Consider the following 461,373-nt stretch of genomic DNA (forward strand, 5'->3'; position numbering starts at 1 on the left):
GGAGAAAAGGTGACTGTAGTTATAAAAACAGATGAAGATGGTCATTACGTTGTTAAATATTCTGCACCTCCTCAAGCTGCAGCGAGTGAAATAATAAGACATTAGGAAAAATAATTAGAGAAGAAATGAAGGAGGGTAGAATATAATATGGGGGAAACAATACTAGGTTTTGTTATCATGCTTTTTATCTTGTTAGTGTTTGGAGTAAAAGCTCTTGAGTTAGCTTTAACGATTAGGCAAAAATTGATTAGAATGTTGCCAGTAAAACAAATCATGAATGAATCAGTGGAGCTTTTACCAGAGATTAAAGCAAATGGCGTTTATGAGGTTGTAACTCAATATTTTAAACATGCGAATCGAATCAAAAAATATAAGAGGTTTGTTACAGATGTTTTCATCAGAGAAGTTTATTATGCAACGACTCAAGAGGCGCTAAAAGAAATAAGTGTTTCAAAAATGGTATCAAGGCTTGCTAAAGAAAATAGATCAGGCTTTAAAAATTTCCAAATTGATGAAATAACCAAAATTAATGATGATCTGTTTTTAGTAGGAGTAACCAGAACATTTAGAAACAAAAACAAAAACAGAGTAAATTATATTGTTGAAAAAATAAATTCAGAGTGGAAAATTAATCATATCACTCGGCATCTAAAAGGTTTAGTTAAAGAAAAATTTATGATTAACGATAAGATTGGATATATGATTGGTAATGAAGCAATGGTTATGTTTTTTGTAGATAAGATAGATAGAGGGATAAATGAAGATGATTTTGTGTATGTGGAAGGATATTTAGAGACAAGTTATTTATATCATGGTAACTTTTTCTATCATGTAGTTCTCCTAAACCAAGTTCAATAAAAGAAATCGTAGGTCATTTTTTTCTTTGGATAAGTATTACCTAGATAATCTGTTTCCAAAAGTGGACATTTCTATACTTTATTGTCTATTTATATTTTTGTTAGTCTAGAATAAAATCAATACACAAAGGAGACTTACATTTGATATTTAATCTATTTATCCACATAGAGGTGAATATATGAAAAATTGTCCATTATGTTGGCCTATCCAACTAATTGACGATCAAAAAATAATCTTCGAAACAGAAAGAACTGTTTTTATTATGAAACCACAGGAGATTTTGATCGGTTCGGGGCTCGTTATTCCCAAAAAACATAAAGAAACTGTATTTGACTTATCTGAGGAAGAAGTTGCAGAGACGTTCTCGTTATTAAAAAAGGTTAAGTTGTATTTAGATAAAATGTATCATCCTGAAGGTTACAATGTAGGATGGAATTGTATGCCAGTAGGAGGTCAATCTATTAATCATGCCCATCTTCATGTAATTCCAAGATACAAGGATGAACCCTTAGCTTATAAAGGGATCAGAAATCACCTAAAACAAAGGGAGAATAAACGCCCCAGTCTATGAATATGAAAGGTAGTAACTCGTTTTTGAAAATTCATATTTAGGAAAGGAAGATGATGGTGATGGGATCTCAACTAAAAAGATACAGCAGTCCTTTAAAATTCATCGTTCTGATTCTAATATTTATTATTTTTGGTGGCACGATTTTTTTTATTACAAACGATGATGTTGGCGTATTAAATAATCAAACAAACGAAGATCGTATTGCACAAAATAAAAACAATGAAACGAAACAGGATGAAATAAAACAGAATGATTCAAACAATACAAACGATAGTGAATCAACCCATTCTCTATCAGGTGAAGAGCAAAATATAATAAATGATTCTAATCCGTTAGTATCATTTAATGAATTTGTACCGAATCCTGTGCCTGTCGGCAGTAAAGGGACATATAATCTTACATTTGAAATGAATGATGATGGAAGATTTTTTGTTGAAGCTGATATAGAGGTTGAAAATTTATCTGAGGATGATTGGTCAGAAATCGTGTTTTATTTTATACCAAATGTGTTTACAACAGGAAATGAGAAATATGAGGAATTATTGCAAATTTATCGTTACAGTATTGATGCCAGTGCTGACGCTAAAATAAATCATATTCATATAAATGAACAATCTACTGACTATGAATTAGAGTATGATACTTTAAGAGTATTATTAAGTGAACCTTTATTACCGAACGACAAAAGGTTAGTTAGTGTATCTTATGAGTTCAGCGTCCCTATGAATGGAATGCGATTTAAACAAGACCAAGGAAACTACCATTTGGCACAGTGGTATCCTATGTTGGCAAATTATAATTCAGGCTGGAATAAAAATGACTATTTTCCAATTCCAGAGTCATATCATACCAATTTCTCTGATTTTCATGTCTCTTTTGACATTCCAGAAGGCTTTACTATATTTAGCTCCTCGGAAAGTGACCCTTCTTCTGGTTCAACAGCAGGTGAATTCAGTGCGTTAAATGTAAAAGAAATGTTTGTTTCAGTATTGCAGAATGACATGGTTTTTCAATCAGATTATATAGAGGATATAGAAATTAGAATATCCGCCTTTTCGGAACAGTCTCAGGATGTAGATGAGGCTTTAGCAACAGCTAAGGATGCCATATCATATTTTCATAATGAAGTTGGCAACTATCCTCACAAACAATTTGACATTGTATTGGGAGAAAACTTACCGAGTATGGAATACCCCGGAATTGTAACGATTTCATCAGTAGATCCTCTTGTTCATGAAATTGCCCATCAATGGTTTTATGGCATCATTAGTAATGATCCCTTTGATGAAAGTTGGTTTGATGAAGGGTTTACGACTTTTGCAACTTCATATTATTTTTATGATTTTTGGAAATATTCTGAAGAAGAATCGTTTGATTTTCCTAATCGTCATTTAAACTCTATTTCCAAACAAGGAGTTATTGAACCTGCCAATTCTTCTGTGTTTGATAATGAGGAACAGAGATTAATTGGATTATATTATGGGTTAGCGCCGATAAAAATATGGGAGTTGCTGAAGCTAAATGGCATGCAGGATGATGCAACTACGTTTTTGAAAGCTTATTTTGATACTTATGCATATAAACAAGTGAATACTATAGAATTTGTGAGATTTGCACAATCCTATTTTCAAATGGAGGGCACTGTCTTTTTTGAGGAATGGTTAGATTTTTAAGTGTATATACCAAAGGAGGACAAATTATGTTTGATATGTTAGTTAAACTGTATGACCTTTCTGATGAAATAGTTAGCTTAGAAGAGCTGAAAAAAGAAGGGATAACTATAAAAAGAGCGTTAGCACCTGACAAATTTAACATTATTGAATACGTAAAGGATGAGTTTTATGACAATTGGGCAGGTGAGTGTGATGTAGCTTTTTCAAATAAACCTATTTCTTGTTTTATAGCAGTGAAAGATAAACAAGTGGTGGGTTTCGCCTGTTATGATGCCACAGCAAAAGGCTTTTTTGGACCAACAGGTGTGTCTGAAAATGTAAGAGGACTAGGAATTGGTAGGGCATTATTATATAAAAGTTTAATATCAATGAGAGAAGAAGGATACGGATATGCAATTATTGGAGCGGTAGATGAAGCAGCTGACTTTTATAAAAAAACAGTACATGCAGTAGAAATTGAGAATTCCTCCCCAGGGGTATATGAAAGGTTAATAAGTAACTAATAGGCTTTACTAATTAAAAATTGGTTTGACTAGTAAACATCAAGTAATTTAGGGGAGATGTTAGCGATGGACTATGTAAGTAAATTGAGAAAAGAAATAGGACATAAACCACTAATATTAACAGGTGCCTGCACGATTATTATGAATAAGGAAAATCAAATATTATTGCAGCAGCGTAAGGATGGGAGTTGGGGTTTGCCTGGAGGCCTAGCAGAACTTGGTGAATCCCTTGAGGAAACTGCCATACGGGAGGCGTTTGAAGAGACTGGTTTGACCATTACAAAGTTGAAATTTTTAAATGTATATTCAGGAAACAAGTATTACATTAAACTTGCAAATGGAGATGAGTTCTACTCTACAACTGCTGTTTATTATACTAGGAACTATAGTGGTTCCTTGATTATTGATGATGTTGAAACGATGGATTTACAGTTTTTTTCACTCGATAAATTACCTAATACTTTAAGAGCGAACTATCAACATTTTATTGAGTCTACTAAAAGAGAAATCACTACCTCATATAAAGCACCTGTATCTTGTAAGGGTGTCATTGTACATAAAGATAAAGTGTTGCTTGTGAAAAATGAAAGAAATGTCTGGGAATTGCCTGGTGGAAGAATGGAATCTGGTGAGGTGCCAGAGGAGACTGTTGTAAGAGAAATATACGAGGAACTAGGATTGAATTGTAGTGTTGAAAAAATCATTAATGCATACGATTTTGAAGTTGTTGCGTATAGACATGTTTTTATTGTTGCCTACCATTGTAAAGTACTGGGTAATTTGAGTATTCAACTTAGCGATGAACATATGGAGTGTGGTTGGTTTTCTAAAAAAGATCTAGATGTGTTGGATTTAGCTCAAGGATATAAAGACTCAATTTTAAAAGTAATTAATAAGAGTTTACATTAGTGGAGAAACAATAAGGTGGAGAGAAACATGACAAATAATAAAGTATTATTTCCTGATCCTTCAAAACATCCAGAGTGGATTCCTGCTCATAGTCCTGAATGGTATGCTCGTTTAAATCAAAATGAAGAAATCTATAAATATCCTTGGAAATCCCAGTTTGATGAACCCACAGCAGAAATGATATTTGCAAGCGTTATATCAGATTATTTGAATGAAACCTCTAAGATATTAGATGTAGGGTGTGGACATGGTGAATTCACTCATCAATTTATACCTAGAGTAAAAGAGGTAGTAGGTATAGACATACAACCGAAATTTATAAATACGGCTAACGAACTTTATAAAGATAAAGGAATTCAATTTCAGTTAGTGGATGCAAATGATAAGTTGCCTTTTCATGAAGGTGATTTTGACTTGATATATACGAAAAAGGGCCCTTGGTTGTATGAAGAAGCTAGTCGAATATTGAAACCAAATGGGATCGTGTTGGGCCTTTTTCATAGTGGTACTGATGGAGGTTTAAGAGATTTGTTCCCTGGGTTGTATGCTCCTTTGCAATTAAACCCATATGATATTGAAAAATTTGAACATAAATACAATTTGAAAAATAGCGATGGATTATCAGATTTTAAAATAGAAGTGATAGAAGAAGTTGAGTATCTATTTACCCCAGACGATGTATTGATTAAAAAATGCTTTGGACAGAACGATAGTGTGAAACGGTATGTATGGCAGCAATGTTTAAAAGGTGTAGAAAAAAAAATTGAAAACAACGCTTCAAAAAAAGGGTTGAAAGTCATTAATTACCATCATATTGTAAGTGCTAGAGTTAGATAAACTACCTAAAACAAAATGGAGTATGACTGGAGAGAAGTTTAAATGGAACAATGGGAAAAAGCTTTAGATTCTTTTTTGATAGAGTGGAGGCGTAATCCAGAAGTAACAGCAGTTATGGTGTGCGGCAGTTACGTTACTGGAAATCCGTCCCCCCGATCAGATATTGATATTCACATTATATTAGATAAAAACCTAAATTGGCGAGAAAGAGGAAACAAGATAGTTAATGGCTTTGTCATAGAATATTTTGCGAATCCACCAAAGCAAATTATTAAATATTTTGAAGAAGATTATAGAAACAAAAGAACGATGTCTATGGTTCAGTTTTTAACTGGAAAGGTTTTATTTGATCGTACTGGTATCATAGAACAATTAAAAATGGAAGCAGCTCAATGGAAAAATAAAAAATATGAAGAAATGAATGAAACATTTTTGGAAATAAAAAAGTACTCTATTTGGGATTCCTATGATAATTTACTAGATTGTTATGAACAAGATAGATCCGATTTTTTACTAGTTTACCATAATTCATTATGTCAATTATTTAGCGATTATTGCAGTTTCATAGGGTATCAACAAATACCATACTATAAAATACATTCATTTTTGACTGATCCGAAATATAAAGAAAAATATTTAACAGACCCATTTCCTGATGATCAATTTAGGAAGTTGTTTATTAAAGTGATTGAAGAGAATGTGAAAGAGCTGATGATGGAAAGATATAAGGAATTATACGGTTATGTTTTGGAAAAGATGGGTGGTTTTCATATCGATGGATGGAAAATAAAAACTAATGTGGAATGAAAAAATGCTTGAGGATATCAATCTATGAAAAATTTCTAATAAGGGAGATTGTACTATATGGAACGAAATGTTGGACATACAGTAAAAAACACAAATGAGATAAAGAACCCAAAACTCTATCTATTGTTTGTTACGGGTACCAGTGGTGCTGGGAAAACAACTTTAAAAGATTCATTACAGCATTTGAATAATGAGTTTATTAGTATACATGATTTTGATGAATGGGGGATACCAGAAGATGTGGATGAAAACTTTAGAATAAAGAGAACAGGAGAATGGATTGAATACGGAGTTAAAAATATGAAAGAGAATCATAAATCAACGGTCCTTTTTGGTCAAGTTGTGCCTCACGAAGTGATGGACTGGGTTAATCAGTATGATAACATCAATACAGCATTTGGATTTATAGACGTAGATTTAAAAGATATCGAAAACCGTTTGCATGAAAGAGGTTGGGAGCCACAGCTTATTGAGGCTAATTTAATCTGGTCTTCTCATTTGAAACGATTCACTGAAGCTCAACCTGATCATGTGATATATGAGAGTCAAGGTAAAACGAAAGAAGAAGTAGCCGCATTTTTTGAGAAATGGATTATGTATAAACTTTGCGTACGATCAAACTAAAAGATATACAAGGCAGTGTTAATTCATTTAACAGATTAACGCTTTATCTCATTACCTTAACACAAAGAATGTGGTATGATTGATTCGTTAGACTAAAATAGTTTACTGTTATTCGAAATAATAAAGAAATAAATGGGTTTGAATATATTCAGGAGTTGAAGTAGTTCATGAATAAGTTGAGCATAGGTATCTTATCATCTCATGGTGGCTCTAACATGCAAGCTGTCGTAGAAGCAATAAAAGATGGAAAATTATCAGCGGAAATTAGTGTATTAATCAGTAACAACTCTAAATCTAAAGTCATGGAACGAGCACATCAGGAGAATATTCCAAACTACCATTTAAGTCAGGCAAAGTATCCCAATCCAGAACAATTAGATAAAAACATATTAAAAACCTTACAAGATCACAATGCAGAGTACATATTACTGTTGGGTTATATGAAAAAGTTAGGCCCCTTAACATTATCCAGATATAAAAATAGAATGATCAACATCCATCCTTCATTACTTCCTAAATATGGTGGGAGGGGGATGTATGGACATCATGTACATGCTGCAGTTTTGGAAAATAAAGAAATTGAAACTGGAGTGACAATACATTTAGTAGATGAAGAATATGATACAGGAAATATCATTTCCCAGCAAAAAGTTCCTGTGTTTGAGAATGATACAGTGGAAGATTTAAGTGAACGAGTGTTAGTAACAGAGCATCAATTATTAGTAGATACTTTATGTAAAATTTGTGAGGAGGGGATTTCTTTATGGGAACATCCAGTAGGAGAAAGGTTACTTTAATAGGTATCTTATTCATTTTACTAGTTTTCTTCATCAGTATCGTAGTTTTTAATGTATTGGAAGAGGAGCCAGATTTCTTGGTAAACCCTGTATCTGCCGACAGTTATGCAATCTATAATATTGACTTTGAAATGAATGAAGAGGGCAGATTTTTTGTAGAAACTGAGATAGAGGTTGAGAATTTATCTGAGGATGACTGGTCTGATATCACATTTTATTTTATACCAAATGTGTTTACTGCAGGAAATGAGAAATATGAGGAATTAATGAATCTCTATAATTATCAATTAGAATACACTGCAGATGCTATGATTAATGATATTACTTTAAATGAGAAAATTGTTGATTATGAATTACAATACGACACTTTGAAGCTCCAACTTGAACAGCCATTAAAACCTAAAGATACAGCTACCGTTGGTATTGCTTACGAATTCAATGCTCCTGAAGGAGGATTCCGTTTAAGTGAAGATGGAGGCAACTATCATTTAGCACAATGGTACCCAATGTTGGCGAATTATGAATCTGGATGGAATAAAAATGATTATTTTCCACTCCCAGAATCCTATCATACAACCCATTCTGAATACAATGTCTCTTTTAATATTCCACAAGGATATACTATATTCAGCTCTTCAGAACAAGACATGCCTTCCAATACAACTTCAGGCGAATTTAGTGCAGAAAATATAAAAGAAATGTATATAACAATACTAAATACACATATGATCATTAAAACAGATGTAGTAGATGATATTGAAATTAGAGTGGCCGTACCACCTGAACGGTCTCATGAATTAGATGATATCATGGAAACAGCTAAGGCAGCTTTAGCATATTTCGATCAGGAAGTTCATGCTTATCCACATAAACAACTAGATATTATTTTAAACAGTCACTTTTTAAGTATGGAATACCCAGGAATTGTAACTATTTCATCCATACGATCCCTTGTACATGAAATTGCTCATCAATGGTTTTACGGTATAGTGAATAACGATCCTTTTGATGAGAGTTGGTTGGATGAAGGCTTTACGACATTTGCTACTTCGTATTTCTACTATGATTATATGGGTCAACATGAGAATGAAGCTTTTGCTTCCCCAAGAGATCGTTCGAATCAAATGAAGTTTTCATTAACTACTGAACCTGTAAATGTATCAGTGTTTGCAAATACAGAGAAAAGGTTAACAGGATTATATTATGGTGTAGCTCCTATGAAAATATGGGAATTATTGAAGGAAAATGGGATGCAAGATAATGCAACTGAATTTTTAAAAGCATATGTTGATACGTATGCATATTCACAAGTGACCACTGAAGAGTTTATTCGTTTTGCTCAGTATTATTTTAATATGGAAAGCACAGCGTTTTTTGATGATTGGTTGGAATATTCAAAGGATTAGAGATGGGTTCTGTTCAACTTACGCATATTTTTAGGAAAGGTTAGATATCAATAAAAACGCAGTTCCTGTTAGTTTAGACTACAAGAAAATAGTTGAGATTATTGACGTAGATGATGTGACAGCAACTTTTACAATTTTGGAAAGTATAAGTAGTCAATAGGGACAAAATTTCCTCTATTTTTTTTGATTTAAAAAAATCAATAAAATAAGGGAACTTTTTTCCCTTTTTTGTTAGGTACCTTATCTAATACAGACAAATATTAAATTCAACTGGATTCAACTGGATTCTACTTATTCTTGTTAATACCTATGAAAGGCGGTTATTTTCTTGATATTTCCTCAAATGGAGTTATAAACATCACCATCCCATCCGTTTCTTTAGTGACGCTATCTGGGCGATATGATGTTGACCGTGCCAAACATATCTTTGCGCAGCTACATCAAGACTCATGACCCCATGAGTCGGACTTGTCATTGCCCTTTGAAATTCGCTAGGTTCTAATGAACGAAGTAAGGCTGAAAATCGATTGTGAAGGTGTTCTAAAAGAAATAATGAACTTTCAATTGATGTGTCATAATCACTAAGTTCTGCCCACAAGTCTTCTCTGTATGAACTTGAAATAGGGTTCTCCTCAGTTAATGCTCGCTTAAATCGTATATAAGCATTCATATCGTTGTCAGCCATATGGTGAACTACTTGTTGAACAGTCCAGCCACCTGAACGATAAGGTGTTTTCAGTTGATCTAAAGTTAAGTTTTGGACAGTATGTCTAAGTGTTTTTGGTATTTCTATAATTTCTTCAATCCAAATATTGCGATGTTCGTGATTTGGATTGTGTATGGGTTCAAAAATCCCTATAGGATAACGTAAATGATCCATATATTCCTCCTGTTAAAATAATGACTACTGTTTATAGTATATCAAACATCACTTCTTCCACATTGAACACTCATTTTCCTTATTTTTTGGAAAATATGAACATTTGGTGATTAGTTTTTGAATAATTTGTTAAACTCTTATAATCCAATCCAATTAATTCCTTTAAATGTGTTTAATAGAATAAGTCACAACAACATACATTTAATACATTATCCCTCGAATTTCCTTCTTCTTTTAGTCTAACATCTAAAACTTTCTAACCCATTAGAAATAAGTTTGTGGTTTGTAGATACACCCTTTGTAGTAAGCGGTGTTGTTTCATGGAACTGGGGACAATTCAGCTTTAATGTGGATTAATAATATTCAATCATTTATAAAACATTTCTACGTGATTGCAGTAGATACTTTAGGTGCGGCAGGGAAAAGTGAACCGAATGATCAATTTTTTAAGAGCTTTGATGAAACAAAATGGATTCATGAAATCATAAATACACTTGACGTTAAAAAAGCCCATATGATCGGAGTTTCCTTTGGCGTAATATTAATGCTGAATTATGCTGTATTCATGCCTGAAATATTAAATCCTAATCCTAAAAATGCGTAGTGTGCCATTAGTACGTAATATTGCATCACAAGATATTCAAGCATTTTCACAATTTAAAGACAATGCACTATTTTTAATCGGGGACCACGATAAACTTGTATATAAACCAGATATAACTGAGTTCTATAAAGAAATTGGTTTGAATTTAAAAATTATCAAGGATGCTGGTCATAGTATTAATGGGGAGCAACCTGAACTAATCAATAAAGAAATTGTTGATTTTTTAGTAGAGAAGGAAGCACTGATTGTATAACTGTAAAATCGAGTGTTTTACTCTGGATTTTCTAGAAAATAGTATTAAAAATAAAGATGAATTAAAACTCATGAATTTGAAAGTGATTCATGAGTTTTTTTTAATCTCATATTACATAAATGGGTTGTTTTGTAGATAAGTCAATACCTTAAGGTACTGCAATTGTAAATTTCACATTATGTTATATTGAATAATTTGTTTTAAAAAACATAGCTAATAATATTGACCTCAATTGATAATAAAAAATTAATGGAATTTTGTAACGAATTTTATTTTCAATAGTCTTATAGATGTAGAAAGGGGTGAGCAAGCGGTTGAATGCTTTCGATAAAATTTACACCAATTATGTAAATGATGTCTTCAAATACTTAATGATTCTAACAAAGAATTCTGATTTGGCAGAGGAACTCACACAAGAAACTTTCTATAAAGCCTATAAAAACATTGATCATTTCCAAGGTAAAAGTAAGATGTCCGTTTGGCTTTGTCAAATAGCTAAAAATAACTACTACAGTTACCTCAAGAAAGAAAAGCGGATTAATCACTCAGATGCAATGAACAAATGATATCAGCTATTAATATTGAATCACAGTTTATCAACACTCAGAATTCTACGGCCCCGGTCATGTTTATATTAATAATGAGTGTTGTTGCTTGTATCATTGGTTTTATCATGAATAAAATCAGCAAGGTAAAGTATTCAAGAATAGGTTTTGCAGTTTGGTCTACTTTATGTGTTACTTATATTCTAATTGGTATTTTCACTGGATATTGGATTCCAGTATGGTTGCTCATCATTGCCTTCTTTTTATTTTCAGCTGTTTTTAATGAAGCATTTCGAAAATCTTCTAGCAAATAATTTTATGATTGGAGGAGTGTCTTATGAAAGCGATTGTATGTACAAAATACGGATCACCCGATGTTCTTCAGTTCAATGAGGTATCAAAACCTACTCCTAAGGACAATGAAATACTGATCAAAGTACATGCGACAACCGTAACAGCGGGGGATTGTGAAGCTAGATATTCCAAAGTCCCAATTTTTGTTTGGTTCCCCTTTCGAATCATGTTTGGTCTTTTAAAACCAAGAAAATTTCTAGGGCAAGAGTTAGCTGGAGAAATTGAAGCAGTTGGTAAAAAAGTAACAAAATTCAAAAAGGGAGACCAGGTATTTGCAGCCACCTTGATGCGTTTTGGTGCTTATGCTGAATACGTATGTTTGCCTCAATCTTATCCAGTGGTATTAAAGCTAGATAACACGACTTTATGAGGAAGCCACCACTATCCCGACAGGGGGAGCGAACGCATTGCATTTTCTTAGAAAAGCAAATCTTCAACCTAGAGAAAGGGTTCTCATTAATGGTGCGGGCGGAAGTATAGGAACTTATGCTGTTCAGATAGCTAAGTCATTTGGGGCTGAAGTGACGTGTGTTGATAGTGGGAGGAAATTAAAAACATTAATCTCTATTGGTGCAGATCATGTCATAGATTATACAAAAAAAGATTTCACTAGAAGTGGTGAGACTTATGATGTAATTATTGATGTTGTTGGAAAGAAGTGTAAAATCGCTGAAGAAAAATGGTCGTTATGTTTTAGGTAATCCAAGCCTCTCGGGAATGATTAGAGGGCTTTGGACTTCAATGACAACAGACAAGAAAGTTACTTTTGAGCTAGCTAGATATAGATCTGAAGAATTCACTTTTCTCAAAGAGCTTATAGAATCAGGTAAAATAAAATCGGTCATAGATAAATTCTATCTGTTAGAACAAACTGCTGAGGCTCATAAGTACGTTGAAACTGGACAGAAGAAGGGGAATGTTGTTATAACATTGAATCAAACTGTTATACCATCGAAGAAATAATCTAAGGAAGTTGTTTGGGGGCTGTTCTAAAAATCCCATTGAACTGCTATACCGAACATGGTAGAATAGTTCTAATTTACTTATAGAAGTAAATGGAAATCAGTTGAGATGAGTGAAGAAAAGAAAGGTGAGATGAGCGTGAGCAATACAAATGAAAAAGTAGTAAAAAATGAATTTAAAAAACAGGCTAAGCATTTTTCAAACACAGGATTAACATTAAACAACAAAGATTATCTTCATGGGTATTAGAAAGTTTAGAGTTAAACAAAGAGATGAAAGTATTAGATGTAGCGGCAGGAACGGGTATATTAAGTAGGGCTATTTCTCCATTTGTCAAAGAAGTGACTTCTATCGATGTGTCAGAAGATATGATACAGGAGGGGATAAAAGAAAACAAGAACTTAGGAATAGAGAATGTACATTTTCATATAGGGAATGTGGAGCACCTTCCTTTCACTCCAAGGGAATTTGACTTAGTATTCAGCAGATTCGCATTTCACCATTTTATAAAACCTGTTGTAATACTAGGAGAAATGGTTAGAGTTTGTAAAGAGGGTGGAAATGTCTGTGTTGTTGACATGATTTCTCCTGAAGAGGGAGTGCTGTATCAATCATATAACCACTATGAGAGATTAAGAGATCCTTCACATACTTATGCACTTAAAGCATCACATCTAATAGACATGTTTACTACTACAGAATTAAAAAATATAACTACTGAAATTATATCAGTAGATGTGAATGTTCAAAAGTGGTTAAAGTTAACTAAAACTGAACATAAAATAGGTGAAGAAATTATAGTAAAATTAAATGAAGAAATATTAAAAAATGAAAAAGTAACGGGGATGTTTCCGTTTGTAAAAGATAATGAGATGATGTTCAAGCAAAAGTGGTTAAAGATTGTTGGTTCACGTTGACAAAGGAGTGTTCTTCATTAATCTTAAGAAATTAACAGTCAAACGACAATATCTAATTGTAGTAATATCTGCATTAAGTGTAATCTTATTTTTACTTGCTTCCGAAATATATTTCAACAACAAAGAGATAAAATCTGCAAGTCATTTATGTTTTGAAAAGGGTGGTAGTCCAGTCGTTGAAACGACATTTTTAATACTTAGCGGATATTCTTTTAGTTGTAATATTTAAATGATATTAAAAAAATTTAAAAGCTTGGAATATTCATTCCAAGCTTTTTGTGTAAATCACTGGTAGATTCAACTACATCATCAAGAGATTCGATAGGAGTTTTTGTTCTATTAACGAATAACGATATAATAAATTAAGGAGATGAAGAAAATGGAATCCATTTTTAATCTAGAAGAATTACTGGAAAAATCAAAATCATCTAATCAACAATATAATGAATTTTTAAAAGTACCTTCAATGAGTGTTGGTATCTATGAGCTTAAAGCAGGTGATGTAGATACTCAAAAGCCACATACAGAGGACGAACTATATTATATTATTGAAGGTGAATCGCAAATGTTTGTAGGTGAGAAGCATTTTTCAGTTAAAGCAGGTTCATTTGTTTTTGTAGAGAAAAATGTAGAGCATCGATTTTACGATATCGAAAAAGATCTTACCATTATCGTTTTTTTCTCTCCGGCAGAATATACAAACGCATAAATAGAAAAGAGTGAGAGCATGACAGAAGTACTTCATATTTTTGATGAAGACATGAATTTGATAGGGCAGCAGCCTAGAGATGCTGTGCATAAAGAAGGATATTGGCATGAAACGTTTCATTGCTGGATCACCGTAAAAGAGGAAGGAAATACATATTTATTATTTCAAAAAAGAGCGTCATGCAAAGCTGATTACCCTAATTTACTAGATATCACTTCTGCTGGACATTTACTTGCAAATGAAACGATCAAAGATGGAATTAGGGAAGTTGAAGAGGAATTAGGATTGGCAGTAGAGTTTGAGGATCTAGTGTCCATAGGCACAATTAAAGAAGAAATAAAAACAGATGTCATTATTGATCGAGAGTTTTGTCATGTGTTTTTATATGAAACAGTAACCATGCCTGCATTTCAACTTCAGCTTGAGGAAGTGGCTAGTATTTTTAAAATAAAGCTGAATGATGTGATAGATCTTTTTGCAGGGCGTTTAAGTGAAATCAATGCAGTTGAAATAACCCCAAGTAACGAAAACATGGATCGTATCGTTCATAAAAACAGCTTCTTAAATTCTTATGGCTCCTATTATGAACATTTATTTCATTTTCTATTAAATAGAAGTTAGGTGATTGCGTTGAAATATATAAATAAAACTTCAATTTCAACCCCCTATTTTTCATCCTTAAATGAGTATATTGACAACATGAGAGAGGTAGTTTCAGCTTCAGCTGCTGCAAGTTATGTTATATGTAACGATCAAGTTGTAAATGAATGGTACAGTGGTCAACACGATTTTTCTCTTAATAGTCGGAAAGTGGATGAAAAGTCGCGGTTTAATATAGCTTCTGTTCGTAAAACATATTTAGGTTTAGTAGTAAGTGTTGCTGTTTATGAGGGGGAAATCAAAAGTATTGATGATCCTATATTAGATTATGGTTTACCACTAGCAAATCTAGACGATAACACAGATGAGGAAGTTACTATTCGTCATTTATTAACACATACTCATGGTTTAACAAATCAAGGTACAGGCGCATTTCCTGCTGGAACGGATTGGAATTACAAAAATGTTGGTGTAAACCTTCTCGTTCAAATGATACAAAATGTATACAATAAACCATTAGCACAGATTGTAAAAGAAAAAATATTTAACCCTTACGGATTTGTAGAAACGGGATGGGAACAACATCACAAAGAAGATTTAGTTTGGCTAAACGAACAATATTCTGGAGATAAGGGGAACGATCCGAATCTATTTGTTAGTACTAGAGAATTGGCTTTATGGGGTTATTTACATCTCTCAAAAGGCAATTTAAAAGGAAAGCAGAATCTACCTCCCATCATATTTGAGCAGTCTACCTCTATTGTAAGCCCGATTACTTTAAAACCTGAATCTCCACGAAATGGATTCTTCTGGTGGGTCAAGGACATTCATAGAGATAATTCAGAAATGGGGCATGAGCTGCCAGTTGGGTCGTATCAATCATTAGGAGTCACTGGATGTGCTTGTTTAGTTATTCCTCAATATAATACTGTAGCTGTAAAAATGCTGAATCAAACGGTTCCAAATCCAGCGCAATACGACTATGTGCAAGATATACAAACCTTTGGAAATATGGTTTTGGAAGGTATTAAACAAATATAGACTTATACAATACATAGTCAGAAAAGAGATTTTCAGCTTGATAAAATGGAGGATTTTGGACAATATATAGGTTGTGAAACGAGTGTTTGTTTTGAAGAAGAGTTACGAATGATTTAAACAATCTCTCTATATACATATATTAATGAAAATACAAATACAAATGAGGTTTTAAAAGAATGAATCTTCACAATGGAACACTTATTTTTGCTCATCGTGGTGCTAGCGGTACCCATCCAGAGAATACAATGACGTCCTTTGAAAAGGCTTATGAAGTTGGATCAGAAGGCATTGAATTGGATGTTCATTTAACAAAGGATGGAGAAGTTGTAGTTTTACATGATGAGAAAGTGGATCGAACCACGGACGGGACAGGGTTTGTTCAAGATAAAACAGAAAAGGAAATGAAACAACTGGATGCAGGAGTTTGGTTTTCGCAAAAATATAAAGGAGAGAAAATCCCTACTCTTCAAGAGGTTTTAGAATGGATAAGCAACAAGAGCATGAGATTAAACATTGAGCTTAAAAATGACCTTATTCCTTATAAAGGATTAGAAGAAAAGGTGATCCAAATGGTTCATAATTATGGTTTATCGGACTCAGTTATCTTATCTTCTTTTAATCATTATAGCTTAGTTAAGGTGAACCAAATTTCAGGTGAGATAAAGACTGCTGTATTAACTACAGATATTTTATATCAGCCTTGGCATTATGTGAAAAGTTTAGGTGCTTCAGCATTACACTGTTCTAGGTCATATGCTCTTTCAAATATGGTTGCAGAAGCTCAAAAGTACATACCTGTTCGAGCCTTTACGATTAATGATGAGACAGAAATGAAAGAACTGTTGGCAAAGCGTTTATCTGCGTTGATGACTGATTTTCCAGAAAGAGCAATAAAGGTAAGATCCTCTTTGTTTGAGTGAAAACCTGAAGATACAAAAAAAGTTGATGATTGTCAGCTATTTTTTGTATCTTATAACAATAAATTGTGGTCGTTTAAAAAAAATTCACTCAATTCGAAGACCAGTTATATTTGAATTTATGATATGGGTGGTAATTCATTAACAAGAAGTGAATTCGCATCATTAAGCGGAAGCATACCATCATTAAGATTAGGTAAGCCGTCAAGATTTAACACTCCTACACTATTATCAAAAACTAAACAAACATCTTTTAATGTTTTGCCACAGCAATCAGATTTATTTGCCATGTGTAATTCACCTCCATTATGAAGTTATATTATCTCTTGAATACTCACGAATACAACTAGGGAGATTAATATGGTTAGAAATATAAATGATTTTACGGAGGGGGAACATTATTACTAGAGGTAAAAGAGGGGATAGTTTTTAAGTTTATTAAAAGGTCTGACTCCAGTACATCATTGGAATCAGACCTAGGACCCTGTAAGTAAATGTTATCAGTTGTCATCCCCAAAGCTTAAAGAGAGTTTCTTTAGTGCTTTTAATGCTTTAACCTCTAAGTCCCTAATTAATTCAAGAAGTTCAACAGTTTCTTTTCTACGGAATGGGTCTTCAATCTTGTTCTTTGGTTGCATCCAAGGGAATAAATCATTTAATTGCTTGTATGCTGTTTTGATTGATTTATACACTTGAAGTGCTTTTTGGACTTCAGGGGTTTTAATTTGAGCTTGAATTTCTTCTAAGAACATAACCGCATGGTGTCGGCTTTCGTGCCATATATCTGTGTAATACCCCATATTGAAACCGAGTATTGTTCCTTTACGAACTGAATCAATCCAATGATCATATGCTCTAATTCCAGAATAATAAGTTTTCTGACCCCACATGTATTCTTCTTTTTTGTTGAGCTGCAGAACCAATTGTAGTGCCTCTTTAAATGCTCTTTCTGTTGCAACTCTTTTTGTTTTTGTTGCCCAATGAACAGATAATAACCCACCTTTTGAGAGTTCACCTAGATAAGTGCTTGGTCCTAATGACCGCTCATTACATTCAACACAAGGACAAAAATTTTGACCTAACATTTCCCATGGAATCTCACCATCTCCCTTATGAAATCCGTTTGCTTCATGCCATGAATGTGTATAATAGCCTTTATTCCCATAAGCGTATATAAGGGAGGTTTCATTCCCTAAATCTAACTCCTTAGCAAATACAGGATAATTTTTATCTATGGCATAACGAATTTTATCCCATGCTTTTTTTTGATGAGAGTTGAATTGATCATTAGATATGATCTTATGATAGCCTTCAATTTGTAAACCTAAGTTTTTTGCTAGTTTATAGAAGCTTTCTTCCGGTAATCCAACGTTTGGATTCATCATCTGTTCATCTACTACAGTAATAAATGCGTGGCCAGTCATACCAAATAACCAGGAGATGGAGCTATCTATATTGTAGTAATCTAAGCAAGATTTGATCGCTCCAATATGCGAAGCATGAATGCCTGAGAAGTGATAGTTTTGTAATGCTTTTACTTTGTTATGAGTATTAGTAGACCGTTTTTCATTTTCATTTGTTTTCATTAAAGGCTGCTCCAATGTAATCACCATTCCTTTTCATTATAATAAATGAATTAATTGCTTAATTTTATTTAAACACTCTTCCTCGTTTTCTTTTGCTGTTTCAAGATATTGAACGGCAAGTTTGATTTTATCAGGATGGCTGGGTACACCCCCTTTTGGAAGTGGAAAGAGCTCCGATATACGGGTTAATAATTTTGCAACTGTACTGTATGAGTTTGCAGTGTCCTTAAAAAGCTTAGAAACCCATATGTCATGTTTATATCGCTTAGCCTGATCGTACATAAAAAGAGCAGCATGTTTTCTAGCATTGGCATAATAAGCTGCACAAAAAGCATTTCCGAGAGGGTTTACTTTTTTATGTAGAAAAGCATTTTTCCAATGATCATATGCGGATAGTCCAGTTGCATATCCGATAAACGTCATTTCGCGATAAGCATGTTTTATGATCATTTGCAATGCACTTTTTAATGCAGTTTTAGAGTGTAGTAGAGTGTTAGCTTTGGAAAAGGATAAGATAAATAATCCCTCGGTAGTTCCTCTTCCAAGTCGTTCATATGGTATGGTTCGCGTTTTATTTCCATCTAGTGCGTATAGGACTTGATTGTGATCATCGTAACCATATATGATGCCAAAACCTACAGAGAACAAATCCCAAGCCATTAATGGATTCCCTTGTGACAGTGACTCCCGAATATGATGGATGCCTTGATTCAGCATATATGGAGAAGGGGAAACACCTCCATCACCAGTCATGGTACATGTTAAACCTAAATTATTTAAACCTTGCATAAAGACAGGTTCCCAAAAATACATGTAATGTCCATTTTTATCTATTTGTTCTGTTTCAATTGTCATTCGAAAGGCTTGACTAGTTAAACCCATTACATCAGTAAACGAATAATGATCCGTCTTAGAATGCTGCAAGATACAATAGAGTGAACAAACGAAAGTATTTTTATTTTGTTTCCAAATTAACTTTTGATTATTAGGTTGTGGTAGAATGACAACATTTTGATTTGTTTTTGTTTTCTTTCTTTCATGAATATATTCTTTCATATACAACCGGAAGCGTTCTTCTTTAACCTTAGCTCTAGATCTGGACAATATCTTGTATACATTATCTATTGTTATTCCATGTCTTTTTGCAATTTCTATTGGAAGGAAATCATTAAAATAGTGATCCATAAATATGGATTTTTCAGTTGCAGATAATTTTTCTAAGACTTCTAACATCATCAATTCAAAGTCGGTTGCTTCAACAATTTTAGAAGGGTCGTTTTCCGCATCACCCGAAATGGGTGTTTTTTTCATCATGTAGTGAATAAAACTGTCTAATTGGTCTTCGGTTCCATTATTCTCTAGTTTCATTACAGTAAAAGATTGTTCTCGTTTGTATGCAACTGTGCGTAATTTCATATATGTTTGATTTCTTACAATTGTGTACAGCCATGACTCAAATTGAGACGGATTAGAGATGGAACTTAATTGTAAAAAAGCATTGAACAAAGCTTCTTGTACAATATCTTCAGCAAGATGGATATCTTTTGTTATATTTTTAGCCCAAACAAAAGCTCGAGTGCGGTAGCGATGAACTAATTCATTAAAGGCAGATTCATCTCCATTTTTTGCAGCTTCTACTAATACTTCATTCTTTGTTTTTTTGAGCAAGTGATTAATCAAAACATCCTCTCCTACAATAGCATCTAATAATAAGATGCAGCTTCACTTCTTTTTCTGACACAAATAATATATTTTTTTAATAATTTCTTGATGAAACCTTTTATTTCCTTTACTTAATGATGAAAGTTAGGAAAATATTTATACAATAGGGAAAATTATGATAGGATATGCTAGAGTTGTATTTTGTTGAACGTAAACTTTTGGTGTTGATTTATTAGATTATCGTATTGTGGATGACGGTAATGTCATCACTGCACGTGGTGTAACTTCGGGTGTAGATCTAGATTTATGGATTACGGAACGGTTTGCTGGATCACAAATTGCAGCAGCTGTAGAAACAAGGATGTAATATGAGCGTAGAGGTATTGTGTGGCGAAACGAAAAATAAATTACAAATTTATATTCCATTAGTATAAAATAGGATGGGTATAAAAACAGTTTAAAAATTTATACAAGGAGGTGATCCATGTGGAAAAGATAGAATTTAAAAAATTTACGCCTTCGAGTGTATTTAAAACAATATTGTACATCCTGATTGTACCATCGAGTTTATTTATAATCGGCGGATTAATAGTATTGTTGGTTGGTATAGGAGTAGGAGAACCATCGATAGTAGCTGCGGCTGTTCCTATTATGCTTCTTTACCCACTTATGTTTATAGTAATCTACGGTTTGTTTGGAATGTTATATGCTGTAGTTTATAATGCATTAGCTAAAAGATTTGGTGGATTAGAAGCAATGATTGAATTAAAAGCTGTTTAAATGAAATTCACTAGAATAAGGGAACGAGTTTCCTCTATTATCCACGTTTTCTTATGTTTTCTTCATCCTCACTTTACCTTCTGCATCTTTTTGGTTATCCCATTCTACTTGGATTTCAAAAGTACCTTCTTCAAAAAAGAAGGGGAATCGTCTCTTTACTGATTTCTGTACAGGAAGTTGATCAACTTCATTCAGATTGACCCAAACAAGTCTACCTTCTGGAGGATCTTCTAACAGTTCACCTTTGAAGTCTTTTGTTAAATAGTTGAAAATCATATACCTATCTTTTGTTTCAGGATTTACATACTCATAAAGTCCCTTATATATAAGATTGCTTACTTCAAGTCCTGTTTCCTCTTTAACTTCTCTGATCGCTCCTTCTACTATACTTTCTGGAAATTCTACTTTTCCACCAGGGGGAATAAATCCTTTAAAGTTTCCGTGTTGCCTGTCAATTAATAAAACCTTATCCTCATCTTGAATCATACACATTGTCCACATTTTATAGTTTATACCCTTAATCATAAAGTTTCTCCTATTTTTATTTTCATTAATTATAATATCCTCAGTAATCAGACTTATTGAACATTTTTATCACGTTTTCATGCTGTAAGACTCCCTCTTCTTCAAGGGGGAGATAACAGCATAATTTCACCTAATAAGGTCATCTAACTTTCAGCGGGAGATATAAAAACTCCCACTGTTTTTCACTGGACTGTTAGATTACATATATCTCATAATACCATCTAAATAAAACAGAAGCTTCATATACTACGAGGAAATATGATAGGATACAATATATGACAGAAATAAGGGCGGTGGAAAAAAATGAAAATAACAAAAACAATCATTACTAATCCTTCAGAATGGGGGACATCAACATCGAATGTATTACTAGAAAGTAAAAACAATCGTTCTTTATTAGTTTTATTTCCTGGGAAAGGATATCACTGTGACAAGCCATTACTTTACTTTGCTCAAAGAGTAGGAGTAGAACAAAACTGTGATGTTCTCTCACTGGAATATGGTTTTCAGGCAGCAAGAACCGATTTTAATATTGAAGAAAGAGAGTTTCTAATAAGAGAAACATCATCAGTGATTGAACAAACGATAGCAAAAAAACAATATGAAAGAGTATATTTCATTAGTAAAAGTATTGGTACAGTAATTGCAGGAGCAATTGGAAAGCAAATGAAGGATGTAAGTCAATTCTATTTAACACCTTCCATCCATTCGATGACATTTATAAAAGATAAAGATATCGTAGTTGTAGGTTCCATTGATCCTATGTTTACACAGAAAGAAATTGATGAATTACAAAAAGTGAATTCTAATACACGAATCATAAATCAGGTGGCAAACAATTTAGAAGCAAAAGATATTAAAACTTCTTTGGACATTTTATTCAATATTACAGAAATGTATAGAGAATTTTTACATTAGACTAAGATTTAGCAAAAATGGGGCGACCAACATGAAAAGAAATGACTATTTAATGCGAATGAACAAAGTGATCGATTATATTCAACATCATCCAGATTCTGATTTATCCCTTCAAAAGCTAGCTCAGCTTGCCTCCTTCTCTCCTTTTCATTTTCATCGTATTTTTAAAGCCATTCTTAATGAGAACGTCAATGACTATGTAAAAAGATCAAGATTGGAAAGAGCTGCAAAAAAATTAATGATGAATCAGCATTTATCTGTAACAGAAGTTGCACTGGATATGGGATTCTCATCCTCTGCGGTTTTTTCTAGAGCCTTTAAAGAGTTCTTTGGAATGAGTGCAAGTGAATATAAAAAAGTATATAATCGCAAGATTTGCAAAAGAGAAAGCAGGAATTGCAAAGAAACTCCTCATGATGATCGGTATGATGATATTAGTGAAGCGGCCGCTAAACTAGTAAATGAAAATAAGAGGAGAAAAATAGAAATGAATATAGAGGTTAAAATACTGCCGAATTACTACATTGCCTATGTTCGTCATTTACAAGGTTATGAAAAAGGCATTTACAATCATGAAATCTCTGAAGCTTTTAATAAAGCAGCGAGCTGGGTAAATGCGCATCAGCTTTTTGATCAAAATACAATCTGTATGGGTGTTTTTTATGACTTTCAGGACATTACACCAAGTGAAAAACGAAGGTATGATGCTGCTTTTACTATTCCAGAACATGTTACGACTGCTTCTACAGGGATTGGTATTCAAGATATAAAAGGTGGACAATATGCTTGCAGTAGAATTGAGGTAAAGAATACGAATGAAGAAGCTTTTGAACGTGCAATAGAAGAAATGGATCGAGCTTTTGATTTTATATATGGTACATGGTTGCCTGACAGCATGTATGAGCTGGAAGATAAGCCAAATCTAGAATTTTATTTAACACCAAAGGATTCTGAAATGATTGCAATTGAAGCCTATGTTCCAGTTAAACCATTATAGAGGACCAGCTCAAATACTATCCATGATCACTTTAAGCACTAGCATATCTTTAATCTAAATTGAGTGTAGAATGGTAGCCTATCAAAATTTAAAGGAGAAAAAAATATGTTCAAAAAATTGGAATGTGCAGCGATTTATACTGGAGAAATTCAAAAATCAATAGACTTTTATAAATCATTAGGACTAAAGCAAAATTGGAAAATAGAGAGGGATTTAGATAACGGAAACATATGGACTATGGTAGGTTTGAAGTTCCCAGATGAAAAAAGCTCAGAATTAGTTTTGCAAAATAACCCTGAGATAAAAGAAACAGACATTGAGATATTAGTAGATGATGTTCGTCAAACATATCAAGATTTAAGTCCTAATAGAGATATAAACTGGATAAAAGAACCTTTTTCTACTGAATCTGGTCATGTAGCTGTTATGGAAGCACCAGATAAAAATGTATTTGTTCTAGTAGGTAAATAAAAAAAGAGTGTGGGGATATTATTTGGAAATTAGAATAGCGGATATAACTTATTCATCTAAAATAGCCCATTTTTTTGAAGAAAATTTATGCAGACAAAATGATGCTATATATAGTGAAGAATTTTTTTGTAAGGACGGAGTCTGGGCAGCAATAACCAGAAAGCAGGTATTAATAGCAATGGATGAGCATGAACTAGTGGGGGCGATGAGGTTCTATAGAAGAAAGACAAATGATTGCATATCTCTCTATCAATTTGCGATTAATAAACAACATCGTGGAGACAGGATATTAAATAAAATGCTTCGATTTAGCAATGATGTTCCAGTTAAAGTAAAATGCCCAATTCAATCTTCCTTTAATCGTTATTACAAAAAAACAGGTTGGAGTTTGATAGAAACGGATTCAAAATACAACCATTGGGTGTTTAATCATCCTGTACTAGTCTGAAAGCAAGATTCTCTTTAGATGAGTGATGATCAATCTCTTATTTATATCAAGTGTTGAATCATATTATGATTACGTCCCTAAATGAATTTTAGTAGCTAAAGTGTATTATATGTTACAAAAATTAATGTTAGTTATAAGTAACTATAATAAAATGCTAGAAAATATAAGAAAATGGTAGGAAAAAGAGAAAATAAGCCATAATTAACTAAATTATGGCTTATTTTCGACGAATTTCAAAATGTTAATATCCACTAACAAATGTTAAAATAAAGGAATCCCGGGATGAAGCAAATGAATTCAATTTAAAGTATGGCAACATTAGCAGATTGAATTTTCTGAAAATTTCAAAGATTAAAAATTAAATATAGGGGTTGATGAGTTGAAAAAGATTAGTATTCTTGTATTAAGCTTAATTTTAAGCAGTGTAATATTGATTAGTCCTAAAAACCTATCTATCGCTAGTTCTCAAAATGAAGGAGAATTTTCTTTATTAACTTATAATGTAGCTGGATTACCTGCGTTTATTTCTTCATCTAGTCCAGCGTTTAATACACGTCAAATCAGTCCCAAATTAAATGATTATGACATCGTACTTGTCCAAGAAGATTTTTATTATCATAGAGATTTAATAAGTCAGTCTCGACACTCATATAGATCCCCAGCAAAGTATGACTTACCTGAACTTGCACCTTTGACTATTATAGACTTTTCAAATCCTCCAGATGCATATGGAGATGGATTAAATCGTTTATCAAAATATCCATTTGAATATTTTACTCGGACTGCATGGAATGATTGTCATGGTGTTTTGAATAGTGGAAGTGATTGTTTAACACAGAAAGGGTTTACTTTTGCAGAACATGAAATAAGTCCAGGTGTAAAAATTGATATTTATAACCTACATGCTGATGCTAATAATGATAAAAATACAGGTTCTAATCCTGATAGAGATGCTAGGGAGAAACAGTTTGAACAAATTTTATCCATAATCGATGATTGGTCCGATGGAAGAGCAGTCATTGTAACAGGAGACTTTAACAGTAGATTCAGTGCTGATGGAGAAGTAAACCAATTTATAGATGCGGGTTTTTCTGATGCATGGGTCGAACTTAAGAATAATGGGAATGTACCTGAAGTTGGCGATAATCACGATCGAATTGATAAAATTCTTTATCGCAGTGGAACTAATATTCAATTAGACGTAAGTGATTATGAGGTTGTACAAGACTTTACTAACAGTTCTGGAGATCAATTGTCTGATCATCGACCGGTTTCAGCTATCATTCACTATAAGAAATCAAATATTCCTTTGATCGGAAATTTTAATACTTATCACACAAATACTGCAAGAACAACTGAATTAATACATGGCGAAAAAGTGTGGAAGATCGTAACTGAAGGTTCAAGAGATTATAGACAAAATGTAAACTTTAAAGTATTAGGTGATCCTGAAAATAAAGTTTATACGTTTAGTGTCTGGCTCAGGGCGGATGAAGAACATACCGTCACTTTGAGATTAAGAAATAAAGAAAAAACAGAAGGAGGACAACAAAGTTTTACTGTTTCAACAGAATGGAAAAAGTATGAAATTACAGCTCCTTTTGAAATGAGTAGTGAATCCCTCTCACTATATCTTTATCCAGCTGGTTATGATATTGGAAACAATGGGTCTGTATATGCTGCAGGAGTTGAATTATTAAAAAGTAATCAACTTCTGAAATCATCAAATGATTTTTCAGCATTTCATTGGTGGACGAATGCAACAGTAGAAGAAAGGAATGAACCAGCACCTATTGGTAATGATACTACTGTTAATGTTATTTCTCCGATTAATATAAACAATAGTATTTATCAAGAGATAGACATAAATCCAGCAGGAAAAACTTATACATTCGGCATTTGGCTGAAAGCAGATGAGTCTCATAAAGCTAGAATAAAAATACAAAATGAAAATTTTAGTGAATCTGAAGATAGAGTTGTTAATGTAACTACGGAATGGCAATATTTTGAGGTAACAAAGAAATTTACAAACCAAAGTGATAAGTTAACGGTTATACTGTGGCCTGGAGATTACAATGGCAACACGGATACAGTATATGCATGGGGAGCAAGCTTAATTAAAGAATGATAAAAATGTTTATCCCTTGATAAAGCGCTTAATCTAGATTAAAACACTCGATATCATAATTTATATTTAAAATTCTGAATATTATAAAAAATTGATTTGGGAGTTGATCATATGAAGAAGATTAGTATTCTTGTATTATGCTTTATATTAAGTAATGCAATTTTCATAGTATCAAATCTATCTATCGTTAAGGCACAAGATCCATTATTTGAAGGGGAGTTTTCATTTCTCACTTATAACGTAGCTGGTTTGCCAATAGGACTGTCATCCTCTAACCCTGAAATAAATAACAAACTAATTAGTCCTAGATTAAATGATTATGATATCGTACTAGTTCAAGAAGACTTTGGTTACCATAGTGATTTAATAAGTGAGGTCAATCATCCATATCTATCTTTTCCAGATCTGCCTCCAATATATTTAGAGATCCCTTTCGATTTTATTACTGAGGGAAAAGTGGATGTATTAGGGGATGGACTAAATCGAATGTCAAATCTTCCCTTTCATGATTATACCCGTGTAAAATGGAATGATTGCAATGGTCTTACTGGCGATGCTAACGATTGTGCAACAGCAAAAGGTTTCAGTTTTGCTCGACATGAATTATATTCTGGTGTTTATGTTGATATATATAACTTACATGCTGATGCTGGAAGAGATAAAGATTCTGGTTCTAACCCAGATAAAAGTGCTAGAAAGAAAAACTTTGAGCAAATGTTAGCCAAAATTGGTGAATGGTCTGATGGAAATGCAGTTATCGTTTCTGGAGACTTCAATAGTAGATATAGTGCTGATGGGGAAGTAAAGCAATTTATAGAAGCTGGTTTCTCTGATGCATGGGTAGAACTTAAAAATGGTGGGAACGTCCCACAAGTTGGTGATAGTCACGATCGAATTGATAAAATCTTATATCGCAGTGGATCTATGATTACCTTAGATGTAAGTGAATATCAAGTTGAGTCGGATTTTAAAGACAGCGATGGAAATAAGTTATCTGATCATCATCCTGTTTCTGTAAAGTTTAATTATATTAGAACCTTTTTATTAGAAATAGATTCACCAAGCAATGTTGAAGTTTCAAATGATGGCTCATCCTATGATCCATCTTTAGTAAAATATCATATATCTTGGGATCAAGTCCCTAGAGCAGATGGATATCATGTTTATAAAAATGGTGAGTTAATGACTACAACATCAGAATTGTTTACTGAGGATGAAGATAGCGTTGTAGATCAATATGTTGAGTATGCTGTAGTTGCATATAAAGATTATGATCCATTTGTAGCTGAATCAGAACCGTCATCCATTGTATCTAAGATTACAAAAACTGATGGAGTTTATATGGCACGTAAACCCACAGATGAACAAGGTGTCGTATTGTATAGATATGCTAATTATGGGGGAGAGTGGGTGTTGTTACAGGAAGGAGAGTATCCTTGGTTAGACAACTTACCAATTGGTCATTTCGTTAAAAATGAACATACGGGAACATATGCCTTCGGAGATGCTATAGATTCAGATAATCGACTCTCTTCATTAAAGATGAATGGATTTTATAAAGTGACATTATATGAAAATGAGCAATTTGGTGGAGATTCTATTTCATACTATGGAGATGTTGATTATTTCAAAGATGATAACATGAATGATAAAGTGTCTTCCATTAAAGTGGAAAAATTAATTGATGTTGTGAATGAATCTCAACCTACAGTAAATGTAATCACAGCTAATGAAGAACACATTCAATTTGGTATTGACTTTCCTGAAGAATTAGAAATTGATGGTGTGCAAATATATCGTGATGGCAAAAACATTGATTCCTTCTATGGTAGTAGTACAGATTTTAGTAATTTTGAATATACTGACGAGAACATTAGACAATTTGCTTTACATCATTACGAAGTGGAAGTTTCATATCAATTTGATCATGGCAATAATAATTTTACTTACGGTCCAGATCAAGGTACAGAATTTTTTGTGAATGTTGCAATACCTTCAGAAAGTAATCAACTTCTCCATTCACCAAATGATTTTACAGGATCTCGTTGGTGGACTACTACATTAGTAGAAGCAAGTAGTGAATCATCACCTATTGGGAATGATACTGTTAACTTAATTACACCTGAAAAAATAAACAATAGTATTTATCAACAGAAAAATATTAATCCTGAAGGAAAAACATATACGTTTGGGATATGGTTAAAAGCAGATCAGTCTCATAAAGCAAGAATAAAGATACAAAATGCGGGAAATAGTGAATCTGAGAATAAAGTTGTTGATGTAACTACGGACTGGCAATATTTTGAGGTCACTAAGGAATTTACAAACAGTAGTGACAAAGTAACGGTCTTACTATGGCCGGGAGATTACAATGGCACGACGGATTCAGTTTATGCATGGGGAGCAAGTTTAATAGAAGAATAAGTATTTTTTAGTCGAAAAAAACAGAGATAATAATATTATAATCATTAAATAAGCTTATATTATATTTAAGTGAAGAATAGTGAATCCCGCACTATTCTTTTTTTTTGTGATTAAAAGTAAGTTTAAAAATAATCTTTAATTTAATATCAAGTAATGTATAAAAATGACTGTTATTTCTATGAAACTGCTGTTATGATATACCATAATAATCTTACAATAATTAGGAGGGGATCATCGTTTTAATTTCAGCTATAGCACTTGACCTTGACGGAACATTTTTAAATTCTAAAAAAGAAGTAACGAAACGAAATATGGATGCAGTATTAAAATGTACAGAAGTTGGCATCAAAATAATTATTGCTACGGCTAGACCTCCTCGTTCGGTTAAAGAGTTTATACCTTCAGAATTAATGAAACACTGTTCATTTGTGTTTTATAATGGGGCGTATATCGTTGATTATGATCATAACTATGAAGAACATGTATTCATACCACAAATTCTATCAGCAGAAATCGTTGATTATTGTCTGTCAAATATACCTGAATGTCATTTAAGTATAGAAGTAAAAGATACATGGTATTCAAACAAAGGAATTTCTGAAGTCAATGCCGCATTTTTTAATATCGATACAAAACCAGTCGTAATAAGTATAGAAGAGTTAAAACAATTAGAGGCTACAAAAATACTACTGACAGGATATAAACAGATAGAAGAATTAAAACGGCACTTTGGTAAAAAAGTAAATATCATTGTTACGGATGAAGGTGCATTAGTTCAAATCATGTATAAAAAGGTTTCGAAAGCCTCAGGGATTGCTAACTTATGTTCTCGTTATAGCATTGATCTATCAGATGTTATGGTATTCGGTGATGATACGAATGATATAGATATGTTTAAAACTTGTGGACATAGAGTGGCAATGATGAATGCTATTGACGAACTAAAGGAAATATCTGATGAGGTGACTGCTTCTAATGATCAAGATGGAGTGGGGGTAGTGCTTGAAAGAGTGGTAGATTTGAAGAATAAAATATATTACTAATTCGTATAAATGGTTGTGGGAGATTTTTTAGATTTTGGACAGAATAGATGGGGATGAAGAGAATACTAGTACATAATAACTATGACAAAGCAACAGGAACTGAACAAAATTTATAAAGTTAACAGGAGGAAATGATATGAATCAAATTAAAATTACGCAAGCAACTATTCATGATCTTGAGGATGTTGCACAGCTTTTTGATCAATACAGAATTTTCTATGAACAGAAATCAGATTTGGAAGGTGCTAAACAGTTTTTATATGAAAGATTTGAACATCAAGAGTCTGTAATCTTTTTAGCAAGAGAGCAAGAGGAAGGGGCTCCAGCTGGTTTTACTCAGCTCTATCCTATTTTTTCATCCGTTTCAATGGAAAGAGTTTGGTTATTAAATGATTTATATGTAAATGAGAAATTTAGAGGTAGGGGAATAGCCCAGGGTTTGTTAGAGTCAGCAAAATCCTTTGCTCAGAAAACCAATGCCAAGGGAATTGAATTAGCTACAGCAAAGGATAACTATTCCGCTCAAAGAATTTATGAAGCTTTGGGTTATGAAAAAGATGACTTTTTCCATTACTTTTTGTCTATATCTTCATGAATACCTTAAACTATACAGACTGAAATCGGTGAATTAAGCTTGCTATCATTGATAGAACCACAATAAAATCAAAGTGACTTTATATCCAATAGGGTGAAAGGCACTTTGATTTTTTTAAAAATAAAATTATTAGTGCAAAACTATTTATTTTGATTGGCTTTCCAGATAGCAAATTCTTCACGGACTTGTTCCATTTTAGTTGCATCAACAAACAGATCATAAGCAGTCATCGCCATTGCTTTTGCCGCTTGATTCAAACCGATCATACCGCCTTCAGACTTGGATTCTTTTTCAAACTCAATGGTATGAGCTACTGCCTCACCTATTTTAATATAAGGTTGAATCGTAGGGACTAACTGACTAACATTACCTATATCAGACGATCCGAGACCACCCATTTTGGGAGGGGCGCTTACTTCAATGTCCATCAATTCTAAATTGTTTTTAAAAAAATTAGCTAAGTTAACGTTGTTATTCCGTTCGGCAAGAGTAAGTCCTTCTTCAATTTCGATAGTTGCTCCGACGGCAGAAGTCGCATTTTTGACTCCTTGATATACTTTCTTTTTTACATCTTCTAATGTTTTTAAGGTAGCAGCACGAATATAAAATTGGGCCTCGCAATAATCTGGAACAATATTAGGGACTTCCCCCCCTTTAGTGATAACACCATGAATCCTTACATCATCTGTAAAAAACTGTCGCAAACTATTGATTACATTAAAACTATTAATAACCGCATCTAATGCACTGATTCCTTTCTCAGGTGCTGCAGCCGCATGGGATGCTTTTCCATAATATTTAAATGTAACAGCCAATCTTGCAAGCGCTCCTCGCAACGCCAATGTATTATTTTTAGGGTGGCACATCATAACAGCATCTACATCGTCGAATACGCCTTGATCACACATATAGATCTTTCCCCCCCCTCCTTCTTCAGCTGGAGTACCAATCACTTTGATTGTTCCAGGAAGGTTGGGGCATGCGTGTTTCAATGCAAGTGCAGCACCTACAGCAGAAGTTCCAATAATATTATGTCCACAAGCATGTCCGAGCTTTGGCAATGCATCGTATTCAGCTATTATGCCAATTGTAGGACCTTCAGGATTGCTTTCATAAGTAGCTACAAAAGCTGTTTCTAAATTTTCCAAGCCTCTTTCTACGATAAATCCTTCTTTTTCCAGTGGTGCAGTAAGCCATTGAACAGCTTTGTGCTCGTTGAAACCTAACTCCGGGTTTGCATGAATCGTTAGTGAAATGTCCCGTAATTGTGAGTCCAATTTGTCAACAATATTTTGTATTTCTTGTTTTTCTTCCTTTGATTTTGCAACTTCTTGGCTGTTCGTTAACATACAATCACCTACTTTTCGAAAATTCTGAATTATCTAAAAAAATTGTACTACTTTGTATAATGATATGCAATGTTCTTTTGGTAAAATGATAGAATGTATTTCATGTTCAATTCTTTAAAAGTTGGCTTAGTTTCAATTGAGAATTGATCGAATCTTTACATTTGTTCTATCATATAAAGGACACCTCTTCTGTATAGTAGTAAATTTATGTTGACAAGTAATAAGTCTGAATTTAGCTCTATACATGTGGAGTTAATAGTGAATAAAAATATCAATTTCATATTAAAGGAGAATCTTAGAGAAGATGGCGGAGAATACAACCCAATTTATTTATGTGCTAAAGTTAATACCAAGATTACTTGATGAAACCAAATGGACTGATATTGAAAATGATATTGTAGGAAGACATTTTAAAGCTTTACAACAGTTGCAAAAAGAAGGGCAGCTCATTTTAGCAGGCCGAACACAAAATATGGATGAAACCACTTTTGGGATCGTTATTTTCAAAGCAGAAAATAAGAAGGAAGCTAATCATATTATGGAAAATGATCCAGCTGTAAAAGAGGGGATTATGACTGCTAATTTATATCCGTATCAAGTGGCTTTAATTTCTGAAGCAAATATTTGAATTGAGTACTTTTGTAAATAAATAATTTAATTTATTCAGGGGGTGATTAAATATTACATCTAATATAAAATTAGTCGCATTTGACTTGGATGGAACTTTGCTACGAGGGAATTCGGTATGTGAGGTTATAGCCGAACAAATGGGACATTTAGATCGTATGAGTGAATTTGAAACCTATCGCGATGTTGAAGAGATTGTTAGAGCGCGTGAAGAACTAGTGAAGTATTACCAAGATGAAACACAAGAAAATATAGTAAATATGTTAGAAAAGGTTTGTTTGGCACCTGGATTAAAAGAGGGAGTTAAATTACTTCAAGAAAATAATATCAATATTGCGATTATTTCCATTACTTTTGAGATTGCTGTAAAATGGTTTGCTGAGAAACTAGGCATACAATATTACGTAGGTACATCGTATAATACAAAGGGTGAAATAAAGCACTTTTGGCCAGAGGATAAAGCGGACTGGTTGCAAGAATTGGCACATCAGTTGGAGATATCAGCAGATAAAATAGCAGCGGTCGGTGATTCATGGGGAGATGTTCCTATGTTAAATGAAGCCAAATACTCATATTTCGTTGGAGAAAATGTACCAAAATCATTAGATCAAGTCATTCATTTTCCTAAAGGCAGTATATTGGAAATTTCTCAACATATTATAAAAACTTGATTTCTAACTTTTCATAAAACTTCGTTCATATAATACTGTTATTTTAACCTCCCATTGCATATAAGTTAAGTAGTTGAAAATGCCATGAGTGAAAGGGGTTAGGTATAATGAGTGTAGTTTGGGGAGTTGACTCAAGTGCAAAAGTGACTAAGGATTTATATGATTGTGTGTTAAAAAACTTTGGAAAACCAGACTATTGGGGAAGATATTTAACCACCATCCCAAACGTGTCTGATGGACTATCTAAGCAGGAAGTACAATTATTACATAATAGCGAAACCAAGGTATTACCTATCTATAATAATTTTAGAGAAGCAGTTGGATATGATAAAGGCAGAGTTGTGGCTCAAAACTCGATTTATAACGCTAACTTATTAGGTATTCCTAAAGGGACAATTGTTTTTGCAAATGTTGAAAAATTCTTTAAGGTTGATGAAGCTTGGATAAGGGGATTTGTAGATCGAATGTACACAAGTGATTACAAACCAGGTATTTATCATGATCCTGTGAATGGAGATTTTGGAGCTGCCTATTGCACAGCTGTCTCGAATGATATTCGGGTTGCTGATCAGTTAGTACTATGGAGTGCAGAACCAGAACCAGGAACTACTAGAAGACGAAATGCCCCATCATACAAACCTACAAAACCTCCTTGTAAGGCTAATGTCTGGGGTTGGCAATACGGACGTGATTCAGCAACATGTCCTATTGATACTAATCTTATTGATAGTAGATTGTATGATATGCTTTGGTAATCCTTAAGAAAAGTGGTTGCCTTCATCTACCAATTGGTGTACAATATTCTGAAATTTATATAAATAAACCTGACCTGTTTTTATATAAGGTTGGGTTTATTCCTTCTTTGAAAGACATCATGTTCACAATGGTATAAGGATGGTGCAAAAATGATCAAACCAAAAAGATTAAAATATGGTTCAAAAATAGCAGTAATATCACCTTCAAATGGCTTGCCATTCTTGTTCCCAGGCAATTATGAATTAGGCTTGCAAATGCTTCGAGAAGTGTTGGGCTTTGAGGTTATCGAAATGCCAACGGCAAGAATGGCTCCGGCTGATCTATACAAGAATCCGCAAATGAGAGCAGATGATATTAATCAGTGTTTCTTAGATGATAGTATAGATGGGATTATCACCTCTATTGGCGGCTATGAATCAGTGAGGATTTTACCTTATCTAAATGTGGAAAATATACTTAAAAATCCAAAAATGATTATGGGGACTTCAGATCCAACAACGTTTTTATCTTACCTTAACTATTTAGGACTTGTAACTTTTTATGGTCCAACTGTAATGGCTGGATTTGCACAAACTAAACATCTCCCAGAAGAATATGTACGACATTTAAAATATGTTTTCTTTGAACACCAATTTCCTTATCGATATGAACCATTTCCAAGGTGGACAAATGGATATAAAGATTGGAGTATTAAAGAAACATTAGGAGAATGCACAGAGTTTTATGAAAATGAAAATGGGTGGACTTTCTTACAAGGAGATTCCATTTCTGAAGGACAACTGTGGGGCGGTTGCATTGAAGTTCTAGAATTTATAAAATCAACAAAGTATTGGCCTGATGAGTATTTTTGGAAGGATAAAGTCTTATTTTTTGAAACATCTGAAGAAAAACCTTCACCTAGTCAGGTTGGATATATGCTTAGGAATTATGGAACACAAGGGATTTTTGATCAAATAAATGGGGTTGTTTTTGGAAGAGCGAAAGATTATACCCCACATGAAAAAGAAGAGCTCAATGAAACTGTCCTTCGAATTATAAAAGACGAATTTGGAGTAAAACATATTCCCATTGTAGTTGATATGGATTTTGGTCATACCGATCCAAAGCTTATTTTACCGTTGGGATGTAGGATTCAATTGAATCCTAAAACTAAAGAAATTGTTTTAATGGAGAATCCTTTTGAGAGTAGTGAATAGTTTTTTTGATCTCATATAAAAATGATAGTAGTCCTATATTAAATCGAGCCTAATAAATCTTAAAGGGAATAACAAGCAGAATTTGTTACGCCGTTCCTCTTACAACTAAACCAGGTTCGATTTGAATAGGGCTTAATTTTTTATTATTCATAATATCCATTAACATCTGTGCAGCTAGCTTCCCTATTTTCTCATGATCTTGTAAAACTGTAGTAAGAGGGGGGGATAGGTATTTTCCAGCATCAATATCATCACAGCCAATAATAGCAATATCTTCAGGTATGTTGACATGTTGTTCTTTTAGTGCGTTCATAGCACCAATGGCAAAAATATCATGCCATGCAAAAATGGCTCTAGGTAGCTGATTGCTTTGAAGCATTTGTTTCATCACTTCATATCCACTCTCAGATTCAAAGTTTTCCCCATGAACAAACCATTGTTTATGAATTTTTAAACCGTAATTAGATAATGCTTTCTTAAACCCCTCTTCTCTTAATTTAGCAACCTGCCACTTTTTATTTATCCCAATATATCCGATATCTTTATACCCATGTAGATAGAAATGTTCTACTGCTTTTTTTGCGATTTGGTCGTTATCGGTCATAATGTAGCTCGATTTATCTCCACTTAATTCAACATCAATCCCTACGCATGGAACATCGCTAGTATCTAGATCAATAATAGAATTCCCCATTCCTTTTTCTGCAAGAATTAAACAGCCATCTACTTGATATTCTCGACAGGATAATAAATAGTTTTTTGTTTTTTCATTGGATTGAAGTTGATTTGAAAAAAATACAAAATCGAATCCTTCTTTATATATTACATCTTTAAATACATCGATGACCTTTGAAAAATAAGGATGGTTAAACGGAATATCTTTTCCTAAAATAATACCTATACATTTTGTGCTGGAATTGTTTTGATTTCGGTAATGCACCTTATAACCAAGCTCAGCCATGATTGTATTAACTTTTTGTCTGGTATCCTGTGATACACCTGAATAATGATGAATCACTTTTGAAACGGTTGAGATGGAAACACCAGCTTTTTCAGCGATCTCTTTTATCTTAATTTTAATAATATTCACCCTATTTTTTCTTTTTATTTTACCATAAAAAAATTTTCGGTATGTATTAATGCAGATGATTTTTATTTAGAGGAGGGCACTTATACGATTAGGTTATATGCAACTTCTTTAACATAGTATGGTTTCAAATTCATAGATTTTCGTCTTGCTAATATTTGTATAGCGTGATAGTATTCATCTAATGATTGTGAAAAATTAAATATATTTCCTTCGGGGGCGGGTGAAATTCCCAACCGGCGGTGATACTTTTTTGGAACTATCAAAAAAGTTTAGTCCGTGACCCGTGTTATTTCTTTAACAAATAACCGGTGGATCTGGTGAAACTCCAGAGCCGACAGTATAGTCTGGATGGGAGAAGGAAAGTGACAAGGAATGAATTTATGAAATTTGTGAGTAGACACGTCTATATATAAAACGTGCTATCATTTTTTAACAAAGTTTATAAGTTTATTTGTGTCCACTTTTATATTTTACTGGAGGCTGGGACATAAGTTGAAATCTAGCTGGTTTTTGTACAATAAGCATAATTAAAACCGCATGAAATCAAGGTTTATAAATTTGATTTCATGCGGTTTATTCATTTTTGCTGGGTTTTGTCCCAGCCTCTTTATTTTGTATATTTTATAGAAGGAGAGATGACAAGTGCAAAATATATATGATAATGAAACTTTTTTTGAATCCTATTTAAGTCTTAGGGAAAATAATGAAGGACTGAATGATGTTTTAGAAATTCCTGCTTTTAGATCATTATTACCTGATTTACAAGATAAAGTGATACTAGATATCGGATGTGGATTTGGTGAATCCAGCAAATGGTATGCTGAGAATGGTGCCAAAAAAGTAGTAGGTATAGATATTTCCCAGAAAATGATCCATAAGGCAAAGGAAATCAATGCTGATAAAAAAATAGAATACTATAACTTGCCTATGGAAGAAATAGAGTTTGGTGAAAATGAATTTGATCTTGTTGTCAGCTCCTTATCCTTTCATTACGTTGAGGACTTCTGTTCATTAATTAAAAAAATCAGTAATGTATTAAAACCTAATGGTTTATGTATATTTTCACAAGAGCATCCTGTTGTCACGGCTAAGAAAATAAACAATGGTTGGGCAAAAAGTGAAACAGGTGCAAAAACACACTGGATTTTGGACAATTATCAAGAAGAGACCATGAGAAAACAAACTTGGTTTGTTGATGGTGTCATTAAATACCACCGTACAATAGCTACCATTGTAAACACATTGATAGAAAATCATTTAAACATTCAAAAGATTTTAGAACCTATATCAACTAGTGATGCAGAAATCATAAATCCAGAATTAAAGGAAGAAAGAAGAAGGCCTCCTTTTATCATTCTGAAAGCAATGAGCGTAAAATAAATGAGTCATTTACTAGATTATTGGTTTTTATTAGTACTAGTAGCTGCTTTCTCACACGCTGTATGGAATTTGTTACTGAAAAATAGTGAACAAAAAGAAATTTTTTATGGTCATTAAGGGTATGGTCTTTTATCATTTTTTTACCTATTAGTATTTATTTTTGGCCAGAGCAACCTGTATCTATCATAAATTGGTTATTGTGGGGTATAGGGAGTGCGATTCTCCATAGTATTTATGCTCTTATTCTAACTAAAGCATATGAAAAAAATGATTTTACTTTAGTTTATCCTATAGCACGTGGGACAGGACCTTTAATAGTTGTTATAGTAGGGATATTTATTTTAAAAGAAGAAGTGGGTTCCATTACTTTACTAGGTGTTAGCATTATTATGATAGGTATCTATGTATTATATTCTGGGTTCAATTTAAGATTAGGTTTGCAAACTTTTAAAATGGTTCTTCATAGTCCATGGCCTATACTTGTTGGATTTACAATTGCTAGCTATACTATTTTTGACAAGATGGCTGTTGCTTTCGTACCTCCCATTATATTGAATTTAATAGATAACTTAGGACAAATCATTATACTTGGTAATAAGGTGAAGAAGAAAGGACAAATGGCAGTATTTAAGCAGTGGAAAAAAAATTGGTTTAAAATGGCGGTAGGAGGAGCCTTATCTGGTTTAGCTTACATACTAGTATTAATTGTTTTAACAGAAGTACCCGTTAGTAATGTATCACCTTTAAGAGAAACAAGTATCGTAATGGGTTCAATATTAGGATTTTTGTTTTTAAAAGAAAACTTTGGTCTGAGTAAAATCATGGGTTCGATCATCATTTTTGCTGGAGTTGTTCTCATTGTGTGGTAAAATAATGGAGTGTTTTTCAACATGCAACGAAGGGGGAACTGAAAAAAGTATGGATATGACTTTGTTATTATCATTTATAGGTGTAGCCGTTTTACTTACATTAATGCCAGGTCCTGATATTTTATTTGTGATTGCGCAAAGTATATCGCAAGATCGAAAGGCTGGAATTATCATTACTGTGGGATTGTGTACAGGGTTAATGATTCATGTGTCAGCTGCTGCAATCGGTATTTCTACACTAATATATCAATCAGCGGTTGCTTTTACGATTGTGAAGTATGCGGGAGCGGCTTATTTGATATATTTAGCTTGGCAAGCATTTAAAGAAAAAGATGCAGGTTTTATGATCGATAATCAACAAACACAGCAATATAAGTCCCTATATAAAAAAGGGGTTATTATGAATATATTAAACCCTAAAGTCTCCTTGTTTTTTATTGCCCTTTTACCTCAATTTGTTGATAGTAGAGTTGGGAATGTAACTGTACAGATGTTTATTTTAGGTATTATTTTTATTATTCAAGCATTTGTGATTATGGCATTGGTTAGTTTTCTTTCTAACAAGGTTCGAATCTTTTTGATGAACAACCCCTTTTTAGGCAAGAGAATAAATCAAGTAAAAGGGACATTACTAGGATTAATAGGGTTACAGATTGCCATCAGTGACAAGTAAAAACAATTAAAATTAGTTCTTTCACAAACAGGCGCTTTCTCAAAAAGAGAAGCGCTTTTCTATATGATATGGGACATAATGTTGAAGAGTCGGAAGGTTTTAAAACAAGTAAGCGCAACAGCTTCATTCTATGGATATGGAAGCAAACTAACTTTTAATTTTGTCATTTACTTTTGAACTCAAGGGTTAACCTTACTAATTTATTTTCTTCTATATCAATATAAGCATTACCTATATAAAGATGCGTCATCAGAATCCACCCGATATTTGATTTCTCTCCTAAATCAACTCCATTGTAAAGGTATACTTGATTAAAGGTAAAACGATATAACTTTATTTCTTGACCCATTTCTAGTTTATTTAATAAAATAGCTTTACTTCCACTGTATTTTGGGATTTCATGTTTTAAATTCTCACTTAATCTAATGTCTAATGGATTGATAACAATATATTGAGTGCTAAGGACATTCAAGTTTGAATTAGGAAAATATGGGTTTAGATGTTCTTCTAACATACGATTTGGTTTGATTTCTAAAAAATAGATTAAGGAAGTTATAAATAAAGAAAGTAAAAGTATTACAGATATAATATGATTAATAAAAGTTTTTTTCATAATTAACCTTCTTTGTATAATGGTTGATAAATACATACTACAAGCAATACACTATTAAATCTATCATATACTAAATGTTGTTTTAAACTTGAAATAGTAGATATTGTGATTTTAAAAGAAAGATTGATCAAAACTCATGAATTAGAACGAGATTCATTTGTTTTTTAACTCTTATATTTTACAATAGGGCCAGATTGTTTAATATCTAGTTAAAGGTATTATGTTAAAATTAGGATATGGATTGATGAAATGAACTTAAACTAAGATAAGCTGTATGGGAGTACTTGTGTTTGTAAAGCGGGAATAAAAGGGAATAACTATGGAATACAAAATAAATTTTGTTTCATAAAGTGAAATGATTAATATCAAAGCGGAGCTAGAACAGGACAAGAGTCTGTTTATTGCTGAGATAAACAGTAACGATGGTATCAAATCTTTACAAGATTATTTAACTACAATGACGGAGGTGTTTAGCTTCCCTATACCATCTAAAGGCCTAGATGGTTATAATGATTGGATGACAGATTTGGATTGGCTTGAAAAAGATGCCTTAACTCTATACATTCTTTTTTCTTTTATCTTCAAAAATAAATATAATTAATAATATTATATGAATGATCACTATAATTAAAAGAGCATAACCATAAATGACATTAATAATTTCCAAATTTAATGCGTCGTAACCTGATTGTATTCCACCATCTTTTTTTGCAAATTCCTTAGCTTTTAAATATTTATAGAATAAAATGAAACCAACACTAAGTAATCCAAAAAAACTGATAATCAAAAATAAGTACTTTTTAGCTAATTTCATTAGTAACTCCCTTCCCTTTCATGTTCAATATAATAAAGTATAATTAATTTTAATTGTATTATCTACCAATTTATTATACTATTACTTTCTTCTGTTTATTAAAATACAAAAAAAACTTGTTATTCCACAATCTGGCGCATTTAAATGCCTAATGGATAAGTAAAAGTATCAAACGGGTGGGTGACTAATAAATGAATGAATTAGAAAGTTTAATACTTTGTGGAAAATTTCAAAAAGCAGAAAAACTATTCTACGAACAAGAAATAGAAGAAGCAGTTGGTAAATTACAAGAAATTGCTTTTGATACTCAAAACATTCTTGTCTATACATTCGTAATTCATTTAATTTTACAAAGAGAAACATCGAAGTTGCATTTAATTGCCTCAGAGTTAATGGCACTACCATTTTGTTTTATAGAAGGAGGTTATTCAACAGCATTTTATCATGCAAAGAAAGCAGTTGAATTATCTCCTCAAGATAGTGGCTTAAAAGAATTTTTACTATTTTTTCATGAGATTCCAGACACGCTTCTTAGTAAGGAAGAGTCTATCGATATTGCAATTGAAGTTGTAAAGGAGATTCCTAATAGCAAACCAGCGTCTAAGGTACTTAAACGGTATAACATAAAGTAATCAATCACCTCAAAGAGATCCTTAGGAGATAAAATATTCCTAAGGAACATAATTTTACGGAGGTTTTATATGGGGGTAAATACATGCGAACTATTTTTAACGTTAAGAGTTATGGTTTTAAGGAAGTTGATATTGGAAATAAATCAATCATTAAAAAATCCAAGGATATTGATCAACTATGTCTAGGAGAAGAGATAGAAATAATTAAAACTCAGTATATTGTTGACTTCGATTCTATGAACCACAATGAAAATTTCGAAGTAATTATTAATTCAGCAGATTACGGTTTAACTCCTGTCATACTACCTTTATCATGTAAAAACTTAGTGTATGTTGGATATAATTCATGTGTTGCCCTCATTGATGTTACAGAAAGAAAAGTTGAAAAAGTAATCACATTAGGATCCACTTTCTATACTATAGTTCATCTAGTTGAAAATAACATATTGTTAATAATTTTTGAACTGGGTTTAGCTGCTATATCAGAAAATGGAGATATGATTTGGGAATTCAACACCGATGTTATTGAAACTTATCAACTTGAGGAATCTAAATTTATAAGACTAAGCTGTATGGATGATTCTAATATAAGAATCTCATTATTAGAAGGAAAGGTGAAATAAATTAATTTAATCCGCAGGTGAACTAACCTCGCTTGTGGTTCTCATTTTTGTAATAAATGGAAGCCCATGAGATTACACAATTATCTGTCCCCAAAGTTACAGTAAGTTCTTAAATAATCTGGCGCTTTTCTTTAATAAGGGAAGTGCCTTCTTTATGAATTGGGCTATATAATTTCTAGTATAATTTAGGGGTATTGAAATTAAAGGACATCATATTTTACATAATAGTAAGTTATAAAGGGGGGAATCAATTGAAGAGATTTTTGTTTGTGATAGTAGGACTGTTTATACTGATGGCTGGTTTTTTAGGACTAAGGTTTGGAAGTGCTTTAACTCAAGAAGGAAACCCAATTCCAATACTAATATCAATTGCCAAACTTGAAACTTCTGGTCATGATTTCGAAATGTTTTCAAGTAATGATAACTCATATAGATATGTTTCAGAGAATAAAAGTAGTGATGTTGTAAAAAAATTTATGAGTGAGAAAGGATGGGAATTTAAAGAACAAATGGGATCAGGACTTGTGTTTGAAAAGGACCAAAAAGTAACAATAGTGGGAACAAGATTGTTTTCGAAACACTACTTCTTGTGGGATGTTCCAATTGAGATTTTCTAATAAAAGAGTACCTTCTTTTATTCCTTTATGCTAATCTTTATCAGCAAAATGGGCTATTCTCTAATAGAGAATAAAAATCATATTGAGGATGACTACTGGATGTGTGGAAGTTTTCGAGTTTCATTGTTCAGCAATCTGGTGATTTTCTCAAATAAGAGAAGCGCCTTTCTTTATGAATGGGGCCATATTGTTGAATAACGAAGTTGATAAAATATGTTAGAATTAGGAAGAGTTTGTGAATGAATATATACTTAAATGAATTAAAGGGTAGATAAATTTGATAAGGCAGTAGATTATATGAAACAAAGGAAACTATTTAAAAGACCATAGAAGGATGCCATTAAAATATTCTATCGTCTTTAGAAGCTATTACCAATGTAAATTATGATTATAATAGAAAAAATATTTCTTACAATACAATTGCACTTTTGTGTGTAATAGAGAGAGTTTATAGAGAAAATGTTTTTAAAAAGTCTATCTGAGTAGAGGTGAAGGTTAGTTGAAAGTAGCAAACTTAGACTTAGAATATAAAATTTGGGGTGCCGGGAAGAAAGTGCTACTCATAGAAGTTGGCATAGGCAGTTCTTTTTATAATTGGATTCCCTTTGTAGAGAAGGTAATGCAAGATTTTACTGTTATTATGTATCATAGGGCTGGTTATGGTAGTAGTGAGGTTTCAAAGAATCCCAGAACAACTGAATATATTGCATACGAACTAAATAACTTACTTAAGTCATTAGGTATACAAGATAAAATAATGATAATGGGTCATTCTTTTGGTGGATTATGTGCATTACACTTTGTGAAGTTATTCCCAGACAAAGTTAATGGATTAGTTTTATTGGATTCAACCTCACCAAATTTCAATAGATTATATGACTTAGATATCCCGATAATGAACTCCCTCATATCGATAGACCAATTGATACAAAGTAATTTGGATCATTCAAACAAAACAAAAGAAGAACTTAAGGAGCATTACTGTGTAATGATTGAGGAATCTTACAACAGGATTTCCGAATATGAAGCGAATAAGTTTGAAGCATTTATATCAAGCCCTAAACTATTTCAAACTGTCTCTGAAGAATTACGTCACTGGGAGTTGAGTAGTGAGAAGATTAAAAGGCTTAGCAAGTTTCCTAATATTCCACTAACAGTAATAGCAAGAGACATAGAGACATCAGTTAATGCCTTTATTAAATATAATATTCCGGAAGAAGAGGCAAGAGAATATGAAAGAGTCTGGCGTGAACTACAAATAGAATTAGCTAAATTATCTAATCAGGGTGGAATTATTATTGCAGACCGTAGTGATCATGAAATTCATATTGATAGACCTGAGATTGTCATTCAGAGCTTAACTAGTTTTTTATAGTTTCCTTGGGCAATAATAGAAGAAGACGTATAAAGCTGTTTTCGTTAAGTTTGTTACTCAGAGAAAAGGATTTAAAAGGATTTAAAAAAAATTATATCACTATATAGAAAGAATATAACAATGGGCGGATTTTGTTGATAAAGGGGGAATAAAGTTGGCTTTTAATGATACGTTTAGATTTGGGGCTCACGCTATAATATTTAATTCGGAAGGTAATGTTCTCCTATTAAAAAGAACATACGGAAATAAAGGATGGAGCTTACCAGGCTTCTGAATACCCAAGCTGCAATTTTTCACTGTTCTATTCCAAAGGGTGCTGAAATTATCCTTAGCTCCGAACACTCTGATTATAAATGGATGAATTTATCAGAAATAAGTGAAGTCCAACGAATAAGGGCTTTAGATGCTTTGAAATTTCAAGGAGAAGTAGTTAGTCGTGCTATCTAGTAATTCAAAATAATTTAAACTACAATCACAAAAACTAATATGTAATCCTAAGAATGTAAACCAATGTACTTATCTCTATTGTGTTGGTGAATTTATGTTAAACTATCAGATATATTTGTTTTCTGCAGTATTAATTTCTTCGTTGATCAATACTTCAGCACTTAATTCTGTTTAAAACACTTTAAGATTATATAGTCAGGAGTTCATAAAATGAAACGATTTTTAGTTTTATCGTTTGTTTTTCTATTTTTATTGATTTTGGTTTATGGAGGCATGAAACTATTTCGTGGCTGCAGGGTATGGAGAAACTTATGGGATTTTATGGTCGCAATAAAAATTCCTATCGATTCTAGTATTAATTATATTTCTGTAGGAAATCATCTTGAAGAAGTTGCAGATAAATTATTCGGTTCACAGCCAAGATACGTACAATAAATTAAATTCTTTCACGCGCGCTGTTTGCGCTTTGTTTCGAGTTCTTGCTGAAAGCAAGAAGCCTCATTTGTATAATAGTCTCTTTCAACATTTTGTAGAAGTAGAAGGATAATGAAATTACACTTATAAAAGTAATTTCAACTATCTCACAGAATATATTTTACATAAATAATACATTTGTATGACAAATAAAAAGGTGAAACAAGTTTATTTTTTTTCTTCCTAAATCACAACTTCTTAGTACTATTTTACTAGAGGAGAAATGAGAGCGTTTGCAGAAATGATAGATTGTTAGAAATGTTTTGGAAAACGTCCTTATACATGTTTTTGATACGAGGCTATGGGAGAGCATATTCTAACTATTCTAAATAATTAGGGAGATGATTTAAGGAATGAAAAAACGAGTAACGAAAGTATTTATGAGTTTTATTGCAATGGTGTTATTGTTATCTACTTTTGGTATGGGAGTAACTGCTCAAACAGACAATACCTCACAAATCACGGTTAAGGAATTGCCTGTAGCTGAATTGTTTGGAGATATCGAACTATCTTCAAGCGGGCCTACGACAGTCATTGTAGAACTGGAAGCTGAGTCGATTGTAGAGGCAAAGCAAAAAGGAAAAAATCAATCGAAAGACTATTTAAAGGCTGAAAGACAAAAAGTGATAAATGCACTTGAACAAGCAGTGGAGCAGGCGGATGTAAACCGCGAATATGACTATGTCTTCTCTGGTTTTTCAGTAGAATTAGCTGGAACCGATATTATGAAACTTGCAACCATTCCTGGTGTTAAAGCAGTTTATCCAAATGTGAACTATACAGCGGGAGTGATTTCAGTGGAAGAGCTTTCTGCTGAATTGTTTAGTCCAGAAATGGTCAAAAGTGCACCTTTCATAGGAGCTAATGATGCTTGGGAAGCTGGATTTACCGGTGAAGGAGTAACGGTCGCTGTCATAGATACAGGGGTTGATTACACTCATCCTGATTTAGTACATGCGTTTGGAGACTACAAAGGATGGGACTTTGTAGATGATGACAATGACCCTCAAGAAGGTCCTACTCAATCTCACGGGACACATGTATCCGGTACGGTAGCTGCTAACGGAGTGATTAAAGGAGTGGCTCCGGATGCATCACTTCTAGGCTATCGTGTATTAGGACCAGATGGGGGAACAACAGAGGATGTGGTTGCTGGGATTGAGAGAGCGGTTCAAGATGGGGCAGACGTGATGAACTTATCTCTAGGTAACCCGTTGAATAGCCCGGACTGGGCTACATCGATTGCTTTAGATTGGGCAATGGCGGAAGGAGTCGTAGCCGTTACATCTAATGGGAACTCAGGACCAGACAACTGGACTGTTGGATCTCCAGGAACTTCTCGTGAAGCCATCTCCGTTGGAGCGACGCAATTGCCGTTTGATAATTATGATGTTGATGTTACAACAACTGGTGGCGTAGAGTATGAAAGTGATAAGGTAATGGGTTATGAAAAAGTTGAAGATATAGAGGTATTAGACGGTAATGAATATGAGTTCGTGTATGCTGGTTTAGGAAGCGCTGAAGAGTTTGCGGAAGTTGATGTAGAAGGAAAAATCGCTTTAATTAGCCGCGGGGCCTATGCCTTTGTAGACAAAGCCGCTAACGCTAAAGCTGCAGGTGCGATTGGAGCCATTATTTTCAACCATTCGCCAGGTGAAATTCCTTTTGTTATTCCAGGCATGGATGTACCAACAGTGAAAATCACTGATGTAGAAGGTCAAATAATGCTTGCAGAATTAGAGGCAGGGAACAACACGGTTACATTGGATTTTGAATATGTATCGACATCACCTGAAGTGATTGCGGATTTCTCATCTCGTGGTCCAGTAGCACTTTCATGGATGATCAAGCCGGATGTTTCGGCTCCTGGTGTTGATATTGTAAGTACGTACCCTGGAAATGGTTACGCTTCCTCACAGGGAACTAGTATGTCTTCACCACATGTAGCGGGTGCTGCAGCGTTATTATTACAGAAAAACCCTCATTGGGATACAGAAGATGTTAAAGCGGCGTTAATGAATACGGCTGAAAATCTTGTGGATCCAGCAAGTGGTGAAGATTTTGCTCACAATACCCAAGGCGCTGGTAGTATTCGTGTGGTCGATGCATTAAATGCCATGACACTGGTTTCTCCTGGTAGTCATTCCTTTGGGAAATTTATAAAAGATAATGGGAAACAAGTAGAAAAACAATTCTTTGAAATTCAAAATCTTTCAGATGAAAGAAAAACATACAGCTTTGATGTAGAATTCGATGAAAATCCTGAGGGCATTAAAGTAATGCTTAGTAATAACCTGAAAGTACAACCAGGTTCAACACAAGCAGTGAATTTTGAAGTACAGGTAGATACCTCAAAATTAGCACTAGGGTACTATGAGGGAACCATTGAAATTAGTGATGGGGAACAAGTCTTTGACCTTCCAACCATATTGTTTGTTGGAGAGCCAGATTACCCTCGTGTATCAGGTGTATCATTGGAAAAGGTATCAGATGATCTGTACACCTTGGCCTCTTACTTGCCGGGTGGCGCTGAGGTGCTGCAGTATGACTTGTATGCATTCGATGCAAGTACTGGTACTATTGGTGGATTCATCGATACGTTAGGAGCTTTTGAAAATGTACCAGCTCCACTTCATGAATTGTCATGGGACGGTACGGTACAAGGTGGCATCCCACTTCCTAACGGAGATTGGGTATTAGCGGTTTATGTAGAATCAAATGGTGTTACAGAATATAGTGCGTTCTTGGTAACAAAAGAATAATCTAAGTTATTTTCACACACTAGTGGGAGACCGGACAGAGATTTTGTCCCATCTCCCTTTTTTATTTGTTTTGTAAATGGGAAATCATTGAAATCGATTATTTAACTTAAATATTCAGAAAATAAACCAATGAAATAGGACGATCCTTTAAATTTTTATCAATTATAACAAAATGGCGCATTTCTTTAACAAGAAAAGCGTCTTTTTTTGCAAGAAAATCAAATGATTTAAAATTAAATAATTAAACTAATATGCACTATAGACTTAATTTTTTTTTGAATATTTTAGAATTGTATTAATTTATGAAACTTTCTATTATAATTTATTTTATAAATATAAGGGGATGATTTGGTGGATATCATTGATAAACAGATTATTAAGTTATTAAAAGAAAATTGCAGGATGACTAATTCGGAAATTAGCAAACAAACACATTTATCTATACCAGCAATCTCGGAACGGATCAAGAAACTAGAGGGAAAGGGAATTATAGAGCGTTTTACGGTGAAATTAAATCGAGACAAAATGGGCCAATCTCTTGTAGCTTTTATTTCAGTGACATTAGAGCGAACGGAATACATACCAGCTTTTAGAAAAATCATTGTGCAATCTGAGCATGTATTAGAGTGCCATCACTTAGCCGGTGAATACGATTACTTGTTAAAGGTAGCGGTACAGGGAACGAGAGGATTAGAAGATTTTATATCAAACGTTTTAAAAGGAACTGAGGGCGTTCAAAAAACTAGTACAACGATCGCATTGTCTACGTTAAAAGAAGAAATGTAATATAGTCAGTTTTTCAGCAAGGGGGAAATGATATTAAGCTATTTATTAATAAGAATTTTACAGTTGTTTTGGCGGCAGATTTTTTATCTGTTTCAGGTTTGTGGTTTGGCATATTTGCAAATTTTCAGCTTATGATACTGTTGGGATTGACTGATTTTTACAAAGCGTTAATTCTAGTTGTTGGACCTGTTTTTTTAATTTTGACTAGCCCATATGCAGGGAAAGTCATAGATCGATATCCTGTCAAAAATATAATTACAATCGCTGGATTAGTTCAATTTTCATGTGCTATATTGCAACTATATGCCTTTTACTCAAATTCAGTTTTAATATTAATATTTTCATTGGTCATGCTGAATATTGCAAATGCATTTTATACACCATCTCTTAAAAGCGCTATAGCATTCATTGTACCAAATCAAAAACTATTAGAAGCAAATGCACTGTATATGAACGTGACCACAATCTCTAGAATCTCGATTACTGCTATTTCTGGACTAGCATTATCTTTTTTGCCACTCTTACATATGTATATAGCGGTAATCATCTGTTATTTTATTATGAACTTTTTACGTCTTTATATTCACATTAATGAGTCTATAGATAAAAGAAGTTTTCAAAAGAGCCTGCCATTTAAAGATGTTTTTTTATTGCTTGGAAAGAAGCCTATATTAATTGGATTGATGATGAATGTATCTATGATTTATTTATTTCTAGGCGGTTCTAATTTAGTGATTTTAAAACTCAGTGAGCTTCATGAGAATCATGTGATTCAAGGGTTTCTTTATGGTATTGAAGGTATATTTTTGATGATTGCTGGATTTGTTGTAAAAAAAATTTATGGAAAAAGAAATTTATTGTTAATAAATACGGTTCTTGTTACAGGTACGGGTATTGCTGTATATATCATGCAATTTGGTGTTTACTCTGTTTGGTCAGCTTTTTTAGGATACAGTTTGTTTGGTTTCTTTATGGGTTGCTGGCTGCCATCGTATTCTACGATAAGTCAGTTGATTATTCCCGAGGAAATAAGAGGGAGGTTTTTTGCTTTTCAAGAGATGTGGAATCGTATCACACAACAGCTAGCGTTGTTATATACAGGGTTTATGCTTGAATTTTTTAATCTGTTTTCACATTTACATATGACATCCATAGCGATTATTTCAATCTCTTTAGTCGTTTTAGTGTGGAATTTTAAGCGCGACTTTACCATATCTCTTCATGAGTCTACCTTTAATAAGTGAGGGAATGCATATGGAAATGAATACGTTGTTTTTTGTGAAAGGGATCATTTTAGGGTTTTCCATTGCTGCACCTGTTGGTCCAATTGGACTTCTTTGTATTCAGAGAACTTTAATGAATGGAAGAAAATCAGGTTTTTTCACGGGTTTAGGTGTTGCTACCGCAGATATGATTTACGGATTTGTTGCAGGTTTTGGACTTGCTTTTATTTCTAATTTTTTATTAAATCAAAAATACATTTTACAAACTGTTGGTGGAGTCTTTTTAGTCTATTTGGGGATTAGAATATTTTTAACAAAACCTCACAAAGGGGTTTCATCATCAAATTTTCGAGAACATTCAAGTGTGTTTTCAGACTATATAAGCGCGTTTTTTTTAACACTTTCTAATCCTGTAACTATTTTATCCTTTCTTGCAATCTTTTCTGGTTTAGGGATTGGAAGTATGGAAAACCCAAATTATTTTGTCTCTGTTAGTTTAGTTGTTGGTGTTTTTTTAGGATCAGCTGGTTGGTGGTTTATCTTAACAACTTTAGCCAGTTTGCTTATAAATCGAATGAACAATGCTCATTTGCAATGGGTCAATAGAATGTCCGGTATTTTTATCTTTTCATTTGGTGTGTTCATTATTTATTCTTTAATTACTTCATTAATACAAATTGTTCTTTTGGAATAAACTATTATAGTTTGGTCGTACTTATCATTTTGACAAGCAGATAAAAAAATGATACTTTTTAATAGTCTAAAATTTAATTGTACGCAATTTATTATAATGTAAAAGAAAGGTGAATCACAAAATGAAAAATGAAGAAATTCAATTAGCCTCGAGACCAGAGGGACTGCCAGATGAACATACTTTTAGATTTGTATCAACAGAAATGCCTGCTCCCAAAGAGAATGAAATTTTAGTTAAATCATTATATCTTTCAGTGGATCCCTATATGCGTGGCCGCATGAGAGAAGGCAAATCTTATGCAGCGCCATATTCAATTGACCAAGTTATCACAGGCGGTGTTGTAGGGGAGGTAGTAGAATCAAAATCTTCTAATTTCCAAAAAGGTGATATTGTAACTGGGATGTTGAATTGGGCTCGTTATCAAACGGTTCAAGAAGGAATTGTTCAAAAAGTAAATCCGTCTTTAGCACCGATCTCTACAAATTTAGGTGTCTTAGGGATGCCTGGGGCAACGGCTTACTTTGGTTTAATGGATATAGGTCAGCCAAAAGAAGGTGAGACGGTCGTTGTGTCAGGTGCAGCTGGTGCAGTTGGCATGTTAGTTGGTCAAATTGCTAAAATTCAAGGTGCACGTGTTGTGGGAATCGCAGGCTCTCAGGAGAAAATTGATTATTTGGTTAATGAGTTGAATTTTGATGTTGCGATTAATTATAAAGACGCTGATTTCAAATCAAAGTTAGCGGATGCTTGTTCTAATGGAGTAGATGTGTATTTTGAAAATGTAGGTGGAGAAATATCAGACGAAGTATTCAAACATTTAAATACCCATGCACGTATTCCGGTTTGTGGTGCTATCTCATCTTATAATAATAAAGAACTAGACTTAGGCCCTCGTGTTCAGACTATTTTAATTAAAAATCGAGCATTGATGAAAGGTTTTCTAGTTTCTGATTATGCGAATCGTTTCCCAGAAGGAATTAAACAATTAGCTGCTTGGATTATGGCAGGAAAACTTAAATATGAAGAAACGATTATTGATGGGTTTGAAAATACACCTGAAGCATTTTTAGGATTGTTTAAAGGAACAAATTTAGGGAAATTATTAGTAAAAGTAGCTGATCCAAGTCAGTCTTCTTAAAATAAGTTAAGGTAAAAGGAACAATGGTCTTTACACCATTGTTCCTCTTTTTATAACATAAGAATTTGATCCAGACAGAAAGTCAATTTGTCAGCTAATGAATGACGATCTTTTCGGACGTGTTGATTTTATTAGACCGATGATATTCCAATAAATACTATAAAATAGATGATTCATAATTCGAACTGCAATTCATTATATATGTTCAAAAGAATCTTTTCTTTAAATAGTTGTATTATTTAATACAAGCTGCAAAGTAATCTTCACATCATTCTCCGTATCTAATACCACTGTATGTGGGTTTTCCATACCAAAATCATTAAAAGTTACAATCGTTTCTGCCTTTAATTTCAACTCATCGTTTTCGGGTAAAACTTCTGCTTCAAAAGTTACTTGATTCGTAATCCCTTTTATAGTAAGATCGCCTTTTAGTAGGATGGAATTTGTTTCTCCTGACAACCAGAGGTCAGGAAACTGTTCGATAGATTGAAGTTCAAAAGTGGCTTCAGAGAATTGCTCAGCATCTAAAAATCTAAGTCCTTGCACATGAGAGTCCCTTTGGGAGTTTCCAGAATCTATTGATGTTATCCCTACAGTTGCTTCTGCCTCAACAAGGTTTGGTTCATTTTGGTTGATATTCCATTGCCCACTAACATCACTAAATTGGATATTCACTTCCTCTTTGGAAGTTTTAATGCTTAAGTAAACATTGGAATCCTCCGTTATTTCCCATTCTCCATTTAAATCCAACTCTTCTGATGTGAAGTCTGTATTAGATTGAGCTGCGGGCTGTTCGTCTTGAACCATTGTTTCATTTTCCTCAGTTTCTTCAAAAACATCATTAATCTCAATATGATTTCCGGCATAATAATCGAATGCAAAATATCCTCCTATAATAATTACTAACGCAATTACTGACGATATCAACAACTTATTTTTTTTCATGCATGTAATTCTCCCTTCTATAATAAGTGAGCTATTTTACAAGAAAAATCTTGGACAAACATACATGAAGTATACTAAAGTTTTGTGTCAGTCAGATGTCCAAAGTAAATTTAAAATCTTTGAATCTTGAAATTGAGTTTGTTAAAATGGTGTTAAATATTGTAAAGTTCTATGTTTCTTTTATATTAAGTATACTATCTATTATAATACTGGTAAACATAGGGGAAAAGTAGTAAAAGAAGAGTTTAATTCTAAGAAATTGAAAATATAAATTAAAAACGAAACTTCATACAATCAATCACGTTTAATTATGCATAAGGAGATGAAAGAGATATGAGTGGAACAACAAAAAAGATAGGAAAAGAATTAGTCAGTTGGATAGTTACATTCTTAGTCGCATTTGGTATCGCTTTTTTTATTCAAAGTGAAGTATTAGCTGTAACTGAAGTAAAGCAATCATCGATGGAAAATACTTTATTTGAGGATGAAAGATTAATCGTTGATAAACTTTCAAATCAATTTGATGATCTTGATCGCGGGGACATTGTCATCTTTACTGAAGAAGAAAAGACAGGTGGTTTTTGGAGCAGCAGTATTGGAATTCAATTACAAGATTATATGAATAAGGTGACAGGTAATGATCCGAGAAAAAGGTTGGTTAAGCGAGTCATAGCCACTCCAGGAGACACGATTGATATTAAGGATGGACAAGTGTACATTAATGATGAATTAATAGACGAACCTTACATCGAAAGTGACAAGACGTTTGCGAGAGACTTTGAATTGCCCATTGAAGTACCAGAAGGTTATGTATTTGTAATGGGAGATAATAGAGAGAAAAGCAGAGACAGTCGTGATTTTGGACTTGTAGATATTACAAATGTAGAAGGTAAAGCGATTTTGAAAATGTGGCCTTTGAACGAATTTGGACTTATTGATTAGTCTTTAAAAAGGAGTTATGTTATGGCAAGCTTTGATGATTTTTTTAAGTTGGACATAAGAGTTGGTGAAGTGATACGAGCAGAACTCTTTGAAGAGGCCAGGAAGCCAGCATATAAATTGTGGGTGGATTTTGGAGAAGAGATTGGAATAAAAAAGTCGAGTGCTCAAATTACGGAATGTTATGATATGAATGGATTAGTAGGGAAACAAGTCATGGGTGTGGTTAACTTCCCTCCCAAACAAATTGCTTCTTTTATGTCAGAAGCACTGGTTTTAGGAACATATTCAGATCAAGGGGTTGTACTTATTCAACCAGAGCAAAAAGTGAAAAATGGCGACAAATTAGGTTAAGTCTAAAGTTTTATCAAGCTGCTTTTTCTAAGAAAAAGCAGCTTTTCTAGTCACTTATTTTAATTAAGAGGTATTTTTCCGTGAGGATAGTTTTAAAGAAACATTTTTTTCAACATCTTAAAAATATTTTATTATAGGGAAGTGCAAGGTAGATTATGAGAGAATTGATATTATTTATTTTCATTGGTCTCTTAATTGGATATTGTTTAATTTTTATCCCAGTAATTGGAGTTATAGTTGGATTTGCGATTATTTTTGGTATGTTATTAAAAATCATAGTTCAATTATCTAGAGTTCCTAAATACTCGGACCCAGTAACAAAGAATGAACGAAGAATCTCAAAACTAACCGAATCAGAATATAATAAATTTTACAAGGGTGATAAATAATGGATTGAGGGGCTATTTATTTTGAATTTTACCTTTGGTGAGCTTTAATAATTTATAATCAACGATTTCATCATCTGAATCCACTAAATAAACACCCAAATAAGTATTATTTTTTTTGTAATTTTCAATTAAAATATCATTCCCAGGTGAATAAGGGTGTATAACGTTATCTCCATCTGGGATCTGATTTGAAGCTTCTTTTTTATAATATAAAACTTCTACTACAAGATAGTATCGAGACTCATCAATGTTTACATTGACCTCTGTAGTCCCCTTTTGATCTCCCTTTTTAGCAGTTGGATGAAATGATGGATTTGTGGAAGTATGAGAGTCTTCCTCATTGTCTTGTTCTCTGACAATAATTGTTTTTGTGACTTCTTCAGCTGCGTTCCCGGCATTATCGTTGACATTATAGTGTATTGTATATGTGCCAGTAATATCAGTATCAATAAAGTTTATTGTATGATGATCTTCATTTGTGATTTTCTTATTGATATTGTTGGTTATATCACCATCTACATTATCCAAGGCAGTTGCTCCTTGATCAATATATGAATCCCCTTTTTCAACTATAATCCTTTCATCTCCAATTAATTTGATCTTTGGTGGTGTATTTATAATATACATATAGATATCATAATTAGCATTTCGATCATCAACATACATGATTTTATCTTGATAAAGATGAGGGTTGGTTTGAGTAGATTCATTTGATGTCATTCTGGATTTTTTGCCATTGTTCAAGTCATACATATAGATAGTCCAGTTCCCATTACGTTTATCTTGCCATATAATATGTTCTTTAGAAATAACAGGATTTTTTTGCGAAGAATCCTCATTCGTCAATTGCTTTTTGGTGTTAGTGTTCAAATCATACAAATAAATATCATAATTTCCATTACGTTTGTCTTCCCATACAATATTGTTTTCATAAATTGCAGGATTAGATTGTTTGAATTGATTATTAGTGATTCTTCTTTCTTTGTTTGATAATAAATCGTATAAGTAAATATCATGATTTCCGTTTCGATCATCCCGCCATACTATATTATTTCCATAAATCGCAGGTTGTGTTTGATTATATTGATTATCCGTAATCTGAATTTCTTTTCTTGAATTTATATCATACATATAGATGTCATAGTTTCCGTTACGATAGTCTTGCCAAACCACTTTTTCTTCAAATATAACTGGATGATTCTGTGTTGAATGATGAACTGTAATTTGTTTTTCTTGTTTTGTACTCAAATCGTACAGGTAGATGTCCCAATTTCCATTCCGGAAATCCATCCAAACGATGTTGTTGCCATAAATGTCAGGATTGGATTGATGAGAAGAGTTCTTTGTAATTCTTGTTTCTTTGTCATCTTTCAAATGGTACAAATAAATATCTTGATTTCCATTTCGTTGATCCATCCATACTATAATATCCTCATAAATTGCTGGTGAGGACTGGGATGATTGTTCATCAGTAATCATCACATGTTTTCCTTCTTTACCTATTAAGGGCTCATCATGTTCTGAATAAACTGTAGAAAAAAGTCCCGACCCAATCCCAATATTTATAACAATACATAAAAATAAAATTCTCAGCTTTTTCATATTTCTCCTCCATTTAAAAGTATTACTTTCTATCCATATTCATTTAAAATTAGAAAGATGAAATTTACTTTATTTTGGAGGAGAAAGTGAAGAGAAGTATTTTTTCCAAGTGTGCTTTACCTAACCAATTTAGTGGCTTGAGTCCGTTTTAGCATACTAAAAACGAAATCCAAAAAAATAAAACTTTTTCTCTATCTCTTTAACAATGTCTGCTCCTGAATAACCTCCAGGAACATTAATACGATTTAAAAGAAAAAAATCATCATTAGCATTATTTATTCCATTTCGAACGGTTAATGTTAGTTGATAACCTACTTCCTTAGCGATTTCTTCAGTGGCTTCATTAAAGGAACCAAATGGATAAGCAAATGAAATCACTTCATTCCCTAAGTTCTTTTCAATTTCTTCTTTTGCAAGTAATAAATCCTGCCTTATGCGCTGAATGTACTGTGCTTCGGTTTCATGCTCATGAATAGGATATGTAAGTAATGGTTTATTCTCAATGGTTTCTTTGGAATGAGAATTATAGGAGTGGCTTTGAATATCAATCAGTCCAGACTCGTACATCTCTTTTGCTTGTTCCCATGAAAAATGTTCAATTACACCTGGGGTTTCACCCATTTGATCAACTACTACATAGAAAGTAGCCTTCATATTTAATTCTTTTAAAATAGGATATGCATATTCATAATTGCTGCTATATCCATCATCCATCGTAATCAATACAGGTTTATCAGGAAGAGGGAGGTTATTGTTAGTATAATTAATCAGTTCACTTACTAATATTGTTGTATACCCTTGGTCCTTCAAATATTTCATTTGCTGTTCAAAATCATCAGGTTTTACACTAGTGCTGGATGATTGGTCTGAGAAATGATGATACATTAAAACGGGTAATTTTTCATTTGTATTTACATAATATATTTTTTCATTTGTTACTCCCCACATCAAAACAATACTTATAAATATCAATAATAAAATGAAAATTTGTTTTAACTGAATATATTTATGTATATTTTTTTTAATTGTTGTGTTTTGGTTTACTAGTTGTTTAGGTTCTAGAATTTAAATGCACCTCACTTGATTGAAGATAAAATAGACTTCCCAAGAACATGTAACCAATATAATAAACGCAGTACGGGCGGAAAAGTTTCTATAAATGTTACAAAATGTATTTATTATGACGATTTATTGAAAGATGACTATTTACACAAAATGACTAAATCGGTATAATAGTATAGAAAGGTAAACATCATATGTTTTACATGTATAAATTTTAAACAAAGAATTACCCAATTAGGAGGGGAGAATATTGAATCTTATTGTATGTCTGAAACAAACCTTTGACACGGAAGAAAAAGTAAACATCGAAAATGGGAAGGTAAGTGAAGATGGAGCAAAATTCATCATTAATCCCTATGATGAATATGCCCTGGAAGAGGCAATACGTTTAAAGGAACGATTCGGCGGAGAGGTGACAGCGGTTACAATAGGGACTGATCAAGCCGAAAGTGCTTTACGAACAGCTTTAGCTATGGGTGCTGATAAAGCTGTTTTAGTGAATGACGAGCGACTATTCGGAGATGAATTCACAACTTCCAAAGTATTAGCAGCCGTCGTGAAGGATAAAGACTATGACTTGATTTTGAGTGGTTATATGTCTGTGGATAATGGTGGAGGGCAGAGTGGCTTACGCTTGGCTGAAGAGCTGGATATCCCTCATGTTAATGCAATTACTAAACTAGAGGTACAGGACAATCAGGTTGTTGTAGAGCGTGATGTGGAAGGTGATATTGAAGTGATTGAATCCAATCTTCCAATTTTAATTACAGCTCAGCAAGGATTGAATGAACCTAGGTACCCTTCTTTACCAGGGATCATGAAAGCCAAAAGGAAACCGATTGAAGAATTAAAAGCAGAGGATTTAGCTGTTGATCTTGATCAAATTGGGTCAAAAACAAAAATCATAGATCAGGTACTTCCGCCAAAAAGGCAAGAGGGTAGAATTTTACAGGGAGAAATAAACGAACAAGTAAACGAGCTCGTACAATTGTTACAAGGTGAGGTGAACTTCAATGGGTAGAGATGTGATTGTTTTTGCAGAAGTGAAAAATGAAAGCTTGAGAAATGTTTCCTTTGAGGTGTTAAGTGCAGCCAAACGAATTCATGACGGTGGTAAAATCACAGCAGTATTATTTGGTGATCAACCCGACTCTTTTGCAGATCAACTTACTTCATATGGTGCAGACGAGGTTTTGTCTGTGAATCATGAACAGCTAGAGAGCTATACGACAGATGCCTACACCCAAGCTTTTATTTCTATTATAGAAGATAAGAATCCAGAAGTGATCTTAATGCCGCATACAGCATCTTGTAAAGACTTTGCTCCTCGTTTAGCAGCTCACTTAAGCTGTGGTCTTATTACAGATTGTACAGACGTAAATATTGAAAGCGGAAACATCGTATTTACTCGTCCAATCTATGCAGGTAAAGCATTTCAAAAAAGGGAGGTTATAGAAGGTAAGATTTTTGCAACTATACGTCCAAACAATATCCCAAGTAGAGACATTGACAACAGCCGTACAACGAAAATAGAAGAAATGAAAGTTGATATCAAAGATATTCGAACGGTTGTGAAAGAGGTTGTTCAAAAAGCGTCAGATGGTGTTGATTTGTCTGAGGCGAAAATTATTGTTTCTGGAGGCAGAGGAGTTAAAACTGCTGAAGGGTTTGAGCCGTTAAAAGAATTAGCTGATGTTTTAGGAGCAGCAGTTGGTGCTTCAAGAGGTGCATGTGATGCTGAGTATTGCGATTACTCCTTGCAAATTGGTCAGACAGGAAAAGTTGTAACACCAGATTTGTATATCGCATGTGGAATTTCCGGCGCCATTCAACATTTAGCAGGAATGTCTAATTCAAAGATTATTGTTGCAATTAATAAAGATCCTGAAGCGCCAATCTTCGATATTGCTGATTTTGGTATTGTTGGGGATCTATTTGAAGTCGTACCGATGTTAACAGAGCAGTTTAAGCAGATTATAAATAAACAAGCTTCATAACAATTTTTTGAGGTGGTTTTAATGTCTAATGCTCCATGGATAAATAATTATCCGGAAGGAATCGAACCACAGCTTGAGTATCCATCACAATTAATATCAGATTTTTTAAAAAATTCACATGAACAATTTCCTACTCATAATGCCATTTACTTCTTTGGAGAAAAGATTACCTATGACGAACTCATTAAACAAGCGTATAAATTTGCTAACCTGCTTAAAGATATGGGTGTTAAAAAAGGCGATCGAGTAGCGATTATGCTTCCAAATATTCCTCAATATGTGTACTGCTATTATGGGATTTTATTCATGGGAGGCATAGTAGTTCAAACGAATCCGTTGTATGTCGAAAGAGAATTGGAACATCATTTAAAAGACTCGGGAGCTAAAACGATTGTTGCACTTGATTTAGTATACTCTCGAGTGAAAGCTGTTAAAGAAAAAGTCCAGCTAGAAAATATATTTGTTACTCGTATACAAGATCACTTACCCTTTATAAAAAAATTACTTTATCCTCTAGTGCAAAAAGTGAAAAAGGGGCCTTATGTAAATTTAAATCCTGAAAAAGAGCAAGTTTTATCATTAAAAAAAGAATTGGAAAAAGCGTCAGATGCACCTGTGGAAAGCCCGAGCAAATCTGATGAGGTTGCTGTTTTACAATACACTGGAGGAACTACAGGTGTTTCTAAGGGTGTCATGCTGACACACATGAACCTTGTGGCTAATACTATTCAGTGTCAAGCATGGATTAAAGTGAGAAAAGGTACAGGAAGTGTATTGGCAGTTGTTCCTCTTTTTCACGTCTATGGAATGACCACTTGTATGAACTTTAGTGTCGCATCAGGGGCAGTTGTTAATTTAATCCCTAAGTTTGATGTGGATTCATTATTAAAATTAATAGAATCACAAAAGCCTACTATTTTTCCTGGTGCTCCAACATTGTATCAAGGGATTATCAACCATCCTAAAGTCAATCAAACAGACCTTTCTTCAATAGAGTGCTGCATCAGTGGTTCTGCTCCTTTGCCGGTATCCACTCAACAAAAATTTGAAGAATTGACTAAAGGGAATTTGGTAGAAGGGTATGGGCTTTCAGAGGCTTCACCAGTAGTTATCGCCAATCCAGTTTGGGGATATCGTATTGACGGCAGTGTCGGCATTCCATGGCCTAATACAGACAGTAAGATAGTTAACGAGCTTGGGGAAGAGGTTCCTCCTCATGAAATTGGAGAAATTATTGTGAAAGGTCCACAAGTGATGAAGGGGTATTGGAATCAGCCTGAGGAAACCGCGGCTGTCCTAAAGGATGGTTGGTTATACACAGGTGATATGGGTTATATGGATACCAAAGGATACTTTTATATTGTGGATCGTAAGAAAGATATGATTATCGCAAGCGGTTACAATGTATACCCGAGAGAGGTTGAAGAGGTTTTATATAAACATCCGGGAGTGAAAGAAGCTATCGTTCTGGGTGTGCCAGATCAATATCGCGGTGAAAATGTGAAGGCTTACATTGTTCGTAAAAAAGATTCAAATGTAACAGAAGAAGCGTTGAACCAATTTTGCCGTTCTAATTTAGCTTCATATAAAGTGCCAAGAATATATGAGTTTCGTAATGAACTCCCTAAATCGATGGTTGGAAAAATATTAAGAAGAGTTTTGGCAGAGGAACACGCTGCCACACTCGAAGAATAGAGGTAGGAGGTAAAGTATGGAAAAACAAATTCGTAAAGCAGCAGTGTTGGGATCAGGAGTTATGGGTGCATCCATTGCTGCTCATTTAGCAAACGTAGGCATTGAAACTTTGCTTTTGGATCGAGTGATTGAAGGTGAAAAGGATCCAAATGGATTAGCTAAAGCTGCAAAAAAGAATCTTCTAAAAGCGAAACCAAGTCCGATCTATACGAAACGATCCTTAGAGAAAATTCAAGTTGGTAATTTTGATGATGATCTTCACCGTCTTTCTGAAGTGGATTGGGTTATCGAAGTTGTTATAGAGAATTTAGATATTAAGAAACAATTACTAAAAAAAGTGGAGCAGCATTGGACGCCTGGCACGGTCGTCAGTTCCAATACTTCCGGAATATCTATACAGCAAATCTCTGAGGAACTATCGGAGCCTTTGCAAGCGCATTTTTTAGGCACTCATTTCTTTAATCCACCTAGATATATGAAATTGCTAGAGTTGATTCCAACAGAAGCAACAGATCCAAAAATAGTGCAAAAGATGGCAAAATTTTGTGATCGGAAATTAGGGAAAGGGATTGTTGTAGCGAAGGATACACCGAATTTTATTGCAAACCGAATCGGAACTTATGGATTACTGGTAACGTTGCATGAGATGGAGAAGTTTGGTTTGTCAGTAGCGGACGTGGATCAATTAACGGGGCCACTAACTGGTAGACCTAAGAGTGCAACATTTAGAACTTTAGATTTAGTTGGACTTGATACGTTTGTTTTTGTAGCTGGTAATGTATATCAAAATGTACCTGATGGTCCAGAAAAAGAAATATTTAAAGTGCCTGAATTGCTTACAGAAATGGTTGAAAATGGACAGCTTGGGGAAAAGACTAAAAAAGGTTTTTACCAGATGAAACGTACTGAAACTGGAAAAGAAATATTACAATTTGATATTGGGAGCAAAAGTTATGTTCCTAAGGCAAAAACAAAATTTGCCTCAGTGGAAGCCGCTAAAAATGCTAAAGGATTAAAAGCGAAGCTTAAAACGATGATTGCATCCGATGATGCGGCAGGTAAGTTTGTATGGGAAATCATGAAAAAAAGCTGGTTGTATTCAGCGAGCAAAATACCAGAAATTGCAGATGACATTTCAGCGATTGATAATGCAATGAGATGGGGCTTTAATTGGGACCTTGGGCCTTTTGAAGCTTGGGATGCAGTAGGGTTGGAATCTACAGTTTCTCGAATGAAAGAAGAGGGAGAACAGATTCCAGCATGGATTGAAAAAATGCTTGCTGAAGGTAAAACATCTTTTTACCAGAAGGAAGAAGATAAAACATTCTTTGTTCAAATTGATGGTGCTTTAAGTGAAAAAGAAACACCAAAGGAAATCATTGACTTAGAATATTTGAAGGAGAAGAATGGTGTCATAAAAAAGAATGCTGGTGCTAGCTTGATTGATATCGGGGATGATATTGCATTATTGCAATTCCACTCGCCAAACAGCACTGTAGGTCCAGACGTATTACAAATGTTCCATTTATCCTTTGAGGAAGTCAGAAAAAATTATCGCGGTCTTGTGATTGGACACCAAGAAAAGCACTTTTGTGTAGGTGCCAATTTAATGATGATGCTTATGGAAGCACAGGATGAAAACTGGTTTGAAATTGAGCAGATGATCTCTTCCTATCATCAAGTAGCGATGAATATGAAATACTTTGAAAAACCAATTGTATCTGCTCCATTCAACATGTGTTTAGGTGGAGGGGTAGAACTTGTAATTCCTGCTCCACATGTTCAAGCATCTGCTGAAACCTATATGGGATTAGTAGAAGTAGGGGTTGGTTTGATCCCTGCAGGTGGCGGCACGAAAGAAATGTTATATAGAAATACGGTGCCAATGGATATTAATAAAACAATCGATCTGCAGCCATTTGTCAATCGAGTATTTGAGAATATTGGTCAGGCGAAAGTATCTACTAGTGCAGTAGAAGCTAGAGAACTCGGATATTTAAGAGATTCGGATCGTATTACAGTAAATTCAGATTATTTAATCCATGATGCAAAACAAGCTGTACTAGGCATGTCAATTGCAGGATATGAAGCACCTGAAGCTAAAAAAATCCGAGTTGTTGGAGAACCAGGTTTAGCTACATTAAAAATGGGATTATATCACATGAAGTCTTCAGGTTATATCAGTGATCATGATGAATTGATCGGTACTAGACTAGCTAACATTTTAACGGGTGGAAATATTGCAGCCAATACACTTGTTGACGAACAATACATTTTAGATTTAGAAAAAGAAGCCTTCTTAAGTCTTTTAGGTGAGCTAAAAAGCCAAGCAAGAATGCAACATATGTTGTTAAAAAGAAAACCGTTAAGAAATTAAGTTGGAAAAATGTCTTACTTTGAGAGGAGTAATAATATGAAAGAAGCTGTCATTGTTTCAGCAGTAAGAACTCCAATGGGTAAAGCTCATAGAGGTTCTCTTGCAAATACACGTGCAGAAGATTTAGGAGGTCTTGTCGTTGAGGAGGTTGTTAAACGAACCCCCGGATTGTCTGCCGAAGAAATAGAAGATGTCATTATTGGATGTGCGATGCCTGAAGGGGAGCAAGGTTTAAATATGGGACGTATTGTCGCATTGAGAGCAGGTTTGCCGGATGAGGTTCCAGGGTTAACAATCAATCGTTTTTGTTCATCAGGTTTACAATCCATTGCTTTTGCCGCGGAACGAATTATGAGTGGATTCTCAGATGTGATTGTTGCAGGTGGTGTTGAAAGTATGAGTCATGTACCAATGTCAGGGTTCAAGCCACAGCCGAATCCTTATTTGGTAGATCATCGTCCAGAAGTTTATATCTCTATGGGGAATACTGCAGAGAATGTTGCAAAGGAATACGAAATCTCTCGTGAAAAACAAGATGCCTTTGCTGCAAGCAGCCATCAGAAAGCGGCGACTGCAATAGAGTCTGGAAAATTCAAAGAAGAAATTGTTCCAGTTCCTGTAAAGCAGATGATTATAAATGATTCAGGTAAAAGAGAAGAAGTATCCTTCATGTTTGATACAGATGAGGGTGTTCGTCCGAGCACAAGTCCAGAAGTGCTTTCTAAATTAAGACCAGCATTTTTGCAGGGAGGATCTGTTACAGCAGGAAATGCATCTCAAATGAATGATGGTGCATCTGCCGTAGTCGTAATGTCTCGTGAAAAGGCAGATCAATTAGGATTAAAACCTTTAGCTATATTCCGAAGCTTTGCTGTTGGAGGAGTAGTGCCAGAGGTTATGGGTATAGGACCAGTAGTTGCAATTCCAAAAGCACTAGAGCTTGCGGGTGTAACTTTAGATCAAATTGATTTGTTTGAAATTAATGAAGCTTTTGCAGCTCAATGTGTTGCTGTCATGGAGAAGTTGCAAATTGATCCTGAAAAAGTAAATGTGAATGGCGGTGCGATTGCACTTGGTCATCCATTAGGATGTACTGGAGCAAAATTAACGACTACTTTGCTGCATGAGGCGAAACGTAGAAACAGCAAATTTGGTGTCGTTAGTATGTGTATTGGCGGTGGCATGGGAGCCGCTGGAGTATTTGAATTTGTTTAAAATTTAGTACTATGAAGTCGAAATGATTAATATACAATTACCAACACGTCTGTAGATTCGTTTTGAAGAAGTTCTTCCCCGCAAAAGTAAAAGTGCAAGTTAAAAAAATGCTTTTGCGGGAATTTAGATTGATGCAGGATTGCTGTTTTTTTTAGAGAATACAATTGAGGAGGAATTATGAATGATAAAAGAAGTTGCTAAAGGTGGAAGTTATTTATTAGGTGATGTTGAAGCGAATTCAGTGTTTACGCCCGAGGATTTTTCTGATGAGCATAAAATGATATCTGCAATGACTGAAGATTTTGTAGCAAATGAAATCGCGCCAGTAGATGAGAGAATTGAAGCCCAAGATTTTGAACTTTTAGTTACTCAGCTGCAAAAAGCTGGAGAATTAGGTTTATTGGGAGCAGCTATCCCTGAAGCTTACGGTGGAACAAATTTGGATAAAATCAGCTCTACTTTAATTAGTGAGCAATTAGTACGTGGAAGCTCCTTTGCATTAAGTGTGGGAGCTCATGTTGGGATTGGTACTCAGCCCATTGCGCTTTTCGGGAATGAAGATCAGAAATCTAGATATTTACCTGATCTAGTATCGGGTAAAAAACTGGCAGCATATTGTTTAACTGAACCCTCTTCTGGGTCAGATGCATTAGGTGCAAAAACAACGGCTGTTTTAAATGAAGAAGGAACACATTATATTTTAAATGGAGCTAAGCAATTTATTACAAACGCAGCTTTTGCAGATGTGTTTGTTGTATATGCGAAAGTAGATGGTGAGAAATTCACTGCATTTATCGTAGAGAATTCATTTGAAGGGGTTTCTACTGGTCCTGAAGAAAAGAAAATGGGAATTAAAGGTTCCTCCACTCGTCCTTTAATACTAGAGGATGTAAAAGTTCCAGTAGAAAACTTATTAGGTGAAATTGGAAAAGGCCATGTTATTGCATTTAATATTTTGAACTTAGGTCGCTATACCTTGGGAGCAGGATGTTTAGGAACAGCTAAATGGGCGATTGACCTTTCTGTAGAATACGCAAAACAAAGAAAACAATTTGGCAAAGCTTTGACAGAATTCCCGCTTATTCAAAAGAAAATAGCAGATATGGCAGTATACACTTATGCAACGGAAAGTGTTGTCTACAGAACTGGCGGTTTAATGGATGATGCTATGAAAACGTTGGATGAGAACGATGAAAACTATCAAAAGGATGTAGTGAAAAAAGTTGCTGATTACGCATTAGAATGTTCTGTAAATAAAGTTTTTGCATCTGAGTGTTTAGATTTTGTAGCAGATGAGGGTGTGCAAATTCACGGTGGTTATGGCTTCACACAAGAATATAAAGTAGAGAGAATTTATAGAGACTCAAGAATTAATCGTATTTTTGAAGGAACAAATGAAATTAACCGTTTGCTAATACCAGACATGTTGTTTCGTAAAGCGATGAAGGGTGAACTTCCAGTGATGGAAGTGGCTGCAAATTTGGAACAGGAATTAGTGGCTTATATGCCTCCTATGGTAGATGAAGATACACCATTAGAAAAGGAAAAGGCAATGCTGGCTTCTGCTAAAAAAATCTTCCTAATGGTTGGTGGAACAGCGGTTAAGAAATACAAGCAAGCATTACAAGAGGAACAGGAAATTTTAGAGATTATTTCAAATCTAGCGATCCAAATCTATGCTCTAGAGTCAACGATTTTAAGAACTGAAAAAGCGATAGCTAAAGATGGAGTTGATAAAGCAAAACAAAAGTTAAACCTTACAACTACATTTGCGCATGAAAGTTTTGCAAAAATAGAATCATTGGCAAAAGAAGGCATTGTATCTATGGATGATGGTGATTCTGCATTAATGGTACTATCTATATTAAAAAAATTAGTTCGCTTCAAGCCAAAAAATCTATTACACATTAAGAGAGAAATTGCTGATAAGATCATTCAATCTGATCAGTATACGGTTTAGGTGTTATTATGAATGGGAGCATGAATGAAAAAGAGTGGAAAGCCTTTCAAAGTATGCTGGAAGAGAAAGTGAAAGGTACATTTATGGAACTCTTCAACAGTCAAATTACAGAAATAAATAAAGATCAAATCATAGGAACTTTTACAGTAGAACCCATTCATCTTAATCCGAATGGCATCATACACGGGGGCGTTCATGCCTCCGTGTTGGACAGTATCATGGGGCTGGCGGTTGTAGTTGCCCGTCCAAATGAAAAACTAGTAACTACAATGCTGAATATTCATTATCTAACTGCGTTAAAAGAAGGAACATTGGGAGTAAGTGCGAAGGTTTTGCATCAAACCAATCAAACGCTTACAACTGAAGGGGAAATTAGAAGTGAAGAAGGAGAGCTTGTTGCAATCGCAACAGGCTCATATCGAGTGATTAATAAATAGAGGTGGGTGATTCCATGGTATTTTCTATAATTCAGCTTTGTGCATTTTTATTGCTCACTGGATACGTATTTTATTTGTTTTATCACATCATGTACAGTCGATATTCATTTATTAAATTAGGAAAAGAAGAAGCATTACCACCGCAATATAAAGAAAGATTCAAACAGATTGCTGTGAATATGTTTGGCCATAAAACGTTATTAAAAGATAAAAAAAGCGGTATCATGCATTTAGTGATGTTTTATGGTTTTATTTTAATCCAATTTGGTGCAATTGATTTGGTTGGTAAAGGTTTGGTACCAGGCTGGCATTTGCCACTGGGTTCCTTTTATCCGACCTTTGTATTCATACAGGAAATTACAGTTTTACTTGTTTTATTAGCTACAGGGTACGCTTTTTACCGTCGATATGTTGAAAAGTTGGCTCGTTTAAAACGAGGCTGGAAATCAGGGATCGTCATCTTATTGCTTTCTAGTTTAATGCTTTCCATCATATTGTCTGGCGGGATGGAAATGATATGGAATGGGCATGAAGTGAGTGCTCTTCAACCGGTTAGTTCATTGTTTGTATTGGCATTTTCTTGGATGGGCAGCGCAGCTGCTGAAGCATTGTTTTATGTTTTCTGGTGGATTCATTTATTGATCCTTTACACGTTTTTAATTTATGTACCTCAGTCAAAACACGCTCATTTGTTTTTTGCACCTATAAATGTATTTATTAGAAAATTAGGTGTACCAGGCAAATTGAAAAAAATTGATCTTGAAGATGAAAATGCAGAATCCTTTGGAACAGGAAAAATAGAAGATTTCACACAAAATCAATTAGTAGATTTGTATGCATGTGTAGAATGTGGACGTTGCACAAGTGTGTGTCCAGCGGCATCAACAGGAAAGATGTTATCTCCTATGCATTTAATTACAAATATGAGAGATCATTTAACAAATAAAGGAGCTGCAATCACTTCACGTACACCGTGGATGCCTGCCTTTGCATTTGGAGGAACAACAGCAAATGAGCTAGCTGCTTCAACTGATACTGAGTTAGAAACACAGCTTGTAGGTGAAGTGGTTACAGAACAAGAACTTTGGGCTTGTACTTCTTGCCGAAATTGTGAGGAAGTATGTCCTGTAGCTAATGAGCATGTTGATAAAATTATGGATATGCGTCGTTATTTGGTGTTAACTGAAGGAAGCTTGCCTGCAGAAGCGGCACGAGCATTAAATAACATTGAAAGACAAGGAAACCCTTGGGGCTTGAACCGATTAGATCGTAAAAACTGGATGGATCAGCTGGACGATGATAATAAAGTATTAGAAGCACAAAAAACAGAGTCTTTTGAGTACCTATTTTATATAGGTTCCATGGGCTCCTACGATAAACGTGGTCAAAAAATTTCTAAAGCATTTGTTGAAATCATGAATAGGGCAGGGATTACTTTTGCAGTATTAGGAAATGATGAAAAGAATTCTGGTGATACTGCAAGGCGTCTTGGGAATGAATACTTGTATCAAATGCTCGCTGAGGAAAATGTTGAGATCTTTAAAAGCTATAATGTGAAAAAAATTGTGACAATAGATCCTCATGCATTCCATACGTTTAAAAATGAGTATCAAGATTTTGGATTGCAAGAGGATGTTAAAGTTTATCATCATTCACAGCTAATTTCAAAATGGATTGAAGAAGGAAGAATAAAGCCTAGTAAATCCATGATGGATAAGATCACTTATCATGACCCATGTTACTTAGGGCGTCATAATAATGAATATGAAGCCCCACGTCAAGCTTTATCCTCTATTCCAGGTGTAGAGCTTGTAGAGATGGAACGTTCTGGCAGCAACAGCATGTGCTGTGGTGCTGGTGGTGGAATGATGTGGATGGAAGAAACAGAAGGAACAAGAGTGAATGTTGAAAGAACAGAGCAAGCTTTACAAACAAAACCTGACCTGATCGCAACCGGTTGTCCATATTGTCTCACTATGGTTGATGATGGATTAAAAGCGAAAGAAGAAGAGAAGGTTCAGGCTAGAGACATCGCTGAGATTATCGCTGAGAGTTTGTAGGATAAGTAGATTGAGATAGATTAATTCTGGTTTTATAAACCTGTGGATGGCGGATTGCCTCCATGGGTTTTTTATGGTGAACATCGACATCAAGTCGTCAGCCGTTTTTCAAATCATCATGTCAATAAAGAGCACAAAATGACAGGTTTGAACTCCAATTTACTGTTAAAATAATTTTAAAGCAGAGGTGAAAATATATGAATATGCTTCAAAGCATGAATGAATGTATTGATTATATCGAAGATCATATCAATCAAAACATAGATCTAACCATATTAGCACGAAAATCACTCAGTTCAAAGTTTCATTTTCAACGTATGTTTCATATGTTAACTGGTTATACAGTCGCTGAATATATACGAAATAGGAGGCTGACTTTAGCTGCACAAGAGCTTGCAAATACGAATTCAAAGGTGATTGATATCGCTATAAAATATGGATACGAAACACCAGAATCTTTTTCGAAAGCTTTTCGTAAAATGCATGGCATTCCACCATCCCAAGTAAAAGAATCAAACGTTTCACTAGTTGCTTTTCCAAGAATTACATTTCACATTTCTTTAAAAGGAGAGAAACAAATGAACTATCAAATGAAAAAGAAAGATCGTTTTATAATGATAGGAAGAGGGATAAAAGTTCCTTTGTTGAAGGAGGAGTCAAGGAAACGAACATTAAATTTTCGTGAGGAAATGGAACAATCGGGAGCTGCCAAACGCCTTCTTTCTATTACAGGAGAAAAAGCTTTACTTGGAGTTATTATGGACATTGATCATGAAAGTGAGGATTTTACGTACTTTGTAGGCTCAAAAATGAATGACAATAACATCCAAATCAATGATGAGCAGAAGGTCATTCCTGCTGCTTCTTGGGCTGTTTTTGATTGCATTGGAACGTCTCCTGAGGAAATTTCAGAAACATGGGACCGCATATATACAGAATGGTTTCCTTCTACTGGATATGAGCAGCTTGCAGGAGTACCCGAAATCGAGCTAATTCCTATGAGTGATACGATAGACACTAATGATCAATGTGAAATTTGGATTCCTATTAAAAAGAAATAAGAGTAATTAGAAATATTAAAAATCTATTAACTATTGGTGGAGGGAAAAGAAGATGAAAATATCAACAGGAATTGAAATGTTGGAGATAGAAAGAAAAAACTTTATGGGGCAGGATATGATCATCCATCCTACTCTTATTTGGGATCATGAAATAGCTGTTTTGGTAGACACTGGTTTTATTGATCAAAAGAGTGTTTTTTTAGATCAATTTGAGAAAACAAATGTACCTTTTGAGCTTCTCAGAAAAATTATCTTAACTCATCATCATTTTGACCATATTGGCAGTATATCTGATTTGTTAGCAGAATCTTCGCATGATATTGAAGTTTTAGCAAGCGAATTAGAGAGACCATTTATTCAGGGAGAGAAAAGCTTGCTGACAGATGAATTAGTATCTCAGATAGATACTTGGCCAGAACAAATGCGAAATCAATTTCTATCAGAGTTATCAGGTACAACTAAAGTGAATGTCAACAAAATAGTAATGGATGGGGAAGAGCTGCCTTATTGCGGTGGAATCATTGTCATTCATACCCCAGGTCATAGTAGAGGACATATTAGCTTATATCATAAACAAAGTAATACGCTTATTGCTGCAGACGCAATGGTCGTTCAAGATGGTCAGTTAGAATTAAATCCACAATGTTCGGATATAGAATTGGCTCAAAAATCATTAAGTAAGTTCACACAATATGATATTGAAGCCGTTATTTGTTACCATGGTGGTTTATTTAAAGAAAAAATAAATGAAAGAATAGTTAAGTTATTAAAGAATGTTTAATAAACTAAACTTGATTTTGCCCTCTTTAGTTCCTTCAATAATTTTATAACTCCCTCTTTGATTTGTTCTTTATTTGTTCTAGTAATGCTAATATGAAGTATTTTTTCTCTATTTAATAATGAAATATAATTTTCATCCACAGGAACTAGTATTACTTTTTGTTTTTCTAAATTCTGAATCACTTTTTTTATATTGATAGATTGATGTACTTTAATGTGTGTATAAACGCCAGAAGTAAGCTCTGGATACGTTATTAAATCCTTATCTCCATACTGTTTCAACATTTCATTTAAATATAACAATCGATTCGTATAGGTTGATTTCATTTTTTCTTTATGTCTTTCAAACATCCCATTTTTAATATAAATTTCTAAAGCAGCTTGTGAAATCATGGAAGTATCGATATCCGTTAATTTTTTAAATAAGTAAAAATTTTCTTTTAAAGTCTCAGGAATAACTGCTGCTCCTACACGAAGACCAGGAAAGATCATTTTCGCATAACTTTTTAAATAAACTACGTGTGAAACAGGACTATATGCAAAAATAGGGTCTGATTTTTGATTTGACTCTATATCTGCTAAGTAATCATCTTCAACAATATATACATCATATTTTTTAGCTAAATCCGCAATGGTTTTTTTCTGTTGTTCTGTATAGGAAGTACCTAGCGGATTATGATAACGAGGGATGGTGTAAAAGAACTTAATCGATTGTGTTTTAAATATTTGTTCTAATTCATTTAAATCAATTCCCTCGGCATCACGTTTTATTCCCATTATAGGTATACCTTGTAATTTTAACAATTTAATAAAGTTATGATAGGATGGCTCTTCAATCAGTATTGTAGTTTTTTGATTCGGAAACGGCATGGTTGCTAATATTGCCAACGCCTGCTGAACACCTGAGGTTATAAAGATGTTCTCCTGTTTTGTAAACACTTGATAATTAGCAAGGTGGTTTTCAAGTACGCGAATGAGCGGAGAGAGCCCTCTAGTTAATGTGTATGTAAATAGATCTTCTTTATAGATATCTATGGCTTTATTGATACAATGCTGAAAATCTAAATATGGAAAAACAACAGGATCTGGAGCAGCTGATGAAAAATCTATATTCTCTTTATGTAAATATGTTGATTTGTTTACTTTACGTTCCACGACGAAATAACCGCTTTGTGGAATAGAATAAATGACATGTTTTTTTTCTAGTTCTTGATACGCATGCACGACAGTGCTTTTACTGCATCCAAATTGTATTGCAAGTTCACGAATGGAAGGCAGTTTTTCCCCTGAAGATAGTTCTCCGGTCGTAATCCTACTTTCGATTTCATTCATCATGTTTTCAAACTTTTTCATCCCATCCCAACCCCTTTGTACTGGTACAGTTTTACTTTTATTCGATTGTTCCTCCATGTATTTCATACTAAAATCAAATTACTTACGAAAAGTAAGACAGCTTGGAGAGACTTAAATAGAAGTTATTGATCTTATCTTACCATACGAAAAATAGGAAGGAATTGAAGATACTTAGACATTATTGATTTTAAGAAAATGGAGGAGGACTTATAAATGAAAAACAAAAATACTTTGCCAGTATTGGCGGGATTATTAGGCGCAATAATTATAGGATTAAGCTTTTTGTTTTTAAAAAATATTGTGAATGAGGCTTCAATATTATCTATACTTTCATTTCGTTTTACAATTGCCTTTTTCACGATGTCAATTTTCGTTTTTTTTAAAGTTGTAAGAGTAGATTTTCGAAATAAACCTATTCTACTTTTGCTTTTATTTTCATTTATTCAGCCTGTGTTAGCTTTTTCTTTTCAGACTTATGGCATGAAGTATGCGACCTCAAGTGAAGCTGGTGTGATTACGGCTCTACTGCCAATCTTTGTTATGTTGCTTGCTTCAATATTTTTAAAAGAACGAACTTCTTTGATTCAGAAAGGATCTATTTTATTATCTGCTGGTGGTGTTTTATTTATCGGATTCATGAGTGGTGTGGAAGGGGATGCAAATATGCTTGGATTCATCCTTATCATTTTGTCTGTATTGTCCATGGCTGTCTACTCTGTTCTTGCTCGCAAATTTTCAAAACAATTTACTGCATTAGAACTGACTTATGCAATGATGGCTATTGGTATGATTATGTTTAACTTTATATTATTGATCTCACCTGAAAAAATGGATTACTCTCTTATTCTTCAACCAGACTTTATGCTTTCCATCATCTACTTGGGCTTTTTTTCCTCTGTAGTCTCATCCTTTTTGACCAACTATATGATTGCAAATATGGGTGCTTCTAGATCTGGTGTATTTATGAATCTTTCAACTATAGTAAGCATTATTGCGGGGGTATTTATATTAAACGAAGCCTTTTATACGTATCATTTAGTCGGAACTATATGCATTATAGTCGGTGTTATCGGAGCTAATATGAAAGGAATCCATACAGGGGTGTCAAATAAACCGATTCAAGGTTCACCAGTTCACCATTTGAAGTGAAATCGTTAACGCAAAACATTAAGGAATAAACAATTAATTAATTGGGGGAATTATCATGAATATTAAACAATCTGTATTTGTATATTTTTGTGCTATTTTATATGTGTTTATCACTGGATTATCGTACTTGTTTACAAAAGTTGCTCTTGAGATTACAGATCCTGTGGATACATTAGCACATCGATTTACATTTTCATTTATTGCAATTTTGATTCCAATTTTTTCAAATAAAATTAAAATTCAGATTAATATGCAAAGAATGAAGAAGTTATTGCCACTAGTTATTGTGTATCCTGTCACATTTCTTGTATTTCTAACTTTTGGTCTGGAGTTTGCAACATCTTCTGAAGGAGCTATTTTACAAGCTTCTGCACCTATTTTTACTATGATTCTAGCTTCTGTTTTCTTAAAAGAAAGAACGAATTTCCTGCAAAAAAGCTCTATTATTTTATCTGTGATCGGTGTGGCTTTTATTTTCATTATGAAAGGTACGGGTGTACAATTTAATAGTTTAACTGGCATTATTTTATTGTTATTAGCCGCTGTAATTTTTGCAGGTTACAGCATACTTTCGAGATTCCTATCCAAGGATTTCAAACCATCCGAGATCACCTTTTTTATGTTAGCTGGCGGATTTATTTCTTTTAATTTTGTAGCTATAGTAAAACATTTAATGGATGGCAGTATTCGTTCTTTGTTCGCACCGGTGATGGATATTGAGTATTTTTCATTGATGATCTATTTAGGTATCTTATCTACATTAGTAGCTGCATTGTTGGTGAATTATGTACTATCTAAATTAGATGCGGCGAAGGTTATGGTATTTGCGAACCTTTCTCCAGTCATTTCAATTATTGCGGGAGCCATTTTTTTAGGGGAAAGCATATTCTATTATCATATTATTGGTACAATCATGATTATTGCAGGAGTGCTTGGTACAAATGTTTTCAGTAAGAAGAAAATAACGTTCCGAACAAAAAAAAGAGTACTCAATAAATCTGTTGGATCTTCTAGTTAGTCTCCTGCTCCAAAGATTATTTCTCTCAGTCAAAAGTTGTATGTTTCCCTAATCCTTATGGTCGTGGCTATTGATTCAGATCCTAGTTATCATTATTAACAAACAAACTTATGATGATGTAAAGAGTTTAGTAGGGCGATATAGCAGATGAGGGATTAACATGAAGAATACAAATGTATATTCAAATTTACTTAGAAGGAATAAACAATATAAAAAACTTTTTTTAGCACAAGCAACGAGTACAATAGGTGATTGGTTTAGCACTATTGCTTTATTAACTTTTGTTTATGGGGTTACAGAGTCACCCTTAATGGTTAGTTTAACACTCATCAGTAAGGGGCTGCCCCAATTATTGTTTAGTCCTTTTGCAGGTGTATTCATTGATAGAACAAACAGAAAAAAGATTTTAATCATTACGGATATGATAAGAGCTGTTATTGTATTGGGACTCCTATTTGCAGAAGCTTTTGTATATATTGTGTTTATAGTAAATGCTTTGATGGCGATATGTTCAACCTTATTTAATCCCGCAAGGCAAAGTGTAATCCCTAAGTTAGTAAAGAAAGAACATTTACCTGTAGCCAATTCATTATCAAGCTCTATGCAGGCAATCTCTGCAATCCTTGGTTCTAGTATTGGTGGAATTGCACTAGGCTTTCTAAGTCCTAACATCGCTTTTGTGTTAAATAGCATGACCTTTATCATTTCAGCTTTATTCATAAAGTATACCGTAATTCCCCAAGCAGAGAAAAAACAAGAAGCCACTAAAATTGGTTACTTTAAAGATATGGTGGATGGTTATAAATTTATCATTCAGACTCCTATCATATTAGGTTTGATTTTAGTCGGAATGTCATGGGGGATTGTTGGTGGGGTTTATCAAATCCTACTTACCATTTATGGTTCTGATGTGTATCAACTAGGTAATAATGGCATCGGCATCTTATATGCAATACAAGGATTAGGAGTTTTGATTGGGAGTGTTTTTGTAGCAAAGTATATGTCATTGGATACTGAGAGAATGAAAAAATATTTTGGCTGGTCATATTTGTTACAGGGCATCTTTTTTATTTTGTTTGCTCTTTCTGTAAATCTTTTTGTTGGAATTCTTTTTCTTTTATTGATGCGCATTGCAGGAGGGATTATTATCCCATTAGACTCTACATTAATTCAAACGTATTCACCTGATGACCAAATAGGGAAAGTGTTTACGTTACATTACGCGGTTTATGGATCATTGTTTCAGCTCTCAATGTTTTTAACAGGTGTTTTACTAGATTATTACTCTCCTCAAGTTATCGGTGTAGTGTTCGGGATCATTTGTGTGTTTACTAGTAGTATCTGGCTTGTGCTTTTATATCAAAATAAGTTAGTGGCTTATAGATGAGTGATAGCCAATATGATAAACAAGAGATCCATAGAAATAATGGTGCTCCTGTTCATCATATTTAACTAAAGTAACCGTTAGTGTAGAAGCAGATTTCATTAAAGTTGTGCTTAATGATGGAACAATCGTGTAGATGTGAAAGCCATGATCATTTTATATTCATTTGCTGCTTGAATGATTTGATCATCATTTGCTGAAAATCCTGATTGTGCGATGTACTTAACACCACTTCTTGCAGCACGGTCAATATTATCCCTAAATGGCAAGTAAGCATCCGATGCATAAGATACATCTTCAAGTCGCCCAATCCATTCTTGTTTCTGTGTTTCAGTAAGTCGATTTGGGATAACTTTGAAGTTATTCTCCCAGTTCTCATTTTCAATATGTGTCATTTGATTATTTATCCAGCCGTCAATTGCATTATTCATTTCTGTCCGTGTTATTCCAGTGTGGTAGTCAAACTCTTTTATTATTGGATGTTGTCGTAGCCACCAATTGTCAGCTTTATCAGCTGCTAGTCTAGTGCAATGGATTCTTGATTGTTGTCCTGCACCAATACCAATGGTCTGCCCATCAAGTGCAAAACAAACTGAATTAGATTGAGTGTATTTTAGCGTTATTAACGCAATAAGCAGATCCCTTCTTGCATTCTTTGGGATTTCTGTTAACTCCGTGACGCAATTTTCTAAAGAATCCTGACCCATTTTCAGATCATTTCGATCTTGTTCCAGAGTAATTCCATTTACCGTTCTTGTTTCTTTGAAAGTAGGCACATAATCAGCATCGATCTCTATGATTAGGTATTTCCCCTTTTTTTTCTGTTTCAGGATCTCAAGAGCATCATCATCATATCCAGGGGCAATGATTGAATCTGATACTTCCCTCTTTAATAACTTTGCGACCGTAACATCAACCTTTTCACTGAAAGCAGCACAGTCACCAAATGAAGACATTCGATCGGCTCCTCTTGCCCGAGCATATGCAATCGCTAAGGGAGATAACTCAGTATCTTCTACAAAGTAAGATCTACATTGTGATTCGCTTAATGGACTATAAACAGCTGCTCCTGTTGGGCTGACATGTTTAAATGAAGCTGCAGATGGTAGCCCAGTAGCTTCATTTAGTTCAGACACCAACTGAATGGCATTAAGAGCATCCAAAAAGTTAATATAACTTGCTTCACCATTTAATATTTTGATAGGTAACTTTTCTTCACAGTAGAGTTTTGCGTTTTTCTGATGTGGATTCATACCGTACTTTAAATAAATAGAACTCATTAGTATCCCTCCATAAAAATAAAAGTACCTGATTAAATATCAGATACTTTGCCCAGGCGTACGGCGATATAATTATGTGCTTCCTCGTGGTTTTCTCCACGTTCACGCCAGTTGCACATAACAAACATTTACTTTAATTATAGGTTCATATTTATTTTATTTCAAGTTTCCATTGACATCTTTATTTATAATTAGGACCACATCATTGAATCACATAATTTTGGAAATATGCTAAAATAGGGTGATTGTGAAAAAATAATCTTCAGATAACTATAGGATAGAAAATCAATTTTTTTATTAATTCAATTAAAATGGAGAGTTTTAAATGAGTAAAGTAGGAATTTATAAGGTAGATATTACTCCCCCTTTGGGTATTGAATTTATTGGATACCATAGACCAACAGGGGTTAGAAATATTGATGAACGTATTTATTCAACTGCATTTGTATTTGAAAGTAATAATCTTAAAACTCTGTTTGTTAGTATAGATAATATTGGTATGCTAGTAGAAGATACTATGGAGATTCGTGAAAAAATTGCAAGTGAATTATGTATAGGCATTGAGAATATCACTATTGTTTTTACTCATACACACTCTGGTCCCTCAACAGTCAGTAATAGTGAAGTAGTTAAGGCTTATAAAGCGATTCTTATTAAAAATACTGTTAATGCAGCTGTTAAAGCGGATGAATGTTTGCAATCTTCTGAAGTTGGATGGAACGTTACTTTAGGAGAGATAGGGGTGAATCGTAGAGAAAAAACACAAGAAGGACGAGTTGAAATGGGTACCAATGAAAGAGGAGTTGTCGATAAACGAATTGGGATTTTGGCAATTAGAAATCAAAATGATCAACAGCTCTTAGGGGCGATTGTATTCTGTACTGCACATCCAAATGTCTTAAAGTCAGACAGTGACATTCTGTCAGGAGATTACCCTGGAATGACAAGAAGAATACTCGAACAAATACTAAACTGCCCTATCATCATCGTACAAGGTTCGTCTGGGAACGTTAATGCAAAATATCGTGGGTCAATGAAGGAAATAAAGCAGATGGCCTACACCTTAAGTGGAAGTGTTCTAACTATGCTTCCTTCAATTACGTACAATAAAATATATAGGTTACACACGACTTCAGCTATTTTACCAATGAAATTAATAGAGATACCAGAACCAGAAGGGATAAAAAACATGGCGTCATTAGCCCAAGAACAATGGGGAGTAAATACAAACAATTGGCTTAAAAGTGTATTAGAAATGTATGAACAAAACAGCAGGCAATTAGTTATTGATCTAGAGATTCAATTATTCCAAATTAACGAAGGGTCATTTTCAGGCATCCCAATGGAACCTTTCTCAGAGTTAGCTCTTGAGATCCAAGAAAAAATGAATACTAATCTCACATTTTTTGGTGGTTATACCAATGGTTATCTTGGTTACTTACCTACAAGAGCAGCATATCCTTATGGTGGTTACGAAGTGGAACTTAATCCAGTAGTATATGGGCCTATTACAAACCTCTGGATGCCTCCAGTAGAGAATACAGCCCAAATGGTTGTTAATAAGGTACTCGAATTACACAATAATTAAAGTGTTTCTTATATGATATGAACTAAATAATTAAGGAACAAATGTTTATGTTTGATTTTCCACAATAATACGATATGGCGCATTACTCTAATAAGAGAAGCGTCTTTCTTCATTGAAAGAGTCATTTTACGGAGGGTATTCCATGAAAACAAAATTAATCATGCTTGAAGGTATCCCGGGATCGGGGAAAACAACAACATCTCAGTATATCAGTGAGTTATTAAGTGAAAAAGAATTATACAATGATTTGTACATAGAAGGTAATATAAATCACCCAGCGGATTTCGAAGGAATAGCTTGTTTGACTGAAAATCAATATAGAGAAATTTTAAGTAAATATACTGAGTTTGCTGATATTATAGAATCAATTTCTGATAAAGGAGTAAATAATAATATATATGAAATAACTTATATGAAATATAAGGATGTTATTCCTAATTCTCTATTAAGAGCATTAGAACAATATGATGTATATCATCTTCCGAATGAACTATATTGTCAGTTATTGCTTGAGCGTTGGGAAAGTTTTTCAGATAATGCCAAAAAAGAAAGTAAGATTACTATTTTTGATTGTGCATTTTTACAAAATCCTATTAATACATTGCTTGCACGTGATGATCTTCCGGTATCAGATATTAAGAGATTTATTTTTAAACTTGCCGACATAATCAAGGATCTTAACCCAGTTATAATTTATTATTACCAAGATAATATCGGAGAAAGTGTTAAAAAAATAAAGTCAAAAAGATCTACTGAATGGTTTGAACGATCTATATGGTATTATACAAAACAAAAATTTGGGGAAGTAAGAAATCTGAACGGGTTAGAAGGAGTAATACACTATTTAGAGATAAGGAAACAGGTTGAATTAGAAATAGTAAACAGTTTAACTATAGATAAATTATTATTAAATAATTCTTCCTTTGACTGGGAATCAATGTATAAAGAAATTAGAACGTTTATGGAAACAAAACTTTAAAGGGATGAAAGAGGTTATATAATGAAAAAAATAGGGTTTATTACTTGGGGACTGAGTATTATAATATAATTTAAAACAATTTGATGGATAATTAATCCAAAGCAAAAATTTTATTTATTTTCTACATACACTCATGTTTTTGACCCTATTGATGAGCATGGAGTAACTTATCTTGGGATCATGGGTCATTTTTCAAGGTATCCGATGGACAATTTGATTATCCATGGTGGTTAGAACCGTTTCATTGATAGATGCAAGTAAATAGTTCATGATTCTTTAGGGGAGTGTTAATGCTGAAATATATTGAGTTTGGAATAGGTAATACATGGTTTGTTAGAACTGAAACAGAATTAAGTGATGGCACAGAATTTGAGGAAAAAGGAATCGTTGGTCCTGTTAATTTCCAGTCCGCATATATAAGAATATGGATTTATAAATCTGTTTTTATTTTTGATTTGAAAAAAGGTTTCCGCTTAGGAAAGAAAGTAACAACTTTAAACTAATTTTTGGTATCACAAGTAGGTGATATAGCTAGATTAGCTTACCTATGATATAGAATTTTCACTAGTTAGGAAGTGATTGTTATGAAAGAAAAAGTTTTAATTACTGGGGCTGGCAGGGGACTTGGGTATGAACTAACTAAGCATTTTTTTAATCATGAGTATGAAATCTTCCCAGTTGTACGAGATCCTGATCATGCTGATAAGTTGCAAAAAGAGTTTCCTTCTTGCAAACCAATAATAGTTGATATTACAGAAGATTCATCCATGGAAAAGATTCAATCGACTGTAACAAAATATACCAATGTGATAGATATTGTGATTAACAATGCAGGAATACCAGGCAGAGAGTATAAGTTTGAAAAAGTCAGTATATCAGAAATGAATGAAGCGATTCAAATACATTGTTTTGGTGTAATTAGAGTTGTTCAAGCTGCATTACCAATATTGAAAAATGCTAAGAATCCAAGAGTGATTAATGTTTCTTCTCGATTAGGTTCTTTAACGAAAATGGCATCAGGTGAGTTTAAAAAAAGAAAATTTGCTTATTCCTATCGAGTGGCAAAAGCAGCTCAAAATATGCTTTCTATTTGTATGAGTAATGAACTCGAAGAGTATGGCATCAGTGTAAACTCCATTCATCCAGGAAAAATTAAAACAAGAACGGCTGCATCAGATGCGGATCTTGAACCACATGAAGCGGCAGAAAATATATTTAAATGGGTTGAAAAACTTGAAAAAGGTGAATCTAGGATATATGCAGAACCTGGAGTTGGGAAACTGCCGTGGTAATGTAAATATTTAACTTAAAATCTCAATTTTTGAATTGTTTTTAGGAGGGGAAGCAGATGATTGTAAAACGATTAAATTCATCAAATGCAATAGAATATAGAGAGTTAAGACTTGAAGGTTTGTTAAACTATCCTTCTGCATTTGGTTCTAGTTATGAAGAAGAAAAAGAGAGTAGTAATGAAGTATATGAAAATAGATTGGCATCAGAGTTTATTACTTTAGGTGCGTTTGAAAATGGACAGCTAACCGGCATTGTAACACTAGTAAAAGAAACAAAAATGAAATTAAAACATAGAGCAAATATTTATGCAATGTATGTCCGGTCTGTTGCGCATGGAAAGGGAATTGGAAAGAGTTTGATGATAGAAGCTATAAATAGAGCTAAGGAATTAGATGGTATCGAGCAAGTATATTTGAGTGTAAACAAAGATAATGTGGCTGCTAGGAGGCTGTATCTTTCTATGGGATTTGAGACATTTGGTATAGATAAAAGGTCTCTAAAGATTGAAGATACATATTACGATGAAGAACACATGGTGTTGTTCCTATAACATAGTTGTAAGTTAAATGAAATAATAGAGAAGAGGAACTTGTGATGTCAAATCAATTATTTGAAGGGGAACAATTAAAATTAAGAGCACTGAATGATTCAGATATTCCTACTATTTTGAAATGGTATGAAAATGCTGATTTTTTAAATTTCTTCTCTGCCGAAGCCGCAATTCCAAAACAAGCTCATGAATTCAAAAAATGGACTGAAGCATCCAATTCAAATGAATTTCGTTTTGCAGTTAGATTAAAGGAAACAGATGAGTTGATCGGTATGATAGAAATTGATGGTGTATTGTGGAATCATCGAACAGCATGGATATCAATGGCGATTGGAGATAAAGAAAACTGGTCAAAGGGTTACGGAACTGAGATGTTAACACTAGCTCTTCGGTATGCATTTAGTGAACTGAATCTATATCGTTTGCAGTTAACCGTTTTTGAGTTCAATGAACGAGCAGTTGCATTATATGAAAAACTTGGTTTTAAACAAGAGGGAACTTACCGAGAGTTTCTTGAGCGCGAAGGTAAGCGTTATGATATGTTTCTATATGGATTGTTAAGACATGAATATCATGCTAGGTAGAAAACACACCCTGTACAAGATACGGGGTGTGTTTTGTTATAATATTTTATTTAATTACGGCGTCTAATGCTACTTCAATCATTTCGTTAAAAGTGGTTTGTCTTTCTTGAGAAGTCGTTTCTTCACCTGTTAAAATATGATCACTTACGGTTAAAACGGATAATGCATTAACATCAAATTTTGATGCTAAAGTGTATAATGCTGTTGTTTCCATTTCTACAGCAAGTACACCATAACGAGCTAATTTTTCGAGTTGGGCATTGTCATTGTAAAATTGATCAGCCGTAAATACATTCCCGACTTTAATTTCGAGACCTTTCTCAACACCAGTATCATATGCTTTCTTCAAAAGATCAAAACTTGCAGTTGGAGCATAATCAATAGGGCCAAACTCAACACGATTCATTTGTGAATCTGTTGAAGAGGTCATGGCTAGAATGACGTCTCGAACTTTAACGTCTTTTTGAATTGCACCGCATGATCCAACCCGAATTAGATTTTTTACACCATAACTCTGGATCAACTCATTAACATAAATAGAGATAGAAGGGACTCCCATCCCTGTTCCTTGTACAGAAATGCGTTCATTTTTATATGTACCTGTAAATCCTAACATACCACGAACATTGTTATAACAAGAAATGTCTTCTAAAAATGTTTCAGCAATATATTTTGCTCTTAACGGATCACCTGGTAGCAGAATCGTTTCAGCGATTTCATTTTCTTTTGCTTCAATATGTACACTCATTTTCTTCAATTCCTTTACTTTTGTTTTTCAGAGTTACCTTCTTTTAGGTTGAAGTATATAACCTTGCTTAACCAATGTATCATAATCAATATTTTGATTCAAATAAGGTCATTTTGTGAATGAAATTTCCCCCTATTTTTATAGCTAAATTTCGTTTATAGTTTATAGTAGTGTAGTGAAATAGCTGAAACACTATGAGTGGAGTATTGATAGTAATTTGAGGTGATTTATATTGTTAATATATAATGCAAATGTTGTATGCTTAAATGATTTGATTGAACAAGGTGCAGTTTATATCCAGAATGGAAGAGTAAATAGGATCTTAAGTCATCAAGAACTGGATTCTTTTCTATTGAAAAAACCTGATCTATACAGCGTGAATGCTGGAGGTGCCTGGTTAATTCCTGGATTTGTAGATGTTCATGTACATGGTGGGAACGGATATGATTTTATGGATGCCACGGAAGAGTCTCTTCTGGGAATTAGTAAATTCCATGCTCAACATGGAACAACTTCAATGTTGGCGACAACGGTTACATCTTCAAAGGATAACATTGAAAAAGTGCTGAAATCTGTAGCAAGTTTTCAGGAGGAAATCCAACCTTTTGCTCAAGTCATAGGAGTTCATTTAGAAGGTCCATTTATCAGCCCCAATATGCCAGGTGCACAAAACCCAAATTATATCGTTCCTCCAAATGTGAATTGGATGAAGGAATGGACAGAGATTTATCCTAATATTGTAAAAATTTTAACTTTGGCACCTGAAGCAGACCATGCGATAGAAGTGATTGAATATAGCTTATCACAAGGGATTGTTATAGCATGTGGCCATTCAGATGGGACATATGAGGAAATTTTAAGAGCAACGGAGGCTGGTTTAACCCACTCTGTTCATATGTATAATGCAATGAGAGGTTTTCATCATAGAGAACCTGGTGTAGCAGGAAATATATTAGTCAATGAAGGATTGAGCACTGAAATTATAGCAGACGGAGAACATGTTCATCCTGTTTCCATTCAATTATTAACTAAATTGAAAAACAAAGATAATTTACTTCTAATTACTGATGCAATGTCTGCAGCTGGTTTAGGGGACGGGACTTATAATTTAGGTGGACTAGAAGTTGTTATGAAGGATAATGTTGCAAGGTTAAAAGAAGGTGGGAATCTTGCAGGAAGCAGTTTAACGATGATTGAAGGGTTTAAATATATGGTGAACACAGTAGGATTGTCTGTTTCAGAAGCTAGTAAATTAGCTAGTTATAATCCAGCAAAACTGTTGGGTCTTGAATATGAAGTTGGAAGTATAAGAGAAGGGTATCAAGCAGACCTGTTATTGTTAACAAAAGATTTAGAGATAGAAAAGGTATGGAAAAGAGGGGAACTAATAGAGTTTTAAACTATAATGATATTTGTAAAACTTTCTCATGGAAAAATAAAGTAATGAAAAGTATAATGAATTGAACGGAATCAATTTAAATAGAAGGTTGGTTGAATTAATGGGTGGACCAATAAGTTTGCTAATCGGACTTCTGATATGGGTTATTTCTATTTTGATAATCAGTAAAATTTCTAAACAAAAAGAATCGGAAATTCATATGTTATGGAAGATCATTGTATCTTTCTTTGGACCGTTCGGTGTTTTAGCTTATTACTTAAAAGTTAGATAGTCATTAAAGTTGTATCATGTTCATTGGAACATGATTTTTTTTGTGCTTTTTTTTTATAGTATATGGAATGGAAATGTATACATAATAAAGACAATGATAAAGAAGTGACAGTTCTTTTCAAATTATTTTTTATAGGGGTATGGTCATGGAAGTCATCATTGCAGTTTATTATGTTTTATGGTTTTTTTCCATTGTAGGGCTCATTTGGCTTTGGGCTGATGCTACTGAAAAAAGAGGAACGAATATTGGATGTTTATGGGCCTTGGTCGTTTTGATCCTCGGACCGATTGCTTTTATAGCCTATTTGTTTGTTAGAAAGGCAGATTAATTAACTATTAAATGAATGTTAGTATATGGGGGCAATAGCTCATACAAAACATCTTTCTCTTGTATAAAATAGTTAATCAAATTATAAAAGAGGAGAGGTTTTAAATGAGTATGAAGGAACATCCTTTTATCACCTCAGATCAAGATTCACCAAACCAAGGAATGGAAGAATCACTAACTCCATTAATAACAGTAGACATTCTTACAGTTGAAGTGTATATATGTCAACCTGGAAGCAAGTGAAATTGGATTCTTCAGTGGATTATTGAGAGATTGCAGTTTCTGGTAACATTTTTTCAACTGTAGCTTCTGGACTTCTTCGTAATAATATACCGTTAGCTAGACAAAGTGATCAGATTGTATCAACAAATTCAACACAGGATATTGGAACTATTCCTGAGTTAACATGGGTGGATCAAAATCCACCACTTGGATTAAATATTTATACAATTGTTATGACTCGTTTATTGGATAATGTAAATGACGTTCTTATCGGGACGAAAGCTTTAAACGCGACTGTTTTATTCCCGGAAACAAAGTTTCTTAAGAAGCCTTTTATTGAATCACAACAATTCGATTTTGATGAAAATGATTTACAATTGATTACGGATATGCCAGTATGTGTTGCTGAAGTGAAAGTATGTGTAACAAATCCGTCATAAAGACAGAATATTGATTCACTCCTAGAAGTGGGCATTCATCTACCCAAGTTAATCCTGGGGTGACATCAAATTCTTCTCCATTTGGTATAACATAAGAATTTATGTGTGTTTGTTCAGCTAATAACAACCCGTTTCTAAATAATTGATAATTAACAATAGAATCGGTAGGTGTATCTGATATTAAAGCTTCTATGCGCATATTTACAGTAGAATCTAACTTTATTTGAGTGCTCTTGATGAGTCGTGTAGCCGGTGATGTTAATATTTCAGATGTACTTATTGGTACAAAATCTTTAAATGCTACCGTGATCTCTACCAGGAAATTATGATTTCTTGGTCAAATATATTAATAGTTAAACATGTTGATAATAGATTATGTTAAAATTTTAGGTAATCTATTTTTAATTCATACAGAAAAGGTTATGAGGTTTTTAGTTTTATGTAATTGCAAAATTCAACTGTTAGACTTAGGGGGATTAATGATGAATCTAAAAGCAGTTTTATTTGATTTTGACGGAACAATAGCAGATACACTGCCAGAAGTTTTTAATTCTTTTAATGATGTTTTTATGTATTATGAAGGTAAACATTTAACAGGTAAAGAGATTATACAGTTATTTGGACCTACTGAAGATGAAATTATATTAGATTTTTTACAGAACAAACAACTAGCCGATGAGGCGATTGAAAGATATTATACTACATATCAAAAAGCACATTCTAGCATAATGAAAAGTTCGAATGAAATTATATCAATGTTAAAGTTGTTAATAGACAAGAAACTACGATTAGGAATCATTACTGGCAAGAGCAGAAGAGGGTTAGATATTTCCTTAAATGAACTAGGTATAGCTTCTATGTTTGAAGCAACTGTAGCGGGAAATGAAGTGCAACATCCGAAACCAGATCCGGAAGGTATATTAAAAACAATGGAGATGATGAACTTGAAAAAGAATGAAGTTATTTTCGTAGGTGATAGTAACGCAGATATTAAGGCAGGGAAAGCTGCAAATATATTAACCGTAGGAGTACATTGGTTATCAACAGTTCAAAGCTCTAGTTTTGAGATTGAACCAGACTATTATATTACAAAAACAGTGGATTTTATGAAGTTTGTTGAAGAGCACATATAAAATTTAAGCAAGATTCAATTTGGAAATTAAATAGGATCGTTTAATTAAATGTTCCGATCACTAGCAGATTAAAAGGAGGGGCTGTTTTGGAAAGTTTTACAGAAAAAGCGATTAAAATCATAAAACAAATCCCTGCAGGAAAAGTAATGACTTACGGTCAAATTGCCAAAATAGCGGGGAGCCCAAGAGGAGCTAGACAGGTAGTGAGAATTCTTCATTCCATGAGTCAAAAACATAAACTCCCTTGGCATAGAGTGATCAATGCCAAAGGTGAAATAGGGTTAAAGGATGATTTATTTTTTATTCAAAAGATGTCACTTGAAAGTGAAGGTGTAGTGTTTATTTCCGAACGCTCAATAAGTCTCGAAAAATTTCAATACCATACGGAACATTAAAGCTCCATCCAGAATCTTCTAACTATATTTCCACTTTCCTCAACATAATCTGAATCAGGAATCCCGCCATTATTTAATATTGTTTTTTTTGATGAGGAACAAATCCATCTGGAATATTTAAACCTTTTTCAGATTCATATAAAAAATTTAACAAACCATGGAAATCGGATGGATCCTGGCTAATTACAAAAGGGACATACTTCTCTCCACTGTCAACCCAATCCTGATAAAAAGATAGATACTCTTGTTTTAATTCTTCTGTAGGTTTACTTAAATAAACTACATTCATAACTGCTCCCCCTTTAATGATTTTCCAACTATTCTACCATAATTTAGATGCAACAATATACAAAAAAATAACGTTTATTGTATATCGCCTTTTGCTTGTTGAAAGCATCATATACTCATAAAACATGGAGGAGTTACTTTGAAACGAATAACAAAGATTCTTCAGTGCATCTTGATATTTCTCTTTTCTATATTTATTTATATACCTTCTACTTCACATGCTTGTTATTGTATAGGTCCAGATTTTGATGAAGCACTTGCACAATCTGAGATTATTTTCACTGGGAAAATTGTTGAAGTTCAACATCCAAGAGAGGATGCAAAAGAGTTTGGAACACCCGTTTTGTTTGAGGTGACACAAGCATTTAAAGGAATAGAAACATCCCAAATCATTATGAATATATTTACAACAAGTGATTGTGCTTATCATCCTCCAATAATAGGAAGTGAGCATTTGATTTATACAAGTTTAAATGAAGAAGGGAATTATTTCGTGTATGAATGTACACGTGCATTTAGGTTGGATTCTGCAGAGTTTGTTCTAGCTCAAGAGGATTTAAAGAAGTTGGGTGAAGGTTATCAACCAACTGAAATCATTGATTTAACGCAAACTAAGGATAAAGATAGTGAAGAAAAAGACTTTAACTATAGTTATATTTTAGCATCTAGTGTGATTATCGTTATATTATTTTTATTATTTAAAAGGCTAGGAAAAAAACAAAGTTAAACCTATGAGATGAATGAACCCCAATAATAAGGCTCCTATGTTGGTTAAGCTGACTTGCATAGGAGTTTGTTCGTGCCAAATGAAAGAAGAAGCTTCTCCTAATTATGGTTTGATCGAAAAGAAAGAAGTAAATAATAAGAACAAGAAAAAAATCTGACAAGATTTGATTAAACCAATTTAGGAGCGTATAAGGTGGATAAAAGAAGGATTTTAATTACATTACTCATTTTCACTCTAATTATTGGTATTTTAGATTTTAGATTGTTTTGGATCCAAGTGATTGAAACAAAAAGTTTTTCAAATAAGGATATCAACCTAATTGAACGTTCTGTAAGTCAAAGAGAATCTGGTGTTGTATTGTCTTTAGGAAGAGGACAATTTTATGATCGAAATGGTGAGCCATTGACTGGAAGAAAAGTCAACGTACTAGCTGTTTTTCCAAACGACAGTCATTTCCAGGGAAATGATAAAAAAATAAATACACTTTCTGATATTTTAGGTGTTACAGTTCAAGAATGGACTGATTATTTCAACAGTATGAAAGAACCTGAAATTTGGAGTAAATCAACAGCTTCAACTCCATATATATTGTCAAATAAACAGGTGGAAAATATTAATGAACTGAATTTACCAGGCATTCAAGCAGTAGAATATGAATTAAGATATCCGGAACCTTATCTCGCAAGTCATTTGATTGGTTTTATTGGTGAAAATCCAAGTCGAATACAGCAACTCTATCCATCAGAAATAGAAAATGGTGAAATGACATTAAAGACACAGATAGGTGCTAGTGGATTGGAAAAAACATTGGATTTTCACATCCAAAGTGTAGAAGATATTTCACTTTCATTTTTTACGGATGGCAAAAGCAAGGCGATTTCTGGTTTGGATTTGAGACTTGTTCAATCTAACAATCCATTTTATCCTTTGAAAGTCAATACAACTATACATAAGGACATCCAACAAAATGTGGAGCGCATTTTAGATGCTCATACTACAGAAAAAAGTGCAGTCGTTGTTTTAGACTCTATTAATGCAGATGTGTTAGCCATGGTGAGTCGACCAAATTATGATCCTTATGATGTATCTATGTCAATAGGTGATTGGAGCAATCTAACTCTGAAGGCGCATACACCTGGTTCCATATTTAAAACCATTGTTGCAGCCGCCGCACTTGAAAATAATATCGTACACCCCAAAGAAGAGTTTGAATGCAATGGACATTTAGGGAAATACGGATTTACATGCTGGAGAAAGGAGGGACATGGAACAATTACTTTTGAAGAAGCTTTTGCCCAATCCTGCAATATTACTTTTGCAAAAGTAATGGAACGAATGAGTGCGGATGTGTTAGAAGAGACATTCAAGAAACTTGGTGGATTACAGAAAAATGGCTGGTATCAATCACTAGACGATCATGTGTTTACTCAGTTTGATCATGAAGAGGTTGGACTTATTTTTTCTAATCATACACTTAAAAATGATGATGGTGTGAAAGCTCAAACGTCAATAGGTCAAAGAGATGTACGGATGACCCCGCTGCAAGCTGCTAACTTAATTGTTACTATCTTAAATCAAGGTGTAATTAAACAACCTAGGGTTGTTAAAGAAATCCGTTATCAGAATGATTCCTTTAAACAAGCGTTTGAAGCACAGAATTTAAATTCAGATGAATATAAAATATCGATGGATACTTCTTATAAATTAATGCAATGGATGGAAAAAGTCGTACTAGATGGAACTGGAAAGAGTTTAATCAATAACACGTGGAAATTAGCTGGGAAATCTGGGACAGCTGAAGTTGTTGTAGACGGTTTAGACGGGGAGAACCAATGGTTTATAGGTTATGGTCCAGTAGAGAATCCTAAATATGCGATAGCTGTGTTTGTTCAGAATCCTTATGAGGGAGGACAGCATAAAGCTACAAAAATTTTCGGAGAGATAATGGAATGGTTGGCAAAGTGAAGTTGGTTGGAAATCCAGCTATTCTTTTTTAAAGGAATGAATGAAAGAGTTTATAAATTCAATGTTCAAAAATAACAGCTGGAGCTATGGTTAATTAAATAGTATCTTCTACAATGGAAATATACTCTTTAATGTCTTTAAAAATCAAATGGATTGATTGCTGCCAAAATTCTGGGTTCTCAATATCAATATGAAAGTGTTCTTGTAATAACTCTTTGACAGGTTTTTTTCCAGTTTCACTTAAAAATATTTTGAATTTAGGTTTAAAATCGTTTCCATTCTCCTTAGCAATAACAGATAAACCCAAACTTAGCAAATACCCAAAGGTATAGGGATAATTGTAAAAAGGGATGTTTGGTTCATAAAAATGTCCGTATTTTATCCATATTGAAGGCTGGTATTGATCTAAGCTATCTCCAAACGCTTTCTTTTGAGACTGGATTGATAATAACTCTATATCAGCAGCTTTTAATGCTCCATTCTTACTTTTTTCATAGAAAAGTTGTTCAAACATAAACGCTCCACGTACAGCCATCAAGTAATTGATGCTATTTTGCAATTTATAGTTTAGCAAAGATTTTTTTGCGCTTTGATCACTTGATTCAATTAAATGATCTAGAAATATGATTTCAAAAAAAATGGATGAGCACTCAGCGATACTCATTGGAAGATGATCGTCAAGAAAAGTGAGGGCGGATTTATCTTTCATTTGTTTAAAATGCCATGCATGTCCCAACTCATGTGCTAATATTCTTGCACTCTTTACTGTACCATTGAAATTTAATGAGATTCGAGACTCCCCATCTTGAATGAAGGGTACACAAAATCCTCCTTGAGGCTTATCCCTTCTAGGTTCTGCATCAACCCAATCATCTTTGATGGCTTTAAGTACAAATTGTGCCATTTCTACATCTACTTTTTCTAATGAATAGTATATCTTTTCTACTGCTTTTGAAAATGAAATTTCGGTTTGATCTTTTTGATTTTCGTTCATGAATTGATCCCAAGAATGTATGTTTTCCTCTTTCTTTTTAAAATCTAAAAGAAGAGTTAGATTTGCAAGATTCTTTTCAATGACTCCCCACATAGTCTGAAGCGTTTTATGTGAGATGCCATTTAGTTCTAGAGACTCTGATAAAATGCTTGATTTATTCGTATTTTGATTTTGTACTAACCTTAATCTTGCAACATGATTTAGAACTGTGGCAAATAGATCTTTTTCCTCTTCAGTTAATTTCTGATCCCCATCATTCATATTCATTTTTAATTTTTTTTTCAGCTGAATATACATTTGGTTCCAATGGGATAATTCGTTTTTGGTAAAGTTAATTATTTTTTCTTCAATTTCATTATTAGTTGCAGTGTCTAAATCAGTAATAAAGGGTTTTACTAAAGAACGGAAATCACTTTTGATTGAAGAGATTTCGTTATGTAATAAAGTTAGTTTAGTTTGGTCTGTTGCTTCGGATTGTAGACAATAACAATAATAATATGCTTTTTCTAGTCTGCTTCTCATATCGGATAACGATTGCAAGGTTTGTTCATCTATAAATTGTTCTGAGTTTAATTTGAACGTTTTTTTATTTTTTAGTTGACTTAACATTTTTTTTAGTTCACTGAGCTCCATTGATAACGCCTGAACTGATTCGTTTGGATATAACCTTTTTAAATTCCATCTAGTTGGCTTTTGAAAAGATAGTTTCATTATAGAATGCCTCCATTTTTATATTTGTTCAATTTATTTTGAACAAAATTATAGTTTTATAATATTTGAATTATTAGGAGTTGTAAATGGTTTTATGAAAATTTGTTGTTCTTCATATTTTTAATTTGATATGATGTGTTTAATATAAGGTAGTGTTCAGGTAGGAGGATATGAATGTCATATGTTGTGAGTTTAGAAAATTCAACTGTTTATGAATTGCTTTTAAGTCTTCTTTTATATAAAAGAAGAAAAAATTTAAAATATTTGTATAAAGGATCGGACTGGGTTGAAAAAGTAAATGAAAAAATGTCTGACTCTTTTAAAAATAAACTTGATGGATGGGAGGATTTATCTTTTGGAGAAGTGGTGTGTTTATTTATCGAAAAATGTCCCCACAAACAAGATGTAGATTCTTTTTTAGAATGGTTTGAAAATTTACCTTTGGCTGCATCGTATGAATTGCTCACACCACATTTAAGAAAAGAAGATTCGCATCTATTGCTTGATTTAGAAAATCAAAAGAAGTTATACAGTTATTTACTTACAGAGTGGAATCGTCAATATTTTAAATTTGAGGATGTAGGGCGGACGATGACCAATGAACGTAACAGATATGAGAAGAAAATGGGGAAGGTTTCTTCTGAGCAGCTGGTAGAGGATTTTGCTACAGGTCTGAAAGTAGAAATCCCATCTATTAATCATGTTGTACTCGTTCCATCAATACATTTTCAGCCACTTCATACTTTTAGTGTTTTTAAAGAAAAAATGTTTGTATGGTACCCTGTACAAAATGAAGAGTCTAGAGATAAAGTATATTCCATTTCTAAAGCTTTATCTGATGAGAAACGTTTGGATATACTGCAATTACTTTCCCAAGACAAGCATAAATTTACCGATATTTTAAAAGAAGTTGGAGGGACAAAAGGAAATCTTCATCATCATATTATGATATTAAGGTCTGCAAACCTTATTCGTGTTCATCTAACAAATCAAAATCAGTTTTATTTAAGTACAAGGAGAGGGTTTGTTTCTGAGCTGAACACAAAACTGAAGGGGTTGATTAACATTATTTAAATCTAAAGGAAAATGAAGGTCTTATTTTCCTTTAGATCGGCTTTGAATAAAAATAGAGGAAAATAGAGCTTTGTTTCAATACTTAGATAAGTATTTACCAAAATTCACATGAACAAGGCTAAAAAATTCCCTCTATTTTTGAAAGTGATGATGATCATGCTGAAATAAAGTTATCCTCAAGTTTAATTACATTTTCCAATATAAAGGTGCCTCTTTTCTTAATGATCCCTCAACTTCACCATTTTCCTTACGCCAATATTCAAGACCACCTATTAATTCTTTCACTCTAAATCCAAGTTCTGCAAATTTAGCCGCAGCTTTAGTAGCTCCGTTACAAGCAGGTCCCCAGCAATATGTGATCAATGTTTTTTGCTTGTCTAAAAATGGTGTTGTTTCCGTATTTATACGATTTGTCGGTAACGAGTGAGCTCCGGGTATATGGCACTCCTCATAAGATTTAGGATCACGAACGTCAATAATAGTAAATTGCTCACAGCCTTTTTTTAAATCAATTAATAGATCTGCTACATCTGTTTCAAATTCAAGTTTGCCCATGAAGTGTTGATAAGCCTTTTTAGGATCAGCTGCCTCTGTTTGTAATACTAAAGAAAATTTAGGTTTTGTTTTCATTTTTTTCTCCTCCAAATGAAAGTAATTTAAGATGTTTTCATTGTATTTTATTTCCTGTACTATAGATATAGATAGTTATCGATATAAAATATCAGAGATAGTGATACGGTGGTGAGTTACAAGTGGAATTGTTATATTTAAAAACATTTTGTGAGGTTATAAAATGGAGGAGTTATTCTAGAACTGCAATGGAGTTGGATTATGCTCAATCTAGTGTAACCAATCATATTCAAAAGCTAGAGGAATCATATGGAAACGTCAAATTGCTAGAAAGAAAAGGGAATCAAATGGTACCTACAATTACTGGAGAAGTGCTATATGATTATGCGAGGAAGATTATTTCCTTACATCAAGAAGCGAAGGAGAAAATCATCAAACAAGATTCTGGGATCATAACGATTGGAATTATAGAGACATTAGCCATATATTACTTGCCAAACTTATTAGAACGATTTAAGCAGTCGTATCCCGATATTAATATTCGTATATTACCAGGCAATGAAGCTAAAATTATTCAGAAGGTAAAGGATAAAGAAATTGATTTTGGTTTTATACTTGATGTCCCTTATGAGTCAAAAGAGATAGAAACTGTTTCATTACAGAAGCAAAATATGGTCATTTTGGTGGCCGAAGATCATCCTCTATCTACTAAATCAGAGCTTACAGTACGGGAAATTGCAGACGAGAAGTTAATTTTGACTGAGGAAGGGTGTACATATCGTGCATTTCTATTACATGAGATGAATAAATTAGGTATTACTTCTAATATTTCACTTGAATTAGGAAGTGTTGAAACAATTAAAAAGGCAGTAGGGTATCGATGGGGAATTGCCTTTTTACCTCAATTTGCTGTTGAGGAAAATATAGAAGACAAAGGATACAAAAGCATTCCTTTTTTGAACGATAATTTTAATTTTTATAGCCAGTTACTTTATAAGAAGGATAAATGGATTTCTAAGGCATCTCAAAAGTTTATAGATATTCAGAAGGTTTAATGGAATGCATTAACGAATTATTAATTTTATATCTAAAATTAGGAACATTTTGGACGAAAAACTTGGAGTGATGTAAGAGTCTACTTTTGATGACTCAGTAGAGTGAATAGAGGATACTAAGATAGGTATGATGAAATGAACAAATTATTCTAACATAGCAGATTGCTATGACAAAAATAAGTATAGACATGGTATCCCATTAGATGAAGATTAAGAAGTTCAATAGAAAGCAACTCAGATCTAGCAAATATGAAAATTTTAGATTTAGCATGTTGATTTTCAAAAGGGATTAGCTGAAAAAATGCCATACGATATCAAATTGACTTTTGGATACTAGTTTTGTTTATTGAGAAAGGTGGAGCAGAAGTGAAACTATTTTTCTCCTATAGGAGGTTTTGTTCTAAAAAACAAATCATTTCAATAGTATTGATCATCATATTTTTCATTCAGTTTTCTTCCTTCTCATATGCTAATGGAATGTCGTATTATCGAGACTCTGGTCAAGCCACAGGTAATTTAGTTCCTCTAAAGGAAGAAAGAGTGAATATATTAAAGGAAGAATTACATATAGAGATGGAGCCAAAAGGTAAACGTTTTTTTGAAAATGAATATATGAATGTGAATGTGAAGGTTATATACTATCTGGAAAATCAAGCAGAAGAATCGATTGAAGTTCCAGTAGCATTTCCTCAGCAGGGAGAAACAAAAGAATGGGAAGTTTTCTTGGATCAAACCAATATTTCTCTTGAGGGTGGAATTGACTTAAAGAATCAAATAAATGAAATTATTTTTGATGGTTATAAGAATGCGAACTGGATGAATCCATGGACCAATGAAGAATATTATTATTCTATTGGTGCTGAAAGTTACTTCGAAACCTTGGAAGCCAAAAAGTTTACACTTGAACTATCACCGGGAATACATCAATTGGATGTCCATTATACTGTACGATCTGGGATAGATGAGGAACTATCTCTAAATCCGATATATAGATTTGATTACTTATTGTTACCAGCAGCTTATTGGAATGAATTTCAGGATCTTTCAATTAAGCTGAACTTTCCATTCTCACATCTTTTAAGAAGTAATTTTGCATTTGATCAAGTAGATCAGCATACATGGACAGCCTCATTTGACAAACTTCCAGAAGAAAATTTGCGTTTATATTTTACATCAACAGAAGGCACATTTGGAGGGTTAATTACATCACGTTCACAAGCACTTGCTTCAATCCCTATAGTGCTTTTTGCTTTTTTTATAATGATCTATTTAGGGCATAGGTTCTTGAGAACAAAACTAGCTATGGTGTTAAATATAGGAGGCAGCTTAAGTTTAGGTATATTCTTTTATTTCATCTTGCAGCGAAAACTCATTCCATATCCATTTAATGTATTGCAAATAGGGTTGTTTTTTATATTAAATATTTTCTTATTGTTTATGGTTGTCATGAGTGTGTTGGTATACTTAAATATCATTAACATAGATAGTATAAAGCGAAAGGTGCTTTTTTCTTTTCCTTTTTTATATAAAATACGAATTTCGCAATTAAGATTAACTAGGTATGTCAAAAATAATCTGGATTCAAATCTATATACAATTCAAAGAATGGAGGAAACGCTCCCTTTTACTTTAAAAAAACATCAGTCTCTACTAAGAAGAAAACTCGGTTCTTCAGATCCAGTATTACAGGAAAACAAAATCGTAAACTTGAACATTTGTATAAATAGGATGGATGGGGTAGTGATTAATCCAGGAGAGACTTATTCTTTTTGGAAATTGATTGGAAGACCTACTGCTAAAAAAGGATTTGTAGAGGGGATGTTACTTTCTCAAGGGAATGTTAGCACTGGGATCGGTGGAGGCGTATGTCAATTGGCTAATTTGTTGTATTGGTTAATTTTACATACCCCTTTAGAAGTAGTAGAGAGACATCACCACAGCTTTGATCCATTTCCTGATGACCACAGAGTTCTTCCGTTTGGCAGTGGAGCAAGTGTTTTTTACAATTATATTGATCTTAAGTTCTATAATCCTACACAGCAAAAGTTTCAAATTAAGTTGTGGTTAACAGATAAACAGCTTAAAGGTGCAGTTCATAGTGATAAGGAATGGAAATACGCCTATCATATTGAGGAAAAAAATCATAGGTTCATTCAAAAAGATGGGAAAAACTATCGCGAGAATGAAATTTGGCGAAGGATAGTAGACAAGAGAACTGGAAATACGTTAAACAAAGAGTTAATTGTTCATAACTTTTCTGAGGTGAAGTATGAATTAATCATGGACGATAGACCAATAGAAGAAAACAACATGTAAAGATAAGGGGAGTTAAATGACATTCATAGAAGAAATCCAAGATGGTATAAGATATGAAGTAAAACAATTTATCATAGACAATTGGGGATCTAACACGATGGTTTCAAGAGGAAGAGTTCATAATATAGATGCACTTCCAGGGTATGTCACTTATGATGAGGATACGGGATATGATGATATTCCGATAGAACATGAAATTGAGTTTGAATATTTCATAGAATAAGGAGTTAAATATGAAAACAAAATACATATTAACAGATTTAGACGGTACTTTGATTCGTTCGAATCAAACGATTTCTGATTATTCAGTAAAGGTAGTTACAGATGCATTAAATAATGGACATGTGGTAAGTTATGCCACTGCAAGAAGTTATATAAGCTCAATGGACATCCTTTCGGATATCCCATGGAAGTTCCCACTTGTGTTATATAACGGTGCACTCTTATATGATCCAGTTCAACAAAGGTTAATAGATGGGCATTTTCTAGATACCAACATTTCAAATGAAATTATTGCATTAGGAGAACAGCACAACATATCACCATTTTTGTTCTTTCTTGATGCCCAAGATGAAGAAAAGGTATTCCACAAGAAATTATCAAGAGACTGTGATTTGAAATTTTTTAACAGCAGACCAAATGATCCAAGGTTTAATCAAGTTAATCATTTGGTTTTCCCAGAAGATTCTAAAACAATTATAGTTACCTTTATCGGTACATACGAGGAATTAAAGCCGATTTATGATAAAGTAGAGCGCACATATAAAGATCATATCCATATCCATTTCATGGAGGATAGTTATATTACAAACAACTACTTCCTAGAATTTTGCCATCCTTTAGCCAACAAAAAGAAAGGGCTTGAGTTATGGTGTGATCATTTGGGGTGTGATAAAGAGGATGTGGTTGTATTTGGAGACAACCTAAATGATCTTGGGATGTTTGAGGGAGCAGGTAGAGGAGTAGCAGTTGGGAATGCACATGACCAGTTGAAAAAACTAGCAAATGAAGTAATAGAACACCACGATAAAGATGCCGTGGCTAAATATATTAACAAAATTGTTTGAAGAAGATGATAGTCCATAAAGGGGAGGATTACATGATCTATGAAATGACAGTTCAAGTGAGAGTTACTGATTTTGAAGAAGGGAAAAGATGGTATGAAACACTACTTAACAGAGTACCTGACTTTGTCCCACATGAGGGTTTTGCTGAATGGGAGTTGGTCCCTGGATGTTGGCTGCAACTAGCAGAAGGTGAACCTTCAAAAGGAAGTGGACCTATTCGTTTAGGAGTAAACTATATCGAGGCTGAGCAAGAAAGAATGATGAAAGAATTAAATGTTGAAGCTTTTGAGATTCGTTCAAGAGCTGAAGTTCCTGTTAGGTGGGCTAGTTTTCAAGACCCATGGGGAAATCAAATTGGATTTTTTGAGTATAAAGATGAAGAAGAAAAACAAGGGAAAATCAAAGAGGTTTTAGGAAAAAGGGATTAGTTGATGTTGATATAATATTTCTTAAATGGGGGAATGAAAGATGAAAATGTTCAGGTTTGACCAAGAGGTTGGTAAGGAAATTCATGCTTTTGACAGTAAAAATTTAATCATGTCTAGAATTATTAAGGAGTCAGTTTCATTACATATCGGTTGTATGTTCATTGGTCCTGATGGTATTGTTGGTAATCATCAAGCACCAGGTCCCCAATTATTTTTAGTTGTTGATGGACAAGGTTTTGTTCGGGGAAAAGAAGATATTATTAAGTCAATTAAAAAAGGACAGGCTGCTTTTTGGGAGCCTGGAGAGTGGCACGAAACTACATCTGAAAAAGGAATGACTGCCATCGTAATTGAGGGTGAATATATAGATACTTCGGCTTTAACTCCGTTGTTATAGGAAAAAAATGAAATTTTTTATAGAAATAAAGGTGATTAGTTAAAAGTTAGCCAAGGGCGCGTTCCTTTGGCTTTTTTTGAGTTGAAATGGTATTCTATTATCGAAAGGGAGGCATTAATATGTATAAAATTCTAAAAACATTTTCAAAAATTGAAGGAGGAGTGTTTTATTTTACTTAGTCATACTTCATTATCACGTATTTCAAAACTAAGTTTAATAAATTCAATGTTTCAACAAAAATAGGAAGTTATTTTGTTCATAACTAGAAAAACGCTCCTGCTTCTAAATCTATGAAAATATAAAATCAACATCAACAATCATAGAAAGTAGGAGAATGATGAAAACAAATACGATAGCATCACATAATATAAACGTTTTATTTTGGGTACAATTTTTTGGAGCAGTTAGTTTCATTCAACCTGTATTAAGTTTATTTTACTTCGAACGAGGATTGAATGAATCTCTTATTTTGTTAACTATGTTTTTTTGGAGTTTTTCTGTTTTAATATGTGAGATTCCGACAGGTGTTTTTGCAGATCGCTTCGGGGCTAAGGTTTCTTTTTTAACTGGATCAGTCATTAAATTCTTTAGTATATCTATTTTATTATTTGCTGACGAACCTTGGATGTTTTTTTTATCCGCTGCTTTAAATGGTTTTTCAGTTACTTTTTTTTCTGGTGCAGATGAGGCGTTGATATACGAGTCATTAAAAGAAAGCAATGAGCATCATTTAATGGATCAAGCGATGGGTAAAATTATTTCTGCTGGATTTATATCGACGATTATAGCGGTAATTTTAGGCTCCATCATTGCAAAAGATCTTGAAAATGAACAATTTATTTTGCTTATCGCATTAGGACTTTTTTTCCAATTAGTAGAGATCATATTTATATGTTTCGTTAAAAATCCAAAACATCAAGGATCTTACAGGAACAATCCATTAAAACAAGTAGGGGCAGGGATAAAGGCGATTCGTAAAACTCCATTGCTGTTACTTATGTTTTTGAATGTAACCCTAGTTTTTATTCCATCTGGGGCTGTTTATGAAAAATTTGATCAGCTCATTTTTCACAATGCAGGTCTTCCAGTTATATTTATAGGAATGTTCTATTCTTTTGCTGCGATCATTGGTTTTTTTGCTTCTAGATCCATAGGTTTAATGACAAAACGAATTTCTAGAATATTTTTAATGAATTTAACTGGTGTACTGACGGTAGTGGGGCTTTTGCTATCAGCTCTATTTGGTGAAACACTGTGGATTGTATTGGGTGCATTCTTTATTTTAAGATTTGTGCGTGCTATAAGGTATCCTATCTATTCTCAGCTCAGTAATGACTTAATCCCATCTGATGTTCGAGCAACTACAATCTCACTATTATCCATTATTGATTCGGGATTAGACCTGATTATTTTTGGGTTTTTAGCTGGTGTAGCATTGAACGGTTTAAACCATATATTGATGATTTGCGCTGCCATTGCATTTATTGGAACTATTTTGCCTTTGAAAGGAAGAACTAAACGATCATAAAATTAAAATAATTTTAGCAAAGCCAAGCAGCTAGATATAAAACCTTGTAAAAAGTGATCATAAGCTTTTTATGAGGTTTTTAACATGTTCCATCATTTTAAATTATTTAATAGAGTAAAGATACCTCTTCTCCTTACTATTACGTAATAATGAAACTTTATCAAGTTACTGACGTATAATCATTGATAATATGCTGAAAAAATAGTAGAGATAGTAGTTTAATAGATAGCTGAGTTTATATATATGTAAGTTTTTTTGTAAAGTATTAACCAATCTCTGTTTTTATTCATATTATATTTTGTACACGTGTTGGTTTACAATAAGGATAACAATCTTAAAGGAGAACAGATTATGAGCATGTTGAATAAACTGAAGAAAGGCTTTTCTGAAGCAGGAACTAAAGCAAAAGAGATGATTGAAATCAATCAATTAAAATATAAAATTTCTGTTACGCAAAAAGAAATTGACAATAAATTTATTTACATTGGTGAGAAAATCTATAATCAGTATCAAAATAAAGACTTAATCGAGTTGGATCAAGATATGGAAATCATGTGCAAAGACATTGAGCAGTTAAAGTATGAAATCAAACAGATTGATTTACAATTAAAGGAGATTTCTAAACAAAAAGAGTGCAGCTGCGGCCATTTAGTAGATGTTAATGATAATTATTGCCCAGTATGTGGTGAGAAATTTGAAATGAAAATAGTGGAAGAGGAATATGAGACAGTATCTGAGATTTTAGAATATGAAGATGCGGCTTTGAAACCTCAAAAAGATGGGATAACATGTTCTTTCTGCGATGAAGAATTAGAATCTCTAACAGAATTTTGTCCGAAGTGCGGTCATGCTACGATGAATTTATAAGTGGAAACAAAAGGTTTGAAAATAGAGGAAAATAAGTACCTTATTCACACGTTTTAACAGTATTGAACGTGAAAATGATGATATAAGGACAAATTTTTCCTCTATTTATAATAAATTCACAAAATTAGTGAAATAAGACCCTGGATATCCCTTATTTTGATTATCTCCCAAATAAGACAAGGTACATCAAAGTATCTTGCTTAAAAATGATTTTGTACGTTCGTGAGATGGGAAATCAAATAATTTTTCAGGTACATTTTCTTCAACAATATAACCTTCATCCATGAAAATCACTCGATCTCCAACCTCACGTGCAAATCCCATCTCATGTGTGACAACAACCATTGTCATGCCTTCTTTAGCTAACTGCTTCATTACATCCAACACCTCACCAACCATTTCTGGATCAAGTGCGGAAGTTGGCTCGTCAAACAGCATAATCTTAGGTTCCATGGCTAATGCTCTTGCGATGGCAACACGTTGTTTTTGTCCACCTGATAAAGAATTTGGATACTCATTCGCTTTTTCCAATAAGTTCACTTTTTCAAGTAAATCTAAAGCTTTTTCTTCTGCTTGTTGTCTAGACCATTTTCTAACTTTTATGGGTGCAAGCGTAATGTTTTCAAGCACTGATTTATGTGGGAATAAATTAAATTGTTGAAAAACCATACCTACTTCTGTACGAATCTCATTAATATTGGCATTCTTATCTGTTATATTAACACCCTCGATTAGAATCTCACCTTCTGTGACTGACTCTAATAAATTCATACAACGTAAACATGTAGATTTACCTGATCCTGAAGGTCCAATGATAACTACAACCTCTTGAGGATTAACTTGTAGATTGATGTCTTTAAGAACTTCGTTATCACCAAAAGATTTTTTTAGATTATTAACGGTTATCATCGATATTCCACCTTCTTTCGATGTAATTTAGTAAATAAGTTAAAGATAATGTTATAAATAGATATATTAAAGATATCAATATAAATGGTTCCCAAGTTATGAAGAACCTAGTATTTACGGCTCGAGCCCAATAAAGTATTTCTGGAGCTGCAATTGCAGAAGCTAATGATGAATCTTTAACTAAAGTAATAAATTCGTTACCAAATGGTGGTATCATTCTTTTAATGGATTGTGGCAAAACGATATACCACATAGTCTGAACTTTATTCATACCTAATGATCTTCCAGCCTCAATTTGCCCTTTATCAATGGACTGAATACCAGCTCTGTATATTTCCGCCAGATATGCTGCTGAATTCAGGGAGAGAGCAATAATGGCTGAAATGACAGCTTTTGTAGTGCCAGCACCAGAAATGAAGAGAGGGGCTACTCCAAGGTAAATGATGAAAATTTGTACTAGTAAAGGAGTTCCTCTAAAAAATGTAATGTACCAGACAAATGGGAGTCTAATAATTGAATAAGGCGATAATCTACCAAAAGCAATAAATAATCCGAGTATACATCCAATAACTATAGCCGAAATAGATATTCCTAATGTATACAAGGTTCCTTTCATAAATAATGGAAAATAATCAATAATTACATCTATTCTAATTTCTAAATCATTTAATATCCAATCATAAATAGCTGCCCAAATATTACTGAAAAAATCTTTTATGCCCTGCATAAACTCACTCCATTTTCTTCATAAAAACATAATAACACTTTCAAAAAAGAAAGCGTACCGCTTGTATGCGCTACGCTTGAATATAGTGTCTCAATTCAAACTATTATTGATTTAATAATGACTCAACATCTGGTGATGTCCCGAACCATTTTTGAAAAATCTCAGCATATTTTCCGTTTTCAATGACCGTTGATAAGGCTGTATCTAAAGTTTCTTTTAATTCACTTCCATCGGCTAACATTAAACCATAATATTCAGCTTCAAAATTTTCAGCATCTGATACAAGTTGAACATTATCATTTGGGTTGTTTTTAACAAATTCTGAAGCTACGGCAATGTCTGTAACTACAGCTTCAATATTTCCTTGTTTTAAAGCTGCTAATGCAAGTGCTGTTGTTTCAAATAACTGTAGGTTTGGATTTGACTCTCCAACAATAGATTCAGCAGCAAACTGCCCTGTAGTTCCTGTTTGTACTCCAATTATTTTACCTTCTAAATCATTCGCAGATTGAATATCTGTTCCTTCATAGAAAGCAATCATATGAGTTGATTCAAAATAAGGTCTTGTAAAGTCAAACTCCTGCTTACGTTCCTCTGTAATAGTTATTCCAGAAATGGCAACATCGATACTACCATTTTTCAGTGAAGGGAAAATGGGATCCCATCCAACATTATTTAATTCATATTCAAGACCTGCTTCTTCCATCACTGCTGCTAATAAATCTACATCAAAACCTACAATATCCTCACCATCTAGTGATTCAAAAGGTGCAAAAGCTGCATCTGTACCTACGATGATTTTGTCGCCACCGCCACAAGCCGCCAGCAAAGCGACCATACTAACTAATAATAAAACTAATAAACTTTTTCTCATTTTTATTCCCCTTTTTGTATAAATTATATATTTTAATTATTAGTATAACGTATTAAGAGAATTTCTCAACCGTTGATTTAATATTAGTGTTTTTTTAACAATATTCGTGTTTATTTGACAATAGTAATATGTTTGGGCAACACATCAATTTTATATTTATTCACTTTTATTGTTTCCCCGTCTGCCTGCGTAGTTAAGTAATGGCTTGGCACATATTCTATCTTTTTACCTGATAAGAAACTTACTGCTTTATGTTTGGCATGTTTTCCAAAATACACTAAAGGGAATAAGGTTAGAAGTTCGAGGCTATTAATGTTGCTCACGATACAAATCTCCGCTTTTTCATCATCTGGAATGGCTTGAGGATTGATGAGCATACCACCTCCATAGAATGGAAGGTTGGAAACGGCTATGAACCATACTTTTTTAAGTTGTTTTACTTCTCCATCAATATTTAATGTAATGTCACTAGTTTTAAAAGAAAACAATACTCGAAATAATGAAATTACATATGCTAATCCTCCAAGACGAAGTCCATTCAGCCATTTTTTGTATTTTGCTTCATTTGTGATTTGAGCGACTTTCCCATCTAAACCAGTACCAATAGAACACACTGCAACTTCATTGTCTATTTTTAATAAATCCAATCTTTTACGCTTTTCAGAATGCAAGATCACATCCAGGGCTTTCATGGGGTTTTTCGGTAAATTTACACCTCTAGCATAATCGTTTCCAGAACCAGAAGGAATATACCCAAAATGAATATGATTTTTTACATCTGCTTGATAAACCCCATTGATTACCTCATGTACAGTTCCGTCACCTCCAACCGCCACAATGATTTTAGGTTTATATTTATGTATTAGATCCAGTGTGCACTTTGTACCAGAACCCACTTTATTAGTAAAACTTTCAACATAGTTTATGTTTTTTTCTTGTAATATATGCTTTATTTCATACCATACTTTCATCCCCCTGCCATTGCCTGAAACGGGGTTTATAACAAATCCGATCATAGTTTTCCTACTTTCTTCTAAGGTTGCATTATATACCAAATCTACTAATACATATTAACTTACTAGATTCATTTCGACAACAAATAAATAACTAGGATTGGGGAGTGCTAAATGTTGAATTAACATAGTATTTACAAAGGGGAATTACAACTTTTATACTATTGATTTCCGTTGGGAAATTTTATTAAAATGAATGAAGATCATAACTCTTGTATAAATATTTTTCATTTTAATATAGAAAAAAACACAAATTTGTGATAATATTTCAATAAATATGCATATCTTTCTAGTTGTGCAAATGTTACTGTTACAGTTTCAATTAAACTTCATGAGCTGTATTACTCACACCTTTATATTAATTATTTATACATGAAAATCCTACCCAATAACCTTTTACTAATTTGCTTTGTTTTATATGACAACTACATCATTAAACGTCTAAAAAGATATCAATATCATCTACGAATGTAATCGATTACTTGATTTTCAATAAGAAAATAAAGCGCTTTCAAGGTGAGATAGATTGTTCTAATGCATAAAAACAATTCATATGTTTTTATGACTTTGAATCATTTTCTCACACATGGCAGCAAATGCAATTAAAAATGTTTATTTCTTGGGGGTAATGATATGAGTGAATCTTCTGTATTGCAGGTAAATGGACTGAAAACCTCTTTTTTTATGGATAAAACGGAAGTGCCTGCTGTTGATCATGTAGATTTTGATTTAAAACAAGGTGAAATCATTGCAATAGTTGGAGAATCCGGATGTGGAAAGAGTGTCACATCTCTTTCTATTATGGGATTAGTACCTCATCCACCAGGGAAAGTCGTAGGAGGAGAAGTCTTTTTTAATGATGAAGATCTTTTAAAAGTTTCTGAATCAAAAATGAGAGATATTCGTGGCAATGAGATTGCTATGATTTTTCAGGAACCTATGACTTCATTGAATCCACTTTTTACCATTGGTAATCAAATTACAGAAGCAATCTTAATCCATCGAAAATGGAGTAAAAAACAAGCGAAGGCAAAAGCGATAGAATATTTGAAACTAGTTGGGCTTCCTCGTGCTGAAGCATTGATGAATGAGTATCCACATCAGTTATCTGGGGGGATGAGACAAAGGGTTATGATCGCGATGGCGATGGTTTGTGAACCCAAGGTATTGATAGCTGATGAACCGACAACAGCCTTGGATGTTACGATTCAGTCTCAAATTTTGGCACTTATGAAGAGATTGAATCAAAAGTTGAATACTTCAATTATATTAATTACTCATGATCTTGGAGTCGTATCTGAAATATGTGAAAGAGTCATTGTAATGTATGCTGGCAAAATTGTAGAAGAAGCGGATGTTAAAACGATATTCGAGCATCCAGAACATCCTTATACTAAAGGTTTAATCCAATCGGTGCCTGATATTCGCAATAAAAAGGAGCGATTATATTCTATCCCTGGAAATGTACCTATCCCAGGTTCGATTAAAAAAGGTTGCAGATTTGCTGATCGTTGTGAGTTTGTCATGGATAGATGCAGGGAAAAAACGCCAGAATTAATTTCTATTGAAGGGGATCATAAGGTTCGATGCTTTTTACATCAGGAAAGTGAGGAGCAAAACTAATGCCAAAAATGTTATTAGAAGTTGAAAAGATGAAGAAGTATTTCCCGATTAATGGAGGAATTCTTGGTAGAAAGATTGGGGAAGTAAAGGCTGTAGATGATGTATCTTTTTCTGTATATGAAGGGGAAACTTTTGGGTTAGTAGGAGAAAGTGGATGTGGAAAATCTACAACAGGCAGATCGCTTCTTCGTTTGCACGAACCGACTGAAGGAAAAGTTACATTTAATGAAAAAGAAATAACAAGTCTAAGTCCAAATGAGCTGCGTACGATAAGAAGAGATGTACAGATGATTTTTCAGGATCCATTTGCTTCTCTCAATCCTAGGCAAACTGTTGAAAAAATACTTGAAGAGCCATTAATTGTACATAACATAGGAACGCCTAAAGAACGTAAACAAATGGTTAGTGATATGTTGGATACGGTTGGCTTAAACAGTTATCATGCTAAACGTTATCCCCATCAATTTAGTGGAGGACAGAGACAGAGAATTGGAATTGCCCGTGCATTAATGACGAAACCTAAGTTAATCATTGCAGATGAACCTGTCTCAGCACTTGATGTTTCTATTCAATCACAGATACTGAATTTACTAGATGATCTTCAAAAAGGATTTTCGCTAACTTATATATTTATTGCTCATGATTTAGGCGTAGTTAGACATATTTGTGATCGAGTAGGCGTAATGTACTTAGGTAAAATAGTAGAATTATCTAGCAGCGAAAAGCTATATGAAAAAGCGCTGCATCCATATACAGAAGCATTGCTAAGTTCGGTACCGATTCCAGACCCTACATATGAGAGAGAACATATAGAACTTATCGGAGATATGCCGAGTCCATCAAATCCACCAACAGGATGTTCTTTTCATACGAGATGTCCTCAATGTATGGAGATTTGCAAGACAGTTCAGCCCAAGTTTGAAGAAATTGAGGAGGATCATTACGTTGCTTGTCATTTGTTTAGCAAAAACGAGCAGCTTTAATGATAGATAAAAAAATAGGAGGGTTAAAAAGAAATGAATAAAAAGACGATTCTTCTTTCGCTGGTATTTGTATTTATTTTAGGTTTTGCTCTAGTAGGCTGCAGCACTACTACTGAAGAAGCGCCGCCGCCAGAAGAAAAAGCTGGTGAAACAAATGAACCTGAGGAGACAAAAGATACTGAAGAGGAGCAAAATAAGGAATCAGATGCTGATCCGGTAGACAATACGTTGGTATTTGGTCGTGGTGCTGATTCCGTTGGACTAGATCCTGCAACGATTACAGATGGAGAGTCCATTAAAGTTACTTTGAATATTTATGATACATTAGTAAAATATGCAGATTTGGATACTTCGATTGAACCAAGCTTGGCAACTTCTTGGGAATCAAGTGATGATGGTTTAACTTATACTTTTAAACTGCGTGAGGGAGTAAAGTTCCATGATGGAACAGATTTCAATGCAGAAGCCGTTGTATATAACTTTGAGCGTTGGGCAAATGGTGATAAATCTTCATTCTATTACTATTCATCTATGTTTGGCGGATTTAAAGGGGATGAAGGTCATGTCATTCAAGAAGTAAAAGCCATTGATGAGCTAACGGTAGAATTTACTTTAAGCCGTCCACAAGCACCGTTTTTACAAAATGTAGCTATGCCTGTGTTCGGGATTGCTAGTCCAACAGCGTTAGAAAAGTATGGGGAAAGCTTTACTGAAAATCCTGTAGGAACTGGACCGTTTGTTTTCCAAGAATGGAAAAGAAATGACAAAATAGTTCTGGTAAAAAATGATAATTATTTTATGGATGGTTATCCAAAATTGGATTCAGTTATTTTTGTTTCCATTCCTGACAATGCAACAAGATTAAATGAATTGATTGCAGGAGAAATTGATGTTGCTGATGGAGTTAGCCCAAATGATGGTTCAAGAATTGAAGGAGAGAGTGATTTACAGTTGTTCACAAGACCTTCAATGAACGTTGGTTATTTAGGTTTAACGAATACAAGACCGCCATTTGATAATAAATTAGTTCGTCAAGCATTAAACCATGCGGTTGATAAAGAAGGTATTATTGCAGCATTCTATGCTGGGCAAGCGGAACCAGCTAAAAATCCATTGCCGCCTGTTATAGCTGGATATAACGATGATATTGAACCTTATCCATATGACTTAGAAAAAGCGAAAGAATTGCTTGCGGAAGCTGGATATCCAGATGGTTTTGAAATGGAATTATGGGCTATGCCAGTACCACGTCCTTATATGCCGGATGGTCAAAAAGTAGCTGAGGTTTTACAAAATAGCTTTGCGCAAATTGGTGTAGAAGCAAAAATTGTATCTTTTGAGTGGGCTACTTATCTTGAAAAAGCTAGAAATGGAGAAGCAGATGCTTTCTTATTAGGTTGGACTGGTGATAATGGAGATGCTGACAACTTTATTTATGTGTTATTAGATAAAGATAATATCGGAAGTAATAACTATTCTTACTATAGTAATGATGAGTTACATGATATCTTAATTGCTGCACAGTCAAACCCTGATCAAGAAGCTCGTGTTGAGCTTTATAAACAAGCGCAGGAAATCATTCATGATGATGCACCATGGATTCCTTTAGTTCATTCAACTCCTATTCTTGGCGGAAAAAATAATGTTGCTGACTTCTTTGCTCATCCAACAGGTTCACAAGCTTTAACAAAGGTTTACTTTGAATAACGGATAAAATTTAAATGAGGGGAGAAATTTTCTCCCCTTCTTAATACATAAGGATTTATAAGATATCAAATTCAATGTTTAATCAAAACAACATTGCGATACTCCGAGAGATTTGGGTAAAGGTTTTGTTCAATACATCTGTGTTCATGCTTCACTTTTTGGGGTAAATATGGGTATGAAGAGGTGATCATAATGTTCAGTTATACTATTAGACGACTTTTAATGTTGATACCCGTTTTGTTTGGAATGACATTTATCGTATTTTTTATGATTCGAGCAATTCCAGGTGATCCTGCTCAAGTGATTTTAGGTCAGCTTGCTACAGAGGAAGCCATTAATAATTTAAGGGCTGAGTTGGGGCTTGACCAACCATGGTTTACTCAGTATTTTGAATATTTGAAACAATTGCTTACGTTGGATTTAGGTGAATCGCTTAGAACGAGGACAGCGGTTAGTGAAGAGATATGGCCATATATGGCTGCTACCTTTGAACTTTCCTTCGTAGCATTGCTTATAGCTGTAGTTGTTGGTGTGAATGCGGGTATCATTAGCGCATGGTTTCAAAAATCTTGGTTTGATTATACAGCTATGGTAGTTGCTCTTGTAGGGGTATCTATGCCAATATTTTGGCTAGGCTTAATGGAACAGTGGATTTTTTCTGTTCAGCTAGATTGGTTGCCTCCTTCAAAGCGAGAAAATGTTAAAAATCCTGTTGAAACCATTACACATTTTTATTTAATTGATTCCTTGATACAAGGGAGAATGGATCAATTTGTAGATGTAGTAAAACACTTGATTATGCCAGGTATAGCACTTGCTACAATACCAATGGCTATTATCGCAAGAATCACTCGCTCTAGTATGTTGGAGGTTTTACGTTCCGATTACATAAGAACAGCTAGGGCAAAAGGACAAAAAATGTTCTGGGTTGTTTACAAACATTCTTTAAAGAATGCAGTTATTCCAGTTCTAACTGTAATTGGTTTACAAACTGGACTATTGTTAGGAGGAGCGATTTTAACAGAAACCATTTTTTCCTGGCCTGGGATTGGTCGATATATTTATAATGCAATTGAATATAGGGACTATCCAGTGATTCAGTCAGGGATCTTAATTGTTGCAACGATTTTTGTCTTAATTAACCTTATTGTTGATTTATTATATGCTTTTATCGACCCAAGAATTAAATACAATTAAAATGGATGCACTCCTAACAAAAGGGGAGGAATATTTATGGCAGAATTAGCACCAAATAAAGCACCAGAGACAGCTATAAGAGGAGCTCGCTTTCTTTTATGGTTAGAAGCCTGGAAAAGTTTTAAGAAAAATAAATTAGCCGTTGTAGGTTTAATTATCGTTCTCATTTTTGTTTTTTTGGCTGTATTTGCTCCTGTGATAACACCTGAGGGAATCAATGAGCAGAAATTAGCTGAAAGATTGCAGCCACCTTCCAGTGAGCATTGGCTGGGAACTGATGATTTTGGAAGAGATATTTTATCCAGAATCATTCATGGTGCTCGAATATCACTGTGGGTAGGGTTTGTTTCAGTTATTGGCTCGATTGTTGTTGGTTGTTTTCTTGGAATCTTAGCAGGTTATTACGGGAGATGGGTAGATACGCTCATATCTAGATTTTTTGATATTATGCTGGCATTTCCAAGTATGCTGTTAGCTATTGCAATTGTGGCAGTATTAGGTCCTTCGTTAAGAAATGCGTTGATAGCTATTGCAATTATTAATGTCCCTAATTTTGGCCGTTTGATTAGATCGAAGGTCTTAAGTATTAAACAAGAAGAATATATTACTGCTGCAAAAGCAATTGGAATGAGAGATCGTAGAATTTTATTTCATCATATTTTGCCAAATAGTATGGCTCCAATTATTGTTCAAGGTACATTGGCTATAGCAACAGCGATTATTGAAGCAGCTGCCTTAGGTTTTTTGGGTTTAGGAGCAGAACCACCAACACCTGAGTGGGGGAAAATGTTAGCTGACTCAAAAGATTATCTAGTACAGGCTCCATGGACTATGTTCTTTCCAGGCATTGCAATCATGTTAACTGTACTTGGCTTCAACTTGATGGGAGATGGTTTAAGAGACGCTCTAGACCCTCGCATGAAAAATTAAAGCACGATACATTTTCAAATTGTTAGTTAAACATAACATATGTTAAAGTGTTAGATAAGGATGTTGAATAAATAGGGTTGGAGGTATGTAATGGCGCAAATTTCAAGACAAGGTAGTGTTAGTGGAAAAACACAATTTTTACGTAACAGGTTTATTATTTTAATTCTTATCTCCGTAATTTCTTTTGCTGCCTTTTCCATATTGCTTTACACATTAGATGTAACTGAACCTTCTAATATCGATAAAAAAGTATTAAATTGGATGAGTCTGCATGCACCAACATTTTTATTAGGATATTTAACAGCATTAACAGAGACGGTTTCTTACAGGTCAATTCCAATTGTTATTTTGTTAGTCATGATCTGGTTTGGTTGGCGAAAGAAGGATTTTATCGCTGTGATCATTTTTCCCATTGCTGTTGTAGGAAGTGAAATTTTAAAAATTTTAATTAAAAATTCTTTGCAAAGACCAAGACCAGAGATAAACGCTGCTGTTGATGGTACAGGATTTAGCTTTCCAAGTGGACATGCGTTTGTTGGATTGGTGTGTTATGGTTTATTAGCCTTTTTTATATTAAAATATACTAATCGTTTTATTACTAGGATTTTAATCGCACTATTTTTTATCCTATTTATTGCTTCGATTGGTTTTAGTCGAATTTACTTCTCCGTACACTATGTTACAGATATAATGGCAAGTTATTTTTTAGGAATAACCTTCGTATGTGCTTCAATATTCATATATGAAAGTTTAACTTTGAAATTAAATAAAAAGTAAATTCATAACTTAAAAATAATGATTACCGCCTTTGGCGGTTTTTATTTTATGAGTCCGAGGTATTCATTAATATTTTTTTAAGTTCACCCTCATTATTTAATAAATCTTCTAAAGTATATTGATCCAATACGTTTAAAAAAGCATCAAGTGCCTCATTTAAAACCATTTTCAACTTACAGACTGGACTGATAACACATGTATTGTTTTCCTTGTCGAAACACTCTACAATATTAGTTCTATTCTCAGTTTGTCTAACTACCCAGCCGATGTTGATTTCTTTTGGAGCAGCAGCGAGTTTTATTCCACCACCTCTTCCCCTAATAGTATGAATCAATTTTAATAAACCCAATTCATACACGACTTTCATTAAATGGTTTTTTGAGATATTGTACGCTTCAGATATTTCCTTTATATTGCTCAATTGATCTTCTGGTTTAGCTGCAAGATAGAGGAGAACTCTTAAGGTATAATCTGTATAATTTGTTAACCGCATGATTTCATCACTCCAATGAACTTTATCCTTCTATTTATATATTATACCTTTAAATATCATTAGAGTTCTAGAGGGAGGTGAGCATCATATTGATGCTCGCCTTTTTGTTCTGTTAATAAAAGTAATAAGTGATTAACGACGACGAACAAACAAGTCTATAACACCTAAAAATACATGGGCTAATCCAAATCCGAAAATGGTATTGGAAATCATAGGACTTCCTTTTTTGGTTTGTTTTAATGTAAGACCTGTTGCAGTTACTGCTGTACCTAAAATGGTGGGAATTAACCCTTCACGAATATTCAATTAATGACCTCCTTTCATTATTCAATTTCGGTATTTTACTTCCAATACCCCGTATTATTTTTAACTCTTTTAAACCATAATATGAAAGGGTTGTTGAAATTGAAAAATTTACAATTAAAAGTTGATTTATCAAAAAAAATAACTCGCGATTACGAACATCAAGAAATGTTCATAATTTCGTAAATAAAAGATGTATTTTATATATATCTTTTATTTTATACTTAAAGAAGTAAATCAAATACATCTTTTATACACACAGGAGGAACTTCGAATATGAATCAGGAAACAATCAAAATTATTAAATCAACTGTACCGGTTTTACAAGAGCGTGGGGAAGAAATTACAAGTGTTTTTTATAAACTTATGTTTGGTAATCACCCAGAACTTTTAAATATTTTTAATCATGCAAATCAAAAACAAGGCAGACAACAAAAAGCACTGGCTGGAAGTGTATATGCTGCAGCTGCCAATATAGATAATTTAGAAACGATTCTCCCTGTTGTAAAAGCGATTGCTCATAAACATCGCAGTTTAGGCATTAAACCAGAACAGTATCCAATTGTTGGTAAACATTTGTTGTTAGCGATCAAAGAAGTATTAGGAGATGCAGCTACGGATGAAATCATGAAAGCATGGGAAGAGGCTTATGGTATCATTGCCGATGTCTTTATCTCTGTTGAACAAGAAATGTATCAAGAGGCTGAGACAGCTAATGGGGGTTGGAAAGACTTTAGAAATTTTGTGATTGATAAAAAGGTCGAAGAAAGTAAAGTTATAACCTCTTTTTATTTACGCCCAGAAGATGGAAAACAAATTTCCAGCTTTCAACCTGGTCAATATATCAGTATTAAAATGGATGATATAGAAGGTCAGAAAAATTCACACATAAGACAATACAGTTTATCAGATTCACCAGACAAAAGTGTTTATCGGATCAGTGTTAAAAAGGAAGCAGGTTTTGAAGATAGACCAGATGGGGTAGTATCAAGTTATTTGCACGATCATGTGAACGAAGGTGATGTTGTCAAAATCAGTGCCCCAGCTGGAGACTTTGTATTAAATACAAATCATGATCTGCCAATTGTTCTTATTAGTGGTGGTGTTGGTCTTACTCCAATGATCAGTATGTTAAATCATTTAGTAGAAAAAGAGCCAACAAGACCTGTGTATTTTGTTCATGCTGCAATCAACAGTGAGTATCATGCTTTTAGAAACCATGTTCAACAGTTAGCTGCTAAACATGATCAGGTAAAATCTTTAGTGTGTTATCAAAGTCCTACAGAACAAGATAAACAATCCAGTGAATTTGAAAAAGAAGGTTTCATTGAAATGGAATGGTTGAAGAGTATTTTGCCTTCCCATGAAGCAGATTTCTATTTCTGTGGACCTGTACCATTTATGAAAGTTATTTATAAAGGGTTAAAAGATTGGGGAGTAAATGCAGAAGATATTCATTATGAATTTTTTGGTCCAAAGGATGAAATAGAGGAGTAGAATTTCAAGAAAGAACTATATATTAAAAGCCTTAGGTTAGAGGAAGTTTCAAACCTAGGGCTTTTTTTTGAAGTATAGAAAATATAACTTTCCATCCTCATATTGGCTTAGGGCCCCGCAAAAGTAATAGGATTAATATTCAGAGCATTGCTTCACTTTTGTGGGTTATTTTAAAGTTGGCTTTGTCTTGCAAATGTTATTTTAAGAATTCTGTTAGTTCTTCTTCAGTTGTGTCTGAAGCTAACCAGCGATCTATTATCGTTTTTACTTTATTGTATTCTGAATCACTAACGTAATTATACCAAATGCGCTGTGGATTATCATTGGAAGAAACACCATCCAACGTATAAGTATGAATCTGGGGGTTGTCGGATTTAAGATATAAAGTAGATAAATCCTTGATTAAGTCGGGTTTCATATCTGTTTTTAAATTTTCACCTACGATTTCAATAACATCAAATACTTTTGTAATATTTGTTATTTTTTTTGCTTCTTCTAGTATGGCTATGATGACTTCTTGATGTCGTCCTGCCCTTCCAAAATCACCTTGTGCATCAGAACGGAATCTTGCAAATTTTAAAGCTTCTTCCCCCGAGTAACTTTCTTTGCCTCCAACTACGATAACAACAGAGCCAGAACTTGTATATTTGATAAGATCTTTATCAACGGGTAAACTAACTCCTCCTAAAGCATCCACTAGCTGTGTAAAACCATAAAAATTAATTTTTGCATAATTTTGAATGGGAATATCAAAGTAATTTTCAACTGTATCTTTAGCTAACTTCACTCCACCAAAAGCAAATGCATGATTGATTTTATCTTTTCCACTACGCCCAGGTATTTCTACATAAGTATCTCTTGGAATGGATAAAAGAAGTACTTTTAGATCAGAAGGTCTCACAATGGATAAAATCATGCTGTCTGACCTACCTTGTTCCTCACCCCTAGCATCTTCTCCTAGCAGCAATATGGCAAAGGGATCATTCATCTCCGATGTTGTTTCATTCTTTTCAACACTTTCTTCCTTAGATCTAATTGGTCTTGGAAAAAGTTGAAAGCTGATGAATCCGGGGTTATTTAGTTGATGTAATTGATTTGTTTCATTTTCTTCATTTTTATCATTTGTTTCTAAAATGCTCTTTTCTTCTGTTAAGGGCTCATAAGATTGTTCCAACATTTCTTCGAGATGTTGTGAAAAAAACCAATTGAAGGCCATTAGTTTGATCGTATTTTTAAGAAAATAACTTGAGGTAGTAATAATGACAATTGCACTTAGTATGTAAATGTATTTTTTTTTCATTAGAAAAACTCCTAAAATGAATTTCGTATCCTTATGTTTTCCCTTTGCAAGAAAAATATAAAGAGAATCTAACTTTCAGATATCTTGCTGAAAGTTAGATGACCTTATCGAGTGAAATTATGCTGTTATCTCCCTTTGAAAGAGAGGGAGTCTTGCAGCATGAGAAAGTGATAAAGTAAGTTTACACGAACCATTTTTAGAAGTATGTCAAAGCTTGCTTTAGATTAATAAATATTTTTTGTCGATTTTACCTTCTACGTGTCTAAATTGAGATGGTTGAAACATTTAACTGTAAATGTGGTAAAAGTGGATGGGGGTCTAATATTGCCGGGTATGCCCGAGGATGTTTAAATATCATTCATAGATTTCTTGAAATTATAACTAAGAAGGTGTAGATAGAAATTACACCTTCTTTCAAAATAACTTTAACAAAAAACTAAGAAGCTGAGAAATCAGAAATAAGCTCAATAAATCTTTCACCATATTTTTGATACTTGGCTTGTCCTACACCTTTAATGGCTAAAAATGAAATTTCATTTGTCGGACGTTTTGTACACATTTCTACTAATGAAGCATCATGGAAAATGGTGAATGGAGGGAGATTTTCTTCATCTGCTATCTCCTTGCGCAATTTGCGAAGCTCAGTGAACAGTGCTTCGTCATATGGAACAGTCTTTTCTTCTTTAGCAATGACTTGGACTTTCTGAAATACTTTTTCCTCACCTTTTAAAACCTGAATGGATTTGTTGTTTAACCTGACGGTTGGATATTTGCTTTCTGTCAATTCAAGAAAACCATCAGCGATAAGCAGTTGAATAAGTTGAATGACTTCTTTTTCTTTCTTTTCTTTCATTAATCCGTAGGTAGATAATTTGTTGAAGCCGAACTGCAATACCTTACTGTCAGATGAACCTTTTAATACCTTTGCAGTTAAAGTGACTCCGAATCGTTCCTTCATTCTTTTAACATTAGAAATGACCTTTAAGGCTTCGTTTGTGATGTCTGTTAGCTCTCGATCATCTATACAGTTACTGCATTTATGACAGATATCGTATGTCTGATCTCCAAAATAACGTACGATATATTGTTGTAAACAGCTGCTGGTATGGCAATAATCAATCATTTGCTGCAGCTGACTATATGCTTTTGCTTTATAGGTATCATCCTTTTCAGATTGTTCAATTAAATACTTTTGAGTAATAATATCTTGAGGTGAAAAGATCAGTATACATTCACCAGGTTCTCCGTCTCTACCCGCTCGACCAGCTTCCTGATAATAAGATTCAATATTCTTAGGTAGATTAAGGTGGATTACAAATCTGACGTTGGATTTATCAATTCCCATTCCAAAGGCGTTTGTTGCTACAATGATTTTAACGTCATCAAACAAAAACCGATCTTGATTCGATTTTCGTTCTTTTTCTGATAAACCAGCATGGTATTTGTCAACACTAAAACCCATTTTTTTCAAAGTCTCATAACATTGATCTACCTCTTTCCGAGTTGATGCATAAATCACACCAGATTCCTCAGTTCGATTCTGTAGATAGGTTTGTAAAAAATCTTGCTTGTTAGCCCCTTTAAGTATTGAAAATGAAAGATTGTTTCTTGCGTAACCTGTTTTGGTGATGTGTGGATTTTTCAGGTTTAAATTACGAACAATATCTGCTTCAACCTTATCTGTTGCAGTAGCAGTGAATGCAGCAACAACTGGTCTTTGTGGTAATTTGCGGATGAAACTGTAAATGTTCATATAACTAGGTCTGAAATCGTGTCCCCACTGTGAAATACAATGAGCCTCATCAATTGCAATTAAAGGGATTTGAATGTTATGAAGTCGTTCTATAAATGGTTCTGAATCCAACCTTTCAGGAGCGATGTAAACCAGTTTGTATTTATTCATAGAAATATTCATCATTCGATTGTTCATTTCTTTTACTGATACAGAGCTATTTATATACGTGCTCGACACGCCCATACTATTTAAAGTATCTACCTGATCCTTCATTAGTGAAATTAATGGAGAAATAACGAAGGTTGTTCCTTCCATTAATAGAGCTGGCAGTTGGTAACATAATGATTTTCCCCCACCTGTTGGCATGATGCCTAGAGAATCTTTCTTTTGTAATATACTTTTCACAATATCTTGCTGCCCTTGTTTAAAGGAAGTATAACCATATACATCTTTTAACTTCTCATACATAAATTGCTCCATCATAAACTTCCTTTCATTGAACCCATAAATCATTCATATAAATGATTCATAATATCTTAAGTTTGACCTTTTTAATTATTCTAAAATATGGAATAATGAAATTAATACTGTATTATAGCAATTTTAACACTTACTTTATTCTAAGACATCCTCTAAAGGTCTTTAATAAGTAATCTATTGTGATATATTTAGTTTACTAAAATTGAGAAAGGAGGTTTATTGATGAAAAATGAAGCTTTGTTAATCGTAGACATGAGCAATGATTTTGTACATGAAAAAGGCTCTTTAACTGCGGGTGAGCCTGCTCAAAAAATAGTTCCTTACATTGTGGAAACAGCGCAGACTTTTTTAGAGAATGAAGGATTAGTTGTTGTAACAATGGATGCTCATCAAGAAAATGATGCGCACTTTGAATTATGGCCTCCGCATAATGTTGTAGGTAGCTGGGGACAGAAGTTGTATGGGGAGCTGGAAACATGGTATGAACAAAACAAAAGCAACAAAAGATTGTTTTATGTACCGAAGGAAAATTACAATGCATTTCATGGTACGGATTTAAAAATGATATTAAATGGTTGGAACGTGGACAAAGTTCATGTAGTGGGTGTTTGTACAGACATATGTGACTTTTTAACATTAGCAGGTGCGGATGCGAATGGATTTAAAACCGCTGTACATGATAGAGGTTCTGCAACATTTACAAAACATCATGAGTTGTTTTTAGAACAGGCAAAACTATGTTTTCATACAGAGATTATTAGGTGAGAAAAAAGGTGATGGGATGAATACAAATTTAACAACATTTGCAGATTTATATCAATTTACAATGATGTACGGTTATTACAAAACTGGAAAAATGGACGAAGAGGTTGCATTCGATTTGTTTTTCAGAAAAAATCCTTTTCACAACGGGTATACCATTGCAGCGGGTTTAGAAACAGTAATACAGTACATTCAAAACCTGAGTTTTACTGATTCAGATATTGATTATTTAAAATCAACAGGATTATTTCAGGATGAGAATTTCTTTGATTACTTGCAAAATTTAAGTTTTACTGGCGATCTTTACGCTATGCCAGAAGGAACTGTTGTATTTCCGAATGAACCGTTAATTAAAGTTAGAACTAGATTATTTGAAGCACAATTTATCGAAACTGCGTTACTAACACAGATTGGGCACCAAAGCTTGATCGCTACGAAAGCTAATCGAATGACTCGTGTAGCTAATGGCAAACCCATATTAGAATTCGGTGCACGAAGAGCCCAGGGAGTTGAAAGTGCTGTGCTTGGCTCAAGAGCCTCTATCATTGGAGGGTGTAATTCAACCTCCAATGTGAAGGCCGGCAAAGAATATGACTTAATGATTTCAGGGACTCACGCTCATAGCTGGATTATGAGTTTTGATAGTGAGCTTGAAGCTTTTCAAAGTTATGCAGAAGCTTTCCCTGATCATCTAATTTTGCTAATAGATACTTTTGATACATTGAAATCAGGAATGCCAAATGCAATCAAAGTGTTTAGAGAAGTTAAGAAACAACATGGAGAACTTAAAACATATGGAGTGCGTTTAGATAGCGGAGATTTAGCTTACTTAAGCAAAAAGGCTAGAGAAATGTTGGATGAAGCAGGTTTCCAAGAGGCTATCATTGTTGCTTCGAATGATTTGGATGAATATACGATTCGAGAGCTAGAATCACAAGAAGCAAAAATTGATGCTTATGGTGTAGGCACAAAGCTCATTACTGCCTATGACCAACCTGCACTAGGCTGTGTCTATAAATTAGCCGCTGAAAAACTAAACGATAAGTGGATTCCAAAAATTAAGCGATCTGAAAACCCTGAGAAGATTACGAATCCTGGTTTAAAAAAAGTATTGCGGTATATTGATGAGAAAAATGGTGAAGCTTTAGTTGATTTAATCATGTTAGAAGATGAACAAATTCCAAACCAACCTTTTGAAGTGTTTGATCCCATTCATACTTGGAAAAGAAAAAAGGTGAAGCATTGTAAGTGGATTGAACTGCTGCAGCCTATTTTTATACAAGGCAAATTGGTATATGAGTCCCCCTCTATCAATGAAATTGTGGAGAATGTGCAGAGGAATTTGAGTAGTTTTTCAAAGGAACATAAACGATTCTCAAAACCACATATTTACCATGTTGATTTATCTCAAAATCTTTGGGATATGAAAATGAAATTGTTGGCTGAATTAGATTGATATGCATATCGCTGGATCTATATATGATTTGATTATTGAAGCCTTGGTCATCATGTATTATCTCTTTCTATATTAGGAAGAGATTTTTTATTGGAACTAATACAGAATTTATACGTATAGGATAATATATCGCAATAAAAGGAACTCTATTTTATGTGTTGACTTCCCTTTTTATAAAATTTGAATCTTTAAGAAAGTGCATACAAACGATTTTTTTGATAAAATGAAGTCTACAGGATACAAGTTAACCATGAAAGTGGTTTTAACACAACTATATCAGGAGGTGAAGCCTTACCCGATTAGGTGTAAGGTAATTTTTTGGATTATTTAAATTTATTGATTGTAGCACTACTTATATTTTTTACCGCTTTTTTTGTCGCAGTAGAATTTGCAATTGTCAAAGTAAGAAGTACAAGAATTGATGCTTTAGTAACAGAAGGGAATAACAATGCAAAAGCAGTAAGAAAGGTAATCGACAATCTTGATGGTTATTTATCTGGGGCGCAGCTCGGAATTACAATAACATCCTTAGGTTTAGGTTGGATTGGAGAACCTACAGTAGAGCATTTGTTGCATCCTATATTTCAATATTTCCAGTTATCAGAAACCGTAACTTCTACTTTATCCTTTGTGATTGCATTTAGCATTATTACTTTTTTACATGTAGTACTTGGGGAGTTAGCTCCAAAAACTATTGCGATTCAAAAAGCAGAAAGAGTTAGTTTGATGTTGGCAAGACCTTTGATATTATTTAATGCTATAATGTATCCTTTTATTTGGCTTTTAAATGGATCTGCGAGAATTTTAATAAAAATGTTTGGTATAAAACCTGCATCAGAGCATGAAATGGCTCATACAGAAGAGGAGCTTCGTCTAATTATATCTGAGAGCTATAAAAGTGGGGAAATAAATCAATCGGAACTGCAATATGTAAACAATATCTTCGAATTTGATGATCGACTAGCAAAAGAAATTATGATTCCAAGAACTGAAATCAGTGTGATCTATAAAAATAATGATGTAAAAGAAAACTTGGAAATCATCAATCGAGAAAAATATACGAGATATCCTGTTGCAAGTGAAGATAAAGATCAAATTATTGGGATGGTCAACGTAAAGGAGATATTTGGTGATTATATAAATGGGAAACAAGAGCCGCTTGAACACTATATTCGCCCAATCATACAAGTAATTGAGACCACGCCTATCAAAGATTTATTGACTGATTTACAAAAGAACCGCATGCATATGGCTATTCTTGTTGATGAATATGGTGGTACTGCTGGATTAGTTACTGTAGAAGATATTTTAGAAGAAATCGTTGGTGAAATTCGCGATGAATTTGATGAGAATGAGCAGCCAGAAATTAATAAAGTCAGTGAAACAAGTACCATCTTGGATGGGAAAGTCTTAATCGAAGATGTGAATGAACTATATAATTTAAATATAGAAAATAGGGAAATAGATACGATCGGTGGTTGGATTTTATCTGAAGCGGATGAAATAGAAGATGGAATCGTAGTTACAAAAGGCAGCTATGAGTTTGAAATTGTTGAACATGATGGGCATCAAGTTAAGAAAGTTGAAGTAAGAAAAAGTTCTTTTAAGAATGAAGATGAGTAGAGGAATTATATTAGATGATATAAGTAAAAGTCAGCTTCCCTTGTAATTGGGTAAGCTGACTTTTTATATATAAACATTGTTTGATTGAAATTCAGTTGTTTTATTATAATGCTTTCGCATATGTTTTTATCTTATGAAAATATACGTTTTAAAAGTCCTTTTTTATCCAGATTCGCTGCTAATTGCTGTGCATCCTTGATTGCAGCTTCTTTGCTTTCTGCGGCTTTTTCAGGTCCCATCGCTATTCCTTCAGCAATAATGCTAGTAACATCAGTAACTCCTACAAAACCTAATACGGTTTTTAAGTGACTATCTCCAAAATTTGCTCCTGCAGCAGGACCTTCAGAGTAAATACCTCCAGTTGCTTGGATATGAACAGCTTTTTTCCCTTCTAATAAACCAACAGGTCCTGTTTCCGTATATTTAAAAGTTTTCCCTGCTATTGCAAATGTATCAATATAAGCCTTTAATACAGGTGGAAAACCAAAGTTCCACATCGGAGTAACAAATACAAAACGATCCGCATCCATAAATTGATCTGTTAACTCGTTGATACGCCCTAATTTAGATTGTTGTTCGTTAGTTAATGAATCAAAGCTTTCTCCAGCACCTAACTTACCCCAAGCGCTAAGTACATCTGCATCAAGCAAAGGAATATTTTCTTCAAAAAGATCTAATTTTATCACTTCTACATCTCGATTTTTTTTAGTATAAGTTTCTAGAAATGTTTTACCTACTTGCTGACTTACTGAATTTTCTTCAGACAATGGATGAGCTGTAATATACAATAATTTTGACACTATTTATCTCTCCTTAAAATGTTATTGGTTACTTTATGTAAGTAATAATAAAATAAATATTAACTTTTGTCAAGAATCTATATTTAGTTTATAAATCAAATAACCAATGGTTTATTGATGGCGATATTCATTGTGAAAATAGTGGCAAACCTTTATCATGGTAGATAAGGAATGAAAAAAATGGATTCAAGGCGGGAGAAATTATAATGGAATCTGTTATATCCAACAATTATATTTTGAAAAATGGAGTCTCAATAAAAAATAGGATTCTTAAGAGTGCTATGAGTGAGGCATTAGGAAATCATCAATATCTTCCTACTGAAGGTTTATACCGATTGTATGAGCAATGGGCAGATGGCGGTACAGGGCTCTTAATTACAGGAAATGTCATGATAGATCGAAAAGCACTGGGAGAGCCTAGAAACGTAGTTGTAGAAGATGATAAGGTATTGCCTTTCCTTGAAAAATGGGCTGAAAAAGGAACAAAAAACAATACACAGCTTTGGATGCAATTAAATCATCCAGGAAAACAAGCGTTTAAAGGTGCTGTCAAAGAGTCTGTGGCTCCTTCTGCTATTCCTTTTGAAGGAAAAATCAGTCGTTTCTTTCATAAACCTAGAGAAATGAAAAAAGAAGAAATCGTTGATTCAATCAAACGTTTTGGATACAGCGCACTGCTTGCAAAAAAGTCTGGATTTACAGGAGTACAAATACATGGGGCACACGGATATTTAATTAGCCAATTTTTATCTCCGAGACATAATCAAAGAAAGGATGAATGGGGGGGAGATATTAATGGGAGAATGAAGTTTCTTATTGAAATTTATAGAGAAATAAGAAAACAAACAGGTGAATCTTTTCCAATTAGTGTTAAGTTGAACTCAGCTGATTTTATGAAAGCTGGATTTACCGAAGATGAGTCCATTTATACAGCACTGATGCTGGAAAAAGAAGGGGTTGATTTGTTAGAGATATCTGGTGGAACATATGAAAGCTCTCCAATGGCAAAAATGAACCAAAAGAGCAGCACAAAAATAAGAGAAGCTTATTTTATGGACTACGCGGAAAAACTTCGTCAAACTGTGAAAATACCACTTTGTGTTACAGGGGGATTTCGTTCTGTAACCGGAATGGAAAATGCCTTGAATTCAAATGCAATGGATTTTGTAGGATTAGCGCGCCCATTAGCTATATATCCTGACTTGCCCAACCTTTTTGCAAATCAATCCATCAATGAGATTCGTATTGATCAAAGGAAAACGGGTATACGATTTATAGATGAGTTGGGGATGCTTGAAATAACTTGGTATGCACAACAGTTGAGAAGGTTAGCTAAAGGGAGGAAAACAAGGCCTCAATACCCTGTTATTTTTTCATTTTTGCAAGCATTAGCTAAAAATGGGAAGGAAATATTCATTAAGCAACGTTCTGGTATATAAATACAGCTTCAAAAGAAGTTTGCTTTTAAATTCATTAAGTGGTATAGTTAATTTAAATCATTTACAAATATAATACAGATTTAATTAAGCTGTAACTTTTAAGGAGATAGCAGAGTTGAATCTTCTTAAAAGTTGCAGCTTTTTAGATGGTTTATATAGCTAGATGATTAATTATGAATATGTACTTAAGGTATATTTAGGAGGATTTTTTAAATGCAAAACGGTACTGTAAAATGGTTTAATGCTGACAAAGGTTTCGGTTTTATCGAAGTTGAAGGTGGAGACGATGTATTCGTACATTTCTCAGCTATTACTGGTGAAGGTTTCAAAACTTTAGAAGAAGGTCAAGCAGTTTCTTTCGACGTAGAAGAAGGAAGCCGTGGACCACAAGCTGTTAACGTAGTAAAAAAATAAAGATAAATAGCGATAATCGCTTTTAAGCATATTTATTTCATATCTAACGTTACAACAAAGCAAATGAAAGTTCCCACTAGTTATTCTAGTGGGGACTTTTTTTACATTTTCCACACAGAGAGTGAACCTCTCTCTATATTGTCTTCATTTTCTCAGGATATTTTTACGTCCACCTTACAAATTATTCATACATCCCATAACCATTTTTGGTACATTTATATAGAAAGAATAGAATCAGAGTTAGTTATACATAATTAACTCTGATTAAAATTACTCATATGGGAGAGTGTTCTATGTTTTTTCAATTAAAGGAGAAAAAGAAATGGTACTCATTTTTCATTATTTTTGTGTTATTATTTTCCCTCTTACTTGTGAATCTACAAAGCTTAGCAGAAGGACCAGACGATTTAGCTCCAGAAATTGTAGCTAGAGGACAAATTAATGGTAAGTCCGTTTTATTTGACAACACCCACGGTCAAACAGCTGGAGCTGCTGATTGGGTAATTGATGGGGCGTTTTCTGATTTTGCAAATGCTATTGCTGATCATGGCTATTATGTAAAAGAATTGAGAACTTCATCACCCATTACATACGATGATTTAAGTGCTTATGATGTGTTTGTTATTCCTGAGGCTAATATTCCTTACAAAATTTCTGAACAAAATGCAATGGTTCAGTATGTTCAAGATGGAGGAAGTATATTCTTCATTTCTGATCATTACAACGCAGACCGCAATAAAAATAGATGGGATGCTTCTGAAATTTTTAACGGGTATCGACGAGGTGCTTGGGGTGAACCCACAAAGGGAATGACTTTTGAAGAGGCAAATTCTCAAGCTATGGAAAATGTAAATAGTTCAGATTGGTTAGCTAATCATTTTGGTGTCCGATTTCGTTACAATGCAATTGGAGATGTCACTGCAAATCTTATTGTAGCTCCCGAACAATCATTTGGAATTACAGAAGGAGTGCAGGGTGTGGCAATGCATGCTGGATCTACATTAGCGATCATTGATGAAACGAAAGCAAAGGGCATTGTGTATCTTCCTCAAACGAACGCTGCTTGGAATTATGCAGTAGATCAAGGGGTTTATAATGAAGGTGGAGTGGCAGAAGGACCCTATGCTGCAATATCTAAGCTAGGTTTAGGAAAGGCTGCATTTATTGGAGATTCATCCCCTGTAGAGGATATTACACCTAAGTATGTCAGAGAGGAAAATGGTCAATCCAAACGAACATACGATGGTTTTTTAGAGCAAGATGATGCAACATTGCTTGTGAATATCATCGATTGGTTATCTGTAAAAGAAAATTATTCTAAATTGAATGAAGTACCTGGTTTACAGTTGGATGAACCGACTGTTCTATTAGACATGGAAAATCCTCAAAACTCAACTGAACCAGAAGTTGAACCGTGGGCGGCACCTGATGCTGGATATCACTGGTGGGATGCTTCGACATTTGCCCCTGGATCTTATGGATACGCTAATGTTTCAACTGATCCAACCCTAGATGGTGTCTTTTTCTCAGAATATATTGAAGGCAACAGTTATAATAAAGCACTCGAGATTTATAATGGCTCAGGTCAAGATATCAATTTATCTGATTATTCGATTGAACTTTCAAATCTATCTACAGATATTTCATTAAGTGGTACATTGAAAAACGGAGACATATTTGTCATTTCACATTCAAATGCAGATCAAGCTCTATTGAACGTTTCAGATATGACAACATCAAATCTCTCCTTTAATGGAGATGATTCCATAACATTAAAACAAAGCAATGAAATCATGGATGTGATTGGAGCTGCAGGTACACAATATGCAAAGGATATCACATTAGTTAGAAATGAAGACATAACCTTTGGAACATCAATTTACAACAGTAATGAGTGGACAGCCTATCCAAGCAATACATTTGATGATTTAGGTACACATTCCGCTTTAAATAGTGGAGGGTCTCATCAGACGGGTACCTTATTCTTTTCTGAATATATTGAGGGTAGCAGCTATAATAAAGCCATTGAAATTTATAATGGTACTGGTCAAGATATTAATCTTTCTAATGTTTTAATTGAATTGTCCAATATGTCCATATCCATTGCATTAAGTGGGATATTACAGAATGGGGATGTATTTGTTGTGTCACATTCAAATGCAGATCAAAGTTTATTGAACGCAGCTGATATGATAACATCGAATCTCTCCTTTAATGGAGATGACGCCATTACATTAATACAAAATGGTGAAATCATAGATGTGATTGGAGTTGCAGGTACACAATATGCAAAAGATACAACATTAATTAGGAATGAAAACATTGTTTCAGGTACATTAAGTTATGACATCAATGAATGGATTGCACATCCAATCAATACGTTAAATTATATAGGATTTCATGATTGAGAATGAATTAAGGTTCGGAGGAACTAGTTCTTTCTACAAAAGTATACATAATTTACTCTATAGTAGAATGAAGGAGTATACTATTTTTCGACGATTTTACCTCTTGCGAGTGATGTTTTGAAGGCGATGAACTCCTAAAATATAAGTATAAAGTAATTGAATTCAAATTTTAGGAGATGAAAAAAATGAAAAAACCAATGTTATTAGTCATTGCACTACTTGCTCTATCTTCCGTTATGGCAGCATTTGCCTTTACTAGCGCCACAATTGATAATGATGCTACTTTATCAGTAGTAAGCTCTGATGAATCATTAATTGCACTTATGCCTTATACTGAAGAAGATGAAGTTGCTGGAGTTAAAGACGGATTTGCATATATTGATGGTGGAAAATTGAAAATTGATCTTTCAAAAGGTCTTGGTGGTGAAGGGTTTGGTGTTCAGCCAAATAGTACGTTTGAATGGGGAAATTTATTTAAAGTTAGAAATAACTCAGAAGAAACGATCGAATTTAACATAACTAAAGAAGGCTGGGGATTTGATACAAAAGTGAACATATATTTACAAGGGCAAAATATTACGGCTGATAATGCTGATGTTCAAGAATTTTATTGGAGAAGTAATACTAGAAATGGAAAAGTGACTTTAGCTCCAGGAGAAGAAGCTAACATTTCTCTAAGCCTTGAAACTGAAGGTGGAGCACAATTAATTGAAAGAGAAGCTGAATTAACAGTAAACGCTACTGTAAAATAATATAGAACTTTTGAGACAGGGTAATCCTAAAGTGAGCTGTCACTTTAGGATTACCCTAATTTTCATGAATAAGGTGACACCAGGATAAAATAATAGTATAATAAATATGATAAACAATAAGGAGCTATATTTATGAGTGGAGTCGTTCTTAACTAATCGAAGTAAATAATGGATCAAAAACATGTTCTTATTTTTTGAAAAAATAAGAAGTTTATTTGAGTGTATTTTTTTGATCCTGTACTTTAAGTTGAGAACATTGGTATAGTTCGTTATTTATATACGTACGACACAACTCTGTGCCAATAGCACAGTTTTTTTGTGCTTTTTTGAGTGATGGTTTATTGAATCATCATGAAAAATCGAGAGTTTCGTACTTTTAAAAGACGGCAATGAATCTTTGTTCATTGTCGTCTTTTTTTATTTTTATTTTAAAAAATGGAGGGAAAAACATTGAATCAACATATGTTTGAGAGTTTAGAATTTGAGAAAATACAACAAGAAGTGATGAAATATGCTTTATCGGAGGAGGGTAAACAAAAGTTAGAAAAGCTTCAGCCATCCTTTAGTCTAAATGTGATCAAAAATGCTTTAGCAGAAATATCAGAAGCGAAAAAAATCTTAGTGAGAGGTTCAAGTGTACCCGTTCACAGCTTAAATGGAATGCAGCAGCTTATGGGAAGGTTAAACAAAGGTATGATCTTACGTCCAGAGCATTTCACTCAATTTGTAGCATTTTTAGACAGCTTGCGAAAAATGCTGATCTTTATGAAAGACAAAGAGAGCTTAGCGCCTAGTGTAAGCTCATATGTATATTCCATTTCAGATTTTTCACATTTATATGAGGAAATGAACAGAAGTATACGAAACGGAAAAGTAGATGATAAAGCAAGTAAGGCTTTAAGTAAAATAAGAAAAAATATATTGGTTTTGGAAGCTGAAATGAAAGAACGAATAGAAAAGGTATTAAAATCTAAAAAATATGCTAAATTTATTCAAGAAAAGATCGTAAGTATTCGTGATGGACACTACGTCATTCCTGTGAGAAAAGAATATCGAAAGAATATCATTGGAGTAGTTTATGATACATCAGCTTCAGGTTCAACAGTATTTATTGAACCTGAAGAAGTAAGCAAATGTCATCAAGAATTACAATTGTTAAAGATTGATGAGCAATTAGAAGAGGAAAAAATATGCTCTATATTAACCAATTTAGTGGAACAATCAGAGCATGAATTAAATATAGCTATTGAGATGATGATACATTATGACGTTTTATTTGCAAAAGCAAAATATAGTCAAGAAATTGATGGTATAGAGGTCTCCTTGAATGATGAAAAATTGATTAGTTTGAAAAATGCTAGACATCCGTTGTTAGGAAAGAGTGCTGTTCCTTTAAATGTAAGGATGGGTGAAACGTATGATGCATTAGTTATTACAGGTCCAAATACCGGAGGGAAAACGGTAACGATAAAAACCGTCGGATTGCTGACCCTTATGACACAATGTGGTTTGCATATCCCTGTAGAAAAAGGAAGTCAGCTAAGTATTTTTAATCAAATTTTAGTGGATATTGGAGATGGCCAAAATATAGAGCAGTCACTTAGTACTTTTTCATCTCGTATAAAAAATATTATTGAAATCTTAACCAACACAAATGATACGACGCTTGTATTGATTGATGAATTAGGTTCAGGTACAGACCCTGGGGAAGGAATGGGACTAGCGGTTGCCATTTTAGAAGAATTATATAAAAAGGGAGCGATTGTCTTTGCAACAACTCACTACAGTGAGATCAAAGATTTTGCTTCCAATCATGAAGGATTTGAAAATGGGTCTATGGATTTTGATTCTGATACTTTAAAGCCTAAATATCGATTAATCATTGGTAAAGGTGGCGACTCTCAGGCATTTCATATCGCTTTAAGTTTAGGTATGCATCCAAAATTAATTGAGAAAGCACATCTGATCACATATAAAGAAAAGAAATATTATGAATCAAATGCATCAGGAACTAGAGAGTGGAGAAATCAGGAAAGACAACTAGCATCAACAAAACGTTTTAAAAATAAAACAAATAAAAAACAAAAAAGGAAGGTGGTTGAATCCCCTCAATTTAAAATTGGCGACAATGTCTTTATCCCTCATCTGAAGCAATACGGGATTGTTTATAAACCAGCAGATGAAGTGGGGAATGTTGTGTTGATGGTCAAGGGAGAAAAGAAGGTAATGAATCATAAACGAATCAAAATGCACATTGAAGCTGCAGAACTTTACCCTGAAAATTATGATTTTGACATCATATTTGAAACAAAAGAAAATCGCAAAAAAAGAAATGAACTCAGTCGGAAACATGTTGAGGGTTTAACGATTGAATATGAGGAATGAAATTTGTGTTCACGAATAAAATTTATTTCCTTCGTACTTGCACAAATAACTAATCGCTCTCATAAAATATAACATTCTCTTCTTATGTGGGGGTGTAGCAAAATGCCAGGTTTCTTTGCGGCGTTAGCGTTGTTTGCTAAAGAGTTAGTGTTTTTTGTATCGTACGTAAAAAACAATGCTTTTCCCCAGCCCTTAGCCGAAAAAGATGAAGCCAAACATTTACGTTTAATGGCAGAAGGTCATCAAGAATCAAGAAACATTCTCATCGAGCACAATTTGCGATTAGTTGCTCACATTGTTAAGAAGTTTGATAATACTGGTGAAGATATTGAGGATTTAATTTCGATTGGAACGATTGGTTTAATCAAAGCAATTGAAAGTTATAAACCGAATAAGGGAACGAAATTAGCTACTTTCTCGGCTCGTTGTATAGAAAATGAGATATTGATGCACCTTCGTTCCTTAAAGAAAACAAGAAAGGATGTATCTCTCCAAGATCCCATCGGTACGGATAAAGAGGGAAACGAAATTACACTGATAGATATCCTAGGAACAGAATCGGACGAAGTAGTGGATAAAGTACAACTAAAAATAGAAAAAAGCAAAATATACAGCAATCTACATATCCTAGACGATCGAGAGCGAGAAGTAATTAAAGGCAGATTCGGATTGATTAAAGGTGGAGAAGAACTTACACAAAGAGAGATTGCTAAAGATTTAGGTATATCCAGATCGTATGTATCAAGAATTGAAAAGAGAGCATTAATGAAGTTATTTCATGAATTCTATAGAGTGAAAAAGTTATAAATGATCCCCACTAGTTAAGCTGGTGGGGATTTTTTTGTGCTTTAAGAACACAGTCTTCGTCTATATGGCTCGACAATCGACCAGTTTTCTTTATAAGAATAAGAATTTATAAGTTTTTAACAAATTCAAAGTTTCAACAAAAAATACCTTTAATGAAGGATTCGACAACATCTCCGAGAGACTCGGCTAGGAGTTTTTGTTCAAGGTACATCCAGTATTTGGACAAGCAGTAGGTAGAGAAAGTTTAAATCAAAATTCATGTAATAATTTCACATCTTTGAAAAAGGTAAAAATTTTTTCAAAGTGGTCATTATTGGTGCTGATATTGTAAAGGCGGCCTTTATTATAATTTGTGTAAGCAGTCAATATGAAACTGGAAAACATCATGAGGAGGTTGAATCAAAGCGTAAGCGTCATTCATATGAAATGAAATAGGTTTTTTATCATAGTAAGGAGGTTGAAGCGAATGAGTAGAAACAGTTTTAGAGAGACAGTAGTGGGGTACTTGTTTATTGGACCGTTAATGATAGGAATGATTTTATTTACTCTCATTCCTATCGCCGTCTCTTTGATATTAAGTTTTACAGATTGGAGTCTTGTTCAAGGGATCAAAGATATTACATTTGTTGGTTTCAAAAACTTCACGTATTTGTTCCAGGATCCAGTATTTATTAAATCTGTGAAAAATAATTTGATTTTTATGCTCGTTGTTCCTATTACAATGGCAATTTCTGTTGTACTTGCTGTTTTACTGAATAGTAACGTATATATGAAAGGTTTATTTAAGGTGATTTTCTTTATTCCTTATATATCAAGTGTGGTAGCAATTGCAATGGTTAGTCAGGTCATCTTTCATCCGTCTTATGGTCCCATTAACGAACTATTAAGAACGTTTGGTATTGAAAATCCTCCTTTGTGGTTGGCTGATCATGATTATGCTTTAATCACGTTAATGCTGATTACGATATGGATGGGAATTGGGTATAAATTGATTATTTATATGGCGGGTCTTCAAAACATTCCACAAGAGCTTTATGAAGCGGCAGATATAGATGGTGCCTCCGGAATTACTAAATTTTTCAAGATCACCCTTCCATTATTGTCACCTACTAGCTTTTTCTTATTAATTACAGGGATCATAGCCTCGTTTAAAGTATTTGACATTATCGTAGTGCTGACTGAAGGTGGTCCATCGGATTCTACGTCCGTTATGGTATTTTATTTGTACAAGCAAGCTTTTGTTAATATGAAAACTGGATTGGCTTCAGCATCTTCAATTGTTCTTGTTCTCATAGTGCTGGGTATCACATTGGTTCAGTTTCTAGCACAGAAGAAATGGGTCAATTATTAGGAGGGAGGTAGTGTTATGCGTATTTTTAATTTACAAAAATTAATCATTACTATATTCATGTTAGGTGTAGGTTTTTTGTTTTTATTTCCATTTTTTTGGATGGTTTCAGCTTCTCTCAAACCGGAAATAGAGGTATTTAATTTTCCGATACAGTGGTTACCTAGTACATGGGAATTTGTATCTTACAACTATTCTCAGGTATGGATTGAAAATCCGTTCCTATTATATTATCGGAATTCTATCATCGTTACAGTGGCTACAACGATCACTTCTGTCACAGTGTCATGTTTAGCTGCATATGGATTTTCGAAAATAAAATTCAAGGGCAGAGATTTTATTTTTCTTATACTACTGGCTATTTATATGGTTCCACACCAGGCAACCTTAGTACCTCAATTTATTATGTTTAGATATATGAATTTATATGATACGTTGACTGGTTTGGTTATATTGAACTCCTTTAGTGTACTTGGAACATTTTTGCTAAGGCAAGCATTTTTAGGAGTGAATAATGAATATTTAGAATCGGCAAGAATGGATGGAGCAGGTCATTTTCGTATCTTTCTTTCTATTATGCTCCCTCTTGTAAGACCAGTGGTGGCTACTTATGCAATATTGAGATTTATTTGGACTTGGAATGACTATCAGAATCCTTTTATTTTCCTAAGATCAGAACATTTATTTACTATACAGCTGGGTGTTCAATCTTTTGGAGATGAATTTGGAAAGTATTATGCCATCGCGATGGCTGGAGCGGTTTCTGCTATTCTACCCCTTTTAATTGTGTTTATTATCGGTCAGAAACATGTTATAGCAGGGATTTCATCAGGTGGAGTAAAAGGTTAAAAAATAGTATAAATATTTTCGAATAAGACAAAAAAGAACATTATGTTAAAATTGATAGTCTATGTATAATAAATTTGTAAACTCACAAAAATTATAGGGGATGTGGTACAATGAAAAAAATTAGTTTGATGATATTTGTCCTTATCGTTTTTGCTACAATGTTATCAGCATGTGGTGGTGATAGTGTGAGCAATAATAGTGAATCTACTAGTTCCAATAATTCAGATTCAGGACAAAGCAATGCATCCAATGAAACGGAAACGGTTACATTGGAGTTGTATACTTGGTTAAAGGAACATGAAGAGCATTGGACAGTATTGTTGGAAGAATTCAACAAAGAGTACCCACACATAAAAATAAATCTAAATAATGATTGGGGTACATCAGAACTAGTGAAGGTAGATCTGGCAGCGGCCTCCCAACAACCAATGGATATTATCACATTACCGAATTCCGAAAGTTATTCACAGCGTCTCGACATGTTTTTACCCTTGGATGAATTTATAAATGAAGAGGGTATGAATTACGATGAAGAATATAAAGTTTCAACTAAGATTAACGATCAGTATTATGCTCTTCCTGGACGATTGCAAATCTGGTTTGTTCTTATGAATAAAGAGAAGCTTGATCAAGCTGGACTTGAAGTTCCGAAAGAATGGACATGGGATGAATTTATGGAATATGCCAAAGTATTGACTAGTGGAGAAGGCGCTGACAAAGAGTATGGAACCTTCTTTCATAAGTGGGTAAATTATTTTACAATGGCAAACCTTAATAATCCAATAAACAATATATTAGTTAATGATGGTAAAGCTGCGATTGACACCGATCGTGTTAGAAAATCTTTAGAAATTACTTACCAATTGCAAAATGAAGATAAAACTGCACCTCCTTATGCAGAGATTATCTCTCAAAAAATGAGTTATAGAAATTATTATTTCCAAGGGAAATCTTCAATTATGCCAATTGGATCGTTTATGATACAAGAAGCGGGCGGAACAGAAAAAACAGCCGCAACCTTCAAAAGTGCCTTTGCACCGTATCCTAAATTTTCAGAGGATGATGAGAATGGTTTAACGTATGGTGGTATTGATTATGTAGGAGTTGCAGCTAATTCTAAACATCCTAAAGAAGCTTATGAATTTATACGCTGGTATACGACAAAGGGCATGAGTATTGCAGGGAACTTGTCTTCTTGGAAAAAAGCAGATCTTGATCAGGAAATTGAAGGGATATTGGCAAATGCGACCCATCCTGAAATGGTTGATTTAGAATCACTTAAGTATGTGATGGACATTTCTATACCAGCTAAAATTTCTCCAACACCTGAATATTACACGGAAGTAAATGAACGTTATATCTCAGAGGTGGAAAAATTCTTATTAAATAAACAGGATCTTGATACAACGATAAAAAATGCAGAGAAGGCAGTTACAGACATCATTAATGCGAATCAATAAATAGCAATGATTTAATCATGCTTTTGATGCAGGAATAGCGCTAAATATATATAACAATTGTATACTTTATGATGAAAAACCGTGAAGAGTTTTATTCTCTTCACGGTCAATCTGTTTTAGCGGGAAGTGATAGAATTGTGGGCAAGGGTGCAGAAATTAACTCAAATATCTTTGCGTAAAAAAATTATCATTGCTATTATTACTTGCTTGATTGTTCCTTCTATTATCGCTATTGCAGTATCAAATTACTTAACAAGAGATGCTATGCTTGATTTAGCAACGGAGACTGCACAAGATTCATTAGATAGAGCGGATATTTATGTGAATAATTATATTTCTTCCATGGTTTATGTGATGAATAACATTCAATTTGATCCAAGTATAAGTAGCATTATGAAGACACTTGGACAGCAATCAAAAGACCCAGCGTTATTAGTTTTGGAAGGTCAAAAAATCACACAGAAGCTGCAGGCGCTAACCGCCGCTTATCAGAATATGTATATTACAGTTTTACTGCCAAATGATGCTTATTTCACCAGCTATCGTGAATTTGATTTCAATCCGATTGAGTTACGATCTGAACCATGGTTCTCCGATCTAGATCAATTAAGTATATACGATGTGCATTGGGTAGGTTTTCAAAAAAATTATATTGAGTCCACGAGACAAGAAAGTCCTTATTTGATCACACTTGCAAAGGTGTTGAAATCAGGCGGTAAGCCGTATGCTTATATAATATTAAGCGTGGAGGAACAATCTATTAGTGATATATTTAATGGATATTCTCAAATTGAAAAAATGATACTTATGGATTCGCAAGGGATTATTATTTCAAGCATAGACGATACAGAGATTGGAAGTCAGTTTGAGTTTTTTAATGAATCGTCGAAGCTTTTAGAAATAGACAATAAGGAGTATTTATTACTAAATAAGCAGATATCGTTTGCAGATTGGAGTTTGAGCAGTCTTGTTTCCTATCAGAACACGATTGAAAGAATTCAAGCGATACAAAGATTTAATTATTTAGTACAGATTATTTTTGTTTTGATTTTTATTGTGCTTTTATTTTTAATTATGAATAGAATTATGAAACCTCTTTTAGGGTTAGAGAGAGTTGCTTCTAGGTTTGATCTTGATAATCTACATGAAAGGGTACAAATTCGTGGAAAAGATGAGATCGGACGGTTAGGGCAAGTATTTAATCAATTGTTAGATCATATACAGAATATGATTAAACAAATTACTGAAGAGCAATCACGTAAGCGGGAAGTTGAGATAGAATTACTGCAAGCACAAATTAATCCTCATTTTTTGTTTAATCTTTTAAATTCGATTCGAATGAGAATTCTTATGAATGGAGATAAGGAAAGTGCGGACATCATTTCCTCTCTATCCAAGTTACTTCGTATGACAATCACTAGAAATAATGAATTTCAATCTGTTCCTGTAGAAGTAGAAGTGGCTAGACATTATGTAAAGTTAATGAACGTGCGACATAATCATAAAATTCAATATCATGAGTTTGTAGATCCTAATGTGTTAATGGAAACATTACCTAGATTTACAATTCAACCTTTCATTGAAAATGCTTTTATTCATGGATTAAAGCAGAAACATGGAGATATAACTTTATCGATTTGGAAGGATCAATCTTTCATGTATTTATCAGTCAAAGATAATGGAATGGGTATGAAGGAAGAGAGATTAGAAGATTTGCACAAATCATTCCAGAGAGGGCAGGATAAATCAGAGAGTCAGGTGAATGGGATAGGGTTAAAAAATGTATATGATCGCTTGCGAATCATATATGACTCTTCTTTTAGTTTAGACATATATAGCGATCCTGAGAGTGGTACTGAGATCAAGGTTCAAATCCCACTTGCAAAAAAAGGAGAGGTTTAACATGTACAAAGTATTATTAGCAGATGATGACTTTCCTGTCATTCAATATTTGATGCAAGAAATTCCATGGGGAGAATTGAATTTACATGTCATAGGGCATGCTGATGACGGATTAGAAGCTTACCATAAAGCAGAAGAAGAATTACCAGATATTCTAATTACGGATATTGGAATGCCTGGAATGGATGGTCTAACACTCATTCGTAAATTAAAGCAGCTTAACCCAGATATGCACATAATTATCATGTCCTGTCATGATGATTTCAAATACACTCGAGAGGCTTTAAAATTAAACGTACATGATTATGTACATAAAGAATCGATGGAATCTAAAGAAATTGAAGAAATTCTAAAAGTTATTATTAGTATGAAGAAAAGTCGACAAGATCAGCAATCACCTCAAGAACAGCAGATGAATAAGACGATTATGAAAGAAAAGCTTATTGGTCAATTTTTATTATCTCCCATCTTTAATGAAGACAGATGGCAAACTGAATTTGCAAAGTTTGGTGTAGATATCTCGAGCAAGCTATATTTTCCAGTTGTCTGTTACATTAATCATTATGACAAACAATTAGGACGTTTTGATTCCGAAGAATTACTAATATACCCTATTATCAATGTCATTGAGGAAATCATTTTTAAAGAACAGAATGCACATTGCTTTCGTTTGGGAACAAAGGAACTGCTACTATTATTCACTGGTAAAGGAGTCAGCTATAGAACTCTAAAGGATATTCAATCCGCAATGTATCAGTATTTAAAAGTCAGTGTTTCATTTGTTACAATCAGTTATCCATGCAGTAGTTTTACAATGCTTAGACAGAACATTAACTATGTACTGGAAAAAACGCTGCAGCGTTTTTATTTATCTGATTCTGTTATCACAAGTATAGAGCAATTAAATAAACCGTTTGTGGATGAGGATGTCTTTAATTATTACGCGGATTTTACAGATGAAATGGAAAAGGTACTTCATTTAGAATCAGAAGATTTACTGAAAGAGACGGTTTCTATGTGGTTCCGGCTTTTTCGAGAAAAGCGTTATCATCCTGAAAAGTTGAAAAGCTTCATCTTACAGTTTGTTATGGATCAATGTATTAAGAAAAGAGTCCCTAAACAACATGTTGGTTTGGACATATCAAAGGAGCTTCACCAAATCATTCTATCCATGGATTCAATATATGAAATGGAGAGGTGGTTGGTTGATTATTGGGAATCACTTCTGAAGTCAATGCTAACGACGTCTATTTTTTCTAAGCGGTCTGAAATATTAAAAGCTCAAAAATATGTTATGGCTAATCTTGAAACAAAAATATCTCTAGATGAGGTATCAAATTTGCTGCATTTGAATCCTGCTTATTTCAGCCGTTTATACAAGAAAGAAACGCAAGAAAGTTTTATTAAATATGTGATTCGAATGAAGATGGAAAAGGCGAAAGAGTGGTTGGAGACAACGGATAAAACTGTAGAGGAAGTTGCTTACAAGTTAGGTTACGATAATAAAAGCTATTTTAATAAGTGTTTTAAGTCCATTTTTAACATGCCCCCCTCACAATTGCAGCAACTAAAAAGAAATGGTTGATATTCTGAAAAATTTTCCTTGACCTTTGTTAGAGCTAGGTGTTAATATGGTTAAGAATGTTAATAAAAGGAGGTTACGTAATAATGAGATTATTGCTGGAACTTAATCAAAAAAAATACAACACCATATTACGTGACCTTGTCGGATAAGTAGTCTAGATTCATCATAACTATATTGTATTATCTTATGCAGGTCACGGGAGTTACTGTGAGCTGCTTTTATTTTATATTGCAATGAAAACAATGAAGGCGTGCCATAGTGATGGTGCGTCTATTTTTTTATGGTCAATTTATTACGTTCTACAAGTTGAAAGGCCCCTTTTTTTACAAGAGGGATATAACAGCCTTATTTTACTGGATAAGGTCATTAAACTTTCAGCATCATTTATCTGATTACTATTTTAGCGTTCCAACTTAGAATTAAATGAGGTGTTTTTACATGAAGTGGAGAGATTGGGATCGGAATTTAAAAGTAAGGTTATATGGGGAAGCTGTCATTGGTATTTTGTTTTGGATGTTCTTTCCTTTTATGGCTATATATTTTACTGACATATTTGGTGAGTTTATAGCTGGTTTATTATTAGTGGTTTCACAGTGTATAAGTGTTATCGCGAATTTATTTGGAGGTTATTGTGCGGATAAATTCGGTAGAAAAAAAATGATGGTGTATTCATATGTTGGTACATCTGCTTCATTTTTGATGTTTCTATTTGCTAACTCACCATGGTATGAATCACCTGTACTGACTTTTATATCATTTTCATTGTTAGGGGTTTTTGGGGCTTTTTATTGGCCTGCAAGTCATGCTATGGTTGCAGATGTTGTGCCTGAAAAAGACCGTACACAAGTATTTGCTGTGTTTTACATTATGATTAATTTGTCGGTAGTTATAGGACCATTACTGGGTGGAATTTTCTTTTTTGATTATCGATTTGAATTACTGGTTGCTGCATTTATAATAAGTGTCATATTTACAATTGTACTGCAACGATTTATTAGAGAAACAGCACCGAATGTTATTACGGGTAGTAATAAAGAGAGCAAAGAGGATAAGTGGTATTCCTTCTTAATAGAGCAAGTTAAAAATTACAGTGTTATTATTACGGATAAAGCATTTTTTGTGTTTATACTTGCAGGAATTTTACTAGCACAAACCTTTATGCAAATGGATTTGCTCTTAGCTGTATATATATCTGAATCAGTACCGAGTCAAACTATATTTAATTTCAATAATTGGTCATTTGTTGCTTCGGGGGAAAAAGTGTTTAGTTGGATTATTGTTGAAAATGGATTGCTGGTTGTATTATTTACTCTTTATGCGACAAAAATATCTGAACGCTTCGAGGCACATAAAGTTTTTATTGTTAGTGCATTGACCTATGGAATCTCCATGATTTTCTTTGGACACACCTTGCAAATTTGGGGATTATTTTTAGCCATGTTTATATTTACAGTAGCAGAGCTTATGGCTGTTGGTATTCAAGAATCATTTGTAGCTAAATTAGCTCCAAAAGAAATGCTAGGTCAATATTATGCGGCTGCTAGTTTACGATTTACTATTGGAAGAACAATTGCTCCAATGGCGATTCCGTTAACGGTTTGGTTTGGGTTTCGATGGACATTTATTATTATTGCCTTATTAGCTTTTGTAGGAGCAGGTTTATATTATGCAATGGCTGTTTTGATAAGAAGGAAAGAGAGTGTAAGTGAAGATTTAGGTAGAGACTCAGCTTTTTAACCAGAGCTGAAAAAAAGGTTTACTTTATGATCAACTTGATTTGTTGAGTGATAAAAATAGAGGGAAATAATAGCCTTATTTCTTGATCTGGTAGGAATTTATTTAAAATAGAGAATCAAAGGGTCTTATATCACTAAATTTACTGATTTGATCTTAAAAGAAAGTGAATAAGACCCTCAAAGCTCTCTATTTTTGTTCAAAATCATCATTTAGTCTAAATAAGACCACTATTTTCTCTTCAACAAACCATGAAACACAACATCATACTCATAATTTCTACTATTGTTTACTCTATAATCTACAAAGTAAGCCGTAGTTGTTTTATAACCACTCCACTGAGTGTCTAATCGATGTAAAGTATGATTTATGGTATGATTCATTTCTTCTCTGTCACTGAACTCATCTATTGACGAACTACCTTCATAAGTTCCTCTAATAGTATAGGTATCAAATAAATCAGATTTGTGAGTTTGTGATTTCGCATTTGTTAGATTCATCTCGAATTTAATCTCATCTAAAATCAAATCTAGCGATCTCTCAGTATGCTTATCTGTATAAACATTACTAACTAGAACAACCCGACCTTCTGTAGAGATTAAATCATTTAAATGATTCTCATAAGATTTAACTAAGTTATCTTCTGATGTTAGTTTCATCATATATTGATCAAACCCGTCTTCGTCCGCATTGAATAAATAATTGTTTACTTCTTTAAAAATGTCAGGTCGCTTTTTGATCATATAATCATACCAAACGTAACCATATATATAAAAATTAGGAGATAAGCTATAATCAGCAAATAATATATCACTTAAATTCAATTGAACTTTAGGGTCCGAATGAATGCGACTTGTCATGATCGACCTAGGATCAATGCCTGTTCTTGTTGAACCGGTAAATAACTCTGCGCCTCCTTCTTCAACCCATACTAAACGTTCACCATCATATATACTGGCAGACTCCCATAATCCAGGAATGAGATAACGACTCTGCAAGTAATGAAAATATTCATGTCGAAACAATTCTTCTAAATGATATAAACTTTCTACTCCCATCGTCCGATTCCATGTATACATGATTCCATCTTCTTCAATGTATGTTCCTCCGTTGTTTGTATCAATACCATTTAATTGACTAGCCATTTGATACTGCATGTTGCTATTATAAATAATAGCTGTGAGAACATTGTCTACATTTCCTATTTGCACAGGAATATCATTTCCATAATAACGATGGAACTGTGCTTTCACTTCTTTGGCTGCCCAATAAAGCCATTCTATAGTTACTGGACTTATTTTATTTCCTGCTTTGATTACAAAAGTTCCATCATCAAAAGAATAATGATTACCATAATAATACTGTTCATATTCAGCCTTGACTTGTTTGTAATCTACGATTGCACTATGATCACTATATATTTCTGCTTGTTTTAAGTATCCGCTGCTATATTTTGGATAAGTATCTAGGGAGCGTGAGAAAGTATTTTGGGTAAAGTTCGGATCAGTATGGAGATAACCATTTTCCTGAATAAAGGTGATCACTTGATCTAGGATGGAGGCATAATCTGGATTTTCGTATATTTTTTTCGATAGAAATTGAGCAATTTCATTCAGTGCTTTATCAACATTTTCATACCAGACTACAACTTCTTCAGATGAAATATTTTCATCGTAAATTAAGTTATCGTTATTCATTATAGACGCTTTTACACCATTGATCGTTGCTTGCACTGCTTTTTCAAAACTTTTTATTTTTATATAAATACTAGGGGTTTGCTCGTTAAACAGTTGTATAATACGGTATGCTGCTTCCAAATAATTTAACTCAACAGAAGAAATCTCAGCTATATAGCCTGTATGTTCCACAATTTCATTTTGTATTTCTGTACCTAATGTAAAATTTTCGTTCGATATGATATCAGAAAGAGCAGCGCTTGCTTTGTTTTTAAAAATATAATCTGACACATATGTTATTTCCGGATCAGATTTAATATCATCTGATTTAACGCCTCTAATTACAACCTTCATAATTGTATCTATTCCTAAACTGTCTTTGGCTGTATATTGTGAACCTAAACATTGCATCTCATTAAGTAAATAATCTATTCTTTTTTGGTCAGCATAAAAAATAGCTGTATCTTGGTTATCATCATGGAAGTCGGTTATGTTTTTTATATCCACACTTGTTAGAACCTTTGATAACTCTGAATAATCTAAGTTGTTTAAATCATTAAAAGTGTATACGTCATGATTAAGTGAAGTATTTTGCTCTTCTAAAGTGCTTCGCTCTATACAAGTGAATTCTTCCTGGCTATTATTAATTTGAAATAAAACTATGAAAAGCGACAGGATGACAATAGACATAGTTAAAAAGATACCTATACGTTTAAAAGAATTTAGAATCTTCATTATTATTATTTCAACACACTCCAATAGAATAATATTTTTTCATATTTATTAGGTCTTGGATAGTAGTGTCTTGGTTCAATGGGTAATACTTAATAGTGATTATAATTATCAAAACCACTCTTTAAACATTTTAAAATATTTAACAATGTTAATAACACATATGGTAACGGCAATCAAATTTAAAATAAAGAACCCGTACGTCATGATTACAACTTCTATAAAAGCCAAGTCTGATCTAAAACCAATACCCCAAAGTGAAAAATATAACCAAAGTAAATGAAGGAGGAATAAAATTACAGAAGAAATGAATTTATATGTAAATTCCTTTTGTATATTAAAAAACAAATAAAAAAGAATTAAATATATGAAGCTGTGAATGCTAAATTTTATAAGTTCTTCACTAGGATTGAATTCCACATATGTTAGTATAACTGTGTGAGAAGCATATTCTGATGCTGTTGCCATGATTATGAGTATAAACATAGAATAGATAAGTAAATTAATTAAAAAAATAGTTTTTAAACAAACCAGCATCACTTTTTGAGCATTTGTTTTAGAAATATTTTTAATGTCTGCATCCAAAAATCTTCACCTCAACTAGTGTTAACCTTAGTGTTCAAAAGAAATTTATCTGACTATTAATTCGTCATCAATTTTTCTATTCCTCTTATTCGTTCTACATGTTGTCATTATTCTTTTTTTCTAGGAGAGGTAGCAGTCTCCTTTCACCTGATAAGTTCATCTTATTTCATTTCAGTAGGAGATGTTGAAACTCCACACGGAAAAATCCCTTTTCTAGCCTATAGATAAAAGTCCAAGCAAAAAAAGTTAGATTCTGTTTATTTCCAAGTAAAAATCACCCACAATCTTTGACCTATACGATCTGAACATATACAATGATGAAAGATCATTTAGTGTTTGAAAAACAAGTGGAGGACTATAATGAAACGTCAAATAGAAGATATAGAGTTACTAGCACCTGCGGGTGATTGGGATTGCATGAAAGCAGCAGTAGCTAATGGAGCAGATGCTGTTTATTTTGGAGTGGACAAGTTTAATGCTCGTGTGAGAGCCAAAAATTTTACAATAGAAGATTTGCCTGAGGTTATGTCATTTTTGCATACGTATGGAGTAAAAGGGTTTGTTACGTTTAACATTCTTGTGTTTGAGGATGAATTAGAAGCAGCTAAACAATTAGTGGAAGGCTGTATGGATGCAGGAGTAGATGCTTTAATTGTACAGGATTTAGGATTAGTGAAAATGATTCGTGAAATCTCTCCTGACTTCCCTATTCATGGCTCGACTCAGATGACCATTACTTCACCTGAAGCAGCTGAGTTTACAAAACCTTATGACATGGAACGTATTGTTTTAGGAAGAGAGAATAATTTAAAACACATTCAAAAAATTGGAGAAGAAGCGAAACTACCAATGGAAGTTTTTGTTCATGGAGCACTTTGTGTTTCCTACTCTGGTCAATGTTTAACTTCAGAAATGTGGGGAGGACGTTCGGCAAACCGGGGTGAGTGTGCGCAAGCATGTCGATTGCCTTATGACATGATGGTTGACGGAGAACATCAGCCGATGGGTGATGTGACATATTTATTATCTCCAAAAGACTTAGCAGCGATTGAAATTGTACCTGAATTAATTGAAGCAGGCGTCACATCCTTTAAAATAGAGGGTCGCCTAAAAAGTGCTGAATATGTCGCCAATGTGGTTAGTAAATACAGAAAAGCAATAGATCGTTATTTTAAAGGTAAAAATGCAAAACCAAATAAGTATGAAATGCGTGAATTACAGCAAAGTTTTTCCCGAGGTTTTACGTACGGATTCCTAAAAGGAACGAATAACAAACAGTTAGTAGATGGAACCTTTCCTAAAAGCAGAGGTGTTTTTTTAGGTGATGTGAAACAAGTAACGAAGCGAGGCGTGATATGTAAACTTGAGGCTCCTTTAAAACGAGGGGACGGTATCGTTTATGATGCCGGTGATCCAACCAAAGATGAAGAAGGCGGACGTATTTACGATCTAAGAGTTGATGGTGTTAAATTTGAAGGTGAAGCAAAAGAAGGTCAATTAATCGAGGTTGTCTTAGGTCGTAATGATATCAATTTACAAAGAGTCCATGTAGGGGACCGCATTTGGAAAACAAATGATCCTAAGTTGGATAAAACCCTCCGTGAAACCTTTGAAACTGAAAAACCTTATCACATATTCCCATTAGAGATTCAGGTTACTGGTAAAGAAGGGGAACCATTAACTGCGACATTTACGGATATAAAAACAAAACATCAAGTTACAGTGCAAACAGAGAAGAACTTAGAGAAAGCAATAAAAAGACCACTAGAAGATGAAATTTTACAGGATCAATTGGGACGTATGGGCGGAACCATTTTCTATCTCGAGAATATAATGAATCAACTAGAAGGACAAGTCATTGTTCCAATTAAACAATTAAATAAGATCCGTCGCGATGCAGTTGAACAATTAGTGGAAAGTCGCCAGAAACCAATCACATATACAAAACGAGAAGCGGATGTATTCGCTGATTCTGTTACTAATCAAGAACCGGCAAATGATCCTAATTTAGTTGTGCTTTGCAGAAGCCTTGATCAAGTACAAGCGGTTTCCGAAACTCATGTGGAGTGGATTTATGCTGACTTTGAATTTATTAAACAATATCCTGCTGCGGTAGATTGTGCTCGGAAAGCAGGTAAGAAAATTGCCTTAACAACACCACGTATTCATATGCCGGGTGAAACAGGTTATTTTAATCATATATTAAAGCTGAAGCCTGATGCAGTTCTTCTTAGAAATACTGGTGCTGTCCATGAGTTTATCAAAAGAAAAGAGGGAAATCCGACTGAAGAATTTCCACTGATGTTCGGTGATTTTTCCTTAAACATGGCAAATCATAAAACGATAGAGCTTTTCCAAAACTCAGGTTTGGATCGCTGTACACCTTCATATGACCTAAATATTCAACAAATGATGGATTTATTAGATAATACAGATACGTCCAAGTTGGAAGTTGTTATACATCAACACATGCCTATGTATCATACAGAACATTGTGTTTATTGTACTTTTTTAAGTGAAGGAACCGATTATACAAATTGCGGCAGACCTTGTGAGGAGCATCGTGTTTCTTTAAGAGATCGTATTGGTATGTCACATCCAGTTCGTGTGGATGAAGGCTGTCGAAACACAGTTTACAATGCAATTGAACAGTCTGGAGCGGAGTATTTAAAACATTTTATGAAATCAGGAGTTTCTAATTTCCGTATTGAATTTTTAGAAGAGTCTCCTGAAAAAGTAAAGGAAGTTATTAGCTTATACAACAAAGCGATTAAAGGTGAAATTAGTGGGACTCAAGTGTGGAGAACATTAAAGGCAACGAATCAGTTGGGTGTTACAAGAGGACAGCTTACAAAATAAATGACAGAACATATTTCTCGGGAAATAGACTACTTTGGTTCACAATGAACTAAGGTGGTCTTTTTTTAATCCTATTTGTATATTTATAAAAAATGTTATGATAACGATAACAGTATAGATAGTGCAAAAAAGTGGAATATAGTATGGGGGAAAGCAAATGCGATTTTTAATCCTGATTATTATTTGTGTAATTGGACTAATTGGATGTTCTAATCAAACTCCGGACAGCACATCTGACATTAGTGACGGTTTGCCACTTCCTTGGCTAAATTATAGCGATGAAAAATATGTATATGATGAGCACATTGACAGTCGTGAATTTAATATTAATGTAGTTTCTACATCAAATTTCACAGACACAAATGATTACAGACCTGGATTAGAAATTTATATAGAATTATCAACTGGTGATCTTTTTGTAGAAGAGAAATCAGATAAGGTAATGGAATGGATTCGCTTTAAAAAAGTGGAAACCAATAGCACGAGGAAAGATATAGATGAATTAGTCGCCGTTAATCAACATCTGAAAAATCCAATTACATTTAATGATAACAATTTAAACAAGTCAGATCTGTGGTTAAATGCAGCACCCATGATTTATAAAGGATTTGATCATACTCAAGTAATAGATGGAAAAATCTATGCTGTAGGTGGTGGAAGTAATAATCAAGGTCTAGAAATATATGATCCCAAACTAGATACATGGGTTAAAGCAGCCAATATTGAAAGTATGAATGAAGACAGATATATATTAAACACGATAATAATGGAAGGGAAAATTTATGCAATCGGGGCATTTGAAAATCGATTGTATTATGATCAATATGCAGGGGATAATCATGAAGCAAAAGAAGTTTATGTATATAATCCTGTTACCGACCATTGGATTCAGCTTGCAAGCATGAATCATGAACGATTGGGTTTTAAGTCGGTAGTATTGAATGGAAAGCTTTATGTTTTCGGTGGTTACCAAGGAACACAGTCAATCAGTAGTGTAGAAGTATATGATCCAAAAGCAAATACTTGGACAGAATTAGCAAATATGCATGAGAGTAGAGCTCCTGGTCAAATAGAAGTTATTAATGGAAAAATATACGTGGTTGGAGGAGGTTATTGTGACTCTCCTACCACTGGTGATGATCATGTCTGTTGGGGAATCAGTAGAAATAACATAGAAGTATATGATCCAAAAGCAAATACTTGGACAGTTGAAACTAATATTCCTGAATCAAGGGATATAAACTTAACAACAGTTATTAATGAAAAAATTTATATATTTGGTGGGTATGATGATTCAGCGTATACTTATTTAAAAAGAGTAGATCTATATGATCCTTTAAAAAAAGTTTGGAAACAAGCCTCTAATATGAATTATGGGAGGAGATTTGGCTCAATGGAGTCATATGGAGAAAAAATTTATATCATTGGCGAAGCTAAGAGTAAAGTTTATGATGAGGGTCAATTATTCAATGTAGAAATCTATGACCCTCAATTAAACCAATGGACAGAGTTAACAAAGATGAATACTGAAATGAATCATTTTAAAACTGAAATCATAGATGGAGAGCTCTATGTTATAGGGATAAATCAAATTGAAAAGATTGATTTGAATGCGATAAATAATTAAATTGCGTGAAAAGATGATTTCATTGCAATAAGGGACCGAATTTCCATTATTGTACGTCTAGCCAATCAAGGTACAACTCGTCGGTATATTTCATTAGATATTTTTTCATAGAATACCTATTTTTTTGATTTTTCAGTAAATTACTATTTGTGAATATCCTCGTATACCACTTTAGTCTAATATAGGTTTCTACATTTGAGGGAGGTTTTTTTTACTTTATTTTCCTATACTATATTATAGGTTATTGATAGATTAACGCTACAAGATGTGAATGAACTGGGCACAGAGGACTATCTTGTAGTGAAATAACCTAATGATAGGAGCGATAAAATGAAAAAACTTTTATTATTGATCATTTTTATATTGGCTATATCAAGTACGGTGATTGCAATGGCATTTAATGGGAGCTTGAATGATGAACCATTAGCTATTCACGCCAGCGAATATCATGCAGCAGTAGATGAAGTTTTTGATGACTCAGATCAAAACAGATATGTTATTGATGTGAATTTAAATAGAGTAAGCCATAATGTTGAAGTCAGGGAGTTTGGAATACAACCAAACAGTTTGTATACTTGGAATGAATTATTTAAATTAAAGAATAACTCTGATATTGAGATGGATAATATTAAAATTGGGTTTGAACCTAAAGTTGGAAATGATCTCTCTTTTTTAAATGAGCTTGGTTTAAAGGTGAGAAATGGTACAGAAAATGAATGGTTTACTATAGATGAAATAAACCACCAATTTTTACTAGGAAATTTGATATCTGGACAGGAAGAGTGGATAGATATTCAAGTGGATCAATTCGAAAGTCATGCTTCAAAAGGATTTAAAAATTTCAATATCGTTGTTTATTATCCAAATAACAATCCAGATGAAGATGATCCAGATCAACCTAAAACTAAAACAACAGTTAGCACGTCATCTTCAAAGTATTTAGAGATATATTTGTATCTGGATAAGGCAAATGCAGTTGTGAATGGGAATGAAGTCTATATCGATCCCAATAATATGAATGTTCGACCATTTATATTAGATGATAGAACATTTCTCCCAATGAGATTTTTAAGCGAAGCATTAGGTGCTGAAGTAGAATGGGATGGCCCTACAGATACTGTTACCATCACAGAAGAAGACAGGGAACTCATCCTTGTTATTGGTGAAAAAACAATCTGGATTAATGGAGAAGCAGTGGAAATTGATGTAGCACCAGTATTAACAGAGGATGAAAGAACTTTTCTTCCTGTCAGAGCTGTTGCGGAAGCTTTAGGTAGATATGTTAATTGGTACGATGGTTTGGTGTTCGTAACAGATCGGAACATTGAATTGAGTGAAAGTAAGAAAAAGAATATCATAAACGAGTATTTTATTGATGGAATCATAAGCAGAATAAGAAGTTTGTTTTAACATAAGATATAAGTAATTGTTATTTAAAGAAGAGCTTGGGAAATGCCCCAAGCTCTTTAACTTTTATTAATATAAGACCTTACATGAACTCCGATAGGCGTTTTATTCTAAGATTTAATATTACGAATATAGCTTAGAAGTCGGATTTACCCTTTGCGCAAAATACGAGCATCAAATAAAAACGGGCCAAATGGAACAATCGAAGAGATTGCTGCAAGTAATGCTTTACTAAAAGGCCATTTGTGCTCAGTTGCAACATATAAAATAGTGATAATAAAAAGAATAAACAATCCACCATGGATGGATCCAACGATAGATACTGCTGTAGGAATATCAAAAATATACTTTAAAGGCATCGCTATGAACAAGAGGATGAGGAAAGATAAACCTTCTGCAAATCCAATATAGCGAAAAAACTGAATTGATTTACTCAACTGAAATCTGCTCCTTTTTTCTATAATAAAATGATTATATCAAATTTTAATAGATTTAACAGAAATAGAATTCAGATATTTCATGACAAATGATGGGCAAATGAGACGTTAGTATTAATTTACCGTATGATAATAATAACTTTTTGATTTGGGGTGGCCATATATGAAACAATTATTAAAAACAAAAGTGGATGAAATGTTAGAGCTATATTTAACAACCCAAAAGGACTTTAGGTGGGAAAACCATTTATCTGTTCATTTTGCTGCACTCACTTATAGTCAAAAGAATAAAAGTTACAATAAAAATGATATGAAAGATACAATGAGTTATATAAAAGAAAATACAAGGTTGTTTTCTCCTTTTAGAAATTCAACGTTTATGATTTCGATGTTATTGAGCAGTGAGTTTAGTGAACCCAAACAGCAATTTATCAAATTGTTGGATTATGAAAAAATGTTAAAGGAAGCTGGATTTAAAAATAGCACGTACATTCCGATTACATGTTATGCTTTGTCATTAACATGTAATGAAAATGAAAATACATTGCAAGAAAGAATACAAAAATCATTTGAAATATATTCTGAAATGAAAAAAAATCATCCATGGCTCACTAGTGGGGATGATTATCCACTAAGTGTTATGTTAGCAAACTCAGATTTTTCTGTCGAAAGCAGCATTCAAAAAATTGAGGAATTGTATAAGTCTTTAAATGAGATAGGTTTTCACAGAGGAAATGGATTACAGTTGCTTTCTCATATTTTATCTTTTAGTGAAGAGAGTGTGTTTGAGAAAACGAAAAGATGTGAAGAAATATTTGAAATCCTGAAGAGAAACAAACTAAAGATCCACTCACAGTATTATGCAGCACTTGGACTAATCACATTATTGGATAATAAAAATCATGAAGTTGTTCAGGAATTAATAGATGTGGTTATATATTTAAACGGACTTAAAAAGTATAAATGGCTTGGAAAAGGTATGAATGTACTTTTGGCATCTGTCATAGTAAGTAGACATTTTATAGAAGAAAAAACAACTCAAAATGAACTGATTGATACCACGTTAAGTATTTCGATTGAAGCACTAATTGCAGCACAGACAGCAGCAACCGTATCAGCAATTGTTGCAACATCAGCAGCTGCATCAACTACAAATTCTGAGTAAAGTATTTCTGGTTTGGGCAGTGGTGTGGAAGAGAAGTGTGACACCTATTGCTGAACAACGTGAAAAAGTTTGAATTTGCATATTAAAGAACCGTCTGATGGTTATTCAGACGGTTCTTCTAATATTATTACTTATGGTTTAGAATACGCGGGAATAAAATATTGTTCTCTAAATGTACATGCTGAAAAATATCTGATTCTAATGCTTCTAATCGTTGATATACAAGTCTATAAGTACCACATGCATCTGCAGGAGGGGTGAAATCATTAGTGATTTCTCTCAATTCCTTAATGAAATTACCTGCGCCATCATGCTCATCTTCTAGTTCAATTATGGCTTTTTGCAATGTTTTCAATTTTTCTTCTGAAGGATCTTTTTCAAAACCTAAGATTAAAGGAAAGACCTCGTTTTCCTCTTTGATTGTGTGTTGCTCTAATTCTGTTTTTAATTGGTGAAATAGTGAATGTACTTTTACAAGATGTTTTTGATCTGCTCCATGAACTCTTAAAACCTTTGTTACGTAAGGGCTTAATTGAGGCAACTCCTCATTTAAATAACGATGGTGTGTATTGATGATATGGTTGATCAAATCTGTGTAGGAGAATGAAGTCCAATCTTGAACGGTTTCTTTAGCAATGATCATTTCCTCATAAGATTTATTTAAAGTGTTTAATAGGTCGTCTAGCTCAACATTTTTATTCTCTACCGCTTTGATTAGCTTCTGATCTCCTCCACAACAAAAATCAATTTTATATTTTTTAAACAAGTCAGCAGATTTGGGAAACTTAGTTACAATTTCTCCTACAGCAGTTTGTCCATGAAATGTAGTTTCCATCATTCTTACCTCCAAAATAGATTAATTAATTTACTTTCACATTAAAGATATCGTATATAAAGGATTGATGTTGTGATTCGAATCACACCTTTTACGAATGGTTGATAAAGAAATGGTTTATACTAAGTGAATCTTTTATCAAATTAAATGAAAAATAACCTTTAAAGGGTTGAGACTAACATGAGCAAATGGATTTATACAACCATAACTTCAATTGTTTTTATTGTGCTGATTTTAATTTCAGGTTTGGATCAAAATCCTTCTGAATTAAAAAATATAAAATTAGGCGTAAAAACTCACGATATCATGACCTCTTCAAAACCAGTAGTCATGATTCTTGTTGACTCTTTAATGGATGAGTCATTGCAAAAGGTCATTCAAAATGGAGAAGCTCCGGTTTTAAAATTTTTGATAGATAAAGGAAAGTATTTCTCAAAAGTAGTTAGTAGTTATCCCACGATGTCAGTGACGATAGACAGTACATTGTTAACGGGAGGATATGCTCATCAGCATCACGTTCCAGGGTTAGTTTGGTTTCATCACGAGGAAAATCGAGTAGTATCTTATGGCAGTGGATTTAAAGAAATTTGGAAACAAGGCATTCAACATATCATATTGGATAGTTTAAAGGATTTAAATGCTAAACATTTAAACCCTGATACAAAAACAATTTTTGAGGATCTTTCAAATAAAGGAATCGATAGTGCATCTATTAATGGATTAATTTTTAGGGGAGATACAAAACAAATTATTCATCTTCCTGATACCTTTGCTAGATACAGTGATTTACCTGAAAAAATAAATGTAAATGCTCCATCCGTTTTTTCTTTAGGAAGTTTGTCACAAATGAATCCAAGCAATCAAACCCACCATGTATGGCAAAAGTTTGGTGTGAATGACCCATTTTCTGTGAATGAATTATTGTTTTTATTGGAGAATCATCAGCTTCCGCCTTTTTCATTAGTATACTTTCCAAATAATGATCAAGTTGTACATAAAAAAGGACCCGAGGAAACAGAGGGGATAATAGAGGTAGACAAACAACTGCAAAGGATTGTTAATGCTTTTCCTACTTGGGAGGATGCAATAAATGAAGTGAGTTGGGTGATTTTGGGGGATAGTGGACAATCGACTATTATTAACGATAAAGAGAAAAGTTTAATAAAGTTGAAAACTTTGCTGAATGATTATCATATTTATGAACTTGGGACCAAAGTGATGGAACAGGATCAAATCGTATTATGTGTGAATGAGCGAATGACTTATGTTTATGTATTAGATGATAATGTGTCATTACAAGAAATGGCAGAGAAAATGAAACAAGAACATCGTATTGATTTTATTGCTTGGAAAGAGGATGAATCTGTCAAGGTCATTTCACCGGATCATACAGAAATTTTAACTTTTCAACCAAATTCAAAGCACAAGGATATTTATGATCAATCTTGGCTTGTAGATGGGAATTTAGAAGTCTTAGATCTCAAGTACGAGAATAATCAAATACAATATAAAACTTACCCTGATGCGCTCGCAAGGTTATATGGAGCATTAAATTCACATCAAGGTAGGTTTTTAGTCACAGATGCCAAAATAGGATATGAATTTACAGATGATTACTCACCTACTCATTTAGGAGGAGGTGGGCACGGCTCATTACATGAAAAAGATTCATATGTACCGATGATTGTAACAGGTACTCATTCATATCCAAAGCATGCCCGGATGATAGATATTAAGGATTGGTTATTGCAATTAATTACAGGGCGTGGAAATTCTCCTAGTTTAGAAAACCCGTAGCTTAATTTTAATTTTGTGGGACAGTTGTGAATACACGTTGGAGCCTCTTAATTCCAACCTCCATCTGTTCTTTTGCAGTATAGGTGAAATTTAATCTCATTGTGTTTTTTAATGTTTCACCTGTATAGAATACAGAGCCTGGTACAAAGGCTACACCTTCTTTTACTGCTTTTTTTAATAACTCTGTCGCATCAATACTTGAATCATTTAGAGTCAACCAAAGGAACATTCCGCCTTGAGGATCAACCCACTTTGCAGGGATTTCATATTGAAGCAATAGCTGAGTCATTAAGTTTTTTCTTTGTTCGTATTCATGACTAACGTTTAAAATGTGTTGATCAAGATCAAAGTCCCTTAATAAAAAGTAAAGTGCTTGTTGGTCCACCATACTGGAATGTAAATCTGCTGCTTGTTTTGCTTTTGTAATTTGTTGAATGATAGATGATTCCCCTACTACCCAACCAATACGGAGAGCAGGTATAACTGTTTTTGAAAATGTGCTTGTATAAATAACAGGGTTGAATTCATCAGATTCATTGTTTAGAGAATAAATAGATGGAATTCCTGATGTTTCATTAAATTGAATCTCACCGTAAGGATCATCTTCAATGATAATCGTTTCATGTTGTTTGCATATATTTAGTATGCCTTGTTTTCTTTCATTGCTCCAAAATCGACCTGTTGGATTTGCGAAAGTAGGTGTTACGTAGATAAATTTGGGACGGTGTCGAGTTATTTTTTCCTTCAAATCGTTAAGATGTATACCATCATCATCGCTTTTTACACCAACTACCTTTGCTCCATACCCTTCAAATACTTGTAATGCGGCTAAATATGTAGGGTTTTCAACTAAGATGGTGTCTCCTGGATTAATAAAAATTCTTGTAATTAGATCGATAGCTTGCTGCGAACCAGTAGTAATCTGGATTTGATCTTCATTTACTACCATTCCTTTTTTCTTCATTCTTTGACATATTTGCTTTCTTAATGGAATGTGACCTTCTGTAATTCCATATTGCAATGATTTTTTTCCTTGATCAAACACTTTGTTAAATGCTTCTTTCATGGCGTGATCGGGAAAAAAATCTTCAGCTGGCAAACCTCCAGCAAAAGAGATTATATCATTCCCCTGAGTTAACTTTAAGATTTCACGAGTTGCTGACGTTTTTAATTGTTGAATTGTATTTGAAAACTGGAGTTTCATTCACATCTCCCCTTTATCCCTTTATCATGCTAATGTTTAATAATGATTTTTACACAGAGTGGTAGAAATAAGCAAGAACATTTTTATGAAAAAAACAAATTGTTTTGTTGAAATCGATTTTCTTTACGGATTGATATACGATATAATGAGGAAAATTATAAATGAAATAAGTAACAACTAGAAGGAGATGGATACCTAAATGCAAAAAAAAGATAAAAAAACTAGGGTTGTTGTTATAGGTATAGGTGCAGTTGGTTCAACAACAGCTTATACATTGTTGCTTCGTGAAAGAATGACCGAACTTGTATTAATTGATTATAATAAACAAAAGGCTGTTGGTGATGCTTTAGATATGAATCACGGATTGCCATTTACTGGTAAAACAAAAGTGTGGGCTGGAGATTATGAGGATTGTGCTGAAGCAGATATCGTAATTATCGCTGCGGGTGCCGCTCAAAAACAGGGAGAAACAAGACTGGATCTTTTAAAGAAAAATGTCATGATATTTGATAGCATAATTGAAAATGTAACAAAGTACAATAAACATGGGATTTTATTAATTGCCTCTAATCCAGTAGACATTATGTCTTACTTCTCCTGGAAAAAATCTGGGTTTCCTAAAAATAGAGTGATAGGATCTGGAACTTTGTTGGATAGTTCAAGATTTAAATATCTAATAGGTGAAAAAATGAATGTCGATCCGCGCAGTATACATGCTAAAATTATTGGAGAACATGGTGACTCTGAAGTACCGGTTTGGAGTTTGGCTAATTTTGCAGGGATGCCACTTTCACTCACTGAGGATGACAAAAAAGAAATTTTTGAAAATACTAGGGATGCTGCTTATCAGATCATTCAAGCTAAAGGCTCCACATATTATGCGATTGCATTGGCATTAGATCGGATTTGTACTGCTATTCTAAGGGATGAAAGTGCAGTTCTTAATGTCTCTACATACATTGATGATTATCAAGGCGTTTCAGATGTTTATATAGGTATTCCTTGTATAGTGGATCAATCTGGAGTAAGAGAAGTAGTTCCTATTTCATTAACTGAGGAAGAGCAGGGGAATTTCCAACAATCGGCACAAAAAATGAAGGAACAAATTGAAAAAATTAATGAAGAATTGGATAAATAATCAATCAAGGTATTTAACCAAACGAAATCGACGAATTTTTAACGCTGGGATAATGGTTTTTTGTTATCCTAGCGTTATTTTTTTACACTTTAATCATTTATATACTAATCTGCGAGTTTACTTTATCTTATTGTAGAAGCATATAGTATATTAAAGATAAAAAAAGGGAGATGTGTACATTGAAGAAGATAATGATGCTGAGTTTAATCCTTTTTCTTACTGCATGTAGTGGGACAGATGCACTTGAAAAATTAAAAAAGGAATATCCTGAGTCTGTAAAAGTGGTAATAGAAGAACTACCTAAAGAAATACAAGAAAAAATTGCTGTGCCGACTAAATTTCCATTTGAAGTTACTCATGTCACAGCTTACAATAGCGGAAATCCCTTGGAAGACCCTATGGAAGTTATCAATACTGAATTTGTTTTTAGTGACGGAGAAAGTGTGAATATGCATTTATATATTTACCATACTGATTTCACTTTTCATCCAGATGATGATGAATTAGATACAGTAACACTAATGGATGATTCTATTGCTTATTATAATGTGAGTGATGGAAATTTTAAATCGATTCGTTGGAAAAAAGAAGAAAAGGATTTTTCAATTATGCTTGTTAGTGTTAAAGATGAAGTGTTTTCTCTAGAGGATTTAGTAGAAGTTGTAAATTCAATAGAATATTAAAACCAACAGAATTCCGAATAACCTTATATAGAGCGATATAATGGTCTTATTTTAAGCCCCGAAATCCCCTTGTTTTTGTATGATTAATTGAATGAAGTGAGATAAGACCTTAGAATTCCCCTTTTTACCCACTCCCTCCACCGTAGTCTGTACCTTTAAAATATGAGGAATTCTGGAATTTTTCTTCTGAAGACTCTCCCTCTTTATTTGTAATGATCTGCTGTTGTTTTTGGTCAGTTTTTTTTCTGTCTTCTTTTATAGATATTACAATTGCGGTAAAAAATAATGAAGCAAGAACTACGAAGATCAAAATCCAAACGAACATCATAAAAATCACTCCCTTTTCACAATTTTCAAAAAAATGTGATATATATCTATTTTACATGGATCAAAAAATAATCACAAATTAAAAATATGAATTTAGGAGTGATCAATGTACTATAGAACCTTAGAACCCTTTATATTGGGGTTCTTCATTTTCCAATTGTTGAACTCTTGTTCCTAATTGATCGACAAGTTGTTGTGTAGTTTGAGCACAGTTCTCGAACATGGTTTTTGCAGATTGATTTTGGGTACTTAGGGCAAACTGTTCTAAACTGGCTTGAGCACTTTTTAAAGACGCTAAGCAGGATTTTACATCAGAAGCTACTGTCAATTTAAACACCTCTTATATATTTTTAAAGTTCTTTTCTTCACTAACTCCCCTTGAATTATGATCTATATCGTATCGTATCTTCCCCAATATTTAATCAATTCATGAATGGAAAAAAAATAAAATTCATAACCTATGCCAACATTGCAGATAATGAATAGTAAAACAAGACAAACAAGGAGTGAATATATTGCTGCCTGATTGGATTCATATTGTTTGGAAGTCATTAACTGCGATAATCCTTATGTTTTTGTTAACTCGGTTTTTACTTGGAAATAGACAAATTTCAGAATTGAACTATTTTCAGTATATCGTTGGAATCACGATAGGAAGTTTGGCTGGATTCAGTTCAATAAATATTATGAATTGGAGCTCTGGGTTAATTGCCCTAATCGTTTGGGCTTTTGTTGCATATTTAATTGAAATGCTGCTACTGAAAAGCAAAAAAATACGTGATGTGATGGAAGGAAAAGGAACGATATTAATCAAAGAAGGAAAAATATTGGAAGACAATATGAAGAGTGTCAAATATAACACAGATGACTTACTGTCACAATTAAGAAAGAAAAATGCATTCAAAGTGGCCGATGTTGAGTTTGCTGTATTGGAAACGTCTGGTGACTTATCTGTTTTATTAAAAAGAGAAAATCTACCGATTACAGCTCAACATCTAGGGATGAAACTGCCTAACGAACAAGAACCACAAACTGTAATCATGGATGGGAATGTAATCAATGAGCCATTAGCCACAATAGGTTTAAACCGTGAATGGTTACATACAGAATTAGAAAAAATAGGAGTAACAATTGAAAATGTATTTTTAGCTCAAGTAGATAATTACGGGGAGTTGTATGTTGATTTATACGATGATCAGCTTAAAATTCCAGAACCACAGCAAAGGGCCATACTATTATCCACCTTAAAAAAATGTGCAGCTGATCTAGAGCTGTTTTGCTTGTCTACTGAAAATGAAGCAGCCAAACAAATGTATGAGCAAAGCTTAATGAAAATGAACAAAATGATTTCTAGATTGAAACCACTTTTACAATAAGGAGTTTTCTTATGGCAAATAAAAAGAAAAAGACTTTAACAGCAACACAGCAGCAGTATCAATCCTTTGCGAAAGAACGGGAACCGCAGCGTCCTGTGATTAAGAATTCTATCCGTGCTTTTTTTGCAGGGGGTACCATTTGCTTCATTGGACAGGGTATTCAAGATGCCATGGTTCATTGGTTTCATTTTGATGAAGAAAAAGCGGGTGATCCAACAGTTGCTATTCTAATCCTTATTTCAGTGATATTAACAAGTTTGGGTATTTACGATAAATTTGCTCAATGGGCAGGAGCGGGCTCTGCTGTTCCAGTTACAGGGTTTGCTAATTCTATGTGTTCTGCTGCATTAGAACATCGAAGTGAAGGTTATGTATTAGGTGTAGGTGGTAATATGTTTAAGTTAGCAGGATCCGTTATTGTATTTGGTGTTGTTGCTGCGTTTATTATAGGGATTATTCATATTTTCTTAGGGACTGGAGGCGCTTAATGATGTTGCAGGGCCATCAAAGCTGGAAATTTGAAAATAAGCCTGTTATTATTTCTTCCGCTGCAATCGTGGGTCCTGAAGAAGGAAAAGGACCTCTTGTGAATGATTTTGATATCATTCATGAGGATAATTGGTTAGGTCAAGACAGCTGGGAAAAAGCAGAGCAAAAATTCATGGAAGAAGCAGCAAAACTGGCTGTAAAAAAAGCAAGTTTAAGAACAGAAGATATCGACTTTTATTTAGGTGGAGATCTAATGAATCAAATCATCAGCAGCAGCTTTACTGCTAGAACATTAGCAGTGCCTTATGTGGGCGTATTTGGCGCATGTTCAACTTCGATGGTTAGTTTATCGATATCTTCATTATTCGTAAATTCAGGGGCAGCAAATCACGTAGTTTGCGGGGCGTGTAGCCATAATAGTTCAGTAGAAAAACAATTTAGGTATCCAACTGAATATGGTTCGCAAAAACCGCCAACAGCGCAATATACAGTTACTGGAGCAGGGGCATCGGTGATTGCTAAAGAAGGTAGTGGACCTAAGGTTGTAGGTGCAACTGTTGGAAAAGTAGTGGACATGGGTATCACAGATCCATTTAATATGGGAGTAGCGATGGCACCAGCTGCAGTAGATACGATCGAGGCTCATTTAAGGGATTTTCAAATTACACCTGATTATTACGATTTAATTGTGACTGGAGATTTAGCAAAGGTTGGTCATCAAATTGCTTCAGATTTATTTCACAAACATAAAATTCCAATCGATCAAACCGAATTCAATGATTGTGGATTAATGATTTATGAATTGGATGAATATTTAATTATAGCTGGTGGAAGCGGATGTGGATGTTCAGCTGTAGTTACTTATGGACATTTAATGAAAAAATTACGAACTGGGGAATTAAATCGAATACTGGTTGTAGCTACAGGTGCATTGCATTCACCCATTTCTTATCAGCAAGGTGAAAGTATTCCTTGTATTGCACACGCAGTAAGTATAGAAAGTGAAAAATGAAAGAGGTGAACAGTTCATGCAATATTTTTGGGCATTTATTGTTGGAGGTGGAGTATGTGTCATTGGGCAATTCTTACTGGATGTAGGAAGAATGACACCAGCTCATACTATGAGTACACTTGTTGTGGCAGGTGCAGTTCTTGATGGCATTGGTTGGTATGAACCATTTATTGATTTTGCGGGAGCAGGTGCCACAGTGCCAATAACAAGCTTTGGTAACGCACTAGTTCATGGAGCTTTAGCTGAGTTGGAGAGAGATGGATATATAGGAGTAATGACAGGAATTTTTGAGGTGACAAGTGCGGGTGTTTCAGCGGCGATTATTTTCTCATTTCTCGCTTCCCTGGTATTTAAACCTAAAGGGTGATTTCAAAAAAAAGATGGATCTGCTTCTTCAATAAACAAAATCATCTTATTGCAGAAGCAGGTTAAATATTGAACAGTCATGTTTGTAATTTTTTTAATGCTTCCTGGCTCATTTTATCTGGACTCCAAGGAGGATCCCAGACGAGATCAACTTCCACTCTGTTAACTCCATCCAGACTTACAACTGCAGCTTCCACTCCACTTGTAATACTGTCATGGAGAGGACATCCAGGGGTGGTTAATGTCATTTGGATATACACATCGTTTAGTTTCGTGATTTCAATTTCATAAATCAACCCTAAATCCACAACATTAATATTTAACTCAGGATCAATGACGGTTCTCAATTTATCATAAATTTGATCAGTTAAATTCTTCATTTTATAACCTCCATTTTGATCGGCGTGGTCTTTATTACACAGTTGATTGCTATTTGTATTGTCTTAAAACATTTATAATCGCAGCACCATACACAATAGAAAGAATAGTTAAAATTCCTTGAAATAAATTGAATCCAGCTTGAGATGAATACAAAATAGCAAGAGCTACACCCCATACGGATATAGAAAAGGAGTAAAATAATAAAACTCCTAGTTTATCATTCACCATATCTTTCAATACAGGTACATCAGCTTTACCCACTTTCTCACTGTATCGATACGTCCACCATAAAAAGGGTACAATTTTATATAAATAACCCATAATACTAAAAATAATCCAGTTAAAAATATAGAGATAGGTGAATATACCTATAAAGGACATCGATAAATCAAAAAACAAAACATTCAACATCACCATAAGGTGCAGAATCCAACCAAAAATAATGGCAACCAAAGAGAACATAAAAGCTCGATCAAGTTTTTTCTTTAGTCGCTTTTTCAAAATTTCTCTTATGTGAATGACAAAAAAACTAAATCCTAAAAAGAGTAAACTAAAACTTAATTTCAAAAAAATCTCATTATCAATCCAAAAAGAGATGATTCCAAACAACAAACCTGCAACATAAGTTCCGTATACATAGATGCTTCTTTTCATGGTATACCCATGTGATAAAGAAAACATAGGCACCATTTTATATGAAAATCCAAAAATTAAAAGAGTGAACCACCCAGCTAAACCTAATAAAATATGAGTTTTTAATAAAGCAAAATGATTCATGATTTCATTGTTTAAGACCAGGTTTGCTACTAATAAAATGCCTAGGCTGATTGTTAATAACAGACAAAGTAAAGCAGTGCCTACAAAGACTGTTAGAATGTTTTTACTAGCTTGTTTTTTTATCGTTTTCCACATTTGAAATAAAAACATAACAATTCCCAACACGGTAAGTCCTGCAGTAAACATAGCGATTTCAATGTAATAGGCTAGTGATAATGAGAAGCCAACAATACCAATAGCAGATATGGAAAATTGAATGAAACCAAATTTTTCACTCCATATTGGAGTTAGGAAAACAACAGGTACTAACTGATACATCGCTCCCATGGCAACCATCATTACCCAACCCAGCAACAATAAGTGAGCTGCCATCCAAACTTCGGGAATACGAAAAATGCCTTGAACAATCATATCTCCATTTTTAAGCAAAATAAACTGAGAAGTAATGAATGCTGCTAAACTAAATAAAATAAAGGATAGGGGAAGTGCAATATTTGTTTTTGTTTCTGTATTTAATGAAGGGTTCAATTGTATATTCACCCTTTCTTCTGAATGATAATTTTATAGCTACCATCATCCTGCGATATTGTTTCATAATCAAAACCACGTTCATTTAACTCAGCATATAGAAACATAGGTTGGCGATCATTTATTGCAATAAGCTCCTCTCCATCTTTTAGTTCCTCAAGAGCCTGCAGTATTCTCACCATTGGTTGAGGGGGTTCTAATCCACGGTTATTTATTTTCATATTCATTCACCAGATTTCGAAAATGTAATTTTCCAGTGCTTTTCATCCATTTGTTCAGCTTGATGTTGAAAACCTTTAGATTTCATCACTTTGAACAAAGGTACAGGTTTAAATGTGGCATGGAGAATAAATAAGTCGTTTGGACCTACGCTTTTAACGGCTTCCATTATTTTTTTGAAGGGGTCTAATTTATTTTTTAAGTCTACTCTTACATCTAATTCCACAATTTTTTTACCTTCTTGCTTCAGTTGTTCTTTCATGTCAAAGCCTCCTAAGACAAAGTATTGGTTATGATTTAATGATAATCATTTTCATTGTAAAAATATGTGATATGAATCACACCCAACCCAATCTGTTAGAATTTTAAATAGAAAAATAGTTCACCTGCAGGTGAACTTAAGAATATTTCATTTTCTAAATCGAGAACCTACGTCTTCTTCATATTAAAACAATTCTTCTTTAAGTTTTTCAACATGGATTAAAAACCCTAATTCATTTTCAATTAATAAATTTTTCTTTTTGAATTGGTTCAAGGTTCTATTGATGGTTTCTCTAGTGGAACCAATCATGTTGGCTAGTTCTCTATTCGTAAATTGCGTGGTGAGTTGTACAAAACCATTTTCTGCAGATTCACCGTGTTTTCTTCCCAATCGAATAAGCAGCATAATAATTTGCTCATACGTATTATGTAAAATTTTTTCTTCCAAACGGTTTTGCAAGTCAATGATTTTCTCACCCATGACCTTAAATAATTTGATACTGACCCCAGGGTATTGCAATAGCATCTTTTCAAAGTCTTTAATAGAGATTACGAATAAAGTTGATTCTTCTACAATTTCAGCGTGTGCTGGATAATTGCCTTGTCTAAAAAATCCAACATGAGGGAACATTTCACCTTTTCTTAGAATAGATACGATTTGCTCTTTTCCGCTAAGATCCGTTTTATATATTTTTAACTTTCCGCTATGAATAAAGAAAACTCGATCTAACGGATCTCCTTGCATAAAAACAAGCATGCGTTGTTTAAATTTTCTTAGCTGGGTAATATTTACTATAGCATCAAGTTCTTCATTAGATAATTCTTTGAATAATGGAATCTGATGCAAGAAGGATTTGATAGTCTCTACGTTCATTATATAACTTCTCCTTGTTCCCTTTCATATAACACTCTTCTCCTTAATATAAAGGAATGAATTTTTGATGTAAATATCATTTTGTGTGATTCCAATCACATAATGGTTAATTTTTAATGTATAAAATATGTTTAATTACCATATATGTATCCTTTACTTCAACATTAAGATGTATTACATAAACAAAAACTTACAGAGTTGGAGAGTTGACAGGATATAAATACAAATTTAGAACATAGGGAGTGGAGAGAAAATGGAGAATTTTTCATTTGAAGATATGTCAAAGATAAAGAGAGATTCATTAGGACATAATGTTCCGTTGGAATTGTTTCGTTCTATTCGATTAATAGGTATGTATCAAGGACTTCCCTTAAATGGAAAAGGGACAACTTCGGTAGTTGGGAAAAAAATTGGTGAGAACCTGTCTGTAAATTCAATGGATGAACTATTTGATGTATTTGAAAGGTTGAAAATTGGAATTCCTTCTGTTGTTAAACAAGATGAAAGTGGTTTTACTGTTGCGATAGAGGATTGCTTCTGTGAGGGGTTGCCCCAATTAGAGGGCAAGTATGTATGTGATTTAGAAGGAGCCATCATGCAGGGGGCTTTATCAAAATTATATAATAAAACAGTACGTGTAAGAGAAGTGAAATGTAATATTAATGGTGATGAAAGATGCGAATATGAAATCAAAATGTAACTTTTTTGAAACAGCCAAGTATGTTAAGTTGGCTGTTTTTTTTATACCATGAATTCAACGACTTCTCCAAGACCTCTTTAGAATTTTTGTTCCAATTTTTAAAAAATAAATATTTTAATGGAGTAAAGCGTAAGTTCAACTTCCTCTCTGTCTTCGCATAAATGCTTTCCAATAGATGAGTTTCCTTTATATATAAAAAAGTGTAACTCCCAATCTTGATATATGAGATATATACAAATTAATCTGTAAAATACACGGTACAAAAAAACGGAATATTCATGTAAAATAAAAGAATATATACAAGAGGAGGGGGAAATTGGAATGAAAGCGTTTACGAATGAAGAATTTACAGTTGCACAAGCTTTGAAGGAAAATTTAGAAACTTGTATCTTAGGAAAGTCTGAGGAAATAGATCTGTTGCTCACTGTATTGTTGGCTGAAGGACATGTGTTGTTGGAGGATGTCCCTGGAACAGGAAAAACAGTTTTAATTAAATCTTTAGCAAAATCTATTGACGGACAGTTTCATAGAATTCAATGCAATCCCGACTTACTGCCAACAGATATTACTGGTGTTTCCATATACCATCCGAAAGACGATTCTTTCATTTTTCGTCCTGGTCCTGTAATCACAAATATTCTACTTATTGATGAAATTAATAGAGCAACAACAAAAACACAAGCAGCATTACTGGAAGCAATGGAAGAAAAGAGTGTTACTGTAGATGGAATCAGTCATGAATTGCCAAAGCCGTTTATGATGTTGGCAACTCAAAATCCAATCGATTTTGCAGGTACATATTTACTACCAGAAGCTCAGTTAGATCGTTTTATGATGAAATTCAGTCTGGGATACCCGGATGAATCTACTGAATTAACAATGGTCAACGCATACAGTCAGAATAACCCAATGGTTAATTTGAAATCAGTTACCAATATGGATATGATTCTAACTATTCAAGAAAAGGTTAAACAGGTGCATATTGATCAAGCTGTAACTCAATATGCAATTACGATCGTTAGAGAGACGCGTCAACATAAATCCATTCTGTTAGGAGCAAGTCCAAGAGCTACTTTAGCTTTGATACACGCAGCTAAAGCGTTTGCTTTTATTAAACAAAGAGATTATGTAATTCCTGATGATATTAAACAATTAGCTCCATATGTATTAAATCATAGACTGATCTTACAATCAGATGTACGGATGGAAGGGAATACTGCAGATTCTGTTCTTCAATCTATTATGGAACAAGTAACCGTACCCGTTAGACTGCGAGTGGAGTAAGTATGATGTCAAATTTCTTGTCCAAACAAGCTGTAGCATCTCCTAATCAAAAGTTAAGATATTGGACTGTGTATTCCATTTTGTTCAGCAGTTTATTGTTTGTATTATTTCAGGGCGGTAAATTAGCCTATATGATTTTTATTATTGTTGTCATTTTATCGGTTTACATTCTTTCAGGAAAATGGAGTGGCATTGAATATGTGAAGGGGACAAGAGTTTTAACGAATCAAAAAGGTGTTAATGTACCTGGAGAGAGTCCAGTCCATGTTCAATTAAATTTTGATTTCCCTGGTTTTTGGCCATTGCCTTATGTCATTATTAGAGACCAATTAATTAGAAAAAATGGGGAAAGCTCTGTTTATGAATCTACCATCATACCTGATTGGAAGAGAAAAGGGGAAATACAGTATGTGATTCCGTCCTTAAAAAGAGGGTTTTATCACTTTTCAAATACAACTTGTTCAACAGAGGATATTTTTGGGATATTGGAACATCAAGGTAAAATCAAAATGAAATACTCCTTTAAGGTTTTGCCTAGAATCATCGATTTGCCTCGTTGGCAATTAATTGATGATGTAATGAAAGGGACTCAAAATTCTTCAATGATCACATTATCCTCAAGGGGAACCTCTCAGATTAATGGTGTTAGAGATTATGTATATGGAGATAGAATCTCTAGAATCCACTGGAATGCTACTGCAAAAACGGGTTCTTTAAAATCAAAAGATTTTGAACGTGAGTCTCTTCCAAGAATGATGATCATTTTAGACTGTGATCAAGGAGTTTATGAAAGCTCTAAACATTTTGAAACAGCGGTATCTGCTGCAGCTTCCTTCCTGAAATATGGAATTAAGAATCATCAAATTGCGCAAGGGTATATCTCATTTGGAAACAAACCAACCTATTTTGAACCAGCACAAGGAGAAACACAATACGATAATGTATTAAATCATTTAGTGGAGGTTGAACGAGAAGGTCATTATAGTTTAGTTGAAGCAATGAAGAAGCATAAAAGTTTTTTTTCAGAAGGCACTTTTTGTTTAGTCATTAGTCCGCGTAAAAATAATGACTTAATACAGACTTTAAATTGGATAAAACATTCGGATATGACCGGTTGTCATATTTGTGTTACTGATCCTTTTTCTTCTGAGTCAAGTATTCCTTGGTTTAAAACAATCCAATCTAAAGGGTATCATTGTATCGAAATCAAGCACTTAGACGATCTTCCTAATAAGCTAGGAGGTGAGTCTTAAGTATGTTTATTTTCTCGGCATTAAAGAACTTTTCCTTTAAGTTTATAAAACATCCTCAGCTTTTTAAAAAATTGAATTTATTATTATGGGGAATATTTTTGGTTCAATATGTAGAGTGGGTTTCAGTTTATTGGTGGGAATCCACAGGCAAAATTGTAGACTATGCTTTATTTATATTGATTGCAGCAGAAATATTCATCAACAAGTTGTTATATAAACGTTTATTTCAAGTGATTGGGATTTTATCAGCCCATTACTATGTGATTGGCTTTCAAACGATTGAGTACACAGAAGGTTTTTTTATTCCTGCAGTTCAATGGCTTTTTGCAAATGTGATTCACCTTCATCCTTATATTTGGTTTAGTGTAGTCATAGGGTTAATCTATTTTATTTTACTATCATGGGTGACCAGTTTTAAGAAAATCGGTATCCTTATTTTATTAACTATTATTGTGTTTTGCTCGGTAGATTCATTTACTGTGCATATTTTATGGGACCAAGTTGCTTTTATCATATTGAGTGGCCTATTGCTTTTAATTATAAATCATTATCATCATTTTAAAGCAAAACATCCGAAGAGTTGGTCTGAAATCATGGATTATCCGGAATCGTTTGTTACGCCAATCATTGTATTTGTTTCAGTTACGATTACATTGGGAAGTATGGCACCAGGTTTTGGTCCATTGCTAACAGACCCTTATACTGCATGGAAAAATGCAAAGGAAGCTGCTGCTATGGGTCAAGGTGAAGGGTTGCTCATAGATGAAAATACGACTTCTACTTCAGGTTATTCTAGAAACAATGAAGTGTTAGGTTTCGGGTTTGAATTTGACTATTCTTCAATAATGAGGGTTGAGAGTCCCCAAAGAAGTTATTGGAGAGGTGAAACCAGGTCTGTATATAATGGGAGCGGCTGGGAACTTAACGAATATGAAGCTGAAATGAATAGTGCGGTTTTCAGTTCAGAGAATTCATTGTCAATATCGAGTAAGTTTAATACTTCAAAATTAACAACAAAAGAAGTAGAGCAAAAAATAAGCATGATAAATGATGAAAATTATCCCGTTTTATTTGGTGCAGCGTCAATAAAATCAATCCTGACAATAAATGAGGATATTATTGAAAATAACGCACATGCTGTTTCATGGGATCCAAATCAACAATCTCTTTTTTGGACGTCAAATGAATATCCAGAATCTTATACGATTATATCTGAAGTTCCAGCGATTGAACCAGAGAAATTAAGAGAAGCCTCTACTGTGATTGGAACAGAGGAAGTGATGAACGCGTATCTCCAACTGCCTGAAAATGTACCAGAGAGAGTAAAGGGGCTTGCTGCACAAATTACTGAGAATGAAACGAATGATTACGATAAAGTAAAACAAATTGAAACGTATCTTTATGAAACTTATCCATATACCAATAAACCAGATTTGTCAAAAGGAAAAAGTTTAGACTTCGTGGATCGTTTTCTATTTGAAATAGAGGAAGGGTATTGTGATTACTATTCTACAGCAATGGTTGTCATGACTCGCTCCCTAGGGATCCCTGCTAGATGGGTGAAGGGGTATACATCAGGTGAAGAGGATTTCGAAGACGAATATGATTCTTTTATTATGGAGAAGCTTATGCAAAATGACAATTTTGATGACTTTGCTCTTGGGTATACGGTGCGTAATTCTAATGCACATTCTTGGGTAGAAGTATATTTCGATGGATATGGCTGGATTCCATTTGAACCAACAGCAGGATTTTATATACCAGAAGTTTATCTGCCGAATTTGAGTTCCTCAACTGATACTAATGCTTTTGATCTGTCAGATGAAGAAAACCTTGCATCTAATGAAGAACAATTTAATGTAGGTGACCTTGGTTTCAATACTATAGTAAGTATTCTATTCTTGATTTTATTAGCATTTATTATTGTTATTAAATTCGGAGCTATTAGGGTTTATTTACGAAGGATAGTAAAAATAACATTTAGAAAGACTACGAATGAAAAGGTTGTATTTGAATTTGAGAAGTTTTTAAAATTTGCAAATAAAAAAGGGTATGGGAAGAAGGAACATGAAACAATTAGGGAATTGATCAGCAGCTGGAAATCAACTTATTATTGGATGGAAAATGATTTTGATGAACTAATCATGATATTTGAACGAGCAAAATACAGTACTAAAAAAATTGAAACTGTGGAAGCTCAAAAAGCCCTACACATTCTTACTAGATTAAAAAAAGGTTTCTTTAAATAAATAGAATCAAGGTTCTTTTAAGGTAGAAAGAGAAAGGGATTTCTTTGATAGATATGCTGAAAGGTATTTATTTACATGCCTTTCAGTTTTTTTTGCAACAAAAAGGACATATATGGTATAGTTTGCGTATGAAATTAATTGAGGTGACAAGATTTGATCAGAAAGTTTTTACCTTATTTACATGTGAATTCAATTTATGAAATTGATATAGATGCTTTAAAAAAAGCAGGTGTTAAAGGAATTATCACTGACTTGGACAATACATTGGTAGGTGCAAAAGAAGCATTGGCAACACCTGAATTAATTGAATGGTTAAAACAGTTGGAGCAAGCAGGTTTTAAAGTCGTCATTGTTTCCAATAATAATCATGCAAGGGTGTCTACATTTGCTAAACCTTTAAACTTACCTTATTTGCCGAATGCTCGAAAACCAGCAAATCTAGCTTTCAAAAAAGCACTTCAAATGACGAAATTAAAACCATCTGAAATAGTAGTCATTGGTGATCAACTTTTAACTGATGTTTTTGGAGGGAATCGACTTGGTTTAAATACGATTTTAGTAAAACCAGTTTCAATTCATGAGGATTCTTTTTTTACAAGAATAAACCGAAGAGTAGAAAAAATCATTCTTTCCAAGTTAAAAAAGAAAGGTCTTATGCCTTGGGAGGATTAATAAATGGAAAATACAAATGTAAACAAAGAGTTACTTGATTATTGCTCGGGCTGTGGAATTAAGTTGCAAACAACGGATTCAAACAAACTTGGATATATACCGAAGGAGAACGCTTCAATTTGTCAACGTTGTTATAAAATTAAACATTATAATGAAATTTCATCCATTACACTTGAGGAAGATGATTTTTTAAAAATACTAAGCCATGTCGGACAGACGAAAAGCTTAGTATTAAACATTGTTGATATCTTTGATTTTGAAGGTAGCCTAATTACAGGATTGAGGCGTTTTGTTGGTTCTAATCCAACGATTATGGTCGTGAACAAAGTGGACTTGCTCCCAAAAAATTTAAATCTGAATCGAATTTTAAATTGGGTAAAAAAACAAGCAAAAGAATACGGTGTAAATGTTGTTGATGTTGTCATGTGCAGTGCTAAAAAAAACATTGGCTTTTCACGTGTCATTGAAGCTTTGGACAAGCACAGGAAAGGTCGCGATATCTATGTAGTTGGAGCCACAAATGTTGGAAAATCCACACTTATTAATAGACTCATCAATGATTTTAGTGATTTAGATGAAGAATTAACTACTTCAAGGTATCCAGGGACAACATTAGATTTAGTGAAAATTCCTTTGGAAGATGGAAAGTATATTGTGGATACGCCGGGAATTGTTTACACTTCACGTATGACTGAAATTATATCAAAACGTGATTTGCAAAAAATAACACCGGAACAATCTTTAAAACCAAGAGTATATCAGTTAAACGAAAGACAAACCTTATTTTTTGGAGCACTGGCTAGATTTGATTTTGTACAGGGAGAACGTCAATCATTCACTTGCTTTATTTCTAACTCAGTATATGTACATCGAACAAAGTTGGAAAAAGCGGATGAGTTATATGAAAACCAAAAAGGAGAGATGTTGTCACCGCCTGGAGTAGAAGAAATTCAGTCACTACCTCCTTTAACTAAGCATGCTTTTCGTATTCCAAAAAGCAAAAAGCTTGATATTCTAATATCCGGATTAGGGTGGATTAAATGCAGCAATGAAATTGGTGCAGAAGTAGTTATCCATGTACCTAAGGGTGTAAAGGTTGTTTTGAGAGAATCCATGATTTAGGAATTGGAGCGATAATATTAGAAAATCATATCAAGTTATAGGTTTTATTTGGTTTCCAAGCATACGCTATATTATAGAAGGAAGAACTATAACAGGCCCTGGTCGGCACCTTACTCAAACTTCTTGCATTACCAGCCCTGTTTAATCTGGTTTTAATGGGGGAGGTATTTATCAATGTTATCTTCAAAAGTAAATACTAGTACAAAAATGTATGGCGTTATAGGAGATCCAATCAAACATTCCAAGTCACCATTGATGTTGAATCGTGCTTTTCAAGAAATGAAGATCAATGCAATTTATGGAGCATTTCATGTTGAAACTCATCAGTTAAAGGAAGCCATGGAAGGATTAAGGGCTTTTAAGCTAGGAGGTTTAAACGTAACCATTCCTCACAAGGTAGAGGTCATGTCTTACATTGATGAAATTGATGAAGGAGCTAAGGTCATCGGAGCGGTGAATACAATTGTGAATGATAATGGCAAATTAGTAGGTTATAATACGGATGGAATTGGTTATGTTCGTTCTTTGAAAGAAGAAACAGAGCTTGATCTAACGGGGAAAAGAATCTTAATCTTAGGTGCAGGAGGTGCAGCTAGAGGTGTTGCTTATGCTTTGTCCGGGGAAAGTCCAGAACATATTTGGATAGCCAACCGTACTACAGAAAGAGCAACTGAATTAGCTGAATCCATGCAACCGTACGTGCAAGCAACTGGGATGGGAATTTCGGACATCACAAAAATTAATAATGATGTAGATCTTGTGATCAATACGACTTCAGTAGGAATGCATCCGCAAGTTGATTATAGTCCAATCCCTTCTTTATTTATAAAAGAAAATATGGTGTTTAGTGATTTGATTTATAACCCAAGAAAAACGAAACTTCTAAGTTTAGCAGAAGAAAAGGGTTGTCAAATTCATAGTGGTTTAGGTATGTTTATATATCAAGGAGCGTATGCATTTGAATACTGGACAGGTAAACCAGCTCCTATTGAAGCAATGAAACAAGTGATGGAATACTAGTATATTCCCAAAAAAGTGAAGCAAAGCTATGAAGCCCAGTCTTATTACTTTTTCGGGGCCCATGAGCCAAGTTTAAAATATAAACCAAAAGTGAACTCAAATATTATCAACTGAATAGAGGTTAGTTAAAAGATGTTAACAGGAAAACAAAAAAGATACCTTCGATCATTAGCCCACAATTTAAATCCTATCTTCCAAGTTGGAAAAGGTGGGGTAAACGATCATTTGATACGTCATATCAATGAAGCGATCGAGGGTAGAGAATTAATGAAGATTAGTGTATTAAGCAACAATTTAGATGATCGCAAAGAAATTGGCAAAGAGATTGCATCTGCTTCGAATTCAGAACTAGTGCAAGTAATCGGTAATGTAATCGTACTGTATAAAGAGTCCGAAGATAACAAAACTATAGAATTGCCGTAAGTACAATGGAGGATGTTTATGAAAGTTGGGATTATGGGTGGCACTTTTGATCCTATACATTTAGGTCATATGATCATTGCAGAGAAAGCTAGGATTGAAATGGATTTGCAGGAGGTTTGGTTTATGCCTTCTTCAATTCCTCCTCATAAAAGAAACACCCCTGTAGCTACTCCAATACAAAGATGGCAAATGGTATGTGAAGCGGTTGAATCCAATGATTATTTTTTTGGGAAAGATTTGGAGTTAAAAAGAGAAGGCATCTCTTATACGATTGATACCGTAAAAGCATTAAAACAATCTTGCCCTCATCATGAATTTTTTTTCATTATAGGCGGAGATATGATACAGTATTTACCACACTGGCATCAAGTGGATGAGTTAATTGGGCTCATTTCTTTTATTGGTTTGAAAAGACCTGGAACAGAAATACAGTGGGATGAATTAAGTGCACAGATAAAGCAAAAAATTACATTGATCCCAATGCCTTTAATAGATATATCTTCTACCGAAATAAGAAGTTTAGCGGCTAGGAACAAATCGATACGTTATCTTGTGCAAGATAAAGTATACGATTATATTAAGGAGCATAAATTATATGAAACGAGATCATCTTATTGAAGCAGTGAAGCAGCAAATGCCAGAAAAGAGATGGATTCATACCTTAGGGGTCATGGAAACTTCAGTAGCACTTGCTGAACAATATGGGGCTGATACAGATAAAGCGGATTTAGCGGCATTGCTGCATGATTATTGCAAGTATTGGCCAATTGAAAAACAAAAAGAATGGCTCATTAAAGAAAATTTGCCAGCGCTACTATTGGATTACGATAAACAGTTATGGCATGGTCCCGTTGCTGCAGAAGTAGTGCAGCAGGAGTTCTCGATTAAGGATGAGGATGTGATTAATGCCATTCGTTATCATACTTCTGGGCGAACAAATATGTCTTTGCTTGAAAAGATCGTATGTTTAGCAGATTATATTGAACCAGGTAGAGATTTTCCAGGTGTAGATGAAATTCGAGAACTTTCAAAGCAAAGTATAGAGAAGGCTCTGATAGCAGGTTTTGATTCTACAATCTGTTTTTTGATATCTAAAGGAAAAGCAATCTTTCCACTGACAATGGAAACACGTAATGCGCTCATTTTTGAAACGAAAAATTCAAAGGAGGAATAGAATGAGTTTAAATTCAGAAGAAATTTTGACTATCGTAAATCATGCAATAGAAGAGAAGAAGGGGAATGAAATTACCTCATTAAATATTAAAGAGATTTCATTAATCGCAGATTATTTTGTAATCTGTCACGGAAATTCAGAGCCGCAGGTTAAAGCGATTGCTGAAGAAGTGAAAAAAAGGGTTGAAGAAAAGAACGGGTTGATTAAAAGAATGGAAGGTTATGATACTGCCAGATGGGTACTTATCGATATAGGAGATGTGATTGTACATATCTTCCATCGTGAGGAACGTGAGTATTATAATATTGAACGTTTATGGTCAGATGCAAAAGTGGTTGAGAACGCATGAAGTTAGAAGCAGGAACTTATGTAAACTTAGAAGTAGAAAAGGAAGTGGAACCTAACGGTTATTATTTAACAAATGGTTCCGAAAATGTGTTGCTGCATTACAGCGAAATTGAAGGTCAAATTCAAATCGGTGATGTACTAGAAGTTTTCTTATTCCATGATACTCATGATCGATTGGCATCTACAATGAAACGACCATTAATCAGCTTAGGTGAATTGGCACTGCTAGAGGTGGCTGATGTTCATCCTCGAATGGGCTGTTTTCTAGAAATGGGACTAGGCAGACAATTGCTGCTACCGATTAGAGAACTTCCGGAGGAATCAGAACTGAGACCTATTGTCGGAGATAAAGTTTATGTTGAATTAGAACAAGATAAGCAAGGTAGAATGCTTGCTAAATTAGCTGGAGAAAAAGAATTTCAACCTTATATCTTCCATGCGCCAACAACATGGAAAAATCAATGGTTTGATGCCAGAGTATATAAAACTTTGAAAATGGGTACTTTCGTTCTTGTTGATGGCGGTGTGTTAGGTTTCGGTGTGATTGGAATGATTCACTCCTCAGAGAGAACAAAAAGCCTTAGAGTAGGCGAAATAGTTCAAGTAAGAGTGACCTATGTTCGTGAAGATGGACGAGTTAATCTTTCACTTAGACCAAGTAAAGAAAAGGGCAGGGATGAAGATGCAACTAAACTGCTTAATTTCTTAAAGGAACGCCCAAATGGAGCTATGCCATATTCTGACAAAACTCCAGCTGATATTATTTTACATAAATTTAATATTAGTAAAGCTGCTTTTAAAAGAGCAATGGGGAAACTAATGAAAGAAGATTTAATTAGACAAGATGAAAATTGGACGTATTTGAAAGAAAAACAACCGAACAATGAATAATATCGTTTCCTTTTGAGGAGAGTACATATGTCATATGAAGGATTTGCTAATTATTATGATACTTTAATGGAGGACATGCCCTATCCTCAGTGGATTCAATTCGCTGAAAGCTGTTGGGGCAAACAAAAAACACCAAAAACCATTGTAGATCTGGGCTGTGGAACAGGGAACATAACCATTCCTTTAGCAAAGAAAGGATTACATGTTTTTGGAGTAGATCTTTCTACAGAAATGCTTTCTATTGCTGCTCAAAAAACAGAGGATCATTTATCAAAAGTGAAACAAAATGGCGGTTCGATCACTTTACTTGAGCAGGATATGAGGGAATTAGAACTCCCTGTATGTGTAGATTGTATTGTTTCTTTTTGTGATTGTTATAACTATATTATAAATGAGACTCATGTTGTTCAGTCTTTTCAAAAAGTATATGATCACCTTCATCATGAGGGTTTATTTATTTTTGATATGCTGACTGCATTCCAGTTTCAATTTTATGCAGACGAACAACCTTTCATCTATAATGAAGACCAATTATCTTATATTTGGACTTGTGAATATGATGACAAGCAACATGAAATTGAGCATGATTTAACTATATTTGCAAAAGAAGATCGTGCAAACTATTTAAAAACGAATGAAGTTCATCATCAACGAGCTTATCCTATAGATTGGGTCAAAAGTCAATTAAAGACTATTGGTTTCAAAAATATTCGTTGTTTTGGAGATTTCGAATTTGAAGAACCAAGTGATACTACGAACCGTGTTTTTTTTGTAGCAGAGAAATAACAGTATGAAACTGTTCCTCATTATGTTCTGTATTCAATACCTGAGAAGCTAACTTACTTGACATCAAAAGGATAAATTTATATAATCGAAGAAAATTTGCGAAATCATGGCATGGATTAGGAGTAGTAGTTTTTCTCCCATCTTTTCAGAGAGTCGGTGGTTGGTGAGAACCGATAGATGGTTATAAATGAACTTACCTATGAGCTGGATCGTTTCCCCGCGTTAAGGGTTGGAGTGAGCAGAATACAAATGTAGACTGCTAATTAGGGTGGTACCACGGGAATAACCTCTCGTCCCTAGCAATTGCTAAGGATGGAGGTTTTTTTAAATGCCAAAAAAGCTAACATTGCACCTTGAAGGAGGATATATTATGTCAACAAATGAACAAGGGTATAGTCCCCAGAAAATTGAGCCTAAATGGCAAAAAATTTGGGAAGAAAATAAAACATTTAAAGTAGAAGATAATGATACTAAAGAAAAGTTCTATGCATTAGATATGTTTCCTTATCCCTCTGGGTCTGGTTTACACGTAGGTCATCCAGAAGGAATGACAGCTACGGATATCATATCTCGCTATAAAAGAATGAAGGGGTATAATGTACTTCACCCGATGGGATGGGATGCATTTGGACTTCCTGCTGAACAACATGCAATAAATACAGGTGAACATCCCAAGGAATTTACCATCCAAAACATAAATAATTTCCGCAGACAAATTAAATCATTAGGGTTTTCATATGATTGGGATCGTGAAATCAGTACAACAGATGAAGACTATTATAAATGGACACAATGGATTTTCATTCAGTTATATAAAAAAGGACTAGCTTATGTTGATGAGATATCAGTTAATTGGTGCCCAGCTTTAGGAACAGTACTTGCCAATGAAGAAGTTATAGATGGATTAAGTGAACGTGGTGGACATCCAGTTATACGTAAACCAATGCGTCAATGGGTGTTGAAAATTACAGAGTATGCAGAAAGACTACTAGAAGACTTAGAAGAATTAGATTGGACAGAAAGTATCAAGGATATGCAGCGTAATTGGATTGGAAAATCTGTTGGTGCTGAAGTTTACTTTGATATCCAGAATTTTGAAAAAGAGAAGCTGACTGTTTTCACTACAAGACCAGATACATTGTTTGGAGCAACCTATTGTGTGCTTGCACCTGAACATCCATTTGTAGATCAAATAACAACGTCTGAGCAAAAGGAAAGCGTAAAACAATATAAAGAAATGGCTGCTCGCAAAAGTGATTTAGAAAGAACAGATTTGGCTAAAGATAAAACGGGTGTATTTACAGGAGCATACGCTTTGAATCCTGTAAACGGAGCAAAAGTTCCAATTTGGATTTCTGATTATGTACTTATTAGTTATGGAACAGGAGCGATCATGGCTGTACCTGGACATGATCAACGTGATTGGGAATTTGCAAAACAATTTGATATTGAGATCATCGAAGTGATTCAAGGTGGAGATTTGTCAAAAGAAGCTTATTCAGGTGATGGGGAACATGTGAATTCAGAATTCTTAAATGGTCTTAAAAATGAAGAAGCTATTTCAACGATGATAGATTGGTTATCTGAACATAACAAAGGACAAAGTAAAACTACCTATCGTTTAAGAGACTGGTTGTTTAGCCGTCAACGTTACTGGGGAGAGCCAATCCCAATTCTTCACCTAGAAGATGGAACAATGAAACCAGTTCCTGAAGATCAGCTGCCATTGTTATTACCTGATGTAGATCAGATTCAACCATCAGGCACTGGCGAATCTCCTTTGGCTAATGTTGAAGAATGGGTAAATACGATTGATCCTGAAACAGGTCAAAAAGCTAGAAGAGAAACGAATACAATGCCGCAATGGGCCGGAAGCTGCTGGTATTATTTGCGATATATTGATCCGAATAATAAAGATGAGTTATGTTCTAAGGAATTACAGGAAAAATGGCTTCCAGTAGATCTTTATATTGGAGGAGCAGAACATGCCGTTCTTCACTTATTATATGCAAGGTTCTGGCATAAAGTATTGTATGATATTGGAGTAGTTTCTACAAAAGAACCTTTTCATAAATTAGTGAACCAAGGTATGATTTTAGGACCTAACAATGAAAAAATGAGCAAATCCCGTGGCAATGTCATTAATCCTGATGTAATTGTAAATGAATATGGAGCAGATACATTAAGAATGTATGAGATGTTTATGGGGCCTTTAGAAGCTACTAAGCCTTGGAATACGAATGGCGTTGAGGGTATTTACAAATTCTTGAATCGTGTATGGCGTTTGTTCATTTCTGATGACGGAACATTGAATAATAAAATTGTAAAAGATGCTGGGGATTCATTTAATAAAACTTGGCATAGAACGATAAAAAAAGTTACGGAAGATTATGAAGGACTTCGTTTTAACACAGCGATCAGTCAAATGATGATATTTGTAAACGATGCATATAAAGCTGATCAACTGCCAAAAGATGCAATGTCTCATTTCGTACAATTGTTAGCACCTATTGCTCCACATATATCTGAAGAATTGTGGCAGCGTTTAGGTAATGAGAATACGATTACTTATACATCATGGCCAACTTTTGATGAGAAATGGATTGTTGATGATGTAGTAGAAATTGTAGTGCAAATAAAAGGGAAAATCATTGACCGCATTAACGTACCTAAGAACCTGGACAAAGAAGAATTAGAAAAAACAGTCTTGGAACTTGAAAAGGTGAAAACAGCAATAGCCGGTAAAACAATTCGAAAGGTTATTGCTGTTCCAGGAAAACTTGTTAATATTGTTGTTTAAAATTAGAATTGTTGAATAAACTCTAATTTTTGCTTGAATCGTAGAACATGGATTCTACTTTATTCAAATCCTCTTCATATTTTGCATGAGTGGTTTGAATAAGTTGATTAAAAACACCATCTAGTTCGTTTGACATCAATTTAATACCCTCAGCGGTTATTCCTCCAGGAACACAAACGCGTTCTGTTAAAGTTTCTGGAGTGAATCCCCCTGAGGTTAATAACTTTCCAGTACCTAATACCATCTCACTAGCTAATCTAGTTGCCTCTTCTCTAGGAATTCCAGTTTCCTTCACTGCCGCTTCCACAAAGTTTTGAATGAAAAAGGCTAAAAAGGCTGGACCACAGCTAGAGATATCGGATGTAACCCTCGTAAATTTTTCTGAAATTCGTAATGGTTCACTAATTGGTTTTAATAACTCTTCCAACGTTTGTTTATCTTCTTCAGTTATTTTATTTCCATACATACACAAAGAGGCTCCACTGCATTCATGATTTGTAATACTAGGTATTATTTTTGCTATTTTACAAGGAAGCTGGTCCTCAAGGTGTTTAATTAAAATCGGACTAGTAATGGAAACAATGATTTGAGAAGGAAGCAGTACATTTTTAATTTCATCTATTACATTTTTAAATTCTAAAGGTTTCACACAAATAAAAATAATATCACTTTCTAATGCAACTTCAATATTGGATGGATAGATACGAAGGTCTGGGTATTGGTCCGTTAACTTCTGTGTTTTGCTCTTCGTTCGATTGCTTGCTGCAATTTGCTTTGGTTCCAAGGCTTCGGATTGAATGAAAGCCTCTATTAATATACTTCCCATACTCCCAGTTCCAATGAATCCTAAATTCATCACGAAACCCTCCTATAATCATTCATTCTGTTACGCATATAGCCAAATAATATGCTACCATTATGTATATGATGGAGCATGAATAAACATGTAGACTTTTTTTACTTTAAAGTGAAAATGTGCTAATGTGACAGAGTGAATATCATGATGATTTTTACTGAATATGGTTCAATATTTAAATTTGTGGTAAAATTTCAATTGGTAAAGAAAGTATTTGTATTTTTATTTCCCTTGGAGTGATGAATATGGCAACCATTAGAGATATTTCAAAATTAGCTGGTGTTTCTGTTACTACGGTCTCAAGAGCATTAAATCATTATGATGATGTAAGTCCTACTACAAAACAAAAAATAATTGAGATTGCGAAAGAAATTGGATATGTACCGAATCGTTCAGCTCAAAATCTAGTAAAAAATCAAAATAATACGCTTGCCATCATTCTTTCAGGATTAGAAAAAAATGGAGGAAAGGATAATATTATATACCGCCTTCTTAGTGGAATGTACAGTTATTCTGAATCTGTAAATTATGAGGTCGTATTATATACAACTAGCTCGGCTCATCAAAGAGAAAAAACTTACGTTCAATTTTGCAGAGAACACAATATTGGAGGGGCCGTTTTAAATGGGATAAGACTAGATGATCCTTATTTTAAAGAGCTGGTCAATAGTGATCTTCCTTGCGTTTTGATAGATATTCCCGCCATAGGAGGAAACACAAGCAGTATATCTATTCACAATAAACAAGCTGCAAACGATGCTGTTTCCTATTTAATAGAGCAGAACCATAAACATATTGGTATGATCAATGGACATGGCGAAGCCTCTGTTTCTTTAGAAAGGTATGAAGGATATGTGATGGCCCTTAACAAGTACAAAATAGAAATAAATGAACAGTATATTGTTCATGCAGATTTTCAGCAAAATGTGGCTTATGAAAAAACAAAGCAGTTATTGAACAAATGTCCAGAAATTACGGCGTTGTTTTGTGCCAGTGATATGATGGCATTAGGTGCTATGAAAGCAATGAAGGAAATGAATTTGAAAATACCAGATGATATCTCAGTTATCGGATTTGATGATATTCCTTTAGCTGAATTTGCTACACCTCCTTTAACAACGATGGAACAGGATTTTTATAGAATGGGGGAAGAGGCTGCTAGACAATTATTGAAAATGATTAAACATGAAAAAACCGAAAGAAATATTTTTTTAGAGCATAATCTTATTGTCAGAAATAGTGTGCGTATGTTATAGTGATCTCAACCGAAACGTTTTGGGAAAAGAAGCGGTATTTTTTTGAGAATAAATCGAAACGTTTTGGAAGAGGTATTTAAATGTGATACAGATTTTTTTAGGTGAAATCCGAAACGTTTTGGGAAGGGGTGATTTTCTCGGTTTGGAGCATAAAATGATGAATTATGATACAGGAAGTGAAGAGTGGAAAAACTGGATTATTTCTGAACGAAGCTTTAATAAGAAGTATTTAGGCAAGTGTGAATCTATCATGGTTTTAGGAAATGGATATATGGGAGTAAGGAGTGCAACCGAAGAAGCTTATATTGGTGAAAAAAGAAATACTTTCGTAGCCGGAACATTTAATAGGTTTGACCAAAATGAAGTAACAGAATTACCGAATGCAGCCGATTTGATTCAATTGGATATTGAAGTGAATGGGGAAGTATTGGATTTAACAAAAGGAACAATCCACAATTACAATAGACAGCTGAATTTACGAACAGGTGAATTATGCAGAAGTTTTACCTGGGTTTTAACATCTGGTGAAGAATATGATTTTCGTTTTAAAAGGTTTATATCGCTAGTTGATTTACATTTAATTGGTCAAAAGATAGAAATTATACCCAGGAATTGCAATAGTTCAATTAAAATTACATCTGGTATCAACGGACAACTAACAAATTCAGGAGTTCAACATTTTTCTGAAGGTGATCAACGATTATATGAAAATAAATATCTCCAGCTCGTTCAAACCACAACAGAATCTAAAATTGATTTTCTTATGAATATGGTACATAATTTCAAAATAAATGAGCAGATATTTACCCCAGAATCAATGATTCATATGGATAGAAGAAAGATTTACTTTCATTTTGATACTTCAGTCAATAAAGGCCAAACACTTATGTTGGAGAAGATATCTACGATTCAAACTTCAAGAGATAGAAATTTAGGAAATATATCACTTCGTGAACTAAAGAATATTAGCTATGCTCATTTAAAAAAACAAAGTAGCAAAGGCTATGAAACACTCTTCATAGAAAGTGTAAAAGCATGGGAGACAAGAGTGTGGAAGCAATATGGAATGGAAATAGAAAGTGAGCATGAATTTGATCAATTAGCGATAAGGTTTGCACATTATCATTTAACAATTATGACACCTGCCCATGACAATCGAATGAATATCGGGGCAAAAGGATTAAGTGGTGAAGGTTACAAGGGTCATACGTTTTGGGATACAGAAATTTTTATTCTTCCTTTTTGGATATACAGTGCCCCAAAAACTGCGCGTTCTTTATTGGAGTACCGTTTTTTTTCTTTATCAGGAGCTCATAAAAAGGCAAATGAAAACGGATACAAAGGTGCGATGTACCCCTGGGAATCAGCATGGTTAGATGATGGAGAGGTTACTCCTGTATGGGGAGCAGCAGATATTGTGACTGGGGAGCAAACGAAAATATGGTCAGGGTTTATTGAACAGCATATTACTGCTGATGTGGCTTATGCAGTTAGGCAGTATTTCCAGGTGACAAACGATAATGAATTTATGAATGAGTTTGGATTTGAGTTGCTTTTTGATACAGCAAAATTTTGGTGCTCTCGATTAGAGTGGAGCATAAAGGACAGACAGTATCATATTAATGATGTAGTTGGACCAGATGAATATAAGGAACATGTTAACAATAATGCATTTACGAATTATATGGCATATTGGACAATGAAAAATGCGCTTGCTTATGCTCACTTATTAAAAAAGCAAAAACAATCTATTTTTCAAAAGTTAAATGCCAAATTGAACCTGACTAAAGAAATGTTGAAATGGGAAGAAAGATTGGAACTAATTTATTTGCCGAAACCAACAGCAAATAACCTAGTAATACCGCAGGACGATACTTATTTACAAAAAAAAGAGATCGATTTAACAAAGTATAAAGAGCAAGATGAAGTAGGAACTATTTTTAACGATTATAACCTTGAACAGGTGAATGAGATTCAAGTATCGAAGCAAGCAGATATTATGGCTTTATTTTATTTATTAGAAGATTATTTTTCTTCTGAGGTCAAAGCAGCCAATTGGAATTATTACGAGCCAAAAACGCTGCATGATTCATCCTTAAGTTTGTCCATTCATAGCGTTTTAGCTAGTGATTTAGGTGATAGTAATTTAGCTTATCGTTTATTTAAAAAAGCGTCCACTATTGATCTTGGTTCCAATATGAAATCAAGTGATCATGGGATTCATGCAGCTTCTTTAGGCGGGATATGGCAGTGTGTAGTTAATGGATTTGGTGGGATTCGTGTGTTGGAGGGACAGTTAAGAATTGAACCTAAGTTACCAGAGAATTGGAGTAAGCTAGTTTTCCCTATTTATTGGCATGGTGATAGATTAAAAGTTGTGATCACTAAAGAAAGCGTTATCATAGAAAATATAACAAAAGAAAATAAAAGAATTGAATTTTTAAACCATGAAAATCTTTATATTTTGATTGATAAAATTACGATACAACACAATCATTCAGAAAAGTAATTTGAAGAAATGAGGAGGTCAAGCATGAAAAAAGTTAGTGTATTTGTCATCATATTTATGTTTATTTTTGCTTTGGCTGGATGTTCAAATTCCAATGGAGATGAAGCAGATAATGGGGTGAAAACGTCAGACAAACCTAGTGATTCGAATACTGCTGATGCAACTGAGGTTCAGACGGAAAATAGTTTAGAAGGACTAACACTTACTGTTGGACGTTGGGGAGGTAATGATGCGGAAACGGCAGCTTTTCAACAAATGGTAGATGAGTTTACTGCCTCTACGGGTGTGGAAGTACAGGAAAAAGTATATTCAGATTACAATACAGAGCTTCAAGCAGAGTTGATAGGTGGAACCGCACCGGATGTATTTTATGTTGATGCTTACATGGCTCCCTTTTATATTCAACAAGGAGTATTGCTGCCATTAGATGAGGATGAATTTGAATTAGATCAGTTTTATGAGCCTTTAAAAAATGCCTTTAATAAAGATGGGAATTATTATGCAATCAGCAAAGATTATTCAACCTTAGCGTTGTACTACAATAAAAAATGGGTGAATGAAGATGATGTTCCAGCTACATTAGAAGAAATTTGGAACGGTGAGTTTCTAACAAATCTTCAATCTCAATTATCTGATGGTGCTGCAGCAATGACGTATAATCAAGATTTGGCTAGAAATATGTTTTACGCAGAATCTGGTGGGATCTCGGTGATTAGAGATGACATTTATTCTAATTTGAGTGATGCTCAGCTTGTAAATAATCTAACCCCTTTATATGATGCTGCAATTGCTAAAAAAATAGTGACACCGCAGGATTTAGGGTTTGGTTGGAATGGTGATGCATTCGGAAATGAAAAAACAGCTTTGATGATAGAAGGAAACTGGGTCTTAGGATTTTTAGAACAAAACTTCCCTGATGTTGAATTTGGAGTTGTTGAAACTCCAACTTTTAGTGGAGAAAAGGGTACGATGGTATTCACAGTCGGTTATGGGATCAATGCAAACACGAAGGAAGAAGCAGCGGCTAAAGTGTTTATTAAATTTGCTACAGGTACAAAGGGAATGGCTACATGGACAACGGGAGCAGGAGTTTTACCTTCGCGCATGGATGTCACTGAAGCTACGAATGTAGAGAGTGACCCTCTTAAAGTACCTCATATTGCTGGGGCAGCTTATGCAACACCTTGGCAAAAAGGAACCACAATGGATACGATCAATAATGAGTATAGAAATTATGCACCTTCAGTTGTAAGTGGAGAGCGTACATTGGATGAAGCATTAAAAAAAGCTGAAGATGAAGCGAACAGTATTATTGAAGCAAATTGATCCATAAATTTCCCCAAGAATAACACCTATAAATTATTAAATGAATTTAGCTTCCTCTAGTTAGAAGTTGGGGGAAGCTGAATTTCTAAAGGACTGGTGATATATGCCGGGTAAAAGAAGATTTTATGAGGTTTTGTATGGCTGGTTGTTTGTGTCACCCGCAGTTGTTGTGTTAGGCATTTTTGTTATGGCGTCCATAGTTTTTGCGGTCTATGTTTCTTTTCATAAAGTGAATTTATTTACGGGTTATTATGAATTTATTGGTTTTGATAATTATATAAGGATTTTTACAGATACCAAAACTAAAACTGCTTTTATGAATACCATAACTTTTGTTGCTGTGGTTGTCCCTATTCAAACGATATTAGCATTAATTATGGCTGCTGTATTAGATGCTAAAATTAAAGGGAAATTGGCATTTAGAGCGATTTATTTTTTGCCAACCCTTACATCTAGTGCAGCATTAACGATGATTTTTATGTTTTTATTTAGTTTTACAGGACCTGTTAATCAGTTAGCATTGAACATGAATCTATTACAAGAACCCATTAACTTTTTGAACGATCCTAGTTTTGCTTTGAAGGTTATCATGGCAATGAATATATGGTCTACTGTTCCTTTTTTTATGACAATCTATCTAGCTGCTTTGCAGGATGTACCAGATACAGTATATGAAGCTGCTGAAGTGGATGGAGCAAATCAAGTCCAAAAATTTCTATATATCACAGTTCCACAATTAAAACCTGTAACAACCTTTGTTTTACTCATGGGTATTATTGGAACCTTTCAGCTGTTTGATCAAGCCTATATCTTCTCCAATGGAACTGGTGGACCGGAAAATTCTACATTGACAGTTGCTTTGCTCGTTTTTAGAAATGCATTTGGGCAAAACAATACAATGGGATTTGCAGCTGCTATGGCTATCATTCTATCTATAGTCATTTTCATAGTATCTTATATTGCTCAAAAACTAAATAAGTCAGAAAGCTTATATTAGGAGCTGATGATCGATGAAGAATAAAAAGGTTTTTAAATGGTTTCTTTACATTGTACTGATTGGATATGCAGCATTAACTTTTTTTCCATTTTTATGGGCGAACTCTGCATCGTTTAAGTCTTATAGTGAAATAACGGGTGGAGGACTAAATATTTTTCCAGAGTCTCCTACAATAGCTGCATATGAAAAGTTATTTACAATAGACGAGCATTTTGTAAGGTGGATCGTGAATTCATTAGTGATTTGTATAGTTGGCACTACGCTCAATGTATTTTTAAATTCGATGGCGGGTTATTCATTAGCTCGTTTGCATTTTAGAGGGAAGAATCTCGTTTTTTATGCCATATTGGTTTCTATCATGGTGCCTGCGCAGGTTTTATTGATTCCTAATTATTTGATCGTCAAGTCACTTGGATTGTTAAATACTTATTCTGCAGTGATCTTACCTGTGGCAGTAAATGCAACGTTTATTTTTATGATGCGCCAGTTTTATATTAATTTTCCTAGAGATGTAGAGGAAGCTGCAGCAATTGATGGATTAGGAAGATTAGGAATATTTTTTAGAATATCGATGCCTCTGGCTAAGCCTGCTATTGCAACACAATCCGTTTTCGTATTTTTAGGTTTTTGGAATGAATTTTTGAAACCTAAACTATATTTGGCAGACCCTGCTAAATATACACTGACCGTTGGGATACAGACGATGATGAGTCGTTATTCAGGTATCACGCAATGGGATGAGGTGATGGCTGCAAGTGTAATTTCTTTAATTCCCATCTTAATTATTTATGTAGTATTGAATAAATACTTTTTACAAGGGATTCGAATGGACGGAGAAAAGTAGGTCATTTTATATCAGTTGGGGAGGAAGAGGTGTGACAAACTTTAAACTGTTTATATTTGATTTGGACGGCGTATTGACGGAATCGAGTGAACAGCACTTTTTGGCGTGGAAAAAACTTTCTGATGAGCTGGGGATTTCAATTGATGAAAAGTTTAATGATCAATTGAAGGGAATATCAAGAATGGACTCATTGGAAAGAATATTAGCTAATGGAGGAATAGCGGAGAATTATTCAAAGAAACAAAAGGAAGATTTGGCAGCAAGGAAAAATGAATATTATGTAAGCATGATCTCACAGTTTACAGAAGAAAATCTAAATGATGGTGTGAGAGAACTTTTTTCTAAGTTAAAGAAACATAATATTTTGATTGCCATAGGAAGTGCCTCAAAAAATGCACCATTATTACTAAAGAAGCTAAACATTGAAAAGTATATTGATTATATTGTGAATCCTAAAAATTTGAAAAGCAAGCCTGCTCCTGATATATTTTTAAATGCAGCAAATAAATGGAGTATCGAACCTAGAGATTGTGTCGGAATAGAAGACTCTGTTTCTGGTATTTCCTCTATTAAATCAGCAGGTATGTTTGCGATTGGTATAGGTGATCAAAAGGTGTTGAATCAAGCAGATATTGTATATAAACAAACAAAAGAAGTTAATTTGTTGGATTTACTTAAGTGAACTCGTTTAAGCATAGCTAAAACATTTAGAAATCTGAGGAAGACTCCACTCACCAACCTATATAGATAGGTGATTGAACAAAAAGAGATTACAAATTACATCATTGAAGGTGAAGAGAATGAATGAAAATGTAAAATGTTTAGGATGCAGCTTAGCTAATAAAATGCAGATTGTAAATGTTGTATATGAAGATGAATATGTATGCTGTTTTTTAGATCATGAACCGTTTAATGAAGGACATACGTTAATTCTTCCTAAAAAACACTTGGTAGAAGCTGTTGAGCTAAATGATAAAACTGAAACTGCAATAATGAATGCTTCAAAACTTATTTCCAAGGCAATAAATGAGCTTTATCAACCAGATGGAATTACAATTTGTCAGAATGGGGCATATTTAATGAGTTGACTCATTATCATATGCATGTTGTACCTCGGTATAAAGGACAGTCTTTTGCAGATTTTTATATCGAGGAATATGTAGACAATGAAAAGGAGAAAAACAGGTTGGCGGAAACTAGAGTGAATTTAGAAAATGCGATAAAGAGAATCTTAGTTTCAGTGGGAGATTCTATATCTCGCGCTGAAAGTTAGATGACCTTATCAGGTGAAACCAAGTTGTATTTCCCCTTGAAGAAGTGGGAGTCTTACAGCTTGTAGAACGTGGTAAAAGTATTAATGAACTGACAGACTCTTGCATTATAGAGGGTGGTACAATTAACTTTGTATATCAATAAAGATTTATATCTAAATTCAGCCTAGGCTGCGTCCTGTGTGCAGTCACTTCTGCCACATTTTTTGGGTCACATATGTTCAATCTCTTCCATGTGACCATGCAGTGGGATTGCGATTTTTCCATAAAATAAGGGGAATTGAGGCCTTATTCGTCCAATTTCCCTTGTAACATTGTAGGTTTATTAAAATAAGATCCTCAGATTCCTCTATTTATTGATATAATAAAAATTACCTAAATAAGACCCTCAAATTCCCTCATCATTATTAAAAAGACATCATATTTCAAATTTACCGAAAATACTATACAAACACATAGACTACTAATTACTAATATGGTATATTTTACAAAAATAGATCGCATATTCTAGCAGCTATTTAAAAGATCATAGTAGGTGGTAAGTTTGAGTTTAAGAAAATTAAAAGAAATTCGTTCTATATTATGGATTGTACTTATATTATGTATTGTCTGCTTGCTAATGCTTGAGTTGTTTTTAACAAAAGAGAGTCAAATACAAGATTTGGAGCAGGTAAATGATCAGGTGGAAGATGTCTTATTATTAAATGATGAAGATACTGGTAAACAAAGTATTGATCAAGGAAAGGCTTCTTCAGATGCTAAGAAAGAAACAAATAACTCTCCTTCTAAAGTAAACATTAATCAAGCAACGGTTGAACAATTAATGACGCTTCCCAATATTGGTGAAGTAAAAGCACAAGCGATAGTAGATTACAGAGAAGAGAATGGGAGATTCCTAAATGGAGCTGAGCTAACCAATGTAAAAGGAATTGGGGAGAAAACGGTTGAAAAATTAAAAGGTCTGATTACATATTAACGAAGAACATTAGTCTTCACTGTTATTCAGTTTAAAACTTTTTATAAAAAAATAAGGAGGAATAATATTATGTCTGAGGAACTCAAGTTAGAATTAGAAACTATGGCGGTACACGCAGGTCAAGAGGTAGATCCAACTACGATGTCAAGAGCTCTTCCAATTTACCAAACAACATCGTACGAATTTAAGGATACGGAGCATGCTGCGAATCTATTTGCTTTAAAAGAGTTTGGGAATGTTTATACAAGATTAATGAATCCGACTTCGGATGCTTTGGAAAAAAGAGTAGCGGCTTTAGAAGGTGCACCAGCTGCTTTGGCAACGGCTTCCGGCTCAGCTGCTATTACTTATTCTATTTTAAACATCGCAGGTACAGGAGATGAAATTGTTTCTGCTGCAAGTTTGTATGGGGGAACGTATAATTTGTTTTCAGCAAGCCTTCCTAAAATCGGTATAGATGTAAAGTTTGTAGATCCGGTTGACCCAGAAAACTTCAGCAAAGCGATTACTAGTAAAACAAAAGCATTATTTGCAGAATCTATTGGTAACCCTAGAGGGGATGTACTAGATATTCAAGCCGTTGCTAAAATAGCTCATGAACATAACATTCCACTCATCGTTGACAATACAATTCCATCCCCTTACTTACTGCGTCCTATTGAACATGGTGCAGATATCGTTGTACATTCAGCTACAAAATTTATAGGAGGTCATGGTACTTCTATTGGAGGAGTTATTGTTGATGGAGGAACATTTGATTGGAAAGCAAGCGGTAAATTTCCTGGATTAACTGAGCCTGATCCAACTTATAATGGTCTTATATATACTGAGGCTGTAGGTCCGATTGCTTATGTTATAAAAGCACGTGTTCAATTGTTGCGTGATATGGGGGCGGCAATTTCTCCTTTCAATTCATTTTTACTTATGCAAGGATTAGAAACTCTTCATCTGAGAATGGAAAGGCACAGTGAAAACGCACTTAAAATTGCTCAGTTTTTAGAGAATCATGATTTTGTTGATAGTGTTAATTATGCAGGGCTGGAAAGCCATCCTTCTCATCAACTAGCTAAAAAGTATTTGCCTAACGGACAAGGAGCCGTAATGACATTTGAAGTAAAAGGTGGGTTAGAAGCGGGCAAAAAAGTCATCAATTCTGTTAAAATATTTACTCATCTAGCAAATATCGGGGACAGCAAATCATTAATTATACACCCTGCAAGTACAACACATGCTCAATTGCAAGGTGAAGATTTATTATCTACTGGAGTTTCAGAAGGGATGATTCGACTATCTATTGGGACAGAATCGGCTGCTGATTTAATCAAAGATATAGATCAAGCTCTAAAAGCTAGTCAGCAATAATTATTCTTATACATGTATAAATAAAAAGATAGACTACAATTTTTTAATCGTGTTTGCTATAATAGCATATAATATTTTCATTATCCATTTAAAGGAGCACATACATGAATAAGAACATTCGCAAGGATTGGGACACTTATTTTTTAGATATTGCATACATGGCTGCTACAAGATCACAATGTCCTCGAAGAAGAGTAGGGGCTGTACTTGTACAAGGTAAAAAATTGCTAGGTTCAGCATATAATGGTGCACCGATGGGAGTTCCAGATTGTTCAGAAGCAGGATGTATGATTGCTGAAGAATATGAGATGAAGAATATAGATGGAAAAGATGAAATGGTGAAAAAACAACGTTGTGTCAGAACCATTCATGCAGAGCAAAATTTATTGCTGTTTACAGATCGTAAGGATCGTGAAGGATCAACGGTTTATGTAACAGACCAGCCTTGTTGGACCTGCGCCAATATGCTTGCTAATTCCGGAATTTCTGAGATCGTTTATCACCGTCCCTATACAAAAGATTCGGACAAAGTAAATAGGCTGATGAAAGATAGAGGGATTGTGTTCAGAATGTTAGAGCAGTACCAGCCTCCTGAAGGTGTGTTTGCTGAGATTAAAGACAATTAATGTTTAGTTTTAAAATAATTGATTAGTGTAACCACAGTTGGGAAAATCTGCTGTGGTTTTTTGTATTCCTATTCTTTCTCCTTATAAAAACTAAAAATAATAATTAACCCTAAGAATATTCCAGCGTAAGTAGTGATGGCAGTACCTCTAAACAAGAAAAGCCATATTGGCATTGGAAGCGGAAGTACAAATAAATACCGTAATATATTTGCAAATAATATATAAAAGACAGGAACTCCAAAAATCAATAAACTAAAATAATTCACTTTCCACCTTCCGACTCTTTTCATTTCTCTATATAAAAAGGGTAACCCTATTAATAATCCGAAAAGAAATTCAATGAAACTCCAAAAAAATCGTACTAATGTAAAAGATATGGAAGTATCTAAAAGAGCATCATTCAGCATCCAGTGTTCATATGAAATTTTCAACTCCCAAAATAATAAAAATATTACAATATAGATTATATAAAATGATATTTTTTTAATCAGTTGTATTCACTCCTTTAAAAGTAAATTCTTATTCTCGGTATTGAATAATACGTGATAATATAGAAAAAGATGCGAAGGTAATCATTTTTTTGTTCTACTTTCATTTTCCATAGGAGAATATTGAGTTAAATGAACCATATACAACCTATGTTATAGAATGTTAAAATATGGATGAAAACACATTTGGATTTTAACTATACACGAAACTAAAAATAAATGACTATAATTATAAATCATATCGAGGAAGAACCTCTTTCGAATACATCGAAAGAGGTTTTTGTGTTGGAGTGAGCAGATGATGAGCCGTCCTATTTTGTACACTGTTATTTCGTGGGTAATGGGTGCAACGATAATATTTTCAAACCCAAATAAAATATTGTTATCTATTTTGTTTGTAATTAGTTTTAGTTGTATATTCTTTTTTTGGAAATTAAAAAAGAGTTTAAAAGTGATTTTATTAATGCACGTAATTATCATTTGTTCGACTTTATATCACTACTGGTATGATTTGAAAAATGTCTCAAAGATAGATTCTGCTTGGGCAGAGGCAGACGTAATGGTTCAAGGTGTCATCCATTCCACGATGAAAATCGATGGTGATCAAGTCAGCTTTGATATGAAAACAATTCAATCAAAAGAAAAGCTGAAAGTGTTTATCAAACTGAACTCAATACTAGAAAAAAAAGAAGTAGAAATGTGGGGGAGGGGAGACTCCATTTCTTTAGTTGGAGAACTAAAGGTGCCCTCATCAGCGAGAAATTTTGGTAGTTTTGACTATCAGCGATATTTATACTATCAGTATATTCATTGGATTTTGTCAGTAAAAGGTTTAGAAAAAGTACAGGTCAAGTCAGCTTCTATTCAATTATCAAGTAGTTACTTTTTAGGATGGACGGATGCAATCAGAGAGTTTCTAGCTAATAAAGTAGAGCTTGTATTTTCTGAACCCTATCGTGGTTTTATGTTAAGTTTGTTACTAGGGTTGAGAAACGAATTTGATCCAATAGAATTTGAACAGTTTTCTCAGATCGGTTTAACGCATGTTTTAGCAATATCTGGACTGCATGTTGGTGTAGTTCTAGCTTGTTTTATGTGGTTGTTTAAAATGTTGGGGTTTACCAAAGAAAAACAGATTTTTTTCTGTATGTGTTTGATTCCTTTGTATATTCTTATTACGGGAGCAGCCCCCTCCGTTGTACGTGCTGGGATTATGGCTATATTTGGTCTGCATGCTCTAAAAAAAGGGAAGATCAAGGATGTTACAAAATATGTTGGTTTAGCTGGACTTATTATGTTGTTATGGAACCCTTATTACTTGGTTAACGTAAGTTTTCAGTTATCGATGATTGTAACTTTAGCACTTATATTAATGGTTCCGCTCATCAGTAAACTATTACCGATCTCGTCTAGTTTATTGAATGGTGTTTTCTCTGTAACAATCACAGCTCAACTTGCCTCATTTCCTTTAACTATCTACTATTTTAATCAATTTTCTCTTTTATCTTGGTTTGCAAATCTAATTTTAGTTCCTTTAGTTAGTGTAATCATATTGCCTCTTGGAATGGTTGCTTTAATGCTTAGCATTTTTTTTCAGGATTTGGGCTTGATGGTTACTTATGTTATCGAAAAATGCATCGGGCTTTTATTTTGGGTTGTGGATCATTTTAATGATTTTAGTAGATTTAATCTAATATGGGCTTCCCCTAATGTTGTATTTATTTTGCTTTACTATATGGTATTGTGGTTGAGTGTTTGGTCATGGTATAAGGTGAAAACAAGAGATTCGAACCTTCCCGAAATGTTTCAGCACCATTGGACATTTATGATAAAAAAATATAAGATAGCTCCTTGTTTTACCGCCTTGTTAATATTGCTTATTTTATTTTTTTACTTTCCTAATTTCTTTGATAAAACAGGTTATGTAAGATTTATTGATGTAGGTCAGGGAGATAGTATCTTCATTCAGTCTCCGACAAATAAAGTGATATTAGTTGATGGTGGAGGGGCATTTTCATTTTCTAAGGAAAAAGAAGCATGGAGAATGCGTAGAGATCCATATGAAGTAGGGAAAGATGTTGTTGTCCCACACTTTAAAAAACAAGGTGTACATCAAATAGATTATTTAGTGATGTCTCATTTGGATTTTGACCATATTGGAGGTATTCTAGCTATCATAAATGAGATTCCTGTAAAACAGATCATTTTTAACGGAACATTAAAGGATAATGATACTGTGGAGCAAATTTTTCTTTTAGCAAATGAAAAAAGCATTCCAATATATAAAGTTGAAGCTGGACAAGAAATAAACATTGATCCATACACAAATATCCAAATCTTACATCCATCAGAATTTGACGAAATCTACTTAGAGTCTGATCAAAATGAACAGTCTGTTGTGTTTAAGATGCAAATGTATCAGACAAAGTTTTTGTTTACGGGAGATATTGACAATGTCACGGAAAAGCAAATCATAAATAGTTTGAACACCTTAATAAATTACAAAAAAGTTGATACTGGTAGTGATGATATAATAGATAATCCATCTGAGATTGATATATTAAAAATAGCGCACCATGGAAGTAAATCCTCAACTTCAATAGAATGGCTGGAATATTGGAAGCCTAAAGCAGCTGTAATTTCAGTCGGGAACAATAATTTATACGGTCATCCTCATGAAGATGTATTGCTGAATTTAGAAAATCATAATGTTGAAGTCTATCGTACGGATGATCAAGGTGAAGTTCTGGTAGAGGTTGATGATAAGGGATGGGGAGTTAGGACTAAGGTGGAATAGGATGTTTTTAGAAAACTTTGAAATTAATGACAGAATGACTAACTCGAAAAAAAAATACAGAGTGCATCAAAATGATTTGTGAGTGTGGGTTCACAAAAAAATTCTCTTTCAAAGGTAAGTTTAATTAATAAATGTTTTTTACCTTCCATTCGTTGTTCAAAAATGATAGTTTTAAATCAATTGTTATAGAGAAATAAATGATGGAAGGAAATGGGTTGAATTATGATTGACTTCATGAGCAAGAAGATAGAAGAGTTAGAATGTTTTACGGAAAACTTACAACAAGATGATAAAATAGTTGGTGTTTCGATGGCTGTTATTTATAACAATCAATTAATTTATGATAAAGGGATCGGCAGCTCCAGACTATCTCCTAATCAAGAAATGACTTCAGATACTATTATGAGTATACAAAGTATTACGAAAAGCTTTGCAGCAGTATCAATTATGCATTTAGTTGAAGATGGGTTGATAGAATTAGATAGTCCACTTGTAGATTATCTTCCGTATTTTCGAACATCAATTAAGGAAGAAAGTGATAGGATTACCGTTCGGCAAATTCTTTCTCATACTGCAGGTCTTCCGAGTGATGTAGGTATAGCTAATATTATTACTCCTAACAGACATGAAATGGAAGGTTATAAGGAGTGGCAGGAAGAACTAAATATTTCCAATGGGGTTATTGAGAGTATTCAATCGTTCGAAGATATCACGAGGTATTTTAAAGATGTAGAACTAGCTTATACACCAGGAGAGAAATGGATGTATTGTACAGATGCATATGTTATTGTAGGTGATCTATTTGAAAAAGTGAGTGGAGTCTCGTGGAAAGACCATATACAAGAAAACATATTTAACAAGCTAGATATGAATAGGTCTACGCTTGATCCAGAAAAAGCAAGTAGCGATCCTGATAGCAGTCGATTCTATACAGAGATAAATTCTATTGTTGAGGAAACACCATATCCAACTAATATCATTGCAGCCCCTATTGGATTTATCTACGCTTCTGCGAAAGATATCGCAAAATATTTAGCAGCAAGTTTTAATTATGATCAAAGATCATTATTAAAAACACAAAGTCTTAAAAATATGCATCAACCTTACCCCAACGTAGAAGTAACGTTTCCTTTTACGGATGTAAACAATATAGGATATGGGCTAGGATGGGGAACATCCAAATATAAAGGATTTCATTTAATTGACCATGGTGGAGGTTATACAGGTGTAAGTGCAAGAGTTTCAATGATTCCTAGTGAAAAATTAGGAGTAGTTGTATTGGCAAATTCAGATAGAACCAACACAAGGGAAATTGCTATGAAAGCAATTAATATTTTCTTAGACAGATAGGAACCCGTCTTTATTAGAATATACCCAGGGTTCAGACTGTATATATATTTAATGTTTTTTTGAAGAAAAGAACTACAGAAGTGTTAACACACTCCTCATGTAGTTCTTTCTTTTTTCATAATTCTATTCAAATAAAAAATACTATAATGATCATGAATCTGATATATTTGAAATAATAGTTACAAAGAAAAGAATTTTACAGAGTATTAATCATTGGTAATTTAATGTAATTTGAAAATAACTGCAACATAATGAGACTTTATATCGTCACTATAGTTGTAAGAGAGGGGGCCCATTTGTGGTAGAGCCAGAACTAATAAAAAAAGCTCAAAATGGGGATCGAGAAGCTCTAGTACAAGTGTTAAGAGAGATTGAAACCCACATTTATCGTACGGCTTATTATATATTAGGCAATGAACATGATGCGATGGATGCAGCGCAAGAAGCATTAATCAAAGTTTACTCCAAAATTCATTTATACGAGGAAAAAGCACTATTTAAAACATGGACACAAAGAATTGTTACAAATGTTTGCATAGATAAGTTTCGTAAAAAGAAACCGAATGTTTCCATCGAGGAACATGAGATGGTGCTTAAAGATAATCAAGATGTTGAAAAAGAAATATTATCCACTTTTGTGGCAAAAGATATTGAGGAAGCCATAGCTAAATTACCTGAACATCACCGTATGGTTGTTGTATTGAGGTACCTGCAGGACTTTTCATATAACGAAATATCAACGTCCCTTGATTTACCTTTAAATACTGTGAAATCGTATTTGTTTAGAGCAAGACAACAGCTTCAAAAATTACTCCATGAGTATCAGAAAGGTGGTGTACAAGGATGAAATGTCAAGAGGTGATACAATTCATGCAAAGAGACCTTGATGGTGATTTGAATAAGGACGAACAGAAGCAGATGTTAGATCATATTGAGAGTTGTCATTCTTGTACCGAAATGTTTGATCGTTTAAAAAATGTGTCAAACGAATTGGAACAATTACCTAAAGTAACACCACCCATTAGTTTAGTGGATCAAATATTGCCTCAATTAGATGAAATTGATCAGGCAAATGCAAGTCATAACGATAAAGATGATGAAATAGAAAAAGCAGAAGTTGTAAGTACTGATGGGGATGATAAAAAAATTACTTTAGCAACCTTTGCTAAAAAATCAGGACCTAGATTCGCTTTTCTAGGTGCATCCGCAGCGGCCGTTATATTGATCGTAATAATAGCGATAAACCCACCTGGCAGCAGTTTTGAAAAAATGAGGATGGCTGAAGAAGCTGCTCCAGCGGAAAGCCCAACGGCTGCTGAAGAATCAAAAAGATTTTTAGATGCAGGAGAGATTACTGAGTCAGAAGCTACAACAGAAGCGGCAGATGAAATGGCTTTCCAATTCAGTGAAGAAGATAGTGCAACATCAAATGAAATATCAGAAAATGAAACGGAAATTCCTCTTGTTTCGGAAGATATTCAATTAAAGGGTGACAAGTACTTCAGCCTAACTAAATCATTACAAGTAGTATCACCAAACGGAGAGTACATGATAAATACTCAAGATACTGAAAGCGGTGGACAAGAGCTAATTGTACAAAAAGTTGAAAATGAAGAGGTTTTATTTACTTTAGAGATCGGTGAAAATCTAACCATTGTACAACTAGAATGGGCAGATGACAATCAAACCATTTTGTTAAATACGTCCGATGGTAATGTAAGCTCCCAAAAACAAATAAATATTTTTAACCCATAAGACAAATTTTTAAGAATGTATTCACACTTTTTGCGTAAAATGTATATAGTATATTATTCATAGTCAACAACGCGAAATAAACCGCGTTGCTGACCACTCCGGTAATAAGTTTCTAGGGCCTATTACCGAGTGTTTATATAGATTTTTTTGAGGAAGAGGTCACTTTAAAATCCATTGATTTTAAAGTGATCTCTTTGTTATAACAACACTCACCCTAAAAAGTGAAGAATAGGCCAAGACGTTAATTCCAAGTGCTTTTCAGGGCCCCCATATTTACAATTTGGTTATATCTTAGAGAGACTCCGATAAAAGTTTTTGTTATACTATTCTTGGCAGAATAGTTGGACATTCATTTTTATGAGTACGAACATTAGATGAGGGATAATGATGGAATATAAAGAAGCTGTAAAACAGATCAAACAAAAAAAGTTTTCACCTATATATTTATGTTATGGCACAGAAAAATTTTTAATGAACGAATTTATTCAATTTTTAATCAATGAATTCATTGATCCTGTACATAAAGACTTTGCACTGAGTCACTTTGATTTAAATGAAACAAGTATTGATCAAGTGGTAGAAGATGTTGAAACACTTCCATTTATGGTGCCTAATAAATTGGTAATAGCAAAAAATGCGAATTTTTTGACTGGATCAAGAGATAAAACAAAAGTAGAGCATCAAATTGAAAAGTTGGAGAACTACATTCATTCACCGGTAGATTATTCTGTATTAGTTCTTTATGTACAAGCAGAAAAGTTAGATGAAAGAAAAAAAATAGTGAAGTTATTAAAAAAACAAAATCATTTGGTTTCTTTTCCACCTTTAAAACCGAATGAGTTATCAAAGTGGATTCAAAATAGAGTAAAAAAACACGGGTGTATGATTTCGGAACAGACAGCTGAAACATTTATTTTATATGCAGGAACCAACTTACAAACTTTAGCTGCAGAAATTGAAAAGTGCTGTTTATTTGCAGGAGCAGATCAAGAAATTACGAGAGAAATGATTAATCAGTTAGTGGTAAGGAGTGTTGAGCAGAATATATTTATATTAGTGGATGAAATCGTACGAAAAAAACTCGAACAAGCATTAACCATTTTCTATACACTTTTAAAGCAAAAAGAAGAACCCATTAAAATTATCTCACTAATAGCTAGACAATTCCGTATTATTCTACAGGTAAAGGAATTATCCAGCAAAGGGTATTCTCAGTATCAAATCGCATCTCAACTGAGTATCCATCCATATGCTGTAAAAATTGCTGATGGACAAGGAAAGCTGTATCAGGAAAGAGATTTAGTAGATATATTAAATAAACTCGCTGAACTAGATTATCAGATAAAAAGCGGACAAATTGAAAAAGTGCTAGGTATAGAGAAGTTTTTATTCCAGGTGAATATATAAACCTCTTTGAAGAATAGGGAGTCATACAGTCTTGTAGACGCGAAAAATTTTTAAAATACCAAAAAACCCGTCATATAATGGCGGGTTTCGTTTTTTCAATCATAATAGCTTATTTTGTACTCTACTAGGATTAAAGAGCATTAACTTTTTTAGTTAAGCGAGATTTTTTTCTGGAAGCAGCGTTTTTATGAATTAATCCATTAGAAGCCGCTTTATCAAGCTTTTTAATAGCATCAGTTAGTGCTGCTTTTGCGTTTTCTGCATTTTGCTCAGCAACTGCTGTATCAACAGTTTTTATCGCAGTACGAAGTGCAGATTTTTTAGAAGCGTTCATTAAACGACGCTTTTCACTAGTTTTTACTCTTTTGATCGCTGATTTGATATTAGGCATGAAGTTCACCTCCTAAAGACCTTGGTGTTACTTAAGAAACCGTTCAAAGGTATTCCTAATCACAACTTTAAATATTCTATCATGCAGGATATAAAAATGCAATACTTGTCATGATGTATAACGGAACAAAATCAATGACAAAATAAAATGGAGGTTTTGCAATAATCGAAAACAATTTTATTGAAGGGAGTTATAATATGGAAACATTTTCAGAACGAATAGATCTCGCTCTTGAAGCACAGGAAATGGCTTCAAATCGTATGGGAGGTCAAATTCCTGGAATACATACAGAATCCAGCTCAGAAGAAGGAGTTACAGTTACAAAGATAAAAGTGTTAAACGAAGAAGGATCAAGAGCGATTGGGAAAATGAAAGGGCACTATATTACGATTGAAGTGCCTGGGCTGAGAAAAAAAGATTCTGAATTACAAAATCAAGTCGCTACAAAACTTGCTAAAGAGTTTGAGCAGTTGCTAAAGGACATTCGTATTGATCCTAACGCGAAAATTCTTGTGGTGGGTTTAGGAAACTGGAATGTTACACCAGATGCTTTGGGTCCAATCGTTGTTGAAAATATGATGGTAACAAGACACTTTTTTGAACTCATGCCAAATCAGGTTCAGGAAGGTTATAGAGAAGTAAGTGCAGTAGCGCCTGGAGTACTAGGGATTACTGGTATAGAAACAAGCGAAATTGTACAAGGAATTGTAGAAAAGTCGAAACCTGATGTTGTGATTGCAATTGATGCTTTAGCTTCTATGGCATTAGACCGAGTGAATACGACAATTCAAATTGCTGACACAGGAATTCATCCTGGTTCAGGCATAGGAAATAAGAGAAAAGGGTTAAATAAAGAATCTTTAGGTGTGCCTTGTATCGCTATTGGAGTGCCAACGGTTGTTTATGCCTCAACTATAGTAAATAACAGCATCCAGATGGCTATTAATCATTTTAAGCAGCAAACTGACAATACTGAGTTTATTTTTGGAGCATTGGATAAAATGACAGATCAAGAACGGCTTAATTTAGTTAGAGAAGTATTAAATCCAATGGGACATGATTTACTTGTTACACCAAAGGAAATTGATGAATTTATTGAAGATATTGCAAATATTATTGCTAACGGTCTGAATGCATCCCTTCATGAGGCAGTAGACACGGATAATGTCGCAGCTTATACACATTAATTTTTTGTAGGAGACACTCATGAGAAAAAAGCTCTGCATATTTTTCATTGTCATTTTGTTGTTCTGCACCTCACCTCAAATTTCTTTAAGTTTAGAAAAGAATAAAATTGAATCCATTAATCAAGTGATTGTTCAAATACAAAGTTCTGAATCATCTGATCACATTTCTAGTTTGAGGATTCAATCGAATGATTTATTGAAACGGTTGGAAAAGAGTTTATCAGATAAAAATAGGATGAATTATTCAAAAGTAACTTATCATGAGCTCTCTGATGCATCATTAGTTATTGAAAACAATAAAAACAGTAAAAAATATGTAATCAGTGAACGATTTAACTTAATTGATGAAGATGAAAATATACAAATTGGATTGCCTAATCAAATAAAGAGAAAATTAAACATTTATGTGGATATGGTTCGAAAGAAGCATTATGGAGAATTGCTGACCTGGAACGAAGTAAAAGAGAAAATGCCTAAGTATACTAAATTTACAGTGATTGACTTGGAAACAGGGCTTAGTTTTAAAGTACAGAGAAGAGCAGGGAACAAACATGCAGATGTTCAGCCCTTAACAGCTGAAGATTCAAAAATAATGAAGCAAATATACAACGGTCATTGGAGTTGGAATCGAAGAGCAGTAGTCATCAAAAACGGCCATGATTCTATAGCAGGTTCTATGAATGGGATGCCTCATGGAGGGGATGGTATACCTAATAATGATTTTTCAGGTCATTTTTGCATTCATTTCTTAGGGAGTACCACTCATCGTCAAAGAAACATAGATCCCTCACATCAGTCCATGGTATATAAAGCTGCAGGAATGTGGCAGCAGTATATTCAGAATGCAACTCCTGAAGATGTAATTGACAGTTTTTTTATAGCACTTAACCAGAAAGATTTATTTTTATTAAAGACATTATTTCCTCACAAAAATCACGAACAAATTGACACCTTCAAAGTGGAGATGGAAGCGACTACAAAAATTCGGAAATTATCTTCTGAATCACAAGAAACAGAAAAAGATGATTTATGGTTAGCTATTCCAGTTCAGGCTGTGTTGACAACAAAACACAATAAAAATCAAATCGTAGTGTATACATTCCATTTACAAAAGAATGCAATTACAAATGTGTGGAAAATCTATTTTGTCACTAAGAATTTTTAGAATGGATGAATAATAATCGATAAGGGAAAATTGTTGTGAATCATACAAATAAGGCCAAAAATTTTCTTTATTTATATATGGAATGAAAGGTTATGTAAAATAAGGGGAATCATTTCCCCTTATTTTTTGTGGGCGGGATTGAAACTTCCCTCATATCAATCGTTTATATGGCGCATAATAGTCGGGATAAACATGAGTTATCTCTCCTTTTTAACGTGTTGTTGGATTATGATAGGTTCTATCTTTTTATTCATTTCATAGATTATAAATAAATAGATTCCGCCAATCACTCATGCCGTTCTGGAGGGGAAGATGATGAACCATCCTACTATAATTGGAGTTATGCTCAATGTTTTTTCAAAATTATGTATAGGAACATTTGTTGTTTATATAATACTTTCGTTAGGAAGTTTTACTCAAACCAAAATACCCGCATCTTCGATTGCTTCAATGAAAGAGCTGGGCTCTTCTGTATCAAGTTCGTTTTTTATGGATTTGATAGCCATAGAAATCCCGCAAATGAAAAATGAGTTGAATCAATCTACCTTCTCACAAAAAAAACTGTTTCACTTGACATTAAAATATGTAGCGAGTATTAATCCAAACGATCCAAGAAGTTTACTCGCGAGTGAAGTTCCTGGATTAAATGTGGAGAATATAGTTTTGCTTCATAACGAGGATATGATGAAGGATGAAGACGTAATTGCATCGTCTGTATCTCCTCCAGAAATGGAGAAAAATTTTGAATTTAAGAATAACGACACCTATTTACCAGAGTTAGATCAAATTATTGAAACCCACTCTCCTATGAATTCAAAAGAACCTTCGAACGAATCAGCTGAAGAAGGACAAAATTCAACTCTGGAATTTAAGGAAAACATCGATTCATCTACAGATGTAATGGCTGTCAATGGAAATCCTCTCATAATGATATATCATTCGCACAATAGGGAATCATGGTTACCTGCGCTGGGACTTCCTTTAGACAGTGATCCTGATATTTATGCATTTGATGAGAGTGTTAATGTAACTTTATTAGGAAAAAGGTTGGAAGAATCTTTGAAACGATATCAGGTTGAGTCTATCAGCTCAGATGTGGACTATAGAACAACAATAACAAATTACGAAAAAAGTGAATCTTATCATTACTCCTCAAAGACTTTGGAGGAGACTGCAGTAGTAAACCCAACACTTAATTATTTTATTGATATTCATAGAGATGCTCAATCGAGAGACATTACAACAGCTTCAATTGAGGGGTTAGAATACGCCAAAATCTTGTTTATTGTTGGAGAAGAAAATCCAAATTGGAAAGAAAATGAACAGATTGCACATGAGATTCATGAAAAACTGGAGTCAGAATACCCAGGCATTTCAAGAGGAATTCTACCAAAATCAAGTGATTCAGGTCATGGTGAATATAATCAATCTATCTCACCAAATAGTATATTAATCGAATTAGGGGGAGCTTATAATACATTGGAAGAAAGTTATAGAACGGTTGATGTATTAGCTGAGATTGTTGCTGAAATGATTTGGCAGGCTGAGTTGGTCTATGCTCAAGGGAGCTCATAAAACTTAAAAAATCTAGTAAAAACTAGTTCTATCTTTATTAAAATATCATAGATTATAAATAGATAGATTCATTAAAGACATGCTGCTGTGGAGGAAAATTATGAACAACCAATCTACGATTGTTGGAGTGTTATTGAGAGTTTTTTCAATTATATCAATGGGAACACTTGCTATTTTTTTGATGTTATCGATTGGTAGTTTTACCCAATCGAAGATGGTTACCTCTCCTTTTGATTCAATGAAGGGGCTAGGTACTTCTGTATCAAGTCAGTTTTTCATGGATATGATGGCAGTTGAAATACCTCAAATGAAAAGTGATATAAACAGCTCCACCTTTTCACAAAAAAATGTTCTTCATTTTGTATTTCGATATGTGACCAGCATTAATCCCAAAGACCCAAAAAGTTTGTTAGCTAATGAAGTACCTGGTTTAGCTATGGAAAAAGCGATATTGTTGCGAGGTGGTTCAAATATAGATGAAGTGGTTGAACCTCTTGATTTACGTCCCCCCAGTCAACCAGTAGAACTTGATAAGAATATAGATAATATAAAGGTAGATACTATTATAGAAACAAATTCCTCTGATAATGATGAGAAACCTATAAGTGAAACCAATAAACAAGAAGAAAGCACAACAAATCAATCTAATGAGCAGCCAATAGTAGAGCCAGCAGCAGGAGGCAATCCTCTTGTTTTTATATATCACTCTCATAACAGGGAATCATGGTTGCCAGAATCAGGTCAAGCCTATGATGAAAATATAAATATTATATCCTTAGGTAAAAGATTAGAAAAATCCCTGAAAAATCTAGGAGTTGTAGCTGTTAGTTCAAAAAAAGATTATAAAACTACTGTAGCGGATTACAATTGGAATTTTTCATATAAATATTCTTTGAAAACACTAGAAGAAGCTTATGTTGTGAATTCATCTTTACAATATTTTATTGATATTCATAGAGACAGCCAACCAAGGGATATAACAACTGTTGAAATTGATGGGGAAAACTATGCTCAATTTTACTTCATCATTGGTGCCAATAATCCGAATTGGAGAGAAAATGAATCATTTGCATACAAGATAAATGAAGCATTGGAAAAAACACATCCTGGTATCTCCAGAGGTGTTTGGTCAAAATCAAGCATTTATGGTAATGGTGAATATAACCAGTCATTTTCTCCTAATAGTGTAGTGATTGAAATAGGAGGCGTTGAAAATACGCTTGAGGAATCTAATCGTTCAATCGATCTTCTAGCTAAGGTGTTATCAGAAATCGTTTGGGAGGCAGAGAAGGTTGATGCAGGAGTAGGAGGTTAATGAGAATATGCTTCGATTTAGTATTCAATTATTAATTCTGTTTTTTGTAGTAAGCTTTTGTGTCTTTTTTGGGGTAGAGTTGGCTAAGGAAGGTATTGAAGAAATACACGGTCCCTTAGAAGCAAATTCAGAAAGTGTTCCTACGACTGTTGAAGTCCAACCTCAAGATGAAGAAGTATCTGTAGAAAAGAAGGATGATTCTAATAAATTAGATTTAAACAAACCCATTCCTGAACCAACTGGTGTAGGTGTCAAGATAGGAGACGTTCTTCAATCAACAGCTCACAAAAGTGTAGAGATTATTGTGTCCATATTTAATGCGGTGTTTTCTTAAGCTCTCCCCCATTCAGAAAGGAAGGTTCACTTTACGTTCACTTATGTTATAATAAAGGGAATGTATATTTGCAAGTAATATGGGGGTTTAGCATGACAGACGTACATGAAAGACAAAGTCGAATTCGAAATTTTTCAATAATAGCGCATATCGATCACGGAAAATCAACATTGGCAGATCGAATTTTAGAATTTACAGGCGCGTTAACCTCACGGGAAATGCAAGACCAAGTATTGGACAAGATGGATTTAGAGAGGGAACGCGGCATTACAATAAAATTGCAAGCTGTGCGATTAAATTACACTGCAAAAGACGGTCAAGAATATATTTTAAACTTAATTGACACTCCAGGGCATGTAGACTTTACATATGAGGTTTCTCGCAGTTTAGCGGCGTGTGAAGGAGCTTTGCTTGTAGTTGATGCAGCACAAGGTACAGAGGCTCAAACTTTAGCCAATGTGTACTTAGCTTTAGATAATAATTTAGAAATATTGCCAGTGATTAATAAAATTGACTTGCCAAGTGCTGAGCCTGAACGGGTTAAGCAGGAGGTTGAAGATGTAATCGGGTTGGATGCAAGTGATGCAGTTTTAGCTTCAGCTAAAGCAGGCATAGGGATTGAAGATATTCTTGAACAAGTGGTAACAAAAGTTCCGGCCCCATCTGGTGATGCGAACAATCCATTAAAAGCATTGATATTTGATTCGCATTATGATGCTTATAAAGGTGTGATTGTATATGTTCGTGTCATTGATGGATCAATAAAGTCAGGAACTAAAATTAAAATGATGGCTACGGATAAAACATTTGAGGTTATAGAAGTAGGTGCATTTAAGCCAAACATGTCCATCGTGGATGAGCTTCAGATTGGAGATGTTGGATTTATCGTAGCTGGAATTAAAAATGTGAAGGATACACGAGTAGGGGATACCGTAACAGATGCGACAAACCCTGCAACAGAGCCATTACCTGGTTATAGAAAAATCAATCCTATGGTTTATTGTGGATTGTATCCAATTGATACAGCTGATTACAATGATCTTAGGGAAGCGCTGGAGAAACTTGAATTAAACGATGCTTCTTTAAAGTATGAACCAGAAACCTCTAGTGCATTAGGTTTTGGTTTCCGTTGCGGATTTTTAGGTTTACTTCACATGGAAATCATTCAAGAGCGTATTGAACGTGAATTTAATATTCCACTAATCACAACAGCTCCGAGTGTTATTTTTAGAGTGACACAAACAAGTGGAGAAATGATTGAAATTGATAACCCTTCAAACATGCCCGATCCACAAAAAGTGGATTATATTGAAGAACCTTATGTAAAAGCGTCAATCATAGTACCCAATGATTTTGTGGGTGCTGTGATGGATCTGTGTCAAAATAAACGAGGCGACTTTATAAATATGGAGTATTTAGATACAAACCGAGTCCAAGTCATGTATGATATTCCGTTATCTGAGGTTGTTTACGACTTTTTTGATATTTTAAAATCCAGTACTAAAGGATATGCTTCGTTTGATTATGAAGTATCAGATTATAAACAGTCTAAATTAGTTAAAATGGATATTTTGTTGAATGGTGAGCAGGTGGATGCTTTGTCATTCATCGTTCATCGTGATAAAGCCTTTTATAGAGGGCGTGCAATTTGCGGGAAGTTAAAGGATTTAATTCCTCGTCAAATGTTTGAAGTACCTATTCAAGCGGCGATTGGACAAAAAATTATAGCTCGTGAAACGGTTAAGGCTATGCGCAAAAACGTACTTGCTAAATGTTATGGTGGTGACATTTCGAGAAAGAGAAAACTTCTTGAAAAACAAAAAGAAGGTAAAAAACGAATGAAGCAAGTAGGAAATGTTGAAGTGCCTCAAGAAGCCTTTATGTCTGTTTTGAAGTTGGATGAATAGAATCAAATTAGGGGTTGATGAATGTCCCTATTGTATAAAGTTCACTTAATAGTATGAGCAAAGCTAAGACCGAGATGAATTCTCGGTCTTTCAGGTTGGACAACATCTCCCAGAGACTCTGAAAGAAGTTTTTGTTCAATTTGAACACGATACTAGACCTTCTTGCGAAAAAAAGAGGGAGATAAAGGTCTTATTTTTGATTTATTTTTTCCACTGATTGGGGGAGCTCATATGGAATTATGGGAATTAATAAAATATATATTTTTAGGTGTTTTACAAGGTTTTACTGAACCAATTCCTGTTTCTTCTAGTGGTCATGTTCTGTTAGCACGACATTGGTTCGGAATAGAGGTGGAGGGACTTAGTTTTGAAATATTGGTCAACTTTGCCTCCTTGCTTGCAGTATTGCTTATTTATCGAGCAGATCTGATGCAACTTACGAAACATGGCTTCACTTTTTTAAAAACAAGGGAAACTAGGTATAAGCGGGACTTTATGTTTATTGTTTATTTAATCATCGCAACGATTCCTGCAGCAATATTAGGACTTACTTTTGAGGATACTATTTCAAGTATATTTAATGAAAATGATGTAAAAGTGATAGGTTTTGCCTTAATCGTAACAGGTATTGCCTTATTTATAATTAGAAATTTAAAAGGTAGAAAAAACGACCAGAATATTACTTTAGTGGATGCTGTGATTGTTGGTTTAGCTCAAGCTGTTGCACTGATTCCTGGAATTAGCCGTTCAGGTGCTACAATTGTTGCAGCACTTGCAAGAGGATGGAAGCAAGAAACGGCGATGCGGTTTTCGTTCTTTTTATATATCCCAATTAGTGTGGGAGTCATGGTATTTGGATTATCGGACATGATTAATGAACCTGGTATCGAATCTAGAATTTTACCTTATACACTTGCGTTTCTTGGAGCATTTGTTGCTTCCTATTTTTCACTGAAATGGTTTATGGGGATTATGCAAAGAGGGAACTTAATTATTTTCACTGTTTACTGTTTGATCATCGGAGCCGCTGTGTTGATATTCTAAGGCAGTACTGCTTGACTACTTATAACATTTAATATAAATAAAGAAAAGGATACTATCATGAACATTATCAAATCAACTGCAAAAGCTGTATATATTCATATTCCCTTTTGTAAACATAAATGTTATTATTGCGATTTTAATACGTACGCACTTCCAGTGCCTCCAATCGATGAATATTTAGTAGCTTTAGAAAAAGAATTGCAAGCTACTGTCGTTCAATTCCCTCCTGAAGAAATTGAGACGATTTTTGTAGGTGGAGGAACTCCCACGATATTTGATGCCCGGCAAATGAACGTTTTTTTGAAAATCATCAATCGGTATTTTCCTAATCAGCATGATCAGATTGAATTCACAATGGAAGCAAACCCAGGCACTACAGACATAAAAAAGTTAGAGGTGATGAAAGCAGGGGGAGTAAATCGCATCAGCTTTGGGGTTCAATCCTTTCAGAATGAAATATTAAAGGATATAGGGAGAATCCATGACACTTCAGAAGTATATGAAAGTATAAAAAACGCTAAAACAATAGGTTTCGATAATTTATCAATTGATTTAATGTTCGGATTGCCAAATCAAACCTTGAAGAATATGGAGGAAAGCCTTGAAAAAGCTTTATCCCTCGATTTACAACATTATTCTATATACAGCCTAAAGGTTGAAGAAAATACAGTTTTTCATTCTTTACATCAAAAAGACAAGCTCCCACTTCCTCCTGAAGAGGAAGAGGTAAATATGTTTTTGCTCATTATGAATCGTTTGAGTGAAGCTGGGTATACCCAATATGAAATCAGTAATTTTGCCTTACCTGGTTTTGAGAGCATGCATAATAAGATGTACTGGAACAATAAGAGCTATTACGGTATCGGTGCAGGAGCACACAGCTATTTACAAGGGACAAGGTATATCAATGTAAAGGGAATTCAAGATTATTTACAGGCTGTGAAACAAGGGTTGCCTGTTGCAGAAAAACATCAAGTGAGTCAACAAGAGGCAATGGAAGACTTTATGATGGTCGGATTGCGTTTGATGAGTGGTGTAGATAGAGAGAATTTCTTTAATCAATTTGGTTGTACTATGGAACAAAAGTTTGAAAAGCAATTGGATAAATTGATAAGTCGTCAATTATTAGAGACAACTAGTAATGGATTTAAATTAACAAAACAGGGGATATTGCTAGGGAATGAAGTATTTGCTGAATTTATCTCCTAGTCAAATGAATTTGAAAAACGTATTTTGCATGATTGGTGGAGGAATAAGAAAAAATTGAAAATAAACATAAGACTAGCCCAACAAATCGATATAGATGTTATGTTTGAAATCATTTCGTATTATGCTAATGATGGCATTATGCTGCCAAGATCAAAAAACATATTATTGCATCAGTTAAATGATTTTGCTGTTGTTGAAGTGAACGGGGAAGTAATCGGATGCGGCTCTCTTTGTCAATTAGGAGACGATTTAGTTGAAGTTCGTTCTTTTGGAGTGTTGCCGATTTATAAAGGTCAGGGTTTAGGAAAAAAACTGCTTCAATTTTTAGTTCATGAGGCTAGTTTAAGAAAAATCCCAAACGTTATGGCATTAACTTATGAAGTTGAGTTTTTTACAAGGAATGGTTTTGAAGTGGTAGATAAGGAGATTTTTCCTGAAAAGGTATGGAAAGATTGCATCCATTGTAAAAAACTAGATTGCTGCGATGAAATTGCTGTGTTAAAAAAACTGGATTCACTTGACAACTAATGATTTGATTTGGTATTTTGTTATTAGTGATTAGCACTCGACTTAAATGAGTGCTAACGACAACTAAATTGACGTTGGTCATACGTTTACTTCACATTTGTGGGTAATTTGAGGAGGGAAAGTCATGCTAACTGAACGTCAGAAAATGATCTTAAGTGCGATTGTGAATGATTATATTCATTCTGCAGAACCAATTGGCTCTCGCAGTATATCAAAGCGAAACGATGTTGGTTTTAGTCCAGCTACAATAAGAAACGAGATGTCTGACTTAGAGGAAATGGGTTTTTTAGAACAGCCACATACCTCTGCTGGCCGCATTCCCTCACATAAAGGTTACAGATATTTTGTTGACCACCTTATTAATGTATCTAAAACAAAGAATCAAGAAATATCGTCAATTAAAAACTTTTTTAAGAAAAGATTGGATAGAACAGAAGAAAATTTGCAGGAAGTAGCTTCTATTTTATCAGACATGACCCAATATACTTCCATAGCGCTTGGACCAGAATTGTTCAACACAACTTTGAAGCATTTACAATTCATTTCCATTAATGATGATACAGGTGTTGTGATTATAGTTACTGACACAGGTCAGGTTGAAAATAAAAAGGTTCATATTCCTGAAGGAATTTCTATCACTGATATAGAAAAGTGCATCAATATTTTAAACAGCAGATTACGTGGAGAGCCAATTATTTCTTTGAAGCAAAAGCTTTTTAATGAGCTTGGTAATGAATTGAAGAAATATGTAAGTCAACATCACGAGCTGATGCAGATGTTGGATGATGTGTTTGATACAAGTAAACAAGAGCGCATTTATATGAGTGGTACTACCAATATGTTGACACAACCAGAATTTAAAGACGTATCAACAGTTAAAAATATATTGGATTTAATCAATGAAACACAAACTTGGATCAATTTGTTTTCCAATGCTCCAAAAGGAATTCAAGTGACAATTGGAACTGAAAACAATGCAAAACAAATTCAAGATTGCAGTTTGATTACAGCAACTTATAAAATAGAAGGTCATTCTATTGGTACGATTGGTATTCTTGGACCAACACGTATGGAGTATGAAAGAGTAATAAATTTATTGAATCACTTAACAGATGATTTGGTGAAATTCTATTACCGTTAAAGGAAATGATAGAAAAGCTATATTAGAATGATTGGAATGTAATTAACTAAGGAGGTGATTGGTATGAGTCAGACAGATCAAGCAAAAGCAAATCAAGAAGAGGAAACAACAAACAATCAAGAGCAAGAGGTTGTTGAGAATATAAATGAAGCTGAAGAAGAGCAGATTGTTGAAGATAAAATACTTATGGATAAATCAGAAGTTGATGAGTTGAAAAAAAGTGCACAGGAAAGTCAGCAAAAAGTACTTAGAACTCAAGCAGATTTTGATAACTTCCGCCGTAGAACAAGAACTGAAAAGGAAGAATATTTAAAATACGCTTCAAAAGGACTCATCGAGCAGCTGCTTCCTGTAATAGATAATTTTGAAAGAGCCATTACTTCAAGTAAAGAAACGAAAGATTTTGATTCGTTGATTAAAGGGATTGAAATGGTATTCGATCAAATGAAGCAAGCATTTGAAAATGAGGATCTGAAGCCGATAGAAGCAGTGGGGCAACCTTTTAATCCAGAATATCACCAAGCGATAATGCAAGTAGAATCCGAAGAACATGAGGAAGGTATTGTGGTTGAGGAAGTTCAAAAAGGTTATATTTTAAAAGATAAGGTACTTAGACCTGCTATGGTAAAAGTAAGCAGCTAGTGAGGTTATGCTGAAAACAGAAGTTTTGAATCTGCAATAAAATTAAAAATAAATAGGAATGATTTTAAGGAGGGTAACTCATACAATGAGTAAGGTAATTGGTATTGATTTAGGAACTACAAATTCATGTGTTGCGGTTATGGAAGGTGGAGAAGCAGTTGTTATTCCTAATCCAGAAGGGAATAGAACTACACCATCTGTTATTGGATTTAAAAAAGACGGTGAGCGTATTGTTGGTGAAACGGCAAAACGCCAAGCGATCACAAACCCAGAAGGTACGGTTATTTCAATTAAACGTCATATGGGTACTGACTACAAAACAACAATTGATAGCAAAGAATACAGCCCACAGGAACTATCAGCAATTATTCTACAAAAATTAAAAGCAGATGCAGAAGCTTACCTAGGATCATCTGTAACACAAGCAGTTATTACTGTACCGGCTTATTTCAACGACAGTCAACGTCAAGCAACAAAAGATGCTGGTAAAATAGCAGGTCTTGAAGTGCTTCGAATCGTAAATGAACCAACTGCAGCTGCATTAGCTTATGGTTTGGAAAAAGACGAAGATCAAACGATTTTAGTTTATGATTTAGGGGGAGGAACTTTTGACGTTTCTATTCTTGAATTAGGCGATGGATTTTTTGAAGTTAAAGCAACTAGCGGAAACAACCGTTTAGGTGGAGATGATTTTGACCAAGTGATTATCGATCATCTTGTAGCTGAATTTAAAAAAGAGCATGCTATTGATTTAAGCAAAGATAAAGCAGCTGTTCAGCGTTTAAAAGATGCTGCTGAGAAAGCGAAAAAAGAACTTTCTGGTGTAATAACTACATCCATTTCTTTACCGTTCATTACTGTTGTAGACGGCGTACCTCAGCATTTAGAAGTAAACTTGACAAGAGCTAAATTCGAAGAATTATCTGCTGATTTAATTGAAAAAACGCTAACACCTACAAGACAAGCGTTGAGCGATTCTGGTTTAAGTTCAAGCGAGATTGATAAAATTGTATTAGTAGGTGGATCCACTAGAATTCCAGCCGTACAAGAAGCTGTTAAAAAACTAACAGGTAAAGATCCGCATAAAGGTGTAAATCCAGATGAGGTTGTTGCACTTGGTGCTGCTGTTCAAGCGGGAGTACTTACTGGTGATGTTCAAGACGTTGTATTATTAGACGTTACTCCATTGACTTTAGGTATTGAAACAGCAGGTGGGGTATTTACGAAGATGATCGATCGCAATACAACGATCCCAACAAGTAAATCTCAAGTATATTCAACTTATGCTGACAACCAAACAAGTGTTGAAATTCATGTTCTTCAAGGAGAACGTGCAATGGCAGCGGACAATAAAACGTTGGGTCGTTTTATGTTAGGAGATATTCCTCCAGCTCCACGTGGTATTCCTCAAGTAGAGGTAACTTTTGATATCGATGCGAATGGTATTGTTAATGTATCAGCGCTAGATAAAGGTACAGGTAAGAGTCAAAAAATCACGATTACTTCTTCCAGCGGTTTAAGTGATGAGGAAATCGAACAAATGACACAAGACGCGGAGAAATTTAAAGAAGAAGATGAAAAGCGTAAAGCAGCAGTTGAAACAAGAAATGAAGCAGATCAGTTAGTTTACACAGCTGAAAAAACTTTAAATGATCTTGGAGATAAGGTTGATCAATCTGAAATTGATAAAACTAATGAAGCAAAAGATAAAGTGAAAAAAGCTTTAGAAGGCGATGACATCGACGAAATCAAAAAAGCTTCAGAAGAACTTACTGAAATTGTTCAACAACTTTCTGTTAAATTATATGAGCAAGCAGCTCAAGATGCACAAGCTGCTCAAGGAGCAGAGGGAGCTGCAGGAGCTGGGAACGCTTCTGATAAAGATAACGTAGTAGATGCGGACTATGAAGTTGTAGACGAAAAAGAAAATAAATAATCATTTATAAATTAAAAATGGTTAAAACGATAGTCAAAGTCAAGCTATGCATTGGCTTTGACTATCAACATGTATACGTGAATTGCAATAGAATGGAGTGAAGTGATGAGTAAACGAGATTATTATGAGGTACTCGGTCTAGGCAAGGAAGCCTCAGGCGATGAAGTTAAAAAAGCATATCGAAAGTTAGCTCGTCAATATCATCCGGATGTTAACAAAGCTTCTGATGCTGAGGAAAAATTTAAAGAGGTTAAGGAAGCCTATGATGTATTAAGTGATGATCAAAAAAGAGCAACCTATGATCAATTCGGTCATATTGATCCAAATCAAGGAATGGGTGGCGCAGGTGGCGCTGATTTCGGTGGTTTTGGTGATATTTTTGATATGTTTTTTGGTGGTGGAGGTCAAAGACGTAATCCAAATGCACCTCAAAGAGGTGCAGACCTGCAATACACAATGACTATAGAGTTTAAAGAAGCGGTATTTGGAAAAGAAACGGAAATAAAAATTCCGCGTACAGAAACCTGTGATCGTTGTTCTGGTTCTGGTGCGAAATCAGGTACAAAAAAAGAAACATGTTCAACATGTAAAGGTTCAGGTCAGCAAGAGGTTGTACAAAACACCGCGTTTGGACGCATCGTGAATCGTCGAGTATGTACCACGTGTAACGGTCAGGGTGCTATTATCAAAGAAAAATGTGGGAAATGTCATGGTTCAGGGGAAGTTAAAAATCAAAGAAAAATCAATGTGAAAATTCCAGCAGGTGTAGATGAAGGTTCACAAATTCGAATTTCTGGTGAAGGTGAAGCTGGGAAAAAAGGCGGACCTCCAGGTGATTTATATATCGTGCTTCGTGTTAAAACTCATGAGTTTTTTGAGAGAGAAGGAGACGATATTTATTGCGAAGTACCCCTAACTTTTACTCAAGCAGCTTTAGGGGATGAAATCGAAATACCTACACTAACTGAAAAAGTAAAATTGAAAATACCAGCAGGCACACAAACAGGTACTTATTTCCGTTTAAAAGGAAAAGGTGTGCAGCGTGTTAGAGGATATGGACAAGGGGATCAGCATGTAAAAGTTGTTGTGGTGACTCCTTCTAAGTTATCTGACGAGCAAAAGAATTTATTGCGTGACTTCTCTGAATTAAGTGGAGAACATACGCATGATAAACATCAATCTATTTTTGAAAGAATGAAAAAAGCAATTTTAGGTGATTGATTAACTTATCTATCTTAAATAAGAGGAACCGCAAGAATATTTCTTGTGGTTTTTGTTTATCTTCATAAAAATTAGGAGGATGGAAGGAGATTGATATGATTGAAATTAAAAAAATTAGCAAAGAAAAGACATGGAATTTACGGCATACTGTAATGTGGCCCAACAAAGAGCTTGACTACATAAAATTGGATCAGGACGACTCAGGCATTCACTATGGTCTTTTTGAAAAAGGAAGGCTTATTTCAGTAGTTTCACTTTTTATTGAAAATGAAGATGCTCAGTTCAGAAAATTTGCTACACTTCAAAGTGAGCAAGGTAAAGGATTTGGAAGCAAGTTATTAAATCATGTGGTGGAAGAAGCAAAGAGGGTTGGAATTAAGAGAATATGGTGTAATGCAAGATTGAATAAATCAAGTTTTTATAAAAAATTTGGATTACAGGAGTCTGAACATAAATTTCAAAAAGGGGGACTTGATTACGTCATTATGGAGAGATTATTGGATGTATAATTTGATGTAACGATAAAAGTAAGTTGTTTATTAAACTTAAACAAGGAGATCATATTATGGATTATGACGATTTAAAAATTTATTGCGCAGAAAAACAAGGGGCAAGAGAAGATTATCCTTTTGGACCAGAGCCATTGGTGATTAAAGTCAGCAGTAAAATGTTTGCACTTATTTCAGATGGTGAAAAATATCCTTCTATTAGTTTGAAATGTGATCCTTTTTTAGCTGAGATTTTAAGAGAAAAATATGCAGCGATTACTGCAGGTTATCATTTAAACAAAAAACATTGGAATACCGTATTAATTGATGGAAGCATTCCAGAGGACGAAATCATGGAGATGATTGATCAATCATATCAATTGGTTTTTAAAAGCTTGAAAAAAACAGAAAGGGAAATGATTATGAATGCTTAAAGAGCTAGAGTTCACGAACATCCTCAAACTCTAATATAATTCTCGTTCATAGGGAGGGGAGAATAATATCCCTTATTTCTCATACTAAAAAATAGCTGGTCTTTCCAGTTATTTTTTTTGTATAAATTTTCAGAAAATTGTAAATCATAAATGGAGTTTAAAGAGATGAATAAAGGAGAAAGAAGCATGGATAAAAAAGAATCAAATAAAAATCTTCCTATTTCTAAAAATGAGGATGTTGAATTTTCAGAAGAGTTAGCAGATGAAGAAGATATGAAGGCACAGGAAAGAGCAGCGGAGGCTGATCACAGACAAAATAATAAATAAGGAGTTTTAATAATGCGTAACAAACATATTATTGCTTATTTTGATACTGAGGATCAAGCTGAAGATGTGGCTATGAAGTTGCAATCCTTAAAAACCTCTAATATAGCAGTAGAGAGAATACCTGTAGACAAATCAGTTATGAATAACTTTCCAGCTATGCCTCAGGGGATAGGAAATCTTTTTCAAGGTGCTATTGGATTTATGTATCCAGCTGCATGGGGAGTGGATAATGCAGTTAATCAATCTGAACAGAATCTAAATGAAAAGAATATTATGCTTAGTTTTGTTGCAGAGAAGGAATCCATTAATGATGCCATTGAGGTCATACATCAAGGAAGAGGTCAGATTAAATGACAGAAAAAAGCATATTAGCTTATTTTAATTCTCCAGAGGAGGCCGAGGGTGCTGCTACAAAGTTAAGAACTTTAAGAGCAAGTGAACTTAGTATTGAGCGTTTTAGCAAGTACCAAGGAGATGGTGTGACTAAAATCTCGAACCCTTTGACGGGAAGTATCCCTAGTTTAGGAAAGCTGACCTTAAAGGCTGATTTTAGTGCACCTGATGTTGGTATCTTAGCTGCTTCGGATGTAAGCGCTAGTGGAATGAGTGATGGAGGACAAGGAAAACCAACTGGAAAAGATATCTTATTAACGGTGGTTATAGATATGGAACAGTATCAGCAAGCGATTCAAGTGATTGAAGCTAGTGGTGGAATGGTGTAAAAATAATCAAGAAAGTGAATAAATGAAGTCCTACTAACAGTAGGGCTTTTTATAATATAAGAATCACTCATCCAGATAAATATTGCATTAAGATTGTATCTAAATATTGTTCAACCTCTTGAGTATATATATAATCAGACTCTTCAAGTTTTATCATATAATCATTTAAAATTTGAGATGTTCGTGTTTCAGGATATTTATCAATATAAGATAAGTAGTTATCTAGAAGCTGTTGATTATATTGATTAGAATCAGGATTATATACAGTTGTGTTAGGTAGTCCTTTTAGGTATGGGATCAAATAATTTAAGTAGATTCTTTCGATTGCATCAGACCGAATAGACTCTGGATAAGAATTAATAAAGAGTTCACTTAAAGCAACTCGATTTGAGAGTTCATCCCATGAGATGGTTAATGTGAAATTTTCTTCATAACCCTGTTTAGATTCTAGAGCTTTAATAGCGATATAATCTGAGATTTCATTATTTGTTTTCCCTATATATTTCTCCATTAACGTATAATCAATTTTTAGTATAAAAGTCTCTTTTGATCCTTTAATCTGATATCCGTTTCCTTGAATCTCAGACAACATCTCTTTTATGGACTCATCTTGAACCTCTTCGATCATCAATTGATGATCTTCATCAAATATTTCATTAATATAGGATTGAATATCCGTATTTTTCAGCTCATCATTATAATTTGCTAGTTGTAGAAGCATCTGATCCTCCAGTTGTATTAATATTTTTGAAAGATCATTTTTACTCAATTCCTCTAGATGTTCATCTATATATTGATACAATTCCATTGGTTTTGAATTGTTTTCTATTAATTTTTCAAATTCAGCAGTTCTTATTTGAGATTGTTCATCTACTTGTTCGTTATTGTTATTTTGAGCTGACTCATTTGCTTCACCCATATTTGTACAACCTGTAACTGTAATTAAAGTACAGACTAAAATAATGAAAAGAAAGTTTCTTATGATTAGTTTCATGATGATTCCTCCAAATGTTTATGTATAACATATTATTCCTTAAATAAATCAAATATATGAACAGAACTCCGAAAAGTTTTCAATGAAGGAAAATGATTTTCATCTAACCTAAATCTATGTTAAAATTATAGGTCAGATAAAATAAGTGCGGAGGGTTAATGATGAATTGGTACGAACTATCTATATACACAACTGAAGAAGCAAGTGATCAAATTTCTAATTTTTTTCATGAAATCGGTGCAGGTGGGGTTTCCATTGAAGAGTCAGGTTCCTTAAATAAAGAAAGAGATACTTCTTTGGGCCAATGGTATGAAAAACCGTTAAATAATTTCCCTGAAGGTGATGCTGAAATCAAAGCATATTTTTCTCAGGATGTAGAAATGGATGAATTAAAAGAAAGTTTATCGATTTTTCTAAATAACTTGAAAAAATTGAATATTAACGTAGGTAAAGCAGACATAAATTCAAAGGTAGTGAATGAAGAAGATTGGGCGAATGCGTGGAAGCAATATTTTAAACCTGTTCGCATTACAGAGAGAATTACAATTAAACCTACTTGGGAAAATTATGAGGCAAGCGATAATGAAGCTATCGTAGAGCTTGATCCTGGTATGGCTTTTGGTACAGGAACGCATGCAACTACGGCATTATGCTTGAAAGCTTTAGAAAAAGCTCAAATCGAAGGTAAGAATGTAATCGATGTTGGTACAGGCTCTGGCATATTATCTATTGCCGCAATGAAATTAGGAGCGAACCATGTGTTAGCATTGGATTTAGATCCAGTAGCTGTATCAAGTGCGAAAGAGAACGTACGTATTAATGATTTGACGGAAAAAATCGATGTAGAGTTAAGTGATTTACTTCAAGTCATTCAGAAAAATCAAACAGAACAGCAAACTAAGGTAAGGGTTGTAGTAGCCAATATTTTAGCAGAAATTATTTTGACTTTTATAGATGATGTTTACAATGTATTAGAGGATGGTGGGTTATACATTGCATCTGGTATTATTAAGCAGAAAGAAGCAGATGTAGTACAAGCATTAGAAAAAGCTCACTTTAAAATTCTTGAAAGGCTTGAGCAGGAAGATTGGGTAGTCATTACTGCACAAAAAAGTTAGGGGACAAATATGGAGTTTTTAAATCAGTTGCTTTTTTTTGATATTAGTATATTGCCCTTTGTTTTATTGGTATTATTGATATCTTTTACAATCCATGAGTTTGCACATGCTTATGTAGCTTACAAATTTGGAGATCCTACTGCTAAAGAACTAGGCAGGGTTACGCTAAACCCTCAAGCTCACCTTGATTTTTTTGGGTTGATTGTTTTTCTTCTGGCTGGTTTTGGTTGGGCAAAACCAGTTCCAGTGAATCGTCAACTATTTAAAAAACCTAGACTTATGGGTGTTGTTGTTTCCGCTGTTGGTCCTTTGAGTAACCTGTTGTTAGCTTGTTTAGGTTTCTTTATTATGCATTTACTAAATTATTTTTCAATGGATACATGGATGTCAACCAATAGTTTCGATGCAATAGACACGTTTTTTAGAAGTTTTATAGGTATTAATATCTTGTTGTTTGTGTTTAATTTAATTCCATTACCCCCATTAGATGGTTATCGTATTATAGAAGATTTAGTGCCGAACAATATACGAGCAAAGATGTCTAAGTTTGAACCGTATTCCATTTATATCTTTTTACTGCTTGTTCTGATCCCACAGCTTAGAATGGTGACGATTCAACCCATTTTAGACTTACAAATGGATGTTCATTATATATTAGAACGTTTTTTTGCCTTCATTTTTTAGAGCAGCTTTGTGGTAAAAGTAAACAATTGTAGCGCAATCAGCTTGAATTGTAGTAAGATATATTTTGGATGTTTTCGGCTTAAATGTGCCGTGAGGAAGGTAGTTGTTTACATGCAGCGATATTTTATACCTAAAGAACAATTTGTTGAAGATAAAGTTCACATCCTTGATGAGGACGCCTTTCATTTAAATAAAGTGATGCGAGCAAAAGTTGAAGACCAATTTATCGTCAGCAATGGAGAAACACGCGATGTTTTGGTTGAAATAGAAGAAATAACAAAAAATAAAGTCACAGCTTCAATCATAAAAGACTTGGAGCGAAACAATGAGCCTGTTAATAACATATGGATTGCTCAGAGTCTCCCAAAAGGAGACAAGATGGATACGATCATACAAAAGTGTACTGAAATTGGTGCCGTTCGATTTATCCCTTTTACTTCAGAACGCACGATTGTTCAATATGATGAGAAGAAAAAGAGTAAGCGTATAGAACGTTGGAATAAAATTTCCAAGGAAGCAGCAGAGCAGGCTCATCGAAATCGAGTGCCAAAGATAAGTGAGATAAAGACTTTAAAAGAGCTTTTGAAGATGGTTTCTGAAGCTGAAGAGAGTTTTGTTTTTTATGAAAGTGAAGATGGATTGTATTTCAAGGATATGATTAGTAAAAAGAAGGATCATGAGAAGAAAGTACTCACCTTTTTATTGGTTGTAGGACCTGAGGGTGGGTTTACTGCGGATGAAATTTCTCAATTAGAAACAGCAGGCTGTCATTCTGTGAGTTTGGGTAAGAGAATATTAAGAACGGAAACTGCAGCAATGGTAGGACTGACATGTATGTTATATGAATACGATGAGATGGGAGGATAAAAGATGAAAAAAGTTGCTTTTCATACATTAGGCTGCAAAGTTAATTTTTATGATACAGAAGCGATTTGGCAGCTATTTAAAAATGATGGATATAAACAAGTAGATTTTGATGACACAAATGAAACAGCAGATGTTTATGTCATTAATACATGTTCTGTAACAAACACAGGTGACAAAAAGAGCAGGCAAATGATTCGTCGGGCAATTCGCAGAAATCCAGACGCTATTATTGCAGTTACAGGTTGTTACGCGCAAACGGCCTCAAAGGAAATATTAGAAATAGACGGTGTCGATCTTGTCATTGGAACACAAGATAGGGAAAAGATCATGGATTATGTTAAACAAATCCAACAAGAAAGACAGCCGATTAATGCGGTACGTAATATAATGAAAACTCGTAACTTTGAAGAATTAGATGTCCCTGATTTTTCTGATCGTACAAGAGCTTATTTAAAAATACAAGAGGGATGTAACAATTTTTGTACATTTTGTATTATTCCATGGACTCGAGGTTTGAGCCGAAGCCGAGCTCCTGAAGGTGTAATTAAACAAGCCAGAAAATTAGTGGATGCAGGATATCAGGAGATCGTATTAACAGGTATTCATACGGGTGGATACGGAGATGATTTTGAGAATTACAAGCTTGCAGATTTACTATGGGATTTAGATAAAGTGGAAGGTCTGAATCGGATCCGCATTAGTTCAATTGAAGCAAGTCAAATCACAGATGAAATCATTGAGGTACTAAAAACATCGGATAAAATGTGCCGTCATTTACACATTCCGCTGCAAGCTGGTGACAATGATGTTCTAAAGGCGATGAAAAGAAAGTACACTGTTCAAGAATTTGGTGAAAAAATTGAAAAAATCCATGAAATCATGCCTGATGTGGCGATTACGACTGATATTATTGTAGGATTCCCCGGGGAAAGTGAAGAGAATTTTAACAACAGCTTTAAGTTTATCGAAGCACTGAAATTTTCCGAACTACACGTTTTTCCATATTCTAAACGGACAGGTACACCTGCTGCTAAGATGGATCATCAAGTAGATATGGAAGAAAAAAACCGCCGTGTCCATGAATTGATTGACCTTTCGGAGAAAATGCAGTTAGAATATGCTCAAAAGTTTGAAGATCAAGTGATTGAAGTTATACCTGAAACAGTAAAAGATCATAATGGAAAACAATGGGTTGTTGGCCATTCAGATAATTACTTACAGGTCATGATGGAAGGAACCGCTGATTTAATAGGAAAAGTATGTAAAGTCAAAATTACAGAAGCTGGGGTTAATGAATGTAAAGGTACGATTGTAAGAGTACTAGAGCCAGCAAATGTAAAGGTTGTATAAATGGCACGAATCCCCAAAAAGTTGAAGGAGCATCAGTTATCCTTCACTTTTTGGGTTTTTGCACATTATCTTCTTTCAAGATAATGTTGATCTTATAGTTTTGGAGAGTGATAGGATGAAAAAGGAAATTTCAGCAGGTGGAGTAGTATATAAATATGTGGATGGTCAATTGTTGATTCAAATGATACAAGACAGATTTGGCAAAACGACTTTGGCTAAAGGAAAAATGGAACCAGGGGAAACAATAGAGCAAACTGCATTAAGAGAAATTGAAGAAGAGACTGGGATTATAGGAACAATCTCGGAAGCGGAGCCGTTAGAAATTGTAAATTATCAATATGAACATGCTAGGATAGGGATTGTAAATAAGGAAGTGCATTATTTTTTAATTAAAGCAAAAGAGGGATTATTGCAAGCACAGGTCGAGGAAATAACCGGTGTAGAATGGTTACCTCCGCAAGAAGCTTGGAAACAGCAGGTACATAGTGGGTATGATAACAATAATTCAGTATTGCAGAAAGCATTGATTAAATTAGGATATGAGATTTAAAATACACACTTGTCCTAAAAAGGTATAACATACAATATTTTATTTCCATAAATGAATAGAAAACAGCGCAATAATAAGTAAAAGAGTTGGTTCTATAAGCTAGCTCTTTTACTTATTAATTCTAACCTAATTTTCTAGTTTCTTGAGAAAAGATAAGTAACAAAATGGTAGTGCAATAAGGGAGGCAACAACATTGTAGATGGTTTGAGCATGGGCAATTTGTTCGGATGGAGTCGCTGATATGGAGGCCGATATAGTAGCTAGTGGAGACAATAGCGGGAAGAATAATATAGCTCCTCCTACATTTAATATCACATGTGACCAGGCAACAAATTGTCCAGATTTACTTCCCCCTATACTTGCTATCAGTGACGTTACACAAGTACCGATATTTGCACCAAGAATGATTGCAATTCCAAGCTCAAGTGTGAAAGAATCCAGTGACATTAAACTCATTGTAATGGCTACCATGGCAGCGCTGCTTTGAATGATTGCCGTTATGGCAGTGCCTGCAATCACTCCCCACATTAAACTTTGCTGTGATTGTTCTAAAAACCAAGTAAACATCCCTCTTGATTGTAGAGCAGGCACCATTGTCTGCATGACCTCAACACCTAACAGTACACATGAAAAGCCAATAACTGCTAATGCTGAGTAACGAAAAATAAGTACAAAGCGTTGTATTCTGTTGTTATTATCTATATGAAAAAACCAAGTGATCATCCAAATGACAAAACTAACAAACAGCATCGGGAGAGCTAGATGATTAATATTTAATCCAATTAATTCTGTTGTAATGCATGTACCAATATTCGTACCTAAAATAATACCTAAAGTTCTTGGGAAGGTCATTATTCTCGCATTTACCAGACCGATTGTAATAACGGTAATAGCACTGCTGCTTTGTAAAAAAGCAGTTAAAGCTGTTCCAGTTATCATTCCTCTTAACGGAGTTCTCGTAAAACGCTCCAAAATAGTTTTAAGATGAGAACCAGCCCAATTATGTAATGCCAACTCCATAATTTTCATTCCAAATAAAAACAAACATAACCCAGCAAATAAAGGAAGCAATATATCATTGATCATTCTATGAAAATCCCCCACAAAAAGATATACTTATAGTAGAAATTTTAAAAGTACCCTTTTGATCACGATGAAATAACTATCAAGTAGAACGACGGTGAATCCTGCACGAATATTTGAAGTCCGGTGCTCATGTAACAAATCGCTACACTTGCTGTACCCAAAAAAGTGAAGTGAAGTTTAGGATCCTATTTCTATTACTTTTTCGGGGCCCAAAACTATGAGATTCACCATCGACTTGGTGCTGAAAATGGAACTTTTAAAATTACTTATCAATATATATGAAAACAAATAGACAAGCATGACAGAAGAGGAGGTTTTATTTGCGTGTCAGTTCAATTTGTAATTGGTAGAGCGGGGACTGGAAAAAGTCAGTTCTGTATAAATGAAATATCTCAGGAACTAAATGAAAATCCAATAGGTAATCCACTTATTATGCTTGTGCCGGAGCAGGTCAGCTTTCAAATGGAACATGCGATAGTTACCGCCCCTGGGTTATCCGGAATGATGCGTTCTCAAGTATTGAGTTTTCGTAGATTAGCTTTTCAAATCATGCAAGAGGCTGGAGGCACAACACTTTCACCTATTGATGATACTGGTAAAAAGCTGCTTTTATATAAATTGCTAAAAGAAGAAAAGAACAATTTAAAATGTTTTCATCAATCCGCCAATCAAATCGGTTTTTTAGATGAACTCAATGATTTGTTTAATGAATTTAAAAGATATTGTTTGACTTCCTCAAATATAGAGAAATACCTTCACAAATTTAGAGATCAGTTGCAACATGAGGATCAAACCTTTGAAGATAAATTACACGATATTCATTTGTTGTATCAACAATATGAACATGTGTTCAATGCACAATATATAGATGCCGAGGATTATCTTGAATTGTTGGCAATCCAAATTAAAGATTCTGAATATATGAAGCAGGCTGAAGTATGGATTGATGGATTTCATGGGTTTACCCCTTTAGAGTATAAAATTCTTGGTCAAATTCTTCAAACTGCAAAAAAAGTGAAATTGACCCTTACAGTTGATCAAGAGTATCAAGAACAAGATCAAATCAATGAATTACAGTTATTCCATCCTACAGCAAAAACAATGATTGAGTTGCATAAATTAATAAAAGAGTATGGAATTGAGCAAGAAAAAACGATCATCCTAAATGATACAGAACGTTTTAAAAATAATGCACCTATTGCCCACTTAGAACAACATTATGAATCAGGTTTAAAGTGGAAAGGTGAAAATATAAACAATCACATTGCAATCTGTTCAGCCGTTCATCGAAGAGCTGAGATTGAAGGCGCGGCTCGTGAAATGATTCGTTTGGTCCGTGAACAAGGTTATCGCTGGCGCGATTTTGGAGTATTGATTCGAAATATGGAGGATTATCAAGATTTAATCTCTACAATTTTTTCTGATTATGAGATTCCATACTTTATTGATCAGAAACGTGAAATTATGAATCATCCTTTAGTTGAGTTTATCCGTTCAGCATTGGAGATTGTGAATTTTTATTGGAAGTATGAATCTGTATTTCGTTGTATTAAAACGGGTTTTTTCCAACCAATAATCCAATCTGATGAAAATGAATTACCGTTTTATACTTTTGATGAATTAGAAAATTATGTACTATCTTTCGGTATTCAAGGCTCAAAATGGACAGATAAAACACCATGGAAATTTAAAGTGAAATCATTAGAGGATGAAGAGCAGTTAACGAATAAAAAAGAAGAAGCAATATATTTTACACGGTTGAATCAAACTAGAGATTTAGTTGTCCAACCTATGCTTCAATTTCAAAAACAAATAGATCAAGCGAAAAATATACAGGAGAAAGTGTCTGCATTATTTGAACTATTAGAATCAATGAATATTTATGAGAGATTGGAACAATGGAGTATAGAAAGCTTGGAGCAGGGAGATGTAGAGCAGTCCAAAATTCACTTGCAAATATGGGGCAACTTGATGGATGTATTTGATCAGCTGGTCGAAGTTATAGGTGAGGAAGAAATTTCTAACGAGTTATTTGCGGAGTTGTTGAATACTGGGCTTGGAGAAATAAAAATGGGGTTGGTCCCTCCCTCTTTAGACCAAGTGTTAATAGGTAACATGGAGCGCACGCGTTCCAGTTCTATTAAATATAGTTTTTTACTAGGTGTAAATGATGGGGTTCTTCCTAAAAAAATGAATGAAGATGGAATGTTAACAGAACATGAACGTGAGTTTTTGCTTGAAACAGGGATTGAGTTGGCTCCAAATAGTAGAAAAAAGTTAATGGAAGAACAGTTTATTATCTATACTTCCTTGACAATTAGCAGTGAAAAATTATGGGTTAGTTATCCAATAGCAGATGAAGAAGGAAAAACACTTATTCCTTCAGAGGTTATATATAAGATCAAGAGAATGTTTCCTGAATTGGAAACAAACATTATTGCGGCTGATCCTTCAGGATTAACAGAATTGGAACAGATAGCGTCATTTTTTGAACATCCTGAACGTGTATTGTCTTATCTAATAGTCCAGTTACAGCAATTGAAAAATGGTCATGAGATTTCTGATGTATGGCACAAGGTATATCAGTGGTTCTATTCACAAGATACTTGGAGAGGAAAGCTGGAAAAACTGTGTTATGGTGTTTTTTTCTCGAATCAGGAACCTCCTTTATCACCCGAAACAGGCATGAAGATTTACGGTGATAAGTTGTATTCAAGCGTGTCACGTATGGAGAAGTTTATCTCTTGTCCTTACGCACATTTTGTTTCCTATGGTCTTAGATTAAAGGAAAGGAAAATATATCGTTTAGAGGCACCGGATATAGGTCAACTGTTTCATGCAGCTCTTAAATTAATCTCCGAGCAATTGCTTGAAAGTAAGATGCAGTGGTCTGATTTATCCAAGGATGATTGTATTAAACGTGCAGAGCAAACAGTTGAACAACTGTCTCCCAAGCTGCAAAGTGAGATTTTATTTAGTTCTAAAAGGTATCTATATATTACAAAAAAACTAACGAATATTATTAGCCGTGCTGCACTGATATTAAGTGAACATGCTAAAAGGTCAGAGTTTGAGCCGGTGGGTTTTGAGGTCGATTTTGGCATGAATGGGACTTTACCTCCTCTAAAACTGCAGCTTGCACAAGGGATAGAGATGGAGGTTAAAGGAAGAATTGATCGGGTGGATCGTGCGAATAGTGAAGACGGGACCTTGCTTAGAGTAATTGATTATAAATCAAGTGAAAAAGCATTGAATCTATCAGAAGTTTTTTATGGATTATCGTTACAGATGCTTACTTATTTAGATGTGATTATTACACATTCAGAGAAATGGCTTGGTGAACAGGCCATGCCTGCAGGCGTTTTATATTTCCATGTACAAAATCCAATGTTGAATCTATCTAACCAGCTTACTCCAGAACAAGCGGCAGAACAAATATTTAGACGTTTTAAGATGAAAGGGTTGCTGCTAGCAAATGAAAATATTGTGAAAAAGATGGACATACAGCTAGATAGCGGACATTCAAATGTGATTCCTGTGGCTATTAAATCTAAAGGCGGATTTTATAAAACCTCTTCTGTAGTAGAAGAAGAGCAATGGGAGCAGTTGAGAGGTTATACGAGGCAAATGATGGTGAACGTCGGTTCTGAGATTATGAACGGTAATGTTGATATCAAACCTTATCGCATGTCAAAAAAAACAGCTTGTACTTTTTGTGAATATAAATCTATTTGTCAATTTAATACGTTATATGAAGAAAATGATTATCGAGATTTGCAATCTAAAAGCAACGAAGAAGTGTTAGCGACAATGAATCAATCAGAGGAAAGTGACGGTGAATAGAGTGAAGTCGGTACCGAAACCGAAAGACAGTTATTGGACTGATGATCAGTGGTCAGCTATTTCAACTCGAGGGGACAATGTTTTAGTTTCAGCAGCAGCTGGTTCTGGAAAAACGGCCGTTCTAGTAGAACGAATCATTCGTCTTATTTCTTCTGAAGAGGATAAGATAGATGTTGATCGATTGCTTGTAGCAACATTTACTAAAGCTGCAGCATCGGAAATGAGACATAGAATTAGAGAGGCTCTGGAAAAAGCCCTTTCTATTAACCCTCATTCAGGACATTTAAAAAAACAACTTACTTTAATTCATAAAGCGAATATTACCACTTTACATTCATTTTGTTTGGAAGTGATACAGCAAAACTTTCATTCCATTCAAATGGATCCAAAGTTTAGAATAGGAAATGATACGGAAACGGAATTAATTAGACAAGATGTTCTAGAAGAACTATTTGAGCATCATTATGAGAGCAGTTCTCCAGACAGTGACTTTTGGAAACTTGTAGAAGCGTACACTGGTGAGAGGAATGATGATTTATTATTTCATTTAGTCCTTCGTTTATATCATTATTCTCGCAGTCATCCGTGGCCTAATTTGTGGCTGCAGCAAATGGCGGATACTTTCAAATTGTCTAATCATCAAAATGATGAACATATTGGACATGGTCAACTATGGTTGCAAAGTTTATTACAAAATGTACTCATTGAATTGAATGGAGTGCTAGGTTTATTAAAAGAATCGTTAAAAGTAGCGAATAAACCAGGTGGACCTTTTATATATGTAGATAATTTACTGGAGGATATTCAATTAGTAGAGCAGCTTATTTCTGCTGCCAATACTCAGGATTGGAATCAATTATATGAGTCCTTTCAAAGGGTTCAATTTACAAAGTTAAAGTCTAATAGAAACCAGGAAATAGATGCTGAACTGCAAGAGAGAGCAAAGGATTTGAGAAATGAAGCTAAAAAGCTGGTTGGAGAAATGCGTGAGGAATTGTTTGAAAGATCCCCTGACACATTTTATCAAGAACTAAGGGAAATTGCTCCACTTATGCAAACACTGGTGCAGCTTATTCAAGAGTTTTCCGAACGTTATCAACTTGCAAAAGCAGATAAAGGATTAGTAGACTATAGTGATTTAGAGCATTTTTGCTTGCAAATATTATGTGATGAAAACCATCAGTATGATTTACTCCCCTCTCAAATCGCACGTAACTATCAAACTTATTTTGAAGAGGTATTAATAGATGAGTATCAGGATACAAACATGGTTCAGGAAGCGATACTATCATTGATTTCAAAATCACAGCCAGGAAATAGATTTATGGTGGGGGATGTAAAGCAAAGCATTTATCGGTTTCGTTTAGCTGAACCTGGATTGTTTTTAGAGAAATATAAAAGCTATCAAAAAATAGATGTAGATCATTATACTCATACGGGGATTAAGATTGATCTCTCTAAAAACTTCAGGAGCCGAAAAGAAGTCATTGATGGGGTGAATTATATTTTTAAGCAGCTAATGAATGAATCTGTCGGGGAAATGGTATATGACGACAAGGCAGCATTAGTATACGGAGATGGTTTTTCAGAGATTGAGCAACTAGGAAATGCTAATGCATCAATTCAAGTGCAGCTTATAGATAAATCATTAGATAAGAATGAACCACAGGAAAAATTAAATGAAAATGAGTCGGAGTCTTCTGGATCTGATGTGCAAGATTTAGAAACGGCTCAATTAGAAGCTTTAAATATAATCAATCAAATTAATAAATTAGTAGGTGGATATGGAAGTCCTTTTCTTATTGTTGATAAAGAAAGTGGTCATACTCGCTCGGTAACCTATAAGGATATTGTCATTCTATTAAGATCTACACAACAATGGTCCCCAGTGTTTACTGAAGAGTTCCGGAAAGCAGGGATACCTTGTTATGCAGATTTGGATTCGGGTTATTTTGAAGCGGGGGAAGTTGAAGTTATGCTGTCTGTGTTAAAAATAATAGATAATCCTTATCAGGATATCGCGTTAGCAGCGGTTTTAAGGTCTCCAATTGTGCAGCTTTCCGCAGATGAGATGGCTTCCATTCGATTGGCTGATCCGAAAAACTCTTATTATGAAGCGGTTTTAGCCTATAAAGAACAAGATGAGACGGCTCAAGATGGGTTAAGAGATAAATTAGATCAGTTTATTGTGCAGCTGGAAAACTGGCGAAAGAAAGCTGGACAAGGTTCATTATCCGATTTAATTTGGCAAATTTATCGTGAGACACTATTTTATGATATGGTTGGTGGAATGCCAGGAGGATTACAAAAACAAGCTAACCTGCGACTATTATATGATCGTGCTAAACAGTATGAAAAAACCTCTTTTAGGGGTTTATTCCGTTTCCTAACGTTTATTAATCAAATGCGTGATCGAGGTGGAGATTTAGGGACAGCTAGAGCATTGGGTGAGCAGGAAAATGTTGTTCGTTTGATGTCCATTCATAAGAGTAAAGGATTGGAATTTCCAGTAGTTTTTGTAGCAGGGATCGATAAGATGTTTAACTTTCAGGATTTGCACAATCCGTTCTTGATGCATAAGCAATTAGGTTTTGGTCCGAAGTATATGGATATGATGAATAGAATGTCATATCCAACGTTGCCTAGTTTAGCTATTAAACGAAGGTTGCAATTAGAAATGTTAGCTGAGGAAATGCGAATACTCTATGTTGCTTTGACACGTGCAAAAGAAAAATTGTTTTTAGTGGGTACCGTAAAAGATTTAAAAAAGAAATTGTTGAAATGGAGCCCAATCATTGAAAATAAAGAATCCGTATTGCCTGATTACATCTTAGTGAAAGCTCGCAGTTATTTCGATTGGTTAGGTCCTGCATTATTGCGACATGACAATGCCAAACTTCTAAGAAATTTGATAATACAAGATGATTCTATACAACCAAAGCAAAATATAGAAGCATCAAAATGGGAATTTGATATTATTCCTGTGTCAGAGCTTGCACAGAAACAAGAAACAGATGAAGAAGCAAGTGCAGCAAGTTTGGAGTCTATTTCTACAATGCAAACTCTCGAATATAAAGAAGACTCCGAAGTAGCAAAGATGCTGACAAATAAATTTACATGGAAGAACCCATACGAACTATCTCAAACTTTATTATCAAAAACCTCTGTTTCGGAAATGAAGAGATTAGCAGAGTTAAAAAAGGAGATCATTTCGAATGATGATGAGGAAACCTTCACAGGTTCTTTATTGCAACCTAATGTATCAAAAAACAACTTAAAAAGAAGACCTAGATTTCTTGAGCAGAAGCAGGTTAATGCCGCTGAGAGAGGTACAGTGTATCATACATTGATGCAGCATGTTCCATTAGATAAACCAGTTTCCTTAGATATAGTTCAACATACGCTAGAAAATATCATAATGAAAAATATGATTACTGAAGAACAAAGAGAACAAGTAGATATTTCTATTATTCATGCTTTTTTCCAAAGTGACTTAGGAAAAAGACTAAACAATTCTAAGTCAGTGTATAGAGAAACTCCATTCAGTTATGGATTGCCTGCAAACGAAGTATATGTAAAATATGCACATGAAATTTCCCAGGAAATCGTATTAATTCAAGGAATTATAGATTGTTTGTTTTTGGAGAATGACCATTTTATTCTTATAGATTATAAAACGGATGCAGTTTACGGTAATAAAATAAATCAAATAAAAGAAAAATATAAAATGCAAATTGATATGTACACAAAAGCGATAGAAACGATTTGGAAAATTCCAGTGTCAGAAACATATTTATATTTGTTTGATGGGGCACATGTAGCAGCAATGAATTAGGTAAACACCCATTTTTTTTCTTATAGTAGCCTTTTGCCCACGGGTGAATATCATGGTTGGTGTAGGAGGTGTTTACGAATTATGAAAAATTCAAAAGCGGGAGTTTCTCCAGCATCAAATGGAAACAACGTAGCTCCAATGTCAAAAGCGGGAGTTTCTCCAATATCAAATGGAAATAACGTAGCTCCAATGTCAAAAGCGGGAGTTTCTCCAATATCAAATGGAAATAACGTAGCTCCAATGTCAAAAGCGGGAGTTTCTCCAATATCAAATGGAAACAACGTAGCTCCGATGTCAAATGCAGGGCTTTCTCCAATATCAAATGGAAACAATGTAGCTCCAATGTCAAAAGCGGGTGTATCACCAGCAAATATACGTGACTTATGCATGGAAAATATGCATAGATATGTCATGGTAGAAATGATGGACGGTACGACTCAAGACGGATTTGTAGAAGGAATGGATCAGGAAAACTTATATTTAGCCTGTCCGAAATGTGAGAATGTGATGGGTGCTGAAAACGGAATGAATAATATGATGCACTCTCCACACGACATCAACTATAACAACATGCACCACTCTCACCATATGAGACAGTTTGGATATGGAGGCTTTGGTGGATTTGGTCCAGGATTTGGAGGGTTTGGTCCAGGATTTGGTGGATTCGGACCAGGTTTTGGTTTTGGACGTTTCCCATTTGGTAGAAGATTAGGCTTTTTTAGAAGACGTTTTCCTTTCAGAGGGATAAGAAGATTCGGCAGACTTCGTTATTATTAGTGATTTCATTATCTAGGTAAGTAGTTCCTTTGATATATTTCATTACTTATTTTTAGAGATTAAGTCAATCTGATTTAGTCTCTTATTTTTATACTCATATTGCTAGTACTTATTTAGGCAACGGTTTTTATTTACGAATCTTTTTAATCAATGTAAAGTAAGATGTAGATGTAAGTGTAACCGCTTTATTGTTTTGAATATAGTGATAAAAAAGGGGGATCATCTTGATGGAACAATATATTTTAGCATTAGACCAAGGGACTACAAGTACAAGAGCTATTTTATTTAATCATAAAGGACAAGTGATTCAGAACTCTCAGCAAGAGTTTAAGCAATATTTTCCTAAACCAGGATGGGTTGAGCATGATGCAGTTGAAATATGGGAATCCACTTTGAATGTATTAAAAGGTGTAATTAGAAAAGCAAATATATCTTCTGATCAGATTGCCGGAATAGGAATCACGAATCAACGTGAGACTGTTGTTGTATGGGATAAGAAGACCGGAAAACCCGTATATAATGCCATTGTATGGCAATCTCGTCAAACTGGTGAAATATGTGAGCAGTTAAAGTCAAAGGGGTATGAACCTTTATTTATAAATAAAACAGGACTTGTCTTAGATCCTTATTTTTCCGGAACAAAAGTCAAGTGGATTCTTGATCATGTGGATGGAGTTAGAGATAAAGCAAATCAAGGGGATTTATTATGTGGAACGATAGATAGTTGGTTAATTTGGAATTTATCATCGGGTAAGACGCATGTTACAGATTATACGAATGCATCTCGCACATTAATGTACAATATTTATGATCTTTCCTGGGACGATGAACTGTTAGAAGTTTTAACAGTCCCTAAATCCATGCTTCCAGAAGTTCGTCCTTCTTCAGAAATATATACAACTACTTCAAGTGAACTCTTTGACCATTCTATTCCTATTTGTGGTGTTGCAGGGGATCAGCAAGCGGCTTTGTTTGGGCAAGCCTGTTATAAACAAGGTATGGTGAAAAATACATACGGTACTGGATGTTTTATGTTGATGAACACAGGTGAAAAAGCAGTCAAATCAGAACATGGATTGTTGACAACTATCGCTTGGGGTATAAACAACAGCGTGGAGTATGCTTTAGAAGGCAGTGTGTTTGTAGCTGGTTCTGCAGTACAATGGTTGCGTGACGGATTGCATTTATTTGATCATGCAGCAGAAAGCGAATCCTATGCAAGAAGAGTTGAATCAACAGATGGAGTTTATGTCGTGCCTGCTTTTGTAGGATTAGGTACGCCTTATTGGGATAGTGATGTTAGAGGTGCTATATTTGGTCTTACTCGAGGAACTGAAAAAACGCATCTGATTCGTGCTACGTTAGAATCCCTTGCTTACCAGACCAAAGATGTTCTAATGGCAATGGAAGCAGATGCTGGGATTCCTGTAAATACATTAAGAGTAGATGGTGGTGCTGTTAACAATAACTTTTTAATGCAATTTCAGAGTGATATATTAGGTGTTCCTGTTGAACGGCCATCAGTAAGTGAAACAACGGCATTAGGAGCTGCTTATTTAGCAGGTCTTGCAGTCAACTACTGGAAAGATCAGAATGAAATATCACAAAACTGGTGTCTAGAGCATACCCTCCAACCTTCAATGAATGAACAAACAAGAGACCAACTATATAGTGGGTGGAAAAAGGCGGTTCAAGCTGCAATGGTTTTTAAATAAAGTATTTAAACTTTGTTCATATATTAATTAGCTCTATTTAGGAGGAGACCTATGTCCAATTCATTTTCAAGTTTAAATAGAACGAAAATTTTGGAGTCTATGTCTGACAAAATTCATGATCTTTTAGTTATAGGGGGAGGAATTACTGGAGCAGGCATAGCACTTGATTCAGCAAGCAGAGGTTTAAAAACAGCTCTAGTAGAAATGCAGGATTTTGCAGCAGGCACCTCCAGTCGTTCTACTAAACTTGTACATGGAGGACTAAGGTACTTAAAACAATTTGAATTCAAGATTGTAGCAGAAGTAGGGAAAGAGAGAGAGATTGTTTATAGAAACGGTCCTCATGTAACTATACCCGAAAAAATGCTGCTCCCGATACATAAGGGAGGAACCTTTGGGAAGTTTTCTACTTCGATTGGACTTAAGGTGTATGATTTTTTAGCAGGTGTGAGAAAAAGTGAAGGTAGAATCATGTTGAATGCTGAGGAGACAATTCGTAAAGAACCTCTTTTGAAAAGAGAAGGGTTAAAGGGAAGCGGATATTATGTTGAGTACCGTACAGATGATGCTAGATTAACGATAGAAGTGTTAAAAGAAGCGGTAAATCAAGGAGCTAAAGCAGTAAATTATGCAAAAGCAGAGCATTTTATTTATAAAAATAACAAAGCGATAGGTGTAAAAGTAAAGGACCAGATTACCCTGAAATCATACTCAATTTATGCTAAAAAAATTGTGAATGCAACTGGACCTTGGGTTGATAAACTAAGTGAACAGGATGATGTACACCAGAGAAAAAAAATTCTACTAACAAAAGGTGTCCACATCGTAATAGATCAAAAACATTTTCCTCTAAAACAAGCCATTTATTTTGATAGCCCAGATAAAAGAATGATATTTGCTATTCCAAGAGGCGGAAAAACTTATGTAGGAACAACAGATACATTTTATGAGGAGAAGCAGTTAGTCAACCCTATAGTAACTAAATCAGATCGAAATTATTTAATAGATGCTATTCAATATATGTTTCCTAGTATACGAATCGAAAAAGCTCAAATTGAGTCTAGCTGGGCTGGACTTAGGGCGCTTATACATGAGGATGGCAAAAATCCTTCTGAGATTTCAAGAAAAGATGAAATATGGCATGCAGAATCAGGTGTCATTACGATTGCAGGGGGCAAACTGACTGGTTATCGGAAAATGGCAGAGGATGTAGTTGATCTGGTTATAAAAGAGCTTGAGGGTGATGAGAATCCTACTTACCAAAGATTTTGTGTCACACAAACGCTTCCGATTTCAGGTGGGGATATTGAACAAGAAAAGTATCAAGAATTTATGAGAAATAAAGTGGATGAGGGAGTTCGATTAGGATTAGTGCAAGATCAAGCAGAGCAATTAGTTGCACGTTACGGATCTAATATTCAGAACTTATATGAAATGATACCTCATGATTATGATCAAAATCAGCATTTTGGTCTCCCACTTGATATTTACTTACAGGTTATTTACAGCGTGAAAGAAGAAATGGCGGTGAAGCCAATAGACTTCTTCATTCGCAGAACAGGTGCCCTGTATTTTAATATTTATTGGGTTGAAAGATGGAAGCAACCTGTGATTGATTTAATGTCCCAATTTCTACTATGGACATCAGAGCAAAAAGAAATATATCAACAGGAATTACAATCCATGATGGATGAGGCGGCTGGTCAGTCAAATGAAATCTGAAAAGTAAGTAGATCGATAGATCATTTTTCCTGATTTTGATCTAATATTAAATTTGTAAACTTAACAAACATTCTTATGGTATAAAAAAGCTACCTGATAAAAGTAAAATGTCCTTTATAAAGGGTACATTTTAAAAAGTCAGATAGCTTTGGAAATGTTTAGCATAATATGCATGATGCCAAATTCATAAGTATTATGTTAAGAAATTATGTTTTTTAGAAAGGGTGTTGATTCCACTGCTGTCCACCATCTAAAGTAATACATTCTCCATTCATATAAGAAGCTTTGTCAGAGAACATGAAGTAAGCTAATTCAGCGATTTCTTCTGGTTTTCCAACTCTTCTTAAAGGAATGCTGTTTAATGTTCTTTTTGCTGCAGCATCAGATTGGAATAGTTTCTCAGCCCCACCTGTTCTTTCTATAGGACCTGGCGCGATAGCGTTTACACGTATGCCATAACTTCTACCCCATTCAACCGCTAAGGTTCTTGTCATTGCTAGCACACCTGCTTTTGCAGAAGCTGAATGAATCACTCCTGGACCTGCATCCCAAGCATACGTCGCAACAATATTAAGGATGCTTCCTTGCATATGTCTATCAATCCAATAACGACCTACTGCAGAGCTGCAATAGAATGTTCCATTTAATACAATATTAATGACTGCATTCCAACCGTTAACGGATAAATCTTCTGCCATGCAAATGAAATTTCCAGCGGCATTATTTACTAGAAAATCAATTCTACCAAAAGTTTGATCCGTTTTTTGTACCATTTGCTCTACTTGATCTGGTTCTCTAACGTCCATTTGAATACATAAAACCTGTCCATCATAGGTTTCGATCTCTTTTTTCGTTTGTTCTAACTTTTCTAAAGTTCGACCTGTGATAGCGACCTTAGCACCTTCCTGGGCAAATTTTTGAGCCATATATTTCCCCATTCCATTTGAACCACCTGTTACAATCACTACTTTATCTTTCATAGTTTTTCCCCTTTCAATAATAAATAAATTGGATAAAAAAAATAATATGAAGAGAAATTTCAGAAGATCTTTGTTAGTGTGTTTGTATCTATCTCTATATTCTAGTAGAGTATGGTTTTTTTGTAAATTTAGTTAGTGCTATCATTTACGAAATTGCTTAGGAATTTTGCGAGCTACTTTTGTATCAATGGCAGCTTTAATTACATTTTCTCTTACTTTTTCTACAACGTTCTGATTAAATACACTTGGAATGATATAAAATCTATTTCTTTCTTCATCTGTGATTACAGATGCAATGGCTTCTGCTGCTGCAAGTTTCATCTCTTCATTAATTCCAGTGGCTCTACAATCTAATGCTCCACGAAAAATACCTGGAAAAGCTAATACGTTGTTGATTTGGTTTGGATAGTCAGATCTACCTGTCGCCATAACACCTACGATGTCCTCAACTTCTTTAGGGTCGATTTCTGGAGTGGGGTTAGCCATTGCAAATACGATCGGGTCGTTGGCCATGTTTTGTACATCTTCTCTTTTTAATATTCCACCAGCTGACAAACCAATGAAAACGTCTGCATCCTGAATGACATCACATAAGTTCCCTGTTACTTTATTAGGGTTTGTATTATCTGCGTACCAATTCCACATTTCATTATCGTAAGTCTGTGTGCTAACAATCGCACCTTCACGATCAACTCCGATGACTTCTTTAACACCAGCTGCCAATAAAATTTTGCTGCATGCAATTCCTGCAGCACCAATTCCAGTAATAACTACTTTAATTTGATCGATTGGCTTATTCACTATGTTTAGTGCACTAATTAATGCTGCATATAAAACAACTGCTGTACCATGTTGATCATCATGAAAAACAGGAATGTCCAATTCTTCATTTAATCGTGATTCGATTTCAAAACAACGCGGAGAGGAAATATCCTCTAAATTAATTCCACCAAACGTAGGTGACATTGCTTTCACAATGCTAATGATTTCCTCTGTATCCTGTGTATCTAAACAAATTGGAAATGCATCAACTTCAGCTAATTGTTTGAACAACATCGCTTTACCTTCCATAACAGGCATTGCAGCTTGTGGTCCAATATTGCCTAAACCAAGTACAGCGCTTCCATCAGAAACAACAGCGACCGTATTTTTCTTTATGGTTAACGTGTGTGCTTTTTTCTCATCTTCATGAATTGCAGTACAGATACGGGCAACTTCAGGTGTATATACACGAGAAAGATCCTCACGGTTTTTAATCGGTGTTTTAGGCTGCATTTCAATTTTTCCACCTAAATGAAGTAGGAAGGTGCGATCTGAAACGTGAATTAACTTAGCCCCTTTTAGCGTTTTCACTCTATCAACAATTTCATTAATTTGAGTTGTTTCTGTGACCGTGACTGTTAAGTCACGAACTGTGAGTTGTCTATCTGTTTGAATGACATCAATGGCTATAACATCTCCACCAGATTCTGATATCGCTGAAGCAACTCTTCCAAATTTAATTTCTTCAGTATCCATTTCGATACGTAAAATAATACTTTTTCCACCTAGGTCTCTACTTGACATGATTTCCTCCTACTTCCTATCCAGTAATTTAATTTTTGAAAAACGATCCTTTTAACAAAAGTAAAAATACGTATTAATTATGAGCAATTATTAATAAATAATACGGATTATATATATTATATAACATATATAAAACCATAATATCTAGTTGTTTCATCCAAATTTCTTATAGAACAAAAATATCAAGATGAACAAAATATTTAATGGGTTAAACTAAAATTCATAAATATTGGACTCTGGTTACTTTTTTCGATATGATTAATAATTAAGGATATGTGTAGGAGGTGATCAAAAATGGATTGTATTTTTTGTAAAATCGTCGAAGGGGAGCTGCCATCAAATAAAGTTTTTGAAAGCGATCGAATAGTTGCTTTTCATAATATAAAACTTGAAGCCCCTGTACACATATTGTTTATACCTAAGAAACATGTTCCTTCGATGAACGATATTACAGCAGAAGATGCTGAAGCAATTACAGAAATTCATTTAGCATTTAAAAAAGTTGCTAAAGATTTAGGCGTTGATGAAACAGGGTATCGTATCATCAACAATTGTGGTAATGACGGGGGTCAATTAGTTCCTCACTTGCATTATCATCTCCTTGGAGGTGAAAAATTAGGGCCGTTAAATCGTACATAATTTGCTTTAACAAAAAGTGATAGGTTGACACTATCTTCTAATATAACATATAATTTTTATGATAAGCCGTTTTTAAGTTGGACGGTCTGTTTGGAGGGAGGGAAAACTGGTGTCTGAAACTAAAGTTCGCAAAAATGAATCACTAGATGCAGCACTTCGTCGTTTTAAACGTTCTATGGCTAAAGATGGAGTGATTGCTGAAATAAAAAAACGTAAACATTATGAGAAACCTAGTGTTAAACGTAAAAAGAAATCTGAGGCTGCGCGTAAGAGAAAGTTCTAGGGGGATTATTTAGATGAGTTTAATTGAAAAATTAAATGCGGATATGAAGCAAGCGATGAGAGATAAAGAAAAATTAAAGTTAACTGTTATTAGAATGATTCGTTCGGCAATTAAGGATATCGAGATTAATGAACGAAGAACACCAGATGATAACGATGCGCTTGCTGTCATAACTCGTGAATTAAAACAAAGAAAAGATTCCCTCCAAGAATTTAAAAACGCAGGCAGAGATGATCTTGTAGAAAAATTAGAAGCTGAAATAAATATCATTAATGAGTACCTTCCGCAACAGCTAAGTGAAGAAGAAATTATCGAAATTGTTCAACAGACCATCCAAGAAGTTGGGGCTTCTTCAAAAGCGGACATGGGAAAAGTGATGGGTGCGCTAATGCCTAAAGTCAAAGGTCGTGCAGATGGCAAGCTAGTAAACCAAGCTGTTCAAAAACTTCTACAATAAACATTCTAAATTGACTTTTATTTGAATAAAAGAAACTAAAGACACTTCCAGTTGGAGGTGTCTTCGTTTATATTACAAGTACCTATTGACCACTTTCGAAAAAAACGACCACTTTAGTAAACTCCGTGATTAACAAGTCTCTAACGTAGACAAACTCCAGTTGTCAGCTCATTTAGATTTTGTTTAGATTAGTGTAAAGAAAGATTCAACAACAAAAGACGTCTAGGGTACAGCTTGGGGATTTCTTTTGTTTTTTGAAACCTAACGAACTCATTTACGTATTTACTACATATCGGTTATGATGAATATGGAAAGGAGGGTTATGATGAAACGAAATTTATTTAGGGTTATTTATATAAGCGCTTTAATTTGTTTTTTGATTTCTTCTTTTATTTCATTACCTAGTAAAGCTGCAAATGATCCTACAAAAGATTTGGTTTATGTCATTCCTATTGAACAAAGCATTGAGACGGGACTACAAAAGTTTTTAGAGCGCGCATTTGAAGAAGCTTATGAAAACGGAGCTGATCATATTATCTTGAAAGTAAATACCTTTGGAGGTGTGATTACAAATGCAATAGATATCGGTGAAATGATTAGAACAAGTCCTGTGCCAACAACAGCTTATATTCAAGGGAAAGCACTTTCTGCGGGCAGTTATATCTCACTGAATGCGAATAACATTATGATGCAGCCTGGGAGCTCTATCGGTGCTGCTGCCATTGTAGATATACAAGGAAATAGGGTTGAGGATTCTAAGACAATAGCTTCATGGTCAGGTCAAATGAAAAGTGCAGCAGAACTAAATAATCGCAATCCAAATTATGCTATGGGCATGGTAGACGATAAGCTGGTAGTTGAGGTTGCTGAGATTGATCGAACCTATGGCAAAGGAGATTTGATATCGTTTACTTCTAAAGAGGCTGTACTAGCAGGATATGCTGAAGGAGAAGCTAGTAATATTGAAGAAGTCCTAATCAACCTGAATATTGAGAGCTATGAAATTGTTGAAGTTAATCAGTCCCCTGCAGAAACATTAGCTCGTTTTGTTACAAATCCAATTGTAATGAGTTTATTATTGCTTATAGGACTTGTTGGGGTTGCATTTGAAGTGTTAATGCCTGGATTTGGATTTCCTGGCATACTTGGGGTTTGTGCATTTGCATTGTATTTCTTTGGTCATTATATAGCAGGTTTTGCAACGATAGAACATGTTCTGTTATTTGCATTAGGTGTGGTATTATTACTGATAGAAATATTTGTTCCAAGTTTTGGTATTTTTGGTGTTTTGGGTATCATATCTTTAACAAGCAGCGTTATATTGGCAGCATCCAATGCAGGGAATGCCATGTTGTCCCTTCTTATTGCCTTTATTTCTGCTTGCATAGTCATCGCTATTTCGATTAAGTATTTAGGTCACAAAGGAATATGGAACCGGTTTATCCTTCGAGAATCACTTTCAAGTGAAAAAGGATTTAATTCTACAGAACTGAAAGACGATTTGCTTGGAGAAAAAGGAATAACACTAACACCCTTACGACCTTCAGGTATGGCTAGATTACAAGATGAGCGAGTAGATGTAGTGACAAGTGGGGAATTTATAGGCAGAAGTGTAGAAGTGATAGTTGTAAAAGTAGAAGGAACACGCATAGTGGTTAGAGAAGTATAAATAAACTTATTGTAAATCCCTTCACTATCTCATCCATGAGCCAGTCATGATGCACCAGTACGTGGATCGAGTTGTTGATGCTCTAATTGCTTCAAAAAGAGCAAACATGGATTTCATATTTGATAAAGCTGCAGTTATTGATTTGGCAGGAAAAGATGTGTTGGAGGAAGTACAGAAAAGTTCAAAGTGAAGGAATATGAATAACATGAAACAAGCTTATATTTGTAGTAAAGTAAAATATTCATTGTAGGAGGTTTATTGTATGGAACCAATAGTAATTTATTTAGTATTAGGTGCTTTAATTGTTATTGTACTATCGCTTTTTCTTAGTTTTGTACCCATTATGCTTTGGATATCAGCACTTGCATCAGGGGTTCGAATCGGAATTTTCACCTTAGTAGCGATGAGGTTTCGTAGGGTTATACCAAGTCGAATTGTGAATCCAATGATTAAGGCAACAAAAGCAGGATTAGGTTTATCCATTGATCAGTTGGAAAGTCATTATTTAGCAGGGGGTAACGTAGACCGAGTTGTAAATGCGTTAATCGCAGCACAAAGAGCCAATATTGATTTAGTATTTGAAAGAGCAGCAGCTATTGATTTAGCAGGACGAGATGTGCTGACAGCAGTTCAGATGAGTGTTAATCCAAAGGTAATCGAAACTCCGATTGTCGCAGCAGTTGCTAAAGATGGTATTGAGGTTAAAGTTAGAGCACGTGTAACAGTAAGAGCTAACATTGATCGATTAGTTGGTGGTGCAGGTGAAGAAACAATTATCGCCAGAGTTGGTGAAGGGATTGTTACAACAGTAGGTTCTGCTGGATCTCATAAAGATACTCTGGAAAATCCAGATACGATATCAAGGTTAGTTTTAGAAAAAGGTTTAGATTCTGGTACTGCTTTTGAAATTTTATCTATTGATATCGCTGATGTGGATGTAGGTAAAAATATTGGTGCAAACCTTCAGACAGAACAGGCAGAAGCAGATAAACAAATCGCACAAGCCAAAGCTGAAGAGCGCCGTGCAATGGCTGTAGCAACAGAACAAGAAATGAAAGCGAAAGTAGAGGAAATGAGAGCGAAAGTAGTTGAAGCCGAATCTAAAGTACCTCTTGCAATGGCAGACGCATTAAGAGAAGGAAAACTTGGTGTAATGGATTATATGAATTTGAAAAATATAGATGCTGATACAAACATGCGTGAATCTTTTGGCAAATCTACTGATCCTGATCAAACGGAGTGATGAAACATGGAGTTATTCATTTCCATCATAGCATTTTTTGTTATTAGTTCCCTTTTTAATCATTTTAAAAAGCAGGCGCAATCAAATAGAATGCCTTCATTTGATGGTTCAGACCATGATGATGAGCCGCTTGAGATGGATAAAACTCGAGCAGCAGAGAAGACTGTTATTATTGAGCAAAGAGAGCGACCACGCTCTTTTAATACAGTAGAGCGAGATGCAGCAAAAAATGTATTAGATTATCAAACTTCGAGAAGTGGATTTTCAGATGTAAATACCGATAAAACAAGCAATATAACTACAAAGAAGCAAAAAACTACAGAGGATCATCGTATGAATCCTAATCAAGCTATACAAGGGATGATGTGGTCTGAGGTATTTGGCCCGCCAAGAGCTAAAAAACCTTATAGATACCCACAAAAGTGAAGTGAAGCTATGTAGCATAGACCTATAAGAAACCTTCTATGATAGTCCCAGTTCAAGAAACAATAAAAAAATAGAGGAGGCTGGGACATAAGTTGAAATCTAGCTGGTTTTTGTACAATAAGCATAATTAAAACCGCATGAAATCAAGGTTTATAAATTTGATTTCATGCGGTTTATTCATTTTTGCTGGGTTTTGTCCCAGCCTCTCTATTTTTTTTTATAACTTGTGAACGGTTAAGTTTACAAATTCAATGTTTCACATAAATAACATTGTACCCCTTAAAATACCCACAAAAGTGACCCTAAGCTTCCAAAGTTTATGCTACAAGAATAAACTGCTGCATCAATGTAACACCTCTATTCTCACACTCACTGAAAACAAGATTCTCTATATCTTATGTCATAAAACTTCATTTCATATCATATCGATTTGTATATGGTTATAGTTGTGTGCTGACCCTTTTAAAGGAGGGGCTTTATGAGCCGCATTAAAAAAAAGCTGCGAAAATTCACAGCAAACGTTCTTGATTTGCCAAAAGACGTCATTTTTGATTTGCCCAGGATAACAATGATCGGAAACATGCAGTTGTATGTGGAAAATCATAGAGGTGTCGTTCAATTTACAACAGATAAATTAACGTTGAAGTTGAGTGTCGGCCATTTAGAAATAATAGGTAAAGATCTTGTGATTAGAGCAATTTTATCAGAGGAAGTATTCATTGAAGGTGTTGTAGAAGATGTGAAATACATTCAGAAGGATGTATAGTTTATTAGGGGGGAGAACGGTGCGGTACCAACTTATTACGTATTTAAGAGGTCATGTTAAACTTAAAGTAAGAGGAGAAACGATTGAAAGTCTTTTAAATGAACTAATTCAATTTAAAATAAAAATTTGGAATGTAAAAAGATTATCAGAAGGTATGCTTGAGTTTCACATCCATCTTAACGATTTTTTCAAACTTCGTCCGCTTTTAAAAAAGACAGGCTGTAGAATGACAGTTGTAAAACGATATGGAGCTCCGTTTTTTCTGAACAAGATCATGAAGAGACAATTTTTCATTTCAGGTATAGCTCTGTTTTTAGCAGGAATTTTCATATTATCTACTTTGATATGGAATGTAGAGGTTATTGGGAATGAAAGATTAACATCTGAGGATATTTTGGAGGAAGCCGAAGACTTAGGTCTTTATAAATATCAATTTAAATTTAAAATGGACAACTTGGATTTAATTGCAAAGGAATTGACAAAAAGATTGCCTGAAACCAGCTGGGTTGGAGTTGAATTGAAGGGTACCAAAATTCAAATTAAAGTAGTGGAATCAACGATACCCGAGGAAGAGCCCTTATACAATCCAAGAAACTTAATCTCTACTTCTGATGCAATTATTACAAAGATATTTGCCGAACAAGGAAATCCTATGGTAAAAGTAAATCATCGTGTAAAAAAAGGAGATATCCTTATCTCAGGGGTATTAGGAGATGAGGAAAATCAAGAAATTGTAGTTGCTAAAGGAGAGGTTAAAGGTCTTGTATGGTATGAATATAATTTGAAAATTCCTCTAAAACAAGAAGTGAAGATCTATACTGGAAACGTAAAGGACAGAAAATATTTGGTGCTCGGAAATCGAGCCATTAAAATAAACGGTTTTGGGGATTTGGAATTTAGCAGTTTTGAGAACCAACTGTCTAGGCACATGCTTAGTTGGAGGGAATATCCTTTACATATCGGCTGGATAGATGAAAAGGTGCTGGAATCTAATTTAATGGAAAGAAATCTGAGTATTGAGGAAGCAAAAGCTGTTGGTATACAGCAAGCAAAGTCAGATATTCTTTTTAATACAGGAATCGAAACTGCAATTGTAGAGGAAAATATAATCGAAGCTGATGAAAAAGATGGGATGATTTATATGCAAATCCTGTTTGAAGTAGAACAGAATATTACAACAGAACAACCTATTACTGAATTTAATGAAATATTTTAGAAGATATTGTTGCATTCTTCTACAGTTATCAGATACACTTGGACATATAGGGATTTAAGAATTTAATTTACATTTACATCAATAGTTGACTTCATGAAACAATCATGAAACAACCTATAGGTATTGAGACATTTAACAATTACTTAAGGAGTATGAGGTATTTGATTGAACATAAAAATAAAGAAACCATAACATTGCGAGATACTGCTGAAGGGTTATCATTGTTTGGACCCCACGATAAGTTTTTGAAAATCATAGAACAACATAGTGATTCCAAAATTTTTTCAAGGGAAGCAGAGATTGTTATTGAAGGAAATGCTGATGAAGTTGCATATTTGAAGCACTTGTTTGTGGTTCTGCTTGAATTAATCCGAGGTGGATATACTCTTTCTGAGAGAGATGTATTGTATGCGCTTGAATTAGCCAAAAAATTCCAAGCAGATCAGCTGCTTGAGTTATATAAAAGTGAGGTTACAACAACTTTTAAGGGGAAACCCATTCATATTAAGACCATTGGACAAAATCATTACGTATCTGCGATTAAAAAGAAGGATATCGTTTTTGGTATCGGTCCAGCTGGTACTGGAAAAACTTATCTTGCAGTTGCTTTAGCGGTTAAAGCTTTAAAAATTGGTGATGTGAAAAGAATTATACTCACCCGCCCTGCTGTAGAAGCCGGTGAGAGTTTGGGTTTTTTACCAGGGGATCTTCAAGAAAAGGTGGACCCATATTTAAGACCTTTATACGATGCGCTGCATGATATTTTAGGCGCAGATCAAGTTGCGAAAGCATTGGAACGAGGCATTATTGAAATCGCTCCATTAGCATATATGAGAGGGCGTACATTAGATGATTCATTCATCATATTGGATGAGGCTCAAAATACAACTCCTGAACAAATGAAAATGTTTTTAACCAGACTTGGATTTGGTTCCAAAATGGTGATTACAGGGGATAGAACTCAAATTGATTTACCAAGAGGAAAAAATTCTGGCTTAATTGAAGCAGAGAACATATTAAGCAACATTGAGGAAATTGGAATGATTCACTTTAATGAACAAGATGTTATTCGCCATTCCTTAGTACAGCAAATTATTGTAGCCTATCAAGACTATACGAATAAGGAATAAGAGGGGCTGAACATTTCATGATTTTTACAAAATCCAGTGATAAAAAACAAGCCTTTATCAACGGTTGGAAGCAGAGTAAACTTGTGAGGTTATTTCTTTACCTCACTTTAGTATTAGTTTTCTTTTTTTCAGTCTTTCAACATTTGATTGTACCGAATAATAATTCGGGAGTTGCTGATAATGAGAAGGAGTCCATTCAAGATACACCTGTTTATGTTCAGCATTCTATTCATTCATTGGATTTTTTAGATCGTATTTTTGATAAACTAGAACAAATTAATATTGACGCTAGCTTAACAGATGAAGTAAAAACGGAAATATATAGTGTGTATTTCTCACAAGAATATGATGCTTTTGTTGAGGATAATGTTAAGTTGTTAATGGAATCTGAGGAATCTGAAGATTCTTTTAACGTATCTTTAATACAGGAAATAGAAAAGCAGTATATAGATCAGCAATACACTTTTCCTGTTGAAGCCTTTTTTAAACTCCCTCGTTTATCTCAAGCCGAAGTGATCAAGATGAGGCCGGTTGCAGAAAGTATTGTGTCTAATTTAATGAAAGAGCAGATTGAGGATGCAAGTGTCATTCGTGGAAAAGTGGCTGAAATGGTCAATGCATCAAATTTAAGCGACGATGATTCTAGAATACTTGTTACTGAAATTGTAAGATATAGTATTTTTCCTAATTATTTTTATGATGCTGTAGCAACTCAAGATGCTATGTCTGCCACTGATACTGCAGAAACAAACTATTGGCAGATTGTCGGGTTGTCTATCTTAGTCATTTTATTTACTGCATTTCTGTATATGTATATAAGACAGAGCAAATTGCAGCTTCATAATAATAATGTGCAATTGTTGATGTTGGTCTTTATATTTATCATAAATATTTTAGGAATGAAGATTGTTGCTTTAGGACAAAGTCTTGATTATCCATACCTAGGATTTTTAGCGCCAGTAGCAATGGGGAGTATGTTAATTGCTATTTTGCTGGATTACAAACTTGCATTTATTAGTTCTATTTTGTTCAGCTTATTAGCCAGCATCATTTTTAATTTTGAAAATCCAGATGTACTATTTGATTACAGATATGGTTTAGTTGCATCGGTAATTAGTTTTACATCTATTTTTGCAGTCCATAAAGCCAGTCAGAGATCTAGTATATTGAAGGCAGGCATATTTATTGCCTTAGTGGAATGTTTAAGCATTGCTTCTATATTTTTGCTTACAGATGAGAATAATATTACAACCTTTGTGTTATCTATGACCTTTGCTCTTATGAATGGTTTGTTAACAGCAGTATTTGTCATAGGCATACTTCCATTTTTTGAAGTCTCTTTTGGAATACTTTCTTCTGTCAAATTAGTGGAATTGTCTAATCCTAATCACCCAATGTTGAGAAAGCTGTTGACTGAAACACCTGGTACATATCACCATAGTGTGATGGTTGCTAATCTGTCAGAAGCGGCTGCAGAATCGATTGGAGCAAATGGTTTATTGTGTAGAGTGGGTTCGTTCTATCATGATGTTGGGAAAACGAAACGTCCAAATTATTTTATTGAAAATCAAATTAATAGTGAAAATCCACATGATACGATTGATCCGGATTTAAGCAAATCGATTATTATAGCTCACGCAAGAGATGGGGTTGAAATGTTAAAAGAACATAAAATGCCTAAACCTATTTGTGATATTGCTGAACAGCATCATGGAACAACTTTACTTAAGTATTTTTATCATAAAGCGAAAAAACAACAGGAATTGTCTGGAGAGTTTGAGGAAGAAATTCAAGAATCAGATTTTCGATATCCTGGACCAAAAGCACAATTTAAAGAAGCAGCAATCGTAGGTTTATGTGATTGTGTTGAGGCAGCGGTTCGATCATTGTCAAACCCTACAATGGATCAAATCAACACGATGGTAGATAAGATTATAAAAGATCGTTTAGAAGACCAGCAGCTTAATGAATGTGACCTAACACTCAAAGAAATTGATACAATAGCTAAAACATTAAAAGAAACTTTATTAGGTATTTTTCATTCAAGGATTGAATATCCTGAATTGCCAAGTCGAGACAATGATAAAAAAGGAGTCACTAAAGATGAAGCTACAGTTAGCATGTAGTAATGAGCAGAACGAAATTGAAATATCGGATAAGTGGGTGGAAGAACTAGAAACAATACTGCAGATAGCAGGGAGTTTGGAAAACATTTCATCTGGCGAAGTGACACTTACTTTCGTTGATGATCAAACGATCCATCAATTAAATAAGGATTATCGGAACATCGATCGACCTACTGATGTGCTTTCCTTTGCTATGCAGGAGTCTTCCAATGAGGAGACGGAGATTTTTTTTGACGAGGATATGGATATAGATGAGATTAGTAATGATATGCTGGGAGATATTATTATCTCCGTATCAACAGCGAAAAAACAAAGCAAAGAGTATGAACACTCCTTGCAAAGAGAGATCGGTTTTTTGTTTGTGCATGGATTTCTTCATTTAATTGGATACGATCATCAGGATGAACAATCTGAAAAAGAGATGTTTGATAAACAAGAAGCTATTTTGCAAGAAGCAGGATTAACAAGATGACTCGATGGTTCCAAAGCTTTAGATATGCTTATGAAGGTTTGGTATATGCGTATTCAACTCAAAAAAATATGAGGTTTCATTTTTTTGCGGGTGTGATCGCACTCATGCTAGCCCTTTATTTTGAATTGTCATATTTGGAAGTATTATTTATTTGTTTAGTGACTTGTTTAGTGATTGTGATGGAATTACTCAATACAGCCATTGAGAAAACCATTGATTTAACGACTCAAGAAGTACATCCACTGGCTAAAATAGCTAAAGATGTTGCCGCAGCTGCTGTTCTAGTAACTGCGGTTTTTGCTGTGATTGTTGGCATTGTTATTTTTTATCATCCAATTCGTTTATGGATAGCTGGAGAATTTGTGAAACCTCATGAGCTCTCCGTTATAAGAATCATAGTTGTGCTTAATTTAGTGTTTTTATGTATAATGATTATTCAACATTCTATTCTTAAAAAAATAAAGGTTATTGAAATCAACATCATATCAGCATTAAATGCTTCTGCACTTACGTTTGTTATACTCACTGACGTGACAAGCATTCAAATCTTATTGACATGTTTTATATCTGTACTGGTCGCAATTGGATTGATAGGTCAAAAAAAGGTTAAACTTAACTCTATTTTGCTTGGTAGTTTTTTCGGTATGGTAATGACAATGTTTATTTATTTTTTAGTATAGGGTAAAGTAAAGAGAAGGTAGTTTATTTAAGGAGGAGAAGGTTTGGACAAGCAAACATTAATAAATAAAGCTATAGAAGCAATGAATAGTGCCTATGCACCATATTCTAATTTTAAAGTTGGCGCAGCATTACTGAGTGAAGATGGAGAAATACATATAGGCTGTAATGTAGAAAATGCTGCATATGGTCCAACGAACTGTGCTGAGAGAACGGCTATGTTTCGTGCTATTGCAGATGGATATAAACCAAAATCGTTTAAAGCAATTGCAGTTGCAGGGGATACTGAAAATCCAATCAGTCCGTGTGGTGTATGCAGACAAGTATTGGTAGAATTATGCTCTGAACAAATGCCAGTTATATTAGTGAATTTAAAAGGTGATCAAACAGAAACGACTGTTGCAGAATTACTGCCAGGCGCATTTCATTTATAGAGGTATTTAGGAGGAATTAGTAATCATTATGAGTAAATCATATAAGTCGGGGTTTGTATCCATCATTGGTCGACCTAACGTAGGTAAATCTACATTTTTAAACCAAGTGATTGGACAGAAAATTGCCATCATGTCAGACAAACCTCAAACAACAAGAAATAAAATACATGGTGTATATACAAAAGATGATACACAAATCGTTTTTATGGATACGCCCGGAATTCATAAACCTAAGTCTAAATTAGGAAGGTTCATGCTAAGTATTGTAGAAAATGCATTAAGTGAAGTGGATGTCATTTTATTTGTGGTCGATGTAGAGCAAGGAATTGGAAAAGGGGATCGTTTTATTATAGAACAACTAAAATCGGTCAGAACTCCTGTCATTTTAGTGTTGAATAAAATTGATCTTGTGCATCCTGAGCAATTGCTTCCCATCATTACTACATATAAAGATCTATATGAATTTTCAGAAATTGTTCCAATATCAGCAAAGATGGGGAATAATATTCAACCCCTCTTAGATCAAATTCGTAAAAATTTACCTGATGGTCCTCAATATTATCCTGAAGACCAAGTGACTGACCATCCCGAGCAGTTTATTTGTGCAGAATTAATACGCGAAAAATTGTTGGAGGTTACACGTGAGGAAGTCCCTCATTCTATAGCGGTTCAAATTGAGCAAATGAAACAAGATGATAATGGGGTTGTGCATATTTCTGCATTAATTTATGTTGAAAGAAAATCTCAAAAAGGGATCATTATTGGTAAGCATGGTTCTGTTTTGAAAGAGATAGGAAGAAAATCCAGACAGGATATGCAGAGATTGTTAGGTTCAAAAATTTTTCTAGAGCTTTGGGTAAAAGTTAAAAAAGACTGGCGCAACCAAGATATCGTACTTAAGGATTTAGGCTTTCATCACGAATAATTTTTAATGGAGTCGAGCGTTTTACACTTATCACCCATGAATATTTTTACTGGTATGAATTACTTCGGATATTCTGTTCATAAATGTTTAAGCTAATAAAGACATCAATCATTTTACGACATAGCCACTGAAAGGAATGACTGCCATGCGAGATTTTTCGTGGAAGTATTTTATTAACACTGGAGATGTCGACGCTTATTTATTATACAAGCAAATCAATGAACAAGATGAAGAAGAACTAGAGCAGGAAGACATACCCGAGGAAGATGGAGTGATTAATTAGGGAAGAGGAAAGAAGGATGTTGTATAAGGTAGATGGTATTGTCATCCGTACGATCGATTATGGTGAAGGCAACAAAATTATTGTAATATATACAAAAGAAATGGGGAAAGTGAGTGTTATGGCTAGAGGGGCGAAGAAGCTAAAGAGTCGCCTTTCTAGCGTCACTCAATTATTTACTTATGCACAGTATACATATTATAAAACTGGGAAAATGGGTACATTAAACGATGTCGAAACATTAAAATCCTTTCATGAATTGAATTTAGATATATTCAAATCTACTTATGCTTCTTATCTTGTTGAATTAGTTGATCGAATGTTGGAGGAACAAGAAGGTAGTGCTTATATTTTTGAACAATTGGTAGCCTCTTTAGAATTTATTCAAGATGATAAAGACCCCCAAATCATTACACATATATTTGAATTAAAAATGCTTGAACTGGCTGGTTATTACCCAGTATTAACAGAATGTATCTCATGTGGATCAGATTTAAACAACAGCACGTTCATATCAGCTTCTTTAGGAGGTACACTATGTAACAAGTGCAGTTCTAAAGAGCAATATGTTAAAAAAATAAATGCCCGAGCTTTAAAACTATTGCAAGTGTTTCAACAAATGGATATCAGAAGATTAGGAAAAATAAATATATCCGATCCAATCAAGAATGAAATCAAAATGATTATGAGGGAATTTATGGATGCACATGTGAATATTAATTTTAAATCTCGGTATGTGTTGGATCAAATTTTAAATTATCATCAAAAGTAAATATGGATTTTCAGCATGATTTGAATTTGACATTTTAATAACATCATAATATACTAATGTTTAAACTGTTTTTCATTTAAAGATACAGAGAAGGAAAAGAGTAACCTATTAATGTCTTGAATAGCGAGTCAGGGATGGTGGGAGCCTGATCAAACATATTTGGTGAACGGCATTCTGGAGTATCTAATTTATAAAGCGGATAATTGAGGCTGTTATCTTCATTATCAAATAGGGTGGAACCGCGGGTAAACATCTCGTCCCTATGTCATTCATTGACATAGGGACTTTTTATTGCCTCAAAAAGTGATAGTCGGCTAAGTAGTTAGTCTACTAAATATAAGGAGAGTGATTTTGTGAATTTTCAAAATATGATTTTAACCTTGCAGCAATTTTGGTCAGAGCAAAATTGCATTATCGTTCAACCGTATGATGTTGAAACAGGCGCAGGGACATTAAATCCAATGACGTTTTTACGCAGCATTGGTCCTGAGCCATGGAATGTTGCTTATGTAGAGCCTTCTAGAAGACCGGCGGACGGTAGGTATGGTGAGAACCCGAATCGTTTATATCAGCATCATCAATTTCAAGTTATATTAAAACCATCTCCAGACAATATTCAAGAAATTTATTTAGAAAGCTTAAAACAGTTAGGAATTCATGCTGAAGACCATGACATTCGTTTTGTAGAGGATAATTGGGAACATCCTGCTTTAGGTGCTTGGGGATTAGGTTGGGAAGTATGGTTAGATGGTATGGAAATTACTCAATTCACGTATTTCCAACAAGTTGGAGGAATTGACACGAATCCTGTAGCTGTGGAGATTACATATGGTTTGGAACGATTAGCTTCATATATTCAAGATAAAGAAAATGTTTTTGATTTGGAATGGGTTGAAGGAGTTAAGTATCGAGATGTATTCCATCAACCAGAGTATGAGCATTCAAAATATACTTTTGAAATTTCAGATACAAAAATGCTGTTTACACTTTTTAATATGTATGAAGAAGAAGCAAAGAAAATATTAGAACAAAATTTGGTTTTTCCTGCATATGATTATGTTTTAAAATGTTCACATACCTTTAATCTATTGGATGCAAGGGGAGCCATCAGTGTAACAGAGCGTACTGGTTATATCACAAGAGTTCGAAATCTTTCAAGATTATGTGCTTCAACTTATTTACAAGAAAGAGAACGTTTGGGATTTCCACTTCTAGAAGGTAAAGGAGGGAGTAACAATGAATAAAGATATATTGATCGAAATTGGAATGGAAGAAATACCTTCCAGATTTATTCGTGATGCTGCCAATTTATTAGAAAAGAAAATAAGTGAATGGTTATCAGATTCCCGTATACATTTTTCTGGAACAAAAGTATTTGCTACTCCTCGCAGATTAGCTGTAGTTGTAAATGAAGTATCAACAAAACAACCTGACTTAAGAAGTGAAGTGAAAGGCCCATCCAAAAAAATTGCTCTAAATGAACAAGAGGAATGGAGTAAAGCAGCTTTAGGATTTGCTCGTAGTCAAGGGGTAGAACCATCTGATTTGTTTTTTAAAGAGTTAAAGGGAATTGAATATGTACATGCTGTGAAAAATGAGATCGGTATTGAAACAAAAAGCATTCTTTCAGATGGGATTAGTAAAATTATTACTTCAATGGTTTATCCTAAAAATATGAGATGGGGCAAACATGATTTGAAATATGTTCGTCCAATACGCTGGCTTGTTGCATTGTATGATGAGGTAATCATTCCTTTAGAAATTACGGGTGTCCATTCAGGAAGAACTTCAAGGGGACATCGTTTCCTAGGAAAAGAAGTAGATATTCAACATCCTTCTACTTATGTATCTCAATTGAAGGAATCATTTGTCTTTGTAGATATAGAAGAGAGAAAACAGCTCATTCATAATCAAATTAATACGTTGGCGAAGGATAAAAATTGGGTTGTATCAATCAAAGATGATTTATTAGAGGAAGTGCTTTTTCTTGTTGAATATCCAACAGCACTTTATGGCTCATTTCAATCTGAGTTTCTGGAAATTCCACAAGAAGTATTAATTACTTCTATGAGAGAACACCAACGATACTTTCCTGTTTTTGATCATGAAAGTAATTTGTTACCTCATTTTATCACGGTACGAAATGGGGACAAAAAATCTTTAGATGTAGTAGCAAGAGGGAATGAAAAAGTACTTAAAGCAAGGTTAGCTGATGCAAGATTTTTCTATCAAGAGGATCAGAATTTACCAATAGATAAAGCATTAGCTAAACTTGAAAAAATCGTATATCATGAAGAACTTGGTACTGTAGGAGATAAAGTGCGAAGAATTCGCACGATATCTGATCAAATCGCTAAGTTTTTATCAGTTGATGAAAAAGTACAGAGACAAGTTACAAGAGCATCAATGATATGTAAGTTTGATTTGGTAACGCAGATGGTTTATGAATTCCCAGAATTACAAGGAGTTATGGGAGAGGATTATGCACTTAAGGCCGGAGAAGACCCTGTTGTGTCAAGTGCTATCTCTCAGCATTATCAACCGCGTTTTTCTGGAGATAGTTCTCCTGAATCCATTGTTGGTGCTATTGTGAGTATAGCCGATAAATTGGACAGCATTGTAGGATGTTTTTCTATTGGAATTGTACCTACAGGTTCACAAGATCCTTATGCTTTGCGAAGAAGTGCTGCGGGGATAGTACAAATCGTATTGGATCAAAAACTTAATGTCAATTTAACTGATTTATTTGATATTTGTTTTGCAGTGTATGAGGAAAGTAATTTGTTAAAAACTGAGATGGACGATCTTAGAGAGAAATGTTTCGACTTTTTTTCATTAAGAGTTAAAAATGTACTTACGGATATGAACATTAGATATGACGTGATAGATGCTGTAATGGCAACGAATATTAACGATATTTCTTCTGTTGTACGTAGAGGAAAGGCTGTAATGCAGTTTGTTGAACAATCGGATGTAAAAATTACATTAGAATCATTTAACCGTGTAAATAATTTAGCATCGAAAGCAGAAAATAAAAAAATAGAGGAAGCCTATTTTGAAGAAAATGTTGAACATGATCTGTATCAGAAATGGAATCAACTTCATTCTTCATTTACTAAGAAATTAGAAACCTCTTTAGAACTAGAAGCTCTTGAGATGTTAAAACAATTGCAAATTCCAATCACATCGTTTTTTGATAAAGTAATGGTTATGAGTGAAAATGAAAATTTAAGAAGAAATCGTTTGGCATTATTAGCAAATATATCGGAAGATATAACTAAAATCGCTGATTTTCAAAAAATAGTAATTTAGTGTAATGGATTACATTGTTTGTTAGCAGTTGCAGGATTTTTATGTTTAAGTATCGTATATAATAATTTAAGCTACTCTAAATAGAAAATGGTGATAACAATTCATAATATTCGTATGATTGTTGATGCTGATGCATGTCCCGTTAAAAGTGAAATTGTACTGCTCGGTAAACAATTTCAAATTCAAGTTGTGATGGTAGCGTCCTTTGATCACTCTTTAAAAAATGAAGACGGTGTAGTAAACATTCAAGTAGACCGATCTGATCAGTCAGCAGATTTGTATATTTCCAATCATATTTCTGCTGGTGATATTTTAATTACGCATGATTTTGGATTAGCTTCTATATGTTTAGGTAAGAGTGTAAAAGTGATATCACCGCGCGGTAAGTTTTATAATGAGCAATCTATTGATTTTTTGCTGGAAAACCGTCATGAAAGTGCAAAAAAGAGAAGAAGTGGACATTTTACCAAAGGTCCAAAACCATTTTCAAAAGAGGATCGTAATAATTTTCTACAAACAATGACAAATTTTTTAAAACAATTGCAGGATATTGAATGAAAATAGCGAAATATAAATTGTTAATAGCAGATGAAGGTGGTTAAGTGTCAAATATTGGTGTTCCAGACGAGGTCATCGAAACGGTTTTAAAACAAAATGACATTATTGATATTATCAGTAAATATGTACATTTATCAAAACAAGGAAAAAATCTAAAAGGTCTTTGTCCGTTTCATTCTGAAAAAACTCCTTCATTTACAGTATCGCCCGATAAACAAATCTTCAATTGCTTTGGTTGTGGAATTGGTGGTAATGTTATTAAATTTATGATGGAAATAGAAAACTACTCATTTCCAGAAGCAGTACAACAGCTAGCTGAAGATGCTGATATTCCTTTTCATTGGCATGGGGGTCATAATGAAAATCCAGAACAGCAGAAAGAAAAGTCTGATCTATTAAAAGCGCACGAGTTATCTGGAACTTTTTTTCATTATATATTAAAAAATACAGTACATGGAAAAGATGCTGTTCAGTATTTGGAAAAAAGGGGTTTCTCAATGAAGTTAATAAATCAATTTCAGATCGGATATATCCCCGCAATGAGAAACACGTTATCAGACTTTTTGCATAAAAGAGATTTTTCACTTCCTCTAATGGAAGAGGGTGGACTACTTTCTAAATCTGATCGGCAGCAGTACGTAGACCGATTTAGAGATCGCATCATGTTTCCAATAACGAATGCCAGAGGGAATATAATTGCTTTTGCAGGCAGAATTTTGGGTGATGGTCAGCCAAAATATTTAAACTCACCCGAAACCATTCTGTTTAATAAGAGTAAAACATTGTATAACTTTTATCAGGCAAAAAAAGAAATCAGAAAGACCGGGCGCATCGTTCTTTTTGAAGGGTATGTTGATGTAATCAAGGCTTGGGATGCAGGAGTTTTAAATGGGATAGCAACAATGGGAACTGCTGTCACTGAAGAACATGCAACCACTTTAAAGCGATATGCTGATCAAATTATTTTATGTTTTGATGGGGATGAAGCGGGTCAAACAGCTGCCATAAAAAATCTTTCTATTTTAGAAAAAATGAAATTTCAAGTTTATGTTGCTATGCTGCCAGACCTTATGGATCCTGATGATTACATTATGACACATGGATCTGATCGTTTTAAAAGAGAGGTTATAGAAAATGCAGTATCTGCTACAAAATATAAAATATTGTACTTGCGAAAAAACTTTAAGTTAAATGATGACAATGAGCGACTGCGCTACATTCGATCAGCGTTAAAAATCATTGCCCAGCTAGATTCACCAACCGAAAGAGAACATTACATTAAAGAGATGTCTAGTGACTTCGATTATTCCTTTGAAACATTAAAACAAGAAATGTTTGAGATCAAACAGGAATTAGAAAAAAAACTTGGCAAAGGGGATAATAACGAAAAACGGTGGAATAATGTAATGAATGGAAGTGGCAAGGAAGTTGCCCCTTCACTATTACCAGCTTATCATAATGCTGAAAAGAATTTACTAGCTATTATGATGTATAACCGGCAAATTACAACTTATGTTGAAAAAGAGATTGGTGATCAGTTTAATGTAGAGATTCATGGTGCAATAGCAGCTTATTTATACGCCTTTTTTGCTCAACATGAAAAACCTGATATAAGTAAATTTTTGGCCATGCTACGAAATGATGAGCTAGAGAATGTGGCTAGTTCAATTTCACTCATCGGTGACCATCACGCTACAAATTCTAAAGTTATTGATGATTACATTAAACAAATCAAGAAATTTTCTCAGCAGCATATTATAAAACAAAAGAGATTAGAAAGAGATCAAGCAGAACGTGCAGGAGATTATATACGGGCTGCAGAAATAGGAAAAGAGATTATAACCCTAGAGAGAAACCAAAAGTAAATTACTTATAGATATCAATCTAGGGAGGAGGGAGTTGGATCAAATGACGAACGATCAACGAACTCAAATTGACGAGACTGAATTAAGCTTGGATCAAGTAAAAGAACAGTTAATTGATTTGGGTAAAAAACGTTCATCACTTACTTATAAAGTTATAATGGAGAAATTATCTCCTTTTGATCAAGAACCAGAACAAATTGATGATTTTTTTGAACACTTGTCTGAACTAGGGATAGAGATTGCAAATGAAGCAGATGTGAATGTACCTATAGCGTCTGAAGTAAATCAAACAGAAGATTTTACATTAGATGACGACTTATCATTACCACCAGGAATTAAAATTAATGATCCCGTTCGCATGTATTTAAAGGAAATTGGGCGTGTGCAATTATTATCGGCTGAGGAAGAAGTCAATTTAGCCATAAGAATTGAAGAAGGTGATGAAGAAGCTAAAAAGAGATTAGCTGAAGCAAATCTTCGTCTGGTTGTAAGTATAGCTAAAAGATATGTTGGACGTGGTATGTTATTCCTTGATTTAATTCAAGAAGGAAATATGGGTCTGATTAAAGCAGTAGAAAAATTTGATCATACAAAAGGTTATAAATTTAGTACTTATGCAACTTGGTGGATTCGTCAAGCGATTACTCGTGCCATTGCAGACCAAGCTAGAACCATTCGAATTCCTGTACATATGGTTGAAACCATTAATAAGTTGATTCGAGTTTCTCGTCAACTGCTACAAGACTTGGGACGTGAGCCTGCACCGGAAGAAATTGCAGAAGAAATGGAATTAAGCACAGATAAAGTTCGTGAAATTATGAAAATTGCTCAAGAGCCGGTTTCATTAGAAACACCAATTGGGGAAGAGGATGATTCACACTTAGGTGATTTTATTGAGGATCAAGAGGCTTTAGCACCTTCTGATGCTGCAGCTTATGAATTGCTTAAAGAGCAGTTAGAAGATGTCCTTGATACTTTAACCGAACGTGAAGAAAATGTACTACGTTTAAGATTTGGTTTGGATGATGGACGTACGAGAACTTTAGAAGAAGTAGGGAAAGTATTCGGAGTTACCCGTGAGCGTATTAGACAAATTGAAGCAAAAGCGTTAAGAAAACTGAGACATCCAAGCCGAAGTAAAAGATTAAAAGATTTTCTTGAATAATATTTTTTTGGTTCATTTGAAGACCTTTCTGCTTGCAGTGGGGTCTTTTGTTTTTATTTGATGGGTCCATAGCTCTACATAATAGTTGTTATTTTTTTCAATATTGTGGATTTTCTGTTTAAGTCATATTTAGTTTAACTCTTTTCCATTTTTAATGCAAATTTTAAAAAATGTTTTTTTCTAACATTAGACAACATCTTCTAGGACTTCAATAGGAGTCTTTGAACTAAGGTGATGGATTACAAAGAAGAATAATAATTGGAGTTGTTATAATAATGGTAATCATATCTAAAAGGCTGAAAACGATAGCAGAAAAAGTTTTGCCTAATAGTAAACTCGCAGATATAGGTTCAGACCATGCTTTATTACCTACTTATTTAGCACAGAAAGATCGAATCAAACATGCAGTTGCTGGTGAGGTCAATCAAGGACCTTATGAAGCGGCCAAAAAGCAAGTAGAAGGTGCAAATCTTCAAAGCGTGATTCAGGTCAGGCTTGGAAATGGTCTAGAGGTTATTAAACAAAATGAAATTGATACAATCGTAATTGCAGGAATGGGGGGAGGATTGATAACTAATATCCTAGATCAACCCTTTGATTATACCTGTGTAAGCCGTTTAATACTTCAACCAAATATGGCAGAGGATAAAGTAAGGCAATGGTGTTTAGATCATCATTGGAAACTAGCTGAAGAGGAAATATTGGAGGAAGATGGAAAAATTTATGAAATTATTGTAGCTGATCGAAGTGGAAATGCTGATGAGGAGAATGAACATTTATTTTCTGAAGAAGATATTTTATCGGAGTGTCAAACAAAAGTTACAACTAAGCTAAAAATAATGATGGGTCCTTATTTATTAAGTAACGCTTCTTCTATTTTCGTGAAAAAGTGGAATAGAGAAATCGATAAGAGAGAAAAAGTCATTCAACAATTATCCCAGTCTCATTTAGATGAGGCAGCAAAGAAGAAAAAAGAATTTATAACTGAAGTAAATCAATTAAAGGAGGTAATCAAATGTCTGCAAACGGACAAACCATCATTCAGCTCTTAGAGCAGTGGACTCCTAAATATTACGCAGTTCCTGATGATAAAATTGGATTACAGTTAGGGACACTAAATAAAAAAATTGACAATGTTATGGTTACACTAGATGTAACTGAACAAGTAGTAGATGAGGCGATTGAAAATGATGTTGGGTTGATTATTGCACATCACCCGATCATATTTAGACCATTAAAACATATTAGAACAGACTTTTCGGCAGGTAGGATATATGAGAAGTGTATTAAACACGATATTGCTGTTTATATTGCTCATACGAATCTGGATGTTGCTGAAGGTGGCATAAATGATATGATGGCCAATGCATTAGGATTAAAAGACCTTTCACCACTTGAAGAAGTGCATACAGAAAAATTAAATAAACTTGTAGTTTTTGTTCCTGAGGAAGCCCACAATAATGTATTAAAATCTATCTTTGCAGCTGGTGCGGGCTGGATTGGTGATTATAGTCATTGCAGCTTTAATATTAAAGGGGAAGGTACTTTTTTGCCCCATGTTGATACTGATCCATATATAGGTGAACAAGGTAAACTAACTAAAGTAAATGAAATTCGAATAGAAACAATAGTACCTCAAAGTATCCAGAGGAAAGTCATTCAAGCCATGTTGAAGGCTCACCCATACGAAGAGGTTGCTTATGATTTATATCCTATGGATTTGAAAGGGAAAAGTTTTGGGTTAGGTAGAGTTGGACGTTTACCTAGAATAAAAACGCTTGAGGAGCTTTCAGAGTTAGTTAAATTAAATTATGATGTGACTATGGTAAAAACAGTTGGGATTTTAAATAAACCTATTCATAAGGTGGCTGTTCTTGGTGGATCTGGCAGCAGATATGTTCAGCAGGCGAAATACGCTGGAGCAGACGTTTTAATTACAGGAGATATAGACTTTCATACAGCTCAAGATGCTTTAGCGGATGGGATGTCCATAATAGATCCGGGACATCACGCTGAAAAGATCATGATTAAACACGTTGCTGGATATTTGCAAAAGGAGTTTGATTCCAAAAATATAGGAACTAATGTTCTGGAATCAAATATAAACACGGATCCGTTTACTTTTTTATAACGCGAGAATACATAAAAGTAAGCTACACTTAGTAAATGTGAATTTTTTCTTGAATTTCTAAAATTAAGTGCTTGTTATTTATGAATTCAATCTGTTATACTATTCTTCGTGACGGAAAGTTTGACGAACAATCGCTGGAGATTATATCTCGAGAGGAAAGTCCGGGCTCCACAGGGCAGGGTGCTGGATAACGTCCAGTCAGCGCGAGTTGAAGGATAGTGCCACAGAAATGGACCGCCGATGGCATACCTATGTATGCACAGGTAAGGGTGGAACCGTGGTGTAAGAGACCACGAGGATTTATGGTGACATATTTCCTGGTAAACCCCACTTGGAGCAAGACCTAATGAAACGCAGTGATGACTATCACAACCTTAGCCCGAGGTGCGTTTAGGTTGGTCGCTTGAGCTGTATAGTAATATACAGCCTAGATAGATGATTGTTACTTCATTGGTGGGAGGGGTGACACCCGTTAATACCACTGGAAGGTACAGAACCCGGCTTATGGCAAACTTTCTAAATAATAGGTCGTTAAAAGGGAGTGGAATGTTCCACTCCTTTTATTTTGAATATAGGGAATTACATGTCGCTTTCGTGGCATAAAAATCAATCACATAATCAATCACATATTCACCCTTTACTCCACAGTTGAGGGATTTTTATTAGGAGTTAGTGATTCAATCAATCTTTGAAACCAAGATTTATTTTCCTTTGATTTTGTAGCTTGATTTCCACTTGCATTTTGTAATGCTCTTTCAACTTGAATCATTCCAAATCCATAATAGTTATCTTTCCCTGCATCCCCTAAATCAACAGATGTATTTCGTATAATATCCAAAACCTCTACATTTTTCAATGAAGGGTTTAAAGAACGAATCATTGCAGCTAGAGCTGAAACATGTGGGCTAGCCATAGAAGTACCAGATAGTGCAGCATATTGACCATCAGGGTAAGTGCTTGCAATATTCACTCCAGGTGCCATTACATCAAGATAATCACCATAATTAGAGAAATCTGCTTTATTTGATGATTCATCTGTCGCTGAAACCGCTAGCACTTCAGGGTATGCTGCAGGATAACCAGGTTGATCTGTGTTGTCATTTCCTGTAGCAGCAATTAAAACTACATCTTTGTCATAGGCATATTTTATCGCATCATGAAGGAATTGTGTCTCAGCATAATTTCCTAAGCTCATATTAATCACTTTTGCCCCATTATCCGTCGCCCATATCACACCCTGTGCAACTGCATAGGTGCTTCCTGCACCTGTTGAATCAAGAACTTTGATGGGCATGATTTTATTGTACCAACTCATTCCTGCAATACCTTCTGAATTATCTACTGACGCAGAGATAATGCCTGCTACATGTGTTCCATGTCCTACATCATCTAAGGGCTGCTCATCTTCATTTACAAAATTAGCCCCTTCCACAAGTTGACCTTTTAAGTCAAGATGACTCAAATCTACTCCCGTATCAATAACTGCTACTGTTACGTTTTGACTGCCTTTGCTTAAGTCCCATCCTTGCAAAGTATTAATCATGGGGAGGTTCCATTGATAAGGATTGAATAATATATCATTAGGTTCATATTCAACTGCTTCGTTTGTCATATATAAATAATGGGGTTCTGTATATTCAATATCCCATCTATTAAAATAACTCATCATTTGCTCGGCATCCATTGTATCAGAGCTAAATACATAGGTATATCCCAGCTTCTTCATAGAAGTTGCTCTAATATCAGATTGAATTTGCTGTAAATCAACTTCTGAAGGGTCATTGTTAAATTTAACTACAATTTCTTTCAAGTGATAATGGCTTGTTCCTACATTTTGTTCTGGATGATCTACTTTTACATCTTGTAATGTTTCAGAATCCACTGACTTAACGCCATATCTTTTATCACTTGGATATGGCACAATTCTTAAATTTTTCTTTTGTTCGACAGCTACTTGATTTAACAGATCTTGTTTAATTAAACCAATTAATGAAAATGTTTTGTTTTCTGAAGGTACTCCCAAAATAAAATATTGGTCTTTATTATATTGAAAAGTTTCTGATTGATAAATTTTATTTTGTTTTAAAATTTCATTGCCTTCGCTCTTTAAATACTCCTGTACTTTCGTTGTTAAATTTTGATCTTTATTTCCTACTGATATCGCTTGATTTGTATCATTTAGGTTAGTCCACATTACTTGAACTACATTTTTATGATTTTTTTTCATTTGAGACAAAATTGACTTTTTATCATCTGAATTATTTAATTCATTTAAAGCTTTGTTGAAATGTCTAGTACACTGGATTCTACAAAGATCATTTGAAATATTCACATCTTGCTTCATCACAGATTCTTTCACTTTTATTTCTGTATTTTGATCTGTATAAATACGTGTATTTTTTTCATCTTTTTTTTGATCTCCTTGTGGAATTACAATTAGAGCAAAAGCTGTAACTACAACGAGAGGAAGTGCAATTTTATAAAATTTCATCTAAAACCCTCCTAAAACATATTGAAAGTTCATTCGTGTAGGTATAGAATATCTTTAGATTCTAAAAAAAGCTGTTCTTTTATACATTTCATTAACATCAATTACATGAAAAGCTGTGCAATCTATGTTACGATTAAAATATAGTCATTAAGGGTTGGTTGTCAGTTTAAGGAGGATCTATTTATGACTAAGGACAATGTAAAAAATTTATGTGAAACTACAAAAGGAAAATTAAAGGGAGTCATTGAAAAAACAGAAACATTTTTGAATCATCATTCACTAACTCAACTAAACATAGACAATGATTTTGAAATGGAACAATTTTATAGGAAGATTTTATCTGATGCGAGACATTTACTTGTTTTTTCTGAAGTTTCATACGAAAAACTTGGAATTTGTTTAAGAAGACCAAATTTTAATTTAGACTATTCGGAAAAAGTACTTTTTGATGTTTATCACAAGTGTGTAAATTCATTTTTCTACCCTAAACATGAATGTTATGCAGAAGATGGTAGATATGCTTATACAGGACAAGATGCTATTCGATTTAGGAAAAAACCTTCTCGTGAAATTAGGAATCTTATTCTTGAACTGTCTAAAATATTTGAAGAACTAAGAGAAGACTTAGCATTTTATGAAACAGATTACATGACTGAAAAGAAGCTGCAGGGTAAAAGCGTTTAAATAATAAAAGAATAAAAAATTGAATGAAACCATCCTTTAGGGTGGTTTTTTCTTACACTTTAAGTATTTATAAATACCTGTTTTCGTGTTTAAGGCTCGCCAATCTAAACTCAGAACCTGATTTGGAAAAATAAATGCAAGTATAGATTTTAGCCAGTAAGGAAAAATAATGATGGGGGTGATCATAATGCCGCAAGTAAAATGCAGTGTAGCAAATTGTGAATATTGGGCATCTGGTAATAATTGCAATGCTAATCAAATTATGATTGAAGTAGATCAGCATGCAAATGCAAATTTTAATGAGGAATTTGCTGGAGAAGGCTTTGATTCCAACCATCAAGATAATGCGACAAAGGAATCAAATACATGCTGCCACACATTTAAAAGAAAGTCATAACTTCATCTGTGGTTGCAAAGGAGGTTAGACATGGACACGGAAAATAGAGAATCAGAAAATTTCGAAGAAAATCGAATGGGCAATGATATGTCAAATGAAACCACGCAAGAATTTGATGAAGAATTTGCTGCTGAGTATGCACCATTTAACGTAGCTAATTTTAATCGAGAACGAAACGAATCCCTTCGTGATTCAGCAGAAACAGATGTAGGAGCGAACACAACCTTAGGTATTATTTCACTTGTATTTGCTCTTGCTTCATGGTTTATTTATCCGTTAGTGTTAGGTCCTGCTGCTGCTGTATTTGGTTTTATTGCATGGTATCAAGGGAGCCGTACATTAGGCGGATGGTCCATTGCACTTGGTGTTATTGCATTCTTAGCTTATATGGTGTTGCCTCTGTACACCTAGGTTTGCAAAAAAAACAAGCCCTATTTTATTGGGTTTGTTTTTTTGTATAATATCTAGAACTTATCTTCACCTACTGAGGTTTTGGGGTTTATTTACTTCACTTTTGTGAGTGTATTGTGTAAAATCGGTGGAGGAGAGAAATCATTGTGTTTTAAAGGGGTTATAAAAATGTATTATTTTGACCACTCAGCTACAACACCTCCATTTCCTGAAGTGACAGAAACGGTTTCAGAAGTCATGAAGAATTATTATGGTAATCCATCTTCACTTCATCAACTAGGTATCGACGCTGAGAATTTAATAAGAACAGCCAAGCATGTAATGGCAGAATCATTAAATATAGACAGTGAGCAGCTTATATTCACCTCAGGAGGCACTGAGAGCAATAACTTGGCAATCAAAGGAATTGCATTTCAATATCAAAACAGAGGAAAACATTTAATTACTACTGAAATAGAACATGCATCCGTGTATGAAAGTTTTAAACAGCTTGAAAAATTAGGATTTAAAGTGACTTATTTACCTGTAGATCATACGGGACAGGTTTCTATATATGATTTGCAACAAGCTATAACAGATGAAACGATATTAGTCAGCGTCATGCATGTGAATAATGAGGTTGGAACCATCCAACCTATCGAAGAAATTGCTAATTTATTATTCAAATACAAACGGATTTTTTTTCATGTAGACGCCATTCAAAGTATTGGTAAAATTTCTATATTTCCAAAACAGTGGAATATCGATTTAGTAAGCATATCTGCACATAAGTTAAATGGTCCTAAAGGTGTTGGTGTATTATATTACAGGGATGGAATTAAACTTTTTCCTTTATTGTCTGGTGGTGGACAAGAAGGAGGTTACCGTTCTGGAACTGAAAATGTCCCTCAGATTGTAGGTATGGCCAAAGCGGTTCGAATTTCAATGGATAAACAAAAGAAAAACGAAGATCATTTGTATCAATTAAGGAAAAGAACGACTGATTTTATTATTCAAATTCCTGAACTTAAATTAAATGGTTCTAATGACTTATACCAGATGGCACCACATATCGTACATTTTTCTTTTACAGGGATGAAATCTGAAGTGATTATTCATGCTCTAGAAAAAAAAGGGATTTATGTTTCCACTCGTTCTGCATGCGCTTCTGGAGAAAGCAAGCCAAGCCGTGTACTTGAAGCAATGGGAGCATCTAGAAGCAATGCGAATAGTGGTATACGTATTAGTATGTCTGCTGATCATTCTAATAACGATATTGATATGTTGTGCACACAACTTGAGCAGGTTGTACAAGAGTATAAAGGTTTTAGAAAATAGGGGGAGAAATAAAGATGAAGCCAGATTATATATTACTTCGTTTGGGAGAACTTACTTTAAAAGGTAGAAATCGAAGTGTGTTTGAAAATCGAGTGTTAACTCAATTACGAGATTTTTTGAAATCATATCCTAATATTCAAATCATAAAAAATTACGGTAGAGTATATATCCAATTAAATGGAGAGCCGTTTAAGGACATTGCTGAACAGTTAAAGAAAATATTTGGACTTGTTTCTTTTAGTCCTGTAAACAAAGTAGACACTGAACTCGAAGCCATGAGAAAAGTTAGCTTGGAATTAATGAACAATGTTTCACCAAAACCAAAAACCTTTAAGGTTTCGGTTCGTAGAGCATACAAACATTTCCCTCATGACTCGCAAGAGCTTAACCACTTAATAGGTGGATACGTATTGCACCATACCCCAGGATTAAAAGTAAATGTACATGAACCTGATGTTATTTTAAAAGTAGAAGTAAGGGAAGAAGGTACATTTATCTACTCGGAGATCATTCCTGGCCTCGGTGGTTTTCCACTAGGAAGCAGTGGTAAATCCATGTTAATGTTATCGGGGGGAATTGACAGTCCTGTTGCAGGTTACCTAGCGATGAAGCGAGGGATGAAATTAGAAGCAGTCCACTTTCATAGTGCACCATTTACTAGTGAGCGAGCAAAACAAAAGGTGATTGATTTAGCTAAAGAGTTGACAAATTACTCTGGTAAGATGAAGGTGCATATTGTACCGTTTACTGAAATTCAAACGAAGTTTAATGAACATCCTCGAAAGAATCTAATCATTACATTCATGCGAAGAGCGATGTTAAGAATTACTGAAAAATTAGCAGAGAAAAATGGGAATTTAGGAATTATAACAGGAGATAATTTAGGTCAAGTGGCAAGTCAAACATTGTCGAGTTTGAATGTGATAGGTCGTGCCACTAGCATGCCAATATTGCGCCCTTTAATTACGATGGATAAAAATGAAATTATTAGGATAGCTGAAGATATTAATACGTTTGATATTTCCATACTTCCATATGAGGATTGCTGTACTATATTCCTACCCAAAAATCCATCCACAAATCCTAACTTAGGTGTGGTTGAGAGAATTGAAGAAACAATGGAATGGCTTCCGCAAAGCATAGAAGATGCAGTTGAGAATACGGAAACCATTATTGTATCTAAACAAGAAGAAGAAAAATTAAGTCATTTGTTTTGAGCCTTGAATTTGGGCTCTTTTTTCTTTTCTTGAATTCATTAATTTACCTGCTGCAAGTACACCAATGACAATGGCGATAACAATAATCCATTTTAATGATGTGTTGTTTTCAAAGAAAGTACTTAATTGAGCTTCCTTTGTGATCATTTTAGCTGCTGTATAGGCCAATATTCCGGAACCGAAATAGATGATGATAGGGAAACGTTCGATTACTTTAATAAACAAAGTGCTACCCCATATGATAATTGGTACACTAATTAACAATCCTAATATCACTAATAAAAACTCTCCATCTGCTGCACCAGCAACGGCTATAACGTTATCTAACCCCATAGATGCATCTGCAACGACAATAGTCCAAACCGCTGCCCACATACTTTTCGCAGCATTAATATCATGATCTGCATCATCCACTAAAAGCTTATAAGCGATCCAAATCAGCAATAAACCTCCAATGAGCAATAACCAAGGAATTTCTAATAACCATACAACAAAAATCGTAGCGACAATACGTATTCCTATAGCTCCAGCTGTACCTAAAATGATTACTTTTTTCTGTTGGTGTTTTGGTAAATTTCTAGCTGCTAGACCAATCACTATTGCGTTATCACCTGCTAATACTAAATCAATAAAAATAATGGTGATGAGTGCGGAAATAAACTCAAAAGTAAAAAAATCCATCGTGTACGCTCCTTCAAATTTTATTTCATCGTAAGAGTCCAAACAAAAAGACCCTTACCATGTTATTGGTAAAGGTCTTGCTAACAACGTATTGTTGCCAACAAAGCCGGAGAAGGTTTCTTCTCGAAATGACGACTTTGCTGTGACAGCTACTCCCCTAAACTCATTATATATATTATAAATGCATTTTAATTTATTCGTCAAGAAAATAAAGGACAACTTTCATACATGGAATGAATTGGTCTTGAATAAACATGTACAAACTGTGATAGGTGGTGTTAGATGTGGTAGAAAATCTATTAATCCTTGTGGAAATTGTTATTATTAATATTGTATTAAGTGGAGACAATGCCATAGTCATAGCATTAGCGAGCAAGAACCTTCCGCAGCATCAGCAAAAAAAGGCAGTATGGTGGGGAGCAGCAGGTGCAGTAATACTTCGGTTAGTTTTAACAGTAGGTGCGGTTTTTTTATTGGAGATTCCGTATATTCAGGCGGTTGGATCGGCTCTTCTTTTATATATAGCGATTTCACTGCTTATCAACGATAATGATCATTCTGTTAAAGAAGTTTATTCATTAGGAGCAGCCATATGGACAATTGTTGTAGCTGATTTTGTGATGAGTTTAGATAATGTGTTGGCTATTGCTGCGATTGCACAAGATGACTATATTTTATTATTTCTTGGGATTGGTATGAGTATTCCTCTAATTGTTTGGGGAAGTACGTTTTTTATGAAATTGCTTGAGAAGTTTTCAATATTTGTTTATCTTGGAGCAGGGATATTAGGATATACTGCTGGAGAAATGTTATTAAATGATCAAAAGGCAATTATTCTACTTAAACATGCTCATCATTCAGTTCATTGGTTTATTCCAGCGTTTTGTACTGTATTTGTTCTTTTGGCAGGGGTATTGTTTTCTAAAAAATCATAACAAAAATTAGCAGATTAAAATTATGAATGATAAAAAGAAGTAGTACTATGAAAAAATAGTACTATTTTTTTGCTCTTTTTTCTTTCAAAATAGGAGTAGTGCAGGGTTCTTTATATTAAATATCGTCTATATGGTAAAAGGAGGTATAATGCAACTTTTTACCAATGGTAAGCGTATATTTATTAGATAACACATTATTTGAGAGGAGTAAGACATTGATACGATTTAGAAGTAGCAGCATTTATGTAGTTTTCGTTATATTATTTACTATTTCATTATTTCTAGGAATACATAATGAAGTTTCTTATGCAGAAGAAAAACCTTTGAATCTTCAAATTGAACCAGCTAATGATGGGAGGGTCAGTGAATCGGAATGGCTGCCTATTAAATTCACAATTACCAATCCAGGTGATGATTTACAAGGTGAATTTGTTGTCCAGGTTTTTGATAGAGATGGGGAAGATGAGGCATATGTCCAAGAGCTGGATTTGCCTAAAAATACAACAAAAGTATTCTGGATGTTATTACCTGGTCAAGGTTATAATGCAAATAATCATAAAATCTCGTTCTATGAGAACTCTTTTGATAATGGAGACGAGATAAGTTTTGATAAAAAAGTGTTTATCATATCTTCTTCAGGTTATGAGACTAAATTGGAAGTTGGAGTTTTGGCTTCAGATCCAGATACGATAAATTTTATTGGTTTAATAGGCCAAAATCAATATAAAATCAATCGAGTACATCTCCAAGAGGAGGACCTTCCAAGCGAAGCTATTATGCTGCAGGGATTTGACTTAATCGTAATCAATGATTTTAATACTGAATCATTATCTGATGCTCAAATTCAAGCCATCATAAACTGGACTAAGCAGGGTGGTAAATTAATGATTGCTGGAGGGGCATCTTATCCGAAATCAGCTAATGGATTTGAGGAAATCTCACCAGTAAAATATACGGGGACTCTTTCTGTACAAAATCTGTCATCATTAGAAAATATAGCTTCCGAAGAAGTCATATTTAACAATGATTTTACGATATCACAGGCTGAACTTATTCAAGGTAATATTCTTATTTCTGAAAACGAAACTCCATTGTATGCAGAGCGCAAATTTGGGCTAGGATCAGTAATATACTCGGCTTACGATTTATCATTAGATCCGATCGCTTCTTGGAGTGGGAATAAAAAAGTTTGGAATTATCTTCTTCAGGATGAGATTAGTGAATTAATGTATACTGACAGCGTTTATAGAGATGTTTGGGAATTAGATCGAGCATTAGATCGTTTTGAGTCATTAAATACGCCTCCATTTACGATACTTGTGATTGTATTTTTTGTATATATTATCGTTGTAGCTCCAATATTATATTTTATTTTGAAAGTTTTAGATAAAAGAGAGTGGGGCTGGTGGATTATCCCATCTATAGCGATCTTATCAAGCATGTGCATTTATTTTATTGGTGCATCGGATCGAAACTCTACTTTGGCACAAAGCCTAAGTATTATTAACTTAGATGCGGAAGGAACAGGAACAAAACTAAGTGCTGCTTCTGTGTTTGTACCTAAAGGTGGTACGTATAGTATCGAAACAAATGAACCTCAACATATTTCAACGTTTTTAGAATACAGAAATACTCGAAATACTAGTGGATCTGTTAAAAGTGTTACGTATTTTGAAGAGGGACAAACAAATATAGAGTACAGGGACGTTCCTTATTGGTCTATTAGAAAAGTATGGATGGAAGGGAACCAGATTCAATCCTTTGGAAAACTTCAATATAATATTCAATATAGTAGTAAAGGTTTTGAAGGTGAGATCACAAATTTAACAGATGTGGATTTAAATGATCTTAGCATAGTTATGAATCAAAGTGTTTATCGCATTGGGGATTTAAAAGCGGGTAAAACGGTTTCTATTAATAAAATTTATAGTGCACAAAATTTATATAATGATCAAATCGTTGATAAAATTCTTTTAAATCAATATGGTTCAAATCAATATCAAAATACGAATCAAGAACGAGCATTACTGCTCTTTGCTCTTCAACATATAGGAATGAATGACCGATATGGCAATATAAAATCTACTGAACCTTATATTGTTGGATTGAGCAAGGACCAAGATCATAATATTCTGATTGATGGTGAAGAAGTTTTATCGAATAATCTGAATGTCTGGATACAACCATTAGATATGGAATTGATGAATGAAAACAATCTATACATTCCTTCAGGTTATATTCAACCCTATTTTAATACAGTGAATGTCAGCAATTTTAATATATTTGATTCAAACATGGAGATAGGACAGGGAGAACTTATCATTGAGTATGTTTTGCCTGATATAGAAAATGCAAACTACTCTCGGATAAACTTCACTGGGAATTTATTACACACTTACTTTGAAATATGGAACGAATTTGAGCAGACGTGGGAACCATTTGATGCGAATATAGATGAAGGGGCTTCAGATTATATTACTAGTAATAATAAGATACAAATTAGAATCTTAAAAGATACATCTAATCTGGTTACATTGGAAATCCCGAAAATTTCTTTAGAAGGGACAGTGGAAGAGTAATGATTGAAATTAATAATTTGACAAAAAAGTATGGCAATTTTACTGCCCTCAATAATCTGAATTTAAACATATCTACAGGAACCGTATTTGGATTTGTAGGTCCTAACGGAGCCGGTAAATCTACAACCATGTCTATTTTAGCGACATTATTGTCTCCAACAACAGGTTCTGCAAAGGTTGGTGGTTATGAAGTAACAAAACATCCTAAGGAAGTTCGGAAACTTATTGGTTATATGCCAGATTTTTTTGGCGTTTATGATCATTTTAAGACAGTGGAATATCTTGATTTTTACGGAGCTAGTTACGGAATTCCTAGAAATGAACGTCTACAAGTGATTCCGCAATTGTTGGAGCTTGTGAATCTTTCAGATAAAAAGGACTTTTATGTGGATTCATTATCTCGTGGAATGAAACAACGGTTGTGTTTGGCAAGAAGTTTGATTCATGATCCTGAGTTATTGATACTAGATGAACCTGCCTCAGGTTTGGACCCAAGGGCAAGAATAGAAATGAGAGAAATTCTAAAGGAATTAAAAACAATGGGGAAAACGATTATGATTTCTTCTCATATACTGCCTGAGTTAGCAGAAATGGTGGATGAAATTGGTGTGATTGAAAATGGAGTGCTCGTTTCACAAGGTAAAGTTTCAGACATTCAAAATCAGCTTAGCTCAAATCGCATCTTGAATATCCGTATTTTGGAAAATAAAGAAAGAGCTATGGAACAGCTTAGGGATGAAAAGTTTGTTGCTAAAGTAGAGGCAGATGAAAAAGGACTTCAAGTTCATTTTAGTGGAGAAGATAAAGATCAATTTGAACTACTGTCAAAGTTAATGGCTGATGGACACAAAATTGTATCTTACAGTGAAGCAGAAGCGGATTTAGAAGATGTCTTTTTAGCGATAACGAAGGGAGCATAAATGATGATGTTGTATCTTAAGCAAAAACTAATTAATCCTGTATTAGAGAAGGAATTTCGTTTACGTCTGCGTACAATTCGTTCACCGCTCGCTCTCATGTTTTATTTGTTTGCAATTGGACTAATAGCATTTGGATTTATGTACATGATGTTTAATGACTATTATTACGGCGGTATGAATCCTGAAAGAAGTAGAGAGATGTTTTATTTTTTAAGTGGTGTACAGTTATTTCTCATTTTATTTATGACTCCTGGATTAACAGCTGGGGTGATCAGCAGTGAGAGAGAAAAACAAACCTTAAATATTCTGCTTACAACTCAGCAAAGCTCAACTACGATTATTTTAAGTAAGTTATTTTCATCTATTAGTTTTATGATTTTAATCGTGTTTGCAACACTTCCAATATATAGCATTGTATTTTTGTTCGGAGGTATTTCACCAAGCCAGGTTGTTTTTATCTTTTTATTTTACATTTTTCTTATGTTTTCGTTAGGTGCTTTTGGTATTTTATTCTCAACCATCTTTAAGAAAACGATGATAGCGATCATAACAACTTATGGTACAACGATATTTTTATATGGATTCACTGGGCTTGCTGCTATATTTTTCGAATCAATTAATAGAGGGGTTGGTTCAAATTTAGTTGGTTTTTTATTAAGTTTAAATCCTTTAGCTGCTCTGATCAGTATGTATGATTCGAACTTTACGGAACAAATGTTTAGATCTCAAAAAGATTTTCAGATTTGGGAGATTTTTGTTTTTGTGTATTTTATTATCATGATCATTTGTATTTTATTAAGTATTCGTTTTTTAAGACCAGCGCTAAAAAAGAAAAAACTGAAACAATCTTAAACAGAAAGGTGTACATCATATGAAATCTCAAGGTTTAATAGACTTCATAAAAAAAGTGCGGAATCGCATAAGGTGGCTTGCGATGCTTCGAACTCTTTGGATTGGATTAAATATAGGTTTGATGGCGGCTATTTTCTGGTCTATATTTGCTAGGTTTTATCCTATATCAGACTATAAAATTCATGGGATGTTCGCTATTTGTTTAGGTGTTGTGGGAGGTTTCATTTACTGGTATACCAAACGAGTAACGTATTTGGATGCAGCTAAAACAATGGATCAAAGCGGATTGGAGAATAGAATTGAGACTTCCTATCAGTTTTTGAAAGTTGAAAAGGAAACACCCATCATTCGAATGCAACGAGAGGATGCGGTTGAACATGCTAAATGGTTTGTAGCGGACTTAAGAAATAAACTTCCATTCCATCTGCAAAAAAAGATATGGATTCCTTTTATTTCATTTGTGTTTTTATTAAGTGGACTTCTCTTATTTCCTAATCCAATGGATGAAGTAATAGAGCAAAGGGAAAAAGAGAAACAGTGGGTGGAGGAAAAAGAGCAAGAGGTTGAGGAAATGAGAGAGGAGTTAGAAGAGACTCTCCCTGATCAACTTGAATTAAGCTCTATTGATGAAGTGCTGAAAAAGCTTGAGTACGAATTGGAGGAAAGCGAAACAGCATCCCTAGCTTTAGAAGAGTTAGAAGAATCAATAAAAGAGCTTAATGAAGTTTCAAACGACTTGGCAAAACAACAAAAAAAAGCGGAGCAATGGACCGAACAATTGTCTCAAATACCTGACCTTGAACAAATAAGTTCAGCATTACAGCAATTAAATCCAAATGAATTGGAAGCGGGTTTGGAGAGGTTTGAGCAGCAGTGGCTTGAGATGAGCGAGGACCAAAAACAACAGCTGACAGAACAATTGAAAGAATTAGCAGAAAAGAACGGTTTAGATAATCAGATTTTGTCAGACTTAATGAAAGACATATCTGATGAAGCCTTAGATCAAGAAACTTTAGCAAAATTAAGTGAAGCATTGTCCAAACTATTAGCAGAAATGCAGTTGAATGCGGACCTTTCGTCCTTAGCTATGCAGCAAAGTGCTCAACTGGCCCAAATGGGATTGCCTATGGCAAATCAATTAATGAGTCAGGGAATCAGTGTATCAAGTGCTTGGTCTGGAGGCATGGCTTCAAGTTTGGATCAGTCTCAATTAGGAAATTCTTCTTCATCACAAGGTTCTAACGGAAGTGGACAAGGTCAAGGTTCTGGAAGTGGCTCAGGCAGTGGACAGGGGTCTGGAAATGGTCAAGGCTCTGGCAACGGTGGATCAGGTTCAGGAAGTGGCTCAGGAACAGGTGCTGGTTTCGGAAATGGATCTAGGGATCTAGTTTCTACTCCACGTGAGTTTGAAGGAGAAGGAGAGTTGTTTTCTGATCAAGGCCCACTTCAAGGAGAAGGTGGAGAACTTCAGATAGGTGGAACATCACCAATGTTAGAAGGCGTATCAAGACCCTACGAGGAAGTTTATGTAGAATATGCCAATGAAGCTAAAGATACATTAAATCGGAGTACTATCCCTCAAAATATGCAAAATTTAGTGCGTGATTATTTTTTACAAATTCAACCTGATCAATAAGGAGGTTCATATGATAAAAACTAAAACAGATGTACAGGAATGTATAAATACGATTCAAAATATAAAAAAAGAAATATCACGGGTCATCGTTGGTCAGGAAGATGTGATTGATCAAATGTTATGGTCCATATTTGCAGAAGGTCATGTTTTACTTGAAGGTATTCCTGGATTGGGGAAAACCAAACTAGTGAGTACGATTGCAGATACAGTAGATCTAGTATTTTCAAGAGTTCAATTCACCCCAGATTTAATGCCTGCTGATATCACAGGGACAAATGTAATTCAATTTGGGACAAAAGGAGAGACCCATTATCAGTTTCAAAAAGGACCTATTTTTGGTAATTTGATTTTAGCAGATGAAATCAATCGTGCTACACCTAAAACTCAAAGTGCATTACTTGAAGCGATGCAGGAAAAAACAGTAACATCTGGTTCGAAAACCTATCAGCTTCCAGAGCCTTTTTTTGTGCTTGCAACACAAAATCCGATTGAGAACGAAGGGACGTATCCTTTGCCTGAGGCACAGTTGGATCGATTTTTATTAAAGATATTAATTTCTTATCCATCCAAGGATGAGCTAAAAGAAATTGTAAATCGAACAACAACTTCAGAAGTTTTTACAGCACAGAAAATATCAGATGCAACACAGGTGCAAGCCATTCAGAAAATAGTGAAGGATATCCTTGTTTCTGAGGACATTTTAGAGCATGCTGCTGTGTTATTAATGAAAACTCACCCTGAGGAACCTTCTGCACCATCCTCAGTCAAAAGTTATGTTCGTTACGGTTCAGGTCCACGTGGCATTCAAGCCATGATTTCTGTGGCTAAAGTGCGAGCGCTATGTGCTGGAAGATTACATGTATCAATGAACGATATTCATACTGTGGCATACCCTGTACTTCGTCATCGAATGAGTTTGAATTTTGAAGGGCAAGCTGCTGGTAAATCAACTGATTTCATCATCCAAGAAATCATTCAATCGATGGAGGAAGCATAACATGGATGTCTCCAATCTATCCATGGATTCAACTTTACTAGCTAGACTTGAACAGTTAAAACTAAATACTAGAAATAGAGTCAGGGGGAAAATGCAAGGGAAACGGCGTGCAGAACAAATGGGTTCTTCATTAGATTTTGCTGATTATAGACTTTATTCTCCTGGAGATGATGTAAGACAACTGGATTGGAATGCTTACGGTAGAACAGGCAAACCCTTTATCAAATTATTTTTAGACGAACAAGAGCTGCAGGTGAATTTATATATTGACTGTTCAAAATCGATGGACTTTGACAATAAGTTTTTATATGCACGACAATTAGCCGCCAGCATAGGGTATATTGCATTGGCAGGATATGACAGAGTGAGTACCCATTTTTTTAGTGATCAAGTGAATGCATCCTTGCCTCCTATTCGAGGAAAGGGTTCGTTTCATCGTTTTCTTCAATTTATTTCAAAAGAGATACCTAGGAACAAAGGAGATATATCAAAAGCAATTTTAAATCCAGGTGCGATTCCTAAAAAACCTGGAGTAACATGGATATTTTCAGATTTTTTATATGAAACAGGAATTGAAGAAACCATCTCCTATCTTTCAGCAGCAGGACAGCAGGTTGTTGTGGTGCAAATATTATCACCTATTGAGATTAAACCGAATTTATCGGGAGATCTTCAATTAATTGATAGCGAATCTCATTTAGGAAAAGAAGTTGCCATGTCAGCTAAAGTATTAAAAATGTATGAAAAAGAATTAAATAGCTACACAGAATCTCTAAAAAAATATTGTTTTGATCATTTGACGGATTACTTTTTAGTAAATACAGAAAAAACCATATCCGAAACAGTCTTTCAGTCTTTTCGGGCAAGTGGAATTTTGCAATAGGATCAGAGGTGAATGAAATGGGGTTTTTATCTTTTTCAAGTTTATGGTTTCTAATCTCTTTGCCTTTGATTGTACTGATGTATTTATTTAAGCGAAAATATATCGATACTGTAGTATCAAGTCACCTTTTATGGAATAAGGTTTTACGGGATATTGAGGCAAATCGTCCATGGCAAAAGCTGCAGAACAATCTTTTATTATTTCTTCAATTATTAGTAGCATCATTCCTAGTTATGGTATTAATGCAACCATTTTTATGGGTTCAAGGAAATCATTCTAAGAGCCATGTGGTCATGGTTTTGGATCGTTCAGGGAGCATGCAAACACAAGTTTCGGATGAAGATGGAAATGTAAAAACTAAGCTGGAGTTGGCAAAAGAGCAAATCCTTAAACAAGTGAATGATCAGCCTTCAAGTCAATATTCAATCGTAACAATAGGGGATCAACCAAGGGTCGTTTTATCAAAAGAAAGTGATTATAAAACGATATCAGAAGTTCTGAATGACATAGATGTTTATTATGGTCAAACGGCTTATAAAGAATCTTTATCACTTGTTTCATCCTTAACACGTCAGGAAGAAGATGGGGAAATTATCATTTATACAGATAGACAGTGGACTGAAGATATGAGTGATTTAACTTTTTATGTACCTGTCAGTGTAAAGTCCTTAAGTGAATCTAAGAATTCTAATGTAAATATTGTTCAATTTGGAGTAGAACAAGCGGAAATGCTGTCAGATGAATTAACAGCTACAGCAGTATATACATTAAAAAATCAAGGACAATCAGAAGAAGAGGTTGAGGTTTTTATATATGCAGAACATCAACTGCAATTCGTTGAATCTGTGCTATTGCAGCCTGGTCAGCAGCAATCATTTTTAACAGAAGATTTACGTATAGCGGACTATTATAGATTGGAACTTAACGTAGATGATGATCTTAAGGTTGATAATATTTCATATGCCTTTTCTGAGAAGAATGAAACTAAAACAGCTCTATTGATAACAGAAGGAAATTTATTTTTGGAAAAAGCTCTAAAACTAGGAGACATCAAGGTAATAAAAGTCCAAATTGATTCTGACGGTTTAATGGTACTGCCAAAGTCTGATGTGGATTTTATTATAGTAGATGCAATTGATAATGTGAAGTTAAATTCAGATGAGTGGAATGATTTATTGTTTAGTAAACCAGTTTGGTATATCGATTCCTTAGAAGGTGATGAAGTCGTTTCTTTACCATCAAGTGATTATAAAATTATAGGGCACCCTGTAACTGAATTTATCAGCATGCAAAATATTCACATTTCGAATGCAGCAATTTTAAGTGATTATGATGGGGGTAAACCAATCGTTTATAGTGGTGATGTCCCTTTAATCATTGCAGGGACAAAAGATGGATATTCACAGCTTATATTCACATTTAACTTACATCAGTCTGATCTACCTTTACGAGTAGAGTTTCCTATTTTAATACAAAATGCTGTTGAGTGGCTTACAAATGACGCTTTTGATTCAATAGGTCAAGCTGTTGTAGGAGAGACATTAGAGTTAGCGATCTCACCAAAAACTTCAAAAGCACAATGGTATAAACAAGTGAATGAGCAAAGAGAATTTGTAACAGAAGCAGAAGAAACTGATCAAGTTATACTGAATTTGCAAACCATTCCTTCAGAACCTGGAATGTATGAATTCATAGAAATGGATGATAATGACAATCAATTAACGAGGAGATACTTGGAGGTCGTTATGGATCCTTTTGAATCAAACCTTGATTACTTACCTGAACTTAAGCTTCAACAAGTAAATGAGATTCATGAATTAGAGGTCCGAAAGTCCTCGAATGGATATGATATATATTCTATTGTACCATGGCTCATCCTTCTCATTTTGATCATGGTTTTATTAGAGTGGGGGGTGTATCAGCGTGGGTCTGCGATTTGATTCACCTTGGTTTTTAATGTTACTTGTACCGTTTATCATCCTATTTTATTTGAGTTGGAAAAGAGATATACGTTTAACAGGTTACAGAAAGAAAATGGCCTATAGTCTTCGGATACTCTTTGTAGGATTATTGATTTTTGCACTAGCTGGTATGCAATGGTATTCAACGATTAAGCAGAATGAAGTAATCTTTGTCATAGATCGTTCAGATAGTATGAATCAAATTTCTCAAATTACGGATTGGATAAAAGAAGCGGGGCTAAGCAAAAAGGAGAACGATAAAATTGGTGTCGTTTCCATTGGATTAGATGCAGTAGTTGAGCGTAGCTTGAATGAGGCAAATTTAAAGTCGTTATCTTTAAATAGTAAAATGCAATCTCACTTTACGAACATTGAAGAGGGGTTGCAATTAGCAGAAAGTTTATTTTCCAATGAATCCACTTCTAGAATCGTACTGGTTTCAGATGGTTTGGAAAATGTTGGAGACATGGTTCGAGAAGCAAGAATATTAAAAAATAACAATATCCCTGTTGATGTACTGGAAATCCAAAATAATACAATAAAAGATGTTTCGATAGATGAGATTCATGTTTCAGAACATTTATATCAAGGAGAAAAGTTCTCACTTGAGGTGACAGTAAATAGTACAATTGCAACGTCTGGAATATTAAGAATTTTTGAGGATAATCAAGAGATTTCAAATCAACAGGTTCAGATTGAAGCTGGAGAGAACATCTTTGCTTTGCAAAGCATGACGCAAGAAACTGGACTTCATCAGTATAAAGCTGAGATATATGCTCAGGATGATGAGCAGAATGAAAACAATATTGGATTTGGATTAAGCAGAGTGGTTGGTCCTGCAAAGGTATTGCTTGTTGAAGGAGTAGAGAATTCTTCTCAAAATATCACTTCAGTGTTGGACTCAAGCTTTATTCCCTATGAGATTTTGCCACCTGAGTTGTTACCTTCTGAACCAGTGGATTACACAGCTTACGAAAGTATAATATTCAATAATGTATCGGCAACGCAGCTATCTGAACGAAAAATGGAAATCATCGAACAGATGGTAAGAGATTACGGTATTGGATTTATGATGATTGGTGGCAAGGACAGCTATGGATTAGGCGGATATTTTAAAACGCCGATTGAACGTACACTTCCTGTTTATATGGATTTACGAGGAAAGAGGCAAATTCCTTCTTTGGGTTTAATGCTAGTCATTGACAAATCTGGTAGTATGAATGGTGATAAAATAAGATTAGCTCAAGAAGCAGCTATCAGAACGGTTGAATTAATGAGAGATCAGGATTCAATTGGTGTAGTTGCATTTGATGGATCTCCATGGTGGGTTGTAGAACCGCAAAAATTAACAGAAAGAGAAACTATTGTAGACCAAATTTCCTCTATTCAAGCCAATGGCGGTACAGAGATCTATACAGCTGTTCAAGAAGCATATTCTAAGCTTGTAGAGTTGGAGGCGCAGCGTAAACATATTATTTTGTTAACGGATGGTCACTCTTCATCAAGTCAAAGTTATGAAATGCTGACCTCACAAATGACAGAACATGATATTACATTATCTTCTGTTGGTATAGGGGACGGGGCTGATCAAGCTTTTTTAGAATACATTGCTGAATTGGCAAATGGTCGTTTTTACTACACACAGGATCAGAGTACAATCCCTGCTATATTCAGTAGAGAAGCTGTTTTAATGTCAAGAACTTATATTGTGGACCAGCCATTCGCACCTGCCTTTGGACAAGGAGCTGATTGGTATAACCTATTTTCACAAGGGGTACCTCAAATTCAAGCCTATATTGCCACAACCCCTAAAGAAACGGCTGAAGTTGTGTTAATGAGTCCAGAACCTGATCCATTATTGGCAAGGTGGCAATATGGAGCAGGAAAAAGTGTGGCCTGGACAAGTGATTTTACAGGTGAGTGGTCAAACCAATGGATCAATTGGAATCAGTTCCCTGAAGTGTTAAGCAATGTTGTGAAATGGACTTTTCCACAGTTTGAGACTACAGCCTTTACAATTAATAGTTCAATGCAAGGCAATAAAGTAGAGCTTAATATTGAAAGTACAACAGATTTTAAAGGGATGCTTCAAGGTTCCTTTACGGATGAGTCTTTGCAAAATAAGCAATTTGCAGTTACTCCGACGGTTCCAGGGGAGTATTTTAGTCAAATCGAAATAAAAGAGCCAGGTGTTTATTTGACAAGATTTGATATGTATGAAGAAAATCAGGTTAACTCTTCCTCAGAGATAATGGGAAGTGTGACTACAGGTTTCGTAGTTCCCTATTCTCCTGAGTATGAAATAACTAATATCGATACGGAACATAAATTAAATCAGTTAATGGAGCTTACTCAGGGCAGAACGTTGTCCATGGAACGTCCAGAAGAAGTATTTCAATTTGAGAATGATCCTTCGAAAAAGTTTTATGATATTAGCCATTATTTGATCATAGCAGCTTTAATTTTATGGTTGTTGGACATTGCAGTAAGAAGGTTGTCCATTCCTTGGTTCAAGTGGATTGCCGTGCTGTATCCTAAGACCAGTAAAGTAAGGTCAAATCCATCACAGGAAACCTTAGAAAAATTACAAAGAAAGAACTTAATCTTGAAAAAGAAAATGCAGAGTGAGAGTTCTATATTGAAGCAAAGCAAACTAAAAAATTTCTCCACATCAATGAAAACACAAGATCATAAAATAAGAAGTGATGAAGAAACACGAACTAAGATAGAATTTGAAACAAATAAAAGAGACAGAGAAGGTGAACAAAAAAAAGTAGATAAGGTAAATGAGGTTGAAGCTGAAGGCAATCAGACTTTTAATCGTTTGTTGGCTGCTAAAAATAGGAAGAAAAAATAACTAGCAGGGAGGTTCTTCTTTTGGGGAAAAATCGTTTTACGATGGGATTGCTTATTATAGTGATAGGTATTTTATTGATTTTATTCAAGATGGATACTTTTGATTTTTTATTTGATTTTTCTTGGCCATTTATATTTTTACTTATATCAATCATCTTTCATGTTTTGTTTTTTATGAGAATATTTCCGTCAGGAATATTAATTCCAAGTGGGATTCTTGGCACCTATGGGTTGTTGTTTATATTTTTACATTTTACGCAGTGGGGTCATTTACAATATCTTTGGCCGGTATTTATTCTTGGAGTAGCGATAGGTTTGTTTGAGTTTTATGCATTGGATCGCAATCATGAAAAAGGTGTCCTTACAGCGGCAACTGTTTTAACAATTATTGCATGTGTCTTTTTTTCATTTACTCTTCTTTATACAGTTGGAATATATTTTATAGCGGTTGTTTTAATCCTTTTTGGGTTATGGATGATTTTGGGCAGAAAGTGAATTTAAAAACATTGCTTTTTATTGTTTCCCATAATATAATGTATTTAGCTTAAAGCGTCGGAGTATGTCCGACGCTTATTTTATGAAAAAAACAAACAATTTATGTAGGACTTATATAACAGATTGTTATTATACAGTGGAGGGAAAAAACAAAAATGTTTAACAGAGAAATGATCAGAAACATTGCAATTATTGCTCACGTTGATCACGGGAAAACGACTTTAGTGGATAAATTATTGCAGCAGTCAGGTGTTTTTCGTGAAAATGAAGCGATTCAGGATAGAATGATGGATTCAAATGACTTAGAGAGAGAACGCGGTATTACAATCCTTGCAAAAAATACAGCGATTGAATATAAAGATTATTTAATCAACATCGTAGATACACCAGGTCACTCGGACTTCGGTGGTGAAGTGGAACGAATTATGAAAATGGTTGATGGGGTATTGTTAGTTGTTGACGCATTTGAAGGGTGTATGCCTCAGACTAAATTTGTACTCAAAAAAGCTTTGGAGCAAAACTTAACACCTATCGTGGTTTTAAATAAAATTGACCGTCCAAATGCTCGTCCTGCAGAAGTGGTTGATGAAGTATTAGAGTTGTTTATAGAACTTGAAGCTTCAGATGAACAGTTGGATTTTCCTGTTGTTTATGCTTCAGCATTACAAGGGACTTCAAGTTTAGAGTCAGATCAACAAGAAGATAATATGCTTTCTATGTTTGACACGATTACCGAACATATACCTTCTCCAAAAGAGAGCGTAGAAGAACCTTTGCAGTTTCTTGTTACTTTAATGGATTATAATGAATATTTAGGTAGAATCGGAGTCGGACGAGTAAATCGCGGTAAGATTTCACAAGGTCAGGTTGTGACTGTTATCAATCGAGAAGGAAAACACAAACAAGCACGTATTGAAAAATTGTTTGGTTTTCAGGGATTAAAACGAGTTGAAATTCAAGAAGCTGGAGCGGGAGATATTATTGCCATCGCTGGTATCAAAGATATCAACATTGGTGAAACGATTGCAGATCCTGCAAATCCAGAAGCTCTTCCTGTGCTTAAAATTGATGAGCCAACACTTCAAATGACATTTTTAGTAAATAACAGTCCTTTTGCAGGTAAAGAAGGGAAGTTTGTAACGTCAAGTAAACTACGCGAACGTTTGTATAAAGAGATTGAAACTGATGTAAGTTTAAAAGTTGAAGATACAGACAGCCCAGATTCATTTATCGTATCGGGTAGAGGAGAGCTGCACTTAGGGATTTTAATAGAAAATATGCGCAGAGAAGGTTTCGAACTGCAGGTTTCAAAACCAGAAGTCATAATTAAAGAAATTGATGGTGTAAAATGTGAGCCTATGGAACACCTTTTAATTGATGTACCTGAGGAAAGCATGGGTGCAGTGATGGAAAGTTTAGGAACGCGTAAAGCAGAAATGCAGAATATGGTCAATAATGGAAATGGTCAGGTAAGACTTGAATTCATGATTCCTGCTAGAGGACTAATTGGGTATGGAACTGAATTTTTAACAATGACACGTGGATATGGAATTATGAATCACTCCTTTGAGCGTTATGCACCATTTGCTGGTCAGGGTGTTGGTGGAAGACAAAAAGGTGTATTGGTATCTACAGAAACTGGAGTAAGTAAACTTTATGGTATTTTGAATGTAGAGGATCGTGGAACTTTATTCTTAAAACCAGGTACTGAAATATACGAAGGTATGATTGTAGGAGAGCATACAAGAGACAATGATATCGTCGTGAATATTTGTAAAGAAAAAGCGCTGAACAACATTCGAACAGCCAATAAAGAAGAAACGGTGAAGATGAAAACACCTCGTATTTTTTCACTAGAGGAAGCGTTAGAATATTTGAATGAAGATGAGTACTGTGAGATTACACCGGAATCAATTCGTTTACGTAAAAAAATCTTAAATAAAAGTGAACGTGAACGCGCTGAGAAAAATCGCAAATTAGCTAAAGCTAATGCGTAATTTGTTTTAAAAACATGAATTGATAGTATCCCGAAAAGGTGATTGAAGTAGTCAGCATACTTCATATCACTTTTTTGGGCATAGTTTGATTGTCATTGTAAGGAGGATTTTAGATATGTTTTTATTCGCAGCTGAACCAATAGATATCCCACCCATTGATTGGGGTGCGTTTATCCAAAATCATTGGTATAAGTATATTATCATTTTTATCTGCCTTGTTTATGTGTTTAATAAGGTGTTCAGAGTGAAAAAGCTGCCCATTTTAAAAGATTTGATTATTTATTCCATTATTGCTTTATTTTCATTTATTTTATTAATTTTTGAAATCGATGTTGATTTACCTATTATTTTTAGTTTAATGGTTGCTGTCGGTCTTATGTTCACAGTTCGTATTCGATACTTTTTGGAAGATCGTAAAAAAAGAAAACCAGAATAAAAGTTATAAAAAGATAGGAATGTATGCTTATGAATTTACAGGATTCTCTTTTTAACTGGCTGCAAATGAAAGTAGTGTACAATGCAAGACCAGATGACAACTCTGCTTTAAAGACACTGGAATTTTTTGAAACCATCCTTACAGAAGATCACCATCTGACAAACATTACATTGGATTTATCAGATGATGAAATGATGTATTTGGTCACTTTTACTCAGGATGGGGAAGGTTTAACAAAAAAGTTTGATCGTGAGATAGTAGATCAGCTTTTGGAAGAAATCAATTCTAATCCAAAATATAATTAATCTGTATAGTTTGATGGATTTTCCTATGTTATAATTTACCTAAAAGTAAGAACTTTAAAGGAGGACCAGAGAATTGACAGATATATTGACTGAATTAAATGAACCGATATTATCACAACTCCAAAAAGAAAAACTTGTTTTACTACATACTGTAGATGAGGAAATAGGTTCACCAACTAGTAATGTAATCTCTTGGGTTCATGCAGTAAATGCTAAAACTGTTAGATTTGCTGTTGATCAACGCTCAAGAATTGTGAAAAACATAAAATTAAATAAGCATGTAGCGCTAACAACGTTCGCTTCTTCAACAGTGTACGAAATCGCTGGGTCAGCTGAAATTGTTACTGAAGCAATGGATGACGTACCTTTTAAGTTAGCTTGTATAGAAATAAAAGTTGAAGGCATTAGAGATGTAATGTTTTATGGCGCACGCATTTCTAATGAACCTGAATATGAAAAAACCTATGATAAAAGAGCAGCAGAAAAGCTAGATGGGCAAGTTTTTGATGCAATAAAAAAATGTTAAATCTACGGAGATTGGTTACTTAACCAGTCTCCGTTTTAACTTAGTTGGAAAGTATAATTTTCAACCAAGTTTAAGTATTATAAAGCTTAACTACTACATATAAGTCTATTATTAGGTTAACCATCTTATTATTTATTAAGGTTTGTGTTTTCTCTTTGAATCGTATTCTGTGGAAACTGTGGAATAACTCGTCCTACAATGTCGGCCAATTCTTCAGCAAAACCTGAAATGGGTTTTCCGTTCATAATATCATTTCGAATCTCTTTTATTCGCACATTTAAATCCATGTCAGCTGTAATCACAGCATTAGCACCGTAAGGATCCTTGCTTAATGCTTCAGCAACAGAATATTTAACAGAACCCACCTTAGACCTTTCTAAAGAGCCGTCAATGTCAATTCCAACTAAAGCTGTATCTCCTATCACTACAACATTTGCCCCATTCACCTCTGGAATAGAAAGGGTTAGTTTTTCTAATCTTGCAGCAATATCTTCTTGATTCAAATTGTTGTTTGTTTCCGAAGATTGCTCTTGTCTAACAGTCAGTTGTTCAGAGGATTGATCCGTTTGTTGATTACAACCTGAGACTAACATAATGAAACACATGAATAATAAAAAGGTTCTCATTTCCATCTTCCCTTCAGTGAATTTTCACATTACTTGCTAATGAAGGTATCCTTTGCAAGTAAAAGAAACTTTGAAAACGTATATATCATTTGTTTCTTTTAGTTTAGTTTGTCCTCTAGATTATTAACTATGTATTTTCTTACATTGATCTAAATTTAGCGGAGGAGATTATAATGAAAAAGATATATGTGTTAGATACGAATGTTCTTCTACATGATCCAAATGCATTGTTCAGCTTTTCGGAAAATGATGTGATAGTACCAGCAATTGTTTTGGAAGAAATCGACTCTAAGAAACGAAATGCAGATGAAATTGGACGAAATGCAAGGTATGTATCGAGATTGTTGGATGGATTTCGAGAAAAAGGTAAACTCCAAGAAGGAATCAGTTTAGAAAATGGCGGTCGTCTCAAGGTAGAATTAAATCATCTTAGTTTTATGAAAATGAAAAATACGTTTGCAGAAATCACAAATGACAATCGAATATTAGCTGTAGCGTTAAATTATAAATTGGAAGAGGAGGATAAACTCCACCCAAAATCAGTAGTACTGGTTAGTAAAGACACTTTGGTAAGAATTAAGGCGGATGTTTTAGGTATTAAAGCTGAGGATTTTTTATCAGATCGTTTTGAAAAAACAACGAATTATGATGGTTACAATACGATAGATATACATCCATCTATTATTGATGAGTTTTATACATTTCGTAATATAACGATTGATCATTTGAAATTTAAGAGAAGCCTGAATCCCCATGAGTTTGTTATTTTAAAAGATGAATTAGGGACTTCTAAATCTGCACTGTTAAAAGTAGATTCACAGGTGAAAAAATTAGAGGCATTGTATTTAAGTAATGATCCTATATGGGGAATTGCAGCTAGGAACGTCCAGCAAAGAATGGTATTAGAGCTGCTTTTAAATGATGATATTCCTCTAGTTACAATTACAGGGCGAGCAGGGACCGGTAAAACCTTATTGGCTCTAGCATCAGGTTTATTGAAAGTGGAAGATGAAAATAAATATAAAAAGTTGCTTATCGCAAGACCAGTTGTACCTATGGGTAAAGATATAGGATACCTCCCAGGGGAAAAAGAAGAGAAATTACGGCCATGGATGCAACCTATATATGATAATCTGGAATTTTTGTTTAATACAAAAAAATCTGGTGATTTAGATAAAATATTAGCGGGTTTAGGAAGTATTCAGGTTGAAGCATTAACATATATTAGAGGACGTTCTATCCCGAATCAGTTTATTATTATTGATGAAGCTCAAAATTTATCTAAGCATGAAGTGAAAACTATTCTATCTAGAGTGGGAGATGGAAGTAAAATTGTGTTGATGGGTGACCCTGAACAGATCGATCATCCATATCTCGATACATCTAGCAATGGATTAACCCATGTAGTTGAAAGGTTTAAACACGAGATAGTCAGTGGTCATATTACACTGAAAAAAGGCGAGAGATCTAACTTAGCTCAATTAGCAACAGATTTATTATAGGTGTACTTTTTGATTTGTTTTTGATTTTTTTTATGAAATACTTCCCAAAACATAATTCTTTCATATGATATTATAATTAATGAACTGGGCGGGTATAGGATATGAGATTAAAAAGTAAGGAAAAAATGAGAAAGATCACATTGAAACATTTAGAGGATATTCAAAAAGATTTAAATACCTCTAGGCACAAAATAAATATGACACGAAAGCAGTTCGATATGAATGTTCTAATTAAACAAATGTTAATTGATCGAAAATATTCAATCGTAAAAACGATGGATCAATTGGAGAAAAGAATTTCTAGATCGACTGAGATCTCAAGTATAGAAGGATTACTCAAAAGTAAAAAGACATTGCAGAAGTTACTCGATTCGTTAGACGAAGAACGGAATCACTCAGGTTAATGTATTGATGTATATAAAAAAGAATAGTCTCAGAAAGGATTATGGCGATCCATTTCTGAGACTATTAACTTTGTTTCCCTTTTTCTTATCCATAATAATAAACTACTTGTATTTAAGTGTGGATTCAACTTTGAATGAATTCTATTTGTCCATCATAAGCTTTGGAAATTCTCTCCATAAGCTCGTTTAAATGCTTTTCTACAGCATAGTAGGATGTATCATTAATACTGTACTCCGCTAATTTATGCTCTTCAATTTGATAGAGAGCTTGCTTTAAATTTGAAGCTTCAATTTGTGTGAAATAAAAAATACTTGAAAGATGCTCATATAAATATGTGTTTCCAAATTTGCTGGTAAAGCCAAAATCAGAAAAGTGAGTAGAAAGCTTGCTGCTTTCAGGTAATAACCACAGTTTTCCTATTTCATAATCGATTTTGAATTGCTCCATCACTTCTATTACAGGCTTTAATTCATCCTCAGAGTGGACAATGAGTACTTCTTTATCTCTATCAAACAAATTCGCTTTATTTGCCAATGCTTTTACAACTTGTGCATAATAACCAGGTATTTTTCCTTCAGGTAAATTCATAAAAACTGCATATTTAATCATATCAAATCTCCTTATGCTCTATCTTACTTTTCTATTATCCAATAAAACCTAATTTAACTCAATCTACATTTTTGTTATTATAGTAGTAAGTCTGGTTACTAGGGGAGAAACCAATGTTTAATCGTAAAGGTCTTTTTATGTTTATGGGTATGATATTAATCTCCTTCAGTATTGTGACTTTTATTGGAGGAACTGAACCAAATAATATAGCAGTGAATCAAAATGAAACAGATGAAGAAGAAAAACCGTATTCCACTCAAAGAGAATTTCAATCAACAAAAGTATTGGAGATCTCTGTATCATTAGGAGATAATCAACTACAATTATTACAGGAATTTAATGCTGAATTTGAGAAAAATCATAAGGGTGTAAATATCCGACTGAATAATGTTTCAGAAGATGAATCCTATGAACTTTACAAACAAGAATCACAAATTGGAATTTCATCGGATATTATGCTACTGGATAATGAATGGATTAATGAATTTGCAGCAAGTGGATATTTGATTCAAGTAGATGAAATTATTAATAGTATGAATGATCAGTTCCAGACTTTGTTGTTAGCGCAAACGAAATGGAATAGACATGACTGGGCAGTCCCTGTTGATTCTGATGTTTATGTAGTAGTATGGAACCCTAATTTAGTTGAAGACAGTGAAGAGATATTCCCTCCAGCAACTACAGCAGAATTTGTGGACATGATTTATCTTAACCCTGAGCAAGTGTATATCGATCAGAAAGATCCATTTAGTATGCTGCAGATTATAACGATCTTAAATGCAAAAAACGATCTGGAAGAAACGAATGAAGAAATACAATCTTTAGAAATTCAGTGGGATATCATAAGCAAATTTGCTTATTCTGAAGATGATCCTTGGGGATTATTAAATAATGGAGAAATTATGTTGATGATCACTAGCTTAAATGAAATAACTAAAAGTGTGGATTTTAACTATCATTATTCCCCTATTCAATTAGTAAAAGAAGCTGACTCTTTGGAATCACCTCTAATAGGAGGTTTTATTAAAGGAAGAAGTTTTGCGGTATCATCTAACACGAATGTTCAAAAAGAAGCTTTTGAATGGCTTCAAACGCTTCTTTTGGATGAGAAGTATTCTAACTTATTTACTGATCATTTAGTTGACAATTTAACTCTTAGTGCAATGAGTTTCTTAGCTCCAAGTCCGTATTTGCCACAGAATATAAGCCAATTCAACCAAGATATAGAACAACTGTATGGCACAGGTTCATCAACCTTCTTACCGCAATCAGAAATATGGAATTTAGATTGGTTGGAAAATAATATAATAACAAAAGAATAGATTAGTTATCTAGAAAGTTTAAAAATATTTTGAGATTTCCATCTCTTAAATCAATCTCTGTCGCCTCAATAAATGGGGCGATTTTTTTTGGATAAAAAGCTAAATCAAATTCCTCTTCTAAAGCTCTAATTGTTGTGTCTGGAAGGTTGTACTCGTTATAACGGAGTTCAGTCACTTGGAATTCGATGATGTTTTCTGGTTCAGACACGATTTTATATATACCTGATAATTTGATTTCGATTTGATCATTTGATCCTTGGGCGGTAATCATATTTTCTTGAAATGTAAATTCAAAGGGTTTAAACAAAGGATCTTGTGTTTTTAGAAAATCATTCAGTTCTGTGTCTGTAATTTGAAATACAAACTGTAATCCTTCAAGTTGTAGATGCTGTCGGTTATCTGTTAAGATATCTGGCAGGTTTTGCATTGCTTTTGCAAGGGCCTGGAAGTAATTTTTAAACACTGGTAATCCTTCACGTTCCCAATCCAACGTAAGTTGTTCGATTTGTTCTAGGATGGATTCTCCATCTTCTAGCTGACTTATTTCATCATCTAATTCCTTCTGTAAAGTAATTAGACGATCTTTTTCAAATAGATATGCTTTTTTAATTTCAAGCAGTTCCTGTTGGGTGGTTAATAATTCAAGCAACAAATTTTGAAGTTTATCATAGTCTTCCTGATAATTGTTTAAAATCTTCTGATCTCTTGATACAATGGCCTGCATAAATTCTAAAACAGTCAAAGCCTCGGATATGCTTTCACTTGAGAATAAAAGTTGGATAAGGTCGTCTCGTTCCCTCGTATAGTATTTTTTTAATATCTCTCCAGATTTTTCACGGCTTTGATCAGCTAATTGACGCTGCACTTCAATGCTGTTTTTTGTTTCAGTAATTTCCTGTGCGATATTTTCTTCCTTAATGGTTAGTCGGTCTAACTCTTGATCTATTTCAAAAATAGTTAATCCTTTTTCCAGCAGTTTTTTTGTTTCTTCTAAGTTTGTTTCATTCGTCTGCAAAGCATAAGCTAGATTTGAATAATATAAAAAAAGAAAGATACTAAAATTAAAAATAAGGATTTTTTTCAATAAATGCATAATTTCTCCCCCACATCTATCCTGCATATTATATCATTTATATGACCGCAATGATGATAAGATGATTGTCCAAATATAAATACCCATTTGAACCTAAACAAACAGATAGATCTGTTTTATTCGGTCCAAATGGGTGATTTTAAAGTTTTACGTTATTACATTCATTCTTGTATCGGTTTATTTCAGCCTTTGTATTTTCCATTCAGAATCCACCTTACTAATTGTGAATGTAAAACCACTCATAAGAGGTTGTTGGTGTGCAGCCTCTCTATTTACAGTTTCAAATAAGACACCCACATTAAAAGATTTTCCTGATTTATTTTTAAATTGTAAATCCTCAACTTGTAGAAAATGATACAGATTGTTTTTTACAAGTTCCCAGCCAGCTTCAGCATTCTTTTCAGAAGAAAATGTTGCACTAAACGTCTCCTTGTCCTTATCAAGGATTGCTTGTAGATTCTTATTTAGCAAGGATAGGATTTCTTGTTCAACGGAGTTGTCAGCGTAATTAGCATCTGGTATAGAGATTGCTTGCTCGAAAGTAATTTCCGGAACGTTGTTTAATTCATCTAGATAGGTAAAGAAATCGAAAAGTGATATGGTTTGGTCGGGTATATTAATCTGTGTGTCCGAACCGTTATCTATGTTTGATTGATGTTGAATTGATAATCCTAGTTCCTTTAGATTCAACTGAATATTTTGATTTGTAATTTCTCCATCTGCATTTAAGATGAAAGTAATTTTACTTAATTGTGAAATCTCGTTCTCTTCATTTTCATCTACTGAATAAGTTTCTAATTTTTGACTTATATTTGAATGCATTTCAGCTGGCAATGCACCCTCTAATTCTTTTAAGGTAAAATCCTTGAAAACTAGAAATAAGTCTTCTTGTGTTATTTCCATTTCGATCGTCTGTTCTTGAGACTCATTTTCAGAATCTATTTTGGAAAATTTTTCTGCATCAGATCTGTCGATTAGCTCTACTAAAAATTGTTGATATAATTCGCCAATATTAAGGTTTTCATTCATTGACAAATCAGATTTTTGAGCTTCAAAATATTCATCTTCAGGATTAATGAGCGGAATATTAAAAAATAATTTGTCATTTGCAACAATAATAGGTACATTTAAAGAGGTTTGATCGGATACAAATTCAGTATTTGCTTTAACTGAGTCACCTACGGCGCTACCATTCCAAGTGATTTTTCCATTTTCTAAAAAAGTTTGCAATAATGTATAAAATGGATTGGATTCATTTGAAGGCATTTGGATTTGTACCTCTGCTTCTCCACTAAATGTAGTCATAGAAGAATTGGTTTCATTCATCAATGAGGTTTTGACCTTCTCTTTAATTTCTTCATTTTCTGAGGTACAACCTGTAATGAATAATGTGATTAAAATAATGGTACTTAAAATAGATAGAAATGATTTGATTTGACTTGTTTTTTTCATGTATTATTTCTCCTTCTTTGTGTAATGAATCCACCTGTATGTACAGATATAATTATACCATAAGAACAGTGATTAGCGTGATAAAAAGCTTTTTAAAATGAAAGAAAGGATCCACAAAATGACTAATTTAGGATGCATGCCACTTGTAAACTTTATACAGAACCAAATTCAAAGTAGTGAATTTCAAGCTATTTCTTTTTATGAATATATGTCTATCTGTTTATATCATCCTGAGCATGGATATTATGTAAAGGATAAGAACAAAATTGGAAAGGAAGGCGATTTTTATACAAGTTCCTCTATTGGAACGATAATGGGTGGAACATTGGCAAAATTTATATCCAGACAATCAAAAAACATAGAAGGTCAGGAATTTAGTTTGGTAGAGTGGGGAGGAGGGACTGGTAGATTAACTAAACATGTGTTAGATGAATTGTATGAAAATCATAAAGATGTATATGATCTTATTCATTTTATTTCTATAGAGGAAAGTTCATTTCATAAACAATTACAGGCTGAGAACTTAGCTGAACATCAAGCGAAAGTACAGTTTTTAACAAATGAAGAATGGTTGAATATGGACTGTGATGAAAATGTAATTTTATATAGCAACGAACTTTTGGATGCATTTCCTGTTCATCGATTAATCTATGATCAAAAGGAAATTTATGAATTATTTGTAGGATGGAGTGAGAATGAGGGAAAATTTATTGAGAAATACATGAAATGTACGAACGAGGCTCTGTTATCATATGTACAGCAAGAAGGTTTAAGTCTGAATCAAGGGCAGAGGTTTGAAATAAATTTAGATGCAATGAATTGGTTAAAGAAACAGATGAAATCTTTAGAAAGTAAAAAGTTTGCAGTTATCATTACGATTGATTATGGGGATCTAAACAATGAAGTATATGCTTCTCATCGAATGGATGGTACTTTTATGTGTTATTACAAACATCTGGCTTCAGATAAGCCGTTTGATCATATTGGTGAGCAGGATATGACTTCTCATGTGAATTTCTCAACTGGAATTCGTACAGGGGAGAGTTTAGGCTTTAATGATTGGTCTTATATGACACAAAAAGAATTTTTAATTCAAAATGGAATTTTGGATCAATTGCAGCAGCATGATTTCACTGATCCATTTCATCCTACAGCTAAAAAAAACAGGGCGATTAGACAATTGCTGCTTAGTGATCAAATGAGTGAATTATTTAAAGTGCTTATACAAAAAAAGAATTATAAAAAGGGATAGCTGAAAAGCTATCCCTTATATATAACTTGTTCTAATAAGTAGGCATTTGAAAGAAAGACCAATAAGTAATTCCAATACCCGCTACTAATAAATAACCCCAGAAAATTAATATGTATGCTTTTTCAGATAAATTCATATATCCTAATAAAACAAAGACAGCCGTTTGAGCAAATGATATTAAAGCTAGCTCAACCATGTGACCAGCTAATGCCATTAAACCAATCGCCAAAGTCCAAAATCCTAAGACACGATACATTCTTGGCATACAGCATCCCCCTTTCCGTTTGCAAACTCACTCCAATATAACATAAATTATAATGTTTTTAAACAACCCTGTAAACTATACAAAATTGACGAAATTGTAAACATTTTTAGTCGTGATTCTTAAACTTATTCTTAAACTCTACACATTTTCTAATTAACATTAGCTAAGCTAGGGGTAATTGAGAAGTTTCTTCATTATGGGTTTTATGCCCAATGATTTTTTTATCATTGGACTTTGAAAAATGCTCTAATGTTACTTTGAAATATTTATTCACTTTTTTAGGTATTTATAGTTTGACCATATATTAAAAAAACATGTATGAGGTTGAAAAAAATTGGTAATACCAAATAGTATCAAACAAATAGATTCTATGAACTCTATTATAGGCATAAAGATAAAATAAGCGAACTTTGCCAAACAGATTGAAATTCACGATTAGGAGGTTTAACATGACAGCAGTAAGACAAGATGCTTGGACTCCGGATGACGATTTGATTTTAGCAGAAATCACATTGCGTCATATCCGAGAGGGAAGCACACAATTATCAGCGTTTGAAGAGGTAGGGCAGCGAATTGGAAGAACTGCAGCAGCATGTGGATTTAGATGGAATAGCTGTGTTAGAAAAAAATATGAAGCGGCAATTCAAATTGCTAAAGGACAAAGACAGAAAAGGAATCAAACTAAAAAAATAGAAAGTCCATCAACAGTATCTACTATTGATACAACCAATACAGAACCGGTTGTTGTAAAAGGGGAAACACCAAATTTAGAACAGGCTATTTCGATCGAGTCAGTCATACGATTTTTACGTCAATGGAAAACAACTTACCAAGAGTTAACTCAACAAATTAAATTTTTGGAAAAAGAGTTGCAGAAAAAAGAAGATATACTTATGGAAATCACTTCTGAAAATGAGCAGATTAAAAGAGAAGTAACAGAAGTACAGTCTGACTATAGAACTGTTAATGACGATTACAAAGCGTTAATTCAAATTATGGATCGGGCTCGTAAAATGGCGTTTTTAGCTGCTGAGGAAGAGGATGCATCTAAACCAAAGTTTAAAATGGATGCAAATGGAAACCTTGAAAGAATTGATTAATGTTCAAGTCAACAGGTCATTGAATAATCTTTTTAAAATACAAACTAAATGGTATATTAATGGGTAGTTACATTTGAAGAAGGTGACAAGATGAGGTTTTGTATTGTCGGTGGCGGCTCATTAGGTCTTTTATTGGCAGCAAAGTATACTCTAGCTAATATACCAGTAGTATTAATCACTAGAACCAAGGAACAAGCCAAAATCATAAGGAATTATGGGCTGCAGCTCAAAGAGGGAAACAATGAGCATGCAGCCAATTTTACATGTTATTCAATGGATGAGATGATTGCAAAACAGTTTGGTTTTCATTTCGATTGGATTTTTTTAATGGTTAAGCAACATCATATTAATCTATCATTAGCCCAGAATCTTTTGAAATTGATGAGTAAACATACAAATCTGCTTTGTTTTCAAAATGGAATTGGTCATGATCAAAAATTATCAGAAGTGATATCAAGTGATAAAATTTATATGGCAGTCACGACCGAAGCTGCAAAGAAAAGCTCTGACCGTAAGGTTATACATACAGGTAAAGGATATATTTGGACTGGACAAGCTGATTCAAAAACCAATTTTTCAAGAGAAAATGAAAAAAAATTAGTAAAATCGCTAAGTAATGCAGGATTTAACGCAAAAATGACGAACAATATGAGTAGAATAATTTGGAATAAGTTATTAATAAATTCAGTTATTAATCCATTGACTGCTATATTAAACGTCCCAAATGGGAAATTGCTTACTTCTTCAAACTGGCTGCAGTTGATGAAAGACTTGTTTGAGGAAGGTAAATTGGTAGCAAATAAATCAGGTATTATTATCGAAGAACAGCTGTGGGATCAGCTCATTGAAGTTTGTCATAAAACAGCAAGCAATTCTTCTTCTATGCTTCAAGATGTTCTAGCAGGAAGGGAGACCGAAATTGATATGATCAATGGAAGTCTGATTCGTTTAGCTTTGAATCATCAAATTGAAGTTCCCAATCATCAAGCAATATATCATATGGTTAAAGGGTTGACTGTTTTAAAGTCAAACCATTAAAAAAATTACTTTTATAACATAAGAATTTAAGTTTACAATGTAATGTTACAATTGGAGTTAATTATTTGTTGAAATTGCAGGTGAATTTTATGGGTTATATATTAAATGCAGTAGGGACAATTTATGCTATTTTATCATTACTTCCCTTCGTATCATTTGGTTTGTTATGGGTCGTTTTATATTTTAAATTTGAGAATAAAAAAAAGGCAACTAACTTGGCAATGGACTTTACAACACCTTTATTAATAGGGGCTGTTGCAGTAATGTACGACTTGATTTTTGAAAGTTCAAGTTTTGGCGGCATTTGGTTAATCATATTGATATTTTTGATCTTTGGTGGACTAATTGGGAATTTGCAAAATCGGTTGAAAGGTAAAGTACATATTAAGAAGTTGGTAAGGGTTATTTGGAGAATAGGCTTTTTGGTATTGAGCACTTCCTATATCCTGTTTTTATTTTTAGGAATTGGAATCTATTATGCGAATTTGTGAGAATTTTTTTAGTTCATGTTAGGTTGTTCTATTGGTGAGTTGATAGGCTTGAATATAAAGAAAAGTAGGAGTGTCCTCCTACTTTTTTATTGTTTTTTACTCTGTAATTACAATATCATAGTTAATGGTTAAAGTATCCCATGTGTATATAGATATCTCATATTCTGTACCAGGGTTAAGATTCATCGTTTTTTCATGAACGTTTCCATTTTGGGATGCCCAATCAACTCTTTCACCTGAAGCTGCTTCATATAGGACCCATGTGATAGCATCATCAGCACTTGAGGAAGTTAATGTAATCGTTGTTGTGCCACTTCCTGAAGCAGTAAAGTAATAATTCACACCAGCATTTGTACTGTCTAGAGTTCCAGTTTCATCAAGGATAATACCTGGAGGAGGTGTACTTCCAACTGTTATCGTTATTGTATCTGTATTCGAAGCTCCTTGGTCATCTGTAACAGTTAAAGAAACGTTGAAAGTTCCCTCTGAGACAAAGGAGTGAGTGGGATTTGTTTGAGTGCTTGTTGACCCATCATCAAAGTTCCATTCGTAAGACAAGATTGTTCCATCACTGTCAGACGAACGTTCTGCATTGAATGATATAGATTGACCTACATCAGCTGTTAATACTGAGCTTTCAGCAAAGGCAACAGGAGGATCATTTGTTATAACCGTTCCGCTTGAAATAGAAATTGTATAATCAACTACTGGATATCCTGCCCACGTATAAGCTATGATATAATAAGTGCCAGCAGGAAGATTTACGATATTATCTCTAAGCGGTCTAGCTACAACCACTCCATTTTCATCCTCAACTTCAACATTGAAATCTCCGCCAATGCTTGTCACATCAATTGTTACATCACCATTAGAAACAACATCAAATGTAAACCAATCTGTATGATCACCGGTATCTGCATCGAGAGTAGCATCGATATTGTCTTGGATTGAATCAGCGTCTGATTTTCTATTGTTAGGCTCAGATTCCACGTTTTCAGGGAGAACAATATCTCGAACAGTAACAGTAACTGAATCTGTATTCTCAGCTCCTTGATCGTCAGTGACAGTTAAAGAAATTTCATAAATTCCAGCATCTGAGAATGAATGTCTTGCAATTTCTCTCGAGCTAGTTGATCCATCATTAAAGTCCCATTGGTAAGATACGATTGTCCCATCATTATCGTGTGAAGAACTACCGTCAAATGTAACAATCTCTCCTATTTCAACAGCGGTTGGAACATCTGCAACAGCTACAGGCGAAATATTGTTCGGAGGTGTAATGTCTTCCCCAGTGTATAATCCATGGAAAACTAAATCGAATTGATAGTCACCATTAATTACTTGATAATCAACAAAATAACCTGACACCGTATTGTATCCGCTCCACAATCCTTCTAAGTTTGCTAAAGCTTGATTAATAAGGTTATCCATATCTAGCTTATCTGCATCTGCACCATTAGAACCATTGCCTCTGTAAGTTCCTCTTAATGTAAAAGTATCAAAGAATCGTGATGAATTGTCTGTAGAGATGGTAACGTTTGTTAAATTTAGTCCATTAATACTTGAGATATCATTCTCAATTGTAGCAAGAGACCTTAGTGAATGATTCGCCGTATAATCACCTGGAACTAACACTCTTGTAAATTCACCATTATTATAAGCTCGTATCATATCCTGTAGGTGTGCTTGGAAGTCAGCATTTAAAGTTGTATTTGCAGATAATTCATTCACATAGGCTTGATAGTTGACATTTGCTCTATCAGTATCAGTGTCAGATAAAATTTCACTGAATTCAGTGATGATATCAGCATATTGACCGTTGTTGTATCTCATAGCGAAATCAAAGAAAGCATAGAAGTAGTCGTATTCTGAAAATCCATACGTTCCATCTGCATTCAACACTTCTTCCACAGTGAAGTAACCAGTTTCAGTGGGAGGGGTAAGAATATCATTCATCATCGTTTCTCTACGCTCTATACTAGTTCTAGTGGAACCCGCTAAGTATTCAGCAATTCCTTCACCATACCATCTCAACCAATTGTTGTCCCAGAACAAGGGTGTTTCGTTGTAAATTCCAGAAATGATATATTTGCTCACTATAGCATGAGTATATTCGTGACGAAATAGTTCTTCCAACTTAAAGCTGCTGACTAGTGGAACTTCTCTATCATAAGTATAGAGAGTGCCATCTTGTTCTATATATTTTCCACCATTGTTAGTGCCGCCAATACCAAACATATACTCAGCGGAGTCGTACTGTGTTTTATTATTGTAGACAATTGCTGTTATAACATCATCAGCATTCCCAGTTCCATCTACTGGTACGTCCACACCAGCTAAACGGTGCATTTGAGCTTGAACTTCCTTTGCTGCCCAATATAATTCTTGGATTTTTTCATTCGGTACATTAGAACCCGCTCTTATAATAAAACTTCCATTATCAAAGGAGTACTCTTCAGGTAGATAAACTGATTCAAAATCTGCAGAAGGATCTTCTGTTAAGATTACGTTACCAGCAGCATCTTGACCGTTATGATTCCAATATAACCACACCCCTGCAAAATACTTTCTAGTATCCCATTCACCGTAACTATTGTAAGCACTAACTAGTTGGTTTAATGCGAAATCAGCATCTGTGTGTAATTGTCCCAAATTATCCCATTGAAGATACCACATAGTATCCTTTACTGCTTGTGACGTTACGTAATGTTCTTCAGCTTCAAATAAAATTCTTGTGATTTGCTCCATTAAATAATCTACACCAACATTAGATTCCCAGGGTCTATTATTATATAAATTTACATCTATTGCCTCAATCATTTGACTATATGCACTCAATCCATGTTCAAATCCGTCATTTTCAGCTGTATACACAGAGTAATAATAATCAAAATCATCTATAAAATCTCTTATCTTATGACCTAGCTTAGTATATAGTTCTGTTCCATTTCTAGGTGCATGGTAAAATAAATAAGATGTTTCCTCAAATAAATCTTTTGCTGCTTCACTATCATTAAAAGCTACACGTGGATTGTCTAAAATAGCAATAATTGCATCTGTCACTTTCGCTCTATAGTCTGTGTTATCTGTATAATTGATGGTAGGATCATCTGAAAGGTAAAAAGGGTAGTTAGCTAGACGAATTAAACTTGATAGTCCTGCGTCATTCGTCTCACTCCAGGAAGGAGCCTGAGAAACAATACCATCAAGTAGAGCTTCAGCTCGAGTTTGATCACTGTAAAAGCTAATAGCACTGTTTTGATCCGTTAGATCTTCAATGTCGTATGCACTATCTAAGTTATTGACTATATAACTAATTAATTCTATGTTAGTCATTCTTTCTAAATCTGAAAAAGTTGTTGTTGCTGAAATACTAACCTCTTTCTTTTCCGCAGCTGCCAAACTGTTTACCCCAGGGATTAATAAACAGAGTGCTAAGAATAAAATACTTGTTTTACTTAATATTTTCTTGAATGACTTCATAAAATTCCTCCTAATGTAATATTAAATCAAAAAAACCAACAAAAAGAAAACGCTTACATCATATGTTACTTTTTGGTTTGTATGAAATAAAGTCTTGCAGTATGATATTATTTCCAATAAAGTTTATAGATTTAGTCGGGTATTAACAAGAAAAATCACTGTGAATTTAATTATTTTAAAGAAATATACGATTCTAATGGTGTATAGTCATTGATAGGATGTAATCCAGTAATTTAGTGTTTTTATGTATGTTGTTCTTATAGTAGATGGAAGATAAAAAATTAGTTATTAAATGAGAGGAAACTAAAATGAATCATACGGCTAAACTATTTTCACACTTCATTATCACCTAATTTCAGTATAGTATAAAATGTCTAAAAATCTAATGGTATGACCTTATTATAAAATCATTCGACAATTTTTGCAATATATTATCGTAATTTTCAGAAATTATAGATTAAACTTCGGTAGAGGTTCCTTTGATATTTGAGAGGTGATACTTCAAGGAATATGAAAAGCAGGAGGGAGGTCCCTTCCTGCTTTTCATAACTATTTATGATGAAAGATGCCCTTCTATTCAAGAGGAGATTACAACTAATTTCACCTGATTAGGTTAGCTTTCAGCGGGAGATATAAAAACTCCCACTGAAAGCTTAATTAGCCTTAATCATGTTTACTCGACAATAATGTGATAATCAATTGTTGAGTTTTCCCAAGTATAAACAGAAATTTCATATTGGGTTCCAGGATTTAGATTCATAGTGTTAGAATGTACATTGCCGTTTTGAGATGCCCAATCTACTCTAGTCCCAGTATCTGCTTCATATAATACCCATGTAATCGCATCGTTTACACTTGAAGCCGTTAGTGTGATTGTAGTTGTACCGTTTCCTTCTGCAGTAAAGTAGTAGCTAACACCTGTATTATTACTATCTAATGTCCCTGTTTCTTCAAGGATTGCACCTGAAGGTGGAGGAGTATCTCCAACTGTAATCGTAATTGTATCCGTGTCTATAGCTCCCTCATTATCTGTAACAGTTAAAGTCACATTGTAAGTTCCTGCAGCAGTGAAAGTATGTCTTGTATTTTGACTTGTGCTAGTTTCCCCATCATTAAAATTCCATTCATATGAATCTATTGTCCCATCACTATCGGTAGAACCATCTCCAAAGAATGTGATCTGTTCACCAACTTCTGCAGTTGTTGTTGAACTTTCCGCGAGGGCTATAGGTGCATTGTTAGTAGAACCACCACCACCGCCTGTAACAGTGATCGTATAATCAAGAGCAGGATATCCGGACCATGTATATGCGATAATGTAGTAAGTTCCTGCTGCTAAATTTGCTGTGGCATCTCTTAATGGACGAGCTACAACAGTACCGCTTGGATCCTCAACTACAACATTGTAATCTGGACTAGTGCTGGTAACGTCTATGGTTACATCACCACTAGAACTAACATCAAAGGTAAACCAATCTGTGTGGTCACCTGTATTTGCGTCAAGGTGGGCATTGATACTACCCTCGATTAGATTCGCTTCTGATCTTCTATTATTAGGTTCAGTTTCTTCATCACCTGAAGGAGGTGGATTATCTCCCACTGTAATCACTATTGTATCCGTATCTGTTGCACCTTGGTCATCAGTCACGGTTAAAGTGACAGTGTAAACACCTTGGGCAGAGAAAGAGTGAGTTGGGTTTTGTCGAGTGCTTGGATTAGATCCATCATCAAAGTTCCATTCATATGATGCGATTGTACCATCGTTATCGCTAGAACCACTTCCATCAAACGATACTGTCTCACCCACATTTACAGTTGTAAGGGAAGCAGTTGCAACTGCCACAGGTGAAATATTGCCAGGAGGTGTAGTATCTTCCCCAGTATATAATCCATGGAAAACTACATCAAACTGATAATCTCCGCCAACAGTAGTGTAATCTACGAAGTATGCTGTAACTGTGCTGTAACCACTCCATAAATTACTATTTTCCAAATCGATTAAAGCGTTATTGATCGTTGTGTTCATTGCATTGACATCTGCTGCTTGCCCATTAGAACCATTACCACGGTAAGTTCCAGTTAAAGTAAATGTGTCAAAAAATCTTGACGTATTATCTGTAGTAATATTCACATTAGATAAGTTGATCTCATCAGTAATATCATTTTGAATCGTTGATAAGGAGCGCTCTACATGGTTCTGCACATAATCGTCTGGTACTAGAACTGTTCTATAATCTCCTCTTTGGTAAGCTAAAAGTATGTCGTCTAAATGATTTTGATAGTCCCTATTGAACGCTGTGTCTCTAGAGAGATCATCCACATAATTTGTGAAATTTTGCAATCTTGTAGTTTCATTTACATTTGCAGTAATGATCTCGATAAAATCATCTAAAACATAACGATATTCTCCGTTGTTAAATTTAGTTAAAAAGTCGAAAAACGAATAATAATAGTCATAGTAATCAAAAAAGTCTGCTACTTCAAAATCAGGGTGAAGAATTTCATCTACTGTAAAAAATCTGCCTAATGGAGGGTTTTCTATATCTGCAAATTGTGTTTCTCGACCTTCAACAGCTACTCTAGTCGCTCCTGCTAAATGTTCTGCAATCCCTTCACTGAACCATACAAAATAATCAGTATCATAGTCAGTTAATGGAGTATCACCATTTAGACCCGGAACAAGGTATTTGCCAGCTAAATAATGTGTGAATTCATGTCTGAATAACTCTTCAAACTCTAAAGCGCTGTCAGTTGGTACAACTCTATCATAGGAGTTAAATCTACCAGCAAAATCATAGTATATCCCACCTGAGCTCACTCTTGAATAATAACCATCTGTTGAATGAGTAAAGTATAAATTAGCTTGATATTCATTTCTGTTATTAAATACTACAGCTGTTAATGTATCATCTGGATTGCCATACCCATCAACTGGAGAAACTGTGCCAGCTAAACGGAAGAACTGAGACTGAACTTCTTTAATAGCCCAATAACTTCTTTGAATTTTTTCTTGTGAAATATCTCCACCAGCGATGATCGTGATTTCACCATCATCAAAAACATACTCTTCAGGAAGGAATCGGTCCATATAATCAGGAGTGGGATCACTCACTCTATTACCATAAACATCTTGACCATAAATATCATGAAGGAAGTATTCTAAATAGTATCGTTTCCAGGTCCATTGACTTTGAGCATTGTGAGCGTCTGTAATGGTTTGATGACCAAAGTTTCTATCTTGATGATTCCCAAACAACCAGTTAACATCCTCAACATACCAAAGTAAAGTGTCTGTTAAAGAAGCAAATTGAAAATGGTCATTCGTGTTAAACAAATAACTTGACATTTCTTCTAACATATAGTCCATAGCGTTACTTTGCCCAGGTTGGAAATATTCGATTGGTTGAATCAATTGACTGATGATTTCAGTATATAGATCCTGACTATCATTTAATAATGCTTCTTCGTCAGAATAAATTACGGCAATATCAGTATAGTAATCCACATTATTCATATAGTCGTTATATAAATCTCCCACAGCATAGAAGAAATCTGTAGTAGGGTTAGCAAATTGGAATTTATCTATGATTACGCGTATTAAATCATGATCTACTTCAGATCTTCCCAATGATACATTTGAATTGTTTAAAGTAGAAGCTAATATGTTAGCGAAATCAGCTGACCCGTTGTTAGTTATTAGGTAATCTAATGATGGATCATCAGTTACCCAGGCAGTATTTAATCCTTGAGCTAAGACATTAATTAATGCAGTTAACCCAGCATCGTTAGATGATGTCCAGCGATAAGACTGCTCTAATACTGCGTCATACAATGCATTAATTCGATTAGAATCTGAGTAAAATGAAATAGCACTACTATTAAATGACCAAAAATCAGTAATATCATCATTAGCATCTACAATGTCGTTGATTAAGAAATCGATCATATCCGCATTGCTCATTCTTTCAAGATCAGCAAAGGTTGTCGTCGCAGAAATGCTTACAACCTTTTTTTCCTCTGCAGCAAAGCTGTTTACACCAGGGATTAGTAAACATAAAGCTAAGAATAAAATACTTGTTTTGCTTATTATTTTTTTGAATGATTTCATGTAATACCTCCATTTAATAAATATAAATTCCAATTAGACTTAGACAAAAGTAAACGCTTACATCACTTGGAAGGTATTTAATCAAATGAGTGAAATCAAATTGTTGTTGAAATATGATTTTGTTAGGAAAAAACAAATTTATAGATTTTTAGTAGTCATATATTGGTATTGGTTGCTAGAAAAAATGAGATAATAAATTAAAAGTTGCTAGAATGATTGGATAAAAAGTGTAGGGATTAATTCATTATAAAAGTAATTTGTTATTATGTAGGAATTCTATAAATTTTGAAGTAAACAAATTATGAATTGTTATTTGAGGGTAGTTAAAGCTTGAATCATATATACAACAAATATCATTCACTATCGTAAGAATCTCACCTTCCTTTCTTTAGTCGTTTAGTGTGTAAAAATCTAAATGTTATAATGTCTAAAAATCTAATGGTATGACCTTATTATAAATTGCTGTGGTCACTTTTGCAATAAAAAATTTGTCTACTGGTTTGAGAATTTCAGGTCATATTTCATTAAATAGCTAGTGAGTTTTTACTAGTTTATTACTTTTTTTCATTTTTCACTTGAAGCCAATGTATATAACGTGTAAAATCAGAGTTGCTTTAACATTATATAATTCAAATATTGGAGGTCAGTTCATGAAAACTGAACCCTATTACATAGAGCCTAATCAACCGTTAACAAATGATTATTTGAATCGTTTCGAACGGGTGAAGGATTTATATGATTTTAACCCATGGGATGATCATTCTAGTTCAGAACGATTGGAATGGCTTGAAAAGAACTCTCATTTGAAAGTAAACCGTGCAGATCTCTCAGCATGTTTAAAATATTATAATCAGAAAATAGGGAACACTGAATCAGCATTTCAAAACATAGAATCTTTAAAAGAAAAGGAAACATTAGTTGTAGTTGGTGGACAGCAAGCGGGTTTATTTTCAGGTCCTCTGCTTACCATTTATAAAGTTGTTACGATTATTAAACAAGCACGAGAAGCATCCAGTAAGTTGAATCGGACGGTTGTACCTGTATTTTGGATCGCGGGTGAAGATCATGATTTGGATGAAGTGAATCATATACAATATTTGTCTTCTGACATGAAGTTGAAAAAATTTAAAATCGAAGCGTCTGAACAAACTAAGGCACCGATTAGTGATTTGAAGTTTCACTTAGATGAGTGGAAGAAAGCATTAGGTATTATAGATGAAGAACTAATTGAAACAGAGTTTAAAAAAGGGATTATGGATCGATTAGATACAATCGTAGAAACTTCTGATACATTAGTGGATGTCTTTGCAAAAATGATGATTTGGTTATTCGGCCATTCTGGTTTGATTTTGCTCGATTCTAATGATGCCATGTTACGTCAACTTGAAGTACCTATGTTTGATAAGATGATTAAGCAAAATGCTCTTCTGAATGAAACTATTATTCATGGGAAAGAGCAAGTTGAATCACTTGGATATGTGCCACAAGCTGATATGAATGAACTTCAATCCAATTTGTTTTATATCCATCAACGTGAAAGATTGCTATTGAAACGTACTAATCAGGGAATTTATACAGATAAAAATCATAAAGTTTTATTTTCTGAAGAAGAGTTGATTCAAGAATTAAAATCGCACCCAGAACGTTTTAGCAATAATGTCTTCACTCGTCCTCTTATGCAGGAGTATTTACTTCCTGTATGGTCTACTGTATTAGGACCAAGTGAAATTGCTTATTGGGGGTTGTTAAAGGCAAGTTTTCATTTGTTTGATATGAAACTTCCAATCATTCAACCACGTTTTGAGTATACGATTTTAGAAAGTACGATTCAAAAACATATGAACAAGTATGATCTAACTTTGGAAGATGTCACGGATCATTTTAAGGATAAAAAAAAGGAATGGTTGGTAGGACAGGATGAGGTCAATATCGAACAGCAATTCAAACAAGTAAAAGAGAGCTTTGAAAACTTGTATGAACCTATTTTATCAACAGTTGAGAATATTAATCCAGGGTTGTTAAAGCTCGGTCTTACAAATAAACAAAAAATTATAGATCAGATTAGCTTTTTAGAAAAACGATCCATAAATGCATTTGAATCACAACATGACGCTTCAATTCGCCAGTTGGATCGTATTGGATTATCCATTAAACCAATAGAAAAACCACAAGAAAGAGTATATAATATTGTTACCTATGTAAATAAATATGGTTTTGATTGGTTGCAGACATTAATTGAACAACCAATTGAAGAGAAAAACATACATTCAATTATTTATTTGCCTTAAATAAAAGGAGGAAATCAAGTTGAACGCAGTTGATAACAGTGTCATAACAGATATAAAATTAGCACCGCAAGGTCATTTGAAAATTGATTGGGTAAAGGCACACATGCCTGTATTGAATCGCATTCGTGAACAATTTGAAAAAGAACAACCCTTTAAAGGATTAAAGGTTGCAATTTCTCTGCATTTGGAGGCCAAAACTGCATACTTGGCAAAAGTGGTGAAAGCAGGTGGTGCTGAAGTAACGATCACGGGTAGCAATCCATTATCTACTCAAGATGATGTGTGTGCAGCGCTTGTTGAGGATGGTATCACTGTATTTGCAAAGTACAATCCAGATCCTGAAGAATATAAAGAATTAATGGTTAAAACGTTAGAGACAAAACCGGATTTAGTTATTGATGATGGTGGGGATTTAGTTTCCATCCTTCACTCTGAAAGACAAGACTTATTAGATCAAGTTAGAGGTGGAGCTGAAGAAACAACGACGGGTATCTTAAGGTTAAAAGCGATGGAAAAAGAAGGCGAATTAAAGTTCCCTGTAGTAGCAGTAAATGACGCTTTTTGTAAGTATCTTTTTGATAATCGATATGGAACTGGTCAATCTGTATGGGACGGTATTAATCGAACTACGAATCTTGTTGTTGCAGGGAAAACAGTTGTTGTTGTAGGTTATGGTTGGTGCGGACGAGGTGTAGCCATGCGTGCAAAAGGATTAGGAGCAAACGTAATTGTTACGGAAGTGGATGCGATTAAAGCAGTTGAAGCATATATGGACGGTTTTCAAGTAATGTCTATGGATGAAGCGGCAAAACTTGGGGACTTCTTTGTTACTGTTACAGGAAATAAAGATGTAATTAGAGGTCAACATTACAAAGTGATGAAGGATGGTGCTATCCTTTCCAATGCTGGTCATTTTGATATCGAAGTGAATAAACCTGAATTAGAGGAGCAATCTTCATCTATTCGTACAGTTCGAAATAATATTGAAGAATATGCATTGAAGGATGGACGAAAAATCTATTTGCTGGCTGAAGGGAGATTAGTAAATCTTGCTGCAGGAGATGGACACCCAGCTGAAATCATGGATATGACGTTTGCACTTCAAGCGATGTCATTGAAATATGTGAATGAACAATACAAAAACATCGGCAATAAAGTAGAAAGTGTTCCTTATGAATTAGATGAGCAAGTAGCTAGAATTAAGCTGGAGTCATTAGGAATAAATATAGATGCACTATCTGAAGAACAAAAGAGTTATTTAGAAAGTTGGTCAGCACACTAAAAAATAGATGATTTTAAACCAAACAAGGATATCATATCGGACTATTGAACTATTTTTATGGAAAAATCCTGTGAAAAGCAGGATTTTTTTTATTTGTGTAGAAAATAGCTAGTCAAAGTGGTAGAAAGTGGTGTAAAGTGGTACGTAAGGGTGAGAGAGGGGTAGTTCCATTTGTTTATGGGTGAATATCAACACAACATAGATGAAAAAGGCAGAGTAATTGTGCCTTCTAAATTTCGTGATTCCCTAGGATCAACCTTTATTATGACCCGTGGATTAGACCAATGTTTGTTTATATATCCTTCTGCTGAATGGAGTGTCTTAGAAAAAAAGTTGAAAGCACTGCCTTTGATGAAATCTGATGCTAGAGCATTTACACGCTTTTTCTTTTCTGGGGCAACAGAATGTGAGTTAGATAAACAGGGAAGGGTAAACATACCGAATAATTTAAAATCACATGCGAAATTAGAAAAGGAATCGATTTTAATTGGAGTTTCCAATCGAATTGAGGTTTGGAATAAGGAAGTTTGGGAAGGTTATTTTCAACAATCTGAAAGTTCTTTTAATGAAATTGCTGAAAAATTGGTCGATTTAGATTTCGACATGTAAAATCATCATCTTTGGAGGGATCTTAGTGTTTCATCACATCACTGTATTAAAAGAAGAGGCTGTAGAGGCTTTAAATATTAAACCTGACGGAATATATGTAGATTGTACGTTAGGGGGAGCTGGACACAGCTCGTTGATTGCTTCCAAGTTAAGTTCAAAAGGGTTATTAATTGCATTTGATCAAGATGAATCAGCAATAGAACATGCAAAAGAGAAAATGCATCCGTATTTGGATCGTGTCATTTTCATTAAGAGTAATTTTCAAAACCTTAAAGAAGAATTAAGTCATCTTGATATTCCTAAAAAGGATCAAACGCCTCAAGTAGATGGTATCTTATTTGATCTTGGAGTGTCTTCGCCACAATTGGATGAAGCAGAGCGTGGTTTTAGTTACAATCATGATGCTGAATTAGATATGAGAATGGATCAATCCAGTTCACTTACAGCTTTTGAAATTGTGAATGAATGGTCTGAGCAGCAGTTGATTAAGATTTTATTTGAATATGGTGAAGAGAAGTTCGCTAAAAGAGTAGCTAAAAGGATTGTACAAACAAGATTGGATGCTCCTATTAAGTCAACAAAGGAGCTTGCTGAAATTGTAAAGGAAGCTATTCCTGCCGCAACTAGAAGGGTAGGTCCTCATCCTGCTAAAAGGAGCTTTCAAGCCATTCGTATTGCTGTAAATGATGAGTTGGGAGTTTTTGATTCAGCACTTCACCAGAGCATTGAATGTTTAGCTCCTAAGGGAAGAGTTTCTGTGATCACCTTCCACTCTTTAGAAGATCGAATATGTAAACATATATTCTCTCATTACATGCCTAAATGTACTTGTCCACCAGATTTTCCAATGTGTGTTTGTGATAAAAAAGCAACGATCAAATTGCCGCATAGAAAACCAATTGTACCAAGTGAAGCAGAGTTGGAAATCAATCCAAGAGCTCGATCAGCCAAATTAAGAGCTGCTGAAAAGTTATAGTGATATAAAGGGGAGAATTTTATGGCATTCGGAGTACATGGAAATCTAGCTGTAAAACAAGAAGATGTGAGTAGAAATGTTTATCGAAAAAAAACGCAGACCGTTGTAAGTAAGAAAAAAACCATTTCTGCACCGGAGAAGCTGCTTTATTTAATTGCGATTATATTTTGTGTAGTTATTGCAGGTTTTGTTATATTGAAAAATGCACAAATCTATGAAGTGAATACACAAATGCAGCAAATTTCCTTGGAAATTCAAAAGCTGGAGAAGGAAAATAAAAATTTAAAACTTGAAGTAAGAAAAATGGAAGATCCAAAAAGGTTAATTGAATATGCAGAATCACAAAATTTTGTGCTGACGGAAGAAACGAACGTATTACAAATTTCTCCCACCCCTAATCAGTCAGAAGAAGATCAAAATATTGCATATACAGAATAATGGAGTTGAAACCTATGAATAAAAAATCAAAAATTCGCTCCTTGTTGTTTGGAGGGGTCTTTACCCTTCTTTTTTTTGGACTCATTTATCAAGTTTATTGGCTACAGATTGTTAAATCTGCTGAGTATTTAGAACTAGCGCAAGATGTGTGGGAAAAAAACCAAGAAATTCCTGCCCAAAAGGGATTTATATATGATCGAAATGGTGAGGTTTTGGCGCAGGATGCGGAAGCGTATACTGTTGCAGTAAATCCTAAATTGATTAATGAACACGGGACTCTCTATGAGGTGATTGAGGCTCTAGCGCCATTGTTGGATATGAACACAATCGAAGGTAAAAAACGTTTAGAAGACACAATGACAAAAACAAAAGAAGATGGAAGCTATTATGGGCAAAGAGAGATTCGCAGGGAAGGTTGGAAGATTGATGCGTCAACAATGGAAGAAATTAAATTGGTTTTAGAAGAAAAAGAAATAGAGGGTGTATTTTTTCTTCCAGAGGAAAAACGAACGTATCCTGCTAATGATCTTGCTTCACATGTGTTAGGTTATGTTCGAAAAGATGGAGCTGCATCATCAGGGATCGAATATTATTACGAAGAATTGTTAAGTGGTATTCCAGGTTATCGGAGTTTTCAAAGTGACTCAAAATATTATGAAATACCAGACAGCAAAGTGTCTTATACTCCGCCTGAAAATGGAAGTTCTCTTAAACTTACCATAGATGAAAACATTCAATTGTATGTTCAACAAGCCATAGAAACGGCTTATGAACAATACAAACCAAAGAGTATTACAGCAGTTGCTGTAGATCCTCATACGATGGAGATTCTTGGTATGGCTAATCTTCCAAATTATAACCCCAATGAATATTGGGACTTTGAAAGTGAAGATCAGTTTACTAATCACGCTGTTAGTTCTCAATATGAACCAGGATCAACCTTTAAAATTGTGACTTTAGCTGCTGCTGTAGAAGAGGGGATTTTCAACCCAAACGATACGTATCAATCTGGATCTATTCTAGTATCTGGCTCAAGATTAACAGACCATAATGGTGTAGGTTGGGGTCTAATTACATATTTAGAAGGTTTAAAAAGATCTAGTAATGTTGCCTTTGTTAAACTTGGATATGAACAGCTGGGAAAAGAAAAATTAGATCAATACATTGCTGATTTTGGATTCGGTCAAAAAACAGGCATCGAGCTCCCAAATGAGGTTTCAGGAAAAACAAATCTCAGGTGGGATACTGAGGTAGCAACAGCAACCTATGGGCAAGGAATTACGGTAACTACCATTCAACAGATTGCAGCAATTTCTGCTATCGCAAATGGTGGAAAGTTAATGAAGCCTCAAATAGTAAAGGAGATTATTGACACGGATACAGGTCAAGTTATTGAAAAATTCTCTCCTGAATTAGTGAGTCAAGTTGTTTCGGAAGAAACGGCGAAAGAGGTTGGTTTGTATTTAGAACAAGTCATCTCAGACCAATCTATAGGAACAGGTAGATTAGCCTATATGGAGGGTTATCAAGCGGCAGGTAAAACTGGAACGGCGAATGTCGTTGTAGATGGAGAATATGCAAAAGGGGTTTGGATTAACTCCTTTATTGGATATGCGCCTGTTGAAGATCCTAAAATTGCATTGATTGTTGTTGCAGATCGCCCAGATTTGGGTGGTAATTATAAATTGGGTAGTTCTGTTGTTGCTCCTGTTTTTAAAGAGATTATGTTGAATAGCTTACGCTATTTGGATGTTGCTATACAATCAGATGAAGGAATTGGACAACCAGAGATAAAGGTAGAAACACCGAGTGTCATAGACTATACCGTTTTATCTGCAGAGAATGAATTTGCTAAAAATGGGCTGTCCTATGAAGTGTTGGGGAGTGGTACGCATGTAATAAAACAATTCCCTGCACCTGGAACAGAAGTAGCGTTGGGACAAAGTGGTTATTTATTTACTGAGTCACCTGATAAAATACCGGTTCCAGATTTAAGAAACAAGTCTTTACGTGACGTGATGCAATTCTGTTCTTTGTTGGAAATGGAGTGTCAAGTAAGTGGACAAGCATATGTTGTTAATCAGGAAGTGAAATACGAAGGGAATGAAAGAGTTGTTGTGTTGGAGCTGCAAACGCTAGAGCAGCAAGCGCAAGATAAACTTGAACAAGATGATGAGAATGAGGAGGGGTCTGCTTCTGAAACTCCACTACAAGAGCAAAGTCCTGACGGTAATTAATGGGGTTGCTCTCAATGATAGGCAAGTTTGTACTTCTCCTGGATTTTTCAAATTTGGAGTTGGGATATGCTTGTTCTAACCCTAACCCTTGTTGAATATCCTTGATATCAAATAGGAATCAAGGATTGGGATGAGGGGGAGACCATGAAAATCTCGAATGTCACTTTAAGAAAAAGAATATTTATAACATTATTGTTAGCTATTATTGGGTTTACTAGCTTGTGGATTAGATTGGGGTATGTACAGTTATGGGTTGGTCCTGAGCTTACGGAAAGAGCAGAGGACACTTGGCGAAGGAATATTGATTTTGAACCCAAAAGAGGGGGAATCATAGATCGTAATGGGGAACAGCTAGCTTATAATATTACATCCCCATCTGTATTGGCTATCCCAGTACAAATTGAAGATGCAAAAAGGACTGCAGAACAGCTGGCAACTGTTTTACAAATATCTGAAGAAAAAGTTTACAGCCTTATTACAAAGAAAGAAATAAGTGTTAAGATTCAACCAGGTGGACGAAAAATATCAATTGAAAAGGCACAGGAAATCAGAGAATTGAACTTGCCAGGAATTGTTATTGCAGAGGACAACGAAAGATATTATCCTTACGATAATCTAGCATCTCATGTTTTAGGTTTTACAGGTATAGATAATCAAGGTCTTACAGGTGTGGAATTAACATATGACAAGTACCTGACTGGTATTAAGGGGAGTGTTTCCTATTTATCTGATGCAAGAGGGAATTTGATGCCTAATGCTTCAGAACAATATACTGCACCAAAAGATGGGCTTACTCTACAGTTAACGTTGGACAAAAATATTCAAATGATAATGGAACGTGAATTAGATCAAGCCATGGTAAAGTATCAACCCGACAGTGCCCTAGCGATTGCGATGGACCCTAATTCAGGAGAAATTTTGGCGATGTCTTCAAAACCAGATTATGAACCAGGCAACTATGCTGAATACCCTTCAAGTATCTACAATCGGAATTTACCTATATGGAAAACGTATGAGCCTGGCTCAACTTTTAAAATCATTACTTTGGCTGCTGCTTTAGAGGAAGAGAAAGTAAATTTAACGAAAGACACGTTTCATGATCCAGGAAGCATTGAGGTGGCAGGCACAAGATTACGTTGCTGGCGACATGGGGGGCATGGCAGTCAAACCTTCTTGGAAGGAGTAGAAAATTCCTGTAATCCGGCCTTTGTTATTTTAGGTCAGCGACTAGGCAAAGAAACACTGTATGATTACATCAAAGATTTTGGCTTTGGTACGAAAACAGGAATTGATCTTGGTGGAGAGGAAAACGGGATATTATTTAATTTAGATCGCGTAGGACCTATTGAACTTGCTACAACATCTTTTGGTCAAGGGGTTTCAGTAACGCCAATTCAACAGGTAGCGGCCGTATCTGCTGCGATCAATGGAGGTACATTATATACACCACATGTAGCAGGCAGCTGGATTCATCCTGAAACAGGTGAGGTAGTTAAAGAAATAGAAGCAGAAGCAGTTAGAGAGGTTGTTTCTGAAGGAACGTCGATGCAGGTTCGTGAAGCTTTGGAAAGTGTAGTGGCCAATGGAACAGGAAGAAATGCTTACATAGATGGATATCGTGTCGGTGGGAAAACAGGGACAGCGCAAAAGGTTATTAATGGAAGATATTCTCCAAATGAACATATCGTTTCTTTTATAGGGTTTGCACCAGCGGATGCTCCAAAGGTTGTTATTTATGTTGCAGTGGATAACCCTAAAGGTATACAATTTGGAGGAGTAGTTGCTGCTCCAATAGTTAAAAATATGATGGAAGACACGTTGCGCTACATGCAAGTAGAACCAAGTAAAGATCAAATTGAAAGAGAATATCAATATGGCGATATTCAATATGAAGAGGTACCGAATTTAGTAGGAATGACAAAAACGGAACTTATTCAGAGTTTAAATCCTCATTTTCAACTTGTAAAATCTGGTGAGGGAAATGTGGTCATTAGTCAAGCGCCTAAAGCTGGTGAAAGAGTTGAAATAGGATCAAAAATACGTGTCTATTTATCAAATGAAAGTAATTGATATGCTTAAAACTACTGTATTCATACTTTAGTTTTAGGAGGTTTTATCCATGCTTCTAAAAGAATTTGCCTCATTATTAAAACTTTCTACTATTCATGGAGATGCAGATACAGTCATAACAGGTATTCAAACAGATTCAAGGAAGATTAAGTCGGGTGATTTATTTGTTTGTGTAGTGGGTCATCGAATGGATGGGCATAACTTCGCGGAGCAAGCTGTGGAAAACGGTGCTTCAGCCCTAGTAGTTGAACGTAAAGTCAAATTGGACATTCCAACAATATATGTAAAAGACAGTAGAATTGCATTGGCTTTATTTGCTTCGGCATTTTATCAATATCCAAGCCATAAGTTGAAACTTATTGGTGTGACCGGAACAAATGGAAAAACCACAACAACCTACTTGATAGATAAAATATTAAGAGATCGTTTCTTTAAAACAGGGCTCATGGGGACGATCCAAATGAAGATTGATCATCAAACTTACAGTGTTGAGAATACTACACAGGAGTCGTTAGAATTACAGAAAAATCTCAATTTGATGGTCAAAAGAAACATTGATTATTGCATCATGGAAGTATCAAGTCATGCACTCGAGATGGGCAGGGTAATAGGTTGTCGCTATCGCACAGCAGTATTTACAAATTTAACACAAGATCATTTAGATTATCATGGGACAATGGAAAAGTATAAGCAATCAAAAGGGCTATTGTTTTCAAGATTAGGCAATACATTTTCTGATAATCCGAATTTAAATAAATTTGCAATCGTAAACGGGGATGATGAAGCTTCATCCTATTTCAAGAAACTTACAACAGCAGAAGTATTTACATATGGGATTGAAAAGGAAGATGTGGATGTTCGAGCAACAGATATTCAAATTACTTCACAGGGGACACAGTTTAAGGTGATTTCATTTGCTGGAACATTAGATTTTCATCTTCGGCTTATTGGAAAATTTAATATTTATAATGCACTCGCGGCGGTTGCTACATCACTAATAGAGGGTATTTCTTTGGAAGAAATAAAGGGGAGCTTAAAGCAAATGAAAGGGATTGACGGGCGTTTTGAAGCTGTTTATGAGAACCAAGACTATTTGGTTATTGTGGATTACTCACATACCCCAGACAGTCTAGAAAATGCTTTAAAAACGATATCAGAATTTGCTGAAGGGAAAATTGTATGTGTCTTCGGGTGTGGTGGAGATAGAGATCGTACGAAAAGACCTTTAATGGGGCGGATAGCAGCAAAATATAGTGATTATGTATACGTTACTTCAGATAATCCTCGAACAGAAGATCCAAAACAAATATTGATTGAAATCGAACAAGGGATATCTGATTCTGGTATGGCTAAAAATCAGTATGAACTTATCGTTGATCGTTACCAAGCAATTGAAAGTGCAATTAAGAATGCAAAAGAAAAGGATATTATCTTAATTGCAGGTAAAGGTCATGAGACATATCAGGAAGTTCATGGCGTGAAAAATGAGTTTGACGATAGATTAGTGGCAAAGAAAGTGATAAGGAGTATAATAAAATGATGATCCGAGCATATGATGAAATAATCCGGATGTTGAAGACAGAGACATATTCAAAGCTTGATTCTTCAACTCAAATTCTAGGGGTTTCTACAGACTCAAGAAACATAGCACAGGGCAATTTGTTTATTCCACTTGTTGGTGAACATTTTGATGGTCATCTGTTTGTGGAAGAAGCTATCCATAAAGGAGCGACAGCAGCATTATGGCAATTGGATCATGACAACCCTCCTCAAAATATACCACTTATTTTTGTAAAAGATACGTTAGTTGCTTTACAAGAACTAGCCAAAGGGTATATGAAACAAATTGGAGCAAGAGTGATTGCAATAACTGGGAGCAATGGCAAGACAACAACAAAGGATATGGTTGCTTCTATATTGTCTACCACCTTTAAGGTGCATAAAACAGATGGAAACTTTAATAATCAAATTGGGCTGCCCCTGACATTGCTGCAAATGAAAGAAGAAACGCAGTTTGCTGTGCTTGAAATGGGAATGAGCGGCAGAAATGAAATTGATTTGCTGAGCCGATTGGCAGAACCAGAGATTGCGATCATTACAAATATCGGTGATGCACATTTACTGCAATTAGGATCTAGAGAAGAAATTGCAAAAGCAAAATTAGAGATCTTAAACGGATTAAAACAAAAAGGTGGTTTTGTATATCCAGGAGATGAACCACTTTTGGAGAATATGACTGATCTTGGATATGAATTACCAGCATCTACAAAAAAGATCCGATTTGGAAAATTGGGCGCTAATGATCTTTATCCCACAAATATTCAGATGGAAAAAGACGGGATAACTTTTGAGATAAATCATTCACAACATTGGAATTATTACATACCATTAATAGGAAAACACAATGTTATGAATGCTGTGGCAGCCATAGCGGTGTGTAAAATGATTGGCACCCAAGAAAAGGAAATTCAAAGAGGTTTAAAGCAGCTTAAAGTTTCAAGCATGAGAACTCAAAAAATGAAATCCAATAGTGGATTTACAATCATTAACGATGCATACAACTCCAGTCCAAATGCACTGAAAGCAACCATTGAGATGTTAGAGGAATTAAAAGGATATCGCCATAAAATTCTGGTAGTAGGTGACATGTTAGAGCTGGGAGAGAAGGAAGTAGAGCTGCATCGTGAAATAGGGAGATTGCTTGATCCTCAGAGGATACATCATGTATTTACTTATGGAAGTTTAGCAAAAGAGATTGGACTAGAATCATTGAATCATTATTCCCCTGGAAATGTTAAATTATTTGATAATAAGGAAAAACTAATTAATGAGCTAATTCATGTTGTTTCACAGGAAGATTTAATTCTGATAAAAGGCTCTCGCGGGATGAAACTAGAAGATGTCGTTCACGAATTGAAAAATAGATAAGGAGGCAGGGTTTGTGGATTATAATATTATGTACTGGACAATAGGGGTTGCATTCATCTTAGCGTTGATTACAGGACCGCTATTTATTCCTATCCTGCGCAGGTTGAAATTTGGACAACAAATTCGAACTGAAGGACCACAGGGACACCAAAAGAAAAAAGGAACACCCACTATGGGTGGAATCATTATTCTTTTAGCCTTGTCTATTACTTTCTTTCGTTTTTCTGACGATTACGGATTGGAATTTTATATTTTGATTGTTGCTACTTTTGGATTTGGACTCATTGGTTTTTTAGATGATTATATTAAAGTTGTGTTTAAACGATCCATGGGGTTAACAGCAAAGCAAAAGTTATTAGGGCAACTCTTAGTTTCCATTATTATTTGTGTCATGTTATTTGCTATTGATTATAGTACAGCTCTTCATGTTCCGATTATTGAAAAAAGCATTGAATTAGGCTGGTTGTATTTCCCATTCATTATTATTGTATTGTTGGGGACTACAAATGCAGTGAATTTAACAGATGGTTTGGATGGATTAGTGTCTGGTACAAGTGCCATTGCTTTTGGGGCGTTTGCTATCATCTCTATGATGAATTCTCAGTTTGAAACAGCTATTTTTTGTGCGGCTATGATTGGAGCTGTTTTGGGGTTTTTGGTATTCAATGCACATCCAGCCAAAGTGTTTATGGGAGATACAGGATCACTCAGTATTGGAGGGGGATTAGCAGCTGTTGCTATACTTACAAAATCAGAACTGTTATTAGTCATTATAGGTGGAGTATTTGTGATCGAGAATCTCTCTGTCATTATTCAAGTCATTTCGTTTAAAACGACCGGGAAACGGGTTTTTAAAATGAGTCCAATCCATCATCATTTTGAGTTGAGTGGCTGGTCGGAGTGGCGAGTTGTCATTTCATTTTGGTTGTTAGGTCTCGTTTTGGCGGGAGTTGGACTTTATATTTATTAAGGGGCGTTAAAATATGAATCATCCTCGTTTTTATAAGGATAAAAGCGTACTTGTATTGGGTTTAGCCAAAAGCGGACAGGCTGCTGCGAAGTTATTTCATCAATACGGTGCCAAGGTAACTATCAATGATAGAAAAGAAAGAGAAAGCTGTCCTGAGGCAGAATCACTGGAGGCACTAGGCATTACTGTGATTTGTGGAGGACATCCACCTGATTTAATACATCCAGAGCTTGCACTGATTGTTAAAAACCCTGGTATTCCATATAAAATTCCACCTATTAAGCGAGCACTTGATATAGGGATTGAAATCATAACTGAGATAGAGGTGGCTTATCATATTAGTGCTGCTCCTATGATTGGAATTACAGGTTCTAACGGGAAAACGACAACAACAAGTTTGATTGGAGAAATATTGTCTGCTGATTATCAATCACCGATTGTTGCAGGGAATATTGGTACTCCATTATGTGAGGTTGCACAGGAAGCGCATGCTAATCAATGGATTGTTGCTGAACTAAGCAGCTTCCAATTGAAAGGCATTCGTGAGTTCAAACCAAAAATATCCTGTTTATTAAACATATATGAAACTCATTTAGATTATCATGTCACTTTAGAAGATTATGTTGAATCCAAAAAAAATCTATTTAAAAATCAATCATCAGATGAAATAGCTGTACTCAACTGGGATGATGAAACGTGTCGCAATATAGCGAAAGAGATTCAAGCTGACATCCTTCCCATTTCGACAAAAAAACAATTGGATTATGGAGTTTATATAAATGATCATAAAATCATTTATAAAGACAAGGAAGGTCTAACACATTTTATAATAGATACTTCATCTTTAGGAGTAGGTGTAAGGCATAATCAGGAAAATGCCTTGGCTGCAACGGCTGTTGCCATAGCGGCAAAAACAGAGTTGTCCGTCATTAGCGATGTGTTGCAACAGTTCAAAGGCATTGAGCATCGCTTAGAATTTGTTGCTTCTAAGGACGGGATTGATTATTACAATGATTCAAAAGCGACAAATCCAACAGCTACCAATAAAGCACTAGAAGCTTTTGGAAATAATGTGATCTTAATCGCAGGTGGCTTAGACAGAGGATCTGATTACATGGAGTTAGAGTCACAGTTTAGTTTAAAGATCAAAGGTCTAGTCACTTTAGGAGAAACGCGTCAGAAAATAAAAAAGGTGGCTGAGTCGGCAGGCGTCCAATCAGTCCGCTCCGTAGAAAAATATTTGAATGAAAATGATGCGATAAATCAAGCAGTTATTTATGCAAAAGAAATGTCTAGAGATGGGGACGTTATATTGCTCTCTCCAGCGTGCGCTAGCTGGGATATGTTTAAAACCTTTGAAGATCGTGGAAGAATGTTTAAAGAAGCGGTGCATAACCTTTAATAAAAAAGGTTGTACTAGGAGGAGGATTTCTTTGGCGAAAATCCGTTCTGCACCAGATTCCTTAATTATTGTATCCACTCTAATGCTTTTGGGAATTGGTTTAATTATGGTTTACAGTGCAAGTGCCGTACTTGCTTTTCACAATTTTGGCGATTCCTTATTTTATTTGAAAAGACAGTTTGTTTTTGCTGTACTAGGCATTTTTGCACTTTTTTTCACAATGAATATTGATTATTGGGCATGGAAAAAATTTGCTAAAATGATTTTGATTTCAGGTTTTATTATGTTGATACTCGTATTAATTATAGGCGATGTACGAGGGGGAGCTAAAAGCTGGTTAGGAGTTGGATCACTAGGTATTCAACCTTCAGAGTTCATGAAGCTGGCTGTAGTGCTGTTTTTAGCAAAGTTTTTAACCGATCGAGATAAAGAGATTACGCTGTTTGTTCGAGGGTTAATGCCTCCTTTATTACTCGTAGGAGCTGCATTTGCTTTGATTATGCTGCAGCCTGATTTAGGAACGGGTGCTGTTCTTGTAGGTGCATCGCTGATCGTTATTTATGTAGCTGGCTTAAAAATTTCTCATTTAGTAGGTCTAGCCATGATTGGTGTGATTGGGCTAGTGGGATTAATTATAACCGCTCCTTATCGATTAAAACGTATTACTGGTTTTTTAGATCCGTGGGAGGACCCGCTGGGAACTGGATACCAAATAATACAGTCATTATACGCCATTGGACCTGGAGGTTTGGTTGGATTAGGGTTAGGGAGAAGTAGGCAGAAGTACAATTATTTACCAGAGCCTCAAACCGACTTTATATTTTCTATTATTTCAGAAGAACTTGGATTTATAGGTGGGAGTGTTGTTTTGATTCTATTTCTCATTTTGATTTGGAGAGGATTTAGAGTGGCCATCACTGCACCTGATTCATTTGGAAGTTTACTAGCCGTAGGAATCATAAGTATTATTGGAGTACAAGTTATGATTAATATAGGCGTTGTTATTGGAATGTTTCCAGTCACAGGGATTACATTGCCACTCATCAGTGCAGGTGGCTCATCATTAACTTTGTTGTTGACAGCTATTGGGATATTGCTTAATATTTCAAGATACTCAAGATAAATTAGAGTCCAGAAACAGTAACCCTTAGAGTAGAGACTTTATTTTTAAAACATCGCAGTATACTGAAGTCTGGACTTTAATCTGAAAACTGGTTCCTGTCTTGTAACAAATCGATATGATAAAACATAAAATAACCTATAATCGTGACAAAGCTAATTACAAACTCTGCAAAAGGAGGTTTATCCCATGAAAAGAGTCATTGATGAATTACGTGCAGCTGGGATTAACAAGGTGTATCAAGATGAACCAATGGCTGAATATACAACATGGAAAATTGGTGGTCCTGCCGATTTATTCATTGTGCCAGAGCATATAGAAGAATTATCTGAAACAATCAAAATATTACACAATAACGGAGTCCCTTGGATGCAAATTGGTAGAGGTTCTAACCTGCTGATTTCGGATAAAGGCATAAGAGGTGCTGTCATTAAATTAGGCAAGGGATTTGAGACTATACATTTTGAAAAAAATCGGGTGTATGTTGGCGGTGCATTTTCCTTTATCAAGTTGAGTGTGTTAGCCGCAAAAGAAGGATTAACTGGTTTGCAGTTTGCAAGCGGAATACCTGGCACCGTAGGGGGAGCCGTATATATGAACGCAGGAGCCCACGGATCAGATATGTCACGAATACTATCAACAGCTAAGATTGTACTGGAGACAGGGGAATTGGTTGAATGGTCAGCCGATGATTTGAAATTTGCATATCGTGATTCTATACTTCATAGGAAAAAGGGAATTGTAGCAGAGGCTGTTTTAAATCTCGAATATGGCAACCGCAAAGACATTGCCAAGTTAATGGCAACGCTTAAAGAACGTCGATTAAAAACCCAACCGCTGCAATTAGCATGTGCCGGGAGTGTGTTTCGCAACCCTGATCAAAATCATGCTGCAAAATTGATTGAACAAGCTGGTTTGAAGGGAACACGTATCGGGGGAGCAGAGGTATCGACCTTACATTCCAATTTCATTGTCAATACAAATCAAGCGACAGCTAGAGACGTCCTCACCTTAATAGAACACATTCAGAGTGTTGTATACGAGAAATATGACGTATTTCTTGTTCCAGAGGTTTTACAGGTAGGTGAGCGGTAATTCGGAGGTGAGACATTGGAGAAATTGGTTATCGAAGGTGGGAGGCCTCTTACAGGAACGTTACGTATTCACGGATCAAAAAATGCAGCATTGCCGATTCTAGCAGGTTGTATTCTAGTAGATGGGAAACTCTCCATAGAAAATGTACCAGACTTGCTAGATATAAAGGTAATGATTGAAATATTAAACGCAATTGGCTGTGAGGCTAACCACCAAGATGAAAGAGTACTATTGGATACATCATCTATCTATTCACATCACATCCCTGAAGATTTGATGAAACAAATGAGATCATCCATATTTATGATGGGCCCTCTATTAGCTAGGTTTGGTCAAGTGCAGGTATATCAGCCGGGTGGTTGTGCTATAGGGGAAAGAAAGATAGACTTGCATTTAAAAGGGCTGAAAGCTCTGGGGGCTGTAGTTGAGGAATCTGAACAAACAATCATTTGCCGCGCTGAAAAGTTAATAGGAGCAGATATTCACCTGGATTTTCCTAGTGTTGGCGCTACTGAAAACATCTTAATGGCAGCCGTATTGGCTGAAGGAGATACTACGATTCAAAATGCTGCTAGAGAGCCGGAAATCGAAGATCTAGCAAATTTCTTGAACAAAATGGGAGCTCATATTACTGGTGCAGGCACAGAAAAAATTCACATAAAAGGTGTTAAAAAATTAACCCCTTGTCATTATCGTATTATTCCTGATCGAATCGTAGCCGGAACATTAATGATAGCTGCAGCTGCAACTGGTGGCAATGTTGAATTAAATTCCGTATGTCCTGAACATCTTAAAGCTTTAATGCACGTGCTGAAAAAAGCAGATGTTCAAATTACTTTGAAAAATGATATAATTAAAATTAATAGTTTAAATAGACCAAAATCGTTAGATCGAATTGTAACATCACCTTATCCTGCTTTCCCAACAGATTTACAATCACAAATTATGGTGTTAATGTCTATGTCTGAAGGGATTACAACGATCAAAGAAAAGATTTTTGAGCAGAGATTCAGGCATGTTGATGAGTTAAAAAGAATGGGTGCAGATATTCGGGTGAACAATAATATTGCTTATATTCGAGGTGTTCCAAGGTTGTACGGAGCCAAAGTCAAGGCAACGGATTTGAGAGCTGGCGCAGCTCTGGTAGTTGCAGGATTGGCGGGAAAGGGAACGACTACAGTTGAACATATCTATCATATCGATCGAGGGTATGTACAAATTGAAAATATTTTTAAACAACTAGGAGCTAATATAACGAGATGTGTTGAATCACCTGTATCAAAATGATATATTCATATGTCTATTGATTTGGTAAGTAGTCAGTGAGCCTTTAGGTGGTGAACTTATGCAAAAAAGAAATAGTGTACCTGTCTTACGTAAGCAAAAAGTAAAATCTCGCAGCAACCGAAAGCTGTTGCTGCTTCTTTTTTTGTTTTTTACGGTAATATTAGTTGTTTTATTTTTTAACTCACCCTTAAGTAAAATTTCTCAAATCTCTATCAATGGAGCGCAAGTTTTATCAGAAGAAGAAATCAGACAAGCTCTATCATTGAATGAGGGGGACAGGTATTTTTTTATTGAAGAAGAAGCTGTTTTAGAGAAACTAAATGTTAACAATGTTATAAGAACGGTTCAACTTAGCAAAAAGTTTCCTGGTCAAATTGAGATTAACATTACAGAATATCCTATTGTGGCATATGAAATGAATTCGCACTCAAATCAAATGGAAGTCATATTTTCAAATGGTTTTGCTAAAGAAATTGACAATCAGGAGATTATGATAGACAAGCCCATATTAACAGGCTGGTCGGATGGGATTGAAGATGTAAAAAAGGAATTAAGTCTTGTGTTAGAAAAAATTCCGGACCATCTGCTTATTGAAATCTCAGAAATAAGTCCCCTACCCCCTACACTGTCATATAAAGATAAAATAATTATCTTTACACGTTCTTCATTTGAAGTTATAACAACGGTTAGTTATTTAGAAGAAAAGATATTATATTTGGATAATGCAATCAATAAATTGAAGCAGAATGAAAAGGTGTCAGGAAGGATTTATATGTTAGATTCTGATACATATGAACCAATTGAAATAGGAGAAAGATCTCAATTAAATAGTGCGGAAGAATCGTTTGGAATCGAATGAACATTGTTTTTAAAATTCTACTTCTAAATATTAAGAAAAAATGTTAATATTGTATTTACGGGGTTAGATAGAGGTAGATTCATATTTTTAAATAAATTTTACATAAAAAAGAGGGAAAAATTAAGCTGTGTTGAATATGTTACAGAAGTGTATTTTAAAAATATATAATCTTTCTGAAACAGGAGGTGCCAAAGAGTGAGCAGCAATGAAACCATTGTTAGTTTAGACATCGGTACATCCAAAGTTCGAGTAATTATAGGTGAAATCCATAACGGTGCTATTAATATTGTTGGAGTTGGGTCTGCTGACTCCCAAGGAATTCGAAAAGGTGCCATCGTTGATATTGATCAGACTGTGCAATCTATTAAAAAAGCAGTGGATCATGCTGAACGTATGGTAGGTATTCAAATTTCTGAAGTATATGTTGGAATTTCTGGAAATCATATTGATTTGCAATCCAGTCACGGTGTGGTAGCTGTATCAAACGATGACCGAGAGATTGGTTATGAAGATATAGAAAGAGTCCTTCAAGCTTCTAAAGTGATCGCACTGCCGCCAGAACGAGAAATCATCGGAGTTGTACCAAAGCAATATTTGGTTGATGGATTAGAAGGAATACAAGATCCAAAAGGTATGATAGGAGTTAGACTTGAAGTCGAAGCAACAATCATAACAGGTGCCAAAACCAATGTACATAATTTACTTCGATGTGTAGAAAAGGCAGAACTTAGAGTATCTGGACTTACCTTAATGTCTCTTGCCTCTGCTCAGCTGGCATTGTCAAAAGATGAAAAAACTTTGGGAACCGTGTTAGTAGATATAGGTGCTGGTGCAACTACACTAGCCATTTTTGATCAAGGAAATTTAGTGAAAACTACAACTTTACCTGTCGGTGGAGATTTTATCACAAATGATATTTCCATAGGACTGAGAACCCAAACTGAAATAGCTGAAATGATAAAAATGAAGTATGGGTGTGCTTTAGTTAGAGATGCTGCTGAAGATCAGGTATTCAAAGTGCCACGTGTAGGAAGTAATTCAGAGAAGCAATATACGCAAGTAGATTTATCTCATGTTATAGAACCACGTGTCAGAGAGATTTTTCAGCTTATAGATAAAGAAGTGAAACGTATAACAGATAATGATATTGCAGGAGGATACGTCATTACAGGCGGATCAGTTTCTACGGCTGGTTTACTAGAAATAGCACAGGAAGAGCTTAAATCTTCTGTCAGAGTAGCAGTTCCTGATTTTATAGGTGTTCGAGATCCAGCATATACAAATGGAGTGGGCATTATACAGTATGTTTATAAATATGCAATGTATCAATCACTCGAGGATGATTCACCTAATTATTCTCAGAACAAATCTGCCAAAAGACCTAGTAAGACAACGAATAAACCAGGTGCATTTGAACGATTTAAAAACTGGTTAAGTGAATTTATTTAACTTTCCTAACCAATTTTAATCCCAGAGAAAACTTCTAATTCAACTAGTGAATTGTTTAAAAGAGGGGGAAAATACCTACTATGTTAGAATTTGATATGGAAGTAGATCAACTAGCAAAAATAAAAGTTATTGGAGTCGGTGGCGGAGGTAGTAACGCAGTAAATCGAATGATTGAGTTCGGAGTTCAGGGTGTAGATTTTATTACTGTAAATACCGATGCACAGGCACTTCATTTAGCTAAATCTAATGATAAATTACAAATAGGTGAAAAATTAACAAGAGGTTTAGGTGCAGGAGCTAATCCTGATATTGGAAAAAAGGCTGCTGAAGAATCAAGAGAAATGATTATTCAACAGTTGCAAGGAGCAGATATGGTTTTTGTAACAGCTGGAATGGGAGGCGGTACCGGAACTGGTGCGGCTTCTGTCATTGCAGAAATTGCAAAGGAATGTGGAGCTCTAACTGTCGGAGTTGTTACACGACCATTTACATTTGAAGGTCGAAAACGTTCTTTGCAAGCAGAACAAGGAATAGCTGCTTTAAAAGAAAAGGTCGATACTTTAATTATTATTCCTAATGATCGTTTACTTGAAATCGTTGATAAAAAGACACCAATGCTTGAAGCTTTTGGTGAGGCAGATAATGTATTAAGACAAGCTGTACAAGGTATTTCAGATTTGATTGCTGTACCTGGTCTAATCAATCTAGACTTCGCAGATGTGAAAACTATCATGGCAGAGCGTGGATCTGCATTGATGGGAATCGGTGAAGGAACAGGTGAAAATCGTGCAGCTGAAGCAGCGAAAAAAGCGATTATGAGTCCGTTACTTGAAACTTCCATTGAAGGAGCTCGTGGAGTAATCATGAACATTACGGGTGGTTCTAACCTAAGCTTGTTCGAAGTGAATGAAGCTGTAGAATTAGTAACTGCTGCCTCTGATCCAGAGGTGAACATGATTTTTGGTGCAATTATTGATGACAAAATGAAAGATGATATTAAAGTCACTGTCATTGCGACTGGATTCCAGAATCAAGAAGGTACAAATCCAGCAGCGCCATCAACTCCAAAACAAGGTTCTAAACCTGCTGCGGATTCAAGATTATCCAATTTAAAACCTTTTGGAAACTACTCAAATAATGAAGATCAATTGGATATTCCAACATTTTTAAGAAATAAAAATAGAAATAGGCATGACGACTAAATTTTAGTGTTATAAGTAAATATATAAACAGGAACCTTCCCACTAATGGGGAGGTTTTTGTTTTTTCTTTGCTGTATTGATTTTAACTAATACAATTTTACTTATAATATAATTTCCCTGATAAGGTCATCCTTATGATTCGTCCTACATATTTTTACTTCATACTAAGAGAAGAACTATGTATCTTTTTACTTCCTTGTATTGTATTTGCATTATTGATGCTTATTGCACATAAAGTTGTTTATAAAATATATGGATTTATTAAATAAACTAGAATACTATGAAGAAAAAGAGTAATATATCGATTAATACAGCGAATTATTTTTGAAAATAGACTCCTTGATCATTTCAAGAGTCTATTTTTTTGTATTTCAATTAAATGTAAAAAAAATTCCTTTATTCGACAAAAAAAGTTATTCGAAGGAGGCAAGTTTAGACAGACTTCGGAATAGAGTTACTATATACTGTTTTTATCTCAGATGTTAGGGAAGTTTTTGGATGATAATTTATTTAGATCTCGTATTTTTAATTAACTTCTTCATTGACGGTGCTATCTTACAAGCAACAGCTTGGACATGCAAGTACAAATTAAAATGGTGGAGATTGGTTTGTTCAGCATCTTTTGGAGCGTTGTATGCGATGATGATGTTTTTCCCCTCATTAACATTTATGTATACATTTTTAATTAAATGTGCGTTTTCTATTATCATGATTATTTTAGCATTTGGGTTCACAAGGCTTCAGTCTTTTATAAGACAACTAGCAACCTTCTATTTTGTTAATTTTATTGTTGCTGGTGGAATGTTTGCTTTTTATTATTTTTTTCAGACATCAAATGAAGTTTACAACGGGATGATTTTTACACAAGCAGGGGGTAATATTTTTCCTTTTCAAATTAGCTTTTTCTTTTTACTTTTTTTATTTTTCATCATGCTTTGGTTTTATCGCGGCGTATTTAAAAGTCTAAAAAGTAAAGAGAGAATCACGAACTACTTAGTAGATGTTGAAATTGTTATTGATGATTACGTTGCAAGCTGTAAAGGATTAATTGATACAGGAAATCAACTTTATGACCCACTTACGCGCACTCCTGTGATGGTTATGGATGTCATCTATTGGAAAGATGTGCTTCCAGATCATTGGTTACGATATGTTTCTCAAATGAATACTGAAATGATGTTTGATGGTTTTGGCAGTGAAGAATTCAAATGGCAAGAAAGGATGAGATTAGTGCCGTATAAAGGTATTAGTGCTTCCAGTCAATTTATGCTTGCCGTTAAACCTGACAAGGTGGTGATTTTACAAGATGGCAAAAGGATTGAGGTACAAAAAGTATTGGTTGGAATGAAAGAAGGAAAACTTTGTACAGATAATTCTTATCAGGCCATTATCCACCCTTCTTTACTAGCATAGTCCCACTTTTGTGGAGTTAATTAACAAAAAAATAAGTTTGTCTTTAACACAATATTTCTCTTAGGGAGGAAAACATGCTCTTGAAATGGAAATTCGAATTACAAATTTATATTTTTAAAATCTTATTCTTATTAGGGTACAAAAATGAGGAAATATATTATATTGGTGGTAGCGAGGCTTTACCTCCACCATTGAGTCGTGAAGAAGAGGAGATTTTGTTGAAAAAGCTTTCTTCTGGGGATGCTGCAATTCGTGCGATGTTAATTGAAAGAAATTTAAGGCTCGTTGTATATATCGCAAGGAAATTTGAAAATACTGGAATTAATATTGAAGATTTAGTTTCTATAGGAGCAATAGGATTAATTAAAGCAGTAAATACATTTGATCCAAATAAAAAAATTAAGTTGGCTACATATGCTTCACGTTGTATTGAAAATGAAATATTAATGTATCTTAGACGAAATAATAAAATAAGAACAGAAATTTCTTTTGATGAACCATTGAATATTGATTGGGATGGAAATGAACTATTATTATCTGATGTGATGGGTACTGAAAATGATGTTATTTATCGGAATATAGAAGAGCAGGTAGATCGTAAATTGCTTAAAAAAGCATTGGAAAAATTATCAGATCGTGAAAAAGTGATTATGGAGCTGAGATTTGGATTACAAGATGGAGAAGAAAAAACACAAAAAGATGTAGCGGATATGTTAGGAATTTCACAATCTTATATTTCAAGGTTGGAAAAAAGGATTATTAAAAGATTACGTAAAGAATTTAATAAAATGGTCTAAAGCAAGCGAAGTAGTAAGGTCAAAGAATTTGTGTTTGTGATGTATAAAAGTTGTCATTTGAAGTTGGAATAAAAAATCATTCCAAGGGGATAATTAACATTAATGTTTCTCCTTGGGAGGTAATCACATTGACTCGAAACAAAGTTGAGATCTGTGGTGTTGACACCGCAAAGCTTCCAGTATTGAAAAACGCAGAAATGAGGGAATTATTCGTACAGTTACAGACTCACAATGAAATTTCAGCTAGAGAAAAATTAGTCAATGGCAACTTAAGACTGGTTTTAAGTGTAATTCAAAGGTTTAATAATCGAGGAGAGTACGTCGATGATTTATTTCAAGTAGGATGTATTGGGCTGATGAAAGCAATTGATAACTTTGATTTAAGTCAAAATGTTAGATTTTCAACCTATGCAGTCCCCATGATCATTGGAGAAATTCGTCGATACTTGAGAGATAATAACCCCATTAGAGTATCGCGTTCATTACGTGATATTGCTTACAAAGCGTTGCAAATAAGGGATAGCTTAACGAATCAGAACAATAGAGAACCGACGATCTTTGAAATTTCTGAGGTTTTAAATGTTCCAAAAGAAGATGTTGTATTCGCTCTTGATGCAATCCAAGATCCAGTGTCTCTATTTGAACCTATATATCATGATGGGGGAGACCCGATTTATGTAATGGATCAAATAAGTGATGACAATAATAAAGATGTTTCATGGATTGAAGAAATTGCGTTAAGAGAAGCGATGAGAAAGCTTAACGATAGGGAAAAAATGATCCTTTCTATGAGGTTTTTTGAAGGAAAAACACAAATGGAGGTAGCAGATGAAATAGGGATTTCACAAGCTCAAGTTTCAAGATTGGAGAAAACGGCAATATCACAAATGCAAAAACATGTAAAAACGTATGAAAATTAATAAATCATAAACCATGAAGAGGCTTGTCCTGTAGTCTTTAAGACACGGGCAGTCTCTTTTTTATAACTCTTTGAGAAACTCCGATAGGAGTTTTTCTTTTTTTTTAAAGCTCATAAGGACATTTTACCTAATTCACACATATATTAATATAAATACTTAAAAAGTAGTGGTGATAACATGAAAATATCCGACTTCCAAACTAAGGATGTTATCAACATAGTGGATGGCAAAAAACTTGGATCGGTAAGTGATTTAGAGTTGGATCTTAGAAAAGGTACAATTAATTCAATAGTTGTACCGAGTCAGGGTAAATTTTTTGGTTTATTCGGTGGAGATAATGAGGTTGTTATACCTTGGAGAAATATAGTTAAGATCGGAATGGATGTAGTCCTTGTAAAACTTGATGATATGAGGGGATATCGTGCCCCTGATGATGAAGGAGAATATTATCAAAACTATTAGTAAAAAAAATCTACAAAAGTCTCGTGCCTTTTACTGCTGGATATATATAAAGACTTTCTTGTCCTGCACGTGACTATGGATAGATTTTTTTTCTGTACTATTTTAGCCTGTACGATTATGTTAAAATATAGCTATTGGGGTGAGAATATGGAGCCTTTTGTCAAAAAAGCAGAAGATAATAAACCTACTCTTTTATATTTGTCCAAATGGAATGAAGAGTACCGTCATCTATCTGTTGGATTCACTACAAGATTAGGGGGAATGAGTCATGGTGACTTTACTTCCTTGAATTGTGCATTACATGTAAACGACAATAAAGATGATGTTGTTGTAAACCGCAAGCTTGTAGCAGAAACTATTGGTTTTTCTTACGACTCAGTAACATGCGCGAATCAGGTTCATGGTGATCAAGTGGGAGTTATAACGAACAGCGAAATAGGAAAAGGCCGATTTTCTCACGAAGATGCTATCAACTCAAAAGATGCATTGATTACAAACGAGCCTAATGTTTGTTTAATCTCTTTTTACGCTGATTGTGTTCCTCTTTATTTATTTGATCCAGTACACAGCGTTGTAGGTTTAGCACACGCAGGATGGAAGGGCACATATTTAGAAATAGCAGAAAAAACAATCAAAAAAATGACTGAAATATATGAGAGTAAGCCTGAACATATTTTAGCAGCAATTGGACCTTCTATAGGAGGCTGTTGCTATGAGGTTGACGATCATGTTTTCAAGCGTTTTGAAAATAAATATAATGATCATTATTCAATGCATCAAAAAGAAGATGGCAAATATATGCTTGATTTAAAAGAAATAAATAGGCAAATTTTAATAAAAGCAGGAATATCTTCAACTCATATATCAACATCGAAATACTGTACGGGGTGCAATACAGATCTTTTTTATTCTCACCGGATCGAAAAAGGTTCTACCGGCAGAATGATGAGTTGGATTGGGCTTAAAAGATCATAGAAGAGGTGAATCAACACTTTGGATTTAAAGGGAAGAGTTAGGGAAATTGATTCGCGTGTACAAGCAGCATGCAATCGTTCTAATAGAAAAAGAGAAGATGTAGAAATTATTGCTGTAACAAAGTATGTTTCTTTAAAAACAGCAAAAGATGCAGTTGAAATTGGTTGTAAACATATAGGTGAAAATAGATGGCCAGACTCAGAAGAAAAGGTGAATGCTTTATCTGCAAAGGCTCAAATGCATTTTATAGGTCATTTGCAATCGAAAAAGGTTAAGCACATTGTTGGAAGATTTCCTTATGTACATTCTCTAGATCGAATGTCTTTAGCTGAAGAAATTGAAAAACAAGCCATACTAAAAGATAGATATATGAACTGCTTAATTCAAGTAAATGTTTCTGGAGAAGAGTCTAAGTATGGGATTTCACCAGATGAACTTTTTAAGTTTGCTGAAAACTTATTGCAGTTTAAACATATCAATGTCATTGGTTTAATGACCATGGCACCCTTCGAGGAAGATCCTGAGAAAACTAGACCTGTGTTTAGAGAATTAAGAAAGTTACGGGATTATTTAAATGAAAAGCAAATATTTGATCATAAAATAAGTCATCTTTCAATGGGGATGTCAAATGATTTTGAGATTGCTATTGAAGAAGGAGCAACTTTTATTCGCTTAGGTTCAAAATTAGTAGGGAAAGAATAAAGGAGGCAGAAGAAGTCATGGGTGTTATGCATAAATTTTTGGATTTTTTTGGGCTGCAGGAAGATGAAGAAGTAATCAAAAAAGAGACTAAGATAGAGGAAATTGAAGACTCTTCCCTTTCATATGAAGAGGAACAGCATTCAAATATAAAAAGCACCTCAAAAAACAATGTTGTTAGTATCCATTCAAACAAGAATACACGCGTCGTTTTAAATGAACCACGTACGTATGATGAAGCTCAAGATATCGCCAATCATTTAAAATCACGAAGAGCAGTTATCGTTAACTTGCAGCGTGTTCGATCCGACCAAGCAAAACGAATAGTGGACTTTTTAAGTGGAACGGTATATGCTTTAAATGGCAGCATTTCGAAAATTGGCAGCAACATATTCCTATGCACACCTGATAGTGTGGAAATTGAGGGAACAATTACAGAATTACTTCAAGATGAATTAGAAAGGAACGGGTGATAGGCGTTGATAGAAAGCATTATAAATAGTTTTATAACGATTTATTTTTATATGATATTTGCTTACGTATTATTGTCGTGGGTCCCTAATGCAAGAGAGAGTTTTATTGGTGAGTTTTTAGGAAAGTTAGTAGAACCTTATTTGTCAATTTTCAGAAAAATTATTCCTCCTATCGGTGGGATGATTGACATCTCTCCTATCGTTGCATTAATTGCATTGCAATTTGCGGCAGCAGGATTAAAATCTGTTATTCTTTTTCTAATTGGTGGGTAGTGTTCTAAATGAAAACATCATTATATGAACACTTTCATTCAGATGAACGTTCTTTTGTGGATAAAGTACATGATTGGATCATTAGAACTGAGGAGCGTCACATAACAAAGATTACAGATTTTTTAGACCCTAGACAAGCTTATATTTTAGAAACTTTAATGAATTCGAATATAGATGTACAACATTTATTATTTGGTGGTTTTGAAGAAGCAGAGCGGAAAAGAGCTTTGATTGCACCAGATTATATGGAGATTCAAGAAAATGATTTCCCGATTCAAGTTCTTTCAATCCGATCTGACGATGTAAAATTTTCTAAACTAACTCATGGCGATTTTTTAGGAGCTATCTTAGGACTTGGAATCAAAAGGGATAAAATAGGTGATTTGCATATATTGGGAAATGAATGTCAATGCATAGCGGCTGGAGAAATCATTGATTATTTAAATTTAAATCTGCAGCAGGTACACAGAGTGCAGGTAACGACGGATGTTATTCCGTTAGAACAGTTGCAACCTACCTCAGTTGAAATGTATGAAAGTCATCTTACGGTCTCTTCACTAAGATTGGACAACATCGTAAGTGATGCTGCAAAAATGAGCCGGGCCAAGATCCTTCAACCAATTAAAACAGGAAAATGTAAAGTGAACTGGAAGATAGAGGAAGACCCATCAACACAGATAAATGCAGGTGATGTTGTTTCTTTAAAAGGGTTTGGACGATTCAAAATCCTATCTATCGAAGGGAAAACAAAAAAAGGCAATGTTCGATTAAAGATTGGAAAATACATTTGAGTATTTTGCAGGAATTTAACACTTATCGTCGAATCTTTACAATTAACCAAAATTATTAATGTTTCAAGGAGGTGCAGGAATGTCACTAACACCATTAGATATACATAACAGAGAATTTTCAAAATCATTTCGCGGATACGATGAAGATGAAGTAAATGAGTTTCTGCAACAGATCATCAAAGATTATGAAGCACTTATTCGTGAGAACAAAGAATTAAAAGAAGAAGTAGGGGCAATGAAAGAAAAATTAGAACACTTTTCTAATATAGAAGATACATTAAGTCAAACGATTATTGTAGCCCAAAATACTGCTGATGAAGTAAAATCAAATTCCAAAAAAGAAGCTGAGCTCATTATTAGAGAATCAGAAAAAAATGCAGACCGCATCATTAATGAATCTTTGGCTAAATCAAGGAAAATAGCACTTGATAATGAAGAAATGAAAAAACAAGCCTCAATATATCGCACTCGTTTTCGTTCTTTGTTAGAAGCACAATTAGAAATGTTGAATGATCAAGGATGGGAATGGGATTCGTTAGACAAAGAAGCGAATCAATCTATCGACTATTTATCTGATGAAAAAATTTCTAAAGCTGAATAGTTTGAGTTATTGACTCTTACTAAAAACTTAGATATACTGCTATATAGAAAAATTATCTGGGTAAAAACGTTGAATGGGATAAGTAAATCGAATATGCAGAGTCAGCGAATTAGGGAACGGTGTGAGCCTAATATCTGTTTTGCGATTGAATATCACCCATGAGTATATACTTGAAAAATATAGTAAAGTATGTCGGCTGATTCCGTTATAAATCATGAAAGTGATAATACTAACGAAAGATTAACGTTGTATTATTATTAGGGTGGTACCGCGAGCAAAACTTCTCGTCCCTTTTTGGGATGAGAGGTTTTTTTGTTCTTTATAGCTTTGTGTCACTTTTTCAAGGTGCATATTATATATTAAACGAGGTGTAAATGATGGATTATGGAAAAACTTTAAACTTGCCACAAACAGATTTTCCTATGCGTGGAAACTTACCAAAAGCAGAACCAAACCTTCAAAAATGGTGGGAAGAAATTGATATTTATAAGAAGCTACAAGAAAAACAAGAAGGAAAACCATTATTTGTTTTGCATGATGGCCCTCCTTATGCAAACGGAGATACACATATAGGGCATGCTTTAAATAAAGTTTTAAAAGATATTATTGTTCGTTACAAAACGATGCAAGGTTATAATGCCCCTTACGTACCTGGTTGGGACACACATGGGCTGCCAATTGAAGCAGCGATTGCTAAAAAGGGAAAAGTGGATCGTAAAAAGTTAAGTATTTCTGAGTTTAGGGATTATTGTAAGGATTATGCTTTAAATTGGGTAGGTAAACAAAAAGAACAATTTAAAAGGCTTGGAGTAAGAGGGGATTGGGAGAATCCATATTTAACGTTATTACCTGAATACGAAGCAGAACAAATTAGAGTATTTGGGGAAATGGTGAAAAAAGGATATATTTATAAAGGACTTAAATGTGTTTATTGGTCTCCATCTTCTGAAAGTGCTTTGGCTGAAGCGGAGATTGAATATCACGATAAAAAATCACCTTCCATTTATGTTGCTTTTCAAGTGAAAGATGGTAAAGGTATACTACCTGAGGATGCATCCATTGTGATTTGGACAACAACACCTTGGACGTTACCTGCAAATTTAGGTATTTCCCTACATCCTGAATTTGATTATGTCATGGTAGATGTCAAAGGAAAAAAGTTTGTCGTTGCAGAAGGTTTATTAGATTCATTAAAAACAGAGTTAGAGTGGGATTCTCTTAGTATTATAGATCAATTTAAAGGAAGTGAATTAGAACATATTACTTGTGCACATCCTTTTTATGATCGAGATTCCTTAGTTATGCTTGGTGAACATGTAACTCTAGATGCTGGAACAGGATGTGTTCATACAGCCCCAGGACATGGTGAAGATGATTTTGAAATTGGTGCAAAATATGGACTGGATGTGCTCTGTCCAGTAGATGATCAAGGTAAATTTACAAAAGAAGCACCTGGATTTGAAGGGATGTTTTATGATAAAACAAACAAAATCATCACTGAAAAATTAGAGGCATCAGGTCGTCTACTGAAATTAACATTTATGCAGCATCAGTATCCTCATGATTGGAGAACTAAAAAACCAGTCATCTATCGCGCCACTGAGCAATGGTTTGCTTCCATTGATAAATTTAGAGACAAGATGCTTGAGGAAATCAAAAATGTGAAATGGACACCAGAGTGGGGAGAAACACGCCTTCATAATATGATTCGTGATCGCGGAGATTGGTGTATTTCTCGACAAAGAACATGGGGTGTTCCGATTCCAATTTTTTATTGTAAAAGCTGTAATCATGAGTTATTAAATGATGAAACGATTAACTTTGTTGCAGATGTATTTGCTAAAGAAGGTTCCAATGCATGGTTCATTAAAAGTGAAAATGAATTGATGCCTGAAGGAGCAATATGTCCATCTTGTGGTCACGATCAATTTAAAAAAGAAACTGATATTATGGATGTTTGGTTTGATTCAGGTTCTAGTCATCAATCTGTATTGGCAGCTAGAGATAACCTACATTATCCAGCTGATTTATACTTAGAAGGATCTGACCAATATCGTGGTTGGTTTAACTCCTCATTAATTACAAGTGTAGCTGTAGATGGGATTGCACCTTATAAAGAAGTGCTGAGTCATGGATTTACCTTAGACGGTGAAGGAAGAAAAATGTCCAAATCTCTTGGAAATACCATTGATCCAATCAAAGTAAGCAACCAATTAGGTGCTGAAATTTTGCGTTTATGGGTTTCTTCTGTAGATTATCAGGCTGATCAAAGAATTTCAGACAATATTTTAAAACAGACATCTGAAGTTTATCGTAAAATTAGAAATACTTTAAGATTTTTCTTAGGTAACTTAACAGGATTTAATCCAGCAACAGACAAAGTGTCTTACGACCAATTAAGTGAATTAGATCGCTTTGCACTTATTCGCTTAAACAAAATGTTGGATAAGGTTACAAATGCATATAATCGTTATGACTTTAACGTTGTTTACCAATCTGTTCATCATTTCTGTTCGGTGGAGATGAGCGCATTTTATTTAGATATCGTTAAGGATACATTATATGTAAATGATTTAAATGATCCTAAACGGAAAGCTGTGCAAACCGTATTGTATGAGGCTTTGGTTGTAATTACAAAATTAATAGCACCAATTCTACCGCATACAGCAGATGAAGTATGGAGATTTATCCCTAATGTAGATTTAGAAAGTGTACAATTAGCTGAAATTCCATCTGTGAATAAGAATGTATTTGATGAAAAGCTTGAGCAAAAGTGGAATCAGTTTATGATTATTCGCGAGGAAGTATTCAAGAAATTAGAAGAAGCTCGTAAAGAAAAAATCATCGGAAATTCTTTAGCAGCTGCATTGGATTTATATCCAAATGCATCCACTGCAGACCTTCTAAAGCAGTTCACTAAATTAAATGAATTATTCATTGTTTCAGCTGTATCTGTTCATGAAGCATCTGACCAAGAAGAAGAGATTCAAGTAAAAGTGTCTGTGGCTGAAGGTGAAAAATGTGAACGTTGTTGGATGGTAACAACGGACGTAGGTGAAGATTCAACGCATCCTTCATTATGTAGGAGATGTGCTTCAATCATTGGGTGACGCTAATTTAAATAAGGAATCCCTAATGATATACATTTTATAATGAAAACGAGCTACATAAACATGTGGCTCGTTTTCATATCTAAAGATTTTGTCTTTTGTTAAAATTAATTTTCATTCATCTCTAATTCGTGATCACCTTCACCATTTGCCATATACTTTTGATACTCTGAATTTCGAATGACAGAAGTATGATTGCCATAAAGGTTTGTTGCTAAAAAGCTCTCAATTGGTTCGACATAACCATCTCTTTCATCTGATTCGCTGTACATATGGTTATAATCATGGATCTCTGGTTCATCTGCCATTGCTGGACTATTGGATGTACCCCAACTTTCTACAATTTGCCATGCATCTTCACCATCAAATTGGTTCTGTTCTTCTTTCTCATCCAAACTTGTTCGTCCAAATGGAGGATCTAAAAATTCTTCTTCTATGGGTCTGTCGTGGTTGGTGTGTTTGTTTTTGGCATGCTCAACACAATGTTGAGTTGTTGGGACGGCTTGCAATCGTGCATAGGGAATATCTTTTCCACAAGTATTACAAATTCCATATTGTTCGTTTTCAATGTTTTTTAATGCTGCAACAACATCTTCAAGTTGATACTCTACATTTTCGTTTAGTGCAATATCTTTTCCGCGTTCATAAGTCTCGGTAGCTAAGTCTGCAGGGTGATTGTCATAACTTGATAATTCACCAATTGTATCCTTTTGTGACTCAGCTAAACCAAAATGATCATTTGAGTTCAATTGTTCTTCTAAATTATTTTTTTCTTGAAGAAGCTGCTGATACAACTGATTCAATTGATTTTCATTTAGACCAGACATTAGGATGTCAACTCCCTTCTTCAAAATGACTTCATTGCAGCTGACTTTATTCTTCTCATATGTCCACAAATTTAAAGAGGTAATTCCATGTATTCAAGGGAATCACTACTCGATACATAGACGGAAGGTTCAAAGCTATGCTACAATTATCGAATGTAAGGTTGTAATATTTATATTAGGAGGATATGTTATTTGCGGTATTATTTGATTGCCTTTATTATGATTTTGTTTGATCAAATCACCAAATGGATGATTGTAAAGTATTTGGAAATCGGAGATCGAATATCTGTAATAGGAGAATTTTTTCAAATCACTTCTCATCGTAATAAAGGAGCAGCTTTTGGCATTTTACAAAATCAAAGATGGTTTTTTATCATCATTACAATTATTATTGTTGCTTTGGTCATTTGGTTTTTGGAGCAGTCAAAAAAAGAAAAACGTCCTGTACTATGTGTAGCACTTAGCTTAATATTAGGTGGGGCAATTGGGAATTTTATTGATAGGGTAAGAATGGGAGAAGTCGTTGACTTTTTAAGTTTTAATTTTAGATTCAATTTCTTTGGCTTTGAGGTGGACTATCCGTTTGCCATTTTTAATATTGCAGACTCAGCCATTGTTGTTGGGGCGATTTTAGCAGCGATCATTACCTTCTTCAGTGTAAAGAAAGGCGAGGTTTAAACTTCATGTTATTCGAGGACATCTATGAAAATGAATTAGTTTGGGAAGGCACTTCTGAGCTTGAGGGGACTAGAATTGATAAGTTTTTATCAGATCAGTTTGAGGGTATTTCTAGAACACAAATACAACAATGGATTAAAGATGGTCATGTTTCAGTAAACAGCCATTCCGTTAAAGTAAATTATAAGGTGCAGGGTAAGGATCAGATTAAGTTATTGGCTCCTTCTCCAACAGAGTTGGAAATTAAGGCAGAATCCATTCCTTTAGACGTAGTCTATGAAGATAAGCATCTTATTGTGGTAAATAAATCTAGAGGCATGGTTGTCCATCCTGCACCTGGAAATTATTCCGGTACATTGGTTAATGCATTGTTGGCTCATTGTAAGGATTTATCAGGCATTAACGGGGTGCTTAGACCAGGGATAGTACATCGGATCGATAAAAATACATCTGGTTTATTAGTATCGGCAAAAGACGATGCAACGCATGCTGGTTTATCTGAGCAGTTAAAGGATCATACCGTTCATAGGAAATATATTGCAGTCGTTCACGGAAAATTGTCACATTTACAAGGTACTGTGGATGCACCAATTGGACGAGATCCAAAAGATCGAAAGTGTTACACAGTGACAAATAAAAACAGTAAAAGAGCTGTTACACATTTTGTAGTTTTGGAGCAATTTAAAAATTATGCATTAATAGAGCTAAGACTAGAGACAGGACGTACGCATCAAATTAGAGTACATATGAAGTTTATTGGTCATCATATTGTAGGTGACCCAACATATGGCCGCAATAAAGGAATATCAATGGAGGGACAAGCATTGCATGCAGCAGAGTTAGGTTTTGTACACCCTATAACTGGTGAGCAACTGATGTTTACTGCTCCGATTCCAGAAGATATGTCAAATGTGTTGGATAAGGTAAAAAGTCAGTAATCATTAGGTTTTTAGTACAAATATAATGTATAAAAATCTATTTAAATATTTCAAAAAACATGATAAATTATTGTAAATTAGATTAAAGGAGTGGATTTCTACTATGTCACAAGAAAATTACATACAAAATCTTTTTGCTGAACGTATTGGTGGAAAAAATTATGGTAAGGATACTGAAATTTATAAATTTGAAAAAATAAAACGTGCAAAGGCGGCTGCAAAAGCAGAACATCCTGATGTTGAATTAATTGATATGGGAGTTGGAGAACCGGACGAAATGGCGGATCCTGGAATTGTGGCTAAACTTGCTGAGGAAGCTGCTAAACCAGAAAACAGAGGTTATGCAGACAATGGTATTAATGAATTTAAAACTGCTGCAGCAAACTATTTGAAAAATGTTTTTAGTGTAGACGGAATAGATGCAGAGAGCGAAATTAATCACTCTATCGGGTCAAAACCTGGATTGGCTATGTTACCTAGTGCATTTATCAACCCTGGTGATGTTACAATTATGACAGTGCCGGGTTATCCAGTAATGGGAACTCATACAAAATACCTTGGTGGGGAAGTATATAACGTACCTTTATTAAAAGAAAATCAATTTCTACCAAACTTAGATTCAATTCCTGAGGAAATTAGCCAAAGAGCTAAATTGTTTTATTTAAACTATCCTAATAATCCTACTGGAGCCGGTGCAACAGTTGAATTTTTTGAGAAAGTGATTGCCTATGCAAAAAAATACGATATCGTAATTGTACATGACGCTCCTTACGCAGCACTAACTTATGATGGTGTGAAACCATTCAGCTTCTTATCTGTACCTGGTGCAAAAGAGGTAGGGGTTGAATTTCATTCATTATCCAAATCTTATAATATGACAGGTTGGAGAATCGGCTTTATTGCAGGTAATCCATTAGTTGTTAAAGCATTTAAGGATATTAAAGATAATAATGATTCAGGTCAGTTTATTGCCATTCAAAAAGCAGCAGCATATGGACTAGAACATCCAGAAATTACAGAAAAAATTGCAGAAAAATATTCAAGACGTCATGATATGCTTGCAAAAACACTAAATGAAGTTGGATTTAAGGCTGAAAAACCAAAAGGATCATTTTTCATGTATGTAGAAGCACCAAAAGCGATTAAAGGTGGTCAAACATTTGAAACAGGTGAAGATTTTTCTCAATATTTAATTAGAGAAAAATTAATTTCTACAGTACCTTGGGATAATGCTGGGCGTTTTGTTAGATTTTCAGTTACATTCAACGCAGCAGGGATTGAAAAAGAAGTGGAAGTCATTGATGAAATTAAACGTAGATTATCTGATGTTGAATTTGTATTTTAGAACAACATTGTATTGACATTACGCTCGAATAATGTCATAATTTTAAAAATGAATAAAATGATGAACCTTTAAAAACAGTCCCGTGAGGCTGGCAAGGTTAACGATTTGAAGCAGAAGTGATGAGGATAGATGAATTTATATACAATAAATTTGCATATTTATCCAAATATGACTGTATTCTTAAATCCTTGCCCAACGGGTAAGGATTTTTTTGATGTAAAGGAAAATATTACGCATAAAAAGCTGACAATAGCATCTCATTTTTGTAAATTATAAGGTGGTTTTTCAAATGAGCAAAGAGCACGTATTGATGGATGAGACTGCAATTCGACGAGCATTGACAAGGATTGCACATGAGATATTGGAAAAAAACAAAGGTGTTGAAAATTGCGTTTTAGTTGGAATTCGTACAAGAGGTATTTATCTAGCTAATCGAATTGCAGAAAAAATAAAAGATATAGAAGGTGTTCCTGTTCCTGTTGCTGAATTGGACGTCACTTCCTATCGAGATGATGTTTCAAATCCAAGTGCAAAAGAGTATAACCAGTCCTTTACCAGTTCATCTATTCAAGACAAGAAAATAATATTATTCGATGATGTTTTATACACTGGAAGGACAGTAAGAGCTGCAATGGATGCATTAATTGATATGGGAAGACCTAAAATGATACAACTTGCGGTTTTAGTTGACCGTGGTCATCGAGAATTGCCGATTAGACCAGATTATGTGGGAAAAAATATTCCTACCTCTAAAATGGAAAATATAAATGTTTCTTTAATTGAAGTTGATTCTGAAGATCAGGTTGTAATTAAACAGCAAAGGAGTTAGATGTTAATGCCTCAAATGAAAGTTGGATCAGATAGACATTTATTGGGTTTGAAAAATCTCAGCAAAACGGAAATATTAGGAATATTAGATCGTGCTTCATATTGGGAAAACTATCCCACTAAAGTTACAAATTATTTGTCAGGGCACTTTGTTGCAAATATGTTCTTTGAAAATAGTACTAGAACTCGCTTTTCCTTTGAGATGGCGGAAAAAAGGCTCAGCACAGAAGTATTAAACTTTTCAGCAGCAGTATCCAGTGTTCAAAAAGGCGAATCCATCTATGACACTGTAAAAACATTGGAATCGATGGGAATTGATGCTGGTGTAATAAGATTAAAGCCAATTGGAGTATTACAAGAGCTTGCTGAAAAAATTAAAATTCCATTAATCAATGCAGGGGATGGAAATAATGAACATCCAACTCAAGCATTGCTGGATATATATACAATGAGAAAACACTTTGGTCAAGTTGATGGACTTCATGTTTCGATTGTAGGTGATATATTACATAGTCGTGTGGCTCGCTCAAATTTATGGGGATTGCTGGCAATGGGAGCAAAAGTGAGTTTCTGTGCACCTGAAAACATGCAGGCACCTGAATTATCTGAATTCGCTCCATATGTGTCCATTGAAGAAGCGTTAAAAGCAGATGTCATAATGATGCTGAGAGTGCAATTAGAAAGGCATGATCAAGGGAAAATTACATCAGCAGAACAATATCGAGAGTTATTCGGATTAACAGAAGAAAGAGAAAAGCTGTTAAAGGATCATGCGATCATCATGCATCCAGCACCTGTTAATCGGAATGTGGAAATAGATGATTCACTTGTAGAGCATCACAGATCAAAAATTTTTCCTCAAATTAGCAATGGTGTACCAATTCGAATGGCTGTTATAGAAAGAGCATTAACCTAAAGTGTAAATATAGGATTGAAATAATAGGGGGTTTTGGAGAATGGGAACTTGGATTTTAAATGGTAAGCTGTTAAATGAAAAAAACAATGAGCTTGAAACAAGACATATTTACATTGAACAAGGGAAAATAAATCAAATTGTAGAGGATGGAGTGCAGCCGCAAACAGATGGTCATGAATGCATTGATGCAGAAGGAAAACTTGTATCTGCTGGTTTTATTGATATGCATGTTCATTTCCGTGAGCCTGGATACGAATATAAAGAAACGATAGCTACAGGTACTAAATCTGCTGCAAAGGGCGGTTTTACAACCGTTGCTTGTATGCCTAATACTAGACCTATAGTAGACGACGTAGAAACTTTACAATTTGTACTTGATAAAGCAGAAACTGAAGGGATTGTACGTGTACTTCCTTACGCTGCTATAACTGAGAATGAACTAGGAAGAGATTTAACGGATTTTGAAGCTTTAAAAAATAAAGGTGCAATTGGTTTTACAGACGATGGTGTAGGTGTGCAAAGTGCACAAATGATGAAAGATGCAATGTATAAAGCAGCTGCAATGAATATGCCGGTGATTGCACATTGTGAAGATAATACGCTAGTGGTTGGTGCTGCTGTAACTGATGGGGCCTTTGCTAAAAAACACGGTCTAAAGGGAATACCAAATGAATCAGAAGCCATTCATGTTGGACGTGACATATTGTTAGCAGAAGCAACAGGCGTTCATTATCATGTATGCCATGTTAGTACAGAGCAATCCGTTAGATTAATCCGTCAGGCTAAGGAGCTGGGTATAAAAGTAACAGCTGAGGTTTGCCCTCATCATTTGTTGCTTTCTGATGAAGATATACCTGCATTAGACGCGAATTGGAAGATGAACCCGCCTCTTCGCACTCCAAAAGATGTAGAGGCTATGATAGAAGCAATAGAGGATGGAACAATTGATATGATTGTAACGGATCATGCTCCGCATAGTGAGGAAGAAAAAGCGCAGGAGCTGCAAAGAGCACCTTTTGGAATTGTAGGATTAGAAACTGCATTCCCATTGCTCTATACAAAATTCGTAAAAACAGGAAAATGGACATTATCATTTTTGATTCAAAAAATGACAGAAAAACCAGCAGATGTGTTCAATCTGGATGCTGGGAAAATAAAAATCGGTGCAGAAGCAGATCTAACCATTGTTGATTTAGAAGTATCGCAAGCAGTAGATCCTAGCACATTTTTATCCAAAGGCAGAAACACACCATTTACTGGTTGGGAGCTTCAAGGATGGCCAGTGAAAACACTCGTTGCAGGAAAAGTGGTTTGGTCAAATTAAGTTGAAGTATTAAGTTTTAAAGCATAGGTTGATACACATAGAAGGAGGACATTATGCAAGCTAAATTATTATTAGAAGACGGTACTCTTTTTACAGGTAAATCTTTTGGAAGTGTAAAAAAAGCAGTTGGTGAAGTTGTGTTTAATACAGGAATTACAGGTTATCAAGAAGTATTGTCAGATCCATCTTATTGCGGACAAATCATTACAATGACTTACCCATTAATCGGAAATTATGGGATATCACGAGACGATTTTGAAGCTGTTCGCCCTTACATTCATGGATTTGTTGTACGTCAGCATGAAGAAGTACCGAGTAATTGGAGAGCAGAATACACGGTTGATAGTTTGTTGAAGGAATATGAGGTTCCTGGAATAAGTGAAATAGATACTCGTATGTTAACTCGTAAACTAAGACATTTTGGTACGATGAGAGGGATTATTGCAACTGGAGATCACTCCGTTGAAGAATTGATGGAACAAGTAAAAGCATCATCTTTATTATCTGACCAAGTGGCTCGTGTTTCAACAAAAAGTATTTTCAGTTCTCCTGGTAATAAGGAAAGAATCGTACTTGTTGATTTTGGTTCAAAAAGTGGAATATTGAGAGAACTTAATAAACGTGATTGTGACGTAATTGTAGTACCGCATGACACAACAGCGGATCAAATTCGAAGATTAAAACCCGATGGCATTTTGTTGTCTAATGGACCAGGAGACCCTAAAAATGTTCCTCAAGCTGTAACGATGATTCAAGATTTATTAGGGGAGTTTCCGATCTTTGGCATCTGTTTAGGACATCAGCTTTTTGCTTTAGCTTGTGGAGCGGACACGGAAAAGCTGAAGTTTGGACATAGAGGCGGGAATCATCCTGTAAAAGAATTGTTCTCAAACCGTTGCTATATTACATCTCAAAACCATGGTTATACAGTAAAAGAAGGATCAGTGAACAACACACCACTTGAAGTAACACACATTAACAATAATGATAAAACTGTAGAAGGACTCAAGCATAAACATGTGCCGGCTTTTTCAGTGCAATATCATCCAGAAGCAGCACCAGGACCATTTGATTCAAGTTATTTATTTGATGATTTTATCAATATGATTAGACGAGCTAAAACAGAAAATCCTCAAATTCCTCGTCAGGCTAAAATTGCTGCGATGAAAGGAGACTTACAAAATGCCTAAAAATACTTCGTTGAAAAAAATACTAGTTATAGGTTCAGGACCCATTGTTATAGGACAAGCGGCTGAATTTGATTATGCAGGAACACAAGCGTGTCAAGCCCTAAAAGAAGAAGGTTATGAAGTCGTACTTATCAATAGTAATCCCGCAACCATTATGACGGATACAAATATGGCCGATAAAGTGTATATTGAACCGATCACTCCAGAGTTTGTTACTCAGGTCATCCGTAAAGAGCAACCTGACGGATTATTGCCTACATTAGGAGGACAAACAGGATTAAACATGGCTGTTGAATTAGCCAAAAGAGGTGTGCTGGAGGAAGAAAATGTTCAACTTCTAGGAACTCAATTATCTTCTATTGAAAAAGCAGAGGATCGTGATTTATTTAGAGATCTTATGCGTGAACTCGAACAACCTGTTCCTGAAAGTGTAATAGTAACTAAGGTTCAAGAAGCTGTTGATTTTGCAAATGAAATAGGTTATCCCATTATTATCAGACCAGCTTACACATTAGGTGGAACTGGCGGTGGTATTGCAGATACAGAGGAAGAATTACGAGAAATTGTAGCAGCAGGGATTCGATATAGCCCGATTGATCAATGTTTAATTGAAAAGAGCATTGCTGGAATGAAGGAAGTAGAGTATGAAGTCATGCGTGATGCTAACGACAATTGTATCGTCGTTTGTAATATGGAGAACTTTGATCCAGTTGGTGTGCATACGGGTGACAGCATAGTTGTAGCTCCTAGCCAAACGTTGTCTGATCGTGAATATCAAATGCTTCGATCTGCATCATTAAAGATCATTCGTGCTTTAAATATTGAGGGTGGATGTAATGTTCAGCTTGCGTTAGACCCATTTAGTTTTGATTATTATGTTATAGAAGTAAATCCGAGAGTTAGTCGATCTTCAGCCCTAGCCTCCAAAGCAACAGGGTATCCGATTGCAAAAATGGCGGCCAAAATTGCAGTTGGTTTAACATTAGATGAGTTAATTAATCCTGTAACAGGTCAAACCTATGCTTGTTTTGAACCAACTTTGGATTATATCGTAAGTAAAATTCCACGCTGGCCTTTTGATAAATTTACGAGTGCGAATCGTAAACTTGGGACTCAGATGAAGGCAACGGGGGAAGTTATGGCGATTGGTCGTACTTTTGAAGAGTCTATGCAAAAAGCTATCCGTTCTTTAGAAATCGATGTACATCGCTTATATATTAAAGAGCTTGAGAATTTGGATGACGAAGTCCTCAAAAACAGATTGCAAACACCTGATGATGAACGTTTGTTTATTATTGCGGAGGCGTATCGCAGAGGGTTTACATTGCAACAAATTCAAGATTTGACGGAAATCGATTGGTGGTTTCTGAATAAACTAGAAGGTTTGATTCAGTTTGAAAATGAGTTGAAGGATTCAGATTTAACGAAAGACTTATTGTTGGAAGCAAAAAGAAAAGGATTTACTGATAAAGCGATTGCTGAGCTTCGCAGAGAATCAAATCCAAACCTATCTTACACAGAAGAACAAGATGTCCGTAAGCTTCGTACACAATTTGAAATCAAACCTGTTTACAAAATGGTAGATACTTGTGCTGCAGAGTTTGAAGCTACGACACCATATTATTATTCTACTTATGAGACAGAGAATGAAGCGATTCAATCTACTAAGGAAAAGGTGATTGTATTAGGTTCAGGTCCTATCCGAATCGGACAAGGGATAGAATTTGATTATTCTACTGTACACGCAGTTTGGGCCATACAAGATGCAGGATATGAGGCTGTGATTATTAACAATAATCCAGAAACAGTGTCCACTGATTTCAGTACATCTGATCAATTGTATTTTGAGCCTTTGTTCTTTGAAGATGTAATGAATATTATTGAACAGGTTCAACCAATTGGTGTTATCGTTCAATTTGGAGGACAAACAGCAATTAATTTAGCTGAGCCATTGTCCAAAGCTGGAGTTAATATTATAGGAACGAGTATTGAAAATATAGATGCTGCTGAGGATCGCAAGGTATTCGAGGCGTTATTAAGGAAATTAGAAATTGCTCAACCTCAAGGTAGTACTGTTACTACAGTGGATCAAGCAGTAGAAACAGCTTCTGCGCTAGGTTATCCCGTATTGGTTCGACCATCTTATGTATTAGGTGGAAGAGCAATGGAAATTGTATATTCTGATGAAGAATTGTTAAGTTACATGGAGAAAGCAGTTAAAATCAATCCTGATCATCCTGTTTTAATTGATCGTTATATGTTAGGGAAGGAAGTTGAAGTTGACGCCATTTGTGACAAGGAGACTGTGGTTATTCCTGGTATTATGGAGCATGTAGAAAGAGCAGGTGTTCACTCAGGAGATTCTATTGCAGTATACCCGACTCAATCCGTTTCCGAAGAAATTAAAAATCAGATTGTAGAAATTACTACGAAAATTGCAAGAGAACTGCAAGTCATTGGATTAGTGAATATTCAATTTGTTATTTTTAAAGAGAAAGTTTATGTGATTGAAGTGAACCCGCGTTCTTCAAGAACAGTTCCTTTCCTAAGCAAAGTAACCAACATTCCGATGGCAAACGTAGCTACGAAGGTGATCTTAGGTCAGAAATTATCTGAATTAGGATATGAAAATGGATTGTGGCCAGAGGATGATTATGTATCCGTTAAAGTACCAGTATTCTCATTTGCTAAGCTGCGCCGAGTAGATACATCACTTGGACCAGAAATGAAATCTACTGGTGAGGTTATGGGACGTGACATTCATTATGCCAAGGCACTTTATAAAGGTTTAATAGGATCAGGCATGAAAATTCCTCAATCTGGTTCCATTATCGTTACTGTTGCTGATAAAGATAAAGATGAAGCAACGGAGTTAATCAAAGGTTTCTATAATCTAGGTTATAAGATTATTGCAACTGGAGGAACTTCCAAAATCTTAGAGGATAGTGGAATGACAGTTCAACATGTCAATAAATTAAAAGAGGGATCGCCTAATATTGTAGATTTAATTCGAAACGGTGAGGCTCAATTTGTTATCAATACATTAACAAAAGGAAAAACACCTGAACGTGATGGATTTAGAATTCGTCGTGAAGCTGTGGAGAACGGAGTTGTATGTTTAACGTCACTTGATACGGTTCGTGCACTTCTTACGATGTTGCAAACCATTAATTATGCATCTACACCAATGCCAGTAATGGGTGAAGATATCACAGAAGTTAAAAAGCTTAGAAATAGACTTGCAGGTGTAAATTAAAGAAAAGAGGGATTGTCTAGGAGGAATCCTGGAAAATCCCTCTCGTTTATATCTTCTAAAGACTTAGATAGGAGTTTTTGTTCAGAGAACGAATATGAAGAAACGAGGTTGATGTTTTGGGGAGACCAGAGGATTTCATGGGTCGGATTATTGTAGCACTGGATTATGAATCAGCTGAAGATGCGAACTCATTATTAGCACAATTAAAAGGAATTCCTTGTTATATGAAGGTGGGGATGCAGCTGTTTTACGCTGCAGGTCCATCCTTTGTTTTGAAGTTAAAGGAACAAGGATATAAGGTTTTTTTAGACTTAAAGATGCATGATATACCGAATACAGTAAAAGGCGGAGCAAATAGTATTACCAAGCTAGGAGTGGATATGTTCAATGTTCATGCTGCTGGTGGAAAAAAAATGATGGAGTATGCGTTAGAAGGGGTTGACCAGGCCGTAACTTCTTCCAATGAAAAGCCGCTAGTAATCGGGGTAACTCAATTAACTAGTACAAATGTTACTACCTTAAATGAAGAAATAGGTATTGCTGGAACGGTTGAAGATGCTGTTCTCCATTATGCGCATTTAGCTAAGAGTGCGGGATTAGATGGAGTAGTCGCTTCCCCATTAGAAGTAACAAATATCAAAGATCAAATTGGAACAGATTTTGTAACAGTGACCCCTGGGATTCGTCCGCAAGGATCTAATATAGGAGATCAGTCTAGAGTAATGACTCCAAAGGAAGCATTTAATCAAGGAACTGACTATATTGTTATTGGAAGGCCAATTACCGCCTCTGATGACCCTCGTAAAGCGTTAGAGAACATTATAGAGGAGTTGAACTAATTATGAATTCTCAATTAGCGAATCAAATTGCACAATCATTATTAGATATAGGTGCTGTCAATCTTAAACCAAAGGATCCATTTACATGGTCTTCAGGTTTATTGTCACCCATTTATTGTGATAACCGTTTAACGATGTCGTATCCGCACATTAGAAATATTGTTGCAGAAGGTTTTGTGCAAGTGATTAAAGAAAAATATCCAGATGTTGAAGTCATTGCCGGTACATCAACAGCAGGTATACCTCATGCAGCTTGGGTTGCTGATAAGCTGGGTTTACCTATGATATATATTCGTGACAAAGCAAAGGGTCATGGAAAGAAAAATCAAATAGAAGGACTTCTTAAACCAGATCAGAAAGTCGTTGTCATTGAGGATTTAATCTCTACTGGAGGCAGTTCATTAAGAGCAGCTAAAGCAGTTCAAGAAGCAGGGGGATATGTACAGGCTGTGGTTGCTATCTTTACTTATCAATTTGAAAAAGCGGCAAATGCTTTTGTTGAAGAGAACATTCAAATGCATACATTGTCTAATTACACAGCACTTATTCAAATTGCTTCTGACATGGGCAAGGTAGAAAGTGAGGATTTGGAATTGCTTCAATCTTGGCGTCATAATCCGGAAAAGTATCTGGTAGACTAATGTAAATGAATAAACTATAATTATACTTTAGAGGAACCGACATGTGATCTCAAATGCATGGCGGTTTTTTTCTTAGAATAGATCATTCATGTTCTTTCAGATAACCATATAAAAAAGGAGATATTATGAAAAAAATAGCACTAATCATTGTAATTATTTTTAGTTCATTTCAATTCAACTTAAGTGTAAGTGAAGCTATTACAATGTCTAATGTTGGAATTGATATTGATGGGAGCAGAGTAGTGTGGCAGGATTTAAAATTAAAATTGAATGTATATGATTTAGAGAAAAAAGAGAACAAACCATTTTCTGATCGTAAGTCAAGGCAATTTTCACCTTCGCTTTATGGCGATAAATTAGTGTATGTAGATGACCGTAACGAGGGTTGGGATATTTATTTATATGACTTTACTAGTGAAGAAGAAATCCCTCTTGTTGTACATGATTCTCATCAGAGCTCACCTTCTTTGTTTGAAAATATCGTAGTCTGGGATGATTTACGAGATGGCGATTTAAATATTTATATGATGGAAATAGAAAAGGGAAATGAAATTCAGGTTACTAACAATCCAGAAACACAACATAACCCAATCATTTATGGTGATAAAATCGTTTGGCAGGATAATCGAAACGGAAACTGGGATATTTATATGTATGATTTAACTTCCAAACAAGAAATCAGAGTGACAAGTAATAAGGATGATCAAATTAACCCTAAAATATATGGGGATACGATCGTTTGGCAAGATTACCGTAATGAGAATCGTGATATTTATATTTATGATATTCTAACAAAGGAAGAGACAAAAATATCAACTGATGGCTCAAATGATAGAAACCCTGACATATATGGGAGTAAGATTGTATGGTCAGGTACAAAAGATAAAGATTCAGTATTTTATATTTACGATTTGAATGACGATGGAGATGTTCAAACGATAACGCATACAATCAACTACCCTGTTATTTATCAAGATAAAGTGGTATGGCAAGATCACGGAATGATTAAAAATAAAACGATAAATTATGAGAACCATAGTCCAGAAATTATTGAATATATACCAAGTCATTATATGAATGTTGGTTTAAATACGATAATTGATTTAACAGAAGTATTTTATGATAAAGACGGAGATTTTTTGACTTATCAAATAGAGAGTAGAGAGGAAGTTGTAGAATTTAGAACTATTGAAAAAACAAACTTAGAACTGACATCTACAGGTTTAGGTAAAACGGAAATTATTATAACAGCTAGTGACAAAAATGGTGGAACTGTAAAAACTGAATTTAAAATACAAGTAATAAATTCCGATCAAAATGATTCCACTTTTAGCGATATTCAAAATCATTGGGCTAAGAATGAGATTGAATTGTTATCCTCGATAAACATTGTGAATGGAATAACAGAAGATGAATTTCATCCAGAAGGTACATTAACACGTGCTCAGATAGCTGCAATGATCGTCAGGGCATTGGAAATTCCAGAAAACAAGTCTGATATATCCTTTTCTGATGTTGTTGATGGATGGTATGTGAAGGATGTTATTACAGCATCAGCGGTTGGATTAGTAAATGGATATGAAGATGGAACCTTTCTTCCTAATAAAGAAATAACTAGGCAAGAATTAGTGGTCATGATGAATCGTGTGATGGAGTATATAGGGAAGGATGTTCAAAAATCCAATATTACAGAAGAAGAAACCCTTTTACAGCCATTTACAGATCAAGATGCAATTAGTGAATGGTCTAAAGATGCAATCCTTGAGTTGTTAGAACTGGATATTGCCTTTGGAAAAACTGAATCTAATTTTGCACCTAAAGAAGATGCTACTAGAGCTGAGGCAGTAGTGATGTTGAGCAGATTGATGCAGTATATGGGCTTAATACAGATATAGCTTTATAAAACACACACGCTATATTCACAAGTTACATGCTGCAAGACCTTCCTCTTCTGTAAAGGAGGTAATAGCATGGCTTCCCTGATAATTGGTAAAATAATCGTGTAAGGTATGAGAAATTTTTTTGTGAAATAGAGGAAAATGAGGGTCTTATTATTCGTTAAGTTATAAACAAAAAAAGAGGGAATTAAGGGTCTTATTCTGATAATTTTCTTGAAAATGAAAATAATCATAAGAATAAGGCTAAAATTTTCCTCTTTTTTTGTATTTACCTATTGCAGTGAAATAAAAACATTTCCCTTATTTATAAGATAACAAATTAAATCCGAAGATTCATTGTAATTTTACAATTGAAAAGCTTCAGCAAGCAACTGATAGGAGTAGATTTTATCTTTGATATCATGGGTGATAGTTACGACCATCAACTCATCTGTACTATACTGATCTCTTAGTTGAAGAAGTTGATGTGCAACTGTAGATTGTGATCCTACAATCATACGCTTTCGATTTAGACGGATTCTTTGCAAATCAAACTCACTGTATGGATAGGCTTCTGCAGCTTCTAGACTTGGTACTCCCTTTCTTTCTGGGCTGCCTTTTTCAAGTAGTAATAAAGAAAGGTCAAGGCTTTTAGCAATTCGTTCAGCTTCTTCATCTGTATCTGCACAAATTACAAAAATAGCTACTATCGTTTTTGGTTCCTTTAAATATTTGGATGGTTTAAAGGCCTGATTATAATGTTCAACAAACTGGGAGCCTCCTTGCCCATTTATAAAATGTGCGAAGGTGTATGGCAGTCCTTTATTTGCTGCTAGGACAGCACTTTCGCCACTCGATCCTAACATCCACAACTCGGGGGCAGTTGGACCTAAGGGTGTAGCTTTTAGTCTAGAAAATCGTTGCTTCTTTTCTTCTTCATCATCATGAATATAGGCCAATACATCATCGATTTGCTCAGGGAATTGATTTACAGTTCGCTGTTTACCTTCTTGCAATGCCATTGTAGCTAAAGGCATTCCTCCTGGTGCTCTCCCTACGCCTAAGTCTATTCGATTAGGGTGGAGTGCTTCTAACAAACGAAAGTTTTCAGCTACTTTATAAGGGCTGTAATGAGGTAACATGACACCACCAGAGCCTACTTTAATCTTAGAAGTGTTTGCAGCTAAATGAGCCATTAATATCTCTGGGGAAGAACCTGCTAATGCCTCTGATTGATGATGCTCAGCCACCCAAAAGCGGTGATAACCCATTTTTTCTGTTGCTTGAGCTAATTGAACTGTATTTGCTAAAGCTTCACTAGCATTGCTGCCTTCAGAAATTGGAGATTGGTCTAGTACACTTAATTTAATCATGGTGAATTCCTTTCCCAAAAAAACGTTGTATTTTATAATATAATAATTTGTTAGTCTTAGTTTGAAGTGTATATTTATAATTTGTAACTAGATTTATTTTAAATATTTTGTATAATTAAATTGCACACAATCAAATTTACCACAGGTCATTTTAGATGTCAAAAAATTTGAACTGTCAGTCAAAGGTTTACAACGAGCCTTGATCCACGATATGATGGCACTGATAATAGGAGTAGGCAGGTGAATACAAATGGATGATCAACTTAGAATAGAAAATCAATTATGTTTTTCGATTTATGCTTTGTCTAAGGAATTTACAAAGCTATATAACTTATTTTTAAAGGATATGAATGTAACGTACCCTCAGTATTTAGTTTTGCTTGTTCTGTGGGAAAAGAATAAATTAACAGTAAAACAACTAGGAGAAAATCTCTTATTGGATTCTGGAACTTTAACACCTCTTTTAAAACGGATGGAAGACGCTGATATAGTAAAACGAGAACGTTCTAAAGAGGATGAACGTAAAGTTTTAGTAAGTTTAACCTCAAAAGGAATGGAAATGAGAGAAAAAGCTGAAAAAATCCCTGTTTGTTTGGCTGAAAAGCTTGGTTTATCACCAGAACAATTTCAAAAAAAATTAGATGAAAATCGAGAGCTGTTAAGTAAAATTTTAGAGGTTGCTGAGTCTTGATTACGACAATGTTAAAAACCTCCATACCATAAATAAATGGTATGGAGGTTTTTAATTGATCTAGGTACACTAGATTGTTCTTTCAAATCCTTTATAACGTGACCCTTGAAAAGTTAACTTACCTAAATCTCCCTCAACTAATAATCCAAACTGTTCACCCGTCATTTCCAACTCCATTCGATCACCACTTTCTACTTCAAACGTGGTGTAGTATGTTGTTGAATTATATGAGCTGTGACGGTCATTCTGTCTTCTTCTTCTTATTTGGTCTCTCTTAGCTACCACTTTGGCATTCACACTCAGTACTGGTTGTTTATTGTTATAGTTCCATTGCGTAATTCCTTTGAATAAAGTGAAAATAATGCCTCCAATCACTATGATAAAGACGATGCTTATAAAGATAGGCACAATCGTAAACATGATGGACGGACCAGTACTTGGAAACCCCATACCTAAATCTCCCCTTTTGTTTTAAAATCTGTATTTTATTTATACGAAATGCAATTTTAAAAGTTTCTATACGTAAAAATATAATATAACAGGTTACATTCTAATATTTAAGCAGCTGAATTATAAAAAAGCCCTCTTCATCCTTTACAAATGGATGAAGAGGGCTATCATGTGGGATATGTATTATTTTTCTTTAGGCAATACAAAACTCTGGTAAGCTGTCCACACTTCGTTTTCTAATTGATAAAGCAAATGAATACGATCCACTTTCATTCGGTACTGAATATTTTGAGATTTTAAGTTTGCAAATATATCAAATAACTCATCTTCCATTAAATTTTGTCCGATCGTTAAATGAGGGGTGAAAGGATATCTAGGCTGCTCCTCTTTGATCATCCCCTTGTTCATTTCCTCGTAAAGATTAGTCATTGGCTCAGTATCCTCAAGGGCAAGGTAAATCACATTGTTCAAAGGAAAAAAGTTGGATACACGGTTAAATGTGATCTCAAATGGAGATAAACTGGAAGTCACATCTTCAAGAAGAGTCACAATCTCATCTAATTGATTTTCATCATTTGATTCAATTTTTTTGATGGTGATATGTGGCGGTATAAGTTTATAATGTGGATCATACCGTTTGCGGTGATTGTTTGCAAAATCTTGAATTTCTTTACTTGGAAATACTACGATTCCATAATTCATAAAAAACAACCTCCTTTTTGAATTTGACTATAGGAGTTATTGCAAAAGTAATACTTTTGCATATGATAACGTATCCAATGGCTTCTAATTCTATTATAGCTGTTTTCCTAGATTTTAATAAGGGTTATTTTGTGAATATATGATATAATATAGAAATCTTTTCAAGGGAGGGAGAACGAATGAAAAGACAAGTTCATAGTAAAGAAGTACGTAGTGCTGTTTTTGAAAAGCTGAAATTACGTGGAGTTAAAATAGAAGATATTGCCTATATTGTATATGAGATGCAGTCAGCTTATCATGAAAATCTTCATATTGATGATTGCGTTGAAAGTGTAGAAGCTGTTCTTGAAAAAAGAGAGGTTCAGCATGCAGTATTAGTTGGGGTTGAGCTTGATGTATTATGTGAAAAGGGAATGTTGTCTGAACCCCTGCAGTCTCTCATTGAAACAGATGAAGGATTATTTGGATGCGACGAGACGCTAGCGATTGGATCTGTTTATGCTTACGGAAGTATAGCTCTCACAACTTTTGGGCATTTGGATAAAAATAAAATAGGAATTATTAAAAAATTAGATACAAAAAGAAACAATGGCATCCATACATTTTTGGATGACTTGGTTGCAAGTATTGCAGCATCTGCCTCCAGTCGCCTTGCTCATCGATTTAGAGATGAAGAAGAACAATAATTCATTATAAAGACTTACACAAAAAGAGGCTGGGACAAAACCCAGCAAAAATGACCGCATGAAATCAAATTTATAAACCTTGATTTCATGCGGTTTTAATTATGCTTATTGTACAAAAACCAGCTAGATTTCAACTTATGTCCCAGCCTCTTTTATTTTGCAAAAAATAATAAAAAAATGTACTAAAAAATTGATTTCGATTGAAATAAAAGTCACAAAAAGGGTTAATCTAAAATAAATGTTAATTGTTTGTGGGGTGAAAATAAATGAAATGGATATATTGTGTGAAATTGTATAATTCAAAATTTCAAGCGGGATGTTTAGCTAAAAGGATGGAGGAAGATTGGTGGATTTATGGCTTTGAATATCCAATGGAAGTAGAGGTCTTTAAATCACAAAAAGGCAGGTATGGTGTGCGTTACACGGTATAAAGTAAATTTTCTAAACATTACGAAAATAAAGATTTTATAAAAACCCTTGACTTTGTTTTTAGCATTGTGTATTATTACTCTTGTCGCTGTTACACAAGCTTTTAACAAGCATTAACGCGGGGTGGAGCAGTCTGGTAGCTCGTCGGGCTCATAACCCGAAGGTCGTAGGTTCAAATCCTGCCCCCGCAACCAAGTTTGGGCCTTTAGCTCAGTTGGTCAGAGCAATCGGCTCATAACCGATTGGTCGGGGGTTCGAGTCCCTCAAGGCCCACCAACTAAAAATGTGCCGGGGTGGCGGAATTGGCAGACGCACAGGACTTAAAATCCTGCGGTAGGTGACTACCGTACCGGTTCGACTCCGGTCCTCGGCACCATTAAAAAACTCCCTTGTTTCTATCCAATCTGGTAGAAAGAAGGGAGTTTTTTTTGATAAACGAATAAGAACATTATTAAGTAAAATATTCTATTCTGGCTTGTGGGAAGAATTTTTCTATACGAGTCATCATGATTTCTTTTATTTCATTGGCTTCATCATCAAGATATACATATTTTCCGATTCCATATCTTCCCCATTTATATTTTCGTTGTTCCTCATTCATTTCTAATTTTGATTTTGGGTAGCGCTTTTGAATGACTCTTTTTGCAGGTTTAGTAAACCGATGTTGAATTAATTCAAAGGTGAGATCAGGAACTTCAATATGCTTCAGCGCCTCTGACAGTTTTAATAACAAATCACTGTACTCCTCTTTCCAATTTTCATGAATGTAAATAGGAGCAATGATAAACCCTAGAGGATAGTTAGCCTCTGCTACTTTTTTTGCAGCAAGAATTCGCTGCTCTAAAGGTGAAGTGCCTGCTTCAAAATTTTTGATTACATATTTTGAATTAATACTGAAACGAAAACGTGTATTTCCATTATGTTCAGCATTTAAGAGATGGTCTACATGATGATATTTAGTTACAAATCTTAGCCTTCCAAGCTGTGTTTTTCCAATAAATTCAATCGTTTTTTTTAAAGAATGTGTCAAGTGATCAATCCCTACAATGTCAGACGTGCAAGCAGCTTCAAAGCGCGTGATCTCAGGTTCTCTTTCTTTGATGTATTTCTCAGCTTGATTAAAAATATCATCTAGATTTACATAAGTTCGAATATAAGGTTTACTTCCAAGTGTTGTTTGTAAATAACAATAATGGCAATGTCCCATGCATCCCGTAGCTAAGGGTATAGCGTATTCAGCGGAAGGTTTGGAACTATCAAACTTTAATGTTTTTCTAATCCCCACTACTAATGTTGATTTAGCAACTCGATATTTTTCCAAATCAGTATCTCCAGGAATATTTCTGACTTGATTATGTGATGTTGTTTTTCTTATTTCCAATCCCATGCTGTTGAATTTGTCCCACAATTCTTTTCCTAATGGATATTCAAGAGCGTTGGGTTCAAAGTAAACAAGTTGAGGTACGAAAGGTTTCATGTTCTTTTTACTCCTTTAGCAACACTTTTACTAATAGGATGTCTATTTGAATTTCATTTTAGTTTTCCTTTTTTTATATGAGGGGGTTAAGGTGAATAAAATGTGTGTTTGTATACTTATAAACGCACAGTTCGATGTTGACAGACTAACATATATTATTTTATACAACGATAGATAGAAGGAGTTGATATGATGGGAACTACACTTGTACCAACTGATGAGCTTACCATACAAGATGTTGTTGACAATGCAAATCCTGGTGACACGATTTGTGTAGACGCTAGCTTACAACTAACATATTTAGAAAGCGTAGTAGTTTTTACAGATAATATCATCATTGTAGGGATAAATGGAACTCCTATAGTCAGCCCAGGAAGTGGTTTAGGTTTTGCATTAAGTGGTGTTACAGGGGTTACGATTGATAATTTTGATATCACAGGTTTTAATGGAACTAACGACGAGGGAATTTTTGTATCAGGTGGTTCTACAATGTGCACAATTGAAAACAATATTATAGATGATAATACAGTTGGTATTTTTTTTGACAATGGATCTGATAATCATACGGTTCAAAATAACATGATTGACAATAATGGTACTGGTATTTTAATTGACGAATCTGAGGAAAATATGATTCTTGACAACATGATTGAAAACAATACTTCCGAAGGCATTTTGTTACGAGATAGTGCAAATAACAATACGATTGATGATAACACCATTGATAATAATGAAGATGGGATTGTGTTAGATGCATCCGAAATGAACATGATACAACAAGATAATATAATAACCAATAATAATAGTACTGGCATTTTATTACGAAACAATTCAAACGTCAATTTGATTGATAATAATACTGTACAAAATAATTCAATAGGAATTTTGCTGGATGATAGTTTAAATAATACAATCGAAAATAATCTAGTTCAATTTAATATCGGTATGGTAGGAACACAGAACTTTAGTATTTCTAAAAGCGATGTAGCGAACTTTGCCTTTTGTGATAAAGAACCAGTTATAGGAATGAATTGTTATCAAGTGAAGGCGGTATTGCTGACTCCTGTGGGGATGATGTAAGCAGTCAAGCATCAATATCAGGTCGTACTTTGGCAGCTGTTTTCTACATGCCTGCTCTCAAAAAAGAGATGGGATTATTGTGTGATTGTGATGATGATTTGATTGATCTAATGCCAAATCAAGAAGAAGTTATTTTAGAGGTCAAAGTGTGTGTGAAAAATAAGAACGAAACAGTAAAGCTTAACTGGTCAGCAAATGAGCGTTTATTTTCAGAGGCGATGTCTGTGGATGGGACTGTTAATCCAAATGTGACTGTTAAATATAGAATGTGTAGAAACGATGAACAAATAGGTTCGACAATCACTTCAAGTATTAATACTTTTTCTGAGTTACTCAGTGATGGTGGTGGAGATGGTATTTTATTAGTTAATGGCTCAGATGATAATATGGTTGAAGATAATAGTGTGACTGAAAATGACAGAGGTATTATTGTTGATAATACGTCAATAAGTAACACTATAGAAACCAATATAGCTTGTGACAATAATATTGTAGACATTTCTGCTGATTCAAATAACAATACCTTAGTTGATAATACATGTAACATTAGTATTCCAGCCGGTTTATGCGCTCAAGGTTGTCCTTAAAAAGGGGAATGAATTGCAAGTACAATAAAAACAGGTTGCTAAATGATATTGAATCACAATCAGCAACCCGTTTATTTTATACCTAATGCGACAAGAGAGATAAAAGCCAGTTTTCTCTCTCGATAAGGTCAATTAGCAAGGTTCTCTTTAATCAACTAACTGTTGAATCGTAGGTGTGAATGAATTGGATATGAACGTTTCTGCTTTTGGCTCAGTAATGACTGTGGCATAAAACATACCTTCTTCGGGGTAACTCAGCTTATAGTGAATAACTGCTGTATCGTTTTTAAACTCAATGGATGTGATCTCTATAGAGTAACCTGGATTTGGTTTTTCTCCCCAAGATAAGGTTACTTTGCTTACCTCTTCATTTATTTTTGTAACATCAAATGTCACTTCATTATCTATTGTTACAGGTAAATCAAATGGGGGAGGTGTCGGAACTGAATCGCTATTTTCTTTATTTTCTACAAAATTCATTGCATTGTATATCATTACGGCTGCATCGATTCTTGTCATTTTTTGTGATGGCTTAAACATATCCTTATCATCTAAAACCGCAATCTCAGATATTAATAATTTTTGTATACTATCCATATAATTAGAGTTTATCTGCTCTTGATCCTTAATAGTTAAGAATATTTCTATAAAGCTATAATCTCCTTTTGCATTCACTGCTTGAAATAGAGCGTGTGCGAATTGCTCTCTTGTCATTTTTTGATTAGGATCCACATCCTTTTCCATGTCAACACTATTTAAAAAAGCTTTCACAAAATAATCAGCATACCAAGCCTCATCTGAAATATTTGTAAAATAATCACTTGCCAAAGGCTGTTTGATAAAGGTCATATGGGCAAGATTCAAGTCTAACCCCTTAACAATAATGGATATGCCTTGAGCGTAGGTAAGTTGTTCATTTGGAGCGAAATTATTTTCGTCCATTCCACTTACAACTCCATTTCTTTTTAACTCCATGATGATGTTTTTGTCGGACCCTTCAGGTAAGTCACTAAATGCAAAAACAGATCCGGCAACAACAAATACAAACATAAAGATCATGGATATTCCAGTTATAAATTTTTTCAATTTAAACCCTTCTTTCATTAGTTGATTTATGTAATAGACGGACTAAATAGAAAATAAGTTGCAAAAATATTATCTTCACGTTTTTGGGTTTTTATTTTTACTTGTTTAACTAAACATCCTACTTCATAATATATACAATAAAGCATTTTTATGATTGCAGATTTTAGGATAAATATATAATTTGAAGTCAGGAGTGGTCAAGATACAAACTCAAAAAGTGAAATGGGGAATTTTGGGATGTGCAAATATAGCGATAAATGCTGTCATCCCTGGTATAAAACAATCCTCTTTGAATGAAGTAAACGCGATTGCAAGCCGCGGAAAAGATAAAGCGGTGAAAGCAGCCAAAGATATGAATATTCCAAAAGCATATGGGAGTTATGAAGCATTGTTAAGTGACCCAGATATTGAAGCAGTGTATATTCCACTTCCAAATCATTTGCATAAAGAATGGACGATAAAAGCTGCTCAAGCTGGTAAACATGTGTTATGTGAGAAGCCATTAGCATTAAATGAACAAGAAGCTTCCGAAATGATAAAAGCTTGTGAAAAAGCAGGGGTCAAATTGGCTGAAGCTTTTATGTATCGTTATCATCCACGGTATGAACAAATGAAAGCAATGATTAAAGGTGGGGAAATTGGGGAAATTCGAGCTATTCACAGTGCCTTTACGTTTAATAATGCTGATGACTTGAATAATGTGAGATACAAACAGTATATGGGCGGAGGTTCTTTATATGATGTAGGTGTTTATCCAATCAGTGCAGCTAGATTTATACTAGAATGTGAGCCTGAAGCGGTGACCACACATGCTTTATTCTCATCAGAGCATGATCATGTAGATATGATGGCATCTGGTTTGGTGGAGTTTCCGAACCATGTTTCTTTAACTTTTGATTGCGGGATGTGGGCAGAGTTTAGAAACAGTTTAGAGATTGTTGGCTCAGATGGGAAAATTGAAGTACCGAGTGCATATATCACAATGAAAGGAATGAATTATTTTACTGTTACAAAAAATGGTTTGTCTAGAATGATCGAGGTCCCAGAAGTCAATCAATATGCTTTACAGGCGGATCATTTTGCAAAAAGTATTCAACAAAATGAGCCATTAACTTTCCCTTCTCAGGATGCTTATTGCAATATGAGGGTGGTTACGGCATGTATTGAATCTGCAAAAGGTCGTAAAAGAATCGAACTAATCTAAAACATAATAAGGAGGAATGTGTAATGTCCACCCCTTTCCAAATTAAAATTGAGGAAAATAGAGTGTTAAGAGGGAATCTATACCCTTCTCGAAATCAATCAAGAGGAACACTTATTGTTTGTCATGGATTTAAAGGTTTTAAAGACTGGGGGATGTTTCCCTATATTGGAGAAACACTAGCTGAGGATTTGGATGTAATCACATTCAATTTTTCATTTAATGGTGTTGGGGAGCAGCATTTAGATTTTACAGAGTTAGATAAATTTGCGCAAAATACATATGCTAGAGAGTTAGAAGATATAGATGTTGTAGTGAAGGCGGTTCAGATGAAAAAACTGCCTATTGATAAACATATGAATGGAGATCAGCTGTTCTTGCTTGGACACAGCAGAGGAGCTGGTGTAAGTTTAATTTATAGTTTTGATCATCCTGAAACTGTTAAAGGAGTGATCAGTTGGAACGGGATTACGAATGTTGACTTGTTCACCAAAGAGCAGAAAGAGGAAATGAAACAAAAGGGAATATCCTATGTGTATAATGGACGTACAAAGCAGCAGATGCCTTTAAATGTAGAAATACTGGAAGATATCCAAAAGAACAGCGAGAAATATCATATTCTAGAGAGGGTGAAATCTACGCAAACTCCTGTCGTTTTAATTCAAGGGACAAAGGATCATGATCGATTAATACGAGGTTCTAAACAGTTGGTAGAAAACAATCCAGATATTGATTGGATTCACATTCCAGAAGGAAATCATACATTTAATGCTGTTCATCCTTTTCAAGGTACAACAGAGCCTTTAGAGCAGGCTATACATGAAACAAAGAAATTTATTTATTTTATTTTAAAATAGATAAATATAATGATTGACGTTCTATTCTATCCTTGGTAGTATAATATTACTAAATAACCATAAACGACCTGATAGCTCAGCAGGGAGAGCGCCATCTTGACAGGGTGGAGGTCACAGGTTCGAACCCTGTTCAGGTCACCAATATCAAACGCCGAAATCCTTTGTATATCAAGGGATTTTTCTTTTTTGTTAAATTTCATTTATCCGATTAAAGCTTGCAAAGAACACATTTGTTGACGAATTGTTGACGGATTTTTTCAGTGCTATTTCGACTTCTTTCTAAGTTGTTCGAATGTATCTGCAACAGCTTCATCCGCTGATTTGATTAAATGCCCATATCGATCAATCATTCTTGATGTTGACCATCCCATCCTTTTAGTGATTGTAGCGTCATGGTGTTTTGCACTTATCGCCATGGTAACGTGTGTATGTAGAATATCATGCAACCTTATTTTACGAAGGTTGTTTCTTTTAATAAATCTATTCCACCACATTGTAGGTGACGTATAATACAGAGCTTGTCCATATGGATCGCAAAAAACAAAGTCAAATTCACTTTCGGTCCAATCAGAACCCACTTGTGATTTATTGTCCCTCTGTAATGTTTGATATTGCTTTAATTCGATAGATACTGATTCAGGCATGGAGATTGAGCGGACTGATTTTTTAGTTTTGGGTTCTTTAATTACTGGCCTACTATCAATGGTTTTTGACAAACTTTGTTTGATATTTATTGTCTTTTCCTCAAAATTAATATGTGACCATTCTAGTCTTAATAATTCTCCTCTACGCATCCCCATTGTTAACGCGAGTTTAATCATTATTCTCCATAGATCACTTACTTTATCTAAAGCTTCGAATAGAGATGCGATCTCTTCTTCGTCATAAAAATCTTCTTTTTCTACTAATTTAGGCTTCTTAACCCCCTTCATTGGATTTGTTTTAATTAATTACCATTCAACAGCTCTGTTAAAAATATTATTTAAAACACGATGGATATAGTGTATAGTTCCACTTGCTAATTTTCCTTCTTTTTCTAAGTCATTAAAAAAATTAACAAGGTGCATTGTTTTTATTTGATCGATTCTTTTTTGTCCGAAGGCTGGAATGATTCTAGTCTTTATTTGGCTCATATAATTATCAAATGTTCTTGATGCAAGCTGTTTTACTGCATATTTTTCTTGCCACTCTTCGATAAAGTCAACTACTTTCATTTTCTCAGGAGCAATGTACTCCCCAGATTCAACTTCGATCTGAAATTTCGGCAAGTAATTTCCTAGCTTCAGTTTTATTTTTTGCTTTTACTGTTTTAGTGCGTCTATTCCTTTTTCCGTTAGGGTCATTGCCAGCTTCTGCTACTAATAAATATGTGTCCTTTCCTCGCTTTTGTATTGATGCCATTTAATTGTCCTCCTATTTTTCTTAAAGCTTTCCTGAATAGAAGAAGGCTATATCACCTTCAAATTTACTATTCATCTTCTCAGGGTCAAACACTGAGATAGTATAGTTATTACAGTCTTTTAATTTACGGGAAGCGTCGGAACGAAAACGGGAAAAAGAGGATATTCCGTCAGCACGGGAATCGAGCCATTCTTCGCTCTGTCATGGAGACGTAATTCCTGGTTAGGGAGCACGAAAGACTATCTCGGAAAAGCGAAGGAATGGTTAGAGTCTCACCCAGGAGAAGACTTACCGGATTACTTCGTATCTGCGATGTGCGTTGAGAAAGACGGAACGCCGAAAATCACTCCGAAACAGCACGTTGATGTTCAAGCAGTGATCCAAAAACACAATGACTCAGCAATAAGTAAGACGACAAATGTTCCAGCAAATTTCACGATAGAACAAACGAAGGAATTGTATAAATACGGGTATGAGCAAGGGTTAGTCGGTCTTACAATATATAGAGATGGTAGTCGAGATAAACAAGTATTATCTGTTGACACTGGTTCTGAAAATGAAACCCTAAATGTTCAAAATAATGAACAAATTAACGATTCTACAACGCAAAATAACGAAAGACGTCCGCAAATTCTGAAGGGAAGTACGATTGAGACACTGACTCCTTTCGGAAATGCATACTTAACTATTAACGAAAATGAGCGCCAGGAAATTGAAGAGGTGTTCATTAAACTAGGTAAGGCCGGCGCTGACATTTCCGCAATAGCCGACGGACTAGCGATTGCGATTACAGGGATGGCTTCTCCTCGAATATCGAATTGATCCCCTCGTGAAAAGATTGACTGGTTAATCGAAAAGTTTAGTGGAATGAGTGGCGCTAACCCTGTAGGGTTTGGTGAGAATCGAATTGATAGTCTGCCAGATGCCATATCGAAAGTGTTGAAGTTGTTTCTGAATAGTGGGATCACTGAGGATGAGGAAGTCGAAGAAATGAGTAATACATCTGTGGATATCTGCCCTAGTTGCGGGAAATCAACTTTCGTTCGACAAGAAGGATGCTATAACTGCTTAGACTGCGGACATAGTAAGTGTGGGTAAAAAAAACATAGCTGTATTGGAAGGAGGAGGTCACATAGAAGATCCTTTTATGATGTGGTTAGAAATCACACTTTTATTAATAGCTATATGCATGATTATATATGTTTTAATTTATATCCTTTTCTATATTTTTATGGGATTGTTGATAAGTGTATTTTTTGTAATAGGGGTTGTAGTGTTTTTGATTGATTTTGGTTTAAGAAAGGGAATTGCGATGTTTAAAAATAGAAAAGGACTAAAGATTAAGTTAAGACGGCTATATAAACGAGGTGGTTGATTAGTTGAGAGAAAAAGATTGGTTGATCATTTATACTGTCATACTAATAACTTTTGTTTTAGGATTCTGTTTAGGTAATTTAAGAACTGATGTAAAGGCAGAATTAAGTATTGAATATGTGTCTATATTTATGATCCAGGAAAGAAATGTACCTCCGTTATTAGAGCAGCAATCAGATAAGGATGATGAAGAACTAGGTATCAAATACAACTATGAAATCTACGAAGTCACCGCGTATTCAGGGTGATCCGGAGTCAACAGGCTCCGGATCACCCTGAATACGGAATCACGGCAAGTGGTAAATATGTGGAGGAAGGCGAAACCATCGCCTGCCCTCCGTCAATGGGTTTCAGTACACAAGTGTATATACCGTATTTTGACGATACCTTTACGTGTTTAGATCGTGGAGGTGCGATTTCAGACGGAAAGCTAGACGTGTATATGGCGGATTTAGATGATGCTTTAAAATTTGGTAGACGAGAATTGGAGGTCGAGATTATTGAGTAGATTAGGTGAAATTAAAGTTTCTAAGAACGAGGGAATGTTAGATCAATTAGCACAGATCGGATTGGAGTTATTATCTTATAGGAAAAAGTTAGATGATTTACGACGTTATAAGGAATTTTATGAAGCTAAGTACATGGCAAAAGGTGAATTAGACCTACTGTTGGGTCAGGTTCTCATACCAAATCGTTTCAAATTTATTATTAATCGTGAAAAAAGAACGGTAGTCGCATTAAGGATATATAATCGTAAGGTTGAAAATCGAAGTGTTGCAAAATGTTCTCCTAATGATGTGTTCGATGAAGATATAGGGAAAGTTATAGCACTAAGAAGAGCGTTGAAATTTGAAGTTCCTGAAACACTATTTGAATATTGGAACAAAAATTTAACGATTAGATTGGAGGCTATGCATATGGAAAACAAGGATTATATTGTGTTGCAAAGTCGTGTCCTTACAGTAACGAAAATCAATCGTAAAACCAAGGCGGAGATGTTTGGAAATCTTAGAGTAGGAAGTAAGATCGAATTATCTGTTCCTGTTGAAAGAGCTGGGAGAAATAGAGGAACTTATGCGACTTATATTACTGCAAGGAACGTTGAAAATAATGAAATAACAATCGGTTCTTTCAATCAATTACCAAAACTATTAGATGCTTTTGAATTCGAAGAGTCTGAATAAGGAGGTAAGTTAAATTGAAAATAGGAAAGAAAATCGCAATCACGGGACGAAAACGATCCGGCAAAGATACGGTCGCATCTTACATCTCCCACAGATACGGAGGAGGAACGTTTGCCTTCGCGGAGTTGATGAAGTACTACGCACATGAATTATTTGGAGAGCCTACGGAAAAGGACCACGACTTATATCAGTGGTTCGGACAAGCCATGAGAGAGCGTGATCCTAACATTTGGATTCGAATGTGCTTCGATAATATTGATCGATTACGACCTTATATACCATTTGATCATGTCATTATCACAGATCTAAGGATGCGGAACGAATTCAATGCGTTGAAGGACCGGGGATATACGATCATACGCGTGAATGCTCCGGAAGAGCTTCGCATCAAACGGATGAAAGAGGCTGGCGATATGGAAGTTGGCGATGAAAAACTCAGGGAAATCCTCAATCACGATACGGAAAAGTACGTTGATACGTTTGCAGTCGATTGTGATGTGTATAATACGGGTTCAATTGATAGTTTACGGAAACAGATTGATAGGATTATGACAGGTGAGAGTGAGTAAATGAAGGATTAGTGATTTATCCAGTAGCTTTAACCAAAGAACAGCAGAACATAATGCCTTGGGTTGGAATGATGTTAGGAGAGTTAAAATATGTTCAAGATCAACCTCAAGGTTCAGCTAATAATCTTTTATTGGAAAAATTGAAAAGATAAACTTGATGATGCATTGAAAGAGATTAGCTTAGAGGGAAAAGAAGATAAAAAAGATAGTTTACTTAAAAGATTATTTGGATCAATTGAATAAAACAGAGGTTTTATTGAATGAAAAAGACAAATAAAAAAGCCTATAAAAGACTTTATAAGCTAGTTAGTTATCATCTTTTTTTTCGAGTAATTCAATGACTCTGTCAAGTTTCTTATTAATTTGAGCGTTGTGTATTACATTTGCAGTTGAATTAACAATCAATCTTCGTATAAAAAGAACAAAAGAAACTATAAATAGAATGATTAGTAAGAAAAATAATATTTGTATAAATGCTGTAGATCCATCTACTGTTACTGCAGTGTTTAACATATTTAAACTCCTTTTCACTTTGACTAGGAATATAATAACATATTTTCAATTTTAATAAAGGGAGAGAATATAATTATTAGATAAAATCCTGATTTTATCTGAAAGATTTAGACGCGTAAAACAGGCAATTACGCGTTAACTTCCACGTCCATCGGTCGCATCGAATCCTTCATGTTTAAACATGTGCCAACCTTGATAATCACCATCGTAAACATAGCGATTCGGTTCGTTTGGTAGATTGTGTTTATCGTAAAACTGTCGAAGGGCAGCGTAATGACGTCCAGCATCAAAATTAACAGGATTAGCGTCTGTAGGTTTAACAATTCCGGGCTTTCCAAGTGCGATTCGGTTGTTCGCTTTATCATACGCAACAAATAGTTTGATAGATGAATCAGAGCAGCCGAACATTTGGACAAGTCCGGCAGACATACGTAAACGGTAATATTTATCCGTAGTTAGGAATATTTGAGATCCGCGCGAGTCGCGGTTAGAAAATACGTCTAGATCGGGTTTTTTAGTAGTCAATAAATTCACCTCAGTAAAACGATTATAACTTAGTTTAACGTAAATGAAACGAATAGACAACGATAATAAAAGGAGATTTATATGGAGAGGGGGAGTACGTTGTCATTTGAGTCGGTGGTTAAAATAAGTGGAACTGATCACTTTGAAATAGTGTTTGATCCTTTAAAAGTCAATTACAAACCGCCTGATAAAGTAGCTTTAATAGATGGTGATGGCAGTCCGAATTTTCCCAATTTAGCGTTGCAAAAAATAAGCGCATGGGAAAAAAGAAATGGAGTTGGTGAAGTAAGGCTTATTAAATTGAGACATCAGAGAAAAAGGGGGATTCTTGGCCTGCATCCCGACTCAATATTAGAGATAAGGGAGTTAAAAAATTATGACAGGGTGTATGCAAGTTTTATATTTACCAGGTCAAGGTCCGTAGCAAATCTATTAGTTGAGCTATTGCCAGATGTAATAATCGGAGGAACAGGTGTAGATGATTATTTCTATATGAACAAAGGAGATAAGCGTTCTCGCCCAAAAAGAATTACGCAACTTCACACATTAATTGAGAACATGTACCCTGACCACTCCTTATATGAAAGCGAACATGCAGACTGGAATATTGAATTTTGGAACGACGTTGATAGTTTTAAAACCCCTAAAAAATTCAATCAAGTAGCCGAGACTTATGGAATTAGTCCAATCGATGGGACATGGGGAGAGGTTGAGCATTCCAGTAATACTAATGAAAATATAGTTCATCTATTTGATAATTTATTATCCCAAAATGGCTTTGAAGATGGAAAAACATACCGAGGATCGACAAGAGGTAATGGTTATTCTTCAAAAGGATGTCCAAGAAAATGTACTTTTTGTGTTGTACCAGTAATTCAAGGGAATTTGAAAACTCAACATTATGGATTATTAGGGGTGATAAATTGGATCCTTCCTAAAGGGCTAAATCCAACAATGGATGAGATAGTTCAGTTATACAAGGCGAACCGCTTAAAAATGCGTCCTCATTTATTCTGGAATAGCAAAAAGAAAATAAAAAGGGTTTCTTCTTTTTTAACCATATCAGATAATAATTTTCCTGCTGACCCGACTTGTATTGAGAAAATGGACTTTATGATTGTTAATAATATTGCTGTGAATATGAACCAAGGAATGGATGCAAGACTTTTAACTTCCAAAGCAAGGGTCGATAAGAATGGGGTCCGCTTTCCTAGCGGGGATGAGATTTGTGAGAGGCTTAGTAAGTTGTATTTCATAAACTTTACAGGGACATATCGACAACTTCATTTCTCTTGGGATTTTCTAAGCGTTGGACGTTTAATTATTAAAGGGTTAACAAAATTGGTTGAGGAGTATGGGTTAAGTTACTCTAATTTTGCTGTTTATTGCTTATCTGGATTTGATACAACATTTGAAGAAGATTATCAACGAGTGCTTACATTAAAGGAATTAAGAATTGATCCATACGTCATGTTATTCAGAAACGTTGATGGCAGTGAGGGAACTAAGTTTAATGGAGAGTCTCAAGATTGGAGAATGAAACACCTGGCACGATGGACGAATAACAAAATACTTTTCAAATCAACTAATTTTGAAAATTATGATCGATATATAAATGAGTTGAATAAAAGAAAGGACGGTAGGTTTACAGAGAAACATGACTATATAGCAAGATTAGAATGCTTTGATTGGCTAACAAAAGATTATATAAAACATGCTTAATAGAGAACTCGGACAGGCAGCGAGTTTTCAAAATTAGGAGGGGTTGGCTTATAGGAGCTGTTAAAGTCGATATCCACGAAAAAGAACGTAAGTATAACGAAAAATATACACTAACTACCGCAAAGGGCGTGAAGAAGCTATTACAGGACCATCATCATATCGCAGAGCGTCGTTATAAAGGCGATATGGCTGCAAGTGATATGTTGATGGATTTACAAACTGCGGTTCAATTGGCGATGTTAACGAGAAGGCAGGCGGAGGCACTGCGGTTGGTTTACGTATATCAAATGAAGCAGAAGGAAGCTGCGGTGAAAATGGATGTGACACAACAGGCGGTTGAACAGTTTATAAATGGAGCGTGTAATCGGATTGCAGGGGTATATAAAAAATGGAACGAGATAGACGGATCGGAGGTCGGTAAATGAGAGATTATAAAGCCGAATTTGAGCAAGAGGTTAACGAGTTGATTGCTAGAGACATTGTTGATAGGAATGAGCGGATGAAGGCGGTAGAGGCGATTACGGACGCATATATTGATTCCATCGGTGAGCCTCCGGATTCAGTACAACTAGAACGGTTGGCAGATTATATATTGAAAGAGGAATTGACCGATCCTGATCCAGATAAAATTACAAATACGGAATATCCGTTTATGTCAGAGTGGCAAATGGAAACCCGTGAGAAAAGGGAGATACCGAATAAGGGAATCGAATATGAGGCGAGTGCTGACGGCAGGGATTACGGAATACCCAAGCGTAGGAAAAGGACGGAATACGAGAACCGGTTTGTCGATAAGAAGGCTATAGCGAGTAATAAGGAGAGGCAAGAGAGGTATCGCAGGGATAGTAGAAATGGTCCGGTGGTTAGTTATGTGGTTTAAAGGGAATAAGAAAGTCCTTATAAAAGCAGAAAACTACAATGATAAAGACTTATCTTAAACACAAACGACATTATTTTTTTATTCGAGAATGAGGAATGTCAATTGATTGTCGGTGTTCCTCTTTCTCTATTATTATATATAATATAGTACGAATTATACATTTAATACGATTTGAAGTGAATAGTTTTACTATATTTAGCTTAAATATTTGAACTTATTTAGGTATGTGGTATAGCATTAAGGCCAATTTTATTTCTTTGTTTTTATCGTCGTTTAAGTGAAAAGTGTAATTGTGCCAAGAGTCATCTGAATCATCATTAAACATCACATAATTCTGATGATTGGCAATTGCAGTTTTGGCTGTTTCTATAACACTACTAAAATCTTTATTAGGTACAAACATTATTACTGCAGTTTTTGAATCTCTCCATGTAAGATAGCCTAACAGTTGATCAATTGTATCATGAAATCCTTTTTTACCTGTCCAAAATTTACATTCCCCAATAAATATATTATTGCCCTCATGTCGCAATAAAATATCAGTCTTTCCACTCTTATTAAATGTTTCTCCTGTGGCACTTCCTTCAAAGTAAGGTTCTAGTAACATTAAAAAGTGATCCCTTAAATCCTCTTCACCTTTATTGGAATATAAAGATGGCTTTCTTTCAAATTCTTTTCCCATATCATTTATAATTGTTAGAATATCAAAATAAGAATTTCTAACTGGAGGATTTGGGTTGGAATTAAGCCTGCTAATAATCTTTTCTATTTCAGGTCTTAATTGATTTCTTTGTTCAGTTCTTTTTTCACTAACAGACCAATGTTTAGATATAGGTATTATAGGAAATTTATCTAATACTCCCTTTAAAATTTTTGATTGGGTGTTAGAGTCTGAACTTTCTAATATATGGATAAACCTCTTTTTGGTAGATCCTTCATATATAGAAGGGTCGATGTTCAAATTACAATATTCAGGATAAAATTTAATATGTGTTTCATATGAGAAGTCTCCTAAATATCCACTTGAAACTCCTATGAATCCATATACGATTAAATCTATTTCTCCTTTTGATAGCAAATTATCACCTTCGCATATTTTATTAAATAATATTTAAACTGTACCTAGAGTCATATAAGATAGATCAACGTAAATATATATTTCGATTAACTATTTCTTTTTTCCTTCTTTTGTAATCAGAAGGAATATTAAAAAGGAAAAATCTCTCTTTTTGTCGAAAATATTTACGTAAAAGGAGAGATAAATAATGGACATAGATATTAACTTAGGTATGTTTTGGGAATATGCGGGACCAATTGTAATCATGATCATTTCCATGATAATTACAGCAATTATATGTTTAATTATGCTCAGTTTTATGCCTAGAGGAATTATGCGTGATATAAGTAGGGGGTTGAGTATGTTTATTGTTGCAATGGTGGGGATCATATCAGTTTACGTAGCTTCAAGTATGTGGGCTTATTAGGTGGTATTTAAATGAAGAAATCTGATAAAAGCGCAAAAGTGGATGTAGAAAATATAATAAAATATTATAAAGAAATTAATTTAGATGATTTATATAAATTAAGAGTAGTAAAAGAGGCAGAATTAACAAAACTGAAATACTATAACTTCAATATTGTAGTTATTATTTTTGTATTTTCTAATTTGTTTGTTTTTGTAAACGAAATTGTGAAGATTACTAATGATAACGATCCTTGGATTTTTACTATATATATAATCATATTTTTCTTCTTTTGTTATACTAGCATTTATTATAGAAATTTAAAAAGAAACGTTAAGCATAAAGAAGTCATAGATATTGTAATTAAAGAAAAAGAAGATTTTATACAGATGATAAATAAACGAGATGAAATTAAAGAACTAAGAAATGAAAGTTTGTTATTTAACCAAACTAAACACTACTAATGAATTGAGGAAACATAGCATGGATTTCAACAAGATTATTACGGGCATACTGATTATATTTATTCTATTGACAGGGTGTACGACGACTGGCAACGTCACAACCGAAACCGAACAGATAATATCCTTAGATGCAACGGTCACGCGAGTCGTTGACGGAGACACGATGAAGGTCGAAATATATGGAGATGAAGATACGGTCCGTCTCTTAATGGTGGATACGCCTGAAACAGTCCATCCTAATCAAGAGGTGGAGGCTTTCGGACCTGAAGCAAGTGAGTTCGCTAAAGAAACGTTGGAAGGGAAGAAAGTTAGACTAGAATTAGACGAATCAGAGCGGGATAAATACGATAGATTACTTGTATATCTCTGGATCGAGGACGAAATGTTTAACGAGATGTTGTTAGAGCGAGGACTAGCGGAAGTGGCGTATGTAATCGAACCGAATACGAGGTACGTGGATGAGTTTAGAGAAATTGAAGAACGTGCGAAAGGATTTGGTGTTGGGATGTGGGAGAGAACGGTGAAAGTGATTGAGAGCTCCGGTGTTATCATAGATGAGACGTGTTCTAATCCTCAAATCAAAGGGAATATCAATTCCAAAGGTGAAAAGATATTCCACGTAAGAGATGGTAAGTATTATGACGCAACGATTGCGGAGGTAATGTTCTGTACTGAGGAAGAGGCGGTTGAAGCCGGATTTAGGGCTTCGAGTCGTTGATATCAAAGAATTATTTCAATTACAATTCCTCTTCTAAATTAATTCTAATACTTCTTTTTTCTTTAAAAACTCTTACAAATGTTTTTCCTAGTAATTCTAAACTATTATAATAGCTTTTTATTAACTTTTTATCCAAGTTATAATTGAGCTTTGCTTCATGAATCAGCTCATGACGTTCCTTAATTAATTGAGACAGTATTGAAATTAATTTTTCTTCCTCACCGTCTATTGAAATTTTTTCATTTAATATATGGGTAAACAAGTCTAAACCTATATACTTGGTAAATGCTCTGTTTGCAGATTTAAAATTCTGAAAGGAATATTCCTCAATCTCAATATCAATTATTGATTTTTCTTTTTCTACTAATTCCTTAACTATGTTATATGGAAGTGTTTCTTTCTTACTATATATTAAATTTTCAGATTCTTTATTTGTTTCTATATATCTATAGATAAAAGTCTTTAAAAAATCCTCCATAATGGAAACAAAGTATGGAACTAAGAGGTTATTCGTCAAGAAGTTCTTTTCACCATATGGGAGAATTCCTAAGTCCAAATAATTATGTACTCTTTTAATATCAACATCTTCCATTAATTGTTTAACCATTACTAAATTCCGCTCAAATCTGAGATAGGCAAAACCACAGGCTATATCTGTTCGAGAAAGCTTTGGAATGTCATTTTCAAAAAAACCATGTCCCTCATCGCCATATACAATTCCACCAAATTTATTATTTAATTCTTTAATGGTATCTATTTGTTTTTGAAAGTCACCGTGACTTCGTCCTGCCTTTGTATTAGTAGAACAAACTGTTTTAAATTCTTTATCTTTTCCATCAATATGCAATATATTATCATACCCTAAATAAAACATACAGCCTCTAGTTGATACGTAGTCATAATCAAACCAATAATATGTATCTTCAATTTCTTCATCTTTCCTAAAACCTAAAGAAGACACTACCTTTTCAATTTCGTTTTTTTTAATAGTTTTATTTACTAAAAGATGTAAATCAATACTCATGTGAGCACCACCTAATTATGAGTTCATTTCACTTAAAATGTTTTGAGTTTTAATCTCAGATGATATCCAGTAGATTGTAACTTCAATTAAACTTTTTAAGTCATTAATGTCTTTGTTTCCCCATTTTCTTACATAGTGTGTTTCATCATTTCCTAACCAAACACCTCTTTTAGCAACCTCTTTGACGTTTTGGTCAGTTATATTCTCACTAATGCATTTACCAAGAAATTTTCCTTCTATTTTATCTCTGTCCTCATTTTTAAAATTAATCAAATAGTCTTTTATGAGAAATTCTAAAGCTTTTCTATAGCCCATACCAGCAATGTGATTTAAATTATGACTTTCTGCCTCTAATGCTTGATTAAATATATCTGAAAACTCAGAAGATACTTCATTAATTTCTTCTTCAAAAACTTTTTTCTTAGTAGTAGCGGGGTAAATGTCTTCCAATTCCCATAGTTCATTTCCTAAATCATCATTGCAAAACCCATAGTGAGCTATAAATATTTTCCCGCACAAGTTCTGTGTACATTTTAAGACTACTTGGATTGGAGATCCATGAATTAAAAATTCATTATAAATCTGGTAAGCATCTATAAAAATAGGTTCAATACCAACTTGACAAAGAGGACATGTATCCGGAAGGTGGTTAATAGTGGCAGAATCTTCATCTTTGTTAAAGTCGTAAAAATCGATATTTTTCATAAAATCAAAACTCCTTATCAAATTATTATTTATAACTAAATTTATATTTTAAACTTGTATTCTTACTCGTTAGCAACCCTATATAGTGTAAGGGCTATTGTTCCTATTAGATTAAATCAAATCTAGTAAAATTTCAACAAATTATGACGTTTATTTCCTTTATTGGAATAAGCGTCTTTTTGCGTTGTAAGTGTTATTAAAATTCAAATTCCGAAAGGGGAAGGTAAAATGGAAAACGTCGTAAAAAACACAAACGAAGTAAAAGGTTATTGCAAGATCTGTAAATCCGAACACATTCTTAGTCAGACGAGAGATAACGAAGGGAATATCGTAGGATTATTCTGTAATACGAGAAAACGTGTTGTTGTATTAAACAAGATGGCGTATCAATTCACACAGACGGAATTTGCAAAGGAGAATCGAGTCAACTACTTCTTTACGTTATGCATCTTAGAGGATATGTTGTTTTGGAAGATGAAAGAGTTAAAACGTAAGCGTCGTGAGGAACGGGAGGTACAACAAGAAAGAAATTGTACTGACTCCGGCTGGAGGCGTTTAAAATATGAGCCAACATCGAAATAAAGACAAAATTAGTCGAGATTATACGAAGTTTCCGAACGCACTTTGGCGACTATATCCGAAGCTTCCGAAGTTCAAAGGCGATCATGCTTCGGTGTACTCGTTCTTGCTAGCGATGTTTAACGATAAGCTTGGGTATTCGTATCCTACGATCCAACAGATTTCTTTCGTATGTGGGCGAGGGAAAACCCGTACGAAAGAGATTATTAACGACCTGGAGGAATACGGATTGATTAAAAAAAGACGAACAGTAAACATGAACAACGTGTATGTCGTGAATAAACCGATTGAAGATAAGGCGGAGTTTTACGCCAGGTTTCCGAATGCTAGTCGAGAGGATACGTTTAAAAGTGGGGCGGTTCCTACTGATCGAATAGAGGTCGAAGAGAAGCGGATGGATATCGTATTTTAGTCGAATTAGGTGGGTCGGAATCCGACTGGGGTGAGTCGCATAGTGACCGAGGTGGGTCGCATTCCGACTCAGGGTGGGTCGGATAGTGGCTCATATAAAGATTTATATACAAAAACTTATAACTAAGATTTATAAAAAAGATATAGAGTTTTATTTTTAAATATATTAATTAAAAAAGAATAAAAAAAGAAAGAGAGTAGAGTAATACATGAAGAGAATTCAAAGAAGAAAAATCAAGAAGTAAAAGAAAAAAGAAAAAAAAGATCTTAGGGGAAAGAACATGATGATTAATCATGGAAGTAAATACATGAAGGCGTAGTTATTTAGTTATTATTTATTTATATATCTAATACGGTAAAGAACTTAAATATATTATTTATAATATCTTATACGGTATAGAAGTTATTATATAAGGTTAATACGGTAATGTTTTTATTATTATTATTATTTTATATATCTACAACGGTGATGTTTTAAAATAATAGAAAGATTATTCAAAGAAGTACAAGCAAGGGACAACGAGCCAAGCGCAGGCAGCGCGAATTCCGATTTGTCGCAATCGTTACTCGAAAGCGTACCATATATTTTAAACAAGCGTTTAATGTAGGTATTTTATAAACAAAAGATTAGTGTGTAAAACAATGTGTAACTAGCATTTTTGGAATTCATCTGCGACATGACTCTGACTGGAAGCCCTTCGAAAACTCAGGGGGTGGTTCATTATTTGACGTTAATGACTATCTAATAATAACTGCATAAACGATGAATAAACGGTGTATATAGTCGATTTTGCTGTATTTGTATAACTATCACAACTTAAAAATCGCATAGCATCAAGGGATTATACGATTCAGACTATTGTATATAATCTGCGTTTTGTACACATGTACATCGCGTTAATTAACTAAAGAATGCGTTACCCCCAAGGGGAGGGTCGATATGACTGCGACTGCTGATCAGAATTAGCTCGCTAATTTTTGAACTCAAGGTGGAGGGTATTTTTAAGCTAATGTAATTCTAACTATGGTGCAAGTAGAAAGGATAATTTCAAAAGTAGAAGTAGCAGGACGACCGAGCTTAACTGTCCCATTTCCAACTTCAATAACAAATTGAGGTGTGAAATTTACAGGACTAGGTATTTCAGGGATTATGGATTGACCTATAAGTGAGTTTAATAAGTTTGTATTTGGATCTTCACAACAAGCACATACACCTACATTTTTTCTGACTGACGGTCTTAGATTAATCTCATTCGGAAGGTTTTCTGTAAAGTATGAGACCCCGATAATATTACAAGCTGGAAAATTTCCTCTTGTAGTAAAGGCAATGGAGTCTTTTACTTCAATAAGGTTCGATGTTAGAGAAACAGCTACAGGAGTAATAATATTAACATTTTGACCTATTAACTGATTTAAAACGTTCAACATCGGACAAACACAACATTCACATTTATTATCATCAAAAATACTCATCTTTTACAAACTCCTTTTGGTGGAATAGATGAGATATTATATGTGATATTTGAAAGTATTGATTAGATTACTGTCCTGCAATAGAAAAAATCCGCTATTATCCAGAGAGAATAATATTTCATGTTTCCAGTTGACGTATAGAAACGAACTAACACGAAGTTTAAACGTATAAAATACGCTTTGTTTGACGTTTGTTTATCTAAAATGAATATTTGTACCAAAACGACAAAAAACGTCTTATAATCGAATCTGAGACGTCTGATAGGATGTTGTTATTTTTCGTTTGATTTAGCACATTGTTCGCAAGGTTCATTTTGATATTTATATAATCCACATTCTTGACATATCTCAGTTGGGCGCTGTTTCTTATTAGGGAATTTTTTAAGATCAGCTAGTTCTTTGAAGAATGAATCCAATACATTGTTATACTCGATCCACTCATAGGGAGGAATCTTATTAACGATTTGATAGTGAATATGTCTAGCAATAAAATCAGGCTCTAATTTGTCTCGAAAAAGCATGGTGTTTATGATTTTCCCATAGTGGTCGACCCAATAATCGGCATCTTCTTTTGAGTGGCTATAATCATTTACAAGTATGTCAGTCACATCGCTGCTGAAGTAGGTATTTTGATAATTCTGATAATCCAACAGAACCACACCCTTGATTAATGTTTTAATAGATTATAACACATGAAATGTATGTGATTTAAAAATTACAGATTAATCGCCAGATAAACGTGAAATCAGCGCTCTTTTTTTCCATTCCAGCCCATAGATACCAGTCCAAGCAATTTCATTAGATTATTCATAAGATAGTGTGAAATGATATTTTAATCTAAGAAGTTGGGAGGTTAGTTTATGGGGTTAAATAAAGCACCTTTTGTTGTTGGTCAAAGTGTTTCAGTAGATGATCCATATGATCGGACCGATCCAGATGTAATTTCTATTCCTACTCCTGGTGATTCTGAGGAAGTTCTTGCTGTTGATGTGTGTGTTAAACAACCGCATAAAACTCAAGTATTGCTAGACTCCATGGTTCAGGTTGCTGTTCGAGCAACATTGTCACCATTTCCAGTTAATGTTACCTTTGTAGTAGAATATGAGTTAGAACGTAATGGAACTACAATTGCTTCCATTAATAATGAAATGGATTACTTGGCAGTAGGCAGCACACCTGGAGTCGATGGAAGGCATAATAACTTTCCTAATTTTCCTTTAGTCGATGAAAATCCAAATCCAGGAAACAATACCTATGTATTAAGATGTACAAATTTTAGTTCTAATCCCTCTCCATTTATTACAATAGGCTCCCGAAGTCTAAAAGCCACTGTATTTGAATGCTAGATAACAGTTTAAAAATAGAATTTTATGATTAAACGCCAAACAGGAAGGACGTAGAGATACGTCTTTTTTTGTTGGATTAAATTACGAAAGGAGTGTTTACATGGGAAGAGCAGCAACAAAAAAGCGGAAAAAAGCGCTAGAGGCGAAACTCGGCGCAAAAAAGTGTCAAACGGCATTACTACTCGTTGAACGGGAGATATCTCCATATAAAGAACGAATGACATTCGATGAAATTGCGAAAGAAGTTGGATTCCACCGTAAAACGATTTGGGAATGGCGTACCCAAGACGATGATTTTATCGAATATGTGAATCTACTTTCCGATGACTTCTTGAAATCTAAAAGGCCTGAAGTATACAGTGCATTGATGAAGTTAATTAGCGGAGAGCAGCCGTCAGTCAAAGGAATTGATTTATTCTTTAAACGTTGGGGATTGTTAACTGAAAAGCAGGAGATTACACAAATTACGAATAACGGCGGTGCAAACCAGAGCAACGAGGAAATTGCGAAATCAAACGATGAAATAGACGAATTGTTAAAAGAATAAGGAGGTGCGTCATTGGCGTATGTAGATGGCAAATGGTTAGATCGAAAACAACGCGCCAAGCGCATCAAATTAATTCAAGAACGAGCGCGAAAGCTAAAGACGTTGCATGAATCCGGAAAAGCTTCGGAATATTACATCGAAATGTTTAACACAGATCTGGAAGAGTTAAAACGGTTGAAACGGATCCATCGAGCTGAAGTCGATAATGCTTATTTCACTTATGAGTATTTATCTGACGAACATAATTCAGATAATGAGGATAACATCGTACTTCATGCTGAAGATGGCACAAAACACGATCCGCTCGAAGAGATAGCTCCGATCCACCGTGAATTTTTTGATCTCTGTGATTATGTGGACCACGACGTTCGGAATGCTAGATTAGGAATTGCAGCAGCCAGGGGACATTCTAAATCTGGCATGTTTTCAAATAGTTATCCACTACATCAAACTGTTTATCGTAAAAGGAAGTACATTCTAATCATCTCTGAAACAGATGGTCTAGCGAAGAAGCTTATCGGATGGGTGAATAAACAGCTTAAATTTAACAAGAAGTTAATTGAGGATTTCGGGCCACTACTTTACGAAAAGAATACGATGAACGAAAAGGATAACGAAGAAGCGTTCATTACGTTATCTAATACGTTAGTTGAAGCGAGTTCTTCAGGAAAACAATTACGTGGTAAACGCCATGGCTCAAGACGACCAGATCTCGTTATCGTTGACGATCCTTCATCGATTCATAACGAAGGTACGAAAGAGGCTCGTGAAAAGCTCATTCATTGGTTCAACTCCGTTGTGGTTCCGATTGGTACGAAATCTACCGCAATTATATTAGTTGGTACGATGGTATCCGCAACAGGACTATTAAACCACGTACTGAAGCGGAAGGATTTTAAATCATCTTTCCACGGGGCCATTATTAAAGATCCTGATAATCCGAAGTTATGGGAAGAGTATTGCGAGATTTATAGTCGTTCTGACGACATGGACGAAGCCAATGAGTTTTACGTAAACAATAAAGAAAAAATGGAACAAGGCATTGTATTAGCGTGGTCGTGGCGATGGACATACCGAGATCTCATGCATGAAAAAGTGAACATGGGAACGCGAGCTTTTAATTCCGAGTTTAAGAATTTGGCATTTAGCGAAGATGAGCAATTCTTCTTTCCAGAGTCATACGCATATTTCCGCTATGAATACGAAAACGGCCAAAAGTTTATTCGATTTGAAGATATGAGAATATCAGTAGATGACCTGAAACTCACGAAATCAGGGTTTTGGGATATTGCAATGGGTAAAAACGCTAGATCTTGTTATAACGCAGTCATCACGGTCGGACGATATGAGAAGACGGGACATATCTTTGTGATGGACGAGTATGCATCGAAGGAGCAGCCACACAAGTATATCGACTTAATCGTTGAGAAGATTCGGATCATGCGACATAACGTATTCAGCGTCGAGACAATTAATGCTCAACACGAGTTCTTTCGCCAACTAAAAGAAGCCCTACGAAAAGCAGGACTGTATAAGACAAAAATGAATGAGGCCAAGTCACATAAGAGATCCAAAGAAGAACGGATTGAATCGTTAGAGCCGATGTGCCATAATCGAACGATCGTGTTTAATGCGAGTCATACGATTTTACTCGATCAAATGACGCAGTATCCACACGGTGATTATGTAGATTCGTTAGATGCGTTGTCTGGTGCGGTTGAAAACGTGGCGAAAGCAAAAAAAGTAGTTAGAAATAAGCCTAGTTGGTTGTAGATTTCTTTTATTTAAAAAGTAAGTTAGCGTCGATATCAAATCCGCAAGCTTTTAGCTCAGTAACTAGGGTTTGCATCCAGCCGTTAGAACCATCATATTTTGTGTAAATTACTCCCGCAATGTCAGACGGCTTTTCAAAATTGTCGGATTCTTTAAGGAGTGTTAAGACCCTATCTCTTCCTAACTTTCCTATAAACATTCCTAATTCTAGAACTACATTTTGACGAGCTCTATAAGAATCTTCTTGTGAATCTTTAGCACGACCAACATCATCAGGAGAGAGTAAGATAATGGCAAATGATACATCTGCTGACTCATCCATCAGTTTTTCAATTACAGTTCGTCCTCTATCCGGATATTCATGTAGTATAATAGCTTCCAAATTAAGTCTCTCAACTGTTCTAGCAACATTTAATTTCATTTCTTCATCATGACCGTGGACAATGAATATTTTATTTGATGATGGAAAAAGCATATCACTTGTTTGGCCCGTTACATCTTCAAAAGTCGGGAATTTATCATTGTTAATTTCGAGTTCGAAAATAGCATTCTGGATAATTTTTTCTAATCTAATTTTGCCATTTTTTATTTTTATCTTTGTTAATAGTTTACCAAAAAAATAGAATTAATAGGAAATAAAAATGAAAGGAGGAATTGAATGTCAAAACTATTTTATACAGGCGGTCAGTACCCACAACCTGACTCTATCGAACGCCTAGCGAAATATAAACGTGGTCGTAAAATATTCGATGGAAAACAAGCAGAAGTATACGAACGTGCTTCGGAAATTTTAAAAGATACCCCACATGCTGCCCACCTTAAAAAGCTTTATATCGCTGTAAACTTGATGGACGTATTATTGACCAAGCCGAGTGATTTAATGGTTGGGGAACCGCCGACATATGAATCTGGTTTTCCTGATGACACGGTCCAACAACGGAGTTTAAATTCTATCGTTGAAGAGAATGATTTAAACCAGTTGATTCACGAAAATGTTATCGGAGCTGGAATTCGAGGGGATGCTTGGATTAAGACGTACCATGCTAAACGACAAGACCTATCTGAGATACCGGAAGGATTCACAGCACCTACAGTAATTGCCGAACCAATCATTGAATCTGTTGATGCCTCAATTGTATTCCCTGAATTGTCAAACGGCTCTCGTAAGAAGTTCAAGGCAATTAATATCGCTTCGATTGAGTGGGTAGACGATGACAAAGAGGAAATTCCTTATCTCAATGTTGAGCGTCATGTACCTGGATACATTATCTATGAACGGTACGAGCTCTCTAGTAAAGGCGTAGATACCACTTATGGAATAGAGATATCAACCTACTCAATAGAAGATCAAGTTTCTACAGGGCGTGATGTTGATATTGTTGAAACGGGCGTTCCTCACATGTTAGTTCATCACGTTCCTTACAAGACTGTAGACGACGATTGGAAAGGGATTAGTGGTATAGAAAAACTTGAATCCGTGCTAGTTGCGATTAATGACCGTCTCGTACAAATTGATTATATTCTTTGGGGTATTTATTCCAAATGGATTGCCAACTACAATACTAAAGTCTTTACCTGGTATTCTACTTACAGCTGCAAATAAATTTATTAAAGTTACTGTGTTGGATTTGTGCCAATCAGGAGACTTAAGATAGTTTTGCCCCTCTCTTTCGGCAAGATCACCCACAAAGAACTTTTGATTTTCGTATTCAACTATTAAATTTTGATCATCAAGTGGAACGTCCCCTCTTAACTCTCTAAATGTAGAAACACATGATAAATGACTTTGTGTGCCTCCTCTCCATTTGATCTTTGTTTTGTACTTCCCAACATCTGCACCAACCGTAATCATCTATTACCCTCCTTCGGATGTTATCTGGATATTATCCAAAGTCTAAAATGAAGAAAATTGGTAGAAGTGAAACTCGATGAAAAAGAAGTGAGAAAAATCATTATAGAAAAACTAGAGGACAAAGTTAAAGAAATAGATGCTGAACATGTGTTTTGGGATACTGCTGAATTAAGACGGCGCACTTGCATGTGTTGGAATACTATTCAAAACACTTTCTTTGATGATCCTAGATTCATAAAAAGGAAAATTGGGCACAAATGGTATTTCCCTGCAAGGGAGACAAGAGAGTTCTTAGTTGAGTGGTTAGAGGAACAACCGAAATAATACCTTGTTGTGAAATATTAGGAGTTTGATATGATAGAATAGTACAGCATACCAGTTTGGCAAAACTAGTTGTATGTTTATGGGCAAATAAAGTCTTATTGGGGAATAAGACGGAATCACTGACTTAGGAGGTCAGTGATTTTTAAGTTATTTAAAATAATGGTGTGCCAATTTGGAAACTTAAATCAAATTGATCGACTCTAGGCAAACTTGGTTGGAATGCTTGATCAAATCCAGCTTGAAAAGCAGTATTATCCGTACTGTAACATCTATTTTTTCTACTTCCTAATAAAACGATCACCAACAAAACAAACAACACTAACACCACTGCTATAAATGCACTCATTCTTTTCACCCCCCTATAGTCTTATACTGTATAGTATGTTAATAGACTCCATTTGGTATAGGACAGGTGTTCTAAGACAAGCACACATTTTTAGTAGAATCACTGGCAAGCCACTGACTTAGGTTGGTGGTTTTTTGTTTGTCAAAATCAACTGAAATTATTCCATTTTCTATTTTATGAGAAAACAAAAACCCCATTAACAGCTAATGGAGTAAATCAGAGCTTAATACTTTGTGTAATGGCTTGCTAAATGAATCGGTCTGTCACACAAATCCTAATAATCCTGGACCTGTAATAATAATGTCTGAATGTTCAATGGTACTCTTACCAAACAATATGATGACTAACAAAATAAACAACACTAACACCACTGCTAGAAATGAGCTCATATCTTTCACCTCCATATTTTCATACTATATAATATGTTAATAGACTCTTATTGGTATAGGACAAGTGATCTAAGACAAGCGCATATTTAAGCCACTAACTTAGGTTGGTGGTTTTTTGTCTTTCATCCTCAAAAATAGTTATAGTACTTCTTCTTGACGTATTAGTTCACGTTCAATGGCTTCAGGTTGTATAAAAACCTGAGATTGTGCTGGTTCTCTCATAAATAATCCACTGGATAGTTCATAGTAGCACCTTTTAGTTAATAATACTAATACAATGACTAATAAAATAAACAACACTAACACCACAGCTATAAATGAGCTCACATCTTTCACCTCCACATAAGCTTTATCTATACTATGTTAATAAATAGTTTCTTTAACCAAGATCAATAAAATCCGAATCATTATACAATAAAACAATTACCAATAAGATAAATAAAACTAATATAACCACCACATTAACAATTGCGCCCATCTGTTTCACCTCCGTAAGTTTTATACTATATACTATGTTAATAGACTTCATTTGGTATAGGACAGGTGTTCTAAGACAAGCGCATATTTTACTCCTAAACGAAAAATAACCATCCATTAAAGGTGGTAATTATCTTCCAAATGGTGAATCATAATCCCTAGTCATTATAATCTTGATATTCTGTGTATCTCCACTATCACATTCTATATAGCCACCTTTAACAAGTCCGTTCAAAGTTGAGCGGACTGTTTTCTCGTCTTTGCCTGTTTTGACTTCTAACTCAGGGATAGTCGGCATTCTTCTTCTAGTAGCTGAGTAGTTGTATAGGATTCGTAATACCTTTCTTTCTAGGTCTGTAAGCATCACGAAACCCCCACTATATCAATAAACTTAATCCATTCATAATCATCTTCATGCTTGAGCTTTATTTGTCTCAGCTGAGTATCAAATTTAGTTACTATTCCAGTTTTCAAGGTATTCTCACCAAAATCAGTAAATAATTCTAATGTGATTTCAGTTTGTTCCATCATGGATTGAGATAGTTGTTCAGATATAACATTAATTTCTTCCTCTGCTAACTCTGGTTTAGTTTTTCTATGTCTTTCCTTTTGAAAGTGGTTCATTAATTCTTTATGTTCGGGTAGCATCATCCTACTTGCCTCCCACATCATGTTTGATCCTTCAGTTAGTTTGTTTTCTTTCAATTGCTTCACCTCTTATGGAACATTTGTTCTTATTATATAAGAGGTAAATGGAGATGTGCAAGAGTACATTTTTGGAATAGAGTACACACATCCAGTCAATAAGCTAATTGTTCTCATACAATGTAGAAAAAACTAAAAGGACGTGATTTCATGGGTGTATTTGATGAGAGCAAGTGTAATTGTTGTGTTTGTCCGATGCAGTGTGTTTTGGAGCAGTTGGTTGGAGAGGAGCCCGATTTTATTTTGACCCCAAACAGCATAATTCAAAACCCTATTATTACTAATGTTAGTGAATTCATTGTATCGACTTCTAATGTTGGTAGTATTCCAGTTTCTCAAGTTACCCGTATCGCTGCACCTAATTTAGAATCAATAATTACAAGAGTTTTATCAGCTTTAAAACCTATAATGAAAAGTAAAGGAGAATGTGCTTGTTGCGAAGTCCCTATGACAAATTTATTAATGCCCGAAACTGGGAATAATATTGGAATTGAATCCATTGGACCATCAGGAGGACTAGTTACAATCACACTCTTAGACATTGGGAAAGGAATTGTTGTAGGACCCGATACTTTTGGATCTCAATTCAATATATTCTCCACATGTGCAATTACAAGGGTTTCTTCTTAATCCACCCAATAAATTAATAAACAACTTAAAAATCCCCACCAACTACCTAGTCAGGGGGGATTGTGTTTATTTAACTTTAGAATTATACTCTAATACTGCTTTTTCAATTGTTGCTTTGATTTCATCTTTTGTAAATTTAATCCCTAAACTTCCTAGTTTTGAACTCGCATAATTATAAATATCCGAGGGATGATCGGAAAGGTTATTTCACATATACACAAACAGCACACTATAGAGGGAGGAATTTTTAAATGGGAGTTTTAAACTGGTTGTTCGATAAGGAAAACAAAGCTATAATTTGCGGAAGGGTAGACCCACGCATTGAAAGTGTAATGACTGCTTATGTAGCTCTCCATAATGCAAAAGTGGATGAAGTAGATCATATAACTGATGATGATGTCATTGAGGATGCACTCAAATTATATTTGCGCGGTTCCCTTCATGTGGATGATGAAAATATCAGGGTCAAAAAACAGAATGTGAAGCCGACATATATTAATGACTATAGAACATCAAGAGGAAGAGCACAGGCTAGAGAGTTGATAATGCATGATTGAAATAAAATGAAACCAAATTACAGTAAAAATAGTTGTGAAAACGATATTAAAACAATCGAAATTTTTGTTGAATTTAAAGCTGGAGAGTGTGGTATGATAAGGATTTTGACATATTAGATCTGTTGACAAAATTGTTGACGAATTGTTGACGAATTCAGTAGTTTTCTATATTTTCTATCACTTTCTATGGAATTACGAAACTCTAAAACCCTTGATATTAAAGGATATATGTCTTTGATATGTTTATATATATTGGTCTTTGCCATCTTGACAGGGTGGAGGGCACAGGTTCGAACCCTGTTCAGGTCACCAATATCAAACGCCGAAATCCTTTGTGTATCAAGGGATTTTTCTTTTTTGTTAAATTTGTGGTTATACATAATTTCAGTTAAAAAACATAGTTGGGAACATATATTGGGAACGGATTTATTTCACTACTATTTCGACTTCTTTCTAAGTTGTTCGAATGTATCTGCGACAGCTTCATCCGCAGATTTAATTAAATGTCCATATCGATCGATCATTCTTGAAGTTGACCATCCCATTCTTTTTGTGATTGTTGCGTCGTGGTGTTTTGCACTTATCGCCATGGTAACGTGCGTATGTCGAATATCATGTAGCCTTATTTTACGAAGGTTGTTTCTTTTAATAAATCTATTCCACCACATTGTAGGTGACGTATAATATAGAGCTTGTCCATATGGATCGCAAAAAACAAAGTCAAATTCACTTTCTGTCCAGTCAGAACCCACTTGTGATTTAACGCGTATTTTACTTATGAATATTTATCTGATGAACATAATTCGGAGAATGAGGATAATATCGTCTTACACGCGGAAGATGGCATTAAACATGATCCACTCGAAGAGATAGCGTCAATCCATCGTGAGTTTTTTGAGTTATGTGATTACGTGGGCCATGACGTTCGAAATGCCAGATTAGGAATCGCAGCAGCCAGGGGACATTCTAAATCTGGTATGTTTTCAAATAACCATTGAAAAGGCGGTATTAGAGTATAATTCTAAAGTGAAATAAGAAAATTCCCCACTGGCTTTAGGTAGTTGGTGGGATTGAATGAGTGGTTGGAAATTTGAGAATCTTAATTGTTTGCTAATTTGTTGTTGAGGTAGTTGGAATGATTCTTGTAATTGCACATGTGGAAATAGCTAAATCAAGATCACTGTCCCCTTGATCAAGCAAAACAATTCCTTTTCCAACTTTAAATATCGTGCCTACAACAATAGGTTGTAATTGAAATAAAAATTCAATTTCTACTTCCTGACCTATCATTTTATTTAGTTGCCGCGTTATAGAATTTTCACAGCAGACACATTCACCTGTATTTTTTTGAGTATTTTTTAATTTTAACTTATTGGTTAATGTTGCAGGATATGAAACAGCATTAATATTACAAACTGGAAATTCTCCTATCTCAGAGAATGCAATAAAATTTTTGACGTCAAATAGAGGTTCTGGTTCCATAGAAGCGCTGATGAGTGTAATAATTTGTACTTCTTGCCCCACCAACTGCTCCAAAACACACTGCATCGGACAAACACAACAATTGCAAATCGACTCATCAAAAACACCCATGAAATCACGTCCTTTTTAGTTTTTAATATTGTATGAGTAGAAATAACGTTTTGACTGGACGTGTGTACTGTATAAAGGAATATCCGCTAATACCACTGTCAGTTTGTAAGTTATATTTGTATAATGAGGATAAGGACACAGTCATATTTAAGTACTTTTTTGCAGACACCGAAAAAAAGCTTCTTCTAATTAAATGGAGAAGTTTTTTATTTGGAGTTAGCCTCAAGTGGATCATGGAGTGATAGGAAGAAACAGTGCAGAAGTAAGTTTATTCCCCCACTGGTTTAGGTGAAGCTGGTGGGGGAGAATAATTATTAAATTACTCGAGTTATTTTACAAATGGAATATGCACCCCAAATTGTTGGCGCTTCATCCAATAGGAGGATTCCTTCTCCAACCCCAGTAATCGTACCCCCAGTTTGAGGAGTAGATTGAATATATTCTATGGTAACGAATTGTCCAACTTTGGACTTTAACAGATTAGCTAAAGGATCTTCACAGCAAGCACATTCTCCCTTATTTTTTTGTATATCTTTCAATTTTATTTCAATAGATGGATTGAAGTATTCAACACCAGGTATATTTCAAATAGGAATAACACCGTTTGTAGTAAAAAGCAAAAAATCCCTAACATCATTAATCGTAGTAGAAAGTGGAGGTCCAAGAAGACTTCTTACAAATACCTGCTCCCCTATCAATTTGTCTAACACACACTGCATAGGACAAACACAACAATCGCAAATCGACTCATCAAAAACACCCATGAGATCACATCCTTTTAGTTTTTTTATTAGTGTATTCAGTTTGTATTGTTTTGCCTGGACGTGTACCTATTCTCAAAAATTGTACTCTTGCTTATTCCCCTGTACCTCTTATATAATAAGAACAAATGTTCCGATAAAGGTGATTTCATGCTTGCTTATTTACAAAGAAAAGTATTACGAATCCTATACAATTACTCAGCTACTATACGTAGAATGCCAACCATACCAGAGTTAGAAATCAAAACAGGAAAAGATGAAAAAACAGTCCGCTCAACTTTGAAAGGACTTGTTAAGGGTGGATATATATAATGTGATAATGGAGATACGAAGAATATCAAGATTATAAAGACTAGGGATTATGAGTCTCCTTTTTAGTACAAAGGAATGATTTTATGTTAAAATCTTCTTTTGAGGAGGGTTATAATGAATTTTAAAATCGTAATAGCAATACTATCTTTATCGATTTTAGTCGGTTGTAATAAGTTTATAATTGAACCAAAAGTAGAATCAAAAGTTGAAACAAATCCATTCTCATTAGAAGATATGTGTATTATTAATACAAAAGATTCAGGAGAAATCTGTTATGGAATGAACAGAAATGATGCAGAGAAAACTTTGGGAGCTGTACTTGAAGAAGGAAAATCAACAGTACTATATGATCATAAAGTAAACATTGGTTATAGTGATGAGAAAGTATACTCAATTCATTTAGGTGTTGGATCTGAAGGTATATATAAAACAACTCGTGGTGCTGAAATAGGATTGCATAAAGAAGATATTAAAAAGTTATACGGAAGCAAAGAAGGAATAGAATTAGGTGAAACAGAGCTTACTTATTTATTTAACATGGAAAAAGAAGCATATTACGAGTCTATGGATGAATATTTTGAAGAAATTAAATCAGTTTTAAATCAAGCAGAAGATGATACTGAAAAATTGCAAGATATATTTCAATTTTCAATAGGAATAGGTCCAGATGGTTTAGTAGATTCTCTATATATGAAAGATGCTAGAGGATATGAAGTTGTGTATTAATAATGTGTAAACCACCTTCAAAGGTGGTTATTTTTGTCTAGGAATAGAAAATGGAATAATTTCAGTTGATTTTAGACAAATAAAAAACCACCAACATAAGTGCGCCGGTTGGCTTGTCAGTGATTCTACTAAAAATGTGTACTTGTCTTAGAACACTTGTCCTATACCAAATACAATTTATTGACATAGTATATAGTATAAAACTTACGGAGGTGAAAAATATGGGTGCATTTGTTGATGTGTTGATTATATTAGTGTTGTTTATTCTGTTAGTGATCATTTTATTGGGAGATAGAAGAAGATACGCAACAATTCAACAGGATGATCAAGGTGTTAGTATTTGTAATAGGGCTATGTTGGATCTTACGGGACCAAGTAATGAAGCTCAGATCTTTCAACCTAGGTAAAGAAATTCCGATTTCATAATACCAAAAAAGTCTTCACAGCAAGCACATTCTCCTTTACTTTTTTTTATAGGTTATATATTTTAGTGTTGTTGAACTAGTTAAAACTGTATTAATTTTACAAATTTGGAAACCACCTAAATCAGTGAAAGCAATGAAATCTTCTACTTGATTTAAAGTAGTACCACCAACAAAGGTTGGAGTTAGTATTCCTACTTCTTCCCCCACCAACTGCTCCAAAACACATTGCATTGGACAAACACAACAATCACACTTACTTTCATCAAAAACACCCATGAAATCACGTCCTTTTAGTTTTATATATTGTATGAATTAAATTGTTTTATTGACTGGACGTGTGTACTGTATAATGGAATAACAAGCATTCAACCAAGGGTTGTTAAAATACAGTTGGAGTGATAATGGATTAAATTGGATACGAGAAATGTATGACTTTATGTATGATCATAAACAGTATGACAGAATTGAAATTGAAATTACTTATTTTGATACGGCTTCAGTAGATGATCCGTATGGAGGAGAAGGCACAATTATACTCCCCTCTGATATAGCTACTCCTGTTGCAACTATTAATTTTTGTGTTTTTTGTGTGAAAAACCCACCTTTCCTAATTTTCCTGTATAAGATGAAAATCCACATGCCGGGATCAATAAGTATGAATTGGTATGTACTAGAACTTGCGGGAGCAACATTGACCTATCTTTGCAGCATCCAGAAGTCTGAAAGCCACAGTAATACCATTATAGATCAAAGTTAAAAATATAATATATGTTTATAAAGTTAACAGAGATGCGTTCTATTTTTCCGTTCCAGCCCATAGATAAGAGTCCAAGCAATTTTATTAGATTGTTCATAAGATAAGAAGAGGATAATTTAATGAGTTGGGAGGTAATATTATGGGATTGAATAAAGAAGTTTTTATTGTTGCTAAAAGTGTTTCGGTGGTTGATCCATATGATGATAGTGATCCAGATGTAATCCAACTCCCTGTTGATGGCAGCTTTGTAGATGTGCTTTCTGTTGATGTGTGCGTCAAAAACTCAAAGAGGACACAGGTATCGCTTGATTCATTCGCTCAAATTGCTATGACAGGTGGAGATGGGGCAGGTGGCGCTACACTTCTCTCTGTAACATATGAAATCTTACGCTCTAACACTATACTTGCAACAATCAATAATACAATGGATTATGCATCAGTAAATTTAGGGAGGCATACAAATTTTCCAAACTTTCCGGTAGTGGATGAAGAACCGAATGTTGGAATAAATACGTATATTCTCAGATGTTCAAGCGGCGGTGGTCCTAATGTAGCATCCCGAAGCTTAAAAGCAATAGTAATAACATTGTAGAACTAAAGTTTAAAAATATAATTATATAATGAAACAGTTAACAGAAAGGACGTAGAAATACGTTCTTTTTTTACATTCCAGCCCATAGATAAGAGTCCAAGCAATTTTATTAGATTGTTCATAAGATAAGAAGAGGATAATTTAATGAACTGGGAGAATGAGCAGAATGGAGTTTGTGAAATGTATTTTAAAACAGGATATATTACTTTTCAAGATTGCGGGATTGGCATAGGGATAATTAATAAAATCAGGATTTTATTTGAGGTTTTGAGATGGAGAAATTCTTCTGAAGAACAAAACCCAAAGAGGTGTTGGAAAACTTGGTTGCGGGGGCAGGATTTGAACCTACGACCTTCGGGTTATGAGCCCGACGAGCTACCAGACTGCTCCACCCCGCGTTAATAAGTTGTAGTATTTTAAAGGCCGTAATGAATAATATACACTATAATGAGTTCTCGGTCAAGTGTTTTAATGAAAAATAAAACAAGTATTTTATGGGACGGAGGATAATTAAGTGGAAACAATTTTATGAGAAGACTCATAGTTTTAATTTTATAAAAAAGTCTATCCATTCCAATAATATACTTTAATTATTATATTTTAAGATTTTTTTAATTTTTAATGAATCATATAATTTCTATTCGTTTTTATAAATGGTAACTGAAGGGAGAGTAGTTGGTTTTAGATATTCAATAAAATGATCGTTTTAACAAAGAGGAAAATGGATGTCAGATGGTAAAAAGCTGGCATCAATAATGCCAGCTTATGATTTACTAGTTAAATAAACAGAGCTTAATATTTTGGATATATTAGATTTTGTTTACGTTAACAGCTTGAGGACCACGGTTACCTGCTTCAACTTCAAAAGAAACCTCTTGACCTTCTTCTAAACTTTTGAAACCGTCACCTTGGATTGCTGAAAAATGTACAAATACATCTTCTCCGCCCTCAACTTCGATAAAACCGAAACCTTTGTCGTTATTAAACCATTTTACTTTACCGTTTTGCATCAAATATTCCTCCTAGGAAGTATAGTATCAATTTTCCCATTTTGCTTTTTATAGATATTAAATAAAAAAACTGTAACCCAAAAGAAGATTTAATTCTACCATCTCCTTAAACGTTACAGCTCTGTTAAATTACTACTATAATAAATGCAAAATGGTTTAGATTAACTATAACATTCATACTCTGTAAAAGCAATGAAATGGTCATAATTCAAAAAAATATAGGTCTTGCGATAACATAGAACTGACTTTGGTCGGGTCGGTGGCTTTTTTGTGTATTATTAGGCATTTGTGGAAGGATTAATTAATATCTAAGTTTATTAAGAAAAATATACCAGAGGATCTTTTGGATATTACAGGTGTTGTATATGTAATCAATTAGCTTGAATACAATATAAAAAAACTAATAGGGAAGTGATTTCATGTTGTGTATGTCCGATGCAATGTATTTTGCAGCAGTTGGTTAATTTGGATGAAGGTGATATAGGTGTTGTTACTCAGACATTTGGAATTGATGATTTAATTATTAACCAAGTAAAAGATTTCATGGCTTCTACAAATATAGGTAATATTCCAGTTTGTCAAATTACTCTAGTCTCAACCTTTGATCCAACAATTATTGTAGATATCAACAAACGCATAAAGAAAAGTAAGGGAGAATGCGCTTGTTGTGAAGACCCCATAACAAACGTAGCAAAGTCTATGATTGGCAATCTAGTTGATATTGATTTTATTTCTCCTACTGATTTTGGTACTTTTACCGATGAGATAATTGATGTTGGTGAAGGTATTATTGTAGGCAGAAATTTAGGAGATCCTAATGAAATTGACTTTTTTTCCTCATGTTCAATAACTAGAATTGCTCCAGCGAACGAACAAATTAACGATCAACCTAGATTTTCAAATTTCCGAGAACTCAAAAGAAGCATTCCCCCACTATCTACCAAAGGCAGTTAAGAATATAAATCCCCATAGATAAGAGTGCAAGCAATTACATTAGATTACTCATAAGATAAGAAGAGGATAATCTATAGGTAGGGGGGCAAGATTATGGATTTAAAACAACTACCATTTGTAGTTAATGATTCAGTCTCAGTATTGGACCCATATGGAGGAGAAGGGGCGATAATAGTAATTCAAAATGGTATGGCTATAACTACACCGTTTCCTATAATATCCAGCACTGTGTGTGTCAAACAATCACAGAAAACAAAGGTATCACTTGATTTTTTATCTCAAGTTGCTATTGAAGCTATGGGTTCATCTATGAGTTTTGGATTATATTTCAGCTCCAGCGTAATGGTATTCCTATTAGTACAATTAATGATGCAATGGATTATGTACCTACTACTACAGGAAGACATACAAACTTTACAAACTTTCCTTTAGTTGATGATGATCCAGATAATGGTATCAACAAGTATGAACTCATACTTAATGGTCTTTCTATTTCAGGAAATATTATTGGTTTGTATATTGGCTCCCGAAGCCTAAAAGCCAAAGTGATAACATAATAGAACTAATTTTATACGTCCTTATCATTTTTATTAATGTATTCAAAAAGAATTATCCGCTAATACCACTGTTAGTATGTAAGTTATATTTGTATAATGAAGGTAAGGACACAGTCACTTAAGATTTGTTGAAGAAACCCATATTAAAAGCTTCTTCCGTGAAATAGAAGAAGCTTTATTTTTACTTATCTCCCCACTAGCTTTATGTAGCTGATGAGGAAAATAGATTTATAAAGGAGAGATTCTTATTATTGATGGTGTGGATATATAGAACAAATTATTTAAATTCACAATACCTTTACCTACATCAAAAACAGGTCCAGTTAGAGTAAAACCTACTGGTGGAAGTGTTGTAACTGCAATATTTTTCCCTTTAAAGGTATTTAATAAATTAGTTGTTGAGTCTTCACAACAAGCACATTCCCCTTTACTTTTACGAATTGGTTTCAATTTAAGTTGCTTAGTAGGTTCTAGGCGCATAAATGTAATTTGACATATTGGAATTCTTCCTTCTGATGTAATTACAATAAAGTCTGTAACGTCATCTATTGTTACGTTAATTAAGATATTGGTAAAAGTGCCTAAAGAAGATAACGTCTCCCCAATCAACTGCTTCAAAACACATTGCATCGGACAGACGCTACAGTCACATTTGGATTTATTAAAAACACCCATGAAATCACGTCCTTTAGCGGTTTATTAATAGTATATTCACGCTAATGTTGCTATGATTGGACGTGTAACTATTTTCAAACTAACAGAAGAATCAAACATGAAGTCAGAAGCAAGCCGAATGATGCTGTCTTAACTCATGAACCATTTCCAAAAAGATCGCAATAGAAATACTAAACCAGAGTTGAAGTCAACATCATATCCAAGCAGTTGTCACAATTCAAGATAATGAAACAAACAGAGATTACAATTGATAAATTTATGAGTGGATTAAGTTTAATAATGTAGTGGGGGTTTCGTGAAGTTAATGAGGATAAACACAGAATTGAATCTACGATATTATCTCTCCTTTGTTAAGGTGGGGATTTTTGAGGTACGAATATTATATTTAGGACTCTCTACTGGGTTATGGAAATTAGAAGTATGCATAGGGGGAAAATTTGATGAGATATTTGTTCATATTAATAAACGGAATAAACCTATCTGTCACAGAAACATAATAAACGGTAAAAATTATAATAGGGATCATTACTATTTTAAGAGTATGGTATAATTTTCTTTTTTTAATAAAAAGTAACACAGAAAGTATAACTAATGACATTGCTAAAAAGAAACTTAATATTAAACTTATCCAGAACATATATATTGTGGCTTGAACACTTGCAAATGTTTTATAAGTTATTGAGAGTTCAAAAGCTATCGAATCCAATATAAAATATATTGAAATCCAGAAAGTAAAGAAATATATAGCTGAGAAACCAATACATAGTAATATTTCTAATAATTTTTTCATTATAAACTCCTAAGTAATTATTAATGTACAGAAAACTATTATAACGGATTTAAAACACCAATACTAGGAAGTTTAATGGAATCACTCTAGATATATTGATATGAGAAACAGGTTAGATATTATTTAAAAGTGGTCAAGAATATGCACCAGAAAAGATAGAGGAGTGGTTCTTTAAATTAGACGAGGATTTGAAAACCTTAGTTCGTTAAATTGTTGTCTTTTGCTCAAAAACATTTGATTTATTACACCAGTTGGAGTATATAGTGTATTTTCAAAATTAACAATCCCTTCACCAACATCGAAAATAATTGCATTAATTGTTGAAACCGGAGGTATAACCACGGTTACTTGTTTCTGCTTGAAGAGATTTAATAAATTTGTCATCGGGTCTTCACAGCAAGCACATAGTCCTGTACTATTCCTAACTTGTTTTAGTTTAATGTTTATTAATTGTTCTAAAACACACTTCATCGAGTTTACACAACAATCACATTTTGTTTAATCCATATTTTTGAATAGTCAATTAGAACAATTACAGAATCATTAAAGAAACCTGTAAACATGCCCTTTTTTAGTTTTTTTGTATTCAATTTAAAGGTTTTTGATTGAGTTTATTACTGTACAACTAAAAATGTTGTTAATGTTACTATTAGCTCTACCATTTAAGATAGTTCATTGAGGGGTGACCCTTGTTATTGCACATGTTGAAAAAATTTCTAAGCAAGTTTTTTCTGGAATGGACAAATCGAGTCCAACTACAACTCCTTCACCAACACCTATAATTTCGTCTGTGTTTGATCCATTAGTACCAATGAATTCAATTTCTAAAGTATTGCCAATTTCAAGATTTAGAAGGTTAGTTATGGGATCTTCACAGCAAGTACACTCTCCTTTATTATTTTTAATAGGTTTTAAAGCTGATAATACGTTTTTAATTACCGAATCTTCAGCTTCGAATATAAATACTTCTGTAATTTGACATACTGGAATTTCTCCTATTTCAGAAGTTGACACAATAAAATCTTTAACGTTTGTAATAAGCACATTATTAACAAGTCGGCTAGTAGTAGTTTGAATGTTTATAAGGTCTACTCCAACTAGCTGTTTCAAAACACACTGCATCGGACCTATACAGCACTCGCAAATTGATTTATCAAAAGCACCCATAGTTATCAAGTCCCTTCCATTTTATTTTTCTTATATTGTATGGGGGTTGCAGATATTTTGACTGGACTTGTGTACCACATTTCAATAAAAATCCGCTAATGTGATAGGATTAAAAGAAAATATATTCATACAATGAAGGTGAAGGGACAGTCATATTTATGCACTAATAAAGAAACTCAAGCAAAAAAAGCTTCTTCTATAATGAAGTGCACCTCAGAATAGAGAAGCTTACTGAAAGTAAAATTTTTTTTATAGGAAATTATATTTTTTGTAAATGTAATTGATTAACTATGTACGATACTAAAGTTTCCAAAGGATTGATAATAAACTTTGATGATTCTTGCTCAACTTGTTTAGCGGCTTCGACCATGGATAATTGTGCTACTGAAATCATTTTATCTTCAGATATTTTTTCTTTTAAACTTTTTGAAACTTCTTGATTATACTCTTCTTTTAAACCTTGCATAATCAATTCAAAGCTATTTTTAATTACTACAACTTCAGTATCTATAACTTTATGTTTTTTTTTGGCATATTGTTTGAGTCGTTCCATTGTACCTTCTACAGTTGCAGGATTTGAAAAAAAGATGGTTTGAGGTTTCTCAGTTCTACATATGTATTCAAAATAGGGTTCATCAATTTTAATGATAGGAACAGAAGTTGAAAGTTGGTCTTCCTGAAGAATAGCAATATAATTCGTGCATGTAATTAGAATGGCATCGACTTTACATTGAGCGATCCATTCAATTTGGTCCTTAACTTTTGTTTGAGCGTCTGAATTTTGGAAATTATGATCTGATGTAACACGATTCATTAGTCCAGGGTCAACAAAATGCAATAACTCAACATCATATTCAGAGAGTGCGTTTTCTATATATTGTACATTTGAATAATGAGCATGAAGGCATCCTATTCTTTTTTTCATATTTATCACTCCTAAAAGGTTTTGATAATTTTAACAGTATACAATATGATTGTCCATATAATTCATCAACCTCTTAATACAAGCATATAAATCTAGTATTGGAGGTGCATGGAGATGAAAAATCAATCAGGTGCTTTTATTAGTGGTAATTTTAGGTACAGTCTATTTAGAGTTTGGGATGATTCGAAAAAAAAAGTTGGTTTCTTAATGTTGAATCCAAGTAAAGCAGATGAGGTAGAAGATGACAATACGATAAGAAAATGTGTTCATTTTGCAAAGAGTTGGGGGTATGGATCACTTGAGGTTATTAATTTATTTGCATATAGAGCTACCTATCCCACAGAGTTAAAATCTGTCGAAGATCCGGTAGGATCATTAAACGACATTTATATTAAAAAAGTAGTTGATAGATGTGATCAGGTCATATTAGCTTGGGGGAATCGAGGTAGCTATTTAAAAAGAAATGAAGAAGTATTAAAAATGATTGATCCAGATAAATTATATGTTCTGGAAATGTCTTTAGAAGGACACCCTAAACATCCGTTATTTTTAAGTTCAACTTTAAAACCGAAGCCGTATAAACAAAAAGTAGATAAATTTTGACATGATTAATCTCCACTAATTGTTCTAAAACACTTGAGAAATTTGTGTTTGTCCCCCAATATATCTTAATTTAGAGCCTTTTAGGATTTCAAGATTTCAACAATAAAAAACCACTGACTTTATGCAGTATTTCTATAAAGTCAGTGGTTTTGATATTTTTATAACATGATAAGTTTACAGATTCAATGTTTCAACAAAACAACGCTACACCCCTCATAGGACTATTTTCCCATCCTCTAGGTGTTTTGATTGTTCCAATCTGCCAAGAACTTTTCAATCCCTTGATCTGTCAAAGGATGATTACATAATTGCATGATGACTTTATACGGAACGGTTGCAATATGCGCCCCATTTAATGCTGCTTCAGTAATATGAAGTGGATGGCGAATAGAAGCGGCAATAATTTCTGTATCAAGATCATGCACATTAAATATTTCAGAAATCGTTGAAATTAATTCAATTCCATCATGCCCTATATCATCTAAACGTCCTAAGAAAGGGGACACATATGTAGCTCCAGCTCTTGCAGCAAGCAAGGCTTGGTTTGCATTAAAGATGAGAGTTACATTTGTTTTGATTCCTTCATCATCAAAAGCTTTAACTGCTTTTAGACCTTCTATTGTCATTGGGACTTTAATCGTAATATTTGGAGCAATTTTAGCAAGTTCTTTTCCTTCTTCAATCATCTCTGGTGCGTTTGTTGCAATGACCTCTGCACTAACTGACCCAGATACTATCGAGGTGATTTCTCTCAAACGATCATGAAAAGAAACATTTTCCTTTGCAACTAAACTTGGATTGGTCGTAACGCCAGATAAAATTCCTACTGAATGAGCTTCTCTAATTTCTTCAATGTTTGCAGTATCAATAAAAAATTTCATATTCATTCCTCCTCGTAATTTAGGTAAATGCATGTAAATTCTACGACTTCACTGTCAATTATTTGAAGAGTTTACCTCCTCAATTATATCAAATAAGAAATATTTTACAATGAAACTTACCTAATTTTGATTTTAGATCGAAAAGGAGGAAATATAATTTATTTAATGCATCAATATACCATTTGAACTATAATAAGGTAGGAAAACATTCTCATTAGGAGAATGATATGACTATCTTGAAAGACTCCAATAAACTTGAATGGATTAAACGAAGAAATTTTGCATTTAGATTGAATGTATTTTTCTTTTCTGTATTTGTTATAATTTCAATTTTAATTAGTAGACTTGCTTTTCTGCAATAGCCGGGTTAGATCTTTGGGATTCATATATGAAAAAATTTGGTTTAGGAGTAGTTACAGGGAGCAGCTTGCCAAATGAATATAGTGGGACGATTAATTATTATAATCTAGAATCTACAGGAAGTATTTTGTCTTCGCTAGTTTTTTCATCTTGGGGACAGGAAGGGAATTATACAACACTACAGTTAGCACAATATGCTGTAATGCTTGCAAACAAAGGGAAACGGCTACAACCGCAATTTGTTGATAAGATAACTACTTTTGATGGTAAAACGATAGAGAAGTTTGAACCAAATATATTAAATGAAGTAGAATTTCCTGATCAGTATTTGGATCTAGTCCACAGTGCAATGACGGAAGTAAAAAAATCAGGTTTTGATGGTTTCCCTTATGAAGTGGCTGTTGAAACAGGTACATCTGAATCAGATATAGCAAGGCAAAAAGTCAATAACGATTTATTTATAGCATTTGCTCCTGGGAGAATAGCAGCTGATTCCTGTTAAAAATAATAAGTGGATTGCAAACTTATTTGGACAATTACATTTTGGAAGAAATAAAAAAAAGATATATACAAATTATGATGCTTTAACTAAATCATGTACAGAATTGAAAGAGTTTGCAGTTGAGAAAGATCTATTTATTGCTCTTCCTTATGGAATAGGATGTGGATTAGCTAACGGGGACTGGAACACGGTTGAGGAAATAATAGAGGAAGGTTTTTAAGATTTTAAAATCACTTTATATAAATTTGAAGGTTAAACTATGATTTTAGTTCATGATTTAACATAATGAGCAACCTGTTCTCAATAGGAGTTTTCTAGTTGGATGGAAAACAACATGCTATTTTCCATTATTTTTACATTTATTCGGTTGATTATCTACGATATGATAGTTTTATATGACAACAAGGAGATGACATCATGAAAAAAAAGATTGTTACACTACTATCAGGAATTACATTAATGGTTTCAATGGTTAGCACTTCATTCGGTAGTACATATACAGTTAAATCTGGAGATGTATTATGGAAAATAGCAGATCGCAATTCTCTAACAGTAAATGAATTGAAATCATTAAATAATCTATCATCCGATGAAATTTATCCAGGTCAATCATTAATCGTTTCAAACTCTACTACATACACAGTTAAGTCTGGAGATGTATTATGGAAAATAGCAGACCGCTACTCTCTAACAGTAAATGAATTGAAAGCACTGAATAATCTATCTTCTGATTCAATATATCCAGGGCAATTGTTAATCGTTTCAAATGATGGAAATCAATATACAGTAAAAGCAAATGATACAATGTGGATTATATCTCAAAAATTAGGAGTAGGAATGGATTCTCTTATTGCTGCTAATCCGCAGATTGCTAACCCGAATAGTTTAACGGCGGGTCAAGTCATTAATGTTCCTCAAGCAGGTAGTACAGCTGCTGTTACTAATGCTTCACCCTCAGGAGTACTGAGTTCGTATGAACAGCAAGTAGTAGATTTAACAAATGCGGAGCGTGCGAAATATGGACTTCCTGCTTTAAAAGTAGATGATAAATTAAGTGAGGTTGCACGTTTGAAATCAGTGGACATGCAATCTAGAAATTATTTTAGTCATACAAGCCCATCATATGGGTCTCCATTTGATATGATGAGAAGTTTTGGAGTATCCTATTCGTCGGCTGCTGAAAATATCGCTTATGGTCAAAAAACACCTCAAGAAGTAGTAAATGCTTGGATGAATAGTTCTGGACATAGAAAAAACATTTTAAGTACTAGCTACACACACATTGGTGTTGGATACGTAGAGCAAGGGAATTTCTGGACTCAAATGTTTATTGGGAAATAAGAAAAATTCAAATGGACTTCATTGATGTGCAAGCATGTTGATGGAGTTCTTTTTTTGCCTGCTGAAGATTGAATTGACATTATCCCTTTTTATAGATCATTCTTTCACATCTAAAATAACATCCCCGTAAACTTCCTTATCTAAAATAATTTCATATCTCCATAATCCACTTAGTGGTAGTTCAAAACTAAAAGTAAATCGATTTAAGCTTAAATATCCAGAACTGGGCTCGGTTATAATTTCAGGAGGAAATGCTATAATCTGTTTTCCAGTTTCTTCATGATAGGCATAGATGGATAATTCTTTACCTTTATAAGTCTCAAACGATTCTGAAAAACTAATTACATATCCAAAAGATTTTCCGGCAACAAGTCCTGGATCAGGAAAGATAGTAAACAACACCTCACCATTTTCAATATATTGATCTCTAGTCTTTGAATCTAATAAAACCTCAGAATTACTTTCTTCTGTTCCGGAACAAGATGTTATAGTAAAAATTGCAAATAAAAGAATAAAAGATGATAACTTTATTGTTTTTTTCATCATACACCTCCACACAATAGATAAAACCATAATATTACATTTAAGGTTCACTTGAATCTCCTATTCTAGCATTGACTAAAAAATAATACCATTATATGATAGGTTGATATAAGCGCTCTTTATCGCTTTAAAACTTTTAAACAGAAGTACAATACGGGGGGAAAGAAATGAAAAAAATCAGTTTAATTTTGATTGCAGTATTTATGGTTTTTGCATTAGCTGCGTGTGGAAACAATCCTAGTGATGATCAAGCAGAAAACAATGATTCTGCTAACGGAGAAACAACTAGTGGGTCATCAAGTGAAGGAGAGGCTACTAGCAGCGAAGATGGAAAAGTAGTTAAAGTTGGCATTGCTCAATTAATAGAACATCCTTCGTTAGATCTAACGAGAGAAGGTTTTATCCAAGCTTTGGTTGATGCAGGATATGAAGATGGTGCAAATTTAGAAATAGATTATCAAAATGCACAAGGTGAGATGCCTAATAATACAACCATTGCTCAGAAATTTGAAGCTTCAGATAATGACATTATCCTAGCGATTACAACTCCAACTGCACAAGTTATGAAGCAAGAGGTTAAGGACATTCCTGTATTATTTACAGCTGTTACTGATCCGCTAGGAGCAGGTTTAGTAGATGAGTCTAATGCACCAGTAGGAAACGTAACTGGAATGTCGGATACACATCCATCTGGATTGGAAGAGTTAATGAACTTCATTGCAGAAGAATTCCCAGAAGTAAAAAGTTTAGGTGTTGTATATAACGCAGGGGAGCAAAATTCATCTGTATCTGTTGAACGAGCAAAAGCAAAAGCTGAGGAATTAGGAATAAGTATGGTAGAAGCGAATATTACAAATACAAGTGAGTTAAAACAAGCTACGGAATCTTTATTGGGTAAAGTAGATGCATTGTTTATTCCAAAGGACAATATGGTAGTATCAGGACTTCCTGCATTATTACAAGTTGCTAATGAAAATGACCTGCCAGTATTTGCTAGTGAAAAAGATACAGTGGCTAGTGGTGCATTACTTTCCTTTAGTGTTGATTACTTTACAATCGGTTATGAAACAGGTGAAATGGCATTAGAAATCATAGATGGTGGTAAGTCACCAGAAGAATTAGAAATTCGCTATCCTGATAAATTAGACCTTGTAATCAATCTTAAAGCTGCTAAAGAACAAGGAGTTACTTTAAGCGAAGAACTACTGAATCAAGTGAAGGAAGAAAACAAGATTCAAGAATAATTTTAATTGATGGATAGTGGGGGAGGGACCTCCACTATCGTCATTTAACTTATCGGGTATTAACAGCCCGTATTGCTTAACTTTACGGACTGTTAATACGGGATGAAGTATGGATTAGAACTAGGGGGCTAACAACATAATGTATTTATTAAAGGCATTGGAAGGTTCAATTGAACTAGGTTTATTATATGTACTTATGGCACTTGGTGTATATATATCTTTTCGAATTTTAGATTTCCCTGATTTGACAGTTGACGGGAGTTTTACAACTGGAGCGGCAGTTTCTGCTGTGATGATTACTTATGGTTATGCTCCATTTATTGCAACTTTTTCTGGGTTTTTAGCTGGAGCGGCAGCTGGAACCATCACAGGTTTGCTTCATACAAAAGGGAAGATTAATAATTTGCTATCTGGAATCGTCATGATGATTGCTCTTTATTCTATTAATTTAAGAATAATGGGTAAACCTAATACACCTTTATTTGGGGAAAGTACGGTTTTTAGTGCTATTCCTGATGGATATTTTTTATTCATTGTCCCAATCGTCATTGTTATTTTCAAACTGATATTAGATGCATTCCTTCATACCGATATCGGTTTTGCATTGAGAGCTACAGGAGATAATCAGAGAATGATTCGCAGTTTTGGTGTGAATACAGACTCCACTATTATTTTAGGTATTGCATTATCTAATGGTCTTGTGGCAATGTCAGGGGCTTTAGTTGCACAGTATCAAGGGTTTGCTGATATTTCCATGGGTGTAGGAATGATTGTAATAGGATTAGCTTCAGTCATTATAGGAGAAGCCATTTTCGGACATAAAACAGTATTTAGAGCTACATTGGCTGTTTTATTAGGTGCCATTGTTTATCGAATGGTGATTGCTTCAGCTCTGCAGCTTAATATGAATGCGGAAGATTTAAAGTTAATTACGGCACTCATTGTAGTTGCGGCCCTGATTTTACCAAAAATTCAAAAGAGTATTGGTCAAAAACGAAAAATGTTAGAAAGAATTAAAGAAGTGAATAGTACAGTTGATAGTAAAGGGAGGGATATCAATGCTTGAGATTAATCATGTTACAAAGTTATTCAATGCAAATACGGTTGATGAAAAACTTGCTCTATCTAATGTGAATTTGAATCTCGCTCCTTCAGATTTTGTAACGGTGATTGGGAGTAATGGTGCTGGTAAATCTACCCTGATGAATATCATTTCAGGTGTATTAAAACCTGATGATGGAAATGTAAAAATTGATGGCGTTGTGGTAAACAAATTACACGAACATCAAAGAAGTAAATGGATTGCAAGAGTATTCCAAGATCCAATGGCAGGAACTTCACCAAATATGACGATAGCTGAGAATTTATCTATTGCATACTTGAGAGGTCATAAACGAACTTTGAAGCGGGGATTGAATAAAGAGAAAAAGTTGTATTTTAAAGAGCAGCTTGAGCGGTTAGGCATTGGATTAGAAAATCGTTTAAATGCGAATGTGGGATTGTTATCGGGTGGAGAAAGGCAGGCTTTAAGTTTGCTTATGGCTACTTTTACAAAGCCTAAAATATTATTGTTAGATGAACATACAGCGGCATTGGATCCCTCACGTGCAGAATTGATTTCTAATTTAACTGAAAAAGTAGTGAAAGAGTTTAATCTTACAACCTTAATGGTGACTCATAACATGGCTCAGGCAATCCAGTTAGGGAATCGCTTGATTATGATGGATAAAGGTCAAATTATAATGGATATCCCTCCGAGCAAAAAGAAGGGACTTACTGTAGAAGATTTGCTTCATGAATTTGCTGCTATAAAAGGTGAGGAATTAAACGATGACCGTGTAGTACTTGGTTAACAAGTGTTTCATACCAAATTATTTTCAGACCTCGATAATATACTTGTTGGGGTCTTTTTTTTGATTTATAGAAAATGTATAACTTCATTACATTACTTTCAGAATTGTACTCTTAAACTGTTCTTGTTATTCACTTTGAGGCATATGTTTTTTCTAGAATTCTGTAATAGAAGGTCAAAAATTGGAGAATGTATTTAAAGAATGGGTGGGAGATTGTGATGAAAAAACCTTATGTATATATCACTAGAAATATTCCAGAAGAAGTGATTGCTCCTTTGAAAACGCTGGCTGAGATAAATGTGTGGGAAGGAGGAAACAAAAAGGTACCCGCGGATATTTTAAAAAGAGAAGCTGCTAAGAGCATAGCTCTTTTCACAACATTAGATGACAATATAAATAAGTCATTGATCGAGAATTCTCCTAATCTAAAAGTTATCGCGAATATGGCAGTGGGTTACGACAATATAGATGTGTCTGCTGCTACAAAACATGGTGTTTTTATTTGTAATACACCTGGTATTCTAAGTGATACAACAGCGGATTTAGCGTTTGCTTTATTGATGTCTACAGCTAGAAGAATCGTGGAAGGTAATCAATTTATTAAGGAGGGTTATTGGAAAGACTGGGGTCCTTTGCTTATGGTGGGTAGAGATATTCATCATAAAACTTTAGGTATCGTAGGAATGGGAAGAATCGGGGAAAAAGTAGCAAAAAGAGCAGCTGGATTTGATATGCAGGTGTTATATCACAATCGTTCAAGAAAAGAAGAGGTAGAGGAAACTTTAAATGTCACTTATTGTACTTTTGAAGAACTGTTGGAAAAATCAGATTTTGTTGTGAATTTACTCCCTCTAACAGAAGAAACAAAGAATAAATTTGATAGTACAGCCTTTTCAAAAATGAAAAATGAGGCCATTTTCATAAATGTAGGTAGAGGGTTAACTGTCGAAGAAGATGATTTATTAGATGCATTGAATAAAGGAGAAATTGCGGGGGCAGGGTTAGATGTGTTTAGACAAGAACCTATTTCAAATCAACATCCATTAATAAATTTAGATCAAGTTGTGGCCGTACCTCATATTGGAAGCGCATCTATCGATACTAGATATGCTATGATGCGATTAGCGGTTCAAAATATTGTAAATGTTCTTCAAGGTAAGTACCCTGAAGCTTATGTGAATAAAGATGTGACAATATAGTTAAGTTACACTGTTTAAGCATGAATACATCTGTCTCATATTTTCCCTTCAACTAAAGCTCCTTCTCTACCTATGTCCGTGTATAGAAAAATTAAAGAGTCAATGAATTAAAAATGAAATAAAGGATCTTATCAGGAAAATCATGCTGTTATCTCCCCCTTGAATAATAGGGGGAGATAACACATGTAGCTCGTGTTAATTGAATAATAAGATGATCCCTATGGGATACCAATGAACAATGTATATATAGCATTTTTTTATTTGTTTTCTGTTTTTTGACCCTCTTCATAGGCTCTTTCAAAGCTTTCAATAACTAGACGATAATTTGGAACTAACTCAGAATATAGAGCTGCAAACTCAGCCGCATCTGGGCGATTCCAAGTTTTTTGGATTTCAGATACTAAAGCAACCGTATCAACAGGTATAGCTCCAGCTTGTACAACGCGAGCTAATGTGATGTCAGCAGCCACATTGCTTACCGTTCCAGATGCATCTACGATGTTGTAAACTGTATAACCAGCTTCTAGTGCACTTAACGTAGGGAAAGCCATACAAACACTTGACCACGTCCCTGCAATAATAAGTGTTTTTCTACCAGTAGCTTCTATAGTTTTCACAAAGTCTGGAGTATCCCACGCATTGATTTCTCCATTTCGTTGAATATGAGTTGAATTTGGCAGATTAGTAACTTCTGGAATAAGAGGTCCATTTGGTCCTTCTGGAACTGATGCTGTCGTAATTACTGGAATTTTTGCAATTTCAGCTAATTTGGCAAGAGCCTTGACATTTCTTCTAAGAGTTGGAACATCCAAATCCTTAACGGTTTGAAATAATCCGCTCTGGTGATCAATAAGAAGTAAAGCCGCATCAGTTGGATCGATAAAAGTTGATTTTTGATTGTTCATTTTAATTTCCTCCTAAAGTATTAAAGTATGTTATGTTGCACATAATTTCTGAAATTATGCTTTGATAAATGAATCTAGCATACATGCATTTAAAATCTTTTTGAAAAGAGACTGTCCCCTAACCTAAATTGAATTAGATTTTTATTTCTAGATATCTTTAATTAAATTATCCTAAAATTATATATCTTGAATTCAAGATAATTTTACAATATTATTTTTTTTGTGTCAATATTAAATTTTTTCGTTTTAATGAGAAGCTCTTTCTCCAACTTATAAACAAAAAATTCAGATAATTTTTAAAAAAAAGGTTTTATTTTCAAAACATCTGTTATATAATACAACTAAATTTAATTAACTGTATTATAACAATAAAACATGAAAGGGTGAGTCACTAATCATGGAAACTTTAGTTTCAGGACTTCAAATCCAAGGTTCAGTAGATGAAAAATTTGAAGAAATACTGACTGAAGATGCACTATTATTTATTACAAATTTAGAAAGAAGATTTAGAAAATCAAGGAAGGAGCTGTTACACAACAGAACAATACGTCAACAAAAAATAGATAACGGTGAAATGCCTGATTTTTTGGAGGAGACAGAACATATTCGAAAAGGAAATTGGACAATCGCACCGTTGCCACAGAATCTTCAAGACAGGAGAGTTGAAATCACTGGACCAGTCGATCGAAAAATGATCATCAATGCGTTGAATTCGGGTGCTCGTGTATTTATGGCCGATTTTGAAGATGCGAATTCACCAACCTTAAAAAATTGCATGGAGGGACAATTGAATCTTCGTGATGCGGTCAATAAAACGATCACCTTTAAAAATACGAATGGAAAAAAATACAGTTTGAAAAAGGATACAGCTGTTTTAGTTGTCCGACCAAGAGGATGGCATCTAGAGGAGAAACATATCACAGTAGATGGAGAGCCAATGTCTGCAAGTTTAGTTGATTTTGGACTGTATTTTTACCACAATGCAAAAAAAAGTATTGAAAATGAAAGCGGTCCTTATTTTTATCTTCCTAAACTCGAAAGCCACCTTGAAGGAAGACTTTGGAATGACGTATTTGTCTTTGCTCAAAACGAGCTGGAAATTCCACAAGGTACAATCAAAGCAACAGTACTTATAGAAACCATATTAGCGGCTTTTGAGATGGATGAGATTTTATACGAGTTAAAGGATCATTCAGCAGGACTGAATTGTGGAAGATGGGATTATATTTTCAGTTACATTAAAAAATTAAGAAACCACCAAGCCTTCATTTTACCAGATCGTTCGGAAGTCACCATGACGGTTCCATTTATGAGGTCATACTCACTTTTAGCTATTCAAACCTGTCATCGCAGAAATGCACCTGCAATTGGAGGTATGGCGGCACAAATTCCGATCAAAAACAATCCAGAAGCAAATGAAGAAGCGTTTCGAAAAGTGAAGGCTGATAAAGAAAGAGAGGTTTTAGATGGACACGATGGAACATGGGTTGCTCATCCTGGGTTAGTTCCAGTTGCATTAGAAATGTTTAATCAGCATATGCCGAATGCAAATCAAATCAATAGGAAAAGAAATGATGTTTCTGTAAATGCAAAGGATTTGTTAGCTGTTCCAGAAGGAAAAATTACTGAAGCAGGCGTAAGAACGAACATCAATGTAGGCATTCAATATATTGAATCATGGTTGTCTGGCCAGGGTGCAGCACCTATTCAAAATTTGATGGAGGATGCAGCAACTGCTGAGATCTCTCGAGCTCAGTTATGGCAATGGATTAGACACCCAAAGGGAGTTCTAGATGATGGGAGAAAAGTAACTTTAGAATTAGTCCAGCAATTGCAAAAAGAAGAATTAGAGGAAATCAGAGCTGAGCGTGGATCTGAAAGATTTGAAAATAGTTTGATAAAAAAAGCTGTACAGCTATTTAATAAATTAATTGAAAATAATGAATTTACTGACTTTTTAACACTGCCTGGTTACAAAATTTTAAATTAATGGAGGGTGTTCTAATCATCACCTATTGAACACGACCTAAAAAAATGGAGGAAAAGAAAATGATGAAAAGAATTCAAAATTTAGAATTAAGTTGGCAAATCGACGAAAGATGGAATGAGATAGAACGTCCTTATTCAGCTGAAGAGGTCATCAAATTACGTGGTTCCATTGATGTTGAACATACACTTGCAAAAAAAGGATCTAAAAAATTATGGAAATTAATGCAGGAAGAAGATTATGTGAATGCATTAGGAGCATTAACAGGAAATCAAGCAGTTCAACAAGTAAAAGCAGGATTGAAGGCAATTTACTTAAGTGGATGGCAAGTTGCAGCAGACGCTAATCTTTCTGGACAAATGTATCCTGACCAAAGTCTGTATCCCGCAAATAGTGTACCTCATGTAGTAAAAAGAATAAATCAAGCTTTGCATAGAGCAGATCAAATAAGTCATTTGGAACAAGAGGAAAATGTGGATTGGTTTGCACCTATTGTTGCTGATGCTGAAGCTGGATTTGGAGGTCAGTTAAATGTATTTGAACTAATGAAAGGGATGATTGAAGCTGGTGCAGCTGGTGTCCATTTTGAAGATCAGCTTTCATCAGAAAAAAAATGCGGTCATTTGGGAGGCAAGGTATTACTGCCAACACAAACTGCGGTACGTAATTTGGTTGCAGCTAGATTAGCAGCAGATGTAATGGGTGTTCCAACGGTATTGATTGCAAGAACAGATGCAGATGCAGCAGATATGATTACAAGTGATATTGATGAGGATGACAAACCGTTTTTAACTGGAGAACGAACTCCAGAAGGCTTCTTTAAAACAAAAGCTGGTTTGGATCAAGCGATTGCAAGAGGGCTTGCTTATGCACCTTATGCTGATCTCATTTGGTGTGAAACTTCTACGCCAGACCTTGAACAGGCTAAACAATTTGCGGATGCTATTCATGAGAAATATCCAAATAAACTGCTGGCTTACAATTGTTCCCCTTCATTTAATTGGAAAGCTAAACTGGATGACACAACCATTGCAAAATTCCAACAAGAGCTAGGGAAAATGGGATATAAATTTCAATTTGTTACATTAGCAGGTTTCCATGCTTTAAATCACAGTATGTTTGAGCTAGCACGTGGATATAAAGAAAGAGGCATGGCAGCTTATTCTGAACTGCAGCAGGCAGAATTCGCTAATGAACCACATGGTTATACAGCAACAAAACATCAACGAGAAGTAGGTACAGGGTATTTTGATGAAGTTTCTCAAGTGATTTCTGGTGGCAAATCATCAACTACAGCGCTTAAGGGGTCTACTGAAGAAGCTCAATTTCATAGTGCATAGCACTTTATTAAAAAAGTTTAACTATGCTAATTTAGAATGAATCTCTTAAACCCCCTTCAACACTTGGAGGGGGTTTTTGTTCTGTTAACTTCTTTATATTAAAAAATTGAGGGAACTGAGGGTCTTATTCAAGTTTGAATCCTTTAGATGAAAATTTTTTTTTAAACTTGATGGATTTCTTCTTTTCAAAATAGAGAAATCCGTTATAATTTTAATGGTAACTTAAACAACCTTCGAACACTTTTTATTATAGATTGAGAGGAATTTAAAACGAATGAACTTAACTAAACTTCCACAAGGGGCAACAAACACTAAAATTCCTTTTGCAAAAAAAGCAAGTGATAAAACAAGCAAAGAAATTGTATCTGACTTAGACAAGGATGCTTATTTCTTTCGTTCCTTGGAACATAAAGGAATAGAACTGAATGAATCACAAATTAAGGCGGTTAGGCACTACAAGGGACCATTGTTGACTTTAAGCGGTGCTGGAGTTGGTAAAACAACTTTACTTACTTGTAGGGCAAGCTACTTAATGTCTTATCATCAAGTTCCTCCTGAAAACATGCTGCTTGTTACGTTTACTAAAAAAGCAGCAGATGAGATGAAAGAGCGTATCATTTCCTTAACTGGAACGGTTGGAAAGAATATTTCTAAAATTGAAGCAAGTACCTTTCATGCTTTTTTCTTAAAGTTGTTAAGAAAACAAGGTTATCATCAAGAGATTGTAAAAGAAGAGTATAAAAGAATATTAATTAAACAGTTATTAAAAGAAGCAGGACTTAAAGATGAATACCAAGCTGAAAATGTGCTTTCTTTGATTTCAGGATACAAAATTAGGGGTATAAAACCGAATCAGGTGATAGCAAAAACAACTTCTGAAAAGGAAATTCAACAGATTTATAAACAATATGAACAATGGAAAAAGAAACATGAAAGGATCGATTTTGATGATATGCTGCAAATGGCATTTGATTTGTTAAAAAATTCGCCTGAATTACTCAAGTTATTGCAAAATAGATTTCAATTTGTTTTAGTTGATGAGTTTCAAGATACAAATTTCCTTCAATATGAATTGATTAAACTGATTACAGAAAAACATAAAAATTTAACGGTTGTAGGAGATCCAGATCAGACCATTTATTCCTTTAATGGTGCTAAGTATGAATTTATAATGAACTTTGACAAAACGTTCCCAAATACGAAAGTCATATCGTTGGATATTAATTATAGATCAAAACCAAGTATTGTCGGACTTGGCAATGAAATCATAAAGTTGAATCATTATCGAAAAGCCAAAACGTTAACAGCTAAGAAAGAAGGAATCGAGATTCCTTCGTACTTGCGTCCAAATCATACGGATGATGAAGCAGAGCAGGTAGTAAAACATATTCAAGCCAAAATAAATGATGGGACTAATTATGGAGATATTGCTGTTTTATATCGTACTTCAAGTAGTGGGCGGGCAATATTTGAATTAATGACTATGAGTGAAATTCCTTTTACTGTAAGTCGCCAGAGCGAGGTTTTTTATGAACAAAAGATGGTCAAACCAATGATTGATCATCTTAGATTATGTTTGAATCATCGGGATTTCACAGCTATCGAAGGTGTTTTAGGCTCATTGTACATTAGAAAAGATTTAGGAATGCGACATATTGAGGAGAAGGAACAGCATCAGAAGAAAAAGTATCCAATGATTCACCTAAAAAGTTATCCTCACTTGCAGGACTTCCAAAAAGCAAAAGTTGTTGAACGGATTAAACTGATTAAAGCTATAGCAGAATTGAAACCTGAAGATGCGATTAAAAGATTAAGAACAGAATTTTATGATAAGTATATCGAAGCAGATGAAAGACAAGAATTGACCTCACATAAGGAAATGAATAGAGAGATGCTGGATGAAGTCGAGTCTTCAGCAAAAAGGTTTGAAAACATAAAAGAATTTGTATATTTTATAAATAATATGATTAAGAAGCATCAAGAATTAAAAACAAAAAGGGTGAATGAATCAGGCGCAGTCAGTTTGATGACCATCCATGCTGCAAAAGGACTGGAGTTTCCAGTTGTGTATATTGTAGGTTTTTCTGAAGGGATTCTGCCGCATAGCTCGTCCATAGATCCTGAATTGTCCGATCAGCTATATGGTGAAGATAAAGATAAACAACAAGAGGAAGCATTAGAGGAAGAACGAAGATTAGCTTACGTTGCTGTAACAAGAGCCAAAGAAGAGTTGATGATCAGTTCTCCTCAATTTTATCGTGGAGCTAGGACAGATATATCTAGATTTATTAAAGATGTATTTCAATCAAACGAAAGTCATTCATCGAAACAATTATCTAATACAACGAAGAAGCTAAGTAATATAGAAAAGTCTAAACAAGAAGAAGTAACTGCTTGGCTCTGTACGAATACAACATGCAACGGCTGGATTCGAATATCACCTAAGGATTCAGTTCAAGAAGAGAGCAGAGAATGTCCGATTTGCAGCACATCTATGAATAAGGGAAAGAAAGTGATAAAGAATAGTTTTTAAGTGCAAAAGCGTCTCTTCAAATGGAAGAGGCGCTTTTGCGGTTACAGGGCATGTGCGGAATTTTTATATAAGTTGGACATACATCCACTCTTTTTGTAAATAAGTATCATAATATAAAGGACTAACAATTTGTTAGAATAAAATATTTTTAATAGAAATGGGGGAGATGAACTTGGAGAAAGAAGAAATAGAGCGCATCGCAAAATTAGAAGCAGAGCTCAAATCCATACGTGACGTAGTCATAAAAATGGATACAAAACTAGATACTTGGAATAAAAGCTTTGTACCAAGACCAGAGCTGCAAGAAATGCTAAAAGCCAGAGATAAAGATATAGAAGATATTAAAGCTGATCTCAACAATCTACGTATGGATAAAAGGAACAATAAAGCTATAGTTCCAGCCTGGGCAGGTGTAGTAGTTGCTTTTGGAGCGATGATCGTAACTATAGTCGGAATCCTGATCCTTCGCTAACAAATCATAAAGTCAGTCGATAACATGATTTTCCCTCAATAATGATAAGCACCAACAATTATTAAATAAATTGACTCATAACCTTTCCGATTTGATCATAAATCACATAATCTGCTCTAAAATCATAAGAAGTTGGTGCTTGATTGATGAGAACGAAATGCTCACCCCCATAATAATTTAGTAATCCAGCCGCAGGAAATACTCTTAGAGAAGTTCCTCCAACGATGAGTACTTCTGCTTTGGCAATAAAATCTAATGCGCTATCAATAATATCCTCATCTAAATTTTCTTCGTATAAAACAACGTCAGGTTTAATTATCCCATTACATTGTACACACCTTGGGACAGGTTCAGTGCTGTTTAAAATTTGGTCTATGGAATAAAACGTTTCGCATTCGGTACAAAAGTTACGATGTACAGAACCATGGAGCTCAAGTACGATGTTGCTGCCAGCTAATTGGTGTAGTCCATCAATATTTTGAGTGATTACAGCTCTTAACTTTCCTTGCTGCTCCAACCGTGCCAAAGTATGATGTGCAGGGTTAGGTCTAGCGTGTGCGTGAATCATTTGATTTTTATAAAATGCATAAAATTCCTTTGGGTGTTTTTTGAAAAAACTTGCACTCAAAATTTCCTCTGCTGATCGTTCTTGTTTAAAAAGCCCTTCACTTGATCTAAAGTCAGGGATGTTGCTTTCCGTAGATACACCCGCACCTCCAAAGAAAACGATATTAGAGCTACGTTGAATAATGGACCGCACCTTATTTATTGTATCTTTTTGATTACTCATTGCTTCACCCTTCTTTCGAGAGTCATAATGATACATGAACGGATCATAAATAAGTTACTTCATCTTCATTCACTAATATTTATGAAAGAAATTATCTTTATTTTACCAAATGGGTCAAAATAATTCTAACAAGGAATGGATGGATTTACTTAATTGACATTTTTATGTAAATACCCTACAATGAACATATGAATAAAAAGAAAATTTATTCATATGTTGAAAAAGGAGATTTGTATGAGAGCTTTTAATGAACAAGAAAAAGATCATATTCGTGAAACACTCATTGATAGAGGCAGAGAGTTATTTGGTACTCTAGGAATTAAAAAAACTAGCATATCTGATCTAACAAAGGCTGTAGGTATTGCGCAAGGCTCTTTTTATTTATTTTATAAAACAAAGGAAGAATTGTTTTTTGAAATATTGGAGAGGGAGGAAGAGCAGATTAAAAAGGTTTTATTTTCAGAAATACAATTCAAACCTTTAACTAAAGAGCTTTTCAAGCATTTCCTTTTAAGATCATTAGAGGTGATAGGAAACAATCCGATCATTCGAAGAGTTCAGCACGGGAATGAATTTACGTTGATGCTTCGAAAATTACCCAAAGAAACCATAGAGCAACACATTAAAAAGGATGCTGTAGATGCTTTCCCGATGTTGAAAATGTGGCAGCAACAAGGGAGGTTGATTGAAAGAGATTCAGAGGTAATTGTGGGAGTTTTGCGTTCGTTTGTATTAATGTCGCTTCACAAACAAGAGATTGGTGAAGACATATATGATGAAACAATCCTTCTCGTTGCAGAATCCATAGCTGATAAGATAGTAAAGGAGGAGCATTGATATGATTGAGGTAAACGAATTATATTTTACCTATCCAGGAAAAAAAGAGCCGACTGTGAAAGGCGTTGATTTTAAAATAAAGAAGGGAGAAATCTTTGGGTTTTTAGGTCCTTCTGGTGCGGGGAAAAGCACTTTGCAAAAAATACTTATTGGTATATTGAAAAACTATAAAGGAAGTGTGAAGGTATTTAATCAAGACTTAAATCAAATAAAGTCTGATTATTACGAGAGGATAGGCGTTGCATTTGAATTTCCGAACTTCTACAGCAAGTTTACTGCTTTGGAGAATTTGTCCTTCTTTCGCTCTTTATATTGTGGAAAAACAGAGAATCCGAATGAGCTTCTTTCCGTTGTAGGATTGGGAGAGGATGGTAATACAAGGTTTTCTAATTTTTCAAAGGGTATGAAAATGAGATTGAACATTTGTCGTGCTTTGTTAAATGATCCTGACATTATTTTTTTAGATGAACCTACCTCTGGATTGGATCCAGTCAATTCTAAAAAGATTAGAGCGCTGATTTTGCGAAAAAAAGCAGAGGGGAAAACAGTAGTCATTACAACCCACAACATGAATGTTGCGGAAGAATTGTGTGATCATGTTGCATTTATTGTGGATGGTAGAGTGATGTTAATAGATGAACCCAACAAACTCAAGGTGCAGAAAGGTAAAAAAACACTGCGAGTTAAGTATGAACATAAAAATGTAACACAAACGAAGGATTTTCCTATATCAGGGTTAGGTGAAAACAGAAAGTTTTTGCAGCTTTTAAATGAAAATGAAATTCATACCCTTCACTCTCAAGAGGCAAGCCTGGAAGATATATTTATTGAAGTGACAGGAAGAAAATTACTATGAGACAGTTCTTGTCTGCTGTAAAAACGGATATGTTATTTCAATTTCGTCATGGATTTTATATTGCTTATTTGTTGGTAGCTATCATTTATATAATTCTTTTAAAAGCCATTCCTTCACAGTATCAAGAGATGTTAACGATTTTTGTGATTTTTTCCGATCCAGCCATTTTAGGTTTCTTTTTCATAGGTGGCATTTATTTATTAGAGAAGGGACAGAACATATTAGAAAATATATTTGTTACCCCCTTTAAAGTGACTAGTTATTTAATATCCAAAATCGTATCCTTAACATGGATTGCTTTGATTTTTTGTTTATTGATTTTAATTTTGGTTTATGGTTTTCAAATAAATTACCTACCCATTACTCTTTCTATTCTACTTACCTCTACTTTTTTCACATTACTAGGGATCACACTGGTTGTACGAGTTGGGACGGTCAATGAGTATTTATTTATCGTTACACCACTTTACATCACTATTTTTTTTCTGCCTGTTCTAGAAATCTTGGATATATATCAATCATCATTGTTTTTCATTCTCCCGTCAAAGGCGTCACTTTTATTGCTGGAAGGTGCATTTAGAACTTTAACGGTAGCGGAGTGGAGTTATGCCATATTTACTTTATTGATTTGGATTGCGATTGCCTTTTTATTTGCAAAAAACATCTTTTATAGATATGTCATTTTAAAAATAGGAGATGAATGAAATGCGGACTGTACTTTCACTTTTTATTAGAGATATGAAAAATATATTTAGAGATCCCATTTTGTTAGTTTCAATTTTCCTTCCTATTTGTTTAGCTATATTGGGTAGGATTTTCTTTCCTATTCTTGAGCAAAACCTATTTGTTATGTATGCTTTCAATTTATCTAAACACTATGATTTTATGATGAGTATTTTATTGCTGCTAACGCCTTTACTTATAGGAATGCTGATGGGATTTATGATTTTAGAAGAAAGAGATGAAGGCATTATTTTATTTATGTCTGTTACCCCTTTGAAAAAATCAGGATATTTCATTTATAGATTCGGATTGCCTGTGCTGATAAGTGTATGGATATCTTTTTTTGTTCTATATATTACTAACATTGTCCCAATAAATATAATGAAACAATTACCTGTGATCGTTTTGCTGGCATTAGAAGCACCATTAATTGCATTGTGTATGGGGGTGTTAGCAGGTAATAAAGTGGAGGGACTCTCTGTATCTAAGGTATTGAACATTATGCTCCTTGCTCCATTTGCAGGTTATTTCTTGGAATCGAAGATTCAGTTGCTGGCAGGGGTTTTGCCACCGTATTGGGCTTCCATGGCATTTATGAAAAGCTTTGAGGAGGTAGGTATTTATTTTTTGTATTTATCTATAAGCGTAATTTTTCATTGTATATTATTTTATGTTTTGTTTAAGTGGTTTAATCAAAAGATTGAGAATTGAAACTGAATGGATACTTTATATGTATGATGATTATGTAATAACTCTCCTACAATTTAATAGGAGAGTTAAATGTTTATTTATTGATGGTATATTGCAAATCCGCCTCGAATGTACCAGTGCAAAAATCATCTGTATTAGGTCCAGTGCAAGTTAATATGCATGAAATTAAACCATCTACTTGAATAGTATCTGCTGATCTGGCATCGATTGTGATCATAGTTAATCCAGATGAATCCGTAATGTCAACATTCATCGTACAATCGGGACTTGAATTCATGATCGTAATCATTCCTGATGGCAGTTGGGTAGATGTGGGTGATATTTCTGTAGCAAATAAGGTGGCTTCAGTAGTACCATCACAAGGGTTCCTAATCGATGTACATCTTTTAATCAAAATTAATTGTTTAGGAAACAAATCAATACCAGCACACGAAATTGGACAACACACATCATGTTTAGAGCTATAACAACTCATGATTAAACCTCTCCTTTTATTCATTTTTGAATCAAAATACTAAACCTTTTTTTGTATAATTACTTAGTGATGGAATATTGTAAATCTGCTTCGAAAGTACCTTCGCAGAATGCTCCAGCTACAGGCATATCATTCCCATCATTACAAACAATGTCCACGGATACTAAGTCATTTACCTCAATGGTGATACTTCCTCCAGGTGGTATATTTTGATATGGCACTGGTAGATTTCCATTTTCTGTAACGTTAACTGTCATAAAACATTCAGTACTATTATTCATTACTGTGATAAAACCTTTTGGCAGTTCAGTAGATGTTGGAGATAATGTCGTTTGGAAAATATTAAATTCTACATTGTCACATGCATGACGTATAGGTGTACATCTCTTGATTAAAATTAGTTGAGTAGGAAATAATTTAATTCCAGCACACGAAATTGGACAACAAACGTCACTTTTGGAGCTATAACAACTCATAGTCAAATCTCTCCTAACTTTTCATATTGTTTGAGGTGTCTTTAGAAACTCCTCATGTTTTAATATATGATAGGTAGGTACTGGCTGTATGTGCGAATCTACTGAATCAAATACACATTTTAAAGATGAAGAGAATTATAGATTAATGAATGTAAAAGAAATATAAATGAGTGGACACATCAACAACCCTCATCAGTATAATGAGGGTTGTTGTCGATTGAAATTTTAAAATTAATAATCTTTTTTCGAACAGCTGACACATCCTGGACAACTCTTGCAAATAGTAGTCAGTACTTGATTACTTATGACCGTTTGATTACAGCTAAAGTTTACACTCGAATCATTTGTTACAAAACATTTTTTGGCTGTTACTCTCACCCTGAATTGAACCGTGATAGATTCTCCTGCGTCCAAGTCTCCTAATTCAATCCCAGCATTGGGATCAGCTCCAGGTTGCAAAGCTCCATTAATGGTCACGCTATTTTGTATAAAATCAGTACCAACAGGTTCTACATCCGTAAATACGATATTGGTAGCTATAGAAGGTCCAGGATTTGTAATTTCACTTGTATAAGTTAATATATCTCCTTGATGAGCTAAAAACTGATCTACTGATTTTTCTATTTCAAGCACACTACTTGGTTGATTAATTTGCAAGCCTAGAGCATTGGGCATATAAGCATCTTGAGTAGATGTAAAACGAAAGACACCTGCATTTTGATTATTCACAAATGCATCTGATGCATTTATATTTGCTATATCCCAACCTTGGCGACCAGCAACGATATTCGTTCCTGGAGTACCTGGCATTTGATTGCTAGTTCCATAAGTACCTGTCATATCTACGTCTCCATTATCATCTTCGATTTGAGACCCAAAAAAATTTCCACCAGGATTATTAGTTCCAGATAGCGTAACAAATGTGCCGGGAGGATCAGGTCTAAAGAGACACTCATCCCCTTCAATAATTGCATCTCCTTCCCCAGCACTAATGAGTATTCTAGCTTCTACATCTCCTGCTACAGGGGTATTAAAACCAGAAACAAAAACATCGACTTCATCATTGGTTGCTGCGTTTACAATTCCTTGAGCTCCAACAAAAAGTGTCATATTGCGAAAGGGTAGAGCTAAATTTTCGTATACTACCGCTAAAGTCCATCCTGCATGATTTGTATCGTTTGTGTTTGCAAGTAAGGGTTGTAATATACCAGGAACTTGACCTACAGAATATTGACCTGCGCCAGCGTTTTGTACGAGAGTTGTGACATCCGCAGATCGCATGTAAAAGCCTAAGGTATTCCCCCCGATTGTTGCAGTGGGTTCATTTGCAGTAATGGGATCAGGTGTAATTGGACAAACACTTCCTCCAGGTAATGTGAAAATGACGTCATTATCAATTAAATTTGAGATGTCCTCATTTGCTACTAGATAATTTCCTCCCCAGATTAACTCCGCGTAGAGGACTGTACTTCCTGTTGGTAAGACTAAGAATGCAGCAGAGCTATTAATACTAATCATATCCGTCGTTGTTGCGACACCTGGATCTTCGGGGAAGTCACTCACACCTGGTTGAGAAGTATCCAATGTAATAAATGCGCCAATACTACCTCTTTCTCCTGCTGTGTTTTCGTCTAATTCTTGACTTAATCCTAAAGTATTCCCAGTAAAAGTCATCGCACCACATGTATTTGTGGTGAAGCGGTTTATGAACATGTTGTCTCACGTCCTATCCTATTGGGTTATTCTGCCTCACTTTTTGCATTCCTGTAACGTGAGTGCTTGTTTATTAATGTAGTATATTCTTAAAAATCTCTAATGCTACTAAAAACCAGGGCATCTTCCATGCGCTATTCGCCAATTTTTATAACAAATGTGCGTTTGTCCTAAATCAAACTAGTGATGTACGTAATAGAATGGTACATGGCATCCAATTCAGTCATCTAGGAGGTGATTGCTCTGAGTAAAATAAAGAAGAATAAATGTTGTGTAAATGTCAACGTGGATTGTTCAACTAAATCTAGTAGAAAAAAAAGAAAGTCGAAAAAAAAGTGTAAGAAAAAATCAAGTAAAAGAACGCTGCAGATCAGTCGCTGTATCCCAATAAATAAATCCTGCGGAGATACTATGCCTACTCCCATTTTTGTAGGTGAAAAAACAAGTGGAATTTCCTTGCCCTCAGGTGCCATTACAGTTGTGAACACCAGTGAGACATGTACGATGCAAGTAGCGATAGAAGTATTGTCTTCCATGACTCCTTTGATTACAGAGATCGAACCAAGATCATCTTTTACAACTACATTAGCTGATATTATACGTATAGATATATTATGTGCAGGTCCAATGACTGACACATGCACAGGTACGGTTCAACTGGATTTAGTGTTTACAGTATCTACAAAACTAGATAAAGAAAAAGTAAAACACAATTTACAGAAAAAATCATTTTATGATGCGCGGATTCATTCTTTAAAAACAAATTACACAGATCGTATTGAAGTCTTAGAGCCTTATTCGATGGGGAAAATACAATTAGAAAACAAGCGCAATGCACAACTTCAGGAAAAAACCATTTCTAAAGAAATGAGTAAAATCGTAGATAAACTAGATCATCAGCTTAAAAAGATTGATAGCACTATTCAAAGAAGAGATGAACTTTTTTTAAAAACATTACAGGAGATGAGTGAGAATCATAAGATATTAACAACATCCATATCAAATCATGAAAAACCAAAAAAGATCGAGGAGACTATTCAAAAACAGTCAAATAAAATAGAAGGAGTGATGCTTGAAGAACCAAAAATGATAATAAAAAAACATGAAGTTCCAAATAAAATGGAGTTTGACATTCAAGATGAACCAAAAAAAGTTGAGGAAATACCTAAAGAAAAAAAAGATTCTGATAAAGAACTCAAGGCAGAGGTTTCGAAAGCATCAACGATCGAAAAAAATGAAAATAAAAAAAGAAGATGGTGGCAGAAGTGGTTTGGAATTTCAATGAATTCTTGATGTATATATTTGAGCTCACCCATCGGTGAGCTTTCTTTGATGAAAACCTTGCTTTCCCCAATTAGTCATCTTTCTTGTAGGATAAAAATTGCTGACAATATTTCTTTCTGTTAAACTTTGAAGGAAAGATAATTGAGAGAGGAATACAGCCATATGAAACTAGTTACTTTTAACCCACTTAGAACAATTGGGATTCCAAATATATCATATATAAAACCAATGAATATGTACAAAGAGATTGAAAAAATAAAATGTGCGGATATGCTTTTATTCCCTGAATACTGGCAGGTAAATTCTTTGGTATATGGATTGAAAAAGAAGATTTTTCCCAGTATTGAGTCCTATCATTTAGGCCATAACAAAGTTGAAATGACACGAGTACTTAAAACAATATGTCCAGAACAAATCCCTTATACCGAAATAGTAAGCAATACAGAAGAAAATAAAAAAATGGTGATGGAAACCTTCCCGCTTCCATTCGTTGCTAAAGAAATTAAAAACTCCATGGGACAAGGTGTGTTTTTAATACACAATGAAAAGGATTTTCAGGATTATACAGAGAAAGTAGACGTTCTATATATACAAGAATATATTCCTAATGATCGTGATTTACGCATTTGTGTGATCGGAAATGAAGTTGTCGCTGCTTATTGGAGAGTAGAGGAAACGGGAGGTTTTCATCACAATGTAGCACAAGGTGGAAAGGTATCTTATGACAATATTCCAGTTGAAACACTTGATCTAGTATTAGATGTTTCACAGAAGCTTGGGATCGACCATGCTGGTTTTGATGTGATTTTTAACAACGGAAAACCATATATATTAGAGTTTAATATTTTATTTGGGAATCAGGGTATTCAAAAACAAAAAGTATCTCTTGAGCAAAAAATCGTTGATTATATTTCAAAGGAGAGCTGATTCATATGAAAAGCATTAATCCATCTGCACAATCACGCACTGAAAATTACAAGCTGTTAATTGGAAGTATCGTTCCAAGACCGATCGCCTTTGTTACTTCTCATAATGAGGAAGGTTTAGTGAATGCAGCACCTTTTAGTTTCTTTAATGCCATAACGGCTAAACCGCCTCTTATTTCTATCTCGATTGGACGTAAAGAGGGGGAGGTGAAGGATACAGCTTATAATATTATAAATAATAAAGAATTTGTGGTGCATATTGTTGATAATTCCTTTATTAAACAAGTGAATCAAACCTCGGCTGATTATCCTTCAAATGTGAGTGAGATAAAGGAAACAGGACTAAAATTAGTAGAAAGTACAAAAGTTAAAGTGTCAGGTATTCAAGAAGCAAAGATAAGAATGGAATGTAAATTGCATCAAGCTATAACAATTGGAGATGACAATCAGCCTACCTGTGATCTAATCATTGGTGAAGTTGTCATGTTTCATATTGATGAAGACTGTTATGCTCAGGGCAAGATCCATATAGATAATTTAGAACCTGTCAGTCGCTTGGGTGGAGCAGATTATAGCAAAATAGGAGAAACGTTTACGATACCTAGACCAGAAATGAAATAGAGGGGATGAAGTAAATATGGATGATTTAAACCTACAAAAAGCCATTACATTACGTGAACTAGGTAAATATGAAGAATCCAATTTATTATTATTGCAAATGGTAGAGGAACAACCCAATGATGCATCGATCCATTACCAAGTTGCATGGAGTTTTGATGTAATGGAGAAAGAGAGAGAAGCTGTACCTTATTATGAGAAGGCTATATCTTTGGGATTGGCAAAGGAAGAATTAAAAGATGCATATCTTGGGTTGGGCAGCACATACAGAACATTAGGGGAATATGAAAAGTCTAAGCGTATTTTTCAAATGGCAATCGAAGAATTTCCAAGTTATAGAGCGTTGAAAGTGTTTTACAGCATGACGTTATTTAACTTAGCACATCATGATGAAGCCATGGAAATTCTTCTTAATAATATAGTAGAAACAACAAATGATGCATCGATTATTGATTATAAAAGGGCGATTCATTTTTATTCAGATAAACTAAGTCGTGTGTGGGAATAATCAGGCGATTTTGTCCATCCATTTCGCCATTTCACTTAGAGAGAGCCCCATATTACCGACTTGACAATGATTTTGACCTTGTTCTTTTTCAGTAAAGATACGGTCAGTAATTGACTTTGCATTTTTCAGTGCTTTGATTTGTAAATGATGCATTTTAACAGGAATAAAATGGTCTTTTTCTCCTGTCAGGATGAGTATATCTTGTTTTACTTTTTCAGATTTTAAATGCTCCTCATTAAATTCGAGTATCGCAAATCCGCTGTCTAGTGGAGTTTTTGTATGTGTAATATACATTAAATGCTCTATTCCCCATTTTTCCTGTGGCATCATTTTCATCTTCAGATCCGACATCCACGCCATCAAATTTGGATGTTTAAATAACCAAAGAGCAAACTTCTCTACAAATGGAGGAGGTATCTTCATATAATCATAGGCAATGCTGGAAGCAATGACTCTTTTGATTCTAGGTTCATATGCTGCAGCACGGAAGCACAGCCAGCCTCCCATTGATATGCCTAATAGGGTCACATCATCTAACTCAAAATAGTTGAGTATCGCTGAGGTAGGTTTCTCCCATTCATAAGTAAGCGGCAATCCTTGTTTTTTCAAAGCATAACCTTGACCAGGTCCTTCAAATAAAATGACTTCATAATCTTGTTTTGAAAAATAGACAGCCATTGAATAAAATTCTTCCATGAAAGAGTCAAATCCACCGTGAATGACAAGGGTTCCTCTTTTTATTTTTCCTTTTGCAGGCACTTTCATTGCTGGTAAGAAGTGTTTGCCATAAGGAACTAAAACACGTTCAATATTTTCATTCACAACGAACTCATTATAAAATAAATCAATAAATTGATCATAAATTCTCATTTTGTCAGGGTCGGATGGGAGCGTAAAGAATTCTGCTGCCCGATAATAAAATGTAGCATTCATGATACGGTTTTCAGCTCGTGCCTTCTCTGCTTGCCGTATCATTTCGTCTTTCCAGTCATCTACTTTATGGATGTTTCGGGCTGCATCGATCATATCTTCTACTCGTGAATATCCCATGGAAACCCAACGGTTCATTTGAAAATCGATAATTTTTATTTTGTGGAACTGATGATAACCTACAGGAAAATTGAAATCCATCATCTAAAATCTCTCCTTTATTTCTCCTTAATAAAAAGTGTATATTCACCTCTTCTACTATTTTTTGCTTGATAATCCTGACTTTAAGAAGTCTATGAAATCATTCATTTCCTCTTCAATATGTTCAGGTTTGCTAGTGTCTGTTATTTCACCAAGGTGGGTGAATAAAAAGCCAATGATTCGTTTAATAAATGAAATCGGAACGCCTTCCCTAAACTCCCCATTTTGGTATGAAGCTTCGATTAATTGGTTCATTTGATCATTATTTTCGAAATTGTACTTTTCCAATGCACTATCGTAAATGTCGTTGCCTTTTTCTTTTATAAAACTATTTGCAAAACGATTGATATCTGGGTATTCTGCTGCAAATTGCATGCCAAGACGAATCTGTGTTTTAAAAATAGAAAAGATATCCGTTGAAAAGTCTTCTGCTGTCATGGCTGTGGAAAGAAAGGTTTGTTTTTTTTCTATTAACGTGTGAATGAGGTGGAAGTATAAATCTTCTTTATTTTTAAAATGATAATAAAACGAACCTTTACTCATATTTGCTGTTTTTAAAATTTTATTTATGGATGCTTTTTCATAGCCTCTAGCAATGAACTCGTTAAGTGAGGCCTGCATTAATGCTTCATTATGTTCAAATTCTTTGTTAAATCCGTTGCTCAGGAAAATCCCTCCTAGTTCAAAATTAATAATGATATATGAATGTATAAATATATTATAGACCTACAAGTCTAGACCGTCAAGTCTAACCGGGGTAAAAAAAACCCGCCGATTGGCAAGTCTCTGAAAAAATTCCATTAAGAATTCAACTGTTTTTTTTCTAAATCACGTACAGTATCACTTTTTTCTACTTTTTTTTCATTTCTATATGTATTAAACATGAGGTCAAAAGTAGGGTGAGTTACACCAAACCAAAAGTGTTCATTTTTATAATGATGCAAAAGATGTGTTTTTTTCATGAATTTGCCCCAGGGTGTAATCGGTTGAATAGGGCGGTGTGCGACATAGTGAGACCATTCATAGTATAACAAATAGGCGAGTACTCCCGTTGTAAAGGAGATGGAGATCATAATTTCGAAGGTAATGAGGAATACAATAAGACCTGCTGTGATAAACAAAGGAAAGCTGTACCATACAGGCAAAAATAACAGTTTTACATCGTTTGGATGAACATGGTGGAGATAGTGCATGCGTTTCATTATTTTCAGCAAAACATTTTTTCTAGGAGGTTTCATATGAAATAAAAATCGGTGGATTAGATATTCTGTAATTGCATAACCGACAATACCTATTAGCATAGCTAACCATAATGTGCCGTTTGAATAGTCAAATAACGTAATTGTGAGAAGGATAAGAAAAACGATGGAAGTAATCTGGATATCTCTAACACTAAAAAACTCTTTAATATACTTCATCTTATAAACCTCCAACTTTATTTAGAAATATAAATAAGATGCACAGGTATGCTTGTGCATCTCATCATGATCATTTTGATTTTCTAAGAAGTTGAATGTAGGAAGAAAACATTTTTATCGGTTTTTTTCTTTTGCCATACCAGCTATTGACAAAGTCTATGAAAGGAGGAAGCTTTCCAGCATACGGATACCAATTTACTTCGGCCTTTTTGAAGCCGCTATCTACCATGATTGATTTTTGATGACAAAAATTTGTCACGCCAACGGCTGCATGATATCTTCCAATACCACTATCTTTTATGCCTCCAAAAGGAAGGTGTGGATTGGCAATGGCTACGAGAACATCATTAACTAGAACACTTCCGGCGGCTAACTTTCCTGCTACTCTCTTGGCTTTATTTATATCTTTGCTCCATACACTTGAGCTGAGTCCATAGCGAGAATTATTCGCCAATTTTATAGCTTCTTCTTCATTTTCAAAAGGAATAACATTGATTACAGGTCCAAAGGTCTCTTCTTGAATGACCTCCATTTTATGATTCACACCCGTTAATATGATAGGTTCAATTTTCATACCTTGATTTTGATTCAGTTTTGGATGACTGCCGCTATAAAGGGTAGCTCCTTTTGAAATAGCTGAGGAAACATGGTTTTGTACAACTTGGAGCTGCTGCTCAAAGGTCATGGATCCTAAATCTGCATCATCTGAAAGTTCAGTTTTTAGGTTTTGTAGCCCTCTTTTTAATGAAACAACAAAAGGTTCATAGATTTTTTTTTCTACATAAATACGCTCAACAGACATGCATACTTGGCCGTAGTTTGTTAATGAGCCCCACAAAGCACCGTTCACTGCACGCTCAATATGGGCATCTTTGAACACAATCATTGGGTCTTTTCCACCTAATTCTAAAGATGTTGGTATGAGATTTTTAGCTGCTTCTTGAAGTATGATTTTTCCTGTTCGATCCGAACCTGTGAAAAAGATATAGTCTGGTTTTTCAGATACTAGCTTTGCGCCTATTTCTTTTCCTCCATGAGCCACTTGAATGACATGATCGGGAAATCCTGCTTGTTCAAATAAACTCTCCATCCACTGTCCTACAAGAGGTGTAACTTCTGAAGGTTTAAGTATGGCACAATTTCCTGCTATGACCGCATTAATAACTGGATTCATTGCCAGCTGGAAAGGATAATTCCATGGTGAAATCACTAAAACCACACCACGTGGATGATAGGAAGTGTAGGATTTTTTCCCAATGAATGCTATAGGGGTCTTCGTTTTTCTAGTTTTTAAAATTTTTTCAGCATGTTTTTCTAAATAAGCAATGGCATCTAATATAGTGTATAAGTCAGCTGTAATAGACTCGACCTTAGGTTTTCCTGTATCTTGATGGATTATATCAATACCGTCTTCTAGTTGTTCAACAATAATATGTCTTAATTTTCGAATATATTGCAAGCGTTCTTTAATAGATGTATTTTGCCAAGTTTGAAAAGCTCTTCTGGCTTGTTCATACATAAGTGTTGTGGATTGAAGTGGAGTTGTATTTACATAGCCGATCGTGTCACCGCTAATAGGGTTCACTGACTCTAATGCTTCCATTTTGTACCCCTCCTGAAATTTTATATATTTGTTCATTAATTTTTATTATATGATAAAACGTTTAAATTTTACAGTATACTCATTTAGTCATTTAGTTTTTATTCATTTTATTCTGCTTTTGAATAAGATATGAATGAAGTGGTGAGAAGTTTATGTTCAGAAGGATAGCTTCTACAATGAAGCTCGTATTTTTGTATCTAAAATGCCTTATGATGACAATAAGGAGTTATTATTAGAAAATTTCAGCTATTCACATTACTATATTTATATAATACTTTTGAAAAAGCATATATTTAATCATTTTAAAGGAGCAATGAAAAATGAACTTAGCTAAATTTCCAAGAAGAAGATATACACACATGGAGACCCCGATTGAACCTTTGCTTCATTTATCGAAAAACTTAGGCGGTCCTACCATTTTTATGAAAAGGGACGATTTACTTGGTCTAACTTCTGGAGGCAATAAAACACGAAAGCTTGAATTTTTGGTTGCAGATGCATTATTAAATGGTGCAGATACTTTAATTACATGTGGAGCCATTCAATCCAATCATTGCCGATTAACTTTAGCTGCAGCGGTGAAAGAAGGATTGAGCTGTCACCTTGTTTTGGAAGAAAGGGTTCCTAATACATACGATCCAAATGCAAGCGGTAACAATTTTTTGTTTAAATTATTAGGAGCTGATCAAATTAGCGTTGTCCCAAAAGGAAGCAATATGCAAGCTGCTATGGAGCAAGTAAAAGAGAAACTCAAGGAACAAGGAAGGAAACCTTACATCATACCTGGTGGTGGTTCTAACGAAATTGGGGCAACTGGATATGTGGCCTGTGCAGAGGAAATACTAAACCAATCTTTTCAAAATCAGATTCAAATAGATCATGTAGTTACAGCTAGTGGTAGTGGAGGCACTCATGCTGGACTTGTGGCAGGATTTTTTGGAACAAACAGCAAAATACCAGTAACTGGAGTTAATGTAAGCCGAAAAAAAGAGGAACAGGAAGATTTGATTTATAACCTTGCTAAACGAGTTTCATCTCATGTTGGTATTCGTGAAGAGTTACCTAGGGAAGCTGTTGTTTGTTTTGATGATTATGTGGGACCAGGTTATTCACTCCCTACAGATCAAATGATAGAAGCTATTCAATTAGTTGCAAGAACAGAAGGGATATTACTAGATCCAGTATATTCAGGAAAAGCCATGGCAGGAATGATTGATTTAGTCAGAAAAGGATATTTTAATGCAGAAGATCAAGTTTTATTCGTTCATACAGGTGGGTCACCAGCTTTATACGCTTATACCGATACTGTTTTAAATGATGTAGTTTTGCATAAAAGTTAATTTGTAATTCTCAATTCTAAGTAAATCATTTGTCTGAGTCGCTGTCCATGTATCTTTGTCTAAAAACTCGCCAATCAGCGAGTTTTTTACTTTTATGGCTGCTGTACAAATACGTGATATGACAGTTTCTCCTTAACAAAAAACGCTGTGTATTCTTTTTTCACTTTGACATAGAATCATTGTGGTCATTAGAGTATGCAATTAAAGTTACTTCATGCCCTGATTTATTTTTTATTTTGTTTTCCAACTGTTTAATCTCTTCTATTTCCTCGGTCTCCAGCCTAGCAATTTGATATTCGCTTGATTTCATTTTATATTCACCTCAGTTTTGTTTATAATTATTATTAAGTAAAAAAATCATAGCTGTAATTTGGTTGATGTTTTTACTGGGGAACTAGGATTTGAACCTAGATAATGACTTTAATGTCATATATGCCTTACCACTTTGGCTATTCCCCAGCGATAATCATATTTTTATCAGCGATATGGATTTTTATACGTTATTTTATTTGAATTAAGTTTGTAACATTGTCTGAGGAGGAATAAAATTGAAAATTTTATCGATAGAACCTACACCGAGTCCAAACTCTATGAAAATCAATATAGACGAATCTCTACCAACTGGAGTGCGTAAAACTTATACTTCAGAAAATAAAGAGAACGCACCTGAATTGATGAAAAAAATACTTGGAATTGACGGAGTTGTATCCATCTTTCATACGGTTGATTTTCTAGCTATAGATCGATTGCCCAATGCAGATTGGAAAATGATATTGGGACAAGTAAAAGAAATATTTGGTGAAGGACAGGCTAATATTGGAATGGAGTCTGTGGATGAAGGTTTTGGTGAAGTAAAAGTTTATGTTCAAACATTTAGGAAAATTCCTATGCAGATTCGAGTAAAGTCAGAGATGGAAGAAGTAAGAGAGAATTTATCAGAGCGATTTACGAATGCTGCAATTGAAGCAGGTCTAGCTTCCCCGAATTTAATAAAAGAAAGAAAACTTGAGGAGTGGGGCATTCGTTATGGTGAGCCGAAGGAAATTGCTGAGGAAGTATTAGAAGAATTGGATGCATCTTATGATGAAAAAAGAATAAAAGGATTACTGCAGCAAGCTCAAAATACGAATGTAGATGCACCTATTATCATTGAGAAAATGTCACCAGATGAGGTGAACATCGCATTGGATTCCCCAGATTGGCGCAGAAGATTCGCTGCATTCGATCAGTTAGAGCCAACAACTGAATCCCTGCCTATAATTTCAAAAGCTCTTAAAGATCAAAAATCCTCCATTCGTCGTTTAGCCATTGTTTATTTAGGTGAAATTGAACATGATCAAGTTCTGCCTTTACTGTATGATGGGTTAATGGATTCATCCGTTTCCGTCAGACGTACTGCAGGGGATACCATTTCAGATATCGGGAATCCTGAGGCTATTCAACCTATGATTAAAGCTTTAGAAGATAAAAATAAATTAGTTCGTTGGAGAGCTGCGCGATTTTTGTATGAAGTAGGAGATGAGACTGCTGTTTCTGCTTTGCAAGAAGCAGAAAATGATCCAGAATTTGAAGTCAGTTTACAGGTGAAAATGGCGCTAGAACGAATCAATAGTGGTGAAGAAGCTGCCGGAACCATTTGGCAGCAAATGACTAAAAGTAGGAAATAATTGCTAGTATAAATCATTCCCTAAAGTAAAAAAATATAAATGTAACAGCAAAACCAATTTTTCAACTAAGGGGATGAAGTAAATGGAAAATAATCAGCAAAATCAAGGAAACCATGTTGAAATTGTAGCTGTAAGGAAAAATGGGGATGGAGATTTAACTGAATTTAAAACATCCGATGGACGAACTTTGGGTTATCAGCAAGCTTTGCAAGAAGTGCAAAATGGAAACATTAAAGGTGTAAATGCCTTTAAAGGAAGAGACGGAGAGACGTATTTACGCGGAGATGCAGACGGTGATCCAAGTAACAACCTAGACCAACTACCTATTTTCTAAAATATATGGTTGCAATGAAGAGCTGTCTCAAAGTCAGATTTTGTGGCTTAGAGGTAGCTCTTTTTTTATTCAGATTCCATTAGAAGTCGCCGTCCTTTATTTCTGTATTTCATTTAACTTTTATCGACATAAACGGATTTAATGATCTATTCGTTACTCTCAAAAGTATATCGTTTCTGCTGCTCCATAAACGTCATCTTTCCTGTTTTTCCAATAAAATCCTCCATATGATCACCATAATGCATTAGCAGAATTTTTTCTTGAATTTCCTCAGGCAGTGTCAGGAGCTGGTTCAAGGTAGCATGTACAGTCCCAGGATCTTCTAATTGGCAGTCATGCATGATAGTCCTGCATTTTCTGCCTTCATGGATATGTGCTAGCAAGCTAGGGTTGAATTGCATATCAGCACTATAAAAAAGATCTTGATTTATAAACAAAGAATAACTTAATTTGTTAGGCACATGTTCCGTTTGTATGATCTCAATATGTAAAGATGGGCTGATTGTTGTTTCTTCATTTTCATTCATCTCAACAATTTCAAAAAAATCCTCTAATCCATTTCCTTTTCCGTCACTTAAACCTGCTTTTAAGCTATTTTCCCACAATACAGGCAATAACTTAGCGCTGATAAAAAGTTTTGGTTTAGGAATGTTTAAAAATTTGGACTGAAAGGCTAATTCTTCAACTCCACCTACATGATCAGCATGAAGATGAGTGATTAGAATTCCATCGATTTCTTGAACTGGTTTATTTAGTTTATGCAGCGCCATAGGAGCAGTGATGCCGCAATCAATTAAAAGAGTATAATCCTCTGTATAAACTAAGGCATTATTATTGAAATATTTTTTGGAAAATGCACTACCTGTTCCGATCATTTGAATTTGCATTGTTTATTTCATCCTCTCACAATCAATATCAACTTTTTGAATACCTACTTCTACATATAAAGTTACCATAAAAATGCAAAGAAATGCAGCGATCATAAAATTCAATCTTTAAGCATATATTAAACTTGAAAAAACAAACATATGTTCTGTATAATACAGTATAAGTACAAAATTAAAGGTTGGATGGAAATGAAGGAATCAAATATCAATCGTATGATTTATGAATATGTAGTCTCGTTATATTTGCTTAAAGCAATGGATTGGGATAAAAAAATAACAGATTCCATGAAATTGAATCGATTTTGGAATACATTTTTAGAGCGGCTTCATAAGGTGGTGCTTCATGATCATATACGTATTAAAAAAAGAATAAAACAAATTGGTTGTAAAATTCTGCTTGAGGAAGTTTTGGAAAATAAGAATGTCCATGTGATGTATGTTTTTGAAGGTTACGAGCACCATTGTGAGATTATGCCTTCTGTGTTAAAAAATAAATGTGAAGAAAAGTTGGATGCGTTGTTAATTAAATGATGTACAATTAAATCACAAAATGTGAGGAGACTTTGAGCAAAGATGATGAAAGTTGTTGGTATTGTTCTATTTTTAATGATTGGATTAATAGGATTTATATGTCTATTTATAGCGATAAACGTTGGTTGGAAACTTTCTCATCCAAAGAAGCAGCATGTTACAGATTCTCCTCACCGCCATCATTTTGATTATGAAGATGTTGAGTTTCTAAGCAGAGATAAAACAACGAAGTTGAGAGGTTGGTATTTACCTACTACAAAAGAACAGGAAAAGATGACTATTATTTTTATTCATGGTTATACAAAAAACAGGGAACAGGATAATTTCCCATTTTTAACTTTAGCCCATTCCTTGGTTGGAGCGGGATACAACGTTCTCTTATTTGACATGAGAAATTCAGGGGAATCCAGTGGGAGTTTAACTACCTTGGGTCAATGTGAAAAAGAAGATGTATTAGGAGCGGTAGATTGGGTAAAGCAACATTCAAATACAAAAATAGGTTTGTTGGGGGTATCGATGGGTGCATCAACTGCAATTCAAGCAGCAGCAGCAGAACCTTCGATAATTGCTCTAGTAGCTGATAGTCCTTATCATGATTTAAAAGAATATTTACAATCGAACCTATCTAAGTGGTCGAACCTACCTAATTTTTTATTTACACCTCTCATTATGAATATATTAGGTCCTGTAACAGGCATTAAACCAGAAAAAGTGACACCTATTAAATCTGTGGATGCTGTTTATCCAAGACCTATTTTATTTATTCATAGCATAAGGGACGAATCAGTTCCTTATAAGGGCAGTGAAGCTATGTATAACAAACACCGGGACCGCTTTGAGTTTTGGAAAACGACAAGTGAAGGACATGTGCTTTCTTATCAAGAAGATCCCATTAAATACACTCAGAAAGTAATTTCTTTTTTTAGTAACATATGAATTTAAAAGTTTTATAAATAGGAGAAAATGAAATTCTTAAAAAATACTTAAAAATAACTTAAAAAAATATATTTCTGAACGCAACTCTTGTTTGATACCGGAGTATAACACTATTAAGAAGAGAAATTATTGTGGAGGTTTGACAACGTATGAAATTCAAACGAACGTTTTTACTTATAGTAGGTCTTTCAATTTTAGGTGCGGCAACTGTTATGGCAGACAGCAAAATGCAGCAATATAATGGGAAGGAAGTTACGATTAAAATCAATGGAGAGCAATTATCTGAACCAGGATTAAGCATAGAAGGGAAGACTATGTTGCCGCTTCGCGATGTATCTGAGAAGTTTCATGCTATGGTTGAATATGATGAAGCTACTGATACAGTATCGATCTACAAACCTAACGTACAGGTTTCCTTATTTACTTTAAAAGATGGTCAATTGGGTACTTTTGGTAAAGTGACTAAAAATACTGAAAATGAGTTTTTCATCTTTACACAAATTGATACATTAGTAACGGATATTGATTCTATGAAATTTGAAATCGTAGATCCTTTTGGTACGATTGAGTATGATCACATTGAATCTAATATGACTGATCAAACTGAGAATATGTGGTTATATACGCCAAACATTGAATTTACAGCTAAAATCAGTGGGGAGTATACAGTGAATATTTATATGCAGTTGACTGGTAGCGACGAGTATTCTCTTGTAGGTCAAAAAGTGTTTACTGCAGAATAATGTAAATTGATTTCGTAAATGGTTCATGGTACTATATGTCTGTACATACTTATTTTTTAACACACAAAAAACACATAGTACGATGAACATCTACTAGAAAAGAGGTACACTTATGACTGAAGAATTAAACCAGCAAGAAGAAGAACAAAGTTTTATTATTACGGATGATCAGGGTATTGAATACGAAATGCAAGTCGTTTATACGTTTTCAGTAGTTGATGATCAATATGCAGTATTAATTGATAAAAACAACCCCGAAGGAGACGGAGTCATTTTTAAACTTGTCGAAGAGGATGGGGAAGGTTATCTTGAACCGATCGAAAGTGATGAAGAGTGGAAACGTGTAGTAGCTATTTATGAGGAAATTGTTGCAGAAGAAAATAATAAAGCATAAATGAAAATTACTTTAAATAATAAAACCGCTTAGTGATTTCAAATCATTAGGCGGTTTTTTTCTTATAACATAGGAATTTATCAAGTTCTTAAATTCTATATTTCAACGCGATAGGCGTTTTTGTTCATTTTAATATCGAATTATTTACGAGGGTTATAGTACATTTTTCGTCCATTGAACAAATGAAGCTCAGCTTTGTACGTTTTTCCCAAATACTTGCACAATTCATTTCCTTTAGCTTTATCTCCATGTGTACATCCATCAGGTAATACAACTTGAATAAATGATTGTTCTTCATCATCTTCAGTCATATTGCCAACCCCTACGATAATATACTTATACAAATGATTGATTCCTTTAAGATAAAACCATTTTCCTTCTGAATCCGATTTTGTTTCAATAGTATAGGGAAATGCAGCCTCACCATAATCCCATCCTAATTGTTGACCCGTTTTATTTACTTGTTCCTTATAAGCTAATAATTGCGCTTTCACTTCATCTAAAGTTACGGACGTTACAGTTGATTTCTCTTTGAATTTTATGTATGCACTTTGACTCAAATTAGACACCCGCCTTATTTTTATGCCCAGCTAACTACCTTTTTTCCATAAATATCATAACATCAGATGGTAACATTTACAATGAATATATTATGATTATGAATATATTGTTACTATTTTATAATACTAATTAATTAAATATGGATTTATGGTATAATCATTGTATATAATTTTCAGAAAATAATAGGAGGTGAAAAGTATGTTCGATAAATTATATGACGTGAATGAAAACACACATGTAAATTTTATTGGATTTACTACTGAAAATACTCGATATGATTTTGCTTTTGTGTACACTGATAATTTTTTTGGTAAACCTTTAGTAGTGTGTATGCAAACAGGAAGATCATCGCTATTATGTTTTGATGATTTAGATAACCTAGATTATTTGCAACGCATATTTTTGATCAATGAGGTGGAGGCTGAGGAGCTTTCAGATTTTTTGAAACAAAGAATACCTTCTGTACCTAATTTTGCTCAGTATTGATCAGTTTGTATATTGTCCTTCAAAGCCCCTCACCCTTAAGGGTATATAATTTAACGAATAGCTGAAGTTTCAACAATCACTTTCACTTTTTCAATTGTTTTATCTTCAGGTCCTTGAACAGGTAAACCTACCTCTAAATGTTCATTTATATAATCTATATTTTCCTGTGACACAACTTCACCTGGTAATAGTATTGGAATTCCAGGCGGATAAACCATAATAAATTCAGCTATAATTCTACCTGCAGATTCCTGGAAAGGAATCACTTCAGTATCTGCATAAAAGGCATCCCGTGGTGAGAGCGATAACTGCGGGATTTCTGGCGTTATAACAAATAAGCTTTTTAATTCTTTTGGGTTATAGTATTTTTCTGAAATATGTTGAAAAGATTTAATTAACCAATTGATTGTATCAATCGTATCACCAGGGGTAACTATACAAAGAATATTATACATATCACTTAATTCTACTTCGATGTTAAAATCGTCTCTTAATATATTTTCAACCTCATATCCAGTTAGTTTAATACCTTGTAAATGAATCGTTAATTTGGTTGGATCGTAATCAAAGGTCGCTTCACTTCCAATAATTTCGTCTCCAAAACAATAAAATCCCTTAATTTCGTTAATTTGTTTTCTTGCATGATCAGCTAAGGACAAACTTAATTCCGCCATCTGATCTCCATGAATAGCCAGGTTTTTTCTGGCAGTATCCAAAGAAGCTAATAGGATATATGATGTTGATGTAGTAGTTAACATACTCATAATAGATTGAACTCTTTTTGCATCCACAAGCCCTTCTTTAACGTTTAATACTGAGCTCTGAGTAAGAGATCCACCAAGTTTGTGAACACTAGTAGCGGCCATGTCTGCACCTGCTTGCATTGCAGATAGAGGTAGTTTTTCATGAAAGTGAATATGAACGCCATGAGCTTCATCAACTAGGACAGGCACAGCATAAGTATGCGCTAAGTCAACAATTTCCTTTAGATTAGCTGAGATGCCAAAGTAAGTTGGATTTATCACTAAAACCGCTTTTGCATCTGGGTGAATTTCTAAAGCTCTTTGGACAGAGTGTGTTGTAATACCATGTGCAATCCCTAATTTTTCATCCATGGTAGGATAAATGAAAACAGGTTTTGCTCCTGCAAAAATGATGGCAGACATAATCGATTTATGGACATTTCTAGGAACAATGATTTTGTCGCCATGTCCACATACAGACATAATCATCGTCATAATGGCTCCACTAGTCCCCTGTACTGAAAAGAAGGTGTAATCCGCACCAAAAGCTTCTGCTGCTAGTTCCTGTGCTTCTTGAATGATTCCAGTAGGTTGATGAAGATCATCCAAAGGTGCAATATTAATTAAATCAATGGAAAGCGCATTGCTTCCAATGAAACGTTTGAATTGTTCATCCATTCCTTCACCATTTTTATGGCCAGGAATATGGAATTGATATGGTTTTTTTTGTGCATGTTCAACTAATGCCGTAAATAACGGCGTACGATGCTGTTGATTCATTAGCTTACTTCATTCCTTCAAGTAAATTGTAATATTAAACAAGCTAGAGTATACCAAAAATAAAATCAATTTTCTACTCAAACTACCCATTATTGAATTTACTTCACTTTTGCAGGGTTCATAATGACTAGAACTTTAAAAAGTGTTTAAAATAAATGTTGTTAAACAAATCCAAAAATGAATAGAACATCGAAAAATGGAGGAATAAAGATGGAAGTATTGTATACAGCAACAGCGACTGCAACAGGGGGAAGAGATGGAAAGGTAATTTCTGATGATAGTGTTATCGATATAGCATTAAAAACACCAAAAGAACTAGGTGGTCCCGGAGGTCATGCCACCAATCCAGAACAGTTATTTGCAGCAGGTTATTCGGCTTGTTTTGACAGTGCTTTAAAGGTAGTAATTCGAAATCAAAAAGCTCAAGTGACATCAACAGCTGTTACTGGAAAAGTTTCTATTGGAAAAGACCCTGAAGGTGGCTTTAAAATTGGAGCAGAACTATTAGTAAAAGTTGAAGGTGTGGACCAAGCAGAAGCATTGGAGTTAGTAAAAGCAGCTCATCAAGTCTGTCCTTATTCTAAAGCAACACGCGGTAATATAGAAGTGAAATTGCTTCTGGCACAATAATACAAAAACTTGATCAGGATATGAAAGAAGAAAGCTTGCCTATTGGTGAGCTTTCTTTAGCTATTTTGAATGATTTATTTCATTATTTTATCACATATTTATTTTAACAAAAGAAAAAGTTATGGTACGATAATATAAGGTTTTTATAGATTAAAGTATTATTGAACCTCATTATTCATTGTTGTTGATTGGAACTTGGAGGAGTTAAATTGCAGAAGAAGATTGGTATCATCATGGTTTTGCTTATTACGACATTTATTGGTTTTGCTATTATTATTCCTGTACTACCGAAAATCGTATCTGTTTTTCATATGAATATGATGTTGGCTTTATATTCTGCTGTATCATTTATCATGTCTCCGATTTGGGGGAAATTATCAGATAAATGGGGACGAAGGCCTATTATCTTAACGGGTATTTTAGGATTTAGTGTTAGTTTTTTTGTTTTTGCTGTTTCATTAGAAAGTTTATGGTTAATGTACATATCAAGAATTTTAGGCGGATTCTTCTCAGGTGCCGTTACATCTTGTGCAGTGGCTTATGTAGCAGATATCACTACGAACGAAAAACGGACTAAAGCGATGGGACTCGTAGGTATGTCTATCGGCCTAGGATTTATATTTGGACCAGCTATTGGTGGATTATTAAGCACAATTAGTACACAAACACCATTTTTTGTTTCTTCTGGTCTTGCATTTGTAACATTTATCTTTGTATTAATTTATCTGACAGAATCCTTATCTAAGGAACAAAGACAAAATACAGTAAAAGAAAAGGTATCAAGATGGGCAGCTTTTACAGGTCCAATGAAATATTTATATGTGATGTCCTTTTTTGTAACATTTACTTTGGCAGGGCTTGAAGGGACTTTGATCTATTATCAAGAAACTAGGTTTGATGCAACATCTGAAAAAATAGGTATCATGTTTCTGATTAGTGGAATTGTAGGAGCACTTATTCAAGGTGGAGTCATTCGTAGATATGTAAAACCAGGAACGGAATCTAGATTTATACAAATTGGGTTGCTGTTATCAGCCGCTGGTTTTATACTGTTGCTTTTCTCAAATGATTTATGGACAGCTTCATTGTATTTGTCTGTATTTGCGGCAGGTAACGCATTTATTAGACCTTGTGTGATCTCCTTAATTACACAAAAAACAAAAGTAGGACAAGGGGTTGCAACAGGACTAAACTCTTCAATGGATAGCTTAGGTAGAATTGCGGGTCCATTATTTGCAACTGCTTTATTTACATTGAACGAAACACTGCCATTTATCGTAGGAGCAATTATCTGTGTTGCAGCCATTCAACTCGTTGTATCGTATAAAAAATCAGATGTTAAATATGAGGCTGTTTAAAAGTGATTTATAACAAAATAATTTATCACGTTCTCATGCTGTTAGGCTCCCTCTTCTTCAAGGGGGAGCCTAACAGCATGTTTTCACCTGACTAGGATATCTAACTTTCATAATTTTCAACTTTATATATTCGGCTCAGCCTCGTTTCTTGGAATGCTGCTAATACCATACATAATAAAGTTGATTGTATGATCTATTTCTTGCTCATCATCCCACTCTATGTTTGGTAGAATAAAGTATCTCACCAATAAATGTCCCATTACAGTGGAAACTGTAAATCGAATAACAGAGGGTGGAGGGACCGAGATGATTTCTTCTTTTTTTTGAAAATGATCCACAATTTTATGCATGCGATCATATACGATAGATGCTACGTGTTTAACAAATAAAGCTTGTAAATCAGGTTGGAAGGGGATTTCTTGTAAAAGTATCTTTAAAACCGCTGTATGTTTTTTTATAAATTTAATTCGATTCATGATCAATTCTCTCAAAAAATCTTCATATGAATGATGTGTATCGCTTAGAAGCTTTTCGACATCTCTTAGAATAAAAGGAGCTACAAGTTTACCCATCTTAGGCGCTACTATAGAAATTAATAAATCTTTTTTCGTTTTATAGTGACGAAATATCGTTCCTTCTGCTACTCCTGCTTTTTTAGCTATTTCATTTGTAGAGGAGGCAGAATACCCTTTTTCAGAGAATACTTCTACAGCGGCTTTTATAATTTTAAGCTGTTTATCTGTTTTTTTCTCATCCTCATCATTGATTTCGAGGAGTTCTTTTATCCATTGTTCCATTGATTCTGACACGTATATTTCCTCCTGTTTTCCTTTCTTACGATTGACTTATAGATTCTGATCCCTTAAAATCGCTCAGATCTGACCTTTATTTGTTCTGGAAGTATATTACAGCTTTCGGTATTTTTTTAATGTGAAAATATTGGCGATTATGATAGTAACAGAAAAACCTGACAATACATATACATCAACAGCAATTTCGTTCCAACCACTTCCTCGCACCATAATCTCCCTTAATGCATCTGCTCCATAAGATAATGGCATTAAAATACTTAACCATTGTAGCCATTCCGACATGCTTTCTATATTAAATAGTCCAGACAAAAAGACCTGTGGTACAATCACTAGCGGGATAAATTGAACCATTTGAAACTCATTATTAGCAAAGGCGGATAAAAGTGTGCCTAATGTGAGTGCAGTCATGGCTAATAACAATGTAACTAATAAGACAAGCCAAATCGAACCCATCATTAACATATCAAGCACTTGTATGGAAAACCATGCGATTAGAGCAGCTTGTATGATTGAGAATATTCCAAATCCGATGACATAACCGATGACAAGTTCCCATCGTTTTACAGGTGTTGCCATTAAGCGTTCTAGTGTTCCTGTAGTTCTTTCGCGTAAAAATGAAATTCCAGAAGTAAGGAAGACGAAGAAAAATGCAAATACACCTATGAGTACAGGGCCGAAAGAATCAAAGGCTGTCATGTCCTCTGATCCATGTAAGTAAGTAATTGAAGCTTGTAAAGAGTTTGATGCAGGGGAGAGCTCGCTAGCTATATTTTGAAATAGGATCAACATAGATTTATTTACAGAAGGGTCACTGCCTTCTAATATCAACTCAGGACCTGTAGAAGTCCATGTTAGTATGGCGTCTATACTGCCTTCAGTCAACATTGCATCTGCTGTTTGAGTAGTGTAATCCATGAATTGAGCATCCTGATTCTCTAATAGACTTGATACCTGCTCTGGAATATCAACTAGAGCAATAGTAGGTTCATATTGATCACTGTGAAATACTTGTGACATTAACCACAATATAAACATAGGGGCAACTAAAATCATCGCCAATGTTCTTTTGTCATTTATGAATTGTTTGATAATACGTATAACTAGTGCTTTCATCTTCATGCTTTTGCACCTCCATAATAAAGAAAGGCATCTTCAATGCTGCTCTTTTCAGTAGCCTTCATTAATTGATTTGGTGTGTCAAAAGCAATGATCTCTCCGTCTCGAAGCATAGCTAGTTGATGACACTTTTCAGCTTCATCCATAACATGTGTTGTTACAATGATAGTTGTACCTTGTTTGCTTAATAGTTCTAATTCTGACCATATCGATTGGCGAAGCACAGGATCGATACCTACAGTTGGTTCATCCAGTAATAAAACTTCTGGTTGATGAACCAGAGCTATAGCTAAAGATAATCTACGTTTCATCCCTCCAGAGTATTTGCTAACTTTTTTGCGTAAATCAGACGTTAAATCAACAAGTTCCATCACTTCGTTAATTCTTTGTTTCTTGGTTTTTCCTTTTAATCCATATAGCTGTGCAAAAAAATCCAAGTTATCGTAAGCGGTTAATTCGGTATATAATGCATCGGATTGTGCCATGTAACCTAAACGTTTTACGATGTTTAATGAAGGCATCTTTGTTGATAGAACGTGAATTTTCCCTCGATCAGGGGTATCCATACCTGCAATTAGTTTAATTAACGTTGTTTTCCCGGCACCAGAAGGTCCTAACAATCCAGTGATCTTGGCATGTGGAATATCTAAAGAGATATTCTGAAGTACTGTTCTTTTACTGAATTTCTTCGTTAGTTGTTGAACTTGAATACAAGGTTCTACCATTGAGACTCCCTCCTTTATTCAAAAAAAAGTGAGTAATCACTCATTTGTAGTTTATTCCAATTATTGCTATTTGTAAAGAATTAAAATTAAAAATTGTAGAAGAACAGAAAGAATTCAAAAACGTTGATAAGGATCGTTTAGAGAAAACACTTCAAAGATTAGAAGAGCGGGTTAAAAAAGTGAAGGAGAGAAGTGAAGAAGCATTAACAAGAATGATATTATTCTGATTAAATGCTAATAAAAGAGATGAGAATGCATTCACTCCAAACTCATCTCTTTTATTTATTCGAATGACATTTTATACAGGGGTAAGAGAGTCTTCATCGTATCTTCAATGAATTGCATAAACTCCTGTCCATTTTGCAAAATTGGATCATCAGACTGTATGTGGCGTCCAATTAGCAGTTCTGCTTTTTTTACATCACGGAACCTTTCTAAATGCTTGATAAAATGTTCTGTTTCTATACCATTCATTGCTATGGATTCTTTTTTCATATGGTCTAAAGAAATGACATAATCAGTAGGAATGATGGATTGAACTTGTTCTACGTTGTTTATGAAATTTTGAGCAATATTCTTTTTGTTTGGTAATTCATAGATCAGTGCAAGCCAAATAAATAAATGATCGTCAAATAGTCCTACTTGAAAATGAGGATGTGCTTTGTAACCTCTTTTGTTATTAGCCCATGCTACCCAAGTATCATTGGGTGGATTCACCTTTCTTCTAGCATGTTTAGCAACATGTGGAAACATTTCTTCTCCACAAATTGCAGATAAATATGAAGCAAGTTCTGTCCCTAATACTTCTAGTTTAGGTCGAACGTGTTGGATTAAAGCTTCCATTCTTGGTTCCAAACCGTCTATCGTAAAAACATGGAAATCTTCTTTTGTAAAACCTTGAAAATTCATTCTATGTAAACCTCCTGTATGTAAAAATAATAAAGTATATATCATCAAAGTAAATATATCTTATTTATGATGGTTGAACAAGTTTCCATGTAACAAATACATGTACAAAATGATTAAAACATCAATATGACCTAGAAATATTAATAGTTTTTTAAGCTATACGACTTATAGCTGACACAATGAAGTTATAAACTATCTAGGAAAATACAAAAGAATTTGGATAGGAGAGATATCGTGAAGAACAAAAAAAGCTATTTATTATTCGTACTTCTAGTAGCATTATCTTTGGTTGCAGCAGCATGTAGCAGTGCAGAAGAGCAGCCAATAATTCAAGAAGAATTTAGCAATGAAGATGAAGTATTGGTAGAGGAACAAAGTGACAGGCAAAATCCTGTTGATTTTAATGAACTGCCAGATGATCAATTACATATGATGGCAGAAAGATTTGAGATTGATGTCACAGGCTTAAGCAGAGAAGAGATTATATCACTTCTTGAAGAACAAGGACCGCAGATGGGTGGTAGTAGACCGGAAGGTGGAATGGGTGGTTCAATGGACTTAACTGAACTATCTGATGATGAATTGCTTATGATGGCAGAAAGATTTGAGATTGATGTCACAGGCTTAAGTAGAGAAGAGATTATATCACTACTTGAAGAACAGGAACCGCAGATGGGTGGCGGTAGACCAATAGGTGGAATGGGTGGTTCAATGGATTTGACCGAACTACCTGACGATGAATTGCTTATGATGGCAGAGCAATTAGAGATTGATACATCAGAATTAAGTAGAGATGAAATTATTGAAACTATAGAAGAAATAAGACCACAAAGGAAATAAAATCTAATTATCATTAATCAACCAAAGTATAGAGTGTGAATTGTATTTTGTAATCACACTCTATTTGTTATATTGAAAATATTGTTCATATTACGAGATGGATTGAAGTAAAAAGAAAATGCTATGTTATCCTTTATTTTTCAAATAAAAGATGGCAATTTGTGTACGGTCCCTTAACGAAAGTTTATCTAAAATCGTAGTAATATAATTTTTTATCGTACCTTCACTTAAAAACAATGTATCTGATATTTCTTTATTGGATAATCCTTCTGAGATCTTTTCTATTATTTTTATTTCTGTAGGAGAAAGTTTATATGAATCCAACACGTTAGAATTTGCCTCAGGTCTTGTAGTATGATGCAAAAAACCAGTTAGCTTTTTAGCAATGTTAGGGTGGATCAAGAGATTCCCTTGGACTACTGATTTAATACCGTCGATGATCTGTTTTGGGGGAATATTTTTCAACATATACCCATTAGCCCCATTTTTCAATGCTTCAATGATGTACTCGTCATCATCAAATGTCGTTAATATAAGAACGGAAACATTTGGGAAATTTCCCTTGATTTTTTTAGTTCCTTCAACCCCATCACAAACAGGCATTCTAACATCCATGAGTACGACATTGACATCCGATTTTTGCTCAATAAAATTGTATGCTTCTTTTCCATTGGCACATGTCCCCAGAACCTCAATTTCAGAACTAGCATAGTTTTCAATTATAATTTGCAGACTTTCTCTTATGTATGGGTCATCATCCACGATTAATAACCGAATCATTTTATGACTCACTTCTTTCATTAAAATGTTGAACTTCTATCAATTTACGAGGCAATTTCGTTTTTACCATGAACAAATCAGTAACTTCAACCACCATTTCGCCACCCAATAGTTCGATTCGTTCTTCCATCCCTTTTAAACCAAGTCCTCTTTTTATGTTGTTGTTTGGTAATTTTCCATTATTAAATATTGTAAATTCAATCCTACTCGGGTGATATTGCAGATAGATATTTACTTGTGTAGCCTCCGCATGCCTCACTGCATTGGTTAATGCTTCTTGAGCATTTCTGTACAATGTTAATTCCGCACTTGGATATAAAGGATAGGGCAAACCGTTCATTTCATATTGGATTTTCATGTTGCTGTTTTTTTCAAACTGTTCGATTAAATGATTAATAGAATACTGATGAATTTTTGTATCATCAGGCTTCATATTTCGTACTGTTTTACGCAGCGTCTCCATATTATCCGATAGTTGATCTCTTATTTGTTCAAGCAGTATTATACTTTTTTGAGGTTGGTCTTTGACGAGAGGGAGAGCAGCTTCCATCATCATTTTTGCACGAATTAACTTATGCCCAAGTTCATCGTGAATTTCTTTCGAAATTCGATTTCTCTCTTCTATTTGTGCCATATTTTCTACTTCAACAGCATATTCTTTAATTCTTTTCCTAGCGTTCTCAATTTCATAATGTTTGCCTCTTAATTGATCATAAAGATGTGTCATATCCTTCTGTTTGTAAGTTAATGAATAAATATTCCACAACAAAATAACGATCATCACATACGCAAGATTTGCAGCAAGAAGAAGCTCTGGTGGTTGTTGAAATAGTAAGGTATTTAAAAAAACATATTGCATAAAGATAAAAAACAATCTAGCTTTTTTAGACTCAAGTCGGAAAATTGTAAATAGAGAAGAAAGAAAAAGAATAGGCAAAATCCCATAAAATTTCACATTCAACCAATACATATATACAGTTTCGATTAGCACAAACAGAGGAAGAAGCTTTTTAGAGATCCATCGGTTTTGTACTTGTTTAAGCAAGATCAATAGCAGTATAAACAAGGTGAACACAGGTGTATCGATTTGTTTATTTATAAATATCGTTGCGATAGCTGCAACAGTGATAAATGGATACTGGAACCATGAAAGTTGATCTTTCAATGTAATTAACCTCTTCATATATAGTTTCTATTATTTGAGTAAAATACATTTCATAAATGTTGTTGAAAAAATTATAACACAGAATAATTTTTTATGGTTAAATGAGGAAAGTGACTTTTGTCATGAAGATTTTATGACTTGATCTAGGTGTGCATTCTACTCAATTTAGTTACGATAGATTTAAAGGAGTTGAACAATATGAGTTTTATTCAATGTGAAAACGTTGTGAAACGTTATGATGATTTGATTTCCGTTGATCATTTAAGTTTAAGTATTAATAAATATGAAATTTTTGGGTTACTTGGTCCTAATGGAGCTGGTAAGAGTACAGCAATAAAAATGATATGCGGATTGTTAAAAGCAGATCAGGGTCAAATTTTTGTGGGTGGAGTATCTGTTAAAACGAATTCTATTGAAGTTAAAAAAAGTCTTGGTCTAGTACCTCAAGAAATTGCCATATATGAAAATTTAAGCGCTAGAGAAAATGTAAAGTTTTTTGGTAAATTGTACGGTTTGCGAGGAGAAGAATTAAACTCAAAAGTGGATTTAGCATTAGAATTTGTAGGTTTAACAGAGCGAAAGAATGAGAAACCGATAAAATTTTCTGGTGGGATGAAACGAAGGTTAAATATTGCATGTGCTATCGTACATCAACCAAAGCTAATTATTATGGATGAGCCAACGGTTGGTATTGATCCACAGTCTAGAAATCATATTTTAGAATCAGTAAGAAAGCTAAATGAAATGGGATCTACAATCATTTATACGAGTCATTATATGGAGGAGATTGAATCTATTTGTACAAAAGTAGGAATCATCGATTCTGGCCGTTTAATTGCATTAGGTACAGTAGAAGAATTAATAGATCAAAACAAGATGGAAGATAAAATTACTTTGATTGTTGACTTTGTACCGAATGAAATGGTTTTTGAATTAGAGATCCATCCTAAGATTAAAAATGTTTCAGTGAATGACCAAACCATTCAAGTATATTTGAATTCATCAGAAACCTATCTACAAGATATATTATTTATTTTATCTAAACATGATGTTAAAGTTCATACGCTAAAGAGAGAAGATCCTAATTTAGAATCATTATTTTTATCACTTACTGGACGTTCTTTAAGAGATTAGGGGGGGAAGCATGAGGAATATATTAATTATAGCCGCTGGTGAACTTCTCCGTTTTTTTAGAATGCGCTCCATTTTACTCATTATGTTCGGTTTGCCACTCCTGTTGATTTTAATTTTAGGGACTGCACTATCTGGTGTTTTTCAGGATTCTGAAGAAGGATATCAGTTGGAAGTAGTGAAAGTAACCGTCTTAAATGGAGATGAGGGAGTATTCAATGAAATGATCTTAGAATTTTTAAATCTGCCAGAATTACAGCCCTATATGTTAGTTGAACATGTCGATTCAAGAGATGAACTATTTGAGCAGTATGAAAGTGGTGAAATTGATTACGGAGTAGTTATACCTGTTGATTTCAGCGAATCTGTCTTGAGTGGTGGTTTAACAGGATGGGAGCTGATTGAAGGTGATTCCAACGAAAAAAACATCGTTGTCCGAACGATATTTGAAACCTTTTTAAGTCAAGTAAATGAAATGCAGGCTAGAGTCCTCGTTCTAGGATCTGAAGAGGTAGAGCGACTTTTTAATCAAGATTTAAACCTTCAATTTGAATTCTCAAGCTATGTTGAGATAGGAAGTTTGCACAAAAATAAGAGCAGTACTTCAGCTATGCAGTATTATGCAGCTTCGATGTTAGTTATGTTTTTATTGTTTTCTGGCATGTCAGCTGCGATCAGTTTATCTGAAGAAAAGGAAAGCAATACTTTATTTCGTTTACGCTCACTTCCACTTCATCCAAATACAATTATATTGGGGAAATTAATTGGAGTTGGGGCTTTTTCTATTCTTCAAGCCATTTTAATTATTCTATTTTCTACATTCGTTTATGGGGTAGATTGGGGAGACAATTACTTAACAGTATTTTATGTGATTGTGCTTACTATTGTTTCAGCTGCGAGCATAGGTATTCTCCTATATTCATTCTTAAAATCATCGAAGTCTATTTCTGCGGTATACCAAGCAATCATCTTCGTTATGACATTTTTAAGCGGTGGAATGGTTCCTAGTTTAGGAGAATTTTTAAACTCACTTGGAAAATTTACAATTAATTATTGGTCTTCTAATACTTTACTTAGATTAATGATTGAAAGTGATTCCACGTTCATCTTGAATAATATGTTGGTCATTGTGAGTATTAGCTTGGTATTAGCGTTATTAGCTGGATTTGTTTATTGGAAGGTGGGGTATCATGAATAGTTTATACATTGCTCTTAATATGTTGAGAAGAATGATTGGCAGTAAAAAAGGTTTTGTAACGATTATTCTGATCCCTGTCATTGTAATGACCGTCATTATTGGGATTTTCGATAGGAGTTATGATGAAACTTATCAAGTAGCTTACCTGAATCTAGATGAAGGAATGTTGGGTGAAGAATTAATTCGTGAACTTTCCTTAATGGATGAATATGAATTCACTCCTTCACAAAATAATGAAGAGGTTAGAGAGTCGGTGATCTCTGGAAAAGTAGATTTAGCAATCGTTGTACAGCAAGGCTTTACTGATAAATTACTGAATGAAGAAAATACAAAAGTAACTTTGTATCAAATCAACAATAATGTGGAGAGTTTTGTCATTAAGCAAAAACTGGATATTCGAATGAATCAGCTTTTACAATCCATATCACATCTTAAAATGATCGATGGTTCTAATTCAGATATATCAACAACACTTGAAACTTTAATGTTGCAAATGAACAAACATCAAATAAAACCTGTGACTACACAATTTAATGACAACAGTAAACCTGGGCTTAATTCTATTATTGGTTTTATGATTATGTTTTTAATGGGGTTAATTGTAAGCTCAGTATCTTTAATTTTAGAAGACCGCACAAATCAAACCATGATGCGAATGTATTCAGCACCAGTTTCCAGGTATGAAATAGTGTTTGGAAATTTCTTAGGAAGTTTTCTTGTAGGAGCGTTGCAAATTACTTTATTGCTGGTGTTTACAAAATACATCATAGGATTTGATTATGGCGTTTCATTTGGGAAGTTATTCATCATCTTGTTATTCTTCATGTTAGCATCCATGGGAATTGCAAGTGCACTCGCTAGTACTGTAAACAACATAAACATTTTAAGCAATATTACGCCATTAATTGTAGTGCCTACATGTATGATTGGAGGCTGTTTTTGGCCCATTGAAATTATGCCGGATTTCATGCAAAAACTAGCGAATATAGTTCCTCAAAAGTGGGCGATTGAAGCCATTGAGAATATGGCAATGGGACAGGGATTAGCGGATGTAGGTTTGAACCTGGCAGTGCTATTGTTATTCGCAGTCATATTGATTGGATTTGGTTCAGCTGTGTTTAAACCAGTTGATTCTTAGAATAAAATACGGTACGGAGGGAGGGGACCAAAGGTGCCCTTCTTTTTATGTATTTAAAATTTAAACATTAAACCAAGTTGCGAAAACATATAATTCAGTATAATATAAGTAACAAGAAATTATCAGAATTTTCTGTTTTTTTAAAAAAATAACATATGAGTAGGAGGATCGCCGTGAAACAAAGTTATGAAGTAGAATATTGCAACCTTGAGCTTCGTTTTGATCGTCAGTTAATTCAAAATTTTATAACCAATCTAATTGAGGAAGGTTATTCATTATACTGGAATGAAAATGATAAGTATTTTATTATTTCTATTCGTTTGGGAAAAAAATTACTGAAATTAAAGTTTGAAAGAATGAAAGAGCGCTTTAAGATGATAGGTAATTATTCAATAACGGATAGAAGGCTGGCTGAATTAATGGAAAAGATGATTGAAAATTCAAGAGGTCATGCCATTGTGAAGAGGTTTTTGGATTCACAAATCTTAATTGAGAATATTATGTTTGGTGAGATTATACGAACTGTTGAAATCAATGGAGTTGAACAAAAAGTACTGTATCAGAAAGATCCCTATATTACTTTGGAAGCTGTAATACAAGCGTTTGAATCCTCAAGAATTGAGGAAAGAATTCCGATACTGCGTTATGAGCTAGATTATGAATTAACAACACTTCAAGAGTTGCTTAAAACTGACAAACAAGATGAAATTGAAATGTGTAAACAAAGATTAAAGAAATTAAGTCATGAATTTATATTATTGGAAGGTTAGGTAAATAATGAACAATGGAATAAAAGCGCTTGCAAATTAAAAAGGACTTCTGATTTGGTTATACAGAAAGTCCTTTTTAATTTGCAAGAACAACACGATTCTCCAATTTTACAAAAGAAGGTTTGTAGAATTCATTAAAAATAGGTAAAATAAACATTAGAAATTGGATGGAAGGATGTAAGAAATCATATGTCAAAACAACAAATTGGTGTGATAGGACTAGCAGTCATGGGAAAAAACTTAGCTTTAAACATAGAAAGTAGAGGTTTTTCTGTATCTGTTTTCAATAGATCATACCAAAAAACAGATGAATTTTTAAAAGAAAACACAGATAAGAATGTATTAGGTTACGAATCGATAGAAGACTTTGTCAATTCCTTGGAATTGCCAAGAAAAATTGTCATTATGGTTAAAGCTGGAGGAGCGACTGATGGGACGATTGAACAATTGCTGCCACATCTTGCAAAAGGAGATATTATCATAGATGGCGGAAATGCTTATTTCCCTGATACACAAAGAAGAAATAAACAATTAGAAGAGGCAGGCATACGCTTTATTGGTACAGGTGTATCTGGTGGTGAAGAAGGTGCATTAAAAGGTCCTTCCATTATGCCTGGTGGTCAAGAAGATGCTTACAAATTAGTTGAACCGATTTTAACAGCTATATCAGCAAAAGTAGATGGAGATCCTTGTTGTACATATATTGGCCCAGATGGTGCAGGACATTATGTAAAAATGGTACATAATGGTATAGAATATGGAGATATGCAGCTAATATGTGAAGCCTATCAATTAATGAAGGATGTTCTCCAATTAGAGACGCAAGAAATTCATGAGATATTCTCAGAATGGAATAAAGGTGAGCTTGACAGCTATCTCATAGAAATTACAGCAGATATATTCACCAAAGTAGATCCAGACACTAATAAACCAATGGTGGATGTTATTTTAGATACTGCAGGACAAAAAGGGACAGGTAAATGGACTAGTCAAAGCGCGCTTGACTTAGGAGTGCCATTATCCATCATTACAGAATCTGTGTTTGCTCGTTTTATTTCTGCAATGAAAGAAGAAAGGATAGCTGCCAGCAAAGTTCTAAAAGGGCCTGAATCAGTAGGATTTAATGAAGACAAACAAGAGCTCATCGAAGCGATAAGAAAAGCTTTATATGCGAGTAAAATCTGTTCTTATGCACAAGGATTTGCTCAGATGAGAGCTGCTTCTGAAGAATATAATTGGGATTTGAAATACGGAAATATAGCTAAAATCTTTAGAGGAGGCTGTATTATCCGAGCTAGATTCCTTCAAAACATTATGGATGCTTATGATCGTGAGCCTGAGTTGAAAAACCTATTATTAGATTCTTATTTCAAAGAAGTTGTAGAGAATTATCAGGATGCATGGAGAAAAGTTATTTCTTTAGCTGTTACGCACGGAATTCCTGTTCCAGGATTCTCTACTGCCCTAGCTTATTATGACAGCTATAGAACGGAAAGATTACCAGCAAATTTATTGCAAGCACAAAGGGATTACTTTGGTGCGCATACATTTAAAAGAGTGGATAAGGAAGGTAGTTTCCATTTTGAATGGTTGGATAATGAAGATGTGTAAGGATGTTGGACTAGCTTTTAAGCGTTCAATCTTATAGTACCTAAAAATTAAAAGGTTGAGATTTAATTCTCAACCTTTTAACATACTTAAGGAATATGTAAGGAAAGTAGAATGAGTGGGAGTGCATAGGAATGAAAAAAAACAATATTGTATTAGTAGGGTTTATGGGAACTGGCAAGTCTACAGTTGGGAAGAAGCTCTCATCTAAATTAGGATGGGGTTTTGTAGACACCGATGATTGGATTGAGAAAAGAGAACATTTAAGCATCCCTGAAATTTTTTCAACAAAAGGTGAAGTGTATTTTAGAAAAGTGGAAGCGGAAGTCATTCAAGAAGTGATGGCTAGTGAGCATCAAGTCATCGCCACGGGCGGTGGAGCAGTGTTAAGTCTCCACAATCGAAGTAGAATGTTAAGTCAAGGTACAGTGATACAATTAAAAGCAGATGCGGATACTATTATTAAACGAGTAGAAAAAGATACTCACAGACCATTACTTCAAGGAAATATTAAAGATAAGGTCTATGAGATAATGGAAAAACGCAAATATGCTTATGAGTTTGCAGATATCATTTTAGATACAAGTGCCGGCTCGGTTGATCATCTAGTTGAACAAATTTATGCCCGTATATATATAAAATAAACCAAAGCTTGTGATCTGTAGGTAGCTTATCAAAAACATTTTGCCTTACTCATGTTTAAAGCTTATGCCATTCGAGCATGCCGCCCTCCATGTTTTTTAAGTTTTTTAATCCTAGCATGTCCAAGTATTGTTGGGCTTTCCCGCTTCGATTACCACTTCGGCAAACGAGAATAACTTCATCAGTTTGTTCAATTTCTTGATGACGAGCAGGTAATTCACCTAAAGGAATATGTTTTGCTCCGGGTATCATGCCTTCGGCAACCTCCTCATCTTCTCTCACATCTATGATGTTGAGCTTTAAACCTTGCTCTAATTTATCTTTAACTTCTTTTGGTAAAATGTTAAGTTGATTCATTTTTAGCAAATGCCTCCGATCGTATTATAAGTAAACATGTATGACACACAATATTTTAATTATAACATAGAAAGGATATCGCAGACATGTCATGGTTGAATAGTGATAAAGCGATGTACTTATATATTGGATTGGCAGGATTTATAGGTGCTAACCTTCGTTTTATAATTAGTGAGTTTACCTATTCTGGGGACTCTTTTTTTCCAACAGGTACTTTGATTTGCAATTATATTGGATGCCTTGCTTTAGGTTGGTTTTCTGAACGGATGAAAATCATCAACATGTCAATAAAAATGAAAACAGCGATCTCTACAGGCCTTATAGGTTCATTCACAACCTTTTCAGCATTTAGTGTTGAAACCATTTCTTTAATAAAAAACGACCAAATCCTTTTAAGTTTTTCATATATTTTATTAAGCCTGATTGGTGGGGTTTTATTAGCATGGTTTGGTTATAAATTAGGAAGTGCTGTCAAATGAATGTAATTCAACTGTTCTTAGTAGGCATAGGTGGTTTTTTGGGTGCAGTTAGTCGCTACTATGTCTCTAGTGTTATGACAAGTAGATTTTCAACAGAATTTCCTTATGGTACACTAACAGTAAACCTTATAGGTTCATTTCTTTTGGGATTGTTATTTGGTATCCATTCAGGCTTTGACGAGTTAATGCTGTTTTTTGCTACAGGATTTTTGGGAGCGTTCACTACATTTTCAACCTTTAAAGTAGAGAGCGTAAAATTATTTGTAGAACAAAAATGGAAACCTTTGATTTTATATATTGGACTTAGTTATGTGTTAGGGATTTTGTTAGCTTATATTGGATTTATAATAGGAATGAAATAAGGGAGAGATATACTAATGAAAGCAATCGTAAAACCTACAGAAAAATTAAGTGGAGAAATTAATTCTTTATCTTCAAAAAACTACACGACTCGATACTTATTAGCTGCAGCACTGTCAGAAGGTACGAGCACCATATATTATCCTGCTCATAGTGAGGACAGTGATGCCATGAGAAGGTGTATACATGATTTAGGTGCAGAGTTACAAGAAGATAATGAGAAAATTGTAATTACTGGATTTGGGAAATCCCCTAAACCAGTCAAAGAGTTAAATGTTGGAAATGCTGGAGCTGTTTTGCGTTTTTTAATGTCCACTGCAACTTTATGTCCTGAAGTGACATTTGTGAATACATACCCAACATCATTAGGAAAGAGACCACATGATGATTTGATTAAAGCTTTAGAACAAATGAATGTTAAAGTTGCTCATCAAAGCGGCAAACTTCCAATCACAATCTATGGTGGAAATCCAAAGGGTGGTAAAATTCAAGTGTCTGGACAAGTTAGCTCTCAATTTTTAAGTTCACTTTTGTTTTTAACACCATTGCTAGAAGAAGACAGTGAGATTGTAGTGTTGGATGATTTGAAATCAAAGGTTGTTGTTGGACAAACCTTGGATGTTCTGAGACAAGCGGGTATTCAGTTTGAGGTTAGTGAGGATTTCATGTTTTATAAAATTCCAGGAAACCAAAAATACGTACCAAAAAAATATGTAGTAGAAGGGGATTATCCAGGTTCCGCGGCTATTTTGGCTGCGGCAGCTGTAACTAATTCTAATGTATCCATGTTACGTTTAATGGAAAATAGTAAACAAGGGGAAAAAGCAGCTGTTGATGTACTTAAAAAAATGGGCGTTCATTTAAACTATGAAGGATCTACATTGCAAATTCATGGGAACCAAAAGCTTATAGCAGGTGAGTTCAACGGTGATCATTTTACGGATGCTGTATTGGCAATGGTAGCTGCAGCTGTATTTGCTGAAGGAACCTCACGATTTTACGATGTGGAAAATTTGAGATATAAAGAGTGTGACCGCATAACAGATTTTTGCAATGAGCTTAAAAAAGCAGGTGCAAATGTTGAAGAAAAACAAAGTGAAATTATTGTACATGGGCAACCTAATGGCGTAGAAGGTGGCGTTGAAATCAATGCACACTTTGATCATAGAGTTATTATGGCGTTAACTGTAGTTGGACTACGTTCAAAGAAAGGACTAATTATAAATGATGCAGAGCATGTTGCAAAATCATATCCACAATTTTTTGAGCATATCCAATCTTTAGGAGCAAATGTTGAATTAATAAAATAAACCCACAAAAGTGGAGAACATGGATGAAGTTAAGGAGGAGAGTTATTATGCATGAAAACCCGTCTAGAGATCAAATTAAAGAAATACTAAGACAAACAGAAACCATTGCTGTCGTGGGACTTTCTGACAAACCTGATCGAACGTCGCATATGGTATCAGCTGCTATGCAGCAAAAAGGATATAGAATTATTCCTGTAAATCCCAATGCTGATGAAATATTGGGGGAAAAAAGCTACCCAACTTTAAAAGATATACCAGAGCCAGTAGATATTGTGAATGTATTTCGCAGGAGTGAATATACTCCACCGATTGCAAAAGAAGCAGTAGACATAGGTGCCAAGGTTTTTTGGTTGCAGCTTGGGATAGTAAGTGAAGAAGCTGCTCAAATTGTAATAGACGGGGGCCTAAAGGCTATAATGGATCGATGTATAAAAGTGGAGGACTCCATCTTAAATCCAAAAGAATAAAAAATAAGACTCGCCAATTTGGCGAGTTTTTGTTTATATTCGACGCTATCTCCGATAGTGGATGCTTATCCAGTACCTTCCAATAATAAAAAAATATGATTCATGAAAAACTATTATAGGCTACACAAATTAGCATGTGTGGTTTTCGTGTAGATTTTTTTATAAAAGGAGGAAGTAAAAGTTGTACCAACAACCAATGTTTCAATCACAACAATCCAATATTCAGCCAATGCAACAGCAAAACCCAAGTCAATTCCATTTAACCAACTATCGAGGTAATCAGTCTGGTCATGATGCATATAAAAGAGCGGATACGAATAATTACAGCTTTCAGGCAGCTGCTCCTCAGTCCTCTCAGCCGACATATCAGCCAGCAGGGTTTGTTCCATCTGTGTATCAAGGAAATAACCAGGCAAGTACCAGTACCAGTGGATACCAGCCTGCACAAAGTCATATGACCTACCCGCAGTCATACCAGTCTGCTCAGAGTCACATTGCACATCCACAGTCATATCAGTCTGCTCAGAGTCACATTGCACATCCACAGTCATATCAGTCTGCTCAGAGTCACATTGCACATCCACAGTCATACCAGTCTACTCAGAGCCAAATGTCGCAGCCACAATCATACCATTTAACAAATTATCGAGGTAATCAGCCTGGTCATGATGCATATAAAAGACAAAACTCTATTCCAACAAGCAGTATGACTTTTGGCTTTGGCAGTCAAATTCAAAACCAGCAGCAGCCTTATCAACCTACAGGATTTGTTCCTTCTATGTATCAAAGCAATCAGCAGCAAGGAACTCAAAACCAAACGATGCAGCCAACCACTATGAATAGAAATCAAATTTCTTCCTTTAACCAACAGCAGCAACCAATGAGTACAAACCCTCAATCGTACCATCTAACAAACTATCGGGGGAATATGCCAGGGCATGTTGAATTCGCAAATCAAAATCAATCGTCCTCTAGATTTTTATACTGACATTACATGTTCTATCTCTGGTTCTTTAAGGAACCGGAGATTTTTTTTTGACAAAATATCGATAAGGATTTACCATCAATATAGTAGGAAGGTGGGGAAAACATTGGTTAAAGGAATAGCAGCATCTTCTGGTATCGCTATAGGCAGAGCTTTCGTTCTTCCTTCTTGGAACTGGGACTTAAATGATGAGAATATTAGTGTCACTGATTTTGCTAAAGAATTTGAGAGGTTGTCTGAAGGTATTCAAATATCTAAACATGAAATCTCAAACATAAAAAAAGAATTCAATGAAGTGATTGGCAGTGAAGAATCAAAAATATTTGATGTTCATCTAGCTATTTTAGATGATCCAGTTTTTATGGATGAAATACAAGGAATTATAAAACGTCAATATAAAGCAGCAGAAGTAGCTGTTAAAGAAGCGATGGATCATTTCACCAATATGTTTGATCTGTTGGATGATGAATACATGCGAGAACGAGCTTTGGATATTAAAGATGTTGGTAATCGTTTGCTGAAGCATTTGTTAGGAACTCCTGAGGTCACTTTACCGCAGGATAACCAACCTTTCATTTTAGTTGCTAAAGAGCTATCGCCTTCACAACTTGCTCATTTAAATCCTTCTCATGTTGAAGGTATTCTAACGATGGCAGGAGGAAAAACCTCTCACTCTGCAATCATGGCACGTGCTTTAGGAATTCCTTCTGTATTAGGTTTAGAAGGTAAGTTTGAAAGTTCCATTGAAACCGGTGATATCATTGTGTTAGATGGGGATGAAGGTACTGTATATGTTAATCCAAACCAAGAAATCGTACAAGTTTATGATCTTAAGAAACAAAAATGGTTAGAAAGACAAGAAAATCTACAAAAAATCATTAATGTGCCTGCTATAACTTTGGACGGTAAAGAAGTCCATTTAGCTGTGAATATTAACTCGCAAAATGAAGTGGATTATGCGCTAACCTATGATGCATCAGGTGTCGGTTTATTTCGAAGTGAATATTTGTACATGGATCGTGATCATTTCCCAACTGAAGAAGAGCAGTTTATAGCATATAAGGAAGTAGCTCAGAAACTTGGCAATAAACCCATTATTATTCGTACACTAGATATAGGTGGAGATAAACAATTAGATTATCTCACATTTCCAGAAGAGGACAATCCTTTTTTGGGATACCGTGCCATTCGTTTTTTATTGGATCAAAAAGAAATATTCAAAACCCAATTAAAAGCGATACTAAGAGCAAGTGCAAATCGTAATATTAAAATTATGTATCCTATGATCTCATCTGTAGAAGAAATTCGAAAAGCAAATCAAATATTAGAGCAAGCTAAAGATGAGCTATTACAAAAAGGATTTGAATTCAATCAAAACTTAGAGGTTGGAATCATGATTGAAGTTCCTGCTGCAGTTGCTATTGCAGATGTATTAGCCCAAGAAGTTGATTTTTTCAGTATTGGAACAAATGATCTCATACAATACGTGTTGGCTGTGGATCGTATGAATGAACATATCGCTGATTTTTATGAACCCTTTCATCCTGCGGTTATACGAATGCTCAAGCAAACTGTAGATGCAGCAAAAGCAAAGCATATCGATATAAGTGTTTGTGGAGAAATGGCGGGGGATGCAAATGCAACTCCAATTTTTATTGGATTGGGAGTACATAAGTTAAGTATGTCGTCACAATCCATGCTGCAAGTAAAAGAGAGGATTTTATCCATAAATGAAGCAGATTGCAAACAATTGATTGATCATATATTAAAATGTAAAACAAGTAGTGAAGTTATTGCATTAGTTGAAAAGATGAATCATCATATAAATACGAACATATCTCATTAACAAGGAGGGTTTATTTTGAATTTACAAGGAAAGAAAGTATTGGCTTTTGTTGAAAAGGAATTTGAAGATTTAGAGCTGTGGTATCCTGTGTTGCGTATGAGAGAAGCTGGATTGCAGGTTGATTTAGTAGGTCCTAAAGCCAATGAAACCTATATTGGTAAATATGGGGTACCCATCACTACGGAGAAGGCTTTTGACGAAGTTGATTCTAAGGATTATATAGGCTTGTATGTAACTGGAGGGTGGGCACCTGATAAATTAAGAAGATATGAAGATGTATTGCGTTTGACCCGAGAAATTCATCAATCTGAAAAACCAATCGCTCATATTTGTCATGGTGGATGGGTACTCGTTTCAGCAAAAATATGCGAAGGATTTACGATGACATCCACCCCAGGTATTAAGGACGATTTAGAAAATGCAGGCGCAACTTGGATCGATCAAGAAGTTGTTGTAGATCGTCATATTGTTTCTGGTCGGAGACCACCTGATTTACCAAACTTTACAAAGGAATTTATTCGTGTCCTTTCTGAAAAATAAACGCGTAGGGTTAGCATTAAGGTGGATGCCTGCTGTTTTATGGATGATTGTCATATTCTACCTTTCTCATCAACAGGGTAGCGAGCTTCATTCTTTTTTACCTTTTTTTCAAAGATGGTTTCCTGCAATGAGCAGCTTTAATTGGGGACATCTTGTAGCTTATTTTATTCTTTCATGGTTATTGTTTATGGCACTGGGAGAAAAATACAACTCTTTTAAAGGAAAATCCCTTGTAGTAAGTTTATGTTTGTTATATGGAATTTCAGATGAAATTCATCAATCTTACATACCAGGTAGAACTCCTCAGTTGTTGGATATTCGAAATGATACGTTGGGTGCTGCTTTTGGAATGATATTCATTTCTATTCCTCCCTTTAGAAGTGTGGTTTCTAAGCTGTTATCTTCCAAAATATACTATGATAAAAAAACAGGATAATGCAAATCAAGTGTCGAAATATTGACGCATAGGGAGTGATTGGTTTGCAAAAAGAATGTAAGTGCAAAAATATAATGAGTGTTCAGTTAAGAACGGTTAAATATTCAAAAAAAATCAAAATAAAAAATGTCCCAATCTATTCTTGCGAAGAGTGTAAAGCGAGTGAAATATTATTGGACGTTAAAGAAGAATTAACGGAACTCATAAAAAAGATAGGACATTCTATTTCGGAAGAAGTAATCTATTTTAATGATATGAATGAATTTGCTCATCTCCTATATGTAAGCTCAGATCATGAGTCTTTGGATGTGCCTATTGATAATATCATTGAACAACGTGTTAATGAGCTTCTTGATATGTTATTACTCGCACAATCCTTAAATGATTCCAAGTGGGTTCAAGAAACAGAGAAACGTTTATTGCAAATTTCTAATAAAATTATCCATAATGAAGAAATTTATAAAATATAAAATATATGATGTATGATGTGTTGAAAAAATTAATCTATAGATTAATTTTTTCTTTTTTTTCTCTATGTTTTATGTGATATTATGTGTCTAGAAAATTAAACTTGCCATATATGATTCATATAGGATTTTGAGGAAAGTTTACAACAAGAATATAATATCGTATGATAACTATAAAATATGACAATTGGAGAGAGAAAAGTGACAGTAACAATTTATGATGTAGCAAGAGAATCAGGTGTGTCAATGGCCACTGTATCTAGAGTAGTTAATAATAACCCAAATGTGAAACCGCAAACTCGTAAAAAAGTGTTTGATGCTATAGAAAAGCTGGGATATCGTCCAAATGCAGTAGCTAGAGGATTGGCCAGCAAAAAAACTACCACGGTAGGAGTTGTGATTCCCGATATCTCAAACACAATATTTTCAGAGGTTGCTAGAGGCGTTGAGGATATTGCAAACATGTATCGTTACAATATTATCTTATGTAATTCTGATAAGAAAAAAGAGAAAGAAATTCAAGTAATTAATACGTTGTTGGAAAAACAAGTTGATGGATTGTTGTTCATGGGGGGGACAGTATCGGAAGACCACATCCAAGCTTTTAAAACGGCTAGTGTGCCGATTGTGTTATGCGGAACAAAAGAAGAATCCGAGAAGATTCCATCTGTCGATATCGATCATGAAAAAGCAGCTTACGATGCAGTTCAATCTTTAATTAATGCAGGTCATCGTGACATTGCTTTGATCGGGGGGAATTTTGAAGATTTAGCAAAAGGTTTTGCAAGATATCAAGGATACAAAAAAGCAATGGAGGACGCTGGGCTAACGTTGAATGAAGATCTTATTCGAGTTGGCAACTTCAGATATGAATCTGGTTTAGAAAGTATGAAGCAATTTTTACAAACAGAGAGAAAACCTAGTGCAGTTTTTGCAGTGACTGATGAGATGGCTATCGGTGCAATCCATGCGATTCAAGATGAAGGGCTAAAAGTGCCAGAAGATATTTCGGTCATTAGTGTTGACAACATTAGAATGGCATCCATGGTAAGACCTTTGCTTACAACGGTAGCTCAGCCTATGTATGATATTGGTGCGGTATCCATGAGGCTATTGACAAAACTTATGGTCAATGAAGAGATTGAACAATCACAAATCATATTGCCTCATGAGTTGATCCAAAGAGAAAGTGTTGCAAGTTTATCATGAGTTACAGAAAAATAGGTTTGATCGGTGCAATGGATGAAGAAATCAAGCGATTTCTAGATCATATAGATGATGTGAAAACGATTGAAAAAGCTGGAATTCGATTTTATGAAGGATTTTTTTATGATACAGAGGTCGTACTATGTAAATCGGGTGTAGGTAAAGTTAATGCTGCAGTATGCTCACAAATTTTAATTGATCATTTTGAAATAAATGCAGTCATTTTTACGGGTGTTGCAGGTGCACTTCATCCAGACTTGCAAATTGGCGATATCGTGATTTCCACGGATTGCATGCATCATGATATGGATGCGTCACCACTTGGATTTTCTAGAGGTACCATTCCTTATGATAAAACCTCTATTTTTAAAGCAGACGATGATTTAATTAAAGCAGCTTTTCAAGCAAGTGAAAAGAGCTTTCATAATCGTACTCGCAAAGGGAGAATTTTGTCAGGTGATCAGTTTATTGCAGATCGTGAAGTTGTTCAGCAATTACATAAACAAATGGATGGAGATTGTACAGAAATGGAAGGTGCTGCTGTAGCACAGGTTTGTTCGATGAATGAAGTCCCATTTGTGATTATTCGTTCCATGTCTGACAAAGCAGATGGTTCAGCAGATGTAAACTTTGCAGAGTTTGTTGTACAAGCCTCTCAACATTCCTATCAAATCGTAGAGCAAATGTTGAAAAACATTAACCCTCATCAAATGTGAGGGTTTTTCTTTTTTCTTATGGTATAATGAAATTGTCATAAAATATTCATTGTATTCCTTTGTTTTCATATATTTTTATGGAAGCACTTACAATATAGTTATCGATATAGGAGGGGAATTATGGGGAAAATGAATGAAGAAAAGCTTGAAGTGGTAGCTTCTAAAGCAAATCTACAAGACTATGAAACTTTTCGTTCAGGTTTTGAATGGGAGCAAATCAAAAGGGATTTTTCCTGGTATGATTCTGGAAAGGTGAATATGGCACATGAGGCTATTGATAGACATGCAGAATCGAATCTAAAGGATAAAGTCGCCTTATATTATAGCGACCCTGTGCGTGATGAGTCTTATACCTTTGCTGATATGAAAAATAAATCCAATCAAGCAGGCAATATATTAAAAAGTTTAGGTATCCATAAAGGAGAGCGGGTATTTATCTTTATGCCGCGAACTCCAGAGCTATATTTTGTATTGCTTGGAGCTATAAAAATTGGAGCGATTGTTGGTCCTTTGTTCGAAGCTTTTATGGAAACTGCGGTAAAAGATCGATTGGAAGATAGCGAAGCTATTGCAGTTATAACCACTCCAGAATTACTTCATAGAATTCCAAAAGAAGAACTTCCAAATTTAAAACATATCGTTTTAGTTGGTGAGAATATCTCACTATCAGACGGAGAGGTTGATTTCAATCAAGAAATGTCTAAAGCTTCTGAAAACTTAGAAATAGAATGGGTAGATCTTGAAGATGGTATGATCATTCACTATACTTCTGGTTCCACGGGTAAACCTAAAGGTGTATTTCATGCACACCATGCCATGATTCAACACTATTATACAGGTAAAATTGTTTTGGACTTGCAGGAAGATGATATTTATTGGTGTACAGCGGACCCAGGCTGGGTTACAGGCACTTCTTATGGTATTTTTGCTCCTTGGTTGAATGGTGCTTCAAATGTCATTAGAGGCGGCAGATTTAGTCCACAAGACTGGTATGAGACGATTCAAAAATATAGTATTACTGTATGGTATAGTGCTCCAACTGCATTTCGTATGTTGATGGGAGCAGGGGATGATGTTGTAGGACAATTTGATTTATCAAGTTTGCGACATGTATTAAGTGTAGGAGAGCCTTTAAATCCAGAAGTGATTCGATGGGGATTGAAGGTGTACAATCAACGTATACATGATACTTGGTGGATGACTGAAACAGGGGGACAATTAATATGTAATTATCCTCGAATGGAGATTAAACCTGGTTCAATGGGTAAACCTATACCTGGAGTTGAAGCAGCAATCATTGATGATCAAGGAAATGAAGTGCCGCCATTTCATATGGGGAACTTAGCTATTAAAACGCCGTGGCCCTCTATGATGAGAAAAATATGGAAAAATGAAGCTAAGTATGAAGAATATTTTAGAATTCCTGGTTGGTACATATCTGGGGATTCTGCTTATCGAGATGAAGATGGATATTTCTGGTTTCAAGGAAGAATTGATGATGTGATTAATACTTCGGGTGAAAGAGTAGGGCCATTTGAAGTAGAAAGTAAGTTGGTTGAGCATCCAGCTGTAGCAGAGGCGGGTGTAATCGGAATACCTGATCCTGTAAGGGGAGAAATCATTAAAGCTTATATCTCTTTAAGAAAAGGATTTGAGCCATCACAGAAGTTAAAGGAAGAGATCTCACTATTCGTAAAAAAAGGGCTATCAGCGCATGCGTCACCTCGTGAAATTGAATTTAAGGATAAACTTCCTAAAACTAGAAGTGGTAAAATTATGAGAAGGGTCTTAAAGGCTTGGGAATTAAACCTTCCAACAGGAGATTTGTCTACAATTGAAGATTAATTTTAAAAGAGAATATAAAACCCCAATCGAATTCATCAAAGTTCGATTGGGGTTTTTCGGTGATTTATTTTTTATGATAAATTATTACTCTACGATTACCTCTACTGGTTCAGATAGGGCTGACGCACCGGTTTTATTCACTGCACTAATTTTATACCATCCATCTTCAATTAGGCTGATATTTGCATATGAATTTTTATTGGCTTTATCTAGGAACTGATACTCCCCATCTTCTTCTTCACTGTAAAAGATCTCATAATATAACACTTTGTCGTTGATTGAGTTAGAGCTCCATGTTATTTTCACAGTTAAATCATCTTTCACAGCAGTTACATTGGTAGGTACTGTAGGTAAAAATCCAATGTTACCGGGATTTGTTTCAGGTTCTGAGTCCTCATTATTACCTTCTGTATCGCCTGTATTTTCATCATCGTTGTTTTCTTCTTCATTAGGAATTTCAGGTGCCTCAGTCTCATTATTTGATTTAACTTCCGCTGGCTCTGAAATATTACCTGCAACATCAACAGCAACAACATAATAGAAATAATCATTAGATGCACTTACATAATCTATCGCTTTTAATTCATCATCATAACGAATCGTTTTTGCAAAAGTATATCCAGTGCCGTTATTACGGAAGAAACGATATCCAACAACGTCTTCACTTGGACTATGGTCAAAAGTAATGACATTAATGCCATCCTTTTGCTCTAATCTAACATTGATTGGTTTTTTAGGATCTTCACCATCATCAACCCTAGGATCTTCAGTAATCGGTGCGGTTGAATCCATATCCTGAGGATAAAAATCTTCAAGCCTCATAGGATATCCGTTGCTTTTTTTAGGTGTCTGGCTACTTGCATATCCTTTTAAAATTGTATCTATATCCTCATAAAGTTCCTTTAGAGAAGTACTTCTATTTACAACGATCTTAGATTCAATCATATCCTCAGGTGTTGAAGCAAGAGGAATATAATTTATATCATTATAGCTAATTATAGGTGATTCTGATAAACTATCGTCCATTTGAGTAGGAACATATTTCGTATCAAACCAATCCGTCGTTGTAAAACCTGCTTGTTTGGTTAATTCAGATGGAATAAGGCCAGATTTGCTTGAAACTGTTTTCCTTACTAAACCTTCTGGCTGATAAAACTCAGGAGTAGCAAAAAGCTCAGGTTTTAATTCAATCGTTTTATCCATAACCTTTGCCCAGATTTCCTTAGCTCTGCCAGTACCGTTCAGTTCGTGACCATAACCAAAATACAGTGATCCATTTTGATCGTAACCTGCCCAAACACCGAGTGTAACGTCAGGAGAATATCCTAAAAACCATACGTCACGACTAAAATTTGTTGTTCCTGTTTTACCTACAATCGGGATGTTTCCATAATTCTGAAAACCATTCCTGATTTCACTACCTGAAGCACCTTCAGAAACAGCTGTTCTCAACATGTCTGTGACTAGAAATGCTGCTTGCTCTGAAAATAGCCTTTCAGGAGCACTTTGATGTTCATATTCGATATTCCCATGTTTATCTACGATCTTTTCGATTAAAAATGCGTCGTTAAACTCACCGTAGTTTGCAATACTAGAATATGCATTCGTCATTTCTTCTACGGTAGTACCATAAGCCAATCCACCAATAACGCCCGTTTGTGCATTTCTGTCCTCTTCTGTTAAGGTTGTGATTCCTAATTGCTCAACAAAGTCCAATGCGTTGTCAATACCTACCACATCTCTATAAATATAAATGGCTGGAATATTGTATGATTCATTTAATGCTTCACGAGCAGTCATCAATCCATGATACTTGTTATCCCAGTTTTGAGGAAGGTGAGCTCCCTTGCTCCAGTCTGGTAATATTAAAGGAATATCATCTAGGATAGAAGCAGGTTGAATGTCTCCAGATTCAATTGCTGGCAAATATGCGCCCACTGGTTTCATAGCTGAACCTGGTTGTCGTGTCATTTGTGTGGCATGATTATATTCTTCTATTTCATACCCTCTTCCTTCAATCATACCTAATATAGCACCCGTTTTATTATCAATCATCACCGCACCCGTTTGTTCAACACCATTTTCATTGTCAGGCACGAAATTTTCTGGGTTTTGAGCTATCTCTTGCATGGCATCATAAATCGTTTGGTCAATAGTTGTATAAATTTTATATCCACCGTTGATGATTTTCTCACGGTATTCCTCAACAAGTACTGCTAATTCCTCCTGTGACAAATCAGGACTTTCTTGTTTGATTAAAACTTCTGCTGCTCTTCGTTCAATTTCAATCATAAGATACGGATAAGTCGTGTATGCTTTTTCAGTAGGCTCAGCTAGTGATGCCTTGAGATCAAAGCTGAATGCCTCTTCATATTCTTCTTGTGTAATTTTATTTGCATCTACCATTCGATTAAGCACATGTCTTTGTCTTTCTATTGCAGCATTAAACCCTACTTCATCAAATTCGCCATATCCAGTAAAAGGTGAATATTTATTTGGATTTTGAGGCAATCCAGCTAAGAAGGCAGCTTGTGCAATATTGATCTGCTCCAAATCTTCAAGTCCAAATATTCCTTGTACAGCTGCTTTTACACCAGAAACAGGATATCCACTTGAACCCGTTCCAAATCCTATTTTATTTAAATACGCTTCTAAAATTTGATCTTTTGTTAATACTTGCTCCATTCGTACAGAAAGAATAATTTCTTTGACTTTTCTATCAATCGTTTGATCAAAATTCAAAAATACTCTTCGAGCTAGCTGCTGTGTAATGGTACTGCCACCTGTTTGAATGGTTTCATTAAATACCTGCTGTTTAACAGCACGTGTAATTCCTTTAATATCAATTCCAATGTGACTCTCAAAATTTTGGTCTTCAGTTGCTAT

454 protein-coding genes, 6 tRNA genes, 1 other RNA gene, 10 pseudogenes, 2 riboswitches and 3 other annotated features (2 of these 476 cut by a window edge) are annotated in these 461,373 nt (G+C 34.4%); of the genes and pseudogenes, 358 read left to right on the plus strand and 113 right to left on the minus strand.

Going from position 1 to position 461,373, the window contains the following annotated elements:
- From Q5Y73_RS01995 to Q5Y73_RS02050, 12 genes and pseudogenes are all read left to right on the plus strand, one after another.
- Positions 1 to 105, plus strand: partial view of a hypothetical protein gene (locus Q5Y73_RS01995; protein WP_305990172.1) — the 3' end only. The gene continues 243 nt to the left of window position 1, outside the view; 105 of the gene's 348 nt are visible here — the last part of the coding sequence; its start codon lies off the left edge, out of view; its stop codon occupies positions 103 to 105.
- 42 nt (positions 106 to 147) lie between these two features.
- On the plus strand, positions 148 to 858 hold the full coding sequence (locus Q5Y73_RS02000) for a hypothetical protein (protein WP_305990173.1): 711 nt from the start codon (positions 148 to 150) through the stop codon (positions 856 to 858).
- A gap of 178 nt (positions 859 to 1,036) precedes the next feature.
- Positions 1,037 to 1,429 carry an HIT family protein gene (locus Q5Y73_RS02005; RefSeq protein ID WP_305990174.1) on the plus strand — a complete coding sequence of 131 codons (393 nt, stop codon included), beginning with the start codon at positions 1,037 to 1,039 and terminating at the stop codon, positions 1,427 to 1,429.
- A gap of 59 nt (positions 1,430 to 1,488) precedes the next feature.
- Positions 1,489 to 3,102: a M1 family metallopeptidase gene (locus tag Q5Y73_RS02010; protein WP_305990175.1), complete on the plus strand. Its 1,614-nt coding sequence runs from the start codon at positions 1,489 to 1,491 to the stop codon at positions 3,100 to 3,102.
- 26 nt (positions 3,103 to 3,128) lie between these two features.
- On the plus strand, positions 3,129 to 3,605 hold the full coding sequence (locus Q5Y73_RS02015) for a GNAT family N-acetyltransferase (protein ID WP_305990176.1): 477 nt from the start codon (positions 3,129 to 3,131) through the stop codon (positions 3,603 to 3,605).
- Positions 3,606 to 3,671: 66 nt separating this feature from the next.
- Positions 3,672 to 4,094, plus strand: a pseudogene (locus Q5Y73_RS02020) (NUDIX hydrolase); the annotation flags it as partial.
- 60 nt (positions 4,095 to 4,154) lie between these two features.
- Entirely contained in the window at positions 4,155 to 4,514 is a 360-nt protein-coding gene (locus tag Q5Y73_RS02025) for an NUDIX hydrolase (RefSeq protein WP_305990844.1), read from the plus strand.
- A gap of 27 nt (positions 4,515 to 4,541) precedes the next feature.
- Positions 4,542 to 5,351, plus strand: a complete 810-nt coding sequence (locus tag Q5Y73_RS02030) for a class I SAM-dependent methyltransferase (protein ID WP_305990177.1) — start codon at positions 4,542 to 4,544, stop codon at positions 5,349 to 5,351.
- 42 nt (positions 5,352 to 5,393) lie between these two features.
- Entirely contained in the window at positions 5,394 to 6,158 is a 765-nt protein-coding gene (locus Q5Y73_RS02035; protein ID WP_305990178.1) for a nucleotidyltransferase domain-containing protein, read from the plus strand.
- Positions 6,159 to 6,215: 57 nt separating this feature from the next.
- Positions 6,216 to 6,782 (plus strand): AAA family ATPase, encoded by a 567-nt coding sequence (locus Q5Y73_RS02040; protein ID WP_305990179.1) that lies wholly within the window; start codon positions 6,216 to 6,218, stop codon positions 6,780 to 6,782.
- Positions 6,783 to 6,949: 167 nt separating this feature from the next.
- Complete coding sequence (purN, locus tag Q5Y73_RS02045) at positions 6,950 to 7,579, plus strand: phosphoribosylglycinamide formyltransferase (protein ID WP_305990180.1); 630 nt, start codon at positions 6,950 to 6,952, stop codon at positions 7,577 to 7,579.
- Positions 7,546 to 8,985: a M1 family metallopeptidase gene (locus tag Q5Y73_RS02050; RefSeq protein ID WP_305990181.1), complete on the plus strand. Its 1,440-nt coding sequence runs from the start codon at positions 7,546 to 7,548 to the stop codon at positions 8,983 to 8,985. The genes purN and Q5Y73_RS02050 overlap by 34 nt, the downstream gene beginning before the upstream one ends.
- A gap of 358 nt (positions 8,986 to 9,343) precedes the next feature.
- On the opposite strand, the gene Q5Y73_RS02055 is transcribed toward Q5Y73_RS02050, so the two are convergent.
- A complete protein-coding gene (locus Q5Y73_RS02055) occupies positions 9,344 to 9,865 on the minus strand; it encodes a YfiT family bacillithiol transferase (protein ID WP_305990182.1) in 522 nt (173 codons plus the stop codon).
- Between the two features lie 310 nt (positions 9,866 to 10,175).
- Here Q5Y73_RS02055 and Q5Y73_RS02060 point away from each other — a divergent pair, with 310 nt between their 5' ends.
- The 11 genes and pseudogenes from Q5Y73_RS02060 (at position 10,176) to Q5Y73_RS02105 (ending at position 16,771) form a co-directional block, all read left to right on the plus strand.
- Positions 10,176 to 10,469 carry an alpha/beta fold hydrolase gene (locus tag Q5Y73_RS02060; RefSeq protein WP_305990183.1) on the plus strand — a complete coding sequence of 98 codons (294 nt, stop codon included), beginning with the start codon at positions 10,176 to 10,178 and terminating at the stop codon, positions 10,467 to 10,469.
- Position 10,470: 1 nt separating this feature from the next.
- Positions 10,471 to 10,722, plus strand: a complete 252-nt coding sequence (locus Q5Y73_RS02065; protein ID WP_305990184.1) for an alpha/beta fold hydrolase — start codon at positions 10,471 to 10,473, stop codon at positions 10,720 to 10,722.
- A gap of 302 nt (positions 10,723 to 11,024) precedes the next feature.
- Complete coding sequence (locus tag Q5Y73_RS24760) at positions 11,025 to 11,288, plus strand: sigma-70 family RNA polymerase sigma factor (RefSeq protein ID WP_371320126.1); 264 nt, start codon at positions 11,025 to 11,027, stop codon at positions 11,286 to 11,288.
- Positions 11,285 to 11,581: a hypothetical protein gene (locus tag Q5Y73_RS02070; RefSeq protein WP_305990185.1), complete on the plus strand. Its 297-nt coding sequence runs from the start codon at positions 11,285 to 11,287 to the stop codon at positions 11,579 to 11,581. The genes Q5Y73_RS24760 and Q5Y73_RS02070 overlap by 4 nt, the downstream gene beginning before the upstream one ends.
- Positions 11,582 to 11,604: 23 nt before the next feature.
- Positions 11,605 to 12,584, plus strand: a pseudogene (locus tag Q5Y73_RS02075) (NAD(P)-dependent alcohol dehydrogenase).
- Between the two features lie 108 nt (positions 12,585 to 12,692).
- Positions 12,693 to 12,833, plus strand: coding sequence for a hypothetical protein (locus Q5Y73_RS02080; protein WP_305990186.1), 141 nt, complete (start codon positions 12,693 to 12,695; stop codon positions 12,831 to 12,833).
- The gene (locus tag Q5Y73_RS02085) at positions 12,800 to 13,501 is read left to right on the plus strand and encodes a class I SAM-dependent methyltransferase (protein ID WP_305990845.1); all 702 of its coding nucleotides are present in this window, start codon (positions 12,800 to 12,802) and stop codon (positions 13,499 to 13,501) included. The genes Q5Y73_RS02080 and Q5Y73_RS02085 overlap by 34 nt, the downstream gene beginning before the upstream one ends.
- Positions 13,502 to 13,880: 379 nt before the next feature.
- A complete protein-coding gene (locus Q5Y73_RS02090) occupies positions 13,881 to 14,210 on the plus strand; it encodes a cupin domain-containing protein (RefSeq protein ID WP_305990187.1) in 330 nt (109 codons plus the stop codon).
- Positions 14,211 to 14,228: 18 nt separating this feature from the next.
- A complete protein-coding gene (locus Q5Y73_RS02095) occupies positions 14,229 to 14,831 on the plus strand; it encodes an NUDIX hydrolase (protein ID WP_305990188.1) in 603 nt (200 codons plus the stop codon).
- Positions 14,832 to 14,840: 9 nt separating this feature from the next.
- Positions 14,841 to 15,851: a serine hydrolase domain-containing protein gene (locus Q5Y73_RS02100; RefSeq protein ID WP_305990189.1), complete on the plus strand. Its 1,011-nt coding sequence runs from the start codon at positions 14,841 to 14,843 to the stop codon at positions 15,849 to 15,851.
- Between the two features lie 176 nt (positions 15,852 to 16,027).
- A complete protein-coding gene (locus Q5Y73_RS02105) occupies positions 16,028 to 16,771 on the plus strand; it encodes a glycerophosphodiester phosphodiesterase (protein ID WP_305990190.1) in 744 nt (247 codons plus the stop codon).
- Between the two features lie 116 nt (positions 16,772 to 16,887).
- On the opposite strand, the gene Q5Y73_RS02110 is transcribed toward Q5Y73_RS02105, so the two are convergent.
- The 3 genes from Q5Y73_RS02110 to Q5Y73_RS02120 all read right to left on the minus strand — a co-directional run bounded on the left by Q5Y73_RS02110 (position 16,888) and on the right by Q5Y73_RS02120 (position 20,034).
- A complete protein-coding gene (locus tag Q5Y73_RS02110; protein WP_305990191.1) occupies positions 16,888 to 17,058 on the minus strand; it encodes a hypothetical protein in 171 nt (56 codons plus the stop codon).
- Positions 17,059 to 17,268: 210 nt separating this feature from the next.
- The gene (locus tag Q5Y73_RS02115; protein WP_305990192.1) at positions 17,269 to 18,354 is read right to left on the minus strand and encodes a hypothetical protein; all 1,086 of its coding nucleotides are present in this window, start codon (positions 18,352 to 18,354) and stop codon (positions 17,269 to 17,271) included.
- Between the two features lie 36 nt (positions 18,355 to 18,390).
- The gene (locus Q5Y73_RS02120) at positions 18,391 to 20,034 is read right to left on the minus strand and encodes an RNA polymerase sigma factor (RefSeq protein ID WP_305990193.1); all 1,644 of its coding nucleotides are present in this window, start codon (positions 20,032 to 20,034) and stop codon (positions 18,391 to 18,393) included.
- Between the two features lie 199 nt (positions 20,035 to 20,233).
- Here Q5Y73_RS02120 and Q5Y73_RS02125 point away from each other — a divergent pair.
- Positions 20,234 to 20,383: pseudogene (locus Q5Y73_RS02125) on the plus strand (DJ-1/PfpI family protein); the annotation flags it as partial.
- 119 nt (positions 20,384 to 20,502) lie between these two features.
- Entirely contained in the window at positions 20,503 to 20,796 is a 294-nt protein-coding gene (locus Q5Y73_RS02130; RefSeq protein WP_305990194.1) for a hypothetical protein, read from the plus strand.
- A 51-nt stretch (positions 20,797 to 20,847) separates the two neighbouring features.
- On the opposite strand, the gene Q5Y73_RS02135 is transcribed toward Q5Y73_RS02130, so the two are convergent.
- Positions 20,848 to 21,321 (minus strand): 8-oxo-dGTP diphosphatase, encoded by a 474-nt coding sequence (locus tag Q5Y73_RS02135; protein ID WP_305990195.1) that lies wholly within the window; start codon positions 21,319 to 21,321, stop codon positions 20,848 to 20,850.
- 303 nt (positions 21,322 to 21,624) lie between these two features.
- On the opposite strand from Q5Y73_RS02135, the gene Q5Y73_RS02140 reads away from it, so the two are divergent.
- The 8 genes from Q5Y73_RS02140 (at position 21,625) to Q5Y73_RS02175 (ending at position 30,345) form a co-directional block, all read left to right on the plus strand.
- Positions 21,625 to 22,239 (plus strand): hypothetical protein, encoded by a 615-nt coding sequence (locus Q5Y73_RS02140; protein ID WP_305990196.1) that lies wholly within the window; start codon positions 21,625 to 21,627, stop codon positions 22,237 to 22,239.
- Positions 22,240 to 22,270: 31 nt separating this feature from the next.
- Positions 22,271 to 23,236, plus strand: coding sequence for an AraC family transcriptional regulator (locus Q5Y73_RS02145; RefSeq protein ID WP_305990197.1), 966 nt, complete (start codon positions 22,271 to 22,273; stop codon positions 23,234 to 23,236).
- Between the two features lie 105 nt (positions 23,237 to 23,341).
- Positions 23,342 to 23,707, plus strand: coding sequence for a VOC family protein (locus Q5Y73_RS02150; protein ID WP_305990198.1), 366 nt, complete (start codon positions 23,342 to 23,344; stop codon positions 23,705 to 23,707).
- Positions 23,708 to 23,729: 22 nt separating this feature from the next.
- Positions 23,730 to 24,155: an N-acetyltransferase gene (locus tag Q5Y73_RS02155; protein WP_305990199.1), complete on the plus strand. Its 426-nt coding sequence runs from the start codon at positions 23,730 to 23,732 to the stop codon at positions 24,153 to 24,155.
- A gap of 379 nt (positions 24,156 to 24,534) precedes the next feature.
- A complete protein-coding gene (locus tag Q5Y73_RS02160) occupies positions 24,535 to 26,283 on the plus strand; it encodes a phage head spike fiber domain-containing protein (protein WP_305990200.1) in 1,749 nt (582 codons plus the stop codon).
- A 111-nt stretch (positions 26,284 to 26,394) separates the two neighbouring features.
- Complete coding sequence (locus tag Q5Y73_RS02165; RefSeq protein WP_305990201.1) at positions 26,395 to 28,707, plus strand: phage head spike fiber domain-containing protein; 2,313 nt, start codon at positions 26,395 to 26,397, stop codon at positions 28,705 to 28,707.
- Between the two features lie 251 nt (positions 28,708 to 28,958).
- Entirely contained in the window at positions 28,959 to 29,750 is a 792-nt protein-coding gene (locus Q5Y73_RS02170; protein WP_305990846.1) for an HAD family hydrolase, read from the plus strand.
- A 112-nt stretch (positions 29,751 to 29,862) separates the two neighbouring features.
- Positions 29,863 to 30,345: a GNAT family N-acetyltransferase gene (locus tag Q5Y73_RS02175; protein ID WP_371320157.1), complete on the plus strand. Its 483-nt coding sequence runs from the start codon at positions 29,863 to 29,865 to the stop codon at positions 30,343 to 30,345.
- Positions 30,346 to 30,485: 140 nt separating this feature from the next.
- On the opposite strand, the gene Q5Y73_RS02180 is transcribed toward Q5Y73_RS02175, so the two are convergent.
- On the minus strand, positions 30,486 to 31,694 hold the full coding sequence (locus Q5Y73_RS02180) for a M20 family metallopeptidase (protein ID WP_305990203.1): 1,209 nt from the start codon (positions 31,692 to 31,694) through the stop codon (positions 30,486 to 30,488).
- 304 nt (positions 31,695 to 31,998) lie between these two features.
- Between Q5Y73_RS02180 and Q5Y73_RS02185 the strand changes: the two genes are divergently transcribed.
- The 4 genes from Q5Y73_RS02185 to Q5Y73_RS02200 all read left to right on the plus strand — a co-directional run bounded on the left by Q5Y73_RS02185 (position 31,999) and on the right by Q5Y73_RS02200 (position 34,944).
- Entirely contained in the window at positions 31,999 to 32,322 is a 324-nt protein-coding gene (locus Q5Y73_RS02185; RefSeq protein ID WP_305990204.1) for a YciI family protein, read from the plus strand.
- 64 nt (positions 32,323 to 32,386) lie between these two features.
- Entirely contained in the window at positions 32,387 to 32,992 is a 606-nt protein-coding gene (locus tag Q5Y73_RS02190; RefSeq protein ID WP_305990847.1) for an HAD family hydrolase, read from the plus strand.
- A gap of 107 nt (positions 32,993 to 33,099) precedes the next feature.
- On the plus strand, positions 33,100 to 33,747 hold the full coding sequence (locus Q5Y73_RS02195; protein ID WP_305990205.1) for a glycoside hydrolase family 25 domain-containing protein: 648 nt from the start codon (positions 33,100 to 33,102) through the stop codon (positions 33,745 to 33,747).
- A gap of 150 nt (positions 33,748 to 33,897) precedes the next feature.
- Complete coding sequence (locus tag Q5Y73_RS02200) at positions 33,898 to 34,944, plus strand: S66 family peptidase (RefSeq protein WP_305990206.1); 1,047 nt, start codon at positions 33,898 to 33,900, stop codon at positions 34,942 to 34,944.
- 85 nt (positions 34,945 to 35,029) lie between these two features.
- Here the strand turns inward: Q5Y73_RS02200 and Q5Y73_RS02205 are convergent, their stop codons facing one another.
- The gene (locus tag Q5Y73_RS02205; protein WP_305990207.1) at positions 35,030 to 36,034 is read right to left on the minus strand and encodes a LacI family DNA-binding transcriptional regulator; all 1,005 of its coding nucleotides are present in this window, start codon (positions 36,032 to 36,034) and stop codon (positions 35,030 to 35,032) included.
- Between the two features lie 202 nt (positions 36,035 to 36,236).
- Positions 36,237 to 36,398: riboswitch (FMN riboswitch) on the plus strand.
- A gap of 278 nt (positions 36,399 to 36,676) precedes the next feature.
- On the opposite strand from Q5Y73_RS02205, the gene Q5Y73_RS02210 reads away from it, so the two are divergent.
- The 3 genes from Q5Y73_RS02210 (at position 36,677) to Q5Y73_RS02220 (ending at position 38,956) form a co-directional block, all read left to right on the plus strand.
- Entirely contained in the window at positions 36,677 to 37,414 is a 738-nt protein-coding gene (locus tag Q5Y73_RS02210; RefSeq protein ID WP_305990208.1) for a class I SAM-dependent methyltransferase, read from the plus strand.
- Between the two features lie 197 nt (positions 37,415 to 37,611).
- Positions 37,612 to 38,283 (plus strand): EamA family transporter, encoded by a 672-nt coding sequence (locus Q5Y73_RS02215; protein WP_305990209.1) that lies wholly within the window; start codon positions 37,612 to 37,614, stop codon positions 38,281 to 38,283.
- Positions 38,284 to 38,332: 49 nt separating this feature from the next.
- Positions 38,333 to 38,956 (plus strand): LysE family translocator, encoded by a 624-nt coding sequence (locus tag Q5Y73_RS02220; protein ID WP_305990210.1) that lies wholly within the window; start codon positions 38,333 to 38,335, stop codon positions 38,954 to 38,956.
- Positions 38,957 to 39,119: 163 nt separating this feature from the next.
- Here Q5Y73_RS02220 and Q5Y73_RS02225 read toward each other — a convergent pair whose 3' ends face one another.
- Complete coding sequence (locus Q5Y73_RS02225; RefSeq protein ID WP_305990211.1) at positions 39,120 to 39,569, minus strand: hypothetical protein; 450 nt, start codon at positions 39,567 to 39,569, stop codon at positions 39,120 to 39,122.
- Positions 39,570 to 40,125: 556 nt separating this feature from the next.
- Positions 40,126 to 40,383, minus strand: coding sequence for a hypothetical protein (locus tag Q5Y73_RS02230; protein ID WP_305990212.1), 258 nt, complete (start codon positions 40,381 to 40,383; stop codon positions 40,126 to 40,128).
- Between the two features lie 191 nt (positions 40,384 to 40,574).
- Here Q5Y73_RS02230 and Q5Y73_RS02235 point away from each other — a divergent pair, with 191 nt between their 5' ends.
- The 10 genes from Q5Y73_RS02235 to Q5Y73_RS02280 all read left to right on the plus strand — a co-directional run bounded on the left by Q5Y73_RS02235 (position 40,575) and on the right by Q5Y73_RS02280 (position 51,154).
- The gene (locus tag Q5Y73_RS02235; RefSeq protein ID WP_305990213.1) at positions 40,575 to 41,015 is read left to right on the plus strand and encodes a hypothetical protein; all 441 of its coding nucleotides are present in this window, start codon (positions 40,575 to 40,577) and stop codon (positions 41,013 to 41,015) included.
- Between the two features lie 83 nt (positions 41,016 to 41,098).
- Positions 41,099 to 41,638: a hypothetical protein gene (locus Q5Y73_RS02240; protein ID WP_305990214.1), complete on the plus strand. Its 540-nt coding sequence runs from the start codon at positions 41,099 to 41,101 to the stop codon at positions 41,636 to 41,638.
- Between the two features lie 251 nt (positions 41,639 to 41,889).
- Positions 41,890 to 42,255, plus strand: coding sequence for a hypothetical protein (locus Q5Y73_RS02245; RefSeq protein WP_305990215.1), 366 nt, complete (start codon positions 41,890 to 41,892; stop codon positions 42,253 to 42,255).
- 499 nt (positions 42,256 to 42,754) lie between these two features.
- Positions 42,755 to 43,630 carry an alpha/beta fold hydrolase gene (locus tag Q5Y73_RS02250; protein WP_305990216.1) on the plus strand — a complete coding sequence of 292 codons (876 nt, stop codon included), beginning with the start codon at positions 42,755 to 42,757 and terminating at the stop codon, positions 43,628 to 43,630.
- A gap of 657 nt (positions 43,631 to 44,287) precedes the next feature.
- Positions 44,288 to 44,512 (plus strand): hypothetical protein, encoded by a 225-nt coding sequence (locus tag Q5Y73_RS02255; RefSeq protein WP_305990217.1) that lies wholly within the window; start codon positions 44,288 to 44,290, stop codon positions 44,510 to 44,512.
- A gap of 392 nt (positions 44,513 to 44,904) precedes the next feature.
- Entirely contained in the window at positions 44,905 to 47,313 is a 2,409-nt protein-coding gene (locus Q5Y73_RS02260; protein ID WP_305990218.1) for a S8 family serine peptidase, read from the plus strand.
- A gap of 351 nt (positions 47,314 to 47,664) precedes the next feature.
- On the plus strand, positions 47,665 to 48,099 hold the full coding sequence (locus Q5Y73_RS02265; protein WP_305990219.1) for an Lrp/AsnC family transcriptional regulator: 435 nt from the start codon (positions 47,665 to 47,667) through the stop codon (positions 48,097 to 48,099).
- 68 nt (positions 48,100 to 48,167) lie between these two features.
- Positions 48,168 to 49,343 carry an MFS transporter gene (locus Q5Y73_RS02270; protein WP_371320127.1) on the plus strand — a complete coding sequence of 392 codons (1,176 nt, stop codon included), beginning with the start codon at positions 48,168 to 48,170 and terminating at the stop codon, positions 49,341 to 49,343.
- 10 nt (positions 49,344 to 49,353) lie between these two features.
- Positions 49,354 to 50,016 (plus strand): LysE family translocator, encoded by a 663-nt coding sequence (locus Q5Y73_RS02275; protein WP_305990220.1) that lies wholly within the window; start codon positions 49,354 to 49,356, stop codon positions 50,014 to 50,016.
- Between the two features lie 121 nt (positions 50,017 to 50,137).
- Positions 50,138 to 51,154 (plus strand): NADP-dependent oxidoreductase, encoded by a 1,017-nt coding sequence (locus Q5Y73_RS02280; protein ID WP_305990221.1) that lies wholly within the window; start codon positions 50,138 to 50,140, stop codon positions 51,152 to 51,154.
- A 222-nt stretch (positions 51,155 to 51,376) separates the two neighbouring features.
- Here the strand turns inward: Q5Y73_RS02280 and Q5Y73_RS02285 are convergent, their stop codons facing one another.
- Entirely contained in the window at positions 51,377 to 52,099 is a 723-nt protein-coding gene (locus Q5Y73_RS02285; RefSeq protein WP_305990222.1) for a YceI family protein, read from the minus strand.
- A 333-nt stretch (positions 52,100 to 52,432) separates the two neighbouring features.
- Between Q5Y73_RS02285 and lepB the strand changes: the two genes are divergently transcribed.
- From lepB to Q5Y73_RS02300, 3 genes are all read left to right on the plus strand, one after another.
- Complete coding sequence (lepB, locus tag Q5Y73_RS02290) at positions 52,433 to 53,041, plus strand: signal peptidase I (RefSeq protein ID WP_305990223.1); 609 nt, start codon at positions 52,433 to 52,435, stop codon at positions 53,039 to 53,041.
- A gap of 21 nt (positions 53,042 to 53,062) precedes the next feature.
- Entirely contained in the window at positions 53,063 to 53,392 is a 330-nt protein-coding gene (locus tag Q5Y73_RS02295) for a tRNA-binding protein (RefSeq protein WP_305990224.1), read from the plus strand.
- Positions 53,393 to 53,547: 155 nt separating this feature from the next.
- Entirely contained in the window at positions 53,548 to 53,781 is a 234-nt protein-coding gene (locus Q5Y73_RS02300) for a hypothetical protein (protein WP_305990225.1), read from the plus strand.
- Between the two features lie 12 nt (positions 53,782 to 53,793).
- On the opposite strand, the gene Q5Y73_RS02305 is transcribed toward Q5Y73_RS02300, so the two are convergent.
- Together Q5Y73_RS02305 and Q5Y73_RS02310 are read right to left on the minus strand one after the other, a co-directional pair.
- Positions 53,794 to 55,383, minus strand: a complete 1,590-nt coding sequence (locus Q5Y73_RS02305; protein ID WP_305990226.1) for an immunoglobulin-like domain-containing protein — start codon at positions 55,381 to 55,383, stop codon at positions 53,794 to 53,796.
- Between the two features lie 156 nt (positions 55,384 to 55,539).
- On the minus strand, positions 55,540 to 56,331 hold the full coding sequence (locus tag Q5Y73_RS02310) for a polysaccharide deacetylase family protein (RefSeq protein WP_305990227.1): 792 nt from the start codon (positions 56,329 to 56,331) through the stop codon (positions 55,540 to 55,542).
- Positions 56,332 to 56,695: 364 nt separating this feature from the next.
- On the opposite strand from Q5Y73_RS02310, the gene Q5Y73_RS02315 reads away from it, so the two are divergent.
- From Q5Y73_RS02315 to Q5Y73_RS02360, 10 genes are all read left to right on the plus strand, one after another.
- Positions 56,696 to 57,466: an electron transfer flavoprotein subunit beta/FixA family protein gene (locus tag Q5Y73_RS02315; protein WP_305990228.1), complete on the plus strand. Its 771-nt coding sequence runs from the start codon at positions 56,696 to 56,698 to the stop codon at positions 57,464 to 57,466.
- Positions 57,459 to 58,442: an electron transfer flavoprotein subunit alpha/FixB family protein gene (locus Q5Y73_RS02320; protein ID WP_305990229.1), complete on the plus strand. Its 984-nt coding sequence runs from the start codon at positions 57,459 to 57,461 to the stop codon at positions 58,440 to 58,442. The genes Q5Y73_RS02315 and Q5Y73_RS02320 overlap by 8 nt, the downstream gene beginning before the upstream one ends.
- 21 nt (positions 58,443 to 58,463) lie before the next feature.
- Complete coding sequence (locus Q5Y73_RS02325) at positions 58,464 to 60,137, plus strand: long-chain-fatty-acid--CoA ligase (RefSeq protein WP_305990230.1); 1,674 nt, start codon at positions 58,464 to 58,466, stop codon at positions 60,135 to 60,137.
- Between the two features lie 16 nt (positions 60,138 to 60,153).
- Positions 60,154 to 62,514 carry a 3-hydroxyacyl-CoA dehydrogenase/enoyl-CoA hydratase family protein gene (locus Q5Y73_RS02330; protein WP_305990231.1) on the plus strand — a complete coding sequence of 787 codons (2,361 nt, stop codon included), beginning with the start codon at positions 60,154 to 60,156 and terminating at the stop codon, positions 62,512 to 62,514.
- A 36-nt stretch (positions 62,515 to 62,550) separates the two neighbouring features.
- Complete coding sequence (locus tag Q5Y73_RS02335) at positions 62,551 to 63,729, plus strand: acetyl-CoA C-acyltransferase (RefSeq protein ID WP_305990232.1); 1,179 nt, start codon at positions 62,551 to 62,553, stop codon at positions 63,727 to 63,729.
- A 181-nt stretch (positions 63,730 to 63,910) separates the two neighbouring features.
- Positions 63,911 to 65,689, plus strand: a complete 1,779-nt coding sequence (locus Q5Y73_RS02340; protein ID WP_305990233.1) for an acyl-CoA dehydrogenase FadE — start codon at positions 63,911 to 63,913, stop codon at positions 65,687 to 65,689.
- Between the two features lie 8 nt (positions 65,690 to 65,697).
- Positions 65,698 to 66,126 (plus strand): PaaI family thioesterase, encoded by a 429-nt coding sequence (locus tag Q5Y73_RS02345; RefSeq protein WP_305990234.1) that lies wholly within the window; start codon positions 65,698 to 65,700, stop codon positions 66,124 to 66,126.
- 14 nt (positions 66,127 to 66,140) lie between these two features.
- On the plus strand, positions 66,141 to 68,186 hold the full coding sequence (locus tag Q5Y73_RS02350; RefSeq protein ID WP_305990235.1) for a (Fe-S)-binding protein: 2,046 nt from the start codon (positions 66,141 to 66,143) through the stop codon (positions 68,184 to 68,186).
- 197 nt (positions 68,187 to 68,383) lie between these two features.
- Entirely contained in the window at positions 68,384 to 69,247 is an 864-nt protein-coding gene (locus Q5Y73_RS02355; RefSeq protein WP_305990236.1) for an AraC family transcriptional regulator, read from the plus strand.
- Between the two features lie 52 nt (positions 69,248 to 69,299).
- Positions 69,300 to 70,028: an MBL fold metallo-hydrolase gene (locus tag Q5Y73_RS02360; protein ID WP_305990237.1), complete on the plus strand. Its 729-nt coding sequence runs from the start codon at positions 69,300 to 69,302 to the stop codon at positions 70,026 to 70,028.
- Here the strand turns inward: Q5Y73_RS02360 and Q5Y73_RS02365 are convergent.
- On the minus strand, positions 70,025 to 71,380 hold the full coding sequence (locus Q5Y73_RS02365; protein ID WP_305990238.1) for an aminotransferase-like domain-containing protein: 1,356 nt from the start codon (positions 71,378 to 71,380) through the stop codon (positions 70,025 to 70,027). The genes Q5Y73_RS02360 and Q5Y73_RS02365 overlap by 4 nt on opposite strands.
- 213 nt (positions 71,381 to 71,593) lie before the next feature.
- Here Q5Y73_RS02365 and Q5Y73_RS02370 point away from each other — a divergent pair, with 213 nt between their 5' ends.
- The 3 genes from Q5Y73_RS02370 to Q5Y73_RS02380 all read left to right on the plus strand — a co-directional run bounded on the left by Q5Y73_RS02370 (position 71,594) and on the right by Q5Y73_RS02380 (position 74,934).
- Positions 71,594 to 72,529 carry a DMT family transporter gene (locus tag Q5Y73_RS02370; protein WP_305990239.1) on the plus strand — a complete coding sequence of 312 codons (936 nt, stop codon included), beginning with the start codon at positions 71,594 to 71,596 and terminating at the stop codon, positions 72,527 to 72,529.
- 61 nt (positions 72,530 to 72,590) lie between these two features.
- Positions 72,591 to 73,547, plus strand: a complete 957-nt coding sequence (locus Q5Y73_RS02375; RefSeq protein WP_371320158.1) for a DMT family transporter — start codon at positions 72,591 to 72,593, stop codon at positions 73,545 to 73,547.
- Between the two features lie 160 nt (positions 73,548 to 73,707).
- The gene (locus Q5Y73_RS02380) at positions 73,708 to 74,934 is read left to right on the plus strand and encodes an MFS transporter (protein ID WP_305990241.1); all 1,227 of its coding nucleotides are present in this window, start codon (positions 73,708 to 73,710) and stop codon (positions 74,932 to 74,934) included.
- Positions 74,935 to 75,044: 110 nt separating this feature from the next.
- Here Q5Y73_RS02380 and Q5Y73_RS02385 read toward each other — a convergent pair whose 3' ends face one another.
- Positions 75,045 to 76,211, minus strand: coding sequence for a phosphoribosylaminoimidazolecarboxamide formyltransferase (locus Q5Y73_RS02385; protein WP_305990242.1), 1,167 nt, complete (start codon positions 76,209 to 76,211; stop codon positions 75,045 to 75,047).
- A 43-nt stretch (positions 76,212 to 76,254) separates the two neighbouring features.
- A riboswitch (ZMP/ZTP riboswitch) is annotated at positions 76,255 to 76,336 on the minus strand.
- 200 nt (positions 76,337 to 76,536) lie between these two features.
- On the opposite strand from Q5Y73_RS02385, the gene Q5Y73_RS02390 reads away from it, so the two are divergent.
- The 6 genes and pseudogenes from Q5Y73_RS02390 to Q5Y73_RS02415 all read left to right on the plus strand — a co-directional run bounded on the left by Q5Y73_RS02390 (position 76,537) and on the right by Q5Y73_RS02415 (position 81,205).
- Positions 76,537 to 77,799 (plus strand): neutral/alkaline non-lysosomal ceramidase N-terminal domain-containing protein, encoded by a 1,263-nt coding sequence (locus tag Q5Y73_RS02390; RefSeq protein ID WP_305990243.1) that lies wholly within the window; start codon positions 76,537 to 76,539, stop codon positions 77,797 to 77,799.
- A gap of 142 nt (positions 77,800 to 77,941) precedes the next feature.
- Positions 77,942 to 78,778 carry a P-loop NTPase family protein gene (locus tag Q5Y73_RS02395; protein ID WP_305990244.1) on the plus strand — a complete coding sequence of 279 codons (837 nt, stop codon included), beginning with the start codon at positions 77,942 to 77,944 and terminating at the stop codon, positions 78,776 to 78,778.
- A gap of 293 nt (positions 78,779 to 79,071) precedes the next feature.
- Positions 79,072 to 79,304, plus strand: a pseudogene (locus Q5Y73_RS02400) (DUF3977 family protein).
- A 58-nt stretch (positions 79,305 to 79,362) separates the two neighbouring features.
- Complete coding sequence (locus tag Q5Y73_RS02405) at positions 79,363 to 80,070, plus strand: SDR family NAD(P)-dependent oxidoreductase (protein WP_305990245.1); 708 nt, start codon at positions 79,363 to 79,365, stop codon at positions 80,068 to 80,070.
- Positions 80,071 to 80,126: 56 nt separating this feature from the next.
- Complete coding sequence (locus Q5Y73_RS02410; RefSeq protein WP_305990246.1) at positions 80,127 to 80,621, plus strand: GNAT family N-acetyltransferase; 495 nt, start codon at positions 80,127 to 80,129, stop codon at positions 80,619 to 80,621.
- A gap of 44 nt (positions 80,622 to 80,665) precedes the next feature.
- A complete protein-coding gene (locus Q5Y73_RS02415; RefSeq protein ID WP_305990247.1) occupies positions 80,666 to 81,205 on the plus strand; it encodes a GNAT family N-acetyltransferase in 540 nt (179 codons plus the stop codon).
- 46 nt (positions 81,206 to 81,251) lie between these two features.
- Here the strand turns inward: Q5Y73_RS02415 and deoD are convergent, their stop codons facing one another.
- Positions 81,252 to 81,953, minus strand: a complete 702-nt coding sequence (gene deoD, locus Q5Y73_RS02420; protein WP_305990248.1) for a purine-nucleoside phosphorylase — start codon at positions 81,951 to 81,953, stop codon at positions 81,252 to 81,254.
- Positions 81,954 to 82,185: 232 nt separating this feature from the next.
- On the opposite strand from deoD, the gene nagA reads away from it, so the two are divergent.
- From nagA to Q5Y73_RS02450, 6 genes are all read left to right on the plus strand, one after another.
- Positions 82,186 to 83,352 (plus strand): N-acetylglucosamine-6-phosphate deacetylase, encoded by a 1,167-nt coding sequence (gene nagA / locus Q5Y73_RS02425; protein ID WP_305990249.1) that lies wholly within the window; start codon positions 82,186 to 82,188, stop codon positions 83,350 to 83,352.
- A 416-nt stretch (positions 83,353 to 83,768) separates the two neighbouring features.
- Complete coding sequence (locus tag Q5Y73_RS02430) at positions 83,769 to 83,951, plus strand: hypothetical protein (protein ID WP_305990250.1); 183 nt, start codon at positions 83,769 to 83,771, stop codon at positions 83,949 to 83,951.
- 104 nt (positions 83,952 to 84,055) lie between these two features.
- Complete coding sequence (locus Q5Y73_RS02435; protein WP_305990251.1) at positions 84,056 to 84,193, plus strand: hypothetical protein; 138 nt, start codon at positions 84,056 to 84,058, stop codon at positions 84,191 to 84,193.
- Positions 84,194 to 84,360: 167 nt separating this feature from the next.
- Positions 84,361 to 84,612: a hypothetical protein gene (locus Q5Y73_RS02440; protein ID WP_305990252.1), complete on the plus strand. Its 252-nt coding sequence runs from the start codon at positions 84,361 to 84,363 to the stop codon at positions 84,610 to 84,612.
- A 482-nt stretch (positions 84,613 to 85,094) separates the two neighbouring features.
- Positions 85,095 to 85,745: an HAD family hydrolase gene (locus tag Q5Y73_RS02445; protein WP_305990253.1), complete on the plus strand. Its 651-nt coding sequence runs from the start codon at positions 85,095 to 85,097 to the stop codon at positions 85,743 to 85,745.
- An 86-nt stretch (positions 85,746 to 85,831) separates the two neighbouring features.
- The gene (locus tag Q5Y73_RS02450) at positions 85,832 to 86,140 is read left to right on the plus strand and encodes an MGMT family protein (RefSeq protein ID WP_305990254.1); all 309 of its coding nucleotides are present in this window, start codon (positions 85,832 to 85,834) and stop codon (positions 86,138 to 86,140) included.
- On the opposite strand, the pseudogene Q5Y73_RS02455 reads toward Q5Y73_RS02450, so the two are convergent.
- Positions 86,137 to 86,429: pseudogene (locus Q5Y73_RS02455) on the minus strand (hypothetical protein). The gene Q5Y73_RS02450 and the pseudogene Q5Y73_RS02455 sit on opposite strands and share 4 nt — an antisense overlap.
- A gap of 138 nt (positions 86,430 to 86,567) precedes the next feature.
- Here Q5Y73_RS02455 and Q5Y73_RS02460 point away from each other — a divergent pair.
- Both Q5Y73_RS02460 and Q5Y73_RS02465 read left to right on the plus strand, forming a co-directional pair.
- Positions 86,568 to 87,155: a hypothetical protein gene (locus Q5Y73_RS02460; protein ID WP_305990255.1), complete on the plus strand. Its 588-nt coding sequence runs from the start codon at positions 86,568 to 86,570 to the stop codon at positions 87,153 to 87,155.
- Between the two features lie 192 nt (positions 87,156 to 87,347).
- On the plus strand, positions 87,348 to 89,120 hold the full coding sequence (locus Q5Y73_RS02465; protein WP_305990256.1) for a peptidoglycan D,D-transpeptidase FtsI family protein: 1,773 nt from the start codon (positions 87,348 to 87,350) through the stop codon (positions 89,118 to 89,120).
- Between the two features lie 94 nt (positions 89,121 to 89,214).
- On the opposite strand, the gene Q5Y73_RS02470 is transcribed toward Q5Y73_RS02465, so the two are convergent.
- On the minus strand, positions 89,215 to 90,825 hold the full coding sequence (locus tag Q5Y73_RS02470) for a M3 family metallopeptidase (RefSeq protein ID WP_305990257.1): 1,611 nt from the start codon (positions 90,823 to 90,825) through the stop codon (positions 89,215 to 89,217).
- Positions 90,826 to 90,999: 174 nt separating this feature from the next.
- Between Q5Y73_RS02470 and Q5Y73_RS02475 the strand changes: the two genes are divergently transcribed.
- A complete protein-coding gene (locus Q5Y73_RS02475; RefSeq protein WP_305990258.1) occupies positions 91,000 to 91,899 on the plus strand; it encodes a winged helix-turn-helix domain-containing protein in 900 nt (299 codons plus the stop codon).
- Between the two features lie 186 nt (positions 91,900 to 92,085).
- On the opposite strand, the gene Q5Y73_RS02480 is transcribed toward Q5Y73_RS02475, so the two are convergent.
- Positions 92,086 to 92,529, minus strand: coding sequence for a rhodanese-like domain-containing protein (locus tag Q5Y73_RS02480; protein WP_305990259.1), 444 nt, complete (start codon positions 92,527 to 92,529; stop codon positions 92,086 to 92,088).
- Between the two features lie 122 nt (positions 92,530 to 92,651).
- On the opposite strand from Q5Y73_RS02480, the gene Q5Y73_RS02485 reads away from it, so the two are divergent.
- The 8 genes from Q5Y73_RS02485 (at position 92,652) to Q5Y73_RS02520 (ending at position 100,127) form a co-directional block, all read left to right on the plus strand.
- Entirely contained in the window at positions 92,652 to 93,524 is an 873-nt protein-coding gene (locus tag Q5Y73_RS02485; RefSeq protein ID WP_305990260.1) for a LysR family transcriptional regulator, read from the plus strand.
- Positions 93,525 to 93,890: 366 nt separating this feature from the next.
- On the plus strand, positions 93,891 to 95,840 hold the full coding sequence (locus Q5Y73_RS02490) for a VanW family protein (protein WP_305990261.1): 1,950 nt from the start codon (positions 93,891 to 93,893) through the stop codon (positions 95,838 to 95,840).
- Positions 95,841 to 95,856: 16 nt separating this feature from the next.
- Entirely contained in the window at positions 95,857 to 96,063 is a 207-nt protein-coding gene (locus tag Q5Y73_RS02495; RefSeq protein WP_305990262.1) for a hypothetical protein, read from the plus strand.
- Positions 96,064 to 96,073: 10 nt separating this feature from the next.
- Positions 96,074 to 96,907, plus strand: a complete 834-nt coding sequence (locus tag Q5Y73_RS02500) for a Cof-type HAD-IIB family hydrolase (RefSeq protein WP_305990263.1) — start codon at positions 96,074 to 96,076, stop codon at positions 96,905 to 96,907.
- A gap of 32 nt (positions 96,908 to 96,939) precedes the next feature.
- Positions 96,940 to 97,335 (plus strand): VOC family protein, encoded by a 396-nt coding sequence (locus tag Q5Y73_RS02505; protein WP_305990264.1) that lies wholly within the window; start codon positions 96,940 to 96,942, stop codon positions 97,333 to 97,335.
- A gap of 40 nt (positions 97,336 to 97,375) precedes the next feature.
- On the plus strand, positions 97,376 to 97,732 hold the full coding sequence (locus Q5Y73_RS02510; RefSeq protein WP_305990265.1) for a cupin domain-containing protein: 357 nt from the start codon (positions 97,376 to 97,378) through the stop codon (positions 97,730 to 97,732).
- Between the two features lie 337 nt (positions 97,733 to 98,069).
- The gene (locus Q5Y73_RS02515) at positions 98,070 to 99,260 is read left to right on the plus strand and encodes an MFS transporter (RefSeq protein ID WP_305990849.1); all 1,191 of its coding nucleotides are present in this window, start codon (positions 98,070 to 98,072) and stop codon (positions 99,258 to 99,260) included.
- A gap of 351 nt (positions 99,261 to 99,611) precedes the next feature.
- A complete protein-coding gene (locus Q5Y73_RS02520) occupies positions 99,612 to 100,127 on the plus strand; it encodes a double zinc ribbon domain-containing protein (protein WP_305990266.1) in 516 nt (171 codons plus the stop codon).
- 186 nt (positions 100,128 to 100,313) lie between these two features.
- Here Q5Y73_RS02520 and Q5Y73_RS02525 read toward each other — a convergent pair whose 3' ends face one another.
- From Q5Y73_RS02525 to Q5Y73_RS02540, 4 genes are all read right to left on the minus strand, one after another.
- Positions 100,314 to 101,036, minus strand: coding sequence for an amino acid ABC transporter ATP-binding protein (locus Q5Y73_RS02525; protein WP_305990267.1), 723 nt, complete (start codon positions 101,034 to 101,036; stop codon positions 100,314 to 100,316).
- Positions 101,023 to 101,763: an amino acid ABC transporter permease gene (locus tag Q5Y73_RS02530; protein WP_371320128.1), complete on the minus strand. Its 741-nt coding sequence runs from the start codon at positions 101,761 to 101,763 to the stop codon at positions 101,023 to 101,025. The genes Q5Y73_RS02525 and Q5Y73_RS02530 overlap by 14 nt, the downstream gene beginning before the upstream one ends.
- Positions 101,764 to 101,866: 103 nt before the next feature.
- Positions 101,867 to 102,637, minus strand: coding sequence for a basic amino acid ABC transporter substrate-binding protein (locus tag Q5Y73_RS02535; protein WP_305990268.1), 771 nt, complete (start codon positions 102,635 to 102,637; stop codon positions 101,867 to 101,869).
- A 110-nt stretch (positions 102,638 to 102,747) separates the two neighbouring features.
- Positions 102,748 to 103,653, minus strand: coding sequence for a diacylglycerol/lipid kinase family protein (locus tag Q5Y73_RS02540; RefSeq protein WP_305990269.1), 906 nt, complete (start codon positions 103,651 to 103,653; stop codon positions 102,748 to 102,750).
- Between the two features lie 630 nt (positions 103,654 to 104,283).
- Between Q5Y73_RS02540 and Q5Y73_RS02545 the strand changes: the two genes are divergently transcribed.
- The 6 genes from Q5Y73_RS02545 to Q5Y73_RS02570 all read left to right on the plus strand — a co-directional run bounded on the left by Q5Y73_RS02545 (position 104,284) and on the right by Q5Y73_RS02570 (position 110,867).
- Positions 104,284 to 105,273 (plus strand): ABC transporter ATP-binding protein, encoded by a 990-nt coding sequence (locus Q5Y73_RS02545; protein ID WP_305990270.1) that lies wholly within the window; start codon positions 104,284 to 104,286, stop codon positions 105,271 to 105,273.
- Complete coding sequence (locus Q5Y73_RS02550) at positions 105,273 to 106,256, plus strand: ABC transporter ATP-binding protein (protein ID WP_305990271.1); 984 nt, start codon at positions 105,273 to 105,275, stop codon at positions 106,254 to 106,256. The genes Q5Y73_RS02545 and Q5Y73_RS02550 overlap by 1 nt, the downstream gene beginning before the upstream one ends.
- A gap of 33 nt (positions 106,257 to 106,289) precedes the next feature.
- On the plus strand, positions 106,290 to 107,963 hold the full coding sequence (locus tag Q5Y73_RS02555; protein WP_305990272.1) for an ABC transporter substrate-binding protein: 1,674 nt from the start codon (positions 106,290 to 106,292) through the stop codon (positions 107,961 to 107,963).
- Positions 107,964 to 108,155: 192 nt separating this feature from the next.
- Complete coding sequence (locus tag Q5Y73_RS02560) at positions 108,156 to 109,160, plus strand: ABC transporter permease (RefSeq protein ID WP_305990273.1); 1,005 nt, start codon at positions 108,156 to 108,158, stop codon at positions 109,158 to 109,160.
- A gap of 36 nt (positions 109,161 to 109,196) precedes the next feature.
- The gene (nikC, locus tag Q5Y73_RS02565; protein WP_305990274.1) at positions 109,197 to 110,090 is read left to right on the plus strand and encodes a nickel transporter permease; all 894 of its coding nucleotides are present in this window, start codon (positions 109,197 to 109,199) and stop codon (positions 110,088 to 110,090) included.
- Between the two features lie 90 nt (positions 110,091 to 110,180).
- Entirely contained in the window at positions 110,181 to 110,867 is a 687-nt protein-coding gene (locus Q5Y73_RS02570; protein WP_305990275.1) for a phosphatase PAP2 family protein, read from the plus strand.
- A gap of 46 nt (positions 110,868 to 110,913) precedes the next feature.
- Here the strand turns inward: Q5Y73_RS02570 and Q5Y73_RS02575 are convergent, their stop codons facing one another.
- Together Q5Y73_RS02575 and Q5Y73_RS02580 are read right to left on the minus strand one after the other, a co-directional pair.
- Positions 110,914 to 111,360, minus strand: a complete 447-nt coding sequence (locus Q5Y73_RS02575; RefSeq protein WP_305990276.1) for an Rrf2 family transcriptional regulator — start codon at positions 111,358 to 111,360, stop codon at positions 110,914 to 110,916.
- 132 nt (positions 111,361 to 111,492) lie between these two features.
- Positions 111,493 to 111,666 carry an asparagine synthase gene (locus tag Q5Y73_RS02580; RefSeq protein WP_305990277.1) on the minus strand — a complete coding sequence of 58 codons (174 nt, stop codon included), beginning with the start codon at positions 111,664 to 111,666 and terminating at the stop codon, positions 111,493 to 111,495.
- A 273-nt stretch (positions 111,667 to 111,939) separates the two neighbouring features.
- Between Q5Y73_RS02580 and hmpA the strand changes: the two genes are divergently transcribed.
- Positions 111,940 to 113,160: an NO-inducible flavohemoprotein gene (gene hmpA / locus Q5Y73_RS02585; protein ID WP_305990278.1), complete on the plus strand. Its 1,221-nt coding sequence runs from the start codon at positions 111,940 to 111,942 to the stop codon at positions 113,158 to 113,160.
- 196 nt (positions 113,161 to 113,356) lie between these two features.
- On the opposite strand, the gene Q5Y73_RS02590 is transcribed toward hmpA, so the two are convergent.
- The gene (locus tag Q5Y73_RS02590) at positions 113,357 to 114,460 is read right to left on the minus strand and encodes an LCP family protein (protein ID WP_305990279.1); all 1,104 of its coding nucleotides are present in this window, start codon (positions 114,458 to 114,460) and stop codon (positions 113,357 to 113,359) included.
- Between the two features lie 436 nt (positions 114,461 to 114,896).
- A complete protein-coding gene (gene recQ, locus Q5Y73_RS02595; RefSeq protein ID WP_371320129.1) occupies positions 114,897 to 116,675 on the minus strand; it encodes a DNA helicase RecQ in 1,779 nt (592 codons plus the stop codon).
- A gap of 222 nt (positions 116,676 to 116,897) precedes the next feature.
- On the opposite strand from recQ, the gene Q5Y73_RS02600 reads away from it, so the two are divergent.
- The 3 genes from Q5Y73_RS02600 (at position 116,898) to Q5Y73_RS02610 (ending at position 120,516) form a co-directional block, all read left to right on the plus strand.
- Positions 116,898 to 117,440, plus strand: a complete 543-nt coding sequence (locus tag Q5Y73_RS02600; RefSeq protein WP_305990281.1) for a cysteine hydrolase family protein — start codon at positions 116,898 to 116,900, stop codon at positions 117,438 to 117,440.
- 16 nt (positions 117,441 to 117,456) lie between these two features.
- A complete protein-coding gene (locus tag Q5Y73_RS02605) occupies positions 117,457 to 118,893 on the plus strand; it encodes a nicotinate phosphoribosyltransferase (RefSeq protein WP_305990282.1) in 1,437 nt (478 codons plus the stop codon).
- 318 nt (positions 118,894 to 119,211) lie between these two features.
- A complete protein-coding gene (locus tag Q5Y73_RS02610; protein ID WP_305990283.1) occupies positions 119,212 to 120,516 on the plus strand; it encodes a hemolysin family protein in 1,305 nt (434 codons plus the stop codon).
- Positions 120,517 to 120,647: 131 nt separating this feature from the next.
- On the opposite strand, the gene Q5Y73_RS02615 is transcribed toward Q5Y73_RS02610, so the two are convergent.
- The gene (locus Q5Y73_RS02615; protein WP_305990284.1) at positions 120,648 to 121,316 is read right to left on the minus strand and encodes an FMN-dependent NADH-azoreductase; all 669 of its coding nucleotides are present in this window, start codon (positions 121,314 to 121,316) and stop codon (positions 120,648 to 120,650) included.
- A 206-nt stretch (positions 121,317 to 121,522) separates the two neighbouring features.
- Between Q5Y73_RS02615 and Q5Y73_RS02620 the strand changes: the two genes are divergently transcribed.
- From Q5Y73_RS02620 to Q5Y73_RS02685, 13 genes and pseudogenes are all read left to right on the plus strand, one after another.
- On the plus strand, positions 121,523 to 122,755 hold the full coding sequence (locus tag Q5Y73_RS02620; RefSeq protein WP_305990285.1) for an NADH:flavin oxidoreductase/NADH oxidase family protein: 1,233 nt from the start codon (positions 121,523 to 121,525) through the stop codon (positions 122,753 to 122,755).
- Positions 122,756 to 122,968: 213 nt separating this feature from the next.
- Positions 122,969 to 123,169, plus strand: a complete 201-nt coding sequence (locus tag Q5Y73_RS02625; protein ID WP_305990286.1) for a cold-shock protein — start codon at positions 122,969 to 122,971, stop codon at positions 123,167 to 123,169.
- Between the two features lie 293 nt (positions 123,170 to 123,462).
- Positions 123,463 to 124,965: pseudogene (locus Q5Y73_RS02630) on the plus strand (lamin tail domain-containing protein); the annotation flags it as partial.
- 180 nt (positions 124,966 to 125,145) lie between these two features.
- Positions 125,146 to 125,577, plus strand: a pseudogene (locus Q5Y73_RS24985) (lamin tail domain-containing protein); the annotation flags it as partial.
- A 185-nt stretch (positions 125,578 to 125,762) separates the two neighbouring features.
- Complete coding sequence (locus Q5Y73_RS02645; RefSeq protein ID WP_305990287.1) at positions 125,763 to 126,329, plus strand: DUF1102 domain-containing protein; 567 nt, start codon at positions 125,763 to 125,765, stop codon at positions 126,327 to 126,329.
- Positions 126,330 to 126,779: 450 nt separating this feature from the next.
- The gene (locus Q5Y73_RS02650; RefSeq protein ID WP_305990288.1) at positions 126,780 to 128,714 is read left to right on the plus strand and encodes an endonuclease MutS2; all 1,935 of its coding nucleotides are present in this window, start codon (positions 126,780 to 126,782) and stop codon (positions 128,712 to 128,714) included.
- A 102-nt stretch (positions 128,715 to 128,816) separates the two neighbouring features.
- Positions 128,817 to 129,521 (plus strand): RNA polymerase sporulation sigma factor SigK, encoded by a 705-nt coding sequence (gene sigK, locus Q5Y73_RS02655; RefSeq protein WP_305990289.1) that lies wholly within the window; start codon positions 128,817 to 128,819, stop codon positions 129,519 to 129,521.
- Between the two features lie 466 nt (positions 129,522 to 129,987).
- Complete coding sequence (locus Q5Y73_RS02660; RefSeq protein WP_305990290.1) at positions 129,988 to 130,872, plus strand: carbohydrate ABC transporter permease; 885 nt, start codon at positions 129,988 to 129,990, stop codon at positions 130,870 to 130,872.
- Between the two features lie 15 nt (positions 130,873 to 130,887).
- Positions 130,888 to 131,718, plus strand: coding sequence for a carbohydrate ABC transporter permease (locus tag Q5Y73_RS02665; protein ID WP_305990291.1), 831 nt, complete (start codon positions 130,888 to 130,890; stop codon positions 131,716 to 131,718).
- A gap of 110 nt (positions 131,719 to 131,828) precedes the next feature.
- Positions 131,829 to 133,178, plus strand: a complete 1,350-nt coding sequence (locus Q5Y73_RS02670) for an ABC transporter substrate-binding protein (RefSeq protein ID WP_305990292.1) — start codon at positions 131,829 to 131,831, stop codon at positions 133,176 to 133,178.
- A gap of 135 nt (positions 133,179 to 133,313) precedes the next feature.
- Positions 133,314 to 135,080: a sensor histidine kinase gene (locus Q5Y73_RS02675; protein ID WP_305990293.1), complete on the plus strand. Its 1,767-nt coding sequence runs from the start codon at positions 133,314 to 133,316 to the stop codon at positions 135,078 to 135,080.
- Between the two features lies 1 nt (position 135,081).
- A complete protein-coding gene (locus Q5Y73_RS02680; RefSeq protein WP_305990294.1) occupies positions 135,082 to 136,665 on the plus strand; it encodes a response regulator transcription factor in 1,584 nt (527 codons plus the stop codon).
- Between the two features lie 438 nt (positions 136,666 to 137,103).
- A complete protein-coding gene (locus Q5Y73_RS02685; RefSeq protein WP_305990295.1) occupies positions 137,104 to 138,402 on the plus strand; it encodes an MDR family MFS transporter in 1,299 nt (432 codons plus the stop codon).
- Between the two features lie 227 nt (positions 138,403 to 138,629).
- On the opposite strand, the gene Q5Y73_RS02690 is transcribed toward Q5Y73_RS02685, so the two are convergent.
- Both Q5Y73_RS02690 and Q5Y73_RS02695 read right to left on the minus strand, forming a co-directional pair.
- The gene (locus Q5Y73_RS02690) at positions 138,630 to 140,765 is read right to left on the minus strand and encodes a collagenase (RefSeq protein WP_305990296.1); all 2,136 of its coding nucleotides are present in this window, start codon (positions 140,763 to 140,765) and stop codon (positions 138,630 to 138,632) included.
- 153 nt (positions 140,766 to 140,918) lie between these two features.
- The gene (locus Q5Y73_RS02695; protein WP_305990297.1) at positions 140,919 to 141,392 is read right to left on the minus strand and encodes a hypothetical protein; all 474 of its coding nucleotides are present in this window, start codon (positions 141,390 to 141,392) and stop codon (positions 140,919 to 140,921) included.
- A gap of 360 nt (positions 141,393 to 141,752) precedes the next feature.
- Here Q5Y73_RS02695 and Q5Y73_RS02700 point away from each other — a divergent pair, with 360 nt between their 5' ends.
- The 3 genes from Q5Y73_RS02700 (at position 141,753) to Q5Y73_RS02710 (ending at position 147,288) form a co-directional block, all read left to right on the plus strand.
- Positions 141,753 to 144,251, plus strand: a complete 2,499-nt coding sequence (locus Q5Y73_RS02700; protein ID WP_305990298.1) for a U32 family peptidase — start codon at positions 141,753 to 141,755, stop codon at positions 144,249 to 144,251.
- A gap of 157 nt (positions 144,252 to 144,408) precedes the next feature.
- Positions 144,409 to 145,878 (plus strand): Kelch repeat-containing protein, encoded by a 1,470-nt coding sequence (locus Q5Y73_RS02705; RefSeq protein ID WP_305990299.1) that lies wholly within the window; start codon positions 144,409 to 144,411, stop codon positions 145,876 to 145,878.
- A 330-nt stretch (positions 145,879 to 146,208) separates the two neighbouring features.
- Positions 146,209 to 147,288 carry a stalk domain-containing protein gene (locus Q5Y73_RS02710; protein ID WP_305990300.1) on the plus strand — a complete coding sequence of 360 codons (1,080 nt, stop codon included), beginning with the start codon at positions 146,209 to 146,211 and terminating at the stop codon, positions 147,286 to 147,288.
- A gap of 146 nt (positions 147,289 to 147,434) precedes the next feature.
- Here the strand turns inward: Q5Y73_RS02710 and Q5Y73_RS02715 are convergent, their stop codons facing one another.
- A complete protein-coding gene (locus tag Q5Y73_RS02715; RefSeq protein ID WP_305990301.1) occupies positions 147,435 to 147,722 on the minus strand; it encodes a DUF3817 domain-containing protein in 288 nt (95 codons plus the stop codon).
- A gap of 163 nt (positions 147,723 to 147,885) precedes the next feature.
- On the opposite strand from Q5Y73_RS02715, the gene Q5Y73_RS02720 reads away from it, so the two are divergent.
- Positions 147,886 to 148,887 carry a DUF4003 family protein gene (locus Q5Y73_RS02720; RefSeq protein ID WP_305990302.1) on the plus strand — a complete coding sequence of 334 codons (1,002 nt, stop codon included), beginning with the start codon at positions 147,886 to 147,888 and terminating at the stop codon, positions 148,885 to 148,887.
- 127 nt (positions 148,888 to 149,014) lie between these two features.
- Here the strand turns inward: Q5Y73_RS02720 and ric are convergent, their stop codons facing one another.
- Complete coding sequence (gene ric / locus Q5Y73_RS02725; protein WP_305990303.1) at positions 149,015 to 149,722, minus strand: iron-sulfur cluster repair di-iron protein; 708 nt, start codon at positions 149,720 to 149,722, stop codon at positions 149,015 to 149,017.
- Positions 149,723 to 149,902: 180 nt separating this feature from the next.
- Between ric and Q5Y73_RS02730 the strand changes: the two genes are divergently transcribed.
- Positions 149,903 to 151,519 (plus strand): alkaline phosphatase family protein, encoded by a 1,617-nt coding sequence (locus tag Q5Y73_RS02730; RefSeq protein WP_305990304.1) that lies wholly within the window; start codon positions 149,903 to 149,905, stop codon positions 151,517 to 151,519.
- Between the two features lie 7 nt (positions 151,520 to 151,526).
- On the opposite strand, the gene Q5Y73_RS02735 is transcribed toward Q5Y73_RS02730, so the two are convergent.
- On the minus strand, positions 151,527 to 152,723 hold the full coding sequence (locus tag Q5Y73_RS02735) for an aminotransferase-like domain-containing protein (protein ID WP_305990305.1): 1,197 nt from the start codon (positions 152,721 to 152,723) through the stop codon (positions 151,527 to 151,529).
- Between the two features lie 199 nt (positions 152,724 to 152,922).
- On the opposite strand from Q5Y73_RS02735, the gene Q5Y73_RS02740 reads away from it, so the two are divergent.
- Positions 152,923 to 153,861: an L-lactate dehydrogenase gene (locus tag Q5Y73_RS02740; RefSeq protein WP_305990306.1), complete on the plus strand. Its 939-nt coding sequence runs from the start codon at positions 152,923 to 152,925 to the stop codon at positions 153,859 to 153,861.
- Between the two features lie 179 nt (positions 153,862 to 154,040).
- Positions 154,041 to 154,544, plus strand: coding sequence for a hypothetical protein (locus tag Q5Y73_RS02745; protein ID WP_305990307.1), 504 nt, complete (start codon positions 154,041 to 154,043; stop codon positions 154,542 to 154,544).
- Between the two features lie 124 nt (positions 154,545 to 154,668).
- Here Q5Y73_RS02745 and Q5Y73_RS02750 read toward each other — a convergent pair whose 3' ends face one another.
- Positions 154,669 to 154,872 carry a hypothetical protein gene (locus Q5Y73_RS02750; RefSeq protein WP_305990308.1) on the minus strand — a complete coding sequence of 68 codons (204 nt, stop codon included), beginning with the start codon at positions 154,870 to 154,872 and terminating at the stop codon, positions 154,669 to 154,671.
- Between the two features lie 120 nt (positions 154,873 to 154,992).
- On the minus strand, positions 154,993 to 155,199 hold the full coding sequence (locus tag Q5Y73_RS02755) for a DUF1657 domain-containing protein (protein ID WP_305990309.1): 207 nt from the start codon (positions 155,197 to 155,199) through the stop codon (positions 154,993 to 154,995).
- 187 nt (positions 155,200 to 155,386) lie between these two features.
- On the opposite strand from Q5Y73_RS02755, the gene Q5Y73_RS02760 reads away from it, so the two are divergent.
- From Q5Y73_RS02760 to spoVAE, 4 genes are read left to right on the plus strand one after another with little or no spacing between them, the layout of a single operon-like run.
- Entirely contained in the window at positions 155,387 to 156,247 is an 861-nt protein-coding gene (locus Q5Y73_RS02760) for a DUF421 domain-containing protein (RefSeq protein WP_371320130.1), read from the plus strand.
- An 11-nt stretch (positions 156,248 to 156,258) separates the two neighbouring features.
- On the plus strand, positions 156,259 to 156,735 hold the full coding sequence (gene spoVAC / locus Q5Y73_RS02765) for a stage V sporulation protein AC (protein ID WP_305990310.1): 477 nt from the start codon (positions 156,259 to 156,261) through the stop codon (positions 156,733 to 156,735).
- A 2-nt stretch (positions 156,736 to 156,737) separates the two neighbouring features.
- Positions 156,738 to 157,748, plus strand: coding sequence for a stage V sporulation protein AD (spoVAD, locus tag Q5Y73_RS02770; RefSeq protein WP_305990853.1), 1,011 nt, complete (start codon positions 156,738 to 156,740; stop codon positions 157,746 to 157,748).
- Positions 157,749 to 157,764: 16 nt separating this feature from the next.
- Positions 157,765 to 158,115, plus strand: coding sequence for a stage V sporulation protein AE (gene spoVAE, locus Q5Y73_RS02775; RefSeq protein WP_305990311.1), 351 nt, complete (start codon positions 157,765 to 157,767; stop codon positions 158,113 to 158,115).
- Between the two features lie 76 nt (positions 158,116 to 158,191).
- Here spoVAE and Q5Y73_RS02780 read toward each other — a convergent pair whose 3' ends face one another.
- The 5 genes from Q5Y73_RS02780 to Q5Y73_RS02800 all read right to left on the minus strand — a co-directional run bounded on the left by Q5Y73_RS02780 (position 158,192) and on the right by Q5Y73_RS02800 (position 161,154).
- On the minus strand, positions 158,192 to 158,494 hold the full coding sequence (locus Q5Y73_RS02780; RefSeq protein WP_305990312.1) for a metal-sulfur cluster assembly factor: 303 nt from the start codon (positions 158,492 to 158,494) through the stop codon (positions 158,192 to 158,194).
- 49 nt (positions 158,495 to 158,543) lie between these two features.
- Entirely contained in the window at positions 158,544 to 159,800 is a 1,257-nt protein-coding gene (locus Q5Y73_RS02785) for a hypothetical protein (RefSeq protein WP_305990313.1), read from the minus strand.
- Positions 159,801 to 159,808: 8 nt separating this feature from the next.
- The gene (locus Q5Y73_RS02790) at positions 159,809 to 160,021 is read right to left on the minus strand and encodes a DUF2249 domain-containing protein (protein ID WP_305990314.1); all 213 of its coding nucleotides are present in this window, start codon (positions 160,019 to 160,021) and stop codon (positions 159,809 to 159,811) included.
- A gap of 2 nt (positions 160,022 to 160,023) precedes the next feature.
- On the minus strand, positions 160,024 to 160,281 hold the full coding sequence (locus Q5Y73_RS02795; RefSeq protein ID WP_305990315.1) for a DUF2249 domain-containing protein: 258 nt from the start codon (positions 160,279 to 160,281) through the stop codon (positions 160,024 to 160,026).
- 183 nt (positions 160,282 to 160,464) lie between these two features.
- The gene (locus Q5Y73_RS02800; RefSeq protein ID WP_305990316.1) at positions 160,465 to 161,154 is read right to left on the minus strand and encodes a Crp/Fnr family transcriptional regulator; all 690 of its coding nucleotides are present in this window, start codon (positions 161,152 to 161,154) and stop codon (positions 160,465 to 160,467) included.
- A 253-nt stretch (positions 161,155 to 161,407) separates the two neighbouring features.
- On the opposite strand from Q5Y73_RS02800, the gene Q5Y73_RS02805 reads away from it, so the two are divergent.
- The 14 genes from Q5Y73_RS02805 to leuS all read left to right on the plus strand — a co-directional run bounded on the left by Q5Y73_RS02805 (position 161,408) and on the right by leuS (position 175,876).
- Entirely contained in the window at positions 161,408 to 161,854 is a 447-nt protein-coding gene (locus Q5Y73_RS02805) for a V4R domain-containing protein (RefSeq protein ID WP_305990317.1), read from the plus strand.
- Between the two features lie 321 nt (positions 161,855 to 162,175).
- Entirely contained in the window at positions 162,176 to 163,138 is a 963-nt protein-coding gene (locus tag Q5Y73_RS02810) for an AAA family ATPase (protein ID WP_305990318.1), read from the plus strand.
- Between the two features lie 5 nt (positions 163,139 to 163,143).
- Positions 163,144 to 164,391 (plus strand): DUF58 domain-containing protein, encoded by a 1,248-nt coding sequence (locus tag Q5Y73_RS02815; protein WP_305990319.1) that lies wholly within the window; start codon positions 163,144 to 163,146, stop codon positions 164,389 to 164,391.
- 2 nt (positions 164,392 to 164,393) lie between these two features.
- On the plus strand, positions 164,394 to 166,640 hold the full coding sequence (locus Q5Y73_RS02820) for a transglutaminase-like domain-containing protein (RefSeq protein WP_305990320.1): 2,247 nt from the start codon (positions 164,394 to 164,396) through the stop codon (positions 166,638 to 166,640).
- Positions 166,641 to 166,793: 153 nt separating this feature from the next.
- Positions 166,794 to 167,312: a YqeG family HAD IIIA-type phosphatase gene (locus Q5Y73_RS02825; protein ID WP_305990321.1), complete on the plus strand. Its 519-nt coding sequence runs from the start codon at positions 166,794 to 166,796 to the stop codon at positions 167,310 to 167,312.
- Positions 167,313 to 167,315: 3 nt separating this feature from the next.
- On the plus strand, positions 167,316 to 168,434 hold the full coding sequence (yqeH, locus tag Q5Y73_RS02830) for a ribosome biogenesis GTPase YqeH (RefSeq protein ID WP_305990322.1): 1,119 nt from the start codon (positions 167,316 to 167,318) through the stop codon (positions 168,432 to 168,434).
- Between the two features lie 174 nt (positions 168,435 to 168,608).
- Positions 168,609 to 169,454 carry a shikimate dehydrogenase gene (gene aroE, locus Q5Y73_RS02835; protein WP_305990323.1) on the plus strand — a complete coding sequence of 282 codons (846 nt, stop codon included), beginning with the start codon at positions 168,609 to 168,611 and terminating at the stop codon, positions 169,452 to 169,454.
- Positions 169,455 to 169,586: 132 nt separating this feature from the next.
- The gene (yhbY, locus tag Q5Y73_RS02840) at positions 169,587 to 169,877 is read left to right on the plus strand and encodes a ribosome assembly RNA-binding protein YhbY (protein WP_305990324.1); all 291 of its coding nucleotides are present in this window, start codon (positions 169,587 to 169,589) and stop codon (positions 169,875 to 169,877) included.
- An 18-nt stretch (positions 169,878 to 169,895) separates the two neighbouring features.
- Positions 169,896 to 170,495, plus strand: coding sequence for a nicotinate-nucleotide adenylyltransferase (locus tag Q5Y73_RS02845; RefSeq protein ID WP_305990325.1), 600 nt, complete (start codon positions 169,896 to 169,898; stop codon positions 170,493 to 170,495).
- Complete coding sequence (yqeK, locus tag Q5Y73_RS02850) at positions 170,473 to 171,051, plus strand: bis(5'-nucleosyl)-tetraphosphatase (symmetrical) YqeK (RefSeq protein ID WP_305990326.1); 579 nt, start codon at positions 170,473 to 170,475, stop codon at positions 171,049 to 171,051. The genes Q5Y73_RS02845 and yqeK overlap by 23 nt, the downstream gene beginning before the upstream one ends.
- Before the next feature lies 1 nt (position 171,052).
- Positions 171,053 to 171,400, plus strand: a complete 348-nt coding sequence (gene rsfS / locus Q5Y73_RS02855; protein WP_305990327.1) for a ribosome silencing factor — start codon at positions 171,053 to 171,055, stop codon at positions 171,398 to 171,400.
- Complete coding sequence (locus tag Q5Y73_RS02860) at positions 171,397 to 172,290, plus strand: CvfB family protein (protein ID WP_305990328.1); 894 nt, start codon at positions 171,397 to 171,399, stop codon at positions 172,288 to 172,290. Before rsfS ends, Q5Y73_RS02860 begins: the two co-directional genes overlap by 4 nt.
- A 27-nt stretch (positions 172,291 to 172,317) precedes the next feature.
- Entirely contained in the window at positions 172,318 to 173,076 is a 759-nt protein-coding gene (locus Q5Y73_RS02865; protein WP_305990329.1) for a class I SAM-dependent DNA methyltransferase, read from the plus strand.
- Between the two features lie 103 nt (positions 173,077 to 173,179).
- Positions 173,180 to 173,377 (plus strand) — a binding site (T-box leader).
- 69 nt (positions 173,378 to 173,446) lie between these two features.
- Positions 173,447 to 175,876 carry a leucine--tRNA ligase gene (leuS, locus tag Q5Y73_RS02870; RefSeq protein WP_305990330.1) on the plus strand — a complete coding sequence of 810 codons (2,430 nt, stop codon included), beginning with the start codon at positions 173,447 to 173,449 and terminating at the stop codon, positions 175,874 to 175,876.
- A gap of 22 nt (positions 175,877 to 175,898) precedes the next feature.
- On the opposite strand, the gene comER is transcribed toward leuS, so the two are convergent.
- Entirely contained in the window at positions 175,899 to 176,732 is an 834-nt protein-coding gene (gene comER, locus Q5Y73_RS02875) for a late competence protein ComER (RefSeq protein ID WP_305990331.1), read from the minus strand.
- A gap of 245 nt (positions 176,733 to 176,977) precedes the next feature.
- Between comER and Q5Y73_RS02880 the strand changes: the two genes are divergently transcribed.
- The 10 genes and pseudogenes from Q5Y73_RS02880 (at position 176,978) to Q5Y73_RS02925 (ending at position 187,899) form a co-directional block, all read left to right on the plus strand.
- Positions 176,978 to 177,988, plus strand: a complete 1,011-nt coding sequence (locus tag Q5Y73_RS02880) for a LacI family DNA-binding transcriptional regulator (protein ID WP_305990332.1) — start codon at positions 176,978 to 176,980, stop codon at positions 177,986 to 177,988.
- Positions 177,989 to 178,142: 154 nt separating this feature from the next.
- A complete protein-coding gene (locus Q5Y73_RS02885) occupies positions 178,143 to 180,497 on the plus strand; it encodes a glycoside hydrolase family 65 protein (protein WP_305990333.1) in 2,355 nt (784 codons plus the stop codon).
- Positions 180,498 to 180,521: 24 nt separating this feature from the next.
- Positions 180,522 to 181,823 (plus strand): extracellular solute-binding protein, encoded by a 1,302-nt coding sequence (locus Q5Y73_RS02890; RefSeq protein WP_305990334.1) that lies wholly within the window; start codon positions 180,522 to 180,524, stop codon positions 181,821 to 181,823.
- Between the two features lie 103 nt (positions 181,824 to 181,926).
- Entirely contained in the window at positions 181,927 to 182,820 is an 894-nt protein-coding gene (locus Q5Y73_RS02895; RefSeq protein WP_305990335.1) for a carbohydrate ABC transporter permease, read from the plus strand.
- Between the two features lie 13 nt (positions 182,821 to 182,833).
- Positions 182,834 to 183,664 (plus strand): carbohydrate ABC transporter permease, encoded by an 831-nt coding sequence (locus tag Q5Y73_RS02900; protein ID WP_305990336.1) that lies wholly within the window; start codon positions 182,834 to 182,836, stop codon positions 183,662 to 183,664.
- Positions 183,665 to 183,695: 31 nt separating this feature from the next.
- A complete protein-coding gene (gene pgmB, locus Q5Y73_RS02905; protein ID WP_305990337.1) occupies positions 183,696 to 184,346 on the plus strand; it encodes a beta-phosphoglucomutase in 651 nt (216 codons plus the stop codon).
- A gap of 118 nt (positions 184,347 to 184,464) precedes the next feature.
- Positions 184,465 to 184,937 (plus strand): annotated as a pseudogene (locus tag Q5Y73_RS02910) (HIT family protein).
- Positions 184,938 to 185,479: 542 nt separating this feature from the next.
- Complete coding sequence (locus Q5Y73_RS02915) at positions 185,480 to 185,911, plus strand: ComEA family DNA-binding protein (protein ID WP_305990338.1); 432 nt, start codon at positions 185,480 to 185,482, stop codon at positions 185,909 to 185,911.
- Between the two features lie 69 nt (positions 185,912 to 185,980).
- The gene (locus tag Q5Y73_RS02920; protein ID WP_305990339.1) at positions 185,981 to 187,273 is read left to right on the plus strand and encodes a homocysteine synthase; all 1,293 of its coding nucleotides are present in this window, start codon (positions 185,981 to 185,983) and stop codon (positions 187,271 to 187,273) included.
- Between the two features lie 104 nt (positions 187,274 to 187,377).
- The gene (locus Q5Y73_RS02925) at positions 187,378 to 187,899 is read left to right on the plus strand and encodes a deoxycytidylate deaminase (RefSeq protein ID WP_305990340.1); all 522 of its coding nucleotides are present in this window, start codon (positions 187,378 to 187,380) and stop codon (positions 187,897 to 187,899) included.
- A 68-nt stretch (positions 187,900 to 187,967) separates the two neighbouring features.
- Here Q5Y73_RS02925 and Q5Y73_RS02930 read toward each other — a convergent pair whose 3' ends face one another.
- Positions 187,968 to 188,165, minus strand: a complete 198-nt coding sequence (locus Q5Y73_RS02930; protein WP_305990341.1) for a hypothetical protein — start codon at positions 188,163 to 188,165, stop codon at positions 187,968 to 187,970.
- Positions 188,166 to 188,688: 523 nt separating this feature from the next.
- On the opposite strand from Q5Y73_RS02930, the gene Q5Y73_RS02935 reads away from it, so the two are divergent.
- The 5 genes from Q5Y73_RS02935 to holA all read left to right on the plus strand — a co-directional run bounded on the left by Q5Y73_RS02935 (position 188,689) and on the right by holA (position 195,696).
- Positions 188,689 to 191,184, plus strand: coding sequence for a DNA internalization-related competence protein ComEC/Rec2 (locus tag Q5Y73_RS02935; RefSeq protein WP_305990342.1), 2,496 nt, complete (start codon positions 188,689 to 188,691; stop codon positions 191,182 to 191,184).
- Between the two features lie 222 nt (positions 191,185 to 191,406).
- The gene (locus Q5Y73_RS02940) at positions 191,407 to 192,534 is read left to right on the plus strand and encodes a serine hydrolase domain-containing protein (RefSeq protein ID WP_305990343.1); all 1,128 of its coding nucleotides are present in this window, start codon (positions 191,407 to 191,409) and stop codon (positions 192,532 to 192,534) included.
- A 298-nt stretch (positions 192,535 to 192,832) separates the two neighbouring features.
- Positions 192,833 to 193,381 (plus strand): RNA polymerase sigma factor, encoded by a 549-nt coding sequence (locus Q5Y73_RS02945; RefSeq protein WP_305990344.1) that lies wholly within the window; start codon positions 192,833 to 192,835, stop codon positions 193,379 to 193,381.
- Positions 193,378 to 194,289: an anti-sigma factor family protein gene (locus Q5Y73_RS02950; protein WP_305990345.1), complete on the plus strand. Its 912-nt coding sequence runs from the start codon at positions 193,378 to 193,380 to the stop codon at positions 194,287 to 194,289. Before Q5Y73_RS02945 ends, Q5Y73_RS02950 begins: the two co-directional genes overlap by 4 nt.
- A 387-nt stretch (positions 194,290 to 194,676) precedes the next feature.
- Complete coding sequence (gene holA / locus Q5Y73_RS02955) at positions 194,677 to 195,696, plus strand: DNA polymerase III subunit delta (protein ID WP_305990346.1); 1,020 nt, start codon at positions 194,677 to 194,679, stop codon at positions 195,694 to 195,696.
- A gap of 130 nt (positions 195,697 to 195,826) precedes the next feature.
- Here holA and rpsT read toward each other — a convergent pair whose 3' ends face one another.
- Positions 195,827 to 196,087 carry a 30S ribosomal protein S20 gene (gene rpsT, locus Q5Y73_RS02960; protein ID WP_305990347.1) on the minus strand — a complete coding sequence of 87 codons (261 nt, stop codon included), beginning with the start codon at positions 196,085 to 196,087 and terminating at the stop codon, positions 195,827 to 195,829.
- Positions 196,088 to 196,284: 197 nt separating this feature from the next.
- Between rpsT and gpr the strand changes: the two genes are divergently transcribed.
- From gpr to Q5Y73_RS03050, 18 genes are all read left to right on the plus strand, one after another.
- A complete protein-coding gene (gpr, locus tag Q5Y73_RS02965) occupies positions 196,285 to 197,274 on the plus strand; it encodes a GPR endopeptidase (protein WP_305990348.1) in 990 nt (329 codons plus the stop codon).
- A 19-nt stretch (positions 197,275 to 197,293) separates the two neighbouring features.
- Positions 197,294 to 198,439, plus strand: coding sequence for a hypothetical protein (locus tag Q5Y73_RS02970; protein ID WP_305990349.1), 1,146 nt, complete (start codon positions 197,294 to 197,296; stop codon positions 198,437 to 198,439).
- Between the two features lie 315 nt (positions 198,440 to 198,754).
- Complete coding sequence (gene spoIIP / locus Q5Y73_RS02975; RefSeq protein ID WP_305990350.1) at positions 198,755 to 200,014, plus strand: stage II sporulation protein P; 1,260 nt, start codon at positions 198,755 to 198,757, stop codon at positions 200,012 to 200,014.
- 100 nt (positions 200,015 to 200,114) lie between these two features.
- Complete coding sequence (gene spoIIP, locus Q5Y73_RS02980) at positions 200,115 to 201,329, plus strand: stage II sporulation protein P (protein WP_305990351.1); 1,215 nt, start codon at positions 200,115 to 200,117, stop codon at positions 201,327 to 201,329.
- 7 nt (positions 201,330 to 201,336) lie between these two features.
- Positions 201,337 to 201,663 carry a DUF3679 domain-containing protein gene (locus Q5Y73_RS02985; protein ID WP_305990352.1) on the plus strand — a complete coding sequence of 109 codons (327 nt, stop codon included), beginning with the start codon at positions 201,337 to 201,339 and terminating at the stop codon, positions 201,661 to 201,663.
- Between the two features lie 92 nt (positions 201,664 to 201,755).
- A complete protein-coding gene (gene lepA, locus Q5Y73_RS02990) occupies positions 201,756 to 203,570 on the plus strand; it encodes a translation elongation factor 4 (RefSeq protein ID WP_305990353.1) in 1,815 nt (604 codons plus the stop codon).
- 231 nt (positions 203,571 to 203,801) lie between these two features.
- Positions 203,802 to 204,614 carry an undecaprenyl-diphosphate phosphatase gene (locus Q5Y73_RS02995; RefSeq protein WP_305990354.1) on the plus strand — a complete coding sequence of 271 codons (813 nt, stop codon included), beginning with the start codon at positions 203,802 to 203,804 and terminating at the stop codon, positions 204,612 to 204,614.
- A gap of 57 nt (positions 204,615 to 204,671) precedes the next feature.
- Positions 204,672 to 205,823, plus strand: a complete 1,152-nt coding sequence (gene hemW, locus Q5Y73_RS03000; protein WP_305990355.1) for a radical SAM family heme chaperone HemW — start codon at positions 204,672 to 204,674, stop codon at positions 205,821 to 205,823.
- Between the two features lie 54 nt (positions 205,824 to 205,877).
- Positions 205,878 to 206,351: an N-acetyltransferase gene (locus Q5Y73_RS03005; RefSeq protein WP_305990356.1), complete on the plus strand. Its 474-nt coding sequence runs from the start codon at positions 205,878 to 205,880 to the stop codon at positions 206,349 to 206,351.
- A gap of 124 nt (positions 206,352 to 206,475) precedes the next feature.
- Positions 206,476 to 207,492 carry a heat-inducible transcriptional repressor HrcA gene (gene hrcA, locus Q5Y73_RS03010; RefSeq protein ID WP_305990357.1) on the plus strand — a complete coding sequence of 339 codons (1,017 nt, stop codon included), beginning with the start codon at positions 206,476 to 206,478 and terminating at the stop codon, positions 207,490 to 207,492.
- Between the two features lie 63 nt (positions 207,493 to 207,555).
- Positions 207,556 to 208,134 carry a nucleotide exchange factor GrpE gene (gene grpE / locus Q5Y73_RS03015; protein ID WP_305990358.1) on the plus strand — a complete coding sequence of 193 codons (579 nt, stop codon included), beginning with the start codon at positions 207,556 to 207,558 and terminating at the stop codon, positions 208,132 to 208,134.
- 85 nt (positions 208,135 to 208,219) lie between these two features.
- Positions 208,220 to 210,070 (plus strand): molecular chaperone DnaK, encoded by a 1,851-nt coding sequence (dnaK, locus tag Q5Y73_RS03020; protein ID WP_305990359.1) that lies wholly within the window; start codon positions 208,220 to 208,222, stop codon positions 210,068 to 210,070.
- 105 nt (positions 210,071 to 210,175) lie between these two features.
- Entirely contained in the window at positions 210,176 to 211,291 is a 1,116-nt protein-coding gene (dnaJ, locus tag Q5Y73_RS03025; protein WP_305990360.1) for a molecular chaperone DnaJ, read from the plus strand.
- Between the two features lie 98 nt (positions 211,292 to 211,389).
- On the plus strand, positions 211,390 to 211,800 hold the full coding sequence (locus Q5Y73_RS03030) for a GNAT family N-acetyltransferase (protein WP_305990854.1): 411 nt from the start codon (positions 211,390 to 211,392) through the stop codon (positions 211,798 to 211,800).
- A gap of 56 nt (positions 211,801 to 211,856) precedes the next feature.
- Positions 211,857 to 212,213 (plus strand): MmcQ/YjbR family DNA-binding protein, encoded by a 357-nt coding sequence (locus Q5Y73_RS03035; RefSeq protein ID WP_305990361.1) that lies wholly within the window; start codon positions 211,857 to 211,859, stop codon positions 212,211 to 212,213.
- A 165-nt stretch (positions 212,214 to 212,378) separates the two neighbouring features.
- Positions 212,379 to 212,540, plus strand: coding sequence for a YfhD family protein (locus Q5Y73_RS03040; protein WP_305990362.1), 162 nt, complete (start codon positions 212,379 to 212,381; stop codon positions 212,538 to 212,540).
- 12 nt (positions 212,541 to 212,552) lie between these two features.
- Positions 212,553 to 212,894: a hypothetical protein gene (locus Q5Y73_RS03045; protein WP_305990363.1), complete on the plus strand. Its 342-nt coding sequence runs from the start codon at positions 212,553 to 212,555 to the stop codon at positions 212,892 to 212,894.
- A complete protein-coding gene (locus Q5Y73_RS03050; protein WP_305990364.1) occupies positions 212,891 to 213,262 on the plus strand; it encodes a hypothetical protein in 372 nt (123 codons plus the stop codon). The genes Q5Y73_RS03045 and Q5Y73_RS03050 overlap by 4 nt, the downstream gene beginning before the upstream one ends.
- Before the next feature lie 67 nt (positions 213,263 to 213,329).
- Here Q5Y73_RS03050 and Q5Y73_RS03055 read toward each other — a convergent pair whose 3' ends face one another.
- Positions 213,330 to 214,256 (minus strand): hypothetical protein, encoded by a 927-nt coding sequence (locus tag Q5Y73_RS03055; RefSeq protein WP_305990365.1) that lies wholly within the window; start codon positions 214,254 to 214,256, stop codon positions 213,330 to 213,332.
- Between the two features lie 161 nt (positions 214,257 to 214,417).
- On the opposite strand from Q5Y73_RS03055, the gene prmA reads away from it, so the two are divergent.
- The 5 genes from prmA (at position 214,418) to Q5Y73_RS03080 (ending at position 218,825) form a co-directional block, all read left to right on the plus strand.
- Positions 214,418 to 215,374 carry a 50S ribosomal protein L11 methyltransferase gene (gene prmA / locus Q5Y73_RS03060; RefSeq protein WP_305990366.1) on the plus strand — a complete coding sequence of 319 codons (957 nt, stop codon included), beginning with the start codon at positions 214,418 to 214,420 and terminating at the stop codon, positions 215,372 to 215,374.
- Positions 215,375 to 215,383: 9 nt separating this feature from the next.
- Complete coding sequence (locus Q5Y73_RS03065) at positions 215,384 to 216,058, plus strand: site-2 protease family protein (protein ID WP_305990367.1); 675 nt, start codon at positions 215,384 to 215,386, stop codon at positions 216,056 to 216,058.
- 111 nt (positions 216,059 to 216,169) lie between these two features.
- On the plus strand, positions 216,170 to 216,925 hold the full coding sequence (locus Q5Y73_RS03070) for a 16S rRNA (uracil(1498)-N(3))-methyltransferase (RefSeq protein WP_305990368.1): 756 nt from the start codon (positions 216,170 to 216,172) through the stop codon (positions 216,923 to 216,925).
- A 3-nt stretch (positions 216,926 to 216,928) separates the two neighbouring features.
- On the plus strand, positions 216,929 to 218,275 hold the full coding sequence (gene mtaB, locus Q5Y73_RS03075; RefSeq protein ID WP_305990369.1) for a tRNA (N(6)-L-threonylcarbamoyladenosine(37)-C(2))-methylthiotransferase MtaB: 1,347 nt from the start codon (positions 216,929 to 216,931) through the stop codon (positions 218,273 to 218,275).
- A 115-nt stretch (positions 218,276 to 218,390) separates the two neighbouring features.
- Positions 218,391 to 218,825: an NUDIX hydrolase gene (locus Q5Y73_RS03080; protein ID WP_305990370.1), complete on the plus strand. Its 435-nt coding sequence runs from the start codon at positions 218,391 to 218,393 to the stop codon at positions 218,823 to 218,825.
- A gap of 126 nt (positions 218,826 to 218,951) precedes the next feature.
- On the opposite strand, the gene Q5Y73_RS03085 is transcribed toward Q5Y73_RS03080, so the two are convergent.
- A complete protein-coding gene (locus tag Q5Y73_RS03085; RefSeq protein WP_305990371.1) occupies positions 218,952 to 219,911 on the minus strand; it encodes a Na/Pi cotransporter family protein in 960 nt (319 codons plus the stop codon).
- 324 nt (positions 219,912 to 220,235) lie between these two features.
- On the opposite strand from Q5Y73_RS03085, the gene addB reads away from it, so the two are divergent.
- From addB to Q5Y73_RS03110, 5 genes are all read left to right on the plus strand, one after another.
- Complete coding sequence (gene addB, locus Q5Y73_RS03090) at positions 220,236 to 223,754, plus strand: helicase-exonuclease AddAB subunit AddB (protein WP_305990372.1); 3,519 nt, start codon at positions 220,236 to 220,238, stop codon at positions 223,752 to 223,754.
- The gene (gene addA / locus Q5Y73_RS03095) at positions 223,747 to 227,589 is read left to right on the plus strand and encodes a helicase-exonuclease AddAB subunit AddA (RefSeq protein WP_305990373.1); all 3,843 of its coding nucleotides are present in this window, start codon (positions 223,747 to 223,749) and stop codon (positions 227,587 to 227,589) included. The genes addB and addA overlap by 8 nt, the downstream gene beginning before the upstream one ends.
- Before the next feature lie 81 nt (positions 227,590 to 227,670).
- Positions 227,671 to 228,366: a hypothetical protein gene (locus Q5Y73_RS03100; protein ID WP_305990374.1), complete on the plus strand. Its 696-nt coding sequence runs from the start codon at positions 227,671 to 227,673 to the stop codon at positions 228,364 to 228,366.
- A gap of 227 nt (positions 228,367 to 228,593) precedes the next feature.
- Positions 228,594 to 230,081, plus strand: coding sequence for a glycerol kinase GlpK (glpK, locus tag Q5Y73_RS03105; protein WP_305990375.1), 1,488 nt, complete (start codon positions 228,594 to 228,596; stop codon positions 230,079 to 230,081).
- Between the two features lie 51 nt (positions 230,082 to 230,132).
- A complete protein-coding gene (locus Q5Y73_RS03110) occupies positions 230,133 to 231,803 on the plus strand; it encodes a glycerol-3-phosphate dehydrogenase/oxidase (protein WP_305990376.1) in 1,671 nt (556 codons plus the stop codon).
- A gap of 215 nt (positions 231,804 to 232,018) precedes the next feature.
- Here the strand turns inward: Q5Y73_RS03110 and fadH are convergent, their stop codons facing one another.
- Together fadH and Q5Y73_RS03120 are read right to left on the minus strand one after the other, a co-directional pair.
- On the minus strand, positions 232,019 to 232,783 hold the full coding sequence (gene fadH / locus Q5Y73_RS03115; protein WP_305990377.1) for a 2,4-dienoyl-CoA reductase: 765 nt from the start codon (positions 232,781 to 232,783) through the stop codon (positions 232,019 to 232,021).
- A gap of 141 nt (positions 232,784 to 232,924) precedes the next feature.
- On the minus strand, positions 232,925 to 234,349 hold the full coding sequence (locus tag Q5Y73_RS03120) for an NAD-dependent malic enzyme (RefSeq protein WP_305990378.1): 1,425 nt from the start codon (positions 234,347 to 234,349) through the stop codon (positions 232,925 to 232,927).
- A 294-nt stretch (positions 234,350 to 234,643) separates the two neighbouring features.
- Between Q5Y73_RS03120 and Q5Y73_RS03125 the strand changes: the two genes are divergently transcribed.
- The 25 genes and pseudogenes from Q5Y73_RS03125 (at position 234,644) to rnpB (ending at position 257,416) form a co-directional block, all read left to right on the plus strand.
- A complete protein-coding gene (locus tag Q5Y73_RS03125) occupies positions 234,644 to 234,988 on the plus strand; it encodes a histidine triad nucleotide-binding protein (RefSeq protein ID WP_305990379.1) in 345 nt (114 codons plus the stop codon).
- Positions 234,989 to 235,097: 109 nt separating this feature from the next.
- Positions 235,098 to 235,271 carry a 30S ribosomal protein S21 gene (rpsU, locus tag Q5Y73_RS03130; RefSeq protein WP_160646171.1) on the plus strand — a complete coding sequence of 58 codons (174 nt, stop codon included), beginning with the start codon at positions 235,098 to 235,100 and terminating at the stop codon, positions 235,269 to 235,271.
- A gap of 13 nt (positions 235,272 to 235,284) precedes the next feature.
- Positions 235,285 to 235,728: a GatB/YqeY domain-containing protein gene (locus tag Q5Y73_RS03135; RefSeq protein WP_305990380.1), complete on the plus strand. Its 444-nt coding sequence runs from the start codon at positions 235,285 to 235,287 to the stop codon at positions 235,726 to 235,728.
- A 325-nt stretch (positions 235,729 to 236,053) separates the two neighbouring features.
- Positions 236,054 to 237,397 (plus strand): NfeD family protein, encoded by a 1,344-nt coding sequence (locus Q5Y73_RS03140; RefSeq protein WP_305990381.1) that lies wholly within the window; start codon positions 236,054 to 236,056, stop codon positions 237,395 to 237,397.
- A gap of 61 nt (positions 237,398 to 237,458) precedes the next feature.
- Positions 237,459 to 237,578 (plus strand): annotated as a pseudogene (locus Q5Y73_RS03145) (flotillin-like FloA family protein); the annotation flags it as partial.
- A gap of 81 nt (positions 237,579 to 237,659) precedes the next feature.
- Positions 237,660 to 238,640, plus strand: coding sequence for a flotillin-like protein FloA (gene floA, locus Q5Y73_RS03150; RefSeq protein ID WP_305990382.1), 981 nt, complete (start codon positions 237,660 to 237,662; stop codon positions 238,638 to 238,640).
- A gap of 6 nt (positions 238,641 to 238,646) precedes the next feature.
- Positions 238,647 to 239,066, plus strand: coding sequence for a YqfB family membrane protein (locus Q5Y73_RS03155; protein ID WP_305990383.1), 420 nt, complete (start codon positions 238,647 to 238,649; stop codon positions 239,064 to 239,066).
- 478 nt (positions 239,067 to 239,544) lie between these two features.
- Entirely contained in the window at positions 239,545 to 239,832 is a 288-nt protein-coding gene (gene yqfC / locus Q5Y73_RS03160) for a sporulation protein YqfC (RefSeq protein ID WP_305990384.1), read from the plus strand.
- Between the two features lie 19 nt (positions 239,833 to 239,851).
- On the plus strand, positions 239,852 to 241,048 hold the full coding sequence (gene yqfD, locus Q5Y73_RS03165; protein WP_305990385.1) for a sporulation protein YqfD: 1,197 nt from the start codon (positions 239,852 to 239,854) through the stop codon (positions 241,046 to 241,048).
- 161 nt (positions 241,049 to 241,209) lie between these two features.
- Positions 241,210 to 242,178 (plus strand): PhoH family protein, encoded by a 969-nt coding sequence (locus Q5Y73_RS03170; RefSeq protein WP_305990386.1) that lies wholly within the window; start codon positions 241,210 to 241,212, stop codon positions 242,176 to 242,178.
- 17 nt (positions 242,179 to 242,195) lie between these two features.
- Positions 242,196 to 244,304, plus strand: a complete 2,109-nt coding sequence (locus Q5Y73_RS03175) for an HD family phosphohydrolase (RefSeq protein ID WP_305990387.1) — start codon at positions 242,196 to 242,198, stop codon at positions 244,302 to 244,304.
- Complete coding sequence (ybeY, locus tag Q5Y73_RS03180) at positions 244,282 to 244,776, plus strand: rRNA maturation RNase YbeY (protein ID WP_305990388.1); 495 nt, start codon at positions 244,282 to 244,284, stop codon at positions 244,774 to 244,776. Before Q5Y73_RS03175 ends, ybeY begins: the two co-directional genes overlap by 23 nt.
- Positions 244,773 to 245,456, plus strand: coding sequence for a diacylglycerol kinase family protein (locus Q5Y73_RS03185; protein ID WP_305990389.1), 684 nt, complete (start codon positions 244,773 to 244,775; stop codon positions 245,454 to 245,456). Before ybeY ends, Q5Y73_RS03185 begins: the two co-directional genes overlap by 4 nt.
- A gap of 42 nt (positions 245,457 to 245,498) precedes the next feature.
- Positions 245,499 to 245,888: a cytidine deaminase gene (locus Q5Y73_RS03190; protein ID WP_305990390.1), complete on the plus strand. Its 390-nt coding sequence runs from the start codon at positions 245,499 to 245,501 to the stop codon at positions 245,886 to 245,888.
- A 28-nt stretch (positions 245,889 to 245,916) separates the two neighbouring features.
- Positions 245,917 to 246,813 carry a GTPase Era gene (gene era / locus Q5Y73_RS03195; protein ID WP_371320133.1) on the plus strand — a complete coding sequence of 299 codons (897 nt, stop codon included), beginning with the start codon at positions 245,917 to 245,919 and terminating at the stop codon, positions 246,811 to 246,813.
- A gap of 145 nt (positions 246,814 to 246,958) precedes the next feature.
- The gene (locus tag Q5Y73_RS03200) at positions 246,959 to 247,096 is read left to right on the plus strand and encodes a YqzL family protein (RefSeq protein ID WP_305990391.1); all 138 of its coding nucleotides are present in this window, start codon (positions 246,959 to 246,961) and stop codon (positions 247,094 to 247,096) included.
- Positions 247,097 to 247,112: 16 nt separating this feature from the next.
- The gene (gene recO, locus Q5Y73_RS03205; RefSeq protein WP_305990392.1) at positions 247,113 to 247,865 is read left to right on the plus strand and encodes a DNA repair protein RecO; all 753 of its coding nucleotides are present in this window, start codon (positions 247,113 to 247,115) and stop codon (positions 247,863 to 247,865) included.
- Positions 247,866 to 247,943: 78 nt separating this feature from the next.
- Positions 247,944 to 248,130 (plus strand) — a binding site (T-box leader).
- Positions 248,131 to 248,218: 88 nt separating this feature from the next.
- Positions 248,219 to 249,109 (plus strand): glycine--tRNA ligase subunit alpha, encoded by an 891-nt coding sequence (glyQ, locus tag Q5Y73_RS03210; protein ID WP_305990393.1) that lies wholly within the window; start codon positions 248,219 to 248,221, stop codon positions 249,107 to 249,109.
- Complete coding sequence (gene glyS, locus Q5Y73_RS03215; protein WP_305990394.1) at positions 249,102 to 251,177, plus strand: glycine--tRNA ligase subunit beta; 2,076 nt, start codon at positions 249,102 to 249,104, stop codon at positions 251,175 to 251,177. The genes glyQ and glyS overlap by 8 nt, the downstream gene beginning before the upstream one ends.
- An 87-nt stretch (positions 251,178 to 251,264) precedes the next feature.
- Positions 251,265 to 251,735 (plus strand): YaiI/YqxD family protein, encoded by a 471-nt coding sequence (locus Q5Y73_RS03220; protein ID WP_371320134.1) that lies wholly within the window; start codon positions 251,265 to 251,267, stop codon positions 251,733 to 251,735.
- Between the two features lie 44 nt (positions 251,736 to 251,779).
- Positions 251,780 to 253,600 carry a DNA primase gene (gene dnaG, locus Q5Y73_RS03225; protein WP_305990395.1) on the plus strand — a complete coding sequence of 607 codons (1,821 nt, stop codon included), beginning with the start codon at positions 251,780 to 251,782 and terminating at the stop codon, positions 253,598 to 253,600.
- 43 nt (positions 253,601 to 253,643) lie between these two features.
- On the plus strand, positions 253,644 to 254,765 hold the full coding sequence (rpoD, locus tag Q5Y73_RS03230; RefSeq protein ID WP_305990396.1) for an RNA polymerase sigma factor RpoD: 1,122 nt from the start codon (positions 253,644 to 253,646) through the stop codon (positions 254,763 to 254,765).
- A 275-nt stretch (positions 254,766 to 255,040) separates the two neighbouring features.
- Positions 255,041 to 255,817 (plus strand): tRNA (adenine(22)-N(1))-methyltransferase, encoded by a 777-nt coding sequence (locus Q5Y73_RS03235; protein ID WP_305990397.1) that lies wholly within the window; start codon positions 255,041 to 255,043, stop codon positions 255,815 to 255,817.
- Positions 255,781 to 256,896, plus strand: a complete 1,116-nt coding sequence (locus Q5Y73_RS03240; RefSeq protein ID WP_305990398.1) for a Nif3-like dinuclear metal center hexameric protein — start codon at positions 255,781 to 255,783, stop codon at positions 256,894 to 256,896. Before Q5Y73_RS03235 ends, Q5Y73_RS03240 begins: the two co-directional genes overlap by 37 nt.
- 115 nt (positions 256,897 to 257,011) lie before the next feature.
- Positions 257,012 to 257,416, plus strand: an RNA gene (rnpB, locus tag Q5Y73_RS03245) — RNase P RNA component class A.
- A gap of 117 nt (positions 257,417 to 257,533) precedes the next feature.
- On the opposite strand, the gene Q5Y73_RS03250 is transcribed toward rnpB, so the two are convergent.
- Positions 257,534 to 259,387, minus strand: a complete 1,854-nt coding sequence (locus tag Q5Y73_RS03250) for a S8 family peptidase (protein ID WP_305990399.1) — start codon at positions 259,385 to 259,387, stop codon at positions 257,534 to 257,536.
- 183 nt (positions 259,388 to 259,570) lie between these two features.
- Between Q5Y73_RS03250 and Q5Y73_RS03255 the strand changes: the two genes are divergently transcribed.
- From Q5Y73_RS03255 to thiI, 5 genes are all read left to right on the plus strand, one after another.
- Positions 259,571 to 260,071, plus strand: coding sequence for a YpuI family protein (locus tag Q5Y73_RS03255; RefSeq protein WP_305990400.1), 501 nt, complete (start codon positions 259,571 to 259,573; stop codon positions 260,069 to 260,071).
- A gap of 187 nt (positions 260,072 to 260,258) precedes the next feature.
- Entirely contained in the window at positions 260,259 to 260,468 is a 210-nt protein-coding gene (locus tag Q5Y73_RS03260) for a DUF1540 domain-containing protein (RefSeq protein ID WP_305990401.1), read from the plus strand.
- A 30-nt stretch (positions 260,469 to 260,498) separates the two neighbouring features.
- Entirely contained in the window at positions 260,499 to 260,879 is a 381-nt protein-coding gene (locus tag Q5Y73_RS03265; protein ID WP_305990402.1) for a hypothetical protein, read from the plus strand.
- A gap of 168 nt (positions 260,880 to 261,047) precedes the next feature.
- On the plus strand, positions 261,048 to 262,196 hold the full coding sequence (locus Q5Y73_RS03270) for a cysteine desulfurase family protein (RefSeq protein WP_305990403.1): 1,149 nt from the start codon (positions 261,048 to 261,050) through the stop codon (positions 262,194 to 262,196).
- Positions 262,197 to 262,210: 14 nt separating this feature from the next.
- The gene (thiI, locus tag Q5Y73_RS03275) at positions 262,211 to 263,413 is read left to right on the plus strand and encodes a tRNA uracil 4-sulfurtransferase ThiI (protein WP_305990404.1); all 1,203 of its coding nucleotides are present in this window, start codon (positions 262,211 to 262,213) and stop codon (positions 263,411 to 263,413) included.
- Here thiI and Q5Y73_RS03280 read toward each other — a convergent pair.
- The gene (locus tag Q5Y73_RS03280) at positions 263,396 to 264,094 is read right to left on the minus strand and encodes a TerC family protein (RefSeq protein ID WP_305990405.1); all 699 of its coding nucleotides are present in this window, start codon (positions 264,092 to 264,094) and stop codon (positions 263,396 to 263,398) included. The genes thiI and Q5Y73_RS03280 overlap by 18 nt on opposite strands.
- 284 nt (positions 264,095 to 264,378) lie before the next feature.
- On the opposite strand from Q5Y73_RS03280, the gene Q5Y73_RS03285 reads away from it, so the two are divergent.
- The 14 genes from Q5Y73_RS03285 to Q5Y73_RS03350 all read left to right on the plus strand — a co-directional run bounded on the left by Q5Y73_RS03285 (position 264,379) and on the right by Q5Y73_RS03350 (position 281,472).
- Positions 264,379 to 265,029: a TerC family protein gene (locus Q5Y73_RS03285; protein WP_305990406.1), complete on the plus strand. Its 651-nt coding sequence runs from the start codon at positions 264,379 to 264,381 to the stop codon at positions 265,027 to 265,029.
- A gap of 215 nt (positions 265,030 to 265,244) precedes the next feature.
- Positions 265,245 to 267,608, plus strand: a complete 2,364-nt coding sequence (locus Q5Y73_RS03290) for a DUF8725 domain-containing protein (protein ID WP_305990407.1) — start codon at positions 265,245 to 265,247, stop codon at positions 267,606 to 267,608.
- Entirely contained in the window at positions 267,608 to 268,528 is a 921-nt protein-coding gene (locus Q5Y73_RS03295; protein ID WP_305990408.1) for an ABC transporter ATP-binding protein, read from the plus strand. The genes Q5Y73_RS03290 and Q5Y73_RS03295 overlap by 1 nt, the downstream gene beginning before the upstream one ends.
- Before the next feature lie 3 nt (positions 268,529 to 268,531).
- Positions 268,532 to 269,380, plus strand: a complete 849-nt coding sequence (locus tag Q5Y73_RS03300) for an ABC transporter permease (RefSeq protein ID WP_305990409.1) — start codon at positions 268,532 to 268,534, stop codon at positions 269,378 to 269,380.
- Positions 269,381 to 269,399: 19 nt separating this feature from the next.
- On the plus strand, positions 269,400 to 271,016 hold the full coding sequence (locus Q5Y73_RS03305; protein ID WP_305990410.1) for a DUF8809 domain-containing protein: 1,617 nt from the start codon (positions 269,400 to 269,402) through the stop codon (positions 271,014 to 271,016).
- Positions 271,017 to 271,026: 10 nt separating this feature from the next.
- Positions 271,027 to 272,013 (plus strand): AAA family ATPase, encoded by a 987-nt coding sequence (locus Q5Y73_RS03310; RefSeq protein ID WP_305990411.1) that lies wholly within the window; start codon positions 271,027 to 271,029, stop codon positions 272,011 to 272,013.
- 1 nt (position 272,014) lies between these two features.
- The gene (locus Q5Y73_RS03315; RefSeq protein WP_305990412.1) at positions 272,015 to 272,896 is read left to right on the plus strand and encodes a DUF58 domain-containing protein; all 882 of its coding nucleotides are present in this window, start codon (positions 272,015 to 272,017) and stop codon (positions 272,894 to 272,896) included.
- A 17-nt stretch (positions 272,897 to 272,913) separates the two neighbouring features.
- Complete coding sequence (locus Q5Y73_RS03320; RefSeq protein WP_305990413.1) at positions 272,914 to 274,836, plus strand: vWA domain-containing protein; 1,923 nt, start codon at positions 272,914 to 272,916, stop codon at positions 274,834 to 274,836.
- A complete protein-coding gene (locus tag Q5Y73_RS03325) occupies positions 274,820 to 277,714 on the plus strand; it encodes a VWA domain-containing protein (protein ID WP_305990414.1) in 2,895 nt (964 codons plus the stop codon). The genes Q5Y73_RS03320 and Q5Y73_RS03325 overlap by 17 nt, the downstream gene beginning before the upstream one ends.
- 20 nt (positions 277,715 to 277,734) lie before the next feature.
- Positions 277,735 to 278,208 (plus strand): hypothetical protein, encoded by a 474-nt coding sequence (locus Q5Y73_RS03330; RefSeq protein ID WP_305990415.1) that lies wholly within the window; start codon positions 277,735 to 277,737, stop codon positions 278,206 to 278,208.
- A 155-nt stretch (positions 278,209 to 278,363) separates the two neighbouring features.
- Positions 278,364 to 280,205, plus strand: a complete 1,842-nt coding sequence (gene typA / locus Q5Y73_RS03335; protein ID WP_305990416.1) for a translational GTPase TypA — start codon at positions 278,364 to 278,366, stop codon at positions 280,203 to 280,205.
- A 115-nt stretch (positions 280,206 to 280,320) separates the two neighbouring features.
- Positions 280,321 to 280,641 (plus strand): YlaH-like family protein, encoded by a 321-nt coding sequence (locus Q5Y73_RS03340; RefSeq protein WP_305990417.1) that lies wholly within the window; start codon positions 280,321 to 280,323, stop codon positions 280,639 to 280,641.
- A gap of 29 nt (positions 280,642 to 280,670) precedes the next feature.
- A complete protein-coding gene (locus Q5Y73_RS03345; RefSeq protein WP_305990418.1) occupies positions 280,671 to 280,946 on the plus strand; it encodes a hypothetical protein in 276 nt (91 codons plus the stop codon).
- Positions 280,947 to 281,019: 73 nt separating this feature from the next.
- Complete coding sequence (locus Q5Y73_RS03350) at positions 281,020 to 281,472, plus strand: pyridoxamine 5'-phosphate oxidase family protein (protein WP_305990419.1); 453 nt, start codon at positions 281,020 to 281,022, stop codon at positions 281,470 to 281,472.
- 128 nt (positions 281,473 to 281,600) lie between these two features.
- On the opposite strand, the gene Q5Y73_RS03355 is transcribed toward Q5Y73_RS03350, so the two are convergent.
- Complete coding sequence (locus tag Q5Y73_RS03355; RefSeq protein ID WP_305990420.1) at positions 281,601 to 282,098, minus strand: YhcN/YlaJ family sporulation lipoprotein; 498 nt, start codon at positions 282,096 to 282,098, stop codon at positions 281,601 to 281,603.
- Between the two features lie 173 nt (positions 282,099 to 282,271).
- Between Q5Y73_RS03355 and Q5Y73_RS03360 the strand changes: the two genes are divergently transcribed.
- Together Q5Y73_RS03360 and Q5Y73_RS03365 are read left to right on the plus strand one after the other, a co-directional pair.
- On the plus strand, positions 282,272 to 283,600 hold the full coding sequence (locus tag Q5Y73_RS03360; RefSeq protein ID WP_305990421.1) for a PhoH family protein: 1,329 nt from the start codon (positions 282,272 to 282,274) through the stop codon (positions 283,598 to 283,600).
- Between the two features lie 101 nt (positions 283,601 to 283,701).
- Positions 283,702 to 284,004 (plus strand): hypothetical protein, encoded by a 303-nt coding sequence (locus tag Q5Y73_RS03365; protein WP_305990422.1) that lies wholly within the window; start codon positions 283,702 to 283,704, stop codon positions 284,002 to 284,004.
- 124 nt (positions 284,005 to 284,128) lie between these two features.
- On the opposite strand, the gene Q5Y73_RS03370 is transcribed toward Q5Y73_RS03365, so the two are convergent.
- Positions 284,129 to 284,614, minus strand: a complete 486-nt coding sequence (locus tag Q5Y73_RS03370) for a hypothetical protein (protein ID WP_305990423.1) — start codon at positions 284,612 to 284,614, stop codon at positions 284,129 to 284,131.
- Between the two features lie 113 nt (positions 284,615 to 284,727).
- On the opposite strand from Q5Y73_RS03370, the gene Q5Y73_RS03375 reads away from it, so the two are divergent.
- Complete coding sequence (locus Q5Y73_RS03375) at positions 284,728 to 285,936, plus strand: ABC transporter substrate-binding protein (RefSeq protein WP_305990424.1); 1,209 nt, start codon at positions 284,728 to 284,730, stop codon at positions 285,934 to 285,936.
- 1 nt (position 285,937) lies between these two features.
- On the opposite strand, the gene Q5Y73_RS03380 is transcribed toward Q5Y73_RS03375, so the two are convergent.
- Both Q5Y73_RS03380 and Q5Y73_RS03385 read right to left on the minus strand, forming a co-directional pair.
- Positions 285,938 to 287,029, minus strand: coding sequence for a coiled-coil domain-containing protein (locus Q5Y73_RS03380; RefSeq protein ID WP_305990425.1), 1,092 nt, complete (start codon positions 287,027 to 287,029; stop codon positions 285,938 to 285,940).
- Positions 287,030 to 287,206: 177 nt separating this feature from the next.
- Positions 287,207 to 288,481: a hypothetical protein gene (locus tag Q5Y73_RS03385; RefSeq protein WP_305990426.1), complete on the minus strand. Its 1,275-nt coding sequence runs from the start codon at positions 288,479 to 288,481 to the stop codon at positions 287,207 to 287,209.
- A gap of 118 nt (positions 288,482 to 288,599) precedes the next feature.
- Here Q5Y73_RS03385 and Q5Y73_RS03390 point away from each other — a divergent pair, with 118 nt between their 5' ends.
- Positions 288,600 to 289,733, plus strand: a complete 1,134-nt coding sequence (locus Q5Y73_RS03390) for a class I SAM-dependent methyltransferase (protein WP_305990427.1) — start codon at positions 288,600 to 288,602, stop codon at positions 289,731 to 289,733.
- 31 nt (positions 289,734 to 289,764) lie between these two features.
- On the opposite strand, the gene Q5Y73_RS03395 is transcribed toward Q5Y73_RS03390, so the two are convergent.
- Positions 289,765 to 289,998: a DUF2626 domain-containing protein gene (locus tag Q5Y73_RS03395; RefSeq protein WP_305990428.1), complete on the minus strand. Its 234-nt coding sequence runs from the start codon at positions 289,996 to 289,998 to the stop codon at positions 289,765 to 289,767.
- A gap of 449 nt (positions 289,999 to 290,447) precedes the next feature.
- On the opposite strand from Q5Y73_RS03395, the gene Q5Y73_RS03400 reads away from it, so the two are divergent.
- The 3 genes from Q5Y73_RS03400 to Q5Y73_RS03410 all read left to right on the plus strand — a co-directional run bounded on the left by Q5Y73_RS03400 (position 290,448) and on the right by Q5Y73_RS03410 (position 292,627).
- A complete protein-coding gene (locus Q5Y73_RS03400; protein WP_305990429.1) occupies positions 290,448 to 291,098 on the plus strand; it encodes an RsfA family transcriptional regulator in 651 nt (216 codons plus the stop codon).
- A gap of 90 nt (positions 291,099 to 291,188) precedes the next feature.
- On the plus strand, positions 291,189 to 292,136 hold the full coding sequence (locus Q5Y73_RS03405) for a ketopantoate reductase family protein (RefSeq protein WP_305990430.1): 948 nt from the start codon (positions 291,189 to 291,191) through the stop codon (positions 292,134 to 292,136).
- A gap of 89 nt (positions 292,137 to 292,225) precedes the next feature.
- Positions 292,226 to 292,627: a DUF3397 domain-containing protein gene (locus Q5Y73_RS03410; RefSeq protein WP_305990431.1), complete on the plus strand. Its 402-nt coding sequence runs from the start codon at positions 292,226 to 292,228 to the stop codon at positions 292,625 to 292,627.
- A 96-nt stretch (positions 292,628 to 292,723) separates the two neighbouring features.
- Here Q5Y73_RS03410 and Q5Y73_RS03415 read toward each other — a convergent pair whose 3' ends face one another.
- On the minus strand, positions 292,724 to 296,110 hold the full coding sequence (locus tag Q5Y73_RS03415) for a PKD domain-containing protein (RefSeq protein WP_305990432.1): 3,387 nt from the start codon (positions 296,108 to 296,110) through the stop codon (positions 292,724 to 292,726).
- Positions 296,111 to 296,783: 673 nt separating this feature from the next.
- Positions 296,784 to 300,218 carry a PKD domain-containing protein gene (locus tag Q5Y73_RS03420; protein WP_305990433.1) on the minus strand — a complete coding sequence of 1,145 codons (3,435 nt, stop codon included), beginning with the start codon at positions 300,216 to 300,218 and terminating at the stop codon, positions 296,784 to 296,786.
- Positions 300,219 to 300,868: 650 nt separating this feature from the next.
- Here Q5Y73_RS03420 and bshC point away from each other — a divergent pair.
- From bshC to ileS, 28 genes are all read left to right on the plus strand, one after another.
- The gene (gene bshC / locus Q5Y73_RS03425; RefSeq protein WP_305990434.1) at positions 300,869 to 302,506 is read left to right on the plus strand and encodes a bacillithiol biosynthesis cysteine-adding enzyme BshC; all 1,638 of its coding nucleotides are present in this window, start codon (positions 300,869 to 300,871) and stop codon (positions 302,504 to 302,506) included.
- 19 nt (positions 302,507 to 302,525) lie between these two features.
- The gene (locus Q5Y73_RS03430) at positions 302,526 to 303,788 is read left to right on the plus strand and encodes an adenosylhomocysteinase (RefSeq protein ID WP_371320135.1); all 1,263 of its coding nucleotides are present in this window, start codon (positions 302,526 to 302,528) and stop codon (positions 303,786 to 303,788) included.
- Positions 303,789 to 303,959: 171 nt separating this feature from the next.
- Positions 303,960 to 304,397: a division/cell wall cluster transcriptional repressor MraZ gene (gene mraZ, locus Q5Y73_RS03435; protein ID WP_305990435.1), complete on the plus strand. Its 438-nt coding sequence runs from the start codon at positions 303,960 to 303,962 to the stop codon at positions 304,395 to 304,397.
- A gap of 25 nt (positions 304,398 to 304,422) precedes the next feature.
- The gene (rsmH, locus tag Q5Y73_RS03440; RefSeq protein WP_305990436.1) at positions 304,423 to 305,373 is read left to right on the plus strand and encodes a 16S rRNA (cytosine(1402)-N(4))-methyltransferase RsmH; all 951 of its coding nucleotides are present in this window, start codon (positions 304,423 to 304,425) and stop codon (positions 305,371 to 305,373) included.
- Between the two features lie 21 nt (positions 305,374 to 305,394).
- Complete coding sequence (gene ftsL, locus Q5Y73_RS03445) at positions 305,395 to 305,811, plus strand: cell division protein FtsL (protein ID WP_305990437.1); 417 nt, start codon at positions 305,395 to 305,397, stop codon at positions 305,809 to 305,811.
- A gap of 14 nt (positions 305,812 to 305,825) precedes the next feature.
- Positions 305,826 to 308,048 carry a penicillin-binding transpeptidase domain-containing protein gene (locus Q5Y73_RS03450; protein ID WP_305990438.1) on the plus strand — a complete coding sequence of 741 codons (2,223 nt, stop codon included), beginning with the start codon at positions 305,826 to 305,828 and terminating at the stop codon, positions 308,046 to 308,048.
- Between the two features lie 144 nt (positions 308,049 to 308,192).
- On the plus strand, positions 308,193 to 310,118 hold the full coding sequence (locus Q5Y73_RS03455; RefSeq protein WP_305990439.1) for a stage V sporulation protein D: 1,926 nt from the start codon (positions 308,193 to 308,195) through the stop codon (positions 310,116 to 310,118).
- Positions 310,119 to 310,167: 49 nt separating this feature from the next.
- Positions 310,168 to 311,658 carry a UDP-N-acetylmuramoyl-L-alanyl-D-glutamate--2,6-diaminopimelate ligase gene (locus tag Q5Y73_RS03460; RefSeq protein WP_305990440.1) on the plus strand — a complete coding sequence of 497 codons (1,491 nt, stop codon included), beginning with the start codon at positions 310,168 to 310,170 and terminating at the stop codon, positions 311,656 to 311,658.
- A complete protein-coding gene (locus Q5Y73_RS03465; RefSeq protein ID WP_305990441.1) occupies positions 311,655 to 313,046 on the plus strand; it encodes a UDP-N-acetylmuramoyl-tripeptide--D-alanyl-D-alanine ligase in 1,392 nt (463 codons plus the stop codon). Before Q5Y73_RS03460 ends, Q5Y73_RS03465 begins: the two co-directional genes overlap by 4 nt.
- Positions 313,047 to 313,059: 13 nt before the next feature.
- Positions 313,060 to 314,016, plus strand: coding sequence for a phospho-N-acetylmuramoyl-pentapeptide-transferase (mraY, locus tag Q5Y73_RS03470; protein WP_305990442.1), 957 nt, complete (start codon positions 313,060 to 313,062; stop codon positions 314,014 to 314,016).
- A 13-nt stretch (positions 314,017 to 314,029) separates the two neighbouring features.
- A complete protein-coding gene (murD, locus tag Q5Y73_RS03475) occupies positions 314,030 to 315,418 on the plus strand; it encodes a UDP-N-acetylmuramoyl-L-alanine--D-glutamate ligase (protein ID WP_305990443.1) in 1,389 nt (462 codons plus the stop codon).
- 31 nt (positions 315,419 to 315,449) lie between these two features.
- Positions 315,450 to 316,541: a stage V sporulation protein E gene (gene spoVE, locus Q5Y73_RS03480; RefSeq protein WP_305990444.1), complete on the plus strand. Its 1,092-nt coding sequence runs from the start codon at positions 315,450 to 315,452 to the stop codon at positions 316,539 to 316,541.
- Between the two features lie 186 nt (positions 316,542 to 316,727).
- Positions 316,728 to 317,633 carry a UDP-N-acetylmuramate dehydrogenase gene (gene murB / locus Q5Y73_RS03485; protein WP_305990445.1) on the plus strand — a complete coding sequence of 302 codons (906 nt, stop codon included), beginning with the start codon at positions 316,728 to 316,730 and terminating at the stop codon, positions 317,631 to 317,633.
- A gap of 15 nt (positions 317,634 to 317,648) precedes the next feature.
- Positions 317,649 to 318,920: a UDP-N-acetylglucosamine 1-carboxyvinyltransferase gene (gene murA / locus Q5Y73_RS03490; protein WP_305990446.1), complete on the plus strand. Its 1,272-nt coding sequence runs from the start codon at positions 317,649 to 317,651 to the stop codon at positions 318,918 to 318,920.
- Between the two features lie 58 nt (positions 318,921 to 318,978).
- Positions 318,979 to 319,779, plus strand: coding sequence for a cell division protein FtsQ/DivIB (locus tag Q5Y73_RS03495; protein ID WP_305990447.1), 801 nt, complete (start codon positions 318,979 to 318,981; stop codon positions 319,777 to 319,779).
- A 195-nt stretch (positions 319,780 to 319,974) separates the two neighbouring features.
- Positions 319,975 to 321,228 carry a cell division protein FtsA gene (gene ftsA / locus Q5Y73_RS03500; RefSeq protein WP_305990448.1) on the plus strand — a complete coding sequence of 418 codons (1,254 nt, stop codon included), beginning with the start codon at positions 319,975 to 319,977 and terminating at the stop codon, positions 321,226 to 321,228.
- A gap of 80 nt (positions 321,229 to 321,308) precedes the next feature.
- Positions 321,309 to 322,430, plus strand: a complete 1,122-nt coding sequence (ftsZ, locus tag Q5Y73_RS03505; protein WP_305990449.1) for a cell division protein FtsZ — start codon at positions 321,309 to 321,311, stop codon at positions 322,428 to 322,430.
- Between the two features lie 498 nt (positions 322,431 to 322,928).
- Positions 322,929 to 323,843, plus strand: coding sequence for a sigma-E processing peptidase SpoIIGA (gene spoIIGA / locus Q5Y73_RS03510; protein WP_305990450.1), 915 nt, complete (start codon positions 322,929 to 322,931; stop codon positions 323,841 to 323,843).
- Positions 323,844 to 323,917: 74 nt separating this feature from the next.
- Positions 323,918 to 324,640, plus strand: coding sequence for an RNA polymerase sporulation sigma factor SigE (gene sigE, locus Q5Y73_RS03515; protein ID WP_305990451.1), 723 nt, complete (start codon positions 323,918 to 323,920; stop codon positions 324,638 to 324,640).
- Between the two features lie 128 nt (positions 324,641 to 324,768).
- Positions 324,769 to 325,560 carry an RNA polymerase sporulation sigma factor SigG gene (gene sigG, locus Q5Y73_RS03520; protein ID WP_305990452.1) on the plus strand — a complete coding sequence of 264 codons (792 nt, stop codon included), beginning with the start codon at positions 324,769 to 324,771 and terminating at the stop codon, positions 325,558 to 325,560.
- Between the two features lie 177 nt (positions 325,561 to 325,737).
- Positions 325,738 to 326,022 (plus strand): YlmC/YmxH family sporulation protein, encoded by a 285-nt coding sequence (locus Q5Y73_RS03525; RefSeq protein ID WP_305990453.1) that lies wholly within the window; start codon positions 325,738 to 325,740, stop codon positions 326,020 to 326,022.
- A 147-nt stretch (positions 326,023 to 326,169) separates the two neighbouring features.
- On the plus strand, positions 326,170 to 326,997 hold the full coding sequence (gene pgeF / locus Q5Y73_RS03530) for a peptidoglycan editing factor PgeF (RefSeq protein ID WP_305990454.1): 828 nt from the start codon (positions 326,170 to 326,172) through the stop codon (positions 326,995 to 326,997).
- 18 nt (positions 326,998 to 327,015) lie between these two features.
- A complete protein-coding gene (locus Q5Y73_RS03535; RefSeq protein ID WP_305990455.1) occupies positions 327,016 to 327,699 on the plus strand; it encodes a YggS family pyridoxal phosphate-dependent enzyme in 684 nt (227 codons plus the stop codon).
- Between the two features lie 17 nt (positions 327,700 to 327,716).
- Positions 327,717 to 328,169 carry a cell division protein SepF gene (locus Q5Y73_RS03540; protein WP_305990456.1) on the plus strand — a complete coding sequence of 151 codons (453 nt, stop codon included), beginning with the start codon at positions 327,717 to 327,719 and terminating at the stop codon, positions 328,167 to 328,169.
- Between the two features lie 6 nt (positions 328,170 to 328,175).
- Positions 328,176 to 328,442 carry a YggT family protein gene (locus Q5Y73_RS03545; protein ID WP_371320136.1) on the plus strand — a complete coding sequence of 89 codons (267 nt, stop codon included), beginning with the start codon at positions 328,176 to 328,178 and terminating at the stop codon, positions 328,440 to 328,442.
- Positions 328,443 to 328,450: 8 nt separating this feature from the next.
- Entirely contained in the window at positions 328,451 to 329,233 is a 783-nt protein-coding gene (locus Q5Y73_RS03550) for a YlmH family RNA-binding protein (RefSeq protein ID WP_305990457.1), read from the plus strand.
- A gap of 79 nt (positions 329,234 to 329,312) precedes the next feature.
- The gene (locus Q5Y73_RS03555) at positions 329,313 to 329,834 is read left to right on the plus strand and encodes a DivIVA domain-containing protein (RefSeq protein ID WP_305990458.1); all 522 of its coding nucleotides are present in this window, start codon (positions 329,313 to 329,315) and stop codon (positions 329,832 to 329,834) included.
- Positions 329,835 to 329,894: 60 nt separating this feature from the next.
- Positions 329,895 to 330,129 (plus strand) — a binding site (T-box leader).
- 82 nt (positions 330,130 to 330,211) lie between these two features.
- Positions 330,212 to 332,944, plus strand: coding sequence for an isoleucine--tRNA ligase (gene ileS / locus Q5Y73_RS03560; protein ID WP_305990459.1), 2,733 nt, complete (start codon positions 330,212 to 330,214; stop codon positions 332,942 to 332,944).
- A 107-nt stretch (positions 332,945 to 333,051) separates the two neighbouring features.
- Here ileS and Q5Y73_RS03565 read toward each other — a convergent pair whose 3' ends face one another.
- Positions 333,052 to 333,771: a TraR/DksA C4-type zinc finger protein gene (locus Q5Y73_RS03565; RefSeq protein WP_305990460.1), complete on the minus strand. Its 720-nt coding sequence runs from the start codon at positions 333,769 to 333,771 to the stop codon at positions 333,052 to 333,054.
- Between the two features lie 192 nt (positions 333,772 to 333,963).
- On the opposite strand from Q5Y73_RS03565, the gene lspA reads away from it, so the two are divergent.
- The 11 genes from lspA to Q5Y73_RS03620 all read left to right on the plus strand — a co-directional run bounded on the left by lspA (position 333,964) and on the right by Q5Y73_RS03620 (position 347,621).
- Positions 333,964 to 334,449 (plus strand): signal peptidase II, encoded by a 486-nt coding sequence (lspA, locus tag Q5Y73_RS03570; protein WP_305990461.1) that lies wholly within the window; start codon positions 333,964 to 333,966, stop codon positions 334,447 to 334,449.
- Between the two features lie 5 nt (positions 334,450 to 334,454).
- Positions 334,455 to 335,387, plus strand: coding sequence for an RluA family pseudouridine synthase (locus tag Q5Y73_RS03575; protein WP_305990462.1), 933 nt, complete (start codon positions 334,455 to 334,457; stop codon positions 335,385 to 335,387).
- A 103-nt stretch (positions 335,388 to 335,490) separates the two neighbouring features.
- Positions 335,491 to 336,732, plus strand: a complete 1,242-nt coding sequence (locus Q5Y73_RS03580) for an LL-diaminopimelate aminotransferase (protein ID WP_305990463.1) — start codon at positions 335,491 to 335,493, stop codon at positions 336,730 to 336,732.
- A 289-nt stretch (positions 336,733 to 337,021) separates the two neighbouring features.
- Positions 337,022 to 337,561, plus strand: coding sequence for a bifunctional pyr operon transcriptional regulator/uracil phosphoribosyltransferase PyrR (gene pyrR / locus Q5Y73_RS03585; RefSeq protein ID WP_305990464.1), 540 nt, complete (start codon positions 337,022 to 337,024; stop codon positions 337,559 to 337,561).
- 6 nt (positions 337,562 to 337,567) lie between these two features.
- On the plus strand, positions 337,568 to 338,476 hold the full coding sequence (locus Q5Y73_RS03590) for an aspartate carbamoyltransferase catalytic subunit (protein ID WP_305990465.1): 909 nt from the start codon (positions 337,568 to 337,570) through the stop codon (positions 338,474 to 338,476).
- Between the two features lie 40 nt (positions 338,477 to 338,516).
- Positions 338,517 to 339,800, plus strand: a complete 1,284-nt coding sequence (pyrC, locus tag Q5Y73_RS03595; RefSeq protein ID WP_305990466.1) for a dihydroorotase — start codon at positions 338,517 to 338,519, stop codon at positions 339,798 to 339,800.
- Between the two features lie 53 nt (positions 339,801 to 339,853).
- Positions 339,854 to 340,990, plus strand: coding sequence for a carbamoyl phosphate synthase small subunit (locus Q5Y73_RS03600; protein ID WP_305990467.1), 1,137 nt, complete (start codon positions 339,854 to 339,856; stop codon positions 340,988 to 340,990).
- Entirely contained in the window at positions 340,983 to 344,246 is a 3,264-nt protein-coding gene (gene carB, locus Q5Y73_RS03605) for a carbamoyl-phosphate synthase large subunit (RefSeq protein WP_305990468.1), read from the plus strand. The genes Q5Y73_RS03600 and carB overlap by 8 nt, the downstream gene beginning before the upstream one ends.
- Before the next feature lie 137 nt (positions 344,247 to 344,383).
- Positions 344,384 to 345,085, plus strand: a complete 702-nt coding sequence (gene pyrF, locus Q5Y73_RS03610) for an orotidine-5'-phosphate decarboxylase (RefSeq protein ID WP_305990859.1) — start codon at positions 344,384 to 344,386, stop codon at positions 345,083 to 345,085.
- A gap of 2 nt (positions 345,086 to 345,087) precedes the next feature.
- Positions 345,088 to 345,726, plus strand: a complete 639-nt coding sequence (gene pyrE / locus Q5Y73_RS03615; protein WP_305990469.1) for an orotate phosphoribosyltransferase — start codon at positions 345,088 to 345,090, stop codon at positions 345,724 to 345,726.
- Positions 345,727 to 345,851: 125 nt separating this feature from the next.
- Entirely contained in the window at positions 345,852 to 347,621 is a 1,770-nt protein-coding gene (locus Q5Y73_RS03620) for an S-layer homology domain-containing protein (RefSeq protein WP_305990470.1), read from the plus strand.
- 347 nt (positions 347,622 to 347,968) lie between these two features.
- Here the strand turns inward: Q5Y73_RS03620 and Q5Y73_RS03625 are convergent, their stop codons facing one another.
- The gene (locus Q5Y73_RS03625; protein WP_305990471.1) at positions 347,969 to 348,976 is read right to left on the minus strand and encodes an LLM class flavin-dependent oxidoreductase; all 1,008 of its coding nucleotides are present in this window, start codon (positions 348,974 to 348,976) and stop codon (positions 347,969 to 347,971) included.
- Positions 348,977 to 349,226: 250 nt separating this feature from the next.
- Here Q5Y73_RS03625 and Q5Y73_RS03630 point away from each other — a divergent pair, with 250 nt between their 5' ends.
- On the plus strand, positions 349,227 to 349,667 hold the full coding sequence (locus tag Q5Y73_RS03630; RefSeq protein ID WP_305990472.1) for a MarR family winged helix-turn-helix transcriptional regulator: 441 nt from the start codon (positions 349,227 to 349,229) through the stop codon (positions 349,665 to 349,667).
- Positions 349,668 to 349,736: 69 nt separating this feature from the next.
- Here the strand turns inward: Q5Y73_RS03630 and Q5Y73_RS03635 are convergent, their stop codons facing one another.
- Together Q5Y73_RS03635 and Q5Y73_RS03640 are read right to left on the minus strand one after the other, a co-directional pair.
- Complete coding sequence (locus Q5Y73_RS03635) at positions 349,737 to 350,117, minus strand: DUF2500 domain-containing protein (protein WP_305990473.1); 381 nt, start codon at positions 350,115 to 350,117, stop codon at positions 349,737 to 349,739.
- 183 nt (positions 350,118 to 350,300) lie between these two features.
- The gene (locus Q5Y73_RS03640) at positions 350,301 to 350,819 is read right to left on the minus strand and encodes a 2'-5' RNA ligase family protein (RefSeq protein ID WP_305990474.1); all 519 of its coding nucleotides are present in this window, start codon (positions 350,817 to 350,819) and stop codon (positions 350,301 to 350,303) included.
- Positions 350,820 to 350,998: 179 nt separating this feature from the next.
- Here Q5Y73_RS03640 and Q5Y73_RS03645 point away from each other — a divergent pair, with 179 nt between their 5' ends.
- From Q5Y73_RS03645 to Q5Y73_RS03665, 5 genes are all read left to right on the plus strand, one after another.
- The gene (locus Q5Y73_RS03645; RefSeq protein ID WP_305990475.1) at positions 350,999 to 351,505 is read left to right on the plus strand and encodes a phosphatidylglycerophosphatase A family protein; all 507 of its coding nucleotides are present in this window, start codon (positions 350,999 to 351,001) and stop codon (positions 351,503 to 351,505) included.
- 266 nt (positions 351,506 to 351,771) lie between these two features.
- Positions 351,772 to 351,936, plus strand: coding sequence for a hypothetical protein (locus Q5Y73_RS03650; protein ID WP_305990476.1), 165 nt, complete (start codon positions 351,772 to 351,774; stop codon positions 351,934 to 351,936).
- A 115-nt stretch (positions 351,937 to 352,051) separates the two neighbouring features.
- Positions 352,052 to 352,128 (plus strand) — tRNA-Met (locus tag Q5Y73_RS03655).
- 5 nt (positions 352,129 to 352,133) lie between these two features.
- Positions 352,134 to 352,210, plus strand: a tRNA-Ile gene (locus Q5Y73_RS03660).
- 11 nt (positions 352,211 to 352,221) lie between these two features.
- A tRNA-Leu gene (locus Q5Y73_RS03665) sits at positions 352,222 to 352,310 on the plus strand.
- Positions 352,311 to 352,385: 75 nt separating this feature from the next.
- On the opposite strand, the gene splB is transcribed toward Q5Y73_RS03665, so the two are convergent.
- Positions 352,386 to 353,411: a spore photoproduct lyase gene (splB, locus tag Q5Y73_RS03670; protein ID WP_305990477.1), complete on the minus strand. Its 1,026-nt coding sequence runs from the start codon at positions 353,409 to 353,411 to the stop codon at positions 352,386 to 352,388.
- Between the two features lie 192 nt (positions 353,412 to 353,603).
- Between splB and Q5Y73_RS03675 the strand changes: the two genes are divergently transcribed.
- Both Q5Y73_RS03675 and Q5Y73_RS03680 read left to right on the plus strand, forming a co-directional pair.
- Positions 353,604 to 354,491 carry a right-handed parallel beta-helix repeat-containing protein gene (locus Q5Y73_RS03675; protein WP_305990478.1) on the plus strand — a complete coding sequence of 296 codons (888 nt, stop codon included), beginning with the start codon at positions 353,604 to 353,606 and terminating at the stop codon, positions 354,489 to 354,491.
- Between the two features lie 47 nt (positions 354,492 to 354,538).
- Positions 354,539 to 355,078: a NosD domain-containing protein gene (locus tag Q5Y73_RS03680; protein ID WP_305990479.1), complete on the plus strand. Its 540-nt coding sequence runs from the start codon at positions 354,539 to 354,541 to the stop codon at positions 355,076 to 355,078.
- Positions 355,079 to 355,225: 147 nt separating this feature from the next.
- Here the strand turns inward: Q5Y73_RS03680 and Q5Y73_RS03685 are convergent, their stop codons facing one another.
- Entirely contained in the window at positions 355,226 to 356,164 is a 939-nt protein-coding gene (locus Q5Y73_RS03685; RefSeq protein ID WP_305990480.1) for an S-layer homology domain-containing protein, read from the minus strand.
- A 202-nt stretch (positions 356,165 to 356,366) separates the two neighbouring features.
- Between Q5Y73_RS03685 and Q5Y73_RS03690 the strand changes: the two genes are divergently transcribed.
- The 3 genes from Q5Y73_RS03690 to Q5Y73_RS03700 all read left to right on the plus strand — a co-directional run bounded on the left by Q5Y73_RS03690 (position 356,367) and on the right by Q5Y73_RS03700 (position 358,363).
- Entirely contained in the window at positions 356,367 to 357,368 is a 1,002-nt protein-coding gene (locus Q5Y73_RS03690) for a Gfo/Idh/MocA family protein (protein ID WP_305990860.1), read from the plus strand.
- A gap of 23 nt (positions 357,369 to 357,391) precedes the next feature.
- The gene (locus Q5Y73_RS03695; protein ID WP_305990481.1) at positions 357,392 to 358,222 is read left to right on the plus strand and encodes an alpha/beta hydrolase family protein; all 831 of its coding nucleotides are present in this window, start codon (positions 357,392 to 357,394) and stop codon (positions 358,220 to 358,222) included.
- 65 nt (positions 358,223 to 358,287) lie between these two features.
- Positions 358,288 to 358,363 (plus strand) — tRNA-Val (locus Q5Y73_RS03700).
- 122 nt (positions 358,364 to 358,485) lie between these two features.
- Here the strand turns inward: Q5Y73_RS03700 and Q5Y73_RS03705 are convergent.
- The 3 genes from Q5Y73_RS03705 to Q5Y73_RS03715 are packed head-to-tail and all read right to left on the minus strand — an operon-like array spanning position 358,486 to position 359,623.
- Positions 358,486 to 359,154, minus strand: coding sequence for a site-specific integrase (locus Q5Y73_RS03705; protein WP_305990482.1), 669 nt, complete (start codon positions 359,152 to 359,154; stop codon positions 358,486 to 358,488).
- Positions 359,155 to 359,172: 18 nt separating this feature from the next.
- Entirely contained in the window at positions 359,173 to 359,490 is a 318-nt protein-coding gene (locus Q5Y73_RS03710) for a tyrosine-type recombinase/integrase (RefSeq protein WP_305990483.1), read from the minus strand.
- Positions 359,465 to 359,623, minus strand: a complete 159-nt coding sequence (locus Q5Y73_RS03715; protein WP_305990484.1) for a hypothetical protein — start codon at positions 359,621 to 359,623, stop codon at positions 359,465 to 359,467. The genes Q5Y73_RS03710 and Q5Y73_RS03715 overlap by 26 nt, the downstream gene beginning before the upstream one ends.
- A gap of 198 nt (positions 359,624 to 359,821) precedes the next feature.
- Between Q5Y73_RS03715 and Q5Y73_RS03720 the strand changes: the two genes are divergently transcribed.
- The 7 genes from Q5Y73_RS03720 to Q5Y73_RS03750 all read left to right on the plus strand — a co-directional run bounded on the left by Q5Y73_RS03720 (position 359,822) and on the right by Q5Y73_RS03750 (position 362,902).
- Entirely contained in the window at positions 359,822 to 360,445 is a 624-nt protein-coding gene (locus tag Q5Y73_RS03720; protein WP_371320160.1) for a ribonucleotide reductase barrel domain-containing protein, read from the plus strand.
- Positions 360,446 to 360,490: 45 nt separating this feature from the next.
- Positions 360,491 to 360,721, plus strand: coding sequence for a hypothetical protein (locus tag Q5Y73_RS03725; RefSeq protein ID WP_305990485.1), 231 nt, complete (start codon positions 360,491 to 360,493; stop codon positions 360,719 to 360,721).
- Positions 360,722 to 361,002: 281 nt separating this feature from the next.
- The gene (locus Q5Y73_RS03730) at positions 361,003 to 361,245 is read left to right on the plus strand and encodes a hypothetical protein (RefSeq protein ID WP_305990486.1); all 243 of its coding nucleotides are present in this window, start codon (positions 361,003 to 361,005) and stop codon (positions 361,243 to 361,245) included.
- On the plus strand, positions 361,242 to 361,505 hold the full coding sequence (locus Q5Y73_RS03735; protein ID WP_305990487.1) for a 3D domain-containing protein: 264 nt from the start codon (positions 361,242 to 361,244) through the stop codon (positions 361,503 to 361,505). Before Q5Y73_RS03730 ends, Q5Y73_RS03735 begins: the two co-directional genes overlap by 4 nt.
- Entirely contained in the window at positions 361,498 to 362,181 is a 684-nt protein-coding gene (locus Q5Y73_RS03740; RefSeq protein ID WP_305990488.1) for a hypothetical protein, read from the plus strand. The genes Q5Y73_RS03735 and Q5Y73_RS03740 overlap by 8 nt, the downstream gene beginning before the upstream one ends.
- 14 nt (positions 362,182 to 362,195) lie before the next feature.
- On the plus strand, positions 362,196 to 362,750 hold the full coding sequence (locus tag Q5Y73_RS03745; protein ID WP_305990489.1) for a deoxynucleotide monophosphate kinase family protein: 555 nt from the start codon (positions 362,196 to 362,198) through the stop codon (positions 362,748 to 362,750).
- Positions 362,751 to 362,761: 11 nt separating this feature from the next.
- A complete protein-coding gene (locus Q5Y73_RS03750; RefSeq protein WP_305990490.1) occupies positions 362,762 to 362,902 on the plus strand; it encodes a hypothetical protein in 141 nt (46 codons plus the stop codon).
- A gap of 154 nt (positions 362,903 to 363,056) precedes the next feature.
- Here Q5Y73_RS03750 and Q5Y73_RS03755 read toward each other — a convergent pair whose 3' ends face one another.
- Positions 363,057 to 363,263 carry a DUF4083 family protein gene (locus Q5Y73_RS03755; RefSeq protein WP_305990491.1) on the minus strand — a complete coding sequence of 69 codons (207 nt, stop codon included), beginning with the start codon at positions 363,261 to 363,263 and terminating at the stop codon, positions 363,057 to 363,059.
- 135 nt (positions 363,264 to 363,398) lie between these two features.
- Complete coding sequence (locus Q5Y73_RS03760) at positions 363,399 to 363,671, minus strand: hypothetical protein (protein ID WP_305990492.1); 273 nt, start codon at positions 363,669 to 363,671, stop codon at positions 363,399 to 363,401.
- Between the two features lie 216 nt (positions 363,672 to 363,887).
- On the opposite strand from Q5Y73_RS03760, the gene Q5Y73_RS03765 reads away from it, so the two are divergent.
- The 3 genes from Q5Y73_RS03765 to Q5Y73_RS03775 all read left to right on the plus strand — a co-directional run bounded on the left by Q5Y73_RS03765 (position 363,888) and on the right by Q5Y73_RS03775 (position 366,390).
- Positions 363,888 to 365,510 (plus strand): hypothetical protein, encoded by a 1,623-nt coding sequence (locus Q5Y73_RS03765; protein WP_305990493.1) that lies wholly within the window; start codon positions 363,888 to 363,890, stop codon positions 365,508 to 365,510.
- Positions 365,511 to 365,638: 128 nt separating this feature from the next.
- Positions 365,639 to 365,935 (plus strand): sigma factor-like helix-turn-helix DNA-binding protein, encoded by a 297-nt coding sequence (locus Q5Y73_RS03770; protein ID WP_305990494.1) that lies wholly within the window; start codon positions 365,639 to 365,641, stop codon positions 365,933 to 365,935.
- Positions 365,932 to 366,390 carry a hypothetical protein gene (locus Q5Y73_RS03775; protein ID WP_305990495.1) on the plus strand — a complete coding sequence of 153 codons (459 nt, stop codon included), beginning with the start codon at positions 365,932 to 365,934 and terminating at the stop codon, positions 366,388 to 366,390. Before Q5Y73_RS03770 ends, Q5Y73_RS03775 begins: the two co-directional genes overlap by 4 nt.
- A gap of 214 nt (positions 366,391 to 366,604) precedes the next feature.
- Here Q5Y73_RS03775 and Q5Y73_RS03780 read toward each other — a convergent pair whose 3' ends face one another.
- Positions 366,605 to 367,468 (minus strand): hypothetical protein, encoded by an 864-nt coding sequence (locus Q5Y73_RS03780; RefSeq protein ID WP_305990496.1) that lies wholly within the window; start codon positions 367,466 to 367,468, stop codon positions 366,605 to 366,607.
- 187 nt (positions 367,469 to 367,655) lie between these two features.
- Here Q5Y73_RS03780 and Q5Y73_RS03785 point away from each other — a divergent pair, with 187 nt between their 5' ends.
- The 3 genes from Q5Y73_RS03785 (at position 367,656) to Q5Y73_RS03795 (ending at position 369,035) form a co-directional block, all read left to right on the plus strand.
- Complete coding sequence (locus Q5Y73_RS03785) at positions 367,656 to 367,874, plus strand: hypothetical protein (protein ID WP_305990497.1); 219 nt, start codon at positions 367,656 to 367,658, stop codon at positions 367,872 to 367,874.
- A gap of 11 nt (positions 367,875 to 367,885) precedes the next feature.
- Positions 367,886 to 368,317, plus strand: a complete 432-nt coding sequence (locus Q5Y73_RS03790; RefSeq protein WP_305990498.1) for a hypothetical protein — start codon at positions 367,886 to 367,888, stop codon at positions 368,315 to 368,317.
- Between the two features lie 163 nt (positions 368,318 to 368,480).
- A complete protein-coding gene (locus tag Q5Y73_RS03795; protein ID WP_305990499.1) occupies positions 368,481 to 369,035 on the plus strand; it encodes a thermonuclease family protein in 555 nt (184 codons plus the stop codon).
- A gap of 19 nt (positions 369,036 to 369,054) precedes the next feature.
- On the opposite strand, the gene Q5Y73_RS03800 is transcribed toward Q5Y73_RS03795, so the two are convergent.
- A complete protein-coding gene (locus Q5Y73_RS03800) occupies positions 369,055 to 370,059 on the minus strand; it encodes a HEPN domain-containing protein (protein WP_305990500.1) in 1,005 nt (334 codons plus the stop codon).
- 15 nt (positions 370,060 to 370,074) lie between these two features.
- Positions 370,075 to 370,764 (minus strand): DUF4145 domain-containing protein, encoded by a 690-nt coding sequence (locus Q5Y73_RS03805; protein WP_305990501.1) that lies wholly within the window; start codon positions 370,762 to 370,764, stop codon positions 370,075 to 370,077.
- A gap of 228 nt (positions 370,765 to 370,992) precedes the next feature.
- On the opposite strand from Q5Y73_RS03805, the gene Q5Y73_RS03810 reads away from it, so the two are divergent.
- Both Q5Y73_RS03810 and Q5Y73_RS03815 read left to right on the plus strand, forming a co-directional pair.
- Positions 370,993 to 371,346: a hypothetical protein gene (locus Q5Y73_RS03810; protein WP_305990502.1), complete on the plus strand. Its 354-nt coding sequence runs from the start codon at positions 370,993 to 370,995 to the stop codon at positions 371,344 to 371,346.
- A 226-nt stretch (positions 371,347 to 371,572) separates the two neighbouring features.
- Entirely contained in the window at positions 371,573 to 371,755 is a 183-nt protein-coding gene (locus tag Q5Y73_RS03815; RefSeq protein WP_305990503.1) for a hypothetical protein, read from the plus strand.
- 1,001 nt (positions 371,756 to 372,756) lie between these two features.
- On the opposite strand, the gene Q5Y73_RS03820 is transcribed toward Q5Y73_RS03815, so the two are convergent.
- On the minus strand, positions 372,757 to 373,227 hold the full coding sequence (locus Q5Y73_RS03820) for a hypothetical protein (protein WP_305990504.1): 471 nt from the start codon (positions 373,225 to 373,227) through the stop codon (positions 372,757 to 372,759).
- 272 nt (positions 373,228 to 373,499) lie between these two features.
- Entirely contained in the window at positions 373,500 to 373,877 is a 378-nt protein-coding gene (locus Q5Y73_RS03825; RefSeq protein WP_305990505.1) for a hypothetical protein, read from the minus strand.
- A gap of 210 nt (positions 373,878 to 374,087) precedes the next feature.
- Between Q5Y73_RS03825 and Q5Y73_RS03830 the strand changes: the two genes are divergently transcribed.
- The 3 genes from Q5Y73_RS03830 to terL all read left to right on the plus strand — a co-directional run bounded on the left by Q5Y73_RS03830 (position 374,088) and on the right by terL (position 376,893).
- A complete protein-coding gene (locus Q5Y73_RS03830) occupies positions 374,088 to 374,573 on the plus strand; it encodes a hypothetical protein (protein WP_305990506.1) in 486 nt (161 codons plus the stop codon).
- Between the two features lie 100 nt (positions 374,574 to 374,673).
- The gene (locus Q5Y73_RS03835; protein ID WP_305990507.1) at positions 374,674 to 375,120 is read left to right on the plus strand and encodes a phBC6A51 family helix-turn-helix protein; all 447 of its coding nucleotides are present in this window, start codon (positions 374,674 to 374,676) and stop codon (positions 375,118 to 375,120) included.
- A gap of 12 nt (positions 375,121 to 375,132) precedes the next feature.
- Complete coding sequence (terL, locus tag Q5Y73_RS03840) at positions 375,133 to 376,893, plus strand: phage terminase large subunit (protein WP_305990508.1); 1,761 nt, start codon at positions 375,133 to 375,135, stop codon at positions 376,891 to 376,893.
- A 7-nt stretch (positions 376,894 to 376,900) separates the two neighbouring features.
- Here the strand turns inward: terL and Q5Y73_RS03845 are convergent, their stop codons facing one another.
- Positions 376,901 to 377,368, minus strand: a complete 468-nt coding sequence (locus Q5Y73_RS03845) for a TIR domain-containing protein (RefSeq protein WP_305990509.1) — start codon at positions 377,366 to 377,368, stop codon at positions 376,901 to 376,903.
- Positions 377,369 to 377,551: 183 nt separating this feature from the next.
- On the opposite strand from Q5Y73_RS03845, the gene Q5Y73_RS03850 reads away from it, so the two are divergent.
- Positions 377,552 to 378,496 (plus strand): phage portal protein, encoded by a 945-nt coding sequence (locus Q5Y73_RS03850; protein ID WP_305990510.1) that lies wholly within the window; start codon positions 377,552 to 377,554, stop codon positions 378,494 to 378,496.
- Here the strand turns inward: Q5Y73_RS03850 and Q5Y73_RS24765 are convergent.
- Positions 378,485 to 378,745, minus strand: a pseudogene (locus Q5Y73_RS24765) (ParM/StbA family protein); the annotation flags it as partial. The gene Q5Y73_RS03850 and the pseudogene Q5Y73_RS24765 overlap by 12 nt on opposite strands.
- 57 nt (positions 378,746 to 378,802) lie before the next feature.
- Between Q5Y73_RS24765 and Q5Y73_RS03855 the strand changes: the two are divergent.
- On the plus strand, positions 378,803 to 379,069 hold the full coding sequence (locus Q5Y73_RS03855; RefSeq protein ID WP_305990511.1) for a group-specific protein: 267 nt from the start codon (positions 378,803 to 378,805) through the stop codon (positions 379,067 to 379,069).
- Between the two features lie 151 nt (positions 379,070 to 379,220).
- On the opposite strand, the gene Q5Y73_RS03860 is transcribed toward Q5Y73_RS03855, so the two are convergent.
- The 5 genes from Q5Y73_RS03860 to Q5Y73_RS03880 form a co-directional block, all read right to left on the minus strand.
- Entirely contained in the window at positions 379,221 to 379,415 is a 195-nt protein-coding gene (locus tag Q5Y73_RS03860) for a hypothetical protein (RefSeq protein WP_305990512.1), read from the minus strand.
- Between the two features lie 263 nt (positions 379,416 to 379,678).
- Positions 379,679 to 379,804: a hypothetical protein gene (locus Q5Y73_RS03865; protein WP_305990513.1), complete on the minus strand. Its 126-nt coding sequence runs from the start codon at positions 379,802 to 379,804 to the stop codon at positions 379,679 to 379,681.
- A 138-nt stretch (positions 379,805 to 379,942) separates the two neighbouring features.
- Complete coding sequence (locus Q5Y73_RS03870; protein ID WP_305990514.1) at positions 379,943 to 380,131, minus strand: hypothetical protein; 189 nt, start codon at positions 380,129 to 380,131, stop codon at positions 379,943 to 379,945.
- A 280-nt stretch (positions 380,132 to 380,411) separates the two neighbouring features.
- The gene (locus Q5Y73_RS03875) at positions 380,412 to 380,645 is read right to left on the minus strand and encodes a LexA family transcriptional regulator (protein WP_305990515.1); all 234 of its coding nucleotides are present in this window, start codon (positions 380,643 to 380,645) and stop codon (positions 380,412 to 380,414) included.
- Complete coding sequence (locus Q5Y73_RS03880; RefSeq protein ID WP_305990516.1) at positions 380,645 to 380,986, minus strand: YolD-like family protein; 342 nt, start codon at positions 380,984 to 380,986, stop codon at positions 380,645 to 380,647. The genes Q5Y73_RS03875 and Q5Y73_RS03880 overlap by 1 nt, the downstream gene beginning before the upstream one ends.
- Positions 380,987 to 381,136: 150 nt before the next feature.
- On the opposite strand from Q5Y73_RS03880, the gene Q5Y73_RS03885 reads away from it, so the two are divergent.
- A complete protein-coding gene (locus tag Q5Y73_RS03885) occupies positions 381,137 to 381,616 on the plus strand; it encodes a hypothetical protein (protein WP_305990517.1) in 480 nt (159 codons plus the stop codon).
- A 251-nt stretch (positions 381,617 to 381,867) separates the two neighbouring features.
- Positions 381,868 to 382,173 (plus strand): zinc-binding metallopeptidase family protein, encoded by a 306-nt coding sequence (locus Q5Y73_RS03890; RefSeq protein WP_305990518.1) that lies wholly within the window; start codon positions 381,868 to 381,870, stop codon positions 382,171 to 382,173.
- A gap of 437 nt (positions 382,174 to 382,610) precedes the next feature.
- On the opposite strand, the gene Q5Y73_RS03895 is transcribed toward Q5Y73_RS03890, so the two are convergent.
- The 4 genes from Q5Y73_RS03895 to Q5Y73_RS03910 all read right to left on the minus strand — a co-directional run bounded on the left by Q5Y73_RS03895 (position 382,611) and on the right by Q5Y73_RS03910 (position 384,530).
- Positions 382,611 to 382,925 carry a tyrosine-type recombinase/integrase gene (locus Q5Y73_RS03895; RefSeq protein WP_305990519.1) on the minus strand — a complete coding sequence of 105 codons (315 nt, stop codon included), beginning with the start codon at positions 382,923 to 382,925 and terminating at the stop codon, positions 382,611 to 382,613.
- A gap of 358 nt (positions 382,926 to 383,283) precedes the next feature.
- Positions 383,284 to 383,766, minus strand: a complete 483-nt coding sequence (locus tag Q5Y73_RS03900; RefSeq protein WP_305990520.1) for a hypothetical protein — start codon at positions 383,764 to 383,766, stop codon at positions 383,284 to 383,286.
- Between the two features lie 314 nt (positions 383,767 to 384,080).
- The gene (locus Q5Y73_RS03905) at positions 384,081 to 384,305 is read right to left on the minus strand and encodes a hypothetical protein (protein WP_305990521.1); all 225 of its coding nucleotides are present in this window, start codon (positions 384,303 to 384,305) and stop codon (positions 384,081 to 384,083) included.
- A 45-nt stretch (positions 384,306 to 384,350) separates the two neighbouring features.
- Positions 384,351 to 384,530: a hypothetical protein gene (locus Q5Y73_RS03910; protein WP_305990522.1), complete on the minus strand. Its 180-nt coding sequence runs from the start codon at positions 384,528 to 384,530 to the stop codon at positions 384,351 to 384,353.
- A 147-nt stretch (positions 384,531 to 384,677) separates the two neighbouring features.
- Between Q5Y73_RS03910 and Q5Y73_RS03915 the strand changes: the two genes are divergently transcribed.
- From Q5Y73_RS03915 to Q5Y73_RS03925, 3 genes are all read left to right on the plus strand, one after another.
- Positions 384,678 to 384,839, plus strand: coding sequence for a hypothetical protein (locus tag Q5Y73_RS03915; protein ID WP_305990523.1), 162 nt, complete (start codon positions 384,678 to 384,680; stop codon positions 384,837 to 384,839).
- Positions 384,840 to 384,953: 114 nt separating this feature from the next.
- Positions 384,954 to 385,565, plus strand: coding sequence for a hypothetical protein (locus tag Q5Y73_RS03920; RefSeq protein WP_305990524.1), 612 nt, complete (start codon positions 384,954 to 384,956; stop codon positions 385,563 to 385,565).
- A gap of 221 nt (positions 385,566 to 385,786) precedes the next feature.
- Complete coding sequence (locus Q5Y73_RS03925; RefSeq protein ID WP_305990525.1) at positions 385,787 to 385,972, plus strand: hypothetical protein; 186 nt, start codon at positions 385,787 to 385,789, stop codon at positions 385,970 to 385,972.
- Between the two features lie 54 nt (positions 385,973 to 386,026).
- On the opposite strand, the gene Q5Y73_RS03930 is transcribed toward Q5Y73_RS03925, so the two are convergent.
- Positions 386,027 to 386,266, minus strand: a complete 240-nt coding sequence (locus Q5Y73_RS03930; protein WP_305990526.1) for a hypothetical protein — start codon at positions 386,264 to 386,266, stop codon at positions 386,027 to 386,029.
- A gap of 148 nt (positions 386,267 to 386,414) precedes the next feature.
- Here Q5Y73_RS03930 and Q5Y73_RS03935 point away from each other — a divergent pair, with 148 nt between their 5' ends.
- Both Q5Y73_RS03935 and Q5Y73_RS03940 read left to right on the plus strand, forming a co-directional pair.
- On the plus strand, positions 386,415 to 386,747 hold the full coding sequence (locus Q5Y73_RS03935; protein WP_305990527.1) for a hypothetical protein: 333 nt from the start codon (positions 386,415 to 386,417) through the stop codon (positions 386,745 to 386,747).
- A 139-nt stretch (positions 386,748 to 386,886) separates the two neighbouring features.
- Positions 386,887 to 387,339 (plus strand): hypothetical protein, encoded by a 453-nt coding sequence (locus tag Q5Y73_RS03940; RefSeq protein WP_305990528.1) that lies wholly within the window; start codon positions 386,887 to 386,889, stop codon positions 387,337 to 387,339.
- Between the two features lie 321 nt (positions 387,340 to 387,660).
- Here Q5Y73_RS03940 and Q5Y73_RS03945 read toward each other — a convergent pair.
- Together Q5Y73_RS03945 and cspD are read right to left on the minus strand one after the other, a co-directional pair.
- Positions 387,661 to 387,737, minus strand: a tRNA-Met gene (locus Q5Y73_RS03945).
- A 411-nt stretch (positions 387,738 to 388,148) separates the two neighbouring features.
- Complete coding sequence (cspD, locus tag Q5Y73_RS03950) at positions 388,149 to 388,349, minus strand: cold-shock protein CspD (RefSeq protein WP_305990529.1); 201 nt, start codon at positions 388,347 to 388,349, stop codon at positions 388,149 to 388,151.
- A 435-nt stretch (positions 388,350 to 388,784) separates the two neighbouring features.
- Between cspD and Q5Y73_RS03955 the strand changes: the two genes are divergently transcribed.
- Entirely contained in the window at positions 388,785 to 389,303 is a 519-nt protein-coding gene (locus tag Q5Y73_RS03955) for a hypothetical protein (RefSeq protein WP_305990530.1), read from the plus strand.
- Between the two features lie 93 nt (positions 389,304 to 389,396).
- Entirely contained in the window at positions 389,397 to 389,735 is a 339-nt protein-coding gene (locus Q5Y73_RS03960; RefSeq protein WP_305990531.1) for a hypothetical protein, read from the plus strand.
- 353 nt (positions 389,736 to 390,088) lie between these two features.
- Here Q5Y73_RS03960 and Q5Y73_RS03965 read toward each other — a convergent pair whose 3' ends face one another.
- The 4 genes from Q5Y73_RS03965 to Q5Y73_RS03980 all read right to left on the minus strand — a co-directional run bounded on the left by Q5Y73_RS03965 (position 390,089) and on the right by Q5Y73_RS03980 (position 393,417).
- Entirely contained in the window at positions 390,089 to 390,535 is a 447-nt protein-coding gene (locus tag Q5Y73_RS03965) for a hypothetical protein (RefSeq protein ID WP_305990532.1), read from the minus strand.
- 961 nt (positions 390,536 to 391,496) lie between these two features.
- Positions 391,497 to 391,796: a hypothetical protein gene (locus Q5Y73_RS03970; protein WP_305990533.1), complete on the minus strand. Its 300-nt coding sequence runs from the start codon at positions 391,794 to 391,796 to the stop codon at positions 391,497 to 391,499.
- A 201-nt stretch (positions 391,797 to 391,997) separates the two neighbouring features.
- Positions 391,998 to 392,492: a hypothetical protein gene (locus Q5Y73_RS03975; RefSeq protein ID WP_305990534.1), complete on the minus strand. Its 495-nt coding sequence runs from the start codon at positions 392,490 to 392,492 to the stop codon at positions 391,998 to 392,000.
- 259 nt (positions 392,493 to 392,751) lie between these two features.
- Complete coding sequence (locus tag Q5Y73_RS03980) at positions 392,752 to 393,417, minus strand: hypothetical protein (RefSeq protein WP_305990535.1); 666 nt, start codon at positions 393,415 to 393,417, stop codon at positions 392,752 to 392,754.
- Between the two features lie 114 nt (positions 393,418 to 393,531).
- Here Q5Y73_RS03980 and Q5Y73_RS03985 point away from each other — a divergent pair, with 114 nt between their 5' ends.
- Positions 393,532 to 394,020, plus strand: a complete 489-nt coding sequence (locus Q5Y73_RS03985) for a DUF1643 domain-containing protein (RefSeq protein ID WP_305990536.1) — start codon at positions 393,532 to 393,534, stop codon at positions 394,018 to 394,020.
- A gap of 236 nt (positions 394,021 to 394,256) precedes the next feature.
- Here Q5Y73_RS03985 and fsa read toward each other — a convergent pair whose 3' ends face one another.
- Positions 394,257 to 394,901 carry a fructose-6-phosphate aldolase gene (gene fsa / locus Q5Y73_RS03990; RefSeq protein ID WP_305990537.1) on the minus strand — a complete coding sequence of 215 codons (645 nt, stop codon included), beginning with the start codon at positions 394,899 to 394,901 and terminating at the stop codon, positions 394,257 to 394,259.
- A 358-nt stretch (positions 394,902 to 395,259) separates the two neighbouring features.
- On the opposite strand from fsa, the gene Q5Y73_RS03995 reads away from it, so the two are divergent.
- Entirely contained in the window at positions 395,260 to 395,763 is a 504-nt protein-coding gene (locus Q5Y73_RS03995) for a penicillin-binding transpeptidase domain-containing protein (RefSeq protein WP_305990862.1), read from the plus strand.
- Positions 395,764 to 396,498: 735 nt separating this feature from the next.
- Positions 396,499 to 397,104, plus strand: coding sequence for a CAP domain-containing protein (locus Q5Y73_RS04005; protein ID WP_305990863.1), 606 nt, complete (start codon positions 396,499 to 396,501; stop codon positions 397,102 to 397,104).
- Between the two features lie 96 nt (positions 397,105 to 397,200).
- Here Q5Y73_RS04005 and Q5Y73_RS04010 read toward each other — a convergent pair whose 3' ends face one another.
- Complete coding sequence (locus Q5Y73_RS04010) at positions 397,201 to 397,647, minus strand: hypothetical protein (RefSeq protein ID WP_305990538.1); 447 nt, start codon at positions 397,645 to 397,647, stop codon at positions 397,201 to 397,203.
- A 167-nt stretch (positions 397,648 to 397,814) separates the two neighbouring features.
- Between Q5Y73_RS04010 and Q5Y73_RS04015 the strand changes: the two genes are divergently transcribed.
- From Q5Y73_RS04015 to Q5Y73_RS04030, 4 genes are all read left to right on the plus strand, one after another.
- Positions 397,815 to 398,891 carry an ABC transporter substrate binding protein gene (locus Q5Y73_RS04015; protein WP_305990539.1) on the plus strand — a complete coding sequence of 359 codons (1,077 nt, stop codon included), beginning with the start codon at positions 397,815 to 397,817 and terminating at the stop codon, positions 398,889 to 398,891.
- Positions 398,892 to 399,030: 139 nt separating this feature from the next.
- Positions 399,031 to 399,957 carry an ABC transporter permease gene (locus tag Q5Y73_RS04020; RefSeq protein ID WP_305990540.1) on the plus strand — a complete coding sequence of 309 codons (927 nt, stop codon included), beginning with the start codon at positions 399,031 to 399,033 and terminating at the stop codon, positions 399,955 to 399,957.
- The gene (locus tag Q5Y73_RS04025) at positions 399,950 to 400,744 is read left to right on the plus strand and encodes an ABC transporter ATP-binding protein (RefSeq protein ID WP_305990541.1); all 795 of its coding nucleotides are present in this window, start codon (positions 399,950 to 399,952) and stop codon (positions 400,742 to 400,744) included. Before Q5Y73_RS04020 ends, Q5Y73_RS04025 begins: the two co-directional genes overlap by 8 nt.
- Before the next feature lie 218 nt (positions 400,745 to 400,962).
- Positions 400,963 to 401,943: a 2-hydroxyacid dehydrogenase gene (locus Q5Y73_RS04030; protein ID WP_305990542.1), complete on the plus strand. Its 981-nt coding sequence runs from the start codon at positions 400,963 to 400,965 to the stop codon at positions 401,941 to 401,943.
- Between the two features lie 257 nt (positions 401,944 to 402,200).
- Here Q5Y73_RS04030 and Q5Y73_RS04035 read toward each other — a convergent pair whose 3' ends face one another.
- Positions 402,201 to 402,848 (minus strand): isochorismatase family protein, encoded by a 648-nt coding sequence (locus Q5Y73_RS04035; protein ID WP_305990543.1) that lies wholly within the window; start codon positions 402,846 to 402,848, stop codon positions 402,201 to 402,203.
- A gap of 397 nt (positions 402,849 to 403,245) precedes the next feature.
- Here Q5Y73_RS04035 and aceB point away from each other — a divergent pair, with 397 nt between their 5' ends.
- From aceB to Q5Y73_RS04055, 4 genes are all read left to right on the plus strand, one after another.
- Positions 403,246 to 404,838, plus strand: coding sequence for a malate synthase A (gene aceB, locus Q5Y73_RS04040; RefSeq protein WP_305990544.1), 1,593 nt, complete (start codon positions 403,246 to 403,248; stop codon positions 404,836 to 404,838).
- A gap of 44 nt (positions 404,839 to 404,882) precedes the next feature.
- Positions 404,883 to 406,175, plus strand: a complete 1,293-nt coding sequence (gene aceA / locus Q5Y73_RS04045; RefSeq protein WP_305990545.1) for an isocitrate lyase — start codon at positions 404,883 to 404,885, stop codon at positions 406,173 to 406,175.
- A gap of 274 nt (positions 406,176 to 406,449) precedes the next feature.
- On the plus strand, positions 406,450 to 408,708 hold the full coding sequence (locus Q5Y73_RS04050; protein ID WP_305990546.1) for a UvrD-helicase domain-containing protein: 2,259 nt from the start codon (positions 406,450 to 406,452) through the stop codon (positions 408,706 to 408,708).
- A 166-nt stretch (positions 408,709 to 408,874) separates the two neighbouring features.
- A complete protein-coding gene (locus Q5Y73_RS04055; RefSeq protein WP_305990547.1) occupies positions 408,875 to 409,180 on the plus strand; it encodes a hypothetical protein in 306 nt (101 codons plus the stop codon).
- 61 nt (positions 409,181 to 409,241) lie between these two features.
- Here the strand turns inward: Q5Y73_RS04055 and Q5Y73_RS04060 are convergent, their stop codons facing one another.
- Positions 409,242 to 409,970: an NAD-dependent protein deacylase gene (locus Q5Y73_RS04060; RefSeq protein WP_305990548.1), complete on the minus strand. Its 729-nt coding sequence runs from the start codon at positions 409,968 to 409,970 to the stop codon at positions 409,242 to 409,244.
- Positions 409,971 to 410,204: 234 nt separating this feature from the next.
- Between Q5Y73_RS04060 and Q5Y73_RS04065 the strand changes: the two genes are divergently transcribed.
- Genes Q5Y73_RS04065 through Q5Y73_RS04080 form a run of 4 tightly spaced genes read left to right on the plus strand, consistent with a single transcriptional unit; the run spans position 410,205 to position 413,097 of the window.
- Complete coding sequence (locus Q5Y73_RS04065) at positions 410,205 to 410,807, plus strand: TetR/AcrR family transcriptional regulator (protein ID WP_305990549.1); 603 nt, start codon at positions 410,205 to 410,207, stop codon at positions 410,805 to 410,807.
- A gap of 1 nt (position 410,808) precedes the next feature.
- Positions 410,809 to 411,663, plus strand: a complete 855-nt coding sequence (locus Q5Y73_RS04070; protein WP_305990550.1) for an ABC transporter ATP-binding protein — start codon at positions 410,809 to 410,811, stop codon at positions 411,661 to 411,663.
- On the plus strand, positions 411,660 to 412,367 hold the full coding sequence (locus Q5Y73_RS04075; protein ID WP_305990551.1) for a fluoroquinolone export ABC transporter permease subunit: 708 nt from the start codon (positions 411,660 to 411,662) through the stop codon (positions 412,365 to 412,367). Before Q5Y73_RS04070 ends, Q5Y73_RS04075 begins: the two co-directional genes overlap by 4 nt.
- A gap of 1 nt (position 412,368) precedes the next feature.
- The gene (locus Q5Y73_RS04080) at positions 412,369 to 413,097 is read left to right on the plus strand and encodes an Rv2686c family ABC transporter permease subunit (protein ID WP_305990552.1); all 729 of its coding nucleotides are present in this window, start codon (positions 412,369 to 412,371) and stop codon (positions 413,095 to 413,097) included.
- Between the two features lie 73 nt (positions 413,098 to 413,170).
- Here Q5Y73_RS04080 and Q5Y73_RS04085 read toward each other — a convergent pair whose 3' ends face one another.
- The 3 genes from Q5Y73_RS04085 to Q5Y73_RS04095 form a co-directional block, all read right to left on the minus strand.
- Complete coding sequence (locus Q5Y73_RS04085) at positions 413,171 to 413,572, minus strand: S-Ena type endospore appendage (RefSeq protein ID WP_305990553.1); 402 nt, start codon at positions 413,570 to 413,572, stop codon at positions 413,171 to 413,173.
- A gap of 59 nt (positions 413,573 to 413,631) precedes the next feature.
- Positions 413,632 to 414,048, minus strand: coding sequence for an S-Ena type endospore appendage (locus tag Q5Y73_RS04090; protein ID WP_305990554.1), 417 nt, complete (start codon positions 414,046 to 414,048; stop codon positions 413,632 to 413,634).
- A 231-nt stretch (positions 414,049 to 414,279) separates the two neighbouring features.
- Positions 414,280 to 415,761 carry a hypothetical protein gene (locus Q5Y73_RS04095; RefSeq protein WP_305990555.1) on the minus strand — a complete coding sequence of 494 codons (1,482 nt, stop codon included), beginning with the start codon at positions 415,759 to 415,761 and terminating at the stop codon, positions 414,280 to 414,282.
- A gap of 285 nt (positions 415,762 to 416,046) precedes the next feature.
- Between Q5Y73_RS04095 and Q5Y73_RS04100 the strand changes: the two genes are divergently transcribed.
- From Q5Y73_RS04100 to Q5Y73_RS04115, 4 genes are all read left to right on the plus strand, one after another.
- Positions 416,047 to 417,054, plus strand: coding sequence for an S-Ena type endospore appendage (locus Q5Y73_RS04100; protein WP_371320137.1), 1,008 nt, complete (start codon positions 416,047 to 416,049; stop codon positions 417,052 to 417,054).
- Between the two features lie 153 nt (positions 417,055 to 417,207).
- Positions 417,208 to 417,972 carry an ATP-grasp domain-containing protein gene (locus tag Q5Y73_RS04105; RefSeq protein WP_305990557.1) on the plus strand — a complete coding sequence of 255 codons (765 nt, stop codon included), beginning with the start codon at positions 417,208 to 417,210 and terminating at the stop codon, positions 417,970 to 417,972.
- Positions 417,973 to 417,977: 5 nt separating this feature from the next.
- Positions 417,978 to 418,592, plus strand: coding sequence for a flavin reductase family protein (locus Q5Y73_RS04110; protein ID WP_305990558.1), 615 nt, complete (start codon positions 417,978 to 417,980; stop codon positions 418,590 to 418,592).
- Between the two features lie 16 nt (positions 418,593 to 418,608).
- On the plus strand, positions 418,609 to 419,097 hold the full coding sequence (locus tag Q5Y73_RS04115; protein WP_305990559.1) for a tetratricopeptide repeat protein: 489 nt from the start codon (positions 418,609 to 418,611) through the stop codon (positions 419,095 to 419,097).
- Here Q5Y73_RS04115 and Q5Y73_RS04120 read toward each other — a convergent pair whose 3' ends face one another.
- From Q5Y73_RS04120 to Q5Y73_RS04135, 4 genes are all read right to left on the minus strand, one after another.
- Positions 419,098 to 420,231 (minus strand): alpha/beta fold hydrolase, encoded by a 1,134-nt coding sequence (locus Q5Y73_RS04120; RefSeq protein WP_305990560.1) that lies wholly within the window; start codon positions 420,229 to 420,231, stop codon positions 419,098 to 419,100. It abuts the gene before it with no gap.
- Positions 420,232 to 420,285: 54 nt separating this feature from the next.
- Positions 420,286 to 420,849: a TetR/AcrR family transcriptional regulator gene (locus Q5Y73_RS04125; protein ID WP_305990561.1), complete on the minus strand. Its 564-nt coding sequence runs from the start codon at positions 420,847 to 420,849 to the stop codon at positions 420,286 to 420,288.
- A 179-nt stretch (positions 420,850 to 421,028) separates the two neighbouring features.
- Complete coding sequence (locus Q5Y73_RS04130; protein WP_305990562.1) at positions 421,029 to 421,646, minus strand: sterol desaturase family protein; 618 nt, start codon at positions 421,644 to 421,646, stop codon at positions 421,029 to 421,031.
- A gap of 70 nt (positions 421,647 to 421,716) precedes the next feature.
- Positions 421,717 to 423,249: an aldehyde dehydrogenase family protein gene (locus Q5Y73_RS04135; protein WP_305990563.1), complete on the minus strand. Its 1,533-nt coding sequence runs from the start codon at positions 423,247 to 423,249 to the stop codon at positions 421,717 to 421,719.
- Between the two features lie 320 nt (positions 423,250 to 423,569).
- On the opposite strand from Q5Y73_RS04135, the gene cuyA reads away from it, so the two are divergent.
- Positions 423,570 to 424,589, plus strand: coding sequence for a D-cysteate sulfo-lyase (gene cuyA, locus Q5Y73_RS04140; RefSeq protein WP_305990564.1), 1,020 nt, complete (start codon positions 423,570 to 423,572; stop codon positions 424,587 to 424,589).
- 160 nt (positions 424,590 to 424,749) lie between these two features.
- Here the strand turns inward: cuyA and Q5Y73_RS04145 are convergent, their stop codons facing one another.
- Both Q5Y73_RS04145 and Q5Y73_RS04150 read right to left on the minus strand, forming a co-directional pair.
- On the minus strand, positions 424,750 to 424,899 hold the full coding sequence (locus Q5Y73_RS04145; protein WP_305990565.1) for a hypothetical protein: 150 nt from the start codon (positions 424,897 to 424,899) through the stop codon (positions 424,750 to 424,752).
- Between the two features lie 76 nt (positions 424,900 to 424,975).
- Positions 424,976 to 425,048: transfer RNA gene (locus Q5Y73_RS04150), tRNA-OTHER, on the minus strand.
- An 89-nt stretch (positions 425,049 to 425,137) separates the two neighbouring features.
- Between Q5Y73_RS04150 and Q5Y73_RS04155 the strand changes: the two genes are divergently transcribed.
- Together Q5Y73_RS04155 and Q5Y73_RS04160 are read left to right on the plus strand one after the other, a co-directional pair.
- Complete coding sequence (locus Q5Y73_RS04155; RefSeq protein WP_305990566.1) at positions 425,138 to 426,256, plus strand: conserved virulence factor C family protein; 1,119 nt, start codon at positions 425,138 to 425,140, stop codon at positions 426,254 to 426,256.
- A gap of 82 nt (positions 426,257 to 426,338) precedes the next feature.
- On the plus strand, positions 426,339 to 426,590 hold the full coding sequence (locus Q5Y73_RS04160; RefSeq protein WP_305990567.1) for a DUF3892 domain-containing protein: 252 nt from the start codon (positions 426,339 to 426,341) through the stop codon (positions 426,588 to 426,590).
- Positions 426,591 to 426,736: 146 nt separating this feature from the next.
- Here Q5Y73_RS04160 and Q5Y73_RS04165 read toward each other — a convergent pair whose 3' ends face one another.
- Positions 426,737 to 427,477: an MBL fold metallo-hydrolase gene (locus Q5Y73_RS04165; protein WP_305990568.1), complete on the minus strand. Its 741-nt coding sequence runs from the start codon at positions 427,475 to 427,477 to the stop codon at positions 426,737 to 426,739.
- Positions 427,478 to 427,666: 189 nt separating this feature from the next.
- Between Q5Y73_RS04165 and Q5Y73_RS04170 the strand changes: the two genes are divergently transcribed.
- The 4 genes from Q5Y73_RS04170 (at position 427,667) to Q5Y73_RS04185 (ending at position 430,081) form a co-directional block, all read left to right on the plus strand.
- Entirely contained in the window at positions 427,667 to 428,008 is a 342-nt protein-coding gene (locus Q5Y73_RS04170) for a YhjD family protein (RefSeq protein ID WP_305990569.1), read from the plus strand.
- A gap of 42 nt (positions 428,009 to 428,050) precedes the next feature.
- Entirely contained in the window at positions 428,051 to 428,944 is an 894-nt protein-coding gene (locus Q5Y73_RS04175) for an alpha/beta hydrolase (RefSeq protein WP_305990570.1), read from the plus strand.
- Positions 428,945 to 429,093: 149 nt separating this feature from the next.
- Complete coding sequence (locus Q5Y73_RS04180) at positions 429,094 to 429,687, plus strand: stalk domain-containing protein (RefSeq protein WP_305990571.1); 594 nt, start codon at positions 429,094 to 429,096, stop codon at positions 429,685 to 429,687.
- A 112-nt stretch (positions 429,688 to 429,799) separates the two neighbouring features.
- A complete protein-coding gene (locus Q5Y73_RS04185) occupies positions 429,800 to 430,081 on the plus strand; it encodes a DUF1292 domain-containing protein (protein ID WP_305990572.1) in 282 nt (93 codons plus the stop codon).
- 140 nt (positions 430,082 to 430,221) lie between these two features.
- Here the strand turns inward: Q5Y73_RS04185 and Q5Y73_RS04190 are convergent, their stop codons facing one another.
- The gene (locus tag Q5Y73_RS04190) at positions 430,222 to 430,641 is read right to left on the minus strand and encodes a DUF1885 family protein (RefSeq protein ID WP_305990573.1); all 420 of its coding nucleotides are present in this window, start codon (positions 430,639 to 430,641) and stop codon (positions 430,222 to 430,224) included.
- A gap of 199 nt (positions 430,642 to 430,840) precedes the next feature.
- On the opposite strand from Q5Y73_RS04190, the gene Q5Y73_RS04195 reads away from it, so the two are divergent.
- A complete protein-coding gene (locus tag Q5Y73_RS04195; RefSeq protein WP_305990574.1) occupies positions 430,841 to 431,128 on the plus strand; it encodes a DUF3055 domain-containing protein in 288 nt (95 codons plus the stop codon).
- Between the two features lie 50 nt (positions 431,129 to 431,178).
- Here the strand turns inward: Q5Y73_RS04195 and Q5Y73_RS04200 are convergent, their stop codons facing one another.
- Positions 431,179 to 432,651 carry an aminotransferase class I/II-fold pyridoxal phosphate-dependent enzyme gene (locus tag Q5Y73_RS04200; protein ID WP_305990575.1) on the minus strand — a complete coding sequence of 491 codons (1,473 nt, stop codon included), beginning with the start codon at positions 432,649 to 432,651 and terminating at the stop codon, positions 431,179 to 431,181.
- A 210-nt stretch (positions 432,652 to 432,861) separates the two neighbouring features.
- Between Q5Y73_RS04200 and Q5Y73_RS04205 the strand changes: the two genes are divergently transcribed.
- Positions 432,862 to 433,281: an organic hydroperoxide resistance protein gene (locus Q5Y73_RS04205; RefSeq protein WP_305990576.1), complete on the plus strand. Its 420-nt coding sequence runs from the start codon at positions 432,862 to 432,864 to the stop codon at positions 433,279 to 433,281.
- Between the two features lie 209 nt (positions 433,282 to 433,490).
- Positions 433,491 to 434,639 carry an MFS transporter gene (locus Q5Y73_RS04210; protein ID WP_305990577.1) on the plus strand — a complete coding sequence of 383 codons (1,149 nt, stop codon included), beginning with the start codon at positions 433,491 to 433,493 and terminating at the stop codon, positions 434,637 to 434,639.
- A 122-nt stretch (positions 434,640 to 434,761) separates the two neighbouring features.
- Here Q5Y73_RS04210 and Q5Y73_RS04215 read toward each other — a convergent pair whose 3' ends face one another.
- From Q5Y73_RS04215 to Q5Y73_RS04230, 4 genes are all read right to left on the minus strand, one after another.
- Complete coding sequence (locus tag Q5Y73_RS04215; protein WP_371320138.1) at positions 434,762 to 435,448, minus strand: TetR/AcrR family transcriptional regulator; 687 nt, start codon at positions 435,446 to 435,448, stop codon at positions 434,762 to 434,764.
- A gap of 96 nt (positions 435,449 to 435,544) precedes the next feature.
- The gene (locus Q5Y73_RS04220) at positions 435,545 to 436,570 is read right to left on the minus strand and encodes an ABC transporter permease (RefSeq protein ID WP_305990578.1); all 1,026 of its coding nucleotides are present in this window, start codon (positions 436,568 to 436,570) and stop codon (positions 435,545 to 435,547) included.
- On the minus strand, positions 436,567 to 437,292 hold the full coding sequence (locus Q5Y73_RS04225; protein ID WP_305990579.1) for an ABC transporter ATP-binding protein: 726 nt from the start codon (positions 437,290 to 437,292) through the stop codon (positions 436,567 to 436,569). The genes Q5Y73_RS04220 and Q5Y73_RS04225 overlap by 4 nt, the downstream gene beginning before the upstream one ends.
- A 282-nt stretch (positions 437,293 to 437,574) precedes the next feature.
- Positions 437,575 to 438,201 (minus strand): YktB family protein, encoded by a 627-nt coding sequence (locus Q5Y73_RS04230; RefSeq protein WP_305990580.1) that lies wholly within the window; start codon positions 438,199 to 438,201, stop codon positions 437,575 to 437,577.
- 234 nt (positions 438,202 to 438,435) lie between these two features.
- Between Q5Y73_RS04230 and Q5Y73_RS04235 the strand changes: the two genes are divergently transcribed.
- Positions 438,436 to 439,041, plus strand: a complete 606-nt coding sequence (locus tag Q5Y73_RS04235; RefSeq protein WP_305990581.1) for a hypothetical protein — start codon at positions 438,436 to 438,438, stop codon at positions 439,039 to 439,041.
- Positions 439,042 to 439,167: 126 nt separating this feature from the next.
- Here the strand turns inward: Q5Y73_RS04235 and Q5Y73_RS04240 are convergent, their stop codons facing one another.
- On the minus strand, positions 439,168 to 439,821 hold the full coding sequence (locus Q5Y73_RS04240; RefSeq protein ID WP_305990865.1) for a response regulator transcription factor: 654 nt from the start codon (positions 439,819 to 439,821) through the stop codon (positions 439,168 to 439,170).
- Position 439,822: 1 nt separating this feature from the next.
- Complete coding sequence (locus Q5Y73_RS04245) at positions 439,823 to 440,986, minus strand: sensor histidine kinase (RefSeq protein WP_305990582.1); 1,164 nt, start codon at positions 440,984 to 440,986, stop codon at positions 439,823 to 439,825.
- Positions 440,987 to 441,184: 198 nt separating this feature from the next.
- On the opposite strand from Q5Y73_RS04245, the gene Q5Y73_RS04250 reads away from it, so the two are divergent.
- The 6 genes from Q5Y73_RS04250 (at position 441,185) to Q5Y73_RS04275 (ending at position 447,475) form a co-directional block, all read left to right on the plus strand.
- Entirely contained in the window at positions 441,185 to 442,120 is a 936-nt protein-coding gene (locus tag Q5Y73_RS04250) for an ABC transporter ATP-binding protein (RefSeq protein ID WP_305990583.1), read from the plus strand.
- A 10-nt stretch (positions 442,121 to 442,130) separates the two neighbouring features.
- Positions 442,131 to 443,315, plus strand: a complete 1,185-nt coding sequence (locus Q5Y73_RS04255) for an ABC transporter permease (protein ID WP_305990584.1) — start codon at positions 442,131 to 442,133, stop codon at positions 443,313 to 443,315.
- Complete coding sequence (locus Q5Y73_RS04260; RefSeq protein ID WP_305990585.1) at positions 443,308 to 444,453, plus strand: ABC transporter permease; 1,146 nt, start codon at positions 443,308 to 443,310, stop codon at positions 444,451 to 444,453. Before Q5Y73_RS04255 ends, Q5Y73_RS04260 begins: the two co-directional genes overlap by 8 nt.
- 173 nt (positions 444,454 to 444,626) lie before the next feature.
- Positions 444,627 to 445,223 (plus strand): YkzI domain-containing protein, encoded by a 597-nt coding sequence (locus tag Q5Y73_RS04265; RefSeq protein WP_305990586.1) that lies wholly within the window; start codon positions 444,627 to 444,629, stop codon positions 445,221 to 445,223.
- Between the two features lie 189 nt (positions 445,224 to 445,412).
- Positions 445,413 to 446,834, plus strand: coding sequence for an NADP-dependent phosphogluconate dehydrogenase (gene gnd, locus Q5Y73_RS04270; protein WP_305990587.1), 1,422 nt, complete (start codon positions 445,413 to 445,415; stop codon positions 446,832 to 446,834).
- A 131-nt stretch (positions 446,835 to 446,965) separates the two neighbouring features.
- Positions 446,966 to 447,475, plus strand: a complete 510-nt coding sequence (locus tag Q5Y73_RS04275; protein WP_305990588.1) for a shikimate kinase — start codon at positions 446,966 to 446,968, stop codon at positions 447,473 to 447,475.
- A gap of 55 nt (positions 447,476 to 447,530) precedes the next feature.
- Here Q5Y73_RS04275 and Q5Y73_RS04280 read toward each other — a convergent pair whose 3' ends face one another.
- The gene (locus Q5Y73_RS04280; RefSeq protein ID WP_305990589.1) at positions 447,531 to 447,830 is read right to left on the minus strand and encodes a rhodanese-like domain-containing protein; all 300 of its coding nucleotides are present in this window, start codon (positions 447,828 to 447,830) and stop codon (positions 447,531 to 447,533) included.
- A gap of 86 nt (positions 447,831 to 447,916) precedes the next feature.
- Here Q5Y73_RS04280 and crcB (Q5Y73_RS04285) point away from each other — a divergent pair, with 86 nt between their 5' ends.
- The 12 genes from crcB (Q5Y73_RS04285) to acsA all read left to right on the plus strand — a co-directional run bounded on the left by crcB (Q5Y73_RS04285) (position 447,917) and on the right by acsA (position 458,487).
- A complete protein-coding gene (crcB, locus tag Q5Y73_RS04285; RefSeq protein ID WP_305990590.1) occupies positions 447,917 to 448,309 on the plus strand; it encodes a fluoride efflux transporter CrcB in 393 nt (130 codons plus the stop codon).
- Positions 448,306 to 448,671: a fluoride efflux transporter CrcB gene (gene crcB, locus Q5Y73_RS04290; RefSeq protein WP_305990591.1), complete on the plus strand. Its 366-nt coding sequence runs from the start codon at positions 448,306 to 448,308 to the stop codon at positions 448,669 to 448,671. Before crcB (Q5Y73_RS04285) ends, crcB (Q5Y73_RS04290) begins: the two co-directional genes overlap by 4 nt.
- A gap of 15 nt (positions 448,672 to 448,686) precedes the next feature.
- The gene (aroA, locus tag Q5Y73_RS04295; RefSeq protein WP_305990592.1) at positions 448,687 to 449,979 is read left to right on the plus strand and encodes a 3-phosphoshikimate 1-carboxyvinyltransferase; all 1,293 of its coding nucleotides are present in this window, start codon (positions 448,687 to 448,689) and stop codon (positions 449,977 to 449,979) included.
- Positions 449,980 to 450,023: 44 nt separating this feature from the next.
- The gene (locus Q5Y73_RS04300) at positions 450,024 to 450,446 is read left to right on the plus strand and encodes a CoA-binding protein (RefSeq protein WP_305990866.1); all 423 of its coding nucleotides are present in this window, start codon (positions 450,024 to 450,026) and stop codon (positions 450,444 to 450,446) included.
- Between the two features lie 181 nt (positions 450,447 to 450,627).
- Positions 450,628 to 451,434 (plus strand): hypothetical protein, encoded by an 807-nt coding sequence (locus tag Q5Y73_RS04305; protein ID WP_305990593.1) that lies wholly within the window; start codon positions 450,628 to 450,630, stop codon positions 451,432 to 451,434.
- Positions 451,435 to 451,537: 103 nt separating this feature from the next.
- Positions 451,538 to 453,277 (plus strand): phosphoenolpyruvate--protein phosphotransferase, encoded by a 1,740-nt coding sequence (gene ptsP, locus Q5Y73_RS04310; protein ID WP_305990594.1) that lies wholly within the window; start codon positions 451,538 to 451,540, stop codon positions 453,275 to 453,277.
- Positions 453,278 to 453,292: 15 nt separating this feature from the next.
- Complete coding sequence (locus tag Q5Y73_RS04315) at positions 453,293 to 453,817, plus strand: type 1 glutamine amidotransferase domain-containing protein (RefSeq protein ID WP_305990595.1); 525 nt, start codon at positions 453,293 to 453,295, stop codon at positions 453,815 to 453,817.
- A gap of 25 nt (positions 453,818 to 453,842) precedes the next feature.
- Positions 453,843 to 454,253: a VanZ family protein gene (locus Q5Y73_RS04320; RefSeq protein WP_305990596.1), complete on the plus strand. Its 411-nt coding sequence runs from the start codon at positions 453,843 to 453,845 to the stop codon at positions 454,251 to 454,253.
- Positions 454,254 to 454,297: 44 nt separating this feature from the next.
- Complete coding sequence (locus Q5Y73_RS04325) at positions 454,298 to 454,723, plus strand: hypothetical protein (protein ID WP_305990597.1); 426 nt, start codon at positions 454,298 to 454,300, stop codon at positions 454,721 to 454,723.
- A gap of 198 nt (positions 454,724 to 454,921) precedes the next feature.
- Entirely contained in the window at positions 454,922 to 455,929 is a 1,008-nt protein-coding gene (ccpA, locus tag Q5Y73_RS04330) for a catabolite control protein A (protein ID WP_305990598.1), read from the plus strand.
- A complete protein-coding gene (locus Q5Y73_RS04335; protein ID WP_305990599.1) occupies positions 455,926 to 456,642 on the plus strand; it encodes a 5'-methylthioadenosine/adenosylhomocysteine nucleosidase in 717 nt (238 codons plus the stop codon). The genes ccpA and Q5Y73_RS04335 overlap by 4 nt, the downstream gene beginning before the upstream one ends.
- A gap of 120 nt (positions 456,643 to 456,762) precedes the next feature.
- Positions 456,763 to 458,487: an acetate--CoA ligase gene (gene acsA, locus Q5Y73_RS04340; RefSeq protein ID WP_305990600.1), complete on the plus strand. Its 1,725-nt coding sequence runs from the start codon at positions 456,763 to 456,765 to the stop codon at positions 458,485 to 458,487.
- An 84-nt stretch (positions 458,488 to 458,571) separates the two neighbouring features.
- Here the strand turns inward: acsA and Q5Y73_RS04345 are convergent, their stop codons facing one another.
- Positions 458,572 to 461,373: the 3' portion of a transglycosylase domain-containing protein gene (locus Q5Y73_RS04345; RefSeq protein ID WP_305990601.1), read on the minus strand. The gene runs 330 nt beyond the window's last position; the window shows 2,802 of its 3,132 coding nt (coding positions 331–3,132); its start codon lies beyond the right edge, outside the window; the stop codon is at positions 458,572 to 458,574.

The sequence above is a fragment of the Chengkuizengella axinellae genome (assembly GCF_030730905.1).
GTDB classification, from domain to species: domain Bacteria; phylum Bacillota; class Bacilli; order Paenibacillales; family KCTC-33759; genus Chengkuizengella; species Chengkuizengella axinellae.

Coding starts and splice junctions, on each gene's coding strand:
- Q5Y73_RS02540 (WP_305990269.1), bottom strand. CDS start 103,653: ATGATCGGATTTGTTATAAACCCCGTTTCAGGCAATGGCAGGGGGATG.
- Q5Y73_RS02430 (WP_305990250.1), top strand. CDS start 83,769: ATGGAAGTCATCATTGCAGTTTATTATGTTTTATGGTTTTTTTCCATT.
- Q5Y73_RS03035 (WP_305990361.1), top strand. CDS start 211,857: ATGGATTATGACGATTTAAAAATTTATTGCGCAGAAAAACAAGGGGCA.
- Q5Y73_RS02885 (WP_305990333.1), top strand. CDS start 178,143: ATGATGAATTATGATACAGGAAGTGAAGAGTGGAAAAACTGGATTATT.
- dnaJ (WP_305990360.1), top strand. CDS start 210,176: ATGAGTAAACGAGATTATTATGAGGTACTCGGTCTAGGCAAGGAAGCC.
- Q5Y73_RS02235 (WP_305990213.1), top strand. CDS start 40,575: ATGAATGAATTAGAAAGTTTAATACTTTGTGGAAAATTTCAAAAAGCA.
- Q5Y73_RS03985 (WP_305990536.1), top strand. CDS start 393,532: ATGAAAAATCAATCAGGTGCTTTTATTAGTGGTAATTTTAGGTACAGT.
- Q5Y73_RS02350 (WP_305990235.1), top strand. CDS start 66,141: ATGGTATTTTCTATAATTCAGCTTTGTGCATTTTTATTGCTCACTGGA.
- Q5Y73_RS03305 (WP_305990410.1), top strand. CDS start 269,400: ATGAAATCTCAAGGTTTAATAGACTTCATAAAAAAAGTGCGGAATCGC.
- Q5Y73_RS02135 (WP_305990195.1), bottom strand. CDS start 21,321: ATGATTAAGGGTATAAACTATAAAATGTGGACAATGTGTATGATTCAA.
- Q5Y73_RS02145 (WP_305990197.1), top strand. CDS start 22,271: ATGAAAAGAAATGACTATTTAATGCGAATGAACAAAGTGATCGATTAT.
- Q5Y73_RS02405 (WP_305990245.1), top strand. CDS start 79,363: ATGAAAGAAAAAGTTTTAATTACTGGGGCTGGCAGGGGACTTGGGTAT.
- Q5Y73_RS04080 (WP_305990552.1), top strand. CDS start 412,369: ATGCGGACTGTACTTTCACTTTTTATTAGAGATATGAAAAATATATTT.
- Q5Y73_RS02340 (WP_305990233.1), top strand. CDS start 63,911: ATGATAAAAGAAGTTGCTAAAGGTGGAAGTTATTTATTAGGTGATGTT.
- Q5Y73_RS03360 (WP_305990421.1), top strand. CDS start 282,272: ATGAAAAAGATATATGTGTTAGATACGAATGTTCTTCTACATGATCCA.
- Q5Y73_RS03800 (WP_305990500.1), bottom strand. CDS start 370,059: ATGAGTATTGATTTACATCTTTTAGTAAATAAAACTATTAAAAAAAAC.
- Q5Y73_RS03795 (WP_305990499.1), top strand. CDS start 368,481: ATGAAGGTCGAAATATATGGAGATGAAGATACGGTCCGTCTCTTAATG.
- yqeK (WP_305990326.1), top strand. CDS start 170,473: ATGAAACGAGATCATCTTATTGAAGCAGTGAAGCAGCAAATGCCAGAA.
- pyrF (WP_305990859.1), top strand. CDS start 344,384: ATGGGTCGGATTATTGTAGCACTGGATTATGAATCAGCTGAAGATGCG.
- Q5Y73_RS03675 (WP_305990478.1), top strand. CDS start 353,604: ATGGGAACTACACTTGTACCAACTGATGAGCTTACCATACAAGATGTT.
- Q5Y73_RS04205 (WP_305990576.1), top strand. CDS start 432,862: ATGGAAGTATTGTATACAGCAACAGCGACTGCAACAGGGGGAAGAGAT.
- Q5Y73_RS03040 (WP_305990362.1), top strand. CDS start 212,379: ATGAATAAAGGAGAAAGAAGCATGGATAAAAAAGAATCAAATAAAAAT.
- Q5Y73_RS03715 (WP_305990484.1), bottom strand. CDS start 359,623: ATGGCATCAATACAAAAGCGAGGAAAGGACACATATTTATTAGTAGCA.
- Q5Y73_RS02515 (WP_305990849.1), top strand. CDS start 98,070: ATGAAAACAAATACGATAGCATCACATAATATAAACGTTTTATTTTGG.
- Q5Y73_RS02395 (WP_305990244.1), top strand. CDS start 77,942: ATGAAAACAAAATTAATCATGCTTGAAGGTATCCCGGGATCGGGGAAA.
- gnd (WP_305990587.1), top strand. CDS start 445,413: ATGTCAAAACAACAAATTGGTGTGATAGGACTAGCAGTCATGGGAAAA.
- lepB (WP_305990223.1), top strand. CDS start 52,433: ATGAGTGGAACAACAAAAAAGATAGGAAAAGAATTAGTCAGTTGGATA.
- Q5Y73_RS02480 (WP_305990259.1), bottom strand. CDS start 92,529: ATGAAAACAAAACCTAAATTTTCTTTAGTATTACAAACAGAGGCAGCT.
- Q5Y73_RS03590 (WP_305990465.1), top strand. CDS start 337,568: ATGCCTCAAATGAAAGTTGGATCAGATAGACATTTATTGGGTTTGAAA.
- Q5Y73_RS03940 (WP_305990528.1), top strand. CDS start 386,887: ATGGGATTGAATAAAGAAGTTTTTATTGTTGCTAAAAGTGTTTCGGTG.
- Q5Y73_RS02005 (WP_305990174.1), top strand. CDS start 1,037: ATGAAAAATTGTCCATTATGTTGGCCTATCCAACTAATTGACGATCAA.
- Q5Y73_RS03835 (WP_305990507.1), top strand. CDS start 374,674: ATGGGAAGAGCAGCAACAAAAAAGCGGAAAAAAGCGCTAGAGGCGAAA.
- cspD (WP_305990529.1), bottom strand. CDS start 388,349: ATGCAAAACGGTAAAGTAAAATGGTTTAATAACGACAAAGGTTTCGGT.
- Q5Y73_RS02780 (WP_305990312.1), bottom strand. CDS start 158,494: ATGAAGAATTTAACTGATCAAATTTATGATAAATTGAGAACCGTCATT.
- Q5Y73_RS02995 (WP_305990354.1), top strand. CDS start 203,802: ATGGAATTATGGGAATTAATAAAATATATATTTTTAGGTGTTTTACAA.
- Q5Y73_RS03630 (WP_305990472.1), top strand. CDS start 349,227: ATGGATGATCAACTTAGAATAGAAAATCAATTATGTTTTTCGATTTAT.
- Q5Y73_RS04010 (WP_305990538.1), bottom strand. CDS start 397,647: ATGAAAAAAACAATAAAGTTATCATCTTTTATTCTTTTATTTGCAATT.
- Q5Y73_RS02470 (WP_305990257.1), bottom strand. CDS start 90,825: ATGAAACTATCTTTTCAAAAGCCAACTAGATGGAATTTAAAAAGGTTA.
- Q5Y73_RS02320 (WP_305990229.1), top strand. CDS start 57,459: ATGGGTAGAGATGTGATTGTTTTTGCAGAAGTGAAAAATGAAAGCTTG.
- Q5Y73_RS03680 (WP_305990479.1), top strand. CDS start 354,539: ATGCCTGCTCTCAAAAAAGAGATGGGATTATTGTGTGATTGTGATGAT.
- Q5Y73_RS04220 (WP_305990578.1), bottom strand. CDS start 436,570: ATGAAGATGAAAGCACTAGTTATACGTATTATCAAACAATTCATAAAT.
- Q5Y73_RS04115 (WP_305990559.1), top strand. CDS start 418,609: ATGGATGATTTAAACCTACAAAAAGCCATTACATTACGTGAACTAGGT.
- Q5Y73_RS02730 (WP_305990304.1), top strand. CDS start 149,903: ATGAGCAAATGGATTTATACAACCATAACTTCAATTGTTTTTATTGTG.
- Q5Y73_RS02390 (WP_305990243.1), top strand. CDS start 76,537: ATGAGTAAAGTAGGAATTTATAAGGTAGATATTACTCCCCCTTTGGGT.
- glpK (WP_305990375.1), top strand. CDS start 228,594: ATGGAACAATATATTTTAGCATTAGACCAAGGGACTACAAGTACAAGA.
- yhbY (WP_305990324.1), top strand. CDS start 169,587: ATGTTAACAGGAAAACAAAAAAGATACCTTCGATCATTAGCCCACAAT.
- Q5Y73_RS02605 (WP_305990282.1), top strand. CDS start 117,457: ATGAATACAAATTTAACAACATTTGCAGATTTATATCAATTTACAATG.
- Q5Y73_RS02255 (WP_305990217.1), top strand. CDS start 44,288: ATGAAACGATTTTTAGTTTTATCGTTTGTTTTTCTATTTTTATTGATT.
- ric (WP_305990303.1), bottom strand. CDS start 149,722: ATGGAAACTACATTTCATGGACAAACTGCTGTAGGAGAAATTGTAACT.
- Q5Y73_RS03525 (WP_305990453.1), top strand. CDS start 325,738: ATGAAAATATCCGACTTCCAAACTAAGGATGTTATCAACATAGTGGAT.
- Q5Y73_RS02225 (WP_305990211.1), bottom strand. CDS start 39,569: ATGAAAAAAACTTTTATTAATCATATTATATCTGTAATACTTTTACTT.
- mtaB (WP_305990369.1), top strand. CDS start 216,929: ATGAAAAAAGTTGCTTTTCATACATTAGGCTGCAAAGTTAATTTTTAT.
- Q5Y73_RS02710 (WP_305990300.1), top strand. CDS start 146,209: ATGAAAAAACTTTTATTATTGATCATTTTTATATTGGCTATATCAAGT.
- thiI (WP_305990404.1), top strand. CDS start 262,211: ATGAAGCCAGATTATATATTACTTCGTTTGGGAGAACTTACTTTAAAA.
- Q5Y73_RS04145 (WP_305990565.1), bottom strand. CDS start 424,899: ATGAAATCAAGCGAATATCAAATTGCTAGGCTGGAGACCGAGGAAATA.
- Q5Y73_RS02720 (WP_305990302.1), top strand. CDS start 147,886: ATGAAACAATTATTAAAAACAAAAGTGGATGAAATGTTAGAGCTATAT.
- Q5Y73_RS02365 (WP_305990238.1), bottom strand. CDS start 71,380: ATGAAAAAGTTTGAAAACATGATGAATGAAATCGAAAGTAGGATTACG.
- Q5Y73_RS02940 (WP_305990343.1), top strand. CDS start 191,407: ATGATTGACTTCATGAGCAAGAAGATAGAAGAGTTAGAATGTTTTACG.
- era (WP_371320133.1), top strand. CDS start 245,917: ATGAGTAAATCATATAAGTCGGGGTTTGTATCCATCATTGGTCGACCT.
- Q5Y73_RS02495 (WP_305990262.1), top strand. CDS start 95,857: ATGACATTCATAGAAGAAATCCAAGATGGTATAAGATATGAAGTAAAA.
- Q5Y73_RS02095 (WP_305990188.1), top strand. CDS start 14,229: ATGACAGAAGTACTTCATATTTTTGATGAAGACATGAATTTGATAGGG.
- Q5Y73_RS03890 (WP_305990518.1), top strand. CDS start 381,868: ATGGGAGTTTTAAACTGGTTGTTCGATAAGGAAAACAAAGCTATAATT.
- Q5Y73_RS04055 (WP_305990547.1), top strand. CDS start 408,875: ATGAACTTGGAGAAAGAAGAAATAGAGCGCATCGCAAAATTAGAAGCA.
- pyrE (WP_305990469.1), top strand. CDS start 345,088: ATGAATTCTCAATTAGCGAATCAAATTGCACAATCATTATTAGATATA.
- Q5Y73_RS04175 (WP_305990570.1), top strand. CDS start 428,051: ATGATGAAAGTTGTTGGTATTGTTCTATTTTTAATGATTGGATTAATA.
- Q5Y73_RS02505 (WP_305990264.1), top strand. CDS start 96,940: ATGATCTATGAAATGACAGTTCAAGTGAGAGTTACTGATTTTGAAGAA.
- Q5Y73_RS02010 (WP_305990175.1), top strand. CDS start 1,489: ATGGGATCTCAACTAAAAAGATACAGCAGTCCTTTAAAATTCATCGTT.
- Q5Y73_RS02195 (WP_305990205.1), top strand. CDS start 33,100: ATGAGTGTAGTTTGGGGAGTTGACTCAAGTGCAAAAGTGACTAAGGAT.
- Q5Y73_RS03695 (WP_305990481.1), top strand. CDS start 357,392: ATGTCCACCCCTTTCCAAATTAAAATTGAGGAAAATAGAGTGTTAAGA.
- Q5Y73_RS03900 (WP_305990520.1), bottom strand. CDS start 383,766: ATGGGTGTTTTTGATGAGTCGATTTGCAATTGTTGTGTTTGTCCGATG.
- Q5Y73_RS02820 (WP_305990320.1), top strand. CDS start 164,394: ATGTTTATTTTCTCGGCATTAAAGAACTTTTCCTTTAAGTTTATAAAA.
- Q5Y73_RS02790 (WP_305990314.1), bottom strand. CDS start 160,021: ATGAAAATAAATAACCGTGGATTAGAACCCCCTCAACCAATGGTGAGA.
- Q5Y73_RS04225 (WP_305990579.1), bottom strand. CDS start 437,292: ATGGTAGAACCTTGTATTCAAGTTCAACAACTAACGAAGAAATTCAGT.
- Q5Y73_RS02535 (WP_305990268.1), bottom strand. CDS start 102,637: ATGAGAAAAAGTTTATTAGTTTTATTATTAGTTAGTATGGTCGCTTTG.
- Q5Y73_RS03410 (WP_305990431.1), top strand. CDS start 292,226: ATGGGTTATATATTAAATGCAGTAGGGACAATTTATGCTATTTTATCA.
- Q5Y73_RS03415 (WP_305990432.1), bottom strand. CDS start 296,110: ATGAAGTCATTCAAGAAAATATTAAGTAAAACAAGTATTTTATTCTTA.
- Q5Y73_RS03300 (WP_305990409.1), top strand. CDS start 268,532: ATGATGTTGTATCTTAAGCAAAAACTAATTAATCCTGTATTAGAGAAG.
- Q5Y73_RS04160 (WP_305990567.1), top strand. CDS start 426,339: ATGGAAAATAATCAGCAAAATCAAGGAAACCATGTTGAAATTGTAGCT.
- fsa (WP_305990537.1), bottom strand. CDS start 394,901: ATGAAATTTTTTATTGATACTGCAAACATTGAAGAAATTAGAGAAGCT.
- Q5Y73_RS04070 (WP_305990550.1), top strand. CDS start 410,809: ATGATTGAGGTAAACGAATTATATTTTACCTATCCAGGAAAAAAAGAG.
- Q5Y73_RS02620 (WP_305990285.1), top strand. CDS start 121,523: ATGGAATCTGTTATATCCAACAATTATATTTTGAAAAATGGAGTCTCA.
- Q5Y73_RS02950 (WP_305990345.1), top strand. CDS start 193,378: ATGAAATGTCAAGAGGTGATACAATTCATGCAAAGAGACCTTGATGGT.
- comER (WP_305990331.1), bottom strand. CDS start 176,732: ATGAATTTAGGATTCATTGGAACTGGGAGTATGGGAAGTATATTAATA.
- Q5Y73_RS02895 (WP_305990335.1), top strand. CDS start 181,927: ATGCCGGGTAAAAGAAGATTTTATGAGGTTTTGTATGGCTGGTTGTTT.
- Q5Y73_RS04250 (WP_305990583.1), top strand. CDS start 441,185: ATGAGTTTTATTCAATGTGAAAACGTTGTGAAACGTTATGATGATTTG.
- Q5Y73_RS03755 (WP_305990491.1), bottom strand. CDS start 363,263: ATGTTAAACACTGCAGTAACAGTAGATGGATCTACAGCATTTATACAA.
- Q5Y73_RS03620 (WP_305990470.1), top strand. CDS start 345,852: ATGAAAAAAATAGCACTAATCATTGTAATTATTTTTAGTTCATTTCAA.
- Q5Y73_RS02810 (WP_305990318.1), top strand. CDS start 162,176: ATGAAAGCGTTTACGAATGAAGAATTTACAGTTGCACAAGCTTTGAAG.
- Q5Y73_RS03885 (WP_305990517.1), top strand. CDS start 381,137: ATGGGTGTATTTGATGAGAGCAAGTGTAATTGTTGTGTTTGTCCGATG.
- rpoD (WP_305990396.1), top strand. CDS start 253,644: ATGACGAACGATCAACGAACTCAAATTGACGAGACTGAATTAAGCTTG.
- Q5Y73_RS02800 (WP_305990316.1), bottom strand. CDS start 161,154: ATGAACGTAGAGACTATCAAATCCTTCTTGCATCAGATTCCATTATTC.
- hemW (WP_305990355.1), top strand. CDS start 204,672: ATGAACATTATCAAATCAACTGCAAAAGCTGTATATATTCATATTCCC.
- Q5Y73_RS03865 (WP_305990513.1), bottom strand. CDS start 379,804: ATGAGCTCATTTCTAGCAGTGGTGTTAGTGTTGTTTATTTTGTTAGTC.
- Q5Y73_RS02180 (WP_305990203.1), bottom strand. CDS start 31,694: ATGTTAACGAACAGCCAAGAAGTTGCAAAATCAAAGGAAGAAAAACAA.
- Q5Y73_RS03820 (WP_305990504.1), bottom strand. CDS start 373,227: ATGAGTATTTTTGATGATAATAAATGTGAATGTTGTGTTTGTCCGATG.
- Q5Y73_RS03565 (WP_305990460.1), bottom strand. CDS start 333,771: ATGTCTGGTCTAAATGAAAATCAATTGAATCAGTTGTATCAGCAGCTT.
- Q5Y73_RS02985 (WP_305990352.1), top strand. CDS start 201,337: ATGCTTCGATTTAGTATTCAATTATTAATTCTGTTTTTTGTAGTAAGC.
- Q5Y73_RS03460 (WP_305990440.1), top strand. CDS start 310,168: ATGCTTCTAAAAGAATTTGCCTCATTATTAAAACTTTCTACTATTCAT.
- murB (WP_305990445.1), top strand. CDS start 316,728: ATGAAAAGAGTCATTGATGAATTACGTGCAGCTGGGATTAACAAGGTG.
- Q5Y73_RS02080 (WP_305990186.1), top strand. CDS start 12,693: ATGAGTGAAGAAAAGAAAGGTGAGATGAGCGTGAGCAATACAAATGAA.
- Q5Y73_RS03405 (WP_305990430.1), top strand. CDS start 291,189: ATGAGGTTTTGTATTGTCGGTGGCGGCTCATTAGGTCTTTTATTGGCA.
- Q5Y73_RS02410 (WP_305990246.1), top strand. CDS start 80,127: ATGATTGTAAAACGATTAAATTCATCAAATGCAATAGAATATAGAGAG.
- Q5Y73_RS04025 (WP_305990541.1), top strand. CDS start 399,950: ATGCTTGAGATTAATCATGTTACAAAGTTATTCAATGCAAATACGGTT.
- Q5Y73_RS03965 (WP_305990532.1), bottom strand. CDS start 390,535: ATGGGTGTTTTTAATAAATCCAAATGTGACTGTAGCGTCTGTCCGATG.
- Q5Y73_RS03875 (WP_305990515.1), bottom strand. CDS start 380,645: ATGCTTACAGACCTAGAAAGAAAGGTATTACGAATCCTATACAACTAC.
- Q5Y73_RS03265 (WP_305990402.1), top strand. CDS start 260,499: ATGGACACGGAAAATAGAGAATCAGAAAATTTCGAAGAAAATCGAATG.
- Q5Y73_RS02590 (WP_305990279.1), bottom strand. CDS start 114,460: ATGAAAAAAAAATACATTTACATACTAAGTGCAATTGTCATTATTACT.
- Q5Y73_RS02370 (WP_305990239.1), top strand. CDS start 71,594: ATGAAAAACAAAAATACTTTGCCAGTATTGGCGGGATTATTAGGCGCA.
- Q5Y73_RS04185 (WP_305990572.1), top strand. CDS start 429,800: ATGACTGAAGAATTAAACCAGCAAGAAGAAGAACAAAGTTTTATTATT.
- Q5Y73_RS03100 (WP_305990374.1), top strand. CDS start 227,671: ATGAAAAATTCAAAAGCGGGAGTTTCTCCAGCATCAAATGGAAACAAC.
- rsfS (WP_305990327.1), top strand. CDS start 171,053: ATGAGTTTAAATTCAGAAGAAATTTTGACTATCGTAAATCATGCAATA.
- Q5Y73_RS02280 (WP_305990221.1), top strand. CDS start 50,138: ATGAAAAATGAAGAAATTCAATTAGCCTCGAGACCAGAGGGACTGCCA.
- Q5Y73_RS03625 (WP_305990471.1), bottom strand. CDS start 348,976: ATGATTAAATTAAGTGTACTAGACCAATCTCCAATTTCTGAAGGCAGC.
- Q5Y73_RS02795 (WP_305990315.1), bottom strand. CDS start 160,281: ATGAAAGAACAACTGAAGCAAGAAGGTAAAAAAATTGTGGAATTAGAT.
- yqeH (WP_305990322.1), top strand. CDS start 167,316: ATGGAAAATACAAATGTAAACAAAGAGTTACTTGATTATTGCTCGGGC.
- Q5Y73_RS03980 (WP_305990535.1), bottom strand. CDS start 393,417: ATGAAAAAAAGAATAGGATGCCTTCATGCTCATTATTCAAATGTACAA.
- spoIIP (WP_305990351.1), top strand. CDS start 200,115: ATGAACAACCAATCTACGATTGTTGGAGTGTTATTGAGAGTTTTTTCA.
- Q5Y73_RS04170 (WP_305990569.1), top strand. CDS start 427,667: ATGAAGGAATCAAATATCAATCGTATGATTTATGAATATGTAGTCTCG.
- Q5Y73_RS04280 (WP_305990589.1), bottom strand. CDS start 447,830: ATGAATCAACTTAACATTTTACCAAAAGAAGTTAAAGATAAATTAGAG.
- Q5Y73_RS03240 (WP_305990398.1), top strand. CDS start 255,781: ATGTCTGCAAACGGACAAACCATCATTCAGCTCTTAGAGCAGTGGACT.
- Q5Y73_RS03315 (WP_305990412.1), top strand. CDS start 272,015: ATGGATGTCTCCAATCTATCCATGGATTCAACTTTACTAGCTAGACTT.
- Q5Y73_RS03845 (WP_305990509.1), bottom strand. CDS start 377,368: ATGCTTTTTCCATCATCAAATAAAATATTCATTGTCCACGGTCATGAT.
- Q5Y73_RS04275 (WP_305990588.1), top strand. CDS start 446,966: ATGAAAAAAAACAATATTGTATTAGTAGGGTTTATGGGAACTGGCAAG.
- Q5Y73_RS02705 (WP_305990299.1), top strand. CDS start 144,409: ATGCGATTTTTAATCCTGATTATTATTTGTGTAATTGGACTAATTGGA.
- Q5Y73_RS03640 (WP_305990474.1), bottom strand. CDS start 350,819: ATGAATTATGGAATCGTAGTATTTCCAAGTAAAGAAATTCAAGATTTT.
- Q5Y73_RS04195 (WP_305990574.1), top strand. CDS start 430,841: ATGTTCGATAAATTATATGACGTGAATGAAAACACACATGTAAATTTT.
- Q5Y73_RS03975 (WP_305990534.1), bottom strand. CDS start 392,492: ATGGGTGCTTTTGATAAATCAATTTGCGAGTGCTGTATAGGTCCGATG.
- Q5Y73_RS04180 (WP_305990571.1), top strand. CDS start 429,094: ATGAAATTCAAACGAACGTTTTTACTTATAGTAGGTCTTTCAATTTTA.
- Q5Y73_RS03200 (WP_305990391.1), top strand. CDS start 246,959: ATGCGAGATTTTTCGTGGAAGTATTTTATTAACACTGGAGATGTCGAC.
- aceB (WP_305990544.1), top strand. CDS start 403,246: ATGGAAACTTTAGTTTCAGGACTTCAAATCCAAGGTTCAGTAGATGAA.
- Q5Y73_RS02645 (WP_305990287.1), top strand. CDS start 125,763: ATGAAAAAACCAATGTTATTAGTCATTGCACTACTTGCTCTATCTTCC.
- Q5Y73_RS02295 (WP_305990224.1), top strand. CDS start 53,063: ATGGCAAGCTTTGATGATTTTTTTAAGTTGGACATAAGAGTTGGTGAA.
- Q5Y73_RS03140 (WP_305990381.1), top strand. CDS start 236,054: ATGAAACGAAATTTATTTAGGGTTATTTATATAAGCGCTTTAATTTGT.
- prmA (WP_305990366.1), top strand. CDS start 214,418: ATGAATTGGTACGAACTATCTATATACACAACTGAAGAAGCAAGTGAT.
- Q5Y73_RS02920 (WP_305990339.1), top strand. CDS start 185,981: ATGTCTGAGGAACTCAAGTTAGAATTAGAAACTATGGCGGTACACGCA.
- spoVAC (WP_305990310.1), top strand. CDS start 156,259: ATGGCAAATAAAAAGAAAAAGACTTTAACAGCAACACAGCAGCAGTAT.
- Q5Y73_RS03235 (WP_305990397.1), top strand. CDS start 255,041: ATGGTAATCATATCTAAAAGGCTGAAAACGATAGCAGAAAAAGTTTTG.
- leuS (WP_305990330.1), top strand. CDS start 173,447: ATGTCAACAAATGAACAAGGGTATAGTCCCCAGAAAATTGAGCCTAAA.
- Q5Y73_RS04020 (WP_305990540.1), top strand. CDS start 399,031: ATGTATTTATTAAAGGCATTGGAAGGTTCAATTGAACTAGGTTTATTA.
- Q5Y73_RS02115 (WP_305990192.1), bottom strand. CDS start 18,354: ATGAAAACAAATGAAAATGAAAAACGGTCTACTAATACTCATAACAAA.
- Q5Y73_RS02240 (WP_305990214.1), top strand. CDS start 41,099: ATGCGAACTATTTTTAACGTTAAGAGTTATGGTTTTAAGGAAGTTGAT.
- crcB (WP_305990590.1), top strand. CDS start 447,917: ATGTCATGGTTGAATAGTGATAAAGCGATGTACTTATATATTGGATTG.
- Q5Y73_RS03830 (WP_305990506.1), top strand. CDS start 374,088: ATGGGGTTAAATAAAGCACCTTTTGTTGTTGGTCAAAGTGTTTCAGTA.
- Q5Y73_RS03955 (WP_305990530.1), top strand. CDS start 388,785: ATGCAATGTATTTTGCAGCAGTTGGTTAATTTGGATGAAGGTGATATA.
- Q5Y73_RS02305 (WP_305990226.1), bottom strand. CDS start 55,383: ATGAAAAAGCTGAGAATTTTATTTTTATGTATTGTTATAAATATTGGG.
- Q5Y73_RS02165 (WP_305990201.1), top strand. CDS start 26,395: ATGAAGAAGATTAGTATTCTTGTATTATGCTTTATATTAAGTAATGCA.
- Q5Y73_RS03600 (WP_305990467.1), top strand. CDS start 339,854: ATGCAAGCTAAATTATTATTAGAAGACGGTACTCTTTTTACAGGTAAA.
- Q5Y73_RS02385 (WP_305990242.1), bottom strand. CDS start 76,211: ATGAGTTCTATTTATTTAAAGTACGGTATGAATCCACATCAGAAAAAC.
- Q5Y73_RS04035 (WP_305990543.1), bottom strand. CDS start 402,848: ATGAACAATCAAAAATCAACTTTTATCGATCCAACTGATGCGGCTTTA.
- Q5Y73_RS03155 (WP_305990383.1), top strand. CDS start 238,647: ATGGAGTTATTCATTTCCATCATAGCATTTTTTGTTATTAGTTCCCTT.
- Q5Y73_RS02685 (WP_305990295.1), top strand. CDS start 137,104: ATGAAGTGGAGAGATTGGGATCGGAATTTAAAAGTAAGGTTATATGGG.
- Q5Y73_RS02670 (WP_305990292.1), top strand. CDS start 131,829: ATGAAAAAAATTAGTTTGATGATATTTGTCCTTATCGTTTTTGCTACA.
- Q5Y73_RS02335 (WP_305990232.1), top strand. CDS start 62,551: ATGAAAGAAGCTGTCATTGTTTCAGCAGTAAGAACTCCAATGGGTAAA.
- rpsT (WP_305990347.1), bottom strand. CDS start 196,087: ATGCCTAATATCAAATCAGCGATCAAAAGAGTAAAAACTAGTGAAAAG.
- Q5Y73_RS03270 (WP_305990403.1), top strand. CDS start 261,048: ATGTATTATTTTGACCACTCAGCTACAACACCTCCATTTCCTGAAGTG.
- Q5Y73_RS03050 (WP_305990364.1), top strand. CDS start 212,891: ATGACAGAAAAAAGCATATTAGCTTATTTTAATTCTCCAGAGGAGGCC.
- Q5Y73_RS03970 (WP_305990533.1), bottom strand. CDS start 391,796: ATGAAGTGTGTTTTAGAACAATTAATAAACATTAAACTAAAACAAGTT.
- Q5Y73_RS02665 (WP_305990291.1), top strand. CDS start 130,888: ATGCGTATTTTTAATTTACAAAAATTAATCATTACTATATTCATGTTA.
- Q5Y73_RS03420 (WP_305990433.1), bottom strand. CDS start 300,218: ATGAAATCATTCAAAAAAATAATAAGCAAAACAAGTATTTTATTCTTA.
- Q5Y73_RS02030 (WP_305990177.1), top strand. CDS start 4,542: ATGACAAATAATAAAGTATTATTTCCTGATCCTTCAAAACATCCAGAG.
- Q5Y73_RS02325 (WP_305990230.1), top strand. CDS start 58,464: ATGTCTAATGCTCCATGGATAAATAATTATCCGGAAGGAATCGAACCA.
- Q5Y73_RS02520 (WP_305990266.1), top strand. CDS start 99,612: ATGAGCATGTTGAATAAACTGAAGAAAGGCTTTTCTGAAGCAGGAACT.
- Q5Y73_RS03065 (WP_305990367.1), top strand. CDS start 215,384: ATGGAGTTTTTAAATCAGTTGCTTTTTTTTGATATTAGTATATTGCCC.
- pyrR (WP_305990464.1), top strand. CDS start 337,022: ATGAGCAAAGAGCACGTATTGATGGATGAGACTGCAATTCGACGAGCA.
- glyS (WP_305990394.1), top strand. CDS start 249,102: ATGAATAAAGATATATTGATCGAAATTGGAATGGAAGAAATACCTTCC.
- Q5Y73_RS03320 (WP_305990413.1), top strand. CDS start 272,914: ATGGGGTTTTTATCTTTTTCAAGTTTATGGTTTCTAATCTCTTTGCCT.
- Q5Y73_RS03540 (WP_305990456.1), top strand. CDS start 327,717: ATGGGTGTTATGCATAAATTTTTGGATTTTTTTGGGCTGCAGGAAGAT.
- lepA (WP_305990353.1), top strand. CDS start 201,756: ATGACAGACGTACATGAAAGACAAAGTCGAATTCGAAATTTTTCAATA.
- Q5Y73_RS02530 (WP_371320128.1), bottom strand. CDS start 101,763: ATGCAGGGCATAAAAGATTTTTTCAGTAATATTTGGGCAGCTATTTAT.
- aroE (WP_305990323.1), top strand. CDS start 168,609: ATGTTATCTTCAAAAGTAAATACTAGTACAAAAATGTATGGCGTTATA.
- Q5Y73_RS03650 (WP_305990476.1), top strand. CDS start 351,772: ATGAAATGGATATATTGTGTGAAATTGTATAATTCAAAATTTCAAGCG.
- aroA (WP_305990592.1), top strand. CDS start 448,687: ATGAAAGCAATCGTAAAACCTACAGAAAAATTAAGTGGAGAAATTAAT.
- Q5Y73_RS02600 (WP_305990281.1), top strand. CDS start 116,898: ATGAAAAATGAAGCTTTGTTAATCGTAGACATGAGCAATGATTTTGTA.
- crcB (WP_305990591.1), top strand. CDS start 448,306: ATGAATGTAATTCAACTGTTCTTAGTAGGCATAGGTGGTTTTTTGGGT.
- Q5Y73_RS03450 (WP_305990438.1), top strand. CDS start 305,826: ATGAATAAAAAATCAAAAATTCGCTCCTTGTTGTTTGGAGGGGTCTTT.
- Q5Y73_RS02845 (WP_305990325.1), top strand. CDS start 169,896: ATGAAAGTTGGGATTATGGGTGGCACTTTTGATCCTATACATTTAGGT.
- aceA (WP_305990545.1), top strand. CDS start 404,883: ATGGAGGAAAAGAAAATGATGAAAAGAATTCAAAATTTAGAATTAAGT.
- Q5Y73_RS03045 (WP_305990363.1), top strand. CDS start 212,553: ATGCGTAACAAACATATTATTGCTTATTTTGATACTGAGGATCAAGCT.
- Q5Y73_RS02360 (WP_305990237.1), top strand. CDS start 69,300: ATGAAAATATCAACAGGAATTGAAATGTTGGAGATAGAAAGAAAAAAC.
- Q5Y73_RS03790 (WP_305990498.1), top strand. CDS start 367,886: ATGAAGAAATCTGATAAAAGCGCAAAAGTGGATGTAGAAAATATAATA.
- Q5Y73_RS02355 (WP_305990236.1), top strand. CDS start 68,384: ATGAATATGCTTCAAAGCATGAATGAATGTATTGATTATATCGAAGAT.
- Q5Y73_RS04075 (WP_305990551.1), top strand. CDS start 411,660: ATGAGACAGTTCTTGTCTGCTGTAAAAACGGATATGTTATTTCAATTT.
- Q5Y73_RS03785 (WP_305990497.1), top strand. CDS start 367,656: ATGGACATAGATATTAACTTAGGTATGTTTTGGGAATATGCGGGACCA.
- Q5Y73_RS02625 (WP_305990286.1), top strand. CDS start 122,969: ATGCAAAACGGTACTGTAAAATGGTTTAATGCTGACAAAGGTTTCGGT.
- cuyA (WP_305990564.1), top strand. CDS start 423,570: ATGAACTTAGCTAAATTTCCAAGAAGAAGATATACACACATGGAGACC.
- Q5Y73_RS03370 (WP_305990423.1), bottom strand. CDS start 284,614: ATGATTAAATATGCAGTTTTTATGAATTTACCTGAAGGAAAAATACCT.
- Q5Y73_RS02475 (WP_305990258.1), top strand. CDS start 91,000: ATGTCATATGTTGTGAGTTTAGAAAATTCAACTGTTTATGAATTGCTT.
- Q5Y73_RS03345 (WP_305990418.1), top strand. CDS start 280,671: ATGAATTTACAGGATTCTCTTTTTAACTGGCTGCAAATGAAAGTAGTG.
- pgeF (WP_305990454.1), top strand. CDS start 326,170: ATGGAGCCTTTTGTCAAAAAAGCAGAAGATAATAAACCTACTCTTTTA.
- Q5Y73_RS04050 (WP_305990546.1), top strand. CDS start 406,450: ATGAACTTAACTAAACTTCCACAAGGGGCAACAAACACTAAAATTCCT.
- Q5Y73_RS02415 (WP_305990247.1), top strand. CDS start 80,666: ATGTCAAATCAATTATTTGAAGGGGAACAATTAAAATTAAGAGCACTG.
- Q5Y73_RS02680 (WP_305990294.1), top strand. CDS start 135,082: ATGTACAAAGTATTATTAGCAGATGATGACTTTCCTGTCATTCAATAT.
- spoIIP (WP_305990350.1), top strand. CDS start 198,755: ATGAACCATCCTACTATAATTGGAGTTATGCTCAATGTTTTTTCAAAA.
- Q5Y73_RS03055 (WP_305990365.1), bottom strand. CDS start 214,256: ATGAAACTAATCATAAGAAACTTTCTTTTCATTATTTTAGTCTGTACT.
- Q5Y73_RS02815 (WP_305990319.1), top strand. CDS start 163,144: ATGTCAAATTTCTTGTCCAAACAAGCTGTAGCATCTCCTAATCAAAAG.
- Q5Y73_RS03925 (WP_305990525.1), top strand. CDS start 385,787: ATGGGTGCATTTGTTGATGTGTTGATTATATTAGTGTTGTTTATTCTG.
- Q5Y73_RS03910 (WP_305990522.1), bottom strand. CDS start 384,530: ATGGGTGTTTTTGATGAGTCGATTTGCGATTGTTGTGTTTGTCCTATG.
- Q5Y73_RS03355 (WP_305990420.1), bottom strand. CDS start 282,098: ATGAGAACCTTTTTATTATTCATGTGTTTCATTATGTTAGTCTCAGGT.
- grpE (WP_305990358.1), top strand. CDS start 207,556: ATGAGTCAGACAGATCAAGCAAAAGCAAATCAAGAAGAGGAAACAACA.
- spoIIGA (WP_305990450.1), top strand. CDS start 322,929: ATGATAATTTATTTAGATCTCGTATTTTTAATTAACTTCTTCATTGAC.
- hmpA (WP_305990278.1), top strand. CDS start 111,940: ATGAATCAGGAAACAATCAAAATTATTAAATCAACTGTACCGGTTTTA.
- Q5Y73_RS04335 (WP_305990599.1), top strand. CDS start 455,926: ATGAGTTACAGAAAAATAGGTTTGATCGGTGCAATGGATGAAGAAATC.
- Q5Y73_RS02310 (WP_305990227.1), bottom strand. CDS start 56,331: ATGTGGGGAGTAACAAATGAAAAAATATATTATGTAAATACAAATGAA.
- Q5Y73_RS02090 (WP_305990187.1), top strand. CDS start 13,881: ATGGAATCCATTTTTAATCTAGAAGAATTACTGGAAAAATCAAAATCA.
- dnaK (WP_305990359.1), top strand. CDS start 208,220: ATGAGTAAGGTAATTGGTATTGATTTAGGAACTACAAATTCATGTGTT.
- Q5Y73_RS02445 (WP_305990253.1), top strand. CDS start 85,095: ATGAATCTAAAAGCAGTTTTATTTGATTTTGACGGAACAATAGCAGAT.
- Q5Y73_RS04105 (WP_305990557.1), top strand. CDS start 417,208: ATGAAACTAGTTACTTTTAACCCACTTAGAACAATTGGGATTCCAAAT.
- Q5Y73_RS03070 (WP_305990368.1), top strand. CDS start 216,170: ATGCAGCGATATTTTATACCTAAAGAACAATTTGTTGAAGATAAAGTT.
- Q5Y73_RS02525 (WP_305990267.1), bottom strand. CDS start 101,036: ATGATAACCGTTAATAATCTAAAAAAATCTTTTGGTGATAACGAAGTT.
- Q5Y73_RS03125 (WP_305990379.1), top strand. CDS start 234,644: ATGGATTGTATTTTTTGTAAAATCGTCGAAGGGGAGCTGCCATCAAAT.
- Q5Y73_RS03775 (WP_305990495.1), top strand. CDS start 365,932: ATGAGAGATTATAAAGCCGAATTTGAGCAAGAGGTTAACGAGTTGATT.
- Q5Y73_RS02105 (WP_305990190.1), top strand. CDS start 16,028: ATGAATCTTCACAATGGAACACTTATTTTTGCTCATCGTGGTGCTAGC.
- murD (WP_305990443.1), top strand. CDS start 314,030: ATGAATCATCCTCGTTTTTATAAGGATAAAAGCGTACTTGTATTGGGT.
- Q5Y73_RS03725 (WP_305990485.1), top strand. CDS start 360,491: ATGAGTGGCGCTAACCCTGTAGGGTTTGGTGAGAATCGAATTGATAGT.
- Q5Y73_RS02860 (WP_305990328.1), top strand. CDS start 171,397: ATGAAGTTAGAAGCAGGAACTTATGTAAACTTAGAAGTAGAAAAGGAA.
- Q5Y73_RS04230 (WP_305990580.1), bottom strand. CDS start 438,201: ATGAATTTTCAAGGTTTTACAAAAGAAGATTTCCATGTTTTTACGATA.
- Q5Y73_RS03120 (WP_305990378.1), bottom strand. CDS start 234,349: ATGTCAAGTAGAGACCTAGGTGGAAAAAGTATTATTTTACGTATCGAA.
- Q5Y73_RS03635 (WP_305990473.1), bottom strand. CDS start 350,117: ATGGGGTTTCCAAGTACTGGTCCGTCCATCATGTTTACGATTGTGCCT.
- Q5Y73_RS04125 (WP_305990561.1), bottom strand. CDS start 420,849: ATGCAGGCCTCACTTAACGAGTTCATTGCTAGAGGCTATGAAAAAGCA.
- Q5Y73_RS03465 (WP_305990441.1), top strand. CDS start 311,655: ATGATGATCCGAGCATATGATGAAATAATCCGGATGTTGAAGACAGAG.
- Q5Y73_RS02970 (WP_305990349.1), top strand. CDS start 197,294: ATGAGAAAAAAGCTCTGCATATTTTTCATTGTCATTTTGTTGTTCTGC.
- Q5Y73_RS03085 (WP_305990371.1), bottom strand. CDS start 219,911: ATGATCAATGATATATTGCTTCCTTTATTTGCTGGGTTATGTTTGTTT.
- Q5Y73_RS03255 (WP_305990400.1), top strand. CDS start 259,571: ATGACTAAGGACAATGTAAAAAATTTATGTGAAACTACAAAAGGAAAA.
- Q5Y73_RS02575 (WP_305990276.1), bottom strand. CDS start 111,360: ATGCGGTTAACAAATTATACAGATTATACCTTAAGAGTTCTCCTCTAT.
- Q5Y73_RS04260 (WP_305990585.1), top strand. CDS start 443,308: ATGAATAGTTTATACATTGCTCTTAATATGTTGAGAAGAATGATTGGC.
- bshC (WP_305990434.1), top strand. CDS start 300,869: ATGAAAACTGAACCCTATTACATAGAGCCTAATCAACCGTTAACAAAT.
- Q5Y73_RS02110 (WP_305990191.1), bottom strand. CDS start 17,058: ATGGCAAATAAATCTGATTGCTGTGGCAAAACATTAAAAGATGTTTGT.
- Q5Y73_RS02545 (WP_305990270.1), top strand. CDS start 104,284: ATGAGTGAATCTTCTGTATTGCAGGTAAATGGACTGAAAACCTCTTTT.
- splB (WP_305990477.1), bottom strand. CDS start 353,411: ATGAAACCTTTCGTACCTCAACTTGTTTACTTTGAACCCAACGCTCTT.
- Q5Y73_RS02555 (WP_305990272.1), top strand. CDS start 106,290: ATGAATAAAAAGACGATTCTTCTTTCGCTGGTATTTGTATTTATTTTA.
- recQ (WP_371320129.1), bottom strand. CDS start 116,675: ATGGAGCAATTTATGTATGAGAAGTTAAAAGATGTATATGGTTATACT.
- Q5Y73_RS03810 (WP_305990502.1), top strand. CDS start 370,993: ATGGAAAACGTCGTAAAAAACACAAACGAAGTAAAAGGTTATTGCAAG.
- deoD (WP_305990248.1), bottom strand. CDS start 81,953: ATGAGTGTACATATTGAAGCAAAAGAAAATGAAATCGCTGAAACGATT.
- Q5Y73_RS03580 (WP_305990463.1), top strand. CDS start 335,491: ATGTCACAAGAAAATTACATACAAAATCTTTTTGCTGAACGTATTGGT.
- Q5Y73_RS04120 (WP_305990560.1), bottom strand. CDS start 420,231: ATGATGGATTTCAATTTTCCTGTAGGTTATCATCAGTTCCACAAAATA.
- Q5Y73_RS02070 (WP_305990185.1), top strand. CDS start 11,285: ATGATATCAGCTATTAATATTGAATCACAGTTTATCAACACTCAGAAT.
- Q5Y73_RS03455 (WP_305990439.1), top strand. CDS start 308,193: ATGAAAATCTCGAATGTCACTTTAAGAAAAAGAATATTTATAACATTA.
- Q5Y73_RS02750 (WP_305990308.1), bottom strand. CDS start 154,872: ATGATGTTCGTTTGGATTTTGATCTTCGTAGTTCTTGCTTCATTATTT.
- acsA (WP_305990600.1), top strand. CDS start 456,763: ATGGGGAAAATGAATGAAGAAAAGCTTGAAGTGGTAGCTTCTAAAGCA.
- Q5Y73_RS04095 (WP_305990555.1), bottom strand. CDS start 415,761: ATGTTCATAAACCGCTTCACCACAAATACATGTGGTGCGATGACTTTT.
- Q5Y73_RS03960 (WP_305990531.1), top strand. CDS start 389,397: ATGGATTTAAAACAACTACCATTTGTAGTTAATGATTCAGTCTCAGTA.
- Q5Y73_RS02140 (WP_305990196.1), top strand. CDS start 21,625: ATGAAAATAACAAAAACAATCATTACTAATCCTTCAGAATGGGGGACA.
- Q5Y73_RS03395 (WP_305990428.1), bottom strand. CDS start 289,998: ATGCCAAGAATGTATCGTGTCTTAGGATTTTGGACTTTGGCGATTGGT.
- Q5Y73_RS02260 (WP_305990218.1), top strand. CDS start 44,905: ATGAAAAAACGAGTAACGAAAGTATTTATGAGTTTTATTGCAATGGTG.
- Q5Y73_RS02035 (WP_305990178.1), top strand. CDS start 5,394: ATGGAACAATGGGAAAAAGCTTTAGATTCTTTTTTGATAGAGTGGAGG.
- Q5Y73_RS02040 (WP_305990179.1), top strand. CDS start 6,216: ATGGAACGAAATGTTGGACATACAGTAAAAAACACAAATGAGATAAAG.
- Q5Y73_RS03495 (WP_305990447.1), top strand. CDS start 318,979: ATGCAAAAAAGAAATAGTGTACCTGTCTTACGTAAGCAAAAAGTAAAA.
- Q5Y73_RS02050 (WP_305990181.1), top strand. CDS start 7,546: ATGGGAACATCCAGTAGGAGAAAGGTTACTTTAATAGGTATCTTATTC.
- Q5Y73_RS03805 (WP_305990501.1), bottom strand. CDS start 370,764: ATGAAAAATATCGATTTTTACGACTTTAACAAAGATGAAGATTCTGCC.
- Q5Y73_RS03365 (WP_305990422.1), top strand. CDS start 283,702: ATGAGATTAAAAAGTAAGGAAAAAATGAGAAAGATCACATTGAAACAT.
- Q5Y73_RS02510 (WP_305990265.1), top strand. CDS start 97,376: ATGAAAATGTTCAGGTTTGACCAAGAGGTTGGTAAGGAAATTCATGCT.
- floA (WP_305990382.1), top strand. CDS start 237,660: ATGGAACCAATAGTAATTTATTTAGTATTAGGTGCTTTAATTGTTATT.
- recO (WP_305990392.1), top strand. CDS start 247,113: ATGTTGTATAAGGTAGATGGTATTGTCATCCGTACGATCGATTATGGT.
- Q5Y73_RS02740 (WP_305990306.1), top strand. CDS start 152,923: ATGCAAAAAAAAGATAAAAAAACTAGGGTTGTTGTTATAGGTATAGGT.
- hrcA (WP_305990357.1), top strand. CDS start 206,476: ATGCTAACTGAACGTCAGAAAATGATCTTAAGTGCGATTGTGAATGAT.
- carB (WP_305990468.1), top strand. CDS start 340,983: ATGCCTAAAAATACTTCGTTGAAAAAAATACTAGTTATAGGTTCAGGA.
- ybeY (WP_305990388.1), top strand. CDS start 244,282: ATGAAGCTACAGTTAGCATGTAGTAATGAGCAGAACGAAATTGAAATA.
- Q5Y73_RS04320 (WP_305990596.1), top strand. CDS start 453,843: ATGCCTGCTGTTTTATGGATGATTGTCATATTCTACCTTTCTCATCAA.
- Q5Y73_RS03390 (WP_305990427.1), top strand. CDS start 288,600: ATGACTAATTTAGGATGCATGCCACTTGTAAACTTTATACAGAACCAA.
- Q5Y73_RS03375 (WP_305990424.1), top strand. CDS start 284,728: ATGTTTAATCGTAAAGGTCTTTTTATGTTTATGGGTATGATATTAATC.
- Q5Y73_RS02890 (WP_305990334.1), top strand. CDS start 180,522: ATGAAAAAAGTTAGTGTATTTGTCATCATATTTATGTTTATTTTTGCT.
- Q5Y73_RS02550 (WP_305990271.1), top strand. CDS start 105,273: ATGCCAAAAATGTTATTAGAAGTTGAAAAGATGAAGAAGTATTTCCCG.
- Q5Y73_RS03280 (WP_305990405.1), bottom strand. CDS start 264,094: ATGGATTTTTTTACTTTTGAGTTTATTTCCGCACTCATCACCATTATT.
- Q5Y73_RS02805 (WP_305990317.1), top strand. CDS start 161,408: ATGGAGAATTTTTCATTTGAAGATATGTCAAAGATAAAGAGAGATTCA.
- Q5Y73_RS02690 (WP_305990296.1), bottom strand. CDS start 140,765: ATGTCTATTGTCATCCTGTCGCTTTTCATAGTTTTATTTCAAATTAAT.
- Q5Y73_RS03550 (WP_305990457.1), top strand. CDS start 328,451: ATGAAAACATCATTATATGAACACTTTCATTCAGATGAACGTTCTTTT.
- Q5Y73_RS02380 (WP_305990241.1), top strand. CDS start 73,708: ATGAAGAATACAAATGTATATTCAAATTTACTTAGAAGGAATAAACAA.
- Q5Y73_RS03135 (WP_305990380.1), top strand. CDS start 235,285: ATGAGTTTAATTGAAAAATTAAATGCGGATATGAAGCAAGCGATGAGA.
- Q5Y73_RS03175 (WP_305990387.1), top strand. CDS start 242,196: ATGATTTTTACAAAATCCAGTGATAAAAAACAAGCCTTTATCAACGGT.
- Q5Y73_RS02285 (WP_305990222.1), bottom strand. CDS start 52,099: ATGAAAAAAAATAAGTTGTTGATATCGTCAGTAATTGCGTTAGTAATT.
- Q5Y73_RS02935 (WP_305990342.1), top strand. CDS start 188,689: ATGAGCCGTCCTATTTTGTACACTGTTATTTCGTGGGTAATGGGTGCA.
- Q5Y73_RS02880 (WP_305990332.1), top strand. CDS start 176,978: ATGGCAACCATTAGAGATATTTCAAAATTAGCTGGTGTTTCTGTTACT.
- Q5Y73_RS03310 (WP_305990411.1), top strand. CDS start 271,027: ATGATAAAAACTAAAACAGATGTACAGGAATGTATAAATACGATTCAA.
- Q5Y73_RS02735 (WP_305990305.1), bottom strand. CDS start 152,723: ATGAAACTCCAGTTTTCAAATACAATTCAACAATTAAAAACGTCAGCA.
- Q5Y73_RS03400 (WP_305990429.1), top strand. CDS start 290,448: ATGACAGCAGTAAGACAAGATGCTTGGACTCCGGATGACGATTTGATT.
- sigK (WP_305990289.1), top strand. CDS start 128,817: ATGCCAGGTTTCTTTGCGGCGTTAGCGTTGTTTGCTAAAGAGTTAGTG.
- Q5Y73_RS02200 (WP_305990206.1), top strand. CDS start 33,898: ATGATCAAACCAAAAAGATTAAAATATGGTTCAAAAATAGCAGTAATA.
- Q5Y73_RS02560 (WP_305990273.1), top strand. CDS start 108,156: ATGTTCAGTTATACTATTAGACGACTTTTAATGTTGATACCCGTTTTG.
- Q5Y73_RS03930 (WP_305990526.1), bottom strand. CDS start 386,266: ATGGGTGTTTTTGATGAAAGTAAGTGTGATTGTTGTGTTTGTCCAATG.
- Q5Y73_RS02230 (WP_305990212.1), bottom strand. CDS start 40,383: ATGAAATTAGCTAAAAAGTACTTATTTTTGATTATCAGTTTTTTTGGA.
- Q5Y73_RS02660 (WP_305990290.1), top strand. CDS start 129,988: ATGAGTAGAAACAGTTTTAGAGAGACAGTAGTGGGGTACTTGTTTATT.
- Q5Y73_RS02150 (WP_305990198.1), top strand. CDS start 23,342: ATGTTCAAAAAATTGGAATGTGCAGCGATTTATACTGGAGAAATTCAA.
- Q5Y73_RS02570 (WP_305990275.1), top strand. CDS start 110,181: ATGGCGCAAATTTCAAGACAAGGTAGTGTTAGTGGAAAAACACAATTT.
- yqfC (WP_305990384.1), top strand. CDS start 239,545: ATGAGCCGCATTAAAAAAAAGCTGCGAAAATTCACAGCAAACGTTCTT.
- Q5Y73_RS04065 (WP_305990549.1), top strand. CDS start 410,205: ATGAGAGCTTTTAATGAACAAGAAAAAGATCATATTCGTGAAACACTC.
- Q5Y73_RS03080 (WP_305990370.1), top strand. CDS start 218,391: ATGAAAAAGGAAATTTCAGCAGGTGGAGTAGTATATAAATATGTGGAT.
- Q5Y73_RS02000 (WP_305990173.1), top strand. CDS start 148: ATGGGGGAAACAATACTAGGTTTTGTTATCATGCTTTTTATCTTGTTA.
- Q5Y73_RS03575 (WP_305990462.1), top strand. CDS start 334,455: ATGTTATTCGAGGACATCTATGAAAATGAATTAGTTTGGGAAGGCACT.
- Q5Y73_RS03850 (WP_305990510.1), top strand. CDS start 377,552: ATGTCAAAACTATTTTATACAGGCGGTCAGTACCCACAACCTGACTCT.
- Q5Y73_RS02015 (WP_305990176.1), top strand. CDS start 3,129: ATGTTTGATATGTTAGTTAAACTGTATGACCTTTCTGATGAAATAGTT.
- pyrC (WP_305990466.1), top strand. CDS start 338,517: ATGGGAACTTGGATTTTAAATGGTAAGCTGTTAAATGAAAAAAACAAT.
- Q5Y73_RS02055 (WP_305990182.1), bottom strand. CDS start 9,865: ATGGATCATTTACGTTATCCTATAGGGATTTTTGAACCCATACACAAT.
- Q5Y73_RS03915 (WP_305990523.1), top strand. CDS start 384,678: ATGCTTGCTTATTTACAAAGAAAAGTATTACGAATCCTATACAATTAC.
- ftsZ (WP_305990449.1), top strand. CDS start 321,309: ATGTTAGAATTTGATATGGAAGTAGATCAACTAGCAAAAATAAAAGTT.
- Q5Y73_RS02900 (WP_305990336.1), top strand. CDS start 182,834: ATGAAGAATAAAAAGGTTTTTAAATGGTTTCTTTACATTGTACTGATT.
- Q5Y73_RS03705 (WP_305990482.1), bottom strand. CDS start 359,154: ATGAAGGGGGTTAAGAAGCCTAAATTAGTAGAAAAAGAAGATTTTTAT.
- Q5Y73_RS02435 (WP_305990251.1), top strand. CDS start 84,056: ATGAGTATGAAGGAACATCCTTTTATCACCTCAGATCAAGATTCACCA.
- ileS (WP_305990459.1), top strand. CDS start 330,212: ATGGATTATGGAAAAACTTTAAACTTGCCACAAACAGATTTTCCTATG.
- Q5Y73_RS02345 (WP_305990234.1), top strand. CDS start 65,698: ATGAATGGGAGCATGAATGAAAAAGAGTGGAAAGCCTTTCAAAGTATG.
- spoVAD (WP_305990853.1), top strand. CDS start 156,738: ATGTTGCAGGGCCATCAAAGCTGGAAATTTGAAAATAAGCCTGTTATT.
- Q5Y73_RS04015 (WP_305990539.1), top strand. CDS start 397,815: ATGAAAAAAATCAGTTTAATTTTGATTGCAGTATTTATGGTTTTTGCA.
- Q5Y73_RS03110 (WP_305990376.1), top strand. CDS start 230,133: ATGTCCAATTCATTTTCAAGTTTAAATAGAACGAAAATTTTGGAGTCT.
- sigE (WP_305990451.1), top strand. CDS start 323,918: ATGCTCTTGAAATGGAAATTCGAATTACAAATTTATATTTTTAAAATC.
- Q5Y73_RS03295 (WP_305990408.1), top strand. CDS start 267,608: ATGATTGAAATTAATAATTTGACAAAAAAGTATGGCAATTTTACTGCC.
- Q5Y73_RS02300 (WP_305990225.1), top strand. CDS start 53,548: ATGAGAGAATTGATATTATTTATTTTCATTGGTCTCTTAATTGGATAT.
- Q5Y73_RS04130 (WP_305990562.1), bottom strand. CDS start 421,646: ATGAAGTATATTAAAGAGTTTTTTAGTGTTAGAGATATCCAGATTACT.
- Q5Y73_RS02185 (WP_305990204.1), top strand. CDS start 31,999: ATGGCGGAGAATACAACCCAATTTATTTATGTGCTAAAGTTAATACCA.
- holA (WP_305990346.1), top strand. CDS start 194,677: ATGGAATATAAAGAAGCTGTAAAACAGATCAAACAAAAAAAGTTTTCA.
- gpr (WP_305990348.1), top strand. CDS start 196,285: ATGGAAACATTTTCAGAACGAATAGATCTCGCTCTTGAAGCACAGGAA.
- Q5Y73_RS03220 (WP_371320134.1), top strand. CDS start 251,265: ATGGTGATAACAATTCATAATATTCGTATGATTGTTGATGCTGATGCA.
- fadH (WP_305990377.1), bottom strand. CDS start 232,783: ATGAAAGATAAAGTAGTGATTGTAACAGGTGGTTCAAATGGAATGGGG.
- Q5Y73_RS04240 (WP_305990865.1), bottom strand. CDS start 439,821: ATGATTCGGTTATTAATCGTGGATGATGACCCATACATAAGAGAAAGT.
- Q5Y73_RS03185 (WP_305990389.1), top strand. CDS start 244,773: ATGACTCGATGGTTCCAAAGCTTTAGATATGCTTATGAAGGTTTGGTA.
- Q5Y73_RS03380 (WP_305990425.1), bottom strand. CDS start 287,029: ATGCATTTATTGAAAAAAATCCTTATTTTTAATTTTAGTATCTTTCTT.
- Q5Y73_RS04200 (WP_305990575.1), bottom strand. CDS start 432,651: ATGAATCAACAGCATCGTACGCCGTTATTTACGGCATTAGTTGAACAT.
- Q5Y73_RS03920 (WP_305990524.1), top strand. CDS start 384,954: ATGAATTTTAAAATCGTAATAGCAATACTATCTTTATCGATTTTAGTC.
- Q5Y73_RS02220 (WP_305990210.1), top strand. CDS start 38,333: ATGGATATGACTTTGTTATTATCATTTATAGGTGTAGCCGTTTTACTT.
- spoVAE (WP_305990311.1), top strand. CDS start 157,765: ATGCAATATTTTTGGGCATTTATTGTTGGAGGTGGAGTATGTGTCATT.
- Q5Y73_RS03385 (WP_305990426.1), bottom strand. CDS start 288,481: ATGAAAAAAACAAGTCAAATCAAATCATTTCTATCTATTTTAAGTACC.
- Q5Y73_RS04030 (WP_305990542.1), top strand. CDS start 400,963: ATGAAAAAACCTTATGTATATATCACTAGAAATATTCCAGAAGAAGTG.
- nikC (WP_305990274.1), top strand. CDS start 109,197: ATGGCAGAATTAGCACCAAATAAAGCACCAGAGACAGCTATAAGAGGA.
- Q5Y73_RS03760 (WP_305990492.1), bottom strand. CDS start 363,671: ATGTTCGGCTGCTCTGATTCATCTATCAAACTATTTGTTGCGTATGAT.
- Q5Y73_RS04135 (WP_305990563.1), bottom strand. CDS start 423,249: ATGGAAGCATTAGAGTCAGTGAACCCTATTAGCGGTGACACGATCGGC.
- Q5Y73_RS04165 (WP_305990568.1), bottom strand. CDS start 427,477: ATGCAAATTCAAATGATCGGAACAGGTAGTGCATTTTCCAAAAAATAT.
- Q5Y73_RS03260 (WP_305990401.1), top strand. CDS start 260,259: ATGCCGCAAGTAAAATGCAGTGTAGCAAATTGTGAATATTGGGCATCT.
- Q5Y73_RS02500 (WP_305990263.1), top strand. CDS start 96,074: ATGAAAACAAAATACATATTAACAGATTTAGACGGTACTTTGATTCGT.
- Q5Y73_RS03340 (WP_305990417.1), top strand. CDS start 280,321: ATGTTTTTATTCGCAGCTGAACCAATAGATATCCCACCCATTGATTGG.
- Q5Y73_RS03555 (WP_305990458.1), top strand. CDS start 329,313: ATGTCACTAACACCATTAGATATACATAACAGAGAATTTTCAAAATCA.
- Q5Y73_RS02700 (WP_305990298.1), top strand. CDS start 141,753: ATGAAACGTCAAATAGAAGATATAGAGTTACTAGCACCTGCGGGTGAT.
- typA (WP_305990416.1), top strand. CDS start 278,364: ATGTTTAACAGAGAAATGATCAGAAACATTGCAATTATTGCTCACGTT.
- Q5Y73_RS02865 (WP_305990329.1), top strand. CDS start 172,318: ATGTCATATGAAGGATTTGCTAATTATTATGATACTTTAATGGAGGAC.
- Q5Y73_RS04090 (WP_305990554.1), bottom strand. CDS start 414,048: ATGAGTTGTTATAGCTCCAAAAGTGACGTTTGTTGTCCAATTTCGTGT.
- Q5Y73_RS03645 (WP_305990475.1), top strand. CDS start 350,999: ATGAAAAGACAAGTTCATAGTAAAGAAGTACGTAGTGCTGTTTTTGAA.
- Q5Y73_RS04110 (WP_305990558.1), top strand. CDS start 417,978: ATGAAAAGCATTAATCCATCTGCACAATCACGCACTGAAAATTACAAG.
- Q5Y73_RS02330 (WP_305990231.1), top strand. CDS start 60,154: ATGGAAAAACAAATTCGTAAAGCAGCAGTGTTGGGATCAGGAGTTATG.
- Q5Y73_RS03250 (WP_305990399.1), bottom strand. CDS start 259,387: ATGAAATTTTATAAAATTGCACTTCCTCTCGTTGTAGTTACAGCTTTT.
- Q5Y73_RS04085 (WP_305990553.1), bottom strand. CDS start 413,572: ATGAGTTGTTATAGCTCTAAACATGATGTGTGTTGTCCAATTTCGTGT.
- Q5Y73_RS04060 (WP_305990548.1), bottom strand. CDS start 409,970: ATGAGTAATCAAAAAGATACAATAAATAAGGTGCGGTCCATTATTCAA.
- Q5Y73_RS02925 (WP_305990340.1), top strand. CDS start 187,378: ATGAATAAGAACATTCGCAAGGATTGGGACACTTATTTTTTAGATATT.
- Q5Y73_RS03860 (WP_305990512.1), bottom strand. CDS start 379,415: ATGAGTGCATTTATAGCAGTGGTGTTAGTGTTGTTTGTTTTGTTGGTG.
- purN (WP_305990180.1), top strand. CDS start 6,950: ATGAATAAGTTGAGCATAGGTATCTTATCATCTCATGGTGGCTCTAAC.
- Q5Y73_RS03935 (WP_305990527.1), top strand. CDS start 386,415: ATGTATGACTTTATGTATGATCATAAACAGTATGACAGAATTGAAATT.
- Q5Y73_RS04255 (WP_305990584.1), top strand. CDS start 442,131: ATGAGGAATATATTAATTATAGCCGCTGGTGAACTTCTCCGTTTTTTT.
- ftsL (WP_305990437.1), top strand. CDS start 305,395: ATGGCATTCGGAGTACATGGAAATCTAGCTGTAAAACAAGAAGATGTG.
- Q5Y73_RS02275 (WP_305990220.1), top strand. CDS start 49,354: ATGGAAATGAATACGTTGTTTTTTGTGAAAGGGATCATTTTAGGGTTT.